This is a genomic window from Haloarcula quadrata (assembly GCF_003634715.1).
In the GTDB taxonomy this organism is placed as follows: Archaea; Halobacteriota; Halobacteria; order Halobacteriales; family Haloarculaceae; genus Haloarcula; species Haloarcula marismortui.
Genome location: NZ_RBWW01000001.1, coordinates 1,111,268 through 1,565,148, shown reverse-complemented (window position 1 = coordinate 1,565,148; position 453,881 = coordinate 1,111,268). Strand labels below are relative to the sequence as shown.

The 453,881-nt window shown below is 62.1% G+C and carries 451 protein-coding genes, 3 tRNA genes and 9 pseudogenes (2 of these 463 running past the window's edge); 256 read left to right on the top strand and 207 right to left on the bottom strand.

Translation table 11 applies throughout. The features are described from left to right. The 7 genes and pseudogenes from BDK61_RS08025 to BDK61_RS08000 form a co-directional block, all read right to left on the bottom strand. A protein-coding gene (locus tag BDK61_RS08025) for an alpha/beta fold hydrolase (RefSeq protein ID WP_121302952.1) crosses the window boundary here: on the bottom strand, window positions 1-559 show its 5' portion. 296 nt of this gene lie to the left of the window's left edge; the window shows 559 of its 855 coding nt (coding positions 1-559); its start codon is at window positions 557-559; its stop codon lies off the left edge, out of view. Further along, window positions 556-705, bottom strand: coding sequence for a hypothetical protein (locus BDK61_RS23345; RefSeq protein WP_167467367.1), 150 nt, complete (start codon window positions 703-705; stop codon window positions 556-558). The genes BDK61_RS08025 and BDK61_RS23345 overlap by 4 nt, the downstream gene beginning before the upstream one ends. Next, complete coding sequence (locus tag BDK61_RS08020; RefSeq protein WP_121303916.1) at window positions 702-1,868, bottom strand: branched-chain amino acid ABC transporter permease; 1,167 nt, start codon at window positions 1,866-1,868, stop codon at window positions 702-704. Before BDK61_RS08020 ends, BDK61_RS23345 begins: the two co-directional genes overlap by 4 nt. A gap of 136 nt (window positions 1,869-2,004) precedes the next feature. Next, window positions 2,005-2,994, bottom strand: coding sequence for a branched-chain amino acid ABC transporter permease (locus tag BDK61_RS08015; RefSeq protein WP_121302951.1), 990 nt, complete (start codon window positions 2,992-2,994; stop codon window positions 2,005-2,007). Next, window positions 2,991-3,689 (bottom strand): ABC transporter ATP-binding protein, encoded by a 699-nt coding sequence (locus tag BDK61_RS08010; RefSeq protein WP_121302950.1) that lies wholly within the window; start codon window positions 3,687-3,689, stop codon window positions 2,991-2,993. Before BDK61_RS08010 ends, BDK61_RS08015 begins: the two co-directional genes overlap by 4 nt. Continuing rightward, window positions 3,686-4,498, bottom strand: a complete 813-nt coding sequence (locus tag BDK61_RS08005; RefSeq protein WP_121302949.1) for an ABC transporter ATP-binding protein — start codon at window positions 4,496-4,498, stop codon at window positions 3,686-3,688. The genes BDK61_RS08010 and BDK61_RS08005 overlap by 4 nt, the downstream gene beginning before the upstream one ends. A 2-nt stretch (window positions 4,499-4,500) precedes the next feature. Then, window positions 4,501-5,172, bottom strand: a pseudogene (locus BDK61_RS08000) (ABC transporter substrate-binding protein); the annotation flags it as partial. A gap of 37 nt (window positions 5,173-5,209) precedes the next feature. On the opposite strand from BDK61_RS08000, the gene BDK61_RS07995 reads away from it, so the two are divergent. Then, a complete protein-coding gene (locus BDK61_RS07995) occupies window positions 5,210-6,355 on the top strand; it encodes an ISH3 family transposase (protein ID WP_121302948.1) in 1,146 nt (381 codons plus the stop codon). A gap of 185 nt (window positions 6,356-6,540) precedes the next feature. On the opposite strand, the pseudogene BDK61_RS07985 reads toward BDK61_RS07995, so the two are convergent. From BDK61_RS07985 to BDK61_RS07975, 3 genes and pseudogenes are all read right to left on the bottom strand, one after another. Next, window positions 6,541-7,293, bottom strand: a pseudogene (locus BDK61_RS07985) (ABC transporter substrate-binding protein); the annotation flags it as partial. A gap of 380 nt (window positions 7,294-7,673) precedes the next feature. Continuing rightward, entirely contained in the window at window positions 7,674-8,006 is a 333-nt protein-coding gene (locus tag BDK61_RS07980; protein ID WP_011223092.1) for a hypothetical protein, read from the bottom strand. A gap of 416 nt (window positions 8,007-8,422) precedes the next feature. Next, window positions 8,423-9,127, bottom strand: a complete 705-nt coding sequence (locus BDK61_RS07975) for a helix-turn-helix domain-containing protein (protein WP_011223091.1) — start codon at window positions 9,125-9,127, stop codon at window positions 8,423-8,425. Window positions 9,128-9,280: 153 nt separating this feature from the next. On the opposite strand from BDK61_RS07975, the gene ppc reads away from it, so the two are divergent. The 5 genes from ppc (at window position 9,281) to BDK61_RS07950 (ending at window position 14,536) form a co-directional block, all read left to right on the top strand. Further along, window positions 9,281-11,977, top strand: a complete 2,697-nt coding sequence (gene ppc / locus BDK61_RS07970; RefSeq protein ID WP_121302947.1) for a phosphoenolpyruvate carboxylase — start codon at window positions 9,281-9,283, stop codon at window positions 11,975-11,977. A 97-nt stretch (window positions 11,978-12,074) separates the two neighbouring features. Further along, complete coding sequence (locus tag BDK61_RS07965; RefSeq protein WP_004962069.1) at window positions 12,075-12,527, top strand: universal stress protein; 453 nt, start codon at window positions 12,075-12,077, stop codon at window positions 12,525-12,527. A gap of 149 nt (window positions 12,528-12,676) precedes the next feature. After that, window positions 12,677-13,375 (top strand): sensory rhodopsin III, encoded by a 699-nt coding sequence (xop2, locus tag BDK61_RS07960; RefSeq protein ID WP_121302946.1) that lies wholly within the window; start codon window positions 12,677-12,679, stop codon window positions 13,373-13,375. A 167-nt stretch (window positions 13,376-13,542) separates the two neighbouring features. After that, window positions 13,543-14,001 carry a HAMP domain-containing protein gene (locus BDK61_RS07955; protein WP_244209731.1) on the top strand — a complete coding sequence of 153 codons (459 nt, stop codon included), beginning with the start codon at window positions 13,543-13,545 and terminating at the stop codon, window positions 13,999-14,001. 70 nt (window positions 14,002-14,071) lie between these two features. Next, on the top strand, window positions 14,072-14,536 hold the full coding sequence (locus tag BDK61_RS07950) for a hypothetical protein (protein ID WP_011223087.1): 465 nt from the start codon (window positions 14,072-14,074) through the stop codon (window positions 14,534-14,536). A 43-nt stretch (window positions 14,537-14,579) separates the two neighbouring features. On the opposite strand, the gene BDK61_RS07945 is transcribed toward BDK61_RS07950, so the two are convergent. The 3 genes from BDK61_RS07945 to glpA are packed head-to-tail and all read right to left on the bottom strand — an operon-like array spanning window position 14,580 to window position 18,947. Next, window positions 14,580-15,956 carry an anaerobic glycerol-3-phosphate dehydrogenase subunit C gene (locus BDK61_RS07945; protein ID WP_121302945.1) on the bottom strand — a complete coding sequence of 459 codons (1,377 nt, stop codon included), beginning with the start codon at window positions 15,954-15,956 and terminating at the stop codon, window positions 14,580-14,582. Then, window positions 15,953-17,227 carry a glycerol-3-phosphate dehydrogenase subunit GlpB gene (glpB, locus tag BDK61_RS07940; protein ID WP_121302944.1) on the bottom strand — a complete coding sequence of 425 codons (1,275 nt, stop codon included), beginning with the start codon at window positions 17,225-17,227 and terminating at the stop codon, window positions 15,953-15,955. Before glpB ends, BDK61_RS07945 begins: the two co-directional genes overlap by 4 nt. Beyond that, window positions 17,217-18,947, bottom strand: a complete 1,731-nt coding sequence (gene glpA, locus BDK61_RS07935; RefSeq protein ID WP_004962086.1) for an anaerobic glycerol-3-phosphate dehydrogenase subunit GlpA — start codon at window positions 18,945-18,947, stop codon at window positions 17,217-17,219. The genes glpB and glpA overlap by 11 nt, the downstream gene beginning before the upstream one ends. Window positions 18,948-19,297: 350 nt before the next feature. Between glpA and BDK61_RS07930 the strand changes: the two genes are divergently transcribed. From BDK61_RS07930 to BDK61_RS07915, 4 genes are all read left to right on the top strand, one after another. Then, window positions 19,298-21,850: a methyl-accepting chemotaxis protein gene (locus BDK61_RS07930; RefSeq protein ID WP_121302943.1), complete on the top strand. Its 2,553-nt coding sequence runs from the start codon at window positions 19,298-19,300 to the stop codon at window positions 21,848-21,850. A gap of 128 nt (window positions 21,851-21,978) precedes the next feature. Beyond that, complete coding sequence (glpK, locus tag BDK61_RS07925) at window positions 21,979-23,511, top strand: glycerol kinase GlpK (protein ID WP_121302942.1); 1,533 nt, start codon at window positions 21,979-21,981, stop codon at window positions 23,509-23,511. A gap of 3 nt (window positions 23,512-23,514) precedes the next feature. Further along, window positions 23,515-24,603 carry a hypothetical protein gene (locus BDK61_RS07920; protein ID WP_004962095.1) on the top strand — a complete coding sequence of 363 codons (1,089 nt, stop codon included), beginning with the start codon at window positions 23,515-23,517 and terminating at the stop codon, window positions 24,601-24,603. A gap of 62 nt (window positions 24,604-24,665) precedes the next feature. Beyond that, window positions 24,666-25,841, top strand: coding sequence for a Cdc6/Cdc18 family protein (locus BDK61_RS07915; protein WP_004962098.1), 1,176 nt, complete (start codon window positions 24,666-24,668; stop codon window positions 25,839-25,841). Between the two features lie 30 nt (window positions 25,842-25,871). Here the strand turns inward: BDK61_RS07915 and BDK61_RS07910 are convergent, their stop codons facing one another. From BDK61_RS07910 to kdgK1, 3 genes are all read right to left on the bottom strand, one after another. Further along, a complete protein-coding gene (locus BDK61_RS07910) occupies window positions 25,872-26,843 on the bottom strand; it encodes an ROK family protein (RefSeq protein WP_121302941.1) in 972 nt (323 codons plus the stop codon). Window positions 26,844-26,895: 52 nt separating this feature from the next. Further along, window positions 26,896-28,686, bottom strand: coding sequence for a pyruvate kinase (gene pyk, locus BDK61_RS07905; protein WP_121303915.1), 1,791 nt, complete (start codon window positions 28,684-28,686; stop codon window positions 26,896-26,898). A 100-nt stretch (window positions 28,687-28,786) separates the two neighbouring features. Continuing rightward, entirely contained in the window at window positions 28,787-29,746 is a 960-nt protein-coding gene (gene kdgK1, locus BDK61_RS07900; protein WP_121302940.1) for a bifunctional 2-dehydro-3-deoxygluconokinase/2-dehydro-3-deoxygalactonokinase, read from the bottom strand. Window positions 29,747-30,097: 351 nt separating this feature from the next. Here kdgK1 and BDK61_RS07895 point away from each other — a divergent pair, with 351 nt between their 5' ends. Genes BDK61_RS07895 through BDK61_RS07885 form a run of 3 tightly spaced genes read left to right on the top strand, consistent with a single transcriptional unit; the run spans window position 30,098 to window position 33,701 of the window. Continuing rightward, entirely contained in the window at window positions 30,098-31,291 is a 1,194-nt protein-coding gene (locus tag BDK61_RS07895) for an ABC transporter substrate-binding protein (protein ID WP_121302939.1), read from the top strand. A gap of 2 nt (window positions 31,292-31,293) precedes the next feature. Further along, entirely contained in the window at window positions 31,294-33,216 is a 1,923-nt protein-coding gene (locus BDK61_RS07890) for a HAMP domain-containing protein (protein ID WP_121302938.1), read from the top strand. A gap of 56 nt (window positions 33,217-33,272) precedes the next feature. Next, on the top strand, window positions 33,273-33,701 hold the full coding sequence (locus BDK61_RS07885) for a hypothetical protein (protein ID WP_121302937.1): 429 nt from the start codon (window positions 33,273-33,275) through the stop codon (window positions 33,699-33,701). Between the two features lie 369 nt (window positions 33,702-34,070). Here BDK61_RS07885 and BDK61_RS24155 read toward each other — a convergent pair whose 3' ends face one another. After that, window positions 34,071-34,193 carry a hypothetical protein gene (locus BDK61_RS24155; protein WP_004962120.1) on the bottom strand — a complete coding sequence of 41 codons (123 nt, stop codon included), beginning with the start codon at window positions 34,191-34,193 and terminating at the stop codon, window positions 34,071-34,073. Window positions 34,194-35,934: 1,741 nt separating this feature from the next. Here BDK61_RS24155 and BDK61_RS07875 point away from each other — a divergent pair. Continuing rightward, complete coding sequence (locus BDK61_RS07875) at window positions 35,935-36,348, top strand: DUF5805 domain-containing protein (RefSeq protein WP_004962123.1); 414 nt, start codon at window positions 35,935-35,937, stop codon at window positions 36,346-36,348. Then, window positions 36,345-37,382: a tyrosine-type recombinase/integrase gene (locus BDK61_RS07870; protein WP_121302935.1), complete on the top strand. Its 1,038-nt coding sequence runs from the start codon at window positions 36,345-36,347 to the stop codon at window positions 37,380-37,382. The genes BDK61_RS07875 and BDK61_RS07870 overlap by 4 nt, the downstream gene beginning before the upstream one ends. A gap of 286 nt (window positions 37,383-37,668) precedes the next feature. Here the strand turns inward: BDK61_RS07870 and BDK61_RS07865 are convergent, their stop codons facing one another. From BDK61_RS07865 to BDK61_RS07805, 12 genes and pseudogenes are all read right to left on the bottom strand, one after another. Further along, the gene (locus tag BDK61_RS07865; protein ID WP_244209698.1) at window positions 37,669-39,441 is read right to left on the bottom strand and encodes a transposase; all 1,773 of its coding nucleotides are present in this window, start codon (window positions 39,439-39,441) and stop codon (window positions 37,669-37,671) included. Window positions 39,442-39,785: 344 nt separating this feature from the next. Further along, a complete protein-coding gene (locus BDK61_RS07860) occupies window positions 39,786-40,502 on the bottom strand; it encodes a helix-turn-helix domain-containing protein (protein WP_121302934.1) in 717 nt (238 codons plus the stop codon). A gap of 42 nt (window positions 40,503-40,544) precedes the next feature. After that, the gene (locus BDK61_RS07855; RefSeq protein WP_004962132.1) at window positions 40,545-41,522 is read right to left on the bottom strand and encodes an amino acid ABC transporter permease; all 978 of its coding nucleotides are present in this window, start codon (window positions 41,520-41,522) and stop codon (window positions 40,545-40,547) included. Next, window positions 41,519-42,271 carry an amino acid ABC transporter ATP-binding protein gene (locus tag BDK61_RS07850; RefSeq protein WP_004962134.1) on the bottom strand — a complete coding sequence of 251 codons (753 nt, stop codon included), beginning with the start codon at window positions 42,269-42,271 and terminating at the stop codon, window positions 41,519-41,521. The genes BDK61_RS07855 and BDK61_RS07850 overlap by 4 nt, the downstream gene beginning before the upstream one ends. Continuing rightward, complete coding sequence (locus BDK61_RS07845) at window positions 42,268-42,948, bottom strand: amino acid ABC transporter permease (RefSeq protein WP_004962136.1); 681 nt, start codon at window positions 42,946-42,948, stop codon at window positions 42,268-42,270. Before BDK61_RS07845 ends, BDK61_RS07850 begins: the two co-directional genes overlap by 4 nt. A gap of 4 nt (window positions 42,949-42,952) precedes the next feature. Continuing rightward, window positions 42,953-43,741 (bottom strand): transporter substrate-binding domain-containing protein, encoded by a 789-nt coding sequence (locus tag BDK61_RS07840; RefSeq protein ID WP_121302933.1) that lies wholly within the window; start codon window positions 43,739-43,741, stop codon window positions 42,953-42,955. 59 nt (window positions 43,742-43,800) lie between these two features. Continuing rightward, complete coding sequence (locus BDK61_RS07835) at window positions 43,801-45,123, bottom strand: aspartate aminotransferase family protein (RefSeq protein WP_121302932.1); 1,323 nt, start codon at window positions 45,121-45,123, stop codon at window positions 43,801-43,803. A 93-nt stretch (window positions 45,124-45,216) separates the two neighbouring features. Continuing rightward, the gene (gene rocF / locus BDK61_RS07830; RefSeq protein ID WP_004962144.1) at window positions 45,217-46,164 is read right to left on the bottom strand and encodes an arginase; all 948 of its coding nucleotides are present in this window, start codon (window positions 46,162-46,164) and stop codon (window positions 45,217-45,219) included. A 6-nt stretch (window positions 46,165-46,170) separates the two neighbouring features. Beyond that, a complete protein-coding gene (gdhB, locus tag BDK61_RS07825) occupies window positions 46,171-47,454 on the bottom strand; it encodes a glutamate dehydrogenase GdhB (protein WP_121302931.1) in 1,284 nt (427 codons plus the stop codon). Window positions 47,455-48,171: 717 nt separating this feature from the next. Further along, a pseudogene (locus BDK61_RS07820) lies at window positions 48,172-48,771 on the bottom strand (IclR family transcriptional regulator); the annotation flags it as partial. Between the two features lie 183 nt (window positions 48,772-48,954). Beyond that, window positions 48,955-50,100, bottom strand: coding sequence for an ISH3 family transposase (locus BDK61_RS07810; protein ID WP_121302321.1), 1,146 nt, complete (start codon window positions 50,098-50,100; stop codon window positions 48,955-48,957). A gap of 24 nt (window positions 50,101-50,124) precedes the next feature. Next, window positions 50,125-50,358: a helix-turn-helix domain-containing protein gene (locus BDK61_RS07805; RefSeq protein WP_244209728.1), complete on the bottom strand. Its 234-nt coding sequence runs from the start codon at window positions 50,356-50,358 to the stop codon at window positions 50,125-50,127. 538 nt (window positions 50,359-50,896) lie between these two features. Between BDK61_RS07805 and BDK61_RS07800 the strand changes: the two genes are divergently transcribed. The 7 genes from BDK61_RS07800 (at window position 50,897) to BDK61_RS07770 (ending at window position 58,501) form a co-directional block, all read left to right on the top strand. Then, window positions 50,897-51,622 carry a DUF7260 family protein gene (locus BDK61_RS07800; protein WP_007189901.1) on the top strand — a complete coding sequence of 242 codons (726 nt, stop codon included), beginning with the start codon at window positions 50,897-50,899 and terminating at the stop codon, window positions 51,620-51,622. A 246-nt stretch (window positions 51,623-51,868) separates the two neighbouring features. Continuing rightward, a complete protein-coding gene (locus BDK61_RS07795) occupies window positions 51,869-52,381 on the top strand; it encodes a plastocyanin/azurin family copper-binding protein (RefSeq protein WP_007189902.1) in 513 nt (170 codons plus the stop codon). 1 nt (window position 52,382) lies between these two features. After that, window positions 52,383-54,362, top strand: coding sequence for a TAT-dependent nitrous-oxide reductase (gene nosZ, locus BDK61_RS07790; protein WP_121302930.1), 1,980 nt, complete (start codon window positions 52,383-52,385; stop codon window positions 54,360-54,362). A 30-nt stretch (window positions 54,363-54,392) separates the two neighbouring features. Further along, complete coding sequence (locus BDK61_RS07785; protein ID WP_121302929.1) at window positions 54,393-55,184, top strand: hypothetical protein; 792 nt, start codon at window positions 54,393-54,395, stop codon at window positions 55,182-55,184. Continuing rightward, window positions 55,181-56,566, top strand: coding sequence for a right-handed parallel beta-helix repeat-containing protein (locus BDK61_RS07780; RefSeq protein ID WP_121302928.1), 1,386 nt, complete (start codon window positions 55,181-55,183; stop codon window positions 56,564-56,566). The genes BDK61_RS07785 and BDK61_RS07780 overlap by 4 nt, the downstream gene beginning before the upstream one ends. Continuing rightward, window positions 56,553-57,560: an ABC transporter ATP-binding protein gene (locus tag BDK61_RS07775; RefSeq protein ID WP_121302927.1), complete on the top strand. Its 1,008-nt coding sequence runs from the start codon at window positions 56,553-56,555 to the stop codon at window positions 57,558-57,560. Before BDK61_RS07780 ends, BDK61_RS07775 begins: the two co-directional genes overlap by 14 nt. After that, entirely contained in the window at window positions 57,557-58,501 is a 945-nt protein-coding gene (locus BDK61_RS07770) for an ABC transporter permease (protein ID WP_121302926.1), read from the top strand. Before BDK61_RS07775 ends, BDK61_RS07770 begins: the two co-directional genes overlap by 4 nt. A gap of 2 nt (window positions 58,502-58,503) precedes the next feature. Here BDK61_RS07770 and BDK61_RS07765 read toward each other — a convergent pair whose 3' ends face one another. From BDK61_RS07765 to BDK61_RS07755, 3 genes are all read right to left on the bottom strand, one after another. Then, window positions 58,504-59,400: a hypothetical protein gene (locus tag BDK61_RS07765; protein WP_007189908.1), complete on the bottom strand. Its 897-nt coding sequence runs from the start codon at window positions 59,398-59,400 to the stop codon at window positions 58,504-58,506. 39 nt (window positions 59,401-59,439) lie between these two features. Continuing rightward, window positions 59,440-60,537: a coiled-coil domain-containing protein gene (locus BDK61_RS07760; RefSeq protein WP_004962171.1), complete on the bottom strand. Its 1,098-nt coding sequence runs from the start codon at window positions 60,535-60,537 to the stop codon at window positions 59,440-59,442. 173 nt (window positions 60,538-60,710) lie between these two features. Beyond that, a complete protein-coding gene (locus tag BDK61_RS07755; RefSeq protein WP_004962174.1) occupies window positions 60,711-61,544 on the bottom strand; it encodes an MBL fold metallo-hydrolase in 834 nt (277 codons plus the stop codon). A 198-nt stretch (window positions 61,545-61,742) separates the two neighbouring features. Here BDK61_RS07755 and BDK61_RS07750 point away from each other — a divergent pair, with 198 nt between their 5' ends. Then, entirely contained in the window at window positions 61,743-62,192 is a 450-nt protein-coding gene (locus BDK61_RS07750; protein ID WP_121302925.1) for a universal stress protein, read from the top strand. Window positions 62,193-62,304: 112 nt separating this feature from the next. Here the strand turns inward: BDK61_RS07750 and BDK61_RS07745 are convergent, their stop codons facing one another. After that, entirely contained in the window at window positions 62,305-62,703 is a 399-nt protein-coding gene (locus BDK61_RS07745; RefSeq protein ID WP_121302924.1) for a YlbF family regulator, read from the bottom strand. Window positions 62,704-62,978: 275 nt separating this feature from the next. Here BDK61_RS07745 and BDK61_RS07740 point away from each other — a divergent pair, with 275 nt between their 5' ends. The 7 genes from BDK61_RS07740 (at window position 62,979) to BDK61_RS07710 (ending at window position 71,198) form a co-directional block, all read left to right on the top strand. Next, a complete protein-coding gene (locus tag BDK61_RS07740) occupies window positions 62,979-64,253 on the top strand; it encodes a methyl-accepting chemotaxis protein (protein WP_121302923.1) in 1,275 nt (424 codons plus the stop codon). Window positions 64,254-64,307: 54 nt separating this feature from the next. Next, window positions 64,308-65,354 carry a diphthamide biosynthesis enzyme Dph2 gene (gene dph2, locus BDK61_RS07735; RefSeq protein WP_007189913.1) on the top strand — a complete coding sequence of 349 codons (1,047 nt, stop codon included), beginning with the start codon at window positions 64,308-64,310 and terminating at the stop codon, window positions 65,352-65,354. Window positions 65,355-65,418: 64 nt separating this feature from the next. After that, window positions 65,419-67,350, top strand: a complete 1,932-nt coding sequence (locus tag BDK61_RS07730; protein ID WP_121302922.1) for a PAS domain-containing sensor histidine kinase — start codon at window positions 65,419-65,421, stop codon at window positions 67,348-67,350. Further along, window positions 67,343-67,789: a response regulator gene (locus tag BDK61_RS07725; RefSeq protein ID WP_004962190.1), complete on the top strand. Its 447-nt coding sequence runs from the start codon at window positions 67,343-67,345 to the stop codon at window positions 67,787-67,789. The genes BDK61_RS07730 and BDK61_RS07725 overlap by 8 nt, the downstream gene beginning before the upstream one ends. 2 nt (window positions 67,790-67,791) lie before the next feature. Continuing rightward, window positions 67,792-68,865, top strand: coding sequence for a hybrid sensor histidine kinase/response regulator (locus BDK61_RS07720; RefSeq protein ID WP_121302921.1), 1,074 nt, complete (start codon window positions 67,792-67,794; stop codon window positions 68,863-68,865). A 96-nt stretch (window positions 68,866-68,961) separates the two neighbouring features. Continuing rightward, window positions 68,962-70,521, top strand: coding sequence for a sensor histidine kinase (locus BDK61_RS07715; RefSeq protein WP_121302920.1), 1,560 nt, complete (start codon window positions 68,962-68,964; stop codon window positions 70,519-70,521). A 50-nt stretch (window positions 70,522-70,571) separates the two neighbouring features. Beyond that, window positions 70,572-71,198, top strand: a complete 627-nt coding sequence (locus tag BDK61_RS07710; protein ID WP_011223010.1) for an METTL5 family protein — start codon at window positions 70,572-70,574, stop codon at window positions 71,196-71,198. Here BDK61_RS07710 and BDK61_RS07705 read toward each other — a convergent pair. Beyond that, entirely contained in the window at window positions 71,195-72,853 is a 1,659-nt protein-coding gene (locus BDK61_RS07705) for a rhomboid family intramembrane serine protease (RefSeq protein WP_121302919.1), read from the bottom strand. The two genes, BDK61_RS07710 and BDK61_RS07705, sit on opposite strands and share 4 nt — an antisense overlap. Window positions 72,854-72,968: 115 nt before the next feature. Beyond that, a complete protein-coding gene (locus BDK61_RS07700; protein WP_004962204.1) occupies window positions 72,969-73,388 on the bottom strand; it encodes a DoxX family protein in 420 nt (139 codons plus the stop codon). A gap of 136 nt (window positions 73,389-73,524) precedes the next feature. Between BDK61_RS07700 and BDK61_RS07695 the strand changes: the two genes are divergently transcribed. Both BDK61_RS07695 and BDK61_RS07690 read left to right on the top strand, forming a co-directional pair. Continuing rightward, window positions 73,525-73,875, top strand: coding sequence for a winged helix-turn-helix transcriptional regulator (locus BDK61_RS07695; RefSeq protein ID WP_004962207.1), 351 nt, complete (start codon window positions 73,525-73,527; stop codon window positions 73,873-73,875). A gap of 46 nt (window positions 73,876-73,921) precedes the next feature. Next, complete coding sequence (locus BDK61_RS07690; RefSeq protein ID WP_004962210.1) at window positions 73,922-74,248, top strand: DUF5789 family protein; 327 nt, start codon at window positions 73,922-73,924, stop codon at window positions 74,246-74,248. Window positions 74,249-74,296: 48 nt separating this feature from the next. Here BDK61_RS07690 and aglJ read toward each other — a convergent pair whose 3' ends face one another. Continuing rightward, on the bottom strand, window positions 74,297-75,343 hold the full coding sequence (aglJ, locus tag BDK61_RS07685; protein ID WP_121302918.1) for an S-layer glycoprotein N-glycosyltransferase AglJ: 1,047 nt from the start codon (window positions 75,341-75,343) through the stop codon (window positions 74,297-74,299). 249 nt (window positions 75,344-75,592) lie between these two features. Between aglJ and BDK61_RS07680 the strand changes: the two genes are divergently transcribed. Continuing rightward, window positions 75,593-76,435, top strand: a complete 843-nt coding sequence (locus BDK61_RS07680) for a TrmB family transcriptional regulator (protein ID WP_121302917.1) — start codon at window positions 75,593-75,595, stop codon at window positions 76,433-76,435. A gap of 2 nt (window positions 76,436-76,437) precedes the next feature. Here BDK61_RS07680 and BDK61_RS07675 read toward each other — a convergent pair whose 3' ends face one another. The 6 genes from BDK61_RS07675 to BDK61_RS07650 all read right to left on the bottom strand — a co-directional run bounded on the left by BDK61_RS07675 (window position 76,438) and on the right by BDK61_RS07650 (window position 82,261). Further along, window positions 76,438-77,535 (bottom strand): glycosyltransferase family 4 protein, encoded by a 1,098-nt coding sequence (locus BDK61_RS07675; RefSeq protein ID WP_232508550.1) that lies wholly within the window; start codon window positions 77,533-77,535, stop codon window positions 76,438-76,440. 42 nt (window positions 77,536-77,577) lie between these two features. Beyond that, on the bottom strand, window positions 77,578-78,120 hold the full coding sequence (locus BDK61_RS07670) for an alkaline phosphatase family protein (protein WP_244209726.1): 543 nt from the start codon (window positions 78,118-78,120) through the stop codon (window positions 77,578-77,580). 56 nt (window positions 78,121-78,176) lie between these two features. Beyond that, window positions 78,177-79,451 (bottom strand): IS4 family transposase, encoded by a 1,275-nt coding sequence (locus tag BDK61_RS07665; RefSeq protein ID WP_121302916.1) that lies wholly within the window; start codon window positions 79,449-79,451, stop codon window positions 78,177-78,179. A gap of 82 nt (window positions 79,452-79,533) precedes the next feature. Next, window positions 79,534-80,325 (bottom strand): sulfatase-like hydrolase/transferase, encoded by a 792-nt coding sequence (locus BDK61_RS07660; RefSeq protein WP_244209725.1) that lies wholly within the window; start codon window positions 80,323-80,325, stop codon window positions 79,534-79,536. A 45-nt stretch (window positions 80,326-80,370) separates the two neighbouring features. Continuing rightward, window positions 80,371-81,339: an alkaline phosphatase family protein gene (locus tag BDK61_RS07655; protein WP_011223017.1), complete on the bottom strand. Its 969-nt coding sequence runs from the start codon at window positions 81,337-81,339 to the stop codon at window positions 80,371-80,373. 49 nt (window positions 81,340-81,388) lie between these two features. Next, window positions 81,389-82,261, bottom strand: a complete 873-nt coding sequence (locus BDK61_RS07650; RefSeq protein ID WP_121302915.1) for a hypothetical protein — start codon at window positions 82,259-82,261, stop codon at window positions 81,389-81,391. Between the two features lie 96 nt (window positions 82,262-82,357). Between BDK61_RS07650 and BDK61_RS07645 the strand changes: the two genes are divergently transcribed. The 4 genes and pseudogenes from BDK61_RS07645 (at window position 82,358) to BDK61_RS07635 (ending at window position 86,571) form a co-directional block, all read left to right on the top strand. Further along, complete coding sequence (locus BDK61_RS07645) at window positions 82,358-83,743, top strand: sulfatase (RefSeq protein ID WP_121302914.1); 1,386 nt, start codon at window positions 82,358-82,360, stop codon at window positions 83,741-83,743. Next, window positions 83,740-85,182 (top strand): lipopolysaccharide biosynthesis protein, encoded by a 1,443-nt coding sequence (locus BDK61_RS07640; RefSeq protein ID WP_121302913.1) that lies wholly within the window; start codon window positions 83,740-83,742, stop codon window positions 85,180-85,182. Before BDK61_RS07645 ends, BDK61_RS07640 begins: the two co-directional genes overlap by 4 nt. A 35-nt stretch (window positions 85,183-85,217) precedes the next feature. Beyond that, window positions 85,218-85,295 (top strand): annotated as a pseudogene (locus BDK61_RS24150) (hypothetical protein); the annotation flags it as partial. A gap of 109 nt (window positions 85,296-85,404) precedes the next feature. Continuing rightward, window positions 85,405-86,571: a sulfatase family protein gene (locus tag BDK61_RS07635; protein WP_279629710.1), complete on the top strand. Its 1,167-nt coding sequence runs from the start codon at window positions 85,405-85,407 to the stop codon at window positions 86,569-86,571. On the opposite strand, the gene BDK61_RS07630 is transcribed toward BDK61_RS07635, so the two are convergent. Both BDK61_RS07630 and aglG read right to left on the bottom strand, forming a co-directional pair. After that, window positions 86,559-87,752 (bottom strand): glycosyltransferase family 4 protein, encoded by a 1,194-nt coding sequence (locus tag BDK61_RS07630; protein ID WP_121302912.1) that lies wholly within the window; start codon window positions 87,750-87,752, stop codon window positions 86,559-86,561. The genes BDK61_RS07635 and BDK61_RS07630 overlap by 13 nt on opposite strands. A gap of 3 nt (window positions 87,753-87,755) precedes the next feature. Then, a complete protein-coding gene (aglG, locus tag BDK61_RS07625; RefSeq protein ID WP_121303914.1) occupies window positions 87,756-88,691 on the bottom strand; it encodes a glucosyl-dolichyl phosphate glucuronosyltransferase in 936 nt (311 codons plus the stop codon). Between the two features lie 96 nt (window positions 88,692-88,787). On the opposite strand from aglG, the gene BDK61_RS07620 reads away from it, so the two are divergent. After that, window positions 88,788-91,601: an oligosaccharyl transferase, archaeosortase A system-associated gene (locus tag BDK61_RS07620; RefSeq protein WP_121302911.1), complete on the top strand. Its 2,814-nt coding sequence runs from the start codon at window positions 88,788-88,790 to the stop codon at window positions 91,599-91,601. A 131-nt stretch (window positions 91,602-91,732) separates the two neighbouring features. Here the strand turns inward: BDK61_RS07620 and BDK61_RS07615 are convergent, their stop codons facing one another. The 4 genes from BDK61_RS07615 to BDK61_RS07600 form a co-directional block, all read right to left on the bottom strand. Next, window positions 91,733-91,912: an HEWD family protein gene (locus tag BDK61_RS07615; RefSeq protein WP_007189933.1), complete on the bottom strand. Its 180-nt coding sequence runs from the start codon at window positions 91,910-91,912 to the stop codon at window positions 91,733-91,735. Window positions 91,913-92,040: 128 nt separating this feature from the next. Continuing rightward, window positions 92,041-92,496 (bottom strand): hypothetical protein, encoded by a 456-nt coding sequence (locus tag BDK61_RS07610; RefSeq protein ID WP_004962246.1) that lies wholly within the window; start codon window positions 92,494-92,496, stop codon window positions 92,041-92,043. Between the two features lie 111 nt (window positions 92,497-92,607). Next, entirely contained in the window at window positions 92,608-93,051 is a 444-nt protein-coding gene (locus tag BDK61_RS07605) for an acyl-CoA thioesterase (RefSeq protein WP_011223024.1), read from the bottom strand. Window positions 93,052-93,108: 57 nt separating this feature from the next. Then, window positions 93,109-93,384 (bottom strand): PadR family transcriptional regulator, encoded by a 276-nt coding sequence (locus tag BDK61_RS07600; protein ID WP_004515723.1) that lies wholly within the window; start codon window positions 93,382-93,384, stop codon window positions 93,109-93,111. Window positions 93,385-93,631: 247 nt separating this feature from the next. Here BDK61_RS07600 and BDK61_RS07595 point away from each other — a divergent pair, with 247 nt between their 5' ends. From BDK61_RS07595 to purM, 3 genes are read left to right on the top strand one after another with little or no spacing between them, the layout of a single operon-like run. Continuing rightward, window positions 93,632-95,161, top strand: coding sequence for a TraB/GumN family protein (locus BDK61_RS07595; RefSeq protein ID WP_004962251.1), 1,530 nt, complete (start codon window positions 93,632-93,634; stop codon window positions 95,159-95,161). Next, window positions 95,161-95,835, top strand: a complete 675-nt coding sequence (locus BDK61_RS07590) for a site-2 protease family protein (protein WP_121302910.1) — start codon at window positions 95,161-95,163, stop codon at window positions 95,833-95,835. The genes BDK61_RS07595 and BDK61_RS07590 overlap by 1 nt, the downstream gene beginning before the upstream one ends. 60 nt (window positions 95,836-95,895) lie before the next feature. Further along, window positions 95,896-96,906, top strand: a complete 1,011-nt coding sequence (purM, locus tag BDK61_RS07585) for a phosphoribosylformylglycinamidine cyclo-ligase (RefSeq protein ID WP_121302909.1) — start codon at window positions 95,896-95,898, stop codon at window positions 96,904-96,906. A 27-nt stretch (window positions 96,907-96,933) separates the two neighbouring features. On the opposite strand, the gene BDK61_RS07580 is transcribed toward purM, so the two are convergent. From BDK61_RS07580 to BDK61_RS07570, 3 genes are all read right to left on the bottom strand, one after another. Beyond that, window positions 96,934-97,113: a hypothetical protein gene (locus tag BDK61_RS07580; protein ID WP_011223028.1), complete on the bottom strand. Its 180-nt coding sequence runs from the start codon at window positions 97,111-97,113 to the stop codon at window positions 96,934-96,936. 86 nt (window positions 97,114-97,199) lie between these two features. Continuing rightward, window positions 97,200-97,742, bottom strand: a complete 543-nt coding sequence (locus tag BDK61_RS07575) for a CBS domain-containing protein (protein ID WP_004962262.1) — start codon at window positions 97,740-97,742, stop codon at window positions 97,200-97,202. A gap of 70 nt (window positions 97,743-97,812) precedes the next feature. After that, window positions 97,813-98,184: a DUF555 domain-containing protein gene (locus tag BDK61_RS07570; protein WP_004515717.1), complete on the bottom strand. Its 372-nt coding sequence runs from the start codon at window positions 98,182-98,184 to the stop codon at window positions 97,813-97,815. 273 nt (window positions 98,185-98,457) lie between these two features. On the opposite strand from BDK61_RS07570, the gene BDK61_RS23340 reads away from it, so the two are divergent. From BDK61_RS23340 to BDK61_RS07545, 6 genes are all read left to right on the top strand, one after another. Beyond that, on the top strand, window positions 98,458-98,628 hold the full coding sequence (locus BDK61_RS23340; RefSeq protein WP_004962266.1) for a hypothetical protein: 171 nt from the start codon (window positions 98,458-98,460) through the stop codon (window positions 98,626-98,628). 95 nt (window positions 98,629-98,723) lie between these two features. After that, on the top strand, window positions 98,724-99,446 hold the full coding sequence (gene psmB / locus BDK61_RS07565; RefSeq protein WP_004962269.1) for an archaeal proteasome endopeptidase complex subunit beta: 723 nt from the start codon (window positions 98,724-98,726) through the stop codon (window positions 99,444-99,446). Between the two features lie 202 nt (window positions 99,447-99,648). Next, window positions 99,649-100,449: an FkbM family methyltransferase gene (locus tag BDK61_RS07560; RefSeq protein WP_121302908.1), complete on the top strand. Its 801-nt coding sequence runs from the start codon at window positions 99,649-99,651 to the stop codon at window positions 100,447-100,449. A 44-nt stretch (window positions 100,450-100,493) separates the two neighbouring features. Continuing rightward, window positions 100,494-101,861: a phosphopentomutase/phosphoglucosamine mutase gene (locus BDK61_RS07555; protein ID WP_011223030.1), complete on the top strand. Its 1,368-nt coding sequence runs from the start codon at window positions 100,494-100,496 to the stop codon at window positions 101,859-101,861. Between the two features lie 64 nt (window positions 101,862-101,925). Further along, complete coding sequence (cdd, locus tag BDK61_RS07550) at window positions 101,926-102,312, top strand: cytidine deaminase (protein ID WP_121302907.1); 387 nt, start codon at window positions 101,926-101,928, stop codon at window positions 102,310-102,312. Then, complete coding sequence (locus tag BDK61_RS07545; RefSeq protein ID WP_121302906.1) at window positions 102,309-103,133, top strand: nucleoside phosphorylase; 825 nt, start codon at window positions 102,309-102,311, stop codon at window positions 103,131-103,133. Before cdd ends, BDK61_RS07545 begins: the two co-directional genes overlap by 4 nt. Before the next feature lie 264 nt (window positions 103,134-103,397). On the opposite strand, the gene BDK61_RS07540 is transcribed toward BDK61_RS07545, so the two are convergent. Further along, the gene (locus BDK61_RS07540; RefSeq protein WP_121302905.1) at window positions 103,398-104,567 is read right to left on the bottom strand and encodes an NAD(P)/FAD-dependent oxidoreductase; all 1,170 of its coding nucleotides are present in this window, start codon (window positions 104,565-104,567) and stop codon (window positions 103,398-103,400) included. A gap of 144 nt (window positions 104,568-104,711) precedes the next feature. After that, window positions 104,712-105,245, bottom strand: a complete 534-nt coding sequence (locus BDK61_RS07535; RefSeq protein WP_004515710.1) for an Rrf2 family transcriptional regulator — start codon at window positions 105,243-105,245, stop codon at window positions 104,712-104,714. A 110-nt stretch (window positions 105,246-105,355) separates the two neighbouring features. Here BDK61_RS07535 and BDK61_RS07530 point away from each other — a divergent pair, with 110 nt between their 5' ends. Together BDK61_RS07530 and rocF (BDK61_RS07525) are read left to right on the top strand one after the other, a co-directional pair. Further along, window positions 105,356-106,273 (top strand): NAD-dependent epimerase/dehydratase family protein, encoded by a 918-nt coding sequence (locus BDK61_RS07530; protein ID WP_004962311.1) that lies wholly within the window; start codon window positions 105,356-105,358, stop codon window positions 106,271-106,273. Between the two features lie 63 nt (window positions 106,274-106,336). Beyond that, window positions 106,337-107,251, top strand: coding sequence for an arginase (rocF, locus tag BDK61_RS07525; RefSeq protein ID WP_004962314.1), 915 nt, complete (start codon window positions 106,337-106,339; stop codon window positions 107,249-107,251). Window positions 107,252-107,470: 219 nt separating this feature from the next. On the opposite strand, the gene gyrA is transcribed toward rocF (BDK61_RS07525), so the two are convergent. Continuing rightward, window positions 107,471-109,915, bottom strand: a complete 2,445-nt coding sequence (gene gyrA / locus BDK61_RS07520; RefSeq protein WP_121302904.1) for a DNA gyrase subunit A — start codon at window positions 109,913-109,915, stop codon at window positions 107,471-107,473. Beyond that, window positions 109,912-111,840 (bottom strand): DNA topoisomerase (ATP-hydrolyzing) subunit B, encoded by a 1,929-nt coding sequence (gene gyrB, locus BDK61_RS07515; RefSeq protein WP_004962319.1) that lies wholly within the window; start codon window positions 111,838-111,840, stop codon window positions 109,912-109,914. The genes gyrA and gyrB overlap by 4 nt, the downstream gene beginning before the upstream one ends. A gap of 138 nt (window positions 111,841-111,978) precedes the next feature. Here gyrB and BDK61_RS07510 point away from each other — a divergent pair, with 138 nt between their 5' ends. Both BDK61_RS07510 and BDK61_RS07505 read left to right on the top strand, forming a co-directional pair. Next, window positions 111,979-114,366, top strand: coding sequence for a DNA topoisomerase VI subunit B (locus tag BDK61_RS07510; RefSeq protein ID WP_121302903.1), 2,388 nt, complete (start codon window positions 111,979-111,981; stop codon window positions 114,364-114,366). A gap of 1 nt (window position 114,367) precedes the next feature. Next, complete coding sequence (locus tag BDK61_RS07505) at window positions 114,368-115,474, top strand: DNA topoisomerase IV subunit A (protein WP_004962323.1); 1,107 nt, start codon at window positions 114,368-114,370, stop codon at window positions 115,472-115,474. 26 nt (window positions 115,475-115,500) lie between these two features. Here BDK61_RS07505 and BDK61_RS07500 read toward each other — a convergent pair whose 3' ends face one another. The 7 genes from BDK61_RS07500 to BDK61_RS07470 form a co-directional block, all read right to left on the bottom strand. After that, on the bottom strand, window positions 115,501-116,784 hold the full coding sequence (locus BDK61_RS07500; protein WP_244209723.1) for an outer membrane protein assembly factor BamB family protein: 1,284 nt from the start codon (window positions 116,782-116,784) through the stop codon (window positions 115,501-115,503). 145 nt (window positions 116,785-116,929) lie between these two features. Further along, window positions 116,930-117,409 (bottom strand): hypothetical protein, encoded by a 480-nt coding sequence (locus BDK61_RS07495; RefSeq protein WP_007187990.1) that lies wholly within the window; start codon window positions 117,407-117,409, stop codon window positions 116,930-116,932. A 90-nt stretch (window positions 117,410-117,499) separates the two neighbouring features. Beyond that, window positions 117,500-118,246, bottom strand: coding sequence for an MBL fold metallo-hydrolase (locus BDK61_RS07490; RefSeq protein WP_011223036.1), 747 nt, complete (start codon window positions 118,244-118,246; stop codon window positions 117,500-117,502). Between the two features lie 63 nt (window positions 118,247-118,309). Beyond that, window positions 118,310-119,974, bottom strand: a complete 1,665-nt coding sequence (gene ligA, locus BDK61_RS07485) for an ATP-dependent DNA ligase LigA (RefSeq protein WP_121302902.1) — start codon at window positions 119,972-119,974, stop codon at window positions 118,310-118,312. Between the two features lie 38 nt (window positions 119,975-120,012). Beyond that, window positions 120,013-122,460: a type II secretion system F family protein gene (locus BDK61_RS07480; RefSeq protein WP_121302901.1), complete on the bottom strand. Its 2,448-nt coding sequence runs from the start codon at window positions 122,458-122,460 to the stop codon at window positions 120,013-120,015. A 1-nt stretch (window position 122,461) separates the two neighbouring features. After that, window positions 122,462-124,084, bottom strand: coding sequence for a type II/IV secretion system ATPase subunit (locus BDK61_RS07475; protein WP_121302900.1), 1,623 nt, complete (start codon window positions 124,082-124,084; stop codon window positions 122,462-122,464). A gap of 133 nt (window positions 124,085-124,217) precedes the next feature. Next, a complete protein-coding gene (locus BDK61_RS07470; RefSeq protein WP_121302899.1) occupies window positions 124,218-124,718 on the bottom strand; it encodes a TIGR04206 family protein in 501 nt (166 codons plus the stop codon). 102 nt (window positions 124,719-124,820) lie between these two features. Between BDK61_RS07470 and BDK61_RS07465 the strand changes: the two genes are divergently transcribed. After that, window positions 124,821-125,246 carry a DUF5793 family protein gene (locus tag BDK61_RS07465; protein ID WP_121302898.1) on the top strand — a complete coding sequence of 142 codons (426 nt, stop codon included), beginning with the start codon at window positions 124,821-124,823 and terminating at the stop codon, window positions 125,244-125,246. Between the two features lie 4 nt (window positions 125,247-125,250). On the opposite strand, the gene BDK61_RS07460 is transcribed toward BDK61_RS07465, so the two are convergent. After that, on the bottom strand, window positions 125,251-126,033 hold the full coding sequence (locus BDK61_RS07460; RefSeq protein ID WP_121302897.1) for an NAD-dependent protein deacylase: 783 nt from the start codon (window positions 126,031-126,033) through the stop codon (window positions 125,251-125,253). A gap of 304 nt (window positions 126,034-126,337) precedes the next feature. On the opposite strand from BDK61_RS07460, the gene sucC reads away from it, so the two are divergent. From sucC to BDK61_RS07435, 5 genes are all read left to right on the top strand, one after another. Then, entirely contained in the window at window positions 126,338-127,486 is a 1,149-nt protein-coding gene (gene sucC, locus BDK61_RS07455) for an ADP-forming succinate--CoA ligase subunit beta (protein WP_004962343.1), read from the top strand. Beyond that, window positions 127,483-128,355: a succinate--CoA ligase subunit alpha gene (gene sucD / locus BDK61_RS07450; protein WP_004962346.1), complete on the top strand. Its 873-nt coding sequence runs from the start codon at window positions 127,483-127,485 to the stop codon at window positions 128,353-128,355. The genes sucC and sucD overlap by 4 nt, the downstream gene beginning before the upstream one ends. A gap of 43 nt (window positions 128,356-128,398) precedes the next feature. After that, on the top strand, window positions 128,399-129,391 hold the full coding sequence (locus BDK61_RS07445) for an ATP-binding protein (RefSeq protein WP_121302896.1): 993 nt from the start codon (window positions 128,399-128,401) through the stop codon (window positions 129,389-129,391). Between the two features lie 247 nt (window positions 129,392-129,638). Further along, window positions 129,639-129,875, top strand: a complete 237-nt coding sequence (locus BDK61_RS07440; protein ID WP_004593153.1) for a hypothetical protein — start codon at window positions 129,639-129,641, stop codon at window positions 129,873-129,875. 264 nt (window positions 129,876-130,139) lie between these two features. Beyond that, window positions 130,140-131,210: a sensor histidine kinase gene (locus tag BDK61_RS07435; RefSeq protein WP_121303912.1), complete on the top strand. Its 1,071-nt coding sequence runs from the start codon at window positions 130,140-130,142 to the stop codon at window positions 131,208-131,210. A 19-nt stretch (window positions 131,211-131,229) separates the two neighbouring features. Here BDK61_RS07435 and BDK61_RS07430 read toward each other — a convergent pair whose 3' ends face one another. Continuing rightward, on the bottom strand, window positions 131,230-131,661 hold the full coding sequence (locus BDK61_RS07430; RefSeq protein ID WP_121302895.1) for an SRPBCC family protein: 432 nt from the start codon (window positions 131,659-131,661) through the stop codon (window positions 131,230-131,232). Window positions 131,662-131,721: 60 nt separating this feature from the next. Between BDK61_RS07430 and BDK61_RS07425 the strand changes: the two genes are divergently transcribed. The 5 genes from BDK61_RS07425 to BDK61_RS07405 all read left to right on the top strand — a co-directional run bounded on the left by BDK61_RS07425 (window position 131,722) and on the right by BDK61_RS07405 (window position 137,168). Continuing rightward, on the top strand, window positions 131,722-132,624 hold the full coding sequence (locus BDK61_RS07425; RefSeq protein WP_004962357.1) for an ABC transporter ATP-binding protein: 903 nt from the start codon (window positions 131,722-131,724) through the stop codon (window positions 132,622-132,624). Then, window positions 132,625-134,640: an ABC transporter permease family protein gene (locus BDK61_RS07420; protein ID WP_121302894.1), complete on the top strand. Its 2,016-nt coding sequence runs from the start codon at window positions 132,625-132,627 to the stop codon at window positions 134,638-134,640. After that, window positions 134,633-135,721: an ABC transporter permease gene (locus BDK61_RS07415; protein WP_121302893.1), complete on the top strand. Its 1,089-nt coding sequence runs from the start codon at window positions 134,633-134,635 to the stop codon at window positions 135,719-135,721. Before BDK61_RS07420 ends, BDK61_RS07415 begins: the two co-directional genes overlap by 8 nt. A gap of 43 nt (window positions 135,722-135,764) precedes the next feature. Beyond that, window positions 135,765-136,742, top strand: a complete 978-nt coding sequence (locus BDK61_RS07410; protein WP_121302892.1) for an aldo/keto reductase — start codon at window positions 135,765-135,767, stop codon at window positions 136,740-136,742. A 132-nt stretch (window positions 136,743-136,874) separates the two neighbouring features. After that, window positions 136,875-137,168 carry a hypothetical protein gene (locus BDK61_RS07405; protein ID WP_011223047.1) on the top strand — a complete coding sequence of 98 codons (294 nt, stop codon included), beginning with the start codon at window positions 136,875-136,877 and terminating at the stop codon, window positions 137,166-137,168. A 7-nt stretch (window positions 137,169-137,175) separates the two neighbouring features. Here the strand turns inward: BDK61_RS07405 and BDK61_RS07400 are convergent, their stop codons facing one another. Beyond that, the gene (locus tag BDK61_RS07400) at window positions 137,176-137,676 is read right to left on the bottom strand and encodes a macro domain-containing protein (RefSeq protein WP_121302891.1); all 501 of its coding nucleotides are present in this window, start codon (window positions 137,674-137,676) and stop codon (window positions 137,176-137,178) included. Window positions 137,677-137,794: 118 nt separating this feature from the next. Between BDK61_RS07400 and BDK61_RS07395 the strand changes: the two genes are divergently transcribed. The 12 genes from BDK61_RS07395 to BDK61_RS07350 all read left to right on the top strand — a co-directional run bounded on the left by BDK61_RS07395 (window position 137,795) and on the right by BDK61_RS07350 (window position 145,395). Continuing rightward, complete coding sequence (locus tag BDK61_RS07395; protein WP_121302890.1) at window positions 137,795-138,499, top strand: YqjF family protein; 705 nt, start codon at window positions 137,795-137,797, stop codon at window positions 138,497-138,499. A 21-nt stretch (window positions 138,500-138,520) separates the two neighbouring features. Further along, window positions 138,521-139,195, top strand: a complete 675-nt coding sequence (locus BDK61_RS07390) for a DUF2071 domain-containing protein (protein WP_004962383.1) — start codon at window positions 138,521-138,523, stop codon at window positions 139,193-139,195. Window positions 139,196-139,275: 80 nt separating this feature from the next. After that, window positions 139,276-140,661 carry a response regulator gene (locus BDK61_RS07385; protein WP_121302889.1) on the top strand — a complete coding sequence of 462 codons (1,386 nt, stop codon included), beginning with the start codon at window positions 139,276-139,278 and terminating at the stop codon, window positions 140,659-140,661. 36 nt (window positions 140,662-140,697) lie between these two features. Continuing rightward, entirely contained in the window at window positions 140,698-141,492 is a 795-nt protein-coding gene (locus BDK61_RS07380; RefSeq protein ID WP_121302888.1) for an HAD-IIA family hydrolase, read from the top strand. Window positions 141,493-141,558: 66 nt separating this feature from the next. Continuing rightward, window positions 141,559-142,149, top strand: coding sequence for a DJ-1/PfpI family protein (locus tag BDK61_RS07375; protein ID WP_004962389.1), 591 nt, complete (start codon window positions 141,559-141,561; stop codon window positions 142,147-142,149). A gap of 227 nt (window positions 142,150-142,376) precedes the next feature. After that, complete coding sequence (locus BDK61_RS07370) at window positions 142,377-142,601, top strand: zinc ribbon domain-containing protein (protein WP_004962392.1); 225 nt, start codon at window positions 142,377-142,379, stop codon at window positions 142,599-142,601. 11 nt (window positions 142,602-142,612) lie between these two features. Next, the gene (locus tag BDK61_RS23335; RefSeq protein ID WP_004962397.1) at window positions 142,613-142,774 is read left to right on the top strand and encodes a hypothetical protein; all 162 of its coding nucleotides are present in this window, start codon (window positions 142,613-142,615) and stop codon (window positions 142,772-142,774) included. 158 nt (window positions 142,775-142,932) lie between these two features. Beyond that, window positions 142,933-143,181 carry an MTH865 family protein gene (locus BDK61_RS07365; protein ID WP_004962398.1) on the top strand — a complete coding sequence of 83 codons (249 nt, stop codon included), beginning with the start codon at window positions 142,933-142,935 and terminating at the stop codon, window positions 143,179-143,181. 128 nt (window positions 143,182-143,309) lie between these two features. After that, the gene (locus tag BDK61_RS23330; protein ID WP_004962400.1) at window positions 143,310-143,459 is read left to right on the top strand and encodes a hypothetical protein; all 150 of its coding nucleotides are present in this window, start codon (window positions 143,310-143,312) and stop codon (window positions 143,457-143,459) included. A gap of 80 nt (window positions 143,460-143,539) precedes the next feature. Continuing rightward, a complete protein-coding gene (locus BDK61_RS07360) occupies window positions 143,540-144,232 on the top strand; it encodes a metal-dependent transcriptional regulator (protein ID WP_004962401.1) in 693 nt (230 codons plus the stop codon). Continuing rightward, window positions 144,229-144,936, top strand: coding sequence for a TMEM165/GDT1 family protein (locus BDK61_RS07355; RefSeq protein ID WP_004962402.1), 708 nt, complete (start codon window positions 144,229-144,231; stop codon window positions 144,934-144,936). Before BDK61_RS07360 ends, BDK61_RS07355 begins: the two co-directional genes overlap by 4 nt. 60 nt (window positions 144,937-144,996) lie before the next feature. Further along, window positions 144,997-145,395, top strand: coding sequence for a hypothetical protein (locus BDK61_RS07350; protein ID WP_004962403.1), 399 nt, complete (start codon window positions 144,997-144,999; stop codon window positions 145,393-145,395). Window positions 145,396-145,470: 75 nt separating this feature from the next. On the opposite strand, the gene BDK61_RS07345 is transcribed toward BDK61_RS07350, so the two are convergent. The 3 genes from BDK61_RS07345 to BDK61_RS07335 are packed head-to-tail and all read right to left on the bottom strand — an operon-like array spanning window position 145,471 to window position 148,333. Beyond that, complete coding sequence (locus BDK61_RS07345) at window positions 145,471-146,445, bottom strand: metal ABC transporter permease (protein WP_007188009.1); 975 nt, start codon at window positions 146,443-146,445, stop codon at window positions 145,471-145,473. Further along, on the bottom strand, window positions 146,442-147,245 hold the full coding sequence (locus BDK61_RS07340; RefSeq protein WP_007188010.1) for a metal ABC transporter ATP-binding protein: 804 nt from the start codon (window positions 147,243-147,245) through the stop codon (window positions 146,442-146,444). The genes BDK61_RS07345 and BDK61_RS07340 overlap by 4 nt, the downstream gene beginning before the upstream one ends. Before the next feature lie 2 nt (window positions 147,246-147,247). Next, window positions 147,248-148,333, bottom strand: coding sequence for a metal ABC transporter substrate-binding protein (locus BDK61_RS07335; RefSeq protein ID WP_121302887.1), 1,086 nt, complete (start codon window positions 148,331-148,333; stop codon window positions 147,248-147,250). A 154-nt stretch (window positions 148,334-148,487) separates the two neighbouring features. Between BDK61_RS07335 and BDK61_RS07330 the strand changes: the two genes are divergently transcribed. The 3 genes from BDK61_RS07330 (at window position 148,488) to BDK61_RS07320 (ending at window position 153,642) form a co-directional block, all read left to right on the top strand. Continuing rightward, window positions 148,488-149,078, top strand: a complete 591-nt coding sequence (locus BDK61_RS07330; protein ID WP_121302886.1) for a winged helix-turn-helix transcriptional regulator — start codon at window positions 148,488-148,490, stop codon at window positions 149,076-149,078. 129 nt (window positions 149,079-149,207) lie between these two features. Then, window positions 149,208-151,841, top strand: coding sequence for a heavy metal translocating P-type ATPase (locus tag BDK61_RS07325; RefSeq protein WP_121302885.1), 2,634 nt, complete (start codon window positions 149,208-149,210; stop codon window positions 151,839-151,841). A 46-nt stretch (window positions 151,842-151,887) separates the two neighbouring features. Then, a complete protein-coding gene (locus tag BDK61_RS07320; RefSeq protein WP_121302884.1) occupies window positions 151,888-153,642 on the top strand; it encodes an ABC1 kinase family protein in 1,755 nt (584 codons plus the stop codon). 27 nt (window positions 153,643-153,669) lie between these two features. On the opposite strand, the gene BDK61_RS07315 is transcribed toward BDK61_RS07320, so the two are convergent. Next, the gene (locus BDK61_RS07315; protein WP_121302883.1) at window positions 153,670-155,196 is read right to left on the bottom strand and encodes a cryptochrome/photolyase family protein; all 1,527 of its coding nucleotides are present in this window, start codon (window positions 155,194-155,196) and stop codon (window positions 153,670-153,672) included. Window positions 155,197-155,366: 170 nt separating this feature from the next. Between BDK61_RS07315 and BDK61_RS07310 the strand changes: the two genes are divergently transcribed. Continuing rightward, window positions 155,367-155,939, top strand: a complete 573-nt coding sequence (locus tag BDK61_RS07310; protein WP_004962431.1) for a halocyanin domain-containing protein — start codon at window positions 155,367-155,369, stop codon at window positions 155,937-155,939. A 21-nt stretch (window positions 155,940-155,960) separates the two neighbouring features. On the opposite strand, the gene BDK61_RS07305 is transcribed toward BDK61_RS07310, so the two are convergent. Both BDK61_RS07305 and BDK61_RS07300 read right to left on the bottom strand, forming a co-directional pair. Then, on the bottom strand, window positions 155,961-156,263 hold the full coding sequence (locus BDK61_RS07305; protein WP_004962433.1) for a DUF7521 family protein: 303 nt from the start codon (window positions 156,261-156,263) through the stop codon (window positions 155,961-155,963). Next, window positions 156,260-156,622: a winged helix-turn-helix domain-containing protein gene (locus tag BDK61_RS07300; protein ID WP_004962434.1), complete on the bottom strand. Its 363-nt coding sequence runs from the start codon at window positions 156,620-156,622 to the stop codon at window positions 156,260-156,262. Before BDK61_RS07300 ends, BDK61_RS07305 begins: the two co-directional genes overlap by 4 nt. Window positions 156,623-156,940: 318 nt before the next feature. Here BDK61_RS07300 and BDK61_RS07295 point away from each other — a divergent pair, with 318 nt between their 5' ends. After that, entirely contained in the window at window positions 156,941-157,759 is an 819-nt protein-coding gene (locus BDK61_RS07295; RefSeq protein ID WP_004962436.1) for a halocyanin domain-containing protein, read from the top strand. Between the two features lie 24 nt (window positions 157,760-157,783). Here BDK61_RS07295 and BDK61_RS07290 read toward each other — a convergent pair whose 3' ends face one another. Further along, the gene (locus BDK61_RS07290; protein WP_121302881.1) at window positions 157,784-158,557 is read right to left on the bottom strand and encodes a fumarylacetoacetate hydrolase family protein; all 774 of its coding nucleotides are present in this window, start codon (window positions 158,555-158,557) and stop codon (window positions 157,784-157,786) included. A 163-nt stretch (window positions 158,558-158,720) separates the two neighbouring features. Between BDK61_RS07290 and BDK61_RS07285 the strand changes: the two genes are divergently transcribed. From BDK61_RS07285 to BDK61_RS07270, 4 genes are read left to right on the top strand one after another with little or no spacing between them, the layout of a single operon-like run. Next, a complete protein-coding gene (locus tag BDK61_RS07285; protein WP_004962438.1) occupies window positions 158,721-159,455 on the top strand; it encodes a prephenate dehydrogenase/arogenate dehydrogenase family protein in 735 nt (244 codons plus the stop codon). Continuing rightward, complete coding sequence (locus BDK61_RS07280) at window positions 159,452-160,912, top strand: small ribosomal subunit Rsm22 family protein (protein ID WP_121302880.1); 1,461 nt, start codon at window positions 159,452-159,454, stop codon at window positions 160,910-160,912. Before BDK61_RS07285 ends, BDK61_RS07280 begins: the two co-directional genes overlap by 4 nt. Window positions 160,913-160,948: 36 nt before the next feature. Next, window positions 160,949-161,755, top strand: coding sequence for a 5'/3'-nucleotidase SurE (gene surE / locus BDK61_RS07275; protein WP_121302879.1), 807 nt, complete (start codon window positions 160,949-160,951; stop codon window positions 161,753-161,755). A gap of 7 nt (window positions 161,756-161,762) precedes the next feature. After that, entirely contained in the window at window positions 161,763-162,686 is a 924-nt protein-coding gene (locus BDK61_RS07270; RefSeq protein WP_121302878.1) for a DMT family transporter, read from the top strand. A 2-nt stretch (window positions 162,687-162,688) separates the two neighbouring features. On the opposite strand, the gene BDK61_RS07265 is transcribed toward BDK61_RS07270, so the two are convergent. Further along, a complete protein-coding gene (locus BDK61_RS07265; RefSeq protein WP_121302877.1) occupies window positions 162,689-163,948 on the bottom strand; it encodes an alanyl-tRNA editing protein in 1,260 nt (419 codons plus the stop codon). A gap of 467 nt (window positions 163,949-164,415) precedes the next feature. Here BDK61_RS07265 and BDK61_RS23325 point away from each other — a divergent pair, with 467 nt between their 5' ends. Next, entirely contained in the window at window positions 164,416-164,583 is a 168-nt protein-coding gene (locus BDK61_RS23325) for a PALP domain-containing protein (RefSeq protein ID WP_167467365.1), read from the top strand. Window positions 164,584-164,916: 333 nt separating this feature from the next. Here BDK61_RS23325 and BDK61_RS07260 read toward each other — a convergent pair whose 3' ends face one another. The 4 genes from BDK61_RS07260 to BDK61_RS07245 all read right to left on the bottom strand — a co-directional run bounded on the left by BDK61_RS07260 (window position 164,917) and on the right by BDK61_RS07245 (window position 167,010). After that, window positions 164,917-165,315, bottom strand: coding sequence for a hypothetical protein (locus BDK61_RS07260; protein ID WP_121302876.1), 399 nt, complete (start codon window positions 165,313-165,315; stop codon window positions 164,917-164,919). Between the two features lie 62 nt (window positions 165,316-165,377). After that, complete coding sequence (locus tag BDK61_RS07255) at window positions 165,378-166,190, bottom strand: HD domain-containing protein (RefSeq protein ID WP_007188022.1); 813 nt, start codon at window positions 166,188-166,190, stop codon at window positions 165,378-165,380. Between the two features lie 47 nt (window positions 166,191-166,237). Further along, window positions 166,238-166,705, bottom strand: a complete 468-nt coding sequence (locus BDK61_RS07250; RefSeq protein ID WP_004962455.1) for a peroxiredoxin — start codon at window positions 166,703-166,705, stop codon at window positions 166,238-166,240. Between the two features lie 59 nt (window positions 166,706-166,764). Next, window positions 166,765-167,010 carry a hypothetical protein gene (locus BDK61_RS07245; protein WP_004962457.1) on the bottom strand — a complete coding sequence of 82 codons (246 nt, stop codon included), beginning with the start codon at window positions 167,008-167,010 and terminating at the stop codon, window positions 166,765-166,767. A 543-nt stretch (window positions 167,011-167,553) separates the two neighbouring features. On the opposite strand from BDK61_RS07245, the gene BDK61_RS07240 reads away from it, so the two are divergent. From BDK61_RS07240 to BDK61_RS23320, 10 genes are all read left to right on the top strand, one after another. Next, complete coding sequence (locus BDK61_RS07240) at window positions 167,554-167,793, top strand: twin-arginine translocase TatA/TatE family subunit (RefSeq protein WP_004962460.1); 240 nt, start codon at window positions 167,554-167,556, stop codon at window positions 167,791-167,793. Window positions 167,794-167,870: 77 nt separating this feature from the next. Beyond that, window positions 167,871-167,944 (top strand) — tRNA-Arg (locus BDK61_RS07235). Window positions 167,945-168,352: 408 nt separating this feature from the next. Further along, a complete protein-coding gene (locus tag BDK61_RS07230; RefSeq protein WP_121302875.1) occupies window positions 168,353-168,757 on the top strand; it encodes a hypothetical protein in 405 nt (134 codons plus the stop codon). Between the two features lie 24 nt (window positions 168,758-168,781). Beyond that, window positions 168,782-170,614: a twin-arginine translocation signal domain-containing protein gene (locus tag BDK61_RS07225; protein ID WP_121302874.1), complete on the top strand. Its 1,833-nt coding sequence runs from the start codon at window positions 168,782-168,784 to the stop codon at window positions 170,612-170,614. 51 nt (window positions 170,615-170,665) lie between these two features. After that, a complete protein-coding gene (locus BDK61_RS07220) occupies window positions 170,666-170,869 on the top strand; it encodes a hypothetical protein (protein WP_121302873.1) in 204 nt (67 codons plus the stop codon). Beyond that, a complete protein-coding gene (locus BDK61_RS07215) occupies window positions 170,866-171,462 on the top strand; it encodes a hypothetical protein (protein WP_121302872.1) in 597 nt (198 codons plus the stop codon). The genes BDK61_RS07220 and BDK61_RS07215 overlap by 4 nt, the downstream gene beginning before the upstream one ends. Before the next feature lie 2 nt (window positions 171,463-171,464). After that, a complete protein-coding gene (locus tag BDK61_RS07210; protein ID WP_121302871.1) occupies window positions 171,465-172,283 on the top strand; it encodes a hypothetical protein in 819 nt (272 codons plus the stop codon). After that, the gene (locus BDK61_RS07205; protein WP_121302870.1) at window positions 172,280-173,458 is read left to right on the top strand and encodes an ATP-binding protein; all 1,179 of its coding nucleotides are present in this window, start codon (window positions 172,280-172,282) and stop codon (window positions 173,456-173,458) included. The genes BDK61_RS07210 and BDK61_RS07205 overlap by 4 nt, the downstream gene beginning before the upstream one ends. Window positions 173,459-173,615: 157 nt before the next feature. After that, window positions 173,616-173,837, top strand: coding sequence for a Sec-independent protein translocase subunit TatA/TatB (locus BDK61_RS07200; protein ID WP_121302869.1), 222 nt, complete (start codon window positions 173,616-173,618; stop codon window positions 173,835-173,837). Between the two features lie 256 nt (window positions 173,838-174,093). Next, the gene (locus BDK61_RS23320) at window positions 174,094-174,261 is read left to right on the top strand and encodes a hypothetical protein (RefSeq protein WP_167467364.1); all 168 of its coding nucleotides are present in this window, start codon (window positions 174,094-174,096) and stop codon (window positions 174,259-174,261) included. 224 nt (window positions 174,262-174,485) lie between these two features. Here BDK61_RS23320 and BDK61_RS07195 read toward each other — a convergent pair whose 3' ends face one another. Continuing rightward, window positions 174,486-175,607, bottom strand: a complete 1,122-nt coding sequence (locus BDK61_RS07195) for a hypothetical protein (RefSeq protein ID WP_121302868.1) — start codon at window positions 175,605-175,607, stop codon at window positions 174,486-174,488. 177 nt (window positions 175,608-175,784) lie between these two features. On the opposite strand from BDK61_RS07195, the gene BDK61_RS07190 reads away from it, so the two are divergent. Genes BDK61_RS07190 through BDK61_RS23310 form a run of 9 tightly spaced genes read left to right on the top strand, consistent with a single transcriptional unit; the run spans window position 175,785 to window position 178,468 of the window. Next, window positions 175,785-175,994 carry a MarR family transcriptional regulator gene (locus tag BDK61_RS07190; protein WP_121302867.1) on the top strand — a complete coding sequence of 70 codons (210 nt, stop codon included), beginning with the start codon at window positions 175,785-175,787 and terminating at the stop codon, window positions 175,992-175,994. After that, window positions 175,991-176,320 (top strand): hypothetical protein, encoded by a 330-nt coding sequence (locus BDK61_RS07185; RefSeq protein ID WP_121302866.1) that lies wholly within the window; start codon window positions 175,991-175,993, stop codon window positions 176,318-176,320. Before BDK61_RS07190 ends, BDK61_RS07185 begins: the two co-directional genes overlap by 4 nt. Further along, a complete protein-coding gene (locus BDK61_RS07180; RefSeq protein WP_121302865.1) occupies window positions 176,317-176,502 on the top strand; it encodes a hypothetical protein in 186 nt (61 codons plus the stop codon). Before BDK61_RS07185 ends, BDK61_RS07180 begins: the two co-directional genes overlap by 4 nt. Continuing rightward, a complete protein-coding gene (locus BDK61_RS23315) occupies window positions 176,499-176,669 on the top strand; it encodes a hypothetical protein (protein WP_167467363.1) in 171 nt (56 codons plus the stop codon). Before BDK61_RS07180 ends, BDK61_RS23315 begins: the two co-directional genes overlap by 4 nt. Further along, window positions 176,666-176,947, top strand: coding sequence for a hypothetical protein (locus BDK61_RS07175; protein WP_121302864.1), 282 nt, complete (start codon window positions 176,666-176,668; stop codon window positions 176,945-176,947). The genes BDK61_RS23315 and BDK61_RS07175 overlap by 4 nt, the downstream gene beginning before the upstream one ends. Continuing rightward, window positions 176,934-177,530: a hypothetical protein gene (locus BDK61_RS07170; protein ID WP_121302863.1), complete on the top strand. Its 597-nt coding sequence runs from the start codon at window positions 176,934-176,936 to the stop codon at window positions 177,528-177,530. The genes BDK61_RS07175 and BDK61_RS07170 overlap by 14 nt, the downstream gene beginning before the upstream one ends. Further along, entirely contained in the window at window positions 177,527-178,045 is a 519-nt protein-coding gene (locus BDK61_RS07165; RefSeq protein WP_121302862.1) for a S26 family signal peptidase, read from the top strand. The genes BDK61_RS07170 and BDK61_RS07165 overlap by 4 nt, the downstream gene beginning before the upstream one ends. Window positions 178,046-178,100: 55 nt before the next feature. Continuing rightward, window positions 178,101-178,307 (top strand): hypothetical protein, encoded by a 207-nt coding sequence (locus tag BDK61_RS07160; RefSeq protein ID WP_121302861.1) that lies wholly within the window; start codon window positions 178,101-178,103, stop codon window positions 178,305-178,307. Next, a complete protein-coding gene (locus tag BDK61_RS23310) occupies window positions 178,307-178,468 on the top strand; it encodes a hypothetical protein (protein WP_167467362.1) in 162 nt (53 codons plus the stop codon). The genes BDK61_RS07160 and BDK61_RS23310 overlap by 1 nt, the downstream gene beginning before the upstream one ends. Before the next feature lie 42 nt (window positions 178,469-178,510). Here BDK61_RS23310 and BDK61_RS07155 read toward each other — a convergent pair whose 3' ends face one another. Beyond that, window positions 178,511-178,828, bottom strand: coding sequence for a hypothetical protein (locus tag BDK61_RS07155; RefSeq protein ID WP_121302860.1), 318 nt, complete (start codon window positions 178,826-178,828; stop codon window positions 178,511-178,513). Window positions 178,829-179,045: 217 nt separating this feature from the next. Here BDK61_RS07155 and BDK61_RS07150 point away from each other — a divergent pair, with 217 nt between their 5' ends. After that, a complete protein-coding gene (locus tag BDK61_RS07150; protein ID WP_121302859.1) occupies window positions 179,046-179,648 on the top strand; it encodes a site-specific integrase in 603 nt (200 codons plus the stop codon). A gap of 204 nt (window positions 179,649-179,852) precedes the next feature. Here BDK61_RS07150 and BDK61_RS07145 read toward each other — a convergent pair whose 3' ends face one another. Beyond that, a complete protein-coding gene (locus BDK61_RS07145) occupies window positions 179,853-180,305 on the bottom strand; it encodes a hypothetical protein (protein WP_121302858.1) in 453 nt (150 codons plus the stop codon). Window positions 180,306-180,548: 243 nt separating this feature from the next. Between BDK61_RS07145 and BDK61_RS23000 the strand changes: the two genes are divergently transcribed. Together BDK61_RS23000 and BDK61_RS07135 are read left to right on the top strand one after the other, a co-directional pair. Beyond that, window positions 180,549-180,670 (top strand) — tRNA-OTHER (locus tag BDK61_RS23000). Window positions 180,671-180,674: 4 nt separating this feature from the next. Further along, window positions 180,675-180,905 (top strand): zinc-ribbon domain-containing protein, encoded by a 231-nt coding sequence (locus BDK61_RS07135; RefSeq protein ID WP_121302857.1) that lies wholly within the window; start codon window positions 180,675-180,677, stop codon window positions 180,903-180,905. A 3-nt stretch (window positions 180,906-180,908) separates the two neighbouring features. Here BDK61_RS07135 and BDK61_RS07130 read toward each other — a convergent pair whose 3' ends face one another. Continuing rightward, the gene (locus BDK61_RS07130) at window positions 180,909-181,223 is read right to left on the bottom strand and encodes a hypothetical protein (protein WP_167467361.1); all 315 of its coding nucleotides are present in this window, start codon (window positions 181,221-181,223) and stop codon (window positions 180,909-180,911) included. 151 nt (window positions 181,224-181,374) lie between these two features. On the opposite strand from BDK61_RS07130, the gene BDK61_RS07125 reads away from it, so the two are divergent. The 10 genes from BDK61_RS07125 (at window position 181,375) to BDK61_RS07085 (ending at window position 186,696) form a co-directional block, all read left to right on the top strand. Beyond that, the gene (locus tag BDK61_RS07125) at window positions 181,375-181,569 is read left to right on the top strand and encodes a hypothetical protein (protein WP_121302855.1); all 195 of its coding nucleotides are present in this window, start codon (window positions 181,375-181,377) and stop codon (window positions 181,567-181,569) included. Continuing rightward, window positions 181,562-181,966, top strand: a complete 405-nt coding sequence (locus tag BDK61_RS07120; protein WP_121302854.1) for a hypothetical protein — start codon at window positions 181,562-181,564, stop codon at window positions 181,964-181,966. The genes BDK61_RS07125 and BDK61_RS07120 overlap by 8 nt, the downstream gene beginning before the upstream one ends. Window positions 181,967-182,058: 92 nt before the next feature. Next, complete coding sequence (locus BDK61_RS07115; RefSeq protein WP_148709127.1) at window positions 182,059-182,256, top strand: hypothetical protein; 198 nt, start codon at window positions 182,059-182,061, stop codon at window positions 182,254-182,256. A gap of 316 nt (window positions 182,257-182,572) precedes the next feature. Continuing rightward, window positions 182,573-183,031, top strand: coding sequence for a prefoldin domain-containing protein (locus tag BDK61_RS07110; protein WP_148709126.1), 459 nt, complete (start codon window positions 182,573-182,575; stop codon window positions 183,029-183,031). Window positions 183,032-183,117: 86 nt separating this feature from the next. Then, entirely contained in the window at window positions 183,118-183,270 is a 153-nt protein-coding gene (locus tag BDK61_RS23305) for a hypothetical protein (protein ID WP_167467360.1), read from the top strand. Window position 183,271: 1 nt separating this feature from the next. Beyond that, entirely contained in the window at window positions 183,272-183,640 is a 369-nt protein-coding gene (locus BDK61_RS07105) for a hypothetical protein (RefSeq protein ID WP_121302851.1), read from the top strand. Window positions 183,641-184,398: 758 nt separating this feature from the next. Then, window positions 184,399-185,421 carry a hypothetical protein gene (locus tag BDK61_RS07100; RefSeq protein ID WP_121302850.1) on the top strand — a complete coding sequence of 341 codons (1,023 nt, stop codon included), beginning with the start codon at window positions 184,399-184,401 and terminating at the stop codon, window positions 185,419-185,421. Window positions 185,422-185,617: 196 nt separating this feature from the next. After that, entirely contained in the window at window positions 185,618-186,031 is a 414-nt protein-coding gene (locus BDK61_RS07095) for a hypothetical protein (RefSeq protein ID WP_121302849.1), read from the top strand. Beyond that, complete coding sequence (locus tag BDK61_RS07090) at window positions 186,031-186,282, top strand: hypothetical protein (RefSeq protein ID WP_121302848.1); 252 nt, start codon at window positions 186,031-186,033, stop codon at window positions 186,280-186,282. Before BDK61_RS07095 ends, BDK61_RS07090 begins: the two co-directional genes overlap by 1 nt. A 45-nt stretch (window positions 186,283-186,327) precedes the next feature. Next, entirely contained in the window at window positions 186,328-186,696 is a 369-nt protein-coding gene (locus BDK61_RS07085; protein WP_121302847.1) for a hypothetical protein, read from the top strand. A gap of 1 nt (window position 186,697) precedes the next feature. Here BDK61_RS07085 and BDK61_RS07080 read toward each other — a convergent pair whose 3' ends face one another. Next, a complete protein-coding gene (locus BDK61_RS07080) occupies window positions 186,698-187,963 on the bottom strand; it encodes a DNA methyltransferase (RefSeq protein ID WP_121302846.1) in 1,266 nt (421 codons plus the stop codon). 149 nt (window positions 187,964-188,112) lie between these two features. Between BDK61_RS07080 and BDK61_RS07075 the strand changes: the two genes are divergently transcribed. Continuing rightward, window positions 188,113-188,847 carry a PDDEXK family nuclease gene (locus BDK61_RS07075; RefSeq protein ID WP_121302845.1) on the top strand — a complete coding sequence of 245 codons (735 nt, stop codon included), beginning with the start codon at window positions 188,113-188,115 and terminating at the stop codon, window positions 188,845-188,847. Window positions 188,848-188,883: 36 nt separating this feature from the next. Here the strand turns inward: BDK61_RS07075 and BDK61_RS07070 are convergent, their stop codons facing one another. After that, window positions 188,884-189,897, bottom strand: coding sequence for a tyrosine-type recombinase/integrase (locus BDK61_RS07070; RefSeq protein WP_121302844.1), 1,014 nt, complete (start codon window positions 189,895-189,897; stop codon window positions 188,884-188,886). Window positions 189,898-190,641: 744 nt separating this feature from the next. Here BDK61_RS07070 and BDK61_RS07065 point away from each other — a divergent pair. Next, window positions 190,642-192,273: a GMC family oxidoreductase gene (locus tag BDK61_RS07065; RefSeq protein ID WP_121302843.1), complete on the top strand. Its 1,632-nt coding sequence runs from the start codon at window positions 190,642-190,644 to the stop codon at window positions 192,271-192,273. Here the strand turns inward: BDK61_RS07065 and BDK61_RS07060 are convergent. The 3 genes from BDK61_RS07060 to BDK61_RS07050 form a co-directional block, all read right to left on the bottom strand. Beyond that, entirely contained in the window at window positions 192,270-192,848 is a 579-nt protein-coding gene (locus tag BDK61_RS07060; protein ID WP_121302842.1) for a metal-dependent hydrolase, read from the bottom strand. The two genes, BDK61_RS07065 and BDK61_RS07060, sit on opposite strands and share 4 nt — an antisense overlap. A gap of 83 nt (window positions 192,849-192,931) precedes the next feature. Beyond that, window positions 192,932-193,384, bottom strand: coding sequence for a hypothetical protein (locus BDK61_RS07055; RefSeq protein WP_004962482.1), 453 nt, complete (start codon window positions 193,382-193,384; stop codon window positions 192,932-192,934). Between the two features lie 48 nt (window positions 193,385-193,432). Next, the gene (locus BDK61_RS07050) at window positions 193,433-194,131 is read right to left on the bottom strand and encodes a chemotaxis protein CheC (RefSeq protein ID WP_011223071.1); all 699 of its coding nucleotides are present in this window, start codon (window positions 194,129-194,131) and stop codon (window positions 193,433-193,435) included. A gap of 256 nt (window positions 194,132-194,387) precedes the next feature. Here BDK61_RS07050 and hisC point away from each other — a divergent pair, with 256 nt between their 5' ends. The 5 genes and pseudogenes from hisC to BDK61_RS07025 all read left to right on the top strand — a co-directional run bounded on the left by hisC (window position 194,388) and on the right by BDK61_RS07025 (window position 198,577). After that, entirely contained in the window at window positions 194,388-195,470 is a 1,083-nt protein-coding gene (gene hisC / locus BDK61_RS07045; protein WP_121302841.1) for a histidinol-phosphate transaminase, read from the top strand. Next, on the top strand, window positions 195,467-195,973 hold the full coding sequence (locus BDK61_RS07040; protein WP_121302840.1) for an adenylate kinase family protein: 507 nt from the start codon (window positions 195,467-195,469) through the stop codon (window positions 195,971-195,973). Before hisC ends, BDK61_RS07040 begins: the two co-directional genes overlap by 4 nt. After that, on the top strand, window positions 195,970-196,578 hold the full coding sequence (locus BDK61_RS07035; protein WP_004962502.1) for a CDP-alcohol phosphatidyltransferase family protein: 609 nt from the start codon (window positions 195,970-195,972) through the stop codon (window positions 196,576-196,578). The genes BDK61_RS07040 and BDK61_RS07035 overlap by 4 nt, the downstream gene beginning before the upstream one ends. A 163-nt stretch (window positions 196,579-196,741) precedes the next feature. Next, window positions 196,742-197,982, top strand: a pseudogene (locus BDK61_RS07030) (RNA-guided endonuclease InsQ/TnpB family protein). Between the two features lie 67 nt (window positions 197,983-198,049). Further along, window positions 198,050-198,577 carry a multiprotein bridging factor aMBF1 gene (locus tag BDK61_RS07025; RefSeq protein WP_121302839.1) on the top strand — a complete coding sequence of 176 codons (528 nt, stop codon included), beginning with the start codon at window positions 198,050-198,052 and terminating at the stop codon, window positions 198,575-198,577. 1 nt (window position 198,578) lies between these two features. Here BDK61_RS07025 and BDK61_RS07020 read toward each other — a convergent pair whose 3' ends face one another. Beyond that, window positions 198,579-199,184: a response regulator gene (locus BDK61_RS07020; RefSeq protein WP_121302838.1), complete on the bottom strand. Its 606-nt coding sequence runs from the start codon at window positions 199,182-199,184 to the stop codon at window positions 198,579-198,581. 96 nt (window positions 199,185-199,280) lie between these two features. Between BDK61_RS07020 and tpiA the strand changes: the two genes are divergently transcribed. After that, entirely contained in the window at window positions 199,281-199,928 is a 648-nt protein-coding gene (gene tpiA / locus BDK61_RS07015; protein ID WP_005535122.1) for a triose-phosphate isomerase, read from the top strand. A gap of 27 nt (window positions 199,929-199,955) precedes the next feature. On the opposite strand, the gene BDK61_RS07010 is transcribed toward tpiA, so the two are convergent. Both BDK61_RS07010 and bluB read right to left on the bottom strand, forming a co-directional pair. Next, window positions 199,956-201,893 (bottom strand): helicase HerA domain-containing protein, encoded by a 1,938-nt coding sequence (locus BDK61_RS07010; protein ID WP_121302837.1) that lies wholly within the window; start codon window positions 201,891-201,893, stop codon window positions 199,956-199,958. A 169-nt stretch (window positions 201,894-202,062) separates the two neighbouring features. Further along, a complete protein-coding gene (gene bluB / locus BDK61_RS07005) occupies window positions 202,063-202,734 on the bottom strand; it encodes a 5,6-dimethylbenzimidazole synthase (protein WP_121302836.1) in 672 nt (223 codons plus the stop codon). Between the two features lie 169 nt (window positions 202,735-202,903). On the opposite strand from bluB, the gene BDK61_RS07000 reads away from it, so the two are divergent. Further along, on the top strand, window positions 202,904-203,251 hold the full coding sequence (locus tag BDK61_RS07000) for a hypothetical protein (RefSeq protein ID WP_007188033.1): 348 nt from the start codon (window positions 202,904-202,906) through the stop codon (window positions 203,249-203,251). Window positions 203,252-203,257: 6 nt separating this feature from the next. Here the strand turns inward: BDK61_RS07000 and dinB are convergent, their stop codons facing one another. Next, complete coding sequence (dinB, locus tag BDK61_RS06995) at window positions 203,258-204,619, bottom strand: DNA polymerase IV (protein WP_121302835.1); 1,362 nt, start codon at window positions 204,617-204,619, stop codon at window positions 203,258-203,260. A gap of 385 nt (window positions 204,620-205,004) precedes the next feature. On the opposite strand from dinB, the gene BDK61_RS06990 reads away from it, so the two are divergent. Beyond that, window positions 205,005-205,319, top strand: a complete 315-nt coding sequence (locus BDK61_RS06990; protein ID WP_049938778.1) for a hypothetical protein — start codon at window positions 205,005-205,007, stop codon at window positions 205,317-205,319. Window positions 205,320-205,621: 302 nt separating this feature from the next. Here the strand turns inward: BDK61_RS06990 and BDK61_RS06985 are convergent. The 4 genes from BDK61_RS06985 to BDK61_RS06970 form a co-directional block, all read right to left on the bottom strand. Beyond that, window positions 205,622-205,692: transfer RNA gene (locus tag BDK61_RS06985), tRNA-Gly, on the bottom strand. Between the two features lie 146 nt (window positions 205,693-205,838). Then, complete coding sequence (locus tag BDK61_RS06980) at window positions 205,839-206,528, bottom strand: class I SAM-dependent methyltransferase (protein WP_007188038.1); 690 nt, start codon at window positions 206,526-206,528, stop codon at window positions 205,839-205,841. 12 nt (window positions 206,529-206,540) lie between these two features. Continuing rightward, window positions 206,541-207,581, bottom strand: a complete 1,041-nt coding sequence (locus tag BDK61_RS06975; RefSeq protein ID WP_004962537.1) for a tyrosine--tRNA ligase — start codon at window positions 207,579-207,581, stop codon at window positions 206,541-206,543. A 70-nt stretch (window positions 207,582-207,651) separates the two neighbouring features. Further along, complete coding sequence (locus BDK61_RS06970; RefSeq protein WP_121302834.1) at window positions 207,652-208,287, bottom strand: IS6-like element ISH14 family transposase; 636 nt, start codon at window positions 208,285-208,287, stop codon at window positions 207,652-207,654. Between the two features lie 102 nt (window positions 208,288-208,389). Here BDK61_RS06970 and BDK61_RS06965 point away from each other — a divergent pair, with 102 nt between their 5' ends. The 4 genes from BDK61_RS06965 (at window position 208,390) to BDK61_RS06950 (ending at window position 212,683) form a co-directional block, all read left to right on the top strand. Beyond that, window positions 208,390-210,615, top strand: a complete 2,226-nt coding sequence (locus BDK61_RS06965) for an AAA domain-containing protein (protein ID WP_121302833.1) — start codon at window positions 208,390-208,392, stop codon at window positions 210,613-210,615. A 54-nt stretch (window positions 210,616-210,669) separates the two neighbouring features. Then, on the top strand, window positions 210,670-211,104 hold the full coding sequence (locus BDK61_RS06960) for a hypothetical protein (RefSeq protein WP_004962543.1): 435 nt from the start codon (window positions 210,670-210,672) through the stop codon (window positions 211,102-211,104). Between the two features lie 68 nt (window positions 211,105-211,172). Continuing rightward, window positions 211,173-212,210 (top strand): aspartate-semialdehyde dehydrogenase, encoded by a 1,038-nt coding sequence (gene asd, locus BDK61_RS06955; RefSeq protein ID WP_011222982.1) that lies wholly within the window; start codon window positions 211,173-211,175, stop codon window positions 212,208-212,210. A gap of 92 nt (window positions 212,211-212,302) precedes the next feature. Next, on the top strand, window positions 212,303-212,683 hold the full coding sequence (locus BDK61_RS06950; RefSeq protein WP_121302832.1) for a hypothetical protein: 381 nt from the start codon (window positions 212,303-212,305) through the stop codon (window positions 212,681-212,683). Here BDK61_RS06950 and BDK61_RS06945 read toward each other — a convergent pair whose 3' ends face one another. Further along, window positions 212,684-213,637 (bottom strand): D-2-hydroxyacid dehydrogenase, encoded by a 954-nt coding sequence (locus tag BDK61_RS06945; RefSeq protein WP_121302831.1) that lies wholly within the window; start codon window positions 213,635-213,637, stop codon window positions 212,684-212,686. A 216-nt stretch (window positions 213,638-213,853) separates the two neighbouring features. Here BDK61_RS06945 and BDK61_RS06940 point away from each other — a divergent pair, with 216 nt between their 5' ends. The 4 genes from BDK61_RS06940 (at window position 213,854) to BDK61_RS06925 (ending at window position 217,956) form a co-directional block, all read left to right on the top strand. Further along, window positions 213,854-214,375, top strand: a complete 522-nt coding sequence (locus BDK61_RS06940) for a response regulator transcription factor (protein ID WP_121302830.1) — start codon at window positions 213,854-213,856, stop codon at window positions 214,373-214,375. Between the two features lie 96 nt (window positions 214,376-214,471). Further along, the gene (locus BDK61_RS06935; RefSeq protein WP_121302829.1) at window positions 214,472-215,830 is read left to right on the top strand and encodes an NAD(P)/FAD-dependent oxidoreductase; all 1,359 of its coding nucleotides are present in this window, start codon (window positions 214,472-214,474) and stop codon (window positions 215,828-215,830) included. Window positions 215,831-216,125: 295 nt separating this feature from the next. Then, window positions 216,126-216,827, top strand: a complete 702-nt coding sequence (locus BDK61_RS06930; protein WP_121302828.1) for a hypothetical protein — start codon at window positions 216,126-216,128, stop codon at window positions 216,825-216,827. Beyond that, window positions 216,820-217,956 (top strand): tyrosine-type recombinase/integrase, encoded by a 1,137-nt coding sequence (locus BDK61_RS06925; RefSeq protein WP_121302826.1) that lies wholly within the window; start codon window positions 216,820-216,822, stop codon window positions 217,954-217,956. Before BDK61_RS06930 ends, BDK61_RS06925 begins: the two co-directional genes overlap by 8 nt. 364 nt (window positions 217,957-218,320) lie before the next feature. Here the strand turns inward: BDK61_RS06925 and BDK61_RS06920 are convergent, their stop codons facing one another. Both BDK61_RS06920 and BDK61_RS06915 read right to left on the bottom strand, forming a co-directional pair. Further along, on the bottom strand, window positions 218,321-218,842 hold the full coding sequence (locus BDK61_RS06920) for a hypothetical protein (RefSeq protein WP_121302824.1): 522 nt from the start codon (window positions 218,840-218,842) through the stop codon (window positions 218,321-218,323). A 319-nt stretch (window positions 218,843-219,161) separates the two neighbouring features. Continuing rightward, entirely contained in the window at window positions 219,162-220,277 is a 1,116-nt protein-coding gene (locus BDK61_RS06915; protein WP_121302822.1) for a PDDEXK family nuclease, read from the bottom strand. Between the two features lie 108 nt (window positions 220,278-220,385). Here BDK61_RS06915 and BDK61_RS06910 point away from each other — a divergent pair, with 108 nt between their 5' ends. From BDK61_RS06910 to BDK61_RS06870, 9 genes are all read left to right on the top strand, one after another. Further along, window positions 220,386-220,583: a PadR family transcriptional regulator gene (locus BDK61_RS06910; RefSeq protein ID WP_121302820.1), complete on the top strand. Its 198-nt coding sequence runs from the start codon at window positions 220,386-220,388 to the stop codon at window positions 220,581-220,583. Window positions 220,584-220,681: 98 nt separating this feature from the next. Further along, complete coding sequence (locus BDK61_RS06905; RefSeq protein WP_121302325.1) at window positions 220,682-221,956, top strand: IS4-like element ISHma1 family transposase; 1,275 nt, start codon at window positions 220,682-220,684, stop codon at window positions 221,954-221,956. 632 nt (window positions 221,957-222,588) lie between these two features. After that, complete coding sequence (locus BDK61_RS22995; protein ID WP_148709124.1) at window positions 222,589-222,963, top strand: hypothetical protein; 375 nt, start codon at window positions 222,589-222,591, stop codon at window positions 222,961-222,963. Between the two features lie 1,359 nt (window positions 222,964-224,322). Next, window positions 224,323-224,817 (top strand): hypothetical protein, encoded by a 495-nt coding sequence (locus tag BDK61_RS06895; protein ID WP_121302816.1) that lies wholly within the window; start codon window positions 224,323-224,325, stop codon window positions 224,815-224,817. Further along, complete coding sequence (locus BDK61_RS06890; protein WP_121302814.1) at window positions 224,817-225,203, top strand: SWIM zinc finger family protein; 387 nt, start codon at window positions 224,817-224,819, stop codon at window positions 225,201-225,203. Before BDK61_RS06895 ends, BDK61_RS06890 begins: the two co-directional genes overlap by 1 nt. Beyond that, on the top strand, window positions 225,200-225,613 hold the full coding sequence (locus tag BDK61_RS23810) for a DUF6166 domain-containing protein (protein ID WP_244209721.1): 414 nt from the start codon (window positions 225,200-225,202) through the stop codon (window positions 225,611-225,613). Before BDK61_RS06890 ends, BDK61_RS23810 begins: the two co-directional genes overlap by 4 nt. Further along, window positions 225,583-226,728, top strand: coding sequence for an ISH3 family transposase (locus tag BDK61_RS06885; RefSeq protein ID WP_121302812.1), 1,146 nt, complete (start codon window positions 225,583-225,585; stop codon window positions 226,726-226,728). Before BDK61_RS23810 ends, BDK61_RS06885 begins: the two co-directional genes overlap by 31 nt. Window positions 226,729-227,406: 678 nt before the next feature. After that, window positions 227,407-228,372 carry an IS1595 family transposase gene (locus tag BDK61_RS06875; RefSeq protein ID WP_121302811.1) on the top strand — a complete coding sequence of 322 codons (966 nt, stop codon included), beginning with the start codon at window positions 227,407-227,409 and terminating at the stop codon, window positions 228,370-228,372. A 197-nt stretch (window positions 228,373-228,569) separates the two neighbouring features. Beyond that, window positions 228,570-230,228, top strand: coding sequence for an HsdM family class I SAM-dependent methyltransferase (locus BDK61_RS06870; RefSeq protein ID WP_121302809.1), 1,659 nt, complete (start codon window positions 228,570-228,572; stop codon window positions 230,226-230,228). Window positions 230,229-230,247: 19 nt separating this feature from the next. Here the strand turns inward: BDK61_RS06870 and BDK61_RS06865 are convergent, their stop codons facing one another. From BDK61_RS06865 to BDK61_RS06855, 3 genes are all read right to left on the bottom strand, one after another. After that, a complete protein-coding gene (locus tag BDK61_RS06865; RefSeq protein ID WP_121302807.1) occupies window positions 230,248-231,207 on the bottom strand; it encodes a BsuBI/PstI family type II restriction endonuclease in 960 nt (319 codons plus the stop codon). A gap of 330 nt (window positions 231,208-231,537) precedes the next feature. After that, entirely contained in the window at window positions 231,538-232,812 is a 1,275-nt protein-coding gene (locus tag BDK61_RS06860) for an IS4-like element ISHma1 family transposase (protein WP_121302325.1), read from the bottom strand. Between the two features lie 82 nt (window positions 232,813-232,894). Further along, on the bottom strand, window positions 232,895-233,719 hold the full coding sequence (locus tag BDK61_RS06855) for a BsuBI/PstI family type II restriction endonuclease (RefSeq protein WP_121302805.1): 825 nt from the start codon (window positions 233,717-233,719) through the stop codon (window positions 232,895-232,897). A gap of 673 nt (window positions 233,720-234,392) precedes the next feature. Here BDK61_RS06855 and BDK61_RS06850 point away from each other — a divergent pair. Both BDK61_RS06850 and BDK61_RS06845 read left to right on the top strand, forming a co-directional pair. After that, window positions 234,393-235,478: a TAXI family TRAP transporter solute-binding subunit gene (locus tag BDK61_RS06850; RefSeq protein ID WP_004962560.1), complete on the top strand. Its 1,086-nt coding sequence runs from the start codon at window positions 234,393-234,395 to the stop codon at window positions 235,476-235,478. A 96-nt stretch (window positions 235,479-235,574) separates the two neighbouring features. Beyond that, window positions 235,575-237,584 carry a TRAP transporter permease gene (locus BDK61_RS06845; protein ID WP_244209720.1) on the top strand — a complete coding sequence of 670 codons (2,010 nt, stop codon included), beginning with the start codon at window positions 235,575-235,577 and terminating at the stop codon, window positions 237,582-237,584. A gap of 67 nt (window positions 237,585-237,651) precedes the next feature. Here the strand turns inward: BDK61_RS06845 and BDK61_RS06840 are convergent, their stop codons facing one another. The 3 genes from BDK61_RS06840 to BDK61_RS06830 all read right to left on the bottom strand — a co-directional run bounded on the left by BDK61_RS06840 (window position 237,652) and on the right by BDK61_RS06830 (window position 241,044). Next, window positions 237,652-239,301: a PAS domain S-box protein gene (locus tag BDK61_RS06840; protein WP_049938751.1), complete on the bottom strand. Its 1,650-nt coding sequence runs from the start codon at window positions 239,299-239,301 to the stop codon at window positions 237,652-237,654. A gap of 261 nt (window positions 239,302-239,562) precedes the next feature. Beyond that, window positions 239,563-240,423, bottom strand: a complete 861-nt coding sequence (locus tag BDK61_RS06835; RefSeq protein ID WP_011222975.1) for a CPBP family intramembrane glutamic endopeptidase — start codon at window positions 240,421-240,423, stop codon at window positions 239,563-239,565. A 72-nt stretch (window positions 240,424-240,495) separates the two neighbouring features. Further along, window positions 240,496-241,044: a DUF1684 domain-containing protein gene (locus tag BDK61_RS06830; protein WP_121302801.1), complete on the bottom strand. Its 549-nt coding sequence runs from the start codon at window positions 241,042-241,044 to the stop codon at window positions 240,496-240,498. A 127-nt stretch (window positions 241,045-241,171) separates the two neighbouring features. Between BDK61_RS06830 and BDK61_RS06825 the strand changes: the two genes are divergently transcribed. After that, complete coding sequence (locus BDK61_RS06825; protein WP_121302799.1) at window positions 241,172-241,831, top strand: DnaJ domain-containing protein; 660 nt, start codon at window positions 241,172-241,174, stop codon at window positions 241,829-241,831. 72 nt (window positions 241,832-241,903) lie between these two features. Here BDK61_RS06825 and BDK61_RS06820 read toward each other — a convergent pair whose 3' ends face one another. Further along, complete coding sequence (locus BDK61_RS06820; protein WP_121302797.1) at window positions 241,904-242,758, bottom strand: UbiA family prenyltransferase; 855 nt, start codon at window positions 242,756-242,758, stop codon at window positions 241,904-241,906. 52 nt (window positions 242,759-242,810) lie between these two features. Continuing rightward, the gene (locus BDK61_RS06815; protein WP_004962582.1) at window positions 242,811-243,182 is read right to left on the bottom strand and encodes a hypothetical protein; all 372 of its coding nucleotides are present in this window, start codon (window positions 243,180-243,182) and stop codon (window positions 242,811-242,813) included. Window positions 243,183-243,286: 104 nt separating this feature from the next. On the opposite strand from BDK61_RS06815, the gene BDK61_RS06810 reads away from it, so the two are divergent. Further along, a complete protein-coding gene (locus tag BDK61_RS06810; RefSeq protein WP_004962584.1) occupies window positions 243,287-243,682 on the top strand; it encodes an OsmC family protein in 396 nt (131 codons plus the stop codon). A gap of 53 nt (window positions 243,683-243,735) precedes the next feature. Here BDK61_RS06810 and BDK61_RS06805 read toward each other — a convergent pair whose 3' ends face one another. Then, a complete protein-coding gene (locus tag BDK61_RS06805) occupies window positions 243,736-245,019 on the bottom strand; it encodes an FIST signal transduction protein (protein WP_121302795.1) in 1,284 nt (427 codons plus the stop codon). 176 nt (window positions 245,020-245,195) lie between these two features. Here BDK61_RS06805 and BDK61_RS06800 point away from each other — a divergent pair, with 176 nt between their 5' ends. Continuing rightward, window positions 245,196-245,639: a DUF5799 family protein gene (locus BDK61_RS06800; protein WP_121302793.1), complete on the top strand. Its 444-nt coding sequence runs from the start codon at window positions 245,196-245,198 to the stop codon at window positions 245,637-245,639. A gap of 2 nt (window positions 245,640-245,641) precedes the next feature. Here BDK61_RS06800 and BDK61_RS23295 read toward each other — a convergent pair whose 3' ends face one another. Continuing rightward, window positions 245,642-245,785, bottom strand: a complete 144-nt coding sequence (locus tag BDK61_RS23295; RefSeq protein WP_004962590.1) for a DUF7557 family protein — start codon at window positions 245,783-245,785, stop codon at window positions 245,642-245,644. 119 nt (window positions 245,786-245,904) lie between these two features. Here BDK61_RS23295 and BDK61_RS06795 point away from each other — a divergent pair, with 119 nt between their 5' ends. After that, on the top strand, window positions 245,905-246,687 hold the full coding sequence (locus BDK61_RS06795; RefSeq protein WP_004962592.1) for a class I fructose-bisphosphate aldolase: 783 nt from the start codon (window positions 245,905-245,907) through the stop codon (window positions 246,685-246,687). A 3-nt stretch (window positions 246,688-246,690) separates the two neighbouring features. Continuing rightward, a complete protein-coding gene (locus BDK61_RS06790) occupies window positions 246,691-247,818 on the top strand; it encodes a hypothetical protein (RefSeq protein ID WP_014039980.1) in 1,128 nt (375 codons plus the stop codon). A 54-nt stretch (window positions 247,819-247,872) separates the two neighbouring features. Here the strand turns inward: BDK61_RS06790 and pfkB are convergent, their stop codons facing one another. The 12 genes from pfkB to BDK61_RS06730 form a co-directional block, all read right to left on the bottom strand. Then, window positions 247,873-248,781: a 1-phosphofructokinase gene (gene pfkB, locus BDK61_RS06785; protein ID WP_121302791.1), complete on the bottom strand. Its 909-nt coding sequence runs from the start codon at window positions 248,779-248,781 to the stop codon at window positions 247,873-247,875. Then, window positions 248,778-249,539: an HTH-type transcriptional regulator GlpR gene (glpR, locus tag BDK61_RS06780; RefSeq protein ID WP_004962600.1), complete on the bottom strand. Its 762-nt coding sequence runs from the start codon at window positions 249,537-249,539 to the stop codon at window positions 248,778-248,780. The genes pfkB and glpR overlap by 4 nt, the downstream gene beginning before the upstream one ends. An 88-nt stretch (window positions 249,540-249,627) precedes the next feature. Next, window positions 249,628-250,611, bottom strand: a complete 984-nt coding sequence (locus BDK61_RS06775; protein WP_004962602.1) for an isocitrate/isopropylmalate dehydrogenase family protein — start codon at window positions 250,609-250,611, stop codon at window positions 249,628-249,630. A gap of 390 nt (window positions 250,612-251,001) precedes the next feature. Then, window positions 251,002-251,763 carry a response regulator gene (locus BDK61_RS06770; protein ID WP_121302790.1) on the bottom strand — a complete coding sequence of 254 codons (762 nt, stop codon included), beginning with the start codon at window positions 251,761-251,763 and terminating at the stop codon, window positions 251,002-251,004. Between the two features lie 95 nt (window positions 251,764-251,858). Further along, on the bottom strand, window positions 251,859-252,599 hold the full coding sequence (locus BDK61_RS06765) for an HFX_2341 family transcriptional regulator domain-containing protein (protein WP_121302789.1): 741 nt from the start codon (window positions 252,597-252,599) through the stop codon (window positions 251,859-251,861). A 174-nt stretch (window positions 252,600-252,773) separates the two neighbouring features. Next, a complete protein-coding gene (leuD, locus tag BDK61_RS06760; RefSeq protein ID WP_004962615.1) occupies window positions 252,774-253,418 on the bottom strand; it encodes a 3-isopropylmalate dehydratase small subunit in 645 nt (214 codons plus the stop codon). Beyond that, window positions 253,415-254,836 carry a 3-isopropylmalate dehydratase large subunit gene (leuC, locus tag BDK61_RS06755; RefSeq protein WP_121302787.1) on the bottom strand — a complete coding sequence of 474 codons (1,422 nt, stop codon included), beginning with the start codon at window positions 254,834-254,836 and terminating at the stop codon, window positions 253,415-253,417. The genes leuD and leuC overlap by 4 nt, the downstream gene beginning before the upstream one ends. Continuing rightward, window positions 254,833-255,102, bottom strand: coding sequence for a hypothetical protein (locus tag BDK61_RS06750; protein WP_004962621.1), 270 nt, complete (start codon window positions 255,100-255,102; stop codon window positions 254,833-254,835). The genes leuC and BDK61_RS06750 overlap by 4 nt, the downstream gene beginning before the upstream one ends. After that, window positions 255,095-256,126 carry a ketol-acid reductoisomerase gene (gene ilvC / locus BDK61_RS06745; protein WP_121302785.1) on the bottom strand — a complete coding sequence of 344 codons (1,032 nt, stop codon included), beginning with the start codon at window positions 256,124-256,126 and terminating at the stop codon, window positions 255,095-255,097. Before ilvC ends, BDK61_RS06750 begins: the two co-directional genes overlap by 8 nt. Beyond that, a complete protein-coding gene (gene ilvN / locus BDK61_RS06740; RefSeq protein WP_004515606.1) occupies window positions 256,119-256,706 on the bottom strand; it encodes an acetolactate synthase small subunit in 588 nt (195 codons plus the stop codon). The genes ilvC and ilvN overlap by 8 nt, the downstream gene beginning before the upstream one ends. A 14-nt stretch (window positions 256,707-256,720) precedes the next feature. Then, the gene (ilvB, locus tag BDK61_RS06735) at window positions 256,721-258,478 is read right to left on the bottom strand and encodes a biosynthetic-type acetolactate synthase large subunit (RefSeq protein WP_121302783.1); all 1,758 of its coding nucleotides are present in this window, start codon (window positions 258,476-258,478) and stop codon (window positions 256,721-256,723) included. 345 nt (window positions 258,479-258,823) lie between these two features. After that, complete coding sequence (locus tag BDK61_RS06730) at window positions 258,824-260,068, bottom strand: LeuA family protein (protein ID WP_121302781.1); 1,245 nt, start codon at window positions 260,066-260,068, stop codon at window positions 258,824-258,826. 126 nt (window positions 260,069-260,194) lie between these two features. Here BDK61_RS06730 and BDK61_RS06725 point away from each other — a divergent pair, with 126 nt between their 5' ends. Further along, window positions 260,195-260,497 (top strand): DUF5779 family protein, encoded by a 303-nt coding sequence (locus BDK61_RS06725; protein WP_121302779.1) that lies wholly within the window; start codon window positions 260,195-260,197, stop codon window positions 260,495-260,497. Between the two features lie 121 nt (window positions 260,498-260,618). On the opposite strand, the gene BDK61_RS06720 is transcribed toward BDK61_RS06725, so the two are convergent. After that, entirely contained in the window at window positions 260,619-260,897 is a 279-nt protein-coding gene (locus BDK61_RS06720) for a hypothetical protein (protein WP_004962635.1), read from the bottom strand. A gap of 148 nt (window positions 260,898-261,045) precedes the next feature. Then, complete coding sequence (locus BDK61_RS06715) at window positions 261,046-261,711, bottom strand: VOC family protein (protein ID WP_121302777.1); 666 nt, start codon at window positions 261,709-261,711, stop codon at window positions 261,046-261,048. A 148-nt stretch (window positions 261,712-261,859) separates the two neighbouring features. Here BDK61_RS06715 and BDK61_RS06710 point away from each other — a divergent pair, with 148 nt between their 5' ends. Together BDK61_RS06710 and BDK61_RS06705 are read left to right on the top strand one after the other, a co-directional pair. Further along, window positions 261,860-262,534, top strand: a complete 675-nt coding sequence (locus BDK61_RS06710) for a hypothetical protein (protein ID WP_121303911.1) — start codon at window positions 261,860-261,862, stop codon at window positions 262,532-262,534. A 47-nt stretch (window positions 262,535-262,581) separates the two neighbouring features. Beyond that, complete coding sequence (locus BDK61_RS06705) at window positions 262,582-262,992, top strand: hypothetical protein (RefSeq protein WP_049944582.1); 411 nt, start codon at window positions 262,582-262,584, stop codon at window positions 262,990-262,992. An 8-nt stretch (window positions 262,993-263,000) separates the two neighbouring features. Here BDK61_RS06705 and BDK61_RS06700 read toward each other — a convergent pair whose 3' ends face one another. The 3 genes from BDK61_RS06700 to BDK61_RS06695 form a co-directional block, all read right to left on the bottom strand. Beyond that, complete coding sequence (locus BDK61_RS06700) at window positions 263,001-263,210, bottom strand: ribbon-helix-helix domain-containing protein (protein WP_004593281.1); 210 nt, start codon at window positions 263,208-263,210, stop codon at window positions 263,001-263,003. Window positions 263,211-263,254: 44 nt separating this feature from the next. Then, window positions 263,255-263,425 (bottom strand): hypothetical protein, encoded by a 171-nt coding sequence (locus BDK61_RS23290; protein ID WP_007188407.1) that lies wholly within the window; start codon window positions 263,423-263,425, stop codon window positions 263,255-263,257. A 243-nt stretch (window positions 263,426-263,668) separates the two neighbouring features. After that, a complete protein-coding gene (locus tag BDK61_RS06695) occupies window positions 263,669-264,844 on the bottom strand; it encodes a M24 family metallopeptidase (protein WP_121302775.1) in 1,176 nt (391 codons plus the stop codon). Between the two features lie 134 nt (window positions 264,845-264,978). Between BDK61_RS06695 and crtD the strand changes: the two genes are divergently transcribed. The 7 genes from crtD to BDK61_RS06660 all read left to right on the top strand — a co-directional run bounded on the left by crtD (window position 264,979) and on the right by BDK61_RS06660 (window position 271,136). After that, window positions 264,979-266,466 (top strand): carotenoid 3,4-desaturase, encoded by a 1,488-nt coding sequence (gene crtD, locus BDK61_RS06690; RefSeq protein ID WP_004962653.1) that lies wholly within the window; start codon window positions 264,979-264,981, stop codon window positions 266,464-266,466. A 3-nt stretch (window positions 266,467-266,469) separates the two neighbouring features. After that, window positions 266,470-267,354 carry a prenyltransferase gene (locus tag BDK61_RS06685; RefSeq protein WP_121302773.1) on the top strand — a complete coding sequence of 295 codons (885 nt, stop codon included), beginning with the start codon at window positions 266,470-266,472 and terminating at the stop codon, window positions 267,352-267,354. Further along, a complete protein-coding gene (gene cruF / locus BDK61_RS06680) occupies window positions 267,347-268,228 on the top strand; it encodes a bisanhydrobacterioruberin hydratase (protein WP_004962658.1) in 882 nt (293 codons plus the stop codon). Before BDK61_RS06685 ends, cruF begins: the two co-directional genes overlap by 8 nt. An 81-nt stretch (window positions 268,229-268,309) precedes the next feature. After that, window positions 268,310-269,146, top strand: coding sequence for an RAD55 family ATPase (locus BDK61_RS06675; protein ID WP_004962661.1), 837 nt, complete (start codon window positions 268,310-268,312; stop codon window positions 269,144-269,146). Window positions 269,147-269,279: 133 nt separating this feature from the next. Beyond that, window positions 269,280-270,152: a magnesium transporter CorA family protein gene (locus BDK61_RS06670; RefSeq protein ID WP_121302771.1), complete on the top strand. Its 873-nt coding sequence runs from the start codon at window positions 269,280-269,282 to the stop codon at window positions 270,150-270,152. Continuing rightward, window positions 270,145-270,780, top strand: a complete 636-nt coding sequence (locus tag BDK61_RS06665; RefSeq protein WP_121302769.1) for a hypothetical protein — start codon at window positions 270,145-270,147, stop codon at window positions 270,778-270,780. Before BDK61_RS06670 ends, BDK61_RS06665 begins: the two co-directional genes overlap by 8 nt. 32 nt (window positions 270,781-270,812) lie before the next feature. Then, complete coding sequence (locus tag BDK61_RS06660) at window positions 270,813-271,136, top strand: transcription factor S (RefSeq protein WP_004593290.1); 324 nt, start codon at window positions 270,813-270,815, stop codon at window positions 271,134-271,136. Here the strand turns inward: BDK61_RS06660 and BDK61_RS06655 are convergent. Next, window positions 271,133-271,918 (bottom strand): winged helix-turn-helix domain-containing protein, encoded by a 786-nt coding sequence (locus BDK61_RS06655; protein ID WP_121302767.1) that lies wholly within the window; start codon window positions 271,916-271,918, stop codon window positions 271,133-271,135. The two genes, BDK61_RS06660 and BDK61_RS06655, sit on opposite strands and share 4 nt — an antisense overlap. A gap of 304 nt (window positions 271,919-272,222) precedes the next feature. On the opposite strand from BDK61_RS06655, the gene BDK61_RS06650 reads away from it, so the two are divergent. Further along, the gene (locus BDK61_RS06650; protein WP_121302765.1) at window positions 272,223-273,050 is read left to right on the top strand and encodes a hypothetical protein; all 828 of its coding nucleotides are present in this window, start codon (window positions 272,223-272,225) and stop codon (window positions 273,048-273,050) included. 78 nt (window positions 273,051-273,128) lie between these two features. Here BDK61_RS06650 and BDK61_RS06645 read toward each other — a convergent pair whose 3' ends face one another. Next, entirely contained in the window at window positions 273,129-273,401 is a 273-nt protein-coding gene (locus tag BDK61_RS06645) for a DUF7553 family protein (RefSeq protein ID WP_121302763.1), read from the bottom strand. A 179-nt stretch (window positions 273,402-273,580) separates the two neighbouring features. Between BDK61_RS06645 and BDK61_RS06640 the strand changes: the two genes are divergently transcribed. The 3 genes from BDK61_RS06640 (at window position 273,581) to BDK61_RS06630 (ending at window position 276,351) form a co-directional block, all read left to right on the top strand. Further along, window positions 273,581-274,891, top strand: a complete 1,311-nt coding sequence (locus BDK61_RS06640) for a phosphoribosylglycinamide synthetase C domain-containing protein (protein WP_121302761.1) — start codon at window positions 273,581-273,583, stop codon at window positions 274,889-274,891. 91 nt (window positions 274,892-274,982) lie between these two features. Next, entirely contained in the window at window positions 274,983-275,234 is a 252-nt protein-coding gene (locus BDK61_RS06635) for a DUF7127 family protein (protein ID WP_004962681.1), read from the top strand. 106 nt (window positions 275,235-275,340) lie between these two features. Further along, window positions 275,341-276,351, top strand: a complete 1,011-nt coding sequence (locus BDK61_RS06630) for a DUF368 domain-containing protein (RefSeq protein WP_121302759.1) — start codon at window positions 275,341-275,343, stop codon at window positions 276,349-276,351. A gap of 5 nt (window positions 276,352-276,356) precedes the next feature. Here the strand turns inward: BDK61_RS06630 and BDK61_RS06625 are convergent, their stop codons facing one another. Together BDK61_RS06625 and BDK61_RS06620 are read right to left on the bottom strand one after the other, a co-directional pair. Continuing rightward, on the bottom strand, window positions 276,357-277,460 hold the full coding sequence (locus tag BDK61_RS06625; RefSeq protein ID WP_121303910.1) for an NADH:flavin oxidoreductase/NADH oxidase: 1,104 nt from the start codon (window positions 277,458-277,460) through the stop codon (window positions 276,357-276,359). 98 nt (window positions 277,461-277,558) lie between these two features. Further along, complete coding sequence (locus BDK61_RS06620) at window positions 277,559-278,524, bottom strand: beta-ribofuranosylaminobenzene 5'-phosphate synthase family protein (RefSeq protein ID WP_121302757.1); 966 nt, start codon at window positions 278,522-278,524, stop codon at window positions 277,559-277,561. Window positions 278,525-278,645: 121 nt separating this feature from the next. Between BDK61_RS06620 and ilvD the strand changes: the two genes are divergently transcribed. After that, window positions 278,646-280,373: a dihydroxy-acid dehydratase gene (ilvD, locus tag BDK61_RS06615; RefSeq protein ID WP_121302755.1), complete on the top strand. Its 1,728-nt coding sequence runs from the start codon at window positions 278,646-278,648 to the stop codon at window positions 280,371-280,373. Between the two features lie 62 nt (window positions 280,374-280,435). On the opposite strand, the gene BDK61_RS06610 is transcribed toward ilvD, so the two are convergent. Further along, window positions 280,436-280,678 (bottom strand): hypothetical protein, encoded by a 243-nt coding sequence (locus tag BDK61_RS06610; RefSeq protein ID WP_004962695.1) that lies wholly within the window; start codon window positions 280,676-280,678, stop codon window positions 280,436-280,438. 326 nt (window positions 280,679-281,004) lie between these two features. On the opposite strand from BDK61_RS06610, the gene BDK61_RS06605 reads away from it, so the two are divergent. Continuing rightward, complete coding sequence (locus BDK61_RS06605; protein ID WP_121303909.1) at window positions 281,005-282,357, top strand: ATP-binding response regulator; 1,353 nt, start codon at window positions 281,005-281,007, stop codon at window positions 282,355-282,357. Here the strand turns inward: BDK61_RS06605 and BDK61_RS06600 are convergent. Beyond that, window positions 282,354-283,073 (bottom strand): metal-dependent hydrolase, encoded by a 720-nt coding sequence (locus tag BDK61_RS06600; protein ID WP_121302753.1) that lies wholly within the window; start codon window positions 283,071-283,073, stop codon window positions 282,354-282,356. The two genes, BDK61_RS06605 and BDK61_RS06600, sit on opposite strands and share 4 nt — an antisense overlap. A 266-nt stretch (window positions 283,074-283,339) precedes the next feature. Between BDK61_RS06600 and BDK61_RS06595 the strand changes: the two genes are divergently transcribed. After that, window positions 283,340-284,539: an ABC transporter substrate-binding protein gene (locus BDK61_RS06595; protein ID WP_121302751.1), complete on the top strand. Its 1,200-nt coding sequence runs from the start codon at window positions 283,340-283,342 to the stop codon at window positions 284,537-284,539. Here BDK61_RS06595 and BDK61_RS06590 read toward each other — a convergent pair. The 3 genes from BDK61_RS06590 to BDK61_RS06575 form a co-directional block, all read right to left on the bottom strand. Then, window positions 284,536-287,115, bottom strand: a complete 2,580-nt coding sequence (locus BDK61_RS06590) for a heavy metal translocating P-type ATPase (protein WP_121302749.1) — start codon at window positions 287,113-287,115, stop codon at window positions 284,536-284,538. The two genes, BDK61_RS06595 and BDK61_RS06590, sit on opposite strands and share 4 nt — an antisense overlap. 140 nt (window positions 287,116-287,255) lie before the next feature. Beyond that, window positions 287,256-287,519: a hypothetical protein gene (locus BDK61_RS06585; RefSeq protein WP_004962707.1), complete on the bottom strand. Its 264-nt coding sequence runs from the start codon at window positions 287,517-287,519 to the stop codon at window positions 287,256-287,258. Between the two features lie 361 nt (window positions 287,520-287,880). Then, window positions 287,881-289,026: an ISH3 family transposase gene (locus BDK61_RS06575; RefSeq protein ID WP_121302321.1), complete on the bottom strand. Its 1,146-nt coding sequence runs from the start codon at window positions 289,024-289,026 to the stop codon at window positions 287,881-287,883. 45 nt (window positions 289,027-289,071) lie between these two features. On the opposite strand from BDK61_RS06575, the gene BDK61_RS06570 reads away from it, so the two are divergent. Continuing rightward, entirely contained in the window at window positions 289,072-290,130 is a 1,059-nt protein-coding gene (locus BDK61_RS06570; RefSeq protein ID WP_121302748.1) for a S1C family serine protease, read from the top strand. Window positions 290,131-290,167: 37 nt separating this feature from the next. Here the strand turns inward: BDK61_RS06570 and BDK61_RS06565 are convergent, their stop codons facing one another. From BDK61_RS06565 to BDK61_RS06550, 4 genes are all read right to left on the bottom strand, one after another. Next, window positions 290,168-290,599 (bottom strand): hypothetical protein, encoded by a 432-nt coding sequence (locus BDK61_RS06565; RefSeq protein WP_121302746.1) that lies wholly within the window; start codon window positions 290,597-290,599, stop codon window positions 290,168-290,170. 103 nt (window positions 290,600-290,702) lie between these two features. Further along, window positions 290,703-291,641 carry a hypothetical protein gene (locus BDK61_RS06560; protein WP_121302744.1) on the bottom strand — a complete coding sequence of 313 codons (939 nt, stop codon included), beginning with the start codon at window positions 291,639-291,641 and terminating at the stop codon, window positions 290,703-290,705. After that, window positions 291,638-292,816: a DNA primase small subunit PriS gene (gene priS / locus BDK61_RS06555; RefSeq protein WP_004962717.1), complete on the bottom strand. Its 1,179-nt coding sequence runs from the start codon at window positions 292,814-292,816 to the stop codon at window positions 291,638-291,640. Before priS ends, BDK61_RS06560 begins: the two co-directional genes overlap by 4 nt. A 39-nt stretch (window positions 292,817-292,855) precedes the next feature. Beyond that, a complete protein-coding gene (locus tag BDK61_RS06550) occupies window positions 292,856-293,335 on the bottom strand; it encodes a GNAT family N-acetyltransferase (RefSeq protein ID WP_004962720.1) in 480 nt (159 codons plus the stop codon). A gap of 120 nt (window positions 293,336-293,455) precedes the next feature. Between BDK61_RS06550 and BDK61_RS06545 the strand changes: the two genes are divergently transcribed. After that, entirely contained in the window at window positions 293,456-294,550 is a 1,095-nt protein-coding gene (locus BDK61_RS06545) for a DoxX family protein (protein ID WP_121302742.1), read from the top strand. A gap of 27 nt (window positions 294,551-294,577) precedes the next feature. On the opposite strand, the gene BDK61_RS06540 is transcribed toward BDK61_RS06545, so the two are convergent. Continuing rightward, the gene (locus BDK61_RS06540; protein ID WP_121302740.1) at window positions 294,578-295,009 is read right to left on the bottom strand and encodes a type IV pilin; all 432 of its coding nucleotides are present in this window, start codon (window positions 295,007-295,009) and stop codon (window positions 294,578-294,580) included. A 90-nt stretch (window positions 295,010-295,099) separates the two neighbouring features. Between BDK61_RS06540 and BDK61_RS06535 the strand changes: the two genes are divergently transcribed. Together BDK61_RS06535 and BDK61_RS06530 are read left to right on the top strand one after the other, a co-directional pair. Then, window positions 295,100-295,951, top strand: coding sequence for a translation initiation factor eIF-2B (locus BDK61_RS06535; RefSeq protein WP_007188378.1), 852 nt, complete (start codon window positions 295,100-295,102; stop codon window positions 295,949-295,951). A gap of 101 nt (window positions 295,952-296,052) precedes the next feature. Then, the gene (locus BDK61_RS06530; RefSeq protein WP_121302738.1) at window positions 296,053-296,274 is read left to right on the top strand and encodes a hypothetical protein; all 222 of its coding nucleotides are present in this window, start codon (window positions 296,053-296,055) and stop codon (window positions 296,272-296,274) included. Between the two features lie 9 nt (window positions 296,275-296,283). Here the strand turns inward: BDK61_RS06530 and BDK61_RS06525 are convergent, their stop codons facing one another. Next, complete coding sequence (locus tag BDK61_RS06525; RefSeq protein WP_011222939.1) at window positions 296,284-296,478, bottom strand: hypothetical protein; 195 nt, start codon at window positions 296,476-296,478, stop codon at window positions 296,284-296,286. Between the two features lie 125 nt (window positions 296,479-296,603). Continuing rightward, window positions 296,604-297,338 (bottom strand): proteasome assembly chaperone family protein, encoded by a 735-nt coding sequence (locus BDK61_RS06520; RefSeq protein WP_121302736.1) that lies wholly within the window; start codon window positions 297,336-297,338, stop codon window positions 296,604-296,606. Window positions 297,339-297,415: 77 nt separating this feature from the next. On the opposite strand from BDK61_RS06520, the gene BDK61_RS06515 reads away from it, so the two are divergent. Then, on the top strand, window positions 297,416-298,477 hold the full coding sequence (locus BDK61_RS06515) for a mechanosensitive ion channel family protein (protein WP_011222938.1): 1,062 nt from the start codon (window positions 297,416-297,418) through the stop codon (window positions 298,475-298,477). On the opposite strand, the gene BDK61_RS06510 is transcribed toward BDK61_RS06515, so the two are convergent. Both BDK61_RS06510 and BDK61_RS06505 read right to left on the bottom strand, forming a co-directional pair. Further along, entirely contained in the window at window positions 298,447-298,893 is a 447-nt protein-coding gene (locus tag BDK61_RS06510) for a universal stress protein (protein WP_049938738.1), read from the bottom strand. The two genes, BDK61_RS06515 and BDK61_RS06510, sit on opposite strands and share 31 nt — an antisense overlap. 32 nt (window positions 298,894-298,925) lie before the next feature. Next, complete coding sequence (locus BDK61_RS06505) at window positions 298,926-300,290, bottom strand: bifunctional metallophosphatase/5'-nucleotidase (RefSeq protein WP_121302735.1); 1,365 nt, start codon at window positions 300,288-300,290, stop codon at window positions 298,926-298,928. A gap of 66 nt (window positions 300,291-300,356) precedes the next feature. On the opposite strand from BDK61_RS06505, the gene BDK61_RS06500 reads away from it, so the two are divergent. The 7 genes from BDK61_RS06500 to BDK61_RS06470 all read left to right on the top strand — a co-directional run bounded on the left by BDK61_RS06500 (window position 300,357) and on the right by BDK61_RS06470 (window position 304,264). Beyond that, window positions 300,357-300,596 carry a DUF5816 domain-containing protein gene (locus BDK61_RS06500; RefSeq protein ID WP_004962750.1) on the top strand — a complete coding sequence of 80 codons (240 nt, stop codon included), beginning with the start codon at window positions 300,357-300,359 and terminating at the stop codon, window positions 300,594-300,596. A 210-nt stretch (window positions 300,597-300,806) separates the two neighbouring features. Next, a complete protein-coding gene (locus BDK61_RS06495) occupies window positions 300,807-301,139 on the top strand; it encodes a DUF7116 family protein (protein ID WP_121302733.1) in 333 nt (110 codons plus the stop codon). 24 nt (window positions 301,140-301,163) lie between these two features. Then, window positions 301,164-301,697, top strand: coding sequence for a mechanosensitive ion channel domain-containing protein (locus BDK61_RS06490; RefSeq protein WP_004962758.1), 534 nt, complete (start codon window positions 301,164-301,166; stop codon window positions 301,695-301,697). Between the two features lie 67 nt (window positions 301,698-301,764). Beyond that, the gene (locus BDK61_RS06485) at window positions 301,765-302,679 is read left to right on the top strand and encodes a metal-dependent hydrolase (RefSeq protein WP_121302731.1); all 915 of its coding nucleotides are present in this window, start codon (window positions 301,765-301,767) and stop codon (window positions 302,677-302,679) included. Between the two features lie 60 nt (window positions 302,680-302,739). Then, window positions 302,740-303,360, top strand: coding sequence for a hypothetical protein (locus BDK61_RS06480; protein WP_121302729.1), 621 nt, complete (start codon window positions 302,740-302,742; stop codon window positions 303,358-303,360). Beyond that, the gene (locus BDK61_RS06475) at window positions 303,357-304,016 is read left to right on the top strand and encodes a hypothetical protein (RefSeq protein WP_121302727.1); all 660 of its coding nucleotides are present in this window, start codon (window positions 303,357-303,359) and stop codon (window positions 304,014-304,016) included. The genes BDK61_RS06480 and BDK61_RS06475 overlap by 4 nt, the downstream gene beginning before the upstream one ends. Window positions 304,017-304,063: 47 nt before the next feature. Then, window positions 304,064-304,264: a dodecin gene (locus BDK61_RS06470; protein ID WP_004962769.1), complete on the top strand. Its 201-nt coding sequence runs from the start codon at window positions 304,064-304,066 to the stop codon at window positions 304,262-304,264. On the opposite strand, the gene BDK61_RS06465 is transcribed toward BDK61_RS06470, so the two are convergent. The 3 genes from BDK61_RS06465 to hisD all read right to left on the bottom strand — a co-directional run bounded on the left by BDK61_RS06465 (window position 304,265) and on the right by hisD (window position 308,480). After that, on the bottom strand, window positions 304,265-304,639 hold the full coding sequence (locus BDK61_RS06465) for a HesB/IscA family protein (protein ID WP_004962771.1): 375 nt from the start codon (window positions 304,637-304,639) through the stop codon (window positions 304,265-304,267). Between the two features lie 62 nt (window positions 304,640-304,701). Then, window positions 304,702-306,927: an alkaline phosphatase D family protein gene (locus BDK61_RS06460; RefSeq protein ID WP_244209716.1), complete on the bottom strand. Its 2,226-nt coding sequence runs from the start codon at window positions 306,925-306,927 to the stop codon at window positions 304,702-304,704. A gap of 284 nt (window positions 306,928-307,211) precedes the next feature. Further along, window positions 307,212-308,480 (bottom strand): histidinol dehydrogenase, encoded by a 1,269-nt coding sequence (hisD, locus tag BDK61_RS06455; RefSeq protein WP_121302725.1) that lies wholly within the window; start codon window positions 308,478-308,480, stop codon window positions 307,212-307,214. A gap of 77 nt (window positions 308,481-308,557) precedes the next feature. On the opposite strand from hisD, the gene BDK61_RS06450 reads away from it, so the two are divergent. Next, on the top strand, window positions 308,558-309,484 hold the full coding sequence (locus BDK61_RS06450) for a hypothetical protein (protein ID WP_121302723.1): 927 nt from the start codon (window positions 308,558-308,560) through the stop codon (window positions 309,482-309,484). A 36-nt stretch (window positions 309,485-309,520) separates the two neighbouring features. On the opposite strand, the gene BDK61_RS06445 is transcribed toward BDK61_RS06450, so the two are convergent. Next, window positions 309,521-310,702 carry a redox-regulated ATPase YchF gene (locus BDK61_RS06445; RefSeq protein ID WP_011222925.1) on the bottom strand — a complete coding sequence of 394 codons (1,182 nt, stop codon included), beginning with the start codon at window positions 310,700-310,702 and terminating at the stop codon, window positions 309,521-309,523. A gap of 47 nt (window positions 310,703-310,749) precedes the next feature. Next, window positions 310,750-311,859 carry a Gfo/Idh/MocA family protein gene (locus BDK61_RS06440; RefSeq protein ID WP_121303907.1) on the bottom strand — a complete coding sequence of 370 codons (1,110 nt, stop codon included), beginning with the start codon at window positions 311,857-311,859 and terminating at the stop codon, window positions 310,750-310,752. Window positions 311,860-311,961: 102 nt separating this feature from the next. On the opposite strand from BDK61_RS06440, the gene BDK61_RS06435 reads away from it, so the two are divergent. Beyond that, window positions 311,962-312,342 (top strand): CBS domain-containing protein, encoded by a 381-nt coding sequence (locus tag BDK61_RS06435; protein WP_004962786.1) that lies wholly within the window; start codon window positions 311,962-311,964, stop codon window positions 312,340-312,342. A gap of 31 nt (window positions 312,343-312,373) precedes the next feature. Here the strand turns inward: BDK61_RS06435 and BDK61_RS06430 are convergent, their stop codons facing one another. Together BDK61_RS06430 and BDK61_RS06425 are read right to left on the bottom strand one after the other, a co-directional pair. Then, a complete protein-coding gene (locus BDK61_RS06430) occupies window positions 312,374-313,087 on the bottom strand; it encodes a TIGR00266 family protein (RefSeq protein WP_004962788.1) in 714 nt (237 codons plus the stop codon). Window positions 313,088-313,179: 92 nt separating this feature from the next. Beyond that, the gene (locus BDK61_RS06425; protein ID WP_121302721.1) at window positions 313,180-314,148 is read right to left on the bottom strand and encodes a sugar phosphate isomerase/epimerase family protein; all 969 of its coding nucleotides are present in this window, start codon (window positions 314,146-314,148) and stop codon (window positions 313,180-313,182) included. A 143-nt stretch (window positions 314,149-314,291) separates the two neighbouring features. On the opposite strand from BDK61_RS06425, the gene BDK61_RS06420 reads away from it, so the two are divergent. The 12 genes from BDK61_RS06420 to BDK61_RS06365 all read left to right on the top strand — a co-directional run bounded on the left by BDK61_RS06420 (window position 314,292) and on the right by BDK61_RS06365 (window position 322,690). After that, entirely contained in the window at window positions 314,292-315,164 is an 873-nt protein-coding gene (locus tag BDK61_RS06420; RefSeq protein ID WP_121302719.1) for a 3-hydroxyacyl-CoA dehydrogenase family protein, read from the top strand. Then, the gene (locus tag BDK61_RS06415; RefSeq protein WP_121302717.1) at window positions 315,161-315,760 is read left to right on the top strand and encodes a DUF2391 family protein; all 600 of its coding nucleotides are present in this window, start codon (window positions 315,161-315,163) and stop codon (window positions 315,758-315,760) included. Before BDK61_RS06420 ends, BDK61_RS06415 begins: the two co-directional genes overlap by 4 nt. Window positions 315,761-315,832: 72 nt before the next feature. Then, complete coding sequence (locus BDK61_RS06410) at window positions 315,833-316,012, top strand: HVO_2753 family zinc finger protein (RefSeq protein ID WP_004516620.1); 180 nt, start codon at window positions 315,833-315,835, stop codon at window positions 316,010-316,012. Window positions 316,013-316,014: 2 nt separating this feature from the next. Beyond that, window positions 316,015-316,281, top strand: a complete 267-nt coding sequence (locus BDK61_RS06405) for an elongation factor 1-beta (protein WP_004962801.1) — start codon at window positions 316,015-316,017, stop codon at window positions 316,279-316,281. Between the two features lie 113 nt (window positions 316,282-316,394). Then, window positions 316,395-316,685, top strand: a complete 291-nt coding sequence (locus BDK61_RS06400) for a 50S ribosomal protein L21e (protein ID WP_004962804.1) — start codon at window positions 316,395-316,397, stop codon at window positions 316,683-316,685. Beyond that, the gene (locus BDK61_RS06395; RefSeq protein ID WP_004962807.1) at window positions 316,682-317,038 is read left to right on the top strand and encodes an RNA polymerase Rpb4 family protein; all 357 of its coding nucleotides are present in this window, start codon (window positions 316,682-316,684) and stop codon (window positions 317,036-317,038) included. Before BDK61_RS06400 ends, BDK61_RS06395 begins: the two co-directional genes overlap by 4 nt. 175 nt (window positions 317,039-317,213) lie before the next feature. Further along, window positions 317,214-317,786, top strand: coding sequence for a DUF655 domain-containing protein (locus BDK61_RS06390; protein ID WP_004962808.1), 573 nt, complete (start codon window positions 317,214-317,216; stop codon window positions 317,784-317,786). 80 nt (window positions 317,787-317,866) lie between these two features. Further along, a complete protein-coding gene (locus BDK61_RS06385; protein WP_121302715.1) occupies window positions 317,867-318,724 on the top strand; it encodes a 16S ribosomal RNA methyltransferase A in 858 nt (285 codons plus the stop codon). Between the two features lies 1 nt (window position 318,725). Then, on the top strand, window positions 318,726-319,349 hold the full coding sequence (locus tag BDK61_RS06380; RefSeq protein WP_121302713.1) for a HemK2/MTQ2 family protein methyltransferase: 624 nt from the start codon (window positions 318,726-318,728) through the stop codon (window positions 319,347-319,349). A gap of 62 nt (window positions 319,350-319,411) precedes the next feature. After that, entirely contained in the window at window positions 319,412-320,410 is a 999-nt protein-coding gene (locus BDK61_RS06375) for a 5-methyltetrahydropteroyltriglutamate--homocysteine methyltransferase (protein WP_121302711.1), read from the top strand. 2 nt (window positions 320,411-320,412) lie between these two features. Further along, the gene (locus BDK61_RS06370) at window positions 320,413-321,486 is read left to right on the top strand and encodes a methionine synthase (protein ID WP_121302709.1); all 1,074 of its coding nucleotides are present in this window, start codon (window positions 320,413-320,415) and stop codon (window positions 321,484-321,486) included. A 691-nt stretch (window positions 321,487-322,177) separates the two neighbouring features. Beyond that, window positions 322,178-322,690: an HTH domain-containing protein gene (locus BDK61_RS06365; protein ID WP_011222918.1), complete on the top strand. Its 513-nt coding sequence runs from the start codon at window positions 322,178-322,180 to the stop codon at window positions 322,688-322,690. On the opposite strand, the gene BDK61_RS06360 is transcribed toward BDK61_RS06365, so the two are convergent. The 3 genes from BDK61_RS06360 to BDK61_RS06350 are packed head-to-tail and all read right to left on the bottom strand — an operon-like array spanning window position 322,687 to window position 325,983. Further along, complete coding sequence (locus BDK61_RS06360; RefSeq protein ID WP_004962826.1) at window positions 322,687-323,820, bottom strand: ABC transporter permease; 1,134 nt, start codon at window positions 323,818-323,820, stop codon at window positions 322,687-322,689. The two genes, BDK61_RS06365 and BDK61_RS06360, sit on opposite strands and share 4 nt — an antisense overlap. Beyond that, on the bottom strand, window positions 323,810-324,493 hold the full coding sequence (locus tag BDK61_RS06355; protein ID WP_004962828.1) for an ABC transporter ATP-binding protein: 684 nt from the start codon (window positions 324,491-324,493) through the stop codon (window positions 323,810-323,812). Before BDK61_RS06355 ends, BDK61_RS06360 begins: the two co-directional genes overlap by 11 nt. Then, entirely contained in the window at window positions 324,490-325,983 is a 1,494-nt protein-coding gene (locus BDK61_RS06350) for a COG1361 family protein (RefSeq protein ID WP_121302707.1), read from the bottom strand. The genes BDK61_RS06355 and BDK61_RS06350 overlap by 4 nt, the downstream gene beginning before the upstream one ends. Before the next feature lie 168 nt (window positions 325,984-326,151). Between BDK61_RS06350 and BDK61_RS06345 the strand changes: the two genes are divergently transcribed. Next, window positions 326,152-327,030: a carbohydrate kinase family protein gene (locus tag BDK61_RS06345; RefSeq protein WP_121303906.1), complete on the top strand. Its 879-nt coding sequence runs from the start codon at window positions 326,152-326,154 to the stop codon at window positions 327,028-327,030. Here the strand turns inward: BDK61_RS06345 and BDK61_RS06340 are convergent. Further along, a complete protein-coding gene (locus BDK61_RS06340; RefSeq protein WP_004962837.1) occupies window positions 327,027-328,043 on the bottom strand; it encodes a phosphotransferase family protein in 1,017 nt (338 codons plus the stop codon). The genes BDK61_RS06345 and BDK61_RS06340 overlap by 4 nt on opposite strands. A 96-nt stretch (window positions 328,044-328,139) precedes the next feature. Continuing rightward, window positions 328,140-329,312 (bottom strand): sensor histidine kinase, encoded by a 1,173-nt coding sequence (locus tag BDK61_RS06335; protein WP_244209714.1) that lies wholly within the window; start codon window positions 329,310-329,312, stop codon window positions 328,140-328,142. Between the two features lie 135 nt (window positions 329,313-329,447). On the opposite strand from BDK61_RS06335, the gene BDK61_RS06330 reads away from it, so the two are divergent. After that, a complete protein-coding gene (locus BDK61_RS06330; protein ID WP_011222913.1) occupies window positions 329,448-330,605 on the top strand; it encodes a dihydropteroate synthase in 1,158 nt (385 codons plus the stop codon). Between the two features lie 135 nt (window positions 330,606-330,740). Here BDK61_RS06330 and BDK61_RS06325 read toward each other — a convergent pair whose 3' ends face one another. Both BDK61_RS06325 and BDK61_RS06320 read right to left on the bottom strand, forming a co-directional pair. Next, window positions 330,741-331,394, bottom strand: coding sequence for a potassium channel family protein (locus BDK61_RS06325; protein WP_004962845.1), 654 nt, complete (start codon window positions 331,392-331,394; stop codon window positions 330,741-330,743). Between the two features lie 3 nt (window positions 331,395-331,397). Next, window positions 331,398-332,852 (bottom strand): APC family permease, encoded by a 1,455-nt coding sequence (locus BDK61_RS06320; RefSeq protein WP_007188349.1) that lies wholly within the window; start codon window positions 332,850-332,852, stop codon window positions 331,398-331,400. Window positions 332,853-333,063: 211 nt separating this feature from the next. Here BDK61_RS06320 and BDK61_RS06315 point away from each other — a divergent pair, with 211 nt between their 5' ends. From BDK61_RS06315 to BDK61_RS06305, 3 genes are all read left to right on the top strand, one after another. Beyond that, complete coding sequence (locus BDK61_RS06315; RefSeq protein ID WP_121302703.1) at window positions 333,064-333,717, top strand: potassium channel family protein; 654 nt, start codon at window positions 333,064-333,066, stop codon at window positions 333,715-333,717. Between the two features lie 101 nt (window positions 333,718-333,818). Further along, on the top strand, window positions 333,819-334,250 hold the full coding sequence (locus tag BDK61_RS06310; protein WP_121302701.1) for a universal stress protein: 432 nt from the start codon (window positions 333,819-333,821) through the stop codon (window positions 334,248-334,250). After that, window positions 334,247-336,484, top strand: coding sequence for an amino acid permease (locus BDK61_RS06305; RefSeq protein ID WP_121302699.1), 2,238 nt, complete (start codon window positions 334,247-334,249; stop codon window positions 336,482-336,484). Before BDK61_RS06310 ends, BDK61_RS06305 begins: the two co-directional genes overlap by 4 nt. Before the next feature lie 95 nt (window positions 336,485-336,579). Here the strand turns inward: BDK61_RS06305 and BDK61_RS06300 are convergent, their stop codons facing one another. Both BDK61_RS06300 and BDK61_RS06295 read right to left on the bottom strand, forming a co-directional pair. Then, the gene (locus BDK61_RS06300) at window positions 336,580-337,260 is read right to left on the bottom strand and encodes a haloacid dehalogenase type II (RefSeq protein WP_121302697.1); all 681 of its coding nucleotides are present in this window, start codon (window positions 337,258-337,260) and stop codon (window positions 336,580-336,582) included. Between the two features lie 108 nt (window positions 337,261-337,368). Next, entirely contained in the window at window positions 337,369-337,701 is a 333-nt protein-coding gene (locus BDK61_RS06295) for a DMT family transporter (protein ID WP_049919248.1), read from the bottom strand. A 251-nt stretch (window positions 337,702-337,952) separates the two neighbouring features. Here BDK61_RS06295 and BDK61_RS06290 point away from each other — a divergent pair, with 251 nt between their 5' ends. Next, on the top strand, window positions 337,953-338,951 hold the full coding sequence (locus BDK61_RS06290; RefSeq protein WP_121302696.1) for a TIGR04024 family LLM class F420-dependent oxidoreductase: 999 nt from the start codon (window positions 337,953-337,955) through the stop codon (window positions 338,949-338,951). Window positions 338,952-338,966: 15 nt separating this feature from the next. Here the strand turns inward: BDK61_RS06290 and BDK61_RS06285 are convergent, their stop codons facing one another. Further along, the gene (locus BDK61_RS06285) at window positions 338,967-339,659 is read right to left on the bottom strand and encodes a 6-hydroxymethylpterin diphosphokinase MptE-like protein (RefSeq protein WP_121302694.1); all 693 of its coding nucleotides are present in this window, start codon (window positions 339,657-339,659) and stop codon (window positions 338,967-338,969) included. 329 nt (window positions 339,660-339,988) lie between these two features. Here BDK61_RS06285 and BDK61_RS06280 point away from each other — a divergent pair, with 329 nt between their 5' ends. Beyond that, window positions 339,989-341,449 (top strand): alpha,alpha-trehalose-phosphate synthase (UDP-forming), encoded by a 1,461-nt coding sequence (locus BDK61_RS06280; protein WP_121302692.1) that lies wholly within the window; start codon window positions 339,989-339,991, stop codon window positions 341,447-341,449. Window positions 341,450-341,471: 22 nt separating this feature from the next. On the opposite strand, the gene BDK61_RS06275 is transcribed toward BDK61_RS06280, so the two are convergent. Then, window positions 341,472-342,308, bottom strand: a complete 837-nt coding sequence (locus tag BDK61_RS06275) for a DUF7537 family lipoprotein (RefSeq protein WP_121302690.1) — start codon at window positions 342,306-342,308, stop codon at window positions 341,472-341,474. A gap of 174 nt (window positions 342,309-342,482) precedes the next feature. Between BDK61_RS06275 and BDK61_RS06270 the strand changes: the two genes are divergently transcribed. Further along, window positions 342,483-343,601 (top strand): polymer-forming cytoskeletal protein, encoded by a 1,119-nt coding sequence (locus BDK61_RS06270; RefSeq protein ID WP_004962881.1) that lies wholly within the window; start codon window positions 342,483-342,485, stop codon window positions 343,599-343,601. A gap of 43 nt (window positions 343,602-343,644) precedes the next feature. On the opposite strand, the gene BDK61_RS06265 is transcribed toward BDK61_RS06270, so the two are convergent. Further along, a complete protein-coding gene (locus BDK61_RS06265; RefSeq protein WP_121302688.1) occupies window positions 343,645-344,724 on the bottom strand; it encodes a dipeptide epimerase in 1,080 nt (359 codons plus the stop codon). After that, entirely contained in the window at window positions 344,721-345,764 is a 1,044-nt protein-coding gene (locus BDK61_RS06260; protein WP_121302686.1) for a DUF1611 domain-containing protein, read from the bottom strand. The genes BDK61_RS06265 and BDK61_RS06260 overlap by 4 nt, the downstream gene beginning before the upstream one ends. A gap of 120 nt (window positions 345,765-345,884) precedes the next feature. On the opposite strand from BDK61_RS06260, the gene BDK61_RS06255 reads away from it, so the two are divergent. Beyond that, window positions 345,885-346,631, top strand: a complete 747-nt coding sequence (locus BDK61_RS06255) for a helix-turn-helix domain-containing protein (RefSeq protein WP_004962889.1) — start codon at window positions 345,885-345,887, stop codon at window positions 346,629-346,631. A 105-nt stretch (window positions 346,632-346,736) separates the two neighbouring features. Here the strand turns inward: BDK61_RS06255 and BDK61_RS06250 are convergent, their stop codons facing one another. Continuing rightward, complete coding sequence (locus tag BDK61_RS06250; RefSeq protein WP_004962892.1) at window positions 346,737-347,489, bottom strand: IclR family transcriptional regulator; 753 nt, start codon at window positions 347,487-347,489, stop codon at window positions 346,737-346,739. A 330-nt stretch (window positions 347,490-347,819) separates the two neighbouring features. On the opposite strand from BDK61_RS06250, the gene BDK61_RS06245 reads away from it, so the two are divergent. From BDK61_RS06245 to BDK61_RS23280, 9 genes are all read left to right on the top strand, one after another. Further along, window positions 347,820-349,373, top strand: a complete 1,554-nt coding sequence (locus tag BDK61_RS06245) for a Na+/H+ antiporter NhaC family protein (protein ID WP_004962895.1) — start codon at window positions 347,820-347,822, stop codon at window positions 349,371-349,373. Further along, window positions 349,370-349,642, top strand: a complete 273-nt coding sequence (locus BDK61_RS06240; RefSeq protein WP_004962897.1) for a DUF7513 family protein — start codon at window positions 349,370-349,372, stop codon at window positions 349,640-349,642. The genes BDK61_RS06245 and BDK61_RS06240 overlap by 4 nt, the downstream gene beginning before the upstream one ends. A gap of 78 nt (window positions 349,643-349,720) precedes the next feature. Further along, on the top strand, window positions 349,721-350,734 hold the full coding sequence (locus tag BDK61_RS06235) for an ornithine cyclodeaminase family protein (protein ID WP_121302684.1): 1,014 nt from the start codon (window positions 349,721-349,723) through the stop codon (window positions 350,732-350,734). A gap of 118 nt (window positions 350,735-350,852) precedes the next feature. Continuing rightward, the gene (locus BDK61_RS06230) at window positions 350,853-351,812 is read left to right on the top strand and encodes a nucleoside hydrolase (RefSeq protein ID WP_121302682.1); all 960 of its coding nucleotides are present in this window, start codon (window positions 350,853-350,855) and stop codon (window positions 351,810-351,812) included. Between the two features lie 130 nt (window positions 351,813-351,942). Continuing rightward, a complete protein-coding gene (locus BDK61_RS06225) occupies window positions 351,943-353,025 on the top strand; it encodes a M24 family metallopeptidase (protein ID WP_121302680.1) in 1,083 nt (360 codons plus the stop codon). A gap of 98 nt (window positions 353,026-353,123) precedes the next feature. Next, the gene (locus tag BDK61_RS06220) at window positions 353,124-354,821 is read left to right on the top strand and encodes a glycoside hydrolase family 13 protein (protein WP_121302678.1); all 1,698 of its coding nucleotides are present in this window, start codon (window positions 353,124-353,126) and stop codon (window positions 354,819-354,821) included. Window positions 354,822-354,901: 80 nt separating this feature from the next. After that, window positions 354,902-355,672, top strand: a complete 771-nt coding sequence (locus tag BDK61_RS06215) for a creatininase family protein (protein WP_004962915.1) — start codon at window positions 354,902-354,904, stop codon at window positions 355,670-355,672. Between the two features lie 75 nt (window positions 355,673-355,747). Further along, window positions 355,748-355,912, top strand: a complete 165-nt coding sequence (locus BDK61_RS23285; protein ID WP_167467343.1) for a hypothetical protein — start codon at window positions 355,748-355,750, stop codon at window positions 355,910-355,912. Between the two features lie 89 nt (window positions 355,913-356,001). Further along, entirely contained in the window at window positions 356,002-356,166 is a 165-nt protein-coding gene (locus BDK61_RS23280; protein WP_004962921.1) for a hypothetical protein, read from the top strand. A 92-nt stretch (window positions 356,167-356,258) separates the two neighbouring features. On the opposite strand, the gene BDK61_RS06210 is transcribed toward BDK61_RS23280, so the two are convergent. Both BDK61_RS06210 and BDK61_RS06205 read right to left on the bottom strand, forming a co-directional pair. Beyond that, window positions 356,259-356,441, bottom strand: a complete 183-nt coding sequence (locus BDK61_RS06210) for a hypothetical protein (protein ID WP_007188330.1) — start codon at window positions 356,439-356,441, stop codon at window positions 356,259-356,261. Window positions 356,442-356,617: 176 nt separating this feature from the next. Continuing rightward, complete coding sequence (locus BDK61_RS06205; RefSeq protein ID WP_121302676.1) at window positions 356,618-356,905, bottom strand: DUF5789 family protein; 288 nt, start codon at window positions 356,903-356,905, stop codon at window positions 356,618-356,620. A gap of 133 nt (window positions 356,906-357,038) precedes the next feature. Between BDK61_RS06205 and BDK61_RS06200 the strand changes: the two genes are divergently transcribed. From BDK61_RS06200 to BDK61_RS06190, 3 genes are all read left to right on the top strand, one after another. Beyond that, entirely contained in the window at window positions 357,039-358,133 is a 1,095-nt protein-coding gene (locus BDK61_RS06200) for a DUF7139 domain-containing protein (protein WP_121302674.1), read from the top strand. Between the two features lie 116 nt (window positions 358,134-358,249). Next, window positions 358,250-358,576, top strand: a complete 327-nt coding sequence (locus BDK61_RS06195) for a transcription factor S (RefSeq protein WP_011222897.1) — start codon at window positions 358,250-358,252, stop codon at window positions 358,574-358,576. A gap of 9 nt (window positions 358,577-358,585) precedes the next feature. Then, a complete protein-coding gene (locus BDK61_RS06190) occupies window positions 358,586-359,197 on the top strand; it encodes a hypothetical protein (protein WP_121302672.1) in 612 nt (203 codons plus the stop codon). Here BDK61_RS06190 and BDK61_RS06185 read toward each other — a convergent pair. The 4 genes from BDK61_RS06185 to BDK61_RS06170 all read right to left on the bottom strand — a co-directional run bounded on the left by BDK61_RS06185 (window position 359,178) and on the right by BDK61_RS06170 (window position 360,959). After that, the gene (locus BDK61_RS06185) at window positions 359,178-359,558 is read right to left on the bottom strand and encodes a hypothetical protein (protein ID WP_121302670.1); all 381 of its coding nucleotides are present in this window, start codon (window positions 359,556-359,558) and stop codon (window positions 359,178-359,180) included. The genes BDK61_RS06190 and BDK61_RS06185 overlap by 20 nt on opposite strands. A 2-nt stretch (window positions 359,559-359,560) precedes the next feature. Further along, the gene (locus tag BDK61_RS06180) at window positions 359,561-359,770 is read right to left on the bottom strand and encodes a hypothetical protein (protein WP_004962941.1); all 210 of its coding nucleotides are present in this window, start codon (window positions 359,768-359,770) and stop codon (window positions 359,561-359,563) included. Window positions 359,771-359,845: 75 nt separating this feature from the next. Further along, window positions 359,846-360,568 carry a methyltransferase domain-containing protein gene (locus BDK61_RS06175; RefSeq protein ID WP_004962944.1) on the bottom strand — a complete coding sequence of 241 codons (723 nt, stop codon included), beginning with the start codon at window positions 360,566-360,568 and terminating at the stop codon, window positions 359,846-359,848. Window position 360,569: 1 nt separating this feature from the next. Then, a complete protein-coding gene (locus BDK61_RS06170) occupies window positions 360,570-360,959 on the bottom strand; it encodes a nascent polypeptide-associated complex protein (protein ID WP_007188327.1) in 390 nt (129 codons plus the stop codon). A gap of 146 nt (window positions 360,960-361,105) precedes the next feature. Between BDK61_RS06170 and BDK61_RS06165 the strand changes: the two genes are divergently transcribed. Beyond that, window positions 361,106-362,056, top strand: a complete 951-nt coding sequence (locus BDK61_RS06165; RefSeq protein ID WP_121302668.1) for an AEC family transporter — start codon at window positions 361,106-361,108, stop codon at window positions 362,054-362,056. Here BDK61_RS06165 and BDK61_RS06160 read toward each other — a convergent pair whose 3' ends face one another. Next, window positions 362,057-362,542: a hypothetical protein gene (locus BDK61_RS06160; protein ID WP_121302666.1), complete on the bottom strand. Its 486-nt coding sequence runs from the start codon at window positions 362,540-362,542 to the stop codon at window positions 362,057-362,059. A gap of 119 nt (window positions 362,543-362,661) precedes the next feature. Beyond that, window positions 362,662-363,129, bottom strand: a complete 468-nt coding sequence (locus BDK61_RS06155; protein WP_121302664.1) for a PUA domain-containing protein — start codon at window positions 363,127-363,129, stop codon at window positions 362,662-362,664. A gap of 589 nt (window positions 363,130-363,718) precedes the next feature. On the opposite strand from BDK61_RS06155, the gene BDK61_RS06150 reads away from it, so the two are divergent. After that, the gene (locus tag BDK61_RS06150) at window positions 363,719-363,901 is read left to right on the top strand and encodes a hypothetical protein (RefSeq protein ID WP_049919236.1); all 183 of its coding nucleotides are present in this window, start codon (window positions 363,719-363,721) and stop codon (window positions 363,899-363,901) included. Window positions 363,902-364,048: 147 nt separating this feature from the next. Here BDK61_RS06150 and BDK61_RS06145 read toward each other — a convergent pair whose 3' ends face one another. Then, on the bottom strand, window positions 364,049-364,546 hold the full coding sequence (locus BDK61_RS06145; protein ID WP_004516675.1) for a LabA-like NYN domain-containing protein: 498 nt from the start codon (window positions 364,544-364,546) through the stop codon (window positions 364,049-364,051). Window positions 364,547-364,740: 194 nt separating this feature from the next. Here BDK61_RS06145 and BDK61_RS06140 point away from each other — a divergent pair, with 194 nt between their 5' ends. The 3 genes from BDK61_RS06140 (at window position 364,741) to dapB (ending at window position 367,083) form a co-directional block, all read left to right on the top strand. Then, complete coding sequence (locus tag BDK61_RS06140) at window positions 364,741-365,028, top strand: hypothetical protein (protein WP_121302662.1); 288 nt, start codon at window positions 364,741-364,743, stop codon at window positions 365,026-365,028. A gap of 388 nt (window positions 365,029-365,416) precedes the next feature. After that, complete coding sequence (dapA, locus tag BDK61_RS06135; protein ID WP_121302660.1) at window positions 365,417-366,337, top strand: 4-hydroxy-tetrahydrodipicolinate synthase; 921 nt, start codon at window positions 365,417-365,419, stop codon at window positions 366,335-366,337. Continuing rightward, window positions 366,334-367,083 carry a 4-hydroxy-tetrahydrodipicolinate reductase gene (gene dapB / locus BDK61_RS06130; RefSeq protein WP_121302659.1) on the top strand — a complete coding sequence of 250 codons (750 nt, stop codon included), beginning with the start codon at window positions 366,334-366,336 and terminating at the stop codon, window positions 367,081-367,083. Before dapA ends, dapB begins: the two co-directional genes overlap by 4 nt. Before the next feature lie 380 nt (window positions 367,084-367,463). Here dapB and BDK61_RS06125 read toward each other — a convergent pair whose 3' ends face one another. Continuing rightward, a complete protein-coding gene (locus BDK61_RS06125; RefSeq protein WP_121302658.1) occupies window positions 367,464-370,712 on the bottom strand; it encodes a glycoside hydrolase family 97 catalytic domain-containing protein in 3,249 nt (1,082 codons plus the stop codon). Window positions 370,713-370,896: 184 nt separating this feature from the next. Here BDK61_RS06125 and BDK61_RS06120 point away from each other — a divergent pair, with 184 nt between their 5' ends. Together BDK61_RS06120 and BDK61_RS06115 are read left to right on the top strand one after the other, a co-directional pair. Beyond that, window positions 370,897-371,727 (top strand): 2,3,4,5-tetrahydropyridine-2,6-dicarboxylate N-succinyltransferase, encoded by an 831-nt coding sequence (locus BDK61_RS06120; protein ID WP_121302657.1) that lies wholly within the window; start codon window positions 370,897-370,899, stop codon window positions 371,725-371,727. 294 nt (window positions 371,728-372,021) lie between these two features. Beyond that, on the top strand, window positions 372,022-372,549 hold the full coding sequence (locus BDK61_RS06115) for a hypothetical protein (protein ID WP_164734739.1): 528 nt from the start codon (window positions 372,022-372,024) through the stop codon (window positions 372,547-372,549). 28 nt (window positions 372,550-372,577) lie between these two features. Here BDK61_RS06115 and BDK61_RS06110 read toward each other — a convergent pair whose 3' ends face one another. Beyond that, on the bottom strand, window positions 372,578-373,699 hold the full coding sequence (locus tag BDK61_RS06110; RefSeq protein WP_121302655.1) for a bactofilin family protein: 1,122 nt from the start codon (window positions 373,697-373,699) through the stop codon (window positions 372,578-372,580). Window positions 373,700-374,183: 484 nt separating this feature from the next. On the opposite strand from BDK61_RS06110, the gene BDK61_RS06105 reads away from it, so the two are divergent. The 5 genes from BDK61_RS06105 (at window position 374,184) to BDK61_RS06085 (ending at window position 379,251) form a co-directional block, all read left to right on the top strand. Then, window positions 374,184-375,710, top strand: coding sequence for an aldehyde dehydrogenase family protein (locus tag BDK61_RS06105; protein ID WP_004962982.1), 1,527 nt, complete (start codon window positions 374,184-374,186; stop codon window positions 375,708-375,710). Window position 375,711: 1 nt separating this feature from the next. After that, window positions 375,712-376,083 carry a hypothetical protein gene (locus BDK61_RS06100; RefSeq protein ID WP_049938713.1) on the top strand — a complete coding sequence of 124 codons (372 nt, stop codon included), beginning with the start codon at window positions 375,712-375,714 and terminating at the stop codon, window positions 376,081-376,083. 121 nt (window positions 376,084-376,204) lie between these two features. Further along, window positions 376,205-376,684: a Tfx family DNA-binding protein gene (locus BDK61_RS06095; RefSeq protein ID WP_241244078.1), complete on the top strand. Its 480-nt coding sequence runs from the start codon at window positions 376,205-376,207 to the stop codon at window positions 376,682-376,684. A gap of 204 nt (window positions 376,685-376,888) precedes the next feature. After that, window positions 376,889-378,124, top strand: coding sequence for a diaminopimelate decarboxylase (lysA, locus tag BDK61_RS06090; RefSeq protein WP_121302651.1), 1,236 nt, complete (start codon window positions 376,889-376,891; stop codon window positions 378,122-378,124). Further along, window positions 378,124-379,251 carry a M20 family metallopeptidase gene (locus tag BDK61_RS06085; protein WP_121302649.1) on the top strand — a complete coding sequence of 376 codons (1,128 nt, stop codon included), beginning with the start codon at window positions 378,124-378,126 and terminating at the stop codon, window positions 379,249-379,251. The genes lysA and BDK61_RS06085 overlap by 1 nt, the downstream gene beginning before the upstream one ends. Window positions 379,252-379,276: 25 nt before the next feature. Here the strand turns inward: BDK61_RS06085 and BDK61_RS06080 are convergent, their stop codons facing one another. The 5 genes from BDK61_RS06080 to BDK61_RS06060 all read right to left on the bottom strand — a co-directional run bounded on the left by BDK61_RS06080 (window position 379,277) and on the right by BDK61_RS06060 (window position 384,797). Next, entirely contained in the window at window positions 379,277-379,921 is a 645-nt protein-coding gene (locus tag BDK61_RS06080) for a phosphoribosyltransferase (RefSeq protein ID WP_121302647.1), read from the bottom strand. A 92-nt stretch (window positions 379,922-380,013) separates the two neighbouring features. Further along, complete coding sequence (locus tag BDK61_RS06075; RefSeq protein ID WP_004963003.1) at window positions 380,014-381,321, bottom strand: MFS transporter; 1,308 nt, start codon at window positions 381,319-381,321, stop codon at window positions 380,014-380,016. A 93-nt stretch (window positions 381,322-381,414) separates the two neighbouring features. Next, entirely contained in the window at window positions 381,415-382,797 is a 1,383-nt protein-coding gene (gene purB / locus BDK61_RS06070; protein WP_121302645.1) for an adenylosuccinate lyase, read from the bottom strand. A gap of 130 nt (window positions 382,798-382,927) precedes the next feature. Continuing rightward, entirely contained in the window at window positions 382,928-383,995 is a 1,068-nt protein-coding gene (locus BDK61_RS06065; protein WP_004963011.1) for a zinc-dependent alcohol dehydrogenase family protein, read from the bottom strand. A 247-nt stretch (window positions 383,996-384,242) separates the two neighbouring features. After that, window positions 384,243-384,797: a hypothetical protein gene (locus BDK61_RS06060; protein ID WP_121302643.1), complete on the bottom strand. Its 555-nt coding sequence runs from the start codon at window positions 384,795-384,797 to the stop codon at window positions 384,243-384,245. Window positions 384,798-384,942: 145 nt separating this feature from the next. On the opposite strand from BDK61_RS06060, the gene purH reads away from it, so the two are divergent. The 7 genes from purH (at window position 384,943) to BDK61_RS06025 (ending at window position 393,895) form a co-directional block, all read left to right on the top strand. Beyond that, complete coding sequence (gene purH, locus BDK61_RS06055) at window positions 384,943-386,523, top strand: bifunctional phosphoribosylaminoimidazolecarboxamide formyltransferase/IMP cyclohydrolase (protein WP_121302641.1); 1,581 nt, start codon at window positions 384,943-384,945, stop codon at window positions 386,521-386,523. A gap of 153 nt (window positions 386,524-386,676) precedes the next feature. Further along, window positions 386,677-387,663 carry a formate/nitrite transporter family protein gene (locus BDK61_RS06050; RefSeq protein WP_004963016.1) on the top strand — a complete coding sequence of 329 codons (987 nt, stop codon included), beginning with the start codon at window positions 386,677-386,679 and terminating at the stop codon, window positions 387,661-387,663. Window positions 387,664-387,699: 36 nt separating this feature from the next. Then, window positions 387,700-388,236, top strand: coding sequence for a hypothetical protein (locus BDK61_RS06045; RefSeq protein ID WP_004963019.1), 537 nt, complete (start codon window positions 387,700-387,702; stop codon window positions 388,234-388,236). A 42-nt stretch (window positions 388,237-388,278) separates the two neighbouring features. Then, the gene (locus tag BDK61_RS06040; protein ID WP_121302639.1) at window positions 388,279-388,995 is read left to right on the top strand and encodes a hypothetical protein; all 717 of its coding nucleotides are present in this window, start codon (window positions 388,279-388,281) and stop codon (window positions 388,993-388,995) included. 114 nt (window positions 388,996-389,109) lie between these two features. Then, the gene (gene folP / locus BDK61_RS06035; protein ID WP_121303904.1) at window positions 389,110-391,554 is read left to right on the top strand and encodes a dihydropteroate synthase; all 2,445 of its coding nucleotides are present in this window, start codon (window positions 389,110-389,112) and stop codon (window positions 391,552-391,554) included. Window positions 391,555-391,691: 137 nt separating this feature from the next. Beyond that, window positions 391,692-393,185, top strand: coding sequence for a globin-coupled sensor protein (locus BDK61_RS06030; protein ID WP_121302637.1), 1,494 nt, complete (start codon window positions 391,692-391,694; stop codon window positions 393,183-393,185). Between the two features lie 101 nt (window positions 393,186-393,286). Next, entirely contained in the window at window positions 393,287-393,895 is a 609-nt protein-coding gene (locus BDK61_RS06025; protein ID WP_121302635.1) for a class I SAM-dependent methyltransferase, read from the top strand. Window positions 393,896-393,907: 12 nt separating this feature from the next. Here BDK61_RS06025 and BDK61_RS06020 read toward each other — a convergent pair whose 3' ends face one another. Then, the gene (locus BDK61_RS06020) at window positions 393,908-395,773 is read right to left on the bottom strand and encodes a DEAD/DEAH box helicase (RefSeq protein ID WP_004963031.1); all 1,866 of its coding nucleotides are present in this window, start codon (window positions 395,771-395,773) and stop codon (window positions 393,908-393,910) included. Between the two features lie 102 nt (window positions 395,774-395,875). Here BDK61_RS06020 and BDK61_RS06015 point away from each other — a divergent pair, with 102 nt between their 5' ends. Next, window positions 395,876-397,615, top strand: coding sequence for a Na+/H+ antiporter NhaC family protein (locus BDK61_RS06015; RefSeq protein WP_004963035.1), 1,740 nt, complete (start codon window positions 395,876-395,878; stop codon window positions 397,613-397,615). Between the two features lie 48 nt (window positions 397,616-397,663). Here the strand turns inward: BDK61_RS06015 and BDK61_RS06010 are convergent, their stop codons facing one another. Then, window positions 397,664-398,722: a glycosyltransferase gene (locus tag BDK61_RS06010; protein WP_121302633.1), complete on the bottom strand. Its 1,059-nt coding sequence runs from the start codon at window positions 398,720-398,722 to the stop codon at window positions 397,664-397,666. Between the two features lie 128 nt (window positions 398,723-398,850). Between BDK61_RS06010 and BDK61_RS06005 the strand changes: the two genes are divergently transcribed. From BDK61_RS06005 to BDK61_RS05995, 3 genes are all read left to right on the top strand, one after another. Continuing rightward, complete coding sequence (locus BDK61_RS06005) at window positions 398,851-400,635, top strand: DUF2339 domain-containing protein (protein ID WP_121302631.1); 1,785 nt, start codon at window positions 398,851-398,853, stop codon at window positions 400,633-400,635. Between the two features lie 74 nt (window positions 400,636-400,709). Continuing rightward, window positions 400,710-402,521, top strand: coding sequence for a S9 family peptidase (locus BDK61_RS06000; RefSeq protein ID WP_121302630.1), 1,812 nt, complete (start codon window positions 400,710-400,712; stop codon window positions 402,519-402,521). A 120-nt stretch (window positions 402,522-402,641) separates the two neighbouring features. Beyond that, window positions 402,642-403,157: an NUDIX hydrolase gene (locus tag BDK61_RS05995; RefSeq protein WP_007188304.1), complete on the top strand. Its 516-nt coding sequence runs from the start codon at window positions 402,642-402,644 to the stop codon at window positions 403,155-403,157. On the opposite strand, the gene BDK61_RS05990 is transcribed toward BDK61_RS05995, so the two are convergent. Further along, the gene (locus tag BDK61_RS05990; RefSeq protein ID WP_121302629.1) at window positions 403,154-404,212 is read right to left on the bottom strand and encodes an NAD(P)-dependent glycerol-1-phosphate dehydrogenase; all 1,059 of its coding nucleotides are present in this window, start codon (window positions 404,210-404,212) and stop codon (window positions 403,154-403,156) included. The genes BDK61_RS05995 and BDK61_RS05990 overlap by 4 nt on opposite strands. 151 nt (window positions 404,213-404,363) lie before the next feature. Here BDK61_RS05990 and BDK61_RS24320 point away from each other — a divergent pair. Further along, window positions 404,364-406,928 (top strand): annotated as a pseudogene (locus tag BDK61_RS24320) (beta-glucosidase). Window positions 406,929-407,111: 183 nt separating this feature from the next. Then, window positions 407,112-408,182 (top strand): TrmB family transcriptional regulator, encoded by a 1,071-nt coding sequence (locus tag BDK61_RS05980; protein WP_121302627.1) that lies wholly within the window; start codon window positions 407,112-407,114, stop codon window positions 408,180-408,182. Between the two features lie 3 nt (window positions 408,183-408,185). On the opposite strand, the gene BDK61_RS05975 is transcribed toward BDK61_RS05980, so the two are convergent. The 4 genes from BDK61_RS05975 to BDK61_RS05960 form a co-directional block, all read right to left on the bottom strand. Then, window positions 408,186-409,169, bottom strand: a complete 984-nt coding sequence (locus tag BDK61_RS05975; RefSeq protein WP_208644662.1) for an NAD-dependent epimerase/dehydratase family protein — start codon at window positions 409,167-409,169, stop codon at window positions 408,186-408,188. 164 nt (window positions 409,170-409,333) lie between these two features. Beyond that, on the bottom strand, window positions 409,334-410,305 hold the full coding sequence (locus BDK61_RS05970) for a prohibitin family protein (RefSeq protein WP_121302623.1): 972 nt from the start codon (window positions 410,303-410,305) through the stop codon (window positions 409,334-409,336). 180 nt (window positions 410,306-410,485) lie between these two features. Further along, window positions 410,486-415,033 carry a glutamate synthase large subunit gene (gltB, locus tag BDK61_RS05965; protein WP_121302621.1) on the bottom strand — a complete coding sequence of 1,516 codons (4,548 nt, stop codon included), beginning with the start codon at window positions 415,031-415,033 and terminating at the stop codon, window positions 410,486-410,488. Window positions 415,034-415,187: 154 nt separating this feature from the next. After that, entirely contained in the window at window positions 415,188-415,601 is a 414-nt protein-coding gene (locus tag BDK61_RS05960; RefSeq protein ID WP_049938701.1) for a CBS domain-containing protein, read from the bottom strand. Between the two features lie 472 nt (window positions 415,602-416,073). Between BDK61_RS05960 and BDK61_RS05955 the strand changes: the two genes are divergently transcribed. Beyond that, complete coding sequence (locus BDK61_RS05955; RefSeq protein WP_121302619.1) at window positions 416,074-417,030, top strand: patatin-like phospholipase family protein; 957 nt, start codon at window positions 416,074-416,076, stop codon at window positions 417,028-417,030. Between the two features lie 26 nt (window positions 417,031-417,056). Here BDK61_RS05955 and proS read toward each other — a convergent pair whose 3' ends face one another. The 3 genes from proS to BDK61_RS05940 form a co-directional block, all read right to left on the bottom strand. Further along, the gene (proS, locus tag BDK61_RS05950; protein WP_007188296.1) at window positions 417,057-418,511 is read right to left on the bottom strand and encodes a proline--tRNA ligase; all 1,455 of its coding nucleotides are present in this window, start codon (window positions 418,509-418,511) and stop codon (window positions 417,057-417,059) included. Between the two features lie 122 nt (window positions 418,512-418,633). Continuing rightward, window positions 418,634-419,419 carry an SAM hydroxide adenosyltransferase gene (locus tag BDK61_RS05945; protein WP_121302617.1) on the bottom strand — a complete coding sequence of 262 codons (786 nt, stop codon included), beginning with the start codon at window positions 419,417-419,419 and terminating at the stop codon, window positions 418,634-418,636. A gap of 94 nt (window positions 419,420-419,513) precedes the next feature. After that, entirely contained in the window at window positions 419,514-420,236 is a 723-nt protein-coding gene (locus tag BDK61_RS05940) for a hypothetical protein (protein WP_121302615.1), read from the bottom strand. Window positions 420,237-420,317: 81 nt separating this feature from the next. On the opposite strand from BDK61_RS05940, the gene BDK61_RS05935 reads away from it, so the two are divergent. From BDK61_RS05935 to BDK61_RS05920, 4 genes and pseudogenes are all read left to right on the top strand, one after another. After that, window positions 420,318-420,653 carry a DUF7471 family protein gene (locus BDK61_RS05935; protein WP_007188293.1) on the top strand — a complete coding sequence of 112 codons (336 nt, stop codon included), beginning with the start codon at window positions 420,318-420,320 and terminating at the stop codon, window positions 420,651-420,653. Next, on the top strand, window positions 420,650-421,153 hold the full coding sequence (locus BDK61_RS05930) for a winged helix-turn-helix transcriptional regulator (protein WP_121302614.1): 504 nt from the start codon (window positions 420,650-420,652) through the stop codon (window positions 421,151-421,153). Before BDK61_RS05935 ends, BDK61_RS05930 begins: the two co-directional genes overlap by 4 nt. Window positions 421,154-421,230: 77 nt before the next feature. Continuing rightward, the gene (locus BDK61_RS05925; RefSeq protein ID WP_121302612.1) at window positions 421,231-422,499 is read left to right on the top strand and encodes a DUF7405 family protein; all 1,269 of its coding nucleotides are present in this window, start codon (window positions 421,231-421,233) and stop codon (window positions 422,497-422,499) included. A gap of 79 nt (window positions 422,500-422,578) precedes the next feature. Then, a pseudogene (locus BDK61_RS05920) lies at window positions 422,579-423,636 on the top strand (DUF7350 domain-containing protein). Window positions 423,637-424,277: 641 nt separating this feature from the next. Here the strand turns inward: BDK61_RS05920 and BDK61_RS05915 are convergent. After that, a complete protein-coding gene (locus tag BDK61_RS05915) occupies window positions 424,278-425,129 on the bottom strand; it encodes an IS5-like element ISHma10 family transposase (protein ID WP_121301968.1) in 852 nt (283 codons plus the stop codon). Window positions 425,130-425,313: 184 nt separating this feature from the next. Here BDK61_RS05915 and BDK61_RS05910 point away from each other — a divergent pair, with 184 nt between their 5' ends. The 3 genes from BDK61_RS05910 (at window position 425,314) to BDK61_RS05900 (ending at window position 429,100) form a co-directional block, all read left to right on the top strand. Beyond that, the gene (locus tag BDK61_RS05910) at window positions 425,314-425,958 is read left to right on the top strand and encodes a helix-turn-helix domain-containing protein (RefSeq protein WP_121302610.1); all 645 of its coding nucleotides are present in this window, start codon (window positions 425,314-425,316) and stop codon (window positions 425,956-425,958) included. A gap of 119 nt (window positions 425,959-426,077) precedes the next feature. Next, entirely contained in the window at window positions 426,078-427,667 is a 1,590-nt protein-coding gene (locus tag BDK61_RS05905; protein WP_121302608.1) for an oleate hydratase, read from the top strand. Window positions 427,668-427,720: 53 nt separating this feature from the next. Then, a complete protein-coding gene (locus BDK61_RS05900; RefSeq protein ID WP_121303903.1) occupies window positions 427,721-429,100 on the top strand; it encodes a hemolysin family protein in 1,380 nt (459 codons plus the stop codon). Window positions 429,101-429,108: 8 nt separating this feature from the next. Here the strand turns inward: BDK61_RS05900 and BDK61_RS05895 are convergent, their stop codons facing one another. Together BDK61_RS05895 and BDK61_RS05890 are read right to left on the bottom strand one after the other, a co-directional pair. Next, on the bottom strand, window positions 429,109-430,299 hold the full coding sequence (locus tag BDK61_RS05895) for a GNAT family N-acetyltransferase (protein ID WP_121302606.1): 1,191 nt from the start codon (window positions 430,297-430,299) through the stop codon (window positions 429,109-429,111). A 78-nt stretch (window positions 430,300-430,377) separates the two neighbouring features. Then, entirely contained in the window at window positions 430,378-431,442 is a 1,065-nt protein-coding gene (locus BDK61_RS05890) for a Brp/Blh family beta-carotene 15,15'-dioxygenase (protein ID WP_007188765.1), read from the bottom strand. Window positions 431,443-431,591: 149 nt separating this feature from the next. On the opposite strand from BDK61_RS05890, the gene BDK61_RS05885 reads away from it, so the two are divergent. Both BDK61_RS05885 and hpt read left to right on the top strand, forming a co-directional pair. Beyond that, a complete protein-coding gene (locus BDK61_RS05885) occupies window positions 431,592-433,115 on the top strand; it encodes a phytoene desaturase family protein (RefSeq protein WP_121302605.1) in 1,524 nt (507 codons plus the stop codon). 118 nt (window positions 433,116-433,233) lie between these two features. After that, a complete protein-coding gene (gene hpt / locus BDK61_RS05880; RefSeq protein WP_004958065.1) occupies window positions 433,234-433,782 on the top strand; it encodes a hypoxanthine/guanine phosphoribosyltransferase in 549 nt (182 codons plus the stop codon). Between the two features lie 19 nt (window positions 433,783-433,801). Here the strand turns inward: hpt and BDK61_RS05875 are convergent, their stop codons facing one another. After that, the gene (locus BDK61_RS05875; protein ID WP_121302604.1) at window positions 433,802-434,104 is read right to left on the bottom strand and encodes a hypothetical protein; all 303 of its coding nucleotides are present in this window, start codon (window positions 434,102-434,104) and stop codon (window positions 433,802-433,804) included. Between the two features lie 117 nt (window positions 434,105-434,221). On the opposite strand from BDK61_RS05875, the gene BDK61_RS05870 reads away from it, so the two are divergent. After that, window positions 434,222-434,650, top strand: coding sequence for a disulfide bond formation protein B (locus BDK61_RS05870; RefSeq protein ID WP_121302602.1), 429 nt, complete (start codon window positions 434,222-434,224; stop codon window positions 434,648-434,650). Between the two features lie 107 nt (window positions 434,651-434,757). Then, window positions 434,758-435,789, top strand: a complete 1,032-nt coding sequence (locus tag BDK61_RS05865) for an aldo/keto reductase (protein WP_121302600.1) — start codon at window positions 434,758-434,760, stop codon at window positions 435,787-435,789. Window positions 435,790-435,900: 111 nt separating this feature from the next. Here BDK61_RS05865 and BDK61_RS05860 read toward each other — a convergent pair. The 7 genes and pseudogenes from BDK61_RS05860 to BDK61_RS05830 form a co-directional block, all read right to left on the bottom strand. Further along, window positions 435,901-436,701, bottom strand: a pseudogene (locus BDK61_RS05860) (MFS transporter); the annotation flags it as partial. A 33-nt stretch (window positions 436,702-436,734) separates the two neighbouring features. Beyond that, window positions 436,735-437,586 (bottom strand): IS5-like element ISHma10 family transposase, encoded by an 852-nt coding sequence (locus tag BDK61_RS05855; RefSeq protein ID WP_121301968.1) that lies wholly within the window; start codon window positions 437,584-437,586, stop codon window positions 436,735-436,737. Between the two features lie 52 nt (window positions 437,587-437,638). Further along, window positions 437,639-438,157: pseudogene (locus BDK61_RS05850) on the bottom strand (MFS transporter); the annotation flags it as partial. A 122-nt stretch (window positions 438,158-438,279) separates the two neighbouring features. Then, window positions 438,280-439,116 carry an endonuclease III domain-containing protein gene (locus BDK61_RS05845; protein ID WP_121302598.1) on the bottom strand — a complete coding sequence of 279 codons (837 nt, stop codon included), beginning with the start codon at window positions 439,114-439,116 and terminating at the stop codon, window positions 438,280-438,282. Between the two features lie 439 nt (window positions 439,117-439,555). Beyond that, the gene (locus tag BDK61_RS05840; RefSeq protein WP_121302596.1) at window positions 439,556-442,027 is read right to left on the bottom strand and encodes a DUF5059 domain-containing protein; all 2,472 of its coding nucleotides are present in this window, start codon (window positions 442,025-442,027) and stop codon (window positions 439,556-439,558) included. Window positions 442,028-442,103: 76 nt separating this feature from the next. Then, the gene (locus BDK61_RS05835) at window positions 442,104-442,883 is read right to left on the bottom strand and encodes an SAM hydrolase/SAM-dependent halogenase family protein (RefSeq protein ID WP_121302594.1); all 780 of its coding nucleotides are present in this window, start codon (window positions 442,881-442,883) and stop codon (window positions 442,104-442,106) included. Further along, a complete protein-coding gene (locus BDK61_RS05830) occupies window positions 442,883-443,449 on the bottom strand; it encodes a nicotinamide-nucleotide adenylyltransferase (RefSeq protein WP_004958079.1) in 567 nt (188 codons plus the stop codon). The genes BDK61_RS05835 and BDK61_RS05830 overlap by 1 nt, the downstream gene beginning before the upstream one ends. Before the next feature lie 170 nt (window positions 443,450-443,619). Here BDK61_RS05830 and lonB point away from each other — a divergent pair, with 170 nt between their 5' ends. After that, window positions 443,620-445,749 carry an ATP-dependent protease LonB gene (gene lonB / locus BDK61_RS05825; protein ID WP_004958081.1) on the top strand — a complete coding sequence of 710 codons (2,130 nt, stop codon included), beginning with the start codon at window positions 443,620-443,622 and terminating at the stop codon, window positions 445,747-445,749. Continuing rightward, on the top strand, window positions 445,750-446,571 hold the full coding sequence (locus BDK61_RS05820; protein ID WP_007188757.1) for a CPBP family intramembrane glutamic endopeptidase: 822 nt from the start codon (window positions 445,750-445,752) through the stop codon (window positions 446,569-446,571). On the opposite strand, the gene BDK61_RS05815 is transcribed toward BDK61_RS05820, so the two are convergent. From BDK61_RS05815 to BDK61_RS05805, 3 genes are all read right to left on the bottom strand, one after another. Continuing rightward, on the bottom strand, window positions 446,568-447,071 hold the full coding sequence (locus BDK61_RS05815) for an MGMT family protein (RefSeq protein WP_121302592.1): 504 nt from the start codon (window positions 447,069-447,071) through the stop codon (window positions 446,568-446,570). The genes BDK61_RS05820 and BDK61_RS05815 overlap by 4 nt on opposite strands. Window positions 447,072-447,087: 16 nt before the next feature. Then, window positions 447,088-448,089 (bottom strand): glycerophosphodiester phosphodiesterase, encoded by a 1,002-nt coding sequence (locus BDK61_RS05810; protein ID WP_004958087.1) that lies wholly within the window; start codon window positions 448,087-448,089, stop codon window positions 447,088-447,090. A gap of 111 nt (window positions 448,090-448,200) precedes the next feature. After that, window positions 448,201-449,214, bottom strand: coding sequence for a deoxyhypusine synthase (locus BDK61_RS05805; RefSeq protein ID WP_121302590.1), 1,014 nt, complete (start codon window positions 449,212-449,214; stop codon window positions 448,201-448,203). Window positions 449,215-449,347: 133 nt separating this feature from the next. On the opposite strand from BDK61_RS05805, the gene BDK61_RS05800 reads away from it, so the two are divergent. After that, entirely contained in the window at window positions 449,348-450,040 is a 693-nt protein-coding gene (locus BDK61_RS05800; RefSeq protein ID WP_004958091.1) for an AzlC family ABC transporter permease, read from the top strand. Then, a complete protein-coding gene (locus BDK61_RS05795; protein ID WP_121302588.1) occupies window positions 450,030-450,359 on the top strand; it encodes an AzlD domain-containing protein in 330 nt (109 codons plus the stop codon). Before BDK61_RS05800 ends, BDK61_RS05795 begins: the two co-directional genes overlap by 11 nt. Here the strand turns inward: BDK61_RS05795 and BDK61_RS05790 are convergent, their stop codons facing one another. The 3 genes from BDK61_RS05790 to BDK61_RS05780 are packed head-to-tail and all read right to left on the bottom strand — an operon-like array spanning window position 450,360 to window position 452,526. Then, on the bottom strand, window positions 450,360-450,923 hold the full coding sequence (locus BDK61_RS05790) for a transcription elongation protein SprT (protein WP_121302586.1): 564 nt from the start codon (window positions 450,921-450,923) through the stop codon (window positions 450,360-450,362). It abuts the gene before it with no gap. 4 nt (window positions 450,924-450,927) lie between these two features. Beyond that, on the bottom strand, window positions 450,928-451,692 hold the full coding sequence (locus BDK61_RS05785) for a Nif3-like dinuclear metal center hexameric protein (RefSeq protein ID WP_121302584.1): 765 nt from the start codon (window positions 451,690-451,692) through the stop codon (window positions 450,928-450,930). A gap of 51 nt (window positions 451,693-451,743) precedes the next feature. After that, on the bottom strand, window positions 451,744-452,526 hold the full coding sequence (locus BDK61_RS05780; protein ID WP_121302582.1) for a hypothetical protein: 783 nt from the start codon (window positions 452,524-452,526) through the stop codon (window positions 451,744-451,746). Window positions 452,527-452,707: 181 nt separating this feature from the next. Here BDK61_RS05780 and BDK61_RS05775 point away from each other — a divergent pair, with 181 nt between their 5' ends. Beyond that, window positions 452,708-453,574: a CheF family chemotaxis protein gene (locus BDK61_RS05775; RefSeq protein WP_121302580.1), complete on the top strand. Its 867-nt coding sequence runs from the start codon at window positions 452,708-452,710 to the stop codon at window positions 453,572-453,574. 84 nt (window positions 453,575-453,658) lie between these two features. Here BDK61_RS05775 and BDK61_RS05770 read toward each other — a convergent pair whose 3' ends face one another. Next, window positions 453,659-453,881, bottom strand: partial view of an alpha/beta fold hydrolase gene (locus BDK61_RS05770; RefSeq protein WP_121302578.1) — the 3' portion only. Its footprint extends 746 nt past the window's final position; only the last 223 of its 969 coding nucleotides appear in the window; its start codon lies beyond the right edge, outside the window — the gene reads right to left on this strand; it ends in the stop codon at window positions 453,659-453,661.

Below are 453,881 nucleotides of genomic sequence, written 5' to 3'. Positions count from 1 at the left end.
TGAGGTCCTTGTGGGCTTCCATGAACGAATCTGAGAGCGCCGGCTGCATCTTGTACCGTCGGAGTTCGCGTTCGTCGAGGTCATCAGGGACGGCGAACATCCGCTGCTGTGTCTCCTCAGGGACGGGGACCGCTTCGGGACCACCTGGGGAGGTACACATGAGCGTCAGCGACCTGGCCCGGTCGTACTCCAGGGCGTATTGCTGGGCGATCATCCCGCCCATGCTGGCCCCGACGACGTGGGCCTGCTCGATGCCGGCGTCGTCGAGTACGGCCTCCAGGTCGCTCGCCATCTGGCTCATGGTGTACGGACCTCCGGATTCGTCCGAATCGCCGGTTCCGCGGTTGTCCCACACGATAGTCTGGTACTCCTCAACGAGCGCTTCCTGTTGCCACAGCCACATCCAGCGGCCGTAGCCGATGCCCTCAACGAAGACGACGGTTTCGGCGTCAGGCGGCCCCTCGCGCTCGTAAGCGAGCGAGACGCCGTCGTTGGTTGCGTAGTGCATACTGACTGGTTCTGGTTGGATATCCTTCAAGTAGTTCGGTTCCGCGTTCATTGCTCTGGCTCTGCGTTCGGGTGGTCGCGCGGCGTATCGTTTCGCCGTCGATACGTCTCTGTCGGGCAGCCGGGCAGTGACCGGCCGCTCCATGCCCAGGTCGTCGTTCTGTCAGGCGGTTCGATTGTCGTTTTTACGGGTTTCATTGGTCGGACTCACCCCAGACCTTCGCCGGCAGCGCCTCTGCGAACGTCCCACCAACACGTGCCCGGAGCGTCCCAAGCAGCCCGTCGGGGACGTAGAGCACGAACAGCACAAACACGATTCCGACGTAGAGGCTCGCGTGGCCGTTCAACAGCAGGTCAATAAGGCCGCCGATGGTCGTCTCGCCGACCAGCGTCGCGTCAAGGGTTTCCTGCCCTAACAGCGCACGGAGATAGGGCAACAGGCCGCCACCCTGCCCGGCCTTCGAGAGGAACTCTCGGACGGTCTCGTCGAATAGATGCCCGTACAGCGAGCCGGCAAGCGTGCCGAAACCACCGATGATACTCGCAAGCAGGGCGTCGCCAGTCACCAGGAAGTAAAAAGAGTTCTCCGGGCTTGCCGAGCGCTTGAAGCCGGCGAATAGGCCACCGGCAACGGCAGCGAAGAAGCCACTGATGGCGAAGGCCCCGAGCTTGTACAGATACGTGTTGTAGCCGATGGCGACGGCGCGTTCCTCGTTTTCCCGGATGGCGAGCATCACTCGGCCAAAGGGGGAGTGGATGATGCGCTGCATAGCGAAGTAGCAGGCCAGAACGACGAGGCCGATCATGTAGTAGGACACTTCTGTGCCGGACAGCGTCGACCCCAGCAGGGCGACCTCGTCGCCGGTAAGGACGCCGATTGACAGCGAGAGCTGGTCGATGCCGGGAACCCCGATCTGAAAGCCCTCGGCGTGGCTTGGCCCGACCGCCGGACCGTCGCGGGGGTTGGTCGCCACGTAGTCCCAGCCGCGGACGAACACGTAGAACACCTGCGCGAAGCCGAGCGTAATCATCGCGAAGTAGACGCCAGAGAGGCGGAACGAGACGAGGCCGACGAGCATCGCCAGCACGACGGCGATGAGACCGCCGACCAGCAGCGACACCATGAACGGCGTCCCGGGGCCAAGCAGCGGCAGCTTCCCGTTGGCGATGAGGATGACGGTGTACGCGCCAGTACCGTAGAACACCGCGTGGCCAAACGAGAGGTAGCCGGTGTAGCCGCTGATGAAGTCAAACGAGATAGCAAAGAGGCCGAAGTACAGCACGCCGACCATCGTCTCCACCGTCGGCAGGAGCATCTGCGTCTCCGCGCTGACCGCCGAGTTCAACAGCGTGTGATACACCGGCGGGTACAGCGCCAGCAGGGCAATGACGAGGATGTGGGCGGTGTGGTCTCGCAGGTATTCGCGGGGCCATCCCGTTTCCACAGTCGTGGCCGGTGGCTCGGACGCCGCCTCGGCGTCAGCCTCGGGTTCGGCGCTAATGGCCCCCCACCTCCTCGACGCCGAATAGCCCTTGCGGGCGGACGATGAGTGTCACCACGAGGACCAGAAACAGCACGAGTTCCGGCAGGCCCGTGAACTCGATGACGTTCTGGAACCACCAGGTCGTTACCGCGTCGGCCATGCCGACGACCAGTGCGGCGACGACGGTGCCACGGAACGTTCCGAGGCCGCCGACGATGACGACGATGAACGCCGGCAGCAGCGTCTCGGCCGCGAGCGGGACGCTCGCACCCCACGTCGGGTCCCACATCAGCAGCGTTCCGGCCGCGCCGGCCAGCCCGATACCCAGCGCGAATACGACGGTAAACACCTGCCGAACGTCGATGCCGAGCGCCGACGCCATCTCCGTGTCCTCACTCCCGGCCCGGATGTACAGGCCATAGCGGGTCTTTGTGAGGAACGCCCAGATGCCGACCACCGTCATAGTTCCAAGGAGTATCTGGAACAGCGACATCCAGCCGACGCTGACGGGACCGAGGGCGACCGGTTCGCGGAGGAACTGCGGCTTGGTCGCCAGCGCGGCCTGCCAGTCCGACAGCGGCTGGAGGCCGTAGACACCCAGCACAATGCGAACGACCTCCTCGATGACGAGCGTCAGGCCGAACGTCAGCAGGATCTGGTATATTGGCGGCCGGTCGTACAGCGGCCGGATGATGATTGTCTCGATAGCCCCGCCCAGCATCGTCAACAGTGCGAAGACGACGACGATGGCGACGAAGAACAGGCCGAGGCGGGTCAGCGGCGCTGTTCCGCCAGTGACTGTGACCACCATCAGGAGGCCGCCGAGGTACGCCCCGACCATCGTCAGCGACCCGTGGGCGAAGTTCAGCACGCCCATGAGGCCGAAGATGAGTGTGAGGCCGCTGGCGATCATCACGTACAGCGCCGACTTGGCGAGTCCGTTGACGATGACACCGCCGAGTTCACCGAGGGTCAAAAACTCCGCGAGCGCTTCGACAATCATGCCGATAGATACCTCCTGAACCGCTCGTCGTCAGCCGTCACCGCCGCTGTCTCGCCGTCGTCGACGACGCGGCCCTTGTCGAGGATGTAGAACCGGTCGGCGAGGTCGAGCGCCAGCGGAAGGTTCTGCTCGACCAGCAACATCGTCACCTCCTCGCTCGCCTTCGACAGCGCCTCGGCCACGTCGGCGACAATCTGGGGAGCTAGCCCCTCGCTCGGTTCGTCGACCAGCAGCAGGTCGTTGTCGCCGACCAGCCCGCGAGCGATGGCGAGCATCTGCTGTTGGCCGCCCGACAGCGTGCCGGCGTCCTGCCCCCGCCGCTCTTCGAGAATCGGGAACGAATCGAACGCCAGTTGCAGACTGTCGCTCACATCGTCGGGGTCCGGTATCGCCGCCCGGAGGTTCTCCTCGACACTGAGTTGGCTGAACATCCGACGGTCCTCAGGAATCCAACCCAGCCCCCGAGTCGCAACCTCGTGTGTTTCCAGCCCGACCAGCGACTCATCGCGGAACGTGATCGACCCCTCGCGGGGCGGCGTCAGCTGTAGAATCGTTCGGAGCGTCGTGGTCTTGCCAACGCCGTTTCGGCCGGCCAGCGCGACCACCTCTCCCTCCTCGACGGAGAGGTCAACGCCTTCGAGGATGTGGCTGTCGCCGTAGTACGTGTGGACGCCGCCGAGTTCGAGCAGGCTCACGCCGTCCCCTCCTCCGAGTCCGTTTCGGACCCCGCCGCAGTCGTATCGTCGTCAAGACTGCCCGGTTCGTAGCCGCCGAGATACGCCGACTGGACGTCGGGGTTAGCCTGTACCTCTGCTGGCGGTCCGTCGGCGATGACCGCACCCTGATGGAGCACGACGACGCGGTCGGAGACGCCCATCACGATGTCCATGTTGTGCTCGACCAGCAGGACTGGGTAGTCCTCCGCCACTGCTTCGATGAGGTCCCGGATTTCGTCGACGCTCTCCGAGGAGACGCCGGCGTTTGGCTCGTCCAGCAGGAGCACTGCGGGGTCGCCGGCCAGCGCGATGGCGACTTCGAGTTTGCGCTTTGCGCCGTGGCTCAGCGTGCTCGCGAGGTCCTCGGCCCGGTGGGCAAGCCCGACCCGGTCGAGAATCTCGTGGGCGCGCTCCGTGAACTCGTCGTAGTGGTCGACGTTGCGCCAGAACGTCGTGGCGTCGTCGCTGTGGGCCTGTTCCGCGACCCGGACGTTTTCTAGTACCGTGCTGTTGGGGAAGACGTTCGTCACCTGATAGGAGCGGTGGATGCCCTTGCTGGCCGTCTCGTGCGGCGACGCGTCGGTGATGTCCTGCCAAGTTCCGTCACGCCGGAGTTCGACCGTCCCCTCGGTGGGCGAGAGGGTCCCGGTCAGCAGATTGAAGAACGTCGTCTTGCCGGCCCCGTTCGGGCCGATAAGTGAGCACAGTTCCGCTTCGAGTTCAAAGTCGACGCTGTTGACGGCGGTGAGTCCGCCGAACTCCTTTGTCAGTCCCTGTGTTCTGAGCATCCCTACAGTGAACAGTCCATCTGGTCGCTATCCTGTGGGATAGTCGTCTCGTCGGCACTGATTCGGGCCAGCGGTTCGCCGGGCATGATGGCGGCGCCCCAGTTGTCGGCCCACTCGTCGGTTGTCGGAATCGGGTTCGCGACGGTCATGGCCGAGCGCGCCTGGTTGTTGTACTCTTGGAAAGTGTAGCCGCCTTCCCCTTTCGGCGTGTCGGTGACTGTCATCCCCTTCAGGGCGTCGGCGATGTCCGTACCCTCGGTCGACCCGCTCTCCTGAACCGCCTGATGGATCGCTGACGCGCCGGTGAAGGTCCCCGCTGAGAACAGGTCCGGGACGACGCCGTAGGCGCTGGTGTAGCTGTCGACGAACGCGTCGTTGATCGGGTTGTCGTACTGGTTCCAGTGGTAGCGAGTCGTGAACGGCCCGAGCTGTGAGTCCCTGATCTTCTCCGCTGTCAGGGGCTCGCCGAGCACGCTCTGCATCGTCCCACCGACGACGCTGTTGGTGATTCTGGTGGCGAACCCGCCGAACACCCGATAGGAGTACTCACCGGAGAGGAAGGCGTTGAACATCGCCGGAAGCGTCGCAACGGTGAACCCGCCGACGACGCCTTCGGCCCCGGCTTCCTCGGCGTTGTCAAGCAGCCCATCCCACTCGGCGTAGCCCCAGTCGATCACATCGGGTTAGAGGAAGCGTCTACTTGGGAAGAGTGTGGAAGCCACCCAAGCAGACAGCGAGATAGAAGAAGAGCACCTGCTTAATTTTGTCGTCAATAGTCTTGACGAGGAACTTTCATTAGATCTCGGCGAGAATGTCAAGGTCACGGCAGAGACGCTCTATGAGGTCCTCGCCGGCGCCAGCGCCGGCGGGACCTCGATCAATCACGTCTGCGAAACGACTGACGACTCACCACACGCTAATACCGTCCGTGGACATCTCAGCGATCAGTTTGAACTGGATTCGGTTGAATCGGTTGGAGACACGCTGCTTCAACGAGATACGCTTGAGACACTTCCAGATCGACCGGTGGAGGTCTGCGCAGACCTCCACCTCGATCCCTACTACGGTGATGAGGACGAAACCGAGGCTCTGTACTCCTCACAGGCCAAGCGTGGAACAACGACGTTTCACGCCTATGCAACGCTCTACGTGCGCGTACGCAACAAGCGATACACGCTGGCGGTTCGCCAGCTCGTTGCTGGCGAAACCACCAGCGATGTCCTCGGTGAGTTTCTTGAACTCCTTGACGGCCTTGACCTCGGCGTCAAGGCCGTCTACCTTGATCGAGGTTTCTACAACAGCACCTGTCTCAAGCTGCTGTACGCGCACAATTACGCCTATGTGATGCCGATCGTCAAGTGGGGTGAGACGATTCAAAACAAACTCAGCAAAGGCTGGAGCCGCGAGATCGAACACGATCTCGCTGGCGAGGTGGAGTTCCCTGTGTTCATCGACTGCGTGTACCAGCAGGGACGGTACGACGAACACGGGGTGGCGCGTCACGGCTACGCCGCTGACGCGCCCTTTATCGACACGCCACGAGATGCACGAGATCACTACAGCAAGCGCTTCGGCATCGAATCAAGCTACCGATTAGCCAAGCAGAGCCTCGCTTTCACTAGTTCTCAGGATGCTGGACTACGGTTGGTAATGTTTGTAGTGAGCCTACTGCTTCAGAACAGCTGGCGATATCTCCACTGGAGGTACGTGGCGGCGCCCCGCCGTGGGGGGCGCCGCCTCTTGCAGTGGTCGTTCACGGAGTTTTGCGAAATGACGCTTCGCGCAGCTTGGACAGCACTTGGTGTCCGCAGGTCTGTTCCAGCGAATCAACCACTTGACGGCCGGTTCTTCCGGTAGCTGTCCATCGGGCCGGACGGCGGTCGTCAGTGGTGACACTGTCGCGTCGGCGGCAGTCCGCCGCCGACAGCGACGGTCCATCCCGAAAATCATGCTCACCAGCGGTTCGAAGATGCTCCACAGCTAGTTCGGTTTAGTTCACCGTAATCAAACGGGGTTACGCGGCTGTCGATGTGATCGACTGAGCCCTGTTCGACGAAGCGTTCGCCGACGATATCGACGCCTTCGGCCTCCAGCACGTCCCGGTAGTTGTTGACGACCGCGCGACCGAAACTGTAGTCCGCGCCGAACAGATAGACGCTCGATACGTCCGTCTCTCTGGCGACGTACTTCCCGCCCGAGCGGGCGTCCATCGCGGTGTTCTCGCTCGCTCGGTAGACGAGGTCGCTACAGGTCTCGGAGTTGGACGTGATGTCGGCCGACGCCGCCGGACCGAGCATGATGGGGACCTGCGCCTGATTGACGACCGTCGTGACGACCCGGCTGGCGACCGCCGAGGACGCACAGCCGGCGAGCATGTCTACGTCTTCGTTCTCGACGAGGTTCGTCGCTGCCGTCTGTGCCGTGTCCGCCGAGAACTCCGTGTCCCGAATTAGCAGGCGATACTCCGTGTCACCGGCGGTGATCGTAACCTCGCCGCTGCCGGGGTCTGTCGGCGGATCGGTATCACCCTTGTACGCCAGCCCGGAGAGGAACCCCCACAGCGACTGGTCGCCGTAGTACTTCAGGTCACCAGCGCGGGGCTGAAGGACCCCGATACTAACGGTCTGTGCCGAACCACTGCCGCCCGATTCGCCGTTCGTGCTACTGTCCGTCGTCCCGCCGTCCGAATCGTCCTGTTCAGTCATGGATGAGTCGTCACTGACACAGCCGCTGAGCCCGACAACGCCAGCACCGAGCGCGCCGAGAACGCGCCTCCGTGTAGCCGTATTCTGCATAACAGATTATTGTAGACTCGCCGACCATATAGTGTTCTGAGTTAACATGTTAACGCAGTTCTCGTCCGGACCGGGATTGGTACAAAATGGCGGTAGACGGCCTATCTCGCCCCTCGCTTGCGTACTGTCCTCTCACACCGATTTGACTATCTGCTACGTAGCTGCTTCAGCGACTGTTGCCCGGTATATCTCAGCGGTCACCCACGTTAGTAACGGGGGAATAATAGAGAGTCCCAGTCCAAGGGCCACCACGAACTGTGTGTCAGACGAAATGGAGTAGATACCTGCGACAAAGGTCCATCAGAGAACTGTTTATCAACCCGACCAGAGTTCGGACGAAAATACGCCGCTATTCGCTGTCCCAGTCGCATTGCGGGTAGTTAGAGAATTTCGTGGTCAGTGTATCGATGCAGGATACCGAGGATGACCACCCACGGCAAGGTCATTCCGACGGTGATTGAAATCAGAAACCCAATCTGACGGTTCACACCGAGGAAGTCAAACAGTTCCATTCCTCCCGCAAACCCCGCAAAAATGAACACGCCGAGGAATACGGCAACTGGTATCAGGATAACTCCAACAAGCAACCGCCTTGCGAGCCGACGGTACGGTGCGAGTATGATTCGCAAGAGCAACCCGAATACCGTTTTGAAAAGCATCTCAAGAGCCGGTATGGCTCTTCTAGATGATGATTCGTCTTCTTCAGCAGTCATGATTATGTTGTCTTTGCTTTTGTATAAAAATATCTTCGGTCGAAATATTTGTTTGACCGGTCCCCTCCTTTGCACTCGTATTGCGTCCGGCCGTGGGAATATGATTTAAGCAGGTCTCAATCTCGGAATCATGCATGGAAGTAACCCTTACTCTATCCGTCTGGGTGGAACCAGCGGTCACCACCCAGCAGCACAGATATGCGGACAGTTCAGGATTCGTTTGACCGGCATTTGCTGATTCATATCTCAGCCCACACAATCGGTGTTGTCTTGTATTGATGTCGCTCTCACGAGTGTCAGTTATGCAGTAAAACAACGCTAAGGCCTACAGTGGGAGCTAGGTACGGCCGTTGTGACAATTGCACCTAGCTGTCATTCTGGACAGAGTAGCGAACAGGCCGGCGGGAACACCGAACTCAGTCCTCGATGTCATCAAGCGCTTCGACGACGCGTTCGATCATCTTGCGCTCGCCGCGCCGGAGGTTCTTCGAGACGGCGGGTTTGGACACGCCGAAGTCCTCGGCCAGCGACCCCAGTGTCGCGTCCCGGGGCGACTCGAAGTAGCCCTCGGAGACGGCGGTCTCCAGCGTCTCGCGTTCGGTGTCCGAGAGGTCCCGACAGCCGTCCACGAGTGTCATCGCCGCGCCGGCGTTCTGCACGAGGTCCTGCAGTTGTGGGAGCGTCGCCGACGTCCGCTCAACCACGTCGTACTCGTTGTCACGGTCAAGTTCCGAGAGCGTCGTGTCGGCGTCTCGGCCACGGTCGAAGCCGACGTGCCAGGTCTCGCTGCCTGCCTCAATGTGGAAGGGCCCGGTGATGTAGCCGCCGTTGTCTCTGATGGTCTGCATCGCCGCCGTTTCCTCGATAGTCGTCCGGATGTGAGCGGCGTTGTTCTCGCGGCGCAACAGCACACAGTCGTTCATGTTCTCGTGGGTCTGCAAGCTGTCCAGCCCCGTATCGAGTACCCCCGCGTCCTCAGCCTCAACAACCATCCGCGTCTCCAACTCCCGCGCACGCTGATCGAAGTCCCAGTGTACCGCTGCAAAAGCGACATCGTGGTCTGCCGTCGTGTCGATGAAGGGGCAGTCGTACTGCTCCATGTCCAGAGCGATATCTATCATTGGCAGTCCACTGTATCACGAACAATTCGTGTGATACGGTAAAGAACCCCACGATTAATAGTAGCTATTTCTCGCAACCGGGTTCTTCATGAACGTCTATCCCTGATACACCGTTTCAATAGTGTTTTAGGGCTCGGTTCTGGATGAAGTGGTATGACTTTGCACGCCAGAGAGATAAACCAGGACGTACGGGAGTTGGGTGCGCTCCTGGGCGAAGTGCTGGAAGCACAAACCTCGACCGAGGCGTTTGACACGGTAGAAACTATCCGGAACTCGTGTATCGACTACCGGCGCGGTGACGCCGAGACACGGGACGAGGTCCACCGGGCGCTGAACCGACTGAATCCGGAAACGCAGGACATTGTCGCACGCGCGTTTACGACGTACTTCGAGCTTATCAATCTCGCTGAGGAACGCGAACGGGTCCGCGAAATCCGAGAGGGGAGCGAGGAGGGTGTACTGGCCGACAGCGTCGAGGAAGCCGTCCGGGACCTGGCCGAACGCGGCGCAGACCCGGAGGAGTTCGAGCAGGTGCTCGAAGACGTTCTCATCCAGCCGACGTTCACGGCTCACCCCACCGAAGCCCGCCGGAAGACGGTGAAAGCGAAGCTCCGGTCGGTCGCCCGTGACATCGAACGACTCGACGAGCGGCGACTCACCGAACGCGAACAGAAGCGTATCGAGCGGAACCTCGACGCCGAAGTGACGAGTCTCTGGCAGACGCCACAGGTCCGGGACCGCCGCCCGGAGGTCACCGACGAAGCGCTGAACGTCCAGTGGTATCTTGAAAACGTTCTGTTTGACGTCATCGACGAGGTGTACGACGAGCTCGAACACACCCTCGAAGACGTGTACGACGAGGACATCGATATCGACACCCTCTACGAGTTCCGCTCGTGGGCCGGCTCCGACCGCGACGGCAACCCGTTTGTCACGACCGACGTGACCGAGGAGACGCTGGAGCGCCAGCGCGAGACTGTACTGCCGCTGTACCGCACCAAGCTCAAGGAACTCTCCGGCGTGCTGAGTCAGGATGCCTCGAACATCGCGACCGACGCGCTGTTCAACGAGCGACTGGACCGTCACAAGTCCAAGCTCCCTGGCGTCGCCAAGGAAGCCGAAGAGCGGTATCCCGACGAGCCCTACCGCCAGAAGCTCCGGCTGATGCGCGAATCCATCATCCGGGTCAGCGACGTCCGCCAAGGCGGCTACGAGAGCGAGGAAGAACTGCTGACCGACCTCCGCGTCATCGCCGACAGCCTCCGGGAAAACGACGCCGAGGTCATCGCCGAGGCCCACGTCGACCCACTGATCCGAAAGGTCGAGACGTTCGGCTTCACCCTCGCCAGCCTCGACCTGCGCGACCACCGGAAGATGCATACCGACGCCATCGCCGAAGCTGTCGACCGGCAAGGCATCGACTACGCGTCGATGGACGAGGACGAACGCGTCGAGTTCCTGACCGAGGCTATCCTCCAGGATAACACCGTTATCGACATGGAAGACACCGAGGGTCTCTCGGAGGACGCTACCCGCGTCCTCGACCGCTTCCGTGCGACCGCCGACTGGCAAAACGAGTTCGGCATCGACGCCATCGACACCTACGCTATCTCGTGGTGTGAAGAGCCCAGCCACGCGCTGGAAGTGCTGTTCCTCGCTGACCAGGTCGACATCGTCGACCTGCCCGGCTACTGCGGGTTCGACGTGGTCCCGCTGCTGGAATCGGAGTATGCACTCTCCGGAGCCCGCCGCATCATGGGCACGCTGTTCGAGAACGAGGCCTACTCCCAGGCGCTGGAAGCCCGGGACAACATTCAGGAGATCATGCTTGGCTACTCCGACTCGAACAAGGAGAACGGCTTCCTCGCCGCCAACTGGTCGCTGTACAACAACCAGAAACGACTGGCGGACATCACCGACGACTACGACGTGGAGATGCGCCTGTTCCACGGCCGCGGCGGCTCCATCTCCCGCGGCGGCGGCCCGATGAACGACGCCATGCTGGCCCTGCCAAACGAGACGGTGACCGGCCAGATCAAGTTCACCGAGCAGGGCGAGGCCATCGCCGAGAAGTACGCCAACCACGACATCGCCGAGCGGAACCTCGAACAGATGCTCAACGCCCAGATACGGGCGCGGCAAAACGCAATCGAGGAGCCCGTCGAAGAGATTCCCGACGAGTGGGCGGAGGCGATGGAGACAGCGGCCGACGCCGCCCGCGACGAGTATCAGGACCTGCTTGAGACCGACGGCTTCGTCGAGTTCTTCGAGCAGGCGACGCCGATCACCGTCATCGAGAACCTCAATATGGGCTCGCGGCCGGCTTCCCGAAGTGAGGACCGCAGTGTCGAGGACCTCCGTGCCATTCCGTGGGTGTTCTCCTGGACGCAGGCCCGCTGTATCATCCCTGGCTGGTACTCGATCTCGACCGGGCTGGACGCCTATCTGGAGAATGGCGGCGACATGGAAACCTTACAGGAGATGTACGAGAACTGGCCGTTCTTCCGGACGAAACTCGACAACGCGTCGCTGGCGCTCGCCCGAACTGACCTCGGAATCGCCGAGGAGTACGCCGACCTCGCTGACCCCGAACTCCGCGAGCGCATCTACCCGCGTATCGTCGAGGAGTACGAGAACACCGTCGCGAAGGTGCTCGAAATCACCGGGCAGGACGGCCTGCTCTCGCGGGACTGGCTCAAGGAGAACTTGGAGCGCCGGAACCCGTACGTCGACCCACTGAACCTGTTGCAGGTCCGTCTGCTCAAGCAGTCTCACCGGACTGAAACCGAGCGCCGGACTCTGCGGCTGACCGTTCAGGGTATCGCGGCCGGAATGAAAAACACCGGGTGAGCCACTGAACGACGCCGGCCAAGGCGTCGTTGTAACGACTTACTACAAAGGTAGTACCCATCGAAGGATTTACGCGTCTGCCCACGGAGTAGCCGGTATGGCACTCGAAACAGTTCTTCTCGCAGTTGGACCAAACGACGCCGACCGAATCGACGAACTCGCTGACGCCGTGCTTGATATCGCGAGCCCGGCCGATGCGACGGTTATCGTCGCACACGTATTCACCGACGACCAGTACGACGGCGTCGTCGACAGGCTCGAATTCGAATCGACCGGCGAAGCCGACCCCGACGAGGTCGCCGACCGCCACACAACAGTCCGGGAGCTCGTCTCACGGTTTGACGACGCCGGTCTGTCCACACAGGTCCGCGGTGCCGTTGGCAACCACGGCGAGCAGATCGTTAGCCTCGCCGAAGTGATGAACTCGGATCTCGCCGTCGTCGGCGGCCGAAAGCGCTCGCCGACCGGGAAGGCCGTCTTCGGCTCCACAGCACAGGAAGTCATGCTGAACGCGCCGTGTCCGGTCACGTTCGTCCGCGGCGACGAGTAGCGAGGAAGTGTACAACTCCGTTTCAGGGTCGCTTTGCAGGCGTCTATACCGCGATATCGTTCGCCAGCCGCGCATCTCGTATCCCGAATACTACCATAGTACGTACCAGATACACAAATGTTGAAGTCTGAGCAGTCCTGCGAAACGATATGGCACAAGAGATCGTTTGGTACGGGGCTGGGGCTGGAGCGTTTTTCGTGTCAGCTGTTGTCTTCGTGTGGTTCGCTGCAACAAGGGGTAATATCAGGTCCTCGTTCTACTACCTGCCGCCGATACACACCTCAGTCGCGGGAGCGGCATACGTGGCGATGGCACTCATAGCGGGCGGCCAGCTCGGGAACACGGTTAGCATCACGACGCTCAGGTTCGCCGATTGGATCGTCTCGACGCCGATCATCACGTACTATCTCGCACGGCTGGCTGGCGTCGACACACAGACGCGGCGGCTCGCAGTGGCCGCAAACGTGGTGATGATCGGCGTGGGATACGGCTTCGTCAGTATGTCGGGGTCGCTCCGGTGGATTGCCTTCGCCGTGTCCACGGTCGCATTCATCGGGCTACTCTACTTGTATATCAAAACGTTTGCCCGGAAAATTAACGCTGCAACAGCGAGCGTCCGCAGCCTGTTCCAGAGCCTCCGAGACTTGACTGTCGTGACGTGGTCACTCTACCCGGTTGTCTACTTCCTGGGTCCTCTCGGGACGGGGATCATTCAGGCCCCTGACCTGAACTTCCTCGTTGCAGTTCTTGACACCATTGCCAAAGTCGGATTTATGTCGATTCTGCTTGTCAGATACAATTCGGTTGAGACGTTCGTCGACAGCTGGTCCGTAGCTCCCGCCAAGTGACTGACACTGGTACCTCCATGTATATACCAGATACACCGGATTTATCCGAGAAAAATCCCTAAAGAGGCTATATGTCGGCAGTAACCAAGCGGAGCGGCTCGTACGGTCGGACCTTGGGGGTAGGAGCGGTGTTGGTTCTTGTGTTGGCTACGCTGGCGGTGGTGAATGTGTACACCAATCCAGCGCCCGAAATGAGCGGTTCACAGCAGTCGATGCTTCTCTCGGGACTCGTGAGTATACTGTTGATCGTCGCAGTTGCGTTGCTGTTCGTGGCGACGATCATCGGCCGGGAGCGGACCGCAGCCGTAGAGACACTCGCTGCGCAGGCGCGCCAGATTGAGCAGGGAGAGCTTGATGTCGACCTTGCGACGAACCGGACGGACGACGTGGGGGACATATACCGAGCGCTCGCCGTGTTACGCGATTCAGAGCAGCTAGACCGGCAGCATGGGGTCTCTGCGGAAGTCGTCGCACAGTACTGTGAAACGGCTGTCGAAATTTCGAACGGTAACGACGACAGCCGGCTTGAGGAAAACGTAGACGACCCACAACTGGCGGAGTTAGCGATGCGATTCAACGAGATTCTGGACCAACGTAAACGGGACGCAGAGATCGATTCCCGATAAAGCATCTTATCGTTGAACTGTTACCAGCAGATTTGCCGGCGGCAATTGGCCGCGAGAGTCACGAAAGTCAATGACAGACAAGCCTGACGAAGACGCGTTCGAACCGAACCGTGTGAGAATCTCTGGGGAGACCGAAGCGGACATGGTGGCGCTGTCACTCAGTCTCGACTCCGATACGATTACCATCGACACGCGGACCGGCACAGTGTCGAGCGAACAACTGACGCTCCCGTATGACCGCCTAGAGTCAGTCCACATCGTCCGCGAGGGAACATACACTGTGGTCTTCGAGACGGACCGGTGTGAGTACGCGGTCACAAACCTCGCTGCCGACCGGGCAGCCGTACGGGAGCTCGTCGATTACGCCCGGCAACAGGGTGGACTCAGAACCGAGCGAGAGTCGAGCGACTCGACAGCGGAGTCACAGGCTACAGATGCACCAACAGAGCGGGACGACGGAGAGACAGAACAGGAAGCGGCACCGAAGACGGAACTCGACGAGTGGACCTGGGGAGAGACGTCCGGGACCGACTGACCGTCTCAATCACGGCGGCAGTCCGTGAACTGTCGGCCGGACGTTACTCCACCAGCGCAGCTTCCAGCAGTTCGAGCGGATGTCGGATCTCGTAGCCGCTGCCGTGTTCCATCTGCATCGCGCAGGTCGGGCACTCGGTCATGCCGGTTTCGCCTTCGGCGTGTTCCATGTGCTCGAACATCTCCTCGCCGATCTCCATCGACTTCTCGTATTTCTCCTCTTTCCAGCCGTAGGTCCCCGAGATGCCGGAACAGGAGTCACCCACGTCCTCGACCTCAGCGCCGTCGAGGTCGCGGAACAGTTCGACGGCCTGGCGGTCGAGTCCCTGGTTGCGTGAGTGACACGGCGCGTGGTAGGCGAACTCCTCGGCGAGGTCGCCGTCCACGTCGGCCGCCTGCACTTCGCCCTTGAGGTCCTCGTGGATGCGAAGGTACTCGACAGCCTCGAAGGTGTTCTCGGCGACCTTGTCGATGCCGTCGATGTCGAACAGTTCGGGGTACTCCTGTCGGAGCGCCATCGAACACGAGGTACAGGAGGCAATGGCGTGGTATCCCTCGTCGACGAGTTCGGACATCGACGAGACGTTCGTCTCGGCGTGGCGGCGGGCGTCGTCGAGCATCCCGTTGGCGAACATCGGCGTCCCGGAACACTTCTGTTCGGGTGCCACAACCTCGTAGCCGAACTCCTCGTACACGCGGACCATCGCCTTGCCGACCTCCGGCGTGTTGTAGTTGGAGTAACAGCCGTGGAAGTACGCCACTTTTTTGTCGGCGTCCTCGGGGAGCCCGCGACGTTTGCGGGCTGCCTTCGCGTTCTCTCGCGACTTGACCTGACCGCCACGGTCGGCCCACCACTCGCGGAAGGTCTGTTTTGCGAATTCTGGGAAGTCACGCTCGCTGGTGACACCGAGCGTCTTCTCCATGACCCAGCGGGCCGGCCCGAAGTTCATGGCGAAGTTCGCCAGCCGCGGAACCTTGCTCGCGAAGAACGCGGAGGTGCGGTAGTTCGCGAGGATGCGGTTCCGGATGTACTCGACGGAGAGCTTGTCCATCTGCTCGCTGACGTACTCCCCGCGAGCGGTGTTGTGCATCTGGCTGAGCGGGACGCCCGATGGGCAGGCGTTGTCACAGCGCATGCAGTTCGAGCAGTCCATCACCGAGTCGTCGATCTCGTGATCGTCGTCGGACTGCTTGAGCCGCCACTGCTCGGGGCCCTGGAACTTCGGGCCGGGGAAGTCGTCGTCGACCTCCGCGACGGGGCAGTTCGTGTCGCAGGTCGAGCATTTGAAACAGGAGTCCGCGCCGGGCCGGAGGTCGAAGTCGTCGCTGTCGGGGAAGACATCAACTGGTTCGAACTCCTCGCCTGTGTTCGGTGCTACCGGGTCAAACTCTGTCTCTGGTGGGGTTTCAGCGTCACTCATCGTGCTTCCTGTGCGGCGCGCTGGCCCGCCGCGTAGCCTGTTGCGATCGAGACCCCGCTACCGGATTTCTCGGCGGCGAAATCATAGCCGCCCAGTACGGAGCCGGCAGCGCGCAGGTTCTCGAACTCGCTGTGCTCGCTCGCATCGAGGGGTCGAAGGTCGTCGTCGGTCGCCACGCCGTAGCGGGCGAACTCGTGGTCGCCGAACAGTTCACCCTCGAACCAGTCATAGCGGTCCGAGGCGTGGGGGATGTGGCAGTCGAACACCGGTTCGTACACGCCCTCGCGGTCGGACTCGACGCCCTTGCCGACGAAGCCACCGGTCGCGAGAACGTACTGGTCGGCGCTGTTGGGTATCTTCGCGCCGTTCTTCTCGATGAATACCTTCTCGATACGGTCCTCGCCGTCGAAATCGACGACTGGATTGCCGGTCTCGATGCTGGCCCCGGCCTCGTCCAGTGCCGAGAACAGCGCGTCCTCCAGTCGGAGGCCGGGTAGCGACGGCGGCCCCATCGGGACCTCGAACACGTCGACGCCGAGGTGGTCGCCCAGTGCATCACGGATCGCACCGGGGTTGTCGTCGCCGAGAATCGCCGGGAAGCCGACCCGCTCTTCGTCCTCCAGCAACGGGTTCACGCGCTGGGCGAGCGCCTCGCGGGCCGGGACCATTCGCCCGCGAACTGCCACCTCGCTGTTGGTGTCGAGCAGTTTTGCGTACCGCGTGACCTTCGCGTCCGCGCGCAGGTCGCCCGGGAACCGGATGGTCTCGCCGCGGACATCGAATGGCACGCCCGTTGCGTCGAGATGGGCAGCGACGTGGGGCGCGTCGAAGTCGACCATTTCTTCGATGCCGACCAGCAGCGTGTCGCGGGTGTCGCTGGCGAGACCGGCGCTGGCTCCGGCCGGGTAGCGGGCAGTCGGTTTGATACTTCCGCCGTGGGTCGGCAGGAGTGCGTTCGTGTCCGTGTGCTCACCTTCGTAGGTCGGGACCGCATCGTCGAACAGCGATAGTGCGTCCCGGACCGTCTGGACGCCGACCTTTCGGTAGGGATGTGCCTCCGGCAGTGACGGGATCGCCTCGTACGGGTCGGTTAGCGGGCCATCGCCGTCCGGTGTGTAGCCGAGCACGTCTACCAGACCCGACGCCTGTCGGAGCGTGCTCTGTTTATACGAAACCAGTCGCACGTCGGCTCCCTCACGGGCGGCCGCCAGTGCGCTGGTCAGCCCGCCGAGGCCGCCGCCGATGACGAGTACCTCCGACTCAATAGCCATTTGTCCCTCCGTCGGCGGCCACGTCTGCGCTATCCACGCTGCCGCCTGTTTGTCCGCGGCCCGAATCGAACGCCGAGAAGTCGACCGGCTCGCCGTCCGCCGGGTCCTGGTCGCGGTTCTGCGTGGTAGCGTGCAGTGCGTAGTTCAGGGCTGCCTGAGAGAGCTGTTCGCCCCAGAGGGCGTGTCGCTGCCCCTTCCAGCGCTCCTGTAGCAGTTCGTCCCAGGCTTCGCGGACGACCGGCTCGTCGTACTCCGAGTGGAGTTCACTCGCCATCCGGTGCGAGCAGAAGCCGCCCTGACAGTTGCCCATCGACGCACGGGTCCGGATGCGGACAGCGTTGAGGTCCGAGCCCGAGCCCCCGATAGCGTCTTGAATTTCGGCGCGGGTAACGCCTTCACACGCACAGACTGTCGGGTTCGGCCCGTCGGTCTTGAGCACGTCATCGGCCCGGGAGCCGAGCCGCTCGACGCTCCGACGACCGATCGGCGACCGGAGCCCGAACTCGTCCATGTAATCCCGCAGCACAGAGAAGTCCTCGCTGCCCGGGAGCGGCTCGTCGGCGGTCCGACAGTCAGCGTCGATGCCGAACTTCCCGCAGACGTGGTCAGCGATCTGCTCACCCATCATTCGGTAGGTGGTGAACTTCCCGCCGACGATGCTGGTCATGCCGGGCAGGTCGTCGCGCTCGTCGTGGTCGAGCAGGAAGAAGTCCCGCGTGATGTCGGTCGGGTCGTCGCTACCGACATCCGGCGGTTCATACAGCGGACGGACGCCCCAGAACGAGCGGATGGTCCGGGCCTCATCGAGCATCGGAATCAGCTCCGAGAGAGTGTCGATCATCATGTCGACTTCCCACTGCTCTTCGGGGTAGTCCTCAGGGTCCTCGACCTCTTCGTCGGTCGTGCCAAGAATCGCGGTCGTCTCGTGGGGCACGACGATGTCGGCGTCGCCCTTGGGCCGACAGCGGTTGATGACGGTGTCGACCTGACGGATGTTCATGATGGTCATGACGCCCTTGGATGGGCGGACCTCAATGTCCAATCCGGCCATGTCGCCGATGCGACCGGCCCAAGCTCCTGTCGCGTTCACGACGTAGTCGGCCCGGATCTGCTCGGTCCCGCCTTCAGTGCCATGAACTCGCTTCCCGGGGCCAGAGTCGTGTTCGACCTCGATACCGACGACCTCGCCGCTCTCGACGAGGAGGTCAGTCACTTTGGTGTGTGTCTCGATGCGTGCGCCGTGCTCCTGTGCGCTCGCGGCGTTCGCGACTACCAGCCGGAACGGGTCGATAGCGCCGTCAGGGACGCTGATTGCCTTGTCGATGTCCTTGGCAAGATGTGGCTCCATCGCGCGGGCTTCCTCGCCGGAGACGACTTCGGCGGGAATGCCGCATTCCTCACAGCCGTTGAGCTTCTTCTGGAAGTACTCCTCGGAGTCCTCAGGTCGCTTGACGAACAGGCCACCGGTCATTTCGACACAGTGGCTTGCGATATCTCGCAGAACTCGATTTTCCTCGATACACTCGGTCGCACTGGCCTGGTCCGAAACGGCGTACCGCCCGCCACTATGGAGCAGCCCATGCATTCGACCGGTGGTCCCGTGGGTCAGATTCCCCTGTTCTACGAGGGTTACGTCGAGCCCGCGCATCGCGAGGTCCCGCGCGATGCCCGCCCCAGTCGAGCCGCCACCGATGACGGCGATGTGTGGTGTCGGTCCCATCTATCTTTCCGTGATTTTGGAGCGCACACACTTCACTTTACCGTTGCTGGTGCTTGGGTAGTAAATTTTCTATGTAATCATGAGGAATACCGACGAACTGTACTGTCAATTGTAAACGCCTGACATGGAATGTTTCGACTGACAGTTGTCCGAGTTATCGTACACAACTACTCGAATGTGGAAAATAAAATCGAATATTAAAATTCTAGAGCTATAATGGCGGACTCTGACAGTATTTTACCTTCTCAAACTTTAATTATCACCGCTACCCACCCAACAGTAACTATTATATATTTTGATAGTTGATTATCCCCGAGACCGTGTTGGCCGTTTGGCCAACGGGAGTGACAATGAGTAAATGGAACCCACTTGATTCAGAAGACGGCCCGCCTGACGGGGAACGCACCGACGGTGGCGTCACAGAGGGGCGGGATGGAAGCGAGTCAGAGCGTGGACGGCCGTCAACAGAAGCCCTCCAAGAAGAACAAGCGGCCGGGGAAACGGAACCCGACCCCGAACGGGCGGAACTGAAAGCACAGTGTGAGCAACTGGCGGCGGAACTCGAACAGGAGCGGGCAGACCGCCGGGCGCTCGAAACCGCTGTCGACCACCTCGCCACTGTTGCCAGAGAAAACGCCGACGGCGACCTCACCGTGAAACTGGGAGAGCCGCCGATTGAGGCGGCTGCACCGCTGTATGAGGCATACGATGAACTGCTCCGGGAGTGGACAGACACCGTCGACCGGATGGCATCGTTCAGCGAGCAGGTGACCGCCGCAACGGAACAGGTCGACACCCGCCTCGGGTCAGTCAAATCAGCTAGCCGGGACGTGAGCGGTGCTGTCGGAGAGATTTCTACCGGTTCGGACGAGCAGCGAGACGAGATACAGTCGATCTCCGACGAGATGCGGAACCTCTCGGCGACGATTGAGGAGATAGCGAGCGCCGCAAACGAGGTCGCGGACACGTCAGGCAAAGCCAGCGTTCGAGGCGAATCCGCACTGGAGTCGGCATCCTCGGCAATGACGACGCTTGACCAGTTGACCGACAACGCCGAAGCGACCGTCGACAAGGTCGAACAGTTGAACGACCTGCTGTCGGACATCGAGGAGATTGTTGATTTCATCACGGACGTCGCGGACCAGACCAACATGCTGGCGCTGAACGCCAACATCGAAGCGGCCCGAGCAGGGGAATCCGGCGACGGATTCGCTGTTGTAGCCGAGGAGGTCAAATCGCTCGCAACCGAGACAAAGGAAGCGACCGACGAGATCGCGACCTCCATCCAAGAAGTTCACGAACAGGCTGACGCAACGGTTTCGGAGATGCACGACACTCGAGACAGTGTCGAAGATACCCGCTCGTCAGTCGCCAGCGCACTCGACGAACTGGATGCCGTCGTTTCGATGGTCGAAGAGGTCGATTCGAGCGTACAGGAAATCGATGATGCGACGGATACGCAGGCCGATTCCACACAGGAAGTCGTGTCGATGGTTGACGATGTCGAGGGGATAAGCGCCCGGACGGCCGAAGAAGCGGCCGTCGCCGCTGACGCCGCAGCGGACCAGACGACGGAACTCGCGGAGGTCTCGACGCGTGTCTCGACGCTCACCGAGCGAGCCGAGTCACTGGATGCATCACTCGATTCCTTTGAACTGGCGACCGGTGCGGCGGCGGCCAACACGAACGGGACCGTCGTCGAGTTCTGGCACGCAATGGGCGGTGAGAAAGCGTTACTGCTGGAAGAACTCGTTCGCGAGTTCGAATCACAGACTGACGGCATCAGCCTCGCACTGCGGTCGAAAGGGAGCTACCGCGGGACGCTCGATGCGACGCTGAACGCCGCTGAAAACGGTAATCCACCGGCAATCGCACAGATATTTGAGATCGGCACCACGCGTGCGCGCGACAGTGGATACTTTAGACCTGTCGAGGAACTCCTCCCGACAGCCCACATCGACTCACTGCTCGACCCGGTGACGAACTACTACCGGTTCGACGGGACGCTCCACTCGCTCCCGTTCAACGCGTCGAACCCGGTGATGGCGTACAACCGCGATGCGTTCAAACAGGCTGGACTTGACCCTGATTCGCCGCCAGAAACTCTCGCTGACGTTCGGAGCGCGGCTGAGACGCTCGTCGACAGGGGTGGCGTGGATGCTGGGATCACGTTTGCGAACTACTCATGGTTCGTCGAGCAGTGGTTTGCCGAGGCCGACCAACTCCTCGTAGACAAGAACAACGGGCGGTCCGGGGCACCGACGGAGAGCTATCTCGATGGCGAGTTCGCCCACAACTTATTCGACTGGTGGCAGGGCCTCGAAGCGGACGGCCTGTACCACGACCCCGGTATTGAGGCCAGAGGCGCGGCTCGCACCCATTTCGCTGAGGAGAACGCCGCGATGCTGATCGGCTCGACATCGTCGCTGAACAGTATCGAAAGCAGCGCCGACTTCGATGTCGGGACCGGCCGATTCCCCGTCCTTGACGACCGGACCGGCGTACTCGTCGGCGGCGCATCGCTCTGGGTCGGTGACGAAGTTTCCGAGGGGGTTCACGAGGCTGTGGGTGAATTCCTCACCTGGCTCACTGAACCCGCTCAACAGCGTCGGTGGCATCAGGAAACCGGCTACTTCCCAGTGCACGCGGATGCGATTCCACAGCTCCGGTCGGCGGACTGGTTCGAACAGAACCCACACTACAGGACGGCGTTCGACCAGCTCACGGAGACACGTGACACCACGGCGACGCGGGGCGCGCAGATAGGCCCGTTCGACACAGTGCGAACGATCATCGAAGACGCCGTCGACAGTATGGACGGACCCGATTCGGTCCCGTCCGCGCTCAAGCGACTCGACACACAGGTCACAAAACAGCTTGAACGGTACGATTCCGGCCGGTAGCACCGTCATATTCTTTCTTTACTCTCCAAACATCACCATTAGTAATCTTTATAATGGTTCACTATGTTGTTTACTGGCAAGGTGGTAGCTTTCATAAATAAGCTACCTCCACCACGGAGAACACAACAATGGCAGACACATACGTTGGCGCGATCGATCAGGGAACGACCGGTACCCGCTTCATGGTGTTCGACCACAGCGGTCAGGTCGTTGCGAATGCCTACGAGAAGCACGAACAGATTTACCCGGAGCCCGGCTGGGTTGAGCACGACCCCATCGAAATCTGGGAAAACACGCAGGAAGTCGTGACGAAGGGGCTGGCGGATGCAGGTGTCGGTGCCGAACAGCTCGAAGCGCTTGGCATCACGAACCAGCGTGAGACGACGATCGTCTGGGACAAGGAGACCGGCAAACCGGTCCACAACGCGCTGGTCTGGCAGGACCGCCGAACCACCGACCGCGTCGAGGAAATTCAGGAAGAGGACAAAGTCGAATGGATCCGGGGGAAGACCGGGCTAGAATGTGACGCCTACTTCTCGGCGACCAAGACCGAATGGATCCTCGACAACGCGGAACCACTCAAGATGCAGAGCTCGCGCGGCGCTGACCTCCGTGAGCGAGCCGAAGACGGTGAACTCCTGATGGGGACCATCGACGCGTGGCTCATCTACAAGCTCACCGGCAACCACATCACGGATGTCTCGAACGCATCGCGGACGATGCTGTACAACATCCACGACATGGAGTGGGACGATGAACTCCTCGAAGAGTTCGGCGTTCCGGAGTCCATGGTTCCGGAAGTCCGCCCGTCCTCCGACGAGAGTCTGTACGGGCACACCGACGCGGACGGCTTCCTCGAAGAGGAAGTCCCCGTTGCAGGCGCGCTGGGTGACCAGCAGGCCGCGCTGTTCGGCCAGACCTGCTTCGACAAGGGTGATGCGAAGAACACCTACGGCACCGGCGCGTTCTACCTGATGAACACTGGCTCCGAAGCAGTCGCCTCGGATAACGGCCTGCTGACGACCGTCGGCTTCCAGATGTCCGGTGAGCCTGTCCAGTACGCGCTGGAAGGCTCCATCTTCATCGCCGGCGCGGCCATCGAATGGCTCGAGGACGTCGACCTCATCAACAACGCCGCCCAGACAGCAGAACTGGCCCGCTCGGTTGAATCAACCGACGGTGTCTACATGGTGCCGGCCTTCACGGGTCTCGGCGCTCCGCACTGGGACGGCCGCGCCCGCGGGACGATTGTCGGAATGACCCGCGGAACGCGAAAAGAGCACATCGTGCGTGCGACCCTGGAATCCATCGCGTACCAGACCCGCGACCTCGCGGAAGCGATGGAGGAAGACTCCGGTGTCGAGATGACGACGCTGCGAGTCGACGGTGGTGCAGTCAAGAACAACTTCCTCTGTCAGCTCCAGTCCGACATCATCCAGACGGACATCGCTCGACCGCAGGTCGACGAGACCACTGCCCTCGGGTCGGCATACGCAGCCGGCCTCGCCGTCGGGTACTGGGACACCGTCGACGAACTTCGGGACAACTGGCAGGTCGACGAGGAGTTCTCGCCGGAGATGGACGCTGGAAAGGCAGACAAGATGTACGCCCGCTGGGACGACGCCGTCGACCGTTCCCGTGACTGGGCACAGGAGGAATAACAGATGGCAATCGCATTCGGACTCACGGCGGTTGATATGCTCGTCCTTGCCATCGCGGCGTTCGCGGGTGGCGCGTTCGGGGCCTCTATCGGTGCACTCCCGGCGTTCTGTTTCACCGGCTTCATGGTGCTTATCGGAGAGGCCGGCAACGTCGTCTCCGAGTCATTCGTCGGCGGTTCGCCTGATGTCATTGCAGGTGCCGCCGGTGGCTACGGCGCTGGCATCGTCGGTCCACTGGCCTTCGGTCCCGTGTTCGGGCCGCACGTCGCCTTCGCCGGTGGTGTGGCAGCAGCAGCGTACGCTGCGAAGTACGACGGTATGTACGAGCCGGACGACGGTGACTACCACCCAGCGAAGGACATCGCCTACGCCCTCGGTACTCGACCGGATGTCCTTGCTGTCGGTGGGGTCTTCGGTATCCTGGGTATGGCAATCCGGCAGACGTCCGGTGGACTCGGGATTCCGATTGACCCGCCTGCAGCAGGTGTCATCCTGACGGCTGTTATCGCCCGTCTGGTCTTCGGGTACCCGGTTATCGGACGTGTCCGCGGCAGCAGCCTGCTGGATATGTCGCCATTCGAGAGCGGCAAGATGCGGTCGAGTAGCAGTGAAGAAGTCGCAACGGATGGTGGAATGGCCGCCGAACGACCGGCTGTCGAACCGTGGCTCCCACACCAGTACAAGTGGACGCACGTCGCAATGCTCGGGCTCATTACCGGCATCCTTGGTGCGTACATCTTCGCGAAAACGGGGAGTCTCTTCCTCCCGTTCGGTATCTCAGCAGCGAGCCTGCTGTTCCTGAACCTCGGCGTGGAGAAATTCCCGGTTACGCACCACATGACGCTCCCGGCGACGTTCGTCGCCAGTATGGCGATGACGGACGGAGCGAGTGTCCTAGTCGCACTTGTGCTCGGTGCAGCCTTCGGTATCCTGGGTGCGCTGCTCGGTGAGGTCTACCAGCGTATCTTCTACGCCCACTCAGATACGCACTTCGACCCGCCAGCCGCGTCGATCATCACGACGACCCTCATCCTGGGCATTCTGGCACTGGCTGGAGTGTTCACGACCTCCGCAGCGATCCCCCTGCCGTAAGAACTCATACGGCTTTTTATTTACAGGTCCAATCGAATATACACACGATCTAATTTCCAAGCATGGACATTGAAGCGAGAATCAAGCGTCGACAACGCCGGAACGGTGAGCCACGGCTCATTCAGGATTACGAGTCTATCTCACCGGTCGTCCACATAGAGGAGCCGGCCGACCGCGGGCCGGTCCTCGAACGGCTCCTCGACCACCTCGATCCAGTGTTCGATGGGCAGCTTCCGCCGAACGCGTACGTGTACGGCCCCTGCGGTTCAGGGAAGTCCGCGGTTATCACGGCGCTGTTCGCCAATTTAGAACAGCTCCCGACGGAGCAACAGGCGATTATCCACACAACGACCCGTGCACAGCCACCGACCTCTCCGTCGTTCGTCTACGTGAACGCCCGAGAGACCGCAAGCGAGTTCGCGTTCTACCACGCGGTTCTGGACGCACTTGTTGACGACTCGGTGCCGGAGCATGGGATCGGGACGGAGACGCTCAAGTCACGGCTCCACGACCTGGTCCGAGGGCAACGCACAGGCATCGTCATTGCTGTCGACCACATCGGCGAACCGGAGAGCATCCAGGCCCCGGCCCTCGTTGACCTGTTTGCTGGCTTACCGAGCAACGTTAGCTGGCTCGCTATCGGTCGCGATGACCCGTCGACAACTGAACTGACGCGGTACACCGCCGAGTCGATCAGTATCGACCGCTACCAGCGCCAGATGCTCGTCGACGTGTTGATGACCAGAACCTCGAACGGGCTGGCCCAGCAGGGACTTGATCACGGTCAGGCAAGACATATCGCTGACTGGGCCGACGGCAACGCCCACGATGCCCTTGCCGCTTTGTTTATCGCTGCAGAACTGGCCGAGGAACGGGGCCAGGACCGGATCACACAGGCCAACGTCGACGCGGCCATCGCGGAGGTGCCCGACCCCTGTGTTTCGTTAGGCGTTGTTCTCTCCCTGCCGACGAACCGACAGACCGTTCTCAGGGAACTCATCGACCTAGAGGAGAGCGAACGCTCCTCGGTAACGGCGACGACGGAGGCGATTGCCTCGGCACAGTCAGTCGATCTCTCTGCCGGGACCGTCAAACGGTTCCTCTACGAAATGGCTGAATCCGGCGTCGTTGACCGCGTCGAAGCGACGGTCACTAATGGTCAGGGACGCCCACCGAGCCGCGTCGAACCGCGGTTCCCGCCGACTGCGTTCCGACGGCTGTACGACTTGCAGCAGTAGCCCAACGGTTCGCGGTCAGGTCGACGCTTTTTAAACGCGCTGTGACGGGTCGCCTGTGCCGCCAGTCAGTGCGGACGCCAGTGCACCACGAACCACGACATCGTCGCCAAACTGCGTTAACTGGATATCCGGAATGTTCGACATCACCATGTCATCGAGCCGCTCCCGGATCGGATTTAGCACCTGCTCGGGGTTGTTGAGTGCAACGGCCCCACCGACGTAGACAACGAGAGGTGCATACGCGTGAACGATGTTCGCGACGCCGATAGCGTTCCAGTGACAGATCTGGTTGAGAACGTGAGACGCGAACTCATCTTCACCAGCATACTCGAAGATATCTGCCGCCGAAAACTCCTCAGTCTCGATTGGGAGCGCCGTCTCGACGGGGTCCTCTCGGTGCAGTTGTGTGGCATACCGGGGAATGTTCTCGCCCGAGCAATATGCCTCCCAGTGGCCGTCGTGCCCACAGCCACAGGTCATGAAACCGTGCGGATCGATGGTCAGATGCCCGACTTCGCCGGCGTTGCCGTCCCAGCCTGACAGGATGTTCCCGTCAACGGCGACCCCAGCGCCGACTCCGGATGAGATAGTGAGATACACCATGTCATCGGGGCTCCGGTCCGAGTAGAACCGTTCGCCGATGACGCCGGCGTTGGCGTCGTTGTGTAGCGACACTCGCTCGCTGCCGATGAGGTTTTCGACCGGCCCAGTCAGCGGAATCCGGTCGATGGTGTCTGGAAGGTTCGCTGGGTTTTCAACGACACCTTCGGCCAGATCCATCGGGCCGAAGGATCCGATACCGGCGGCAACCACGTCTGTGGGGGCGATGTCGGCGGCGTCACAGGCCTGCCGGATCGCGTCGAGGACCGCCTCCGTGACCGCAATGCCCGCCGGTCCACGTGGTGTTTCAGTTTTGTGTGACGAGACTATCGAGCCCGTCTCGTCACCGATAACAGCGCGAATATGTGTCGCTCCGAGGTCGACCCCTGCGTAAGCGCCCATGCTGGTCGAAGGGTTGCCCCACCGATACTTAACTACACAGATTCTACTGCGGTCAGTAGTCTCGCTCCCTGCCTGAGATGTCCTCTCGTCCAACGGACTCCTCGTAGACGACGCCGCGCTCGGAGTCTAGTGTAACAGTCGACCCGTCGGAGACAGCATCAGGCAGGTCCGCGTTCGATATCATCGGAATCGACAGCTCGCGGGCGACGATAGCTGCGTAGCTCGTGACGCCCTCATGGCCGTCGATGATGCCACCGATGCGGCTGGTGTCGCCAACGAACTCGCCGTCGAACCCTTCTGGAACCGCCAGTATCGCCCCCTCGGGGACGTTCGAGAGGTCGCCTGGCGACTCCCGGGGCGGGGCCGTCGAAATCCGATGGACGGGGCCAGTCACTAGGCCATCAACAATGGACCGACCGCTCGCGACCGTTTCGGCCGCAACGTGGACTTTCAGCATATTCGCCGTATTCATTCCCTCCAGTTCGGTCATCATCCCAGAGAGGACGACGACCGTGTCACCGCTGTCTGCGGCTTCGGTGTCGAGGGCCGCCTGAACTGCCGTCTGGATGACGGCATCAGCGCCCTCGGTAGTGTACTCGGTCGTTACGGGTGTGATACCCCACGAGAGCGCGAGCTTCCGGCGGACGCGCTCGCTCGGTGTCGACGCGACGATGGGAATCGATGGCCGGTATTTCGCCGATTTCAGGGCAGTGTAGCCGGACTCGGACGCGGCGACAATCGCCGACGCCCCGATGTCGCGGGCGAGGAACCGACCCGAGCGTGCGAGCGCGTCTGTTCGGGTATCCCCGGCGTTTGGCACGCGCTGTTCGCGGGATTCGGCGTACTCTTCGCTGCCCTCGACATCGCGGATAATCCGGTCCATCGTCTCGACGACACGGGTCGGGTGGTCACCGATCGCCGTCTCACCAGAGAGCATCACTGCATCGGTACCGTCCAGAACTGCGTTTGCCACGTCTGAGGCCTCCGCGCGGGTCGGCCGCCGAGAGTGGACCATCGAGTCAAGCATCTCGGTAGCCGTGATAACCGGGACGCCGGCCTCGTGACACCGGCGGATGGTGCGCTTTTGAATGATAGGGACATCCTCAAGGGGGCACTCCACGCCGAGGTCACCGCGGGCAACCATCACGCCATAGGCCTCGTCGATGATCGAGTCGAGGTTTTCGACGGCACCGGCCCGTTCGATCTTGGCGATGATCGGAATGTCGACACCGCGCTCTTCGAGTGCCTGGCTGATCTCGTAGATATCCTCGCCGTCACGGACAAACGAGGCGGCCACGAAATCAGGCTCCTTCTCGGCGGCCACGTCGAGTTCTTGTTCGTCGTTTTCCGTAATCGTCGGCAGGTCGAGTTCGACGCCGGGAACGTTGACGCCTTTGCGGGCGGCCAGTTCGCCGCCGTTCTCGACGGCCGCAAACACTGTCTCGTCCTCGACACGTTCGACGGTCGTCTCGATTCGGCCGTCATCGAGTAACACCCGGTCGCCCGGCTCGACTGCCGTAATCGACTGCGAAAGCCCGACCTCTTCTGGCGTCGCGTCGTCACCGACGACGTACCGGATGGTAGACCCCTCCGTGAGCTGAATCGGTTCGTCGATCTCCGCGGTCCGGACTTCCGGCCCAGGCATATCGAGCATGGCCGCGACCGGTTCCTCGACTGCCTCGTCCACCTGCCGGATGCGATCGATCATTTCACGGCGGTGTTCCGGCGAGCCGTGGCTCGCGTTCAGTCTGGCAACGGACATACCGGCTTTTGCGAGTGACGCGATGTCGTCGACCGAGTCCGACGCAGGACCGAGAGTACAGACGATCTTTGCGCTACGCATTGTGACCTCCGCATCCAGGGAGCCACAGTTTACAGCGTTCATAGTTAATCATACCCTGCCGTTCCCCGCGAAGGGATAAGAAGCTTGCTGGACGCCGTAGCTACCGCGAAATCGCTTCTGTATCGCCGCTGAGAATAGAACGGATTTCGTCTGGTGATACGACAGCAATATCGCCTGGTATCGTCCGTTTGAGTGCGGCCGTCGCGGCACCCCAAGCAAGCCCGTCTGCAACGGTGCCACCGGAGAGGTACTGCGAGAGGAAACCACCGACAAAGGAGTCGCCGGTCCCAACCGGGTGCGCATCGGTCGACTCGAACGTCGGTTGCTCCGTTACAGTCCCATCAGCAAGCGCGAGCGCCCCATCGCTACCACGGGTGATCACTGTCGCTTCGAACCCGTACTCGGCGGCGAGGTCCCGAGCGATCGTTTCGGCGTCGCCGGTCCGGTCCAACACGACGTTCGCATCGCGTTCGGCAACAACGAGCAGGTCGACAGACGGGAATAGCTCTGTCAGAACTGAACGGGCTTCCGCCGGCGTCCAGAGCTTCGAGCGGTAGTTCAGGTCGAAGCTCGTCGTCGTGCCCGCGCCTTGTGCGAGCGAAAGGAGGTCAGCAGTGGTCGATTCGAGCGTCTCCGAGAGCGCCGGTGTGATCCCCGAGGTATGGAACCCCGCTGCGTCTGCGATGGCCTCCGTGGGAAGCTCAGCTGGTGTGGCGGTTGTGACACTGGCGTTTTGGCGATCGTAAATAACGTCGTTGCCCCGTGGTGGGCTGCCCTGTTCTAGATAGTATGTTCCCTGTCGGGCGCTGTCGGAGTCGTCCCAGGCAACATCGACCGACACGCCGTGGTGCTTAAGTTCACCCGTGACTCGGCGACCGACCGGTGACTCGGGGAGTTTTGACGCCCACATCGCGTCGACTCCGAGCCGTTGCGCAGCAACTGCGACGTTCGACTCCGCGCCAGCCGCCCTGACGGCGTACTGGTCTGCGGTCTCCAGTCGCTCGTCGCCAGGTGGCGATAACCGCAACATCGTCTCACCGAACGTAACTAACTCCGTCATATCCACCGTTGCTCACTGGCTTAGTATAAATCCCGGAGAACCAGTCGTCTGACGGCGGCGGTAATCACCTCTTACTATATTATAGACAGTTACTTCGTAGTTTTAATTGGTGAGTACCGCCAGCATTAGTTTTCTCCAAAAGTTTATGTGCTGTAGTAATTTACACACGCCAGTATGGATTCAGGGAGAAATGGTGGTGGGCCGTCCGTCTTTAGGCGAGACCTACTCCGTTCGATTGGTGCCGCCGGGTTGGCCGGACTTGCGGGCTGTGGTGGCAGCGAGGGTGTGACAGATGGGGACGGGACGCCGACCCCAACTCCAGTTGGAAACTTTCCGGTATCCGGGGATTCGGTGACGTTCGGTTTCAACGTTGCTTCCTCCGGAGCGTACTCAACGGCCGGTAAGCAGGAGATACGCGGTTTCAAACTCGCGGTCAAGCACATTAACAACGGTGGTGGGTGGGTAACAAGCGAGAAGTACAATTCGCCTCTGGACGGTGACGGACTTCTGGGCAAAGATGTCGAATTCGTTGTCGAGGACACGGGTGGAAGTTCAGATACTGCCCGAAGCAACGCACAGCGGCTTGTTGATGGTGAGGAGGTGATTATGCTTGCTGGTGGGACGTCAAGCAGTGCTGGCCTGGCAAATCAGGAGGTTGCTGCGCAGAACCAAGTTATCTACATGGCGACGATGGCTAACACGAACTCGCTGACGGGTGCTGACTGCAACCGATACTCCTTCCGCGAGATGTTCAACAACCACATGGCGGCCGAGGCGCTGGCCCCAGCCCTCAGTGACGAGTTCGGAAAAGATGCCAATTACGTCAAGATCTTTCAGGACAACGACTGGGGTCAGACGCTCCGGGACGATATGGATGCAGCCCTCGGGAATGTCGGCTGGGCACCTGTCTGGGATACGACTGCACAGGTCGGGACAAGCGATTATTCCCAGTACGCCGCAGACATCAAGTCGGTTGATTTCGACGTGATCGTCCTCGGGCTCGGCGGCCTCGACGCAGTAAACGCACTCAGAGCATTCCGAGACGAGTTCCCGGAATCGAATATCGTCCTTCCGATGGCTTCAAGAGAGATTGCCGAGACCGCAGGCGGTGCGATAGAGGGCGTTATCGGAACAGTCGCCTGGAGTCCGGCGATCAACTCGCCGCTGTCTAACACCTTCCGAGAAACGTTCCGTGAGGAGTATGGCAGTTCGACGGGGTCCTCGAAATCGGCAGCCCCATCGGGGGCAGCGCACATCGCGTACACGCAAACGTTGCAATACGCCAGCGCAGTCGAGCGGGCGGGAACGTTCAACCCGATCGATGTCATCGGAGCGCTCGAAGGACACGAGTACGACGCCGGTCTCGGACCGCAGACGCTCCGGGCCTGTGACCATCAGGCGATGCGTCAAGTACCGGTTGTAAGGGGGAAGTCAGAGATACAGCAATCCTACGGCACCTACTACGACCTGATTGGGGAGCCAGCGGATGTACAATATGCGTGCGACAGCGGGCCAGCGGCTAACTGCTCGCTTGGAGGGAGCTAAGTATGAGTTCAGGAGAGACACAGATACCAGACAGTTCAGAGAACGATTCGAACGCCTCCGGTGGGATTCTGGCGACAGTCGTCCCGGATGTCATCCGGCGAAACTTCGCACTCAAATTCGGTATCGTCCTCTTTATTATGGCGCTGTCGGTTGGTCTCGTTGGCCTTGCCGCGACAGAGCAGGTCAAAAACTACACGGAACAACAGGTTCTGAGTGACTACGAAAACGCCGCTGCACAGGAAGCTGACATCCTGTCACAGTGGGTAGACCGAAACCGGCTATCAACCCAGTTCGTCTCGTCCAACGACATCTGGGCCAGTAGTGATACCGATGATATCGATATCGAACTCAACAATCGGAAAGCCGCTTTGTCCGCAGATGCTGCCGACATCCATCTGGTTGAACGCAATGCCGCCCAATCGCAAGTTGTCGCCAGCACATCTAACTCACAGGTGCTGACCAACTCACCGCTCGAATCGACGAGCAGGGCCTGGCTTACCGGTACGAACTTCGAAACGGCAAGCGATGTCGTCGTTTCCGACGTGTACCAGACGAACTCGGGCCCGGTCGTCGGCTTTGTCAGCCCTGTCGATGCCTCGCAGAATCGGTATATCCTCATCGAATACTCGCTTGACGAGATCGCGAACTCGCTTCAGGGGAACAACAGGGCTGAAGGCGGGTTTACCCAAGTCGTCAACGGGTCGGCGGTCGTCATGATCGACGAACCCAGAGACGGGAGCCGCGGCCTCGGAGGGAATATGCTGCAGTCATACAGCGAGAACAGCCGCGCTAACGAACCGATCAGCGAAGCGAACGGCCTCCGATCCTCGGAACAGCAGTCTGGTGTCACCGCTGATATGCCGGCGGCCGACGTGCTCAGTGAACGCTACACCGTTGGCTATGCACCAATACAGGGGACAGACTGGGTCGTCCTCGTGCACGCGCCCAACTCCGCGGTCTTTGGCTTCGTCCAGAACGTCCAGCAGTACGGGCTCATCGGGACGGCGCTGATGGTGTTGCTCATTGCGGGCGTCGGTGCGATACTCGGATACAACACGGCAACATCGATCGACCGCCTGACCCGAAAGACGGACCAGATGCGACAGGGGAACCTCGACATCGATATCGCTACCAGTCGTATCGACAACATCGGTCGCCTGTACAGCGGGTTCGCTGATATGCGCGACGCGCTCAAAGAACAGATCAACGAGGCCGAGCGTGCACAGAAGGAAGCGGAGGTTTCCCGCGCCGAAGCCCTCGAAGTCAACAAGTACCTCCAGAAGAAGGCCGAGGAGTTCTCCGACGCGATGGAGGAGACGGCCGCTGGAAACCTCACTGAACGGATGGCGACAGACGGCGAGAACGAGTCGATGGACCGTATCGCCAGCGAATTCAACGGCATGGTCGACGAACTCGAAAAGACCATCGGCCAGCTCAACAGCTTCGCCGACGAAGTCGCGGAATCTGGAGACGTCGTTCTGTCGAGTGCGGAGTCCGTCCGTGACGCGTCCGAACAGGTCGCCGAATCGACACAGAAGATCTCCGACGACGCCTACGACCAGAAGGACCGCCTCGCAACCATCTCCGAGGACCTCGACACCCTTGTAGACACGCTCGAAGAGTTGGAAGCGGATAATCCGGACATCGATCTGGGCGACTCGCTTGAGCGGTTCCGGACGGTGGCGACGACGCTACAGTCAGCCGCCGAAACGAGTGACCAGATGATGGCCGAAACCCAGACCGTCGCCGGCGCAGCCGAAGAGCAGGCTGCAGAGCTCAACGAAGTGTCCTCGCGAGCCGAGCAGCTCAAACGATATGCGAAGCCACTCGGGGACATCCTGAACCGCTTCGAAACCGAAGCCGAGCACGAGTTCGTCTTCTCGGGCGGTCCGTCACAGAGCCTCGGCGAAGAGGAAGAGGAGTAACCCGCTTCACTGCTCTCACCGAAACCGACTTTCGCGCTGGCGTCGTACCAGATTCAATGAGCGACGACGCAGGCGATATCTCACGAGCAGAACTCGCCGAGTACTGTCGAACCCAAGCTGCGATTCTTGCGGGTCATCTGGACCAGCGCAGTGCGGAGCTTTCCGATTTACTTGCGGAGATCGAACAGGACACTGCTGATGCGCGCGCCTCATTGACTGGGGGTCCCGAACGACCGGACGCCAGTGCGGAGGCGACTGTCGCAGACATTGAGGCCAAGCAGGAGCAAGCGCAAGCGAAACAGGCAGAACTAGACGAGTACCGAACGCTCACTGAGGGGTATGCCGATCTTGCAGAACAACTCGCCGGGGGCTCCGGCGACCTTGAGACCGTTCTGGAATTCGAAATCGACACCAATGCGCCGACGTATTTCGACACCGAAACGACGATTCTGGGAGCGGCGACCGGAGAAGATGGGGACGGCTGATTTCACAGTGAACAGGCGGTTATACAGCGTCGGCTTCTGCTGACAGCCATCGTTTTTCACGGTGAGCCAACGCTGAATTCAAGTAGCTCGTGGGGAGAGACTGTCCTCGCCACGAGGGAGCCCGGCTCACCTCTTCCGGAGTCAGTCGACGTGCCAGCGTGAGATAGCCCGCCGTTCCCCAAGGGATTGCTCTCCAATCTGAATAGGTAGTGGCTAACTCAAATTCAATATAGCCACATACGGTTTATGTGTTCCGGGTAGATCACCGAGAGTGTAGTATAGAGATTACTATCAGTAATTACAGAATGGATCACTCGCGGAAATATCAGTCAGTCAGCCCCACAGTCAGAAACCCCAGCAGGCCCGAACTTATGAATTAAACGTACGCTCGACGAGGTATTTGACCAGATAGAACCCGCCAATAAGGGTGACAGCCATGACTACCAGTACAATCGCAATCATGAACAAAAGGACGAGTGCGTCGTTAGCCACCGGACTCACCTTCCTGAGAGAACGCGTGTCGTCGGGAACGCATATCGCTAGCTTCAGTCTCGACACGCTAATGTAGGAGGGTTTCGGTTCAGCAATCTTAGTGCTCGTGAGTGATACTGGAGTCCATCTATCGGAGGTGTTTGGTGTTACGTGCGTGGAGCTGCCACGCCGAGACAGGGTCGCTTGAAGCCAATACAAGGCTATTCTCGGTGCACTACACTCTCCGGATGATACACAAAGACGGCGAAGCGCTACGCGGGTTCTTCGGTGCGAACAGGTCTCGTGACGGGCCGAATACGTCAGTCACGGGATACCGAGCCCGCCGGACTTCCATGGCAATGATCGTGATTGGCGTGTACGCAAAGGTAGCATTCGCGGCACTCATACATCGTCGAATGAGGCGAGCAGTCCGAGTCTGAGGTGCTGAATGGGGGCCAATTGAAAGGCTGATACAACCAAATCAGGCGTCTCCAGCTCGAAACCGCTGGTGACCCATATTATCCTGACGACAAGAAGCAGGCTGGACCTACGACACGACGGGGCTGAGTGCACCTGTCGAGCGTTGCAACCCGCGACTGTTCTGGCGAGGCACGGGACACGCTACTGGCCGACGAAACGGCGCTTCGGACATTGGTGCGCATACTCTCGTCGCCCGTATACCACGACCAACGAGCAATACCCTGTACGAAGGTTGTGAGTTGGTCCAGCGGTTCCGTAAAACGACAGAAAAGCGCCCAGTGACAGTCCAAGTTGCCCGAGAAACGGAATCGCTCGGAACCACGGAAGGCGGAGTTTTCTGGACGGCCACAGAGAGGCCAATGCAGTAGCGAGCGTTTCCGGCAACGGTCCCGGAAGCGGACCCGACGCCGCCACGCTCTAGAAGCGCTATGTCGCGCCCTCCTGGAACGACTGGACGAGGGCAGCGTGGACTCAGTGTCTCTCGGTGAGAAGGATGCCAGAAGTGCCTGCAGTGGGCGATGCAGGCCTGTCGACGGGAGATCAAGACCACGCTCACTGTCCGGTATGTATCGAAGGCCGAGCCGACCGTACGTTGTCAGAAACGGTTCTGGAGTGGCACGCAAAACAGGCAGTCAAGCTGACGACGCGGCTCGTGGGATTGAGCGGGACGACCACGCCTATTTGGAGTCTACCCTTCATTGTCTCAAAGACTAGCGCATAGACCGGAGTACCGTCCTGTGTGACAAGCATCTCGCGTCCGGGAACACTAGACTGGCTGAGACTCAAGAGGAAAACTGCCGCCGTTCTCCGCTGAGAGGATGCCAGCTACAGTGACACATACCACATCCGAGGGACTGTGGATGCTACGTAGTGTGGGAAGGTCAAGGAGCCAACCGAACCGTGCAGAGAAATCAGTGAGGCCGAGCAGGTAGACAGACTGCCAGCTCCATAGGTTCGACTTTGGCGAGTAGTGGATCCTGTATAGTCTCGGACTCTCCCCGTGGTCGTTCACTGCACCAAACCGAATACTAATACCTGTTAACAGGCGGCAGTCTGCTTTCGTCCACCTAAATCCGGTTGAGCAGGCGGACCAACCAGAGAGAGTACGGTGATCTGCACCTGTTTTAATATTTGTGAGTGTGTGCTTACTATCCGTCAAAATGTAGAATTTTTTGCAGTAACGCAGCAAATGCCGGCGAAATGGGGTACTATACACCCAAATAAAGGCTTTTATCTCTGAGTATGGGACTACATTGAAGTTCCCAGCGTCCGAGGGTGAAATGTGTCCAGTGACAGTGAGCGAACGACGGTTCGGACGTACATTCCGGCCTACCAGAAAGAACAGTGGCAGGCCCACGCCGAAGAACTGGATATGAGTCAAAGCGAGTTCGTCCGGACGATGGTACAGGCGGGTCGAAGCGGATTCGAGTCAACAGCCTCCGAGACAACTGAATCAGACGCCGCTGGGAGCAATAGTGAGGAACCCCATTCTCCGGACGCTACCCCTGGGGGTGACGGGCTGAAAGACCGGGTCCAGGAGATCCTTGCTGACGGGGACTACTACGAGTGGGACGACCTGCTCGCAGAGCTGACCGACGATATCGAGGAGCGACTCGAAGACGTACTGCAGGAACTGCAGTCAGACAACAAAGTGCAGTACAGCGGGCGACACGGGGGGTATGTTCGAGACGAATGAGCACGGATACAGCCACGCCGGACGCCGAGTCGGACCCGGTCGGGTATTTCCTCGATGATATCACGTACCACGGAAAGAGCGACCGGACTCGTGCATCCTACGAGCGCGTCCTTCGGGACTTCGAATCCTATCTGGCGGACGGCCACCAGCCCCTCCCTGTCCGAGAGGCCTCGCACCGGGACTGCATGGCATACGTCCACAGCCTCCGTGGTGATGTCGAGGAAAGCACTGTCGCGACGTATGCCTCCTATCTGCACCGGTTTTTCGCGTACATGACTCAGGTAGGCGCCTTCGAATCGAACCCGATGACGCTGGTCATGGAGGAGATGGATGAGTCCATCAACACCGACCCGACCCGCCGGGAGATAGACCTCCAGTCGATGCGTGCGTTCGTAGACAGCGTCTCGCACCCGCAAGAGCGAGCTATCATAGTGACACTGTTGAAGACGGGAATGCGGGCCGGCGAACTGTGTAACCTCGATATCCGTGACCTCAACCTCGAAACCCCTGGGCCCAGACCGGAGATCCCGGTCCGAGCGGGCCTCGACGGGCGTCCGGACTCATTGTTCGTCGCCTCGGACCCGACCCGTGGCGAGGCCAGCAACGGGGAAGAACGGACCGCGTCCAACAAGCGGAAGCGGGAAACGACGATTCCAGTCGACGCCGAGCTGGCATCCGTGCTACGACGCTGGCTCGCGATTCGGCCGGACACACAGTCCCCGGCAGCGCCGCTGTTTGTGTCTACAAGCGACAGCTGGGGAGAGCGGGTCACGCCGAACATGGTACACCACATCGTCGAATCCCACGCCCGCGAGTTCGGTTGGTACACGGACGGTGGGGGAGCCGAAGAGAATGTGACGCCGCACTACTTCCGGCACTTCTTCACGACGCATCTTCGGGACCGGACCGGCGACCGCGGCGTCGTCAAATACCTCAGAGGCGACGTGGCCCAAGACGTCATCGACACGTACACCCACGAGTGGGGGACCCGAGTCAGGGATGTGTACGAGGCTGAAATCTACTCGCTATTGTAATTTTTTAATCAATTGTTTAACACCGTAATCGCATTCGGGATGGTCGCTGCTGAACTAATAAACTTCATACCGCTATATCGAATTGGGTGCATGTGGCGCTGCGAATGCCGCCGAATCCGTGCACGAGAACCACCTCTCTCGGTGGAAGTCGGGCCAGTGTACCAGCTGACCAAGAAGTTACGACCGCTACTCAGCGGTGGTGAGTAGCGGTCGGACAGGAGAGACCGGGCAAATCAGTCGACTTTGACAGTGATGCCTCTCACGAAGGGCTACCACGGACCGGGATTTACAGCAATGCGCTCACCTCCCGGCGAAGGAATGCACGAAACCGCGGGGCCGTCACCCGCGGTTTCGTGCGAAACTCCACGACATCGATCAATGTCTGGACCAGAAAGTCCACCAGCAACCACAGATCGTACAGCAGGACCGCGAAGCCGAAGTGAAACAGTCGAACCGAGAAGTCCGTCGACGTCGTCCACGGCGCGAATTCCTTGATTTTACTGTAAGCCGTTTCGATCCCACCTCGGCGTCTGTACCGAGTGATCTGTTTCTTAGTCCAGCGCCGATCGAGACGAATCTCGTCGTTGAGGACGAGATTCGTCGCAAACGTCTGGACTTCGTCGTGATCCTCGTCGGGAGGAAGGCCGACGAGCGTCGTCTCAGCCCGTGTATTACTGACGTCGTGTTTGACTGGACCGTGAACAGCATGGTCGTCTTTGACCGTCACTTGCTTGTTCCCATCTACGTCCTCGTCCATGCGCGCGATGAACCGCTTGACGCGGTCATCGCGCGGGGCCGGGATCACGTACCGGATGTCTCGCCATTCGAGAGAAGTGAAGACGTCGGTGGCGTAGAATTCTGCATCGCCGTAGAGTCGGCGAACATTGATCCGGCACTCCTCGGTGACGTGATCGACGAGTCGGCGAACGACGTCGCCGACTCGATAGGATTTGTCCTCTCCAGAGTAGGCGTCGGGATCGTGGTAGTCGGCGTTCCCAACCGGAAGCATCGCGGCCGCGAAGTGAACGTTGTCCCCGACAACGTTCGCGGTCGCGAACTTATGACACCAGTCGTAGGATTTGTCGTCAGGGGCTCCTTGCACCCGGATCAGTTCCTCGCGATCCCCGTAGAAAGCGACGTAGGTCACGTCGATCGACAGCATAACTGGTGTCTCGAATTCCATCCGGGGCTTGGCCCGCGTCAAGACGCGGGCCGCGCCCTGGTTGACCATCTCGGTGATGTCCGTCGGAGAGAGGTCCTTGATCGCTTCCAGCAGCGTTTCACCGCTCGGGCCGTCCTCGTAGAATGGATCGTCCAAGTCGGGATCGGGATTGACGTAATCGCCATAGGTCTCGGCACCGCCGTTGGCGGCGGTGCCTGTGACCCCGAGACAGGCTTCGAGGGTGAGGAGTTCTTCGTCATCGTAGATGGGATCCTCGGGTCGATCGAACTCGAAGGCCGGCAACACGACCGTCTGAAGTTCGTCGAGGAGATCCCTGGTTTTCCGCCGAAGGAGGCGGTTGACAGTGCGCTTCGAGGAGCCTGTCGGCTCCCCGGAAGCGCGCTCTTCGTAGGGAGTGCCGATCGGACTGCCGCGTTCGGCAGCCAACTGCTGGATCTGGCGAGCAGTCGTCTCGATCGTCGACGTGAGTTCGGCGAATCGTCCAGTATCTGCTCTGGAGATCGTGCTTCTCGACGGGGGATCGCCGGACTCGAAACCGAGTTCGGTCGCGAGGTCGGGATCAGCGTCGAGCGTCCGATGGAGCCAGCCATCGGACGTGTCTTCGAGTTCCTGTAAGAGCAGAGCGGCGAACATCGCCTCGAACGGCTTCGAATCGTGCCAGTCAGGAACTGGATCGCGGCGTTCGTAGCGACTGAAATCGAGTTGCGTGACCAGGTCGGCCGCGACGGTCGTCTCGTCGACGACCGCCGCAGCCTGTTCTGTCAGCGGCAATGTCTCGATGGAGATCGGATCGATAGCTTGTAGACGCTCGTCAATCGATCGCCGGTCGCGACTGTCACCAGCAGCCGCAACCGGATCTGACCGGTTCTTTGTCACATCGGGGGACATCTCGTCCCCCTTCAGTCAGTCGATCGATGTCGAGATCCCGTGCACGGATTCTGTCATTCGTAGCTTCAGGGGTGCATTCTGCTTCGCATTTATGCAGTCTCAATGACTATTTTGCTAATCGCATACGGGACAGGCGGGTTCCATGCGCCGGTTGCCCCGTGGAACGCTCCTGCGGTGAAATCGGTCGAACAGTCCGTTGACAGGCACTTTCCAAACAGCAAGCCAGCATAGCACATCACGGACTGAGACGGGGGCAGAACCAGAGACTATCGGCACTAAGCGCACACACTCACATATCAGACGCTATCTGGAGGAAGGGCCATCTGGAGAAACTACTCAGGGTCCAGAAGTTTCGACTCGGCGGTTCGGAGATGCTCGAGAAGCGTCGTCTTCGAGATATCCATCTCGGCGGCGAGTTCGCGGACCGAAATCCCGCGCGGCCACTGGTAGTAGCCTGCTTCGCGGGCCGCTTCGAAGGCTCGTCGCTGAGCCGGCGTTAGCGAGTCGGTTCGCAGCCCACCTACTGACCGCTCAGTATCGCTGTCCGGCGTGACGATGGATTCGACCGACACGTCAGCGTTGGCATCAGCCTCAACAGCATCGAGTGCGGGCTGAATCTCGGGCCGTTCGCCGGTGAAACTCACCTGCCACCGTTCGCGGCCGTCTTCGATGCGAACGGGGGCGCTGTGGACGAACCCGTGTTCAAGTAGCGTCGGACAGACCAACTCACCCGGGTCGTACTCAAGCAGGAACTGCCTGACGACGGTGCCCGGCGCATCGCGCTTGTGGCCGACACGTGCCTGAAGTTCCTGTATCTCTCCAGCGTGGGACGACGCGCGGACTGCGTCGAGACAGTCCTCGACAGCCGACTTCGTGGCACCGTACGCCGTAAACACGCCGTTGACCGATGCTGTCGGCGACTGTGCAGTCTGTTGCACCGTGTGTGCCAGGATACCGCCATCGGTGCGGTCGGTTGCTTCGATAGCCCAGCAGTTCGGGTGCCACAGGTCGAGCGTCAGTCGTGCGCCGGCGCTTTCAGTGTGACTCATGGGATGTGCTGAAATGATTGGTTGGGGGCCCTAAGAGAGTGGTCATTGTCTAGTGTGTCCGACACCGGCGGTTGCAGTGTGCGATTCGACGCGGTCCATCAGTGCTGATGCCGACACAACGAGGGCCAGGTACAGTATCGCCACCAGCACAAACAGTTCTGTATACTGGTACGTCTCGTTAGCGAGGGTGCTTGTCCTGCCGTACAGTTCCTGAACAGTAATGAAACTCGCCAGCGAGGAGTACTTGATGAGATACACGAGTTCGTTCGTCCAGCTGGGAAGCGCGAGTCGCAGACCCTGTGGAACGACAACGTACCGTATCCCTTCGAGCTTCGAGAGCCCAATTGCGCGTGCGGCAGTCAACTGGCCGCCGTCGACCGAGTCCAGTGACGCGCGCAGATATTCGGACTGGTAGGCGGCGCTGTTCAGCGTGAAGCTGATAACGGCGACCCAGAACGCCTGTGCTGGAATGAATCCGACACCGACCCCCGGGACGCCTCTGAGAACCTGCGTGAGTGAGGTCGCGAAGTAAAGCACGAACAACTGGGCGAGCAGCGGCGTTCCGCGGATGAGTTCAGTGTAGGATAGGGCGAGCCACCGTGCCCACCGCCCTCCGTACACGCGAACGACGCTGAGCGGGAGCGCCAGCGCGAATCCGAGACAGACACTGAAGACCGTCAGTAGGACCGTCGTCCAGATGCCATGTGCCAGCGCCGGCAGGTACGCCGTCGCGTCGGCGGCGAACTGGAGCGTCTCAGCGAACCATGCCAGCGGCGCTCCGGCGGCACCGAGCGGCGCGGCGAGCGATGCGACGGTATCCGCTGCTGTCAGGAACGGGGCCGCCGGGAGAAACGGTGTGCCACGGTCGAGTCCAAATACTCCTGCGAGAACGAAATCGGTAGTCCACCGGGCCAGAACCCAGATCCAGAACAGCGTCAGGCCGATTGTGAGTGGACGGACGGTGAAAACCGTCCCGACGCGGTCCCGGAGCGGTGATGTTGTGGATTCAGCTGTGCTCATGCCGTTTCCTCGTGCGCGTGCAATCTGCTCAGGAACTGCTCGGTTCGGTCCGCTGTGGGGTTCTGGAACAGTTGCTCCGGTGGGCCGTGTTCGACGACCTCGCCGTCATCGAGGAACACGATGTCAGACGCGGCCGACCGGGCGAAATCCATCTCGTGACTGACCACGAGCATCGTGATGCCCTCCGCTGCGAGGTCGCGCATCACCTCAACGACCTCGCCAACGAGTTCGGGGTCGAGCGCGCTGGTTGGCTCGTCGAACAGCAGCAGTTCCGGGTCCATCGCGAGTGCGCGAGCGATGCCGACGCGCTGTTTCTGTCCGCCAGAGAGTTCGGCGGGGTATGAGTCCGCCTGTTCCAGCAATCCGACCTGTTCGAGATGCGTCCGTCCGGCGGCCTCGGCGTCAGCAGCGTCCATCCCGAGTACTTTCTTTGGGCCGAGCGTGACGTTTTCGAGCGCAGTCAGGTGCGCAAAGAGGTTGAAATCCTGAAACACCATCCCGACCTGTTTTCGCAGTTCGTTGACGTCGGTGTCTGCCCCAGTCACGTCTTCCCCGTCGAGCGCAATCCGGCCACTGTTGATCTCGGTTAGCCGATTCACACATCGGAGCAACGTGGATTTTCCCGAACCACTGGGCCCGATGAGGACCGTCACGTCGCCCTGATCCATCTCGAGGCCAACGCCTTCCAGTACTTCTTCGCTCCCGTAGGACTTGTGCAGGTCGTCGATTGAGAGTAGTGGCTGTGTCATGTCGTTCCCTCCGGTACCGCGTAGTAGTCGCTGAGTCTGTCGAGCGACCGGTTCGTCGCGAACGTCAGCACGAAGTAGACGAGGCTGACGGCGAGGAATATCTCGAGTGCCGCAGTCGACTGCCCGCCTTCGTAGAGGTTCTGGCCCGTCGTTAGGAGTTCGCCAATACCGATGACGATAGCGATGCTCGTGTCCTTGAGGACGATAGTAAACTCGTTCTGGAAGCCCGGAACGCTCCGGCGCAGCGCCTGCGGGACGACGACGTGCCGAATCGCTTCGAACCGGGACATTGCGACGGCGCGTGCCGCTTCCAGTTGCCCATCGTCGACGCTCTGGAGCGCACCGCGGAAGATCTGGGACTGGTAGGCGGCGCTCCGGAGTCCGAGTGCGATGGTCGCCGTGACGAACGCGCTACTGGAAACGGACAGGCCGAAGTACAGGATCATGATGATGACAAGCAGCGGCGTGCCACGAAGGACAACCCCGACCTGTTCGACCAGCCGACGGGCTCTGTCCGAGCCGTACACCTCTATCGCACCGGCCGGGAACCCGATGGCGAATCCAAGGAGAATACTGGCTACGGTAAGCGCGACGGTGACAGCTGTCCCGCCGAGCAACAGCCCCATGTTATCGACAACGAACAGCCAGTCGGCAGTCTGGAGTAGGATTGCTGCCATGGCCTCACTTCTGTCCGAACCACTTCTCGGTCAGGTCTCGGTACGTCCCGTCGTCCTCGACTGTGGTTAGCCCGCTGTTGAGCGCGCCCGCAAGCTCGTCGTTACCGGACTGAATCCCGAAGCCGAACTGCTCACCAGTCTCGTGGACGAACGCAGACTTGATCGGGCGGTCTGCCACGAACGAGTTCGCGACGGGGACATCGATGATGATGACGTCGACGTTTTCGTTTAGCAAATCCTCGACGGCGAGTCCGTAGTTACCGTACGCGTTGTACTGGGACTGCTGAATCGTCCCCGCTTCGATGAGCTGATCCTTGATGACGGATTCACCGGTCGTCCCTTTCTGTGCCCCGACCGCTGCCTCAGAGAGGTCTTCCAGCGACGACGGTGAGAACGACCCGTTCTCCCGGACGATGATGGCCTGATTCGAACTGTAGTACGGGTCGGAGAAGTCGATGGCTTTGTCGCGTTCGTCGTTTATCGTCATGCCCGCCGCGACCACGTCGACGTTCCCGTTGTTCAGCGCTGGAATGAGTGATTTGAATTCAAGTTCTTCCCAGCCGCTCAGTTCGTACTCCGTCGCCGCGACAACGGCTTCCAGCAACTCGACGTCGAAGCCGACGAGTTCGCCGTCCTGTTTCATCTCAAACGGCGGAAAGCCCGGCGCTGTGCCCGCGGTGAGCGTCTGTGAGTCCCCGCTGTCCGACTGACAGCCAGCGACCGACAGGGTCGCGACAGTACCACCGATTGCCTGCAGATACCTCCGTCTGTCTACGCGTGCCTCTCGTGGCATAGTGCCACAGTCGAATCAGTCATATTTTAACATTTCGGTTACCGCAGAAATAGCGAGGGTCAGGCGGACGCGACAGCGCCTGCAACCTCGGTAAACACCGAATCGAGGATGTCGAGACAGAGTTCCAGTTCGCGCTCGGTAACGTCGAGTGGCGGGAGGAGTCGGAGAGATTTCTGGCCACAACCGAGCGTGAGGAGGCCGTGCTGGAGCGCGGTTTCCATCACGGCGTCGCGTCGATCAGCCGTATCGAACTCCAGCGCGGTCATCAGGCCGAGGCCGCGCACGTCTTCGACCAGCGAACGGCCCGCCGAGACTTCGCGGAGCCGATCCATGAAGTACGTCCCCTTCTCGGCGGCGTTATCTAGCAGGTCGTGGTCCTCGATAGCAGCAAGAGTCAGCGCGCCGCGCATCGAGCCGAGGATGTCGCCGGCCCCCCACGTCGAGGAGAGCCGCGACGTTTCGGACGGGAAGATGTCCGACCGGGAGACGGTTGCGCCGACCCGGAGCGCTTTCGCGCTCGTGATGACATCCGGTTCGATGTCGTAGTGGTCGACGGCCCACATCTCGCCAGTGCGGCCGACTCCTGACTGGATTTCGTCGGCGATGATCGGGATATCGTGTTCCCGGCAGAGGTCGTCGACGGCCGAGAGGAACTCGGGATTCGGAACGCGATAGCCGCCTTCGCCCTGTATCGGCTCGAGGATGAGGAACGCGACTTCCTCGGGCGGGATGTGGCCGGTGTCTGCGTCGAGTTTCGAACGGAGGCGCTCGACGCCAGCCTCGGAGTACTCCACGTCGTGAATCCCGCTGATTTCGGGGAATTTCCGGCGATAGACGGATTTCGAACGGTTCAGCGAAAGCGCCCCCAGTGTCCGACCGTGGAACGCGCCGTCGAAGGTAATGCCGTACTTCGGCGTCTCGCAGTTATCGTAACAGATCTTCATCGCGTTCTCGACGGCCTCGGCACCGGAGTTCGAGAGGAAGACGGTGTCGAAGTCGTACTGGCTGGTAATATCGGTCAGTTTGTCCATCAGGTGGGCGGGTCCCGGTAGCGACGTTTCGTCGGGTGAGCCGCCGGTGCTGATGTAGAAGTCCTGGCCGGCGATCTTCAGCGGGTCGACCATGTCGAACTCGTCGGCACGGTCGAGCACCTTCGGGTTGTTGTATCCGAGCGGCGACGCGGCGACGTGGCACGTGAAATCCAGTAGGACGTTGCCGTCCGCGTCTGTACAGAACGGACCGATTGCGTCCTCAGTGATGTCCCAGACGAAGTCGTACACATACGTGCTCGGCGCGGCGGTTTCGTGATGGTACTCGACCCACTCGCTGCTCTGTGGGCCAGGCATACTATCGACACATGGCTCTGCAGTATCGCGGTCCATGCTAGCATAATCGAAATCATCAGTAATAAATCACTGTGTTCCGGGCCCGCGTACCGGCCGCATAACTGGGTCCTTGCTGCGGTTCGAAACGGGCTACAGGATCCGCTTGCCGAATGCGCTGGCGGCGAGTTCGGCCGCTCGCTCGCCCGTCGTGTTGCGCTGGTCGAGGATGGGGTTGACTTCGACGACATCGAGCGAGCGCAGCACTGATTCGGCGGCGTCGCGGTCGGCGACCCGTTCCATCGCCGTATGTGCCTCCCGGTATGTGACTCCGCCGGGAACCGGTGTCCCGACTCCCGGTGCGTCATCCGGGTCAAGCCAATCGAGGTCGAGGCTCACGTGGATGTCATCGACCCCGTCAGTCGCGATATCAAGTGCCTCATCGGTGACTGAGCCGATACCCTGCTTGTCGATGTCCGCCATCGTAAAGACGGAGATGTCGCTCTCGCGGAGGACCGCTCGTTCGTCGGCATCCAGACTCCGTGCGCCGACGATGACAGTGTTCTCCTCGGCGACATTCGGGGCGGTGGCCCACGGCATCTCTGCGAAATCGCCGTAGCCGTGAGCGGCCGCAAGCGGCATCCCGTGGACGTTGCCGCTGGGCGAGGTCGTCGGGGTGTTGTAATCCCCGTGCGCGTCGAACCAGATGACGCCGAGTTCGGACGCCTGAGCCGCACCGCGCATCGTGCCCATTGCGATAGAGTGGTCACCGCCTAACACCAGCGGCACGCTCCCGTCGGCTATTTCGGTCGCCACCCGGTCGGCAAGCGTGTCGGTCATCTCCGCGATAGCATCGAGGTACTTCGCACTGGCGTCGGCGGACGCCGGTTGGGACTGTAGCGTCGGCGGTGAAAGGTCCCCCGCGTCAGTGTAGTCGACGCCGGCCGTATCGAGCGCGGCGCTGAGGCCGCCGTAGCGAATCGCTGACGGACCCATGTCGACGCCGCGTCGGTCGGCACCGAGGGCGAACGGGACACCGAGCACCGCGACAGGTGACGTGGGACGACTGCGGTCTCGCGACTGGGTTGACTGAAGCGACATCCGTTGTTACGGCCATAGCCCACGGGCGTTCATAGCGTCACCGATTCGCGAGAGCGCGACAATATAGGCAGCCGTTCGCCACGTGACATCGCGATTCTCGACTTCGGCCTGCAGGGCCTCCCAGGCATCGAGCATCTCGGCTTCGAGTTCGTCGTTGACTTCTTCCCGGGACCAGCTCCGTCGGTTGATGTGCTGGAGCCATTCGAAGTAGCTCACGGTGACGCCACCGGCGTTGGCGAGGATATCCGGGATGACTGGGATATTGCGTTCCTCAAACACTGTATCGGCCGCTGTCGTTGTCGGGCCGTTCGCTCCTTCGACAATAATGCTCGCCTGCACGTCCGCAGCGTTCTCCTCGGTCAGGACGTTCCCGACTGCTGCGGGAATGAGGACATCGACATCGAGTTCCAGTAGCTCGGCGTTGGATAGCTGACGTGGTGCGTCAACAGCCCCCAGCTGGCCGTGCTCGTCACCATCGGCGGAAATGGATTCGATATCGAGGCCGGATTCGTCGTAGATACCGCCGTCGACATCGCTGACAGCGACAACGGAGGCGCCCCAGGAATCGAGGAGGCGTGCGGCGTTCGCGCCCACAGCGCCGAAGCCCTGTACAGCCACAGTGGCTCCCTCGACGCTCCCATCGTAGTAGTCGAGTGCTTCGCGGGCAACGATAGCGACGCTTCGGCCGGGTGCCTCCTCACGGCCGTGCGTCCCGCCGACTGCCGTCGGCTTGCCGGTCACAATGCCGGGAACCGTCTCGCCTTCCTGCATCGAATACGCGTCCATGAACCAGGCGACGGTCTGCTCGTCGGTCCCCATATCGGGTGCAGGGATGTCTTTCGTCGGCCCGACGACTTCGCGTAGTTCCTCGGCGAACCGGCGGGTCAACTGCTCGGTCTCCTGTGCGTCGAGCGTCGACGGGTCGACGACGATGCCGCCCTTCGCGCCGCCGAAGGGCAGGTCCATCACCGCGCACTTCCACGTCATCAACATCGCCAGCGCCGTACACTCCTCGGCGGAGACGCTTGGGTGGTATCGCATACCGCCTTTGTATGGCCCTCGGACCTCGAAGTGCTGGACGCGATATCCGTTGAACACTTCAACACTCCCGTCTGTCCGGTGGATCGGAACGGATACCTCGACAGTTTTCGATGGGTGACGGAGCTGTTCAAGCATCCCCTCAGAAAGGTCGAGGTGTTCGGCCGCTCGCTCCAGTTGGCGGCGGGCAGTCGCGATTGGCGATTCGTCCTCGTCTGTCGCTTGCTCTGGTGGCTCCTTCTGTGTGCTCATGATTGGTTGGTAGGTTTGGCGGTGCGTACGCCCACTCGGGACCAATGGGGCGAGTACGCTGGGTTGTTCAGCACGCTGTGTCCGTATGTACTGTCAACATCCGACGGCTGGAGTGAGACAGTGTATCGGCATCAATACTGGTATTGTTAATAAACATTTGGGACTGTCTTCGAGGCAGATAATTTGATACTAGCAAAAGTCAACAAAAATTCCTCAAGCAGTTCTCAGGGAACAATAAGCACCTCTAATGCCCTATCTGTAAAATACTGCCGTTAGATGGACTTGATATGCTCAATTTGAGAGGGATTACAGTATTTGCACAAAGGTGCGCCTGCTGGCACAGAGGATACTGTATGCGCGCTATATCGCGTCTAACTACCGGATAGGGTGCCGGCAACTGGTTTGAGAAAGTCAAAAACAGGCTTGGCGTCGTAGCAGCGGAGTACTGTATCGAGGTATGTCGGCGACAACGGTCCAATCTCGGAGTCTCCGGCCGTAGACCGCATACAGCCACAGCTACTCGACCCGCTGTGCTATCCTGGCAGGGCCACTAACGATGGTGCGACTGTTATTGTGGATGCCTTGCTGGAAGAATCGCCCCGACCCACCGTCACAGTAGCGTAGCCGAGATTTGAGCTATCCAAATGTTGGAGGGCGGATACTGTCGTTGGTTAGTGGTCATCGCTGACACACAGCGACGAGCGTCTGACGCCGCTGTTACGTGCTCCGGTCAAACGAGGTCATTTCGAGATTGACTTCGATGAGGTTCGCTGCCTCCATCACCATCTCAGGAATTTCGCTGTCGAAGCGGGCCCCTTTCAGACGGCTGGTCGGTGCAGTCACACTGACCGCGCCAACAACGGTCCCATCGTTGTCCAAAATCGGCGCACCGACTGCCCGGAGGCCACGGATCTCTTCCTCGTCGTTTGTCGCGTATCCTCGCTCCTGAATTGTTTCTAGCTCGTCACAGAGCGTCTCTCGGTCCGTAATCGTGTGCTGTGTCTGTTGTGAAAGGCCTTCCCGGTCGATTATTTTCTCAACGCGCTCGTCCGGGAGACACGAGAGGATTGCCTTCCCCGAAGCGCTGTCGTGGAGGTGTTGTGGGGCCTCCCGCAACTGGAGGTGGTAGTCCATCCCGACGGCGTGTTCGCCCCGCCGCTCGTAGATGGCGACTTCGCGGCCGTCGTTTTCGACGACCAGATGGACGTACTCACCGGACCTGTCGGCCAGTTTGTCGACTTCCTTCTGGCCGGCAGTGTAGAGCTCTGTCTCGTTGCGGACGTGTTCGCCCATCGTGACGAACCGAAAGCCAAGCTCAGTCGATCACATCGACAGCCGCGTAACCCCGTTTGATGACGGTGAACCAAACCGAACTAGCTGTGGAGCATCTTCGAACCGCTAGTGAGCATGATTTTCGGGATGGACCGTCGCTGTCGGCGGCGGACTGCCGCCGACGCGACAGTGTCACCACTGACGACCGCTGTCCGGACAGATGGACAGCTACCGGAAGAACCGGTCGTCAAGTGGCTGGTTCGCTGGAACAGTCCTGCGGACACCAAGTGCTGTCCAAGCTGCGCGGAGCGTCATTTCGCAAAACTCCGTGAACGACCACTGCAAGAGGCGGCGGCCCCCACGGCGGGGCGCCGCCACGTACCTCCAGTGGAGATATCGCCAACTGTTCTGAAGCAGTAGGCTCACTACAAACATTACCAACCGCAGTCCAGCATCCTGAGAACTAGTGAAAGCGAGGCTCTGCTTGGCTAATCGGTAGCTTGATTCGATGCCGAAGCGCTTGCTGTAGTGCTCTCGTGCATCTCGTGGCGTGTCGATAAAGGGCGCGTCAGCGGCGTAGCCGTGACGCGCCACCCCGTGTTCGTCGTACCGTCCCTGCTGGTACACGCAGTCGATGAACACAGGGAACTCCACCTCGCCAGCGAGATCGTGTTCGATCTCGCGGCTCCAGCCTTCGCTGAGTTTGTTTTGAATCGTCTCACCCCACTTGACGATCGGCATCACATAGGCGTAATTGTGCGCGTACAGCAGCTTGAGACAGGTGCTGTTGTAGAAACCCCGATCAAGGTAGACGGCCTTGACGCCGAGGTCAAGGCCGTCAAGGAGTTCCAGGAACTCGGCGAGGACATCGCTGGTGGTTTCGCCAGCGACGAGCTGGCGAACCGCCAGCGTGTACCGCTTGTTGCGTACGCGCACGTAGAGCGTCGCATAGGCGTGAAACGTCGTTGTTCCACGCTTGGCCTGTGAGGAGTACAGAGCCTCAGTTTCGTCCTCATCACCGTAGTAGGGATCGAGGTGGAGGTCTGCGCAGACCTCCACCGGTCGATCTGGCAGTGTCGCAAGCGCATCTCGTTGTAACAGTGTGTCTCCAACCGCCTCAACCGAATCAAGCTCAAACTGATCGGTAAGATGTCCACGCACGGTATTGGCGTGCGGTGAGTCGTCAGTCGTTTCGCAGACGTGGTTGATTGAGGTCCCGCCGGCGCTGGCGCCGGCGAGGACCTCGCACAATGTCTCTGTCGTGACCTCTACGTTCTCGTCGAGGTCTACCGTGAGCTCCTCTTCGAGACTGTTGACGACAAAATTAAGCAGGTGCTCTTCCTCTATCTCGCTGTCTGCTTGGGTTGACTGCACATCCTCTCCAAGCAGACGCTTACTCTAACCCGATGTGATCGACTGAAGCTGGTACGTGTCGTTGTCCTTCGTGAGAAAGCCACAGTCGGTCAGCGTCGCAAGATACGTGTGCAGCGTTCCTTGGGAGAGTTCGATTCGCTCGCTCAGTTCCTGCAATGTCGCGCTGTTTGCCTCCTGTACGGCTTCGATGATTTCGCAGGCGTTCTCCACGGACTGTATCCGCCGGCCCGTGTTTTGTGTGTCGGCGTCGTCGGTCATTACCGAGTAGAGTTGCCGTCATTATTTAAAACCCAGATGTAAGCGATGAGCGGCCGGACCAACCAGCGGCCGCTGGCAACCGACACCTGTCAATACCCGACACAATAAGACTGTACGAGTACCGGTATATAGAAATACTGGCGCTCGAAACGTATCCAAATTCGTGTTTTTAATATTACCCATGCAGATAGACAGCCTTCAGCTATCGATACCGCAATTATATCTCAATAATCCGATTTTATAGATGTAGTTGGACACAAAAATAATCACAGATGTGCCTATTTTTGATTTAGTAGCGAGTTTTGACCCTCGTATATTTTAGATGGTACGTATTTATATCCAAATCTGATCGGTAGGTCTTGGTCCCGGAACCGGATGCTATTCCATTCCAACTGGAATTGCCGATGTACCGAGACCGCAAGACACACAGCGAACGCAACGCTCCTGTCCCGAGTGCCTTTATAAATAACCGTCCAGAACACGGTGGTGTTGACGGGTAACTAAAACACTTATTGTTGTTACTGAACGAGAGACTAGTATGTCAACGACGCCTGCGCAGGACGGCACGCAGTGGTTCCTGCACACATGGCGAGACCACATTCTCGAGCCGATAGAGACGGCTCTCACTGTGCTCGACGTGGAGCATACCGAGCTTGCAGCCGAGCAAGACGGGCTCGAGGACTTTCTACAGCGTCTGCGTGCCGTCGACCCCGCCCAACAGCCCTCCGCCCCCGTTGGTGCGCGAAGTCGACAGTCCGAATCCGGCCCCGTCAAAGCGCTACGGGACGCCTACGCCGACACGGTGCTGGCTGTCGACCATTACGAGTCAGTGTACGACGAATCGCTGGTCGAGAACGTCGCTATCGAGTTCGGGCCAGACTACGCAGCGCTGTTTCACCCTGAGACGAACGTCGGGTTCTCACCGCCGCTCAAACGCTCGCTAGTGGCCGCGGCTGAGCAAGCAATCGACGAACGGATCTCGCTGGACCGCGCTGTCAAAATCGAACAGGAATCGATGCAGGAGTACCACAGCAGTTTACAGGAGATCATCGAGACACTCGACAGCACAGTCGTGCCTGAGTGGTATCGCGAGACGTTCCGAAACGACGTTACAGCGCTGCTTCAGGAGCGCCAAGACCAACTCCACGCAAGCGTTCACCGGTTCGAGACACACGAGTTCTGCACGTATATGTACGAAGAGCAGTTCTGGACGTATCCGGTGTTGACCAGTCTCGCGCGGCTACAGGAATCTGTGGACAGTTGAACGAAGGCGGTCCCCAGAGCAGACAGTCGTAGGCGTCACCGAAGCGCGGTGAACTGGCCGCCGGCATCCACCACCCAACTCGGGGAGCCCAGAGACGATTACACAGTCGTTGTATTCTGTGGCAATCGTCACGAAGAGTCACCATTCACTATTTACCGGCGAACATATTCGCCCGGCTTCCTGCCAAATGAGAGTGCGGTTCCCTATATATACAGGCTGGTCTTCGAGTTGCAGCCGTGAGCTATCATGGAAACGCGTAGAACATTCGTACGCGGTCTGGGTCTCGCGGCTGGAGTCGCGCTGGCTGGCTGTTCGTCGGGCGGCGGGTCCGACAGTGGCGATGACGGCGATTCGGGGAGCGGCGGTGACGCGTCAGACGGCGGCGAGACCGAGTCCAGTGACGGCGGGAGCGGGTCCGAGTGGGCCGAGACGAGCACCGTCGAAATGACGGACGAACTGGCATACGAGCCGAAGAAAATCCAAGTCGAGTCAGGGACGACGGTCACGTTCGAGAACGTCGGTAGCATCGGCCACACGGTGACGGCCTACGAAGACAAGATCCCCGACGGCGCGGATTACTTCGCATCCGGCGGGTTCGACTCCCTGCAGGCCGCGAAAGACGGCTACAGCAACGGGCAGGAAGGCAATATCCCGAAAGGTGAGAGCTACGAGGTCACGCTGGAGACGACCGGGACGTACGAGTACTACTGCATCCCCCACGAGATGAACGGGATGGTCGGCACAATCAAGGTGGTCTGATATGAGTAAGCACGAAACCCCACGCGACCCGAACGAAGTCCTCGAAGAGTACGAAGAAACGCTCGATTCGGTGCTGGCGGAGGTCGAGTCCACCGATGAGGCGACAACGGATGATGACATCTCTCTGGGACTACCCGGCCATTCGCTCGGTCGCCGGGACTTCATGAAAGCCGGTGTCGCCGCCGGTGCGATGGGGTCGGTGGCCGGCTGTTCAGCGTTGAGCGGCGGCGACAGCAGCGCTGGCAGCCAGTCAACGCCCTCGAGCAGCGGTGCGAGTCACACGGTCGAGCCGGGCGAACACGACGAGTATTACGGCTTCTGGTCCGGCGGCCACTCTGGCGAACTGCGGGTCATCGGCATCCCGTCGATGCGTGAACTCACCCGTATTCCGGTGTTCAACACCGACTGTGCGTCGGGCTATGGCTTCACCGACGGCACGCAGGAGATGCTGGAGGAAGGCGGTGGCTACAGCTGGGGTGACAACCACCACCCGAACCTCTCGGAGACGGACGGCGACTACGATGGCGAGTATCTGTACGTCAACGACAAGGCCAATGGCCGCATCGCCCGCGTGAACCTCACGTACTTCGAGACGGACGCAATCACTGACGTCCCGAACATGCAGGCCATCCACGGGTGCTGTGTCCTTTCGCCAGACACGAAGTACGTGCTGGGCAACGGCGAGTTCCGCGCGCCGCTGCCAAACGATGGGACCGACGCGAAGAACCCGGACAACTACACGTCGCTGTTTGTCGCCGTCGACCCCGAGTCGATGGAGACCCAGTGGCAGGTCAAGGTCGACGGCAACCTCGACATCGTCGACACCGGCAAAGAGGGTCGGTGGGCCATCTCCTCGGCGTACAACAGCGAGGAGGCCACCGACATTCAGGGCATGACGAAGGACGACCGGGACAACGTCAAGGCCTTCGACATCCCGGCTATTGAGCAGGCTGTCGAGAACGGCAACTACGAGGAGGTCAACGGCATCCCCGTCGTCGACGGCACGCAGGGAAGCTCGCTGAATCAGGGCGACCGCCCTCTCGTGAAGTACATTCCGACGCCGAAAAGCCCCCACTGCGTCGAGGTCGGGCCGAACGGCGACTACGCCTTCATCGCGGGGAAGCTCTCCCCGACGGTGACGATGCTCGACCTGAACGCGCTGGCCGACTCCTCCGACCCCGATGAGGTCGTCGCCGGGCGACCGCGTGTTGGGCTCGGCCCGCTTCACACCACCTTCGATGGGAACGGGCACGCCTACACGTCGCTGTTCATCGACTCTCAGACAGTCAAATGGGACATTCAGGCCGCCGTCGAGGCCGAAGAAGGGTCCGAGGACCCCATCATCGAGAAGCAGGACGTCCACTACAACCCGGGCCACATTCAGGCCCTTGAGGCGATAACGACCGACCCGGACGGAGAGTGGCTCGTCAGCCTCAACAAGCTCTCGAAAGATCGGTTCCTCCCGGTCGGCCCGATAATGCCCGATAACGACCAGCTCATCCACATCGGGCAAGGTGAAAAAGAGATGGAACTGGTCGCGGACCATCCGGCCTACCCCGAGCCACACGACTGCGTGTTCGCCCACAAGGACAAGATAGACGCCAAGAAGGTCTACGACAAGGACGACTACGAGGAGACCTACATTACCGAGGAGGACTCGGGCGTCGAGCGCACGGGCGAGAACAGCGTCCACGTCAAGATGACGACCAAGCGCTCGGAGTTCGGCCTGCCGGACTTCACGGTTCAGGAGGGCGACGAGGTGAAGCTATCTACGACCAACATCGAGGGCGTGCAGGATATCATCCACGGCGTCGCCATCCCCGAGCACGACATCAATTACGCCGTGGCGCCACAGGACACCCGGGAGGTCACGTTCACCGCTGACGACCCCGGCGTGTACTGGATCTACTGCACGTACTTCTGTAGCGCCCTGCACTTGGAGATGCGCAGCCGGATGATCGTCGAACCGGCGGAGGGGTAGCGCCACAACCCATTTCGGAGGTGTTCAGCCATGCAACGACCCACCATCGACGACTTCCGTGAGATCCGGCGGGGCCTCCCCGCGGTAGCGGCGCTGCTGTTCGTCGCGGCGCTCGCGTTCCCGATGTGGCGCATCAGCGTTGATGCGGTGCAATACCCCAGCACGACGCTCCGCGTCTCCCTGTACGCCTACCCCCACCTGACCGGGGACTTCATCGAGATGGCGCGGCTGAACCACTACGTCGGGTTCTACTTCCCCGACCCGGTGTTAGTCGAGCCGAACTTCCCCGTTGAGGAGAACGCCATCGACGTACCCGAGTGGTCGCTCGGACCCGTCGCGTTCATCGGCGTATCACTGCTGTCAGTGTTCGTCGCCGTCGCACCGACCGTCGACAAGCTCAAGCGCGGCCTGAAATACCAGTTCGGCGGCACCGTGCTGGTGTTCACCGTGATGCTGGCCGATATCCAGTACCGGCTCTGGGAGGCCGGCCACACGCTCGACCCGGGTGCGCCGGTGATGGGTGTCGCCGGCTTCACACCGCCGCTGTGGGGGCAGTACCAGGTTGCCAACATCACGAGCGTCTCCCGGTTCGGCCTCGGCGCGTACATGGCCGCCACGGCCGTCGGACTGCTTGCGGTTTCGTACTACTACCGCGACCAGGCGGCGACGTTCAACGAGCTGCCGGCCCGAATTCGCAACGGGCTCACCGGGCTTCCCGACGCCGTTCGGGACCGTGACGGCGACACCGACGACGAGGAGGACGCCCCGCATCACCCGACGACCACCGCGGCCGAACCTGACAAACCAGAAACCCACTCATGAGCCCACTGTCCCACGATTTCGAGCGAGTGTTCGCCGTTGGTACCGCAGTCCTGCTCGTGCTGTCGGTCGTGGCTGTCGGGATGGCCAGCGCCGGCCCGACCGGCAGCGACGACCTCGCCTTCGACCCCGACGTGCCCGACACCGACTCGTTCACCACCCCGTCGGCTGACGGCACCGCGACGGTCGACGGCCAAACGTACGACAGCGCGCAGGCGGCGGTCGACGCCGCAGACTCCGGCGACACCGTCACGCTCGACGGTCGTTTTAACGAGACGCTCGTCGTCAGGACGCCGAACGTCACGCTCTCCGGGAGCGGTTCCGGGTCGACGCTGTTGCACGGTGATGGCGAGGGCGATGTGCTCGCCGTCGAAGCACAGGGTGTGACCGTGTCGGATATCTGGGTCCGCAACAGCGGCTACAGCACCGCGACGAATGACGCCGCGCTATTCGTCAACGCAAGCGAGATCACTGTCCGCGACAGCCGCGTGACCGACATGACCTTCGGCATCTGGCTTGACGGTGTCGATGACGCCGAGATACAGAACAACACCATCGTCGGCCGCGAGGAGATAACGCAGTTGACCAGACGCGGCAACGGCATCCAGATCTGGAAGACCGAGGACAGCGTCATCCGGAACAACGACATCACCACCGTCCGGGACGGGCTCTACTTCAACTGGGCGAAAGACGTCAACGCCAGCGCGAACACGATGTGGGACCTCCGCTACGGCGTCCACTACATGTACTCGGACGACTCGCATCTGCGGGATAACACCGCCTTCGACAACGACGTCGGGTACGCGCTGATGGTGTCGAAACACCTCGTCATCGAGGACAACGTTGCGGTGAACAACAGCGGACAGTCCGGCCACGGTATCCTCGTCAAGAGTATCGACGACACGGACATCCGCGGCAACCACCTCGTCGGCAACGAGAACGGGCTGTTCGTCTACAACTCCGTTAGCAACCGCATCGTCGGCAACCTCGTCGTCGGCAACGACGTCGGCGTCCACATCGCCGCCGGCAGCACCGACGGCACCGTGACCGAGAACAGTTTCATCCGCAACAACAGGCCGGTGTTCGCGGTGATGAGCGACCAGGTCCACTGGAACGAGAGCGTCGGGAACTACTGGTCCCGGGCGAACCCGACGGACGTTGACGACGACGGCGTCGGCGACACCCGCTACCAGCCGGCCGGGACCGTCCAGCAGGTGACTGCGGAAAAGCCCGCCGCGCGGGTGTTCGCCAGCAGCCCGGCCTTCGACGCCGTTCGGCTGGCTGAGTCGTCCGTTCCAGTCGTTCAGTCGCCCGGCGTGGTCGATGCCCGCCCGCTCACCGAACCACCCCACGAGAACTGGAGGAGCTACTATGAACGTGATTGAAGTCGACGGTGTATCGAAAGCGTACGGCGATGTGCAGGCGCTTGACGGACTGAGTCTGTCTGTCGAACAGGGAGCCACCCTCGGCGTGTTCGGCACGAACGGGGCCGGCAAAACGACGCTGTTCAAACTGCTGGTCGGGCTGAACCGACCGGACGAGGGGAGCGTCTCAGTCGCCGGTGCGGACCCGACCGACGGGACCGCCGTCCGCGAGCGAGTGCGCTACCTGCCGGAACACGCCGGCTTCCCGCCGAGCCTGACTGGCCGCGAAATACTCAGCTTCCACGCCCGGATGCGCTCGGTACCCCGGGAGGACCGAGACCACCACGTCGAGCGCATCCTGCACACTGTCGGACTCGCGGACGCCGCGGACCGCCGGGTCGGCGGCTACTCAAACGGAATGAACCGCCGGCTCGGCCTCGGGACGGCGCTCGTCGGCGAGCCGGCCGTGTTGATACTCGACGAACCGACCGCGGGGCTCGACCCCGACGGCATCCGGGCGTTCCACGAGGTCGTGGAAGCCCTTGCAGCCGAGACGGACGTGACTATCGTCTTCTCCTCGCACGCGCTCGGGGAGATTCAGCGGCTCTGCTCGGCGGCGGTCATCATCGCCGACGGACAGGTGGCAACCGCGGGGCCAGTCGAGGAGCTTCGCCGCGCTGCCGCCGACGAGGTGACGGTGTCGCTGTCGCTTGCGTCCGAGGCGGCTGCAAGCGACGTAGCGACCGACCTCGGGACCTCCGAGGCAGTGTCCACCGTCAGCCGCTCCGGTGCGGACGTGACGGCACGGACCACGCCGGCTGACGCCTACGACCTCCTGACCGCCGTTGGTGAGGGGGCCAACATCGACCGCTTCGAGGTCCGCGAACCAGGCCTCGAAGCCGCGTTCCACGAGGCCGTCGGGGCGGATAACGGCGATGGCTCCGGCTCCGACAGCACAGCGTCGGCAGCGGCTGCGGAGGCGGCGACCGAGGACTCGGGAGATGAGCCGGCATGAGCGAGGACGAGTCATCGACGGACCCGGCCCCCGACGGCGGCGTCGTTTCGGTCGACGCTCCAGCCACCCGGTTACACGACGGTGGAACCGAGGGGCATACGGCCACGGATACGACCGACGAATCGGCGTTCGCCCGGCTTGCCGACAGCAGTCTGCTGACCATCGCTCGTCGGGAGTACCGGCTGGCCGTCCGGAGCCGGTGGGCGCTCGGCGTGGCGCTGCTGTTCGGCCTCTTCACCACCGCAGTCGTCCAGTTCGGCGCGAGCTCGGTCGGCCCGGGTCGGTTTGACGCGGTGGTTGCGACTATCGCCGAACTCGGCGTTTACCTCGTGCCGCTGACCGCACTGGCGGTCGGCTACGACGCCATTGTCGGTGCCGATGAGCGCGGCTCGCTCGAACTCATGCTCGCGCTCCCGGTCACGAAAGGCCGTGTCGTTGTCGGCACTGCCATCGGCCGGGCGGCGGTGCTGTCCGGCGCGATGTTGCTCGGCTTCGTTCCCGGCGCACTGTTGACCGTCCGCTACATCGGCCTCGCCAGCGTCGGCCAGTACGCGGCGGTCGCCCTCGCAGCGGTGTTGACCGCCTGTGCGATGCTCGGCGTGGCAGTACTCGTTTCGACGGTCGCACGGACGAAAACGCACGCGCTCGGTGCCGCACTGGCCATCTGGTTGTGGGTCGCGCTGTTGCACGACTTGGTGGCGCTAGGGGCCGTCGCGGGGTTCGACCTCGGGTCCGGCGCTATCGCCGCGGCGATACTGCTCAACCCCGTGGACTGCTTCCGCGTGCTCGCACTCGCACAGGTCAACGTGGTCGCTGGCGGCTTCGGGAGCGTGCTGGCACAGGCCGGGCTGACCACGCCAATGGTCGCCGCGGGACTCGTCGCGTGGGTCGTCGTGCCCGTCGGCGTCGCCGCGAAACTCATTCAGCGGCGGCGTCTCTGAACCTAAATCGACTGCAGCGCTGTTTCTTCCGGTTCCTCGAACAGACTGGCGACCCGTTCCGTCGTCTCGGTACGCTCGTGAGCGTTTTCCAGAAGGACGGTTTCGCTAGGGAACAGCTGCTCGCCGAGTTCGAGCCCGTGGTCCCGCGCAGTCGACCCCGTAACGGTGAGGTAGACGCCGAGGCCGGTCGCCGCGATATCTGCCTCTTCCTCGCCGCCCTCCGTGGGATACGTAAAGGAGACGCCATCGAGCGCACTCGTCCCGAGGACGGCTTCAACGAGCCGCTCGTACCGCGGTGAGATACAGAGTTCACCCTCGTAGTTGGTGACGAAATCCCGGTCGAGAGGCCCGTCCTGTGTGTCCATGACCTCCGGCGTCGCTAGCAGTGTGTGATACACTGTATCGCCCAGCCCGGTCACGACCCGTACGTCGGTGTCCAGCGGATCGATGCGGTCGTTGATCTCGTGGATGGCGGTCAGCGGTTCGTCCCGAAGCTGAACGACTTCCTCGAGCACGAGGTCGGCGCTGTCGAACCCGAGCGCAAACTCGTGTGTCCGGAGCGCCCGGAACGGTTCCTCGCGGCCGACCAGCTGGACGTCACCGTGTTCGGTCGGCACAGTGACGCTGTCGAAGACGATCCGTCGGGGCATCCCGTCGCGGTCGTCACGGAGCAGCGTATACTCTGGCTTGTATGGCGCATCAAGCGAGGAGTAATCGCTGATGCGATGGTACACGTCGGCGACCGCGTCCTGATTGCCTTTGGTGACGGCCTTCTCGTAGCGAAGCGTCGAGATGATATCGTCGGCCAGGTCGGTCGTCCCCGTGCGTCCGGCGAGTCGCTCCAGCACTGCTTCGAGGGGCCGGCCCTTGCGCGGGACGGCCACTCTCGTCGTCGTCATTATGCAGGCACAGACGGGGGACCGGTAAAACGAGTTCGGTTAGTCGCCGCCGCCGATGACCGACGACAACTGTTCGCGCCACTCTTTGAGCTCTTCGATCTCCGATTCGGTTTCGTTTATCCGGTCAGCGAGTTTCCCATCGTCAATCTCCTCGCGGACGGCTTCGATGTCGTCTTCGAGATCGTCAAGCTGCCCTTCGACGCTCTCGACTTCTCCGGAAAGCTCGTCGACCTTGTCGGAGGCGGACGTGGCTGTATTCGTCGCCGACTGGACCTCGTCCTGAAACCCTTCCAAGGCCTCTTCGAAGGAATCGAGGCGCTCGCCGAACTCCTGAATCATGTCCTCGCCAGTGCCGTTCTCCTCGAGGAACTCTTCGAGGGCATCGGTGTACGCACGGAGGTCTGCAACATCGCTCTGGATGCGCTGAATCCGAGCATCATTGACGCCGCCAGTGTCGCTGTCGTCCTCAGAAACGGCGTCAAGCGCGCGCTTGAGGAGCTTCACGTCTTCGGGTGAGACGTTCTGATCGCGGATTTCCTGTGCCATCGTCGCAACGACAGCGCCGGATTGTACCTCGGAGTCCGCCGGTGCGGCGTTGCTCTCTTCGGGGGCTTCGACACTTGAGTCCGGGTTGTTCGGGTCCGAGAGGTCGAGCGTCTCGATATCCTCGTCGTCATCGTCTTCGAGGCCGGGAACGCTGTCGGCGTCACCAGCGATGACGTCTCGGACAGCCTCGTCGCCGCCTCCGACGAGGTCCTCCTGGTCTTCATCCAGTGGCGGGTCCACACTCTCGATTTCGGGTTCCGTCAAGAATTTCTCGACGTCGTCGGTGCCCGTCGCACGAATGCCGTAGACAGTCGTGTAGTCGGCTTCGGCTTCAAGTTCCTTCTCGAAGGCGATCCGGTTTTCGTTGATGTCCCAGTACTCGCTGCCGTACTCGGGGTGGAAGCCCAGATCCTCGACTGCCACGTCGTCTGGAACAGTGTCGACTAGCCTGACTGTCACCGGAACGGACCGCCGCGAAGTGAGATTAAACGCTATCGCGGGCACGGGAAACTCGTCCGCCTCGAACCGCTTGGTCACTGTCACACCATCGGCAGCGACAGTGACTTCGTCGTAGGCTTGCGAATTGCTCATGGTCTGTATGGTCTCAGCAATAGTATTAAAGGTACGTACCTGACCAACATTTACGCCTTTTTTTCTATATGACGGTCATTAATATAATGTGTTAGACGTAACCTCAGTAACACGAACAGGGCGTGAGACAGGAAGAATTGATAATCCGTCTGCTCAGCACTGGCAGACCGCTTTCAGTCGAGGTCGTACCGATCGCCGATTTCAATGATTGAAAACGTCGAGGGATGCTCGAAGCTGTTGGCGTGGTTGTGCAGGACGGTCGGCTCCGTTGTCATTCCCTTCCACATGTCCCAGTGGGTCGGGATGAGGGTGTCCAGCTGGAGTTCGTTCGCGGCTTCGATAATCATGTTCTCGTCGTTGTACCACTGCGTTCGCGTCGGTTCGCCGGTCTCCTTGTCGTCGATCATCCCGACCGTCCCGAACGCGAGAACGCCGACGTCAATGTCGTAGCGCTCGCCGACAGACTCGAACTCGCCGGGGCGGGCGTCGCCGCCGTGGAAGAACGTACCGGCGTCGTGTTCGAACACGTACGACACCGGGTGCTCGGCGTCGGGATCGTTGGCCGGTTCGACGTGAACTGTCAGGTCGCCGATTTCGAGCGTGTCCCCCTCCGTGACTTCGTGAAGCTGGTCGTCGGTGACGCTATAGTTCTCCAACCACGCCTCCTCTCGGATAACGTCGTGACCACTGTCAGTCGTATAGTAGTCCGCGCCCGTCCCGGCGAGAATCGGCGCTTGTGACGGCCCGTGAACGTGGTCGGTATGCTCGTGGGTACCCAGAACCGCATCGCATTCGGTGATGTCTTCGGGATTGAACGGCACTGGGACCATCCGGACGGTTCGCGGCGGGTCGCCCGTGCCGAGATACGGGTCGATGAAGACGGTCGTCCCGCCACTGGATTTCACGATGAAGCCGTTACAGCCCAGATACCAGATCGCCAGTCCGTCGGGTGTCGCCGACTCCACCGCACGCGGGAGCCAGTCGTCCCAATCAGATTCGACTGTCATGTCGGGAGATGCCACGCCCGGTCGCTAAGATGTTTCGAAGACGCCGGGCCGTCGGTCGCTGGCTGCTGTACGGATACTTCGGCCAGCAATTCGAACCGACCTCCGCAGTCGCCGATGGCTTTCGGTCGTCGTGGGGCCTCTCGCTGTCTGAGAACGGAGCCCTCGGTTTATTTACCAACTGAGAGAAATACAACCTGTATGTACGATCACATTCTCCTCGCCTCGGATGGAACAGAAGCTTCAACCAACGCCGAGTCCCACGCGATTTCCCTCGCAGCGGAACACGGTGCGGCCCTCCACGTGCTGTATGTCGTTGACGAGGACGTGTACACGGCCTACAGCGGTGACGAATACGTCGACGAATCGGAGGGGCCCGAGCATGGTCTCGAAGAGACGGGTCAGGAGACGCTGACCCGGATACAGGCCGACGCGGAGGCGTCGGGCGTCGACGCAACGACGACCCTGAAACACGGACGACCGGCCGAATCCATCATCGAAACCGCCGACGAGGCGGACGTCGATCTGCTCGTGCTCGGGACGAAGCGGCGGCCGGCGGAGTACCGGAGTCTCCTCGGCAGCATCACCGACAAAGTGCTCAGGCTGAGCGAGCGACCAGCGGTCGTGGTGAAAACCGAAGTCGAGGAGTAACCCTCAGTCGGTCAAGTGTTTCGCTGACTGGCAATAGCTGTCGGCGGCATCGGCGCTCCTGACCGGCAGCTTCAGGGTCGGCGAAAAGTACGACCGCGAGAAATACCGGGGTTCAGTCCTCGCAGCAACCGCCGGCTTTCTGGCCGAAGTCGACAGCCAGTTCCTCGGACACGATCTCGTTGAGTTCCTGCAGGCGCAGTTCGAGTTCGTTCTGGGCCTCAAGATAGTCGCTCATCACCGAGATGTCGTGAAGTTCCTCCTGCTTTTGCTGGACCTTCCGGAGGTCCTCCTGAGAGGCGTTCCCGGTCTGGCGGGCGAGCATGAACTCCTCGCGGATCTGCTCGAACTCCTTGATGGCCGCCTGCGCCTCGTCATGGTTTTCGACGGCGTCTTTCGTCTCCTTGAATCGCTGGTACACTGGGAGCTCGGCGATTGCTTCGCCGAACTCTGTAGCGAGTGCCTCGACGCGGTCACCGTCGATGTCAGCGGCGGTATCGGTCTCGATACTCATCGCTGTATCGTATGGACTCGGGCGGTATAGGCCTGCCGAAACCGGGTTGTTATACGCAGGACAGTGCCTCAGTGCTAGCACAATAGGCTGCGTCTGTTACGTTGGGCAGGACCCGGAACTGTGGTTCCAGTTGCACATAGCCAGCCTTGCTCGGTCTCGATATGGCGAACCGGAGTTATCAGTGGTTGTAATCAGCCAGAAATGATATATCCTGCCCGTGGGTCCTTACAATAATGGCTAAACAAGCTACAACGAGCAGACTGTTGCCGGAATCTATGGACAACAGTGGAGAGTTCTGGCTTCACGCATTCGAATCGCTTGTGGCAGATTTACCGGAGCCGGCGTTCGTGGTCGACGCGGACGGCGACATCACGCACTGGAACCAGGCGGTTGAAAACATCCTTGGGCTCCCGGCGAGCGAGGCTGTCGGGATGAACGCATACGACGTGTTCGGCACAGAGGGACAGGACGAGACGCTCGCCCAGGAAGTCATCAGGACTGGGGAGCCAGTCCGGGAAGACGAGTTCCGTTCGGCCGAGCGGCCTGACGGAACGATGGCGCACGCGCGAGCGGTGGCTATTCCGCTCATGGGTCCCGGCGGGGACGCTATCGGTGCCTTAGAGCTACTGATCGATTTCAGCGATATCGTCGAACAGCGTGAGGCGCTCCAGAGCCTCCAGTCACAGATGGCGACGGACGTCGAGTCAGCGGTCGGCGAAATCGGCGACTCCGCCGCGGCCGTTACCGAGCAGTCCGACGATATCAAGCAGATGGCCGGCGAGCAGTCTGAAAACCTCGATGAGGTCCAGTCCGAGGTCTCCGGGTTCAGTGCGACTGTCGAGGAAATCGCCTCCAGTGCCGAGGAAGTGAGCAGCCAGAGCGGTGAGGCCAGGGAACTCGCCGAGGAATCCGTCGAGACAGCCGAGGAAACCATCGAACGCGTCGAAGACGCGACTGAATCCGCCGAACAGGTCGCGTCGGACTCGACGGAACTCCGGGGCCATATCGAGGAGATCGACGAATTCGTCGAGGTGATCAACGACATCGCGGACCAGACGAATATGCTGGCGCTGAACGCCAACATCGAAGCCGCGCGAAGCAACAGCGACAGCGACGGGTTCGCGGTCGTCGCCGACGAGATCAAGGAACTGGCCGACGAGTCCAAACAGCACGCTGACGAAGTCGAGCGCATCGTCGGGGAGGTCCGCAAGATGGCCGACAGCACCGCCGAAAACGTCGAGGAGACGACGGACGCGATTCAGCAGGCACTCACCGACATAGAGACGGTGCTAGACAACCAGCAGGCCATCGTCGACGCGACCTCGGAGACGGAACAGGGCATCGGCGAAGTCGCGGCGGCGACGGACGACCAGGCCGCAAGCGCCGAAGAAATCGCTAGCATGATCGACGAAATCGCCCAACGTGCCGCCGAGGTGTCCGAGTCCATCGACGAGCTGGCTGACGCAAACGAGACCCAGCACCGACTGGCACAGGACCTAGAAGAAAACGTCGAGCGGGTCGAGCGCCGACTCGCCGAGATTATGGAGTGACTGGCGCTCATCGAAGCACGGGGGTTATGACTCTCGAACGGATACAGGGGTGCAATGAGTCAAGAGCGGACTGACGGCGACCTCCGGAACACTGGACTGTCGCTCAAGCACGACCGCGAGTGGGATTACGAACTCGACCGAATCGTCGAGGCCGTCGAGGAACGCGACGCAGAGAAAGTGGGACTGCAGTTCCCCGAGGGGCTGAAGCGCCGTGGCCCGGCTGTGGCCGATGATCTCCGCGAGGAACTGCCTGACGACGTGACGGTGTTGCTCTCGGGCCAGCCCTGCTACGGTGCCTGTGACCTCGATACGTACATGATGCGCCGGACGGACGTGTTCGTCCACTTCGGCCACTCGCCGATGAAAGAATCGGACAAGATCATCTACGTCCCGCTGTTCTCCAACGTCGACGTCTTCCCCATCATGGAGCAGGCCCGCGAGGAACAGCTCGCCGACCCCGAAGACGACCCTGATGTGGGGCTCGTGACAACGGCCCAGCACATGAACAAGTTCGACGAAATGCGCGAGTGGCTGGAAGAGCGTGGCTACACGGTCCACACGCGGCGCGGCGACGAGCGACTGACCCACGAAGGACAGGTGCTCGGCTGTAACTACGCCAGTGCCGACGTTGACGCCGACCAGATGCTGTATGTCGGTGGCGGGAAGTTCCACCCGCTTGGGCTGGCGATGGAGCACCCGGAGAAACACGTCGTCATCGCCGACCCCGTCAACAACGTCGTCACCGTCGCCGACACGGAGAAGTTCATGAAACAGCGCTACGGCGCGGTCCACCGCGCGATGGACGCCGAGTCATGGGGCGTCATCTTCTGCACCAAGATCGGCCAGGGTCGCTGGGATCAGGCCGAGGAAATCGTCGAAAACAACGAAAACGCCTACCTCATCACCATGGACGAGGTGACACCGGACCGGCTGACGAACTTCGGGATGGACGCCTACGTTAACACCGGCTGTCCCCGAATCACCACCGACGACGGCCCACAGTTCAAGAAGCCGATGCTCACGCCCGGCGAGTACGAAATCGCTATCGGCGAGAAACCACTGGACTCCCTGGAGTTCGACACCTTCCACGGCACCTGGTAGCCCCCGTTCTCACGGCTGAGAACCAGAGGCATACCGTCTTGTAGCCTGCCACCCCATCCTGTGTATGGCTTCTACGGAGGACACTGCTCTCTTCCGCGACGTTTTCCAAGCGAATCCGGACCCAATTATGGTCCACGACGCTGACACCGGGATAGTCGTCAGGGCTAACGAGGCAGCGGGCGCGTTGCTCGGGCGTCCCCCGGCGGATATCGTCGGGATGCACGTCGGCGAGTTTAGCCCGCCGGGGTTCTCGACAGCAGACGCAAACGCCCTGATTACGGAGGCAGCCACATCGGGGTCGGCACAGGTCGAGTGGACGACACGGGGCCCGGACGGCGAGAGCCGGCGGGTCGAAGTGTCGCTCGAACGCGCCGTCATCGGCGACACAACCCGCGTTGTGGCGTTCATTCACGACGTGACCGAGATCCGCCAACAGGAGCGCAAACACACTGAACGGAGCAAGCAACTCCAGACGCTGATGGAGAACCTCCCGGTCGTCGTGTTCACGCTTGACCCCGATGGCGTCTTTACGTACTCGGCCGGAAAGGGGCTGGACGGACTCGGGATAGAACCCGGCGAACTCGAAGGGATACCGGTGTATGAGGTCTATAAACAGTATCCGGAAATCATCGAGGCTGTTGAACAAGCTCTCGATGGCGAAGAGGTTCGCGTGACACAGGAGGTCAATGACCTCGTCTTCGAGACGTGGTATCGGCCGGTGTTCGACAATGACGGCGATCTAACGCAGGTGGTCAGCGTCGCCCGCGACATCACTGACCTCAAACGGCGCGAAGCACGCATCGAAACACTCAGCGAGGCGACGAACGAACTGCTGTACACCCGCACGGAGCGCGCGGTCGCGGACACGGTGACACAGATCGCACAGCACATCATCGACCAGCCACTGGCGGCGATGTGGTCCTACAACAGCGACGACGATACCCTCTATCCGATTGGTGCAACAAGCGAGGCGGCAGACTTCGCGGCGGTGGAGACGGCGTCTGACCTCTCACCGATGGGTCCCGAAAGCGACGAAAACCGCCTGTTTCACGATGGCAGTCCGACCGTCGTCGAGGACTATCAGGCGCTGTCGAACCCATCAGCGCCCCAGGCACCGCTACGGACGGTGTTGTTTCTCCCGCTTGAGGACTATGGAATGTTGTGTATCGGTTCGCCAACTGTCGAATCCTTCGACAGCCACGAGCGGTTCCTGCTCGAAATTCTCGCGAGCACCGGGGCCGCCGCACTGAACCGGGTCGAACGCGAGACGCGGCTCAAGTCCAAACAGGCGGAACTGGAGCGCTCAAACGAGGCGCTCCAGCAGTTTGCTTACATCGCGTCGCATGACCTGCAGGAACCCCTCCGGATGGTGTCGAGCTATGTCGACCTGCTGGACAGCGAATACGGTGACGACCTCGACGACGAGGCCGCCGAGTACATGGCCTTCGCTGTCGACGGGGCCCGCCGAATGCAGGAGATGGTCAATGCTTTGCTCCGGTACTCGCGGGTCGAGACAAACTCGGGTGACTTCGAGGAGACAGACCCGGAGGCGGTTCTCGACCGCACGCTGGACGCCCTGCGGATGCGAATAGAGGAGGTGGACGCGACCATCACAGCGGAGTCACTGCCACCCGTCGAAGCCGACCCCAATCAGGTCGGTCAGGTGTTTCAGAATCTGCTGGACAACGCCATTGAGTACGCCGTGGAAGCCGGCATCGAACCACGTATCGAGGTCAGCGCGGACAGAGATGACGACGATGTTGTGTTCACCGTCTCGGACAACGGGCCGGGGATTTCGGCGGCGGACCACGAGGAGGTGTTCGACATTTTCCATCGCGCTGGAGCACACGACACGGACGGAACCGGCATCGGACTGGCCGTCTGCCAGCGAATCGTCCTGCGCCACGACGGGCGTATCTGGGTCGAACCGTCGGACAACGGCGCGATGTTCAAGTTTACGTTGCCCGCGGTGACGGAGGTGAGCGGCGATGACTGAGTCCAGCGAGGGGCGACCGGTAGAGATTCTACTGGCGGAGGACAATCCCGGCGATGTCAAACTGACCGAGAAAGCGCTGGAGAAGGGGAAGGTGCTGAACAATCTGCACGTGGTCAACGACGGCGTCGAGGCGCTATCGTTCCTCCGGCAAGAAGGTGAGTACGACGACGCACCGCGGCCCGACCTGTTGTTGCTCGACCTCAATATGCCACGTAAAGGGGGACAGGAGGTCCTCGAAGAAATGAAGGATGACGAGTCGCTCCGCCGGATTCCAGTCGTCGTGCTGACCAGTTCCGAGGCGGAGGAGGACATCATCGAATCGTATGACCTCCACGCAAACGCCTACCTGACGAAGCCGGTCGACTTCGACGGCTTCGTCGACATCGTGAGTAGCGTCGAGGAATTCTTCCTTACAGTGGTCAAGCGGCCGCCGAAATAGCCATGACGGAGACGATACAGCTCGACGTGCTCCTCGTCGAGGACAACCCGGGTGACGCCCGCCTCGTCGAGCACCAGCTAAATTCGCCGGCTGTAGCGCATTTCGTCGATGACGTGACGATTTCCCACGTCGAGTCACTGGCACCGGTCGACGAACGGTCCGGGGCAGCCTACGACGTGGTACTGCTTGACCTCGGACTCCCCGAGTCAACAGGGCTCGCGACACTCGACCGGGCAACCGAGATAATAGAGGGGGTGCCGATCATCGTCCTCACCGGAATGCAGGACCGGGAGATGGCGGTCGAAGCGATCAACCGGGGCGCACAGGACTACCTGCCGAAAGCGGATCTGGACGGCGACCGGCTTGTGAGAGCGCTCCGGTACGCAGTCGTCAGGAGCCGTCAGCAGCGTGCCATTCAGCGCCAGACCGACCAGATGGACTTCTTCAACAGCATCCTGCAACACGACATCCTCAATGGGATGAACGTCATCCGGGCGCGGGGCGAATTCCTCGAAGAGACGCTCGACAGCGAGGAACGCGAGTACGCGTCGACAATCGTCCAGTGGAGCGACGACCTCATCGAACTCACCGAGAAGGTCCGGTCAGTGCTTGAGACCGTCACCGATGGCGACGGGCGGGACCAGGAGCACCGTGAACTACAGGCCGTCCTCGCGGACGCAGCGGACCGCGCCCGGTCGGTCAGCGACGACTGTACCGTTACGATCGATCAACAGGCGGTCACTGTCGTTGCCGACGAGTTACTCGATGACGTGTTCGGGAACCTCTTTCTCAACGCGGTCGAACACGGCGGCGACGACGTGACTATCGACGTGACGACGACGGTTGCAGACGGTACCGTGACTGTCTGTCTTGCGGACGACGGAGACGGGATTCCGAGCAGTGACGCTCGCCGCATCTTCGAGCGTGGGGAGAAGGGGTCTGAGTCCGGTGGGACTGGCTTTGGCCTCTACTTCGTGGACACAATGGTCCGGAGCTACGGCGGCGACATCTGGGTCGAGGACAGCGACCTCGGCGGCGCAGCCTTCTACGTTGAACTCCCGCACGCAACTCTGTAGGGGTGGCCGATTGTCACATTACCATCGGTCGGCCGCATTTCAGCTTCTGAGAAACGGGTCCGAATCTTCAATTCCGGGGAGGTCGAGTCACCTGCTATGGATGATCCGCTGGACGGGAACGAGGGGAGCGATTCGGACGAGCGGGATCGCTATCTCGCGGCTATGCAGGACCTCACTGCGGCGATGGCGGCCAGCGGAACCACCTTTCAGGAGCGTGTCGAGCCGGTCTTGGCCGTCGGTCGAGAGCATCTGGGGTTCCCGAACGGTCACATTGCAGTTGTCTCCGGCGACGAACACAAAGTCGTCGCCAGTAGTGGTCTGCCATCGACGATTTCACCGGGCGTCGAACGCCCACTCTCCGAGACATACTGCAAGCACACGCTCAACGATTCCGGGATTCACATCATCAATAAGGCGAGTGAATCGATGGCGGCCGACCCTGCATACGAGCAGGCCGGACTGGAGGCGTACGTCGGCACGACGCTTCGGGCGGACGGGTCGGAATACGGGACGCTGTGTTTCGTCAACGACGATGAGGCAATTTCGGAGTTCTCGGACTGGCAACAGACACTGTTCGAACATCTGACCCAGTGGGTCGAAGCGGAGATTGAACGCGAAATCGCGGTCGATTCACACAAAGAGAGCCAGCGGCTGTTAGAAGCGACGTTCAACTCACCGGAGACGTTCATCGGTATTCTCGACGCTGATGGGACTCTCATCAGAGTAAACGAAACGGCGCTCGGGTTCATCGACGCTGATGCTGCGGACGTTTGCGGGGAGCCGTTCTGTGAAACGCCCTGGTGGAACCACGACGAGGCGGTCGCGGACCGGTGTCGGGAGGCCATCGAGCGGACGAGAGCGGGTGAGACCGTCAGGTTCGAGGCCGAACACGTCGGCGCAGATGGCCAACGTATCTCAACCTCTGTCGTGGCCCGGCCGGTAACGGCCGACGGCAGTGTTCGAAAGATAATCGTCGAGGGGACGGATATCACAGACCTCAAGCGTCGTGAAGAGCAGATGGAGTTTTTCAACAGCATTCTCAGACACGGCATCCTCAACGGGATGACTGTCATCGAAGCGCGCGCAGAGACGCTTGCAGATACGCTCGACGGCGCACAGTCGAACTATGCAGAGACGATTCTGGACTGGAGTCAGGACATCGTCGACCTCACACAGAAGGTCCGGAGCGTCCTGAACACGATGTCGGACGACGGGCTGACAGAGGCAGAGACAATCGCCCTAGGACCGGTCGTCGAAGGGGCAACGAAAAAAGCGGCCTCGATGGACGAGGACTGCACGCTCAGGACAGACATCCATGACGATATCGAGGTCGTGGCTGACGACCTTCTCGACGATGTCGTCGGAAACATCTTGACAAACGCTGTCGAGCACGGCGGCCCAGGTACCACAATCGAGGTGACGACAGAACGTGTCGGGCCGATGGTTCACCTTCATATCGCTGATGACGGGCCCGGGATACCACCCGCAGAGCGTGATGCAATCTTCGAGAAGGGAGAGCGTGGAACCGAATCGACAGGGACCGGGTTCGGACTCTATTTCGTCTCAGTGATGGTCGATAGCTACGGCGGCAACATTTGGGTTGAAGAAAGCGACCTCGGCGGCAGCGACTTCGTCGTTGCGCTCCCGGTAAGATAACTACTGGGCATTTCCAAACGTTTTTGAATGAATCGGGCGTATCTCGGGTAATGCCGACAAAGAGTGCGCTCGCCCAGCAACTCGCCGTTGTCGCCGGGTTTGACAACCCACGGGCCAGTCTCGAACAGTACCGGACACCGCCGGACCTGGCAGCGCATCTGGTCCATACTGCAGACCTTCAGGGCGACATTCAGGGCCAGACTGTCGTCGATCTGGGCTGTGGCACCGGGATGCTGTCGTTGGGTGCAGCGTTGCGGTCACCGGCGCGGGTTGTCGGGCTGGATATCGACCCTGCGCCGTTGTCGACAGCACGCGAAAACGAACGGAAGGTCGGGTCGACGACGCCAGTGTCGTGGGTTCGAGCAGATGCCACCATGGCCCCGCTGGCACCTCCTGTCGAGGAAACCACTGTCGTCATGAATCCGCCCTTTGGCGCACAGTCGGACAATGAACACGCTGACCGACGGTTTCTCGAAACTGCCGCGTCCATCGCGGGCGTTTCGTACTCGATTCACAACGACGGAAGCCAATCGTTTGTCGAATCCTTCACTGACGACAACGGCGGCGAGGTGACCCACGCTTTCGAGACGGAGTTCGACCTGCCGCGACAGTTCGATTTCCACGAATCGGAGCGACAGGTGATTACCGCGGAAGTGTATCGCATCGACTGGACCTAGCTCTGCGCCGCTTGCTGGCGACGCTCCGCGATCTTGACGCGAGTGCCATCTGTCTCTGCGTACAGCCGTGAGCGGTTCCGCTCGAAGGTCAGCCCGCCGATCCGCGTCTGCGTCATATTCGCCGGAAGCGGTGCCTGCCCGACCGTTTCGTTCCCCTGTGTGACGACCACGTCGAATCCGTTCTGCCGGGCCGCGACTGTCACGTTCCGGCCGTCGAGTATCACGTCCGCCGTCAACGGCTCCGAGGTGTATGCCGTCCGGGGCTGGCCGCCCTCGCGCCTGAGCTGGACCCGATAGACGCTGGAATTGCCGAGTACCGACCAGTCCACCCGGTTTGCGTACACCGATTCGCGCCAGGTCGGCCCGCCGACTGTGACCCGCTCCTGACCGTCGACGGCGAGCTGGCCCGGCTGGATAGCGGCGATCCAGACCTCCCGCTCTGCGCTGGCAACGATGACACCGCTTTCGTTGACGCTCGCCCCGCCCCGCTGTGTTGGGACCCAGATACCGTCGAAGTACGCGTTAGGCACGTTCTCATCGTAGGTCACTACGTAGTCTCTGACCTCGATGCCGTCTTCGGGGAGCTGGTCCGCCTGCAGGTCGACGACGTTCGTCGGGACGGCAGCGAGACTCAGTGCGCCGAGGACGACGAGCAGAACCATCACTGCGAGTGACGCCGGATGGCGGTCGAACGACGGGCGCAAACGCCGGCCAGAACCGATGGTCGCCGCGGCGACGACGAGCGCGAGGACGAACACCAGCGCCGTCCCGGCCCAGCGGAACAGCCGAAACCGGCCGCCACCGAGCGGGATGTACACCGCCCAGAGCCCCTGTGCGACCGCGAACACGAGCGTCGCAAAGAACACCCGCAGCGTGTCGGGGCGTTCGTCCCGACGCCACAGGAGTGCGAGTGCCACGACGACGCCTGCCAGAATGCCGATGGCGTGCCCCTGAATGGCGATGTTGGACCACCACGGCGTCACAAAGCGGGTCTGACCCGAGGCCGTCGACACCGGGTAGCGGAGCGCCGAATACAGGAGGTCGAGCACGCGGTTTCCGAGAAACGCGCCGAGAAACAGCGTCGGCCGTGTCACGAGCGCGAACCCGGCAATGGCAAACACCACGCCGGAAAAGCCCACAATCGGCCCGATAGCGAACACCGCGGAGAACACGCCCACAACGAACATGGCGGCGGGAACGGCCAGAATTCGGGCAAACGGGTTCGTCCGAAGCGACGTGAAAGTCTGCACCCCGCGCTTGCGAGGGTAGTGTCCCCAGACGTACTCCGCGACCGTCCCGTACACCAGTGTGCCCATGAGGTTTCCCGTGATGTGGCCCTGACTGCCGTGGGTGAACGCGCCGGTGAGCATCCCGAACGGGTAGAAGTACGACCACGTCCGGAACGGGGTCACAAGCGGGTTCCGTGGATGCCACCACGCGCCCTGCAGGAACAGGTACACCGCCGCGACACCCGCAATCGTCAGCAACGTTCCCCACGGGGCCCCGAGGAGTAGTCGTCCCCGCAAGCCGTCGCCAAGCCGCATATCCGAGACGCGACGGATGGTAAGGAGGACGGCAAGTACCACGACGAGGACGACCGCTTCCTGCCACGGGAGCCATGCGGGAATGGCCGGCGTCGGCAGCGACTGCATCATTCACGCACAGTTCAGGTACGGGACGGCTTATGAATGGCGGCAGATGTCACTCTCCAACAGTGACGAACGGGGAGCGGACCGGACTCAGGCAGCCGTCCCAGACGGGTACGTCGCCTCAGAACAGGGACATGCCGACGCTGTAGGGCCACGAGGTGCCGGCCACCGCAAGCAGCGACAGCGCGCCGCCGGCAAGGGCGACGTTCTTGAGGAACTGCGTCATCTCGTCCTGTACCTGGTCGTCCGGGACCGCCCAGAAGTCGTGCATGGTGACGGCGGAGACGACGAGGAACGTCGCCAGCGCCCCGGCTGCGATGACGGGGTACGCACCGAGGATGACGAGGATACCGCTGACGAGGAGCAGTCCGCCGCTCCCGTAGACCGACGCCACCGGTGCCGGGAGCCCCTTTGCCTCCGCGTAGGGGGCCATCTGTCCGGCGTTCTGGAAGTGGTTCAGACCCATGAACGCAAGCACCCCGCCGAACAGGAGTCGGCCCAGCAGGAACAGTTCGCCCGCACCGGCGGACTCGAACGCCATCAGTCGCTCACCTCCGGCGCAGGGGTGGTTTCGCTACGAGACTGCCGAACCGCGATTGGTAGTTTCATTACGTTACTTGGTTCGTATGCGAACCTATTTGTACGTTCCCGGACAAAGAAGATACCAGGTAGCACCGATGTCATCTGAAGTATTCACTGCCGCGGACGAGGAGGAAGAAAGCGGGCCGTGTGCCGTCATCGAATCGCTAGAACAGATCGGGTCGCGCTGGCGACTTGTCGTACTCCACGAACTCCAGAACGGCGAACAGCGGTTCAACGAACTCAAACGCGCCACCGACGCTAGCTCTCGCACCCTCTCGCGGGTCCTCGACGACCTCCAAGAGATGGGCTTCGTTGACCGGCGGCTCGAAGAGGACGCTCCCGTCGCAACGTACTACCAGCTCACGCCCAAGGGCGAATCACTCTGTCCGGTGTTCGCCGAAATCGAGGGCTGGGCCGAGGAGTGGCTGGCTGGTTGCGAGAATTAGGCCGACAACGCAGACTTTTCTATCCCCCGGCCCCATCACGTTACCAATGGGAGTACGGCCACCAGCCGATAACAGTGACGAGCCAGACGTCATCGAGTTCGGTATCGCGGCACTCGACGCCCGCCTGTCGGACGTGGACATCGAGTATCCCGCGACTGCGAGGGAGGTCCGGGACGCCGCCGGACACGTCGCGGTCCCGTTCGACGCGTCGGGTCACTCGATGACGCTCTCCGAGGCGCTCGACGAGACGACCGCTACGGAGTTCGACAACGAGCAGGAGCTACTCAACGACCTCCATCCGATATTCGAACGAAAACGGGAAGCCACCAGAAACAGTATTCTCTCCCAGCTACGCGCGCTGGTCCCGTTCTAAAGGAAACAGCGAGAGTTCCACGGGTCACCTGACCCGTGGTCGTTTACATTACTCGTCGGACTGATGCGGAGATACCGCCGGCTCTGTCTCTGTGTCGCTATCTTCGATGCCCTCCGCGCCGCTGACCTGCTGGTCGTCAAACACGTCCGCCGGCTGACTGTGGCTCTCGTGTGTGAGCTGGACGGCGATGTCCTCCAGCCGGCGCGTCTGCTCGCGGTTCACCGCCACGAGCATATCCGACAGGACGCCGAACATGAGGAGTTGGATTCCCAGCAGAATAGCAAAGGAGCCCACAACCGCAATCACCTCGTGAGAGATGCTGTTGACAACCCAGTCGTAGGCCACGTACGCGCCGAGCAGAAACCCGACCACAGTGCTCCCGAGACCAACGCTCCCGAAGTAAAACAGCGGATTGTTTGTCTTTGCCATCTGGTACAGCGTCAGGATGATCGTCGCGCCGTCCCGGAACGGGCGAAGGTTCGTGTCGGACTCGTCGGGGCGGGGCTGATAGGTGATCGGCACCACCGCCGTCGAGATGTTGTGTTTGACACACTCGACGGCCATCTCCGTCTCGATACCGAAGCCCGAGGCCGTCAGCGAACTCCGCTGGAAGGACTGACGCGTGAACGCGCGATAGCCCGAGAGAATATCGGTGAGGTCTCGTCCGTGGATCGTTTCGAAGGCACTGTTGATGATACGGTTGCCAACCTGATTCAGTTTCGTCATCGCTCCGGGTCGCATATCCGCAAACCGGTTTCCGATGACGTGGTCGGCCTGGCCCGACAACAGCGGTTCGAGTAGTCTGTCCGCCTCGTCGGGTCGGTAGGTCTCGTCGCCGTCGGCCATCAGGACGTACGGCTGCTCGATGTGGCGCGTCACCGCCTCCCTGACAGCCTGTCCCTTCCCCGAGCCGGACTGTTCGACGACTTGTGCGCCGGCCGATTCGGCGCGGTCCTGTGTCCCGTCAGTCGAGCCGCCGTCAATGACGAGGATGTTGTCGAAGCCCTGCTCACGAAACCCGGACACGACCGACTCGATGGTCTCTGCCTCGTTGAATGTCGGCAACAGTATACAGACGTCGTCTCGGTCGGCCATTGACTCAACGTCATCCACGCGAAGGCAAATAAATGCGGGTCTGACCTCAGTCGTTGCGCTGCTCGCTCATGTGCTCCCAGACCTCCGCACAGCCACAGCCGTCTTCGATGTCTGCCAGGTGCTCGTCTTCCTCTGTCTGGGATGTCGCAGTCATGTTACTCACTCTGCGAGTAACTACTTGCCGCCACCCACTAATAGATTTGGGCGCCGGGCGACGCGTTTTACATCCCGTGCCACACATGGGCGTGTATGAGCGACCCTGCGGACGTGTTCGACCTAGTTGGGCTGACCGAATACGAGGCGACGGCGCTGGAACAGTTGCTCTCGCTGGGCCGAACGACAGCCCCGAATCTCGCGGAAGCCAGCGGCATCCCCAAGGCCCGCGTCTACGGCGTGCTGGAGTCGCTGTCCGACCGCGGCTTCATCAAGGTGATACCCGGCCGCCCCAAGGAGTACCAGCCGAAATCTCCCAGCGACATCCTCGACCGGGCCGTCGAAAACCGCAGGCAGTCATACGAATCGTTCGCCGCGGACATGGACTCCTACCGCGACGCCTTCCTCGCCGAGTACGAGCCGCGGTTTGAACGCGCTAACGAGGACATCTCACCGACGGCCGAACTGTTCCATGTCGTTGACGTCGGCGAACCGAGCGAACGAGAGACCAGACGGCTGTACGACGACGCCGATGAAACGCTTCGGGTTATTACCAATAGCTTCGCCTACCTCGACAACGTCGAGCGCGCACTGGCGGAGACACTCGACCGCGGGGTCGAAGTTAACGTTCTCTTCTTGCACCCCGATGCACTCCCACCGAAGAAAGCTGCTGTTCAGGCTGACATCGTTGACCGCCTGACGGCGGAATATCCCGCCATCGACCTGCGGTTCAGCACAGAGAAGCTCCCCTGGCGCGGCACGCTCGTCGACCCAAGTATGGATTACGACAGCGGCGAGGCGATTCTGCTTGTCGAGGAGCCGGACGTTCCCAACCATATGCGCCAGGCCGCAATTACGGACAACGGGTCGTTCGTCGCTGGGATGAAACGCTACTTCGATCTAGTCTGGGAGTATGAGAGTGTCCAGCGGTCGAACTGAAATTACCCAACAATATCGTCGTACAGTGCGCTGTACTGCTGTGCGACGGTCCTGATCGTGTATTTTTTTTCAACTAAGTTCCGTCCTGTCTGTGCCAGCGCCTCCCGACGTGATTCGTCCGACAACAGCACCTCCAGACAGCCGGTGAGGCCGTCGACGTTGTCGACCTCATGATACAGCGTGGCGCCGTCGTACAGTTCTCTGAACGTCTCAATATTCGATAGCACCGTCGCGGTCTCCGCGGCCAGTGCCTCAGCGACAGCTGAGCAAAACCCCTCCCAGCGGGACGGCATTGCGAAGGCATCAACGGCCTTCGCCATAGCGTAGACGGCCCGGCGCTCGACCAGACCCGCAAAATAAACCCGCGATGTAATGCCAAGTGCCTCGGCAAGCGATTCAAGCCGTGGTCGTTCGGGTCCGTCGCCACAGATAACGAGTTCGACCGGTCGGTCGGTTCGCCTGTTCAGTTGGGCGACGGCCCGAATCAACGTGTCCTGTGCCTTTTGTTCATAAAGCATGGCCGCGTTGCCGACGAGGAAAGCGTTGTCTGAGGGGGTGATGTCATCTGGTAGCGCAGGTGCAGTCTCGTCGATTCGGTCCATATGGACTCCGTTTGGGATTCGTCGAACTCTTCGTTTGGGTAGTATCGCTCGCTCCCAGAGAGTGAATGACTGATAGACGCTGTCGGAGATACAGACTACACGACTGGCAAGCGGGTTGGTGACGCCATTGGCTATCCGACCCTTTCTGGTGAACCCGTCGCGGGTGTTCCCCTCGCGAGAGACGACCGGTACGTCGACGCGTCGCGCAATGACCTTCGCGAATGCCCCAGAGTGGTTGTGGTGGGCTTGGATAAGGTCGTACTCCGAAAGGATGTCGGTAGCACGGCGGTACGTCGCCGGATCGATACCGAGCGCTGAATCCGGCGCGTCAAGGGACCGAACGTCCAGTAGCTCCTCGCCAGCAAACGGTCCTGAATCGAACCAGGTCAGGATGTCGACGGTATGATCGGTGTGCCGTGTTACCGCCGTCGCAATCTCCGCCGGGATGCTCCCTTCCCCGACCGCATTCACGACGAAACAGATGTCCAACGAAACCACGATGGTCCATCTTCGCTGAGACCGGACAAAACGGTTGTGACCTCAGGCGTAGCCCAGATCTTCGAGGCGCTCCATCACTGGGTCCGAGACATCGATGTCGTCGGCATCCTCCAGATATTCGAGATCATCGACTAGTTCGTCCATCCGGTTACGGGGAGCTTCAAGCAAGGCTGTCCCGGATTCGACGAAACTCCCGTCGAAGTCCTCATACCCGTAATAGTTCTCGGCCGCAGCGATGCCATACAGCTCCCGGTCATACGTCGAGAACTCGTCGGCTTTCCCGGCGGCCTCTAGCTTTTGTTCACGCCACATGTTTAGACCAAGATACTCAGTCAGCTGCGGTTCGTGATCTACCGGTGACCGGAGGTCTCGGCCACGACCCTCGTACCTGTCGTCCTCAACGCCAACCATCCCCAGTATCGTTCGGTGAACATCAATCAGGCTGACAATCTCTTCACGTGTCTCCACATCGTCCATCCCCCATATTGACAGTGGAACATGGGTCAGCTCCTGATATAGGCCCAGCCCGTGGCCCCATATCCCGTTTTCACCGAGGTTCTCTCCGTGGTCGGCCAGTGTGATCACATAGTCAAACTCATCACGGAGTTCCGAAAATATAGCCTCGTACCATTCGTCTTTAGCTAAGACTCACACCTCGGTTGTGTAGCGGTAGCGAGTGTCTCCTGTAAGATCGGCCGTTGCTGATGAATCTTCTGAGCGTCTTCGATTAGCCGCTCCAACAACGGCGGTGGCGAGTAACCGAGGTACTCGCCGAGTTTGTGGAGGATGAGCTGGGCGTGCGACCGGAAGGTCGCCGCCCAGCGTTCCGGCGGAAACACGATCTCATCGTCGGCCTGCTCGGTGACCAGATCCAACAACTCCCGGCTCACCAGCAGTGACAGCAACGCAGCGTATAGTAGAATTTTCACGACATCAGGGTTGTTCGTGTCGAATTCGTCCAGTTCATACTGCGTCTTCAACTCACGGAACAGAGTTTCTACTTCCCATCGACACCGGTACAGCGTCGCTAGATCTGACGGCAGGAACTCCTCTCTCGGCAGATTCGTTATGTAGAGATGGTAGTCGTCGGCGTCCTCGTTGCGGACGCCGACGACGCGGAACCGCTTCGTATCCAGTGACCGCGTTCCCTCGTACTGCCCTCGCTTGAATTCCGCTTCGACCTCTACGTCGATGTACTTCCGCGAGAGGTCATCGACCACATCGTGGATCTGCTTGCCCTCCAAGGGAATGGCGCGGCCGCGCCATTCCCATAATTCCGCCGTTATCACCGGATTCGCGTTCTGCTTCAGCCGACTCACGAAGTAGCCATCGTTCTCGTCGATCAACGCGAAACGGCGGTACTTGAAGTACGCTCGATCGAACAGAACTAGCCGTCCTTGTAGCCACGAACCTGTGTTGAACAGCGTGCTGTCGTGCGTTTTCTCGTCCGTTACGTCGATCCGTTCAATTGTCTGGTCGGTGGCGTTGTGGAGCAGGTGGAGCTTCGCTCCAGCCTGCTCCTCGTGACGGGCTTGGAACTCATCAGAGAGGAATTCGTGCAACCTCAACACTGTTCCATCAGCGATCATCACGTCCCTGAATCGGTCGATATCAGCGTCAAAAGCGTCTGGAACAGCGACCTCGTCGAGGCCGCGCTCGACGAGGTCGCGGAGATACTCTGCCAGCGTCGGTGTCAACCGGTGATAGAAGCCGCCAGAAGAGATCGGTTCGTCAGCTGTGGCGTTGTAGCAGCGCCTGAACCCAGCGAGTGTTCGGCTCTCGCCTGCGGCGAAGCCGAACACGAGCGCCCACACGAGGACAGGAATCTGAAGCTTGCCTTCTCGCTCGACCACGCCGAGTTCCTCGGCGTGCTCTTCGAGGAACTCAGAGGGAAAAAGCGTAGTGAGCCGACGCATGATTCTCGTTGAGGAGCGAGGGTTGTGCACAGACTTCTCCTCCTCATTCCTCTCGAAAAATAGCCTCGATAAGCCGTCGCTGTCACGCGGTTCTCATCTTAGCTAAAGACGGATGAGCCTCGTACTTCTCGGAGAGATACCGTACCGAGTCGTCGTAGGCCTGTCTGATGGTTTCAGCGTATGTTTCGTCGATTGGTTCCTCTTGGACAGACTCGGCAAAGCCAGGCATCTCATCGAAATCCACTGTTTGGTACTCCTCGGGTGGCCTGTACGGTCCATGAGCTTCCATTAGATTCATAAAAAGGAAGGCATCGTCTGCGAAGTCTGTCCCTCGAACATATGAAAGCCCCTCCTGTGCTCCGGAGTCGGACACCGTATGGGTCCGGTATTTGATTTCTAGCCCGTGTTTAAGACTGGGGATTGTGTCACAGTCGCCCGAAAGACACGACCACAGCGCCTTCAAATAGCGCTTTGGGCCCTCATCGCGGTGTTCCCGAATGAACGCGTTCCACTCGAAGATGTTGTCGGTCGCATTGGCGTGTTTGGAGTTCCAAGAGCCGCTGTAGCTGTCGAATCCCCAGTCCCAGCCAAACTGCCGTGAAATCTGGACGTTCGCACTGAAGGCGTGGGTTTCCAGTCCCTCGCCCTGAAGTCGGCGGGCAAGCGGGGGACTGGGCGCGGTGAACTGGTGGGAATTGGCGTTTGTTCCCGTTTCACTCGGGTAAAGGCCAGTGAACAACGAGGCGTGTGATGGGACGGTGTAATGACTCGGTGCATGGGCGTTCTCGAAGTTGGTTCCCGGAAGCCACTGGAAGTGTTTGTCGAAGGCGTCTTTCCGGAGCGTATCCAGCACAATCAGGGCGACGCTGGTCATATCTAATCGGAATCACGTCGTCGGTATAAATCTCACTACGATAGGTTACATGTACCCGAGGTCTTCGAGTTGTGATGTCACTGTGTCGTTCCCCTTTATGCTGAGAGAATCGCTACTTGGGCCGCTGTGATCTCGGTGACGAAGTTCCGCCTCAATTGCTCCTCGAACATCGAGAACGCTATCTATCCCCTCAACGAGACGCGGTGACGTGCCTGCCACCATCGCCTCGTGGGTGTGGACACCGTTCTGAAGCCCATGATCGCTCACGAGGAGGAGCTCATCGTCCTCGCGTAAGTCGCTGGCCACCTCGCCGACAAAATCATCGAGTTCACTGTAGGCCTGCATCTGGAGGTTAGGCTGGTCGTAGGTAACGTGTCCGATAAGATCAAGTCCGCTCGTGTAAGCGAATATGAGGCTCTCTCGACCACCTCGGAGTGCTCTTCGTGCTCGGGCGATCCGAACCATCGACATCTCCAGACATTGTTCATAAAACGCTGCCGGGTCGGATGATGTATGGCCACCCTGAGCGCTTCCGTCACGTTCGAACAGGTCTCCGAGGCTCCGCCGAAGGCTGTGTTCTCGGTCCTCATTTTCGGGATCGACGACGTAATTCGGGATGCCAATGGTCGCCGCTTCACGCCCGTCGAATACCGTCGAGATCCCTTCTTTTTCGTAGTAGGTCGATGGAACACGAAACGCGTCTTCACCGGTATTGTTGAGCAGCCACGCACCAATGCTGGTTTGAATCCCGTCAGGCAGCAGGTAGCTCGCGGCCGCACTCCCGTACCGTAGCAAGGGATTCTCCCATGCGACACCGTCTTCCAGTTTGAGTCCGTGTTCTTTGGGAGCAAGCCCAGTGATAATCGTTGGCCACAGTTCGTGGGTACTCGGCTCCCCCTCAACACTGTTTATTGTCTCTATGGACTGATAGGTATCGAGCGTGAGGTTTGGATGGTTCGCAGGGTCTACCAACTCCGGGTCCAGCGCGTCGATACCAAGAACGACCAGCACCATGATTGTCTCAACTCGGCTACGTGCCCATTTAACACTTTATTTACTCTGGCTATTCAGCATACCCTAAGGCCTCCAAGCGGTCTTTGACCGTCCCGTTGTCTACCGACTCAGGCTGAGAGGGTCCAAACTCGACCCATGGGACAGCCGTCAATGGTCTGATTCCCACCTTGCAAGGGTGTTCGTACATTGTGGCCTCTGTGAGTCGTCCAAACACTTCACCGTGGTCGGCAGTGACAACGACACTGTGACCGTCTGCGACCCACGACTCGATGGCTGGAAGCAACGTCCGCCAGATGCTCCGAACTGATGCGCGGTAGGCATTGTAGGCTCTTTCAACATCGATCTTTCCGCGGGCCATCGCAACTTGCATTCCGGCTATCTCCTCGTCACCATCCGTCCACGGACCGAGGTCGGGGTATGCGAGTTCCCAATTATCTTCGATCCGGGCGACGTAGGGCCAGTGAGGTTGCTGGAGGTGCGCGATGACAGGTGGTCCGTCCCCGCTGACGTGTTCGGTAACTCTATCGAGAAGTGGTTCAGGCAGCACGGTCTGGCGGCGCTCATCCCAGTGGCTCTGCCAGAAGTGTTCGAGTGAGTCAGCCTCAAATTCGAACTTTTTGTACTGCGGATTGGCAGTCAAAACTGTCTTGTCAGCAAACAGGTTCCGATCTCTAGCAGCTGCGAGCCAGTCTGGGGTACAGCTGGCTGGTGTGGTGACTTCTTGGACAGGCCAATCGACGGCGTCCCGACAGGTGTCAAGCCGACAGGCGTCAAGAATGATCAAGATGTCCCAGTCGTCCTCAGCGATTCGCTGGTGCTGATCAGCGCCGACCGTCGAGGTGGCATGCTGGAGCAACCATTTCCTGAGCCGGTATGAAAGCTGCTCGCTCGCGCTGGTTTCTGCCGTCGGGCTCTCTGGCATATATTCGGCTCTCTCACAATGCGTGATAAATCGTCCTTCTCCGGCTGGAACCGGAATATAAATTACCGGAGGAGAAATCAACAAATAGTACACTACATGTCGACGCCGAATATCGTCTGGATAACTCTCGACAGCCTCCGATCAGATCACACGACAATCGGGGGATACGAGCGCGACACGACCCCGGAGATAGCCGACATAGCTGATTCTGGCCACGGGTTCGATACGTGCATCGCCCACGGTAAATCCACACTACCCTCCACTGGCGCAATCTTAAGTGGCTACGCTCCGACCCACACGAATATCGGCATCGAAGGGAACGCAGTTCCAGACGGTATTACTACAGTCGCGGAGCGCTTCCGCGACGCTGGCTACCGGACGGCCTGCCTGTCCCGCAACTCGTATGTTAGCTCTGCGACCAATCTTGACCGCGGCTTCGATCGGTTTCAGTGGCTCGCATCATCAACGATTCACCGGGCCGGTGCAAAGACCCTCGCCTCGTACCTCTGGAACATCCGGAGCCACTCAGCCGGGCTGACGACAGACACGGCGAAACACGCGTCGCCACTGCTGATGAACGGCGTCGCGAAGCGATGGCTGGGCGACTTCGAATCCGAGTCTGAGCCGTTCTTTTTCTATCTTCATTACAACGAACCCCACCGGCCCTACTACCCGCCGGGGAAATACCTCGATACATTCACCGACGATCTAGAGATGTCCGGGCGCGAGGCCGCCAAACGTGCGCTCGAGATCCACTACAGCCTCGATGAAATCGTCGCAAACGGCTGCGACCTGACCGATGAAGAGTGGGCCGCGCTGCGTGCGATGTATGACGCGGAGATCGCATACACAGACGAGATGGTTGGGCGGCTCGTCTCTCATTTGCGCTCGCTCGATCTCGGCGACACTGTCGTCGTGGTGACTGGGGACCACGGCGAACTGTTCGGCGAATGGGGATTGCTCTCGCACAGCTACGTCCTGAACGATGCCGTTACCCGCGTCCCGCTCGTCATTAACGGACTTGACGAGTCGCTAACCGTTGACGATAGCGACATCATCCAGCACAGCGACGTGATGCGGACGCTGCTCGAAGTCGCCGGCGTGGACGGGTCGGATACCATCGGAGTCGACCTCCGTGAGGAGGGCCGTGAATTCGCCGTCTCTCAGCGGGGCCCGAACACGTACGAGGAACTGCTCACACACAACCCTGACTTCGACTACTCGGCGTTCCACACCGGAACGCTGAACGCGCTCCGGACAGAGGAGTGGCGCTATCAGGAGAGTGGAGAGGGTGCGGAACTGTTCGATCTAGCCGATCAAGAGACAGACGTTCGCGAGGCGTACCCTGAGGTTGCCGAGTCGCTACAGTCCGACCTGACCGATTGGGTTGAGGCGAACGGCCAGCCGGTGTCTGAGGGCCAGCAGGAAGAGTTCTCCGGCACGGTCCAGCGCCAGCTCCGAGACCTGGGCTACATGGAATGAGGCTCGGTAAGACCGCCCTCTCACATTTCGTCTCGCAGGTGGTCGTTTCGCTGGCTGGCTTCGCTGCAACATGGCTCATCGCTGTCGTTCTGGGTGCAGACGGTCTTGGGCGGTATTCTGTTATCGTCTCGCTGGGCTTCTTTTGGCTGGTGATTCCGGGTAACGCTGTTGCGAACGCGATGAAAAAGCGGATTAGCGAGGGTGACAGCCCTGCCGGTTTCATCGGCGGCGGTATCCTGCTCAACGCGGTTACGACTGCCGTACTCGGCGTCCTCATCTTGGCGGCCGGCGAACTCCTTGGTGGGATTGTCTCCCGTAACCGCGAGCTCATGCGGGTCCTCATCGATTACGACGTGGAGATCGTGGTGATGTTGGCCGCGGCAGTAGCATACCGGACGACACAGGGAAGCTTGCAGGGACAAAAACGAGTTGCCACGACGGGTTGGCTCAAGGCCGGCGAGCGCGTGATGCGAACCGCTCTACAGGTCGGGGCGCTTCTGGCGGCGCTGGGCGTTGCCGGTATCGCGCTGGGCCACGCCTTGTCCTTAGCTGTCGCCGCCGCGGTCGCTTTCCTGCTGAGCAAGCGGCGGCCGGCCCTGCCCACCGTCGACCAACTCCGGAGCCTCGTCGACTACGCCAAGTACGCGTGGATGGGAGCGCTCCGAGGCCGGGTCTTCGGCTGGCTCGACACCATCTTTCTCTCGTTTTTTGTCAGTGCATCTCTCATCGGTATCTACGAGGCGGCATGGGGCATCGCATCGATGCTCGCGATCGCGAGTTCTTCCATCAGCCAGACTCTTTTTCCCGAGGTCAGCGACCTGAGTACGGCGGACGGCTACGACCGTATTGTTCACTACCTCGACGAGGCACTGGCGTTCAGCAGTATCCTCGTCATTCCGGGACTCGTCGGCGCGGCCGTCATCGGCGACCGGGTCCTTCGGTTCTACCGCCCGGAGTTTGACCAAGGTGCGACAGTATTACTCATCCTCATTGCGGCCTATCTTGCCGACGCGTTCGCATCCCAGTTTACAAACGTCATCAACGGGGTCGACAGGCCCGACGCAGCATTCCGTGTCAACATGGTTTTTATTGTCTCTAACGCGATCTTGAATGCAGTTCTCATCTGGCAACTCAGCTGGACAGGTGCGGCCATCGCCACCGCGCTGTCGTCACTACTTCGGGCGCTGATCGGGTACTGGGTGCTCGGGAACATCGTCGGATCCATCCGCATTCCGTACCGGACACTCGGCACCCAGGTCGCCGCTGCCACGGTGATGGCCGCTGCAGTCTCCCCTGTCGCCATGCTGATGCCTCCGGGTCGGTTGGGGACGCTGCTGCTCGCTGGCTTCGGCGGGGTCGTCTACGCTGTCGTCCTTGTAATCATTTCGGCGCGGGTCCGTGCGAAGGCCCGATTGGTTATGCCGGAAACGACACTATAGCAATCCTTAATTGTGCCACTGGCGGACGCAGTAGCATGAACAACGTCCTCCTCGTTACTATCGATTCGCTACGAGCGGACCACGTGGGGTACCACGGATACGAGCGAAATACTACGCCACAGATTGACGCTTACGCGGAAGAAAGCAGCACGTTTCTGAACGCCTTCTCATGTCGGTGGCACCCGCTTTTCATTTCCCGGCATCCTCTCGGGCGTGACGCCGATGATGTACGGCGGTCACGAACGGATTTCCGAGGAACAGACACTCATCTCGGAGGTATTCAACGACGCCGGCTACCGCACCGGCGGGTTTCACTCGAATCTCTACGTCTCTGGGAAGTTCGGCTACGACCGGGGGTGGGACGAGTTCTACGACTCGGCGCCCGATGAGTCGGCGACCTCGAAGCTCCGCAAGTGGGCCAAGACGAACCTCGATGGCACACTGCTCTCCCTCCTGCGGCGGGGCTACGACTTCCTTGAGTCTTCACAGGGTATCAATGCCGGGTCCTATCACGTCCCGGCCGACGAAATCACAGACCGAGCGATCCAGTTCATCGAGGAGAGCGACGATGAGACGCCGACGTTCGTCTGGGCACACTACATGGACGTCCACCATCCGTTCCTCCCACCCGAGGAATACCAGCGGAAGTTCCGGGATGAGCCAGTGTCCGACGACGAATCGATCCAACTTCGTCGCAAGTATATCGAGGAGCCCGAGGCAGTGACTCCGGAAGAGCACCAGACGTTCATCGACCTCTACGATGCGGAGATACGGTTCAACGACGCGGAGGTCGGTCGTCTCATGGACGCCGTCAAGTCAACGTGGGGAGACGACTACGTGATGGCGCTGACCGCGGACCACGGCGACCACTTCCTCGAACACGGTTACTTCGGCGGCGCCCGCCTCCTTGATGTGAAAAACCACGTCCCGCTCTTGATTAACGGCTGGGACGATACGGGAAGCTACGACGAGCTAGTCGGACTGACCGACCTGCCCTGCACGCTCGTCGACACCGCTGGGCTCGATATTCCGAACAACTGGTTTGGACAGAGCCTCCGGCGACTCGCCTTCGACGGAGAGTGGGACCGCAACGAGATTCTGGGCGGCTACCGCGATAGCGACGGTTACGAACACCTCCGCATACGAGAGCCCGAGTGGAAGCTCATTGCCCACGAGGACGACGAGGATGACGAGCTATACGACCTGACAGCGGATCCTGAAGAGCAGGTGAACGTCATCGAGGATCATCCATCTCGGGAACGGCGGCTGCGCAAACAGCTCGATGACCACCGGCAACTCGTTCGAGCAACGGAGGCTGACGATGTCGAGCGCCCGGATATGGATGAGGATGTCAAGGAACGGCTCCGACGGCTGGGTTACGACGAGTAGCCGGCGACGGAACGAAGAATACCGCGGTATCGCTCACAGGCCGCGTCGAAACTGTACTCGCGTTCGATCAGGGTGCGTCCGTTCTCGCTGATTGCTGCCAGATCGTTCCTGTCGAGAATCCGCTCGATACCCGCCGCCAGTGCCGTGGATTCGCGCGAATCGATGGTGAAACCGGTCTCCTCGTCCCTGACCACGTCCGGGACACCTGAGACCGGACTGGCATATACTGGCGTTCCGCAAGCCAGCGCCTCCAGAATAGTCGTCGGGAGCCCTTCGGTCGGCTGGGAGGGCAGTATCAGGAGTTCGAGGTCATTCAGGGCGTGTGGGACCTTATCGTGGTCTACCCAGCCGGTCAGTTCCACGTGACCGGCCTCGATATCTGCGGCGAGGTCTTCTTCCAGCCACTCTCGGAGGTCGCCGTCCCCAACGAACCGGAAGGTGATGTCGTCGGGGAGTTGTGTGGCAACTGCAGCCAGTTCCCGGACACCTTTTTCTTCGTCGAGCCGTCCGAGGAACCCGACGACGCGGTCGCGGTCAGCGTAGGGTCGCTGGACGCAGAATTCGTTCGTCCGGACGTAGCGCGCCCCTGTCGGATACACGCTCGGAGATTCCGGATGCAGGTCCAGTTGGCGAGCCATCTCGGGCGTGTAGGTGATGACGCCGTGTGCCACGGCGAAGCCGGCTCGTTCGAGTGCACGGACGGCCCCAGCAAGGACAGCCGCCACCTGGTCAGGCAATTGCTGTTCCCAGTTCAACCGGAGCGTCAGCGGCACGTCGCCGCGGGGTTCGACGAGGACGGTCTTCCCCAGCAACCGAGTCACGACAATGGGTAGTAAGTACGACGTTGCGCCGAAAAACAGGACCACGTCCTCGTCCCGGCCAGCGATGACGCGACACATCCGGAGCTGGTTCAGCAGAAACCGGAACGCGGCGATGACAACGGAGTCACCCGCACCTTTCTGCGTGAGTTCGACGAGTTCGTGCCGGTCGCGGATCTCGGAATCAGCTGGCAGATCAGCTGTCACGAGCGCAACCGATGTGATCGCAGAGAGGATATCCAGCAGGCTCCGCGTGGCGTTCTCGCCGGCCGCGGCAAGCGGATGCGTGACGACACAGACGTTCGGCAGGTCCGCTTCCTGTGTTTCCGTTTCACGCTCTTGATGACGTGTTGGTTCCGTCATCTGTTACCCCCAGACAGTCATGCCGTACAAGTAGCCAAAGCCAACGAAGGCGGTGAGGGCAAACAGGAACACGAACTGTAACAGGCCGGCCACAGAGGGAGCGCGGATGAGGCCCCAGATCCTTTCGGGGGCAAACCGGAACAGGAGGTCGCTGAGGAAATCGGACTCCTCGCCGGTCGATTCCGGGACAAACACCTCCATGCCGCGCTTCGAGTACCCCTGCCAGAACGCCCGGTCTAACAGCCAGCCGGGATCAGTCCGGTAGTCGAATATCTTGTGCGCGACAAGGGCCTCCGGGGTGTAGTACACCCCTTCGTCGTATTCAGTTCGTAGGCGCGCACAGAGTTCCGTCTCGCCGCCCTGCAGGTTCTTTTCACCCTGTCGACCGCCGATGTCATCGTCGAAGCCGCCCAGTTCGAGAAACACGTCTCGGTCGAAGGAGATGTTCGAGCCGAAGGTGTTGCGAACGACGCCGGGTTCGTCGGGGTCGCCGTTCGGTCCGAACCCGCTGTGGGTGACACCGATGAGCCAGTAGAACTCCGCGGGGAGAAAGCTGGGTTTGCCGGCGACCCACGCCGGCGTCATTCGGCCGCCGACCGCGAGCGCGTCCTGCTGTTCGTAGGCATCGACTAGCGCCGCGACCCACTCCTCGTCAGCGATCGCGTCGTCGTCGATGAACGCGACAACGTCTCCGGTAGCGACCTCGGCCCCGTTGTTCCGGCTCTCTAGCAGTCCGACGTTTGCATCGTTACAGTGCGTCAGGACATCGTCTCGGTTGCCGAAGTCAGATTGGTACTGCTTGTACACGTCCCGGTTCCCATCTGAGACCAGTACGAGTTCCACGTCGTCGTAGGTCTGGGCTAAGACGCTCTCGGCCGCCGCTCGACAGTCGTCATATTGCTCCATCGTGTGCGTACAAAGCACGACCGAGACTCGCATGGTCGGTGGTGTGCCACCGGTGCTGTTAGGCGTTTCCATCCTGCGCTCGCATAGAGGTCAAAAGGCTTATGCGCGCCTTGGCAGTTTTTCCGTGCAATGAGTCAATCACGGGGCTATCTTGACGACAACCCCGAACTCGAGTCCGCCCTGGAGTGGGCCGAGCGTTGGTACCACGTTCCGGTCCTCCTGGTACTGCTCGGGTTCATGCTGTGGAATCGCGTACGGAGTTGGGAGAACTTCATTGTTGACGGCGAGGTACTCTTCAGCGGAAACGACGCCTGGTATCACTACCGGTCGACCCAGTACGTCGTTAACAACTGGCCCGCGACGATGCCGTTTGATCCCTGGACGTATTTCCCATACGGAACCAGTACGGGGCAGTTCGGAACGCTGCTCGATCAGATCGTCGCGACAGTTGCCCTGATTATCGGTCTGGGTTCGCCCAGTGAGCAGACTGTTGCGATGACACTCCTGTTTGCTCCAGCCGTGCTCGGGACGCTCGTTGCGGTTCCGACGTACCTTGTCGGACGGCGACTCGGCGGCCGCCTCGGCGGCGTAACTGCGGTTACTGTGATGGCATTCTCGACGGGGGGGCTCCTACAGCGGAGCCGCGTCGGGTTCTCTGACCACCACGTCGCTGAAGCGCTCTTCCAGATTCTCGGTGTCCTCGGTGTCATGGTGGCTGTCAGCGTCGCCGCGCGGGACAAGCCGATCTATGAGCAGTTTATCGAACGAGATATAGACGCACTCCGGGATACCATCAGTTGGTCCATGCTGGCCGGTGTGGCAATTGCGATGTATCTCTGGGTCTGGCCGCCGGGTGTGCTCCTTCTCGGGATACTCGGTGTCTTCTTCCTGCTCCGACTGTGTCTTGAATACGTTCACGACAGTAGCCCGGAACACACGGCCATCGCGGGCGCAATCACGATGGTGACTGCCGCTGTGGTGAGTGCATCGAGGATCAATGTTCTGGAAATTACAGCAACCGCTCAGTCGCTGCTACAGCCGGGGCTGGCGTTGGCCGTTGGCTTCGGTTGTGTGTTCATGGCGTGGCTAGCTCGATTCATGGAGCAGCGAGAGTACGGCCAGTACGTGTATCCGGCGACCGTGTTCGGAATCCTCGCGTTCGGGGCCGTTCTGATGGCAGTATTGACCCCTGACCTGTGGAGCTTCTTCACAAACAACGTGATACGGATAATCGGGCTCACAACCAGCGAAACGGCCAACACCGTCGGCGAAGCCTCGCCACTGCGGAACGCTGGCGTCTTGTTTGACCGGCACGGGTTCGCTGTCATCGTGGCGGGAATCGGCGGCCTCCTCCTGCTCGGAAAACAGTTCCTCTCCGACGACGCGCCTGCGGAAGAGATGCTCGTCGTAGTCTGGGCGGTATTCATTCTGCTGGCCACGTTCACCCAGCGACGGTTCGCCTACTATCTCGTCGCACCGATTGCAGTGTTATCGGGAATGGTTGTCGGCCGATTCATCCGCTGGTTCGATTTCAGTGCCGACGATGGTATCGAGTACTATCAGGTCATGACAATTCTCACGGTACTTCTCGTCATCGTCGTCCCGCTGTTTGCGTTCGGCACGACGCCGGTTGAAGCCGGTTCGACCGGTCCCGGGCCGAGTATTCAGGGCTGGGACGAGAGCCTGCAGTGGATGGAAGGCAACACACCTGCAGAGGGAGCCTACGGCTCCGGCGGTGACGCGACACTCGAGCACTACGGCACCTATGAGCGACAAGAAGACTTCGACTACCAAGAGGGACAGTATGGTGTTCTGTCGTGGTGGGACTACGGGCACTGGATTACCACCAGAGCAGAGCGCGTGCCGAACGCGAACCCGTTCCAGCAGGGAACTGAGACAGTCGCCCCGTTCCTCGTCGCACAGAATGAAACGCAGGCGAACAACATCCTTGACAGTACAGATGAGGATGACGCGAAGACGCGGTACATCGCCGTCGACTGGAAGATGGCTGAAACCAACGGCAACCTCAATGGCAAGTTCTTCGCGCCAGCGACCTTCGCTGATGGCGTGGAGCCGGGTGACTACTACAGCCGAATGTACATCCAGTCGCAGGACGGTGCCAGACAGATAACGTTCCAGCAACAGGCCTACTACGAGACGATGACCGCTCGGCTGTACCGGTTCCACGGCAGCGCCGCAGAGCCACAACCAATTGTCGTTGACTGGGAGAACAAGCAGACAGGCCAGGGGGCCCAGTACCGCGGTGCGCCGACCAACGAGCAGGAACCAGAGGGCCAGCGACAGGGACAGATCGTCCGCCAGTTCGAGAGCATGGAACAGGCCCGTCAGTACGTCGAAGAAGACGCGACCGCACAGATCGGTGGGTTCGGCGACAACCCATCTGAACGGGTTTCAGCAATGGAGCACTACCGCCTAGTCGGTTCCAGTGAGACTGAGGCGTTCCCGAACAACCCGCGGTATCAGTCCTCCGCCTGGGCAAAGATATTCGAGCGCGTCCCCGGGGCAACGATTGAAGGGACCGGACCGGCGAACGCGACAGTCCGGGCCGCCGTCCAGATGCGCAACCCGGCCACGAACAAGACGTTCGTCTACCGCCAGCGGACCCAGACAGATCAGAACGGGAACTTCGAGATGACCGTTCCCTACTCGACTACTGGGTACGACGACTGGGGTACTGACGAAGGCTACACGAACGTGAGCGTCCGTGCCGAGACTCAGTACCAGTTCACCGCAATCGGAGCCAACAACGGCAACCGAACCGGCTTTACCGGCGCGACCGAGGTCACTGAAGGACAGGTCATCGGCGAGGACGACGACGCCGCAACCGTCGAACTGGAACCGGTAACGATTCAGCAGGGCAATGGCACCAGCGGTGAATCTCGCACGCCAATGACTGAAGACGCAGCTGAAGCGGGCGCATAGCGGAGTCCCAGTGGTCGGTCGCTGGCCGACCGCCTGTTTGATCTACCTGAGATTTTTGCAGGGTTCCGTCAGCGGAGTACGTTCTAACGGTGACAGCCCTGTCAGTCAAGAAGGCGATAGCAGCGGAACGGTCACTCGGCCAGCGGATTGAACGTGCCGTTGATGTCCCACTCGTGGAGACAGTGTGGGTCGCCGGATTGTTTGGTTCCACTGTCGGTGACGATACGCCAACTGTGTTGGTCCGGGTCCCACTCATCGACCCGCCCACACCGCTCACACTCGCGTTTGCGTGGGGTGACGATTTCAGCCATATCTGGTGCAAGCGCGTGGGTCATTATCAGGCTGCCGGTCCCTGACCGGTCCGACCGGAACGATTCACAGCCGACAACGTGAGAGTGCTGTACCGACGCTGACGCCGGTAGTGCAACCGCTGGCGTGCTCAAAAGTCCGGGAGGTCGTCCGCGTCAACCTCTTCGGCTTCCCAGTCGAGGTACTCATCGGCCAGCACCTCGCAGACGACCTGTCCAAACTCGGTCAGTCCGGCGTTGATACCTGAAACAGTGCCCCAGGAGTCGATGTCCGGATGAATCTCCCGCTCGCGCCAGTCCTCGGGTAAGCCCGGAGCGTGGTAGCCGACGCGGCCCGCAAAGGAGTCCCAGAAGAAATCGAACTCTTCGATGAGCCCCAGATCCGTGACAATCTTCCACTGGTCGGCATCGAGCGACGCGTCCGTGGCCCATTCCTCGAAGGCGTCCGCCCACGCGCCGTCGTCCAGGGCCTCGGCGAGCTCCTCGCGCCGGTATTCGTCGCCCTGTACCTCCGCGTCATCGTACTCGTCGGCAGCGACGCCGGTGGACAGCTCCGGCCGCTCCGGCGTCTCAACATCGAGTGTCATAATCGTGGTACGTGGCGGAGCCGAATAAAGCTCATACTGTTGGCTGTGCCTCCGTGACAATATGCGCCACTCCGCGGTGACAAATATTTCACGGGACTACAGCCAGCAGTATCAGCGGTTCGCTTCCCCGTCAAGGGCGCGCTGTCGCAGTCGTTCACCGCGCTCAGTCTCGGTCGTCACGTCGGGAACGGGAACGGGGTTCCTGTCCTCGTCGACTGCGACGTACACCGAGTACGACTCTGCCGTCGACTCAGTCTCACCAGTTCTGAGGTTCTCTCGGGCAACTTGGAGCCGGACTTTGACACTCGTTTCGCCAGTGTCGTAGACAAACGCCTCAATGAGGGCCGTATCACCGACAGGTATCGGCCGCTTGAAATTCACCTGGTCCATCCGCGCGGTAACGCAGGTTTCGCCGGCAAAGCGCATCGCCGACATCGCCCCGAGTTCGTCCATCCACTTCAGTACGTTTCCACCGTGGGTCGAGCCCAGGTGGTTCGAATGGTTGGGCTGGACCATCCAGCGGTTCTCGATATAGGTTTCCAGTACCGTTGGCATGGCGCGAGGTTGGCCAGCACCGGGGTTGAGTCTGTCGAACGGAGTTCGAAAAGGTGACTATGCCGAAACGTACTGCGCTTCCCACTCCTTTCGGGCGTCGAGTTCGCGCTGGCCACGCTTGGTCAGCGTGTAAAAGTTCGTTCGGCGGTCGCGTTCGCCCTTCTCGATGAGTGCCTTCTCAACGAGCGTGTCAAGGTTCGGATACAGTCGGCCGTGGTTGACCTCGCTCTCGTAGTAGTTTTCGAGCTCTTCCTTGATTGCTAACCCGTGGGGCTCGTCAAGGCCTGCAATGACGTACAGCAGGTCCCGCTGGAATCCAGTCAGGTCATACATCGTATATCCGATACAGTTTGACCCCGTACATATCAGTCTTTTGAATCAGTAAATCTATTGTGTATTTACAAATCCCGCCCCCGTCCAGTAGTTACCACGGCATCTGTGGCTGTATTAACACAAGAGTGGGTAATAGCTTCGGCACGTATCGAGAACATACAACGCCGCGGACATGATTTTGGTCGCCGTTTCTCAGCGGTCACCCGGACCCGACAAGGGTAAAGGAAACGAATGTGTAACGCGGGTGATGACCGAACACGCGGAGTCGGCGGCAGACGAGTTCCCGGAACCGTCAGGGGCGGGACGCGTCGATGTCGTCGGAACCGCTCACGTTTCCGAGCACAGCGTCACGGAAGTGGAATCAGCGATTGAAGAATCCGAACCCGATATCGTCGCCGTCGAACTCGACGAGGGCCGGTATCGCCAGATCAAGGGCGAAACACCTGATGACCTCGATGCGAGCGACCTTCTGCGCGGGAACACCGTCTTTCAGTTCCTCGCGTACTGGATGCTGTCGTACATCCAGACCCGGCTGGGCGACCGGTTCGACATCGAGCCGGGTGCGGATATGAAAGCGGGCATCGACACCGCCGAACGGCTCGGCCTCGGCGTTGCACTCGTCGACCGGGACATCCAGACGACCGTACAGCGGTTCTGGGCGCGGCTGACGGCCGTTGAGAAGCTCAAACTTGTCGGCAGTCTCGCAGCCGAGATGGGGCCGCCGTTGACCGTCGGACTGACCATCGGTGCTGTCTTCGGCGGGCTGTTTGCAGTGGTCGCCGGAGCCTTCGGTGGTCCGTTTATTGTCCCGAGTGGAGCTCTTTCAGTTTTGCCGGGGGGTCTCGGCGGAACGGTTGAGGGCCTGCTCGATACGCTGTTGCTCATCTGTGTAGCCGCGGCCGGTATCGGAATCCCCATCGCCGCACTGCTGGTCCGGTTCCGCGGCGAGGCCGATGTCGAGGAGTTCGACATGGAGAAACTGACCGACACCGACGTGGTCAGTGCGATGATGGAGGAGTTCCGTCAGTTCTCCCCCGGCGGCGCGGAGGCACTCATTGACGAACGCGACGCGTTCATTGCTCACCGACTTATCGCCCTCCGTGAAGCCGGCTATCACGTCCTTGCCGTCGTCGGCGCGGGCCACCGCGAGGGGATTCAGGGCTATCTCGACAACCCGGAGACGCTCCCACCGATGGAGTCGCTCACCGGAACCGAGGGCGGGCGTCGCGTTTCGCTGTACAAACTCGTCGGCTACGGCTTTGGCGTCGTCTTTCTCGTCTTCTTTGGCCTGCTCATCCTCGGTGGCGCGAGTCAGGCCGTCCTACTGCAGCTGTTCGTCGCCTTAGTCGCCGTTAACGCCGTGCTAGCCGGCGGGCTAGCGAAGGTGGCCGGTGCACACTGGTCGAGTGCGGCCGCCGCCGGCGCGTTCGGCTGGCTGACGAGCCTGTTTCCGTTGCTCGCGGCCGGCTGGTTCGCGGGCTACGTCGAACTACGGTATATCTCCGTCAATATCAGCGATATCGCGACGCTCAATGAGATACTCAACGACCAGGAATCACCGGTGATGGACCTCGTCAGCCGGATGCGTGCGGTGCCGTTGTTCCGCCTGATCCTCGTCGTCGCGCTGACGAACGTCGGCAGCGCAATCGCCTCCTACGTCGTGTTCCCGGTGCTGATTCCGTACATCTCCTCGGACATCGGCGGGATGCAAGGTGTCTCGCGCTTGCTCTGGCAGGGTGTCCGCGAAGGGACCCAGATACTCGTAGGGGTGCTCTGATGGCGGGTCAACGACGGCGACCCACCACGGACCGAACTATCGGTGGCCTCAGCTTCAGCCAGCGCGAACTCCGGGACCTTCTCGTCGCCTGGCTCGCGCTCGGACTGGCGTTTACCTTCTTCCTCGAACGGGAGTTCCGGCGCATCGTCTTCGGCCAGTTCGGCGGCCTCTCGGGTGCCGAAATCGCCAGCACGTTCGCGGTCAGCCTGCTGACGGTCGGCGTCGGCTTCCTGTTACACGAACTGGCTCACAAGGTTGTCGCCGTCCGCTTCGGTCAGATTGCCGCATTCAAGGCCGATTACCGGATGCTCGGATTTGCAGTTCTGGGCGGCCTCGTCGGCTTCCTGTTTGCCGCGCCGGGGGCGGTCGTCCACCGTGGCCGACTCACAGCGAAGCAACACGGCCTCATTGCCGTCGCCGGACCGGTGACAAACCTCGCGCTAGCTGTTGTGTTCCTCGTCCCGTTCATCGCGGCACTCCTGTCGGGCACCGGTGGCTTCCTCTGGGAAGTTGCACAGATGGGGCTGCAGATCAATCTCCTGCTCGCCGGCTTCAATATGCTGCCCTTTGGCCCGCTCGACGGTCGAACGGTTCGAGAGTGGAGCACGCCGGTGTTTCTTGCCGTTGCGGTGCCGTCGATTCTGCTCGGGGTCGGCGCGCTGTTCGTCCTCTGAGCAGTCGGAGCGCTCCGGCGGAACGACGCTCTTTTGCCCCCGCCACGCACGCTCTCGGGTATGACCGACAGTGAGTCCGAGGCCGACGACGCCGACAGCGAGGAGGGACTGACCTACGCAGAAACCGGTGTGGACATCGACGCCAGCGAGGCGGCCACGAAGGCGCTCATCGGCGCGGCCGGCGAGTTCGAGGGCGACTACGCGGGACTGGTAGACATCGGCGACCAGTACCTCGCGCTCGCGACGGACGGCGTCGGAACGAAGCTCCTCGTCGCCGAGGCCGTCGACGACTACTCGACTATCGGCATCGACTGCATCGCGATGAACGCCAACGACCTCATCGCGACTGGTGTCGAGCCGGTCGCCTTCGTCGATTACCTCGCAGTCGAAACGCCCGACGAGAAGACGAGCGAGGACATCGGCGCAGGGCTCCGGACAGGGGCCGAGCGAGCCGACGTGGCGCTCGTGGGTGGCGAAACCGCCGTGATGCCGGATGTCATCAAGGGGCTGGACATCGCCGGGACCTGCGCCGGACTGGCACCGAAAGACGCCGTCTTCCCCGGTGAGGCCGAGGCCGGTGACGCTATCGTCGGCTGGCCGTCCTCAGGCATCCACTCCAACGGACTCACGCTCGCTCGTGAGGCGGTCACGCAGGACCACGAGTACACCGACCCGTTCCCGCCGAACCCTGACACGACCATCGCCGAGGCACTGTTGACGCCAACGCGGATCTACAGCGAGGTGCTTGCGCCGCTTCGGGCCAGCGAGACCCACGCAGCCGCGCACGTCACCGGCGGCGGCTGGACAAATCTCACGCGGATGGGGAGCTATCGGTACGAGATTACCGACCCCTTCGAGGCCCAGCCCGTCTTCGAGTTCGTCCAGGCGGAAGGCGAGGTCTCTGACGAGGAGATGCACCGGACGTTCAATATGGGGACCGGGTTCGTCGCTGCGGTCCCCGAGGCCGACGCTGCGGAGATTGTCGCTGACAGCGAGGACGCTCGCGTGATCGGGGAAGTGGCTGACGGAGATGAGGCGGTTGCGATTCGCAACCTCGAACTCACCGAGTAACCGATTTGGGGCGCTGACAGAAGCCGATCAGGCGGACAGGATGTCTTTGCCGGCGGTCTCCTCCGCAATCCGAATCTGGAGTGCCTGTCGGATGTGGTATCTGGCCGCTTCACTTTCGGCGGTTTCGAGGGCCTTTTCGAGTTCGGTATACAGTGGGTCGCTGGGATTGGCCATATGCGTACGTCTCTCGTTAGTGAGAATAGACATATACCCCTGACACTGTTTTCGGTATTAAGTCCCTCCTACGGGGAGTACGGACCCACTATCCCTATTTGCGTTTGTGAGAATTGGAGTTAGCTGACCGTACGCGCGAGGTCCGCTTCGGTTATGACACCGATAGTTTCCCCACCTTCGACAACCATCACAGCGGCATTGTGGTTCAGGTAAGCGTCGACTTCGTCGATAGGAGCGTCAGGCTCAACGGTTGCGATAGATTCGTTCATTACTTCAGCCACGGGGAGGTCGCCGACGTTTTCCTCGGGGCGCTGTCGGATGTCGGAGTTACCGATGAGTCCCTGCGGTGCCCCGTCACGGATGACGGGGACTTGCGAGTACCCTTTCTCGTCCATCAGGTCCTTCGTCTGGTGGACGGAATCGTCGGGTGCGACGCCAACAACGGGAGAGTTCATCAGGTCGCGGGCCTTGATGATACCGCCTTCGGCCTCTTCGAGGGCGGTCACGATCCGACGGAGTGTCGACAGCCGCGGGTCCACGTCGCCACCTTCGATACGAGCGATAAGGGGCTGAGAGACGTCAGCCCGTTCCGCCAGTTCGCTCTGAGTTAGCCCGAGTTCGTTGCGGCGCTCCCGCAGATCCTGTGGCGTCGGTAAGTCCATATCCGCTAATTACCAGAGGTAATATAAAAAGCCCACGGCTACTGCGGCGGGCGAATCAAGTGGAGCGCGACTATGCTTCGGCTTCGGCTTCGTCCTCGTCGGCTTCGGTCTCGAACACCTCAACGACTTTCAGCGGGACGTCCCGAAGTGCGCCGCCGATTTCGCTTTTGGCGATCCGCTGTGCGTGTTCGGGGGATTCGGCGTTGAACACATCCATCTCAAGTACCAGTCCGACGAGCGCCGTGTCGGCCGCGATGAACGCCGAGTCGAACGGTTCGCCACAGGCCGGACAGCCGGTCGCACCGACTTCGACCTCAACGTAGTCCATCTCGGCTTCGTTGAGTCGCTTCCCCGCTTCGCTCACTGCTACACCGATAGCGTCGTCGATGTCGTCTACGTCACGAACCAGCCAGGCTGCTTCCATCGCCACGAGGTAGTTCATACACGAACTCTCGTGGTCCGACTATTCGATAGTTTTGATTCGCCGCTGTTGCGCACGTCACCATTACTATCTCTATAACTTATGCGAACCAGCTATCTGACTCATACTCCCATTATGTCTAATCGGGAGATCAGTCGAGTAACAGTCCGGTCTTTCATGCATCTCAGCAAACCGCAAGACAGCGGCCCATTAGTTCATCATAATCAATACTGCGCAACTGAAATTCGGCAACAAAGCTTATATACTAGACTCACTCGGGAACGACCGAGGAAGATGGTAGCTCGACTGTACTCCGCAACGCTGTTCGCACTGTACCAACTCACCCTGCTGCTGGGCATCATGCTGCTGCCGGTGGCAATGCTCACAGAGCAGTTCGGACTCCGGCTGCCGATGGACCGGGCCGTGTCGGGACTCAACGAGGCCTACGACCAGGCGAGCGCGTAAGACGAAGCAGCCGACTGAAGACCTGCCCGCAGTGGATGCCGTCAGGTCTATCAGGAAAAGAGGTTTTATCAGCACCCGACTAGTATCCCACAGTAATGCGAGATATGACTCCGGGGCCGGACCTTTCTGGACCCCAGGCTGCCGACGAGTTCCAGAGTGACCCGTACGCGCCCGAAGTCGGCGAGCTCCCTGAACAGTCCGCACAGGATTCGGAGAAGGTCAACAAGACCGGGACGACCACCATCGGCATCAGTACGTCCGACGGCGTCGTCATCGCGACGGACATGCGTGCCTCACTTGGCGGTCGCTTCGTCTCGAATAAGAACGTTCAAAAGGTCGAGGAGATTCACCCCACGGCGGCGCTAACCCTCGTCGGAAGCGTCGGCGGCGCACAGTCATTCATCCGGACGCTTCGTGCGGAGGTCAACCTCTATGAAGCTCGGCGCGGCGAGGACATCAGTATGAAAGCCCTCTCGACGCTGGCCGGCAACTTCGCTCGCGGCGGTCCCTTCTTTGCGATCAACCCCATCCTCGGCGGCGTCGACGACGACGGCCACCACGTCTACTCCATCGACCCGGCTGGCGGGGTCATGAAAGACGACTACACTGTCACCGGCTCCGGGCTCACCGTCGCGTACGGGACCCTCGAAGACCGCTACGAGGAAGACATGACCAACGAGGAGGCAAAAGAGGTCGCTGCTGCCTCCATCAAGGCCGCCGCCGAGCGTGACACCGGCTCCGGTAACGGCATCTACCTCGCCGATGTCACTGCCGACGGCGTCGATATCAACGGCTACGACTTCGACGAACTGCTGTAGCGGCACGCGACATAATTGTTGCAGTCAAGTCTCGTCTCCGACCCTGTTTTCACTGCCGAAGTCTGCGATATTTTAGCAGTTCGACCAGAGAGTCTGAACGGCAGGCGGACGCACTGTCGTGTGACCTGAGTGGAACTATGGAAGCGCGTGAAATAACCATTAATCGACAAGTATAGGTAGGTGGTCTTAATAATATTTCCAAATGACACTTTCCGATGTAGCTGTTCACCTTGCATCTCAGGCTGGAGTCAAACCGCTTCTCGGTACCCTCTACAGCCGGTATCGCAACTTCTCCTATCGGATTGCTGGTGAGACGTACGCAGTTACGGTCGGCGATGTCAGCACAGAGTTTCTGATACCGACCTACAACGAATTTACCGACCTCTGGAAGATAGATGAACGGCCGGTACTCGCCGATCTACTGGGGGAACTTCGGCCCGACGACGTGTTCTACGATATTGGAGCTAATATCGGCCTGTATGCCTGTCTGGCATCACAGGTGACCGACAGCCCGGTGATCGCATTCGAACCACACCCTGACAACGCCGAGCGGTTGCGACAGAATATGCAGCACAACCGGGCCGATATCTCGCTATTCGAACACGCACTGGTCGATGAAAACGGTGAGGCAGAACTCTCCATTACGCTCGAAAAAATCGGTTCAGCCGGGCATTCACTGGTGACGACAGCCAACACGCACGAGACAATCACAATTAGCAAGCGACACGGCGACGAGTTCATCGCCGACAACCAACTGCCGACACCAACCGCAATTAAAATCGATGTCGAAGGAACGGAGGGCGCTGTTCTCAATGGTCTCTCGACGACGCTTGACCAGCCCTCGTGCCGACTCGTCTACTGTGAAGTCCACGGAGACCGACTCGAAGCCAATGGCCACTCCGTCGCTGGCATCCGGAGTCAACTGGAGGGCCATGGTTTTGCTGTGGCCGAACGGGTCATCCGTGACGGCAAGGGCGACACATTCCTCATCGGGAAGAAGTGAGGGCCGAACGAGAGAATTATACGGTCGGCTTCCGCATCGCCGGTATGGAACTGTTCGGGACCGCGGGAATCCGCGGTGATGTCGTATCGAAGGTGACGCCGGACCTTGCACTGCGAGTTGGACAGGCGACTGGCCGAGACGGCGAGACGTTCGTGCTGGGGTACGACGGGCGCGTAACCTCGCCAGCACTCGCTGATGCGATGGCCGCGGGACTGCAAAGCGCCGGCGCGCGCGTCGTCAGAATCGGCCGCGTACCGACGCCGACGCTGGCGTACGCCTCGCAGGGCCGACACGGCGTGATGATTACCGCAAGCCACAACCCACCGACCGACAACGGCATCAAGCTGTTTGCAGACGGCACCGAATACGGCGACGACGACGAGACGCGCATCGAAGGGCGAATCGAGGGCGGTTCGACGCCGACAGCCTGGCGCGACTGGGGCGACACGGAGTCGGTCGACTACCTCGACGAGTATCGAGGGGCTGTCGCCGACTACGCCGAGTCGCTCGGTGGCGACCCGTCGAGGCTGACAGTCGCCGTTGACTGCGGGAACGGCATGGCCAGCGTGGCGACGCCGCAGGTCCTCCGGGAACTGGGTGCCGACGTGCTGGCGACGGAGGCGAACGTCGACGGGACCTTCCCCGGCCGTGAGAGCAAGCCGACGCCGGAGACGCTGGCCGATTTCCGCGAGTTCGTCGCCGAATCCGACGCCGACTTCGGGTTCGGCCACGACGGCGACGCTGACCGTATCGTCGTCGTTGATGCCGACGGCGATGTCATCCACGAGGATACGATACTCGCGATGCTCGCCGAACACTACACGCGTACTGCGGACGTTTCGGACCCTGTGGTCGTAACGACGCCCAACGCCTCTGGCCGCATCGATGAACGGGTCGAAGCCGCCGGCGGCCGTGTCGAACGCATCCACCTCGGCTCGCTCCACGTCGGAATCGCCGACGTTCGCGCGGACGCGACCGACGAAACTGAGGTCGTCTTTGCCGCAGAACCCTGGAAGCATATCCACACCGCCTTCGGGGGCTGGATCGACGGCGTTGCTAGCGCAGCCGTGCTGACGCGCCTGTTCGCCGGAGAGAGTGTGGGCGACAGGCGGGCTGTCATCTCTGAGCGACCCTATGAGAAAGTAAGTGTGGAGTGCCCCGACGACGCCAAAGCCGAAACGATGGAGCGACTGGAATCCGACCTGCCGGACGCGTTCCCCGAGGCCGACGTCTCGACCGAGTACGGCGTCCGACTCTCCTTTGACGACGGGTCGTGGACGCTCGTCCGGCCGAGTGGCACCGAGCCGTACGTCCGGGTGTACGCAGAGAGCGACGACATCGACGCGCTGGTCGCGGACACCACACAGGCGGTCCGCGACGCCGTCGCGGTCGTCAGTGCCGCTGACGCCTGACGCCCGAGCACCGACTGCTACCGAGACCGATAGAATTTCTACACGGCCCTTCGACGCCCAGTGCATGGAGGACCTCCTCGACGCAGCGAGAGACGCCATTGACGAGGCGTACGCGCCGTACTCGGAGTACACGGTCGGCGCGGCGCTCGAAACGAGTGATGGAAGCGTCTACACCGGTTGTAACATCGAAAACGCCAACTACAGCAACAGCTTGCACGCCGAGGAAGTGGCCATCGGTGCGGCTGTCAGCGACGGGCACCGGTCGTTCGAACGCGTCGCTGTCACCTCTGGTAAGCGAGACGGCGTCACTCCCTGTGGGATGTGCCGCCAGACGTTTAGCGAGTTCTGTGGCGAGTCGTTCGAAATCATCACTGACGGCGACGAGCCGACGGTGTACGAGCTCGGGGAGCTTCTGCCGACGACAATCACCAGCGACCATCTCGAGAAATGACAAGCGATAGTGAAGACCCGAACGACGACGTACAGTACCATCTGGAAGTAGGCGAGGACGACGTGGCCGACAGCGTTCTGCTGCCGGGGAACCCGGAGCGTGTCGAAAAGGTCGTCGACTACTGGGACGACCACGACATCGTGGCCGAACACCGCGAGTACCGCACAGCAACGGGCACTCACGACGGCACGCCAATCTCCGTGACCTCGACCGGTATCGGCGGTCCGTCGGCCGCTATCGCGCTCGAAGAACTGGCCCGTGTCGGCGCTGACTCCTTTATTCGGGTCGGCTCCTGTGGCGCAATTCAGGAGGAAGCCAGCATCGGCGACCTCGTCATCACGACCGGCGCAGTACGACAGGAGGGGACCAGCAAGGAGTACGTCCGCGAGGACTATCCCGCCAGCGCCGACCATCGGATCGTTTCGGCACTCGTCGCCGCCGCCGAGGAACTCGGCTACGACTACCACCTCGGCGTCACCTGCTCGACGGATAGTTTCTACGCCGGGCAGTCACGCCCGGGGTTCGAGGACTTCGAGGCCAGCGGCAGCGACGAACGCATCGCGGCGCTTCAGGAAGCCGGCGTCCTCAACTTCGAAATGGAGGCCGCAACGATTCTCACGCTCGCGAACCTGTACGGCCTGCGGGCCGGCGCTGTCTGTACGGTGTACGCCAACCGCGTTACCGGCGAGTTCCGCACCGAAGGGGAGCGCAAAGCGGCCAAATGTGCCAGCCTCGCCGTTTCGTATCTGGCGGAGATGGACGCGGCTGTCGAGGAAGCTGACGCCGATGGGTGGCACGCCGGCCTGTCTATCGACCGCTAGGCTTCTCGACACCCGATAGCCGCGAGCGGTCGCTGTTGTAGTATAGAAGTAGTGCGGTAGCGGACGCTGTGCAGTCGCGGCGCGGTAACGGACGCCGTGTAGTCGCGGCGCGGTAGGAGACAGCATACCGCTCGCCAGTAGCGAGCGGTTTCACTTCTCGCGACCAGCGGGAGCGAGAAGGTCGTTTTTAGCGTAGATTTTTGCGAACCCACTCCCCGCAGCGCCGGAGGCGCGAGGAGAGGAGGTGACGTAAAAAGGTACTCGCTACATGTCAGGCCAGGCCTTGGCGGCTCGACCGACACCAGTCATGTCGTTGATCCAGCGGGCGGCAATCGCTTTCTTCAGCAGTTTCGCGGGCATCCCGCCGAACGTTTCGATAGGCATGTTCACCACGTCGTGGGCGACGGCTTTCTCGCCGACCGAAACGACCGTGCCCTTGTCCTTGTGGGTCCACGTCTTCAGCGGCTGGCCTCGCACGGCGCGAGCGAGGTTCTCACCGGCGACTTCGGCGGCCTGCCAGGCGGCCTGCGCGGTCGGCGGGGCGGGCTGGTCGCCCGGCTGGTCGATCAGCGCCGAGTCGCCGATCGCGAAGACGTGCCCGTCCTCGGTCTGGAAGTTCCCTTCGGCGTGGACGCGGTGGTTGCGCTCGTCCTTGTCCAGATCGACGTCTTGCATACAATCGCGGCCGGTGATGCCGCCCGTCCAGACCAGTACGTCGTAGTCCAGTTCGTCCTCGTCGCCGATGTACACCGTCTCCTCGTCGACTTCGCCGATGAACTCCCCGCACTTGATGTTCACGTCGGCGGCTTCCAGACGCTTGCGCAGGGCACCCTGCAGTTCCGGGTCGCTGTTGGGCAGGACCTGGTCGAGGCCTTCCACGAGATGGATGTCGATTGGCGCGTTGTGTTCGTCGCGGAACTCGGCGACCTCGCCGGCGGTCTGAATGCCGGAGAGGCCAGCGCCGCCGATGACGACCTGTGCTGGGTCGTTTGTGGAGGCTTCGCGGGCCGCTTGCTGAATCTTGTCGTGGATTTCAAGCGCGTCGTCGAGGCTCTTGAGCGTCAGAGCGTGCTCTTTGAGGCCCTCGATGCCGAAGAAGGCCGTCTGGGAGCCCAGCCCAACGAGCAAGTAGTCGTACTCGACGGTGTCGGAGTCGGCGAGGGCCACTTCTTGGGCGTCGGTGTCGATGCCGACGACCTCGTCCTGAATGAATGATGTCGACGGCTGCTTGATTTCGTGGACGGGGATGGCGATGTTCTCCTGCACGCTCGGGTCCCGGATGCAACGGTGGGACTCGTGCAAGACCAGATGATAGTCCGTCTCAGAAATCCAGGTCACATCAACGTCCGTCTGGCCATCTAACTCGTCCTCGAAACTCTTTATTGCCCCCGCGCCGGCGTACCCCGAACCGAGCACCACTACGTTCTCTGTCATATCGCAGACTCCGCAACCGACTGATACAAACCCTTTGAAATCCCTCTCAGCGGGGGAACAATTCCCCAGCGCTGCTCATCGTCAGAGCGGTACGATGCGGCCCCGGTGACCGCAAAAAACAATTCAAAAGACCAGTGAGACGTACTAGTGTTCCGGCTCGCCCGCCGGTGCCCGCATATCATCGATAGCGAGAATGAGTTTGTTGTTGGTGTCGTCCTTGCCTTCGAGGGTCCCGATAATCTGGAGCTTCGACAGCGGTGTCGGTCCGACTGTCACCGAGTCGCCCTCGTGGAATTCGGACATCGTGCCCTGAAGCTGAATCTCGGCGCGGCACTCCTCGGGGTGGTGGACGCTGGTCAGGTCGATCTCCTCGACGTTTGAGTGTTCGACAAGCTCGCCGTTGTGGCGTAGCGGGACTTCGGCGGCCTGGTCCATGTCCTGAATCTGGAGCGCGTCGTAGGCGTTGGCGGTGGGCTTGTACCCACCTTTGGGGCCAGGGACGCCCTCGACCAGCTGCAGGGCTTTGAGGCTCTGCATCTGGTTTCGAATCGTGCCGGGGTTCCGGTCGACTTTCTCGGCAATGTCCTCGCCTTTGACAGCGCTTTCACTTTCCCGATAGAGATTTACCAGTTCCTGCAGAATGTTCTTTTGACTGGGTGTCAGTTCGATAGATGACATAATCTCTTGTTCGGTACAGCCGTCCTTAAATGCGACGGTAAACCGTCTGGAACCGTCTTAGAATCGCGGAAAACGTTAGTACTTTATTCCAGCGCTGACCTGACACAGATATGGAAAATCAGCGCGTTCTGGTGACTGGCGGTGGGGGGTTTATCGGGGCAAACCTCGCAAACAAACTGGCCGAGAACAACGATGTCGTCGCCCTGGATGACGGCTATCTTGGCACGCCTGAGAACGTATCAGAAGACGTAGAGTACGTCGAACAGAGTGTCCTCGACGACGACCTGCCGACTGACGTGGACGTGGTGTTTCACCTCGCGGCACTCTCCTCCTACGCGATGCACGAGGACAATCCGACCCACGGCGCTCGCGTGAACGTCGAGGGGTTCGTCAACACGGTCGAGCAGGCCCGGGACGACGGCTGTGACACCATCGTCTACGCCTCGACGTCCTCAATCTACGGCAGTCGGACCGAGCCCTCGCCGGAAGACATGGACGTGACGGTCAACACCGGCTACGAGGCCTCGAAGATGGCCCGGGAGACGTACGCGGAGTACTTCCAGAACCACTACGACCTTACGCTGGCCGGGATGCGCTTCTTTTCGGTGTATCAGGGCTACGGCGGCGCGGAGGAACACAAAGGCGAGTACGCTAACGTCATCGCCCAGTTCGCCGACGACCTTGCCAGCGGCGACGCACCGAAGCTGTACGGCAACGGCGAGCAGACCCGCGATTTCACCCACGTCGACGACATCGTCCGCGGGCTCGTCCTGGCCGCCGAACACGAACTGAACGACGTGTACAACCTCGGTACCGGCGAGGCCTACGACTTCAACACCGTCGTGGAGATGCTGAACGACGAGCTCGGAACGGACATCGAGCCGGAGTACATCGAGAACCCGATCCCCGAGGACGTGTACGTCCACGACACCTGTGCCGACTTCTCGAAGATGCACGAGGCGACGGGCTGGGAACCGGAGACCAGCTTCGAAGAGGGAATCGAGCTGGTCTGTGCGCCGTATACGTAGGCGATAACTGACTGCCGTCGGCTCAACGCTGGGTCTTTATTCGCCGCCCGTGGAGGCGACAGTATGCAAGAACAGGTTCGTGTTCTCGGCGTGCCGATGGACCTCGGCGCTGACCGGCGCGGCGTCGACATGGGACCGTCAGCAATACGGTACGGCGGCCTCGCCGACCAGTTGTCGGATATTGGTATCGACTGCATCGACGGCGGCGACATCGCTGTGCCGCGACCGGAGGAGCGCGACCCCGATGCCGGTGGTCTGGACAGTGGGCGCGCGAAGTTCTTCAGAGAGACAAAAGAGGTCTGTGAGGACGTGACGACGGCGGTCGACGCGACCCTCCGGGAGGGACGGTTCCCGCTCGTTCTGGGTGGCGACCACTCTATCGGCATTGGAACCGTCGCCGGTGCAGCCCGCGAGGACGAAGAGCTGGGCGTCATCTGGTTCGACGCGCACGGCGATTTCAACACGCCGGCGACGACACCCAGCGGGAACATCCACGGGATGTCGCTGGCGGCTGTCCTCGGTCTCGGTGCGTTCTCCGACCATGCGTGGGCGCACACACCAGCGGTAAGCGAAGAAAACGTCGTCATCGTTGGGCTGCGAGACGTGGACGACGGGGAACGCCGGCTGATCGAAGAAAGCGATATCACGGCATACACGATGTCGGATATCGACGCCCGGAGCGCGCCGGCAGTCGTCGATGAGGCGCTGGATATCGCAACAGACGGGACGGACGGGATACACGTCTCGCTCGACCTCGACTGGCTCGACCCGACGGAGGCCCCCGGCGTCGGGACACCGGTTCGTGGCGGCGTCTCCTACCGCGAGGCCCACATCGCAATGGAGTACGTCGCCGAACAGCACGACCAGCTGCGCTCGATGGAACTGGTCGAAGTGAACCCGATTCTCGACGAGCACAACCGCACTGCCGAACTGGCCTGTGAACTCGTCGCCAGTGCCTTCGGCAAGCGCGTACTGTAACTGTTTAGACGGCAAGGAGGCAATCCAAACCGCGCGACCGGGAATCGGGCCGTATTCGTCGGTGACGGCTGGCACGACTGTCACGCTCGCCACGCGATCGTCGTCTTCGAGTCCCATAATCGTCACCCCGCTTCCACCTTTTTCCCGCTCGGGTGGCCGGGGGCCACCACTCGCGGCAAAAACGTGGGCGAAAAAGGCCGCTCGCTTCGCTCGCGGCCGCTATTCAGTTTCTGCCGGCACAACTGTCACACTCGCCACGCGGTCATCCTCTTCGAGTCCCATAATCGTCACACCCTTTGTGTTCCGACCGACCTGGGACACGTCGCCGGCGCGGATGCGCATGATCTGGCCCTGTTCGGACATGATGACCAGATGGTCCTCGTCGGTGACAGCCTTGGCCGTCGACACGCGACCGTTGCGGTCGTCGGTCTTGATGTCGATGAGGCCCTTGCCGTAGCGTGACTGGGTGCGATACTCGTCGAGTTTGGTCCGCTTCCCGAAGCCGTGTTCCGTGACGGTCAACAGCGACCGGGGGTCGTCGTCGTCAGTGGCGACCATCGCCGCGACCTTATCATCGTCCTGCAGTTTGATGCCGTTGACACCGCGTGCGGAACGGCCCATCTCGCTGACTTCGCTCTCGCTGAAGCGGATGGTCATCCCCGCCTCCGTGGCGATGACGAGGTCGCCGGTGCCGTCGGTGACATCCACGTCGATGAGTTCGTCGCTATCTTCGAGTTTGGCCGCGATGATACCCGTCGAGAGGATGTTCTCGAACTCCGAACAGCAGGTCCGCTTGACGTAGCCGTTCCGGGTCACCATCGTGATGCACTCGTCGTCGCCGAACTCGTCGGTCGAGACGACGGCGGTCAGTTCCTCGCCGTCGTCCAGGTCGATGAGGTTGATAGCGGACTTGCCCCGTGCAGTTCGGGACATTTCCGGGATCTCGTAGGTCTTGAGCCGGTAGACCTGTCCCTGATTGGTGAAACAGAGCAGGTAGTCGTGGCTGTTGGCCCGGAACACCTTCGAGACGCCGTCGTTCTCCTTGGGGTCGGCCCCGATGATTCCCTTGCCGCCGCGGTTCTGGGGATCGAAGTTCTCGACCGGCATCCGCTTGATGTAGTCGTCCTCGGTGATGACGACGACGCAGTCTTCTTCAGGGATGAGGTCCTCGTGAGTGACCTGCCCCTCGTCCTCGATGATGCTTGTCCGGCGGTCGTCGTCGTAGTCGTCCTTGACTTCCTGAAGTTCGTCGGCGATGACGCTGTCGAGCTTTTCGCGGCTGTTGAGGACGGATTCGAGGTAGTCAATAGTGTTCTGCACGTCCTCGTACTCGTCTTCGATTTCAGCTGCTTCCATCGAGGTGAGCGAACCGAGTTGCATCCGGACGATGTGGGCGGCCTGCTCCTCGGAGAAATCAAAGGACTCCTGCAGCCCGGTGCGAGCGGCGTCGCGGTCTTCCCTGTTACGGATAAGCTCAACTACGTCCTCGACGTTTTCGAGTGCCTTCAGCCGACCTTCGAGGATGTGGGCACGGTCCTCGGCTTCGGCGAGGTCGTACTCGGAGCGTCGGCGGACGACCTCGCGGCGGTGGTCGATGTAGTGCTGGAGGCTCTCTTTCAGCGAGAGGACCTTGGGCTGGCCATCGACCAGCGCGAGGTTGATCACGCCGAACGTGGATTCGAGGTGATGGTCGAGCAGTCGGTTTTCGACCACGTCGATGTTTGCCCCGCGCTTGAGTTCGACGACGATACGGACGCCGTTGCGGTCGGACTCGTCGCGGAGGTCCGAGATCCCCTCGATTTTCCCCTCGTTCACGTCGTCGGCGATACGCTCGACGACGCGGGCCTTGTTCTCTTGATAGGGGAGTTCGCTGATGACGATTCGCCCCTCTTCGGGGTCGACTTCGTATTCGGCGCGGACCCGTAAGCGGCCTCGACCGGTCGCATACGCCGAGTAGATGGCGTCGCGGCCGACGATGTTGCCGCCGGTCGGGAAGTCCGGCCCCTTGATGTGCTCCATCAGGTCCTCAACCGTACAGTCGGGGTTTCCGAGCAGGTGGACCGTCGCGTCGACCAGCTCGCCGAGGTTGTGCGGCGGGATGTTGGTCGACATACCGACAGCAATCCCGGACGACCCGTTCAACAGGAGGTTCGGGACCTTCGACGGCAGCACGTCGGGTTCCTGCAGGCGGTCGTCGTAGTTACTGGAGAAGTCGACGGTGTCTTTCTCGATATCTTCGAGCAGTTCCTCGGCAAGGGGGTCCATCCGGGCCTCTGTGTATCGCATGGCGGCCGCGGGGTCGCCGTCCATCGAGCCGAAGTTCCCCTGTCCGTCTATCAGCGGATACCGCATCGAGAAGTCCTGTGCCATCCGGACGAGCGTGTCGTAGATGGCTGAGCCGCCGTGTGGGTGGTAATCACCCATGGTGTCGCCGACAATCGAGGAGGACTTCCGGTGGGCGGTGTTCGAGGAGACGCCCATCTCGTGCATCGCATAGAGGATGCGTCGATGAACGGGTTTGAGACCGTCCCGAACGTCCGGGAGCGCCCGACCCGCGATGACCGACATCGCGTAGTCGATGTAGGACTGCTCCATCTCGTCCTCGATGCGGACGTGCTCGATCCGCTCTGCCGGGGCGTTGGCGTCGTTAGCGTCAGAACTCATATATCGACCCACTCCGCTTCAGGCGAGTGCTCCTTGATGAACTCCTTGCGCGGTTCGACGGCGTCGCCCATCAGGATATTGAACATCTTGTCGGCGGCCGCGGCGTCCTCGATGGTGATCTGTTTGAGAATCCGGTTGTCGGGGTTCATCGTCGTCTCCCAGAGCTGTTCGGGGTTCATCTCACCGAGGCCCTTGAACCGCTGGACATGGGTGGGGTTGCCGTCACACTTCTCTTCGATGATCTGGTCGCGCTCCGCGTCCGTCATCGCGTCGTAGGTGTTACCGCGGTAGCGAATCCGGTACAGCGGAGGCTGGGAGGCGTAGACGTAGCCGGCTTCCAGTAGCGGCTTCATGTGCCGGTAGAACAGCGTCAGCAGGAGCGTCCGGATGTGTGCCCCATCGACATCTGCGTCGGTCATCAGGATGATCTTCTCGTACCGCAGGTCCTCAATGTCGAATTCGTCGCCGATACCGGTCCCGAGCGCAGTGATGAGGTTCCGGATTTCGTTGTTCTCCAGAATCCGGTCCAGCCGGTGTTTCTCGACGTTCAGGATCTTCCCTTTGATGGGGAGAATCGCCTGGAAATCCGGGTTGCGGCCCTGTTTGGCGCTGCCGCCCGCGGAGTCACCCTCGGCGATGAACAGTTCGGCTTCCTCGGGGTCCCGGGTCTGGCAGTCGGCCAGCTTTCCGGGCAGTGCGGTCGAGTCGAGTGCCGACTTCCGCCGGGTGAGCTCTTCGGCCTTCTGTGCGGCCTTCCGCGCCTTTGCGGCCTCAACGGCCTTCCCGACGATGGCTTCGGCCGTGTCGGGGTTCTCCTCGAAGAAAGTCGCCAGTCCGTCGTGCATCGCCGATTCGACGATGCCACGGACCTCGCTGTTGCCGAGTTTCGTCTTGGTCTGCCCCTCAAACTGTGGGTCGGGATGTTTGACAGAAATGACGGCCGTCAGTCCTTCCCGGATGTCGTCGCCTTTGAGTGTATCGTCCAGATCTTTCAGCAGATTATTGTCGGTCGCGTAGTCGTTAATGACCCGTGTGAGTGATGTCTTGAATCCTGTGAGGTGTGTCCCGCCCTCGCGTGTGTTGATGTTATTTGCGAAGGCGTGGATCGAGCCCTGCAGGTCGTCGGTCCCCTGCATGGCAATCTCGACCTGTACCGGCCCCTCCGCGATCTCTTCTTCGTCCTCGAAGTAGATGATATCCCGGTGGAGCGGGTCCTTGGTCTCGTTCAAGTACTCAACGAACTCGCGGATGCCGCCGTCGTAAGCAAACGTCTCAGTTTCGCCATCGCGCTCATCGTCGATAGAGATGGCGACACCGGAGTTGAGGAAGGCGAGTTCACGCAGTCGGGACGATAGCGTCGAGAACTTGAACTCGCCGGTCTCGAAGATCTCGTCGTCGGGCCAGAACCGGACCGTGGTCCCCGTCTCTTCGTCGGGCTTGAGGTCGCGGACCTTCTTCAGGTCGTACTCCGGTTTGCCGTGGTCGAAGCGCTGCTTCCAGAGCGCGCCGTCGCGCCTGACTTCGACTTCGAGCCACTTCGAAAGCGCATTAACCACGCTCACCCCGACCCCGTGGAGTCCGCCGGAGACCTGGTAGGACTTGTTGTCGAATTTGCCACCCGCGTGGAGGATCGTCATCACGACCTCGACGGCCGGGCGGCCGTGCTCTTCGTGGGTATCGACGGGGATTCCCCGGCCGTCGTCGCTGACAGAGACGGAGCCGTCGTCGTGAATCGTTACGTCGATGTTGTCACAGTAGCCGGCGAGCGCCTCGTCGATCGCGTTGTCGACCACCTCGTAGACAAGATGGTGGAGGCCACGAGCGTCCGTCGACCCGATATACATCGCGGGTCGCTTCTGGACGGCTTCCAGCCCTTCAAGGGTCTGGATCGACTTTGCGCCGTACTCATCAGACTCTCCTGACATAGGAACTTACCAGTCATAATAGAGGGGGACGTATAAAGCTCCCGCACGCGCGCGGGACTGCGATTTTGAAGCGAGGGTTTACTTTCACTCCGGTGGCGATTACCTTTTAACCCCGACGCGGGTACGTACCGCACGACAATGACCTCGTATCAGTCGCAACTCGGCGAGGGCGAGGGGATCGCCGAGGAGTTGGCCGAATCCCAGCGGGCCATCTCCATCGCCGAGTTCTTCGAGAAGAACAAGCATATGCTGGGCTTCGACTCGGAGGCCCGGGCGCTCGTTACGGCCGTCAAAGAAGCCGTCGACAACGCGCTCGACGCCTGCGAGGAAGCCGGTATTCTCCCCGATATCTACGTCGAGATTCAGGAGTCCGGGGACTACTACAAGCTAGTCGTTGAGGACAACGGCCCCGGGATTACGAAGGAACAAGCGCCGAAGATCTTCGGGAAGCTCCTCTACGGGTCCCGATTCCACGCCAGAGAGCAGAACCGCGGCCAGCAGGGGATCGGTATCTCCGCGGCCGTGCTCTACTCACAGCTGACTTCCGGCAAGCCCGCAAAAATAACGTCCCGGCCGAAGGGGCAGGACGAGGCGCAGTACTTCGAACTCATCGTCGACACGGACACTAACGAACCCGAGATTAGCGTCGACGAGACAACGACGTGGGAGCGACCCCACGGGACGCGAATCGAACTGGAGATGGAGGCCAACATGCGGGCCCGGTCGACGCTGCGGGACTACATTCAGGACACCGCTGTTGTCAACCCTCACGCCCGCGTCGAGTTCGACGAACCGGGGCTGGACGAGTCCCTGAAGTTCGAGCGGGCCGAGCGCGCGGAACTCCCCGACGAGACCGAAGAGATCCGCCCGCACCCCCATGGCGTCGAGTTGGGGACGCTCCTGAAGATGCTCGAAGCGACGGATTCGTACTCCGTATCCGGCTTCATGCAGGAGGAGTTCACCCGCGTCGGCGGGAAGACCGCCGACAGCGTCATCGCGAACTTCAACGACCGGCACTACGGCCGCGGCATGGCCTGGCAGCCGCCGAAAGTCAACGAGGACGCCGATATCGAGCGCGCTGTCGAGGATGCCGTGGCGAACAAGGGCGCTGAAACCACTGCGACGTTCGCAGCCGCCGTTTCCGATGCTATCCACGACCGCGACCGGGTCGCGTACCACGAGGTCGAATCCATCGTCGATTCGGCGGCCGAAGACGCCGAAGCGGACGGCGACACGACGTTCGGCGCGACAGTTCGAGAAAACGCCGTCGACGCGGCCTGGAACGCCGTCAGCGACAACTTGTCGAGTGACCTCTACGCCCTCGTCGACGACGTGACGACGAAACGCAAGGACGACGCCGCAGTCGAGGGGCTGGCGAGCCGACTGGCCGACAAGTTCGACGACGACCGCCACCGGCTGACCCGCGACGAACTCCGGGGGTACATCGACCGCGCGGCCGACATGACCGAGGAGCAAGACGACGCCACCTTCGGCGAGACGGCCCGTGAGAACGTGCTAGAGGCGCTCTGGACGGCCGCAGAGGGCGTCCCGGAGGAGCCGCCGAAGGTCTCCGACATCGCCGACGACCGCGATACGGCGAGTCAGTTGCTGTCGGCGATGCGCGAGACGGACATCATCGCGCCGCCGACGGACTGTCTCTCCCCCATCAGCGCGGAACTCGTCGAGGAAGGACTCCGGAAAGAGTTCGATGCGGACTTCTACGCCGCGTCGACGCGAGACGCGTCGGTCCACGGCGGCGACCCGTTCATCGTCGAGGCTGGTATCGCCTACGGCGGTGAACTCGAAAGCGAGGGGACAGTCGACGTGATGCGATTCGCCAACCGGGTCCCGCTGGTGTACCAGCGCGGGGCCTGTGCGACGACTGACGTTGTGAAGTCCATCCGCTGGCGCAACTACAACCTCGACCAGCCCGGCGGCTCGGGCATCCCGAAGGGGCCGGCCGTCATCATGGTCCACGTCGCCTCGACGAACGTGCCCTTCACCAGCGAGTCAAAGGACGCCATCGCCAACGTCCCCGAGATGGAAGACGAAATCGAACTCGCCATCCGGGAGGCTGCTCGCGAACTCAAGAGCTACCTGAACAAGCGTCGCTCGATGCAACAGCGCCGCGAGAAGCAGGACAAGCTGGCGACTATCCTGCCCGAGATGGCCGAAAAGCTCACCGAAGTCACGGACAACGACGAGCTACACATTGATGACTCGCTGGCCCGCATCATGAACAACGTCCTCGTCGAGCGCGAGGTCGAGGACGACACGGTCCGGGTCCGTATCGAGAACAACGACGACACGAACGCGGACGTGGAACTGACCGACATCGTCACCGCCGAACCGCAGGTCACCAACGGCGCGACGGTCGTCGAGATGGACGGCGAGTGGTTCGTCAAGTGGTCCCCGACTGTCGGGGCCGGTGAAACCGCCGTCCTCGAATACAGCGTGACCGACGAGGCCGAGTTCACCGTCTCGGTCGACGGCATCGAAGAGGAGAAACTCACGGTGAACGCCTGATATGAGCACCGACTCAGACACCACACCCGACACCGAGGAAGCGCGCGAGCAACTCATCGACCTCGCGGCGGACTTCTACGACCAGTTCGCCGACGGCGAGGTGCCGACGATGACCATCCCGACCCGGACCAAGTCCAACATCGTCTTCGACGAGGACGAGCAGGTCTGGGTGTACGGCGACCGGAACTCCACGCGGTCGGCCAAGACGATATCCGGGGCCGAAAAGATCCTGAAGGCCGTCTACACTATCGATTTCCTCTCCCAGCAACTGGAGGAAGACCGCTCCTCGACCCTGCGTGAACTGTACTACCTCTCGGAGTCCTGGGACCTCGACGAGGCCCAGTTCAACACGCAAGACGAGTCGAACAACCTCATCGAAGATCTGGAAATCGTCTCCGATGTCAAGCGCGAGGACTTCCATATGCGTCCGGAGGAGTCTGGTGCGAAGGTGATGGGACCGCTGCTCCTCCGCGAGCAGACCAACCGCGGGGACCGCGAAATCCACTGTCAGGACGACGTGGGCCAGGGCGGTTACCAGATTCCGAACAATCCTGACACCATCGAGTTCCTCGACAACGACGCGAAGTTCGTCCTCTGCGTGGAGACTGGTGGCATGCGCGACCGACTCGTCGAGAACGGCTTCGACGACGAGTACGACGCGCTGGTGGTCCACCTCGGCGGCCAGCCCGCGCGGGCGACTCGGCGGCTCATCAAGCGCCTCCACGACGAACTCGACCTTCCGGTCACGGTATTCACTGACGGTGACCCGTGGTCGTACCGCATCTTCGGGTCGGTCTCCTACGGCTCCATCAAGAGCGCGCACCTCTCGGAGTATCTGGCGACGCCTGAAGCGCAGTTCATCGGCATCCGCCCGGAGGACATCGTCGAGTACGAACTGCCGACGGACCCCCTGTCGGACTCCGACGTCAACGCCTTAGAGAGCGAACTGGAGGACCCACGCTTCCAGACCGACTTCTGGGAGGAGCAGATCGAACTCCAGCTCGATATCAACAAGAAGGCCGAGCAGCAGGCGCTCGCTTCTCGCGGGCTTGACTTCGTGACGGAGACGTACCTGCCCGAACGGCTGGACGAGATGGGCATACTGTAGACACGGTATCGACGGAGCGTTCTCGATTATTCCAGCGCGTACACGGTATCGGCAGCGGCGACATAGGCCCCATCTTCGTCGACGGACAGATCGGTCAGATTGCTCCCGACATCGAACGCCCACCGTTTCGTTCCGGCCGTCGTATCGACCGCGAACTTGAATCGATTCCGCGGGTCGCCGTCCGTCCACGAGTCCACGTACAGGGTGTCGGAAACGACCGCTGCTGGCACCACCCCTTCAACGTCTACGTTGGGCTCCCACGTCCATCTCTGTTTGCCGTCGCTACTGTCGTAGCTGCGTATCTTGTCACCGCCTGCATAGAGGACGCCGTTCTGAACCGGGACTTGTTGGACGTAGCCCGACTGCTTCGCTCGCCACTGTTGCTCGCCGGTCGTCGGGTTGAGCGCGGCGACGTGTGTACCACCGACGTAGAGCGTCCCATCATGGAGCGTCGTCGATGCGACGGACCCTTCGTCATGTCTCCAGACGGTCTCGCCGGTGTCAGCGGCGACGCCGATTACCGTTCCATGGGTCTCGTCCACGTCGGCGGCATAACAGAGCATGTCGTCGGTGGCAACCATCGTCCGAGAGTAGTAGTCCGAAACGTCAGTGATCCACTGTTGCTCACCGCTTTCAGCGTCGTACGCATAGAACCGACCGTACGACGCCACGTATATCGCCCCGTTGCGCACCGCTCCCTCGTACTGGTCCCCGATTTCCCCGGACCATTGCACCGACCCGTCGGCAACAGCGAGCGCGTAGAGCGTTCGTCCCTGCTTCGACGGGGCGTCGGTGTTGGTCCCGACGTACACCATCTCCTCGGTCGCGCCGAGCAACTCCAGCCACCACTCTCCGGGCGAGAACGTCCACTGCTTTGCACCGCTTTCGACGTCGAGTGCCACGACGATGTGGTCCTCGTACAACCCTTCTTTCCCGCTTACGACGAAGACGGTGTTTCCGACGCATCTCGGCTGCGCGCGGATGGGGTCGCTCGCATCGTACATCCACTGTTGGCTCCCGTCAGCAGTTGCAAATGATTTGACCGTTCCCGACTCAGTCCCGACGTACAGACTGCTCCCCGTACTAATTGGCGGGGCAGTGATCGGTGAACCGAGTGATTGCTGCCAGGCGACGAACGGTTCCGTTTCCCCGCTCCGCTTGTGGGCGGCCGTCCCAGCCCCTGATTCCGGTGTCGTCTCAGTTCCAATCGGTGAAGTCTCTATGTACCCGTTCGAACCGAGACAGCCAGCGGACGCCAGTCCGAGGGTCGCCACACAGCCACGAAGGTATCGCCGACGGGAGGAGGGCATTAGGAGTCCATCTCCTATCACTCGGTAAATGTTTTCTGTCGAGTGGAAAACGGGAACAGTCGTGGTGAGGCCGGTGCGCAATTAGTGTACTACCCGGAACGACTGACCGGCAAAACGAATCCGCGTTTGCTCGGTCGAGAATCCATCAGTCGTGATCGACTGACCGGTCTTGTGGCGGTAGTTTCAGCAGAGAGCGGACATGTCGCCGGAACCAGTTCCGTATGTTCGCACCGACCGGGGTGAACACCAGCGTCGCGGCGAGACAGATAGACACGAGTTGGACAGCAATCGTAACCCACGGTGTAAAGGTCGGAACGAAGACCGTAACGACCCCGACAGCCAAGACCAGATAGATACTCAGTTCCGCGACAAAATAGCCGAAACTGGCCCTGAGTGAGGGCTGAAAGCCGGCGGTCCAGAACGACACGACGACTATCGTTCCGAACAGCAGGCCGGCTCCCATCGTCGACAGCGGCAGTTCGGCCTGAATCGCATCGGCCACGGCAGAACCAAGGGACCACAGCGACGGCCCGACGAGGAGCCAGACGAGCAGTAGGTGACCGAACGAGGGCGTTCGTTCGGCTGGGGAACGTGTTTCCCCTGTTCGGTCACTGGCGCGTTCCATGTCGGTGGTGTTCTGCTGAATCCTTCAATATTGTTTTGACTGACAGATAGACCGTCTGCTGTCTCGGGTCGCCGAAGACGGGTTCGCCAGTCAGTTCTCGTCCAGCACGACCGGAACGCCGCGTTTTGCGACATCCTCGGCGAACGCACCCGAGTCGGCTTCGAGCAACTCGAACGTGTTGTAGTGCATCGGGAGCACGAGGTCCGGGTCCATCGCCTCGGCCAGATCGGCGGCCTCGTGGCGGTTCATGGTGTAGTTCTTGGCGATAGAGGGGACGAACAGCGAGACGTCGAGTTCGGCGTGGCCGTCCAGCACGTCGGTGTCGCCGGGCCAGAACACGCGGGTGTCGTCGATGGCGACGAGGAAGCCACAGCCGATACCCTTCGGGTGAATCGGGCTGCCGTCGTCCTTCAGGTTCCGGCCGTCCTCGTGGTTGTACGCCGGCATCGTCCAGATCGGGACATCGTCGACCAGCACGTCGGCCTCCATCGACACCTTGCGGACCTCGTAGTCGAGGTCGGCGAGGCGGTCGAGGTCGCGGTCGGTCGCGTGGACGTTGATACCTTCGAACGCGACGACGGTGGCGTCCTCGCTTGCGACGCGGCGGATGCCGTCGGGGTCGTAGTGATGAATGTGGGTCACACAGACGATGTCGCCGTCTTTCGGGGCGTAGTCCTGCGTCGGCGGATGGCCGATGCCGGGCGTGTCCGGTTCCCACTCGCCAGTCAGGACGCCGTACCGGCCGGGGTCGAAGTAAACCACCGTGTCCTCGCCTTCCAGCCGCAGGGTCGCGTAGCCGAGCCACTCCGCAGTGATGCCGTCGTGTCGGACTGTCATGAACGGTTGTTCTTGGAGACGCCCATTACGCGTGTCGGTCCGTCTCGAAACGGCCCAGCGGCGCTACTGTGACTCGGCCAGTCGCTCAACGCGCGCAAGCGAGTCAGCGCTGTCAGGCGTCTTGTCCTCGCGGACCGAGAGGAACCGGGGGAACCGAAGCGCGTAGCCCGAGGCGTAGGACTGGGAAGCCTGTATCTCCTCGTAGCCGACTTCGAAGACAATGGCCGGGTCGAGCACTACGTCGCGGCCGTCCTCGCTCCGGATGTACGGTTCGAACCGCTCGGTCAGGTCGTCCAGTTCCTCGTCGGTGATGCCAGTCGCGACGTTCCCGACGGTGGCGTAGCCGTCGTCAGTTCGGACAGAAAGCTCGAACGAGCCAAGCACGTTCGCCCGGCGGCCTTCGCCCCATTCCGCGCCGGTGACGACACAGTCGAGCGTCTCCACGTCAGGTTTGCGCTTGCGCCAGTGCTTGCCCCGCTTGCCGGGCGAGTACGCCGCTGTCGGGTCTTTCAGCATGATGCCCTCCTGTCCAGCGTCGAGGGCCGCCGTTTCCAGGTCTTCAATCTCGTCGGGGTCGTCCGAGAGCCACATCTGCGAGACAACGTCGCTGTCAGCCGGGAACAGCGATTCGAGACGGTCGTGGCGCGTTTCCAGCGCGGCGTCAAGCAGGTCCTCACCGGCGGCGTGCAGACAGTCGAATGCGTGTAGCCGGACGGCCACGTCCTCGCGTGCCGCGGCCACGTCGTGTTTCCGGCGGAAGCGCCGCAAGACCTCCTGAAACGGGAGCGGGTCGCCGCCGTCGTCGACCGCGACCACCTCACCGTCGAGGATTACCGGTGCGTCCAGCGTCGACTCCACGGTCTCGACAACCTCCGGGAGCGGGTCGGTGACTTCCTCCATGTTCCGGGAGAACAGCCGCGCGTCCTCGCCGTCGAAGTGGACCTGCACGCGAGCGCCGTCGTACTTCCACTCGACCGCGGCGCGGTCCCAGTCTTCGAGCGCGCCAGCGACCGTGCCCGCCTGTGCCAGCATCGCCTGAACGGGGCGGCCGATTTCGAGGGTGACAGTCGCCAGTCCGGACTCCCCTTCGTCGCGGGCCACTTCAGCAACCATACCGTAGTCGTTCGACACCTGCACGGCCCGTTCGACGGCCTCGACCGGCACGTCGAAAGCGGCCGCAGCGGCGTCCCGGACCGTCCCCTCGCCGACGCCGATACGCATCTCTGAGAGGACGAGGCGGGCGAGGTAGCCGGCTTCCGTCGACGAACACCGCGAGAACAGGCCAAAGAGGATATCGACTTTCGTCCCTTGGCTCCCACTGCCGTCGACAGCCGCCAGGTTCCGTAGCTCGTCGTCGAGTTCCGCGACGGTCAGCGCGTCGTCCCCTCCACCACCAGCACCGAACGCGGCGAGGCCCTGCTGACCACCGAGGTCGTAGCTGGCCGCGACGGCCCCGATTTCGCCCATGTCGGCGAGGCGCTGCTCTACGTCGTCGGCGCTGACGTTCTGGCCGGCCGCCCGGGCAATCGCCTCGTAGCAGAGCCGCGGCCCGATGTCGAGCGTGCGGGATTCATAGGCCGGAAACACTCGACCCTGAACGAAGCGAGCAAGCGTCGAGAGGTCCGAACCGGATGCTCGGAACAGGTCGGTCACCGCCTCCGTAATCGCGGTATCGGCACTCTCAGATTCTATTGCTTCGGCGCGGTCGGCGAAGGCGGCAAACTCCATCAGCGCCTCCTACCCGATTGTGAACCGTAAATCCAGCGTCACTCGACCGTGTACTCGACGGTGACGTTCTCGCCAGCCGTCGACGACGAATACGGCTGGTCCGGGGTCCCTGAATTACTGTCGAAGGGGTAGTCGAGTTGCTGGTTCCCGTTGGTGTCCTGATGGGCGACGAGTACGAGCGACTGGCCAGTCGACGGCGGCCTGTCAAGCGTTATCTGTACGTCGCCGTGGGACCCTGAAGAAAGGTACTCGGAGGTCCCGAGCACTCTGCCGTCCTCCTCGAACTCCCGGACAACAATGAACCCTCCCTCCGAAAGAGACGCTGATTCGACCGTTATCTGGTCGCCGGACACGGCGGGGCTGGTGACCGTCATCGACGCGACCGGCGAGGACAGCAAGATGAACGCGACGTACGCGACGCCCAGCAGAATCGCAGCGTGTTTCGCGCCGTCCTTGAGCGTTCCTTCCCCGAGTTGGCCGCCGATGAAGCCGGTGAGGACGGCCTGAATCAGCGCGGTGTGGAAGAACACGAGCGTGTACGCGGCCTTGTCGACGCGGCCGAAGCGAGCGAACTGGTCGACGCTGACGCCCAGGCGGTTCGACTCCCCGGCCGGCGTCGGCACGCTGGAGGGCAGGCTCGGGACGAGCACTTCCTGCACGGCGACGATGATGACGAGAAACACCAGGAAGGCGACGTAGATGACGACGAGATAGGTAAGCATCTGCTGGCGTCGCCGCCGTTTCAGCCGGAGGTCGGCCCGCGACTGGGTGGCTGCGATGCGGAACACCGGACCAAGCTGGCCCGAGGCGTGCATCGCGTGGGTCAGCAGCGTCACGATGCGCGTTATCGCCGTCGTCTGGACCCGGCGGCCAAACCGGACGAGCGCGTCATCGACGTTCGCGCCCATCCTGATGTCGGCCCAGATGCGGTGCATCTCCTGCGTGAGTACACCGATGTCGCTGCCGCGGACCCGTCGGAGGCTCTCGACGACAGTCATCCCGGCCTCGTTCAGGCTTGCCAGCCGTTCGAGCAGGTCCGGCGTCGCGTCCTCAATGCGGGACAGCCGCTGCGTGTAGATGAACCGAACCAGCGCGAACGGCCCCAGAATCAGCAGGACTGACTGGATGACGAGGTCGTCGAGGAGACGGATGTTGACCGTCGATGCCTGGAACGCAGGTGGGGTACGGACGAGTAACAGCACTACCGCGACGGGCACGGTGAGATGGAGGACGTACACCGGGTTCCAGACCAGCGTCTGAATCGGGGAGCTGAGCAGTTCCCGAAGCGATTCCACGCGGTCGTGGAACCTGAGCCGGTCCCAGTTCGCCTCGTCGGCCGGGACGACGCCGCCGTCGGGCAGGCCGAGACGGCTGGTCCCCAGGCTGGGTTTCCCCAGCGTCGCCGTTTCGTACCGGTCCAGAATATCCGTCGTCCCGCCGTTCCCGATACCCAGCGACTGGAGCTTGCTATCGAGATATACCATGAACCCGACGTTAGCCAGCGGGATGACGAGATATGCCATCATCTGTAACAGCCAGAGCGTGTCCGTCGTCGTCAGGCCGAACACGAGGAGAATCGTCATCAAGAAGAGCACGGCGGCGACGAACACGGTGACGTACGCCTCGGCGACCGTTGCCAGCCGTTCCAGCAGGTCCTCCTGACGCTCGGCGGCTTCCTCCTGATGGCGCTCGTACTGCTCGCGGAGGAACGGGGCCAGCGACTGGCCGCTCTGGAGGACGCTAGAGAGGTTCTCGGTGAACGTCTTGAACCGTTCGCTGGGCGTCCGCCGGGAGACGTGTTCGAGCGCCGTTATCATGTCCCGGCCGAACAGGTCCATCTCCCTGACAGCGACGCCGACCTCTCTGGCTGTGTCACCGTAGATTTCTTGATTCCGGGCCAGTACACGCATCACGTCCGAGAAGGACATCCCACCGCGGGAGAGCGCGTACATGAAGGCAATGGTGCGGGCCATCCCCTCGTCGATGTTCCGGCTTCGCACGTCTGCCTGATTCTTGAGCCGTTCCCAGCGGTAGAGGTACGTGAGGCCGGCCGTCGCCGCGCCCGAGAGCACGCCGCCGCCGATGAGGATGTAGAGCGTCTGCGTCGGCGTCAACACGAGTTCGAACGTTCGCAGGCCGAAGGCGGTCACCATCGTCGAGGGGAGCCCCTGTGCAAGGTTCACTAGCGCCGGTAGCACAAGCAGAAAGCCGCCGATGGCGTACGCGCCGGTGATAGCGCCGGCGACAGCCCCCACACAGGCGTACACCAGCGTTCTGGCGGCGTAGCCGCGGTACGTCTCGTCGACGTATGCGGCTTCGAGCTGTCGTTCGCGTTTTGGCGACTGGCCTACGTACCGGCCGAAGAGCCGTCGGGACAGCCGCGTGACGTTGCGGTCGAAGCGCTCGTTGACGGTGCTGTAGCCGACCAGCCCGAGAATCCCAACGACGACGGCGAGCGGTGCCAGACCGAGCGGGTTCAGCGCCATGTCAGGCTATCGCGTCGTCGTCGATGTTCGCTATGACCTGTTCCTTGTCCGCGTAGTACTTGTTGACCATCGCCGTGAACTTCCGGTAGTCGGTGATGCCCTCGGACTGGAGGTAGCGGAGGAACCGCTGGCGGTTACGGAGTTCGGTCAGCAGTTCTGACTGACTCCAGCCGCGTTCCTCGCGGATTTCGTCCAGTAGCTCGCTGTTGTTCTCGGAGAAACGGTCCTCGGTGGCCCGCCAGTTGTATGTCGTCGAGTAGTCCAGTTCGCCGGTTCGCTGGTCGATGCCCTCGATTTCGGCGAGCGTTTTGGCACGGCGGACGCGCTCGTCACCCGAGCGGGCCAGCACCTGCACACAGAGGATATCGAGGCTCTGAACCATCGGCCGCGGGACGTTGATTGGCTCGTTCTCCAGCCGGTTAATGACGGTCTGGACCGAGTCCGCGTGCATCGTCGAGAACGTCGTGTGCCCGGTGTTCATCGCCTGGAACAGCGTGATAGCTTCCTCACCACGAACCTCGCCGACGATGATGTACTCGGGGCGGTGCCGGAGCGCGGACCGCAGCAGGTCGTACATCGTGATGTCCGAATCGTCCAGTCGCTCGCGGGTGACTGAGGAGAGCCAGTTGTCGTGATACAGGGATAGCTCGCGGGTGTCCTCAATTGAGAGTACCTTCGACCGGGGCGGGAGGAACATCGCCAGCGCGTTCATCGACGTGGTCTTGCCGGCCGCCGTTCCGCCGGCGAAGATGAGCGACTTGTTGGACTCGATGGCCAGCCAGAGGTACGCGAGCATCTCGACGGAGAACGTGCCATAGTCCAGCAGTTCAATCGGCGTGAACGGTTCGTCGGCGTATTTCCGGATGGTGAATGCCGAACCGCGGGGAGTCACCTCCTCGCCGAGCGCCAGTTCGATACGGGAGCCGTCCGGGAGCGTCGTCGAGACGACGGGGTCAGAGACGGAGACGTGCCGACCGGAGCGCTGGGCCAGCTGGATGACGAAGTCGTTCAGTTCGTCGGCGTCGTAGGTGATGTTCGTCTCGATGTCCGTGTAGCCGTCGTGGTAGACGAAGATGGGGAGGTTCGCCCCGTCACAGGAGATGTCCTCGATGTCCGGGTCGTGCATCAGGGGGTCGATGTGGCCGTAGCCCTGGAAGGAGCGATGTAGGTAATAAAACAGGCGGTAGAACGTCTCGGGTTCGATGACGACGCCGTACTCCTCAAGCCTGGCTTCGAGTTCTTCGGCGAGGACGCGCTCCGGGTCGGTGTCGACGTCGTCGCGGTAGATGAGCGGGATGCGGATGTCCTCGAACAGACGGTCGAGCAGTTCTCGCTCGATGTCGGTCAGCGACGGCTCGACGACCTGATACAGGTGCTCGTCGCGGTCCGGGTCGTGGTTGATAGAGGCAAAGGCGAAGGGGGCGTTCAGCCAGTAGCGTTCGACCTCGTTGTAGCCGTTCAGGCCGTCGAACTCGACCAGCGTCCCGTGGCGGCTGGGGTCGTAGTTTGCCGTCGGAACCGCTGACCCGCTCAACACCGTCGCGGTCCGCGAGAGCCACGACTGGATGTGGCCGAGAGGGTCCGAAACGAAGGCACCGGGTTCGGGAGATTCTGGGTTCGACATCGGTGGTTCAGTGGGGAGCACACAGTGCTCCGCGGAATATACCTCTGCTATCGTATCCACCTACTTAAATTCGCTCGCCAAATTATCAGGAGTATAATCGCCAGCGGTCGGACGAACGGGACCGGACTGGCTGTCACGCGCGGTCGACAGTCAGCAGCAAATAGGCGAACACGAGGGCGACGAGCGCCCCGATGGGGACGGTGATACCGGGGAACGACGTGATGAACAGCCCGCTGGCCGCGAGCGTGAGGACGCCAACAAGCCCGAGCAGCCCGCCGAACAGTCGCACTGGGTCCATAGGGAGAACCGCTTCAACGCGGTCCTCAGCGGCGTAGTAGTAGAGGCTGAGGCCGAGCGGGAACAGGAAGCCGACCAGGGCCGCGACCCCGAGTGTCCCGGCGAGCGCAAGCGGCTCCGACTCCTGGAACGCGGTGACCTGCCACGCCCAGAGAAACGGCCGCTCTCCGGGGAGCGTCGCTCCGAAGATGAACTGGAACCGGAACGGAAGAAAGCGAAGCCCGACGACAGTCACCCCCTCAATCTCGAACAGCGACACCGACCACGGGGCCAGCCCCACGAGCCACGTCGCAAGCACCGCGAACTCGCCCGCGTACTCTGATTTCACCCATGCCATACTACTGTCAGAGGGTGGGCCGGTCCGGTAAAAGCTACCGATACCGACAGTCGGTGCGCCGTTACGTTCATTTGGCCAGGCCACGTACCTGTAAACACCGGAATGAGGCGTGATTACTTCACCGTCGACATCCAGGCTTCGGCCACCGACAACGACGACCCGACGATAGCGATTGTATACGATGGGCCGACAGGAGAGCTCCGCGAGCGCCTCAGTAAAGTAGACGGCGGCACACTCGGTGGCGAGGAGATCGACGTGACCTTCCGCCGCCAGCCCGAAAGCGACGGGGTGCTTTCGCTGACGAACCGCCTCACCGGTGAGTACATCTTTGAGGCGACAGCACCGACAGCGGACATCGACGCGCTCGTTTCCGCGGCGGACGCTCAAGAAGACCCACAGTTTACAGTCCGTCTCACCGACGGCGAGGGCGAGTCACGAACCTACGAGCTACGGACGCTGCTCGTCTACGACCACGACGGGAGCCTCCTGCGCGGGCAGAGCCTGATTCCCGGCGGCGTCGAGTTGTAACCCGCTACAGCCGCTCGACAATCGCCGGGAGCACCTGCGTGACATCCGCACGGAGCACATGGGCCGCACTCGCGTCACGCGGCGTCTCCTCGTAGTTTACCACGACCAGCGTACTGTCTCCCTCAGCCGCGATTTTCGGAAGCAATGAGGCGGGCTGGACCGACAACGACGAGCCAACCGCCAGAAACACGTCACTGTCCCGTGCGAGACGCTGGGCCTCGTTCATCGCCACGTCGGGCATTGGTTCGCCGAACAGCACCACATCGGGCCGGTAGACGCCGCCGCAGTCACAGCGTGGCGGCAAGTCGCTGCTTTCGGCGGCCTGTTCGAATACCACTTCCGCGTCCCGGCGGTGACCGCAGTCATCACAGACCACGCGCCGATGGGTTCCGTGCAGTTCGACGACCCGGTCCGTCCCGGCGGTGTCGTGCAGCCCGTCGATGTTCTGCGTGAGCACGGCGTCGAGGTGGCCGTCCGCTTCAAGCGCCGCCAGCGCCTCGTGGGCGGCGTTGGGCTCGGGGTCGATGTCGCCGTAGATGGCCTCTCGAAGCGAGAGTCGGTCCGCCCAGAAGCCCGCTGGGTCGGCGTCGAGCCGACGGCGGTGGAAGTCCGCCGGGTCGTGGCGCTCCCAGATACCGTCGTCGCCGCGAAAGGAGGGGATGCCCGACGCCGTCGAGACGCCCGCGCCGGTGAGCGCGACAGCAGTTTCGGCGGTGCGAAGCGCCTCGGCAACCGCATCGAGCGTTTCGCCGTCAATATCGTCGATCCCGTGCCTGTCGTCGGCCATACGCTTGCTTCGGGGTCCAGCGCTGTGGGTCTATTGGATTGAACGGGACAGCAGGGACGACCGTGGATGCGCCTTCGTGTTTCGAGCCTCTATACTGCAACTGGATACCACCGCGTGCGTTTATAGTAACAATTGAAACGATTTACACACTAATCGCACTGCTGTCGTGCGATCAGGTGTGCATTGATTTTCAATAGCTACTATAGCTCGCTCTCGCTACCCACAGTAAACTGGGACTACCTGCTTGGTCGCAAGAAGAGAAACGGACGGATTTAAATCGCCACCGCTCGCCTTTCTGCATGACATGCGCTTGCACGAATACCAGGCGAAGCAAGTCTTCGCTGACGCGGGCATCCCGACGCCCGCCTCGCAGCTGGCCGAGACAGTAGATGAGGCCGTCGACGCGGCCGAGGAAATCGGATATCCGGTCGCCATCAAGGCACAGGTCCACGTGGGCGGCCGCGGTAAGGCCGGCGGCATCAAACTCGTCGAGTCCAAGGAGGAGGCCCGCGAGGCCGCCGAGGACATCATCGGGATGGACCTCAAGGGCTACCACGTCTCGAAGGTGCTTGTCGAGGAAGCCGTCGACTTCGTCAACGAGCTGTACGTCGGCGTGACGATGGACCGCGGCGAGGGCCGCCCGGTCGCAATGGTCTCGACGAAAGGTGGCGTCAACATCGAGGAGGTCGCCGAAGAAGACCCCGACGCCATCGCCCGCGAGCACATCGACCCGGCCTTCGGAATGCACCCGTTCCAGGCCCGGAAAGTCGTCTACGAGGCCGGTGTCGACCGCGAGGTCGCAAACGACGTGGCGAGCGTCCTCACGACGCTGTACCAGCTCTGGGACGACCGCGACGGCGCTGACACGGAAATCAATCCGCTGATGATTACCAGCGATGACGAGGTCATCGCGGCCGACGCCGTCATGAACGTCGACGGTGACGCCCTGTTCCGCCAGCCCGAAATCGCGGAGATGGGCGAGGAAGCGGCGGAAGGCGATGAACTCGAACAGAAGGCCGACGAGTACGGCTTCGATTACGTCCGACTCGACGGCAACGTCGGCATCATCGGCAACGGTGCGGGCCTCGTGATGACGACGCTGGACCTCGTTGATTACTACGACGGCGAGCCCGCCAACTTCCTCGATGTCGGTGGCGGCGCGAAGGCCGACCGTATCGCAAACGCGCTCGATATGGTGTTCTCCGACGAGAATGTTGATTCGGTCGTGTTCAACATCTTCGGCGGTATCACCCGTGGTGACGAGGTCGCCAACGGCATCAATCAGGCGCTGGAGCAGTTCGACGAGATCCCGAAGCCGGTCACCGTCCGACTCGCAGGGACCAACGCAGAGGAGGGGATGGAAATCCTGAACGAGGATCTGGTGACGGTCGAGCACACGCTGGAGGACGCCGTCCAGCGTGCGGTTGAGTACGCAAAGGAGGTGGAAGCATGAGTGTTCTAGTCGACGAAGACACGCGCGTCGTTGTACAGGGAATTACCGGCGGTGAAGGGAAGTTCCACACCGAGCAGATGCTGGAGTACGGCACGAACGTCGTCGCCGGCGCAGTGCCCGGCCGCGGCGGGCAGGAAGTCGCTGGCGTGCCGGTGTTCGACACCGTGCAGGGCGCGGCCCGTGAGGCCGATGCGAACGCTGCCGTCGTGTTCGTGCCGCCGGCCTTCGCTGGTGACGCCTGCTTCGAGGCGCTTGATGCGAAGGGTATCGACCTCGTTGTCGCCATCACCGAAGGCATTCCGACCCAGGACATGGCCCGGGTCTACCGCAAACTGCAGGAGACCGACACGCATCTCGTCGGTCCGAACTGCCCCGGTGTCATCACGCCCGGCGTCGCCAAGCTCGGCATCCTCCCGGGGAACATCTTCTCGTCCGGGAACGTCGGTCTCGTCTCCCGCTCGGGGACGCTGACCTACCAGGTCGTCGACAACCTCACCAACCGCGGCATCGGCCAGTCGACGGCCATCGGTATCGGCGGCGACCCCATCATCGGGACGGACTTCATCGGCGCGCTCGAACAGTTCGAGGCCGACCCCGACACCCACGCCGTCGTGATGTGCGGCGAAATCGGCGGTGAAGACGAGGAAGAGGCCGCCCGCTACATCGGCGAGCACATGGACACGCCGGTCGCCGGCTTCATCGCCGGTCGGACCGCACCGCCCGGAAAGCGCATGGGCCACGCCGGCGCTATCGTCTCCGGTTCCGGTACCGGGACCGCGCAGTCGAAGATTACCGCGCTAGAGGACAACGGCGTCCCTGTCGGTGACACGCCGGAGGAAGTCGCCGACCACGTCGAAGACCTGCTGTAGGGCACCGTCGGTTTCTTACCGCCTGTTTTCGTAGTAGCACGGGATGACGCCTGCTCGTGGCACCGTCTATCTCGTGGCCGGTACCGAAGCGACTGACCTGGCTAAGGCACTCTCCGAAGCACTGACGACGGACGAGACAACCGCCGAGGCAGTCCCAGACACGAGCACCGTACAGGACCGGCTGAACGACGGGGACGTCAGGGGTGTCGTTCTCGGTGACGACGGTGAATACAACGGGGTTGCGGCATTCGAGGAACTGCGGGCAGGCGGGACTGAGATTCCGATTGTGCTTGTCGGGACCAACCCCGAACCGGACCGGGTCACCGAGGCGCTCCGGGCCGGCGTCACCGAGTATGTGACCGCGGAGACGCCGGCATCCCTGCTGGCCGCAAAGCTTGACGCGTACGCGACGCGGTGGCCGACTGACTGGCGGGTCGGTGCCAGACAGTGGGACGAGATTTCAAGCGGCGTCTCTCATGACGCGAAGAACCCGCTGAACGTCGTCATGGGCCGGTTAGAGCTACTGGACATCGGTGAGCCCCACGAAGATGCCCTGTTTCGGTCCGTCGACCGAGTCGAGTCGCTGCTGACCGACCTCTCTCGCATCGGAAGCACCGCATGTCCTGTCTCGGAAACCGATTCGCTTGCACTGGCTGACGTAGCCACTGAGGTCTGGGCCGCAGCAAGCTACGAGGACGCGACGCTCGAAGTACAGACGGACGCGGCTATTGACGCCGAACACGACCGACTGCAGTTGCTGCTTCGCGAACTGTTCGACAACGCGGTCGCACACAGCGAGGGACCGGTGACCGTCACCATCGGTGCCACTGATTCGGGATTCTACGTGGCCGATGACGGCCCGGGAATTCCCGAAGCGGACCGCGACAAGGTGTTTGAACAGGGCTTTGGGACAACGCGGGAGGGTGAGGGGTACGGACTGTTCCTTGTCGACACCGCGGCGAGAGCCCACAGGTGGACCGTGTCGGTCGATGAGAGCGAATCTGGCGGCACGCGGATCGACGTGACGACGGGCTAGCGGTTTTGTCACATATAGCAGAGTGGTGAGTCGGAGACACAGTGGCCGAAGTATCTGGCCCCGAACTGGCCTTTGCCGGGATGTGTACATGGATAGTCAGCTCTGCCACGCTTTACTGTCCGAGATGTGAGATGTATGTGACACCGAAAACCGACGGACGGCAGCCGACCGGTACCTTCCGTCAACGGAAAGAAGCGGCCGTGAACGTTCCGGTATCGCTATAAGGGATGAATCTGTATTTTCGAATATGCCTCATATTTGTCGGAACTGCAAGCGGACCTTTGGCACAGAGCTCGAACTCGAACTCCACCGCGACACGTGTTCGGACGGGCAGCTCTACTGTGACGAATGTGGCGACCGGTTTACCGAACGAGCGGCCACAGAAGATGGCTGGCACTATCGATGTCCGAACGATGACTGCGACGGCACCGGCATTGACGACGACATCCACAAAGTATCGGACGCACGCGTAACCAAGCAGTAGCTGGTAGAAAGAACAGGCCGGGACGGTAGCTGTCGGACGACAACGATTGGACATATGTCGCTCGCCTGTTCAGTTGGCCAGTAGCGGTAAATGCACGTCTCACAAACAAATGCGGAAGTGACACACCCAGATCGCCGCTCAGACCGCCTGCCAGCCCTTATTCAGGGAGTCGGGTTTTTCTTCCTCCTCGGAGGTGTGGGTAACTATTTTTATTTTTCTGACGCTGGACTGCCAGCCCTTTTGACGGCAGATTTCGTGGTCAGTATGCTGGCAGTTGTGCCGTTTGCAGCAGCGATCATCGTCGGCGGGTTCTGGCTCGAGAACTCGAAGATTGACCCGAACCAGTATCGGCGTATCGGGGTCTGGTTCGCTGGCGGACTGGTCGCTTTTTTGTTGTTGAATGTGGTGATGATTTTCACCTGGCCGACGGGGTCGCTGGGTGAAGACATCGGCTGGGCACTGTTCGCGGCTGTCGTCGGCGGCGCTGGCGGCCTTGTGATGGGTATCTTCGAGGCACGTGCGATATCCCGGGCTGTCGAGGCCGAGCGGCAGCGACTCCAACGGGAGGCCATCGAGCAGCGCAACGAACGGCTCGACGAATTCGCCGCCGTTGTGGCACACGACCTCCGGAACCCGCTCAACGTCGCGTCTGGGCAGGTCGAACTCGAACGAATGGACCGCGACTCGAAGCACCTGCAGGCGGCTGCAACAGCGATGGACCGGATGGAAACGCTCATTGACCGGACGCTAACGCTGGCCCGGAGCGGGCACGTCATCAGCGATACGGAGACCGTTGCTCTCGCAGAACTGGTCGACGGCTGCTGGGAGGCCGTGCCGACGATGGATGGGACGCTAGAAAACGAGGTAACAGCCGTCATCGACGCTGACCCGGATCGGCTCCGTCACCTGTTCGAGAACCTGTTTCGGAACGCCGTGGAACATGGTTCCACAGGCAGTCAGACGGAGTCCGACGACAGTGTCGAGCACGGGTCCACGGGCAGGCAGTCACCGTCAGCGGACACTCTCGAACGTGGCAGTGTTGACCTGACGGTCCGTGTCGGCGAGATGGCTGGTGGGTTTTACGTCGCCGATAACGGCTCCGGAATCCCGCCCGCCAAGCGTGATGCAGTGCTTGACGACGGCTACACCACCACTGACGGCGAAGGCGGGCTCGGACTGGCAATCGTCCAGCGCATTGTCGAAGCCCACGGCTGGGAAATCGACATAACTGAAAGCGACGAGGGCGGGACACGCTTTGAAATCACGAACGTCACGAAAACACCTCGCTCCGACGAAGACACCGACACGCGCTCGAAGACACCGATTCAGCCCTGATGCTCGGCGCGGTCGCTGCTTACGCGTCGCGTTGTTGTGCCAGAGTGGCGATCCGCTGGCACGCTCGGGCACACACCGGGGCGTAGCCAGTTGCCAGCGGGGGAATTTCGAACCCGACGACGGAGCCACCGGCCCGTTCTTCGACGAAGTGTCCAGTCGCCGGAAGCCGTGCGACGGTCCACGTCCAGCGGTACGGCGTACATGCTGTCACTTCAAACGGGAGCCACACCGCACCAGCAACGCGAACGCGGCCGGTCGTCCCATCGTCGATATACCGGGTCGCTGTTTCGACGGCTGTGACAGACGGCCCCCAGTCTGCCCAGCAGTCGGTGTCGGTCAGGACATTCCACACGGTGTCGACCGACGTGTCGACGTCGTGCCGGACGACCAGCCGCTGTCCGTCCGGTGTTTTTTCAAGCGAAACGCTGCTCGTTCCCAGTTCGAGTGCCATTATCAGAAGCAATAGGCCGGAGCCAAGGTATAGGTTAGTTCACTCGTAATCAATCGGCAGATGATTGACGCCCGTGATATTCGGAAGGAGTACGGCGGTTTCGTCGCTGTACAGGGCAGTTCGTTTTCAGTCGACCGCGGCGAAGTGTTCGGTATCATCGGGCCAAACGGGGCCGGCAAGACAACGACACTAAAGATGCTTGCGGGCCTGCTGGAGCCGACGAGCGGCTCCGCCGAGATAGCGGGACTCGATACCGAAACCGCGGAGATGCGCCAGCAGCTGGGCTTTCTGCCCGAGGAATCGCCGCTGTACGAGGAGATGACGCCGATCTCCTACCTGAAATTCTTCGCCGACCTCTACGACGTGGACCCGGACGTGGCCGAGGAACGGATGCACGACACGCTGGACGAACTCGAACTCGAACACCGCGACCGAAAGCTCGGCGATATGTCCAAGGGGATGAAACGGAAGGTCGCCATCGCTCGCTCCCTTATCAATGACCCTGACGTGCTCATCTACGACGAGCCGGCGTCGGGGCTGGACCCGTTGACGACGAACTACGTCATCGAGTTCACTGAGCAGTTGGCAAAGGAAGGCAAGACAATCGTCTTCTCGGCGCACAACCTCTTTCACGTCGAATCTATCTGTGACCGGGTCGTCATCATGAATGAGGGCGAAATCGTCGCCCGCGGCGACCTCGAAGAACTCCAGGCCGAGTACGGCCACACGCGGTATCACGTCTACACGACAGTCGACGTGCCCGACGCAGTACAGGAGAACGGGTCGTACAAGCGGGTCGTCGAGAGCATGGACGCCGTCGAAGCGACGCGAGAACAGGCGGAGTCAAACGGCGGTGACGTGGTCGACATACGGACGGAGGAGTCCAGCCTAGAGGAGGTGTTCCTCAACGTCGCTGAGGCCGGCACTCGCGGCACGCGGTACGTCGAGGAGGACGCGGAGTAGATGCAACTGGATAAGCTCCTGCGCGTCGCGAAGTGGGAGGTGACAAAAAACGCCGGCGGTGTCGACAAGCGGACCATCGTCGTGATGGCGCTGTCCCTCGTTGCGATGGGCGCGGTCGCCGCGATAGCCGTCAGTGGCGGCACCGGTGCGGGGATGGACGACGGCATCTACCGGATCGGCGTTGACGACGACAGTCCATACTACGGCGTCGCGGCCGATGATTCGACCTTCGATATCCGTGAGCCGGACCCAGCAGCCATCGAACGACGCCAGCAGGAACTCCTGTATCGGGGGATACGGCTTCAGAACGTGCCACAGACAGCCAAAGAGCGGGCTGCGCTTACCGAACTCCGCGACAGCACGGCGCAGTACAACGACCGGACGCTCGCTCGGGACGACAACCAGACCGCCGCGTTCCCCGTTTCTGTGACGCTTGTCTACGAGCAACAGTCGGGGAGCAGCCAGCTCGACCCCCGGAGCGGCGACAGCAGTGACGGGTCTGGCTCCTCGGACGGCGGCACCAGTGTCGCCGATGAGGGAGAGACGAGTGCTTCGAGCGGGAGCGATTCGGACACCAGTGGCAGTACTGGAACGGGCGACGGCAGCAGCGATGATAGCGACGGAAGCAATGGCGATAGCTCGGCAACGGGCGATGAAAGCGATAGCAGCGGTAGCAGCCAAGAGACCGTCGACAGCAATGTGAGCACCAGCGACTCGGTCGCGAGCGGCGGCGGTGACGGCGGAACCGCCGGTGGCAGCGGCGCAAACCTCGGCGCTATCGGCGCACGGTTGACCGGCGACGTGCAGGGTGGCACTCCCTCCGATATCTCGCCGCCGTTCCCCTTCGAGTCGCTCGTGCTTGCCTTCCTCTACATCGTGCCGATGAACTTCGTTATTCAGGCCTACGGCTCGTCGATGCTCTCGGAACGGTTGAACCGCCGCGGTGAACTCCTGCTGGTGACGCCGGCCTCGCGGGGCGACATCATCGGCGGCAAGACACTCCCGTACCTCGCGGGCGCTGTCGGCGTGGCGGCGCTCATCACCGCGGCGCTACGGTTCGGGAACATCGCGCCAGCGGGGAGTTACGTCGCGGTGCTGGCGGTGGTCCCGCTCGTCGTCCTCTTCCTCTCGGCGACGTTCTGCGGGGCGATGTTCGCCCGCTCGTTCAAGGAACTCACCTTCGTGACGGTGACCATTACGGTGACGCTGACCTCCTACGCGTTCGTTCCGGCCATCTTCACCGACGTGACGCCGATTGCGCTCATCTCGCCGCTGACGCTGGTCGTGCTCGACCTGACTGGCCAGTCCGTCGGGCTCTCGTCGTTCGTCTTCTCGACGACACCGCCGCTCCTGACCGGACTGGTGTTGTTCGGTCTGGGGGCCGGTCTCTACCGAGAAGAAGATATGTTCACTCAGCGGCCGATTCCGCTGAAGGTGCTCGATGCGCTGGCTGGTGGTATCAACTCCCGCCGGAGCGCGTTAAAGATGAGTATCGTCCTGTTACCGCTGGTCATCGTCGCCGAACTGGCGGCCATCGCGTTCCTGTTCGTCCTTGACTCAGTATCGCTGAACGTCTTCGGGACGAACCAGTCGCTCGGCATCGTGCTCGTGCTCGGCGTCATCGTCGTCATCGAGGAACTGGCAAAGAGCCTGCACGTCTACGCCGGCTACGAGCACGCCCGCTACGATCGGACGCTCCGGTCGGCGCTCGGCACCGGTGCGCTCTCCGGACTCGGCTTCTTTATCGGGGAGAAAGGGCTGCTTATCGCCAGGCTGTCAGACCTTGAGAGCCTGCCTATCGGCGAAGCTGCCCTGCAGGGCGCAACGTTGCCCGCCGGCCTGCCGCTGTGGGTTGCAGGGCTCCTGTTCTTGCTCCCGCTGGCGCTGCACACGGTGACAGCAGCCATCTCATCGGTTGGCGCGAGCCGCGGGCGACGGGCCTACGTCGCTGCGCTAACTGTGGCTATCGTCGTCCACTTCGCCTACAACTTCACGGTGGTGAGCACCCTTGTCTGAGGACCGCCCCCTCTGGCGCGACCCGCGGGTCGTCATAGCCCGGCGGGATATCCGGTCGCTCTCCCGGGAGAAGACTATCGTGCTGGCGTTGCTCATTCAGCTGTTCGTCGCGGGGTTCTCCTCGTTCCTCGTCGTCGGCCTCACGTCGCTGTACGACCCCAGCTCGGTCGCAGCCGGCGAGGTGGAGATGGCCGTCACCGGCGACGCCCGCGAGGAGCTGGAGGCCGCGGCCGCTGAACAGGACGGGACCAGCGTCACCGCCTTCGAGAACGAGGCCGCCGCACAGCGGGCGTTCGACCAGCGACGGGTAGATGCGATACTTCGCGGCCAGTACGTGCCGTCAACGAGCGGGCCGGGGGAGCAGATAGCAGTCACTGCCATCGTCCCCGAAGGGAGCATCCAGTCGACGCTTATTGTCGTCGAAGTGCGCCGGGTCCTCAGCGCCCTAGAGCGTCAGGAGCGACTGGAGCGGACGCCGTATCTCGACCAGCCGCCCGTGCCGCTCCCGGACACCGTCAGCGCGAGCCAGTACTTCGGGTTCACCTACACCATTCTGATTCCGCTGCTCCTGTTCCTCCCGCCGTTCATCAGCGGCTCGGTGGCCGTCGACACCGTCACCGAGGAACTCGAACGTGGGACGATGGAACTGCTCCGTGTGGCCCCGGTGTCGCTGCTCGACATCATTGACGGAAAGGCGCTCGGGATGGTGTTGCTTGCCCCTGCACAGGCTCTCATGTGGCTTGCGCTGCTGTCGACGAACGGTATCGCCGTTTCGAACCCGGCGGCGATTCTGCTATTCATCACGGCAGTCACCGTCGTTGTCGTGACGCTCGGGGTCGTGCTGGGCATCACGCTCCAGAACCGTCGCCCGGCGCAGTTACTGTTCTCCGTGCTTACCCTCGTGCTCTTTGGCGGAGCCGTACTCCTCCCGGAACACCCGGCAACGACGGTGGCGAAGCTTGCGGTCGATAGTCCAACCCTACTGACCTACAGCCACGTCGGCGGGGCGGTCCTGCTGGCGGTTGCCGGCTACGCCGTCGCCAGAGTGTACATCGGGCGAGTCGCAGCCGAATCACTGTAACCGACGGCGAACTTTTTTCGCCAGCGCGGACGCGAGTCCGAGCATGGAGTACACGACACTCGGGTCGACTGGCATGGAGGTCAGCCGGCTCTGCCTGGGCTGTATGAGTTTCGGCACCTCAGAGTGGCGCGACTGGGTGCTCGACGAGGACGAGAGCCGCGAGGTCATCGAGCGGGCCATCGACCTCGGCATCAACTTCTTCGATACGGCCAATATGTACTCGATGGGCGAGTCTGAGCGCGTCCTCGGGACCGTTCTCGATGACTACGACCGCGACGGGCAGGTCGTGGCGACGAAGGGGTACTTCCAGATGGACGAGGACAACCCTAACTCCGGCGGGCTCTCGCGGAAGGCCATCGAGCAGGAACTGTCGAACTCGCTTTCCCGGCTCGGGATGGACACCGTCGACCTCTATCAGACCCACCGCTGGGATTACGACACACCCATCGAGCAGACGCTCCGGGCGCTGGACGACGCCGTCCGGCGGGGACAGGCGCGGCACGTCGGCGCGTCGTCGATGTGGACCCACCAGTTCGCCGATGCGCTCCGGACGAGCGAGCGCGAGGGGCTGGAGCGGTTCGAGACGATGCAGAACCACTACAATCTGCTGTACCGCGAGGAGGAACGCGAGATGCTGCCGCTGTGTGACAAAGAGAACGTCGGCGTCATCCCGTGGAGTCCGCTGGCCCGGGGCTATCTCACCCGGCCGCACGAGCAGGTCGAGGAGACGGTCCGGGGCGAGACGGACGACTACGCCCGCGAACACCCCTACTACGAGGGCAACGGCCGCGAGGTCAACGAGCGCGTACAAGAGTTGGCCGACGAGTACGACGCCTCGATGGCACAGATAGCGCTGGCATGGGTGCTCGACAAGGAGTGGGTCGACGCACCGATTATCGGGACAAGTAGCCTCGAACACCTCGAAGAAGCGGTTGCAGCGCTCGAAATCGACCTCTCAGAGAGCGACGTGGAGTGGCTGGAGGCCCCCTACGAGCCGGTTCGGGTGTCAGGCCACGAATAATACTGTCGGCTGTCCGCCCGTGGGAGTTTCGCCGCCCCAAGCGAGTGTCCTGAAACGGGTACAGACAGCGGTTTATCCCGGCGAAATTGTTAAGATACAGTAAAATCAAACCTAGCATGAGGAAAGGTAACAATGACCAACGCTCGGGGGCCGAGCAGCGAGACACTCGAGGAAACGGCGGGCGGTGACGCCTGCGTTTGCTCGATAGGCAATGCAGCCGAACACTACATGACCGGGATACTGGGGCTCGTCGCGACGCTCATCGTCGGTCTGCAGGCCTATCCGTGGCTACAGTCTGTCGCCGATACCACGTCGTATCTCGGGCCGACGTGGCTGGTGTTTAGCTTCGCCGCGATATGGCTCGTCTGCTGGATCGCACTGGAAGTCGCCTGGGAGTGGCGTGCTGGGCGCGTCCACCTGTTGTGACAGATAGTCAGTTGCGAACGCCAGCCGCGGCGCGCTGCATCCCTTCGAAGTCGTCGTCGGAGTAGGCGATGAGTCGCACGTCTGTCAAGGATTCGGGCTGATACTCCTCGATGACAGCACAGATGATGTCGATACCCTCCTCAAAATCGAACCCAGCGATGCCACAGCCGATGGCCGGGAAAACGACTGATTCACAGTTTAGCGCGTCTGCTTCAGCCAGTGCATTTCGGGTTGCGTCGCGGATGCTTTCAGCGGTTGACTGACCACCCGGTGGCATCGCGGCGGCGTGGATAACGTACTCGGCGTCGAGGTCGTAGGCGTCGGTCGTGGCGACACCGCCGAGGTCGACCGGGCCTTTCGCGACGGCCTCGTCGTTCAGGCCCGACCCGGCCGCACGCTTGAGCGCCCCCGCGACGCCGGAGCCCATCCGCAGACTCGTGTTCGCCGCGTTGACCAGTGCGTCCGCCGACTGTGCAGCGATGTCGCCCTGGATTACCTCGAACTCCATATGCGATGCTGGGAGCGGCACTGACAAAGTTTTAGTGCTGACACGACCGGCCGCTCTTATGGTGTCTGTCACCGCGCCCCACAACAGGCAGAAACCCGTCTAGTTCCTATGGACAGGTATGGACCTGCTGACGATGACGTGGCGGGACGTGGGGTTCATGCACTGGCCGGTCGAGCCTGACAGTGTCCAGACGACACTGCCGGACGGGCTCGATGTCGACACGTACGACGGGCAGGCATGGCTCAGTGTGGTCCCGTTCCAGATGGCGGACATCAGACCGCGCGGCAGTCCAATCGGGCGGTCCTTCGGCGAGCTAAACCTCCGGACCTACGTGGTCGCCGACGGGACGCCAGGGGTGTACTTCTACAACCTCGACGCCGACGACCGGCTCAGCGTGACGCTGGCCCGACAGCTGTTCCAGCTGTCCTATTATCAGGCGTCGATGCAGGTCCGGACCGACGGCGACAGCGTCGAGTTCTGGAGCCGGCGGACCAGTTCGCGGGCCCCACCGGCGGATTTCCACGCCACCTACGAGCCGACTGAGCCGCCGTCGACACCCGAACCGGGCTCGGTGGAGTCGTTCCTGGTGGAGCGGTACCGCTTCTATGCCGCGAGCGACGACGGGACGGTGTACTACGCCGACATCGACCACGAGCCGTGGCCGCTTCAGCGCGGGCAGGCAGATATTCGGACGAACGGCCTGTTCGCCGCGTCGGGGTTCGACAGGCCCGACGGCGACCCGCTCGTTCACTACTGCGCCGAGATACCGGTGACTGCGGGGCGGCTCCACCGGCTCGACGGGGTTGCCCAGTACACTGATTAGCGTGTCGCCCCCAGTGACTGTGTGGTCGCCCTCCGTCCGCTGCAGGTCACGTTAGACGACGTGTGCTTCTGTCACTGGCCGGTCTCCGAGGCAGCGGTACGAGCGGCAGTTCCTGACTGGCTCACCGTCGAGACGGCCGATGGCGACGCCTGGGTGTCGGCCGTCGTGGCGACTGTCGACCGCGTCGAGACGTTTGGTATCGAGGTCGCCGGGCCGTCTGAGTTGCTCACGGTTCGGACCTACGTCCGCGGCCCAACCGGTCAGCGCGGGGTCTGCGTGCTCGGGCTGTTCGGTGACGACAGGCGGACGGCGACAGCGGTCTCCGAACTGTTTCGTATCACAGTGGGAGATGCCGTCCCGCGGATGCTCTCAACGGCTGACCGTCGCCGGGTCCTTGATGCCGGCAACAGGCGGCTGTTCGAGTGCCGGTACACAGCCGGTGGTGACCCAGTGGCTATCCCGCCGGACTCGCTGGCCTCGTTCCTCGTCGACCGGCAGCGTTACTTCACAACGGGACGCTTTGGGACACGGCTCGTCGGCAGCGTCGGCCACGACCCGTGGCGACTCGACCGCGTTGACGCCACTGTGACCGGGTCTGTACTCTCACTAGTTGACATATCGGCCCGTAACTCGGACCCACTGGTTCATCACAGTCCTGCGCTTCGAGTGTCAATTGCCCCACCGGTACCGCCATAGCCGGGACCAGCGGGCAACCTGGCTCCCTTGAAATATAAGTACGGACAGACCGTTGGGGGGATAAGGACCTTGCCGCCCATATGACATCTGAAACTAATATACGGACGCTTGTTGTTGACGATAGCGATTTTTTCGCAGAGATGACCGCTGATACGCTCACGCAACAACACGACATTGAGTCCGTCGCTGCAAACAGCGCTGCGGAAGCGCTGGAACGGCTCGAGGGGGGCGGGTTCGACTGCGTCGTCAGTGACTACGAAATGCCCGAAATGGACGGGCTGGAGCTCCTTGAGGCGATCAGAGAGACAAACCCGTCTATCCCGTTCATTCTCCTGACCGGGCGAGGAGACGAGGAGACAGCGAGCGCGGCTATCGCGGCGGGCGTCGCCGACTACCTCCTGAAACTCGAAGTCGTCGAAGACAAACAGTACGGTCGGCTGGCAAACCGGATCGAGAACGTCGTCTCACAGGAGCGAACCCGCAAGAAGTTCGAATCGCTTGTGTCGGACTCACCAGACGGTATTGTCCACCTGACGACTAACGGAACCATCCTCTCAGTGAACCCTTCGATGGCAGGCAGGCTGGGTGGTGACCCCGACACGCTCGTCGGCCAGCAACTGAGTGCGGTGATGGACAGCGAGGCGGCCAACCAGCGTCTCGAAGCCGGGAAAAGCGCGGTCGAAAACGGGACTGCGACACGCTCCGAGGACGCTGTCGGAGGCCGACATTACCACAACCAGTACATCCCCGTCGACAGCCATCGCAAGGCCGATACCTTCCAGCTGGTCTCACGCGATATCACTGAACGTGTCGAGCGTCAGCGCGAACTGGAGCGCCAGAACGACCGACTCGAGGAGTTTGCCAGCGTCGTCAGCCACGACCTGCGGAACCCGCTGAACGTCGCTCAGGGCGCGGTCGACTTGCTCGGGGAGCCCGCCGATAGCGAGGAGGCCGAACTGGTCGCCAAGATCGACCGGTCGCTGGACCGGATGGGCTGTATCATCGAGGACGTACTCACACTGGCGCGACAAGGCCAGACCGTCAGTGATCCACAGGAGACGGAGCTATCGACGCTGGCGTCGACCGCGTGGACCTGGATCGAGGCCGAACAGGCATCCATGTCGGTCGCGTCGAGCACGAAACTCGCCGCCGACAGTGGGCGTGCGCAGGACCTGCTGGCGAACCTGTTCCGGAACGCCATCGAACACAACGACGGCGACGTCGAAATCGAGATCGGATTACTGGAGTCCAACGACGGCTTCTACATCGCAGACAACGGCGAAGGTGTCGAAGGCGACGCCGAGGACGTGTTCGAGATGGGCTATTCCTCGACGAAGGACGGAACCGGGTTCGGCCTGGCTATCGTCGAACAGGTCGCTGAGGCCCACGGCTGGGAAGTGTCGCTGACCGAGAGCGACAGCGGCGGGGCGCGTTTTGAGGTGTCGAGCGTCGAACTACACGACTGAGACGGACTTTTTACTGCCGGGTCCCCAGTAGTGGTAATGACAGTTGCGGGGGCTATCATCGACCTGGACGGAACGGTGTACCACGGAGACACGCTGTTGCCGGGCGCGGCGTCGGCAATTGATGTGTTCAGAGAGCGTGGCCTGGGAATCTGCTTTTTTTCGAACAACCCCATCCACGACGGGAGCGAGTACGTCGAGCGATTGCGTGGGCTGGGTGTCGACGCCCGTGAGGGTGAGGCCTGTTCCTCTGGCGTTGTCACCCGCGAGTACCTCAACGGGTCCCATGCGGGTGACGACGTGTTCGTCATCGGGAGTGAGCCGCTCCGCAGTATGGTCACGGGGACAGAGGCACGGCTGGTCGAGGACCCCGCTGAGACCGACGTGTTGCTGGCCTCCTGGACGGACAGCTTCCACTACCACGACATGATTGACGCGCTCCGGGCTATCGACGAGGAAACCGTTTTCCTCGGAACTGACCCGGACCGGACGTTCCCCGGCGAGGACGGCGACCCGGTCCCCGGCTCCGGGGCGATAATCAACGCCGTTGCCGGCGTCATCGAGCGGGATCCGGACCGGATACTCGGCAAGCCATCGGAGATTGCCGTTCAGGCGGCGCTGGAACGGCTGGACTGTGCCCCAACAGAGTGTGTTATTATCGGCGACCGACTGGAGACAGACATCGCGATGGGCGAGCGGAACGGCATGACGACCATTCTCGTCCGGACCGGCGTGTCCAACGAGCGGTCACTGGAACGGAGCGCCGTAACGCCCGACTACGTCATCGACTCGCTGGGAGACATCGAAGAAGTGCTGACGTCGCTCGACGTGTGACACAGTGCTGGTAATTCACCTGCGACTTTATTTTGACGGCGACCGTACCTTGCAGTGGTGTTTCCAATGGGCAAAGACATCCTCATGATCGCCGGTGACTTCGTCGAAGACTACGAAATAATGGTGCCGTTTCAGGCACTACAGATGGTTGGCCACGAGGTCGACGCGGTGTGTCCCGACAAAGCGGCCGAGGAGACAGTCAAGACAGCGATACACGATTTCCGCGGCGACCAGACCTACATGGAGTCCCGCGGCCACGACTTCGTCCTGAACGCGACGATGGCCGACGTAAATCCCAGTGACTACGACGCACTCGTCGTTCCCGGCGGGCGTGCCCCCGAATATCTCCGGACGTACGACGAGGTGCTGGATGCAGTACAGCACTTCTTCGAGGAGGACAAGCCGGTCGCAGCGCTGTGTCACGGTCCGCAGATTCTCGCCGCCGCCGACGTGCTCGACGGCTACGAGATGACGTCGTACCCGGCCTGTCGCGCCGAGTGTGAGGCCGCCGGGTGTTCGTGGGTCGACGAAGTGGTCACCGACGGCAACCTCGTCACCGGGCAGGCCTGGCCCGACCATCCCGAGTGGCTCGCACAGTTCATGACGCTCCTTGGCGACGACGTGTCCCACGGCGAGCCGATTCCCGCTGACGACTGAGGCCACAGAAGTTTGGTGGGATTCATAACAAACAAATAACGTGGGCGTTTCCCTCCGTTGAGGCGGGTGGGAACTGGCATAGTGCACCATTACGTTCGCCCGCCTCGTTTTCAGCGCTTATAGAATATGATAGATACTAGTAACTGGTTGTGACGACCGGCAGGGAGCCACGGACGTGTCGCAGTGGCACCAGATTTGTTATGCTGGGGAGAGAACAGTTGCGTGTAATGCCCTCCGACACACATTCCACTGATGACCGCGGCTGTCCGAAGTGTGGTCACACCGGCACTGACGTGGGTAGCATCTCGACCACGGGCGGCGGCCTCTCGAAGATGTTCGATATTCAGACCAACCAGTTTCAGGTCGTCACGTGTACAAACTGCGGCTACTCGGAGCTGTACCGTGACACCGGGTCTGGCGGGAGCGACCTGGCAGACATCTTCCTCGGCTAACGATGCCTGCCATGACCGGGCTGTTCCTCGTGGTCGTGTTGCTCGCGGTGGCCGCACCGCTGGCCCTGTACGCGCTGGTTCGAAGCGAGCACGACCAACGCGTCGAGACGGACCGTGAGACCGCCGAACGGCTTGCTCGGCGCGATACAGACGACGAAAGTCGCGTCCGGTGAGTACTCGGGATATCCCATCGACTGTAGGCGTGGGTTGTTCAGACATCGGGACTGTACCACGAGGGTCCAGAACGTCGCAGGCCACGAATAAACTCCAAACAATGGGAAAGTGTACCGATGTCGAACCTTTTATCATAATACTCCCACAACGTCCGACCATGGTTGACAGAGAAGACCTCCGCTCACAGTTCGTTGAGGCGTTCGAGGAAGCAGACTACCCGATATCCAGTCCGATGGACCTCGTCCCGGCACTTCCGGGCGGTCCGTCGACGAAGTTCGAGTCCGGCGATTTCTCGATGACAGCGATGGAACTGAACACGAAGCTCAACGGGGAGTTCCCGTACGAGAGTGTCGACGACTTCGTCGACGACGTCATGGCTTCGCTCGAAGACCAGGACCTCATCTGACGGGCCACACTGGCTCTCGGCCGTTTTACCGGTTTCACGCGATAACTCGCGAGAGTCCCGGACGAACGAGTCGCTAGCCGTTCCGGCGTACCCTTGAGGTTTATCAGGGCAACGTCCCTAGTCAATGTATGGTCGGCTTGCCGGGGATTGAGACGCTTGTTCAGACGTTCGGACCGTTTCTCATCCCCGCAACGCTGTTCGTTCTGGGTGCCATCGGCTATCTGTTCCTGTGGCTGCTGACCCGGAACCGACGCGAAACGTACGCTGCCGACGAGTGACAGCGGGCAGCCAAATGTGGACGGCGCACAATGTTGTTGGAACCGCCAATCTTTTGGGTTAGATTTGTCTAATTTGGTGTATGCTGAGTGCCAAGATGGAGGATTATCTGAAGGCTATCTATCGCCTTGAGCGGGACGGCGACCCGCCGATTGCTCCGTCTACTATCGCCGAGATGCTGGACGTTACGGCACCGACGGTCACCAGTATGGTCGAGAAGCTGGCTGACCGCGGGCTGGTCGAACGCGAGAAGTACAAGGGCGTGCAGACAACGCCGGAAGGCGAGACGGTGGCGCTGGAGATTATCCGCCACCACCGCCTGCTTGAGACGTTTCTCACCGAGCAGCTGGGGTACGACTGGGCCGAGGTCCACGAGGAAGCGGAGGTGCTCGAACACCACATCAGCGAGGAGTTCGAGCGACGGGTCGCGGCAGTCCTCGACGAACCGGAGTTCGACCCCCACGGGGACCCGATTCCCAGCGACTCGCTGGACCCCATCGACGACGAGTCCGCGACGGCGCTGTCAGAACACGGCGAAGGGGGGCGACTTGAAGTTGCACGGGTCCGGGACCGTGACCCCGACGAACTCACGTATCTCTCCGACGCCGGCATCACGCCGGGGACCGTGCTGACTATCGAGGAGGTCGCCCCCATCGGGATGGTGACAGTCCAGCTGGAGAGCGGGTCGTCGGTGTCGCTCCCGGACCACATCGCCGATGCGATTCAGGTCCGCGCACCGGATACGCAGGGCGAAGACGGAGTGAGCCAGGCGTGAGCGACGCGACGTGGCTGACAGTGGTCGCGATAGCGGCCGGTGCGCAGTTGGCGGTCCTCCCCGGCGAGAAGGTCCAGTTCATCATCGCCGGCCTGTCGACGCGGTTCAACCCGTTCCTCGTCGTCAGTGCCGCGGGCACCGCCTTCGCCGGCTGGACGGCACTGGAGATCTGGTTCGGCTCCGCGATCACGTCGGTACTGCCGGGAATCGTTCTCGAAAGCCTCACCGCCGGGATGTTCCTGCTGTTCGCGATACTACTGCTCCGCAGTGCCCCGGCAGCCGGCGCAGAGCAACAGGAGCCTGCGTCCGGCTTCACCACTGACGGCGGACAGCTAGACGTTCGCGTTCCCGTCGTCGACTGGCAAGTACCGAACAAGCTCGGCGGCTTCCTCCCAATCTTTGCGATGATGGCCTTCGGCGAGTTCGGCGACAAGACTCAGCTCATTACAATCACGCTCGCCGCCCAGTACAGCGCCCACGCCAGCGCTATCTGGACCGGTGAGATGCTCGCCATCATTCCGGTGAGCCTCGCCAATGCGCTGTTTTTCCACCGGTTCGCCCATCGGTTCAACCTGCGGAAAGCTCACTTCGTCGGCGCAGGGCTGTTCCTGTTTTTCGCCGCGGACTTCGCCCTGAGCGTGACGATGGGGGTCTCGCTGTGGGAAACGATGGTCTCATCCATCGCGGCGCAGGCGGGCGCCTGAGACGAACGGCTGATTTGAGCGACAGAAGACTTTTCGAGAACGGCTGAACAGTTCCGAGTAATGCCCTCCAGACGTAGCGTTCTCACAGCAGGAACACTCGTTGCACTCTCGGGCTGTGCAGCACTCAGTCCTGCGAGCGCTCGACTCGCTGGCGTACGGCTAACGAACACCTGTTCGGCGACACGTACGTTCGAATTCACGGTCACGGTCGACAGTGAGACGGTGTACGAGGAGACACATACTGTGAGGGCCGCGGAGGACGGTGCAACCGTGGAGCTGGACGATACGCTGCCGGACAGACAGGGCAAGATAACGATAGCGACGGCCATCGCCGGGACCGATATTTCAGAGGAGACAACGTTTGATGATAACAACTGTTACGATGTCATTGTCGAGTACACCGGTGACAACGTCGTCCACTGGCAGAGCGGGCGCAGCGACTGTGACGCATTCCAGTGACTCGCTCATCGGCCAGCGTTTCGTCGCCAGCCGTGGCTCCCGGTTGCAATCATCAACTTCAGTCGAGAAAGTCGTTCAGTCCTGGCTGATAGTGTCGAGTTCTCGCGTTTCATCCGGCGCGCCTGTCTGTCGGACTTTCCCGGCAAAGACCGAGAGGACGTAGATTCCCACTGCGACGAGAACGATGACGCCGCCGGCTGTCGCACCGGCGTAGTACGAGATACCGATACCGAGCAGGACGGCCAGTTCGGCCAGTACAATCGAGACCAGCAGTGATTCCGAGAAGCTCCGGGACACCTGTGTCGCGCCGGCGACCGGGACGACCAGCATGGCCGCGACGAGGATGACGCCCATGATCTGCATCGCGCCGACGACGACGAGCGCCGTCAGCATCACCATAATCCGGTTGTACCAGACGACCGGGATCCCGGCGACGGCGGCGGCAGTCTCGTCGAACGTGACGTACAGCAACTGGTTGCGGGTGAGCGCGACCGTCCCGACGATGACGCTGAACAGCCCGAGCATGATGACCGCGTTCTCGGCGGACACCGTCGAGAGGTTGCCAAAGAGGTACTGATTGATACCGACAGCCAGTCCACCCGCGTTGAGGCTGATGAGGACCGTCCCCAGCGCGAACCCCGTCGAGAGGACAATTGCCATCGACACGTCGTTGTAGGCGTCGGTCGCCTCGGAGATGAGTTCGATGAGCAGCGCTGCGATGACAGCCACGACGACGGCGGTGAGATACGGCGAAACGCTCAGTTCGAGGACGGCGTTGAGAAACAGCCCGACTGCGACGCCAGCGAAGGCTGTGTGGGCGAGTGCGTCCCCGATGAGGGCGAGCTGGCGGTGGACGAGAAAAGTCCCGATTAACGGTGCGATGACGCCGACACACAGCCCAACCAGTATCGCCCGGTACATGAACGTGTACTCTGGGTTGATGAGGTCCAGTCCGGTCAGCTGGTAGAGTAGTGCCAGAAGCCAGTACCACACTTCGAGAATCGGGAGGAACGCCTCGTAGACGCCGCCAGCAGCAAACGCAAGCGTCATCGGTTACCTCCGGTCAGCGACTGCGCACCCGTCCCGAACGCTCTGGCCAGCGCCGCACTGTCGGTGAATTCTGCCGATGGCCCGTCGAAGTATATCTCGCGGTTCAGGCAGATAACGCGCTCCGCGTGTTCGATGACGGCCTGCAGGTCGTGTTCGATGAGCAGGACGGTGATGCCCTCGGCGTGGAGCGATTCGAGCAGTCCGTAGAAGGCGTCGACCGATTCGGTATCCACGCCGACGGTCGGTTCATCCAGAACGAGCAGGTCAGCCTCACCTGCGAGCGCCCGGGCGATGAACGCCCGCTGGCGCTGCCCGCCGGAGAGCTGGGTGATTCGCCGGTCGGCGAACCCCGACATCCCGACGGTATCGATGGCCCTGTCGACGATACGCCAATCGGCCGCGGAGAGACGCCCGAACCCGACGTGTGGGAACCGGCCCATCTTGACCACTTCGCGGACCGTTATGGGCATCTCCCGGCTCGTCCCGGCACGCTGTGCGACGTAGCCGACTCTGGCCCCGTCGTCGAACGCCGTCGCGTCGACGCCAAACAACTCCGCAGTTCCGCTATCCGGTTCCAGAAGCCCGAGCAGCAACTGCATGAGCGTCGACTTGCCGGAGCCGTTCGGGCCGACCACGGCGACGTACTCCCCGGCGTCGATACTGACACTGATGTCTTCAACGACGGGCGTAGACGTGTACCCGAACGACACGTCTGTGAGTTCGACAACGGCTGGCCTGCTCTCGCTCGATTCGGTCGTCGCTTCGTCGGCATCGTCTCGATGGTGTGAGCGCATGGTCATCCTTATTCGAAGTTCCGCCACTTCTCGCTCCAGCCGTCGGGGCCCGCGTCTGCAGGTGCCGTGTTGCCCAGAACGACCTCGAACGTCGGCATATTTATTTGGTAGGCGATTTCCTCGTACCCCCAGCCGTTTTCGACCCACTCCTCACGGACGCCAGCATACGGCGTCACGGGGTAGTAGGCTTCGACCGGTGTCTCGGCGAGGAGCTGCTTTGCAGGCTTGCGCGTCTCGAAGACACCGGCCCCGATGTACCGGATGTCATTGTCCTCGATGACCGCTTTCGCTTCGGTGATGTCCGAGGGCTTCACGTCACCGCTGGCAGCGAGGTTGACCACGAGCGGGCGCATCTCGACGCCGTAACGCGAGCCGATGTACTGGAAAGCGTTGTGCGCCGCGAGCTGGACCACGTTCCTGTCGGCCCGGTCGAAAATATCGGCGTAGTCCGCGTCGATGCGGTCGAGAACGTCCGCGTTGTACGTCTCGGCGTTGTCCCGGAGCGTATCTTCGGCGTCCGGTGCGAGCGCGACCAGCCCCTCGGTAATATTGTTGACCGACTGTTTCGCGCGTTGCGGGTCAAGCCAGAAGTGGGGGTCGCTGGCTCTGTTCTGTCCGACACCCTCTTCGTCGCGGTCGAGACTCGCCGCGAGCGATTCGAGTTCGATACCCTCACGGACGTTGATGAGTTCGGTATCGACGTTGTCGTCTTCGAGGGTCTGAATCGCGCGGTCAGCCCATGGCTGGAAGTCCGGGCCGACGTGAATGAACGCGTCCGCGTCGATGATATCTCGCGTGATCCCAGCGTCCGGTTCCCAGCCGTGGCCGTGCAGTCCAGTCGGAATGAGGTTCTTGACCGTTATCGGCGTCCCGCGGGCGACCTTTCGAGCAAAGTCATAGAAACTGAAAAACGACGCAACCGCGACCGGTCCGTCCGCACCACTGGTGCTGTCGCTGCTATTCGTTGCCGCTTCCGTCCCGCCGCCGGTCAGACAGCCGGCAAAGCCGGACGCAAGGACCCCCGCCCCGGCACTGAGTGCCTGCCTGCGGGTGACCCTACACGACTTATCGTCACAGGGTTGGTTAGTTTCCATGTGTTGCTTGCTGTCGGGAAAGGGTATAATAGTTCTCCTCTAATCAGAGTATTAGACTAATCTAATAAGGCGGGTCACTTGTGGCTGAAATCTACTCGGTGTCACAGACACGAGCGGACACAACACATAAACCGGCGCTCGAAGTTGGTCCGATATGCCCGGACTCGACGACACGGACCACGAAATCCTCCGGTTGCTGCTCGAAGACGCGAGGCGACCATACAGCGACATCGCCGAACGAGTTGACCTCTCGGCCCCTGCAGTTTCGGACCGCGTCGACCGGCTCGTCGAAATGGGACTGATACAGGGGTTTACCGTCGATGTCGACCGCTCGCTGTTACAGGCCGGCGTACCGGTCCTGATCGAGATAGATGCAAAGCCGGGTCGGGCCGCCGATATCGCTGAGTCGGTCAGCGACGCCGACACCATCGAGCGGGTCTATCGAACTGCCGGCGGCCGAGTCGTGCTCGCGGCGACCGTTCCTCAGGCCGACGCGAGCGAACTCCTCGCCGAACACGTCGACCTCGGGGACGTGGACCGCTACGAGGTGCGGATGATTGCGGACAGCGAGTGGACCGCCGGGCTAGGTGCGGCGGAGTTCGCGCCCGACTGTGCGGAGTGTGGCAACACCGTCGATGAAGAAGGCGAGCAGCGCACACTCGACGGAGAGCGATACTACTTCTGCTGTGGGTCCTGTGCAGGGCGATTTGTCGACCAGTACAAGTCGCTGAAAGACGGTGCCTAAACGACGATAGTCTCTTTTGATTGCTGACTTTCCGGCGGTTGGAGTTTGGATACCAACCTAATAGTCTGCTTTGAGATTCGAATCAAAGGGACAAACCGCATGAATACGGAGGACGTACAATGAAACAAGATGAGTGACCGAACCACCCGGCTCGAACTGACGGGGATGAGCTGTGCCAACTGCGCGGGCACTATCGAGGAGTCGGTGGGCGAGCTGGACGGGGTCTCGTCCGTCGACGCGAACTACGCTACCGACGGGGGGAGCGTCGAGTACGACCCTGACGTGGTGTCACTGGCTGATATCGTCGCCGCCGTCGAAGACGCTGGCTACGGCGTGGCGACGGAGACGGTGACCGTCGGTATCACCGACATGTCGTGTGCGAACTGTGCAGACGCCAACGAGGAGGCGCTGGAAGGGACCGCGGGCGTCATCGACGCCAGCGTGAACTATGCCACCGACGAGGCCCAAGTCACCTACAACCCGGCCGACGTGTCACGTGCGGACCTCTACGACGCTATCGAATCCGCCGGCTATACACCCGTAAGGGAGGACAGTGGGAGTGCAAACGGCGACGGCGACGATGGTGAGCAGTCCGGCGCTGACCGCCGTGCCGCCGCGCGCAACGAGGAGACGCGCAGACAGCTCCGGCTCACGCTGTTCGGAGCGGTGCTGTCGGCCCCGCTCTTGCTGTTCATGGCGGACCACCTGTTCTCGCTCGGCCTCGTCGGCGAGACGGTGCTGGGAGTGCCACAGGGCTGGGTTGCCTTCGCGCTGGCGACGCCGGTCCAGATACTGCTGGGCAAGCCGTTCTACGAGAATTCCTACAAGGCGCTGGTCAACAACGGGCGGGCGAACATGGACGTGCTCATCGCACTGGGTTCCTCGACGGCGTACATCTACTCAGTTGCCGCGCTGGCGGGTCTCATCGCGAGCACGGGGCTGTACTTCGACACGGCCGCGCTGATTCTCGTGTTTATCACGCTCGGGAACTACCTCGAAGCCCGCTCGAAGAGTCAGGCCGGGGCCGCCATCCAGCAACTCCTCGAGATGGAAGCCGACACGGCAACGGTCGTCCGCGAGGACGGCAGCGAGGAAGAGATTTCTATCGACGAGGTCGGGGTCGGCGACCGGGTGAAAGTCCAGCCGGGAGAGAAGATTCCGACGGACGGCGTGGTCGTGGACGGCGACTCGGCCGTTGACGAGTCGATGGTGACCGGCGAGTCGGTCCCGGTCGAGAAAGGTGAGGGCGACGAAGTCATCGGCTCGACGGTGAACCAGAACGGCGTCCTCAAAGTCGAGGCGACGAAAATCGGCTCGGAGACGGCTATCCAGCAGATAGCAGAGCGGGTCCGGCAGGCCCAGTCGCGCCAGCCGGACATCCAGAACGTCGCCGACCGCATCTCGGCGTACTTCGTCCCGGCGGTCATCGGCAACGCCGTCCTCTGGGCGGTGCTGTGGGCGGTCGCGCCGGAGACGCTGGCTGCAGTCGTCGACGCGCTCCCGCTGTGGGGGCTGGCCGCGGGCGGCCCAGCCGGCGTTGGCGTGAGCGAGTTCGCTATCGTCGTGTTCGCGTCTGCCGTCCTGATTGCCTGTCCCTGCGCGCTGGGGCTGGCGACGCCCGCGGCGACGATGGTCGGGACGGCTATTGGCGCGCGCAACGGCGTCCTGTTCAAGGGGGGCGACGTGCTCGAACGCGTCCACGAGGTCGACACCGTCGTCTTCGACAAGACGGGGACGCTGACGAAAGGCGAGATGGAACTCACGGATGTGGAGGTTGTCGGTCCTGCGACGGACGGCGGGGCGCTCAAGCCCGAGCGCGAACGGACCGAGGCGTTCGTCCTCGAAGTCGCGGCAAGCGCCGAACACGCCAGCGAACACCCGCTGGCTGAGGCCATTGTCGACGGCGCACGCGAGCGCGGTATCGAAGTCGATGATCCCGACGAATTCGAGAACGTCCCCGGACAGGGCGTGAAGGCGACGACGCGCCACGGTCGCGTCCTCGTCGGCAACCGGAAACTGCTGTCCGAGGCCGGCGTCGACACCGCGCCGGCGGAGGAGCGGATGGACGCGCTCGAACGCGAGGGCAAGACGGCGATGCTGGTCGCGCTGGCCGAAGATGCAGACGATGACGACACCGAGGGCGACAGCGACCCGGACTATCGGCTCATTGGCATCGTCGCCGACGCGGACACGGTCAAAGAATCGGCGAAGGCCGCCGTCAGTGGGCTGCGAGAGCGCGGGCTTGGCGTCTGGCTCATTACCGGCGACAACGGGCGGACTGCCCGCGCTGTCGCTGAGGAAGTCGGAATCGACCCCGACAATGTGATGGCCGACGTGCTCCCGGAGGACAAAGCCGACGCCGTCGATGAACTCCAGAGCGACGGCGACCAGGCGATGATGGTCGGCGACGGCGTCAACGATGCGCCAGCGCTGGCGGCCGCGAGCGTCGGCTGTGCTATCGGTTCGGGGACCGACGTGGCAATCGAGGCCGGAGACGTGACACTGCTCCGGGACGACCCCGCCGACGTGATGAAGGCCATCCGGATCTCCGAGGCCACGCTCCAGAAGATCAAGCAGAACCTCTTCTGGGCACTCGGGTACAACACGGTGATGATTCCGCTGGCCTCGCTGGGACTCCTCCAGCCGGTGCTTGCCGCCGCGGCGATGGCCGCCTCGTCCGTGTCGGTGCTCGCAAACAGCCTCGCGTTCCGACGGTATACACCGGATTCGGCGTACCGGCTGCTCGGGTTCCTCCGTCGCTGACCCGTCTCCAGCAGACTCATTTGTCGCCGGGCCACACATACGAACAGTGACTGCTGAGGAGCGTGTCGCCGACGAGCCGACAGGAGAGACAGTGTCACAGCCGGGCGGCCTCGGCGTTCGGCTCCGCGCGCTCTGGCGGGCGCTCGTCATCGTCTGGCAGTTCGTCCCGCTGCTCTGGCAGTGGGGCCGGGACCGGAAGCGGTTCCTCCTGTTCGGCCGGTCCCGGTCAGTGGCCCCCGAGACGCGGACGCGGCGCGCCCGCTACCTGAAGGATACGTTCGTCGACCTCGGCCCGGCGTTCATTAAACTCGGACAGATGCTCTCGACTCGGCCTGACGCCCTGCCACGGGCGTACGTCGACGTACTCTCAGAGCTACAGGACAACGTCCCACCTGACGCGTGGGCGACCATCGAGCCAGTTATCGAACGCGAACTGGGCGACGATATCGATACGCTGTTCGAGGCATTCGACACGACAGCCATTTCGGGAGCCTCGCTGGGCCAGGTGTACGAGGCACAGATCGACGGCCAGCGGGTCGCCGTGAAAGTGCTTCGACCCAACATCAGAACGCGCGTCGAATCCGACCTGCGCGTGCTGTCGACGCTGCTGCCCGTGCTCACCTACGGCGCGGACCCGGGCCAGGCATTTACGCTGGAAAATCTCACCGAAGAGTTCGCAACGACGGTCCGCCGGGAGATGGACTACGGCCACGAGGCGCGAATGCTCCGTGAAATCGGCGACAACTTCGCAAACGACGACGACATCGCCATCCCGGACGTCGTTGGGAGCCACTCGACGGACCGCGTGCTGACGATGACGTACCTCGACGGCGTGAAAATCGACGACGTAGAGCGGCTGGACGAACTCGGCATCGACAGGCCGGCACTCGTCCGGCGGCTCGAAGAGGTGTACATCCAGATGATCGTCGAGGACGGCCTCTTCCACGCTGACCCCCATCCCGGCAATCTGGCGGTCCAGCCCGACGGGACGCTCGTCTTCTACGATTTCGGGATGACCGGCTACCTCGGTCCCCGAACACAGGACCAGCTGCTTGAGTTCTACGTTGGACTGGCGACTGATGATGTAGACCGCGTGATGGACGCCTTCGTCGAAATGGGCGCGCTTGACCCGATGGCAGACCGTGACGTGATGCGGGAAGCGTTCGACATCGTTATCGAGCAGTTCCGCGGCGAGGACATCAGTGAGTACCGCATCGAACAGCTCGTCGGCCAGTTCGAGACGCAACTGTACGAGTTCCCGATGCGGCTGCCACAGGATCTGGCGCTGGTGGTCCGGGTAACGACGGTCCTTGAAGGCGTCTGTCGCACGCTCGACCCCGAGTTCGACTTCATCGAGATCATCTCCGAGTACGTCATGGAGCAGGGCGCTGGGGACGACGTTCGAGAGCAGATCAAGACGGAAATCCAAGAGGCAGTGACTGGCTCGACCCGGTCAGCAGTGCGGGCAGCCCCGAAGGTGGAGGACGCACTCGACAGAGTCGAGCGCGAAGAACTGCTCGTCAAGACCGTGCTCGAAGACTCTGATGGGCTAAGCCGGGTGCTCGCCAAGCGACTCCTGCTCGGTATCGTCGCCAGTGCCGGCGTGCCGGTGAGTGCCTACCTCTACACCGTGAGCGGGCTTCAGCCAGCAGGCCTCGCACTGGGCGGGAGCGCGGCGGTGCTCGGAATTCTCGCGTGGTCGTTCCGCCGACGGCGCGGACCAGCGCTGTCGACGCCACAGTTCACCCGCCACGAGATGCAACAGCGGCAGGCGACCGACGCTGCGGACGGAGACGAGTAGGCAAGCGCCGACACAAGACAGCGGCGCTCAGAGTTCGCCTTTGGTCGCCATTTCACGGATTTCTGCGGCCCGTTCGCGTATCTCTCCGAGTTCCTCGTCGCTTTTGTTGTCGACGTGGCTGTACATCAGTCCCATCCGGTGGTTCGATCGGAGCGTCTCCTCGTTGCGGTCGAGGAAGTCCCAGTACAGCGCGTTGAACGGGCAGGCTCCGTCACCCGTGGTCTTCGTTTTGTAGTACGGACAGCCCGAGCAGTAGTCGCTCATCTTGTCCACGTAGTTCGCCGAGGAGGCGTAGGGTTTGGTGGCGAACACGCCCGCGCCGTACAGCCCCATCTCGACGACGTTCGGCGTGGTCACCCAGTGGAAGGCGTCGACGTAGCCGGCGTGGAACCAGCGGTTCAGTTGCGCTGGCTCGACGCCATAGATGAGGCCGAAGTTCGCGAGAATCATCAGCCGCTCGATGTGGTGTGAATACCCGCGCTCCCGGACCCCGTCGACCACGTCGGAGAGACACGCCATGTCGGTGTCGCCGTTCCAGTAGAAGTCGGGCAAGGCCTCGTTCGCGCCAAGCTGGTTCGCTTCGGCCAGACTGGGCATCTCCCGGCGGTACACGTGCCGAAGAAACTCCCGCCAGCCGAGCACCTGTCGGATGAACCCTTCAACGCTGTTCAGTGGCGCATCGCCGTCCTCGTAGGCGGTGATAGCGCGCTCGATGACCTCCGCAGGGCCGAGGAGTCCCAGATTGAGCGACGTGGAAAGCAGGCTGTGGCTCATCGCCCACTCATCTTCCAGCATCGCGTCCTGGTACGAGCCAAACTCCGTGAGTCGATTCGTGACGAAATGGTCCAGTGCTTGGACGGCCTGGCGGCGAGTGACGGGCCAGCGGAACGGCTCCGGGTCGGTCCAATCACCGCCGTATGGTCGCTCGTCGTAGCTTCCATCGAACGTCGAATTGACCCACTCGATAACGTCTTCGGTCACGTCGTCCGGCTCGAACTGCGGTGGCTCCGGTGGCGTCCACCCGTCGGGTGGCGTCTCACGGTTCTGGTCGTCGTAGTTCCACTCGCCGCCAACTGGGTCACCATCCGCCATCAGGTAGCCCGTCTCCCGGCGCATGAACCGGTAGAAGTCCTCGTGGCGGTAGCGGCCGTCGCCGCGCCACTCGTCGAACTGGGACGGTGCGCAGAGGAAGCGGTCGTCGGCGACAAACTCGACGGCTCCGCCTGCCTCGGCGACCAGCGATTCGAGGCGCGCCTGTGCGGACTCAGTCTGCGGTCGGTGAGTCACGAGTGTGTCGTCGGGGTTGGCCTCAAAGTGTGCCGCCAGTCCGTCCTCAAAGGTCTCTGTCTGCTGGTATCGGACCGTTCGGCCGTCGTCCCGGAGATTGTCGCGGAAATGTCGCATCGCGCTGAACAGCAGAATCAGCTTGTGTGGGTGGTACGGCAGCTTGCGGGCGAACGACTCCGATTCTATCAGAAGCACCGGTTCGTCAGGTCGTCGAGCGACGGGTCCGGACCGCCGGATGAGGTGGTCACCGCGAAGCCAGACAGTCATCGGCAAACGGACACTCCCATTAGTTACAGTATATGCCTGTATCCGCATCAATCCCCGTCCGAACTGTGTTGGTATCCCGGGACAGCGGGGTGGTCAAAACCTCAATTATTGTTTCTTTACAAACGACAGAAGCGACTTCCTTATAAGTACACAGTCATAACTTTAAATGCATGACAAACGACCTCGACAGACGGACGTTCATTCGCACGACGGCGGCCGTATCAGGCGCTGGACTCCTCGCTGGCTGTGGCGGGTCCGGCGGCGACGGTGGCAGCGACGAGACGGAAGCCGAAGAAATGGAGACCACCGAAGCCGAGGAGATGGAATCCACTGAAACTGAGGAAATGGACACCGAGAGCAGCGGTGGGATGGAAACCGCCGAAGCGCCGAGCGAGGTCGCAGACTACGTTGGCGAGTCGTCGAATTTCGATGGCTCCATGGTCGTGATGACGGACCAAGACGAGGTTTCCGTTTCCGTCGGAGCCGAAGGCAACGGCGGCGCGTTCGCCTTCGACCCGCCGGCGATAAACGTCTCGACCGGAACGACAGTCGTCTGGGAGTGGACCGGCCAGGGGGCCGGCCACAACGTCAAGTCCGAAGGCGACGGGCCGCTTGACTCTGGTTCGGCTGTCGCAGAGGAAGGAACCACCTACGAGTACACGTTTGAGGAAACCGGCACCTACCTCTACAACTGTGTCCCGCACAAGGCGCTCGGGATGGTCGGCGCAGTCGTCGTCGAATAACGGATAGCTGTCTGGCAGATTTTATCGTGTTACCAGCGTGGAGCGACTGGTGACGTACAGCGAATACGCGATGACGGCGAAGCCGACCGCGGTGAGCGCGTTCTCGAAAATCAGTGCGGCATCGGTGGGTAAACCGAACAGCTGGTCCGCGACGCCAGCGATGAGCGACCCGACAGTAATGGTCGCGAACCCGACGGCGAGATACGTGAGCCCGGTCGCCCTCGTTGTCAACGCTGCGCGAGCAGCGAAGTAGGTGATGAGCCCGCCAAGTAACACTGTTACCGTCTTGAATCCGATGACGATGAGTGGGATATCTCCGTTCATAGTTCCTCGCTGACGCGCGACCACAGGAGTGCGAGCCGGTCGCTTGGCCGCTCCTCGGCAGGCAGCACGTCGACCTCGAACGCGCCGTCGGCGTCGATCCCGACGAACACCCCGTCACAGTCCCGAATGTACGCCGTCGCGTGATGACCGTCGGCACGCACCTCTGTTTCCTCAGCGACCAGCTCGGCCTCGCTCAACTGCTCGAGCTTCCGGTAGGTGCTTGTCTGGGGCAGGTCACAGACCGAGGCAACCTCTTTGGCTGGCAACGGCTCGTCGAGCACCCTGAGGATGTCGCGACAGTCAGGGTCGGCGAGGGCGTCGAACAGCGCCTGTGTCTCGCTCGCGTCGTTGTATGCCACGGAGGGGCCCTCTCAGGGGACGGGTGGAAGTGGTTCTGCGGACGGTTCGGTCTCGATATGACGGGGCATCGACGTGAAACCTGTGGGATATTGTTCCCACGGTGTCCTGCGGTACCCCGGCAGCCGCTCCCAGTCAGTATCGGGAATATAAACCACCCTCAGATAAAGGGCGACTGTTTGTTTCCAGAATCTGGAAAGGGCACACCGACTTTTCTATCATTGAAAAACAACGACTAGCTTGCTATGCAACGGCCCTCCACTCGCAGACAGTTTCTTACAGGCACAGGGGTAGCAGCGCTTGCCATTACCGCCGGGTGCGTGTCCTCGGGAAGTAGTTCAGAACCAGCGGCCGAAACCGGAACCGGAACTGAAACCGCGACGGAAACTGCGACCCCAACCGCGACGCCTGAATCGACGCCCGAGTCGCTTGACGACTGGCTTGATGATGCCAACGGCTACGACGGCGAGCCCCGCAGGTTCGGCCCCGAGTCTCGGCCAACGGTCTGGGTTGGGCAGGAGATGGACGGCGGACTGGCGTTCGACCCGCCTGTCATTGAAATCCCACCGATGACGACAGTTCGGTGGGACTGGACTGGGCACGGCGGCCAGCAGAACGTGGTCGCCCTCGATGATACCTTCGACAGCGGCCGAACAAACGCGCAGGCCGGAACAATGTATCACTACTTTTTCGAGGAGACCGGCGAGTATCGCTACGTCTCCGAACCCAATCGTGACGGTGGCATGAAAGGTGCGATTATTGTGAAAGAGCCACCGTCCTCGGGTAACGACACTGTTGATGAATGGCTCGCAGCGGCGAGTAACTTCGACGGCACCATTGTCGACCGCACCGACACTGACACTGCAACTGTTACCGCCGGTGTGGAAGGGAACGGTGGGAAGTTCGCGTTCGGCCCCCCGGCGCTGAAGATCTCGACCGAGACGACCGTCCGCTGGGAGTGGACCGGCGAGGGAGGGCCACACAACATCGTCTCAAAAGGCGATGGCCCGCTCAACTCGGAACTCGTCGCCGAGGAAGGAAACACCTACGAACACACCTTCGCGGAAACCGGGACCTACCTGTACTCCTGTAAACCGCATAAGGGCCTGGGGATGAGAGGCGCAGTCGTCGTGGAATAACTACCGAACTAGTGTGGCAGCCGCCTACGGAATCTTGACGCTGTGTTTGAGCGTGCCGATACCTTCGATTTCGACTTCGACTTCGTCGCCGTCTGCCATCGGTCCGACCCCTTCAGGGGTCCCCGTGGCGATGACATCGCCCGGTTCCAGCGTCATGTACGACGTTATTTCGGCGATTAGTTCGGGGACAGAGAAGATGAGGTGCTCGCGGGAGGAGGACTGTTTCGTCTCGCCGTTAAGTCGGAGTTCGATGCTGGCGTCCGCTGGAACGTGCTCCGGTGTGGCCACGAGCGGGCCGATTGGACACGCGTTGTCGAAGGCCTTCCCGCGGACCCAGTTCTGCTCCCGTCGCTGGTCGTCACGGTTGGAGATGTCGTTGACGCAGGTGTAGCCCGCGACGACGTCCATCGCCCCCGATTCGCTGACGTTCCGACACTGCTCGCCGATGACGACGCCAAGTTCGGCCTCGTAGTCGATGCGTTCCTTCCCCGAGGGCATCGTGAGGTGCTTGCCGTGGGACGCGACGGCGTTCGGGGCTTTGAGAAACAGCATCGGCCGGTCCGGAAGCTCCGAGTCCATCTCCTCGGCGTGGTCGGCGTAGTTGCGCCCGATACAGACGACTTTCGTCGGCTCGCAGGGCGGGAGGATGTCCACCTCGTCGGGGTCGTAGGACTCGTCGCCAAAGGCAATACGGCCGTACGGTCCGGCGGCGGCGGTGACGACGGGCTCGCCGTCCTCGACGGTCCAGCGACCGCCGCGAACGTTCCCCCCAGTATCACGGAATCGAACGCGCTTCATGTCACCGTTCTCTCAGGGCCGACGGATAAGCGTTTAGGAGGGGGAAACCGGACTACAGCGGGCTATTCGACGGTTGTCTACCCGGCCATCGTCACATGCGGTGTCGCGGCGAGCAGGCGTGTGACCGAACGGCTTTTGAGACGGGACGGGCTACGCTGGGCCGATGAACGTCCTCGTCGTTGGTGCCGGCGCGATGGGCCAGTGGTTCGCACGCACAGTCCGGACCCACGCCGACGCGGCCGTCGCCTTTACCGACCTCGACCAGTCGGCTGCTGAAGCTGCTGCAAACGCGGTCGGCGGGCGCGCTGTCGCCAGCGACGCGGCCGAGACTTTCGATGTTGTCTGTATCGCAGTGCCGATGCCTGTCGCCGAGACGGCTATCGACGAGTTCGCGCCGTGTGCCACGGACGCAATCGTTGACGTAACGGGGAGCATGGCAGGCCCCATCGCAGCAATGCGGGACGCGATGCCCGATGGCCAGCGACTCAGCCTGCACCCACTGTTTGCCCCCGAGAACGCGCCCGGCAACGTCGCTGTCGTCGCTGACGCGTTGGGACCCGATGCTACTGCCGTCGTCGACGCAATCGCTGCAGCCGGAAACAACTGCTTCGAGACGACGGTGTCGGAACACGACGAAGCCATGGAAACGGTACAGGCCAGCGCTCACGCCGCCGTACTCGCGTTCGCGATGGCCGCCGCGGACGTGCCCGACCAGTTTCAGACGCCGATTTCGGCCGGCCTGTTCGACCTTGTCGAGCAGGTGACCGGCGGCGACTCGCGGGTGTACGCCGATATCCAGCGGACATTCGACGGCGCGGACGCGGTCGCCGACGCCGCTAGCGAACTCGCCGACGCCGACGCAGATACTTTTGAGCGGCTCTACGAGCAACTCTCATGAACCAGGACACACGCCAGCAGATACGCGACAACGCCCAGTACCTCCGGAACGTCCGACCGCTGGACCCCGAGGAGCTACACGAATACGTCGAGGGCCAGCCCCACCCCGCCGTCGTCAAGCAGGTGCTCCGAGAGGAGGCATTCGACCTTGGCATCGTTGAGCAGGATGACGGGACCTTCGTGCCGGCACCAGAGGGCCGGCTTTCAGTAGATTTCGACGGCGTCGAGCGGTTCCCCGACAGCTACGAACAGCAGGTCATCGACCTGCTGACAGAGTGGGGCGGGCTGGAGTGGCACAGCGGCGACAGCGGTGACGAACTCAGGGAGCGAATCCGCGACATCAAAGAGCGGTATCTGCAGGGCCAGGCCGTCGAATACGACGAACTGACCGCGCTGGGCTACGCCGTCTACCACCTCCCGGACTACTACGCCGTGGCGAAGTACGTCCTCGCGGACCTCGCCGCCGACGGCCTGCTCCCGTCACAGCTTCGGGTGCTGGACGTGGGGGCCGGCGTCGGTGGCCCGGCGCTCGCCCTGCGCGACCTGCTCCCCGACGACGCCCTGCTGGACTACCACGCCGTCGAGCCGAGCGCCGCTGCGGATGTGCTGGAGAGCCTACTGGCGGACAGCGGCCAGAACGTCCGCTGGGAGATTCACCGGGCGCTCGCCGAGGAATTCGACCCGTCGTCGCCGTTTGTCGGCGACGACAGCGGTGGAGGGACCGACAACGGCGACACCGACGCCGAGGGATACGACCTCATCATCTTCGGCAACGTCCTCAGCGAACTCGACGACGCGGCGGCGACCCTCTACCGGTACGTCGAGGCGCTTGCCGACGACGGGACGTTGCTGGCGCTGGCCCCCGCCGACCGGAACACGGCCATACAGCTCCGAACTGTCGAGCGCGAGGTGGCCGACGGCGGCCCGGCGACGGTGTATGGGCCGACCGTGCGACTCTGGCCTCACCAGTCCCCCAACAGCGAGTCGTGGTCGTTCGACCGCAAGCCGGACATCGAGGTGCCAACCATGCAACAGCGCCTCGACGACCCTGCCGGCGGGACGGGCGAGTTCGTCAACACGGACGTGCAGTTCGCCTACAGCGTCCTGCGAACCGACGGCAAGCGAGTGCACGATGTAACACCGGACCGGGGCATCCACGCGCCGATGGCCGACGCCGAGAACTACGTCACCGACCGGGTGAATTTCCTCGGCGTCAAGCTCAGCCACGACCTCGCCGAGCGGGAGGGAGCAAATCCGCTGTACTTGCTCGGCGACGGGAGCCAAAAGGTCGACCATTTCGCCGTGCTCACCGAGGCGTCGATACTGAACGAGGACCTCCGGAAAGCCGACTACGGCGACCTGCTGTCCTTCGAGAACGCGCTGGTGCTGTGGAACGACGACGAGGAGGCGTACAACGTTGTCGTCGACGGCGAGACGGTCATCGACCGGGCCCGCTAGCGGTGGGCTTTTCTCGGGGACGGCCCCACGGAGCGTATGGACGAGCCGACGATTCTGCTGACGAACGACGACGGCATCGAGAGCGCCGGCCTCCGGGCAGTGTACGATGGTCTCTCGACGGTCGGCGACGTGACCGCGGTCGCCCCGGCGGAGGACCAGAGCGCGGTCGGTCGGGCTATTTCCCACGAAGTAACCGTCCACGAGCACGAACTCGGCTATGCTGTCGAGGGGACGCCCTCAGACTGCGTCGTGGCGGGGCTGGAAGCGCTCGTCACCGACACCGACCTCGTCGTCGCGGGCTGTAACCGCGGGGCGAACCTCGGCGCGTACGTTCTCGGCCGCTCGGGGACCGTCAGCGCCGCCGTCGAGGCCACCTTCTTTGACGTGCCGGCGATGGCCGTCTCGATGTACATCCCGGTCCGCGAAGACGCCGCCTTCGCGGACATCGAGGCCAACGGCGACAGTTACCGCGAGGCGGCGAAAGCGACAACCTACCTTGCCGACCACGCCGTCGACGCCGGCGTGTTCGAGCAGTGCGACTACCTGAATATCAACGCCCCCGTCGCCGAGTGGGGCGACGCACAGATGACGGTCACCCGACCGTCCCACCTCTACGAGATGGACGCCGAACAGGATGGCGACGCTGTGACGCTCCACGACCGCATCTGGGAGCACATGGCCGACGGCGACATCCCCGACCCTGAGGGGACCGACCGTCGCGCCGTCGTCGACGGAAAGGTCAGCGTCTCGCCGCTGACCGCGCCGCACACGACGGAGCATCACGAGGCCCTCGACGCGATTGCGGAGACGTACGAGCCGGACGACGGCGAGGCGGCCGACTGAGCAGACGATGCGGTTCCGCAACGCCATCCTCTTCGTCGCGCTCGCAATCGCCTGGGGCAGCGCCTTCACCGCGATCAAGGCTGGGCTGGAGTATTTCCCGCCAATCCTGTTTGCGGCGTTCCGGTACGACCTCGCCGGCCTGTTGATGCTCGGTTACGCGGTGTACGCTACCGACCAGTGGGTCCCGAAAAGTCGGACCGACTGGATTGTCGTGGGTATCGGCGGCTCACTCCTGATCGCCGCATACCACATCTTCCTGTTCGTCGGCGAGCAAGGAACCACCAGTGCCGCCGCCGCTATCGTCGTGAGCCTCTCGCCGATTCTTACCACCGGGTTCGCGCGTGCGTTTCTCCCGGACGAACGGCTCACGACGCTGGGCATCGTCGGCCTCCTTGTCGGGTTCCTCGGTGTCGGCGTTCTCAGCAACCCCGACCCGGGGAACCTTCTCAACCCCCGGACCGTGTCGCTGTTTCTTGTATTCCTCGCGACCACGTCCTTTGCTCTCGGGAGCGTGTTGACCCGTCGGTTCGACGACGACTTGGAGATAGAGACGATGGAAGCGTGGTCGATGCTGCTCGGTGCGGTGCTCATGCACGGCATCAGTTTCGGTGTCTCCGAATCGGTTGCCGACGTTCAGTGGACTACTGAGGCCGTGCTGGCCCTGCTGTATCTGGTTGTCGTCGCCAGCGCCCTCGGCTTCCTCATCTACTTCGACCTGTTAGAACGGCTGGGACCCATCGAGATCAATCTCGTCTCCTACGCCGCGCCGGTCGTCGCCGCCGCCACCGGACTGCTGTTCCTCGGGGAGACGCCGACGGTTTACACGGGTGTCGGATTCATCTGTATTCTCATCGGGTTCGGGCTGTTGAAGCGGGACGCGCTACGAAACGAGGTTGCGCGGTTCAGCGGGACGCCGAACCGCGGGGAGTAAGCTCAGTCGCCGCTGTCTGCCGTCACTGACTCGTCCCGGAGGAACGCGACGATTTCGTCCCCGTCGGCACCGAGTCCCCCGCCCTGAGCGACTGTCGGTCGCCCGCCACCGCCGCCACCGAACTCTGTAGTCACCTGATCGACCACTTCACCGGCGTCGACGCCGCCGGTCGTCCCGACGCCCAGGTACTGGCCGTCGGCGTCCACCAGCGCGGCCACGTCGACGTCGTCACCGACAGCGGACTCCGCTCGGTCGGCCAGTGCGTTTGCGTCGAGCCCTGCCACGGTGCCGACGAGCCACCGCTGCCCGTCCACTTCGATGGCGTCGTCACGCAGGTCAGCGAGACGGGAATCGACGAGGCGCTCTCGGAGGGACGACACCGTCTCCCGGAGGTCGTCGCATTCTGAGTGGAGTCCGTCCACAGCGGCCGGGAGCTCCGCAACGTTCGTATCCAGCGACTGGGCGGCAGTCATCGCCCGCTCGTGTTCGGTCGCCCGCCGGCGGATAGCACGCGGGCCGACGGCGAACTCGACGCGAGTCAATCCCTCTCCGGGATTGGACCGACCGAGTACCGTCACGGGCCCGATTTCGCGAGTGTTCCCGACGTGTGTCCCACCACAGGCTGCCACGTCCCAGCCGTCGATGGTGACGACCCGGACTGTCTCGCCCTCGATTCCCTCTTCGGTCTTCGTATTGAACGCGATATCGTCGCGACCCAGTGCCTCGTCCCGCGGAATTTCTTCCCAGGTCACGTCGTAGGATTCCCAGACGGCGCGGTTAGTCAGCCGCTCAAGTTCGGTGAGTGTCTCGTCGTCGATTTCGGTCGTTGTTTCGAAATCTACCCGCACCTTCCCGGTGATAGCCGGTCCGAAGTCGTCGTCATCGGCTTCGTCGGGGACTCTCGCGCTGATGTCGAAGCCGCCGTAGCCGAGGTCCGACAGCAGCCGCCGACCAGCGCCGTAGAGGACGTGGCTGGCGGTGTGTGCACGCATACAGTACGTCCGGAATGCCGTGTCAATCTGTCCCTCGACTGTCTCGCCCGGGTCGAAGGCCGGCGGTTCGGCCAGTTCGTGGACAATATCGCCGTTTCGATGCTGGACATCGACGACTTCGACGCCACCGAGGGTTCCCCGATCCGCCGGCTGGCCGCCGCCTTCGGCGTAGAAGTACGTCTCCGTTAGCACGACAGCAGTCGTATCGATACGGTCGACGGTCGACGTGAAGGTCGTCACAGTGGGCTCGGCTGCGGCTGTTCCCGTCATCGGGCGTGGCTACGGCGGCGTGAACAAAAATGTCTGGGCGTACCCCAGACAGTCGTCTGGGGCCACCCAGCCGACAAGAGCGCAGCCCTTGTGCGTACCGAGTCGGTAGGGGTGACTGACGCCGCCCTCACAGTTACCGGTGGCATAATCCGCTGTGTGACACCGCATCCGCTCCCGATACAGTGCTACTAATTAAGTATCGACAGTGATCTTTACAGTCCATGCTCGGGAGTGGGGGCCACTCGATACTGCTCTGGCTGGTGGCGGTCTGGCTGTTCGCAGTTGGACTGTTTCTGGCACTTTTGTACGCGTCCGGCAGGCGGGACCGGCGTGAGCAGGCTCGCGCGTAACTGAGTGACTGTGCGGGCCGGGCGGTGTGACAACGATGTCTGACGCTCGGCTGACGGGCACTCAGAATCGGCGTCGGGTCGTGCGGTTTTCACTTTCACCGTGAATTACCCGATTATATGAGTCTCGGTGTCCTGTCTGGCAATATGATGGAGCGATTACGCCGGGTCGTGGGGACTCGACAGCAGTCACATCTGGAGTGTCGACGCTGTGGAACCACCCTCGAAACGGACGGGACGGCCTGTCCGGCCTGTGGCTCCAGTGACATCGCGCGGTACGATTTCTAGTCGTTGTCTCCCAGTTAGTCCGTCGTCGCTCCCGCACCCACAGCCCCTGACTGGGCCTGTTGTTCCTGTACATCAAACTGGGCGACGAGCGAGAAGTCCCCCAGTTCGCTCGACACCGGTCTGTAAATCTGTCACTCCTGAGACGGTCACACTAGTCTAGACTTCAAGCAGCGTCTTCGTTTCAACAACTATCGCGACTGCCGCTTCGCACTCTGGGCTCCGTTAATGGCCTGCTGCGACTGGATAACTTTGACACAAAAGGGAACACGAAAATATCACGTCAAGATATCAAATACCAAGACTCGATAATAAATGTGGCAACGATTCCACTGATTACTGTTCGACATCCATCCAGATATCAGATGTTATTTTCGCGTCCGAGTTGTCCGGATGCGTCATGGTGAGCTGGTCCCCGGCCTCGACTGCGATGAGGTCGACAGTGTTGCTCTCCGTGTGATTCCGTGTCGGGTACGTAAACGGCCGTGACCGCGTTGGAAGGTCGCTGATCGACGGGCACTCCGGCGGCGCAACAACGTCGTCAGCGAACCCATCGGTGTGGATCTTCGACTGTGGCTTGTCTCGACCACGGTTATCAAGCCACGCAAAACATCGCTCCCCAAACGAAATGGTCTCAATGGCTGAGCGCACGCGGTACCTGACCCGGTCCAGCAGCGAGGGCGGCGGCGCGTCGCCGTCGTCCGTCCTCTCCCGGGCACCCCGTGGCTCATCCATGGGTGTGAGACTCATGAACATAGCTATGGAAGCACGGTACAAAACCGTTGTGTCGGTCCGGTTTAGAGTTCGATTCGCTCGACAATCTGGTTGCCGTCCTCCCGAGTGTTGAGCGCGACGATACGGACGTGTTCTTCCAGGCCAGAGTCCTTGAGTTTGGCTTTCAGAAGGTTATCGACCTGATAGACACCGGCCGCGTTGTTCATCGCGATTTCGACGAGGACGGGATAGTCGTCGCCTAGGCTCAGCGTCACCGTCTCGATAGCCTGGCTGGAAACGGTGTCGATACCGCGACCGCCACGCTTGTACGGAATGCGCGAACGGCCACGTTCCATGTCCAGCGCGTCGGCGACGCGGACGACGCCAGCTTCCAGCGTCAGTGGGTTTTCCTCGGTGTGATGGCAGAGAATTGCGTGGAGTACCTCGCCCTTTATCTGAACTGCCTGACGGATGTCGTAGAACTCATCGAGCAAGTCATCGAGAATGTCAGCGGCCAGTGGAATCGAGTAGTACGGGTGTGAATCGCGGTGGACAACGTGCCCGATATCGTGTAGCGTCGTCGCAAGTGCAATAATAACGGCCTCATCGGCCTCATCGAGTCCGTGGTCGGCTGCGCCGTTGAACTCGACGCCGGCCTGCTTGAGGAGGTCATACAGACACAGCGCTCGGTTTCGAACGATGCCGATGTGTTTCGCGCCGTGGTCGTTGTACCGCTTGCGTGCGACGGGGTTGATGTTCTGAGCTTCGAGATACGCCTGAATCTCTTCGTCAGTCGTGACGGTGTCGAGAACTGCGTTCAGCCGCCCGTCCGGGAACGCGTGATCCGCCTCGGGGTCATAAATACGGCCACCGGTATCAGGTCTATCAACACTCATACTACAACCCAGACGACCCACCGCGAAAAATCCCCCTTCCGGCGCGGTCAGGTGGCGGCGTCAATAACCTCGTCGTAGTCCGGTTCGACGCCAGGGTCGTCGCTGACCCAGGCGTACGTGACTTCTTGATTTTCGTCGATAACGAAGACGGCCCGCTTGGCTACGTTCGGGACGCCGAGCGCCTCAAAGTCCATCGAAATGTCGTAGGAATCGACAATCTCCCGGCCTGAGTCACTGACGAGGTCGAACTCAAGCCCCAGTTCGTCTCGGAACGCGTTCTGTGAGAACGGTGTGTCGATGCTGACACCGTACAGCGTCGCCCCCGCTTCAGTGAGTTCGTCGAGTCGGTCCTGAAACGAGTTCATCTCGTGACTGCAAACGCTGGTGAACGCGCCCGGGAAGAACGCGAGCACAACGGGCCCGTCGTCAAGCGCTTCAGACAGCGTTATCTCGTCAACGTCGCCGTTTGCGATCGGTGCCGTGAAATCAGGTGCAACGTCTCCAACTGAGACCATACTGCCGAGTGGACCCAGGCGAGTAAAACCCTTTCCGACCTGATCGAGTCCGGGCGAGATTAGAACTGTGCGAACTTCGCCGTGACCTCGTCGATCCACTCCGGCAGGTCGCGGTCCGCAAGTGTCCCGTCGGCATCACGGGTCGTGACAACATCGGCGATTTCGCCCTCACGCGTGATATCGAGTCGCCACACCCCCTCAGCCTCGATGTCAACCCGAACAACGTCCTCCCCGACGGGTTTGATCGGTCGAATCGTTACTTCTTCCCCGCTCCTGACTTCCATCGTGTGACTATCGGCCGGCATCTGGTATCTCTGAGCGCCCGATAGCAGTTATATCCCCGGGCGGCGGAGGCATCTCGCTAGGGCTGTTCCCGCTGTGAATTAGATTAACAAGCGGATAATGAATTGACAGGGCGATGTAGCCAGTGCCGCGGGTGCGAACCCGCAGACGGACAGCCCACGAACGTAGCACATGGCCACGCAAGCCGTGTCACTTGGGTCCCTCAGCTATCAATCTGGTCCCGTGGACATGGTGTGGTCCGTCTGTCGACGTGCCGACCCAGACCAGCGACATGGAACGGTCGGAGACCTGGTGCCTTGCGTTACCCCGTCCGATTCACACCCCGTTGTCGGGCCTCGCCGGCAGTTCCCGGCGAGGCCGTTTCCACAGACTGAGTGGGTACGCCTCGTCTGTGTCGCATATCCTGTCTCTACCCGATGTCAGCGCAGCGTCAGTCCCACTGGCAGTGAATCACTCAGGAGGCCGTCCTGAGCAAAAAGGTTATAATAGCAACCACGTAACCTTCGGATACAATGTTAGGGACATCCGGAGTACTGTTCCCGGGGATGCCCGGGACGACGGAGATGATGGTCATCCTCCTCATCGCCGTCCTGCTGTTCGGCGCGAACAAGATTCCGAAACTAGCGCGGTCAACTGGCGAAGCCATGGGTGAGTTCCAGAAGGGGCGAGAAGAAGTCGAACAGGAACTCGAAGAAATGCGCGACGGCGGCGCTGCAGAAGGGACCGATGCGTCCACCGTGGACTCGGCCGAGTCGACCGAAACGGCGACGGAAACCGAGACGTAATCTCGACCACTTCTCCGTTTTCAGCGGGCCACAGTGATAACGAAAGGACTTTTCACCGCTCAATCGACCACCCCGTAGGGCGTGTGGCCTAGTGGACCAGGGCGAGGGGTTCCTAACCCCTAGAACGCGGGTTCGAATCCCGCCACGCCCGTGCAGCCGCAAGTTGCTCGGAATCCCCCTGTACGGCGGACGAATTCGGGATTCCTACTTTTACGTGCAAGTAGCGTTGGAGCCGCGAGTCGAACCCGGAGCGGGTTGGGGTGGCGAGCCATCATGCGGTTCGAGAATCACCTCTCCCTCTTCCGTCATAAAGTTCAGCCGGCGCTCAAGATCATCGTCCCACCCTCCACGCGACCGTCCTTACCTCCCACCCTTCGGCGAGCACGATGCGCGACCCCCTACCCGGATGCGGGGGTGGTTCGGGCGCGTCCCGTGTCCCGGCGGGACGCACTTCCTCTTGTGGGGGACTTCGTTCTTGAATGCCGGCGCGCGAGGCTGCTCGGCGAACCCCTTGGCGCGTGTAACTTTTCCGACGTGACAGAATAGTGTCAGACGCAGTATGTCGGTACTCGACCTGCCAGAAAGTGTGTCGATCAACGACGCGGCGGGCTTCCCGCTCGCTGCCGTCGGCGCTGTTGTGGCGACTGGTATCGGAAGTGTCAGCCTCTTTGGAAACGATCTTGCGAGTGCGGTCAGCACGGACGTGGGCGTCAGCCTCGCCGCCGTGCTCTACCTCATCTCGTTCGCGGTCGCGTGGATCACCAACGACCGCTCCCTCGACGACTACTCGACGCGTGGAGATGACACGGATCCCGAGCGCCTTCTCGTGCTCGGTGGCCCCGCTCTGATGCTCGCGCACGAGTTCATCCCCGCCGTCGGTGACTTCGTGACCAGCAACACCTACGTGGCGACGTTCGTCGCACTCGCCCTGATCGGGGCGTACGCGCTCGTCGCGCACTACTGACGACCTTTCACCCATCTTTCAACAATGAGTGAACACGACCCTCTTGAGAACGACGAGAACGACGCCATCAGTGACGATTCTGACGCGGAACAGGAACTCTACGAGACGACCGCCCCCACGACCAGCCGCCGCGACTTCCTCCGGCTCGCCGGCGCGACCGCCGGGGCTGCCGCGACCGGAGCGGGCGCCCAGCACTTCGGCGCCGGCCCCGTGCAGGAGGCCGAGGCCATCGCGCCCGCAGTTATCGCCGGCGTGGTTGTCGGTGGCAGCGTGGCGACCGGCTGGATGCTCCGCGAGATGACCGCGGACAAGGCGGACGCTCCCCCCGAGGGGCTGACGGCTTCGGCGTTCAAGGATCAAGCCTACCAGACCGTCCGGACGAGGAAGAGTACGAACAAGTCCACCTTCGTGGACAACCGCAACATCGTCGAGAGCGGTGTCGAACACGCCGCGTACGCAGACGCCAAGATTGCGGCTATCGAGGCCATTAACAACGAGAAGCAGAAGTCCGAGGTTGAGACGGCAGCGACGAACGCCGTTGACAAGTACGCGACAACGGTTAAGAAGAACCTGTTGAAGAGTTGGAACGAGACGCTGGCCGAACTCGAGACCGCCGCCAATACGGCCAGTTCCCACCCGGACATTACCCCAGTTAATGTACTCGTTTACAACGACAAGGACTGGGGGGGTAGTGAATATCCGGATCAGCGTTCGCCAGCGGGATACACGCCGTTTACCGAGGTAGACCACACTATGCCCGATGGAACGACGTTTGCAGTGAAGAAGCTGCAAACGACCGCTGATGCGGGTTACACGCCGATGAACTTCGATTCTGGTACGTGGTCTAACGGCAATCTACAGTCACTGAGCGTTGACGCGACTGATTCCAACGGGAACACGGTTACGTATCTCAAGGACACGGATTGGACGAGTATCTGGAACACGATCGACACCGCGTTCACGAACGCCCGGAACGGCATCATCACGTGGGTCGACAACGTCTACGACCAAGTGCAGGCAGGCGAACTCGACACCTCGGAGCTCCTGACCCCGCGGGAACTCGCCGAGATGACCGCCTCCGAGAAGGACTCGTTCAATCAGGCGGTCGCGGACTTGATGGCGTTGAACATCAGCACTGACCTCGACCGCGAGGCAGAGATCCACATCCCCAAGTCGAACGTCACGCTGTACGGGACGCTGGCCTCGACCAAGGATCAGACCTTCGAGGCTGGCTCCACCATCGACCCCACGGCGGACTCGGCGAGCTACTACATCACCTACGACGTCTCCAAGTCCAGCGGGACGTGGGAGGCGTACGACTCGCAGGCCGGCGTCGACGGAGGTGTGGTGACGTTCACCGACGAGCCGCCGCAAGGCCACGAGTTCACCATCAAGACGACCGCCGGCGAGACGGCCACCGTCCTCGCCAAGGACTTCTCGAAGGTGGACGGCAAGCAGCAGTGGACGGTCGACATCAGCGAGCAGCTGGAGACCGCCATCACGGACATCGACTCCATCGAGTTCGGGGCTGCCGTCGACGAGACCAAGTTCGAGACCATCCAGCTCGACAGCCCGTTCGAGATCGTGACCTTCACCGACACTGAGACCGGTGAGACGAAGAACACGGCGACGACGGAGTCCTCGGAGGCGCAGAACGACACGAACTACATCAGCGAGAGCGAGTGGAAGAAGATGCAGGAGCGGTACGAGGAGCTCATCGAGAAGATAGAGGAGCAGAAGAACGGTGGTGGCGGGATCGTCGGCAGTCTGTTCGGCGACTCGGGCGTTCCGGCGTGGGCCCCGGGCGGACTGATCGCCGCGCTCGTCGCGTGGTACGCCCTCGACGACGACCGCTGACCCCCGTTCTTGCGTGCCGTTCTTCTTTCGTGATGGCGTGTTGACAAGTAGATGCCACTGCTGTGGATCCTCGACAAGGCCCTCGGTCTTGTCACCGACTTCATCAAGCCCCTGCTGACGATTCTCGTTGCAGTCTACGCTGCGGACTACTACGGTGTCATCGACGTGGGCGCGTTCATCAACCAGCTCATCAACCAGTTCCTCTCCAGTCTCGACCCGACCCAGCTCCTCACTGTGGCTGGGGTGGTACTATGACCCGGATGTGGGTGGGGGTCGCTGCCCTCCTCGCAGTGGCCGTGGCCGTCCTCGCGGGCGTCGCGCCGGCGGCGGTCGCGCAAGAGAACCCCACTCCGGGCAACGAGACGGCCACGTCCGACGGAGAGACGGTCGAGGACGAAGAGGCGGGAGAGGAAGACCCCGTGCTGGAACTCCAGCAGACGGACAACGCGCACATCGACACCATCGAACGATACGACGGGTATGCGATAGTCACGATCGACGCTAAGGAGCCGATTACCGTCACGTACCCGACGCAGACGCGTGACGAGATCGGCCCCAACGAGGAACGCGAGATCATCGCGGAGAAAGAGACGATCCCCGAGGGCGAGACGGAGATCCGCGTCGCACTGACCGGCGGGAGCGTGTTCTTCGGCGTTGACGGCGCCACCGTTCAGGTGTCCGGCGACAAGTCCGTCGACACCGAGGTCGTGACCACGCTCTCCCCGACACCCGCGCTCGTGACTGGAGCGGCAGCCGCCGCGCTTGCGATGGGTTACGTCGCGTACCGACAGCGAACCAAGGAACTCGAAGAACCCGTCCGGGCCCACGAGGTCTGGCGGCGAAAGTAACGATGACGGACGAACGAGACACTCAGAACGGTAATCTGGTACGGGTCAAGCAAGCAGTCACTAGCAACAGCGCGGTCGTGGCCGTGATGGTCGGTCTACTGACGATGGGCGTGATGTCCGGTCGGTTGGACGTGCCCGCGTGGGCCATTGACGTGATGCGCGGTGGAGCGGTCGCCGGCGCAATTGGGTACATCGCCGGTGGCAAGCTCGCCGACCTCCTCTCCGAACCACCGGAGACGGTCGAAGTCGTCGAGGTGGACGCGGAGCGCGACTACGCCCAGACGTGGTTCGTCCCGCCTGAGTGGTGGAACGATCGCGTTGAGGAGGACGGATCCCCGTGGTTCCGCGAGGGTTCCGGGAACTGGGGCGTCCGCGAAATGGACTACGACCCGGACGAGGAGTGCGTCATCGTCGAGGAGGGCGCGCTCGAAGCGGAACTCAACGACGACGAGCTGGCCACGTGGCGGTCGGCGGTCTACGAGTGTCGCGGTCGGCTTCGGACGTGGGCTCATCGCGGACGCGTGTTGCGGCAACGGCTCAATGCGGTCGTGGAGGCTGTCGAGAGTCGGTACTGGGACACGATGGCCAACGACGAACTCGACCGGAAGGCCGCGCATCCGGACGTGGTTCACGACGAACTCGACCGGGAACTCGGCGACATCCGCGAGCAGACCCAGCCGATGTCGGATGACGACGTGCTGGAGCAGACCGTCCGGGAGATCGTCCGCGACCACGGCGACGTGGACGCCGACGAGTTCGACCGGCTGGACGAACCGGACTTCGACCTTGACGAGCCCCAGCGCGGGCGTGATGGCGAATGACGGGGAGTAGCGACTACTCCGGGTACAGCTTCTCGGAACTCCGGGAACAGCTGGAGAACGCCGAACTGCCCGCACTGAGGGAGGCTGGACTGCTCGACGAGGACACGATCCGCCATCTTGAGTCGTTCCGGCAGCACTACGAACCCGAGAGTCGGCCGCACTACGAGACCGGCGAACCGGCGTGGTTCTACTACAACACGGAGTACTACGTTGAGGTGGTTCGCCGAGAGGTCGGTCGGAACCTTCGGCGTGCCGTCAAGAACGGCAACATCGCGGTTGTGGAACACGCGACGGGGCTCGCCGGCGGTGGTGGGAGTGCGATGGACTTCGTCGACTACGAGCATCTCGGTCAGCTCATCGAACGCCCCAGCCTCCTGCTCCTGCTGTTCGGCGACACGGGTTCGGGGAAGACGATGACCGGCGTTCGGCTCGCCGAACTGTGGAAGCTCCGCGTCGGCGGCACGATCCTGACCAACGTCCGTTCCCTCGCGGAGGCGAACAACGGTGTGGAGTACGTCGAGGCTTATCCGGATCTGCTCCACTACTGCGTGGAAAACCCGCAGGAACGGAAGCTCCTCGTCGCCGACGAGCTGTCGAGCCTGATGTCGGGGTACGCGGCCGACCGCGCGAAGGTCGAGGAGCTGATGCGGCCCCTCGTGCGGAAGATGCGCAAGAAGCCGTTCCGGCTGTCCGTCATCGGGATCGGTCACCGCCCCGGGGACATTCACCCGACGATGCGGAACGGCGAACTCGCGTATCCGGCCTTCAAGCGCGACAAGAAGACGATGGAGGTGTACGAGTCGCTGGCGAGCGACGAGACGGGAGAGGACGAGATCTGCACGGTGACGGGGATCGACCTCCCGGACTACACCGTGGACACGAACGACTCCGGGAACTGGGGCTGGGGCACGGAGGACGAGGTTCTCGACGCCGCCCACGAGCTTCGAGACGCCGGGTACGGCGATATGCTGGAGATGATCCGGCAGTTGGAAGACGACGACGGTGGAGACGGTAGCGAGGACGACGAGGAGGACGGACTTCCGCGTCGGAAGTGCCGGGGTCACAACCGCCACGGCGAGGGATGCGGCCAGCGCACGAGGCACGTCAGCGGGTACTGCGAGGCCCATCGAGACGAGTGGGATGGTGACCCCGACCCACGGCTCGACGACGACTGACGCCACGTGCGCGCCGCACGCGTGCTGGCACGGGCGCGTTTACGTCGGGGGGTTTCCCCCTCCCCCGGATCCTTGATACGATAAATGTGTTCCCGTGGTCAAACAGCCTGTTCTCGCCCGCGGCTTATCCTATTGCGTGTCTGACACTCGTGTGTAGATGATCGGAAGCATCGCACAACTCGGCATTCCCGGCGGCGTCGAGCTGCTGGTAGTGCTGCTGATCGCCGTGCTGCTGTTCGGCGCGAACAAGCTGCCCAAACTGGCCAGAAGCGCAGGTCGTTCCATCAACGAGTTCAAAGCCGGCGCACAGGAGTCGAAGCAGGCGTTGCAGGAGAGCGCGGATCTCGATGACGACGAGGACGTGGAGACGGCAGACTAACGACTATTTCCTCTTTCTCAACGACGAGCAACGACGAAGAGCGAAAGCAAGAGGGGTGTCGCCCCCACGTTGGTGGGGAACAGCAAACCCGTGACGCAGACCGCATCCGCGCGACAGCGACTGACTGACGGACGATGCGCGACCGCCCCTGACACACATCGAGGGCGGCACTCGTTTCTTGTCGACTGATTGCTATAAGTCCCTCGCGGTCACGGGTTAGCATTTATACGCGAGGACGGACGTCGGTAACAGCGAGATGGAAGACGAGAAACTCCTGATGGCGCGACTGGCGACGTTCTCCGACGGCGCAAGCAGTTGGGTCGAACGGGCACGAGAACAGGACTTCGACGAGGACGCCATCGAACACGTCGAAGAAGCAAAGGAACACGTCCGCGGGGCGCTCGAGATCCTCGACGAGAAGTAGCCTACGCCTCCCACTGGAGGCCGTCGGCCATCCCCCGGAGCGACGAGATCGGCCAGAGCTTGTCGGCGGACAGCACGTAGTTCTCCTCGTCCCACGTCTCCTCACGGCCCTCTCTGACCAGCCGGTCGCGCGTCGTCAGCGGGGCCTCGGTCTCATCAGGGCGGCGGAGGCCAGTCCGCTCGCCGACGCCCTCGAAGGGCGTTTCGACCGTTGAGAGGTGGGAGTCAGCCGTCGGGGTCGTAGTCCTCCCACGTCGGCGGCTGAGGCTTCTTCAGCTCGGCGCCACCACCGTCGGTCGCCAACCGTTCCTCGGTGTCGTCGGGAACGACGCGGGGCGCCACGTCGTCGCGGACGGTCGCGGGATCCTCGTCGGGCGTCCACGAGTCGGTCACGCGACCGAGGTACCGAACCTCGACGCGGCTGTCCACGCGGTCGTCGTGTTCCTCGATGATGCGGACGTCGGCGCCACTGTCGGGGACGCGGAGCGTGTGCGTCGTGTACTTGGGCGGGGCGTCGGGCCCCACGCGGCGAGTCGTGCGCGTGCTGTGGTCGAGGCCGTGGAGGGCGGCCACGCGGCGGGCGGTCGCCTCGGCGTCCGCGCCGGCGGCGAGGTCGCGGTGGGCGACGAGGGCGGCGGTGTGCGCCCGCCCGGCGGGCTCCTCGTGGAACACGGTCTCGGGCTCCGGCTCCACGAGCGGGTCGAACTCGTTGGCGAAGATCTCGGCGATGCGCCGGCTCGCGGCGGCGCTGATGGCCGCGCGGTTGTTCCGGCCGGCGGCGCGCCAGAGGGCCGTCGCCGCGTCCGGGTCGTCGAGGTCGTGGAGTTCGAGCGTCTCGTAGACCTCGCGCACGTCCCCGTCGCCGACGGAGCGCAGGTCGGGGCGTGGCGGGATGTTGGCCCCGTACGTCCGCTCGAGTTCGTCGCGTCCGTCCACTTCCTCGGCGATGCCGTGAACGGCGTCGGCGCTGACCTCGATGGTCTCCTCGTCCTCGGTGTCGTTCTCAACGGTCTCGTCAGCGTCGTGGCCGTAGGAAAGCCCGGTGACGATGATGCGGGAGGTCGACTTGCCGTCGGCGGTACGGCCGTCGGCGGCCCACACCCACGACACCATCGCATCGTGGTCGAGAGCGTCGATCAGGGCGAGGCCGGCGTCCGTGTACGAGTAGTCGGGGATCTCGTCACAGCGGTAGCCGGCGGCGGGAGAGTACTCTCGGAGGGTGTCGTTGGCAACCAGCTTGATGCCGTCTTCGTGGTCGCGGATCTCGATGCTGGCGTCGATGTCGTCGAGTGCGGCGGCAACGGTGGTTCGGAGGGTCTCTGCGTCAGTGTTGGAGTCGTTCTCCATTTGCACTCGATGTTTGGAGATGGGGGTTAATAAGACTTGTCGGGGAACCGGTACATCGTCAAGTCAGGGACACACCCACCAAAACCCAAAGTACCAATATACCACCCCAATACGCGTGTACACACCCGTTCGGGCGAGTGGACTAAGTACCGGAACAACGTACCAGATAACGTAGAGGTGAGCCGAAACAAGGACACCCGAGACGAAGTGATCGACGTTCTGCGCGAGGGTCGCGTGAACCCGAAGTACCTGAAGGAGCAGACGAGTATCGACTCCAAACAGAACGCCCAGTACCACCTCCGCCAACTGCGCGCGGAAGACCGCGTTCGCAAGCTCACGCGCGGTCTGTACGAACTGGTCGGCGACGACGCCGGTGATGACCGATGAGTGACGACGAGGAAGAGGTTGAATCAGCTACCGTCGGCTGGCTGGCTACCGAGAAGACCACGACGAACGGTCGTCGCGTCGCTACGGCGCTCGTTGCCGGCGCGTTGGGCACGATCAACGGCATCACCAGCATCCCCGACCGCGCCCTCGACGTGCCCGTTGATGAACATATCGTCAGTGGTGGCAAGACGATCTACACGGCGGTGTACTACCCGATCGACCCACTGACACTATACAGCATCATCGCGATGATCGCCGCGGCCCTCGTGCTGTGGCACGTGTTCGACACCGACGATGCCGCCGACGAGGCGGGTGATGACCGATGACGGAGCCAGCGGAACGTGCCCGGTTCATCGCCGTCTTAGCCGGCTTCCCGGTCGTGATCGGTCTCCTCGGTGGCCACATCCACTCGAGTGGACTCTACACGGTGTTCGCGTTCCTCGCCACCGGCGCCTACCTCTTTGCAGTGAACTACGAGATTGCCCGCCTCGGGGGTGATGCGCGATGAGCCTGCTCGGTCGTCTCGCGTACCACGCCGGCCAACTTGCCGCCTACGTGGTCACGATCGAGGTTGAGGAACAGGACGGTGAGACTCACATCGTCCACCGAGTCAAGAGCCCGCGAGAGATCGTCACCGGACTCATCGACCGCGTTCGTGCGGGTGATGCGCGATGACGCGCGAGACCCCGCTCGCCCCCAGCGAGTTCGCCGAGGCCGTCCGTGACTACGCCTCCAACGTCGAAGACGAGACCTACCTGCGGCGCTGCTATGCGGGCCAGCTCGTCGCCGTTGGGCGGAGTGCGCGGGAGCCGCTGTCGCCCGTCGAGTTCTCCAGCGCGCTGGTCGCGCACGCCGGCGTCGAACTGGACGACGTTGGCCGCGAGCGCGTCGAGTACGCCTACCTTCGCCAGCTCGAGATCGCGCGAGACCGCGCGGGTGATGGTCGTGAGTGAGCGCCTCATCCCTGACGAGTGCCCCGAGTGCGGGCGAGACTTTGACGACGAGTACGAGGTCGAGGTCTACCACGTCGAGAACCCCGCCCAGAGCGGCTACCACAACCCCGTGATACGACGGACACTAGACGCGCTCGGCCACGAAGCGGGTGATATGCACTACCCGACGTGTCCAGACTGCGAACCACCCACGAAGCCTCCCGCGCCGGATGGCGGGTCACATCACTGTCACCTCGCCAACAGCGCACTCGGAGCGTTCGTTCTGGGAGCGATGGCCAACGCCGCGCCAGCGACGATGACCAGCTCTGAAATCGGTTTTGCGGCGCTTGCTTCGGTCGCTCTCGCCGCGGTGGCGGTCGGTGAGTACCTGCAGATCGCCCGCATCCACGAGCGGGAGAAGCCGGCGTGGGAGCGCAAGTGGGACGTCGAACCCGTGCTGGCCGACGACGAGGACGCGGATCCCGTCGAGGATGCCCGGGAAGCCTTCCTCGCCGGCGAGATCGACGAGGCGGAACTCGAAGAACGACTGGACGAGGAACTCGCCGACATCGAACGCGACCGCGAACTGCTGACGGAACGATGAACGACCGAACTCTCCTTTCCATCGCCGCCGGCGTCGGCTTCGCCTCGCTCTGGGACTTCCTCGCGTGGAGCGCGCCCCTTGCGATGGCCGCGATGCAGATCCTCGGCGGAGTTCTGCCGTACGCGGTCGCGGCCCCGACCGGCTCGATGCAGCCGACCGTCGACGGTGGAGACCGCCTCTTGCACGACGCCGGTGTCGGCGACGTGTCCAAAGGAGACGTGATCGTCTACACCGACGGAGAGACGGACTACGCCCACCGCGCGATGTTCCACGTCGAAGCCGGCGAGAACTGGTACGACAGAGCCGACCCGGATGCGGTGGGGGACGCGTCCGGCTGCGAGGAGCTGGGGAACTGTCCCGCGCCCCGAGACGGCTGGGTGACGAAGGGCGACGCGAACCCCGAGTACGACCAAGCCGCCGACCGCCACGGCATCGTCGCCGACGAGGACATCGAGGGACGCGTCGTGTTCGTCGCCGATGACGAGGACTGGCCGTTCACAGCAGTAGCAGCGTGAGCAGCCCGCCCGCGCCGGCCTTTTTCTGCCAACCCCGACACCAGTAGTACTGCTTATGCCCTCTATCAAGACGGAGTGCGGCAGTTGCGGCGAACGCGTGTCGTTCGTCTCCAGCGAGGACGTCGACTTCCTCTCCTGCCCCGAGTGTGGCCGGGAACACTGCGTGACGCCGAACGGAGCCAGCCCCGTCGGCGAGATCCCCGACGAGAAGCAGGAGCGACTGGACAGGCTCCGGGAGTTCGAGGAGGAGGTGTTGGGGTGATGCCGGTCGTCTCGGCCACCTGTCCGCGACGGGAGCGAGTCGGGCGCATCACGTTCACGGCGGTGGATCCCGACGGCGAGTTGCGGACGTGTCCCGACTGCTCCTGCGAAGTCGCCGTGGATCCCGTCGCCGACGAGGTCTTGCACGTCGAGGCGGAGTAGACCCCCTCGAGTTCCGATGAAAAACGGGGAGAAACGGTGGGGTCAGTCGGCCTTGCGGACGATCGCCTGCCACTCGACGGCCCGGGGCTCCACGAGGGAGACGGCGTCGTCGGGGACGGGCGGGCGTGCCCACGAGATCGGCTCGATGGCGACGTCGGCGAGCGCCTCGCGGCGCGCCTCGTAGAACTCGCGTTCGAGGTCGCCGACGACGTCCGGCTTGTTCATCGGGTCGTGGATGACCATCGGGTCGAGTTCGCGGACGGCCTCTTCCGGCCAGTGCGCGAGGACGCGCTGGTGGGCGCGGATGAGCTTCTTGTCAGCCAGTTCTCGGCTGTCGCTGTCGTGGGTGTCGTGTCCCACGTGTACGTGTAGGGCAGGATTCCGGAAAAGCGCACTGTCTCGGGGGTCTACGGGGTATATTGGTACTTGGGGTTGGTGGGTGTGTGAACCCTTCAGACGGGGTTCGGATTCTACATACAGAAAACGAAGTTGAGTCTCGCGCGGCGAGTGCCGAATCGCTGAGGCTGCCGATTCCGGGCAGCTCATTTGTGGGAGCAGTGATTATGAACTCTCGCTGATGAACTCCGAAGTTCAGTCCGAGCAGTACTGGGTGAAGCCCGAGCAGGTTGACGAGATGAAGATGGCCGTCTACGAAGCCAGCCCCGACTACCTCCAAGCACGCGACAAGATGATCGTCCGCGCCGGCTACCAGTGGGGCCTCCGCGGGAAGGAGATCGCCGGCCTCGACGTGGAGATGTTCGACCTCGACGACAACGCGCTCCGCCTTCCCACGCGCATCCAGAAGGACTACCCGACCGGTCGAAGCCCGCCACCGGCCACGATCGACCTCACGAACGACGACGTGAGCGCAGTCCGCGACTACCTCCGGGAACGGTGGAAGGACTCCGAGGCACTGTTCCCGACGAGGAGCAGCGACCGAATCAGCACGCGCTCTATTGAGAACGTGATCGAGAAGCTCGCCGTGGAGGCAGAGATCCGGCCCTACACCACCGACGGGCGCGGAGAACCCGAGGACGTGACGCCTCACACGCTTCGTCACAGCGTGGCCTACCGGATGGTCGAGCGCGAGGGCGAGTCCCTCGACGCCGTGCAACGCCGCTTGCGGCACGCGACGATTCTCACGACGCAGCGCGAGTACAGCCACTTCGACCGAATCTGACCCCCACCCGCGTCCGGGTGTGACTTTTCCGCCGGCGTCGCCGGATCTCGAGTAGTGACGTGCGACTGGCCTGACTGCGACCGTGACCACGAGTACCGCGAGTGGCCCACCGACATCCGACGCGTGCCGCCTAACCTGTACTGCGCCGATCACGCCGCGACTTCACTCGACACCACCGAACGCGTCCCGCACGGAGACTGACCCCTACTCCGACTGCGGGCCGGGCCCGAAAATCCGCCGCTTGTCGTGCGGCATATCGTCGTCGGCCACTTCCATCACCCGCAACTCTTCGTTGACTGTATCCACCATCACCGCCTGCTGGTGACGATCCAGTCCCACGCCCAAAGTGAACACCCACCCATCATCATCCACGGGAGCGTACTCCATCACGTGGGTATGGACGCCCCAGAGATCCTCACCGAGTTCAATCTCGCTGACGCGGGTGGCGTCCTCGTCGTAGTCGGTCTCGAACGGTAGATCTTCGTACTGCTCGCCGTGACGCACGACCTCCACCGTTCCGCCGTCGTGTTCGCCGCCAACCCATTCAGGGGTACGCGTGTCGATGTTGATCTCCATCGCGCCGTCGTACAGCGTCAGCTCAATCACGTCACCAGTGTCCTTGTCTCCGAACCGCTCGATGCGGTCTATCTCGATCATCTGCGTGGTGTAATGGGCACGTCCATCATTTAGACGCAGCGTCTCGACCCCCTCCGCCGGGTGTGACTTTTACCATTCAAACCCCGATCCTCGAGTGTTGCCGGCGTGCCCGGTTCGAATCCGGGACTCGGCCAGCACGCACTGGTCGGGGTTGTTGCCCCGCGAAGTCGTCAAGATGAACACGTTCCCCGGAAGGGGCGCGGGGCTGTGGCCTACGGGCGGGTGGCCCGCGCCGGCAACAGCGAGACGGTAGCTCAGTCCGGCAGAACGGCTGGGGAACCCCCATCCTACGTCACCGCGAGGTGTGATAGGCTCTGAAGGGAGTACCAGCGAACACGACGCGGGTTCGATTCCCGCCCGTCTCACTCTGTGGAACCGAAGTACGAGTGCCAGCACTGCGGCCGCCGCTCCCGCGACGACGCCGAATACTGCCCCGACTGCGGGTACGCGGCCGTCGAGGAGTCCTCGCCGACGTGCGACCTCTGCCTGACCGAGATGGAGTTCGTTGAGGCCGCCGGGCCGTGGAGCGACGACCTCTACAAGTACCGCTGCCAGTCGTGTGCCCGCGACTGGCTCGTGCCGCTCGACGTGGCCGACTGACCCCTACTCCTCGTCATCGCCGTCGCGCGGCTCCTCGCCGAGCATCTCGATCGCGTCCTCCTCGCGGTCGCGCCACAGTCGCAGCGCCTCCTCAGCGTCCTCAATCCCATCGAGCGCGACGGCAGCGTGCCGCGCGGCCTCAATCTCGTCGTCGCCCTCGCCCGCCGCGCCGAGGATCTCCTCCATCGCGTCGCGTAGCACGTCGGCGGCTTCTGCGGCCTCACGCCGTCGATTCTGGTTCTCGTCGGTCATCATTAGGAGCTTGTCACGGATGCGGATACATCGTACGCGAAAGAGGGATGGTTCCCCCTGATCCACGGCGGAGAACTCCACCTAAGCCCACCGGGCCTTCTCGGCCCGTCTCTACCATCTTCTTCCAGATACGTAAAACCACCGTAGAGGCCGAGAAAACGCCCTTAGCAAGCCATACAGGAAAACACATACACGGTGGGAGAACCAACACGCGTGTATGACCACCACAACCGATTGGCCGGCAGGCTGGACGGCCCGGGAGCGCGTCGAGACCGTCGCACTCGACCGCGACGCGGCCGACGACCCCGCCGAGATCGCCGACGAGGCCGGCGTCGACGTCGCCACCGCTCGTGCAGTGCTCGCCGGGCTGGCCGAGGACTACTCCGACACGCGATGGGTCGACGATGAGTGACAACGACGAGATGACGGAGCGCGAGGCAGAGGTCATCGACGAGCGCATCGAAGAGGTTGAGGACGAGAGTCGCCGGCACTCGACCGAAGAGGTCGCCGAGGAACTCGGTGTCGACCTCGACGACGGCCACCGCCGTCGCTTCGCGCTCGCAGCCGGGATGGTCGCCTGCGGCTGGGAGTCCCTGCCTGACGCGGCAGAACGCCGCGACGTGGATCCCGAGGACGTGGCCCGCGCCCTGTCGCGCCACCAGTTCCCCGAAGACTACAGTGGCCGGAGATGGGCAGAACGCCACTGCGACGACGTGGAGATCGCCGCTGAACGCGCCGAGGCGCTCGACGACGCCGGGAACCTCGAGGACGTGGATGACCTGATCGATGATCTTCCAGACGACGCGTAGAGGCCGAGCCACACCGGGCCACCCTTCTCGCCGCGCGGTCGCGGAAACACCAATCGTAGAGAATAAGGAAACCCACACACAGCGTCGGGATGATGTCGGACGAGAAGATCGAAGTCGTTGCCTACGGTACCGACGATGGACTCACCAGCGGCGCCGACGCCAAGGTCTTCGCGGATCACGACGAGGCAGTCGAACTGGTCAAGGAACTCGAGAAACGCGACGACGTGACCGGATTCGCGCGGAAAACGGTCTTCCTCGACGAGATCCTCGACGACGACGCCGAGGACTGACCCTCCTTCTCGCCGGCGACGCTGGAACCCCCACCCCGGATGCGGGTGGCCGGGAACCCCACCTCTTCGCGTGGAGAACCAGAACCCCACTCTTCAGAGGAGAGGGGGAACCCAGCCGGGGAGAGAAGCACTCTCCCCTACCCTCGGCGGGCCACGCGGCCCGGGAGCGATAACGCGCTCGGCTCGGTCTATTTACTGATGGCGCGCCGGTCGTCTAAGAATCGCCCTCAGATCTGACGAAAACCTTGAAAGAAACGAATGGAGTTAATTTTTTGTCAGGTGTTTTACCCTTCTGTCACCTATCAGTCAGATGCTGATGCACGACGACATCGACCTACCAGAACGGGCCGTAGAGGTGTTGGAACTCGTCGACGAGTACGGCCGTCCCACGGCTACCACGCTCCGAGAGGCCATCTACTGGGCCAGCAAGAACCAGCACATCCACTACCGACTTGACCAGCTCGCGGGACGCGGCCTCGTCGAGACGTGGAAGGACGAAGACGCCGGCGGTCGCGGAGCCCTCGCGCCCCGACGCGCGACGACGACCGGCGAGGGCGAAGAGTTCCTTGACCTCGTTGACGAGGACGGTGGGACGCCTGACACGGTGGAGGAACGCCTCGAAGAACTGGAGAAGACGATGGCCAACATGAAGGACACGTACGGCAAGGCGAAGAAGCGGATCGCCGAGCTGGAAGCGGAAGTTGAGGAACACGACGAGGATCTCGACGGCCTCGCCGAGGGCGTGCGCGACATCCGCCGGTTTCTCGACGACTGACCCAACCACCTACTTGATACTTTTTCTTTTCACTTTCACTACACTTGGCTGACGTTGATGGGGCAAGCGCCCCACGCCAACACCGTATGCAACGAGAAGCAGACCTGCCGCCCCGCGACGAAACTGACGGTCGCGGGGAAGGAGCCGGATCGTGGCTGGAGGAACAGACGGTCGAAGCACTCCAAGACTGGGACTGGGACGCCGCGCGTGGCGGCGTGATATGGGGGTTTCGAGGTTGACGTGTTCGGCGTCCACCGCGAACACGGGTGGCGCGCCCTGTGCCAGTGCAAGGACTGGCGGGTGGACGAGATCACCCCGGCCGATCTCTGGCGGCTGATCGCGCTCTCGTACACGGTCGAGGCGCATCCCGTGCTGGTGACGACGGCCGGACTGTCGCGGCGAGCGAAACAGATCGCGCGTCGATGGGAGGTCAGACTCCTACGCCCACGCGATCTCGAGGAGCAGTCCACTATGCCCATACCCGGCGAACGCCTCGGCCTGCCGCGCGAACGTCGGTGGTCGTCGCGGCTCGCCGACGACGGAGAGATGCGCGAGCTGCTCCTCCGCGGCGGGATCCTCCCGTCCCGCGAGTCAAGACCGTCCTACTGACGCCCCCGCACGCACGCGGCTGGACGGCCTCGGTCGGCGTGCGGGCCGCTGCTGGACGACGTGGCGGCGTCGAGGTCGGCGTCCGTCGTCTTGGGCGGCTGGCGTCGAACGTCGCGTGTGGCGGCTCAGAAGACTTTACTCAAAGTATTCTTTGTGTGTGTCAGGGGAGTCGTAGGGGTGGGGGTGAGAGCGACGGAACACGCCCCGCATCAATACCCCTCTCTACCTCTTTTACTCAAAGTAAACTGTTTGTGTGTGAGGGGTAGTGAGGGGGAGGGGGTGGGAGAGGATCGACGGCGTCCCACGGGAAGTCACCCGACGGCACGCCGACAACGACGCCGAACATCTCCCCTACCCCCAACCACAACCAACCTTCCCTTACATTACAATAATAATATAAACCTTTCGGTATTAGTTAGTAGTAGTAGTGTTAGCGGTTGAGAGAGGATTGTAGGAGGGGTGGATGTCGGGTTTATGTAGGGGACGTGGTAAGACGCCCTTCCGAGACCACGACTCTTCTCGCTCCCCACCGAGACCTACCCCGACACACACGACGACTACTCGGAGTGAACCTCCCGTCTCTACCCCACCGCTTCACTCTCCCCCGACACACAAACGCTCTACTTTGAGTAGAGTGGATGGGGAAGGGTGTTGAAGCCGACAGTTTCTCTACCCGCCCCTACACCGACCTTCACACACAAACACCCTACTTAGAGTAATCTTTATCAGTAGGACGACATTACGGCCGAGTGCCGACAATGGCAGACGAAGACTACCGACTCAACGCAGACCTCGACGACGAGTACGAGAAGAAGTTCGAGATTCTGAAGGACGAGTACGGTCACGGCGAGGGCCGTGGCTCGGTCAAGCCGACGGTGTACGACATCATCGACGAGGCGTTCGACGCTCACGACCTCGACCTCGACGACGCCGACACCAGCGACGACAGCGACGAAGAGAAGGCATACGACCCGTTCGACGCCGAGTCTCGTCCCGACAGCGGCCTCGACCGCGAGCAGCTCAAGAACATCCTCGCGGACTACGAGCAGCCCGCGCTCCATCCCAAGGACGTCAGCCGCGAGATCCTGCCCAAGTACGTCAGCACGAAGAAGGACGTGGTGGCGGCGGTCGCGCGCTACCTCGTACTGGACTACCACGGAGACCCGAACCGCGTGCCGACCGAGGACGAGACCTCGAAGGCAGTCCGCATCGTCGGGCTGGACGGCGACCACCGCACGAAGAAGAAGTACGAACAGGTCAGGAACCGGTTCAAGCGCGAGGACGGTGTCGGTCGCGCGGACAACGTGGATCCCGCGCACATCCTCGGCGTCGACAGCGTGGATGCGTGGGTCGAGGAGACCAAGCGCGAGTTCCTCGCCGACGACGCGAAAGATCATCACGTTACCGTGCTTGAGAGCCGCCGAGAGGAGGCTGCCGATCTGTTCCAGTGGGTCGCGCCCCACGAGGACGTGCGGAAGTGCCTCAACGAGCTTGACATCGCCATCGAGGAAGCCAAGGAGGACGAAGAGGGTGGTGACGAGGACGAGTCTGACGACGAGGAGAACGCCGTCGAGGACGAACCAGCCACCGAGGACGGCGACGACACCACGGACGATGGCGACGAGAGTGGGGAGAAGCTGGACGAGATGGAGAAAATCGAGATGGCCGAGGAGACCGACGATGAAGACGAGGACGAGAACCAGCCCGCCGACCGCTCAGAGACCGAGAAGAAGCGCGAGGCGATCAAGCGGAAGGGCGGTGACCCGACCGCGAAGAAATGAGCTAGACCGATGACGGGGAACATCACGGACGTGGTTTGCCGCGACTGCTTGGAGGTCGTGCGCTGTGCCGAGGGCGAGTGCTACTGCTCCTGTCGGCGAGCCAGCCGGGACGCGTCCCGGCCGGCACGGTGGAAGCGGATGGCCACCTCGGCGTGATTGGCGGGCTTTTTCTGGGACGCGTCGGCATCTGACGGGTATGGTCGACGTTGTCGAGAAGGACATCGACGCGATCGCAGAGACGGTCGAGGAGTTGGAGGAAGGTGACTACGTTGAGGTTGACTGCATTCTCGGTGTGTTCGACGATGACGCGGAGGTACCACCTCCGCTGAAGAAACTCTCTGAGCAGTTCGTTCTCCGCGGCACGGTCACCGACGTGATTGAGACAGGGGAGCGACCGACGAAGTGGACGCGGCAGGTGATGCTGGAAGAGGTGTCGACGTTCCGCGACGATACGGAGCAGGTGTACGTTGAGGCGAAGGGGTTCGACGGGGAGTACGATTCGGCGGCGATGGTGATTCGGGCGGAGGATACGGTGGCGCGACCGGACGTCGTCGGTATCGCCGAGGCGGATCCGGGGTCGGAGCCGGGTAGTGCCGTGGAGGGTCAGTGATGCTGACGCGCAGCGACCTCCAGCCCGGCGACCGCTTGGTGGTGACGTGTTCTACCGACGACGGCGACACCGAGGAGTACGCCGGCGAGGTGACCGGCATCGACGGCCACCACATCCGCATCGATCCCGCGTCGTCGATCGCCACCCGCATCCGGGTGGGGGTTGACGGCAACGGCCGGCCGCGGGGCGCGGAGATCGTGACCAGTCACCGGAAGTTGACGCGAGAAGTCGAGAGGCTCGAGCTCAAGTAACTAACGACTCGAAGAATCTATGCGGAACCGGGCGGTTTGATCGGTATGGCCGGACATCCGCCGTACCTCTCGGTGACCAAGACCCTGATTCGGATCAACGCCGCCGCGGTCGAGGAGTACCTTCCCGGGGACGTGGATCCCGAGCGGCACGGGATGACGTTCGACGTGGACGCGGATGATGGACGCGTGTATATCGAGTTTGTCGAGGGAGTGGGTGGTAGCGATGTGTACTCAATCAACGTCAAAGAGAGCGGCTATCACGCGTCCGCGTCGCAAGTACGGAAGCAGATTCTCGACGAGTACGGTGTTGGCCGGTACGACTGCTGGTGGGATGACGATGCGGGGTGTCTCGTCGCCGACCTGACAACCGAGGTGATGGAGCCCCAGAACCGGTTCCGGTGGAAGCCGTCCTAGTTCAGTTGTCCCACGAGTCGAGGCTCTGCTGAACGGAGCCGGCCATACTCTCGCTCAGATCGTAGTCGTCGAAGTTGAAGTTGAACTCGTCGCGGTACCGCATCCGTTTCTCCAGCGCATCCTCGGTGAACAGGACGTTCACCTCGTCCTCGATCTCTTCGATGTACTCGCGGTCGTCGTCAAGACCGTCTTCGAAGCGGTCAATGATCGGCGAGCAGTCGTGGATCTCTGTTCCGACCCATTCGCGCCCCATCAGTTCTGCCGCGGCGTACGTCGTCCCGGCCCCACCGAACGGGTCAAGCACGCGGTCGCCCTCTTCGGTCGCCATCCCAACGATGCGGTGGAGAAGTCGCATCGAGAGCTGGTTCGCGTCTCGGTTGAGGTACTTGTTGTGGCGGACGGGTGGGATGTCGTCCCAGACGTCGGTCAGGTTGACTCCCTCGGGGTTCATCTTCGACTTGTAGCCACCGTAGTCGTTCTGTTCGCCGCCACAGTGTGGGCACGTGTCGATGGGGAGGCGGTCGGGGTCGAACGTGTTGGGCTGGTCTCCCTTGATGAAGTAGAGGAGGGAGTAGTGCGACGGGTAGAGTCGGTTGGGGATGGGGAGTCCGAACTTGATGTCGACTGCGATCCAGTGCTTGAGGTTCAGTCGGCGCGAGATGTAGTGGGCGAAGTGGACGTTCCACTTCGGGAGGTTGTAGAGGAAGAACGCACCGCCGGGCTTCAGCAGGTCGATGGCTTCGTCGATCCACTCGGTCGACCAGCGGAGGTACTCGTCCTCGGCGAGGTCGTCACCGTTCTTCTCCCCGTAGTCCTTATCGAGGTTGAACGGCGGATCCGCGAAGATGAGGTCGAACGACTCGTCCTCAAGTCCGGGGAGGACGTCCCGACAGTCCGCGTTGTAGAGCGTGCCCTGTTCGGTCGTGAACTCGGGTACTGGGAGTTCCCCACCGTCGTTTTCCTCGGTGTCGGCGAGGTCGAACGCGTCCATGAGCGCGTTGAGGGCACGGTCGGGATCCTCGACGAGTTGGTCTTGGAGCGGTTCGGGGAACTCGCCGGCGGCGAGTCGGAGGGCTTCGGGCTTGGTGTCGAGGGAGTCGGCGAGGGCTTCGAGTTGCTCGTCGGTGGGCGGGACGCCTGATTCGATGTCGCGGAGATCGCCGACGCGGAGATCGGCGTCCTTCGCCAGCTCGTTGTCCGTCAGCCCGCGCTCGCGTCGAATGCGACTGACGACGTCACCAGCAGATCGGAAGAGAAGGCCGGTCATTCGAGATCATCTCCGTTGTGGTTCATCTTCTGGTTAGTCTGATGTCGGTGTTCCGTTTTAAACGTGTGTAACCGGACTCGCTCTTTATCAGGACGTTCTGTTGGCTGGCCATCAGTGAATTCATAGCAATCGAATTCACATCAGTCGGTATGCAAATCGATCGCGAGGTCACGCTTGTCGACCAAGGCGACTTCTCTGAAACTGATGAGTGGCAAACGGCGAGAGGGCAGGCGATGGACGCGGTACGCGAAGTCGACTGGCCGCCCGGGACGGGTGAGTTCACCGTCTATCCCGAGAGCGAGGCGAACGGGGTGCAGCCCGCAACCAAGATTTTCGAGCACAACATCGACAACAAGCCGTTGTGGGAAGAAACCGGCCGTACACACTTCAAATCGCTTCTCCGTGAGATGCATCTGCTTGACGACGCCGTGGAGATGCTCGGCGATTATATGGATGATCCGGAGGCGTTCGTCAGCAGTTCGTGGTTCGACGCGATGGCGGAACTGGAGATCGACGGCGAACAACACATCGTGGTCTTCGAGTGGGAGACGGGCAACATCTCGTCATCACACCGGTCGCTCAACCGGATTATGGTGGGCTTCCTGACTGGAATCATCAGCGCCGGCATCGTCGGACTACCGACTCGCAAACTCTACAAGTACTCTACCGACCGAATCGGGAACTTTCAGGAATTGCGTCCCTACTTTATGATCTACGAGGCGTTGAACACGAGCGTCGATAACGGAGTGTTCGAAGTCGTCGCGTTCGAGCAGGAAGCGGAGTCGACGGACGTCCCGAGGATCCCGAAGGGTTCGGACGGGATGTCTGATCGGGAAGTCCGCGAGGCAACGCCGGATTCCGTCGACCTGTCTGACTTCCAGTAGACCGCCGCGCGAGGGCGTGGATCCGTGCCCGGGCGGCTACCCGTCTCCGAGTTCGCCGGGCAGTTCGCTCCGGCGCACCTCGGCTTTCTCCCCTTCGCTGAGCGTGTTGTAGTGCGCATCGAGCGTGTCGGGTTCGACGTCCGCGCGGTCGGAGACAACTTGCTTACCGGTCTCTTGGCGCAGATGCCACGAGATGGCGCCGCGACGGATGGCGTGCGTGCTCTCCGACGAGGGACACTCACACGCCCAGTTCTTCCGCCTCGTCGCATCGCACTCGTCTGGCGTCGTCTGGTGGGGACACTCGCGGTGGAGGCACGGTCGCGTCAGGGCGTAGATGTAGTTGCGGAGCGTGTTCTGGTGAGGTCTCTGCGTGCCTTCAGGGGCGACAAAGAGCGGCTTGCGCCCGTACTCGTCGGTCACGTCGTTGCGGTTCTCGTTCACGTAGTCGCGGAGAATCTCCCTCGTCGTCGGACGGATGGCGATCTCGCGCTCCGAGTCGTACTCGTTTTTCAGCGGCGTCCCTTCGGAGGGCCGATGGCGGAGTTGGATGCGGTCGTTCTCCCAGTCGATGTCGCCGAGGTCGATGGCCCGTGCCCCGCCGACCCTCAAGAGACAGTACCAGAGCGTGTGGAACAGCGCGTGTTCGACGCTCGCGTACTGGTAGCGATCCAGATGTTCGAGGATGGCCGTGGCCCGGTCGGCGGGGATCTCTGCCGACCTCTGCTGGCCGCCTTCGGGTGACGAGACCTTCTCGGGGAGCTGGGCGTCAACGGCTTCGACGTCCCGACACCACCGGAGGAACACGCGCAGACTGTCTTGTACGGCCTTGATGTAGGCGTCGGCGTGGTCATCGTCGAACCGCCAGACGCGCCAGAGGCGGATGTCCATCCCGTCGAGTTCGTGGAGGTGGGCGTAGTCGGTCTCGGTGTTGAACCACTCGATGAAGTGGGCGAGCCGATCCTCGTAACTGTCGACGGTCGATTCGGCGGCGGTCTTGCGTTTGTCGTCAAGGAACAGTTCTATCGCGGTCTCGGGTGTGAGATCGTTCATCTTGAGGTCACCTGAGCCGCGTGATGGCCGCCGGGAGTCTGGGTGGCCGTCTGCCACGTGTGTCGGCAGCGGCGCGCGGGTCTTGCACGGGAATATGTGGCCCAACTCTCCGAGCGCAACAGGTTCCTCTCCTTTTGGCAAACCTTTTGCGAACCGGAACGGCGGCGAGCCCCTGCGACGCCGCCGCACGCCCGTACAGGTAAAAGGTTTGGGGGTTCGAATCCCGCCACGCCCGTGCAGCGACCGTAGGGAGCGAACCGGCATGTCGGGATTCACATCAGGGAGGTCGTGCGCAGCGAAGCGAGCACGTCCGACCGTGGTTCGAATCCCGCCACGGCCGTTTTCCGGCGAACGACAGTGAGCCGTGAAAACGCACGGAGATTCGAAGCACGGAACGAGGGAGCGAAGCGAGCGAAGTTCAGGAGGTTCGAATCCTGCGGTTTCGCTCAGTCCCGCCACGCCCGTTCTGCGAGGAGCGGACGCGACGAGCGAACGGGCACGGAGTTCGAACCCTGCAAGTCGCAGCGCCGAGCGAAGCGATGCGACCGTCTTGCTCCGGTTCGAATCCCGTGAGAGCCGTCGAGACGGGTCTCGCGTAGCTCGCAAACGCGTCGTGTTTGCTCAGTCCCGCCACGCCCACTTTCGGAAGCAACAGCGAGCCAACAAGCGAACCGAGCCGTCGCCACCAGACACGGCACCTGAGATGCCAACGTATAAGTTTAGGCTTGCCTAACTCCTGCTGAAATGGACCGGAAGCCGTCCGAGCGGGCGGATGTCTGTGTCATCGGGGCTGGGCCGGCAGGGGCACTTATCGCGAGCCAGCTCGCCAGCGACGGACAAAGGGTGGTCGTGCTAGAGGCCGGGCCGCGGTTCGACAGGTCGAACCGAGAGCAGCAGATGGAAGAGACAATCCGACCCGGCGACCACGGGTCCGTCTGGGAGATGGGCGGCGACCGCGACGCGTTCAGTGCGAGCGGCGAGCGGTACTACCCGCTGAACATCTCACGAGTGAAAGGCGTCGGCGGGTCGACGCTGCACTGGCAGGGGATGGTGATGCGGCTGCACCCCTCGGATTTCGACGGGAGCCACGACACCGACGATCCGGCATGGCCGATCAGCTACGACGACCTGCGGCCGTACTACGCCGACGCTGAGCGGGCGCTAGGTGTCGCCGGCGACGCAGACAACCCCTTTGCACCGCCGCGAGACGGTGCATATCCGCTGCCCGGGTTCCCGCCATCATACAGCGACTCGTTGTTTGCTGAGGCCTGCGAGCAACTGGGCATCACGATGCACTCCGTTCCTAACGCCCGGAACTCCGAACCGTACGATGGCCGGGGGCCATGCGTCGGCTACGGGACCTGCCAACCGGTCTGTCCGTCCGGCGCGAAATACGACGCCAGCGTCCACATTGAGGACGCCGAAGCCGAGGGTGCCAGAGTCATCGACCGCGCGCCGGTCCAGCGCCTCGTTACCGACGCCGACGGACGCATCGAGGCGGCCGTCTACGCAACGCCGGACGGGGCCGAACACCGCCAGATGGCCCGCGAGTTCGTCATCGCGGCGGGCGGCGTCGAGACGCCGCGACTCCTTCTCCTGTCGGCGAGCGAGGACCACCCGGACGGGCTGGCGAACAGTTCTGGACTGGTCGGCCACTATTTCATGGACCATCTGTTCGCCGGGGCAGGCGGGACGCTCGACCGTGAAACGCGCCAGAACCACGTCGGCTTTCTCACGAGCGAGTGCCATCAGTTCTACGACGACCCCGGGCAGGCAGTCGAGCGTGTCGCGGACAGCGAGACGGTCGTTGCGGCGACCGACAAGGCGCTGTCGCCGCTGAAACTGGAGTTTCTGAACTACGCCGGTCCGTCGCCGGTCGAACTCGCGCTCTCTGGCGAGGAGTGGGGCGATACGCTGCTGTCGAGCCTCCGCGAGAGTTACGGCAACAGCATCGCGATGGGCGGACTGGTCGGCCAGCCGCCGCGGAAGGAAAACCGCGTAACGCTGGACACGTCAACGACGGACGACCACGGGAACCCGGTGCCGGACATCCGGTGGTCGTGGGGCGACCGGCTGGAACGGTCGCTCTCGCGGGCGAACGAGATTCAACACGCCGTGCTGTCGGAGCTGGGCGTCGACATCTCGTGGACGGTCGGGCCGGCCGACACCGGGCCGGCGTACCACCACATGGGCACGACGCGGATGGGGACCGACCCTGACAAGAGCGTGGTCGATCCGCAACTACGGACACACGACGTGGCGAACCTCTCGATTGCGTCCTCATCGGTATTCGTCACTGCCGGGTCAATGAACCCGACGCTGACCATCGCCGCGCTCGCGCTGAAGTGCGCTGACCACGTTTCTGAACGACTCTAGTCTGCAAATTCGGTGAACGCTGCTTTGCTCCGCCGGGTGACCGACCGAAGCCCGGGCGCGCCGTGAGCGAGCCATACGGCGACAGCGAGGCCGAACAGTCCGAACTGAAACAGGACGTACGGGTCGAACGAGAGCGAGGCGAACTGTTCAACGAAGGAGGTATCGTTGGCGTACGGCGGTGGAGGCTGGAGCGGCCAGACCAGAAAGCGAAGCCACTGGAGCTGTGTCAGGTCACCGCCGAGTACCCCGGCCAGCGCTGTCGGGCCCATATCAGTCAGCGTGTGTACGAATGCACCGAGCGTGAACGCTGTCGAGAGGTCCGTTCGGCGATATCGGACTGCGAGCCGGTGTAAGACTACGGCAACAAGGAGGAGCGTGAACAGCGAATGAGCGAGCGACCGGCCGGACGGCAGGACGCCGAACGTCCAGGCGAACGGCTTGTCGATCAGGTCCGGGAACTGTGACCCTACCGCCAGCGCAGTCAGCGTGGCCGCTGTCTGGCGACGGGTCGGGTCAAGGCGAGTGTAGACGACGTAAACGAGGTAGGCGACGGCGAGATGTCCCCACGGCCACATTGTGCATTGATATGCCGGATGGTGATTTGTATCTGCTGATACAGGTATGCGTGAAGAGGAATCGGCAGCCGAATGTCGGCCGTTCAGTACAGGCCGAGAATGGCACCAGCGTCGAGCAACAGGAGGATTGACACAAGAGACGCCCCCAGCAGGAACGGCCGTGCGTTCCGGGCCGGTTCGCGCACCTTCTGCTGGTCGAAACCGTCGCTGAGCTTCGACGCGCCGACCTCGACGAGGCCGGCCAGAATGAACCACAGGACGATCATCGTGATGACGAGGTGGCCGCGACCAGTTCCCGTCAACGACTCGGCGGTGTAGCGGGTCGCTGCTAGATGCCCACCCGTCAGGAACAGGAGCGTCGCACTCGCCCGGGACACCGTCCGGAGCTTCCCGGTAATCGCTGACAGCGGTCCTGGCGAAGAGTCGCCGTTCATCGCCGTCGGGAGAATAGCATAAGTCATGAACAACACGGTTCCAGCCCACAGCGCGGCGAATATCAGGTGCACCCCGAAGACAGCCGCGTTTACGACACTCATATGCGGCGGTTGGACGCGACCCTATTCAACGTCGTGGGTTCGACACAGCTACTTTGAGGAATCGAAGGCATCGAGCGCGTCCGCGTCACCTGACATATCGAGTTCTTTGACTGCGTCGGTGTCGGCAGAGATGTGCGTTTCCCGGTCGGTGTCGTAGTCCAGTTGGTCGATAAGGTGGACGAATGAGCCGGGATCGGGGATGAGGAAAATGCGGAGCGAAAACGCCACATCGCTCTCCTTGATGTCGACGAGCGAGTCGAGCACGATAGTCAGCGAGTCCCGGCGGACGTGCGAGAGGGCCTTGTCTGCAATCTCGGTCGCGTCGTCCTGTACGACCGTCGGCGTCCCCATGTTGATTGTCGCGTTCAGCGTGTTCGCGATGCCGTCGATGAAGCCCGAGGTGAGGATGTTACACATCTCTTGCAGCGCGGACTCGTGGAGCTGTGTGAACCCATCTTCGACACTGGAGCCGGTCATCAGCTCCGCGATCTCCGCGGCCGTCTCCGTCTCGAATGTCATCAGGAAGACGCCGTACGGCGGCTCTGTCAGCCGAACACGAGCGCTGTAGATGGTCCCGCCGCCCATCTCGGTGGCGATGTCCTCCGGCTGGACAAACGAGAGGCTCTTGATCTCGACGGCGGCGTCGACGCCGGCCAGTGTCGCCAGCGAATCGGCGACCTGCTCGGCCCCGTCCTGAATGAGTCTGGTGATGAGTGTGAGTTTCCGAATATCGATGAGAAGCGGCATTGCACAGTATCAGGACCTATGATGTGTTACCGTTTTCGGTGGCTGCAGGGTCGGCAACCCGACGGTGGGCCACCGTAACCCTCATTACCACTGACTGACAGAGATTTGGTGGGGAGCGTGCTATTCCGTGTCTTACCCGTCATCGACGGGTTTCTCACGGGAAGCCGCCATCGAATTTCTGTGCCATACGCGCTGGGGAGCCACGGCCACGCCCGATGTGAGCACGCTTAAGCCGCCCCGTCCGTTTTGCACAGCCATGGAACCACGGGACCTCTCCGCTCACACTGTCTATCGGGCAGGTCGCGGTATCGAAGAGGTCGCCCGGGAACTCGGTCTCGACCCGGACGACATGGTGAAGCTGGCGTCAAACGAGAATATGTTCGGACCGAGCCCGGACGCCGTCGAGGCGATTCGCGGGTCGGCCGAACGGATGCATTCCTATCCGAAGGCCTCCCACGCCGACCTCGTCGACGAACTGGCGGATATGTGGGACGTAACGCCCGAACAGGTGTGGCTGAGCAACGGCGGCGACGGCGCGCTGGACTGCCTCGCCCGAGCCATGCTCGACCCCGGGCAGGACGTGCTCGTCCCGTCGCCGGGCTTCGCGTACTACGCGATGAGCGCCCGCTATCACCACGGCGAGGTCAACGAGTACACGCTCTCGAAGGCCGACGACTTCGCCCAGACCGCCGACACCGTCCTGAAAGATTACGACGGCGAGCGAATCGTCTACCTCACCAGTCCGCACAACCCAACCGGGGCAGAGTTCACGACCGAGGCAGTCCGGACTATCGCCAAAGAAACCGACGAGCAGACGCTGGTCCTCGTCGACGAAGCCTACGGTGAGTTCACGGAAAAACCGAGCAAACGGCCGTTACTTTCCGACCGCGACGACGTTGCGCTCCTGCGAACGTTCTCGAAGGCGTACGGACTCGCAGGGATTCGACTCGGCTACGCGGTCGTTCCCGAGGACTGGGCCGATGCCTACGCCCGCATCAACACGCCGTTCTCGGCCAGCGAACTCGCCTGCCGCGCCGGACTGGCGGCGCTCGACGATGATGAGCACGTTGAGCGCTCCGTCGACACCGCCGCGTGGGCCCGGGAGTACCTCTCGGCGGAACTCGACGCACCGACCTGGGACAGCGCGGGGAACTTCATCCTCGCGGAGGTCGGCGACGCGTCGGCCATCGCGGATGCCGCCCAGGAGCGCGGCGTCATCATCCGCGACTGTTCCTCGTTCGGGCTCCCCGAATGCATCCGTATCACCTGCGGAACGCGCGAGGACACGGAACGCGCCGTCTCGGTACTGAACGAGGTTATCGAGGGGGTTAAGGCGTGAGAGTCGCCGTTACCGGCACTCCGGGGACAGGCAAGACCACGGCAACGGAACACCTCGACACAGACCTCGATGTCCTCCATCTCAATGACATCATCAAGGACGAGGGGTTTTCAACGGGCATCGACGAGGACCGCGGGAGCCTCGTCGCGGACCTCGACAGGCTGTCAGAGTGGCTTGACAGCCGCGACGACGTGCTGTTCGAATCCCACCTCGCGCATCATTTCGCCGCCGACCGGGTGATTGTGCTGCGAGCCCACCCTGAAACCATCGTCGAGCGGCTTCGTGAGCGCGGCGACGACGATTCGAAGGCCTACGAGAACGCGGAATCGGAAGCGCTCGATGTCATCCTCGGCGAGGCCGTCGAGGAGCACGGGATGGAGTCCGTCTACGAAATCGAGACGACGGACCGGGACCCCGACGAGGTGGCACAGGAGATTCAGGCCGTCGTGGCCGGTGAACGCGAGCCGAGTGCAGGGACTGTCTCCTACATCGACTGGCTATGACGCTCGATAAGTTCCGCCCGCTGGCCGACCGCGCGCTTGGCCCGTTCGTCAGCGCCGCCAAGGTTGCCGGCCTCTCACCCAACGGCGTCAGCGTCATCGCGTTTCTGCTGGCCCTTGGAGCGGGCGGAGTGTACGCCGTCGCTACGCGGGAGCCCCTGCTGTATCTCGGCGGTGCCGTTCTCGTCTTTTTGAATGGCTGGCTCGACCTCGTCGACGGCGCGCTCGCGCGGGAACTGAACGTCGCGTCCTCGGGCGGTGACCTGCTGGACCACGTGCTCGACCGCTACGCCGACATCGGCATCATCGTCGGCCTCGCTGCCGGTGTGAGCCAGTGGGAACTGGGCATCGCCGCCGTCACTGGCGTCCTGATGACCTCCTATCTCGGGACGCAGGCACAGGCGGTCGGCCTCGACCGCGTGTACGGCGGCCTGCTCGGTCGCGCTGACCGGCTTGCACTTGTCGGTGTGGTCACGGGCGTCGCGGCGTTCGTCCCGAACGCACTGGCCGGACTGACGCTGGTCGGCTGGCTGCTGGTCGTGTTCGCCGTCGTCGGCCACGTCACCGCTGCCCAGCGATTCTATCACGCGATGCGGGCGCTCGACTGAACATCAGTTCAGCAATTGACGGACCGGCATCCCGCTGAGAACGACCAGTGCACTATTTATACTGATCAGCGTGGCGAATCCCCCGACACACCATGAACGGGGATGAAGCCGAAACTCCATGTCACAAACCATTAAATAAACATGTCGACAATCAAGGATAGCGATGGAACACAGTTACCGCTACCGTGCCTATCCGACAGAAGGGGTAGCGGACGAACTGGAACATCAGGTAGATATTCATCGCCAACTATACAACCACGTCCGATGGGACTACACGAACAGCCCCGTGGATGCTAAGCCGAGTGAGTTCGACCAGAACAACAAACTCCCTGAGTGGAAGCAAAAATGGCCAGTGTTCGCGGAAACGTATTCGAAAGCCGCGCAAGCTACCGTTGCCCGCTTCCACCGCAACCTCTCGAACCTTCGTAAACAAAAGAGAACGGGCACACCGTTGGTCGTCTCAAACGGCAAGCACCTACCGATTACCGGAGCGTGACGTACAACCAGTCTGGTTTCGACCTCGATGAAAAGAGGGGCCAAGACGGGTTTGCGTACGTTCGCTTCAGCAAAGTCGGATGGGTCAAAATACGGTACTCCCGTCCAATCCCTGCTGATTCCTTAATAAAGGAAGCCACGTTCAAAAAAGAGACTACCGGTGAGTGGTTCGTTTCCTTTGGGTTGGAAATCGACGACGCTAATTTGCCCGAGAAGCCCGATGTGGACTCACTCAACCCGAGCAACAGCGTGGGTATTGACCTCGGCATCTTGAACTACATCCATACCAGCGACGGGAAGACCGTGGATTGGCTCGACCTCGAAGGCGAATACGAACGACTCCGACGTGCGCACCGCAAACTCTCGCGGAAAGAACATGGGTCGAACAACTACGAGAATCAGCGAGTCGAAGTGGCGAAGGCCAAACGCGACATCCACCGGAAAGTGCTGGACTACCAGCACAAAATAACGACGTGGCTCGTCAAGGAGTGCGATGCCGTGTTTGTGGAGGACTTGAACGTTCAGAGTATGCTTCGAGCGGATGGAAACGGTCGGAACAAGCAGGATGCGGCGTGGCGACAGTTTATCACTTTGCTTGAATACAAGGGCGATGTGTACGGTACGCACGTTGTGCAGGTCGAAGCGGCAGGGACGACAAAAGAATGTGCGGTGTGTGGTGTGGAGTCATCGAAGTCCATCTGGGTCCGGGAACACTCCTGTCCATCATGTGGGTTTGAGACAGATAGGGATGCGAATGCAGCGATGAACGTCTTGCAAAGGGGGTTTTCTGAACTAGGGCTGGGATGGCCCGAATCAACGCCTGTGGAGACTGTGACCGCTACGGACACCGCTGATCTTCAGCGAATGTCTGCAAGTCACGTCACCGAAACAGGAAGCCTGTCTACGTGAGAACAGGATTCCCCGCGCCAGCGTGCGCAGGGCAACATTCAAACCGCGCCCCGTCCAAGCCGTCGGTATGGTTCAGTGCGAGATGTGCGGGACGGAGGTTTCGTCTCCGAACCGCGTCAAAATCGAGGGAGCCGAACTCGACGTCTGTGACGAGTGTACCGACTTCGGCACGGAGGTCAAAACGGAGGAGACGTCGTCTACGTCGACGAAGTACTCGACGTCGTCCTCCTCGTCATCGTCGTCGAGTTCGTCCTCCTCGTCGAGTTCCACGGGTGGCGGGTCCAGTGGCCGCCGTCGGGATATGTTCGACGAGATGGACGAGATCGCACAGGATTACCACGACCGGATCCGCAAGGGCCGGGAGTCCCAGGGACTCAGCCAGGAGGAACTCGCAAAGCAACTCAACGAGAAGGCAAGCCTGATCCGGAAGCTCGAACAGGGTAACTCACTGCCCAGCGACGACGTCCAGAAGAAACTCGAAAGCGCGCTCGAAATCTCCCTGAGCGCCGGCGGCAGCGCCGACGAGACCGAGTGGTCCGGCGGCAGCAGCGACGGCGAGTACACGCTCGGCGACGTCGTGAAGCGGAAGGACTAGGTTACAACTGGAGGTCGTCTTTCTCTACGTCGAGTTCGTCTGCGAGTGACTCAACGTTCGACGAGATAGTTTCAATCTCGTCTTGGAGTTTCTGATATCGTTCGCTGTCCTGCAGTTCCCGGTCGGTTTTCTCGACGCGGAGGACGTTGCGCTTGAGCTTTTTTGATGTGAGTGTCCGGAGTCGGTCGTTGTACTCCCGAATACTGTACAGCCGGTCGACGACCTCCTGTAGCTCGTCACGGGTGACAGGTTTGACGAGGTAGTCGTCGACGCGCATCTCTATGATGTCGAAGTCGGGGTCGATGGCGGTAACCATCGCGACGCGGCACCGGAGCCCCTGCTCTTCAATCTGTGCGAGCACTTCGTTGCCGGAGACGACCGGCATCCGGCGGTCGAGTAACACCACGTCGATATCGGTCGACAGCAGTTCTAAGCCCTCTTCGCCGCTGTAAGCCGTCTGTACGTGGTACTGGTCGGCCAGGTAATCGGTGTACAGGTCGGCCAGGTGTTGTTCGTCCTCGACTATCAGAACGGTCGGTGTGTCGTCATCCCCTGCTGTCACGGCTTGTCTCATTTCTTGTCTCGGCTGAATCGTAATAACTGTCATCCCCGAGCGGTGGAACGAGAAAGCGAAGTCGCAGTGGTAGGGACGCCAAGCGGTGGCTTCGCAACCTATTTCCCCACAGCAACCGGTTCGTTTCGTATGTTCGTCCTTGTCAATCTGAAGGCGTACCCGTGTGACCCAGTCGAGGTAGCAACCGCTGCTGCTGACGTCAGCGACGATTCCGGCGTTCGCGTTGCCGTCGCGCCACAGGCTGCCCAGATCAGCGCTGTGGCGGAGACCGGCGTCGAAACGTGGGCTCAGCACGTCAGCGCCGTCGAGCACGGCAGCCACACCGGCAGCACCCTCGCAGAGGCCGCTGCGGACGCCGGTGCCGTCGGGACGCTGCTGAACCACTCCGAAAACCGGCTCAAGCTCGCGGACATCGATGGGGCACTCGACGCCGCCGACCGCGCGGACCTCGAAACGATCGTCTGTGCGAACAACCCCGCACAGATCGGCGCGGCCGCCGCGCTCGACCCCGACGGTGTGGCCGTCGAGCCACCGGAACTCATCGGGACTGGCACGCCCGTCAGCAAGGCAGACCCAGATATCGTGACCGGCGCAGTCGATGCTGCCGCTCGCGTTAACGGTGACGTGGACGTGCTCTGTGGGGCCGGCATCTCGACCGGCGAAGACCTCGTCTCGGCGAGCGACCTCGGCGCGAGCGGCGTCCTACTGGCAAGCGGCGTTGCGAAGGCTGACGACCCGCGCGCCGCACTCGAAGACCTCGTCGAACCGCTGCTGTAAAATCGACGGCGTCGCAGTACTACCTTTTCAGTCGCTGTCCCCGTCCAGAAACGCCGATTCGAGTCGAGAGACGACTGACTCGACCTCGTTGTCGTCGAGCCGGCGGTCGCTCTCCTCCTGAACCAGCGCCGCCAGCCGCGTGTCGTACTGTCCGCGGCCAACGTGTTCGACCAGCCCGCGGAGCCGGAGTTCTCTGTTTCGCGCATAGGCCGCCGTCCGGTCGCCGGAGCCGCCGGCCGAGAAATGTGCGTTCAGCGGCGTCCCGGGGCCCTGCTCGCGGTAGTACGCGAGCATCCGGCAGGTCTTTCGGTCCAACTCCTCGATATCGGCTTGCAGGTCGCCGTAGACAGCGGGGCCGTCAAAGTCGGCTGGCGTCTCGCTGTCAGCGGACCCCGTTGCCTCGTCCGACTGCTCAGCTTCAACGGCCTCGGCGATGGCCGCCCTCAGAGCTTCGTCATCAGCCTCAGCAGTTTCTGTCTCAGCCTGGCCGTTGACTGGCGCGGCCACCGCACCGTTGTTTGCGACGGCCCCGTTCGCCACTACGTCGGCGTTCGCAGCGTGACCGTTCGATGTCGGTTCAGCGTCCACACTGCTGGAGTCTGACGCCGATTCAGCGTCCGTGCTGCTAGCATCCGACTCCTGTCCGGCGTCCGCACTGCTTCCATTCGCGTCTGCGCCGCCACTGGCGCTGCCGCCGTTCATCGCGGCCCCGTCCTCGGCAAAGGCACTGAACGCATCGCCAAATCCGCCGCCAGACGTGGCGTCAGCGGTCTCGTCTGGTTCCGGGGGCTGCTCATGGGGACCGTCGGCGTCCGCCTCACTGACGGCGTCTGTGTCGCCGTCCGACGCTTGCTGGTCGGCGAACCGTTCGCGCTGGCGACGCATCTTCTCCTGTTCTGTCCGGCCGGGGTTGTAGTCCTCGGCCTGATCCAGCATTGCTTCGGTGAACTGCTCGGCCATCCGCGAGAGGTCCCGGGCGTCCTGCAGTTCTGCCTCCAGTTCGGCGATGCGGGAGTTCTTTTTGTCCAGTTCCTCACGGAGTTCCTTGATGCGGTTCTCCGTCTCCTGCTGGTCCTCGCTGATGGTCTCCAGTTCGGAGACGAGGTCGTCGCTGACGGACTTGAGTTCAGGGCGCTTGAAGTCGTCAAGACCCGGCGTCGCACCGGCATCGAACGTCTGCTTGCGGTGGAACTGGACCCGGCTGACCTGCTCGGCCCAGTCGTTCATCATGAACGCCTCGCCGTCGTCTAAGTCCTCGACGGCGTCAGCGTACTTGTTATCAAGAATGCGCCCGACGACTTTCGTGTCGTTGTTCCAGGTCAGGCGATGCCAGACAAGCCAGTCGCACTGTGTGATGTAGTCCTTCTTTACGTCGGCCGGGCGCTGGCTGATGCCGACGATGCCAAGCCCGTGTTTCCGGCCGCGTTTCCCGATTTTGATGAGCATCTTCCCGACCTCGCCCATCGAACCCTTCTCCGGCATCCACTCGTGGCACTCCTCGACGAGCATCAGGAAGGGCTGTTTCTGTTTTTTTGCCTTCGCGAACAGCTGCTTGGCGACTTCTGTCAGTAGCGTCTCTGCTTCCTCCTCGTCAAGGAACGACGAGATGTCGAGGATGATAGGGACGTTCTGTTCAAGCGCCAGCGAAGCGATCTTGCCGGCGTGGTCGTCCGTGACCTGAATGTCACACTCCTCATCGCCACCGACATGGAGTATCTCGTACTCCTCTTTCAGACCGTAGTACTCGCCGTCGATATCGACGATAAGCAGTCCAAACCCGTTGTCAAGCAGTTTCTCGGCGATGACACTCGCCGTGTTCGACTTTCCAGACCCGCTCTTGCCGGTGATGAACCCCCGGCCGGTCAGCAGCTCCACCACCGGGAGATTGACGGTCTCGCCCGGCTCCCCGGTCCCACCCGGCCCCGCGCTCGTCGTCGCGACAGTTATCTGTTCGGTCTCTGCCATGCGTTTCTGTCACGAATGAGACGCGCAGGCCCCATAACTCTCCGTCAGACGCCCATCAGCTGTGGAACAGGTCTGGACGCAGCAAGCAGTTCGAAGCCAGTCCGAGGTTTCGCTCGCTCGGGCTTCAAATTCTCGTGTGCTACCGACGGGGCTTCGGTTACCGACGCCGCTATGACTTCGTTTCGGGCGTCCGACTGGGGTCCCACTCGTCGTAATGGACCAGTTCAGATCTGTCGATACGACTACGCCAGCCTTCCTGTTGCAGTACTGGTTCGGACGGGAAGCCGTCCTCTGGGTATCCGACACAGAGGTAGGCCACGGGTTGAATGTGGTGTGGAATGTTCAACACATCACGGAGTTCGTGGGGATACAGAAATGAGACCCAGCCGACACCGATGCCCTCAGCACGGGCAGCGAGCCAGAGGTTTTGCACGGCAAGGCACGTCGAATAAACGTCCATTCGCTGCATCGTGTTCCGGCCGAGAACGTGTGGCGCATCACGTGTGGGGTCACAAGTAACACAGATATTCACCGGCGCATCGGTTATTCCCTCCAGTTTCAACTGGCCGAACTTTGATTTGCGCGGCTCTTTGTAGCCTTCGCGTGCGGCGGCTATCGCCCGTTCGGCAATCGCTGCGACCGCTGATTTCGTCTGCTTGTCTTCTATCACAATGAAATCCCACGGTTGCGAGAACCCGACGCTGGGCGCGTTGTGGGCAGCGTCTAGAATCCGTCCGAGTACTTCCTCGGGAACTGGGTCGCCGACAAATCGTCTGATGTCCCGTCGCGAATAAATGGACTTGTAGACTGCCTCGCGGTCTCGGGGGCCGAACTCAACCATATGTTCCATGACAGACGACAGTTGTATACCGGTTGTGCTGGCCAGCGAATGTCCCGAATACAGCGAGACCCGAATGCAGGGCAGACCGTGGTGGCTACCGGTCAGTTCAGGACGGGGTAACGGCTATTGCGGTGGGATGCCTTGACACGGTTGTTCGGCTGGGCTGTCTATGGACAGATACGAGACGTTCGTCGAGGACGGAACCGTGTACGTCGGGAGTGACGACGGTCCCCTGAAAGTGGCCCCGCTCGACGATATCGTCGCGGCCGCAGGTGGCCCGGCGTGGACGATTTCCTACACCGAGGCGGAGAAAGAGCGCTACGCCGGGATGGACACCAGCGACGAGGGGCTGGTGGTCGATGTGGTCGATATGCTGCACGCAATGACCCACAGCCAGCGGTTCGTCGACACGCTGGCCGCACATCCGACGGATGTCCCAGCTGATGACACTATTTCGCCGCGAGCCGGCCTGTTCGTCGGGAAGCTGCTGGAAAATCTGGAACACGGTGTCGCCTGAGAACGTCTAGAACTCTGCGAGCGTGGTCTGACCGGGCGGGAGCGAGATATGCGTCTCACTGGCGTCTGTTCCCTCGCCCGCCGTGTCTTCGACAGCCTCGGTATCCCCGTCGTTCGCAACGAACGTCCCGAGTCCGACCTGCCCGTCGTCATCCAACTCGTCGGCTGCCGCTGGGGTACTGCTGGTGCGGGAACTACCGGACGCCTCCTCGGAACCATTGTCACCGCCAAACCCGTCCAGATTGGCCTGTTCGCCGGCAGAGAAGTCCAGGTTCGAAACACGGACACCGACCTTCCGAACGGGATCGTCGGCGAACTCGCCGAGCAGGTCCAGCGCGATGCGTCTGACCAGTTCAGGCTCCTCGACTGGACCGGGGAGCGACCGGGCCCGCGTATTCACATCGAACGGCGGCGTCACGACCTTGATGCCGATGGTCTGATACCGCGCGCCTTTTCGCTCGGCGCGGTCAGCGACGGCATCGGCGAGGGTGCGGACCTGTCGACACTTGGCTTCTATATCGGTCGTCGCGTCAGTGAACGCGGACTCCCGTGAGAGACTCTTGGGGTCGCCTTTCGGCGTCACCGAGCGCTCGTCCTCACCGCGGGCGTAGCGGCGTATTTCACGACCGCGCTCGCCGAAGTGTTCGGCCAGCAGTTCCGGGTCAGCGGCCGCGAGGTCCCCCGCGGTTTCGATATCGAGTGCGGCGAGTTCTCTGGCGGTGACCGGGCCGACGCCGTGCACGTCCTCGACAGGGAGGTCATCGAAGAACTCTCGGACGGCCCCCGGTTCGACGACGACCAGGCCGTCCGGCTTGTCGCGGTCGCTGGCCACCTTCGCGGCGCTCATCGTCGGGGCAACGCCGACACTCGCGACCACGCCCACCGCGGACTCGATTGTGTCTTTCAGGTCCTGCGCCCACGACCTGACCGTCTTCCATGAGACCCGCTCGGTCACATCCAGATACGCCTCGTCGATACTCACCTCGCGGACGACATCCGCTTCGGTATGGAGGATTTCCCGGACATCCGCAGCAACGGACTCGTAGAAATCCATGTCAACTGGGCGATAGAAGCCGGCGTCTTCGACAGTGAGGTCCGGGTCCGCAACAGCCTCAACCTTCCGTGGAAGGCGTTCCAGTGCTTCGGAGATGGCCATCGCTGATTCGACACCGTACGCTCGGGCCTCGTAGCTCGCTGTCGCAACAGCCCCGTGGGTCGCGCCGTTCTCGTAGCCCATCCCCACGACGAGTGGCTCATTTCTGAGTGCGGGCTCCCGCCGCTGTTCACAGGCGGCGTAGAAACAGTCCATATCGACATGCGCGACTATCTGCTCGGGGCCGCTGGTCCCGGGGAGCCGCGCAGCGTCCATACCCGACGCTACGCGTACTGGCAGAAAACCCCACCGGCCCTCGCCGAGCCAATCAGGTCAAGTCGTAGTCTGGTGTATCGAATCCTCCTCGAAAAACGGGCGCAGGGAAAGTGGTGGGGTGGGGGTGGGGTGCCAGATGCTCTGTACGCCGTTGGTTGCAAAGCGATACGTGGCCGGTGGAGTGGCCATTGCTCCACCGGCGAGTTGTCGTCCGCCGATGCCAATCCCGGATGGTACGACGGTCGTTCCCGCCGGGAGCGTAGGAAGCTCCATGTTAACAAAAGACATGATAGCACTTCAATGTTGGCTGAAGTTATATCTAGCTCACACTTTGAGCGCGCTCCGCTCGAAACGCTTTCAGTCCTCTCCCCACGACTGCGACGTAATGACCGAACTGACGGACTCGCTGCCGGATAGACCGCTCTCGACGAGCGAGATTTCGGCCCTCGAAGCCCAGCACGACGACTACGGGTTTGCGCCGGTCGGGTTCTTCCCTGACCTCGATGTAGTGGCCGCGTTCGTCGTCATTATCAACGGGGATCACGGCTACAGCCTCGGCTACGACCGCGATGGCGACGGCTGGGTTGTCGTCGAGTCCTTTGAGGACGGCGAGGACTTTGCCGGCGTCACCGACCGCCTGCAAGAGTGGATGGGCGACGACTGGGAGGAGTTCGAGCAGGCTGCCGTCGAACCGGAGTGAGGGTGTCGGCAGTTGCGGAGTCGACCAGAGAACGACCGCGGCGAAGTTCAAACGCCTCGGCTGGTCGTCACTGTCTGTGGCACAGTACGGCGACCGGGATTTGAACTCGGCTGCAAATCCTCGCTATCGCTCGGCTTTCCGTAGTTCAAATCACTCTGTATAGCATTTGCTGCTCGCGGCTGTACTCGCAGCAAAATGCGGCGGCCGGGATTTGAACCCGATGGCGAGACTCGTTGCACTCGTCTCGCGTGATTCAAATCTCTCCGTACAGCATCCGCTCGTCACGTCCGTTCCTCGCAGGATGCGGCGACCGGGATTTGAACCCGGGCCATGAGCTTGGAAGGCTCAGGTCCTACCACTAGACCACCGCCGCTCATCGCTTCGCGTCTTCGTTCACGCGCGGCGTCGTTCGCAAATCCGTCGGATTTGCTCACCACCGCCGCTCACTCGTGCAGACACAGACTCGGCGGACTGTGTTTCGCCCGAGTGCGAACGTATACCCTCATAGATGGAAGGCAATTAAGTGCGTTTCCCTTCTGGCTCGACAACCCCGTAACAGTTGCCGCTTGACAGCTCCATCGAGACGAGCCGGAGGTCGCTGTCGGCGACATCGCGCTCGAATTCGGCCGGCGCGTAGATGTGATAGAACCGCGGGACCGTCTCGCCGCCGGGGAGCGTCCAGTCGACGGTCGTGTCAAAGCCCTCGTCCGCGTCGGGGTCGGCGTCGAAGCGGTCGTGGGCCGTGCTCCACGCACTGACGAGCGCCCGAGCGCCCGGCGCGAGGACGCGGGCCAGTTCGTCCAGACTGGCGCGGCGGGCGGCCTGTGACGGGAGGTGATGCAGCGTCGCGACGTACACCGCGAGGTCGACGGCCCCGGCAGCGAGCGGAAGGCGGGTCGCGTCGCCCTGCAGTAGCGCAACGCTGTCGCCGACGCGGTCGGTCGCCGCCCGCAGGAGCGCGCGGCTGGCGTCAAGGCCGACGACGCGGTCAGCGACCCCCGCGAGCAGTTCCGCGTGGCGGCCGTTGCCACAGCCGACATCGAGCGCCGTCCCGACACTGCCGGACTCGTCGACGAACGATTCGACCTCCGGCCAGGCGTACTCGCGGGTCTTCGAGAAGTGGTCGCCGATGTCCTCGTAGGTCCGGCGGACGGCAGCCCGCGAGCGCGCCGGGTCGTCACTGTCGCCGCTCGAATCGGAGGGTGACATCGGTCGACCGCGTCACTCCGCGCCGTACTTTTCGGGGTAGGCCTCGGCGAGTAGCTCGTCTTCGTCGGCCAGTCGCTCCCGAACCGGGTCGATAACGTCCGAGATCGCGCTGGCGGCCGACGGCTTCAGGTCGGCGGGGTGGAGTTCGCCGCTGACGAAGTCCGATTCGACCTCGTCGTAGCTCTCGTAGGTCAGGTCGCCGCCGTACTCCTCCGGGCGCTCGACGACGAACGAATCGCCGCGAACGTCCAGCACGGGAAAGACGAGATGCTGGAGGTACTCCAGCACGCCGTTCTCCTCGACCTCGCCGGCCGGGCAGTACGCCTGATTGATTTTCTCGTCGACCTCATCGGGGCTGTCGGTGAGGTTGACCTTCGACGCTTCGTCCGAGGCGCTCATTTTGCCACCGGACAGGCCCGATAGCAGCGGCGCGAACAGACAGATCGGCGACTCGCCGCCGTGGTCGGGCAGAATCTCGCGCGAGAGCATGTAGATGCCGCGCTGGTCGACACCGCCGTAAGCGATGTCGGCATCGAGTGCCTTCACGTCGAGCGTCTGCATCAGCGGGTAGATGAGTCCGCCGAGGTTCGGGCTCTCAGATTCGCGGACGACCTCGCTGGCCGCGCGCTGCGTACGAGAGATGGTCGTCTCGGCGGCCATCCGGTACATCTCCAGCGTGTACTCTTCGTCGAGCTGGAAGTCGGTCCCGCGGACGAAGGTCACGTCCTCGGGGTCCGCGCCGGCCGCTTCAATCATGCCCTCGATGGCCGTCTCGTAGTAGGCCGAACGGGCATCCAGCAGATCGAAAGGCGATTTGTTGTCGTCGAGGTGAGCATGCAGGTCCGCGATGAGAACCGTCACGTCGACGCCGGCCCGCAGGAAGTCAGCGAGCTTTCGCATCGTCGTGAAGTGGCCGATGTGCATCTCGCCGGTCGGCGCGTAGCCGATGTACGCCGACGGGTCGCTCTCCTCGAACAGCGTCCGCAGTTCGTCCTCGGTGACGACCTCTGTGGTGTGTCGCGTCACCAGATCGAGTCGCTCGGCGGTATCCATACGGATGTGTGACCGGTCCGGCGATTAAAACGTTCCTGTCCGGTGTGACGGGCTGTCGAGGTGGTAGTGTTTAGTTAGTAGCATTGTGCCAGCGAGCGAAACTCAGCAACCAATTTTCGGCTGTTTCCGGTTCGACATGGCTAAAGCAATTCGAAAACGACGAGGTTCGTCGCTTTAGTTCTCGAAAAATCCGTTCGACAGCGTTCCGATTTCCGTGGCGAGACATCTGAAATCGGAGTCCAGCTCGTTGCAGTGCAGTTTGAAGATGTTGAGCGCCATCGACGAGAAAGACGGCAGTTTCGACGTCGTGTTTTTGCCGAAGTTCGCGCAAGAAAATTTCTGTGAGAGTGGTCGTAGTCGTCGCAAATAGCCGGATGTGAAGCAGTTCGTTCGACTGCGGATCGGCCGCGGCGTACAGCCAGAACTGCTGATCGTTGATCCGAATCACTGTTTCGTCAATCGCAATCTGATTCGGAGATTTTCCAGAGTCGGGCTGTAGATCGGCTTTCTGCACCCAATCGTGGACGGCTTTGCGACTGCGTTGGACACCCAGATCTTCGAGTAATTCAACGGTATTCGATAGCGAGAGGCCCGCAACGTGCGATTGAATACCCAACGCCATCGCTGGCTCGGGTGTCCGCTCGCGCTCCACAAAACCCAAATCAATCCAGTCTCTACATCCGCTGAGGCGCGTGATTTCTGCCATGGACAGCTGAAATCACTCTCGCCTCACTTTTCACGCTTAACTAAACACGACCGTCGAGGTGGGCCGTACTGTTTTATGACAGCAGGGCACATTCGGGAGTAGATGTCGCTCCTGTTCGACCACGTCATCGGGTCCTTCGACCTCGACGGCGCATCGCTGTGTGTCCCCGACGACGACGCCCTCGACGACCACGGCGATGTCGTCCCTGTGCGGCCGGTCGCCGAGTTTGCGGGCCATCACGACGAACTCGCCCACCCCGAGGAGGACTGGGTCTGTATCCCGCTGCACGAACCGAACTCGGCGCAGGTCACCGACGAGTTCGTCGCCTTCACCGACCACTCCCTCCACGGCGGGATATTCGTCTTCGAGCGCGACGGCGAACGGGACTTCGTCGACGCGGATGCCTTCGGAGCCACGAGGCTGGCCGACCGGATCCGCTTCTGGCACTCCGACTACGTCCCGGAGACGTACCCACCCTCCTACGACTCGCCAGTAGACGACAGCGAACCGGCCCGAAATCCGATCCCGTCTGCAGAGTTGCTCGACGGCTTGCGTTCCCACGTTGAGCGCGAACGCGAGGCGACTCGCCGGCAAAACCGAGAGCGCGCCGAGCGGCGCTCACCTGACAGGGTGTACGAAGCCGGTGGCGACGCAGTCCCCGAACTCCATGCGCGGGGCCGAGACGACGGCACATACCGGTTCCACGTCGACCCGCCCGCGGATGTCGCCACCAGGCAGGACGGCGACTGGGCGTTTGTCGTGGAGTCGGTGTTTGGCATCCACGAGGGAAACGAGGTGCTGGTTCACGACGTGGACGGGACCCGAGAGAACGGCCCGTTCCCGGTGCCGGCGACAGTCGAGCGTATCCGCGGCCGGTCGGTCTGGGTCGCGGTGAACTGGGCCGAGGTCGACGGTGCGACGGCGCTCGAAAGCGCACTCACCGACGGTGACACCACCTACGGGCTCACAGCAGTGCTCAATCCCGTTCCGTTTGACCGCGAACGGGAGGCGATTGACTCGCTGGCCGACCACCGCTTCCGGGACGTGCTCGCCGGCGACCGGCCGATAACATTCTCAAACGGAGCAGCCGCCCGGAGCGACCAGTTCGACGCGGAACTGAATCAGGAGCAGCAACTGGCCGTCGAGCACGCGCTGCTGGCCGACGACCTGTTCTGTATTCACGGCCCGCCGGGGACCGAGAAGACGCGGACGCTGGTCGAAATCGTCCGGCGTGCTGCACAGGCCGGTGAGGACGTGCTGGTGTGTGCGGACTCGAATCAGGCCGTCGACAACCTCGTGGCGGGGTCGTCGAGGAGCGACGAGGCCGACCCGCAGTCGCTGCACGCCTACGGCCAGCACGGCGACGACGACTACACGCTCGACCGCGTGAACGCGAGCCAGTCGGCAAACGACGTTGTCCGGCGCGCCTACAGCGACGTGCCCGGGCGGGCCGACGTAGTGGCGGTGACAAACAACAGCGCCGCCACGCTCGCCCGTGGGTTTGACCTGGTCGTGCTCGACGAAGCGACACAGTCCACCTGCGCGGCGTCGTGTATCCCGCTGGTCCGGGCCGACCGCGCCGTGCTGGCCGGCGACCATCGACAGCTCCCGCCCTACAGCGCCAGCGATGAACCGCCAGAATCGAGCTACGGCCACTCGCTGTTCGAGCATCTCTACGCCGACGGCGGCGTCTACGACGGTGTCGGCCTCCAGCTCCAGACCCAGTACCGAATGCACCGCGACATCGCGTACTTCCCGAATCGGCGGTTCTACGACCGGACGCTGCGGAACGGGCGGGCCGTCGACCCGCTTCCCGACCGCCCAGCGATAGAAGGGTACAACGTCGGCGGTCGGGTCGAAACCGTCGGGCACTCCAGGACGAATCCCACCGAAGCCCGCCTCGTCGCGCATCTCGTTCAGGACCTGCTGGCAGACGTACCTGCCGAGGAAATCGGCGTCATCACACCGTACAGCGCGCAGGTGTCACGTATCCGCGAGACGCTCACAGAGCGGACCGACGCTGGAGACAGGGTGACTGTCGACACCATCGACTCGTTTCAGGGCGGTGAACGGACGGCCATCGTCCTCTCGCTCGTCCGAAGCAACGCCGAGGGGACCGTCGGGTTCCTCGGGCGGCCGGTCGACGGCCCCCGTCGATTGAACGTCGCGCTCACCCGAGCGAAGCAGTACTGCGCCGTTGTCGCCGACTGGCACACGCTCCGCTACGACGTGGACGGGAAGTGTACGGACCTCTACAGCGACTTCTATCAGTTCGTCTCGAACACCGACCGCCTGAATGACGTGGACCCCGAGTTCATTCCGGTGTAGAGAGCCACCGTCCGACTGCGATGGGTCCAAATATCTCCGACCCAACTGTCGCACATGTACACGGGGAAAACGGAGAAAGCCTGCTGTCTGTGCGGGAATCCCGACACGAAGACCCGTCTGGACCTGCCGCCGCGGGCGGTCCCGTTGCTCAAGCACGCCGACCCCATCGCCTGGCAGGACATCGTCGGCGAGGTGTCCATCTATTTCTGTGGCTCCGACTGGGAGACGGTGCGGGACCTCGTGTTAGAGACCGGGATGAGCCCGCTGTCCCGGTGTAACGCCGCCCGCGCCTCCTTCGACCTCCGGGAGGACTTCGAGGCGCTGCTGAACGATATTCGGGACGAGCCGGACCACACGGAAATCGAGGCGGAGATGCGCGCCGAGGCCGAGGAGGCGCTGGCGAATCGCGACGACCCCTACGTCGAGGAGCGGGACCTCGTCGAGGCCCGCGTCATCGAATGGGTGTTCGAAGACACTGAAAACGAGTAACCCGACGAGGGCGGCGGTATGGCTTCGTATCCAAACTGTTTTGACCACCCGTAGCCGTGTGTCAAGCGATGACTGTACGCGTAGGTGTGCTCGGTGCGACTGGCGCAGTCGGGCAGCGACTTATCCAGCTGCTTGACCCCCACCCCGAGTTCGAAATCGCAGCACTGACCGCCAGCGACGCGAGCGTTGGCGAGACATACAAGGACGCCGCCAAGTGGCGCGTCAACTCTCCGATTCCCGAGGACGTGGCTGGGTTAGAAGTCCGCGCCACCGACCCGGATTCGGTGCCCGACGACGTCGGTCTCATCTTCTCCTCGCTCCCGTCGAGCGTCGGCGCGGAAGTCGAACCGGAGTTCTGTGAAGCCGGCTACACAGTCTCGTCAAACTCCTCGAACGCCCGGATGGACGAGGACGTGCCCCTCATCATCCCCGAGGTCAACGCCGACCATGTCGACCTCCTTGAGGTCCAGCGCGACGAGCGCGGCTGGGACGGCGCGCTCCTGAAGAACCCGAACTGCTCGACGATCACGATGGTCCCGCCGCTGGCCGCCCTCGACCGCGAGTTCGACCTGACCGACGTGCGTGTCTCGACCCTGCAGGCCGTCTCCGGCGCGGGCTACTCCGGCGTTACGTCGATGGAAATCATCGATAACGCCATCCCACACATCGGCGGCGAAGAGCAGAAGATGGAGAGCGAATCGCGCAAACTGCTCGGCTCGTTCGACGGCGCAGAAGTCCAGCTCAACGAGATGGACGTGGCCGCCTCCTGTAACCGCATCCCGACGCTCGACGGCCACCTCGAGAACGTCTGGGCCGACACGGCTGAGGACATCTCTGCGGCCGACGCCGAGGCCGCGATGGAGTCCGTGACCGGCATCGACCTGCCGTCTTCGCCGGAGAAACTCATCACGGTGTTCGAGGAACCCGACCGCCCACAGCCACGCCTTGACCGCAACGTTGAGGACGGCATGGGCGTCGCAGTCGGCGGGTTCCGCGAGACGACCGACGGCGTCCAGTTCAACTGCCTCGCACACAACACGATGCGCGGTGCCGCGGGCGCGAGCGTGCTGAACGGCGAACTGCTCAACAAGCGCGGCTATCTGTAACGGTCACGGTCGCCGAGTGCCGTTCTTCCGAGTCGCACGAGAACTGCTAGATGATCCGATATTTTTTCACGGCCAGACTCGACTTCTGGCATATGGTCTCCCGCGATACGAAGCTTCAGATCGGGGTGGTGAGCGCTGTCGTCCTCGTCTGGGCGCTCCTGTTCCGGGCGGTTCCGCTCGGCCCTGTCGCCTCGGTCGTGCTCGTCGCAGCTACGTACTTCGCCGTTCTGGCTGGCACACACCTGTATCTCGCGCTGGCAGGTGATAGCGAGACGCTTCCGGTCGCGGCCCGCTGGCGGTACATTGGGCTCGCGGCGGTAGTGGCCGTAGTCGAACTGCTGCAGGGTACCGTCGGGAGCACTAGCCTCGGGAGCGGTACAGTCGCGCACCTACTCGGCGGCGTATTCGCTGTAACAGTGGTATCCTATCTGGTGTACGAAGCCCGCGCCGGATATCTCGCCAGCCGGCAGTGACTAGAGGTCGATTTGGTTCCTGAGACCGCCCCATTCGCCGGTTCGCTCGGCCTTCTGGACGTTCTCGGCGACGATATCAGCAAGCCGTTCGTAGTAGCTCGGCGTGTGGCCGGCGTTATGTGGCGTGATGAGGACGTTCTCGAAGTCCCACAGCGGATGGCCGCTGGGCAGCGGTTCGGGGTCGGTCACGTCCAGTGCCGCGCCGCCGATGTGGTTGCGCTGAAGCGCACTGACCAGCGCGTCGGTATCGACAACTGGGCCGCGGGCCACGTTGGTGAGCACGGCGTCAGGATGCATCGTCCGGAACACCTCCGCGTCAATAAGGTGGCGCGTCGCGTCGGTGAGCGGGCAGGCGAGCCCAACGTACTCCGTGTCGGTGACCGCTTCGTGGATCTCGTCGAAGCCGTACACCTCGTCCGTCGGGCCACCCTTCTCCGGCGAGTAGCGGACGCCAACGGTCTCCACACCGAACCCCTGCACGCGGTCGACGATGGCCTCGCCGATTTCTCCCAGCCCGACGATGCAGACGCGGCTACCGGCGAAGTCGTCGGTGTGAAACGACTGCCAGACGTGGTCGCGCTGGTGGCGGCGGGCGGTGAAGAAACCCCGGGCAAAGGCGAGCCATGACCCGACGACATTCTCGGCGACGTTCGGGCCGTGGACGCCGGAGGCCGTCGTGAGCGCGATGTCACGGTCTGCCAGGTCCGAGAGTGGGAGGTGATCGTATCCAGCGTATGTCCCTGCAAACAGCTTCAGCGAGTCGGCAGTGTCGACCAGCTCCGGCGAGACGTCGTTCCCAGTCAGGACTGTCGCATCTGCAATCAAGTCCCGCTCGGCTTCGGGCGTCTCTGCGACGGCGACATCCCACTCCGGCAGTCGTTCCCGGAGCGCTGTCACGTACTGGTCGACCGGCATTCCGTGAACGCCGTAGCGCGTCACGACGATGTCGGCCATTGAACCTCTCCTGTGGCGTGCAGAGCCATACCGTCTGCTCCACGCGGGGGCCTCAAAACGGTGCCGGCAGTCTGTTGATAGTCCGCCAGAGATAGTGTTGCTATTGCTATAGTTAGAGAACGGTAGAAATACCAGCCTGAATTAGTAAAATTTGTAGTAATAATACGCCGATATCTTAGCATATTTGTAGGATGGCCAGCGTACCGCGTTCAAGGAATGGGGAAATCGACGAGCGTTGCGGTGATCGATGACGACGAAGACTATAGACAGCTCTACAAGCTCTGGCTTCCGGCGGAATATGAAGTTATAGAGGCTGGTGACGGTCGTACGGGGTTGCAGTGCGTCGACGACTCAGTTGATGCAGTACTGCTGGACCGGCAGATGCCGGAACTGAGCGGCGAAACAGTCGCCGAAAAGCTCCGACAGCGGTCAGTTACCCCTGCGGTCGTGATGATAAGCAGCGTCAAGCCGGACGTGGATATTCTGGATATTCCAGTCGACTCGTATCTCAGAAAGCCCGCTGACCGGGACACTCTGTTGTCAGTACTTTCGACGGTCCGGACCCGATGTGAATACGAGGCACAACGCCGGGAACTTCTGGGACTTGCCGACCGGCGGGCAACAGTTGCCGACGCTGTACGGGCCACAGCGCTCGCAGAGAGCGACGCGTACCGGCGGGCCGTCGAACGGCTGGAACAACACGACGTATCACCCGCCGACGCAGTGTCCGAGTCGTAGGGCACAGTGCGTTCCAGTTCAGTCAGGTGAGCGCGTCAGACCCCAGTTTCGATGCAAGACAATAGGTTTTAGCGGGCGCGGGACACCGTAGCGGGTATGGAACACGTAGACGTCGCCATTGTGGGTGGTGGCCCGGCCGGGTCGTCGGCGGCCGAGGCTGCAGCCAACCACGGGGCCGACGCCGTCCTCCTCGAAAAGGGGGTCCCCAGAGCCGACCGCGAGGGGACGGGGCCGGACTCGACGGACGCCGCCGGGTTGCTCGATTACTGGTTCGACATCATGGATATCCCGCGGTCGGAGTTCCCCGAAGACGTGGTGTTGAGCGAACTCGACGGGGCGAAGTTCTACGGCCCCTCGACGGAGATGACGCTTACCGAGACCGGTATCAGTTCCAGCGCTGACGGCTTCGGCATCACCTTCCATCGAGCGCGGTTCGACGACTGGCTTCGTGAGCGGGCGACGGACGCGGGCGCAGACTACCGCGTCGGCGTCAGCGTCACCAGCGTCGAGACAGACCTCCGGAGTTCGCCGCGACACACCGTCCGGCTGGCCAACGGCGAAGACATCGCCGCCGAGTACGTGATTCTCGCCGACGGCCCACAGCGGACTATCACCGGCGGCACGCTCGACCAGTTCCTCCCGGCCGGACAGACGATGGCCGATATCATGCCGTCGAACAAGGTCAACCACATCGCCTATCAAGAGCACCGCCGGATGCCAGAGAAACTGTTCACACCGGAGTTCATCGAGTTCTGGTGGGGCATTATGCCCGGTCACACGGCGTACCCGTGGATTTTCCCGAACGACAATTCCGTCGCCCGCATCGGTCTGACGATGCCCATCGGGCTGGATATTGACGCCTACGACAGCGCCGAGTGGGACCTCCTCAACGCGAGCGACGACAGCATCCCGCAGGGCCGGCAGTACATCGAGCGACTGCTCGAACGGGAGTTTCAGGCGTACGACCTCGACGACTTCCCGCTCGTCGAAGAGCGCGGGAAATCGAAGGGGACCGAAACGTACCCCATCTCCTCGACCCGGCCGATAGAATCCCCGGTGGGTGCTGGCATCGCTGTGGCCGGTGGGGCAATGGGGACCACCTCGGCGTTCCACGAGGGCGGCGACCACGTCGCCGTTCGAACCGGAAAAATCGCCGGCCGCCTCGCCGCGAACGACCGCCTCGAACGGTACAACGACGCCTGGCACGACGCCATCGGCGACGAAATCCTCCGGAACGTCACCTTCGCGGACATGGTTCGAGACTGGCGGCCCGGCGACTGGGACCGAGCCTTTAGGACCGCCAACGACCTGATGGACGCCCGCGGAATCAAGGCCGATGCGGCGCTCCGTGGCGGCTACAACGGCATCAAGATGGTTCTGGCTTACAAATGGGGGAAGTTCTCCTCCCGCAACGGCAAGTACGTCCAGCTGCGCGAAGACGACTACGCCGTCTGAACGTCACCCTTAGGTGTGCGACCGGCTAACTACGGCTGCGTGCCTTTAATCCCCGGCTGAGACCCGTCACCGGGACAATGACGACCCGGAGAACCCGGGCACGCGACATGACCGCGGTTCACACCGCATCTGGTCGTTATTCAACGACCCGCCAGACGGTTGCACCGTCTGGGCGTTCGGTGATTACGCCGTAATCACCCGCGCTCGCGGCTGACGCCGCTCGCGCAATCGGTCGCCGTATCCGGCGACCCGCCCGGCACGAGGGTTTGCCGGCTGACGTGGCACACCGCCGAGGATGATGCCGGACGTTAGTGTTCCGGGCGACATTGACGCTATTATAGATAAATCTTTATACCGGGAATACATTATATCATATATAAGACAAGAAACGAATCCGACAGACAGGAAGATAAGACTCTATTTCGGAGACGGAAGCGGCGTAAAACCGACAAAAGAAGAAGTCGGTGGTTTCATCAAAAATCAGATGGGTTTGGTTCGGTCGGGAGAAAAGCCCGAGTGGTCGTCAGGTGTCTGTCAGCTCATTTCTATGGGTATGGATGCTTGGCAAGATGGAAAAATTGAGCGAGCCCATCTCATTTCTCCGGAACGAGTTGAGAAGTTAGAGGAAAGGAACCGGGAACTGAAGAACGAAGTCCAGAATCTTCGCTCAGAATTAGCCCGTTCTGATCAGGATGGTGGGAAGGTCGACGCCGCAAAAAGGGTCCAGACTATCGAAGCGTCGATCCTCAAAGTACTCTGTTCTGACAAGCATCTCGGTGCGAAATCACCGAACTACGTTCAGATCGAGACTATATCCCAAACGACCGGCCATGACTATGATACGGTTATGCACTACGTGCGGTCGCTTTCGAAGATTGAGTTCGGCGGCCACGTCGAGATTGATCGTATGGAAAATAACGCGAAAGCGGCGCGTGAAACAGCATTCGAAGAATACTGTGACGCGGCGCGGATTGATGGGATGACCTTGGATGAGTGACTCCAACGAGGATGCTATGGTAGAAATGATGTCGGAGATGCGTGACGAACTCAAAGAACTCCGAGAGGAGAACCAACGTCTTCGCCATGAGTCTGAAAAAGAAGCGAAACCGCCAGCCCCAGACAATGACGAGATAGTAGAAGCGTTCTTTCAAGCAAAAAACTATGCGAAGGCCAGTGAACGGCCAAACCGGTTCGCTATCAAGTACTTTCGAACACATACAGATGATACGCCGTTCTTGGAAATCACCGTGGAAGACGCGCTTGATTTTGCGAGTAACTGGAGTGGCGAGAATCAGCGCCCAAAGCGAGCTACGATTCTGAATTATCTCGGGACGGTCAAGGTACTCTATGACTGGATGAGTATGAAGGAGTGGGGGCCGGATTCGAATCCAGTTGAACTTGCCCGTGAACAGTATAAATCCGAGAATCAGAGTCGAATTCGTCGCTCTGGCCAGCACTCGGGGACTGTTATACAGCCCGAAGAATATCTGGAATTGGTTCGCGCTAATATGGGTGCCAGGCTCAAATCGGTGCTCGTACTCGCGGTCAAAACAGGACTTAGGCGGAAGGAACTCGTCTCGCTCAAGATTCAAGATGTCGATCTCGAAGAAAAACGCATCTACAATCGTTCACCAAAGGGGGTTGGTGACGAAAGGCTCCCAAAAGACAGTGCGGATCAGAAGCTCATTGACGACGAATGCGTTGCTGTACTCGAAGATTGGTTCGACAAACGTGAAGTGACGCTTGAACGCCTCGCTGAAAGAGGACATAAGGGACGCCGAGGGGACGAGGCGAAAGCTGATACCGATTGGTTGTATCCGAACGATGCTGGTGAGAAACTGACACCGATGACGATGTCTCGCTGGTGGGGGAAAGCGACGGACAAAGCCGAGTATAGAATGAGGGGAGAAGATGATGAACTTGCGAATCAGTTCGAAGATATGACTCCTCACGATGCTCGACGTTGTTTTACTTCCTGGCTGAACTGGGAGGGGTGTCCACGAGATGTCATCAAAGCACTCCGAGGGGATGCGGACGGGGATATGGTTTCACTCTATACCCAGCATGGCGAGGATCAGGTGAGACAGGAGTACGAAGATGCAATGCCTCATTTAGGTATTGTCTGACCGAAACTCTCTCATAGCAATTCACGCTATTGCGGGTGATGGCACGGGAGCGCCTCTGAGAACGTCAATGTCTCTTTGAGAATATGTAGTCTCAACCCGACTGATTAGCAACATACAGAGAAGGTATGTATCTAACGCCCCCTAAATCGGTGTGTCCGTTTCGCTGTGGGTACGTAGGTACACCCCTGTACGTACGTACAGCCCCCAATTGTTTTGGCCGGGCTATAGATACATACAATTTGGATTGAGTTCGCTATACTGGGCTTATCTACCTTTTAAATAAGTAGCACGACCCGCTAACCCAGTCGAATCCTCTGGTTTCACCAGATTATGTTTGAATATCCAGAGAAACAAGTAGACTATTCTATTGGTACCTCCGCTCGTAGAAACTTCGCCCCATCTCCGTGATTGAGGGACCGTGCCAGCCATGACTATCTATGGTAGCGTCCACGTATCCCTTTCCATACAAATACCATATTGAAGCATCCATAGAATCATTATCCACGTCAGCCTGATCCAGAAGCTCTGATTCTGAGAGCGGTTGTCCGCGCGTCTCTCTATCGTGCTCGTAGAGAGTAAGAAGTACTTTTTCTAATCGTCCATCCGATAGTAGAGTCCGCTCGTTTTTATCGTATTCATCTACGACTGAAGGTTGTATCTTTATTGGGCCGTGTCCGTCAGAATGCTTTGAAAAGTCAACAAGGCCAGAACTATCGAATCGTTCAACGAAGTATAAAATATCATCCTCGTCTACACCATCGAGAGTTTCTGTGACGACATCGACTAAACTTCGAGAACCCAGTTGTGTTGGAATTTGTGCGTTGTCGTCCACAGCATCATACATAATGCCGAGGATTGTTTTTTCGAGTTCATCGTCAGTAGTCATGGATGGAACCACTCACTCAGCTGGTTAAAAGCTACTCCTAAAGATTCGCTTCTGAATATCGGTGGATAACAATGGACTGGGATTTGACGTTGTACGGTGTCGAAGGTGAGTAACGAGCCACACTGGCCCGACCGGAGCCTCTAATCCCTCCCTCAAACGGCCAGTCCTGACCATCGGGATAGACAGCCCGACTCCACCAGCCCGTTGCTGGCTCCCCTGATGTGGGGCGGCAACCCACCAAAGAGGTCGACATACCCATCCAGACGCCCAGCCAACCACCCCGACCGTTGTTTCGGGCCGTCGTCGCCCACGCCGTCAGTTATTGCCCGTCGTCCGTGAAGACTTCATGCCCAGTCTTGACGAGGTTCACAAACTCGTTTGCCACCTCCTCCAAGAACGGATCATCGCTCAGTACGTCCGTAGAATCCACTTCCCAGTTTCTCCGGACAATTCGATCCCGTGTACGGTCCTGACTGATTTGGAAGCCTCGCTCCTCGAATAACTCCGCATTCCGCCGAAGCGTCTCCAGTGTCTCATCATCTTCGCCCCAGTAGTCCATTGCAACGATCACGTACCCCCACTCGACAGGACGGAGATACAGCGTGTACACCAGATCATCTGGGTGGTCGGGATGCTTCGACCGGAGGTGGGGCCTGTGGCTTTCTATGTCTTGAAACGCGGTTTCGGGCCTGTCTACCCTGACGACGGACTGAAGTTCCGGAAATACTCTTTCGACAAGATCTCGAACGACATCCGGGTAGATCGGGTTCAGTTTTCGGTCTGGACGCACACGCGAGAGGTGATGATCCACAACAGTATTGGTCGCAAGAACAGCGTGGTCGGTCACATCGGAATTGAACCGCTGAATCTCAATACACTGGATGTTGAGTCCCTGGTCCAAGAGATACCGCGCATTACGTTGAGTCCGGGAAGTGATTTGTTCAGCGACGATGACCATCCGCTGGTCGGGGTTGAACTCGTCTGGCTCCAGTGGTTCACCGAATACGGCTTCGAACGCTGACTGGAGGTCGTCAGTGGGCACAGCGGCGTCACTGATCGCCCACCGCCCACTCTGGATGTCTTCCCGGTAATTCTGATAGATGTCGTCCAAACGGTCGTACGTGTGCGATTCAAGCGACTGAGCGTAGTTCTGTGGCTGGCTCAGGATTGTTTCCTCGCTTGCACTCCCTGAGCCACTTTGCCCGACTTTCAGTTCGATAACGAGGAGATTCCCGTACTGGTCAAGAGCGAGAAGATCAAGGATACCTGTGTCGACCGCCGGTTGTCGGCCGAAAATAAACACCGGCTCATCCAGGATAGTCTGAGGATTCGCGTGTAGGAGCGACTCAAGCACCGACTCGTTTCGAATATCGGACCTCGCTAACTCGTCAGCGGCAAACTCCGAGTTATTCTGAGCGAGGTCAAAAGTGCGCATGCAATTTCTGTCGCTCACCACTCAGATAGTTCTAATGTATTTGATTTTCTGACCGGTTAATATTTCTTTTATATACCTTACCGGAAACCGGATAGGATTTTCTCGGAGATGAGTCTGATAGGCGATACAAAAATGGATATTCTCATAGAACTAAAGAACGGCCAAGCTCACGGCTATGCAATCGCTGAGGAGATCGGGGTTTCATCGGGCGGAATCTACACGCACCTGAACGAACTGGAGAAGGAGGGAATGATCGCTGTCACTGAGCAACGGGAGGAAGGTCGAAAACCATCCGTCTTTAGCTAAGATGAGAACCGCGTGACAGCGACGGCTTATCGAGGCTATTTTTCGAGAGGAATGAGGAGGAGAAGTCTGTGCACAACCCTCGCTCCTCAACGAGAATCATGCGTCGGCTCACTACGCTTTTTCCCTCTGAGTTCCTCGAAGAGCACGCCGAGGAACTCGGCGTGGTCGAGCGAGAAGGCAAGCTTCAGATTCCTGTCCTCGTGTGGGCGCTCGTGTTCGGCTTCGCCGCAGGCGAGAGCCGAACACTCGCTGGGTTCAGGCGCTGCTACAACGCCACAGCTGACGAACCGATCTCTTCTGGCGGCTTCTATCACCGGTTGACACCGACGCTGGCAGAGTATCTCCGCGACCTCGTCGAGCGCGGCCTCGACGAGGTCGCTGTTCCAGACGCTTTTGACGCTGATATCGACCGATTCAGGGACGTGATGATCGCTGATGGAACAGTGTTGCGGTTGCACGAATTCCTCTCTGATGAGTTCCAAGCCCGTCACGAGGAGCAGGCTGGAGCGAAGCTCCACCTGCTCCACAACGCCACCGACCAGACAATTGAACGGATCGACGTAACGGACGAGAAAACGCACGACAGCACGCTGTTCAACACAGGTTCGTGGCTACAAGGACGGCTAGTTCTGTTCGATCGAGCGTACTTCAAGTACCGCCGTTTCGCGTTGATCGACGAGAACGATGGCTACTTCGTGAGTCGGCTGAAGCAGAACGCGAATCCGGTGATAACGGCGGAATTACGGGAATGGCGCGGCCGCGCCATTCCCTTGGAGGGCAAGCAGATCCACGATGTGGTCGATGACCTCTCGCGGAAGTACATCGACGTAGAGGTCGAAGCGGAATTCAAGCGAGGGCAGTACGAGGGAACGCGGTCACTGGATACGAAGCGGTTCCGCGTCGTCGGCGTCCGCAACGAGGACGCCGACGACTACCATCTCTACATAACGAATCTGCCGAGAGAGGAGTTCCTGCCGTCAGATCTAGCGACGCTGTACCGGTGTCGATGGGAAGTAGAAACTCTGTTCCGTGAGTTGAAGACGCAGTATGAACTGGACGAATTCGACACGAACAACCCTGATGTCGTGAAAATTCTACTATACGCTGCGTTGCTGTCACTGCTGGTGAGCCGGGAGTTGTTGGATCTGGTCACCGAGCAGGCCGACGATGAGATCGTGTTTCCGCCGGAACGCTGGGCGGCGACCTTCCGGTCGCACGCCCAGCTCATCCTCCACAAACTCGGCGAGTACCTCGGTTACTCGCCACCGCCGTTGTTGGAGCGGCTAATCGAAGACGCTCAGAAGATTCATCAGCAACGGCCGATCTTACAGGAGACACTCGCTACCGCTACACAACCGAGGTGTGAGTCTTAGCTAAAGACGAATGGGTCGAAAACAAAAGTACTGCGAGCTAACTGAGAGTGGTGAACTTCTCTTAGAGGCGTTAGGGGAGGACTGAGCCGCGGATATACAGGGATGTCGGATCGTCGTTAGTGACAGAATCAGCACCTTTACAATCGTTTCAAACTAATTACTATTAGAGGCAAACTACTGTGAGTGACAACGCTACCGATCAACTGAAATTCAGTTCTGACGGGGAACTTGAACAGTCGACCGATGATGAACAACCAACAGACAACCTGAAGGACGACGGTGATCCCATGGGTAGGTTCCAAAGCAAAGCGGGATATTCGATATTTAATCTCGCGAGCTACCTACAGAAGTGCATTCGGCGTTCAGATCAAGAGGGTGCCGCGTTCGCCGCCTTCGAGCTAACTCGATCTGGATACTCGAAGATGTATTGGTCGAGAATCTTGTGCATCAGCGTTGAGGACGTCAGCTTCGAAGAAAACGTCACCTCACAAGTCAGGTCGCTGTACCGGCTTGCTATCGGACGAGTAGAAGCTGTCGACGATTGGGGAGCGAATAACGAGAGAGGGAGAGTGTGTGCGATCAGGGCGGCCCTCACGTGCGCCCAAGCTGAATCCTCCCGACTCCCCGATTATATGCACAACACCTTCGAGAGGATCGCTGATGAGCGTGTCACGGCCGCTGAGGAAGAGCGCACTCCCAAATATGACTTCCCCGCCGGCGACCTCAATCCTGGCGGTAACCATGACGCAATCTTCGATATGCACACGTCAGCCGGCTCAAGCAAGAACCGGGGCTACGAACACTTCCTCGTCCACAGCTCCCGGACAGACTCGATGGCCGATATGGAGGCGCGGTTCAAACGAATCAATATGGAGCTGGTCGCCGAAGCTGACGACACCAGCGCGGAGTTCACTGAGGAGGAGTTCGATCACGCACTCAGTACAGTCGACCTCGATGACCCGTGGGAGGAGCCAGACTTCGAACAGGAGACACTCGACTCCGAGTGAGCCGGACCCCAAATTTCGAGCCCCAAAACCCCCCGATAAAGATCGCTGGCATCCCCACGCCCAATTTTACCAAGACTCGCTGAATTCAAAATCTGGAGCTAATCAGACTACTATTTGTTACTATCCACTATGATTGATGGCATGCGGCGGTCGTTTTAGATACTATCGATCACATGAGTGACTATTGATGAAATAGTGTAATTAATGAGTCTCTTTTTGTTGATAAATGGTCAGGACTGACGTGGCGGGATTATGCTAAGCAAATCTAAGGAAATCCCCAAAATGCATCCTTTAAATGAACGCTGTGGATGAGCATGAGTATTTAATATAAGATAATAAATATTTATGTAATGGCTGTAGAAAGCTATAGAACAGAGGTTCAGATGTGTGTGTTGCCAATCGCTACAATCTATAACATCGATAGAACAGTTAAGAGATATTAACAAATCTATTATATGTATGTGGGGTATTGTATGTATTATGAGACAGACACAGCTGGTAATGGAAAACAAGCATAGACAATATCTGGGAGATAGACAGATTAGCGGCTTCTGTCGGAATAAGATTCAAAAGCTCAAATCTGAACTCAAGCAAGATACTACGATCAATTATCCAACCAATCAACGTCGTAGATACGATCATCGATTCCGTACCTCGGTCTTGCTTCGGATGGACCAGGCTCAATTTATAAAAGAAATCAATCTGACATTCTCACATTATATCCAAAATCAGATTCAAGAGCAAATTGATCAAGAGTCGTCTCTACAGGAGTTGGAGAATGATCCTGGGCCACTTGTATCACCAAATCAGCGGGAATTGATGAGCGAGTCAAGGAGTCTACATAATTCTTAGAATCCGTCCATTGGTATCCTAATTCTGAGAGTCTTCTCTCTGTCCTAACTACATTCCGTGCCACCTGGAGATGCCATCAATCATGAATTTACGAGAACAGTCCACTACGATCCCTTGGACTATATGTAACAGATAGTAAACACTTAACACCTATCCCCGCGTATATCTAAACACGGAAAACCCCAGAGCTACAGCTCCAAATAGTGGATTTGGAGAAAACCCGGTGTAGGAGCACCGGATTCTGTGGGTTGCCCGTGGAGACGAGAACCCAATGTCAAATACGACTTCCAGAGTGGAAACGCTGTCGGACAGATTCCCTAATGCAAGACATGTTGACGCTCACCTCATCATCGACAAGACGCAATGGTGTCCCGGACCGCACCCTGACCCTCGCCGCCGGCACGATGGCCAGACGGAATATCTGGAGCGATACCTCAAGTGTCTCCGTTGTGGAACCGAGGTTTTGAACGAGCGCGACCTTCCCGTTGAATGCGACGGTGATCGGCGATGAACATTCTCGACGCCCAGGTTGACTGGCGTGAAGACGTCGGGAATGATCCCCGGTTGGAAGTCCTTGTTGACGAAACTCCAGAACGATCCGAGCTTCGGTTCGAACACGAAGAAGGTCTCTGGACCGCGGTCGACAACGGGTACGTCGAGTACTTCGCCTGGAGCGGTGACGGCAATGATGGCGGCTTCTCTGGTCGGTCGTTCGAGATTACGACCATCGACGGCGAACAGATCACGCTCGAAGGGCCGTGGAGTTCTCGCGCCGGATGCGTGAACAAGCGACGGTTCGGGCCGGTCGTCGACGTGCGACTTGCGACTGACCCCAGCGTACTCGAAAAAGGCTACACGTTCCGAACGGGCACCCTGACGTTGGCGGCGGCGAAGCAAGCTATCGATCTCACTGACGACGAGGCACACCTGGAGCGTGTCGTCAAATTCGACTCAGACGAGCCCTACTGGATTCCGGTGCGAGAGAACGTGGGTGACGCCTAATGTCCTCGGAATCAGTCCAGCCAGACGTCGGGCCACGGACTCTCCGAGCCGCCACGGAACACATGACTGTCTATGAGAACGCACAGTCGTTGTTCGAGGTTACAACAGAATCGGGGTCAGCTTATACCGTAGATTTGCGAGAGCCAGCCTGTACATGCCCGGACTTCGAGTACCGTGAGTCTGTTTCCGAGTGCAAGCACATCCGCCGTGTCAGAATCGAAGTCGGTCAGGTCGACGTTGAGACGCTTGAGAAAGAACTCACCGAGACGGCGGACAATCTCGAATCGAATGCCGCCGATCTTGAAGCCCAGGCGCAAAAGCTCACGAACACCGCTGGCGAGCTTCGAGATGCTCTAAATCGGTTAGAGGAGGTTTTGGGCCGATGAGCAAGGAGGATGTTCGACCCGAAACCCTGGGGTTGAGCCGACAAAATGCCCCTCCACGGGCATCGACAGTCTACCAAGGTCGCCGGGATTCAACAGCACCGGTTGGCCAAGAGTGTACAGTCAGAGTCGACGGTGAACCTCTGGATACGCGCTACGACCTACTCAGTGCGAGTCCGTCGGGATTCGAGTGGGGATACGGAGGGAGTGGCCCCGCGCAACTCTCCATTGCCTTACTCGCTCACGCCTACGATGAGGAGTTCGCCGCTGATCACTATCAGTCGTTCAAGCGAAAAGTCGTGTCGGAACTTCCTGAGAACGGCTGGAAACTCAGTATCAGTCGATCACATCGGGTTAGAGGAAGCGTCTACTTGGGAAGAGTGTGGAAGCCACCCAAGCAGACAGCGAGATAGAAGAAGAGCACCTGCTTAATTTTGTCGTCAATAGTCTTGACGAGGAACTTTCATTAGATCTCGGCGAGAATGTCAAGGTCACGGCAGAGACGCTCTATGAGGTCCTCGCCGGCGCCAGCGCCGGCGGGACCTCGATCAATCACGTCTGCGAAACGACTGACGACTCACCACACGCTAATACCGTCCGTGGACATCTCACCGATCAGTTTGAACTGGATTCGGTTGAATCGGTTGGAGACACGCTGCTTCAACGAGATACGCTTGAGACACTTCCAGATCGACCGGTGGAGGTCTGCGCAGACCTCCACCTCGATCCCTACTACGGTGATGAGGACGAAACCGAGGCTCTGTACTCCTCACAGGCCAAGCGTGGAACAACGACGTTTCACGCCTATGCAACGCTCTACGTGCGCGTACGCAACAAGCGATACACGCTGGCGGTTCGCCAGCTCGTTGCTGGCGAAACCACCAGCGATGTCCTCGGTGAGTTTCTTGAACTCCTTGACGGCCTTGACCTCGGCGTCAAGGCCGTCTACCTTGATCGAGGTTTCTACAACAGCACCTGTCTCAAGCTGCTGTACGCGCACAATTACGCCTATGTGATGCCGATCGTCAAGTGGGGTGAGACGATTCAAAACAAACTCAGCAAAGGCTGGAGCCGCGAGATCGAACACGATCTCGCTGGCGAGGTGGAGTTCCCTGTGTTCATCGACTGCGTGTACCAGCAGGGACGGTACGACGAACACGGGGTGGCGCGTCACGGCTACGCCGCTGACGCGCCCTTTATCGACACGCCACGAGATGCACGAGATCACTACAGCAAGCGCTTCGGCATCGAATCAAGCTACCGATTAGCCAAGCAGAGCCTCGCTTTCACTAGTTCTCAGGATGCTGGACTACGGTTGGTAATGTTTGTAGTGAGCCTACTGCTTCAGAACAGCTGGCGATATCTCCACTGGAGGTACGTGGCGGCGCCCCGCCGTGGGGGGCGCCGCCTCTTGCAGTGGTCGTTCACGGAGTTTTGCGAAATGACGCTTCGCGCAGCTTGGACAGCACTTGGTGTCCGCAGGTCTGTTCCAGCGAATCAACCACTTGACGGCCGGTTCTTCCGGTAGCTGTCCATCGGGCCGGACGGCGGTCGTCAGTGGTGACACTGTCGCGTCGGCGGCAGTCCGCCGCCGACAGCGACGGTCCATCCCGAAAATCATGCTCACCAGCGGTTCGAAGATGCTCCACAGCTAGTTCGGTTTAGTTCACCGTAATCAAACGGGGTTACGCGGCTGTCGATGTGATCGACTGAGTATATCAGACCTTGATGCGTGGCGGCGGGAGGTGGTTACCGATGCTTAGACTGTTTGCCAGACTGATGGTTTGGTGGGTTCGGAAGTGGTATCCCGTTTTCCGAACTATTGGACAGGCAACAAAAAACGAGACATACGTTGAGACCGCGATTGAGATCACGGAAGAAAATATCAAACGGATTATGGACGCACTGGAGGGTGATAATTAATGAGCCGCTCAGATCCAGCGGTGGCTCTCAATGGTGTCCAGACCGGTCACATCTGTGACTCCTGTAACAAAAGAATCAGAAGTGGTGATGTTGCTGGGCTGTACGCGACTTGGAATAATCAACTTGGATGGGAGCCACGGAGGACATACTGTTGCGATTGCTGTCCAGATGGCATCCAGCCCGCCACGAGAGGAACTGATGAAGTGATTTTAACAGGGGCTCTTACCGAACTGAGTGAAACAGTACCCCGAGAATTACAGCATCCCGCCGTAGGCTAGTTGCTATGTACAATCAAACAGCCTTCGGCGGGATGCTACAGGATATTGTTGAGCTCACGTCAATAGTGTTGCGCCCAGAGCCGCTCGATGAGGAAATCGAGCGGCGCTGTAAGCAGGCATGGGAACAAGCTCCTTGCCCGGAGTGTGGTGAAACCGCCATCCAGTCCGGGGACGGCAGTCCCCGGGTCTGGTGCACCAACTGCCGCTATGTCTTCTCCTACACCCGCAACACGCCCTTCGAAGGCCGCACTCTCTCTCCTGGCGAAATCGTCATTGCGTTCGTCCTCTATGCCGACACACTTCTCAGCATCCACCAAATCACCCAGCTCTTCGAAGCGGTCTACGACACGGTTCATTCCACGATTCGAGAGGTAGAAGCCGCCTTCCAGCGCGGCTTCTACCTCGTCTGGGAGCGCATCCAACACGCTATCGACGGCCCAACTCAGATCGACGAAACCGGCCACAAGTGCTCTGGTTACAAGGGACAGACGCCGCCGCGGGATGGGCTTTCCCGCGGCGGCTCTGGGGAAGGGGGGCGATCACGGTGGGAAGGAGCACCTGGCGATACCATGACGCTGATCGGTGCCTGTCGTGATGTACTTCGTGTAATTCGCGCCGAGCCAGGTGCTCAACCGGAAGAACTCAAACCAGCACTTGATGAGGTAGAGATTCTCTCAGGGAAACTGGATGAGGTCTGGCACGACGGGTGGCGCGGGTACGCGCCACTCGTCTACAAGAACGAGCAGACCGTTGTTCACTCCGAAGAATTTGTCACTGATGACGGCGTCCACATCAACCAAGTCGAATGCCTCTGGTCGCTAGTGAATCCATGGCTACAGAAGTTCCGCGGCCTCTCCAAGCCTGGATTGGAGCAGTCCGTCCGAACCTACGGGTTCGTACGGACGTTAAACCTCGCTGGAGCACCACTACACGGCCTTCTTGACTGCTTCGTCGTCAACGTGTTTCGCTGAGTTATGTAAGAGCCTAACAGGAATATTTTTCTCGCATCGTCTGGTCTCTATCGAAACTCGTGAACGGGACAATTCATGATGGGCGTACAAACCATGGTTTTAGATACGAGAGAGAACCATGACTGAACTAACTGTGGAAAACACGCCAGTGGTTGCTCAGAGGGAACTAATCATAGACGGCCCATACAACGGTGACAATGGTTTCTGAACAGAAACGGCATGGTCAGACATACACGCCCGAATCAGTGTCTCACTTCCTAACTAATTGGGCTATTCGGGGACGAGATGACACGATATTGGAGCCGTCTGTAGGTGAAGGTAGATTTGTTTTTGACTCTTACAACAGATTGCTTAGTCTCGGGGCCGATGAAGACGAAGCCTCCGAATCTATCTACGGCCTTGATATAGACGAGGATGCGGTTGAAACGCTTCAAAAAACCGCTCAGACTGAGTTCAATAGTGAGTTCTTCAACGTCAGTGTCGGTAACTTATTCAACGCCGATCTTCCCGAGGTTGATGCACTCGTCGGTAACCCCCCATACGTAATCCGTCACCGATTCGAGAATCCTGAGGAGATTACCGAACAGTTCTCCGACTATAGCTTCAGTGACCAGGCGGATTTGTACTGTTACTTCCTCGTACGGGCTACTCAATTCCTTAAACCGGGTGGCCGGATGGCGATGATTGTCTCAAATTCTTGGATGAAACGGAAATACGGTGAAGAATTCAAGAAGTTCCTACTCAATGAATTCCATATTCACGCTCTTATTGGGTTTCAGGAGCGAGTTTTTGACGATCTCGCTAATACGGTGTGCATCGTCGCGGAGAAACGACCGAACACTATCAGAATGCCCGCGGAAAATGACGTACAGTTCATTCAGGCACAAAGTCCCGACATCTTCAACAGCTCTCGAAAAACCTTGGACGAACTTTCTAATATAGCTGTTCAGTCTTCTCGGGTTCCCCAACGTCGGCTTGGTGCCGAAGATTACTGGGACATCTGGCTAAGAGCACCACATGTCTTCACGTCTATCAAAGATAGCGACAAATTCACTACGCTCGATGAGTACGCCACGCCATCTATTGGAGTTCAGACACTTCACAAGGACTTCTATGTCCTTGATAATTCAGAAACCATTCAAATCGAGGACAACTACCTCAAACCAATTGCCTATTCGCCGCGTGATCATCAGGAACCCTCTCTCCATATTGATGACTGTAAGTACCAACTGTTCTGGTGCGCTCAGGACAAAGGCGATCTCGAAGGTACAAATGCACTTGACTACATAGAGAAGTGGGAAAACCGGACTATCGAGAAACGGTACAGTGACGAAACGTACGATGGATTACACAACAAGACCCGAATCAAGGATGCAAACCGAAATCCGTGGTACAACCTCATAGACGAAGCCAAACGTCGTCTTCCTTCCCAAATCCTCCTACCCCGACGTGTCTATGAGAATTACACCGCCGTCTGGAATCCTGATGGCGTTGTTCCTAATGAAAACTTCCTTGCGACTACTGTCCACAGTGACGAACACACGAAACCACTTTTAGCCTATCTGAATTCTCAACTTGGAGAACTGAATCTACGCCTTGCGGGGCAAGTATATGGTGGAGGAGTCTGTGACTTGAACGTCAGCTCCTCAAAAACTATCCAGACCATCAACCTCGACAAACTGACTGGAGGAGAACTGGAACAGCTTGTCGTTGCATTTGATCGATTTGTGGAAACCGGAGAACGGGAAGTATTGGATGAGGCCGTGTACTCCGTTCTTGGATATACCGATCACGAACGGAATAAAACACAAGATGTCCTTAGTCTGGCAATTGAGGAGTCTGTAAATAAAGGGTAGTTCTCAAACGTTATTAACATTAACGGCTTAGATCAAGATCGACTTTGCTATTGACGTCATCTGTTAGCTCTTGTTTCTTGTGTCCGCGTATTTTTTCTGGGTGGTTAGAAATCCAGAAATAAGTATTATTGGCAAGGTCTAACATATGATCTCGATACGTCTTTACATCTGGGAATAGGGTGATGAAGACAAAATCAAACTCAGGAGATGACCTCGTTATATTATTCAACCGTGCCTGTCGGAACGGTTCAAGCATCTCTTTCACCCGCGTCTCATGGAACGGATTCGTTGAAATAACCGATTCGAAAAAGTACAATGTATGATCATATTCATCTAATATGAGGATATCAGGATAAGCACGGAACCGGTATTCGCTATCCGCGATTTCGAGGTGTTGGTGGCCATCTTTGACCTTATCTCGTTCAGCACCGGGTCCAGTATCCGAATGGATTATAGCTGGGTCTTCAGTAATCTGGGGAACTACATTCTCTAAACATTCGGCGGCTAACTGTTCGTGGTTCCCAGGTCCTATTTTCACCTTTTTGTCATGGTACGGTAGATCAAGTTTAGTTACGGTTTTTTCTGGGGGATTCGGCTCTGGAAGTGAGTCGTCGAAAGGTGCTTCTTCTAATGCCGTCCTGAACTCTCGTGCAACATACCAGTGTGATTTTGAGCTTTGAGGCTTCGGTTCATGACGTTTCACGAGTCCGTGCTGTTCAAGTTTCTTTAGTCCGCTTTGTCTACGTGTTTGCTCCCGTTGTGCCTCAAGAGCTGTCGCTACATCGTGATTCCGAAACCCGTAGTCTGGAATCCCAGAAATGTCTTCCTTGACCTCGTAGAACTTGTCGGTAGTAATAAGACGGATAACCCGTAGGAGCATTGTTTTTTCTCGGTCTCGTTTTGGCACTCCAAATTTACTCAGAACTTGTTTTATATCATCTTCAGATACATCGTACTCAAAGTCAGGATCGCCAGCCATTACTCGTAATACTATGTGCAATAATCAATAACTTTGTGATTAATCGGGTGTCAATAAATATACTATAATAAACATATAGAAATGGCACGGATTAGACCGGATTCTTGGATGAGAATTAGAGTGTAATCGTGTGGGAGTATAGAGTTCCTGTATCTTTCGGGTCATTTTCAGCAATCGGGATATTTCCATGTGAGCGTAGGTTCGTTGGATGGTTCGACAACCAAACGTGTGAATTTGTTCCAAGGTCCATCAAGAATTGACGGTACCGAGATGAGTCAGGAAACATTGTCACGAAGACCGCGTCAAACTCTTTGGCGCATTCGTCTTTAGCTAAGACTCACACCTCGGTTGTGTAGCGGTAGCGAGTGTCTCCTGTAAGATCGGCCGTTGCTGATGAATCTTCTGAGCGTCTTCGATTAGCCGCTCCAACAACGGCGGTGGCGAGTAACCGAGGTACTCGCCGAGTTTGTGGAGGATGAGCTGGGCGTGCGACCGGAAGGTCGCCGCCCAGCGTTCCGGCGGAAACACGATCTCATCGTCGGCCTGCTCGGTGACCAGATCCAACAACTCCCGGCTCACCAGCAGTGACAGCAACGCAGCGTATAGTAGAATTTTCACGACATCAGGGTTGTTCGTGTCGAATTCGTCCAGTTCATACTGCGTCTTCAACTCACGGAACAGAGTTTCTACTTCCCATCGACACCGGTACAGCGTCGCTAGATCTGACGGCAGGAACTCCTCTCTCGGCAGATTCGTTATGTAGAGATGGTAGTCGTCGGCGTCCTCGTTGCGGACGCCGACGACGCGGAACCGCTTCGTATCCAGTGACCGCGTTCCCTCGTACTGCCCTCGCTTGAATTCCGCTTCGACCTCTACGTCGATGTACTTCCGCGAGAGGTCATCGACCACATCGTGGATCTGCTTGCCCTCCAAGGGAATGGCGCGGCCGCGCCATTCCCGTAATTCCGCCGTTATCACCGGATTCGCGTTCTGCTTCAGCCGACTCACGAAGTAGCCATCGTTCTCGTCGATCAACGCGAAACGGCGGTACTTGAAGTACGCTCGATCGAACAGAACTAGCCGTCCTTGTAGCCACGAACCTGTGTTGAACAGCGTGCTGTCGTGCGTTTTCTCGTCCGTTACGTCGATCCGTTCAATTGTCTGGTCGGTGGCGTTGTGGAGCAGGTGGAGCTTCGCTCCAGCCTGCTCCTCGTGACGGGCTTGGAACTCATCAGAGAGGAATTCGTGCAACCGCAACACTGTTCCATCAGCGATCATCACGTCCCTGAATCGGTCGATATCAGCGTCAAAAGCGTCTGGAACAGCGACCTCGTCGAGGCCGCGCTCGACGAGGTCGCGGAGATACTCTGCCAGCGTCGGTGTCAACCGGTGATAGAAGCCGCCAGAAGAGATCGGTTCGTCAGCTGTGGCGTTGTAGCAGCGCCTGAACCCAGCGAGTGTTCGGCTCTCGCCTGCGGCGAAGCCGAACACGAGCGCCCACACGAGGACAGGAATCTGAAGCTTGCCTTCTCGCTCGACCACGCCGAGTTCCTCGGCGTGCTCTTCGAGGAACTCAGAGGGAAAAAGCGTAGTGAGCCGACGCATGATTCTCGTTGAGGAGCGAGGGTTGTGCACAGACTTCTCCTCCTCATTCCTCTCGAAAAATAGCCTCGATAAGCCGTCGCTGTCACGCGGTTCTCATCTTAGCTAAAGACGGATGCTCTTTGGCGTTTGTATGATCCTCAGGACCACTAAGGTCATTAAGCAACGTCTCAATCCGGTTGTCTGTGAAGGGGCCAAGGCTTGTTACGGCTTCCAAGAGATATAGCACTTGATTGGCCTCATCATAAGCTAATGCATCGGGGTACACTGAAAGGTGGAACTCCATTCCACCGAACTTGATTGGCAACAGTTTGCCTTCGATGTCTGAGCGTTCTTCCTTGGTAAGACCTTCGTGAACTAAGACAGGTTTCTCAGCGAGATTCGGAATAAGTTCTCGAAGTCCATCAGCGATTAGTTGTGTGTGCTCCCCTGGTGCCCGGGGTAGGTCTTCGCCATAGTAGGGAAGGTCCACGATACGATCTTCGCCCTCAACTGGATCAGGTTCGCTGATCGTCTCCTCTAATTCGGCATTGTCCAGATGCTCCCTAAATTCTTGAGACACCCAATAATGCGTTTTGGGGCTGTTCGGTGCTGGTTCATCGTAACCGAGAACGCCAGCCTTGTCACGGAGCGGTTTCAGGGCATGCTTCCGAATTGACTCGCGTGAATTCTCTCCGCTATAGTTATCAAGAAAGCTGATGATATTTGTTGTCTGTATAGCATAGTTAGGAAGGTCATCGTACCGGAGTTCGATGGACTCGTAGTAATCCGATGAGGTAATTGCTTGTAGTACCGTAAGCATCGTCCCATTAACATCGCTCTCTTGAAGCCCGAAGTCTTTGAGCGTCTCCCGAAGTTGTTCTTTAGTTAGGTCATAGTCAAAATTGACTCCGTCATCATCAGTTGACATAGGTACCGGTCACACCGGCAAGTGTGTATTATTATTGGTGTAGTCTCATTTGCTCGGTCTACAGGTACAGTTTATATCATTTTATTCGACCAGATGCCATCAATCACGGTTTAGCTCTACGGTGGATCAGAACGGACAGTTCGCTTTTTCGAAAGGGCTCGCCACATTACCGACACTATGACAGACTGTATATATTAGATAACAATACCACAGTAGTCTAATTCCTATTGAAGTACTCAATATATGGTAGTTATATATAATAGAGTGGTATCCCGGGCGTACATTTTGAGTGTGCTAGTGGGTACGTCTGAAATAGTACTGCCACTGTCCACATTGGCTCTAGTGTGTCACTGAGGCAGGTATTCCCGTAGTTGCACCCTGTTAGTCGGATATTCAGGAATAATTGATGCCGGTGCTCCCGGGACTATGGCCATCGAGTAGACCCATGTCTGTCATCTTTACAGCCTCAGTAATATCGTTAGGCGACCACTATCGTTCGAGGGGTAATGATTCACTCAGGGTTGCGTCGTATTTTCTCACGGTCGATCCCAGTACGACAAAAGTATTTGCAGTAACATTTAAATATTGTTTGGTTGACATCATATTTGTAGATTAGATAATGTTCAGGAACGATAAACATAGTCTGGTTTCCAAGCGGCGTAGCTTCTTGAAAATGGTCGGCACAGCTGGCCTGGCAGGCCTCGCTGGCTGTGGTGGGGATAGCGGTAGTGGCGATGGCGGCGGTGGTGGCGACAGTGGCGGCGAGAGCGGTGGTAGTGATGGCAGTGGCGGCAGTACAAGCTGGACAATTGGGACGTCGGGACCGGAGACAGCGACTCACGCATCAGGGGTAGCGATGGCACAGCTGATCTCCGACAAGTCAAGCAACATCAGCATGAGCGCCCAGACCACCGGCGGGACCGCGGCAAACCCTCGGTTAATCGCTCAGGGAGACATCGATGTCGCCCAGAGTACTGACTGGGCAGTCGCACGCTCGAACAGTGGGGGAGACCCCTATGGGGAACCAGTCGGTAAGACGATGACCCAGGTGCTACCGTTCATGACTCTGGAGTATTACCTCGTCAGACGAACTGACGACGCACTGGCGGGCATCGAGACAGTATCTGACATTCCCCAGGACGGATCGGTATCGATGGCGTTCGGCCAGCGCGGCGGGACGAACTTCTTTGCCGGGCTTGACGGGTTCCGACTGTCCGGGATCAACAATGTCGAGGACAAGTACGACCTCCAGTCAATGAGCTGGGGAGATCAAGGGGCACAGTTCGCAGACGGCCGCCTCGATATGATGATGGTCTACGGGGTCAGTCGCGAGGTCCTGACCGGATGGGCGCAGGAAGCCAGCGCCCAGGCCGATGTTGCGGTCGTCAATTGGGAGTTCGACCAGTCAGATCTGGCCAACTCCGACCTGCCCTACACGTATATCGAGACGCCCGCCAGCCTCTGGGACGGGCAGGATATTCGAATGGACTCCATTCCGGCAGTCGGTGTCGGCTACGAGACGATCTTCCCGGCCGGGGTATCAGAGGAACTGGGCTACGAGTTTGTACGCACGGTCATGGAAGACATTGGCGCGGTCCGTGAAGCGAGTTCGGTGCTCTCGCGCGCCGGCCCGGACTTCGCGCAGGAATTCTTACTCCCCTCGCCGAACGCACCAGTCCATCCCGGCGCGGAGAAGTACTACAAGGAACAGGGTCTGTGGAAGGACGGACTAACCACACTTGAGGAATATGAGGGGTAACGCGGGCTACCCGTATCTTCTCCGGCTCCTCCATCGATGCCAGCCATGACGGGGGAAAACCCACCCGGGGGCTGGGTCGGTTCCGATCGGGTACGCATGGGCAAGTACGGGTCCCTGATAGCCTTGGGAATCGCCTCAACGGCCTATCATCTCTGGTTCACCCAGCTGTTTCCGTTCGAACAGGACCAGCACAAAATCGCCCACCTCGGCTTCATGCTTGTCGGAGCGGCTGTCCTCGCATTTGAACCCGAACCCAAGACACGTCGGGAGCGATTCGGAAACTACGCGACACTACTTGAGGCCGCTCTCTCGGCCGTCGTCGCCGGCTACCTCTTTATCGCCTTCAACCGCATCGTCTACGAGCAACTCGGGATATACACCGACCTCGACTTATTCATGGGGCTGTTGCTCATCCTGCTGTTGTTGGATGTTTGCCGGCGGGTTTACGGTCCAATGCTGTCGCTGGTCGGGGTAGTTGGCCTTGCGTATGCGCTGTATGGCCCGTACTTCCCGGGGATTTTGAACCACAACGGGGTTCAGGCCGAACGGCTCGTGCAGGGCCTGACGGTTGAGTTCGGTAGCGGCGTCTTCGGCGTCATTGTCGAGGTTTCGGGGACATTCATTATTATTTTCATGATCCTTGCGGGACTGCTGGAAGCGTACGGTGCGCTGGAGTATTTTGTCCAGGTTGGAACGCTGATCGGCAAGCAGGTCCGGTCCGGGTTAGCGCAGATGACAACGGTCGCAAGCATGGGCATGGGGTCGGTTAATGGCAGTGCGGCCGCCAATGCGGCGACGACGGGCGCGTTTACCATTCCGTTACTCAAGCGTCACGGGCTCGACAGAGATACCGCAGCGGCCTACGAGGCGGTGGCTTCCAGCGGCGGCCAGATTATGCCACCAATCATGGGTGCGGCGGCATTCATAATGGCCGAAATAACTGGGACGAGCTACCTGCGGATTATCGTTGTCGGATTTCTGCCGGCACTCCTCTTCTACGGGACGGTCGCAATCGGTGTCCACCTGACGACGATCAAGGAAGGGCTCACAAGCGAGATTGATGAGGACGAACTGACCGACGTCGAAACGGTCGACAAGGATCGGAAAAACGCACTAAATGCGATCTTCGGTCGGACGACAACCGCTGTTTCGTTCGGGCAGATATCGGTTCGTAACCTGATCGTCGAGGGACTCGCGCTGTGGGTCCCGCTGGCCGTGCTCCTGTACGCACTGGTCATCCTTCTGTACGACCCGTTGTACGCAGGCTTCCTCTCGATCATGTCCGCGTTCCCGGCTGCGTTCGTTCAGGGGATCTTTTTCCGCGATGGCTACGGGATCCGCGATTTTCTCGTGGACACTCTGGATGGCCTGGGCCGCGGGATGGAGAACGCAGCCCCGATCGCGGTGTCGCTGGGCGTGATGAACATCTTTGTCGGTGTGTTGAACCTCACCGGGTTCACGCAGGTGTTCGCTTCCAGCCTCGTTGAACTCTCGGGTGGCGTGCTCGCGCTGTTGCTCATGTTCGCGATGGTCGCCGCGCTTCTCTTTGGTCTCGGGATGCCGACCGTCGCGGCCTACATCACGGCCGTGCTGCTGATCGCACCAGCACTGACCGAGGCTGGCATCGACCTGCTCGCTGCCCATTTCTTTGTGTTCTACTTCGCAATTCTCTCGGCGCTGACGCCGCCGGTTGCCATCGCCTGCCTCGTCACGGCACGGGTCGCAGGCGGGAACTTCTGGCGGACCGCCGGAAAGTCGCTCGTGCTCGGGGCGCCGCTGTTTGTTCTCCCGTACATCTTCGTCGTCAACGATAGTCTGTTGTTCTGGTCGGCTCCGGCGACACCGATTACATTCGTCGTCGTGGGCACCGGTCTCGTCGCCACCGTGACCGCCATTGTCAACTATTTCTCAGGCCAACTCAGGCTGCCGAGCCGCGCCGGGTTACTGGTAGCTGCGGGAGCGGCGATGTTCGCTCCACTGGCGCCGATGACCGTTGCCGTGCAAACTCTCGCAACACTCACCATCGTCGCATTGCTGTACATAGAGGTGAAATACGACTCCGGATCCGAAACCGGACAGCCCGAACAGGCCGCAGTCGATGACTGACCTACCCGCTATCAATCAGGCCGTAGTCAGCGCGAGCCGTCGCCCGACAAGGAGACGTTTCAGATGTTCACATCTTTAACGGCCACTGTATCTGTCCATCGCGTCGGCTCAGTTCGTATTTGAACCAGCGGGTGAGCAGTTCGACAAAGGCCTGTTCGTCCTGTCTGAACTGGCCCGACCGGGGGTCACGAGCAACGAAACAGACCGTCCCGAACAGTTCACCGTCAACTTCGATCTTCGCACCGAGGTAACAGCCGATACCGTACCGCTGGTATGCGGGGTCGTCATCCAGACCCTGCTGCTCGGCGCTGTAGATAGAGAGCAGACCGTCGGAGTCGACGGTTCGTCGGCAATAGGTCTCGGAAAGCGACGTGATATCGCCGGGGGTAGTGAGAGACGGGTCGCCGCTAATGGCGATTATTTCATGCGTTCCCGCCTCAGGGTCGATTGCAACGAGATGGGCCTGGTCGACATCAAGATACTCGACACCGAGTTCCAACACGTCCACTAACCGCTGTTCGAACCGGCGATCCGAATCGTTCGTGATCTCGTAGAGTTTCTCCCGGTAGCGTTCGGCCATTGCCTGCTGTCGCTCCCGTTCGATCTGCCCCGTGATGTCCTTGATCACTTTCGCAAAGCCGCGGGCGTCGCTGTTTTCTTGGAGCGCCGTGACGGTCACATCGGCCCAGAACGTGCTCCCGTCCTTCCGAACCCGGAGCCCGCGGTCGATGGCCTTACCGCACTCCTCGGCTTCTTGCAGCAGTTGCTCGGGGATGCCGTCGGCTACCTGTTTCTCGGTGTGGAACGTCGAGACATGCTCGCCGAGGATATCAGATTCCTCGTACTGGGTGAGCTGTTTTGCACCCACGTTCCACGACTGGATGAGACCGTCGGGGTCAAGCAGGAATATCGCGTAATTCTCGACCGCATCGACGAGCAGCCGGAACCGTTCGCGCTCGTGTCGCAGTTGTTTGTCAAGTTCTTCGCGGTCAGTCCGGTCACGGACCACGCAGACAGCACCGTCATCTTCGATGCTCGCGACGGTGTGTTCGCCGATGAACTGTGTCCCGTCGGCGCGTTCGAGCAGTGTCTCACCCGTCCACGTCCCGGTCTCGTCGACAGCCGGGAGGATTTCACCATTGACCGTTTCGAGGCCCTCTGCCGAGTGGATTTTCTGCCAGTGGTCGCCCAGAAGCTCCTCGCGCTCGTAGCCGAACGTGGCCGCGTAGGCGTCGTTCAGATACGTGAATCGGCCCTCGTGGTCCAGCGTGCTGATGCCATCCCAAGCCGCGTTCATTGCGCGGTGCCCACGCGTGACCTGCAGTTCGTCTCTGCGGGCTTCGACGGCGTTTTGGACCCGGTTCGCTAGCACCGTGTACTGAGACGTTCCCGGTTCCTTCTGAATATAGTCCGTAACACCTGCGGAGATTGCTTCGGCTGCGATCTCTTCACTGCCTTTCCCAGTATAGAGAATGAACGGAAGCTTCGGTGCGTCCTCGCGAATCCGTTCGAGGAACGCCAGCCCATTCATGCCAGGCATATCGTAGTCGCTGATGATACAGTCATACGTGTCCTGCGGACGGTCCGCGATAACCTCGTCGGCCCGCATCGCGGTGTCGACGGTGAGTGAATCCATGGTCCGCTCGAGATATGCCGCAGTTAGATCGGCAAAGTCCGGTTCGTCATCGACATGTAAGACACGCACTGAACCAGCCATCTGTTTAAACATTGTGCGAAAACTGCAATAAGAGGGTTGTCATTTCAAAGTAATAGCATCAATGTATCGCCTGTCTCTGGGTAAAAATCGGGTGATAGATAGAATGCTAATTCTGTCTTAGAGAGTATAAAGGTCACAAAAACCGGCTTTAAGAAATACTTGTCGAACACGAATGTCACCTTCCCTTGCGTGTAAAGGTCAGTAAACTAACCACATGATTTACAAACGTCAGACAGCACGGCCCTGCTGTGACAGGGTCGGTCAGAACCCGCTGCTACTGAGGACGTTCGCGGCGGACGAGAGTTCACCACTGAACTTCACGGTGACATACAGACCAGTAAACAGCGTGGCGTTGTATGCACCGTGGATGAGTGACGGGACGATGATGTTGTCCGTGTACTCATAGGTTGTGCCGAGGATGAGTGATGGAATGAGGAGGGCACTCACCGCGACCAGCTTCCCCGTGACCGACCCACCGCTGAGGGCGGGGTAGTGAATGCCAGCGAAAATGACGCTTGCAATGGCGACGCCCGAAATCGGGCCGAAGTAGTCCCGGATGCGGCCCTGAACGACGCCGCGGAACAGCAGTTCCTCGCCCGGGCCGATGAGGAGGAAGGAGGCGGGAATCAACAGGAGGAGGACATCGGGGTTCTCCATCCCGGTCTCCGCTGCCTGATTGGTTGCCGGTTCTATCCCGAACATCGAGACGAGCGCCGTGATGACGACAGCCACCACTACGAGCCCGCCCATTGCGCTGGCGTAGCCCAGCACGACGATGCCGACCTCACGGAGGCTCGGCACAGAAATGCCGATACTGAATGCTCCGGTGTCTGGCGCATACGAGAATACCTCACGGAGCTTCGCTCTGATCACCGGCCTGAGTTTGATGTACGTGTATGCGATGACCGGGCAGCCGATTCCCTGGACCGTTATCAACCCAAGAACCAGTGTCTGTACTTCGGTTATCTGGACTCCTGCGCCGAGTGACAGGGAAAAAGCGATGGTAAGGAGCAGGACTGATCCGAACCCGAGTCCTATCACACCCAGCGAAAGCGCCGAGAAAAGCGTAAACCCGTACTGGAAGGCCTGCAGAATCGGACGGTCGCGGGTCGCCGTTGCCATACACTGTCTTGGTCGTGGCGATGTGTAAACAATTCGTTTGGTGTTGGTGTCGTGACTGCCGGCAAAGACGCCTCAGTCTGTCCGCTCCCCGGCCGTCACCGCAGTTTCGAGCCAGTTTGACTCCGGCGGGAGCGGACAGGAGAAGGTGTCGCTGTAGGCACAGAATGGCGAGTACGCGAGATTGAAATCCAGCGTAATCTCGTCGCCGTCACTCAGGTCGCGGTCGGGTTCCAGTTCCATGTATCGGCCGCCGTCGTAGCTCTGTTGCCCGGTCGTCTTGTCCCGGAACGGAACAAAGAGCGTCCGTGACTCGTCGGCGGCCTGCCGGAACGCATGGAGGTCGCGGGACTCGCCGTCGAGGTCGAACGAGAGCGTTGCGACGTGGAGATAGCGCACTGTTCGGTCGTCACTCGTCTCCAGATCGACTGATTCTGGTGTCTCGTGGACGGTAACCGTTGCTTCGACCCGATAGTCGGGGTCCGGGTCGAAGTAGCTGAGTCCGTCGAAATCATCGCGTTCCTCCGGTGGAATCGGTGATTGGCGGTGTTCGGAAAAAAAGCGGTCTTTCTCGTTCCGGTTGGCTTGCAACTGTGTCTCCCAGTCCTCGGTGTCTTCGTCCATACAGAGACGGTGGTGGCCACGCAGTTTCAGTCCGGCGACTCGGCGACAGACGAGCGATATCGTAGCGTGAGGGAGTGAATACCTTATTATACGCCTAGTCCAACTGGATAAATACACAGGGGTGTGTATGGAAGCGACGTTCTACGGTATTCTGGGGGTGGACCCAGATGCCACCGAAGAGACGATAGTCCGCGCCTACCGGGAGCAGACGAAAGCGCATCACCCGGACGTGAGTGACGACCCTGCCGCCGGAGAACGGTTCAAGCGACTCACGCAGGCGAAGAACGTGCTCACTGATGAGGCCGAGCGAGCGCGATACGACCGACTCGGTCACGACGCATACGTCAACAGGCACGTCGACAGTGGCGCGGACGGAGGCACAGCCACGGGCGGTGTCAGTGACATCGCACAGCAGTACGTCGACCAGCGGGTCGACGCAGAAACGACGGACGAGGCAGCGGCGAAAGCGACACAGCGGCCCACCCAGACTCGGGGCGGGAGCACGGGCTACGGGACTGCCACGGAGTACTACCGGCCCGGTAAGCGAGTTCGGCCCACACAGCCGTCGGGAGTCGAGACGCTGCTCGATTCACTGCGACGTATCGGTCCGTGGCTATTCGTCCATCTGGCCCTGCTGGTCTGTGCGATCATTGCCGCCGTGCTGCTCGCAGTCGGTGGCCTCACCGGGAACCTCTCACCGGTCGTTGCCGGTGTCATGGCTGTCTCGATGGTAACGATTTCGCTGGTCGTCTCCGTGACCCACGTCCTCACACACGTGTCGGGCTGACTGACGAGGGCGGTTTCGAGCGATAGCAGTTTCGAACAGCGGTGACAACCGATAGGCAGCACAGCCACAGCCTCAGGCCAGCGGCCGGAACCAGATAGCGGTAACGAGGACGGCTAACAGGAGATACGACCCGCGAATCAAAAGCATCGTCGCAGTTTCAGGGTCGCCGCGCTGGGCGATAGCCGCAACCGTCCCGAAGACGACCGCAGCCGCCGCGGCACTCGGCGGGATGCCGGGCAATGCCACGGACAGCCCCACGATTCCAAGGAGGGCCACTCCGAACAGGCCGAGCGCGAGTTGTCGGGCGCGTTGGTGACCCAGTACGACAGCGACGGTCCGTTTCTGTATCGACCGGTCGTAGTCGTAGTCTTGCTCATCGTCGATGATCTTGATGCCGGTCAGCAACAGGAGGAACACGGCCGCGAGACCGACGGCACGCGGCGTCAGCGTCGTCACCTGCGCGTAGTAGCCGCCCAGTAGCGCCAGCGCGATACCCGCCGGATAGCCCATCGTCGCGCCGACGGGGTTCATATCCAGTTGCGGCGCGTGGGTGTAGCCGATAATCCAGGTCGGAAGCGTCAGCAGTGCCGCGCCGGGACCGACCAGCAGCCAGATGGCCGCCGTACAGAGCGCGAAGCCGACACCAGCACCGACCAGCGCCATGCGACAGCCAGCACCAGTGAGGGGATGGTCGTCGTCCTCGCCACGGACGTGGAAATCGACGTAGCCGTCCTTGACGTGGGCCGTGTAGACGGCGAAGAACATCGCGCCCGCATGGAGCACAGCCACCGGTGGCCAGAACCCACCGGAGAGCAACCCACCGAACAGCGACGTCGCGAGTGGTGGCAACATGAACACCGGATGTACCTGCGAGGCCAGGGCACTCACGGTCGCAAACGGACCGGTCTCGTGTCGGGCGACTGCCATAGGGCAACAAGGCACGGCTGTGTAAAAAAGCCACAGCCGTGTTGGTTCGGCACTACCGCCAGTTCGACCGGTCCAGCACGAACCCGGAGATGTGCGAGGCTAATTCTCTGGCAGCCTGTTCGGTACCCGCGTGGAGTTCGCCGGACACCGGGCCGGCCTCGCCGCCGACGCCCTCCGTCTCCGAGATCGGGTCCGTCGTCGTCGGGTACGGTCGGCGGGACCGCACACGGTCCCGAAGCGCCTGAACGGTGGCGTCAGAGAGCTCATAGGACAGGTGCTGGAGGTCGTACCGGACGATGAATCCCCGCGTCGCCTCTCTGACGGCGAGGACCGGGTGTCCACGGTCCCGACAGCGCTCCCAGATCTCGCGCTGGTGTTCCCGCGTCGCGTACACCGGCACGTTCGACGGTGCGAGGTGTTCCATTGCCTCTTTGTACGGGCTGGAAGTGTATTATCCTTCGGCAGTGCCCCGCACAGAAATGCCATGCAGGAAACGTTTAGGGGGAGGGCCGTGTCCACAGGATTGCTATGGCAGATATCGAAGTCGAGAGCACCTGCGAGGAAGGATACACAGTAGAGAGTATTATCAACGGCGAGTGGGAGCTTATCGTCGATGCGCTGAGCGAGAACGGCCCGTCGCCGAACGAGATTCTGGCCGCCGACTACGCCTCCTGTTATATCCCGGCACTGCGCGTCGCCGCCGACAAGTACGGCCACGAGGACATCGGCAGCGTCGATGTCGAGGTCGCTGCGGGTCTCGATGAGGACGACGACCTGGAATACATTGACTTCCACGTCGAGGTCGAGGCGTCACTCGCCGACGAAGAGCAGGATATCGTGGAACTCGCCGAGGACATCTGTCACGTCCACTCGGCGCTGCAGGATGAGCTACACGCCGAAATCACCATCGAGTCCGGCGTCTGAGGGACAGGAACAAGAGTGGCGTTTATTCTTCGCTGGTCGCAGTCCCGTAGTCGTCACTCCGGGAACAGCAGGATGACTGAGGAAGTGTTGTGATAGCCAGTGTAATCCTCGTCGGCCGAGCAGACTTCACCGTAGGTTTCGAAGCCGGCGAAGGGCGCGTCGATAGCGCTGTGAATCGTGTCGACGGCGTCATCGAAATCCTCGCCGAGAATCATCGCACGGCAGGCACAGTCGTAGACGAACCCACCCGCGACGCTTCCGCCGCGGAGTTCATTGACAGCGTTGTTGGCGGCGTTCCGGACCGCATACACCTGGTCGGATTTATTGCTATGTGTCACCACCACTTCCGTTCCTTCGGAGACAGTGACAGCGAAGTCCAGCGGCCCCTCGGTGTCGGTTGTATGGCCCGGCCATCGGATGTTGTATCCCGTCGTCGAGATGAGTTTACTCTCGATGAAGGTCTTGATTCGGGAAGCGAGTCCGTCCGCGTCAGATTCTGGCTCCGACTCGATACCGAGCTCGTAGCGACCGAGCAACATGACAAGGTCTTCCGACCCCGCCTCCAGCTCGTCGACATCGATATCGTATGTCTCCATCGCGTCCTCCCGAATCGCGTCCCGCCAGGCTTCGAAGGCAGGTCTGCCGTCGAGTTCGTACACAGTGCTTCCCTCTGCACGGGTTACCGTCATCGCCTCGGAGATCGGTTCGTGGCCGTGATTGACGGTCACCGGGAGCGCGTCCTCTGCGGCGATGAGCGTGAGGACGACGGCGTCCGTCTCGACGCGGTCGTTCCGGAAGACGTGGGTCTGCTGTAACTGGAGGTCGTCACCCGCAGACCCGCCGACGACCGGCGTCTCCTCGTCGTCGAGGTACTGCTCGGTGAGTCGCGTGACCTTGTTTCCGATTCCGGCCATGCCGTCGTGGAGGTTGATGATCGTCCGATGCGGATACCCATCGACAGCAGGGTCGCCGCTCGCGGGGAGGTCATGAACGGCTTCGAACAGACAGCGTTCGGGATCAGCACTGAGTTCAGTCGAAATGCTGGAGAAGAACCGCATCGAGTCCGACGAAACGACGCCGACTGTAACAGTTCCGTTCCCCGAGCCGGTTTCAGTGAACTCCCCGGAAGACGAACAGCCCACGATTTCGGTATCTGAACCGACAACACTTCGCGCACCCCACAGTACCGCATCGTAATCATATGCCGGGGAGCAGAAAATCTGACAGAAGTCCGGTTCGCTGGCCGAGATGTCGGCCATAGCTCCCCGTATGGCGTCCATCGCTGCTGCATCTCCCGAGTCCCCCGTCGCCTGCCCTGTCCCAAACTCAGTAGTCATTGAGATATAAGTATATCGTGAGCTAACTTAACATATTGGAACCGTTTTGGAGACAATAATACGTAGCGGTCGCGGCAGTCAGCGCCGTAACAGTCGGCCCGGACACGGTACTTTTTACCGTAGAACACCGCACGGAGCGGGAAACGCTCATACCCCCGGCCCGCAAACACCAGTTTATGAGCGATCCAAACTGGACCGACCGCATCGCCGGCGAACGGATGGCGGTCGACCAGCGGTTCAACGAACAGGTCAAAGCGTCGTCGTTCTCAAGCCAGCAATGGGGGCTGGTGATGACTGCCGTTGAGTTCGAGATCGAGAACCCGGGTGACCCAGACGCCGCTCGAATCGTCGCCGATACGTCGAAGCTCTCTAGCGTCATGCCCGAGATGGAACGGGTCGCCAATCAAGGGCCGATGGGCGGTCCCGGCGGTGACAAGTCCGGAGGCTCAGGCGGCGGTCTCCTCTCAGGTGTCAAGGACGCGCTTGGAATAGGTGGGTCCGGTGGCGGGAACAAACAACAGGAGGAAGAGGCGGCACGGCTCGCACAGGCGTACGCTGAGCAACTGCAGGAGAAACTGGAGTCGAACGGGCGCTGGAAGTCCGTCTGTGAGCAGGCCTAGGGTTAGTCGCCGCTGTGAAACAGTGTTAGCTCCTCGGCCTCGTAGATGTTGATGAGTTCCGTCACGATTTCGTCGTACGACTCGTCCTCGACACGGAGGTCGTCAAGGCGCGCCACTGTTTCGGCGTCCAGTTCCACGGATGGCATACCTGAACCTTTCACTGGAACACACTTAATTCCCGCCCTCGGTCAAAAACAAACGCGAACAGTAGTAACAAATCAGAACCGAAAACGGTTAATGGTCGTTCTGGGTAGAAACATGACACATGCGACCACTGGGTGACTCACCGCTCGTACGGAACGACAAGACGCTGGTGCTAGCACACGACCACGGGCTGGAACACGGTCCCAAGCAGTTCAGCGGCGTCGAGGAGCGCCTCGACCCGCGTGAGGTGTTCGAGATGGCGACCCACGACGCCGTGACGGCGCTAGCTGTCGGGAAGGGCCTCGCCGAAACGTACTACCCGAGCTACGAAGACGACGTGAACCTGCTGGCGAAGCTCAACGGCGGTTCGGACCTCTGGATGGGCGACCCGTACTCGCCCCAGAACTGGTCGGTCGACTACGCGGCCGAACTCGGTGCTGACGCCATCGGCTACACCGTCTACCCGGGTGTCAACCGCGAGACCGATATGTTCGAAGACTTCCGCCCGGTGCAGGAGAACGCCCGCGACCACGACCTGCCGATTGCGATGTGGTCGTACCCGCGCGGACAGGCCATCAAGGAGCACCGCAGTCCGTCGACCATCGCCTACGCGGCCCGAATCGGGCTCGAACTCGGGGCTGACTTCACGAAGGTCAAGTACCCGCGCGACAAGGAAGCGATGGCCCACGCCGTCCGCTCGGCCGCAGACAACCGCGTCCTGCTCTCCGGCGGGTCGAAGACCTCGGACCGCGACTTCCTCGAACTCGTCGAGGACTGCATGGACGTCGGCGTCGCCGGCCTCGCGGTCGGCCGCAACGTCTGGCAGCGCGACGACCCCTACGACATTCTGGACAAACTCGAAGGCGTCATCTTCGAGGACGCGACAGCCGACGACGTCCTGTAGGCCATGGACGAGGAGACGCGCCGAGCCGTCGCCACAGCGGATGAGGCGTTGCCCACCAGCGACGCGCTCCCCGACGCTATCGATACCGGGCGGGTCGTCTTCGGTTTCGACGGCTACCTCGACCGCGTCCGAGAGGTCGTCGCTGACCGCATCGACCCCGAGAGCCACGAGCGCCTCGCTACACTGGAGAGTTTCGGCGACCGTATCGACCGCTCCGTTGCCGCCGACAGTTCGCTCTCCTTCGAGTGGCTCCAGCAGGGCAGCCGAACCGGCGGCCACACCAGCCACCTCGCGCGGGCCTTCGGCGGCTGGTCGTTCGACCCCGTGATGGTCGGGATGTACGGCGACCCGGTCCACGACGCATTCGAGACGGAGTTCGGCGAGTACGAACTCCATTCGCTGGGTGAACCCGGCGTCACCGACGCTGTCGAGTTCGACGATGGGAAGCTCATGCTCACGGAAATCGGCGACACGATGTCGCTTGACTGGGCCGAACTCGACGCGGCCTTCGGCCACGACCGATTGGCCGAGAAACTCGACGGCGCGAGCCTGTTAGGAACTGGCTACTGGTCAGAGACGCCAGACCTGCCGACGGTCTTCGACGGCCTCCGTACCCTGTGGGATGGTATTGACGACCCGCCCAAGACCGTGCTGGTCGACCCCGGTGACGTACGAAAACTCGACGCCGACCGGCTGCGCGCCGGTCGGGAGGCCATCGGCCGGCTGGACGAAGTGACCGACGTGGTGGTCACGTCGAACCGTGCCGAAACGGGTGTCCTCGCGGACGCCTACGCCGGCGACGCCGAGCGGTCGTTCGCCGACGACGCCGAGGCAGTGTTCGAGGCGCTGGAACCGACCTGGTTCGTCGGCCACGGTGTCGAGCAGTCGGTCGTCGTCACCGCCGCGGGCACCGACAGCGTGGCCGTGCCTTCGGTCTCGGACCCGGAGCTGACGACCAGCTCCGGCGACCACTTCAACGCCGGACTGGGGCTGGCCCGCATCGCCGACCTCTCGCCTGCGGCCGCCGTCGTCGTCGGCAACGCCGTCGCCGGCTACTTCGTCCGGACCGCGGACCAGCCGTCGCTGGCCGACGTGCGCGCGTTCGTCGACGAGTATCTGGAGAAGTTCTGAGCGGTCCGCATCGTTTCTGATTTTTCGACTGCCGCCAAAACCAGTTTCCGCCTGCTACAGCCGTCGGACCGTCACGCCATCCCGGAGTGAGCCGATATCGTTCAGGTCCGGAACGGCCGTGCCGGCCCGCTGGACGACCTGCGATGAGACGGCCACGCCGGTCCGGAGCGCCGTCTCGTCGTCCGCGCCGGCTTCCCAGGCGCTCAGGACGCCAGAGAGGAGCGCGTCGCCGGCCCCGACGGTGTCGACAACATCGATGTCGAGCGCCTCCGCGTACAGTCGGCCTGTGTCGCCGACAAGGACCGCGCCGTCCGCGCCGAGGGAGGCCAGCACCCGGTCGAAGCCCCGGTCCCGGAATGCGTCCGCCGCGTCCGCACACCCCTCGACGGTAGAGACGTCGGCCCCGGTCGCGTCACCGAGTTCGGCGCGGTTCGGCTTGCAAAGTCCATACTGCGCGTCGAGTTCTCGAAGGACATCGCCGCCGGTGTCGACGATGGTCTCCCAGTCGCCACCGGCCGCAATGCGGTCGATAGCATCGGGGGACAGCCCCGGCGGCAGGCTCCCACCGATGAGTACGCGGTCGGGGGACTGCGCTCGCACCTGTTCGAGCAGCGCGTCGACAACCGACTCGCCGACAGTCGGGCCGGCCTGATTTAGCTTGTACTCCTCCGCGGCTGCGATAGCGGTGGTGTTGAGCCGTGTTGTCCCGTCCACGTCGATGAAGGCTGTCTCGACGCCGTCGTCTTGCAGCGTCTCTCTGATGAACGACCCCGTGAACCCACCTAGCAGTCCCGTCGCAACGCAGGGCCGGTCCATCGCGGTGAGGAACTGCGCGGCGTTGATGCCTTTCCCGCCGGCGTCGAACTGCGCTTTGTTGGCCCGCATGACACGCTCGGGAGCCATCTGCTCGTCGAACTGGATCGTCTGGTCGACCGCGGGATTGTAGGTGACGGTGACAATCATGTGCTGACCTCCTCGACAGCCACGTCGGCGTCCGCGAGTGCCGCAGCGAGCGCCCCGGGCGGGCTGGCATCGGTGACAAGCAGATCGACCTCATCCAGAGCGGCAAAGCTGACGAAACTCCGGTCGCCGAACTTCGACGCATCGGCGACCAGCACGACCCGACGGGCACGCTCGACCATCAGTTCCTTGATCGCCGCCTCGTCCTCGTTCGGGGTCGACAGCCCGGCGGCGCTGTCGAGCGCGTTCGTCCCCAGAAACAGCAGGTCGAAGTTCATCCGTTCGACGGCGCGCTCGGCCGTCGGGCCGACGAGCGCGCGGGTTCGCGGTCGGAGGCTCCCACCGGTGAGTTTGGTGTCGACATCCCCCTCGGCCAGTTCAGTGGCGAGGTCCGGCATGTTCGTCGCCGCGACGTAGTCGGTATCCGGGATCGCACGCGCAACCTCCATTGTGGTCGACCCGGCATCGAAACAAACCACCTGCCCTTCCCGGACTTCCTGAGCGGCCCGCTCCGCAATCGCCTGCTTCTCGGCGTAGTGGTCAACCTCACGCTGGCCGTAGGGGCGTTCGGTCCCGACGGAGGACGCCGGCACCGCGCCGCCGTGGGACCGCTCGATCCGGCCTTGTGATTCCAAGTCCCGGAGGTCACGGCGTATCGTCGCCTTCGAGAACTCCAGTTCCGCGGCCAGCTCCGACACTGAACAGCCGTCTCGCTCTGTCACCAACTGGACGATAGTGCGCTTTCGCTCGGCCGGGAGCATTCTTTCGGCTGTGATTGTTTCGCTTCGGTTTTACCTCTTTCTATTGGGCCGTGCTTGTTTCTGCCCAGATAGAACGCGAGAAAACTGCTTACAGTTCGTCGATAACCGCGGCGGTCACGTCCTCAGTGGATGCGTCGCCGCCCAGATCCGGCGTTCGAGGCCCCGAATCGAGCACAGACTCGACAGCCGTCCGAACTACATCGCCCTGCTCGTCGTAGCCGAGGTGGTCGAGCAACATCGCTGCGGAGAGAATCATCGCTGAAGGGTTGGCGATACCCTCGCCGGCGATGTCCGGCGCGGAGCCGTGGACCGGCTCGAACAGCGCGTTCTCCTCGCCGATGTTGGCCGACGGCAGCAGGCCGAGGCCGCCGACGAGGCCCGCGGCGAGGTCCGATAGCATATCGCCGGCGAGGTTCGGACAGATGACGACGCCGTAATCCTGTGGGTTCATGACCAGGTGCATCGCAAGCGCGTCCATGAGCGCCGTATCGTAGGACGCGTCCCGGTCCTCGCCGACTGCCGAGGCCGCATCGAGGAACAGCCCGTCTGTAGTGCGCATGACGTTGGCTTTGTGGGCAATCGTCACATCGTCGTAGCTGTTCTGCTTCGCGTAGCTGAACCCGTATTCGGCGATTTTCTCAGAGGCGTCTTCGGTGATGACCCGCGTACAGGTAGTGACGCCTTCCGAAATCTCGCTCTCGATGCCCTTGTAGACACCCTCGGTGTTCTCCCGAATAAATACGATATCAGTGTCGGGCTGGACGGCATCGAGTCCCGGATACGAGCGGGCCGGGCGGACGTTTGCGAAGGAACCGACGACCTGCCGGAGCGGCAAGATGACATCGGCCGCTGTCTCGCCAGCCGCGCCGAACAGCGTCGCGTCGGCGTCGGCCGCCAGTTCGCGCGTCTCCTCTGGGAGCGCGTCGCCGGTTTCTTCCTTCACTGCGTCGCCGGCTTCACCCTCGACGAAGTCGAAGTCGACGCCGTCGATGGCCTCCAGCACTTCGACCGCGGCGGGTGTGACCTCCTGTCCGATTCCATCGCCCGGAATAACGGCTATCTCGTGTGTCATAGCGGGAGGCACGTAGCCGGCTGGTGAAAGTCGTTCGGTTCCGGCGTATCGGTTCCGAACGTCTCCTGTGAACTGGCGGCGCTCCACACGCGAGTGAACGGGGTGCGATATCGGCTCGGCAACACAGAAAACGGACACGCTCAGGGGGATGGCACGGGTGACCAGCGGACGACGTGAGCGTGTGGAGGGCCGAAGCAAATCGGGGGTGATCGCTGGCGACCCGTGCGCAACTATTCGTAGCGATGGCGACTATGTAGGTTCTATCTCAATACTACAGAAACAGTTGATACTATGTATACTATCAATACAATTGCTACTACTGGTGTAATCCACGGACTGAGACAGACAAACGGCGTCGTCCAACATTCTAAATGTGCAATCGTCCCCCGGCTATCGGTACACCATCGCCTGAGCGACCTGCTCGCCGCGGTAGTAGCCGGGTGCGGTGGCAATCGTCGCTGTCTTCACCTCGCCCTCGGCGGTCATCACGCGGTACTCTCGTTCCGGAACCGAGACGCCCTCGCGCATCAGCCGCTGGAACCGCTTTCTGGCCGCGTCCCGCTCGTCAGGATGGAGAAAGTCGCTCGCCTTCTTCCCGGCTATCTCTGTGAAGGAGTCCGCATCGAGGAACGCTATGGCCGCCTCGTTGGCGTACAGGGCCTTCCAGTCACGGTCGAAAAGGAGAATCGGGATCGGCGCAGTGTCGACGAGGTTGTGGTACCTGTCCTCCGTGCGCTGGACCGCGGTTTCGGCCCGTGCGCTCCGGACCGCGTTCCTGATTCGGTTTGCCAATACGGTGTACTGCTCCGTTCCGGCCTCCTTCTGGAGGTAGTCAGTGACGCCGGCCGAAATCGCCCGACTCGCGATTTCCTCTGATCCCTTGCCGGTGAACAGGAGAAACGGGAGATCGGGGTAGTCGTCCCTGACCAGTTCCAAGAAGTCCAGTCCGTCCTTTTGGGGCATATCGTAGTCGCTGACGACGCAATCGACCTGGGTGTCCTGAAGCATCACCAGTGCATCGTCGACGCTCGTCGCGGTCTCCACGGAAAAGGCGTCATCTTCCCGTTCGAGGAATTCTGAGACGATTTCGGCGAAGCCGGGATCGTCGTCAACGTGGAGTACCCTGATGTCATCTATCGAGAAGTGGTTCATGTGGGCGTCGCCCAACTGTGTTCAAATATAATGTGGAACTATGAAAGCATTAGGTTCTGTTTCTTGCGTGTTACAACCGTCTGTGTGACATATATTCAGAGTTTGTGTCGGAACGCTTGGAGAACGTTTTCACCGGTCTCTGTCAGTGCAACCTGTTTCGTCCGTCCGACATCGTTGACTTCGATGTAGCCGTCCTCGACCAGCGGGTCCACGATGTTCGCGTTCAACAGCGCGAACTTCGCCTTCTCGTTTGCCGGGTCGGCGTCGTCGATGAACGAAAGACCAGCGTCCTCGGCGAACTCGATGAGGTCCGACTTTTTTGCGGTGTAGGTGTCCGTATTTGTCCGCTTGAGATAGTCCAGCACCGCGACCTGGTCACGAGAAATAGCTTCGATGGGATACGACGGGAGGACCTCCGCGCGCTCCATCCCGCGGGTGAGTGGCTCCGCAGCGACCGATGGGACGTGTTCCTCGGGATGGACGTAGTATGCCGTCGCCGCCGTCGCCATACACGCGATTGCGCTTCCGATAGCCGCCACCTTCGGCCCGCTCGAGACGTTGACGCGCACGATGTCCTCGGGATGGTCCGCAGTTAGTGTCGTGACTTCGGCCAGCACGTCGTAGAGGTCGTGTAAATCCGCTCGGTGTAGTTCGACGCTAACGCCGTTGGCGTCCAGTTCCTCGACGAGTGCCTGCTGGTACGGCGTCAACCGTGACAGCTCTGTGGTCGCTGTGAGGAGGTACACGTCGTCGGCGTTGTGCTGGTGAATCGGCTCGGCGATCCGGTCACGCTCGTGCCCCAGCGGCGCGATGTGTATCTCCCGAATCTGGTCCATGCAGGAAGAACGCGCCCCGCACAGCTATTGGTCTTGCCATCTCCAAGGGAGAAATCGACAGAGGCCGACGGTAGTAGCTGCCCTCCGCGATCTGGATATCGGCGCTTCAAAATGAGCGCACTGCGCGCACGGCTCTGCCGTTCGCACAAACCGAGGTCACAAAGTGACCTCGCGTCAATCGTCCGCTTCGATATCCGACCGCGTCTGATCGAGGTACGGCAACTGCGAGGCTGTCTCCTCGATAGCGTTCTTGTTAGCCTTCATCAGCGCCGTCGTGTCCCAGTTGCCCTCGACGAGAGCCTCGCGCTGGGCGCGGTCAACGCTGACGTTGATCTCGTTGTCGCCGTAGGTGACAGTCTCCGCCCGCACGTCAACCTCAATCTCGCCGTCGGGGTTGTCATCAACCCACTGCTGGAGCGCGTTGATCGTCTCGTGGTCGGCGGTGACCGTCGGGATGCCGAGCGCCAGACAGTTTCCGGCGAAAATCTCGGCGAAGCCCTCGCCGATGATGGCGTCGATGCCCCAGCGCATCAGGGCCTGTGGCGCGTGTTCGCGGGAGGAGCCACAGCCGAAGTTGTTGTTGACCACCATCACGTTCGAGTCCTGGAACCGCTCCTCGTTGAACGGATGGTCCTTCTCGTTGTCCTCGTCGTCGAACCGCAGGTCGAAGAAGGCGAACTCGCCCAGCCCGTCGAAGGTGACGACCTTCATGAACCGCGCAGGGATTATCTGGTCCGTGTCGATGTCGTTCCCGTGGATCGGGATGCCAGACCCCTCGACGTAGTCGACTTCAGGGATGTCCTCAGTCGCGTCGCTCATGCCAGGGTCACCTCCTTCAGGTCGCGCACGTCAGATACTTCGCCGGTGATGGCCGCAGCAGCCACCATCCGCGGGTTCATCAGGACGGTCCGACCGTCCTTGCTGCCCTGCCGGCCGACGAAGTTCCGGTTCGAGGAGGAAGCACAGGCCTCGTCGCCTTCCAGCTGGTCCTCGTTCATGCCCAGACACATCGAACAGCCGGCGTTGCGCCACTCGAAGCCGGCTTCCTCGAAGATGTCTTTCAGGCCTTCTTCCTCGGCGGCGCGCTGGACGCGCTGGCTACCGGGGACGACGAACGCGCGCACGTCGTCGGCGACCTCGCGGCCCTTGACGATACGGGCTGCGCGGCGCAGGTCAGGCAGTCGAGCGTTGGTACAGGAACCCAGGAAGGCCACGTCGATGTCGTACCCCTCCATGGTCTCGCCGGGCTCGACGCGCATGTGCTTCTGGGCGCGGCGGGCGGTGTCGACCTTGTCGTCGGCCAGCGACTCGGGTTCTGGAATCGGGTCGTCGATGCCGATGCCCTGGCCGGGTGTGGTTCCCCACGTGACGACAGGGTCCAGTTCGCCCGCGTCAATTTCGACCACGTCGTCGTACTCGGCGTCCTCGTCGGAGCGGATGGACTCCCAGTAGGGCTTGAGTTCCTCGAATTTCTCGGGGTGTTCCTGGAAGTAGTCCGTCTCTTCGAGCCACTCGTAGGTGGTCTCGTCGGGGTTGACATAGCCCGCGCGAGCGCCGCCCTCGATGGACATATTACAGATGGACATCCGACCTTCCATGTCGAGGTTCTCGATTGTCTCGCCGGCGTACTCGTACACGTAGCCGACGCCGCCCTCGGTCCCGAGCCGGCGGATAATTTCGAGGATGATGTCCTTTGCCTCGACGCCCTCGTCGAGTTCGCCGGTGACCTCAATTTTGCGGACCTTCTGTTTCTCCATCGCGATGGTCTGGGTGGCCAGTACGTCGCGGATCTGGCTCGTCCCGATACCGAACGCGAGCGCGCCGAACGCGCCGTGGGTCGAGGTGTGGCTGTCACCACAGACGATGGTCTTGCCGGGCTGGGTGATGCCCTGCTCCGGGCCGATGACATGGACGATACCCTGGTCGCCCGTCGTTGGGTCAGAGAACTGGATACCGGCGTCGCGGACGTTCTCCTCAAGTTCGGCCATCATCGTCTCGGCCGCGTCGTCGCTGTAGGGCCGGTCCTGATTGGCGGTCGGGACGATGTGGTCGACCGTCGCGTGGGTCAGGTCCGGGCGTGCGACCTCAAGACCACGCTCTTTGAGCATGCCGAAAGCCTGCGGGCTGGTGACCTCGTGAATGAGGTGCAGCCCGACGAACAGCTGGTCTTGGCCGTTCGGCAGGGTCGTGACTTTGTGCTGGTCCCATACCTTGTCGTACAGCGTTCCCTGACTCATACTGTCTCGTCCCGTCCTTCAGTTCCGCGTTCGTACGCGCGGGTGACACCCTCGTCGGGTGCTTCGTGGTCGATGTCCTCCATCGTCTCGTCAGTCTCCTCCTCCTCCGCGTCGCGTTCGCCGCCGTCAGCGGCCACGACCGGGCCGCGGCGGAACACCGCGCCGAAGGTTCCGTTGGTTTCAGGGTGGGTGTGCTGGATGCTTCCCATCGTTGTGCGCGATTCGCTCTGTTCGCCGTCCGTTGGATCCGTGCGTTCGTTAGTCATCTGCTGGGGCTTCTGTCTTCTCTGCGTCGGCGTCCTCACCCCACGCGAACAGTTCGCGCAGGTTCTCGCCGACGGCTTCGATCTGGTGGTTCTGTTCGGCGTCGCGATACTGCTTGTAGGCGGGTCGGTTGGCCTGATTCTCGTTGATCCACTCGCGAGCGAACTCGCCGTTCTGGACCTCTTCGAGAATTTTCTCCATGCCCTCACGGTCGATGACCTCCTCACCGCGGGTCAGGCCGCCGTACTCGGCCGTGTCGGAGACGGAGTTCCACATGCCCATGTGGCCGCCCTCGTACATCAGATCGACAATGAGCTTGAGTTCGTTCAGGCACTCGAAGTAGGCCATCTCCGGCGCGTAGCCGGCGTCGACCAGCGTCTCGAAGCCGGCCTTGACCATCTCGGTGACGCCGCCACAGAGGACGGCCTGCTCGCCGAAGAGGTCCGTCTCGACCTCTTCCTGGAAGGAGGTCTCGATGACGCCAGCGCGGGTACAGCCGATGCCCTTCGCGTAGGCCAGCGACTCCTGCTTGGCGTTGCCGGTCGCGTCCTGATACACCGCGATGAGACCGGGCGTCCCCTCGCCGCGTTCGTAGGTCCGGCGGACGAGGTGGCCGGGCGATTTGGGCGCGACCATCGTCACGTCGACGTCTTCCGGCGGTTCAATCTGGCCGTAGTGGATATTGAAGCCGTGTGCGAACTGGAGCGTGTCGCCAGCGTCCAGTTCGTCCTCGATGGCCTCGTAGACGGCCGGCTGAATCGTGTCCGGGACGAGCATCACGACGCGGTCCGCCTCGCCGGCGGCCACGTCGGGCGTCTCGACACGGAGGCCCGCGTCCTCGGCGTCAGCCCACGACGAAGAGTCCTGTCGGAGGCCGACGATTACGTCGACGCCGGACTCGTGAAGGTTCAGCGCGTGGGCGTGGCCCTGCGACCCGTAACCCAGCACGGCTACGGTCTCATCGTTGATTGTCGATACGTCAGCGTCCTCGTCGTAATAGACTGTTGTGGTAAGTTCGTCAGACATCTTTCTCTAATGTTTTCGGGCCGCGTTCCAGTGCGGCGGCCCCGGTTCGCACAATTTCCTGCACATCGAACTGCTTGAACGCCTCGATGGCGGCGTCGATCTTCTGCTTGCTACCCGTAATCTCGACGGTGACCGAGTCGGTCGACGCGTCGACTGCCTGCCCGTTATACATATCGGCGACCGCATTGACATCGTCGGGCTTCTCGCCGCTGACTTTCACCAGCGCGAGCTCCCGGCGGACGGCCTCGCCTTCGAGTTCCCTGACCGAAATGACTGGCACGAGCTTCCGCAGTTGCTTTTTCGCCTGGTCGATCCCCGGTTCCGGCTCCTCAATGAGGATCGTCATCCGGGCTGTGTCGTCGTCGACTGTCGGCCCGACGGTCAGGCTTTCGATGTTGAACTGCCGTCGGCTGAACAGCGCTGACACTTCCGACAGCACGCCCGGCCGGTGTTTGACCAGCGCGGACAGCACCGCCTGTCGCGGTTCGTGTGTCACTTCGGCCTCGGGGTCGACGCGGATTCCCTGCGTGTTGCGTCGGCCCTTCGGGCGCATCCGTTCGTCCGGCGCGGGGCCTGGCATTCCTCCAGTCATTGTTAGATCATGTCCAGATGGTCTTCGTTGAGCGCGAACTGGCCGTTGTCACCGCCGCTTGGGACCATCGGGAAGACGTTCTCCCCGGGGTCGATGTGGGCGTCGATGACGCTCGGCCCGTCGTAGTCGCGTGCTTCCTGTATCGTCTCCTCGACATTGTCGTAGGATTCGAGCGTGAACCCGCGTGCGCCGAAGGCCTCGGCGAGCTTGTCGAACTGCGGGATCCACGGGTACTCGGAGGCCATCCGGCGGCCCTCGTAGAAGCCGTCCTGCCACTGGCGGACCATCCCGACCGCCTCGTTGTTCAGGACGACGTAGGTGATATCGAGTTGCTCACGCACCGCGACCGACAGGCCCTGCACGGTCATCAGGAACGAGCCGTCGCCGTCGAAGCAGACGACCTCCTGATCCGGCGCGGCGAGTTTGGCACCGATGGCGGCTGGCACGCCGTACCCCATCGTCCCGAGACCGTGGGACGACACCCACGTCCGGGGCTCGGTGTACTCCCAGAACTGGGAGGCCCACATCTGGTGCTGGCCGACGCCGGTACAGACGATGGTGTCGTCCGGCGTCATCTCCGAGAACTGCTCGACGACGTACTGCGGCTTCAGCGGCTCGTCGTCGGGCGTGTCGTAGTCCATCGGGTACTCATCTTTCCAGGTCTGGCACTGGTCGCGCCACTTGTCGGCGTCCGGCGCACGCGGCATCGCGTCGAACAGCTGCCGGAGCACGTTCCGGGCGTCTCCGATGAGTGGGTAGTCAGCGTAGACGTTCTTGCTGATTTCGGCCGGGTCGATGTCGACGTGGATGACCTCCGCGTCGGGGGCGAAGGAGTCGACGCCGCCGGTCAGGCGGTCGTCGAAGCGCGTCCCGATGGCCAGCATGCAGTCGGTGTTGCTAATCGCCATGTTGGCGTAGCCGGTGCCGTGCATCCCGGCCCACTCAAGCGAGAGTTCGTGGTCCTCGGGGAAGGAGCCGATGCCGGGCATCGTCGTGATGACCGGAATCTCGTACTCCTTTGCGAACTCACGGAGCGCACTCGATGCGTCTGCCTTGATGACGCCGCCACCCGAGAGGATGACCGGGCGGTCGGCTTCGGCTAGAGCTTCTGCGGCCTCCTGGACGTTTTCGTCGTCGGCCTCCTCCGGCACCTCGTAGGTCTCCGGCGTCTCGGGGGAGCCGGGTTCAACCTCGGTTTCGCCCTGAGTCACGTCCTTCGGCAGGTCGACCAGCGTCGGTCCCTGCCGGCCGGCGTCAGCGAGCGCGAACGCTTCGCTGACATCGTCGCCGACAGTGTCTGAGTCGGCAGCGAAGTAGCTCTCCTTCGTGATCGGCTGGGTGATGCCCACCGTGTCCGTCTCCTGGAACGCATCGTTGCCGACGAATTCCGTCGGGACCTGGCCGGTCAGCGCGATGACCGGGTCCGAGTCCATGTTGGCGTCGGCGATGCCGGTCACGAGGTTCGTCGCCCCGGGGCCGGACGTGGCGAAACAGACGCCGGGGTCGCCGGTGACGACGCCGTACGCGTCCGCCGCGTGTGAGGCCCCCTGTTCGTGGGCCATCGTAACGTGGTTGATATCGGAGTCGTACAGCGCGTCGTAGACGGGCATGATTGCACCGCCCTGAACGCCGAAGACGTAATCGGTCTCGGCGTTTTCGAGCGCGCGAATAACCGACTGCGCGCCCGTTGTGACCGGCTCCTGTTCGGTTTCTGGTTCTGTTTCTTCCTCTTCCTTGGGGACGGATGCGCGCTCGCTCATCGTGTCATCCCTCCGTCTGTTCGTGTTCGGGGTCGATACCGCGGTGATGTGTGTGCTGCGTGCATGACTGATGACTCTGTGGTGGTATGACGAATCGATTCGGCCGGGGGTGAAAAGGTAAAGAGAGGGGCTATAGTGCCCCTACAATACGCACGCCGGGAATAGCGGTCGCGGTGCTGGTGGGGGTTCGAACCTGACGTCCAGCAGCCGCGGTCATCACATCCGAATGCAGTTCGTCCCGAATAATAAACGTTCTGTGATAGCTGTTGGCGGGCAACCGCTCGAAACCGGGTACTCACCGGTGGCTGCTCACTCGTAGTGACAGCCGGAAGCGAGGTCATTGGCCTACGCCCGGACCTCCTCGCTCTCCTCGGTCACGCCGATCTCCTCGGCGAACCGTTCAAGCACCGACATGGTGACCTGCTCTTCCGCGCCGTACTCCTTGACGCGGCGAGTCACTTCGCGGACCTCCGCCTCGCTCGGGTCGTATCCGGCGTCGACGAGCCGTTCCCGAACCGAGTGGGCTCCGGTGTGCTTGCCGAGCACGAGCTCGCGTGTGGCCCCGACCATCTCGGGAGTCATGACACCCGGCTCGAACGTGTCGGAGTTCTCGATGACACCGGCAGCGTGGATACCGCTCTCGTGGGAGAAGGCGTTACGCCCGACGACAGGCTTGTTCGCCGGCACCCCGATGTCGGATTTCTCCTCGACGATCCGCGACAGCTCTGTGATGCGGGTGGTGTCGATTCCGGTGTCGACATCGTAGAGCGACTCCAGCGCCATCACGACCTCTTCGTAGGCCGCGTTGCCGGCGCGTTCGCCGATCCCGTTGACCGACACCTGCGCCTGACTGGCTCCGGCCTCAAAGCCGGAGATGGCGTTGGCCGACGCCAGTCCGAAGTCGTCGTGCGTGTGCACGTCGATGTAGGCGTCGGTGCAGTCGTCGACGATCTCGATGAGGTCGTAGAACCGCCGCGGCGTGGCGACCCCACACGTGTCCGGAATGTTGATCCAGTCCGCCCCCGCCGCGGACGTGGCCTCGATGACTTCGACGAGGAAGTCCTCGTCAGTCCGAGTCGCGTCCATCGGCGAGAACATGCATTCGACGCCCGCATCTTTGATCATCTCGACACAGTCGACGGCAGTGTCGAGTGCCTCCTGACGGGTCGCGTGCATGGAATCCTGCAACTGTACGTCCGACGTCGAGACGAAGGTGTGGACCATGTCCACACCGGAATCCAGAGCCGCCTCGATGTCTTTCTCGACCACACGCGCCAGTCCGCAGGTCGTCACTTGCGTGGACTCAGCGATGTCGCGTACTGCCTCGAACTCCGCGTCGGAATTGACGGGGAACCCGGCCTCGATGACGTGGGTGCCCATCTCGTCGAGCAGCGCGGCTATCTCGCGTTTGTCCTCGTAGTTGAACGACGTACGTGGTGACTGCTCACCATCGCGCAGCGTGGTGTCGAAAATCCGTGCGTCTGTTATCTCAGACGTGGAATCCAGTGTGCCCTGGAAGAACTCGATCCGCCGGAGATTCCGACGTGCCCTCGTTGTTGGACATAAGCACTCGTAACTGGATGCTTCCACTATTTATACCTGTCCATAAGGCGGTGATGCGTACACACGTCACACAGGTACGACCGCGGCTAGTGCGACTGCCGCGCGTCAGACAGGTGGGGAGGATTTTTGCTCTATCCGCCCATGTGTGTGGCTATGAGTGATTTCGAGGGGCTGGACCTACAGGCCGTGGAGGACCAGATGGATGAGGACCGTGATGGGGCCGGTAGCAATCGCGTCGTGCTCGGCGTCCTTGACGGATCGGAATCGCCCGACCAGTGGATCGACACCATCGAGAACGGGTCGGTACTGGTCCTCAACGTCGAGGGCGACCTGAACGAGCTTGCAGCCGGGTTCGCCCGACCGGTCCGCAAGGCCGGCGGCGAACTGATGCACTTCCGCGGGTTCCTGATTGTGACGCCGCCGGGGGTCAGCATCGACTCTGAGCGGCTGGATTGAGCGACACAACAGGCTGCATCCACCGAGCGGTGCTGTCGTGGGCGATACATTTCTCTGTGATGTCTATCGAAACCACGGGCGTAGCGATTTCGGCCGACGACAGAACAGCTAGCACGACCGCTCACGGCGAGAGCAGTCGCTGCAACAGGCCGTGCCACACGCGAATACCGTGGTTCCACGCTTGCCAGTAAGTGTCAAAGAAACGAGGGGACCCACTGTCAGTGTGGCGCGGTCGGGTCGTGATCTGGGTGTGGCAATCCGGGCAGCGGTAGTGCGTACTACCACACCGTTCGACCACAGCCCAGTCACCGTCGTACCTGCTCTGGTGCCCACAGTCCGGACAGAACAGCGTCGCCTTCGCGGGGACATCGTGTTCAGTCCGGGAGTCAGTCAGGGACATCCTCGACTCGAACGTGGCTCTCGATACGAAAAGAACCTACCTATGAGGGGCCTATACGGCTACTAGTACAGGGGGAGGTCATTATATTCGCATCCAGCGAGTGCATCCCCGAATATCACTGGGCGGCCACACCGACACCAGCGGCCGCCTACGCTGATACCAGCGTCAGGTAGTGGCCGTCCCGGTCCCTGATTCGGACGCCCTCGTCGACCGATGTGACCGCAAGCGCGTCGTCAGCGACTTCCCTTGCCGTCGATTTCGGGTCTTCGGCAACGACGCCGAAGTCCACGTGGACGCCGCCGCGGGCGTCGGCGATGCCGAGCCGTGGTGACCACAACTCTATGTCGAGGTCGCCGGTCGACAGCCTGACCCGGCCTTCGTCGCGGCCGTCGTCGACCAGTTCGAACCCTAGCGTGGTGTAGAACTCCACTGCCGAAGACAACTCCTCGACTTCGAGGACGAGTTCGAACAGGCCGGTGACGCCAGCGCCGTCGACCGCCCGCTCACCGAGTTCCACACAGTTACCCTGCGGGTCATAGAAGTACAGTGACCGCGCGTCCCCGAAGGTGTGTTCGACCAAGTCGAAACGCTCGTCCAGCCGGTCGTACCAGTCATCGTACTCCCGCTCGGGAATCGTGAGCGCGTAGTGGGTGTGGAGCCCGCCGCGCGGCACCGCCCCCGGAGCGCGGAGCCTAAGTTCGGTGTCGCCAGCTGCGAGTACGGCCTCGTCTGGGCTCTCTGAAACGACATCAAGTTCCAGAAAGGCCTCGTAGAACGCCGTCGCACGGTCTGGGTACTTCACCTCTAGCGTGATTCAGGCGGGCGATGAGAGCATATCGGCGCTTCGACCGCCACCGACAAAGCCGCTGTGGACGCCGTTTCACAGGCGAAACAACGACAGCACGCGTGTTTCCCGTTCGCGACCATTTATTCGCGTCAGGCTCGTACAGAGGCGTATGCCAATGAAAGGTCAGAGCGAGGCGACGGAGTGGCTGGAGACGAACCGCTGGGAACGCGGCGTGAGCTACATTCCGTACCCCGACGAGATGATGGTCCGGGCGAGTCACGTTCTCAAAACGGATGCCGGCGTGTTCGTCGCCGACCCGATAGACGTCGACGGTATCGACGACCTGTTCGCGGAGTTCGGCGAGGTGGCTGGCGTCGTCATTCTGTTAGACCGGCACAAACGCGACAGCGCCGCCGTTGCGAATCGACACGACGTGCCGGTGTATATCCCCGACTGGATGTCAGGTGTCGAAGAAGATATCGACGCACCGGTCGAACGCATGCACCAACAACTGCCGGGCACGGACTACGGCGTCCACAAGATCATCAAGAACTCGTTCTGGCAAGAGGCCGCGCTGTATGGCGACGAAGACGACACGCTCGTCGTCCCAGAAGCGGTCGGGGCGGCGGACTACTTCCTCGCCGGCGACGAACGACTCGGTGTCCACCCGATGTTGCGCCTGTTCCCGCCGAAGAAGCTCACGCGGCTTGACCCCGAACGAGTGCTGGTCGGGCACGGAGAAGGTGTGATGGAAGACGCCGCCGAGGCCATCGACTACGCGCTTCGCGGGTCCCGCGGCCGAACGCCGGGGCTGTACGCGAAGAACCTCAAGTCGCTCGTGCTCGGCTAAATCGGGTCAAACGACGCCGTTTTACCCGGACCGTGCGAAAGTATGGCGTGGTCTACGTCACACGCGGACTCGTCGAGACGCTGTTACGGCTCGCCAGCGAGGCCGAACCTGACGACGTGACGATTTCGCTGGCCGTCACGCCTGCTGGAGAGCTTCCTGACACAGACTTGCCGGACGAGACGCCGGTGTTCACTGACTTTTATCTCCCCTCAGCCGGGGCCTCAGTGAAGGCAGTGTTCGGCGTCGACCTGGGGACGCCAGCCGGCCAGACGCAGGGCCGGTTCGTCTCCCATCCCGAGGGGTACATGGGTGTTAGCAAGACCGACGACCTGCATGAAGTGATTTTCGTCGGCATCCCGCCGTGGGATATCGACGCCTTCGGAGCCTTTGACAGAGCCGGGCAAGCGCAGGATGTCACGATTCTCGACATCGAGCCGCCCGAGAAGTATCCGCAGTAGCGACCTAGCTACTCCAAGTAGCCCAGGTCTCGCAGCTGGTCGGTGATATCCTGAAACTGCGCTTCGGTCAGTTCCCCTTCCCGCTGGTGTTCAACGACGATACTCCGGAGCAGGAACCGGACGAGGTCGGACGTACTGGAGAAACTCGTCCCTTCGATGGTCTCTTCGACGCGCTCCGCGAGGTCCTTCGGAATCGATACTGTGGTGTAATCAGCCATATCGACACGGAGGTTTGCCTGCGGGATATGCGTTGTGTCCCAGTTTAGCGCGGGTCCGTGGCCTCAGTGTCGAACTGGCCCATCGTGGCGTGATTGGTCGGCGAGAACATCTTCGGCGCGCGGCGGGACCGAGACTGGTCGTCCGCGTTGTCAAAGGGCAGTGTGGTTGTCGGGTACGAGTCCTCGTTTCGGGGGGTCGTGATTCGTGTTGTCATCCTGGGGGTCGTGTCGGCCGGCGTCTGTGGTTTGTAGGCAGTGCAGTGTGGGTGTCGCGTGCAGGGCGTACATCTGATACAAGCATTGGGTACCACCACCTTTTGACCCATCCATAATAAATGTTCATGATGGTGGCGCAGAAATACTGTTGTGTGGTAACAAGACGTTTGAAAAGGAGTATCATAGAGTAACGGCGGCCAGAATGAAACTGCAACTATAGCTTTCGGGCCGATTCAACTACCTCAGACCACAAACTGGATCTCGTACTCGGTCAAGTTTTCGTAGCCGTCGGCAGTGACGACGGCGATGTCCTCGATTCGGACCCCGCCGACAGCAGGGTCGTAGAGGCCGGGCTCGATAGTGACGATGTGCCCCGGTTCGAGTTCGCCGCCGTTCGGCGCCAGCCGTGGAAGCTCGTGGACGTCCAGCCCGACGCCGTGGCCTGTGCTGTGGATGAATCCCGTCTCCGTTCGGTCGTCGTCACGCAGCGTCGGTTCGCCGGCGTCCTCGTACACGTCACAGACCGCGTCGTGTACGTCCGCGCCGGTCGCACCGGGTTCCAGCGCGTCGAACGCGGCCTCCATCGCGCGTTCGGTCAGGTCGTACCACTCGCGCACCGTCTCGCTGGGCTCGCCTTTCACGAATGTCCGCGTCATGTCGGCGTGGTACTTCGTCGCCTTGTCCTTCGGGAAGATGTCGATGATAACCGGCTCGTGGGCGACGAGCGGCCCGCTCCCAGAGTCGTGAGGGTCCGCAGCGTCCGCCCCGCAGGCGACGATAGTCTCGTCTAGCGAGCAGCCGTGCCGGAGCAGCGTCACCTCGATCTCCTCTTTCACCCGCTCGCTCGTCAGCGTCTCACCGTCAACTTCGAGCGTCTCGTCCTCGGCAATGTCCGACGCTTCGAGCAGCGATTCAGCAGCCTCCATTGCCGCCTCGTTGGCCCGCTGTGCCGTCCGGACGTAGTCGACTTCTGTCTCGGTCTTGGTTGCTCGGATCTCCGTGACGATGCCGTCGGTGTCTGCCGACACGTCGACACCACGTTCGCGCAGGCTGTCTGCGGTCCGGAGCGGGAACCGCGGCGGGACGGCCACGCTATCTACGTCATAGGCCGCGAGGAAATCTGCGAGAACGTGTGAAACGGCCTCGTCAGGGCCGTACTCGTCGACTTTGCTCTGGTGGTCGAAATCGACGTAGCGTTCGACGGTCTCGGCCCGCGACTCGCGCTTGGCTCGGCCGAACTCCAGACTCCGCGGGAAAAGCAGATGTGTGTCACCGTCGTACAGCGTGATGAACGGGTCCGGCGCGTCGAAGCCGGAGAGATAATACTGGTCTGACACCTCAGAATCCGCATCGAGGAGGTAACCGTCGACGCCGGCGTCATCGAGATATGCGTCCAGTGCTGTGAGGTCAGGTTCCATACGTGTCAGTCTGTCCCCCATCCCCATATGCGTCTCCCACTGAGTCGCTCGGTGGCCCGATATATGACCACGAATACCATACCGATGTAGTTTGGCCGCTCATTTATTGACGCTCCAGCCCCTCAATACTAGTAATGAGTGACTTGTCCGGTGAAGACGTGACTGTCGTCGGTGGTGGCATCGGTGGGCTCTCCGCTGCGTGCTATCTGGCGGACGCAGATGCGAACGTTTCGCTACTGGAGAAAAACGAGCAACTCGGGGGTCGCGCCTCCCGGCTGGAGGTGGATGGGTTCCGGTTCGATATGGGTCCGTCGTGGTATCTGATGCCTGACGTGTTCGAGCGCTTCTTTGCGTACTTCGGCAAGGAGCCACGCGATTACTACGACCTCCAGCGGCTCGACCCGCACTACCGGGTCTTCTTCAAGGACGGCGACCAGATCGACGTGACCGGCGACAACGACCAGATGGCCCAGAAATTCGAGGAGTACGAACCCGGTGCGGGCGAGGCCTTCCGGGACTACCTCGCGACGAGCGAACGCCACTACGAGACGGCGATGAACAAGTTCGTCTATGAGGACCGCTCGGAGCTGCGCGACTGGGTCGACCTCGACGTGATGACTGCCGCGCCGGTCGGCCTCCAGCTCATCGGCACGATGCAGAGCCACGTCGAGGACTACTTCGAGCACCCGAAGCTCCAGCAGATCATGCAGTACACGCTGGTCTTCCTCGGTGGCTCTCCGCGGACGACGCCAGCGCTGTACAACATGATGAGCCACGTCGATTTCAACCTCGGCGTGTACTACCCCGACGGCGGCGTCGGCGCGGTCGTCGACGGCCTTGTCGAACTCGGCGAGGAACTCGGCGTCACCTACGAGACCGACGCCGAAGTCGATGAGATTTCCCGGCGGAAGGATGGGTTCCTCGTGGAGACAGTCCACGGCGACACGACCCACCCCGACGAAGTGGTCGTCAACGCCGACTACGGCCACGCCGAACGGGAACTCCTGCCCGACCACGAGCGCCAGTACGACGACGACTACTGGGACGACAAGACGTACGCGCCGTCCGCCTTCCTCATGTACATGGGCGTCGAGGGCGACGTGGAGCCCCTGAAGCACCACACGCTCGTCCTGCCGACGGACTGGGACCCCCACTTCGACGACATCTTCGACGAGCCCGCGTGGCCCGATGACCCGGCGTACTACCTCTGTGTGCCCTCGAAAACCGACGACACCGTCGCCCCAGACGGGCACTCGAACCTGTTCGTTCTGGTCCCAATCGCGCCGGGCCTGCACGACGGCGACGAGATCCGCGAGGAGTACCGCGAGAAGGTGCTTGCCGACATCGCTGACAACACCGGCGTCGACCTGCGCGACCGCATCGTCTACGAGAAGCAGTTCGCCGTCTCCGACTTCGGCGAGCGGTACAACGCCACGGAGGGCACAGCTCTCGGGCTGGCACACACACTCCGCCAGACCGCCCTGCTGCGACCCAACAACCGCTCGTCGGCCGTCGACGGCCTCTACTTCACGGGGTCGTTCACGACGCCCGGCATCGGCGTGCCGATGTGTCTCATCAGCGGCGAACACACCGCGGAGGCGCTCATCGAGGATATCGCCTGAGTAATGCCCGAACTCCCGACCGACCGCATTACCGCCGTCATTCCGCCGGAGGAGACGCTTGTGGGCTACCTGTTGCGGCTCTCCCGGCCGCGGTTCTGGCTGTACCTCGGCGGCCCGGTCATCGTCGGCGTCAGCTACGCGGCCGACGGTCCGGGAGAGTTGTTCTCACCGCTGGCTATCGCGCTGTTTCTGTACTTCACCATCCCTGGGAACGTGTTCCTCTACGGCGTCAACGACATTTTCGACGCCGACATCGACGAGCACAATCCCAAGAAAGACGAGGGCCGGGAGGTCAGCTACCGCGGGGACACCGCTATCACAGCCATCGTCGTCGCCAGCGGCGCGCTCGCGTTACTGTTCGTTCTCGGACTGCCGACGCTCGGGGTCGTGGCCCTGCTCGCCTGGATTGGGCTGTCGATCGAGTACTCGGCCCCGCCGCTGCGGTTCAAGACGACGCCGTTCCTTGATTCCATCTCGAACGGCCTGTACATCCTGCCCGGTGTCATCGGCTACGCCGCTATCGAAGGGGTGGCCCCGCCAGCGACAGCGGTCGCCGGCGCGTGGCTCTGGGCGATGGGGATGCACACCTTCTCGGCGATTCCCGATATCGAACCCGACCGCGAGGCCGGCATCCAGACGACGGCGACGTTTCTGGGCGAGTCAAACACCTACTACTACTGCGTGATGTGCTGGCTCACGGCCGCGTTCGTGTTCACGTACACGCACTGGGTGTTCGGACTGATACTGCTCGTCTATCCCGGCCTCGTCTTCGGGATTCTCGGCATCGGCGTCGACATTGACGAGGCGTACTGGTGGTATCCCGCGATCAACACCGTCGTCGGCATGGTGTTCACGCTCATTGCGCTGTGGGTGATGCTGTATGGGTAGTGGCGAAGACCGAACGCTGGCGGGCTGGACGCTCCCGGAGACAAAGACCGACGCGACCGCGCAGTTCGACCAGTTCGTCACCGAGAACCGATTTACCATCGCCGTCGTCTTTCCGCTCGTCGGCGCGGTGACCTTACTCGCGAGTGCCGAGGGGCTTCTGCCGGACCCGCTCGCGTTCAATCCCTACTTCGTTCTGTTCGGGACGTTCGTGATGCGACTCCCGCTAGTCGCCGGCGTCTTTCCGCTCGTGGACCGCCGGGCCGGCCTTGCGCTGGTCGCGCTGACACTCTACTCGTACGGCATCGAACTCGTCGGCGTCCGGACCGGCTGGCCCTACGGCGAGTTCATCTACGGCGTCGACCTCGGCCCAATGTTGCTCGGTGAGGTACCGTTCGGGCTCCCGGTCTTCTTCTTCCCGCTAGTCCTGAACGCCTACCTGCTCGTCCTGCTGTTGCTCGGCAACAGGGCGGCGTCAACCGCGGTCCGGCTGCTGGCGACGCTGGCGACGGTCATGCTCGTTGACCTCGTGCTTGATCCGGGTGCTGTGGCCATCGGCTTCTGGATCTACGAGATGCCGCAGTTCTACGGCGTCCCGTGGCAGAACTACGCCGGCTGGCTCCTGTCGGGATCAGTCGCCGTCCTCCTGTTCGACTTCGGGTTCGACCGCGCGGGGCTCCGCCGGCGACTCCGGGACTGCCCGTTCATGCTTGATGACCTGGTGAGCTTCGTCCTGCTGTGGGGCGGTATCAACCTGTTTTACGCGAACTGGGTGCCTGTCGGTCTGGCCGCGCTGCTGGGGGCCGGCCTCCTCTGGACGGACCGCTTCGACTTCGACCTCTCAGAAACCCGGCTCGGCCGTGCCGTCTGGCGGTGACCTCGTGGCTTGCTGTTGCCCGACTGTCACGACCGCCGAGACAGGCCAAGCGTTTAAGCAACCGCGTAGGTAGGTGGACGTATGGATCGAATCCCGTTTGGAATCCGCCAGCTTGATTCCATCATCAACGGTGGAGCGCCCGCGGGGAGCGTCGTCCTGCTCTCCGGCGAGGCCGGCGCTGGCTCCCGGGAGTTCATGCATACGAGCGCACTCATCAACGGGCTCGAACAGGTAGACACGGAGCTGCACGACCTCTACTACGGCGACCGTTCGCCGGACGCTGTCGCCCCGGACGAGGTCCACTACATTTCGTTTACGACAAACGAATCGCAACTGGTCAGCGAGATGCGGCTGGCGATGGACGACGATGTGGTCGATAAGGGGAGCCGGGCGGTCGAGTTCCACGACCTCTCAGAGCGATATTTCCACATCAGTCCGGTGCCACGGGACTGGTATGCCAGCGAAACCGCATCGATCACCGACCTCCGGGCGCGGCACGAGCGGGAGGACCTGCTCGGGACGCTCGGCATGGTGTTGAACGAGGTTGCGGCGAACAATCTCGTCGTCATCGACTCGCTGTCGGACCTCGTCAGCGCCATGGGTGAGGAAATCGAGTGGTCGGACATCAGCTCACTCGTCCAGGGGCTTCAGAAGGCGGCCCATCAGTGGGGCTGTCTGCTCCTCTTGCACATCAATCCTGAGACGCTGTCGACGGTGCGACACGGGCAACTCGTCGACGCCTCCCACGGCACGATGGAGTTCGCGTGGGAATCCGGCGGCTCCACTCGCGCCCGGACCCTCGTCGTCCAGCAGTTCCGTGGCGTCCTCTCACAGATCGAGGACGAGGACATCGTGCAGTTCGAGACTGAACTGGGCGATGCCGGCTTCGACATCAGCGACGTGCGCAAGATTCGATAGCGATAGTCGGCGGGACAACTGGCTGTAGCTGTCGGCAGAGAACAACGAGAACGCTGCTGCGTGGTCGCTTCCACTCTCGGTATCTGAAATCGGCGGTAAACCCTTATCAGTGTTGTTCGTCAAGGGTGTCGTAATGTCCTCCGAGTCGACTGATGACGGGGGAGTGTACGTCGAGCTATCTGCAGATCTAGACGAGTGGCTGACCGAGCAAGCCGAGGCACTCGGCGTGCCTCGCGACGCCGTCATGGAGCAACTGCTGGCCGCATACATGACAACAGCCGATTCGGACGGCGAAATGGGCGACCACCTCCAGCCGTCGTCGGACGAACTGGATGCCGTCGTCGCCGCAACCGTAGACGAGAAGCTGAACGGCTCAGTCGAAGCGGCGACCGAGAGCGCTGTGAGTGCCCAGATCCCCGATATCGTCGACACAGTGGAGCACCAGCTCGCCGAGCGGTTCGACGCCCTCGAAGCGGACTTTCAGACGAAAATCGAAGATGTTCGCGAGCGCGTCGTGCAGGTCAAGCGAGAGGCCGACGCGAAAGCACCGGCCGACCACAGCCACGAGGAGTTCGACCGCATCGATGCACTCTCACAGGAGATTGATACGATGGAGGCGGAACTCACCGCGCTTCGAGGCGATCTGACCGATTCGGTCGAAACGCAGGACGAGCGAGTCGCCGACATCGACGCCCGTCTCGACGATGTCGAAGACAAACTCACTCGCGTCGCCTGGGTCGTCAGCGACCTCCGCGACGACCATGGCGGCCGGGACCAGAACCAGAAAGCGGTCGACCGGCTGAAACGCGCCGCGGCACAGGAGAACATCTCGACGGCACGGTGTTCGAACTGTGACGAGCAGGTCGATATCGGGCTCCTGACCGAACCCCAGTGTCCGCACTGTAACACGACAGTGTCGGACGTGCGACCCGAGGGCGGCATTATCCGCTCGAAGGCGCGGCTGGTGGCCGCAGCACAGCTTGAACCGGGCGAGACCAATGAGTGACGACGAACGAGACCCCTTCGAAGAACTCGATTCCGGCGACGAGCGCGAGGGCGACCCGTTCGAGCGCCTCGATGCGGGGCCTGACGGCGCGAACGACTCGACAGACGCACGCCAGCCACCCGACGATAGCTGGACCGACATCGAATCGAGCGACGAACCGACCGACGATATGTCCGAGACGGGTCCCAGTGCAACTGATGATGACGACCTGCTCTCAGCCGTCGACACGGAAGAGTTTCGTTCAGATTCGGCAACTGACTCTGACAGGCCACTTTCTGGATCATCACCCGATTCAGATGACCCCTTCTCGGGAATGGACGAGCGCGGCGAAGACCCCTTCGGGAGCGGCGAAAGCGCGTTCGAGCGGGTCGATGTCGACCACATCGACGCGGATAAGGTGTGGGCAGAAATCGCCGCCGACGACGATAACGAAACCACACCAGAGAGCCGGTACGCGGAGGTGTCGAAACACCGCTACTGTGAGCAGTGTGAACACTTCTCCGCGCCGCCGAACGCACACTGCACGAACGACGGGACCGAAATCATGGAGTTCCTCGACATGGAGACGGTCCGACTGCTGGACTGTCCGGTGGTCGCAGAGCAACACGAGATCGAAGACGAGCAGTAACGGCTTTTTGCCTCGGTGTCGGACGGGCGTGTATGCAGTTCTGCGACGACTGTGGCTCGATGATGCACGCCGATGGTGACGAGATGGTCTGCCAGTCCTGTGGCGCGCGGGTCGCGAAAGACGAGGACCGCGCGGCGGCGTTCGTCAGCACGGACGAACAGAGCGACGACGAACTGATAGAGACCGAGGAGGGGTCGAACTTCGAGGGGAAGCCCACGGCCGACGACGTCACCTGTGAGGAATGCGGGCACGGCAAAGCGTGGTACACGATCAAACAGACCGGGTCAGCCGACGAACCGCCGACGCGATTCTTCAAGTGTCAAGAATGTGGCCACCGGTGGCGTGAGTACAACTAGAGCAGCGAATCTAGAATCCGGAGCTCTTCGTCCTCGGATATTTTCTCGGAGTCCATACACGCGTGGACAACCTTGTGGACGAGTTCGGGGTCCTGAAACGGGTCGGATTGCGGCGATCCGCCGCCATCCGCGATGGTTTCGACCTGCCCTTCGAGCTCGGCCAGTTGTTCGGAGAGGTCCTCAACAGTCGACTGGAACGTTGTCAGTGTGGTGTTCACCTCGCCGGCTGCTGTTTCGGCCGCCGCGATAGAGGACTCGGTGCTGTCGGACGCGGTATCTGGTTCTGACACCCGACCGTCGGCGTCATCTGGGGTGTCTGTTGACTCCGATGATTCGCTGTCGGATGCTGGGGTTTCGGTCTTACCGGAGGGGGTCGCCGACCCGGTCTCCTGCTCGCAGAACACAGCGTTTGCGAACGCCTCGCGGTTCGTCCAGTCGAACCCGTCGATGCCGTTGACGCGATTGCTCACGGTCGAAGCGGTGACGCCGAGCGTTTCTGCGAGATCTCGCTGGGACGCGGTGGGGTGTTGCTGAATTGCCCGGAGCGTCTCGCGCTCTGTCGACGAGAGGTCCTCGGGGGCCGGGTGCGACTGTGACCCCGCCGACGGTTCAGCCGGTGACTCGTCGGACGAGTCCGTCTCGTCGGTTTCAGCCGGGTCGCCGTGTTCTTCGAGGACCCGCTCGACCAGTTCCGTTGTCGCGCTCGGTACTTCGGCCGCAAGCTCTGCGATGGACGCCTCAGGGTTCTCGGCCGCTACGTCGAGTATTTGCTTGTGACGCATCGATTTGGGGGCCGTTTGGCCCTTCGTTGATTTGCTCATTGATATCACCTCGTAGGGAAGGTGCCGCCACCCAATTCCCCCAACCTGATATACATTTGACCGAAACCAACGGAATTGTCAAAAGCTTTTGGTTAGACACAAACATTAATTAACATGTTATTTAATCAGACCGTGCCTGAATTTCGGTAACACAGACTATGCAGAGCGAGGAGGCAGGTGGGTTCCGGTCGAACGGGGAACGGTCGGTCAAAACAGAATCTGAGCCTTCTGAAGGCATTTATTCAGGGCAGGGCAACCCAGAGTCATGTACCGCCGTCGTGTTCTGGCACTCTGTGGACTGGCTATCATCGGTGCTGGATGTCAGGGTGAGACTGCTGACACCGAAACAGTGACGCCGGTCCGGTCGCCGGTCGTCAGCGAAACTGACACCGGGCCGCCGCCCGCGGTGACGGTTACCGACGCCGCGGTGATGCCCGGCGTCGTGGTCCCGGGTACCGACTCTATCACTGTCCAGCCAGCCGACGGCCAGTTCCTCGTGCTGACAACAAGTATCCGGGGCTCGGGAGTAGACCGCACCGCGTTTTCACTCAGGTTCGACGGGTCGACGTACAGCCCCGAGACGTTCAGGAACGGCCTGTATCGCGATGGCGAGTGGGGCCGACAGTTCACCGAGACCGGTGGGCCGCTGGTCTTCAACCTCCCCGAAACCGGCTCAGCCAGCGATACCCAATTGTCCTGGCCCGGCGGGAAGTGGACGCCACCGGAGGCAGTTCGAGACCGACTCCGAATCCCGCTCTCCTCGTTCGATATCACGCTTGGCGGGCCAGAGCAGGTCACCGAGCCCGCCAAGCCAACGCTTTCGATAACGGTCACAAACACGGGCGACACCGCTGGTCGGTACGTCATTGCACTCAACCGAACCGGTCCACGCGTCGCCTACGCGCCAGTCGGCCGGTTTGACGGAAAACTGAAGCCGGAAGAGACAGCGGTCATCACGCACGACGGTAAAACACCGTACGTCGACGATACGGAACCCCGCGAAGTCATCTACCGACTACGAGCCCCGAAAGACTACAACGACGCGACACACCGAATCAAGCCGGTCGACGAGGAAACCGCAACCGAATCGTAGTGCTCTATCGCGTTCGAAAACCGACTTTGCTTCGCAGAAAGTTACCAGACAGCCATGCGCTGGCGCAGAAGCGCCGCCTCAGACCCCTTCGAGGTCGGACCGGTACTCGTTGATCTTGTCGTCGGCGTCTTCGATGGCTTCGGTCACGTCGTCCGCGTCACCGCTACTGAGGTCGTTGAGCGCCGACTGGATGCGGGCGAGTCGACCGTGGTCCGGGCCGCGTTCGTCAGCCGCAAGACTGTCAAGCTGGTCGGCGAGTTCGGCGAGGCGTTCGCTCGCCTCATCGCTGCCAGTGTCTTCGGCCGCCGATTCGAGCAGTTCACTCGCGGACGCGAGTTCGTCGCGTGTCATACGTGGCAATTTACAGATGGGGACTAAAACGATTCGGCTTACGCGAGCGGGTTTATTTAAATAAGCAATGGGTGTCCAACGGGCCGGCATGACACTCCTGCGTGCAACAATCGCGATAAGGATGACCCGCGGTCGGCACGACGGACAACGTTTACCCCGCACCCGCTCGCAGACGTGCTATGGCAAATTTCCTCTTCTGTTCGCTGGACGCAGCGCTCATCGGCGACATTGCGTGGCAGGTCACCGAGGAGGGACACGACGTTCGCTATTACATCGAGGCCAACAGCGATCAGGAGATCGCCGACGGGTTCGTCCCGAAAACTGACGACTGGCGAGAGGACCTCGACTGGGCTGATGTCGTCATCTTCGACGACATCTGGGTGGGCAGCGATATCGGTACCGGCGAAATCGCACGGGAACTCCGAGCCGAAGGTCACGCCGTCGTCGGCGGGACGCCCAATACGGACGCGCTCGAAGAAGACCGCGGCTACGCGATGGAGATACTCGAAGACCACGGTGTCAACACTATCGAGCACCACGTCTTCGAGGACTTCGACGCCGGCATCCAACACGTACAGGAGAACCCCGCCCCGTACGTCATCAAACCGCTTGGGGAAGTCCAGAACGTCAAGCGACTCCTCTACGTCGGGAACGAGGACGACGGCAGTGATATCGTCGACGTGCTTCGTGCCTACAAGAAGGCGTGGGGCCATCGTATGAAAGGATTCCAGCTACAGCGGAAAGTTGCGGGCGTCGAAATCGCCGTCTGCGGGTTCTTCAACGGCGACTCGTTCGTCGAGCCAGTCAACTTCAACTTCGAGCACAAGAAGCTGTTCCCGGGCAACATCGGTCCCTCGACCGGCGAGATGGGGACCTCGATGTTCTGGGCGGGCCGGAACGAACTGTTCGCGGAGACGCTCGGCAAGGTGGAAGGCTGGCTCGCCGACGAGGGGTACGTCGGCAGCATCGACATCAACTGTATCGTCAACGACAGCGGGATCTATCCGCTGGAGTTCACGCCGCGCTTTGGTTATCCGACCATAGCGCTCCAAGAAGAGTCGTTTGAATCAGAAACGGGCCAGTTCTTCCTCGATCTGGCACACGGGCGCGACCCGGACTTGGAGGTCCATCGTGGATATCAGGTCGCGGTTCGGGTCGTCCTCCCGCCGTTCCCGTTCGACGACGAGGAGACCTACGATGAGAACTCCCGCAACGCCGCGGTCGTCTTCGAATCCGACAGCCGTGAGGGTATCCACATCGAGGACGCAAAGCGGGTTGATGAGCAGTGGCGGGTCGCCGGCGAGAGCGGGATGCCGCTGGTCGTCACGGGCAAAGGCGAAACAATGCAGGCGGCCCGCGAGCAGGCCTACAAGCGCGTCGATGCTATCCGTATCCCGAACCGCTACTACCGCGACGACATCGGCGAGCGCTGGATCGACGGCGACGGGGATCGGTTGCAAGCGTGGGGCTATCTCGGCCCGGCCCTGTAAGGACAGAGTGCCTGCATTGTCTTGCACCGCGCCCTTTGGCACGCGCCGAACGGGGACCTTTATGTGTGTAACACATACTCATGGATGACGAATGGATGCACAAACTGAACGGTCGCCGCTACACGTCTCGCACACCGACCACGACGACGGCTGGACGGTCGCCGTCGACCTCGACTCACTTCAGGTTAGCGACGACCACGTGACAGTTGACATCATCGGAACGGAGGCTATCGTGGCCGTCGACGCCCCGCACCTCCAGACGGAGTTCGACATCGACCTGCCGGCCGCCGGCGCAGTCCAGACACTCAGGAACGGCGTGCTCACGCTATCGCAGCGGAGCTAGCGCTGTCGCGGACTACTTGTTCAGCCGCAGTTTCGTCGTTGTGATAGCTCCATAACACGATGGGACTCCACAAGGGATTTGAGCGTGATGCTGGAAGCGTTCAGTGATGACCACTCATCCCGACCGGGACCCAAGCGACCTGCCGACGATTCGGGGCTCGGTGCCGCCGCTCCGTGCGTGGCTTCGAACGTTTCTCATCGGCCTCTGTATGGGCAGTGCCGATGGCGTCCCCGGCGTCTCTGGCGGGACAATCGCGCTTATCGCCGGGGTCTATGAGCGACTCATTGCTGCGATTACCGCCGTCACTCCGGGCCGGATAGTGCAGTTCTTTCGCGCACTCGCTCCCGTTGACGGCGGTGTCGATGTCCGTGGCGCGTTCTCCGAACTCCTCGAAATAGATATCTGGTTCCTCCTCGCGCTGGTCGCCGGCGTCGCCACCGCTGTCGTCATCGTGACACGAATTGTCCACATCGCCAGTCAGGAGACGCCGGCACTCCTCTTCGGATTCTTTTTTGGACTCATCGCCGCCTCAGCGATAGTGCTACTGCGAAGTCTCACAGTCGACTCCCCATTCCAGGCCGGGGCCGGCGTCGTCGGCTTTCTGGTCGCATTCTACGTGTCCGGCGTCTCGAACGCCGCCACAAATGGTGGCGGCCTCGCACTGGTCTTTTTCGCCGGCATGGTCGGCGTTAGCGCGATGATTCTGCCCGGCATCTCGGGGTCGCTGTTGCTCATTATCCTCGGCCAGTACACCCGCATGTCGACGGCCCTCAGTGAGTTTGTCGACGCGCTCATCGCGCTCGTTACTGGCGGCCCAACCGAAGACGTGACCACGACCGCCGTGCCGGTCGTGACGTTCATTCTCGGCGGACTCATCGGCTTGTTCACCATCGCGCGCGTCGTCCGGCGGGCGCTTGATTACAACCGCCGGGCCACGCTGGCCTTCCTCGTCGCGCTCGTCGTCGGCGCGCTGCGCGCCCCCGTCGTGGAAGTGCAGGACAAAGTGGGTTTTTCGACGGACGTGCTCATCGCGTTCGTGGCCGCTGGTGCCGTCGGCGCGGCCTTCCTGCTCGTGCTCGACTGGTACGCCGTCGACCTCGACCTCGATAAGGTGTAGGGCAGTCAGAAGCCCCAGGCGCGACGGTACTGTGGCGGCCCCTCTATTTCGTCGGTCGCGTCGAGTTCCTTCGCAGCAGTCATCGTGAAGTACGGGTCCCGGAGGTGTTCGCGGCCGACGATAGCCATGTCGGCCCGGTCATTAGCGATGACGGCTTCGGCCTGTTCGGGCGTCGTGATGCCGCCGACAGCGCCGACAGCAATGTCCGACTCGGTTTCCGCTCGAATCTGCTCGGCGTACTGGAGTTGGTAGTTCGGACCGGCGTAATCGGGGCGGGATTCGGGGTGGATGCCGCCGCCGCTCACGTCGATGAAGTCCGCACCGATGTCGGCGAGTCGGTCCGACAGGCGCACGGAGTCCTCGACGGTCCATGCGTCGCGGTCGGGGAGCCAGTCAGTCGCCGAGATACGGACGAACACCGGCTTGTCGTCGGGCCAGACATCACGGACGGCAGCGGTAACCTCCCGTGTCAGTCGCGTACGCCCCTTGAAGTCGCCGCCGTAGTCGTCCTCGCGGTGGTTCGTCACTGGCGAGAGGAACTGATGCAGGAGGTAGCCGTGAGCGGCGTGGACCTCTGCAACCTCGAAGCCGGCATCGAGCGCGCGCTCGGCGGCGGTGCGGAACGAGTCGATGACAGCCTCGATACCGTCCTGGTCGAGCGCTGTCGTCGGCGGTGCCTCAGTGTCCTCGTACGGCCACGGGTCGTCACTCGGGCCGACGACTTCCCAGCCCCCGTCGTCGGGCTGGAGCGGGTCGTGCCCATCCCACGGTCGTTCGATGGATGCTTTCCGGCCAGCGTGGGCCAGCTGAATGCTCGGGACGCTGCCCTGTTCGCTGATGAACCCCGTAATCGATTCCAGCGCCGCCGCGTGCTCGTCGCTCCAGATACCCAGGTCCTCCGGCGAGATACGGCCGCGAGCTTCGACGGCGGTCGCCTCAGTCATGACCAGACCTGCACCGCCGACGGCACGAGAGCCGAGGTGGGTGCGGTGCCAGTCGGTGGCGAGGCCGTCGCAGGCGTCACAGGAGTACTGGCACATCGGTGAAACCATGACGCGATTCGGGACTGTCGTCTCGCGGAGTTCTAACGGTGAGAACAATGCAGTCATCGCCGAGGATTCGCTGGCGAGACGGATAACCGCACTGGCGGCTGCAAGCATCGTCGTTAGTTCCGGCGACTGGTACTGAACGGCCCGCCGCTTGGTCCCTATTCAGTCAGCGACGCACCGGTGTTCCGGGGCGCGACAACGCGAACCGTTCCGTCGACATCGGCCGCATCGAGTGCCAGCACACCCGCGTCACGGGCCTCCGATTCGTAGTCCGCTGTCGTCAGTCCCCAGACGGTTGGCCCCCAAGAGCTCTGGCCGGCCCCGGAGATGACCGGGGCGCTCGCCAGTGAATCGACGAGTGCGCCGGCTGGCGGGCGGTAGACGCCGCCCTGTTCGTCAGCGTACCACGCGCCGTTGAGTCGGCCCAGCCGCGCCGCGGCCTGCCCGAAGTCGTCGTGGTCTCTGGTAGCAATCGCAGGAAGAACCCGGCGAGTCAGTAACGTCGAAATCTCGTCGGCAATGCCGGGGTCGGCGCGCTCGACGGCCTGCCGCATGCTCTGGTCCTCTGCTGCTCCGCTCTGCCCGGGGTCGGTATCCGGGATGACGATGACAAAGCGCCAGTGTGCGGGCACGTCGTGATGCGCCAGCACTGGCGGCACATCCCAGTCGCCTTCCGCTGGGGGTTCGGCCGTGAACCGCTCCGTTGGGTGACCGCCGTCAACGATGAATCCGCCCGACTCGAACGCGGCTACGCCGACGCCGCTTCGGCCGCCCCGTCCCAGTTGCGGCGCGTAGGTCCGTGCGTCAGCGGTCCGGTCGTAGGCCCGAACGACGGCAATGAGCGTCGCCAGCGAGAGCTGTGTGCCGCTTCCGAGGCCGACGTGTCGCGGGAACCGCTCCTCGACGGAGACAGCAGCGCCGGGAACGTCAAGCACGTCGACGACGCGCTGAACGTACGGCTCGGTCGCCGGGTCGTCACACTGGACTGTGTCGGCTCGTGTCGCCTCAACGGTCAGCCGCGGCTCGTCAAGGGCAAGCCCGACACCGCCATAGAGGCGCTCGTGGGCGAGCGAGAGGTTCTGAAACCCGAAATGAAGTCGCGCAGCGGTCGTGACCGTCGGCATACCGCGGCGGAAGTTCCCGACGGAAAAGAACCTGCTGTCACCGGTGGGTTTCGCCGTGCTCTCATGTGGGACGTTAGCGTGAGTACAAGTTATTTAAGGTTGCCCATGGCCTCGGTGAAATATGAGCAATCAGGAGCGACAAGAACGTCCGGAAAAAGACCCGGACCTGCGGAGTACCGAGGTGACGGAGGGATACGAGAAAGCCCCCCACCGCGCGATGTTCCGCGCGATGGGCTACGACGACGAGGACCTCTCCTCGCCGATGATCGGCGTTGCGAACCCCGCTGCCGACATCACGCCGTGTAACGTCCATCTCGACGACGTGGCCGACGCCGCCTACGATGGTATCGACGACACCGAAGGGATGCCAATCGAGTTCGGGACTATCACCATCTCCGACGCCATCTCGATGGGGACCGAGGGGATGAAGGCGTCGCTCATCTCGCGTGAGATAATCGCCGACTCAGTCGAACTCGTCACCTTCGGCGAGCGCATGGACGGCATCGTCACCATCGGCGGCTGTGACAAGAACATGCCTGGGATGATGATGGCCGCCATCCGGACGGACCTGCCCAGCGTCTTCCTCTATGGCGGCTCCATCATGCCCGGCGAGCACGACGGGCGTGAGGTCACTATCCAGAACGTCTTCGAGGGCGTCGGCGCGGTCGCCGACGGGGAGATGAGCGAAGGCGAACTCGACGAGATGGAACGCCATGCCTGCCCCGGTGCGGGCTCCTGTGGCGGGATGTTCACCGCCAACACGATGGCATCTATCTCCGAAGCGCTCGGTTTCGCGCCGCTCGGGTCGGCCTCCCCGCCGGCCGAACACGAGTCCCGCTACGAGGAAGCCCGCCGAGCCGGCGAACTCGCCGTCGAAGTAGTGCAGGAACGCCGTAGCCCCTCAGACTTCCTCACCCGCGAGTCCTTCGAGAACGCCATCGCCCTGCAGGTTGCGGTCGGCGGGTCGACCAACGCCGTTCTCCACCTGCTCGCGCTCGCGGCGGAGGCCGGCATCGACCTCGATATCGAGACGTTCAACGAAATCAGCGCCCGGACGCCCAAAATCGCCGACCTCCAGCCCGGCGGCGAGCGGGTCATGAACGACCTCTACGAGGTCGGCGGTGTCCCGGTCGTGTTGCGGGCCCTGAACGACGCCGGCCTGCTCCACGGTGACGCGCTCACGGTCACGGGCAACACAATCGCAGAGGAACTCGAACAGATCGACCCGCCAACGGTCGAGGACCTCGATGTGGACTATCTCAACACTGTCGAGGACCCCATCCACGAGCGCGGTGCAATCCGCATCCTCTCCGGCAACCTCGCGCCCGACGGTGCGGTCATCAAAATCACCGGCGAGGACCACCTCCACCACGAGGGGCCGGTCCGCGTGTTCGAGCAGGAAGAAGGGGCCATGGAGTACGTGCAGGAAGGCCACGTCGAGTCCGGCGACGTGATCTGTATCCGCAACGAGGGGCCACAGGGCGGCCCCGGGATGCGAGAGATGCTCGGCGTGACCTCTGCCGTCGCCGGCCAGGGCCACGCAGAGGACGTGGCGCTGTTCACTGATGGGCGCTTCTCCGGTGCGACCCGTGGCTTCTCTATCGGCCACGTCGCCCCCGAGGCGTTTGTCGGCGGCCCAATCGCCGCTCTGGAGGACGGCGACACCATCACCATCGACATCGACGACCACGAACTGTCAGTCGACCTCACTGAGGACGAGATGGAACAGCGCCTCGAAGACTACGACCCAGAACCGACGTACGACAGCGGCGTACTGGCCAAGTACCACAATGATTTCGGCTCCGCGGCCAACGGTGCGGTGACGAACCCCGGCGCGAAGTGGGACTGAGAGCCTAACGACCTCAGGGTTTTTATCGGACCGAACAGCGCTGTCAGTCCGGCAGTACAGACTTATTTCCGTGTGACCGTGATGAGGCCCTCTTTGAGCGCCGCTTCGAACCGTTCGTCCAGTGTCATCTGGTCCCAGCCATCCGGCTGGTTCTCCGTGGCGATTGTAGAGAGCGACTCAACCAGCGACCTGTGGAGGAACCGACCGTTCTCGCCGCACTCGCTGCAGGTCCTGATGATCGACCGAACCTCGAAGTTTCGCTCGACGGCGTCCTGACATCGGGCGCACACGTACGTTTCGGACACACCTAGCTATACGCTGTCCGGATACTCGGTTGTTGTGAATCCTTTCAAGTGTGTGTCAGTATTGACTATCGACTGCCCCGTCAACGGCCCGTTCTATCGAATATCACGCCACTGTTCTCTGGTCGAGAGACAACCATCGTGACATGAGATTGGCCTATAGCGAGCATTTCAGTTCACGTAACGGGCCAATCCGGAAGTCGGCTGGTCGCTTCGGGTAGCGGTGTCCAGTATCGGCTGGAGGAGTCGTTCCGCTGTTGTATCCTGTTTTATTTTCATCATGACTGCTAAACCTATTTACAACCCCGGGACAAATCATGGGCGTGTTGATGTCCCCGCCGACAGTCCTCCTCATCGCTGCCGAGACTACTGCTGGAGAGCAGTTACAGGCGGCACTTGAACAGGCAGCAATCGACGCCACGGTTGAGACGACCGAGCCAGAATGCGTCGATACAACGCTGCTACGTACTGCGGTTGACTGCCTCGTCGTCCCGGTGACGTGTGAGGGGATGGCGGGCGGACACCTAGCGGAGGCGGCTACGGGACTCTATCCGGACCTCCCGGTGATCATGTACGGCAGTGCGGCGGACCGTGGAGGCCATATTCAGACGGTCGCTGCCGACGATCTGGGTTCGCCGGAACTGGCAGCCGCAGTCGGTGAGGCGCTCGAAAACAGTGAGACAATGGCCGCACGACCGGCTTCCCGGCCGGAGACGATTCTCGCCACGATGTTCGAACGGAACTCCGAACACCTGTACGTAAAAGACACTGACAGGCACTATCTGCTGCTCAACGATTCCTCGTACGCACCCCCGGAACTGCTTGGCCGGCGAGACGAAGACGGACTCCCCGCCGGGGCGACGTATCTGGATGCAGCACGCGGCGACGACTTACAGGTCATCAACGACGGGACCGACATCCTTGATGTCCATGAGTTCTCGCCGTCGATGGGGAAACACCTCCGAACGTCGAAGGTCCCCTGGTACGACGAAACCGACGAGCTGGCCGGCCTTATTGGCATTACGCAGGATGTCACCGACCAGAAGGAACGCGAACGCCTCCTCAGGCAGCAGAACGAACGCCTCCGGAAGGTGGCGTTGCTGGCCGCACACGAACTCCGAAACGAACTGCAGGTATCGACCGGCCACCTCTCCCAAATCGAGGCCGATGACGAGCACGTCGACGCAGTCGAGCGTTCTATCGACCAACTCTCCGGGATTGTTGATAAGGTCGTCTCGCTGGCCTCAAGTGATTCGCCGACGTTCGAACCCGAACAACAGTGGCTCTCGACGGTCGTCTGGGACGTATGGAGTTCGCTGTCGCTCGAAGCCGCGTCGCTTGAAGTAACATCTGACAGGCGACTGCTGGCAGACGCGGAGTCGATGCGCCTGTTTGTTGAGATTCTGCTCTCGAACGCTGTCGAACATGGCGGCCCCGACGTTGCGATACGCGTCGGGGCCACGTCGTCTGGATTCTTCGTCGCGGACGATGGGCCCGGTGTTGATGTCTCGCCACCGGAGCGGGTGTTCGAGGCGGGGTACGCATCGGAGAAACAAAACAGCGGGTTCGGACTCTACATCGCCAACCGGATCGCAAAAGAACACGGGTGGTCGCTGTCGGTCGGTGACAGCGAGAACGGCGGCGCACGGTTTACCGTGACCGACGTGGAACGACCGGATTAAAGCTCGAAGGTCTCGTCGCCGTCAAGGACGTGAACGTCGGCATCGCTTCCGGTGCCTTTGACCTCGTTCACGAAGTCTTGCGTCTCGATTTCGATGGGTGGGAACGTGTCGTAGTGCATCGGGAATGCGTGGTCGACGTCCAGCCAGTCGACAGCAACGGCAGCCTGCATCGGTCCCATCGTGAAGTGGTCGCCGACCGGCACCGCCGCGGCGTCCGGTTCAAGGAACGGGCCGATGACGTCGCGCATCTCCGTCATGAGACCGGTGTCGCCGGCGTGGTAGAACGTCGTCGACTCTGCGTCGCTGACCTGTGTCGGCTTCGTATCGGAGATGATGAACCCGCCTGGCATCCCGCCGCTCGCGCCGTAGCTGGTTTCCATGCCGTTCGTGTGGTCTGCCCGGTGCATCGTGACGAACGCGTCGCCGATTTCGACAGTGCCGCCGAGGTTCATCCCCATGCCGCCGACGGCGTTGAACTCGCCGAAGTTGTCCTTGCAGTACTCGACGACCTCCGGCGTCGCCACGAGCCCACAGCCCTCGTAGCGGTCCACGTCGCCGATGTGGTCGGCGTGGCCGTGGGTCAACAACACGTAGTCCGGGTCCAGTTCTTCGGGGTCGGTGTCTGTGTGTGGGTTATCGAAAAACGGGTCGATGAGCAATTCGGTGTCGTCGACTGTCACGTGCCACGTCGAATGGCCGTACCATGTGAGTTCCATACCGGATGGACGCTACTCGTGGCGTCTACTTAATATTACAGTGGACTGGCTCTGTGGTGTCCGAGCGAGAGACCGGTCCCAAGCTATCACCGCTGGCAGCACCCAGTCATGGTGATTATCCGAAGGGTCTTTCAGCGTGTTCCCAGTCTGTCCGTTTGACTGCACTGGCCCCACCGGTAGCCACGCTTCGATGGGAGCGTTCTATGGGAGCGTTCTATGGGACGGGAACCGAAGCCGTTTTATAATTTTTAGTCTAGCCTAAAATCATGTCGAGTAATTCAAATGACCAGTCGGAGCTGACACGACGCAAATACGTCACCTGCGGCGGGACGGTCCTCGCTGGAGGACTGTTGTCTGGGTGTACGGGAAGCAGCGGCTCAGACCCGTCTGACTCGGAGGCAGCCACGGAAACGGCCACAACAACAGCAACGGAGTCCAAACCGGCGGAGACGGCGGCCACGGACAAGCCTTACCGCGTCACCGTCGAACCAGTGGGAGAGGTGTCATTCGAGACAGTGCCACAGACGTGGGTCGCAGAAAACGCCAGCTGGGCCGATATGGGCGTCGCACTCGGCCTGACCAAACCGAGCGCGGTCGTTCTCACTGGGGAGTACCGCACGTGGCATTACGAGGACGTGCCGGGACTTTCACCGTCGAAAGAAGACATGGTTTCACTCTGGCAGGACGGTATTTCGAAGGAACTACTACTCGAAATCGACGCCGGTGTTCACTTCATCGACCCCAACTACATGGTGAATCTCATCCCGAACTGGGACCGGTCGGATGTCGAGGAGATGCACGAACGCGTCGGCCCGTTCTGTGGGAACACCAGTTTCTCGACGTACTCCTGGCATGAGGACTATCCGTACTACAGCCTGTACGAAGCGACCGAGAAGGTAGCCGCAGTGTTCCAGCGACAGGACCGGTTCCGGGCACTCTCAAGTCTCCATGAAGGGTTCCTCGACCGATTGCAGGAACGGCTCCCCCCGGAAGACCAGCGCCCGGAAATCGCGCTCCTCTCGCCGGGGTCGACCGAGCCGGAGACGTTTTATCCGTACCGGCTCGGGGACCGAACGGCATACAAGCACTGGCGCGACCTGGGGGTGAGCGATGCGCTCGCCGGGAGCGAGATCCAGAGTTTCACGTCCGACCGAGGGACGATCGACTACGAGCCGCTCCTCGAAATCGATCCGGAGGTGCTGTTGCTGTACACGGACACCCATCTCCAGGATACGGCGTTCGAGGATACGTACCGCTCGTTTCTGCAGGACCATGACACAGCGAGCCAGCTCACTGCCGTGCAGAACGGCGCTGTGTACCCGGCTGGCGGGATGTACCAGGGGCCGATTATCAACCTCTCGAAGACAGAGCGAGCCGCAAAACAGCTGTTCCCGGACGAGTTCGACGAGGAAGAGACGCTGTATGACCGCCAGCGAATCGCGGACATCCGCGCCGGCGATATCTAACCGTCGCCGCTCTCCGACCGGACCCGTGAGAGCCGCAGCGCGTTCCCGGTCACGGCCGTTGTCATGCCGGCGTCGCCGGCCAGCACAGCAGCCCAGATGGGAACGACGCTGAACGGCACGGCGAGCGCGAGCCCAGCCTTGACCGCCAGGCTGGCCCAGATGTTCTGCCGGATGACGCCGTTCGCGTCGTTCGCCAGTTCGTACAGGTACGGGAGCTTCGAGAGGTCGTCACTCATCAGGGCGATGTCAGCCGTCTCAAGCGCTGTGTCCGTGCCAGCGGCCCCCATTGCGACGCCCACGGTCGCGCTCGCCAGTGCCGGCGCGTCATTGATGCCGTCTCCGACCATCGCGACGTTTTCGTACTCGGCAACGAGGTCATCGATAGCGGCGACTTTCTCGTCGGGCAGGAGTTCGGCCTGATAGTCGTCGATTCCGACCTCCCGGGCGATAGCCCCCGCAGTGCGTTCGTTGTCACCGGTCAGCATCACCGTCCGCTCAACACCCAAGTCCCGGAGCCGTGAAACGGTGGCTTTCGCCTCAGGGCGCACCTCGTCGGCGACGGCGATGATGCCCTCTATCTCTTCGTCCGTGCCCACGATGACGACCGTCTTCCCTTCGGCCTGAAGCTCGGGGACGGCGTCTTCCAGCAGGTCCAGACAGTTGTTGCGCTCACAGAGCTGCTGGGCCGTTTTTGTGACGACGCCGCCATCGGTAGTGGCGTGAACGTGTGAGAGGTCGAAGCCGAGCTCCTCGAACAGCCCCGGCTTCCCAGCGTAGTGGGGCGTCCCGTCAAGGTCCGCCCGGACGCCCTTGCCGGTGATACTCTCGAAGTCATCGACGTCGGCGCTTTCGACGCCGGTCGTGCCCGCCTCCGCGACGATGGCCTCGCCGATGGGGTGTTCGCTCCGCTGTTCGAGCCCGCGAGCGCACTGCAGAACTCCTTGTTCGGTGTTCCCGTTCAGCGGAACCACGTCGGTGACGGTCAGTTCACCTTTCGTCAGCGTCCCCGTCTTGTCGAAGGCGACCACGTCGACATCACCCATCGCTTCGAGGTGGTTCCCGCCCTTGATGAGTACGCCGTTCTTCGCGGCGCTGGTGATACCTGAGACGACCGACACGGGCGTCGAAATAACGAATGCGCAGGGACAGGCAAGCACCAACAGCGTCAGTCCGTGCACGACCGCGGTCGACCACGCCACCCCAAATACGGCGGGAGACGAAAGCGTCACAAGAACGGCGAAGGCGACGACGACCGGCGTGTAGTACGCCGAGAAGCGCTCGACGAACTGCTCGCGCTCGGTCTTGTTCGACTGGGCGTCTTCGACCATCTGAACGATGCGCGAGAGGGTGTTGTCGCTGGCCGCCGCCGTGACCTGCACTTCCAGATACCCCTCTTCGTTGATGCTTCCAGCGTACACCTCGTCGCCCTCGGTCTTGTCAACCGGGACGCTCTCGCCGGTAATCGGGGCCTGATTCACCGCGCTGGTTCCGTCGATGACCTCACCATCCATCGGAATCTTCTCGCCGGGCCTGATGACGACGACATCGCCGACCTGTACGTCATCGACAGGCAGGACCTCCTCGGCTCCGTCACGTTTGACCGTCGCTTCGTCGGGCGAGAGGTCCATCAGTTCCGCAAGCGAGTTCCGCGCGCGGTCCATCGAGTACCGCTCTAGCAGTTCCGCGATGCTGAAGAGGAACGCCAGCGTCGCGGCCTCGAAATACAGCGCCTCGCCGAAGGCCAGACTGGCGGTGAGCGCGCCCAGAATGGCGATAGACATCAGCAGGTCGATGTCAAGATTCCGGTTTTTCAGGGAGTAGTAGCCGCCACGCAGGATTTCCTGGCCGCCGGTCGCTACCGCGATGAGAAACAGGATATCGGCGACGTGGAACGGCGAGCCGAGAACGCTTCCCACCTGCGCGTTCGCGCCGCGCAACAGGAACTCGAAGAGGAGGCCGAAGGCCACGAACACGCCGCTGGCCCACGTCTTCAGCGCTCTCGAACTGGTCCAGAGCGAGCCGTTTTCGTCCGGCTGTCTGGTCCCCGTGTCGTCCTCGCCCGTCGTCTCCGTGACCTCGTACCCGGCACTCTCGATAGCGGCCACGAGGTCCTCTTCCGTCGTCGCGTCCCGGTCGTACGTGACAACGACCGTCCCGGTGGTCGGGCGTGTTTCGGCGCTTCTGATGCCGTCGACCCCACTGAGCGCGCTTTCGACCTTCCCAGCGCAGGAAGCACAGTCCATCTCCGGAACGCTGAATCGCAGCGTCTCGCCGCCGTCGTCTGGGACGGTGTAGCCCGCCGCCTCGACGCGCGCCGCTATCGCATCCACGTCCGTCTCAGTCTCGTCGTACTCAACGGTGAGTCGACCCGTTGTTACCTGTGGGTCAACGGCCTTGATGCCAGACAGTTCACGGACGCTCGACTCCACCTTTCCCGCACAGGAGGGACAGTCCATCTCCGGGACGGACAGCTGTGCGACGTGGGGCCCATCGTGCGAGTGCGTTGCTGTAGGGGGACCGTCGGCACTCGCGCCGCCACACGCACCGCCATCCGAACAACCGTCGGACTCTGTCATTACCGGGGCTAGGCTACCCTGTCTTATTAATTCAGCTGCTAAAAACAGGTCCAACGGTGCAATAAGTTAATAAAATAATCCGATTGAGATATTAAAACGGGCAGTATCGACTCTACATCTAGCCGGGGCGGTCGCCACTCTCAGTCGAACGGCGTCGTCCGCGTCGGCTTCCCCTGTGCGTACCGGATCCAGCGCCGCATATGCCGGCCGACTGCCCAGAACAGTACCACTGTCATTGCCAGTAGCGCCGACAGGAAGACGATTCCCAGCCGTATCGGTTCCTCGGTCGGGAGGCCGATGAGCAGGACAATCGTCCCGACGAGTGCCATCTCGACACCACATCGCAGTCCGGGCAACACGAACCCCGGTGTCGGCGTGTTCGTTCCCGATGAATCCTCTGCCATGCGCCCCCGTATGCAATCGGGACGATTGTAGTTTGTGCCCGCTTGCGGGCCGAACTGAGAGTCAGCGCGCACGGCAATCAGGCACTCTGGTTGCGGTAAAGAGTTCTGACCGTGCCTTTTTCGCGGCACAGACCCACGCCCCAGTATGAAACAGTCTCTCACTCGCCGGGCGATGTTCAGTCGATCACATCGACAGCCGCGTAACCCCGTTTGATGACGGTGAACCAAACCGAACTAGCTGTGGAGCATCTTCGAACCGCTAGTGAGCATGATTTTCGGGATGGACCGTCGCTGTCGGCGGCGGACTGCCGCCGACGCGACAGTGTCACCACTGACGACCGCTGTCCGGACAGATGGACAGCTACCGGAAGAACCGGTCGTCAAGTGGCTGGTTCGCTGGAACAGTCCTGCGGACACCAAGTGCTGTCCAAGCTGCGCGGAGCGTCATTTCGCAAAACTCCGTGAACGACCACTGCAAGAGGCGGCGGCCCCCACGGCGGGGCGCCGCCACGTACCTCCAGTGGAGATATCGCCAACTGTTCTGAAGCAGTAGGCTCACTACAAACATTACCAACCGCAGTCCAGCATCCTGAGAACTAGTGAAAGCGAGGCTCTGCTTGGCTAATCGGTAGCTTGATTCGATGCCGAAGCGCTTGCTGTAGTGCTCTCGTGCATCTCGTGGCGTGTCGATAAAGGGCGCGTCAGCGGCGTAGCCGTGACGCGCCACCCCGTGTTCGTCGTACCGTCCCTGCTGGTACACGCAGTCGATGAACACAGGGAACTCCACCTCGCCAGCGAGATCGTGTTCGATCTCGCGGCTCCAGCCTTCGCTGAGTTTGTTTTGAATCGTCTCACCCCACTTGACGATCGGCATCACATAGGCGTAATTGTGCGCGTACAGCAGCTTGAGACAGGTGCTGTTGTAGAAACCCCGATCAAGGTAGACGGCCTTGACGCCGAGGTCAAGGCCGTCAAGGAGTTCCAGGAACTCGGCGAGGACATCGCTGGTGGTTTCGCCAGCGACGAGCTGGCGAACCGCCAGCGTGTACCGCTTGTTGCGTACGCGCACGTAGAGCGTCGCATAGGCGTGAAACGTCGTTGTTCCACGCTTGGCCTGTGAGGAGTACAGAGCCTCAGTTTCGTCCTCATCACCGTAGTAGGGATCGAGGTGGAGGTCTGCGCAGACCTCCACCGGTCGATCTGGCAGTGTCGCAAGCGCATCTCGTTGTAACAGTGTGTCTCCAACCGCCTCAACCGAATCAAGCTCAAACTGATCGGTAAGATGTCCACGCACGGTATTGGCGTGCGGTGAGTCGTCAGTCGTTTCGCAGACGTGGTTGATTGAGGTCCCGCCGGCGCTGGCGCCGGCGAGGACCTCGCACAATGTCTCTGTCGTGACCTCTACGTTCTCGTCGAGGTCTACCGTGAGCTCCTCTTCGAGACTGTTGACGACAAAATTAAGCAGGTGCTCTTCCTCTATCTCGCTGTCTGCTTGGGTTGACTGCACATCCTCTCCAAGCAGACGCTTACTCTAACCCGATGTGATCGACTGATGTTAGGAGCCCTCGGGACAGCCGTCGCAGCCACGGCCGGCTGTCAGAGTCCCGGGACCGGCAGCGACTCAGGCAGTGACACCGGAGAGCAGCCGGAGTCAGCCGACGCGGTTGCACAGTCCGACAGCGTCTACACCAACGTGTATCAGGAGGTGGCCGATGCCGTCGTCTCGATCAGGGTGTACGCCGAGGACTCCCGTGGTGGGCAGGGGAGCGGCTTCCTCATTGACGACGAGCATATCGTCACGAACGAACACGTCGTTGCGGGCGGGGACGAGTACTACGTCCGCTTTGCTGACACTGGCTGGCGGACTGCCTCCGTCGTCGGCGCAGACGTGTACAGCGACCTGGCGGTCCTCCGCATCGGTGCGACCCCGGACGTGACCCCCCTCTCGTTTGTCGAGACCGAACCCACAGTCGGAACCGAAGTCGTCGCTATCGGGAACCCCTTCGGACTGTCCGGCTCAGTGTCCGCGGGCATTGTCAGTGGCGTCGACCGCACGCTCCAGAGCGCCAACAACTTCTCCATCGCCGATGCGGTCCAGACCGACGCGCCGGTCAACCCCGGCAACAGCGGGGGGCCGCTCGTCACGCTTGAGGGTGACGTGGTCGGAGTCATCAACTCAGGTGGCGGCGACAACGTCGCGTTCGCCATCTCCGCCCCGCTCACCCAGCGCGTCGTGCCGTCGCTCATCCAGACCGGCGACTACGACCACCCGTACATGGGTGTTGGACTCCGGAGTGTGTCGCCGCGAGTCGCCGAGGCGAACAATCTGGACCCCGGGTCGGGAGTGTATATCACTCGTGTGGTCAGTGATGGTCCGGCGGCGGGCGTTCTGCAGGGAAGCGACGGGGAGACGACGATTTCGGGGACAGCAATTCCCACTGGCGGTGACGTGGTCAGACAGATGGACGACACCCCGACGCCGACGCGGCAGGCGCTGGGGAGCTTTCTTGCACTGGAGACCAGCCCCGGCGAGACGGTCGACGTACTGGTCGAGCGCGACGGCGCACAGGAAACAGTCGAACTCACGCTCGGGACCAGACCGGAGCCGTAACGAACGTCGGCAGCCGAATCCGCTGTCCAGACCGCGGTTACTGCGTCTGGACCTCACCCTGTTCGCTACGGCTGCCACCGGCCACGAGGTAGCCGACGGCGGCAGCAAGCGGCAGTGTCACTGGAAGCCCCGCAATAAGCAGGCTGATACCGAGACTCCTACCGAGGACCACGTAGAGCCCAACGCCGGCCGCGGTGACCGTGACGAAGTCCGCAATGGTCGCCAGCGCTGCCAGCCGAAGGCGAACAGCGCGCCCGGAAACCGTACCGGCGGCCGCCTGATCGCGGTGCCACAGCAGGACGTAACTGGCAAACAGCGCGGTCAGGCCGGCCGACACACCCACGGGAAGTCCGATGAGCAGCGAGAACTCTATCTGTGGTTCGAAGCCAGCGGTCACCACGACGGTCGTGACAGCAAATACGAGTGCACCGAGGAGCAGGGCAACAACGATGCGGACGTGCGTGTTCATACGTATCAACTGAACGACTGTATATAAATAGTCCGCCGCTGCCGCAGAACAAGGTATCCAGCGGCGTTTCACACAGCGGCCCGTTCGCCCCCATCGCATCGGCTTATTCTAACGGCTCGGCGGCGTCCTGTTCGACCAGCGGGTTGGCGTTATCGGCCGGCAGCGTCACCACGTCGTCCGTCGAAAGGTCGTACTCGCGCTGGTCGACGCCGAATATCTCGCCCACGTCGTCCGTGATGCGGACCGTGCGCCGGTCTACGTCGGCGGCCCCCGTGTCAGCACTGGCTGGTGACTGCGTTCCGCCGTCAGCCTGCGTCGGGTCCGCCGCAGGGCCGGAGGTCGACTCAGCACTCTGTTCAGCTGGTGGGGCAGGAACGTCGTCGCCGGCCGGCACGTCCGCCGGGTCAGTCTGGCCGTCAGCCGTGGGGTTGCTGCCCGTGTCCAGCTCGGGCGGCGGCGTTGGTGCGTCGGAATCCGCTGCTGGCGGGGACTGGTCCCCACCGCTGCCCATCATGTCAGCCGCGTCAACGCCGGTGTCCGGCGTCGACTGCTCGGGCTCACCGGCTGTCGCCTCGTCTGCCGTCTGTTGTGGGTCCGGGTCAGGGGCCTGTCGCTCGCCCGAGTTCGGCTCGTCGCCGACCGCGCCGGTCGGAGCCTCGCCCGCGATCACATCGAGGACGTGGCCTCGGTTGGATTCGATGGCCTCAACCATCGTCTCGAACAGGTCCCGCTCCTCGCGTGTGAGACCGTCGTCCTCGGTCGGCATGTCCGCCGCGGCCAGCGACGCCATTTTGACAATTTTGCCCACGCGCCGTTCGTAGACCGCTTCGACGGTCTGTTCAGCGGTCTTGATATCGTCGGTCAGGCGGTTGACCTCGGGCGAGTCGAACGGGTCCTCGGCGCGCTCGGCCGCGCGGTCGCGCTCCGACCGGAGCTGTTGAATGAACTGCCCGGCGTCCTCGTAGAACGTCTCGCGCAGCTGCTGGAGCTGGTCGGTCTGGCGTTCCCGCGATTGGACGGACTGTAGCTCGTCTACGTTCATTCCTTCCCCTTCTCAGCACGCCCGCGGGCCATGAGAAACACGCCCACGTGCTCTGGTACAGTCTGATTACCCGCCTCCAGTGTAAAGCTATCGCCATCCAGTTCGACGAGGCCGCCGTCGGTCACCTCAACGGTGATATCGTGGCCCCGGAACGTCTCCGGGACAGGGTCGACCAGCGGGTCGAACGCATCGAGGTCGTCGCGGTCGATTCGTTGAACCTCCAGCCCGCTGCCGCCGTGCAGCGAGCCGGGCAGGCGGATGAGCCGGTTCGTGTCCGTCGTCACCGGTTCGTCTATCGGCGCGTTGTCCGCCGCGACAACTTCGTGCAGGAGAATCTTCGCCAACTGGTAGAACGCGGGGTGGACGTCGATGTTGCCGGCTTCCAGTTGCTCGTAGTTCGACCGGGCCGCGTTCAGCGCCGCGGTCGCCTTCCCCTCGCCGATGCCGTCGTACTCCTGCAGTCGGTCGAGCGCGTCGGCCTCCTCCATCGCGAGCAGGTCATCGACGACGGCGAGCATGTGTCGGTGGGCGCGGGCGCTCCAGCCGCCTTCCGTCGAGAGTGTCCGTTTCTGGGCCGGACTGGACCGGCCGGCCGTGCCGGCGACGGACTCCTCGTCGACCAGTTCGTCGAACTCCAGCCCGATGCCGCGGACGTAGTCGACGACCTCCCGGCGCGCGTCCCGCTCCAGGTGGCGGATACGCTCGTCACGGACGTGGACGTGGTAGCCCCGGCCACCGGAGAAGACGATAGTCAGGTCATCGAAGCCGAAATCGTCTTCCAGAAAGTCGAGCAGCCTGCGCAACGCGTCCTTGCACTTTGCGAGCATCTCGGCGTAGCTGTCCTCGCCCAGCACTACGGAGGGTAGGTGGTCGGCGTCGAGGTCAAACACAAGGTCAGAGGAGCGCCAGCCCTTGTCCGACATCGTGGAGGCGCTTGGTTCGTCGTAGCGGCCCGCGGAGAAGTAGACGTGGCGGGGCTTTCGGCGGCCGAGGAAGTCCTCGATTTCGCCGAGGTCCAGCAGCGAGCGATGGCGGACCATCGTCTCACCGGGGCCTTCAGTCCATGGGATGAACCCCCATTCACGTTCGTTCGCGGCCGGCGGCGGCGTTACGGACGCCTGTCGGTAGTGATCGCCGAACCGGCCACGGAGGTACGCTCGGGTCCGCTCTTCCATCGGCTACCTCGTTGGGGAGGTCCCTTGAAAAGCGTTCGCTTAGCCGCGCAGGAACTTCGACAGCTTGTCCGTAATCGAGTCCTCGCCGAGTTTGAGGTAGTAGGCGTCGCCGCCGTCCTCGTAGTAGTTGTCGATGCGCCGCGTGATCTCGAAGCCGATGTGTTTGTAGAACCCGAGTGCCTCCCGATTCGTCGCCCGGGCGTGACAGGTCACGCTGCCGTAGTCCTCGGCGACGCGGGCCACCAGCCGCTTGCCGAAGCCGTGACCCCTGTACTCGTCACCGACTGCGAGAAAGAGAATGTAGCCGTCGCGTCGAACCGCGGCGAAGCCGATGAGGCGGTCTTTGGAGCGGTCGATGTAGAGATAGGTGGTCGACCGTCGGTAGGCGTCGCGAAAGAACCCCCGTCGCTGCCGAAGAACGCCGTCGGACTCCCGGATGTCTTCCTTGAGCCGCCACGCCGCGTCGACGTGTTCGTCGTCCCCGCGTTCGACGATCTGTGTCTCGATGTTGACGCTCACTGCCGTATAAGTAGTGGAGGCGTGGATATAATTCCACCGCCTACAGAGAGGGGTGTCTAAGCGTCCAGTTTCACGGACCGGACGAACAGGATTAGGTAGATAGCGCACGAATTCTCAGGTATGGATACGCGTATACCGAGTTTTATCGGCACTGTCGCGCTCGTGCTCACGCTCCTTTCGCGACCTGCGGCGGCACACGTCGACTACGTGACGGAAGGGCCGGGCGAGGCCCTTGATGCAGTGGCGTTTGCGATATCCGTGCTATCGAACCCGGTGAATGCGGCCGTTTTCGGCATCTCGGGACTGGCTGTGACTGGCGGCCTCGCGGCGTATCTCTGGGTCCGACCGACGATTGCAGACATCGTCATCCTTCGGGACGTGCTCGTCGGCTACGCAGACCTCGTCCCGTGGATGCTCCGACTCAGCGTGGGGCTGCCACTCGTCGGCGCCGGTTTTCAGGGGTATCTGTTCGCCCCGACGGTGACGTTTGACCCCGCAACGAGCCCGGTCGTCCGCATCCTGTTTATCGGGCTGGGGTTCACACTCCTGTTCGGACTTGCGACCCGTATTGTCACGACGATTGGGCTGGTGACCTTCGGCTGGGCGCTGAGCGTTGACCCCGGTGTCGTGCTCGCCATGGAGTACGTGCCGGCCTTTCTGGCACTGTTGATTCTTGGCGGTGGTCGTCCGAGCGCGGACCATATGCTCCAGCGGGTTGCCAGCACTGACGGGACCTACTACGGTCGCGTTGACCCGGTGCACCATCTCAAGGGGTTTCTGGACACAACAACGGCAACGTATCGTGAGTACGTCCCAGTCATCATCCGAGTCGGCATGGGTGTGACGTTCATCTATCTCGGACTGTTCCAGAAACTCGCTGAACCCGGACGGGCGCTTCTGGTCGTCGAAAAGTACAATCTCACCGCCGTCGTCCCCGTCGACCCTGGCATGTGGGTGCTCGGTGCTGGCCTGACTGAGATGCTGGTCGGCCTAGTGCTGATATTCGGCTTCATGACCCGCGGAGCCGCGGCTGTCTCCTTTGTCCTGTTCACCACGACGCTGTTCGGCCTGCCTGACGACCCGGTACTCGCACACATCACGCTGTTCGGAATGGCCTCGGCGGTGTTCACGATGGGTGCCGGGCCGCTCTCATTCGATGACTGGTTCGGTCGGCCGGCACAGAGCGACCGGGAGAGCGTCGTTTCGGCGGACTGAGCCGGGTTGAAACGCTGACCGTGCTGGTCAGTTCGTGCCGTTCCACTGGTCCAGCTGGGTCCGATTCCCGCTCGCGTTATGATAGATCGTGATTGTGTCCTGTGCCCTCACCTGTTGCTGATAGGCACTCCCGCTGCTCAATTGCACAACGTCGCCGGGTCCGACAGTTGCCTCCAAGTCTCGGCCAGCCACTTCTGCCCAGGTAACCCGATTGTCAGGACCCTGAATGTCGACGTTCCCAGCTTTGAACTCGTCGCCGCGTTCGTGTGTGACGATAAGGACTTGATTATCTGAGATGTAGTCGTAGCTGAAGTTCGCCTGCGGGCCGCCGCCGTCGTCATCGTCGATGACGAGGACGTTCAGCCCGACAATAGCTGTCACGAGTAGCGTCAGTCCGATGAGGACGGCGACGCCGATGCCCTCTGTCATCCCGACTGTCTCAGTCCTGAACTGTCCCATAGCCGTCTATCACTCCTAATGTGAGACGGCGTTAAATGCTGTTCGACGGCGAGGGGAAGACACATATCGGTTCAACTCACAGCCACCGGTATGATAGACGAGACTGTCGAGGAGATCTCGGAGATGCAGACCCACAGTTCCTCCGTGGTCGCAGTCAAAGCCGCCCAGGCGCTCCGGGACCTGACTGACAGGGAGTACCCGACGGTCGAGGATTACCTCCGTTCGCTCGACCGGAACAGCAGCGCCCTCCGGAGAGCGAACCCCTCACACGCCTCCCTCCATACGACCCAGCACCGGATCGTGAACACCGTCTCGGATGCGGAGCCCGACGACGTGGCGGCCGCCAAGGAACTGACCAACGAGGCTATCGACGACGTTATCGACTCGGTGGAGTCGTCAAAAGACCGCGCCGCTGCCCGCGCCGTGTCGGAGATCGCCGATGACGACGTGCTGTTGACGCATGACTTCTCCTCGACCGTCCTTGCGGCCATCGACGACGCCATCGAAGCCGGCCACAGCTTCGAGGTGTACGTTACGGAGTCCCGACCGCGCTTCCTCGGTCGAAAGATGACGCGCCACCTTTCCGACCGGGACGGGGTCGACGTGACGCTTATCGTCGACAGCGCCGCCGGGCACTTCATGCCAGAGGTCGACCGCGTGCTCGTCGGCATGGACTGCATCGTCGACGACACGCTGTACAACCGCATCGGCACGTATCCGATTGCGACGGCGGCGGCGGACAACGACGTTCCGGTGACGGTCGTCGGGGCCGCCGCAAAGTACGTCGACGGGGCATTCGCCTTCGAAAACGAGATTCGGCCACTGTCAGAGGTGCTCCGGGAGCCGGCAGACGGATTCGAGGTCGCAAACCCGGCCTACGACGCCACGCCGACGCACCTGCTGGATACAGTTGTCACTGACGACGGGGTCCACGAGTACTGAGACTGCTGTACGTTCGTTCCGGCATCACTGGCCAGCAGGGCGGGTCCCGGCAACGGAACGCAGGTTCGAAGGTTCTTGTTGCTGGCAGTGAAGAAGCATATATGGACGACACTGCCCTCCTCCGCCAGACGATCCGTCGGTGTACCGCCGTGCTCGTTGCAACGCTTGCCACCGTTGGCGTGAGTCTGCAGCGTTCTTCAGGAGCGGGTTTCTTGCTCATACTGGCCGTTATCTCAGTGGTGTATCTCGTTGTTGGGTTCATCAAAGTGAATCCGCCTACCGAGAACGCCAGTCGTTCCTCGTCTACAGAAGACGAGGGGTAAGTACGTAGTCTACCGCTGTTGGACGACGGTGTCACAGTCCGGACACCGGAGTAACAAACTGTTCTCGGTTGCTTCGGCTGTCCAGTCGCCAGTCACTGCGCTCTCGTGACCGCAGTCGGGACAGAACAGCGATGTCTTGGACCGCGTCTGTGGTGGTGGGTCTGAGTCGACCGCGCTGGTCGTGTAGATTTCGGTGGAGGTCATCAAAGAAAAGAACGCGCTGTAGGCTCAAAAATGTGTCGGCAGAATGTTTGATTGTTCACGCACAATGTGGAATTAGTATAGTTTAAATCCCAGTAAATGTGGACACTCGTACCAAATTTTACCCTTCACATGTACATTCGGTCATCAGCGAACTGGTCGGAATCGGCGGCGTCCATCCGTTCTGCAAGTGCCTGATAGTGGGCCTCGATGTTCGCAGCGAAGTTCTCCAGTGGACCAGTGTCAATCTGGATCGAGTGGCTCTCTTTCAACGCAGTGAGCAGTCTGATTGCGGCCGCTGCGTCGGGCGCTTGTGGGTGGGTTGGCGTCGTGAACACACCGGTTGGAAGCGACTCATCGATTCCGCGCGTGACTAGCTCGGCACTCAGTCCGTCGAGGAACCCATTTCCCATTGGTCTGATGTCGGTGTCGTTGAGATACGATTCCTGATACATCGGCGTTGCAATGTAGAACGGGACGTGGTCGTCCGGGCCGTGTGCGATGGGGACGCCGGTGAGCATCGTAATGTCTGAAACCTCCAGTTTTCTCCCCGCGGTCGCAATTGCGCCAGCGAGCGATCCGGCCTGAGCCGGCGGCACGAACCGCTCACCCACTAAGACAGCAAACGACGACGCCTCATCGACATACAGCCGTGTGTGATGTCTCGGGGTCCCGTTCTCGAAAGGGGTACTGAACGGCGGCTCCGACGTCCGCAGATGGCCGACTTCGCGCATCGAGTGCTGGTCAGCGAGATAATCGACGGCTGTGAGGCCGGCCAGGCCGTACTCAGAGACACCGACTGCCAGCGTATCTACCGGTGGTCGGTCGTCTGAGAGGACCACCGAGATGTCATCTGAAGACATATTACCTCAAACGGAGTGAGATGGCTAAGTAGTTCGGGAGGGGAATCCTTTTCTCGTGGCGGGATTGATTCCATGTCATGCGTTTTGGCCCTGTCTGGCCGTTGCAGACACCCACTCCGACGCCGACCGAAGCCGCGACGGAAGTGGCGACAGAGGTAGCCACTGACATCGGTGGATTGCTCCCCTTCGAAATCCCGATGTGGATTGCCAACATCGGGAAATCCCTGATCGTCATCGGGCTGGCAATTGTCGTTTCCCGCGTTCTCGTCCGTCTTCTGGGTCGGCGCGTCGCTCAGCAGTTCCGGCGGCCAAGTCTCACTCGAACAGCGCTTCGCGGCATCCGTGCCGGTGTGTACATTTTCGCGTTGCTGACCATTCTGGGCATTTACGGTCTGCAACTGGGTGATATTGCACTCTCCGTCACTGTGTTTTCTGCCGTGGTTGGTGTCGTGCTGGCCCCGATTCTCGGGGGCCTGATCTCTGGCGTCTTCTTGCTGGCTGACCAGCCATACGAGATCGGTGATATGATCGAACTCGCCGACACTGGCCAGCGAGGGTTCGTCGAAGATATCACACTCAGACACACCAAAGTGTTCACCCTTGACAACACGTTTCTCGTCATCCCCAACGGGGAGATTCGCCAGCGGGATGTCGTCAACTACTCGGCAGAGGACTCACGAACGCGGCTGTCGCTTGACGTAATGGTCACCTACGAGAGTGACATCGCCGTCGCGCGGAGCCTCATCGAAGCGGCGGCCCGGGAAGTGGACAACGTCATCTCCGGCGGGCCGGACATCCGCGTCGGTGCGGCCCGGTACCCCGCCTCGCCGACGGTGTATATCAACAATTTCGCCGACCACGGCGTGTTGCTGACATTACGGTACTGGGTGACCGAACCGTACAAGCTGCTTGCTGCCCGCTCGAGAGTCCAGACGAACGTCTGGCGGCGGCTCGAAGACGCAAATGTCGAAATCGCCTATCCACACTCCCACCTGTACTTCGACGACACCAGCGGGGAGATGAACGTCTCACTCACCAACGGATTGGGCGGGCTTGACGGCGTTGACCGGTCCCACACGGCCACCGGAGACGCGCCGGTCCCGCCGCGTCAGGATCCCGATGAACTCGGCGACGAGTGACGGCTGGACTGGGCATCCGGCTGGGCGGTGACGATTTCGCAGTCGAGTTCCTCGCGAAGGAACTGTTCGACATCGGGGTCGTCGACCAGCCGTCGGATCATCTGTCGCCAGCGACTCGCCTGTTTGCTCCCGATGACGACGATATCGGCGTCCTGTGCAGCGACCTCATCGAGGATCGTCTCTTCGACCAGCATCCCCGACCGGACGACGTACCGCGTCCGCGGGACGTGGCCGAACGCCTGCTCGACGGCGCGTTTGAGCTCTGTCCGGTCGACGTGGTGGCTATTCTGGTATAGATTTACGTGGAGGACGGTGAGGTCCGCATCTTCCGCGTCGGCGATCTGAATGGCCTCCGCGAGCGTGGCTCGGGAGTTCTCCGAGAGTGGGTATCTGACCGGGACGACGACCTGTGGCATCGGCGGAACGTACCGCGCCGAGGTTTAAATCGCTAGCGACGAGTGAGTCGTCCGTCGACCGCCGGGGCGATGTCCGTCTCGCGGACGTAGTCGGCCAGCGCCTCGTACTGTACGTCAGCGACGCTGACCCGGTGTGATTCAGTGAGGACGGGGAACTCCAGCTCAGTGTAGTAGAGGTAGTTACTCGTCGCGAGCGTGTACGTCTCGGTGTCGCGGACCGGTCGCCCGTCGACCTGCAGTCGCTCGATGATTTGTGTATCATCGTTCCAGACCAGTTCGACGCCGCTGAAATGGGCGTGCCACCAGTCCGGCTCGCCGAACGCGACCTGTTGCCCGCTCCCCTGTCGACACAGCGTCCGGAGCTCCGCCCCCGTCAGTTCGGCGACTGTCAGGGGTTCCTCGAAGGGGACGACAGAAACCATATCGGCGACCGTCAGCGCCCCATCGAGCGGAACCGTGTCGTTTCGGAGACCGCCGCTGTTCTGGAGGGCCACATCTGCGCCCGTCGCCCATCGGTACGCGTCCGCAACGAGGTTGCCGAGCCGACACTCGCCGCCGTAGGTCGTCGCCTGACTACGGTCGATGGGGTCGGCGGCGTGACCGATAACCTCGTGCAGTCCCGCTGCGGAGAGCCTGTCTTCGATTGCCGCCGCGACGCGGTCATCGAGAGGGCCATCAGCTATCTCGCGGAACTGTGCAGTCGGTTCTGGTCCGGCAAGGTCGACCTCAACGACGGTCCGGCCGTTGGCTCCTGGTCTGGTGAGCAGCGTCCCGTCGAGACGGTCGATGCGGCGCTCGTGGACGTGCCCGCCGAGGATTACGTCCACGTCGCAGGCGCGGGCCAGTTTCTCGTCAATCCGGCCCAGATGTGAGAGCACGACAACAGCCTCCGCCCCGGCGTCCCGAAGCGCTGTGGCCGCCTCGCTGACAGCCTCGAACGGATCTGTGAACGTCAGCGTCGTCGCCTGTGGATTGGCCGAGGCCGTGTCCGGGCTGGTGACACCGACGAAGCCGACTTGCACTCCGTCGACGGTCCGATTCGCCCACGGTCGGGTCAATCGTCTGGCAAACCGCTCGCCGTCCTGTTCGACATTCGCAGTCAGCCACGTCTGTGGCGACCGTGCGATAATCTCCCGCGTCATCGCGAGTCCGTGGTCGAAATCGTGGTTCCCCAGCGTCTCGAACGCGGGCGTCAGCGCGGTGAAGAGGTCCAGCGACTGCTCGCCGTCAGTGACCAGCGACAGCACTCCCGGACCGGTGTTGTCTCCGGTGCCGACCACCAGCGCATCCGGGCCGTCAGCGGCGGCGACTGTCCCCGCAAACCGCCCGATTCGCTCGGGTGTATCGTACGCTTTCTCCACGTCGGAGTAGTGGATGATCCGGGGACTCACACCCATAGTGCACGGGAACCAGCCATTAATGGTTTCCGCAGCGATTTAGCCGCTGGCGCGTCATGAGTCCGTATGGACGCACTCGACGGTCCCGATGGAGAGACGCTGTACGTCGACCGGAGCGACGGCGACACCGGTACGAAAGGCGCGTTTTACGTCGTCTACCGCGACGCCGACCGCGAGCGCCGCTGGGGCTACTTCTGTAGCAACTGCGAGACGTTCAACAACGCGATGGACTCGATGGGACGCATCCGCTGTAACGACTGTTCGAACCTCCGCAAGGCCGAAGAGTGGGACGCCGCTCACGAGTAGTAGTCGGCCTGCGCGGCCGAACTGCCTACGCCGGCCACTGAGCTAGGTCTACCCCAGCCCCTGTGCCGAGTCGAATCACCCACCAAGCGTCCCTGTCTCATTGGTAGCGCTGCCGATTTCGTTTGTTTCCCTGGCCGTTTCCCCGGGAGAACTGTCAACAGCATGGCCAGTGGGAACGTTTATCAGATAGCCAGTGGTACTGGATCTCAGATGGGGGCCGTTACCACATCACTCGACGAGCAGGCCCGGTCGATATTCGACGACCTCGGATACACCGTGTCGCGCACTGGCACCGAACTGCGAGCGGAACGCGACTGGCGCGTCGTCACTGTCACAGTGCTCGACTCGCAGGACCCGATACCCGAGGGCGGCGACTTGCGTTGTTTCGTCACACGCACCGACGATGCGACGCACCTCAGCCGCCGCCTCAATCGGCAGGACGTATCCTATGACTGGGCTGTCATCGGGATTACTGAGGACGGCGACTACGAGGTGGTCCGTCACCCCGGCGATACAGCCATGTCGGCTGACGCCAACACTTAGGGGCCTCTCCCTTCACCATCCGGCGTGCAAGTCGGTGTCATCAATCAAGCGCTCGAACAGCTAGTTACGAACGTTGTTGACGCACTTCCGCGCCTCATAACCGCGTTCGTCTTTCTTGCGATCGCTGCGGTAGGCATCAAAGCGATCATGTTCGTTGTCCGGGCCGTTCTGAAACGGTCGCTGCCCGGCGAATCCCCCGTGTACCGACAGTTTCTGTCGGTGATCGTACTCGTGTTCCTGTGGTTCGGCGTAGCGCTGTCGTTCCTTTCTATCGTCGGCCTGACCGCCATCGCCGCGTCTCTCGGAACTGCGACCGGATTCCTCGCGCTTGGCGTCTCATACGCGCTCTCGGAGATGATCAAGGACGCTGTTGCCGGCGTCTACCTCCTCCGTGACCCCGATTTCAACCCCGGCGACACCGTCAAAGCCGGCGACACCACCGGGGAGGTGGCCGCCATCGAACTCCGGAAGACGCGGTTCCGCGTCGACGGTGACACCGTTGTCAGGGCCAACGCGGCCATCGAAGAACGCTGGACGAAAGTCGAGTCCGAGTCCTGAGCGAGGGTGAGGGCCGCGCTACCCGTTCACACGTGGTGTTTAAGCCTATCGACATCATATTCGACGTATGTTCGTCGGCCACGCGCTACTTGCGTTCGCCCTCGGAGCCCTCGCCGCGTGGTGGCTTGGGCTCTCCCGTGAGCGAGCGGTCCAGTTGGGCGTCATCGCCGGCCTGTTCGCCGCAGTTCCCGACGTTGATATCGTCTACGCCCCCTTCGGGCTGCTCGTTGGGGCCGCCGAGAACCTGACGGCCGACGGCTTCTGGGAAACAGCGAACGTCGTCCACCGTGGGCCGACACACTCGCTCCTGTTAGGGGCGGCACTCGCCGCCGCCGCCGGCCTCTGGGCCAGTAACTCGCGGGCTACCCGAATCGGGTCGCTGTCCATCGGCGCCGTACTGACCGTTCTCACGGGCACAGTCAGCGGTCCCATCGCAGGACTCGTGATGCTCGTGTTCGTTCTGGCCGTACTGGGTGTCGCCACAGTCGCACAGTCCCGCGATGTCAGCCCCCGGACGGTGACCGGGCTGGCGCTACTGGGACTCCTTACTCACCCGTTCGGCGACCTCTTCACCGGCGGCCCGCCCCCGTTCTTCTACCCCTTCGACGTGACACTCGTCGCCGAGCGGGTGATGCTCCACCCCGACCCGACCACGCACCTTCTGGCGGCGTTCGCTATCGAACTTGCGACGGTGTGGCTCGCCGTGTGGACGTACGTCCACCTCCGCGGCTACACGCTGACCGGGCTCGTCCGTCCGCGGGCAGCGCTGGGACTGGGGTATGCAGCAGCCGTCCTGTTCATGCCCGCACCGACGCTCGAACAGTCGGCGCACTTCGTGTTCAGCGTCCTCGCACTGGGCGTCGTCGGCGCGCCGACTCGGCCCTTCAGTGACGGTGTCGACTGGCTGGAGACCGTCGTGACGGGGCTGGCGGCAGTGTCCATCGCTGCGCTCGCGTACGCCATGGCGTACGGGGCCATCTGAAACAATCCCTCCGCCAATATCGGTCGATAGGGTTTTTCCAGTCGGGATGCACCAGCCAATATGAGCCGAGACGTAGCGCGGTTGCTCCGGGACGAGCGCGTCAACGCCCTCGCGGCGTGGTGCATCGTCGCTATGCTCGCGGCCGTGTCAGTGACAAGTGCCGTTCAGGCCGACCTGTTGTGGGCCGGATTCGCGGCGGTCGTTGCGGCGTTGGCGCTCTTTCCGCCAGTTCTATTGCGCAACCGGGACGCCATGCTGCCCTGGGAAATCCTCTTGCTGGCGGCGTCACCTGTTGTCGGCCGGCTGTTTGCGACGCTCTCGATGACCGGTAATCTCGCGACGTATCTCTCGGTTGCCGCCATCGCGCTCATTCTCGCCGTCGAACTCCAGCTCTTTACCCCTGTCCGGATGACGCCCCGGTTCGCCGTCGTCTTTGTGGCCATCACCACGATGGCTACCGCCGGCGTCTGGGCCGTCGTCCGCTGGGTAGCCGACCAGTTTCTCGGGACCACCTTCATCCTCGATCCGACGGTGTCCGAACACGTCATCGAGGAAGCGGTAATGTGGGAGTTCGTCGCATCGACCATCGCCGGCATCGGTGCCGGGGTGGTTTTCGCGTACTACGTCCGCCGGCAGGCTGGGACCAGCCGCGTCCCCGAGGAGGTCCAGCCTGACCTATGAGGGTCCGTGACCGCTTCAGCATCAGCACGGCGACACAGCAACGGCTCTCGCGAAGTCTGTCACTGGCTCTCATCGGCCTATTCGCAGTTGGTATCGAGCGGGGCAACGTCGGCATCATCGTCAATTCGGGCGTCGCCATCCTCGTCACGCAACTCCCGGCGCTGCTGGAGCGGGACTACGGCATTGCACTCGACCCCGCGCTGACGCTGTGGATTACCTCGGCGGCGTTCTTCCACGCGCTCGGGACTGTTGGCCTCCCGGGGTCCGAGGAGAATTTCTACGTCACTATCTGGTGGTGGGACCACTTCACCCACGCCCTCTCGTCATCAGTTGTCGCCGCAGTCGGGTACACGACCGTTCGTGCGCTCGACGAGCACACTGACGAGATCTCGATTCCCTCGCGGTTCATGTTCGTGTTCCTCCTCCTGTTCGTGATGGCCTTCGGCGTGTTCTGGGAGGTCATCGAGTTCTCGATTACGCTTGCTGCCTCGGCGACCGGGAACGACACGATTCTGACACAGTTCGGGCTCACCGACACGATGCTCGACCTCGTGTTCGACGCTATCGGTGCCATCATCGTGGCGATCTGGGGGACAGCACACCTCACTGACGTGGTCGGTCACGTCGAGACACTGCTGAACCGGCAGTCGCAGTGACCTGTCCGTACTTTTATCACATATCTGTGTGAACGAATAGCACGCAGATGGTTTTCAAAAAGATCACACTCATCGGGACCAGTTCGGAAAGCTTCGACAAAGCCGCCGACGATGCTATCGAGCGCGCGGAGGCCACACTGGACAATCTCAAATGGGTGGAAGTGGAGGAACTCGGCGTCGAGATCGCTAGCGTCGAGGGCCGCGAGTACCAGGCCGAGGTCGTCGTGGCGTTCGAGCTCGAAGCGTAGCTACGTCCGGAAGGACTCGCCACAGCCGCATTCGCTAACCACATTCGGGTTCTTGACGTGGAACCCGGCTCCCTGCAGGCCACCCTCGTAGTCGAGGACTGACCCCTCGATGTAGTCGATGCTGGCGTCGTCGACAAACACGCGGAGCCCGTTGCGCTCGAACACCTCGTCGTCTTCCTCGGGTGCGTGTTCGAACCGCATCCCATAGGAGAGTCCGGCACAGCCGCCCTGCTGGACGTACAAACGGAGCCCAGATTCTTCGACATCCATGCCTTCGCTTTCGAGGAGGTCAAGTGCCTCTCCTGCTGCCTGCTCGGTGACGGCTACGTCCTCGCCCCCGAGGTTCGGGTCGCCGTCGTCCGCTGTGCTGCTCATACACTTACGTGGACGCCCGAACGTGTTAACAGTGACGCCGGCACAGGGGGAACGCCCCCCATTCAGTTGACCTCGCTGTACAGCGTAACGATATCGTCGTATTCGAGCTTGCCGTTCTCGTTGAAGTCGTAGGCCGTCTTGTTGAGCGCGACGCTGTCATCGTCGAAATTGTCGAACAACAGCTGGATGTCATCGTAGTCTACTCGCCCGTTACCGTTGACATCCTCAAACCGCCCGTCGCCGTCGGGGTCGGTTGGCTCGGTACTCCCGGTGACCGGCGGCGGGCCGACGATGACAACACCCAGTTCCGTGTTCGCTACGAGCGCAGTACCACTGTCGTCATCAAGCCTCTCGACCGACACTTCGATGTCAGCCGTTCCGGCGCTCTGTCCGCGGATGTCGAGCGTGGCAAGTCGCGTGTCAGTGCCACCGACAACTGACTGGGCGTTCTTTTCCACATCGGCAAACCGGATATCGGCGGACGCTCCATCACTGGCAACGTCCGTCTCGGAGATACTGAATGGGTCAGCGACTGTCACACCTGTTATCGTTGCGATTTCGGGGTCAGAAATAGTGACAGTCATCGCTGCGCCTGAGAGTCTTGTCTCCAGCCAGCGGCCGGTCAGTTCTGCCGTCCCGTTCTTGCCGTTGCCGACGGCGATAGAGTCGGCGAGGATCAACGGGTTGTCATCGGGGATGCCGGGCTGGCCTGCGGTGAGTTCGACTGTTGCATCCGTTCGCATCGGCGCACCGGGTTCGTCGACGTACTCTAAGACCTGAAACTCCGTCGTCCAGTTGTCAGGCGTGACCGTACAGCGGACGTAGCCGCGCTGATTGTTGTAGTACTCTACGTTGTCGTTCTCTGTGACGACGTAGCGACCGAAGTCGTCCATGTCGGTGCCGTTCCCGCCCGACGAGATTGATGTCCCGACGAACTCCGCGCCAACTGGTTCACTGGAGCCGTCTTTGGCACTGATAAGCGTATTCGCCCAGTGAGAGTGGAAATCACCGGTGATGACCACCGGGTTGTTGGCGTCCTCCTCAAACGCAGTTTTGACCAGATTCTGCTCGGGGACGTAGCCGTCCCACTGCTCTGTCCGGAACCCTTCTTCTGGCCCCTGCTTGAAGTCCATCGTCGCGAAGGGAAGCTGGTTCGCCAGCACGTTCCACGTCGTCTCAGTGGCCGAAAGATTCTCAAGCAACCACTCCTCCTGTGCGTCCCCGAGGATGGTTCGGTCCTCCTCGAAGCGCTCCGCACAGTCGACCTTATTGAACACGTCATCGCAGGCCTGGTCGGACCGATAGAGCCGCGTATCGAGGACATTGAAATCGAGCAGGTCACCGAACTCGTAGTATCTGTAGAGCTTCTGGCTGGCGTCGTCGGGCTTTTGCTCCATCCGGAACGGCAGATGCTCGTAGTACGCTTTCAATGCCGCCGCGCGGCGCTGTATAAACGCCTCAGTAGATTGCTTGTCGGGGTCCTGCGGAACGTTCCCTGCCCAGTTATTGTCGACCTCATGGTCGTCGCGAGTAACGAGCCACGGGGCGCTGGCGTGAGCGGCTCGCAGATTCGGGTCTGATTTGTAGAGGCCATAACGGAGTCGGTAGGTGTCAAGATCCGTCGTCTCCTTCCTGTATTCCTGTGGGAGCGACTTTTCGCGCGGTGATTCTGAAACATCGATGCCGTACTCGTAGATGTAGTCTCCCAGATGGACGATGAGGTCAAGCTCGTCTTCAGCCATCTGCCCAAATGCTGTGTAGTGGCCATCGACCCAGCGGTTACATGAAGCAAAGCCGAACTGAAACGCGTCGACGGACGCGCCGGCGGCGGGCGCGGTCTTGGTCCGGCCAATCGGACTCGTCTCACCGCGGCACGCAAACTGGTAGTAGTACTCGGTAGCGGGTTCAAGCCCGTCTGCGTCGACGTGGATAGTGTGCGCGTGGTCCGGTTCGGCAGTGGCGGTCCCGGTGTTAACGATATCGCTCATCCCTTCGTCAGTGGCGACCGTCCACTCGACGCTGAATGTCTCACTGGGCATCGCACCGTCCGCTTCGAGGGGGTTCGGGGCGAGCCGCGTCCAGATGATGACAGAGTCAGGGAGCGGGTCACCGGATGCGATCCCTAACGTGTACGGGTCCGATTCGAAGTTGCCGTCGTCGTCCACCATCGCACTGGCGCTTGTAGACAGTCCGAGCACAGCCGCCAGCGAAACGCCGCCAGTTCGCTGCATGAACGTTCGCCGGTTCTGTGCTGTTGTGTCTATTTCAGGGAGGTCCGTAGGCCTCATGCCTAGCTGCCGCCCCAGACGCCGATTAAAATTTTATAATATTGATATGTTATAGTTGTATCTCTTCGTTCCGGGTATGTTGTTTCTGGGTTGCGAATTACGCATACACCGGGCGCAATAGGTATCGATACCTGTAAAATCAAGCATCTTATGCTGCAGGCTATTCGGTGACCCGGCAGCAACGCAGACGCGGCGTGGTCCTACCCACGCATCTGACGAAAGCACGGAGTACCGACGGACTCACACCGATATATCGACGGCCACTGTGCTGTCCGGTGTGGCAGCTACTCGAACCGTTTGCGGACGCTCTCAGCGTGGGCGTCCAGCCCTTCGGCTTCGGCGAGAGTCGTAATCGTGTCCGCGATGTCGCCCAGCGAATCCTCGGAGAGGCGCTGGACTGTCGTCGACCGGACGAACGTGTCTACGGAGAGACCGCCGGTGACCCGCGCGTTGCCGCCGGTCGGCAAGACGTGGTTCGTCCCGGTCGCGTAGTCGCCGGCTGCAACGGGGCTGTACGGGCCGAGGAACACGGACCCGGCGGAGGGAATCCGTTCGAGGAGCGATTCGTCGTCAGCGGCCTGAATCGAGAGGTGTTCGGCGGCGTACTCCTCGGCGAAGAGGACGGCTTCGCTCATCGAACGAGCGAGGAGGACGCCAGATGTGTCGTTGTCCAGTGCGGCGCGGATGACTGCCTCGCGCTCCCGGCCGTCAGCCTGCTCGTCAACGGCATCGACGACCTGCTCGGCGAGGTCCGCGTCGTCGGTGACGGCGACGACAGAGGCGTTCTCGTCGTGTTCGGCCTGTGCGATGAGGTCTGCCGCGACCAGTTCCGGGTCCGCGTCGCCGTCGGCGACGACCATAACTTCGGAGGGGCCGGCCAAGAAGTCGATTGCCACGTCGCCACGGACCTCGGCCTTCGCCGCTGTGACCCAGCGGTTGCCGGGGCCGACGACGATGTCCGTCGCGCTCACGGTCTCGGTCCCGTAGGCCAGCGCCGCAATGGCCTGTGCGCCACCGACTTGGTAGACGGCGTCAGCACCGGCGACGTGGATGGCGGCCAGCGTTACGGGGTTGACCTCCTCGGCTGGCGGGGTGGCGACGGCGACGTGCTCGACGCCAGCGACCTTCGCCGGGATGACGCCCATCAGCACGCTGGAGGGGTAGGCCGCCGTGCCACCGGGGGCGTACACCCCAGCGCTGTCGAGCGGGCGGAATCGGCGGCCCAGTTCACGCCCCTCGAAGTCGTCGCGCCAGTCCTCGGGGACCTGTCGCTCGTGGAACGCGCGGATGTTCGCCGCGGCGTCTTCGATGGCCTCGCGCACGTCGTCGTCGATTTCCTCGTAGGCCCGCTCGGCGGCGTCCGTGATGTCGATGTTACCCACGGAGACATCGTCGAACTCCTCGGCGAAGCGCCGCAGCGCCACGTCGCCCTCCTCGTGGACCTGCGAGACAATATCGCGGACATCGTCTCTGACGGCGTCGACACCGGCGTCGCGTTCGAAGAAAGCGGCCCGTTCGTCGGGACCAAGGTCAGCTATCGTCCGTACGTTCATACGCCTGATTCGGGACGGGGCAAAAAACGGGTTTCCCTTCTCGTCACCGTTTTCCGGCACTCGGACATACACCGCCTATGGCCTCACTCGACGACCACCGTCGCCAGACGACCGACCTCCCCCCAGCGACGACCGAGTATTTCGCGCCCGAACTGGCGACTATTGATAGCTATCTGGAGACAGTCCCACCGACCATCGACACGGCGGCCGGCGACGCCGCAGTCGGCCCGATACACACGCTCCCGTGGTTCTACGTGGCCGACCTGACTGGCTGGCGCGGCAGTACGCTTGCCCGACTGCTAGCCGCAGAGCAGGGCGCGGCCTGCTACGAACTCTCCGCCGGCGCTGCGGACGCGCTTCCGGCCCTGTGGTCCCTCATTGACGAGAGCGGTGACAGCCCCGTTGTACTCCATCTGGACCTACAGGGCGACGGCGGACGGATTCAGCGAACGCTCCGGGAGGCGCTCCGACGCGGCTACACGCATACTCCCGACGGCTGGGACGAGCCGGTGCGCGGCGAACCAGCGAACTTCCACGTCGTCTTCACCGACACGAACCCCTCGAAGCGCCTGTCTGTACCACTGCCCGCTGCAACCACGTCCACCACTGGTGCTGTCCTCTCGTATGCGCCGCGCCGGAGTATGCTCCCGGAACGGCCCGACGGGACGACCGTCCTCTCGGACCCGCCAGCGCTCCACGACCGTGAGGCCGAACTGGAGCAGTTCCTGCTGGCTGCGCTGGCTGGCTACGGTGACGACGACGCCAGACAGCAGTACGTCGACAACGCCGTCGAAATTCTGTCGATAACCCATTCGCTCATCGGGAAGCGTGACCTGCTGTTCGATGTGTCGCCGCGACTGGCGCTAAAATACGGGTCGCTCTTGGACAGGCTTTCAGTCGGTGCGACGACAGAGCGACTCGGTCAGGACGTGCTCGGGCAAGTGCCACAGAGTCCCGGGAGCGAGGATATTCGGGCAACGCTTCGGGACCTGCTGCCGAAATAGGTGGCCGAGATGGCGGTTGTAGCGCCGTCCGCGCGCTCAGTTCGCGTCGCTGACGATTTTGATGACCGCTCCCTCCTCAAGTTCCGTCTCATCGCTGATGCGCCGGTTCTCACGGGCGTCGACGGCGTGGATGTAGCCGTCGCCGATGTCTGAGTGGACAGCGTACGCAAGGTCTTTCGGGGTTGCTCCTTGTCGCAGCAGGAATGCATCGGGGAGGACGTTCTCCTGCCCATCGGTCCAGTGCGTTTCGTTCTGGACAGGGTAGGCCGTCAGATGGTCGAGCAGGTCGTAGACGGCGGTGTCGAGAGCGCCCTGAACGCCGGTGCCGCCCCAGTCGTCCATCACGCCACGGATGCGGTTCAGCCCCTCTCGTTGCTGGTCGCTCACGTCGCCGACGATATCGAAGTCCGGGTCGCCCGGGTCGTAGTCGATGACGCCAGCCTGTGCGGCGTTGCGCAACGCGAGTTCGCCGTCGGCGGTCGCGGGCACGACCACGTCGGCGGCTTCCTGCAGGGCTTCGATGTTTCCCTCCGGAGCGATATCGGCCTTGTTCGCGACGACGACGAGCGGCTTCGTCCGCTGGCGTATCTCTGTCGCCAGTGCTTCGCGGTGCTCGTCGGTCCAGGCGATGGGGTCCTCGGGGTACTCTAGGTCACGGAGCGTCCGTGCCACGTCGAGTTCGGAGGCCCCGACGCCGGCCAGCATATCCACGAGCGATTCGTCGAGCTTGAAGTCCGGTGACCGGGACTGCCGTTCGATTGACTCCCAGTTGCGCTCGACGATGCTGGCGAGCCACAGGTCCATCTCCTCCTCGACGAAGTGGACATCCTCGACAGGGTCGTGCTCGCCGACTTCGACGGGTTCGCCCTCGGCATCAGTCCCACCAGAGGCGTCGACGACATTGAGGATCACATCGGCGGTCGACAGCTCGTCGAGGAACTGGTTCCCGAGGCCGCGCCCCTCGTGTGCCCCGGGAACGAGGCCGGCCACGTCGATGAGCTCCACCGGGACATAGCGCTTGCCGTCCCGGCAGTTATCGTCACCACAGCGTTCCTCCCGGTCGAGGCAGGGGCAGTCCGTTCGGACGTGGCTGACCCCGCGGTTGGCGTCGATGGTCGTGAACGGGTAGTTCCCCACGTCCACGTCGGCCATCGTCGCCGCCTTGTAGAAAGTAGACTTGCCGGCGTTCGGCTTCCCGGCCAGCGCGATAGAGAGCATGGCAGGACCTACCAGTGGCCGCCGAAAGGGGGTTTCGGTTCGTGGCCCTACAGGCTGACCCACTCGCCGCGGTCGTCACTTTGTTCGATGGCGTCGAGGACTCGCTGTGCGGCGAGGCCGTCGGCGAAGGACGGCTCCTGTTGCCTGCCATCGGCCACGGCTGAGAGGAACTCGTAATTCTCGTGGACGAACGTGTGCTCCCAGCCGATGACGTGGCCGGGGGGCCACCAGTGGTCGACGTAGGGGTCGTCTTCGTCGGTGATAAGCACCTGCTGGAAGCCGCGGTCACCCTCGGTGAGCACCTGCAGTTCGTTCAGCCGTTCGAGGTCGAACTTGATTGCCCCCTTCGACCCCTCGATTTCGATGGTGTGAGCGTTTTTGTGGCCGTTGGCGACCCGTGACGCTTCGAGCGTTCCCATCGCCCCGCTGTCAAACGCGATCTGGGCGCTGTAGGCATCGTCGACGGTCACCGGACGCGTCTCGTCGCTGCCCTCCACAGGGCGCTCCTCGGTGAACGTCCGGAGATGGCCGCTCACGTCTGTTATTTCGCCGGCGGCGTCGCCGAGCAGGAACCGGGCCAGGTCGACCGTGTGCGACCCGAGGTCGCCGAGCGCCCCGCTGCCGGCCATCTCCTCGTCGTTGCGCCAGGACCACGGGGCCTCGGGGTCGACCAGCCAGTCCTGGAGGTACTGCCCGCGGAAGTGGTGAATCTCCCCGAGGACGCCGTCGTCGATGAGCCCCTTCGCGTACTGGATGGCCGGGACGAACCGATAGTTGAACGCCGCGCCTGCGAGCACGTCGGCGTCAGCAGCGGCCTCGGCCATTTCCTCAGCCGTATCGAGCGTGGGCGCGAGCGGTTTCTCGCAGAATGTTGGCGTGCCAGCCTCCAGCGCCGCGATGGACGGCTCGGCGTGGACGTGGTTCGGGCCGAGATTGTAGAACACGTCGACCTCGTCGACGATATCCCGCCAGTCTGTTGCAGTCCGGTCGAAGCCGAACTGGTCGGCCGCGTCGGCCAGCGCGTCCTCGTCGCGGCCGACGAGCACGTCCTTGTTGACGGCGGGCGCTTCGGGGAAGAACATGGGCAGGCGGTCCAGCGCGTTTGCGTGGGCCTCGCCCATGAAGCGGTAGCCGAGCATACCGATATCGAGGGTCATAGCCGGCTGTTCACTCGGGGTCGAAATAACGCTCATGGTGACGGCAGGGCAGCGGGCCGCCCCGAGGGAAAAGCCAAAACCGGATGCCCGTGTTGATACTCCATGGCCACTGAAACGACCGTCCGTATCGAGGATATCATGTCGACGCCGTTAGAGACGATTTCCGCCGACGAAACCGTCAAAGCGGCCGCGACGCAGATGCAAGCGCAGAACATCAACGGCATCTTCGTGCCGGGGGCAGAGGCGGGCATCATCACCACCACCGACATCGTTGATGCCGTCGCAAGCGGGAAGGACCTCTCGTCGGCGACCGTCGGCGACGTGATGACGTCGCCGGTCGAGCGGGTGACGACCTCGCTCGAACTGGGCGAGGCCGCCGCGATGATGACGACCTACGACATCAAGCACCTCCCAGTCATCGACGAGCATCAGGACTACGTCGGCATGGTGTCGTCGACGGACATCACGCAAGCGCTCTCCTGAAGGGAGCTGTTCTCCGGCGGGCTTTCGACAGTCAGATGAAGTCGTCTATACCGGTTGAATTGCCGTCGTTGTCACCTGTTCCGGGCAGCGCGTCCGCGATGGCCGAGGTGAACGAGGCGAGGCCGCGGGTCTGGTACCAGACTGTTCCGGGGCCGGTGAAGTCCATCACGAGGCCCTCGCCGCTGAGCAGCGTCGACTTCAGCCCGCCGACGCGGTGGGCGTCAAAGTTGACTGACTCCTCCCAGGCGACGACGTGGTCGTTGTCGATTGTGTAGGACTCGCCGGCGTCGAGTTCGACGGTCTCCAGTCCGCCGAAGGCCTCGATGAGGACGTTCCCGGTCCCTTTCAGCGCCAGCGGCGTGATGCTCGCGCCGGCCAGCAGCGATTTGATACCGCCGAACTCGGAGTCGATGTCGATGCCGGGGTCGGACGCGAGGAACGCCCCGTCGACGGCGTACAGCGTCTCGCCCGTGAGTTCGTGGTGGTGGACGTCACCGGGCGTCGGCGGCGCGAGCGTCACGGTTCCGGGACCGCCCCTGGCGGTGAACTCGTTTGCGAGCAGCGACTCGCCGCCAAGCATCGACTTCGCGGAGCTGAGGAGGCCATCCCGGCTGGTCGTCGTTTCGATTTCGATAGTCGGCGAGTGGCTGACCATCGCGCCGGGTTCGGCGAGTATCGATTCGCCGCTGTCGAGGGCAGCGCGGACGTGCGTGTACGAGGGCTTGTGTGTGAGTTCGATGTCCATAAGTGTCACTGGATACGGGAATCCAGTCGTAGTATCTCACAGACAGTATATAAGAGTAAGTGTCAAAAAAGCCGCTTCGTTGGTTCTATTGCTTACTCAGCCCAGTAGGCGTCGCCGGGCTGGGTCTCGAAGACAGCGCGGTCGAGCACGTCGACTGCCTTTTCGAGCCCCTCGCGGGCGCTGGTCAGCGAGTCCTCGTGTTCAATAGAAAGTGCACCGTCGTAGCCGACCATCCGCAGCGTCGACACGACGTCTTTCCAGTGAGATTCGTCGTGGCCATAGCCGATAGAGCGGAACAGCCACGACCGGTCCGCCTCGTCCGTGTACGGCGCGGTGTCCAGCACGCCCTTCTCGCGGGCGTTTGACTCGTACACTTTCGTATCCTTGGCGTGGACGTGGTGGATGGCGTCGTGCTCACCGAGCAGGCGGATGGCTTCGGTCACGTCGATACCCTGCCAGTACAGATGCGACGGGTCGAAGTTTGCGCCGATGCGGTCGTTCGTCCGGCGGCGCAACTCCAGCAGCCCGCGGGGTTCGTACACCAGCATGTTGGGATGCATCTCGATGGCGACATCTACGTCGTGTGCGCCCGCATGGGCCGCGAGGTCCGACCAGTATTCGTCGGCGACGCGCCACTGGTACTCGTGGGCGTCGGCGTGCTCGGTCGGCCACGGGGCGGTAATCCAGTTCGGGACCTCGTCGTTCGGGCCGCCGGCGGGCAGCCCCGAAAACCCCGTGACGGTGTTCACGTCGAGCTGGTCGGCCAGCCGAATCGCTTCCCGGAGTTCCCGGTCGGCCTCTGCGGCGCGCTCGTCGTCCGGGTGAAGCGGATTGTTGTGTGTCGCCAGCGCGCTCACCCGGAGGTCGTGTTCGTCTAAAAGCGCCTCGAGTTCGGCCTGTTTCTCCTCGTTGTCGAGATACGCCTGCCGGTCGAGGTGGTCGTCGCCGGGGAAGCCGCCACACCCCAGTTCGACCGCGTCGACGCCTAAGTCGCTGAGATACGCCAGCGCGTCATCGAGTGACTGTCCGCCCAGCGGGACCGTCAGTACACCAATGTCCATGCGCGGCGATACAGCCGGTGTCGAAAAAAGCGTACTGCCGTCGCTCCGGCCTCGCTATCCAGCCCACAAGCAGTACAGACCAGAGGCGGACCGCGACAGACCGCGGCGTAAAGGATTAACGCCGGGAGTGCGGTGGTACTGTCATGATTGTGGCCGTACTCGGAACCGGACAGCGGGGGCGGGATGTCGCACAGCGATGTGTCCGTGCGGGCCACGAAGTGCGTCTTCGGGGAACGGATGCGTCGGACGTGATGGACCGGGTCGACGAGATCCGGCGCGCATTCAACAGGGACCTCTCGGCCGGTATCGACGGAACCACCGGACTCGAAAGCGCCGTCAGCGGCAGCGATGTCGTCATCGACGCAACCAATGGCGGGACGGAGAGCCATCGAGAGGTGGTCGCCGAAACTGAGACCATGGTCGAGGACGAGACGATCATCGCCGTCAGCGACACGTCACTGTCGGTGACTGCCGTCGCTACTGGCCTGCGGAGCCCGGACCGTGCCGTTGGCCTCAACCTCGTCGACCCGCCAGACGGCGCTATCGTCGAGGTCGTCATCGCCGAGCAGACGACGGCGGCGACCCGCGACCGCGTCACTGACTTCGTCAAAAGTCTGGACGCGTCGCCAGTCGTCGTGCGAGACACACCAGGGTTCGCCGCGCTCCGCCTCGAACTCGCTGCCATCGCCGAAGCGATCCGGATGGTCGAGGATGCTGTCGCCGGGATTCGTGACATCGACCGGACGTTCGAGCGCGGGGAGTCGGACCGCGACGGGCCACTCGTCCGCGCCGACCGCCACGGGCTGGAAACGGTGCTCACAGCGCTCGAAGACCTCTCCAAACGGCTTGATGAACGGTTTGCGCCCCCGGCGCTGCTCCGACAGAAGGTCGCAGACGGGCAACGCGGCGCAGTCACCGGCGAGGGATTCTACGTCTGGGAAGACGGCACACCGACGACCGGTGCCGAGCCGGACCCAGACGTGCCAACGCGAGATAGCGAGCCCGATCTCAGATGAGCACGCAGGAGGACCCCCCGGCCGAACCGGATAGAGAGGACGACGAGTTCGCGACGCTGTTCAACGAACTTCAGGAGCTAGAACAGCTCGTCGACTCCGAAGACGAGCGACGGCAGGTCCGGGATGCAATGCGTGCGGCCGCCGATTCACAGGACCACGAGCCTGCGACCTTTGGTCGGGTCGTCTGGGGCTTCGGGCGGTCCGACCTCGCGGAAGCACTGCTTGGCTCGCTGTTGTTCGGGATTCCGATGGCTGTCGAAGGCGGAACAGTGGATGCTGGGCTTCACATCGCCCAGCACCCGCTGTATCTCGCCGCGACAGTCATCATCGCAATCGGGCTAGTCATCTCAATTCTGTACGTCGCTGATTTTCAGGACGTGCGTGTTGCGAACCGAATACTGGGCGTCATCCCCCGCCGACTCGTCGGCGTCACCGGGACGGCACTCGTCGTGTCCGTCGCGCTGCTTACTGGTTGGGGGCTGGTCAAGTGGTCGACCGACCCCGCAGTCGTCTACGAATCGGCCTGTATTTGTGCCGTGGCGTTCGTCCCGATGGCGATCGGCGCTGCGCTCGGGGACATCCTGCCCGGGAACTAGGGCCATGGCAGTCACTCGCGGTGGCGGTCGCGTTTGGCAATCGTTAAAAGCCGCGGTCGGATACGGAGTGGTATGAGCGAGAGCCAACAGAAACAGGCGCGCAAGTGCGTCTCGTGTGGCATCAACATCGCCGGCACGAACGCCGCCGCGTTCAAGTGCCCGGACTGTGGCCAGCAGATCTACCGCTGTGCCACCTGCCGGAAGCAGAGCAACCTCTACAAATGCCCGGATTGCGGCTTCATGGGGCCATAACAATGGGGAAAGTAGCAGCCAAGATCAAGGTCATGCCGGAGAGCCCCGAAGTCGACCTCGACGACCTGCAGGAGCGTCTCGAGGGCGTGCTTCCCGAAGGAACGAAGATCAACGGATTCGAGCGCGAGGACGTCGCCTTCGGCCTCGTCGCGCTGACGCCAACGGTCATCGTCCCTGACGATACTGGTGGCACGGAAGCCGTCGAAGAGGCCTTTGCGAACGTCGATGACGTCGAGTCGGTCTCCATCGAGAGCACCGGTCGCCTGTAATCGACTCGTCGCTGTCGTTTTCTACTCGGCTCCGTAGCAACTGCAAACGCGTGGCTGGCGACAGTCACGGAACGCACGTTTTATTAGGGCGACCGGATTAGCGGAGAGCAAGAATGCCTAGTTCAAACGGACCTCTCGAAGGAACACGAGGCAAGCTCAAGAACAAGCCCCGCGACCGCGGCACCTCGCCGCCCCAGCGCGCCGTCGAAGAGTTCGACGACGGCGAGAAAGTCCACCTCAAGATTGACCCGTCCGTGCCGAACGGGCGCTTCCACCCGCGGTTTGACGGCCAGACCGGAACCGTCGAGGGGAAGCAGGGTGACGCGTACAAGGTCGATATCGTCGACGGTGGCAAAGAGAAGACCATCATCGTCACCGCTGCGCACCTGCGCCGGCAAGAATGACGATATTCAAAGAAAAAGTCAGTGAGGAGTTCCTGACGGTCGCGGAGACCAAGGAGATACTCGAAGACCTCGAGATGGAGCGGGCCGCGGACGAGGACCGCGAGATGCGCTACGAGCTCAAGCGGGCTATCGAGCACGTCAACCGGTTTGCCCTCCTCGACCCCGAGGAGTCGCTGCAGCTGGTCGAAGAGCTCGAAGAGCTCGAGAAGGTCGACACGCCGACGGCCTACAAGATCGCGAACCTCCGGCCGCTGGACCGCGACGAGCTCCGGGCCGTGTTCGCTCAGGAGCGGTACACGCTCGACGGCGACGAACTCGACGAGATAATCAACATCGTCAAGCAGTACGCGTAACGACGCCGTCAGTTCGGCTGCCGCCGCTCTTTCTCTGATTTCGACAACGACCAGTCACGCGAACAGTGGTCGCTTTCCGCTGCCGTCGAACCGAACACGAAGAGAGCGACGGCGTCCCGTGAAGCGGTTGGGGGCATCCACCGGCATTAAGTGTGCTGTGCTCGTACTGCCTGACATGACTGAATCGGAGAGCGGCGGCGACACTATGATGGCGGCTGTCCTCGATGTCCTCCCGCACGGGCGGCCTGGAGACGACCGGCCACAGCACCAGAAGGAGCCGCTCGCGTACGCGCTCGACATCGATGAGTTCTACATTTACGAGCTGCAGCTTGCGGACAAGGATGCCGATATCGCGTTCGGTGACCGCATTGATCTGACAGAGTTCGGTCGCGTGACGGAAGTCGAGTTCGAGGATATTCCGAGCGGTGCCCGCTCGGAGCTCGACTACGCCGTCGAGGAGGTTGTCGAGGCGAACGAACAGCGCTTCGTCGACTTCTACAACGACGCCCAGCCGATCACGCTTCGACTCCACCAGTTGAACCTCCTGCCGGGCATCGGGAAGAAACTCCGGAACACGATTCTCGACGAGCGAAAGCGAAAGCCCTTCGAGAGCTTCGAAGACCTCGAAGAGCGCGTCAGCGGCCTCCACAGCCCCAAGGAGACGCTTGTCGAGCGGATACTCGAAGAGCTACAGGATGACGACCTGAAGTACCGACTGTTCGTCCGGCGCGAGGAACAGTCCTCGTAACACTGTCGGCTGCAAGCAGCTAGGGTAGGGCCACCAGCACAAGGCGACCCTTTTCTACCGCGACCCGCTACGGCTCGCTAATGACTACGACTGAGACAGGGACTCGGGACCCCGACGCGCTTGTCCGGCGGGCCGGCAAACGGGCCGACACCCGGCAGGACCAGCACTTCCTCGTCGACGACCGGGTACTGGACCGAATTCCGGGATACACGACTGATGCGGACATAGACCTCTCGCACGTTCTGGAGATCGGCGCAGGCCCGGGTGCGCTGACCGACCGCCTGCTCGCAACGGCAGAGCGGGTGACTGCAGTCGAGCGCGACCCGGACTTCGCGGCCCATCTCCGCGAGGAGTTCGCCGAGGTAGTCGCGGCGGACCGGCTCACTATCGTCAAGGGTGACGCGCTTGAAGTTGACGTACCCGATTTCACCGCCAGCATCTCGAATTTACCCTACGGCGCATCCTCGGAGATCGCGTTTCGGTTGCTGCCGGAACAGCGCCCGCTTCTGTTGATGTTCCAGCAGGAGTTCGCCGAGCGGATGGCCGCCGACCCGGCGACAGACGACTATGGGCGGCTGTCGGTTACGGCAGGCCACTACGCCGACGTGGAGGTCGTCGAGACGGTGCCGCCGGAAGCGTTCGACCCCCAGCCTCGTGTGACGAGTGCGCTCGTCCGGACGATGCCGCGGACCCCGGATTACACCGTCCCCAGCGACGACTTCTTCATGGACTTCCTGAAGGCGGTGTTCACCCAGCGCCGGAAGACGATGCGCAACGCCGTCCGCAACACGGCCCACATCTCCGGGCTGGGCGACCCTGACGCGGTGGTCGAGGCCGCCGACGAGGACCTCATGAGCGCCCGCGCCGGGAAGCTCACGCCGGCCGACTTCGCCACGCTGGCGACACTCGCGTACGAGGTCGGGCAGCCGGAGGCCTGAGATGGGTGAAGAGGCGAACGACAGCGGCGACGGGGGCGACGGTTCCGGCAGCCGCCCCTCGCTGGCCGACCAGCGGGGCGTCGAGTCGGTGTACCAGCCAGCGGAGGATTCGGACCTGCTGGCCCGGACGGCCCGCGAGCGAGTCGAGGCGGGTGATACCGTCCTCGATGTGGGGACGGGCTCCGGCTATGTCGCCGCGACGCTTGCCGACGCCGGGGCACGGGCGGTGGGCGTCGACGTGAGCCCGTTGGCCTGTCGAGAGGCGGCCGAGAACGGCGTCCCGGTCGTTCGCGGCGACCTCGTCGAGCCGTTCCGGGCGGACGCCTTCGACCTTGTCGCGTTCAATCCGCCGTATTTACCAACCCCGCCGGAGCAGGAGTGGGACGACTGGATGGAGCACGCACTGTCGGGTGGCGACGACGGACGGCGACTCGTCGACCCGTTTCTCGAAACTGTCGAGCGCGTGCTGGCTCCGGGCGGCGAAGCACTCATGCTCGTCAGCAGTCTCACGGACCCGGCTGCAGTGCGAGCGTACGCGAGCGAACACGGGCTGGCGAGCGAGCAGCTTGCGAGTGAGAAACACCCATACGAGGTCCTCGTCGTCCTGCGGTTCTATCGCGATTGATTACTGCTGGGCATTTTATCGAATAGGAAATATTAAAGCCCGTCATTTCCTACTCCACGGCAATGACACAGGTAATCGCCACGACCCCTGGGCTCTTTCCGCTTCCGGACTGGGCCAAGGACGAACTGGCAGATCTGAAAGGCCATCAGAAGACCGACCTCATCTCGGGCGACGAGTCCGGCGAGGTCGTCGCGGTCTACGACAAGGCCCGCGAGGACGTCATCACCATCCAGCAGGACGCCGGGCTCGACCGCGTGGTCGAGGGCCAACTCCGATGGGACGACATGCTCGCGCACCCGCTCGCGGTCCACGACAGCGTGGAGACGAAAGGCATCGTCCGCTACTACGACAACAACAATTTCTACCGAGAGCCGGTCGTACAGGGTGACCTGAGTGCTGACGGCGGCGACGTTGCCGCAGACCTCGGCGCGGCCGCCGAGCACGTCGACAACGGCCTTCAGGCCGTACTCCCCGGGCCGTACTCGCTTGCGGACCTCGCGACGGACGAGCACTACGGTGACGACGCCGCGTTCCTCGATGCTATCGCCAACTTCCTCGTCGAGGAAGTGAACGCGTTCCCGGATGTCGAGACGCTGTTCCTGCTTGAGCCGTCGCTGGTCGAGAACGCACCCGCCGACGGCGAGGACGAGCGCGCCGCCGAAGCAATCGACGCCGTCGCCTCAGCCGCCGACGCCGAGGTCGTCGCTCACACTTACTGGGGCGCAATCGAGGAGAAGGCCTACGCGCACCTGATGGACGCCGACGTGGACGCCATCGGCTTCGACCTCGTTGCGAACCACGACCAGACCGTCTACAACGTGCAGGAGTACGGCACCAAGGACGACGTGGCGCTTGGCGTCGTCGACGGCCAGAACACGCTCGTCGAGTCGCCCGAAACGATCCGGGACCGAATCGACTGGTTCGAGCAGCAGACCAACACTGCTTACGACACCGTCTACGCGACGGCGAACACGGAAACGTTCTATCTCCCGGTGAACAAGTTCGAAGATAAGCTCGAAGCGCTCGCAAACGCCGCGGATCTGGAGGCGGCGGAGGCATAACGATGACAGGACCACGAGACCAGTTCAAACCGGCGGACCACCCGAACGACCACTTCCTGCTGACGACCGTCGTCGGCTCCTACCCCAAGCCCAAGTGGCACGACCGTGCCCGCGAACTGTTCGAGGATGAGGACGCTGACTTCGGCGAGGACGAGTGGGAGGAATCGAAAGACGACGCCTCGCGGCTCATCACCCACGAGCACGAGCGTGCGGGCCTCGACGTCATCTGTGACGGCGAGATGCGCCGCAACGAGATGGTGGAGTACTTCGCCCACCGCATCGACGGCTACAAGTTCAACGGCCGCGTGAAGGTGTGGGGCCACAACTACTTCGACAAGCCGAGCGTCGCCGACGAGGTCGAGTACGGCGAGCAGTGGCTCGTCGAGGAGTTCGAGTTTACTGACGAGGTCGCCGAACGGCCCGTCAAGGTTCCGATTACAGGGCCGTACACGCTCGCCAACTGGTCGTTCAACGAAGTGTACGACAGCGAGGAGCAGTTGGCCTACGAACTGGCCGACCTCGTCAACGAGGAGATCGAGGCGCTGGTCGAGGCTGGCGCTCGATACATCCAGATCGACGAGCCGGCACTGGCCACGACGCCGGACGACCACGCCATCGTCGGCGAGTGTCTGGAGCGCATTGTCGACGAGATCCCTGACGACGTGCGTCTCGGCCTGCACGTCTGTTACGGCGACTACTCGCGCATCTACCCCGAAATTCTGGATTACCCGGTCCACGAGTACGATCTGGAACTCGCAAACGGCGACTACGACCAGCTCGACGTGTTCAAAGAGCACGAGTTCACGAAGGACTTCGCCATGGGGGTGCTGGACGCCCACACCGCAGAGGTCGAGTCCGTTGCGGAAATTAAGGAGAACATCAAGAAGGGGCTGGAAGTCGTGCCCCCGGAGCGACTCACCGTTTCGCCGGACTGTGGCGTGAAGCTCCTGCCCCGTGAGGTCGCCCGCGGGAAGATGGAGAACATGGTGCAGGCCGCCCGGGAAATCGAAGAGGAGCTGGATGCCGGCGAGATTGACGTTGTTGCGGGTGGTGCGGAAGCGCACGCAGACGATTGAATCGGTAAGCAGTCTCGACCGCGAGCTGTCAACTGTTTTGTAGCGAACGAGTAGCGAGAGTCCGAACGTGGGCGGGCTCTCGAATACCAAGCGAAGGGTGCGGGACACGCTGCGCTTCGAACCTGAATCGGTGAAGCCGTGCATGGAGCGACCAGCGAGCAGCGCGGGCTGAGCGACCGACAGGAGTCTGCTCACGGTGCACGGTTGACTGTATTTCGACGAAGGTGGGCTTTGATTTCGGCAGCTATCGAACATTCTCGCACGCGGCGGCCCCTGAACCGGCAAATGTAGCAGACACATCTGGCGACCATATCGGGTGCGGGGTCGACCAAGAACTGTGGAACTCCGACCAGCGCGATCTCGAACTGTCCGTCACGGGAATGCTTGAACACCAAGGCACCCGGAAGACAACTATTTACTTTCTTATAAATTTGTGAATTTGCCGTCTAAACTGGAAGAGACACACCGTACGTTTGTTCGACAGACATCGAAACTAACATCGACCCAAGAGGAATATAACTGTTGATATACTAATAGTATAAGGGTATTCCATAGTCAGGTGAATACCCTATATTATGGATATAGAGCGCCTCAAACCATTGATTCTCGAATATAGTTCGTGCTGTGTGTTAGCACATAAGTCTGGGAAAGAGTTTTTAGGGTCTCTGGAGAAGCTAGCGATGAGAAAGCTATGACAGGGGACACACATCTTCGGGCAGAACTGTATCTTCGTGGAGATACGTACGGCACGTTCGACGCACAACAGCAGGTGCTCAATCGGGTGAAGCGACTGGAGGCCAACGGCGTGTTCAGCGAGTCGATGGTCGCCGGTGAGTGGCAGCGGATCAGGACGATGGCGGAGGACAAGCGGTCGGAAGCCATCCAGACATACGAGGAGTTCACAGACTGGGCAGGCCAGAACGGCCACTCGCTCGAACCGGCGTTCGAGCGGCGGAACCGGAGCTACGTCGGGATGGACCGCGTCGACGACGTGGTCGTGTTCCCAGTCGTCTCGCTGGCAATTTATTACGGCGACGACCTGGAGGGCGTATTCCCGTGCTCGGACAACCAACGGACCTACACTGTCGGCGACGCGCTAGAGGCTTTCGAGCGCGGCGACGAAGACTGGCTCGCACAGTTCGACTCGCTGTCGGTTGACCGGACCGACCCGCTGCTGGAACCGGGCGTCGACGCGACGATTTAACCGCGTAGCGCGTCGACTGGTTCTTCGCTCGCTGCTTTCCAGGCCGGATACAGCCCGCTGACGATACTCGTCAGCACCCCGAAGGAGAACGCCGCACCGACGTACCAGGCGTTCGGTAGCCTGAAGACGGCCATCGCGTCACCGACGGCGTAGTGGTTTATCGCCAGCCCGGCACCGAGGCTCAGAATGACACCAGCGACGCCACCGAGGAACCCAAGCAGCGTCGCTTCCATCAGCATCACTTTGAGGACATCCCGCTTCTGATAGCCGACAGCTCTGAGGACGCCGATTTCCTCCCGGCGTTCGACAGTGGACATCAGCATGACGTTGAGAATCGAGATGCCGGCCACGAGCAGCGAAATCGATGCGATGCCGGCGAGGACGGTGTTGATGATCTGGAACTGCTCTTCGATGGTGTCGACGAGCGAGCCCAGTTCCTGCACGAAGACCCGCTCCTCACGGTCGTTGAGCGCGTCGCGGATCCCCATTGCCGTCTCGTTGGCCCGTGTCCCGGTCGACTCAATAACGTACACTTCCGAGTAGCCACGCTGGCTGAACGACGTCGCCGGCATGATGATTCGGTTGTCGGGGTTCGTCGAGGAGAACGGATCACCTTCTTCGAGCACGGCCCGGATACGGACACTGGTCCCGTTGACGGTGATCTGGCTCCCGGGATGCAGGTCGTGCTCCTCCGCGACGTTCGACCCGACAAGCGCACCGGACCGGAACGGCGATACCCGCCCCTCCTTGGCCTCGTACAACTCCGCCGGGTTCTCAACGCCGTATATTGTTTCCCTGACTGCGTCCTCGCGGTTGTACGACACCGGCTCCACGCGGGTCTTCACCGGTGAGACAGTTGCTGTTGGGCTCGCCTCCCGGCGGATCGAGCGTATATCTCGTTCGGTGAGTTCAGTGATGTTTTCGCCGGAGTTCGGATACACCGTGAGCTGGTTTCCGACGTTGCCGAGGTTCTGGGTAAACGAGTACTGGAGCGCGACGCCGAACATCCCCAGCGAAGCGATGGCAACGACGCCGATGACGATACCCAGCGACGCCAGCAACGACCGCATCTTCGTTCGCGTGAGGTTGCGCCGCGCCATCAGCGCGGCCGGGAAGAACCTACCCGCCATTTTTTCGTTCCCTCCCGATGGTGCCGTCGACCAGATGGACGGTCCGGTCGACGTATTCGTTGACCAGGTCGTCGTGGGTGACTGCGACGATTGCCACGTCGTCCTCGTCGGCGATGCGTTGGAACTCGTCGAGTATCTGCCGCCCGGTTTCGCTGTCGAGGTTACCCGTCGGTTCGTCGGCGAGAACGACCTTCGGGCTGTTGATGAGCGAGCGGGCGATGGCGACGCGTTGCTTCTGGCCGCCGGAGAGTTCGTCGGGCTTGTGGCCCAGTCGGTCACCGAGCCCAAGCCGCTCTAAGAGCGTTCTGGCCCGTTTTTTGACTTTCGGGTCACTGTCCAACAGCAGTGGTACTTCGACGTTCTCGACAGCAGTCAACGTCGGCAGGAGATAGAAGTGCTGGAACACGAACCCTATCGTTTGCTTGCGGAGCGCGGTCCGCTTGCTGTCGCCGAGGCCGGTCACGTCCTGCCCCTCAAGCAGGACGGTCCCCTCTGTCGGCGTATCTAGCAGTCCAAGGATGTTAAGCAGGGTCGTCTTGCCACTGCCGCTGGGGCCCATAATCGAGACGAACTCGCCGGCTTCGAGGGTGAAGTCGATACCCGCGAGTGCGTAGAGGGTCTGGCCGCCGGTCCGGTAGCGCTTGACCAGTCCCTGTGCGTCGATAACCGTCATACCTCGATATCGTCGTCACCGCGGCGATAGCGGCGCACGAGGACACCGACGACGACGAGTAGTGCCAGGCCGCCGGCGATGAACACCGGCAGCATACTGTTCTGGTCACCGCCCCCGCTGTCGTCGTCCTGGCCCGCTTGCTGTGCTGAAGCGCCCATCCGATCGATATCCACGTCGAACGTCTGTCGCTTCCGCGTGTCGTCGACGAGGTAGGTCACCTCCAGCGGTACCGACGTGACATTCCCCGTCGTCTGGGCGTACACGTCGAAGGAGACGAAGTCACTGGCCGGGACCGTGCCGACGAAGTAATCCCGGTTCGGGGTCGCCGGAGTGACGCTCTCAGTGTTGACGACGCTGACGAGGACGCTGTCCGCATCCGTCGACCCGACGTTGCTTGCACTCCCTGAAATCTGGAGGCGTCCCCCCTGTCGGATCACGTCCAGACCGGTGAGGTCGATCGTTCCCGGGACGGATCGGAGCGTCGTTTCGGTCGTCATCTGCTCCGTTTCAGTCCCGAGTTCGTAGTTGGCCGTGACAGTGACATCCGCACGGGGTTCGTCCATCGTGGCGTTCAGTCGCACCTGTCGGGTCGTACTCGCTGAGATGTTCTCAAGCAGGACACGCTGGAAAGACGCGTTCTCCGACGTTGCACTAATCATGACATCCGAGAGCGGAGCGTTGGCCCCGTTCGAGACCGCGACCCGCAACGCGCGGTCAGTGCCGCTGCCGACCGCAGTCGTATCGAGTTCCACACTGTTCCGTAGCGGGTCCGAATCGATGACTGTCGTCCGTGTCGTGCTACGGGTAGTGTCTCCGTCAACAGTGTAGCTAATCGTTGCGGTCAGTGAGTGTTCGCCGGCAGATTCGGGTCGGAACCGGAACGGGGCTGTAATCGAGCCGTTCTCTGCGACGCTTGACCGGACTGTCCGACTCTTTGTCATCTTGACGCCATCGCCTTCGACGACAATCTCAACGTTCGTTATCTGGGTGTCGAGCCCGTTTGCGACGGTGACCTCGCCGGTCGACTCAACGCCGGCGACAGAGTCGTCAGCCGTGATATCCATCTGCGGGTGCCGCTCCTGAACGTTCAACTGGACCGGATATTTGAGTTCGATGTTGTCTCCGGTCTTGCGGTCACGGCCGTACACGATGACGCGGAGGTCCTTGCTTCCAGCCGAATCAAACGAGGCGGTCAGGGGTACTTCCAGTGTGCTGCCCGGCGAAATTGAGCCAAGGTCCGAGACGCGTTCGTACTCTGTGATTCCTCTGCCGCCCGACTTCCGGATTGCAATATCGTTGATTTCGAGCGGGGCATCGCTGCTCTCAAGATTCCGGACAGTCGTGTCGAACGTGACGGTTTCGCCCGGCGCTGGCGATGACGGCGACACGTCAACGGTTGATATCGATGCGTTGACGCTCGCGCCGGCGACTGACAGCGGAAGCGAGCCGACGATGACCAAGCAGGCGAGTACAGCCACACCGTGACGCATCACGCAGTCACCTCTGGCTGTAGTAATCGTATGCTGGTCCGACAACTCATTGGGAGGACGCTATCGGGGACCGTTACCATGTGCGCCGGTCCGTTCCGGTCAGTGTTAAATATGCTGCATAGACCGCAGTGGGAAACTGCTATGATAGCGCCCCTCCCAGCCGTGGATATGCGCGTCATCTGTGCCGGCCACGTCAACTGGGACGTGACGCTCCACGTCGACCACCTTCCGAAGCCCGACGGCGAGGGGCGCATCACTGACCGGTCACAGTCTAGCGGGGGGAGCGCATCGAACGCGGCCGTCGCACTGGCCGGACTTGATGCGGACCCGCTAGTCCTCGGTAGCGTCGGCCGGGACGACCACGGTACCATGGCCCAACGCGAACTGGCAGCCACCGGCGTCGAGACGTTGCTGATCGAGTCGGACGAGGCGACGGCCGTGAAATACCTCATCGTGGACGAGAACGGCGATGTCGCGGTGCTTGGAAACGACGGGGCCAACGAGGCGTTCAACGCGTCGGACCTCCCGGCCGAGACCCTAGCCGAGGCCGACCACCTCCACCTGACCGGCCAAAATCCGACGACGGCTGCGACGCTCGCACGCGACGCCGCGGCCGCGGATGTTCCGGTGAGCTTCGACCCCGGCCGGCGGCTTCCATACCGCGATTACTCATCGGTGCTCTCACATGCGGAGATCCTGTTTTGCAACGACCGGGAGGCCGACCACGCCAGAGACAGCGGGCTCTTCGAGACAGTGCCGACAGTTGTGGTCAAGCACGGGGACTGCGGCGCAACGGCCCACATCGGCGACCAAACGGTCACGAACGCTGGGTATCCAATAGAGTCTGTGGACACTGCAGGCGCGGGCGACGCGTTCGCTGCCGGGTATCTGCTCGCCAGCGCGCAGGAGACTGACCCGGAGCGTGCGCTCGCAGTCGCCAACGCCTGTGGCGCACTCGCAGCGCAGTCATCCGGCGCACGGACGACACTCGACTGGGAGTCCGTGTGGGAGCTTGTCGACAGCGGCCAACCGCCCGAAACGACCTAATTCGTCTGTATCTCCTCGACGAGCCGCTCGAACTGCTGGCGGTACTGGGCTTCGGCCCGAGCGGCGGCAAGGCCTGACTTGTCGTCGAAGACGGCCTCGAAGCCGGCCATCCGCCACAGGAGCGTCGAGAGCTGGTAGAGGGGCCGTCGCTGCTCGTACCCCTCGTCGAACTCCATCGGGCGCATCTCCTGATATCCCTCGTGGAACACCGTTCGGAGCGATTCGCGCCGTTCCGGGTCCTGAAACGACGAGTCGATGAAGAGGAACTCGGTCTGTGCGAGGTTGTACTCCGGTAGCGCCGCGAGTACGTCCTGCCAGTCGAGGACAGCTGTAATCGGCGATTCCTCCGTCTGCTCGAACATCAGATTTGCCGGCCTGAAATCGTCGTGTACCAGCCGCGGAACGCCGTCTTCGGGCACCATACTCAGGGCCGGTTCGATACAGTCCCACGCCCGGTCTGTCATGTCCTCGAAGGGCGTCCCATCGAGGTGGGACAGGTGGGATCTAGTGAGACTCTCGAAGTACTCCTGCCAGTTGCCCATCCAGTCACTCACGATGATCCGGTCGTCATGAAGCGTGAGCCGACCGAACGCCTCAAACCCGATCTCGGAGTGCATATCGCCGAGTATCCGGCCGGACTGGGCCAGCACCCGCCGTCGGTCCGCAGTCGAAAGCCCGGCGAACTCCTCGGCCAGATTCTCGCCGTGGATACGCTCGGTGACGAAATACGGCGGGACATCGGCGTCGGGGTTGTCCTCGTAGACAAGGATGCGTGGAACAGGGACATCGGTCCGGCCGGCGACGAAGTCGTGGAGACAGGGTTCGACAGCAAACGGGACATCGCCCTGTGGCTTGAACTTCACGACCACCTCGTATGCCTCGCCGTTGTGGCGCAGCGTTACCATGTAGACATCGCTCTGGTGGCCCCCACCCGGGGTCTCGAACTGGAACCCCTCGTACTCCGGACCTGACTCTTTGAGCACGGCTTCGATGTCCTGTTCCGGGGTCTGCACTGACTTACCATACAGTGGGCGACCAAATAAATCTGTCAATCCCACCACGGACAGCACTGGCACCCAGTTCAGACGCTGTCAGTCGCCAGTTCCGTGCTACCAGGAGTGAAACGGTGAGACTGGTTTCGTCCCGTCGGTCACTTCGAATCGTGCGCCGCCGGCCCTGCTCTCAGACACCGAGATGTCCCAGCCGTGGGCGTCGGTGATCTGGGCAACGATAGACAGGCCGAGGCCGTTGTTACTGCCTGAGAAGGCGTCGACCGAGAGAACATCGTTCAGTTTGTCGGCTGGAATACCCGGTCCGTCGTCAGCGACGTAGAAACCTGTCACTCGGCCCTCGCCTCGCTCGTTCGCACTGTCTCTCTCGGCTGCCCCGTCGCCGACAAGCGGACCGACCCAGACGGTCACGTCATCGCCAGCGTGGTCCGCCGCGTTCCGAAAGAGGTTCTCGAACACCTGTTTGAGGCGGTTCTGGTCACCGAACACCGGGGCGGACCCTTCGATCTTCAGCGTTGCGTCGGCTGTTCTGGCCATCTCCCACGTCCGTTCGACAATGGTGTCAAGTGAAATCGTTGTTCGGTCTTCGACCGCATACCCCTTCTTTGCGAGGGTCAGCAGGTCATCGATGAGCGATTCCATGCGAGCCACGCCTTCCGCCGCATCGTCGAGATGGGACAGGTCGCCGGTCTCTCGAACGAGTTCGAGTCGCCCCTCGACAACGTGAAGCGGGTTTCTGAGATCGTGTGAAACGACGCCAATGAGCTGTTCCATCCGGTCGCGCTGGACGCGGAGGTCGTGCTCGCGCTCGGCTTTCTGCAGTGCCGCCTGAACGTGCGTTGCGTACATCCGCGCGAGTCGAACCGTTTCATCGTCGAATGTAGCTGGGGTCAGCGACCCGATGTTGATAACCCCGTACTCGGCGAGCGGCAGAATGATCTCGCTACTGACGGGGGAGTTTTCGTTGTACTGGCTTCGCTCGTCGTCGAGTTCGGAGTACGTCCGGACATCGTCCTGCTCGAACGCCTCCCACGAGAGGCTGTTGCCGGGTCGGTACGTCACCGGCCGGTCGAACACCTCGTCCGCCCGCTCCGTCGACGCAGCCAACTGCAGTTCCGAAGCGTCGCTATCATACAGCCACAGCGCTCCGAGTGGCACGTCGAACACAGACGAAACTCCGGACATTGCGATCTCACAGATCTCCCGCTCGGACTCCGCAGCCATCGGCTGCTGTGTTACAGCCTCGAACGAATCGAGATCGAATCTGATCATTAACTCCCCACCCATCCCGTACAATTCATGCATGAATATAAAAACTCGGTGATTCTGTATCAGTGATATGTCGCGTGGCGTTGCCGTTTCGCCGATGCCGCGAGACCTTTGTATCCACAGTCCTCAGAGAGCGGTATGCGAACGGTCGAAATCGACGGCCTCCCGGTGGGCGATGGTCACCCGACACGCGTCATGAGCGTGCTGAACATGAGTTCGAACTCCGGGTACAAGCCGAGCGTGTATCTGGACCCCGCGGAAGCCGCCGAGGCTATCGAGGAGAACCTCGTCCCCGCCGGCGCGGACATCATTGATGTCGGCCTCCAGTCAGCGAACCCCAAATACGAGTCCAAACCGGTCGAGATGGAGAAAGACCGGCTCGAAGAGGTCGCGCCGCTCGTCGACGAACTCGACGCCGACGTGCCGCTGTCGCTCGAAACGCGCTATGCTGAGGTGGCCGAGGAAGCGATCGGCCACGGTTTCGACGTTATCAACGACGTGTGTGGCTTCGCCGACCCGGAGATGAAAGGTGTCGTCGAAGACCACGATATGCCGGTCGTCAAGATGGCCAGTCCGCCGGACCTGGCCAGTCCCGGTGCGCTGAAAACCATCGACGACATCTTCGAGGCGCTCCAGCGGGACGGGTTCACGGATAAGACCATTATCGACCCGGCGTTCGGCGGCTGGTACGACGGCAAGGAGTTCGAGGACAACTGGGAGATGTTCCGCCGCCTCCGGGAGTTCCGCGCCTTCGACCGGCCGATGCTCACCGCGACCAACCGCGAGGACTTCCTTGGCGATCTGGCCGACCAGCCCGAGACGGAGAACCAGCTCGCCGTATCACTGGCCGCGGCGACGATGGAAGCGGAACGCGGCGCACACATCATCCGAACCCACGACACTCGTGAAACCCACGACGTGGTCAAAGTTGCCGACGCGCTCGGTGACGAGCGGACGACACGACCGGAGACCGACTCCGGTCCCACCGTGGCGGAACTGACCGACGTGACGCTGCGGGAAGTGGCGCGTCATCAGGCACTCGGCGAGACGGTCGCCGGCGGGACCGACGACGGCGCGACACTCACGTTCCTGCTCGGGGATGTGACCGACGACGCCCGGGCAAGCCTCCGGGCCGTCGCCGAAGTGACTGATGTAGTGGTGGTCGAGAAAGACGGCGGGAGTCTCTACGTCGGCGGCTCCGCGGCTGCGCTGAAGGTCGTCACCGACAGCCTCGCCGAAGACGGGCACCGGGAGCTTGCCGGCGAACTACGGACCTCGCTATCCCGGCGCGTCTAAGTGCCGCGGCTGGTCGTACTGCAGCGACAAATTTTCACGCACTCCTGCGTCGCATCCCGACTGCCCGCGGCTGTCCGTGGAAAAGAGCGTATCACACGGAGCGCGCAGCGATGAGGGAAGGCTGACTGCGGGTCACTAGCCGCGCATCAAGTTCAGTACCTCATCGACGACATCAGGTTCAACAGCGATAACGTAGCGGCTCCCCGGTGTCAGGGTCGTGTCGGCACGGGCGATCCGCTCACCGTTATCGTCGGACACAACGACGGTGCCTTCGGGAAAGCGGACGTCTGTGAGTGCTTTTCCGGCGGCCGGAGCGCCGTCAGTAACGCGGACGAGCATGATATCGAGGGTGCCAGTCACGTCGGCAAGCGTCTGGACATCGCTCCCCAGGATTTCGTTTGCTGCCACCCTCGCACCGGCTCGTTCGGGAAAGACCACCGCGTCGACAAATCGGGTGTACGCCTCACCGGCTGTGCGGTCGATGCGTGCAATCGTTCGGATGTTGGGCGTCAGCTCCGCAGCAGCTAAACAGACCGCAAGGTTCAGTCCGGTTTCACCTGTGAGCGCGGCAATTGCGTCCGCTCGCTCGATGCCTGCCTGTTCGATGATGTCCGGATTCGTCGCGTCACCCTGGATAACCGTTGCTACCCACTGATCGGCGATATCCGAAACCATCCGCTCGTCGCGTTCGATAATCGTCACATCGTGACCGCGGTCGGCGAGTATCTCGGCTGTCTGGAAACCGACGCGTCCACCGCCTGCGATGATAATATCGAGTGTTCGGGTCATGAGTTAGTCTTCAGCCTCGGGTTTTATTTCGCTGACGGCAGTCGCTTGTTCACGGTCCGATTGCTGTCTTATCCGTTTGAGGGCGAAATACACGACTGCGCCGAGCAAGATCCATGCGACGCTGAGTCCCAGTGCCAGTGGATCCGTCCGGAGCAGGAACTCTATCAGCACCCCCGTCAGAATCAGATTGAGTGCGATACCGATTATCGGCGGTGCCGGGTAGAACGGCATCTCGTACGGCCGGTTCATGTTCGGTCGTTCCCTGCGGAGTCTGATGACCGCGACGTTGACGATGATAAACGAGAGCAGGAAGAACAGGCTCGACATATTGCCGGCGCTCTGTGTCGGCAGTGCGACTGAGCCAAGCATCACGATGGCACTGGTGAGGATGGCGACGAACGGCGTCCCGTAGCGGTGGTGTATCTGGCCAATCGAGGGGAGTAACTGCCCTTCACGCCCCATCGAGAACGCGACGCGTGACGACGCGATAACGACGGCGTTGAGGGCAGTGAGCGTCGAGAACACAGCGCCAAAGACGATGAGTGCCCCACCGTTCTGGATAATCGGTAACCCGGTCGGCATGAACGATGTTGCTGCCGTGGCGATGCCGGCTTCGCCAGCGTCGGCGAGTCCCTCGGCCCCAAGCGTCCCGATGGCGACTGTCACAACGGCCAGATAGACGACGACAGTCACAGCGAGGCTAATAAAAATCGCTTTGGGGATGTTTTCCCGCGGGTTCTGTACTTCCTCCGTGACAGTGGTGATGAGGTCGTATCCCTCGAAAGCGATGAAAGTGAGTCCCATCGCCGGCAAGACGGCAGCCGCTCCACTCCCTTCCGGAAACAGCGGCTGAAATTCGGCCCCCGAAAACATCGGTGAAGTGAGCCCGAACGCGACGAACACGACCAGAATGGAGACTTTGATGATTGTGAAAATCGTCTCGACACTACCGCTGGCAGCCGTCGAGACGGCGTTGAGCGCCACGAGGCCCAGAACCGCAATAAACGCCAGCAAAAAGGCCGGTGGGAGCCCGACATCAATGACCGGAACTGCAACGGCGCCGATCTCGTCCGGTGACGGGACCACGTCGTAGACGTGCAACAGTTCGAGAAAGTTCGGCGCAAAGCCCAGCGCATACAGTGCCCCCGCAATCATGTAGGCGAACCAGAGCATCCAGCCCATGATGAACGAGGCGAAGTCGTCGAATATCTCCCGCACGAACGCGTAGCCACCGCCGCTCTTCGGAATCGAGGCGGCAAGCTCCGCGTAGGACAGTCCCGTGAATGCCGTCACGACGCCGTTCAGTGCGAAAACGAGGATCGCGGCTGGTCCAGCGATTTCGGCAGCCAACCCCGTTAACACGAAAATACCGGCCCCGATCATCGCACCCATCCCGATCATCGTCGCGTCAAGTAGCCCAAGTTCAGCTTCGGGCGACCGCGTCTGGCTCTTACTCATGCATCCTGTTTGTAATCGGCGCGCCGTCCATCATACGCTGTATGTACTCTATTCGGTCCATTTGAGTACCGGGGTTAGTTCTTCTATTGTAAGAACTGTGAGGGGATTTGATAAAAGCTTCTGCTGACTGGCCCCCAGTACGGCCGACTGTGTTCTCAGTCGGTTGGAACTGTCGGGGCATTGAAGATGGCACGTTGTCAACAGTAGGCTAATGGCCCAGACAAAGCGATTCGTCATCGCCGGCGGCGGCCGCGTCGGGAAACAGACCGCCGAAAACCTCGTCGATCAGGGTCACGACGTACTGCTGATCGAGTCCGACGAGGAGCGCGTCGAGGCGCTGTCAGATGCGTATATCGGGCCGGTCATCCACGGTGACGCCACGCGACCGTCGATTCTGCAACAGGCCGACCTGGCCGAGGCCGACGCTATCGCAGCGCTCACCGACGAACCGGGCACGAACCTCGCCATCTGCATGGAAGCCCAGCAGTACGCGCCCTCGATTCGGACCATCGCGAGAGCGGAGACGGAGGCGGATCATGAGTACGATGAAGTCGTCGACGCAACGCTGCTACCCGAGTATCTCGGTGGGGACCACGCGGCAGATATCCTGACCGGGGAAGACATCCGGACACTCGTCTATCCGACCGCAGACCTCGATATCATCAAGGTGACCGTCGCCCCGTCCGCTCCTGTGGCGGGGCGTCGTCTCGACGAAATTGCGCTTCCGTCCGGCAGCCTGCTGATCTCGACGGCGGACCGAACGGAACTCGCGGGAGCTGATACGGTTCTGAAGGCTGAGGAGCAGTATATTCTCACCGTCGAAACCGATGTCGTCGACGAAGTGTTGAAGCTTATGCGCGGGTAGTGATCTGAATTGTCGGAGTTCCGTCCGCCATCTCCTGTTATTTCTTCATATTCGAAACAGTGGATACGTACCCTTAACAGCGAGTGGATTCACCCACCACCATGAGCAGTGAGTCCACGGACAGGGATATCCTCGACCACGTAGTTCTCCCTGTCGCCAATGCAGACGATGCGTTGGCGACAGCGAAGGCGCTTGAACCGTACGAACCGAGTAGCGTGACCACGCTTCACGTCGTCGAAAAGGGCGGTGGCGTCCCTGACAAGACACCGGTCGAACAATCAGAAGACTTAGCCGAGGAATCGTACGCCGCTGTCCGGTCCGTGTTCCCTGACGCCGACGACCACACCGCTTACGGTCGAGATATCGCGGCGAAGATATTCGAGGCAGCCGACGAGGTGGACGCCAGCGCCATCGCCTATCGGTCCCGTGGCGGGAACCGGCTCATGCACTTTCTCTCCGGTGATATCTCCCTGAAACTTGTGACCGGGGCGGACCGTCCCGTCATCGCGCTGCCCCGAGAGGAGGAGACATGAGCGAGGAGGACCTTGCCAAGGACCTCGGGCCACTGGCGGCCCTGACCATCGGTGTCGGGACGATGATCGGTGCTGGCATCTTCGTCCTACCGGGAGAAGCGATCCTCAAGGCCGGGTCACTCGCGTCGGTAGCGTTCGTACTGGGCGGCATCATCGCCATGTTCACGGCACTGTCGGCCAGCGAACTCGGCACTGCGATGCCGCGTTCGGGCGGGGCCTACTACTACGTCAACCACGCGCTTGGGCCGATGTTCGGCTCGGTCGCCGGCTGGGCCAACTGGCTCGGTCTGGCCTTCGCGAGCGCCTTCTACATGGTCGGGTTCGGCCGGTACATCGCTCGCATCTTCAGCCTCTCCGGCAGTGTCGGAGTCGGCCCGGTATCGATTACCGTCGTAAAACTGGTGGCACTCGCCGGCGGCGCTTTCTTCGTTCTCATCAACTACGTCGGCGCGAAGGAGACGGGCCGGTTACAGAACATCATCGTTGTCTTGCTGATCGGTATTCTCACTGTGTTTACGCTCCTCGGGACGCTCCGAGCCGAACCGTCGAACCTCCCGGCTGCGACGGACGTGGTTACCACACTAGAGACGACGGGCCTCATCTTCGTCTCCTATCTCGGGTTCGTCCAGATTACGAGCGTCGCTGAGGAGATCAAAGACCCCGGCAAGAATCTCCCGCGGGCGGTCATCGGGAGCGTCGTCATCGTGACCGTCATCTACGCGCTCGTCCTCGTGATTATGAGCGCGGCCGTCCCGCAGGGGTTCATCGCGGACATCATCAGCTCTGATGCCGAGAATCCGATCGCCGTCGTCGAGGTCGGGGACTACATTCAGGGGGCCGCAATGGGGGGTGCACTCCTGTTCGGCGGCTTGCTCGCCACAGCGTCTAGCGCCAACGCCTCTATCCTCGCGTCCTCGCGTATCAACTTCGCTATGGGGCGTGACCGGATCGTCACGCCGGCCCTCAACGAGATACACCCCCGCTACGGGACGCCGTACAGGGCAATCGGCATTACCGGCGGCCTGATTCTCCTGTTTATCGTGATCGGGGATCTGACGCTGCTCTCGGGCGCTGCGTCGGGACTGCATCTCATCATCTATGGATTGCTCAACGTCGCACTCATCGTCATGCGGTACGTGAACCCGGAGGAGTACACGCCGGATTTCGTGGTGCCGCTGTATCCCCTGCTACCGGTTCTCGGTGTCGTCCTCTCCTTCGCACTACTGGTGTTCGTCGCCGGAGACGCACTGTTGCTCTCGTTCGGTATTGCCGCCGCGGCGATACTGTGGTACGGCTTCTACGCCCGTTCGCGTACAGAAAAACAGGGAATTCTGTCGAAACACATCATTTCACAGTCCGACGAGATGCCCGACGCGGCCGTTAGTGCTGCTGCCGGCGTCCAGCCCGACGGCGGCCAGTATCGCGTGATGGTCCCACTGGCAAATCCCGCACACGAACAGGAACTCATCACGCTCGCCAGCGCCATCGCCAAACAGCGCGGCGGAACCGTAATCGCGACCCACATCGTCACCGTCCCCGACCAGACGGCGCTTTCGGCTGCCGCCGACCGATCCGATGAGATTGACAAGAGCTCACAGCAACTGCTCGATAACGCCCGCGAGGACGCCGAGACGTTCGGCGTCGATGTCGAAACACACACGATCCTCTCGCACAAGTCCTACGAGGCTATCTTCGACGCCGCCCGCACACAGACGGCGGACCTCGTCGTGATGGGATGGGGGCCAGACGCGCACGGCTCGCCCGGGCGGGCGGAGTCTGCCATGGACGAACTCACAGAGACAGTCCCCTGTGACTTCCTCGTGCTCCGTGACCGCGGGTTCGACCCCTCTCGCATCCTGCTCCCGACAGCCGGTGGACCGGACTCCGAGCTGTCAGCCGGCATCGCGAAACTGTTGCAGTCCGAGTACGGTTCCGACGTGACGCTGCTCAACGTCGACGATGACCGCGAGGCAGGCGAGCGATTCCTCGAAGAATGGGCAGCCGAGCAGGGGCTGGAAGACGCAGATCGCCTCGTCAAGTCCGGGGATGTCGAGACTGCTATCCGGAACGCTGCCACCGATGCAACGCTCCTCCTCATCGGTGCGACCGAGGAGGGTCTGCTTCGCCGACTCGTCTCCAAATCGCTCGTGCTGGACGTTGTCGACGACGTGGAGTGTTCTGTCCTGCTGGCGGAGAAACGCCGCAACCGTGGCCTGATTGAGCGACTGTTCTGAGTAGCCGGTATTTTCCCTGAGACGCCTGCGACGTTATCTCCTGACTCTCCTGACGTAACCACCGAACCAGAACCGCGAATTGACTTTTCGACGCTTCACATCAGTTCGTCGTGAAGGTCGTGGAACGACCCGATAGTGAGGTCTGGCTGGCCGGCGAAGGCGTCCCACGGGCCGTCGTCGCGGTTGACCCAGACACCCTGCATCCCGGCGTGCATCGCCCCGTACACGTCGAAATAGCCTGCGGTGACGTGGGCGATCTCCTCGATGTTGGTCGCCGTTCGCTCCGCTGCGTGACGGTACAGCTCTGCTGCTGGCTTGAACGTCTGGATCTCGTCGGCGCTGACGGTGTCTTCGAGCAGGCCGCCGATACCGGCGAACTCAACCATGGAGTCGAGCATCTCGGGGTTGCCGTTCGAGACGACATAGAGGTCGTAGCCGGCGTCGTAGAGTTTGTTCATGCCGTCGCGAACGTCGTCGAACACGTCGAGTTCGTGATAGACTGCGAGAATCTCGTCGCGCTCTTCGGTCGTGATGTCGACACCGTGAGCATCTACCGCGTACTGGAGCGCATCGCGGTTCATCTCGTAGAACGGCTTGTAAGCGTCAATCTGGTTCGCGAGGAACGTGTACGCCAGCGAACGGGAGCGCCAGAGCCGGGATACCGGTTGGGGGTCGTCTACCCGGTCGGCGAGGGCTTTCTGGGCGGCCTCAACGTCGACGATGGTGCTGTACGAGTCGAATGTGATCGTCGTCACGCGGTCCGAGTCGAACGGCATAGGCACCCGTAGAACCGGGTGCCTCATATAGCCGGTCGCCGAGTCAGGCACACAGCCGTCAGGCACGGGCGCGCTCTCGACGCTGGGCGTGTCGTGACCGGGTCCCGCTCAGTGCGCAGACATCTCCGAGAGGACGTTGACACAGTACACACCGATGATGATGAGCAGGATGCCGACAGCACCGGGGAGGTCGATAGGCTCGTCGAACACGACAATTCCAATTGCGGCCACACCGACGATTCCCAGCGCGGCCCAGGTGCCGTAGACAACGCCGATGGGGAGGTCTTCAAGCGTCAGCGACACCAGATAGAACGCCAGGCCGTAGCCGACGACGACCCCGAGGCTGGGGACAGGGCGTGAGAAGCCTTCCGAGAGTTTCAGCGACGTTGTCCCGAGCAGTTCGGACACAATCGCGGCTCCGAGGAGGGCATAGGGATTCACGGGTTCACTCGCCGAGAATTGTGGACAGATAATATACATTTCGGCTGCCGTCAGGTCCGCAGTCTCCTCTCCCGAAACGCTGCCAACCCGGTCACCTCCCTGTCAATAAACCGCGGACAACGGGCGACACTCCCCCTCTCATGTGGCTTTATCTCCCGTGCGGCCGCACTGCGAGCCATGTCTCAGATACATATGTTCCAGTCGCTAACAGGAGTTTGCCCGGTCACCGCACAACGCGTGGAGGGCGACAGATGACAGCGCGAGACGTGTATCTCCCGGTCGCAGCCCAGCCGTCGGTCAACACGCTCGTCGGGATGAGCCAGCAGGCCGAGGACCGAGGTTACGACCGGGTCTGGCTCCCGGAAACGTGGGGGCGGGACGCGGTGACGACGCTGACCAGTATTGCCGAACATACGTCGACGGTCGGCCTCGGCTCCTCGATTCTGAACGTGTACTCGCGGTCCCCGGCGCTGCTCGGCCAGACCGCGGCGACGTTACAGGAAGTCTCGGACGGCCGCTTCCGCGCCGGCGTCGGACCCTCCGGGCCTATCGTCATCGAGGGCTGGCACGGCCGTGAGTTCGAGAGCCCGCTCAAGTACACGCGGGAGACCGTCGACATCATGAAATTAGTGCTCTCCGGGGAAACGGTCGACTACGACGGAGACATCTTTTCGCTGTCCGGGTTCCGACTGCGCTGTGACCCGCCCGAATCCGCGCCGCCCGTGGACGCTGGCGGTCTCGGGCCGAAATCAGTCGAACTCGCCGGTCGCTTCGCCGACGGCTGGCACGCACTCATGCTGACCGCGGACGGCTTGCGGGACCGGCTGGAAGACTTCGAGCACGGCGCGGACCTCGGCGACCGCGACCGCGCCGACCAGCGGGTGACGCTGTCGCTGACGTGCTGTGCGATGGACGACCGGGAGCAGGCCCGCGAACTGGCCCGTCAGCACGTGGCCTTCTACATCGGCGGGATGGGGACCTTCTACCGCGACGCGCTGGCCCGGCAGGGATACGAGGACACCGCCTACGAAATCGCTGAGCAGTGGGGGTCCGGCAACAAGGGGGCCGCCATCGATGCCATCAGCGACGAGCTACTGGACAGCATTGCCGTTGCCGGCACGCCCGAGGACTGTCGCGACCGCATCGCACAGTTCGAGGACATCGATGGCGTGGACGCAATCAACATCTCGTTCCCCCGCGCTGCAGAACGAGACACTATCGACACGACCATCGACGTGTTAGCGCCCTGAGTCTGCGAGTCGGTTTCAGTCGGTAGCGACCGGGTCAATATCGTCGCGTCGGCCGTCAAGCACGTCGAATCGCTCGCCGCGGCGCTGTTCCAGCCAGCGCAGCAGGCGTTCGGCCCAGCGGAGTTTCTGGCGCTTTTCGGTCGTCACAGACGGGTCCTCGAAGTCCCAGCCGGGGAACACCAGCGAGGCAGCACCGAAGTGGTCCGCGAAGAACGCAGCACGGTCGCCATCAGTGAAGCCGCCGTAGTTGCGGACCGGCGAGGCAGGGGCCGCCTGTGTCGTCGGCACAACGAACTCGCTGTCGTAGGCCGGAATGTGTGTTTCCAGTGCGGGGATGTTGTCACCGTGAGCGTGGGCGACGACTGGTGTCCCGGCAGCTGTCAGTTCCCGCCCGGTGTCGGCGTTCTTGTCCAGATCCGTGACCATGCAGTCAATGGCGACGCCTTCCGCCCGGAGGCGGTCGGCGGCCGTGGAGGCCGCGAGGACCACATCGGCGTCGGCTGCCCGGTCGGCCTCGGATTCGAGCGACGGGCCGGCCCCGGCGACGGCGACCGTTGCACCGTCGAGTCCAAGACTCGCCGGGTCGTACGTCCTGTCGTCACCGAGCAGTTCGACGAAGCGGTCACAGGCGCGCTCGTCGCCGTCACGAGGGTAGCCGAAGTCGTCGAGGATAGCCTCGTACACTGGTTCCCAGGTGCGAAATTCCATTTCTCGTCACGCACTACGCGGGGGGCGTGTTTCTGTCTTGTTCACCGAGCCAGTCATATCGCACCCACACACAAATACCCCACAGCGTAGCTGTCGCTGCCGAATTCGTGTCCAGATAAACCGAGTTGAGCCGAAATGGCACGTCCGTGTACCCCTACCCGGGTGCCCTTTCGGCTTTCACCCTTTTCTTTCGAGGCCTCCGGTATAAGTTTTCTCTTACCGTCAGACACAGATGGCGGGCTTCACAGGCAGCGATGACTTGTTACGCTATGTCGCTACGCCAGCGCTCCACGACAGCCTCAAGACGGGGCAGTCCTTACCAGCGGCAAATGGGCCCGGGAGTGTCAGGAAACGCGCAGAACGATGCCGTTCCGGACTCGCTCGTGGTCGTCTCGAACCGCGAACCGTATAGCCACGAGCAGGACGACGACGGCGAGATACAGGTCCAGTCCGCAGCCGGTGGCCTGACAAGCGCACTCGACCCGGTGATGCAGTCACGGGGCGGTACCTGGGTCGCCTGGGGTAGCGGCGACGCCGACATGGCCGTCGCCGACGAAGGCATCGTGGAAGTACCGCCATCTGACCCCGCGTACGACCTGAAACGCGTCCCGCTCTCCGACGCGGCGGTGCAGGGCTATTACTACGGCTACGCCAACCAAGTGCTCTGGCCGCTCTGCCACGAGGATACGGGTCGGATATGGGCAGAGCCGGCCTACTGGGAGCAGTACCGCGCCGTCAACGAGCAGTTTGCTGAGGCCGTCGATACGGTCGCCGATGCGGGCCAGCCGGTCTGGTTCCAAGACTACCACCTAGCGCTCGCGCCCAGACTGGTCCGGGAGCGACGGCCAGATGCGACGTTGTTGCAGTTCTGGCATATCCCCTGGCCCGCGCCGTCGGTGTTCCGGCACTGCCCCCACAGCGGCGCGCTGCTTGACGGATTGCTGGCCTGCGACATCATCGGTTTTCACACGGCAGGGTACGCCGAGCAGTTCCTGCACTGCGTCGACAGCGCGTTCCCTGCGGCGACCGTCGACACGGACAGCGGGACAGTTACTCGCGCCGGCGACACGACACGAGTCATTGCGAACCCGCTGGGTATCGACGTCGGGGGGGTTCGGGACCGAGCGCGGGCCACTGATGTGGCCAGTATCCGGGATACCGTGCTGGGCGGCAGCCGCTCGGACACGTCAATCCGTCTCGCGCTCGGCGTCGAACGGCTTGACTACTCGAAGGGCATCCCCGAGCGGATTGAGGCGTTGGCACACCTCTGGGACCGGCGGCCGGACCTGCGAGGCGACTTCACGTACGTGCAGAAGGCGAGCCGAACACGGGAGGGAATCGCCGCCTACCGACGGTACCGAGCGGACGTCGTCGACGCCATCGAACGCGTCAACGACCGGTTCGGAACCGACGACTGGCAACCCATCGTCTACACCGAGGCCAACCTCGACAACGAGACGCTCGCCGGGCTGTACCGGGCCGCAGAGGTCGCGGTCGTGACGCCCCACCGCGACGGGATGAACCTCGTCGCCCACGAGTACCCGGTCGCCTGTACCGATGGCGATGGGGCGCTCGTGTTGAGCGAACTAGCTGGCGCGGCGACCCATCTCGACGGCGCGCTGACGGTCAATCCACACGACATCGAGGCGATTGCGGACGCCATCGAGCGGGCGTTGGAACTGGACGCGGCAGAAACCAGTGACCGACTTTCGCGTCTCCAGCACGGCGTCGAGGCGCTTGACAGTTCACAGTGGGTCGCCAGACAGTTCAGCGCCGGGCAGTCGCTGTAGTCTTTGCCGTCGGTTACCGGCGCTACGCGTTCGCCAGCCAGTCCGGTTCCGCAACGGTGGTGTCGTCGACCTGCGAGGCAGAGAGCGACAGCGTCACCGTCACCGGCTGGCCGTCCCGCTCGGTGGTCACCCGGTACTGGAACGACCGGACGACGCCGTCCCCATCAACGAGAACCGTTGCACTGGCCGTGTCCGTCGTCCCGTTGGCCGAGACGTTCGTCGAGACAGCGTTGTCGGCCGCGAAGCCAGTGACGTTGCTCCCGGTCGCTTCGAACCGCGAGACGCTGTCACCGTCAACCGTCTCGGTTCCGGCGTAGGTCCAGTTGATGTCCGACCCGAGCGACTGGAGCAGTGAGCGGTCGATGACGCTGCTCTCGTTGACCGGCTGGACCGGCCCGTCGTACGGCGGTGATGCGGAGCGGTAATCCGTCATCTCCTCCTCACCGCGGGCGAGGACTCGCCGCTCAGCGGTAGTTCCGTCGGCGGTGTAGGTCGTCGTTGCCAGCGTGTCACCGCTGGCCTGCACCAGTTCACCGCTGGCCAGCGACCGGTCGCTCTCACGGTCGATAGCGACGGTTCGGTTGATGAACACCGACCGGTTCTTCCCGTCCCGAACTGTCGAAAGCTGGAACGACAGCGAGGTGGTAAACGACGAGTTCGACAGCGTCTCAAAGTGTCCACGTTCGATGGCCCCCGCGTCGAAGCCGGACGAACCGGGTGCGGGGCCGTTGGCATCAGCCGAGGTCGGTGTCTCAGATATGCCCGTGCCCGTTTCAGAGCCGAACAGCCCGCTACAGCCAGCGGATGCTATCAATAGCACCACAAGTGCAAGCGAGAGGTGGCGGCGTTCGAGTAACATACTGGAGTCACTGTAGCAGCGAATTAGTTCGTTATGGCCGCTCAGCTGTCACGTTCCCCTATCGTCGAGATTCGATACCCCGCCACTGACTGTGCCACCAGCGCGAAACCGCGGCGATGCCGTTCCCGTCTGACCTGCGTCAGACGCCCGTCATGCACGTCATGAGGGTTTAATATGAACGAAACCGCTATAGAAACCGTGCCTCTCGGCTCCGACCCGCTGTCCGAACTCGACATTCCTGACGGGACGACTGTCGAGGAACACGACCTAGTGACTGACGGTGACGTCATCGTCGGCGGCCAGTCGACCGTGGAGTTCGGCGTGCGCGGGCGGACAGTCATCGCCGACGAGCGAGTCCGCTTTGACGGCCACATTGAAGCCGAAGGTGACTGTCGGCTCGATATGTGGTGCGACGTGGCGGACAACGTGCTTGTCGGCGAGGACGCCTACATCGGCGAACGGGTACATATCGGCGGCGAACTCCGTGTCGCTGGCGACCTGGATATCGGCGACGACGTGGACATCGAGAACGGGTTCGAGGCGAACGGCTGGATCGTCATCCGCAACCCGATGCCGACCATCGTCTTCCTGTTCGTCTATCTCTCACAGCTCCTCCGCATCGGCGAGGAAGACGCGGCCGAAGAGGTAATCGACGAGATGTTAGACGACGGGAGTGACGAGCACGACCCGGTTCTGATTCCACGCGGTGCGAGCGTCTCGGACGACGCCTGGCGCGTCTCGACGCCGGCGACGGTCGGCGACGACTGCCGACTCCACGGCAACATCCGCGCGAAGTCCCTCGAAGTCGGCCGGGATACGGTCGTCTTCGGGAGCCTGCGCGCGAAAGACGATATCGTGGTCGGCCGGGGCACGGAGATCAAAGGGGATGTAACGACCCGCAGCGGCACCGTCCGCGTCGGCCCGGGCGCGAAGGTCTGGGGCGATATCTCCGGGACGACCGTCGAACTCCACGAGAACGCGACGGTGGACGGAACAATCCGGGCCAGCGAGGAGATGCGGATGCACACTGAGACAGTGCTAGACCGGCCGGACGAGTCCGCTGCAGCAATGGCGGAGATGGCCGAATCGCTCGAAGCTGACACTGACACTACGGAGCCAGCCATCGAACGGAGCGATTCTGACGATACCGAGCCGGCGGCCGATACAGCCGACGACAACTCTGCCACTGTGGACAGTGCGACAACCGACGACGGAGATACAGACGGAGCGACTAGCAGCGATACGTCCGAAGACAGTCCCGACGTCGAAGAGGCAGCAGAGTCCGCAGAGTAAGCGCTCGGACGCTATTTTGCGTGTGAAATCGAGCCACGCAGCTTCAGTTCTCAGTCGCCTCTGACACAGCCGCCGGCGGTGAAACGCCGTGTCCCGGCCCGTCGATATCGATATGCGGGCCGGACGACATCGATGGCGGGCACTCCTCAAACAACAGGTGGCCGTCGAGGTCGACGTAGTCGAAGGCACCGAGCCCAGCGGCAAGGTGGGCACTCGTCGCAATCCCGGTTGCGCCTTCGAGCATACAGCCGAGCATACAGTCGAGGGAGGCGGCCTCGGCGATGTTCACAATCGCCGCTGCCCCGAGGAGCCCCGATTTCCCGAGTTTGACGTTGATCACGTCGGCAGCCCCTTCGCGAACCACGGCCGTTGCGTCTGCCGGCGTGAACACGGTCTCGTCCGCGGCGACAGGGACCGAGAGTCTGTCGCGGGTCCTCGCGAGACCGCGGATATCGTCCTTCGGCGTCGGCTGTTCGACTAGGGCGAGGTCAACCCCGGCCGCCGTCACCTCGTCGACAAACTGCTCTGTGGCCTTCGGCGTCCAGCCCTGATTCGCGTCCACCGTAATCGTCGCGTCGGGTGCAGCGTCCGCGACCGCAACCGTTCGGGCAACGTCGTCGTCGATGGCCCCGCCGGTCTTGATCTTGATGTGGTCGAAGCCCGCAGCCGCGGCACGCGTGGCTCGTTCGGCTGCCGCGCCAGGCGTGACTATCGGAACGGTGATGTCGGTGGTAACTGAGGCCGGCGCGCCGCCGAACAGTTCCGAGAGCGGGATACCGCGGTCGCGACAGTAGGCGTCGAGCAGTGCCGTCTCGACAGCAAACAGCGCCGAAACCGCTCCGGGCACTGCGGTCCGCACCTCGCCGACAAGTTCGCGGTAGTCAGCGAGTGGAGCCCCCTCAAGCATCGACGTTACCGACCGAGCAGTCGCCACGGCAGCTGCCTGCGTCTCGCCAGTCACTGGCGGTAACGGGGACCCTTCCCCGTGGCCGACAATACCTGAGTCAGTCTCCACTGCGACGACCAGATTCCGTGCTTTCTCTCGGGTTCCGAGTGAGATTTCGAACGGCTCATCCAGTTCGTGCTCAAGCGGTTCGGCGGAGACGCGCTCGATACGAGTCATAGCGCCCCCAGAACGGCCGCAAGGAGTGTCTCCGGGCCGTCATCGTCGTAGATGTTCGCCGCCGGAAGCCCTGTTCTGGCGGTTTCCGCCTCCGGGTCGCCCCACGTGGAGAGGGCGGCGACTGTCGTTTCTGTGAGGTCGGTAATTGCGCGGCGTTCGGCCTCGACGCCGGCCACGGTGAGGTCGTCGAAGTGGGACCGGGCCTTCCGCGAGGGGTCGTCGGCTAGCACGACTGCATCGGGGGCCGCTCCGTGGAGCAACCCAAGCGTCACGCCACCGTATGCGGTGTGCGTGAGGGCGGCCTGTCCTTCGACGAACACGATATCGTGGTCCGTTGCGACATCGAGCACCATGTCCTCGACGACGCCCGAGACGAAGTCAGCCGGAACCCGGTCGATGACGACACCGCGGTCCGAGCCGACGAGGATGCCGGTCTGACCCGTTGCGACCCAGCCGGCGTCAAGTCCGGCCTCGGTCGCCGCACGGTACAGTTCGAAGGTCGTCGTTCGCTTCCCGACCGCACAGTCGGTCCCCATCGTCAGGACAACATCTGCGTCGGCCTCGTCCCCGCGACCATCACCAAGGGTCAGGTCAGATACGGACGGCGGTTTCCGGACATCAACGAGGTCGACACCGTGTTGCTGGGCGCGCTCGGTCCAGACTGGGCGCTCACTCAGGAAGACATGCAGGCCAGAGACAACATCACAGCCGCGCTCCATCGCGCGCTGGATGGCCTCAACCCACGCTTCTGGAAGGTCACCGCCAGCGGGCGCGACACCGATGACAAGGACGGCCGCGTCCGGAGCCTGATTCAGCGCTTCGGTGACGGTTTCGACGACCGGCACGTCGTCAGCAGCCGACCAATCGAGAGCCGCGCCGGCGTAGGAGCTTGGACACGTCGAGTCCACGACGGCTTGCACGTCGAACAGCTCTCCGTGCATAACGATACCGTTGGCCGTCTTCCCTTCCGGGTGTCCGAACTCCCCCTCTGCGAGTACAATGGCGGGCGTGTCTTCGTCGTATTTTCGCCGCAAGTCCATACTGATGCACACCGCGGGCGTGACTGATAAACCAGAGCCTTACATGTGTGGCATCGTTACCGTCGATGGAGGACGACAACCCGTAATGAGAGCGAGACCACGTCCCAGAACCCAGAAAGAATGGACACTGACAGCTCCGATATGACCGCTGCTCGGTCCAGCGGCGGCCTCCAGTTGACGCTCGAACTGGAGCATCCTGACTGCTGGATGCGGGAAGTGACGGCGGCCACTGCGGCCAGACTGCTGGTTAACGCTGCGTACTTAGTCGACGGGAAGGTCAAGGCCCACGTCGTCGCATACGCTGAGTCGGCAGCCGCGGTCAAGGCGCTCGTTGCGGCGACCCGAGCGTCGGACCACACTCATGCAGTCACGGAAATGGATACCCGCCGTAGTTTCGGCGGGATATCAGCACCGGTAAACAAAGCGACGCGGACGCTCCTCGTCGAATACGGCCCCGAAGAGAGCATCCACGACGCGCTGGTCTCACACGGGTTCATGAATCAGGAGCCGATCCGAATCCGCGACGGAACCGAGTACTGGACAGTCGCTATCGACGAATCGCGAGCGACGATACAGGAGAAACTCGACGCCGTGTGCGCACAGAAGGACGCGACGATAACCGTCACACAGATCACGTCGGCGACCACCGGTAGCAGGGAGCGGGACGGACTGGCTGTCCGGCAACTTTCCGACAGGCAGCGGGAAGTGTTCGAACTAGCCCGCAAACGCGGCTATTACGACTACCCGAGAGCGGTAAGCGGAAGTGAGCTAGCCGACGAACTCGGTATCGCGAAGACGACGTTTCACGAACATCTCCGGAAAGTCGAGGCCACGCTTCTCGGTCCCAGCGGCACTGACCGAGACTGATGGCAGTAGAGCCGCGCAGGCCGTACGTTGATTCGGCATGTCTGTGGTCACAGAATCGGCGTCACACAGCTGCTCCTCGCTTGTGACGACAGGCGCGACTGAACGCTACTGTACCCCGAGTTCCGACTCCAGTTCATCGACAACGTCCTGCAGCATCGATGCGAGTTCATCGTTCGGCGGCAGCCGATACAGCGGGCCGGAGATGTCGAGTGCGCCGAGAACGCCGCCGTGTGGGGCGGTGACCGGCACGCCGACCGACCGAAGCCCCTCGACTGCCTCCTGGTCGTTCACCGAGTACCCGCGCTCTTCCGTGCGGGCGATGTCTTCCAGAAGCGTTTCTCGGTCGGTGACCGTGTACTCGGTCTCAGCGGGCAGTCCCCACCGGTCGAGAATCTCGTTGACTCGGGTCTCCGGCAACGCGGCGAGGATCGCCTTCCCGACTGCCGAGTTGTGCAGGTAGTAGTACCGGCCCACCTGGAACCCTTTCGACGGGACGTTAGCGACGACGTTGAACAGCGTTATCGCACGCCCGTACTCTTCGATGGCAAACGTGACCTCCTCACCACAGCTATCGGCGAGTTCGTGTGTTTTGCGACGGGCGACCTCGTACCACTCGTTCCGGGTTCGAGCGCCTTCCCCGAGGTGGAACAGTTTCATGCCGAGTCGGTACTGCTCGCCTCGTTTGACCAGATACTCCTGGTCTAGAAGTGTCTTGAGGTGGACGTGAATGGTGCTCGTCGAGAGGTCCAGCCGGTCCGCAAGCTCACTCATTCGAGCCTCCCCCAGCTCGTTTACCGCATCGATGATTGCGAGGGAGGTTTCGGTCGTCTGGAGACGACGACCGCTAGAGCTATCCATACTACTGTGAACTTGATACCGGTATAAAAAAGTCCGGTCATAGTGGAACAGATTCGGTGAATATTATTCCAGAATATGATGTCTATTGAGTGTCTGATTACCATAGGTTATATTTTGCAGAAATGTGCATGAAATTAGTATCCGTCCCTTCAATTTGGGCTATATACAGGGTCGATACGTCTCCCAAAATCCAGTAGAAGTGGACTTTTATATATTTACAGCGCTCGTGACGAGATGAGACTTTACCAGAGGCGGCTCCGATGATTTGTTACCGGTGAGTTAGCTATTATCATGAACTTTTGCGTGTGTATCTGACGAGGCACAGAATGTATGTCAGACACGGATAGTGGCGATGGGACAGAGATCGAAGAGATCTCCGGCCCGGATGTCGAAGCAATCGAGTTCTACGGCGGACGGTGGATGAGTGTCATTCCCATAGGGTTGTTTATTCTGTGGGCGATTGTCCAGAGTGGCCTGTTCGGTATCGGGGATACGACTGGACTCGTCGCGGGAATGCTCGTGGCGCTCATCGTCGGGATGTTCTTCGCCAAAGGGGACTGGAAGAACTACGCGAACACCATCTTCGATGGGATGACGAAGCGAGTCGCCGCGACGGCGGTCGTCGCGTGGCTCTGGGCAGGGATGTTCTCGAACACGCTCCAGGCAGGCGGCTTCGTCGGCGGGCTCGTCTGGGCAGCGAACGCGGCCGACGTCGGGGGCGCGCTGTTCCCGGCCGCCACGTTCATCCTCGCAGCGTTGTTCACGACCGGTATCGGAACCGGCTACGGCGCAGCAGTCGCCTTCTCGGCGCTGTTCTTCCCGGCTGGTATCCTGCTCGGTGCGAACCCGGTGTTGCTGTTCGGGGCAATTCTCTCCGGGGCCGTCTTCGGGGACAACCTCGCGCCAGTCAGCGATACGACGATCGTGAGCGCGGTGACCCAAGACGCTGATATTGGCGGCGTCGTCGCCTCGCGGTTCAAATACGCCGTTGTTGCGGCGGTACTGGCGCTTGCGGCGTACGTCTTCGCCGGAAACGCGATGAGCGGGCTGAACATCTCCCAGCAAGCACAGGACCTGTTCGTTCAGAATAGCGAACCAGCCGGACTGCTGCATCTCATTTCCATGCTCGTCGTCATCGTGACGGCAGTCATGGGCCGACACATTGTCGAAGCGATCTCGTGGGGACTCATCGTTGCGGTTGTCTTCAACGTCGTCTTCGGTCTCGCACCGCTGAGTGACGTGTTGCTGTTCAAGGTTCCCGAAACGTCAGCAGCCGCGAGCTGGGCCGGCGGACTACCAATCGCGGAAGTCGTTGCGGCAGAGAACGCCGGCGTCACCGGCTCTATTTACAACGGTGCAGCCGGCTTCTTCCCGCTAATCGTGCTCGTGTTGCTCATCGTCGCCGGGTCAGAGATTATGATCCGCGGCGGTGGCTTCGAAGCGATACAGGAATGGCTGCTTGAAAACGTCGCAACGGGCGTCCGAAAGGCCGAGACGACGATGGTGGTCGGCACCGCCCTCGTCAACTCGATGATCACGATCAACACGGCGGCAGAAATCGCGATTGCGCCGTACATCGCCCGCATCGGCCAGCGGTACAATATCAACAGCTACCGCCGGGCGAACATCCTCGACGCGAACACCTCGGCACTCGGATACATCTTCCCGTGGGGCGGTGGCGTCCTCATCGGCTTCGCGACGCTACAGGGTCTCCCGGGACAGTACGAGTGGTTCACCAGTGCGATGATTGTCAACCCCGTGCAGGTGTGGCCGTACGTCTTCCACGGCTGGTTCCTGTTCGGCGTATTCCTCGTTTCCGCGCTGACCGGCTTCGGGCTCGAGTACACCACTGACCGCAAATCCAAGGATGTGACCCGTCTATGAGTATGTTCAGCAAGTTCCTCACCGGGATGTCCTTCAGGTCGACCACGCCGACGTTCGAGGCGGGCGAAGAGATAGAAGTGTACGTCACCGAACTCGACGAGGAATCCGGCGAGTTGGTCGCACAGGTCGGCGAGACTCGCCTTCACTTCGAAAACGGCGAGGCAGATATCGTTGGCTGTCGTGTGCTCGCGAAGGTCGAATCGTTCGACGACGGCGAGCACCGCGGCCGTGTCACTCACAGAAAGACGCTGTCTCAAGGGTCGTTCTAGGAGTGCCACAGAGAGCCGAGCAGCCACTGAATCAGTATCGCGCGGTCAAATAAACCGATATAATACATTCACAACACTATGAGCAATTCACTATATTCCACAGCACGACAGGACAACCAGACGACTATCGTCCCCAGCACGGACATCGAAGCGACCGTCCAGATGGCGGACCTCGTTCCGGCCATCGAGGCCGCGTTCGCCGCATACGAAAACGACACGGCGCAGATGCCGCCGAAGTCCTACATCGACCTGCCACAGCACAACGGTGACTTCCGGTCGATGCCGGCCTACCTCGAAACGGACGACTGGGAAGCGTCGGGCATCAAGTGGGTGAACGTGCACCCGGACAACCCCGACGAGTTCGACCTGCCGACCGTGATGGGGACGCTCGTGTACACGGACCCCGAGAGCGGCTTCCCGCTTGCGGTGATGGACGCGACGACACTGACCATGAAGCGAACCGGTGCGGCCGCCGCCGTGGCGACGGACCACCTCGCCGTCGAGGACGCGACCTCGCTCGGCATCATCGGCGCTGGCGTCCAGTCCTACACGCAACTGGAGGCCATTTCCCAGGTGCGACCGATAGAGTCCGTCATCGTCAGCGACCTCGACGACGACCGTGTCCAGCGGTTCATCGACACCTTCGGCGACGAGTTCGACGTCCGAGCAGGCACGATTTCGGAGGCCGCCCAGTGTGACGTCCTGTCGACGGTCACGCCGGTCGAAGACCCCATCGTCACGCTTGAGGACCTCGGGGAGCACACCCACGTCAACGCCATGGGTGCCGACGCCGAGGGGAAGCAGGAACTCCACACGGAGGTCATCCGCGAGGCGACGCTCGTCATCGACGACTTCGAGCAGACGACCCACTCCGGCGAGATAAACGTCCCCTGGAGCACGGGCGATATCGACGAATCGGATATCGACGCCGAACTCGGCGAAATCGTCGTCGGGAGCGCGCCGGGTCGTGAGGACCTGTCCGGGAACACCGTCTTCGACTCGACCGGCCTCGCGATTCAGGACATCGCTGCCGCACGCATCGTGTACGAATCGCTGGGTGACGACAGCGGCCACCGCCTCGAAATGGTGTAACTCCGGCGACCGACATCGTCGCTTCGTCGTTCACTCATCGCTATCGAGTCGGGCATATGTAGATGTGGCACGCAGTTGTGGCCCGGAACGATTTATATGTGCCATACGACGAGGAGGTATGCGACGCGTCATCATCGACACGGACACCGCGGGCGACGACACACAGGCGATTCTCCTTTCCTGTCTCAGTGACCGAGTTACCGTCGAAGCTATCACGGTCGTCGCCGGCAACGTGCCCTTCGACAGAGAGGTCGAGAACGCGAAGCACACGCTCGAACTCGCCGATTCCCTCGACGTGCCCGTCTACGAAGGGGCGAGACAGCCGCTTCTCAAGGAGTTCGAACACGCGACGTACATTCACGGCGAGGACGGCCTCGGCGGGGACCGATTTCCGGAGACAGATATCGAATCGGCGGCAGGGTTTGGCCCCGACGAGATTGTCGACCGCTGTCGGGCGGCCCCGGGTGAAATCACGCTGCTCTGCATCGGCCCGCTGACCAATCTGGCGCTGGCGTACGCCCGCGAGCCTGAACTTCCGGAGCTTGTCGATGAGGTGTGGGTGATGGGCGGGAACGTCAACTGTGAGGGGAACGTCACTCCTGCCGCGGAATTCAATCTGTGGGTCGACCCCGACGCTGCCAAACGCGTGTTCAACGCCTTCGAGGTGACGCTCGTCGACTGGGGCGTGTGTCTTCGAGACGCAGTGTTTGGCTCCTCCGAGTTCGAGGCGGTGTCGGCGTTCGACACTGAACTGGCGTCGTTCTTCGAATCGGTAACCGAGCAGGCCCGGGCGTTCAACAGCGAGGGCCCCGATGACCCCGGATGGACGGCACTCCCGGACAGCGTCACCGCCGCGCTGCTGGCGTATCCGGAACTCCGCGAGGCGGTGTCGACGTACCACGTCGCGGTGGACGACCGCGACGGGCTCACCCGCGGGTACACCAGCGTCGACGTCAACGGCGTGACCGACGGGGAGCCGAACACGCACGTCGTGGAGTCCGTCGACAGCGATGCCTTCCAGTCCGTCATGTACTCGCTGCTCCAGTCCCGGGACCCTGACAGCGGCATCGCCGAGTGAGTCAGGAGCGGCGTCGAACACGATAGGAGCAAGATGTGTGTCGTAATTGCCGCTGTGGGAGACCTGTGGCGCCAGTCCTGTTGTCGCGTGCTGTCCCTGGTTTTTACTGGGGCCGGCGGGATGTCAGGGTATGACGCTCACAGACCGACTCGACCAGTATCTCCGGACAGCGGGACTCGAAGCCGTCTGGTTCGCCCGACCGAACTCCTTCGCATGGCTCACAGGGGGAGGCGACAATGTCGTCGACCGGGAGGGTGACATCGGCGTCGCCGCCGCGGGCTACGACGGCGACGGCGTACGGGTCGTCGCCAATAACATCGAAGCGCCGCGGCTCCGTGACGAGGAACTCGACGGCGATGTGACCGTTGCGACGTTCGACTGGCACGCGGAGTCACTGGCCGAGGCTGTTGCTGATGCGAGTCCGGCCCCGGCGGCGGCTGATTTCGATGTCCCCGGCTTCGAGTCAGTCGACGCCACACAACTCCGACAGCCGCTGACCGAGACCCAGATGAAGCAGTGCCGTGACCTCGCGCGAGACACGGCTGAAGCAGTCGAGGCTGTCGCGCGGAAAGTCGAACCCTCGCATACCGAACTCGATGTGACCGCGGTGCTTCGACAGAAGCTCGAAGGCCGGGGCATCGCCACGCCCGTCGTGCTCGTTGGCAGCGCCGAGCGGGCGCAATCATACCGCCATTACACCTCGACTGACACTGAACTCGGCGACTACGCGCTCATATCGGTGACCGTCCAGCGAGACGGGCTCCACGTCAGCACCACCCGGGCAGTCGCGTTCGACCCGCCGGAGTGGCTCATGGAGCGAACCCACAAGGCCGCCCGCGTCGAGACCACTGCGCTGGCCGCGACACAGGTGGTCGGTCAGGGTGGCGGCACAGCGGGCGACGTGTTCGACGCGATTCAGGACGCCTACGCCGCGGTCGGCTGGGAGGGTGAGTGGCAGAACCATCATCAGGGCGGCGCAACGGGCTTCGCCGGCCGTGAGTGGATCGCCACGCCTGGACATGAGGGCGAGGTCGCGTTGCCACATGGGTACGCCTGGAACCCGACCATCGACGGGACAAAGAGCGAAGACACGTATCTCGTCTCCGACGACGACATCGAACTGCTGTCCGGGACCGGCGACTGGCCGACTGAGACGGTTTCGGCGGTCGGCTACGACCTCGAACTGCCGCGACACACGGTGCTAGAGTTGTAGCGGTACTGGGTCCCCCATTGCCCGGCAAGGGTAAGCAGTTTACAACGGGTGTTGTATGAACCCGTGGATTTAAGCGACGTGTCAGGCTACCCCTGTGTATGACCGCAGCGCGCGCCTGGTGGAAGGAAGCAGTCGTCTACCAGATCTATCCCCGGAGCTTCAACGACAGCGACGGCGATGGCGTCGGCGACTTGCAGGGCATCATCGAGCGCCTGGATTACGTCGCCGACCTCGGCGTCGATGTCATCTGGCTCAACCCGGTGTATGACTCTCCCCAGAAGGACAACGGCTACGACATCAGCGATTATCAGACCATCTACGACGAGTTCGGGACGATGGCCGACTGGGAAGCGCTGGTTGAAGAGGTCCACAACCGGGATATGCGGCTCGTCATGGACCTCGTCGTCAATCACACGTCGGACCAGCACGAGTGGTTTCGGAAATCCCGCCAGCGCGACCCGGAGTATGAGGACTATTACATCTGGCGCGAGGGCGGGACAGATGAAGACGGCGACCCCGTGCCGCCGAACAACTGGGAGTCCTTCTTCGGGGGCTCCGCGTGGGAGTACGACGAGGAGCGCAGCGAGTACTTCCTCCACCTGTACGACACCTCACAGCCGGACCTGAACTGGCGCAACGATTCGGTCCGGACGGACATCTTCGACACCATCGAGTGGTGGCTGGAGAAGGGCATCGACGGCTTCCGGATGGATGTCATCAACCTTCTGTCGAAAGTCGAGGGGCTGCCCGACGGCGACCCGGACAGCGAGTGGGTCGGCGCTGAGCATTTCATCGACGGCCCGGAGATGCTGTCGTACCTGACGGCGTTAGACGAGGAAGTGCTATCGAACTATGACGTGATGACCGTCGGGGAGATGCCACAGCTCACCGTCGAATCGGCTCTCGAGTACGCCGACACAGACGGCCCGCTGGACATGGCGTTTCACTTCCAGCACACGAAACTCGATTACGCTGACGGCGAGCGGTGGTCTGTCGGTGACTGGAGCCTGCCGGAACTGAAGCGTATCATCGGCCGCTGGCAGGACGGGCTGGCGGCGGACGGCTGGAACACGCTGTACTGGGAGAACCACGACCAGCCGCGGAGCGTTTCCCGCTACGGCGACCCCGAGAACTATCGCCGGGAATCCGCAAAGCTACTCGGAACGTTCATCCTCACGCTCCGTGGCACGCCATACATCTATCAGGGGCAGGAACTCGGGATGACGAACGCCGACTGGGAGACGATGGACGACCTCCGCGACGTGGACGCGATCAACCACGCGCGAGAGTTACTCGACCGAGACGGGGTCGAGGAGTACGATGACGTGAAAGATATCGTCGGCTACCGGACCCGCGACAACGCTCGAACGCCAATGCAATGGGACGACTCGAAAAACGCCGGGTTCACCGACGGCGACCCCTGGATTCAGGTCAATCCGAACTACAGAGAGATCAACGCTGCCGACCAGCAAGCCGATGTGGATTCCGTCTACAGCTACTACCAGCGGCTCATCCAGTTGCGCGCCGACAGGGACGTGCTGGTGTACGGGGACTACACCGACCTGCTCCCCGACCACGAAACTGTCTTCGCCTTCACACGGTCGTTGTCGGCGGACTCGGGAACCGAGCGAATCCTCGTCGTCTTGCATTTCGACGACGCAACGGAGACCCTCGACCTCCCGGTTGAGTACGCCGATGCGACGCTGCTCGAGGGCAACTACGACTGTGACGACACGGACCCGGGAACGGTGACGCTCGCGCCGTACGAGGCTCGCGTCTACGAGCTATTCGACTGAGCACGTCCTCCCTCGCCTACTCCCAGCGTAACGGTCGTCACGAGGCACAGATTGAAGACTCGCCCGTTCCAGCACGTGATATGTATCTCGCTGACGAGACCTGGCCGGACCTCGACGACTATTTCGAGACGGAGTCGCTCGCGCTCGTCCCGCTCGGATCGACCGAACAACACGGGCCGCACCTCCCGCTGGCGACCGACCACCTCATCGGGGAAGCCTTCGCCCGGGAAGCCGCCGACAGGACTGGCTACCTCTGCACCCCGACGATCAACGTCGGCGTGAGTCCCCATCACAGGCAGTTCAACGGGACGATGTGGGTCGACGCGCCGGTGTTTCGTGACTACGTCGAATCGTTCACTCGGAATCTGGCGTACCACGGCATCGACCGGGTCATCTACGTGAACGCCCACGGTGGGAATATCGAGCACCTCCGGGAGGTCGGCCGCCGGCTCCGGGACGATGAAGTGCTGTACGCTATCGAGTGGATGTGGGACGAGAGCATCCCGGACCTCGTGGACGACCTGTTCGAGCAGAACGGACCACACGGCGGGCCGAAAGAGACAGCCATGATTCAACACCTGCGCTCCGAACTGGTTCACGACGACCGCCTCGAAGACGCACGGGACGGCGGGATTCCGAGCGTCGAGGCGGCAGAGACAAACAAATACGGCTCACGGACCTTCTACGACGCCGCCGATAACACCGACAACGGCGTTCTGGGCGACCAGACGGACGCGACGGCCGAGAAGGGCGCGGAGATGTTCGAGGCCGCGACTGAACAGCTTGTCAGGCTCTGTGAGTGGCTGGACGCGCAGGCGTTCGACGACCTCCTGCCGGAGCCACACGTCTAAGCCTGACGCCGTGGGAGCGAGTCCACCCGCTCACTTGGCAGGTGGCTTTTTGCGACGGGCGGATGTACGATGGGTATGGCCCTCCTCCTGTTTCCCGGTATGCCCGGCGCTATCGAACTGGGCATTCTCCTCGTCATGATGGGACTGTTTCTCGTCGTTCCCCTCGCACTCATTGTCGCCGCGTACCTGTTCGGGAAGCGCCGCGGCAGAGCCGAAGTGAGCGACCGAGCCGAATCCTGACCAATCGCCAGACGGCGGCCAATCGGCGCGTTACGGCCCTCTCGCCGCGAATCGACTCGTTTATCGGTCCCACCCTATGAGGGTGATGTGTGTCCCCACCGAGTCCCCATCCGGAGTCGCTTCGTAGCCGAGCGTTCGAAATAACGGTCGATGACGGACGAGAGACCTTCAACGCGCTCAGTATCGAGCACGCCGACTGTGAGACGGAGTGGATTATCTCCGACACAGTGTGTGCGCTCGAAAATATGCGGTAACTGTACGCTGTTGTGTTGTGGCGCTACGGTAGCGAACCGTACTGCGTCGGACCGCTGACCCGCTGTGACCGCACAGACGCTCTTCTTGTGCTTCACTCCGCAGAGAGCCGTCGCCAGACTGGCATGAACACACCGTAGAACGAGCCAAAGAACAGGACAACAGCAACGATAGCTAATTCGCGCCCCTCCACGCCGAAGACATCATACAGGGTTCGGAGAACGATGATAACCCCGAGTCCCCAGATAGCGAATGCCGTTTGCTCTTTCCAAGACATCCCCCCCTACGGAACACACGCTGTCTCCACAACAGACGGTATCAAACCCTGTGGTTCAAATACGATGGCGGAATGCCGCGTAGAAAGCAGTGCCACACGGCCCATGTCGTCAGACGGACCACTGCTAGACCAGATGATGTGGCCATGTCCGGCCAGACAAAAGTCCGCTACCCAGATTACTCCGTCGGAACAGGACCGGTCCCGAGGACATCTCGGACTGCACTCTCGAACTCCTGGCGGTCGGAGAAATACGGCACGTCGACGTCCTCAAGCACCGTTGCCAGTTCCTGCGGGCCGTCGGGCGTCCGAACCGTCGTGTCACCCTCGCGGTCGACGATAGTGCTGTGTTCGATGCCCCAGGTGAGCCGGGCCGAGACGCGGGCGAGTGGCGCACCGGTAACGTCGGGTCCGTCGCCGAGTTCGACAGCCGGCTCCTCCGCGTCCTCGCTTTCGTCGTCGCTCATACCCGAACAGTGCCCGTGGGTCCGATTAGTGCTTTCGGAACGGCTCGCGTATCTGTCGGACTGCGTACGCGCGTGCCCGCGTCATGCATCTGTCTGACGGGTAGTTTTATCGGATGTAGCAGTAGTGTACTGCATGACTAGTCTCACCGACGTGTACGAAGGGGAGGTTGGACGCGTCGCCTCGCGTCGCCAGCAACTCGTCGGGACGGCTCTGTTTCTCGTTGGTGTTGCCGGACTCGTCGGGGCAATCGCACTCGCAACAACCGCCGTCGGAAACAGATACGGGCTGGACGCTTACGCAGCCAGGCGAGTCGCCGGCATCATCGCCGGGCTCGGGCTGCCGTCGGTTATTCTCGGCGTGTTCGCGGTATTGCCGGCCAGTCGTCGAATCCGGTTGACTGCGCTCGGCGGAACAGGTGTCGCGGCGGGCGGCGTCGGCCTGTTCCAGTCGCTGTACCCCTACAGCTGGACCAGCAGCGACCCGCTGCTGGCACTGCTTACCGGCGTCGTCTACTTCGCTGGTATCGTAACGACGTTCTGGTGCCTGTTCGCGTCGCTTGCGACGTTCAAGACGCGAAACGACCCCGGTGGGACGGCACGCATGGAGGTGACCGAGGAAGGAACGATTCGCCTCGTCGAAGAAGCCCGAACGCTCCCGGGGCTGGGCGGCATCGGATTTTTCGGACAGGACCCGGACGGCACAGTCGAGACGCAGACGAATCGGCCGGGGACGGGTACCGAGGGCGCTGTCAGCGACGGCGGGACCGGACAGCGCTCGAACGATACACGCAGGGCCAACAGCCGCCGTCGGCAACCGACGGGGGACACGCAGTCTGACCGCAGCACGCGGTCCAATCGACAGTCGGGCAGCGGTACAGCGACGGAGCGACAGTCGGGCCGTCAGGCGAACACTCGTTCGAGCACCGGTCAGCAAACCACCGCCTCAAGTGGAGCAGACCAGACCGGCCCCTCCGAGAACACACTCGACCCGAGAATAGCTGAGGCAGGCCCGGAAGCAACGCCGTCGGCTGACGGCGGTACGGCGACGACGGGACGCGATGCGATTACCGAGACGGCGGTCCATCAGGGCGAACCAGACACATACTGCGGGAACTGCCGGCATTTCGAGTATGTGATGCAGGACGGCGACATCGAGCCGTACTGTTCGTTCCACGGCGAAGTCATGGACGACATGGAAGCCTGCTCGGCGTGGGTTCGAAACGACTGAGACGGTTGACACGCCGATTTTATTGTTCGTTCCACACTACACGGCAACACGGAGAGAGAACGGCCCGGGCGAAACCGGGTGTTTAACACGGTCGGCAAGCAAACGGTGGTACTACAATGGAGTTTTGCGACGAATGCGGTTCGATGATGAAAACGGACGACGAGCGCTGGGTCTGTGGTAGCTGCGGCTACGAAAAGGCTCGAAACGCCGAGGCCGAACAGGAGATGGCCGTCACCACGCAGGGCCAGGAGGAGTCGGAAGTCGTCGACACCTCCGAGGTCGATGCCGAAGACATGGGGCCGACGACGGGCGCTCGCTGTCCCGAATGTGGCAACGAGCGGGCCTTCTACGAGATGAAGCAGATCCGCGCGGCCGACGAGTCCGAGACTCGGTTTTTCACCTGCACCGAGTGCGAACACAAGTGGCGAGAGGACGACCACTGAGGCCAGCCCGTGCCCACTGACCCCGCGTACCCGGACGTACCCGCTGACCAGTTACGCGATGGCGGCTGGGAGCTCGTCGACGAGAGCGTCGAAACAGTCTTTCAATTACCGACAGCCCGCGTCGAGGGGGCGACGAAGGTGTACGATGCTGCCGAGACGCGTGAGGCCGTCCGGGACGCAATCGGGCTTGACCACCAGTGGCGGTTCTTTTTCGCGACCGCACTATCGTTTACCCCGCCGCTTGCGCCGGGCATCGGGCCGGCGATGATTCTCCCGACAGTCCGCTCAGAGGCCCAGTCAGCCTTCGCCGATGAACTGGCCGACAGGGGGTTCGAGTCCATCGAGCGCGGGCGGAGAGAACGAGTCCGCGTGGACAGCGGCGACCGAGCGCGGCTCCGGACCTACAGCGCCGAACTCGATCTCGAAGCGATCGACGCGACGCTGTCGATTACCGGCTGGGTTGGCGTCTGGCACGGCGACGGGTTCCGTATCGCCGCTGGGGCGTATCCCGACCGGTCGCTGGCGACCCTTTTGAGTGTGGAAAGTCCGCCTGAACCGCTCCGGCGGACGCCGTCGGACTACCGGGCCGAACTGCTTTCCCTCATTCGCGCCGTGGCGTAATCGCCAGGAGCGCGCCGTCGAGGAACAACTGAATCGGCCCGAGACCGAGTCGGTTTGCAAGCGAACTCGGAACGGCGTCCGCGCCGAGGCGGGCAACGGGCGCTCCGCGAACGCGGATTTCAGCCGTCAGTCCAGCAGCGGCCAGCGCCGCGGCGGCGTCCCGTCCTCCGACCAGTCGATCCCGCCAGAGATCGAGCGCCGCCCCGAACGACGGGAAGTCGACGGCGACGAGGTCGTCGTATCCGCGGACGGTGAACGCGACCCCGTCCCGCTCGACGGTCAGGTCGGCGTCGACGAGGAGGTCCGGCTTTCGCTCGATCAGGTCGAACAGATCACCGACCGCCTTCGTCGTGGTGACCACTGTCAGTCGTTGTCGCGTGTCGTGATAGTCAGCGTGCCGTCGACCCGCCAGCGAGCGTGCTCGGCGTCCTCGCCGGCCTTGCTCGGGACATCGACTTCCATGTCGTCGAAGTCGTACGTTATTTCGGCATTGCGGCCAGTCAGGCGGTCGTAGAGCCCGATTGCGAGGTCTGGCCAGGTTGTCGTCTCCATCGGCGTCTCTGATTCGCTCATGCAGTATACCATACGCACTTCTACATGTTTAAAGTCGACCCCAACAACAGGGGGTGAGCAGACCGACGGAGGCCGTCAGGGCCGCCGCGCGAATGTCAGGTATCCGGTGTGACCGACGCCACCGGTCGATGGGCGGGAGCCGCGGTCGTCGAAGTCCATCTCCCGCTGGATGGTGTCAAGCGTTTCGACGCCGTCGAGGCCGACCTCGGTGGCCGTTGCGACGACTTCGCGCGTGTTCTCCACGAACGGGGAGTACACCGCCAGCGACCCGCCGCGGTCCAGCAGCGTAGGCGTTCGCTCAACCACGGTCGGTGCGTCTTCGGTGTCGAGTGTCAGCACGTCAAAGCCCGAGAGGTCGTCGAGGTCGTCCGTAATGTCACCGGTCCGGACCTCGACGGTATCAGCGACGCCGGCGATCTCCATGTTCTGGCGCGCTACCTCGGCGAACTCTGGGTCCTGCTCGTAAGTAACCACGTCAGCGCCGATACGGCCCATGTACGCGCTGAGGATGCCGGTCCCGGTCCCGGCATCGAGGACACGGTCCGCAGCGGCTACCCCGGTCTTGCCGACGACCAGCCCCACGTCGCGGGGCATCATCGGCGCGCCGGTGCGTTCGAGGTGGGTAAACAGGTCCGGGCCGCGGAGTCGACGGACGGTAAAGCCGGTCCCCAGATGCGTCTCGACGACATCGCCCGGTTCCACGTCTTCGGGCACTTCCAGAATGCCGAGGTCGGATTCGAACCGCTCGCCGGGGTCCAGCAGGTACTCGCGGTCTTCGTGGACGAAGAGGTACGCCACGTTACTCCAGTTCGTCGACCGCGTCCGCGAGGTCGCCGTCGTTGGCTTCGAGCGCCTCTCGCGCGGTGTCTTCGTCAACGCCGGCCCGCATCGCGACGAGTTCGACGTCGTCCTCGTCAACGCCGGCGTCGCTGCCGCTCTCGTCGGCGTCGTCGGCCGCGGCCGAGCCTTCGCCGGAGCCGAGTTCGCGGCTCTCAGGCTCGCCGACGACCTGATACGTTTTCTGGCCCTGGGCTTCCATGAGCTGGACCTCCGCGTCGTCGAAGACGAGTTCCTCGTCAGGTGTGCGGATAATTACTTCCTGCGCATCGATGTCCTCCATGTCGATGCCCATCTGTTCCATCATCTGCTTCATCTTGCGCGGGTTCATCCCGCCGCCTCCGCCAAACATACGTAGGACTGGCGGGGCAGGGCAGAAAAGCGTAGCGACCCGGACTCGGACCGACGTTTGTCGCGGGACAGGCCCGTCGACCGGACGAAACCGGCACACACCCACGGCTTCGTAACGATTCTAAGGCTCGCCCGTGCATCTCCGCCGTGTCACTGCTGTCGATCTTCGCCACGGCGATCCTCCCGGTCGTCGCCGTCGCTGCGGCGGGCTTCGCGCTCGGCCGACTGCAAGGCACCGACCCCGACGCGCTCAACACCATCACGGTGTACGTCCTCGCACCGGCGCTCGTCGTCCACAGCCTGACCACGTCCTCGCTGGCCGGTGACACGATTCTGAGCGTCGTCCTCGCCGTCGTGTTGTTCACCGCCGCAATGGTCCTCATCGCAGAGGGTGTCGGTCGCCTCACGGGCCACTCGGAACCCTTGCTGGGCGCGTTTGTCCTCGTGTCTATCTTTCCCAACACCGGGAACTACGGCATTCCACTGGCGGATTTCGCCTTCGGTGCGACGGGGCGGAGCACGGCCGTCCTCGTGACCGCACTGCAGGGCGTGTTGCTCTACACCGTCGGCATCTACATCGCCGCGCGGGGCAGCGGCGGCAGCCCGCTGGCGGATATGCGTCGCGTGTTCGGTGTGCCGCTCATCTACGCCGTCGTCGTGGCGCTGGCACTCCGGTGGGTCGGCGCAGTACCGCCGACGGAGTCGACAGTGATGCAGACGCTGGAACTGCTTGGCAACGCGTCGATTCCAGTGATGTTGCTCATCCTCGGGATTCAACTCTCGAACGTCGACGGGAACAGCGACTTCCAGTCCGTCGGTATCGCCAGCGCATTGAAACTCCTGCTCGCGCCAGTGTTCGCGTTCGCCGCAGTGCTCGCAGTCGGGTTCCAGAACCAGACGGTCGCGCGGGTCGTCGTGCTACTGCTGGCGACGCCGACCGGCGTGACGACCATCATCCTCGTTGGCGCGTTCAGCCATGGGACAGGGGACCAGTCGCCGAGCGAACTCGTCAGTGCAACGGTGTTCCTGACGACCATCGCAAGTGCCGTAACGGTCACGCTGCTAGTGTGGCTACTGCAGTCGGGACTGGTGCTGTGACTACTCTTCCCAGTATATTCTGATCTCGTCAGCGGTAATATCGACAAAGTGATTCGAGCCGCTGCTGACCGCGAACCGACCGATATTCCGTTCGATAGTCCGGCTGGGACCGCCAGCGACCGCGACGGTAATCGTGTATGTTCCGGTCGCACCGATGGTCGGGTCATACTCGACGGACTCGCCGGCAACCAGCGTCTCCGTCTCATCGAGCACCGTCGCTTCGTCCCGTGTGATGGTGAGTGTGACAGTCTGTTCACTGTCCGTGTCGTTGTCGATGATAAACAGGATCGGGTCGTCGGGGGCGGGCGTTACTGTCGGTGTCGGCGTGTCCTGCGGTGTTTCGGTCACGGGTGCTGTCGACTGTTCCGCTGGCGTCGCTGTGGCTGTCGGTGTCGTCGAGCCGTTCGTCGCCGTGTCGTCACCGGGCGCAACACAGCCGGCGACTGTGGAGAGCGCGAGCGCGGCGAGGAGGGTGCGGCGGCGCATATCGCTCGTCCCGACGGGAGCAGGAAATGCTTTTTGTCATACGGGATGGTGTCGAGCAGGGCCGGAGAGTCCCAACCCCGGGGTCGGCACGTACCGGGCGGTCACGACGCCACTCCGTCTCAGTCCTCTGCACCCTGCCGGACTTTCACGGCCATCCCCGTCTCGAAGTCGTCCATGCCGCTGCCGGGCAGTTCCGCGCGGCCGACGGCGAGCAGATAGCCGTCTTCGTGGACGACGAGGGCTTCGTCGCCCGGACGGAGGGCGCTGTCGGCGGACTGCACAAACTTCGCGAAGGCGTTGCGGCCCTCGCGGATGAACGGCTCGCTCTCGTCGCCAACGACCACGCGGTGTCGCGGCCCGTCGAATGCATCAAGGAGCTGGTTCCCGCCGGCGAGTCCGAGCCGAAAGCGCCCGTCGTCGCCGTACGTAGCGATCCGGCCATCCGTGGCATGGACCTGCCGCGGACGGCCGGAGCTGGTGTGTGTTACGTCGAGGGTATCGGGACCTGCGAACAGCGCCGTCCCGCCGCCACCGCCGAACTGGTAGTCGGCTGCACGCCGGAGCCCGCGGAACTCATCGTCACTCATTGCCCGTGTTCGATGCCGGGTGATAAACCGCCTTTCGGTTCCGTCCGTGCCACTATCCAGTGGAATCCGAAACGAAATGTGTGCCAGACCGTGGCTGCCCGAACCACGGCCGACAGAAATTGTGTGGCGATGTTGAGTGCCACTCCCCCCGGTCCGTTCCGAATCAGCGGTCCGGCCCTCTGGGTGACAGACTCGAACCGGAATGCCAGTGGTTCGCTCCGTCACTCGCCCCGGCCCGAGTGTGCGGGGCGTGTGCCTCTGTATCCAATCCGTGTCGGAGGTCCGACGACGATGCCTGGAACTGCAGTGGGTCTCTATCTCGCGCCTGGTCCGTGACGAGCAGCCGCGAGGGTGTACCGACACGCCTCAACACGTGGCAACATGCTGTCGCTATGACCCAACTGGTCGGGGGCACTACGAGGGGATGTATGTACTGCTTCAGTTGTGCAGGTGGGCCCGAAATACCGTGCTGCCGAGCTGGAGCGGTGGCGTTTCGCAGGAGAAATATGGGTATTGCTGTCCTGTCCCATACTTTCCTCCATCGGTTTTGGGGAAATTTATACCGGATGACTTCTTAGGGATTGGTGATATGGCTACAGACACGCGAAAAGTAATGCTGGGCGCTCTGCTGCTGGCGATCAGCAGCGTGCTCATCCTTGGTACAGGGGCAATCGACATCGGCATCCCGGCCGCTGCCGGAGCGCTGGCTGCGCTGGGGCTGGCCGCCGGAGCGCTCCTCGTTGGAACGTCAGAAGACGGTCGCCCGGTCTAACCGCCGAGAGAACCTTTTCCTTCGACAGCAACCCAAACACCGTAGCTGTAGGCCCGTCGAACCGCAGAAAACCGCGGGAGAATGTCGGTTACGTGGGTGAACAGCAGTGGACAGAGCGGCGGAGCGACCGCCCAGACACTGATTCGGCTACAGCAGGAACCGGTCGGAGTCGTCGCTCATGTCGATAAATCCATCAACGGCCGCTTTGAGGTCTTCGGAGGACGACTCCTCGAATCCCATCGCTTCGACGCGACAGCCCTCGTGGCGGAGATATCGACACACGCGAGCGAAATCCCCGTCGCCGGTACAGAGCACTACTGTATCGACGTGATTCGCCAGCGAGACGGCGTCGAGGCTCATCCCGACATCCCAGTCGGCTTTCTTCGACCCGTCCTGAAACGTCTTGATGTCCTTGATGCGTGTCTCGAAGCCAATGTCGACGAGCGCTTCGAAAAACGACTCTTCTTCGGGCGAGTCCGCTCGGATGACGTAGGCGATAGCACGGGTCAGTTCGCGGCCGTCAACGGCCTCTTCCAGTAGTGCCTCGTAGTCGATGTTCCGCGAGTAAAGACTCCGGGCAGTGTGATAGAGGTTTTGCGCGTCGGCCAGTACGGCCACGCGCTGTCCCGGCTGGGAAACTGTCATATCAGGTATTGGCTATCGGCCCGAATATGCTTTCGGGATACAAACGTGAAACAGCGGGGTAATTATGCCCCAACTAACCAGTTGTTGTCGGTTCAGCAGTTCTATCCGTGCAGAGAATATATCAATACAGCAACCGGACATCCGGGCAGTGCAGCCGGACGATTTATTAAATCAGCCGTCTGTCAGTATGTGTAATGACAATTCAGCGAATGTTATTTCGTGAGCCAGACGGACGGCAGAAGGGGCTCCGTTTCTCACTCTTCTCGTTCATCTGCATCCTTGGGTGGGTGTATTTCGGTATTGTACTCGACGGCCCTCACAACATGCTCTTTTTGGGTATCGCGTTTGCGTTCTCTGGGTTCGCGGAATTCCTGCCCCCGAATCGACGACGTTCAGCGGGAGTCCTGCGAATGCTCGGCCTCGGGACGCTCGTTGTCTTCGTTATTCTCCTCATCTCGGTTCCAGAATCAATCTGGGGCTGAGCGCGAGGAAATGGGTTTGACCAATATGCACGTCTACTGACCGGTTGTTTCAGGCAGTACTCAGCTTTACAGGTGCAGTCGCGCCGTCCCCGATTCGATAGCGCTTCGAACACACTGTGAACGGCGACCGCAAGAACACAAAAGCTAAGTCGGTCACACGCAGTTACTCGACCATGCGACGACGCCGTCAGTCCGGAACCGCTTCATGGCTCCCCGGTGAGGGCGTCGTCCGCGCAAAGCGCAAGCCGACGTTTTAGCGACTCGTGGCGGACGTGGCGACTCCGTCTCGGGTCAGGTCGTTTGACACACAACAGCCGGCGGTATCGGCCGGCTACCGCACCGTTTCCGACTGGACAACCGAACCCACAGCGACACCAGACACACAGCAATGACAGCGATTGACTTCCACGGCGTGTTCCCAGCGATGTGCACGCCATTCCATCAAGACGGCAGTATTGACTTCGAAACACTCAGAGACGACGCCCAGCGGCTCGAATCCGCCGGCGTGGACGGACTCGTGCCTGTCGGCTCGACCGGCGAATCGGCGACGCTCTCCCACGACGAACACATCGAGGTTGTCGAGGCGGTCATCGACGCCGTCGACGACGTGCCAGTCATCGCCGGCTCAGGGTCGAACAACACCAAGGAAGCACTGGAGCTATCGCGGCGCTCCGCCGAGGCCGGCGCTGATGCCCTGTTGCTCATCTCGCCGTACTACAACAAGCCCGAACAGCAGGGGTTTATCGACCACTACACGACCCTAGCCGACGCTGTCGACCTGCCACAGATCGTCTACAACGTCCCCTCGCGGACGGGCCAGAACATCGAGCCGGACACGGCGGCCGAACTCGCGTCGCACCCGAACATCCGCGCATACAAGGCCGCGAGCGGCGACATGAACCAGATTTCCGAGATCATCGAGCGCACACGAGACGAGGACTTCGCGGTGCTGTCCGGTGACGACGGGATGACGCTACCGATGCTGTCAGTCGGTGGAACTGGTTGTATCTCTGTCTCGGCCAACATCGAACCGGAGCGCACCTGCGCCATGGTCGGGGCGGCGCTGTCTGGCGACTTCGAGCGAGCGCAAGCGATTCATCACGAACTCGGGCCGCTGTTCCGCGCGATGTTCGTCGAGACCAACCCCATTCCGGTCAAGGAGGCGATGCGAATCCGGGACTACGGCCCAGCACACCTCCGCTCGCCACTGACCCGCCTGTCCGACGAACACCTCGACCACCTGCGTGACGTGCTCGCCACGCTCGAAACCGAAGACCTCGAAGACGAGTACGCGGAGGCCGAGCGATGACGCGAGTGGCGGTCAACGGCGTCACCGGCCAGATGGGCGGGGCCGTCATCGAGGCCGCCACCGACAGCGAGGTCGTGGTCGGCTTCGCGACCAGCGACACGGATACGGTTGACGACGTCCCGGTCGTCCACCCGGCCGAGGCCGCCGCTGCGCTCCGGGAGTACGACGTGGACGTTGTGGTCGATTTCGCCGTCCCTAATGGTGCGCTGACCGTCGCCGAGGCCTGCGTCGAGGCGGGCGTCCCGATGGTTGTCGGAACCACCGGCTTCGACGAGGACGGGCTGGCCCGCCTGCAAGACGCCAGCGAGGAGATTCCGCTGCTGAAAGCCACGAATTTCTCACAGGGGATTCAGGTCCTCCAGCGTCTCATCAGCGAGGCCGTCGGCACGCTCGACGACTACGACCTCGAACTCATGGAGACTCACCACAACCGCAAAGTCGACGCCCCGTCGGGAACGGCCAGCAGCATCCTCGACGTAATTCAGGAAGAGCGCGACGTGGAACCAGTGTACGGCCGCGAAGGGCACGCCCCGCGTGAAGACGACGAAATCGGCGTGTTCGCTCGCCGGGCCGGCGACGTTCGCGGGGAGCATGAACTCGTACTGGCCGGCAATGACGAAGTCCTCTCGCTCTCCCACCGAGCCGAGGACCGCGGCGTGTTCGCCGCCGGCGCACTCGATGCGGCGGCGTGGCTCGTCGGCCGCGACAGCGGATGGTACGAGTTCGGCGACGTGGTCGACGCGTAGAACCGCGAGAAATACATACCTGATTATACGTCCTTGTATACTTCGGCCAATATTAGAATCAGCCTTATACGTCTCTCTACGCAACGAATTTGTATGGCAACAAAGCAATCTGTCCAACTCCCCGCGTCCGATTGCCCCCACTGTGCGGCCTCCTTCGAAGCCGCGGCACCCCAAATCAGCATGTGCCCCGAGTGTGGTTACATTCCGGGGCACGGGTCAGACTGAGGCAACACGCCGCTGACAGACCTGAGAGGCAGGATACTGGCTGAAGCGGACGAATTCACCCGCGACCCGGTTTCGCCGCACGTCTTCCGGGCTATCGCACCGAAACGAAACTGCAAGCAGCGAAGATTATTGCCGGTAGGGCGACGCTGCGTGGCCTACAGTTGCTCGAAGGTCCACTTCTGGTTGTCGCCGCCGACGTAGCTGTACTGTTGGACGTTTGCGCCGTCGCTGGTCGAGGCGGCTTCAACATCCAGCGCTTTGCCGCTGTGGCGGGCCAACAGTCGGTAGCTTCCGTCGGCGTTCTCCTCGATAGCCCACTGCTGGTTCTCACCGCCGGCATAGGCGTACTGCTGGACGTTCGCGCCGTCGCTGGTCGAGGCGGCATCGACATCCAGCGCCTTGCCGCTGTGGACCGCTTCCAGTTTGTAGTAGCCGTTTCCGAGGTCGGTGACGACCCACTGCTGATTGTCGCCACCGCTGTACTCGTACTGATGGACGTTCGCGCCGTCACTGGTCGAAGCGAACTCGACATCTAGCGCCTTGCCGCTGTTGCGGTTCCGGAGGACATACGCCTCACCGGAGACGATGTCGTTTCCGTCGCTGCCGTCGGACGGGAGGATGCGCATAGCGGTCCCGCCGCCCGCGCCCATGGAGATGCTGACGCTGTCGCCAGCCGAGACGTTGTAGTCGCTGATAACGACTGCGGTCGGGTTGTTGTCCACGTCGGCCTCGGCGGCGTCGGCGTACTCGGTGACCGTCCAGCCGTCGGACTGACTCGACAGGAAATCGAGTGAGACAGTCAGGTCGCGGGCGGTGCCGTCGGTCATCGCCCCGAGGTACCACTCGTCGCCGCTCCGTTTCGCCGTCACGATGTAATCGCCAATCTGGCCGTCGACGGCGACCGTTTCGTCCCAGCTCACGGGGACGTTCTCGATGTAGTCGAACTCCGGCTCGGTGTCGTAGTTTTCGGCCGCTGCGACGCTGTCGCTGAAGTTGCTGTAGGCGGCCGGGAACGGTGCGCCAGCGCCCTGGTCGGTGACCCCAACGGTGTTGAGGTTGAAACCGCCGACATCGTTCGACCCGAGCTTGATGCCGATACGGTTCGTGCCCGCGTCGAGGTCAACAGACACTGTGTGGATATCCCAGGTGTCCCAGTAGCTCGTGAACGACGGCGCGAGCGTCTGTTCTGTGCCGTTAACGACGAGCGTTGCCTCGGGACTGCCGTTGTCCTGAACCGCTGTCGAGTTGTCTTCCTGATCGGCCGCGTAGCGCAGATGGAGGTCGTAGGTCCCGGCGCTGGGGATGTTTTTTACCGTGAACCGGACCGTCGCGCCGTCGGGCTCCCGGTTCGGGTCGACCGGGACGTAGTGCGCGCCGAAGGCGTTGCGCCATCTGTCGGCCGTAATCATGCCGTTGAGGGTGCCCGAGGGTGCCTGGACGAACTCCCCGACCTCGAAGGACTCGTCGACGTAAGCTTCCATCCGGTCGGCAGCCATCTGGATACCGCCCAGATAGTTCGGGTACATCGCGAGCTGTTTGGCGCGCGTGGTCTGAATCTGGTCGCCCTCGCTGTCGTTGAACGTGATGTCGAAGATGCCGGGCTGGTAGCTCGTCGGCCCGGCGAGCATCCGCGTGAACGGCAGGAGAACGTGGTGGTCGCGGCCGACGTTCGACCCCAGCGAGCCGAACCCGTCGTACTCTTGGGCCTTGACGACCTCGCGAGCGGCGACGTTGGGGTACGTCCTGATTTCCCCGGTCGGTTTGATACCCTCGTGAATCTCCAGCATCTGCCGGTTCGAAGCGGCTTCCTGGATAACGAGTCGGTGGTGGTTGACAGAGCGCTGGCAGTGCTGGTTGTGGCTCACCGTCGTTGAGTCGCTCGAATCACCGTACAGCCCGGGGTCGTTGACGTACCCGTTCTTGATTGAGCGAATCCCCTCGTTCTCGTAGCCACTGAAGATGCCGTCGTTCTGGATTTCGTCCTCGTAGTTGACGAGGTTCCCCGACGTCTCGTCGTGCATCGTCATCTCGACGGGGTTCGAGAGGCTGGCCCCGTAGCTGGTGACCTCGGGCACGTCGAAGTCCGGGTAGGACTCGGTCACGCCCATCTCTAGGTCGGTCCCGTCTTTGTTGGCCCCGTAGCTGCTCCACCCCTTATTCCAGCCCTCCGCGAGCACGCTGTCTATGCCGTGTTCACTGGAGAAGGCCATGTAGCGTTTCATCCGCTCGGTCCGGGCCCCGTGGATGTACTCTGCGGGGTTGTTGCCGTTGTTCTCGATTTCGCTGTCGCTCTTGTACTCCCAGTTGGCGCTTCCGGCAATCATCGTCCACCAGATGCCTGTGTACTTGCGGCCGTTCTCCAGCCAACTTGTGTCGACAGTGCCGTCGGAGTTCGTCGGGAACACGCTCCCGTCCAGTGGGTCAGCGAGCAGCGGAACCAGCTGTGATTCGACGAGGTCGCTCGGCGAGGTCCCGAGTTGGACGGTTCGCCACGGCGTGACGTGTGGGGCCGACGCCGACACCTTGTTGCCGTCCGGCAGCGGGGCCAGGTCGACGGCCATCTCTTTGCTCCCGCTGTCGGACTGTGCGGCAAGCGCCATCGTCGCGTAGTCCTCGAGGTTCGACTCGTGCACGCTGAGATACGTGCCGTCGCCGGCCTGCATCGTCACCGGCGTGTGTGCGCCGGCCCGCTTGACGTTGTTGTTGGGACTGGTGCCGTCGTCCGTCTCGATGACCTTGTCACCGGCCGGGATGGCACTCAGCGAACTCTCGGTGTACTCCTGTTCGAAGCGCGGATTCACGTACTCGTTCTCAATCCACCAGGCCGTGTAGTCGCCGCTGAAGTTGAACTCCGTCGTCTCGGAGCTAATGGTGAAATCGCCGAAGTCGCTGTCGAATGCGACCCGGAAGCCAAGCCCGTCGTTGAACACCCGCACCTCGATGTTCGCCGAGCGGCCGGGACTCGCCGTTTCCTCCAACCCCAGCCGGAGGAAATTGTAGTCCTCTGATACCGTTTCGAAGTCACCCCATTCGGGCTCCCACGTCTCCGTCTTGGTGCCGCTCTCGCTGCCCGTGACGGTGATGTCCGGTCCGGACCCGCTGACGGCCGTGCCAAACGCCGCCTGGTTCGCGAACTCGAACCCGATGGGAGACGGGTCGATGTACGTCGTCCCGCCGAACGCCACGTCGTACTGTGGGACGCCCGTGGACACGTCGACGGTCACCTCGATTGCGCCATCCGGAGACGCCACGCTCTGAACGTCGGAGTTGTCGCCGGAGGTCACCTGCGCAGCGATTCCTTCGGGAACCTCCATGGAGTAGGCTGCTGCCGCTACCAGCCCTGAGATGCCACTGAGGAAGTCTCGTCGATTCACCGAACGGTCGTGCCAATCGCCGTCAGTCATCCGGGTTGTAAATTTACAATAATCATAATAAACTTTTTTCTGGGTTAGTTGACACCCCCCGTCGGCGAGTTTAGCGTGCCGAAAATTGCCGGCTGCCAGCACGGCCCAGAGACAGAGATGTGCCGGGCGAGGACTGCGGTCGAAAACCACGATAAGTAATAGCGTCCATGAGAGATAGTTGGTCATGAGTTTGCAAGCAGATGTCGAAGCCCTCTGGGAGCGGAAACAGGACGGCCTCTCAGCGACCGACGCGACTGACGACCATCTCGACGTACTTGCGGAGTTCCTCACGGCGCTGGAAGCCGGTGAGGTCCGCGCCGCGGAGAAGTCCGGCGGCGAGTGGGAGGCAAACGCCTGGGTCAAACAGGGGATTCTGCTGAACTTCGGCCTCCGCGAGACCGTCGTTCGCGAGTACGGCAGCGTTGACTACCACGACGTGCTCCCGCTCCGGGAAACCGCGGACCTCGGCGAGCGCGGGACTCGCAACACGCCGGACGGGACGACCATCCGCCGGGGCGCGTACCTCGGCGAGGACTGTATCATGATGTCGCCCTCCTTCGTCAACATCGGGGCGTACGTCGGCGACGGCACGCTCGTCGACTCCTGTGATACCGTCGGCTCCTGCGCACAGATCGGCGAGAACGTCAAACTCGGCGCAAATACGCTTATCGGCGGCGTGCTCGAACCGGTCGAAAACGCGCCGGTTATCGTCGAGGACGAGGTGTCGCTGGGCGCTGGCTGCCGTGTCACCAGCGGGTTCGTCGTCGGCGAGGGGTCTATTGTCGGCGAGAACACGCTCCTGACACCCCGGATTCCGGTGTACGACCTCGTCGAGGATGAAGTACTGTACGGCGAACTGCCCCCGGAGCGGCGCGCGTTCCAGCGCTTCGTCGACTCCTCGGTCGGTGAGAACGACCTGATCCCCGGCGGGGCGTACAAGCCTGCTGTCGTGGCGACCGATGTGGAGGAGGAGACGCTGGAAGCGACAGAGAGAGAAGACGCGCTTCGGGAGTAGCGAGGCGCGAGCGCCTCGAACAACGAGCGGGGAACGGAGTGACCCGCGAGTAGCGAGGTTCTGAGCGAAGCGAAGAACCTCGGCGGAACGGCGACCGGAGGGAGCCGTGGAGCAGCGAGGGGTACGCGAACCGCGGCTCTCGACAGAGCAACCGTCGTGAGCCGTGAAGTATCGTCTCCGGGTGACGGTGGGTATCGTCACCGGATATGTTGCTATGGCCGCGCGAACAAGCACTCGTTACCGCGGCGTGAACAATCGTCTATATATTTGTTACCATACTACAAACCATGTCGCATGAGCCAGAGACATACCGTCTCTCGCCTCTCTGCGGTGACGAAGTACAGATGGGTCGCTGGCGGTGTGAGCGGGCTGGTCGCTGGCGTCGGCATGGGCGTCGTGTTCCACGCCGGAGCGAACCTCATGCCGTTTATCGGGGCGCTGTACGGCTGGCCGACCGTGGTCGGCGGATGGGTCGTCCACCTGTTGAACAGCGCCCTCGCCGGCCTGCTGTTCGCGTTCGTCGTTTCCCGGCCGGTGTTTCACAGCCAGATCGAGTCCGTCGGGGAGAGCGTCGCGGCCGGCGTGGTCTTCGCAGCCGCGATTGGTCTGCTCTCGACAGGGTTCTTGCTCCCAGTCTCGATGAGTGCGCTGGGGGTCCAGTCGTTCCCGGAGCCGCTGGTCCCGCTGCCAGGTATGCTCGGGAGCGTCCTCGTCGTGGCGTCGGTCGGCGTCGCCCACCTCGCCTACGGGCTGCTCCTCGGCTGGACCTACGCCGCGGCCAGGGGTCGCAGGGCTCCCGACAGCGTGGCGAGCGAGGCGTGACCGTCGTCGCAACTCCGTCAGCCGGCGTTCACGCCGCGGCGGTGTCGCCGGCGTTCTCATCAAGCGTCGTTTGCCGGCCTCCAGATGGCTCCGCGCCGCGGTTTCGGTATGACTCTTGGAGCGTGAGCGCCAGGGCACCGAGGCCGAGCAGGAACGCGACCAGTTCGAGCAGGCCGCCAAGGACTGGAATCGCGCCGAGGAGAGCGAAGCCGACGAGGCCGACGACGAGCGCGAGCCAGCGGTTTTCCCGGTCAGCGAGCGAGAGCGCCCACGACCCGATGGCGAACTGGCCGTAGACGACCGCGACCCACGCCGTGACCCCGAAGGCGACGGCACCGACGAGCGAGAGCGGGATGCCGACGATGGTGAACAGGAGGACAACGAGGACGACGGGAACGGCGACGAGTGCCAGCAGGCCGACGCCGCCGGACTTGGCCGGGCGCTCCGCGACGTGGCCGGCGACGCGCGCCGAGAACGACGGGAAGATAGCCAGTAGGATCGCGCCCAGCAGGAGGTTCACGAACAGACCGTAGACGACGCCGACCCACGACGGCAGCGCGAACTCACCGAACTCCGGACCGGCGCTGGCGCCGATGCTTTCGTCCCGGACCACACTTCCACCGACCGCGGCCTCGGGGGCGCGGGTGAACGTTGCGGCGTCGTAGCGGACATCGCCGCCGACCGACGCCGTCGGCCCGAGGACAAACTCCTCCGCGCCGGCTTGGACGGTCCCGTCGACTGTCCCGCGAAGCGCGAGGTAGCTCGCGCCCACATCGAGGTTTCCGTCGATCTGTGCCGTCTCACCGATCTCGACTGTGCCGCCGGCGACGCTCACGTCGCCGCCGACGGTGCCGTCGATACGGACGGTCCCCGCTGCAGCTTCGATGTTGCCGCCCACCTCGCCGGTCTCGGTGACGTGGACAGTACCCGCTGCGGTTGCGATGTCGCCGGTCACCGTCCCGCGGACGATGACCGTTCCGGCGACCCCCTCGACGCTGTCGTACGTCTCGTCAGGTCCGATGACTATCGTTCCACTTGCTCCCTGATACGACTGCGCGGCGACGGTACCAGTCACAGCTGAGAGCAAAACGAGCGAGACGACCGCGAGCGTCGCGACCCGGATGCCACCGCTTGAAAGTCTGGAAGACATACGGCCCGATTATATTGGAAAGATAATAAATGTAGGTTGATACTATCGGGCAACGAGAATACTACCCAAGGAGTGTGAATCGGGCTGTACCCGTCCGATCCAAGCGGTCGGTTCGAAACGCGGCGGTGTCGTCGCCAGTGGAGGAGATGACGCTGGAAACGACGAGGACAGGAGCCACACTCAAAGTGTGGCGGAAGCGCGCGAAGCACCGGAACTCAGAACGTGGGCATCGGCTGCTGGGGCTGGACCCGAGCGAGTATTTCTGTATTGACTATCCGACATTTGGGGATAGGTCGACAGTGGTTCCCGACGACGTTCTTCGGCGGTATCCCGGGCGACAGGTCGATTGTAATTTAGGACTGTGTTTGGCAGAGTGAAACCAATACTAGTTTCACTACTTCTAAAAACCGACATTTTGTAATTGCTACTGGCTACACCACCATGCAGATTTAAGTGTTAACGGCATGGAATATTGGTCGTAGATATGTCTAGTGACAGCAAGCAACAAAGCGCCACAGAGCGGAAGTCAGCGATAAAGAAGCGGCACGAACAGGCGGCAAACGAGGTGCTGCCGGATCGGCGGGAGTTGTACATCGGTGGCGAATGGGTCCAGAGCAGCGGCGGGGAGACATTCGAAACAATAGACCCGACAACCGGTGAAACGCTTGCAGAAGTGCAAGCCGGCACAGCCGAGGATATTGATAGCGCGGTTGCGGCCGCGTGGAACGCATACGATGAGACGTATAGCGAGCTATCCACAGGCGAACGTCAGGCGATGCTGGACGGTATCGCAGACGCCATTGCGGAGCGAAGCGAGGAGTTCGCAAAGCTCGAAAGTTTAGATAACGGGAAACCGATTACCGAGGCTCGGATCGATATTGACCTCGTTATCGACCACTTCCGGTATTTCGCAGGTCTCGCCCGGTCGGGCGAGGGACGGACTATTGAAACCGACGACAGCCGCCACGTCCAGACACTCCGGGAGCCGTACGGGGTTGTCGGACAGATAATCCCGTGGAACTTCCCGCTCCTGATGGCGGCCTGGAAGCTCGCGCCGGCGTTGTCGGCCGGGAACACGGTCGTACTGAAGCCCGCTGAGGAGACGCCGCTGAGTATTCTCAAACTGATGGAAATCACGGAGGACGTGATTCCTGACGGCGTCGTTAACGTCGTCACCGGGTTCGGCCCAGAAGCAGGAGAGCCACTCTCGAAACACCCTGACATCCGGAAACTAGCATTCACTGGATCGACAGAAATCGGGAGTAAAGTAATGCAAAGCGCCGCCGAAAGCATCACCGACGTGACGCTGGAGCTGGGCGGAAAAAGTCCGCTCGTTGTGTTCCCTGATGCAGACCTGGAACAGGCCGTCCAGACGACGATTACGTCGATCTTCTTTAATACTGGTGAGTGCTGCTGTGCCGGGTCACGGTTGTTCGTGCACGAAGATATCAAAGACGAATTCCTGGATGAGCTTGCGGCTGCAGCTGAGGACCTGACTGTTGACGACCCACTGCTGGAGTCGACAGACCTCGGCCCGAAAGTGACCGCGGAGCAGGTCGAGCGCACGCTGGGCTACATCGAGGAGGCAGAACGAGAGGGGGCAGCCTTCGTCACTGGGGGAAGTCAGCCGGACGACGAGGCCCTTTCGGATGGGTGCTTCGTCGCGCCGACGCTCATTGACGAGATTGACCACGACAGCAAAGCGGTCCAGGAGGAAATATTCGGCCCGGTTCAGGAAGTATTCAGCTGGAGCGAGTACGATGAGATGATCGAACTGGCTAACGATGTCGACTACGGCCTCGCAGCAGGAGTCCTCACAGAAGACCTCTCGAAGGCACACCAGTGTGCAAAAGACATCGAGGCGGGGAACATCTGGGTCAACACCTACAACGACTTCCCGGCAGGCCAGCCGTTCGGCGGATACAAACAGTCGGGAATCGGTCGAGAGATCGGGCAGGAGACAATCGACCACTACACGCAGACGAAGACGGTGAATATCTCACTCGATTGATGTGACCGTCCCGTTCCCGCAAGTCCCACCCGGACAGATCGAGGCCACCAACGTGTCCATCGCCCCCGACGGGACGAAATACATCGTCCCGTCAGGGATGCACGAGCGGCTGTACCGGGCGGTGGTGCCCGACGCTGCTGAGGGAACACTGGACCCCAAAACCGAACTGGCGCTGGCGGGGTGGGTGTCACTGCACACGGATGGGCTGACCAGACGGGTGTACATCGACGCTCCGGATGACTTCGCCGAAGCTGCCGTCGTAAAGCGGTTCGCCCGGTCACACGACGCCGAATCGATTGTCATGGCACGCCACCCAAGCGGCGACGTGACCCGCTGGCAGTCGCCAGGCGCTGTGTCCGTTACCGAACAGTGAACTCGGCAGTCAGCAGTCTGTGCTGTCGCTCAGGGTCAGTCCACCTTACTTAGTACGGCCTTGGATGGCCGCTCGCGGCTGGCAACAACGTTGTTTTCAGTCCAGCTACCGACCTGTGGCTATGGATGAGCGAATCGACCCGGACGAACTGCTCGCTGCTGTCGGCTTTGATGCGGACGAGAGCGTGCTAACGCGTCGTCAGGCGGAGGTGCTTGCGCTCCGCGAACATGATATTCGTCAGAGTGATATCGGGGAGTTGCTCGGCACGTCACGTGCGAATATTTCAAGTATCGAGCGCAATGCGAGAGAAAACGTCGAAAAAGCACGCCAGACGGTCGCCTTCGCAAACACCCTGACCGCACCCGTTTGTGTTGACATCGAGGCCGGGACCGATATCTACGATATTCCACCGACGGTGTATGCCGCCTGTGATGAGGCCGGTGTGGAGGTCAATTACGGCTCCTCGAATCTGTTGCAACTCATCGATGACGCCGTCGATGGGGCGATTCAGCAGGACACGGTGCAGGTGCCACTCCGCATCGATGTGACAAACGACGGTGTCGTACACGTTCGAGAGCAGTCGGCAGAACGCACAGAGTGACCGGGGATAGCGTCCGGCAACAGTACTGTTTGCGTGAATCGAAGTACATGGCGCACGTACCGACGCATCGTTGAGTCCCGACAGACGATTGTTGCGTGCAGCGCCGGCCCCAGCTAGGCGTCAGCCAATAGCGAGATGGCCAGTTGGGGCGCTCCGTGTATCGAAACGGAACCCTTGTTAGCCGCCGACACCGTGGTTTCCCCAATGAGCCACGACTCGCCGCCGGTCCGCCGCCTCGCGGACTGGGACCACGAGCGTCTGGAGGCGGTAGCTGCCGAGCACGGCACGCCGCTGTACGTCGTTGACCTCGACCGCGTCGCCGAGAACTACGAGCGGTTCGCCGCGGCGTTTCCCGACGCCCACGTCATGTACGCCGCGAAGGCCCACACCGGACAGGCCGTCCTGTCGAAACTGCTTGAGACAGGCGCTGACATCGAGTGTGCCGCCTGGGGGGAACTCCAGCGGGCTATCGACGCCGGCGCAGACCCGAACACGCTCCAGTACACGGCCGTCAATCCGCCGGACCGCGACCTCGACCGTGCCGTCGAACTGGCGGCAGAGCACCCCGGGCTGACGATTACGGGGGGTGCGCGGGACACCTTCGACCGCCTCGAAGAGCGGGGCTACGACGGCCGGGTCGCCATCCGCATCAATCCCGGTATCGGGACGGGCCACCACGAGAAGGTCGCCACCGGCAAGGACGCCAAGTTCGGCATTCCCTACGACGAGGTGCCCGAAGTCGCGGCCGACGTGCGCGAGCGCTTCGACCTCGTCGGCCTGCACGCCCACGCCGGCAGCGGCGTCCTTCACGACGACCTCGACGACCACTGTCGGGCCATCGGAAAGGTCGCCGACATGGGCCGAGAAGTCATCGCCGACGGCGCGGAACTGGACTTCGTCGACTTCGGCGGCGGCTTCGGCGTGCCGTACCGAGAAGACGTCGAGCCACTGGACATGGAGATTGTCGGCGAGAAGGTCCGCGAGGCGGTCGGGGACCTCGACGCGCAGGTCAAACTCGAACCCGGCCGGTACGTTGTCGCCGACGCCGAGTGCATCCTCACGGAGGTCAACACGGTCAAGGAGACGCCGGCGGCAACCGTCGTCGGCGTCGACGCCTCGCTGGCAACACTCATCCGACCGGCAATGTTCGGCTCCTACCACCCGATCCGGAACGTCACCGCGCCGGAGCGAGAGGCCGAACCGGTGTCGGTCGGCGGCCCCTGCTGTACGAGCGCCGACGTGTTCTGCACTGACCGACCGCTCGCTCGACCCGAGCGAACTGACCTGCTGGCAATCGGCAACGCCGGTGCGTACGGCTACGAACTGGCGAACCAGTTCCACTCCCAGCCACGGCCGGCAGAAGTTGCCTTCGAGGGCGGCGAGACGCGAGTCGTGCGGGAACGCGAGACGCTGGCGGACGTGACCCGCATGGAACGGTAATGGCGTTCGACATCCCATCGTTCCACCGGCGGGCCGTCGAAACGCGGTCAGACGAGCACGTCGACGACATGCGCTCGCTGCTGGTCGACACGCTGGAAGACGCCGGCGAGTACCCGGAGATAGACGACCTCGGGAACGTCGTCGTCTCGCGGGGCGACGAGGACGGAACGCATATCCTCCTCAACACGCATATCGACACCGTGCCGCCGCATCTGCCCTACGAGCGGCGGACAGAGCCGCCGGGGCCAGACGAGACTATCGACGGCACTGGCGGTGACGGGGACGGCGATATCGTCTGTGGCCGCGGAGCCTGCGACGCGAAAGGGCCGCTCGCGGCGCTCCTCGATGCGTTCCTCACCGTGACGCCCGACGACGGCCGGGTCACACTGGCGATTTCTACCGACGAGGAGACGACACAGACCGGCGGCGCACACCTCGCTGACACCATCGACGCCGACGGCTACATCGTCGGCGAGCCGACTGGCCTCGATGTGTGTACGGCCGCCCGCGGCCAGTTCGAGGGGACGGTCACCATCCACGGCGAGAGTGCCCACGCCGCCGACCCCGGCAGCGGCCACAACGCGATTCGGGCCGCCGCGCCGATACTGCAGGCGATGGAGAGTTACGAGGAAAAGAAAGGGCCGGGCGAACACGAAACGCTTGGTTACCCCATTCTCACCCCGTCGATGGTGGAGGGCGGCGAGGCGACCAATCAGGTCCCAGCCGAATGCACTATCACGTTCGACCGGCGGAGCGTCCCGCCGGAGACCAGCGAGTCATTCTGTGCGGACCTGCAGGCCCACCTCGAACAGTGGCTCCCGGAATCGATGGGCCTCACCGTGGACCTCATCCGCCCGGATACGCCGTTTCCCGAGGCGTTTGCAACCGACACCGACGCCGAACTGGTCCGCACACTGCAGGAAGCTAGCGGCGGCGCGGTCCGGCAGTTCGGGGCCGCGACAGAAGCCTCGTATTTTGCAAACAACGGGCCGACTGTGGTGTTCGGCCCCGGCGACCTGAGCGACGAAACAGGTGCTGTCGCGCACTCGAAACGCGAGTACGTCCGGCTCTCGGAAGTTCGAACCGCCGCACGAGCTGTGCGGGAGACAGTCGAACGGCTGGTCTAAGCCACGGCCTCGCCGACGGACTGGCCTACGCCGACCGCCGCTGAACGAGGTCAGAGAGCGCCGTGGTTGCGTCTTCGTCTGTCACGCTGTCAAACTCCTCGTAGTAGTCCGAAGTCGCCTGAAACGCCGCCGGTTTTAGCGGGACGACGACGTCGTCGGCCCACCGCCGCACCTCATCGAGCACGTCCGGCGGTGCGACGGGGGCAGCGGCGATAACCTCGTTCGCACCTGCCTTTCGCAGACGCTGAATTGCGACACGCATCGCCGCCCCCGTCGGAATCCCATCATCGACCAGCAGAACCCGTTTGCCGGCCACGTCAAGCGGCCCCCACGTCTCGCCGTAGTTGACCGCTCGTGACTCAACAGTGTCGCTCGCGTGCGTCTTCGCCTCCTGCACGTACTCCCAGTTCACGTCAAGGAACCGCATCATCGGGCTGTTAATCCACGAGAAGCCGCCCGGCGCGACGGCCCCAATAGTCAACTCAGGGTGGTTTGGCGCGCGTATACGTTGTATGACGATGACATCCATTGGAATTCCGGTCGCGTCAGCGACCACGTTGCCGACCGGGACGCCGTTCGGTGCGAGCGTGACAACGACATCGCCGACGACATCCCGCTGGCGCAGCGCGGCTACAAGCTGTTGCGCCGCATCCGAGCGGTCTGTGAACATACCACATTATATGGAATCGTACATCCTAATCGTTCCGGTTAGCGGTCTTCGTGGCTGACGGCCGGCTGAGCAGTCGGTCGCAGTCCTCGGTCTCAGTCCTGCGGTGCCGGCTGGTCCGACTCCTGCCCGAGGTCTAGCGTCTCCTCGACCTGCGTGTACGTCAGGACAAGTCCAACGAACGCGAGCGCGGCACCCGCGGTGAAGGGCGTACTGAACGATCCAAAGTTGTACAGCAGGCCTGACGCCAGCGGCCCAATAGCGACGCCGAGGCCGAACGCCATCGTCAGGACAGACAGCGTCGTTCCGGACCCGCGGGCACCGGCCAGATCACCGGCAAGAGCGAGCGACGGGGCAAACACCAGCGCAACGGCGATGCCCTGAACGAACCGTGCCAGGAGCATGAGCCACGGACCTGTTACAATTCCCTGTGCGAACACCGACGGGACGAGGATGACGAACCCGGCGACGATGAACGGCCGGCGTCCGAACCGGTCGCTCGCCCGCCCGATTGGCACCTGAAAGACGACGTTCGCGATGACGACGGCGGCGAACTGGACGCTGAAAAACAGGGTCGACTCATTCAGCCGCATTCGAACCGGGCCTTCGAGCGTGGCAAACAGCGCGATGGTGGACGCCATCATGAACGTGCCAACACCGAGGACGAACACCGAATCCAGCCCCTCGCCGTCCCGGTCCAGAATCGCTATCGAGAGGTCTTTTCCGGCCTCTGCCTCGAACGGCGGGTCCTGAATCAGCGCCCACACGAGGGCAAGGCTCACAACAGCGCCCAACACGGCGATAGCGAAGGCGGCGGTGAAGCCGGATATCGCGGTCCCGGCGATCCGGTAGGTCACCACGTCGTTCGCGGCGAGTCCGCCGGTGATGACGACGCCAGCGATTATCGGCCCGAAGCCGAAGCCGATGAGCCGGAAGGTGTTGAACACGCCGAAGTTCCCGCCCCGCTCGGCGTCACTCGCGGCGTAGTCGTTGACCAGCGCGACCGTCGCTGGAATCGTAAAGGCTGCGCCAAGGCCCTGAAACGCCCGCGCAGCGAGGACTGCCCAGTACGAAGAGAGGAACGGGTACGCCGCGCTCCCGATAGCGAACAGTACCAGTCCGGTAAGGACGAAAACCCGGCGCTTGCCGGTCCGGTCTGAGAGTCGCCCGGTAAACGGCTGGCCAAAACTGTTCAGCAGACCGAACAGGGAGAGCACCAGTCCGATCAGCGTCTCCGTCTGAAGCGTGAACCCGAGTATCTGCTGGCCGGCAATACCGGCGAGCGACACCTGTCCGCTGGCGATGTACAGGGGGAGAACGATGATGAGAAACGAGTTCCCCAGCGCGTCCGCCATCCGGGCGAACGCGAGCGTCAGAACCCGCGTGTCAGTGCCGAAGACCATCTATTGCCAACGAAGGCGGCCACACTCGTGATAGTTGCGTTTACCGCGGGGGGACGTGTCGACCCGAAAACGGTGTCGACCAGACAGCGCTCCTCAACTGTTGTCGGCCTGCTGCTCCGCGATGCCCGTGTAATCGGTCGGCGTCAGCGCTTCCAGTTCGGCCCGCACCTCGTCGCTCACGTCGAGGTCGGCGAACATATCATGGAAGTCTTCAATAGTAACCTCGCGGCCTCGCGTCGCCTTCTTCACCTGTTCGTAGGCGTCAGCGTACCCTTCACGGCGAAGAATCGTCTGGACGGCTTCGCCGATGATCTCTGGCGTCCCAGCCAGGTCGTCGGCCATTACCTGCTCGTTGGGGACGACCTTCGCCAGCCCGTTCTGGCACTTGCTGTAGCCGATGAGACAGTGGGCGAAGGCGGCCCCGATGTTGCGCTTGACCGTCGAGTCAGAGAGGTCCCGCTGGAGCCTGGAGTTTGTGACGTAGTCGCCGAGGAAGCGAAGGTCTGAGTTCGCTTTCGAGAGGTTCCCCTCGCTGTTCTCGAAGTCGATGGGGTTGACCTTGTGAGGCATCGTCGAGGACCCAGTCTCGCCCTCGACGGCCTCCTGCCCGAGATAGCGGTCCGAGACGTACAGCCACACGTCGAGGTCGAGGTCAAGCAAGATGTTGTTCGCGCCCCGGAGCGCGTCGAACAGGACCGCGAGGTCGTCACAGGGGTTGACCTGTGTCGTCAGCGGTTCGTGTTCCAGTCCGAGGCCGCCGACGAAGGACTCTGCGAACGTCGGCCAGTCCACGTCAGGGTAGGCGGCGACGTGGGCCGCGTAGGTTCCCGACGCACCGGCGAGCTTTCCGGAGAGGCCCTCAGCAGCACGCTCCACACGGCCGATGGCCTGCCCCAGCCGCGAGGCGTAGACCGCCATCTCCTTGCCGAACGTCGTCGGCGTCGCAGGCTGGCCGTGTGTGCGGGCCAGCATCGGCACGTCAGCGTAGGTGTGGGCCATCTCCACCAGCGTATCCCGAATCTCGCGGAGTTCGGGAATCAGCACCTCCTGAGCGGCGGGCTTGACCAGCAGCCGCTGGGCGAGGTTGTTCACGTCCTCGCTGGTCAGCCCGAAGTGAATCCAGTTGGCGGCATCGAGGTCGTCGGGCATACCCAGTCGGATGAAGTACTCGATGGCTTTCACGTCGTGATTGGTCGCCGAATACTCCCCGTACCCCTCAGTTTCGAGTTGCTTGACGACGCTCGCGTCCTCGTCGTCGAACTCCTCGTACAGCGCCCGGAGTGTCGCGCGCTGACCATCGTCGATTGACAATGGTGTGGCGTCGAGGTCGGCAAGTGCGATGAGATACTCGACTTCGACTTCGACGCGGGCGCGCATCAGCGCCCGCTCGCTGGCGTACGGGACGAGCGGTTCGGTGTAGCGGGCGTATCGGCCGTCGAGCGGCGAAACAGCGGCCAGTGGCCCTCTCTCGGTCATACCCGAGTGTGCGCGGGAGGCGCGAAAAAGCGTGTCGTTCTCCCGCAACCGCGACGCGGTGCAGTTGCGACGCGTGGCGTGACGGTGGAACGGGGCAGAAACGGGGGTTCGGTAAAAAAGAGGCGCGTCGTTAATTGCTGAACTCGTTGCAGACCGGGATACCGACCGTGTTGTAGTCACTCATCGCGGCCAGTTCGTCGGGCACTTGATGGATGTCGACCGTGTCCTCGACCAGCGCCGTCGGGTCGAGTTTGCTCGATTCCACCATGTCCAGCATTTCGCTGTACCGCGATGGCTGGAGCCCGAGTGACCCCTTGAAATCGATTTCTTTGGCGACGAACTCGTCGGTCGGGAGCGACACCATCCCCGCCTCCTCGCTGGTGGTTAGTCCGATCTGGACGTGCGTCCCGCCTTTGCGGAGCGAGTTTACGGCGTTCTGGCAGGTCGTTGCGATACCGAGGGCGTCTGCGGATACGTCGGCCCCGCCGTCAGTGATGTCCCTGACCGCCTTTGCGGGGTCGTCGACCTCCTGTGCGTTGACGGTGGCGACAGCGCCAAGCTCTTCCGCGCGGTCCAGTTTTTCGTCCATCAGGTCGACGCCGATGACGTTGCCGCCAAGAGCGTTCGCGATATGGACCGCCGAGAGCCCGATGCCACCACAGCCGTGGATGACGACGTCGTCACCAGCACTGACCGGTGCCCGGTGGGCCATCGCATGGAAGGAAGTCATGAACCGACAGCCCATGCCGGCGGCTGACTCCGCATCGATGTCGTCCGGGAGCGGAACGGCATTGAGGTCGGCGTTGGGAATGTGGACCTCCTCGGCGAACGCGCCGGGTGCCTGATTCATGAACCCGAGACCGATGTGGTTCTCGCAGATGTTTTCCCGCCCGTTTCGACAGAGGTCGCAGTTCCCGCAGGCGAAGTTGAACGGAATGGCGACCTCCTGTCCCTCCTCGATGTTTTCGACGTCTTCGCCGACAGAGACAATCCGGCCTGTCGGCTCGTGACCGAGGACGTGTGGCGGGTCAGGCCGGTACCCGAACCAGTCCCAGTCCCCCTGCCAGCAGTGCCAGTCGGACCGACAGATACCACAGCCGATGACCTCGGCGACGGCACCGTCCGGCTCCGGTTCGGGGCGTTCGACTTCTTGTACTGTTAGCGGCTCCTGAAACTCTTCTAGTAGTACTGCTTGCATTACACTATTAACATAGGATATATTACTAATGAATATTATGGTTTTTGAGGTACAATATCTTCGCGATCGAGGAGGTCCGCACCCCTGATATTGTGGTTACTCGGCTGCGTCAATCTAAGTCCAGAATAATTTCAGATAACTGCCGCTGCTGCCGAAGCCGATGACACATATCAAGTAGCCATATTTTCGTCCACATCGAAATACCTTCGACAGAGAGTGAAGAGATGGTCCCGCTAGCGGCCAATCCTCAACTCAGCCAGCCGTAGTCGCCGTCGGCATCGCCAAAGCGGCCATCCGGTGGGTCAAAGCGATAGAGGTCCTGTCCAAGTGCGACCCACGCGAGGCCGTATACGGTTGCCGCCGCTGGCTGGACTTCGAACCCGAGGAACGCGATAGTCCCGAGGCCAAGCAACACGCCCAGCCAGGGTGGCTGGATGCGAGTCCTGACGAGGCCGGCCGCGACCAGTATCGACCCGCTGACCAGCACGAGTACGCCGATTCCGATGACCGCCTCGCCACCACCGGAGAGGAGGCGGACCAGTTGTCCGACGGCGAAAACGAGGCCGCCGAGGCCGCCGGCCCACGCACCGATGGTCCCTGGCCGCTTCATCCGTGCGCCGTAGAAATCCTCAATGGCATAGTGACCGGCTACGACACCGAGTGCGGAGAGGGCGGTTCCGGCGAGGATGGAGGTACTCATTTCGGTCTGACCGGTCGCGGACAGCACCACGGCCCAGCCAACCCAGACGACACCACCGACGGCGGCGACCGCACCCGCGCGCTGACACCGTAGCTTCGCCATACGGGCGAGTTGGCGGCGGGCTACAAATGCGCACCGAACCGGTACACGCCGAGAATACAGACATAGCTAATGTGGCGTGGTCGCACACAACAGTCCAGCCGGGGGTTTCGCAACAACTTTGCACGGTCCGGTCGGTCAGTCCCACATGAAACTCGCCGGTATGGCCAGTAACCGCGGCCGAAATCTCATGAACATCGCGGACCGCGCCCCGGGCGGGGCGGAGTTCGCCGTCGTTCTGACTAACGACGCAGATGCGCCGGTACTCGAAGCAGCCGCCGAACGCGGCATCCCGACCGAAGTCGTCGAGCGCGACGCGGACGAATCGCGCGAGTCCCACGAGGAGCGCGTTCTCGACGCCCTTTCGGAGTACGACTTCGACCTCGTCACGCTGGACGGCTATATGCGCGTCCTCAGCGAGACGTTCCTCGAAGGGACACCGACCGCGTTGAACGTCCATCCGAGTCTCCTGCCGAATTTCACCGGGGCGAACGCCCACGAGCAGGTCCTCGACGCCGGCGTGAAGGTGACGGGCTGTACCGTCCACGTCCTTGATGAAAGCGTCGACGGCGGCCCCATCGTCACGCAGGAACCGATTCCCGTCTTCGAAGATGACGACGAGGACAGTCTCAAAGAGCGCGTGCTCTATGAAGGCGAGTTCACCGCCTACCCGCGCGTCATCGAGTGGTTCGCCGAGGACCGCGTCACCATCGACTGGGATGAAGGGACGGTCTCAGTAGAGGGCGACGAGGGCGGAGACTTCCCTGCCCGCCGCATCGTCTCGGATGACCTCGCATCGAGTCTGCGCTATGGGGAGAACCCCCATCAGAACGCCGCGCTGTACACTGACACGACCGTCTCGGAGGCCAGCGTCGTCCACGCCGACCAGCTGAACGAGGGCGCGAAGGCGCTGTCGTACAACAACTACAACGACGCCGACGGCGCGCTAAATCTCATCAAGGAGTTCGAGGAGCCGGCCGCCGCGGTCATCAAACACACCAATCCCGCGGGCTGTGCGACCGCCGACTCCGTGGCCGACGCCTACGAGAAGGCGCTGTCGACGGACCCGATGAGCGCCTTCGGCGGCATCGTCGCGCTGAACCGCGAGTGTGACGCCGCCACCGCCGAGCAGATCATCGACTCCTTCAAGGAAGTCGTCGTCGCGCCCGGTTACACCGACGCCGCGCTCAACGTGCTGTTCGAGAAGGACAATCTCCGCGTTCTCGATGTGAACGAGAACTTCGAGGTCACCGACAGCCTGACCGAAAAGCCCCTCGTTGGGGGCCGACTCGTTCAGGAGCGGGACACCCAGCACCTCTCAGTCGACGATCTTGAAGTCGTCACCGAGCGCGAGCCGACCGACGAGCAGATCGAGTCGATGCTGTTCGCCTGGCACACGCTCAAACACGTCAAGTCCAACGGCATTCTCTTCGCTGACGGGACGGAAACGGTCGGCATCGGCATGGGGCAAGTGTCCCGGGTCGACGCCGTCCGACTGGCCGCGATGAAGGCCGACGAGCACGCAGAAGGGAAAGACGCCGAGGGCGCTGTGATGGCCTCGGACGCCTTCTTCCCGTTCCCGGACGGTATCGAGGAGGCCGCTGACGCCGGTATAGAAGCGGTCATCCAGCCCGGCGGCTCGAAGAACGACGAGAGCGTCATCGAGGCCGCGGACGAACACGACATCGCGATGGTGTTCACCGGTCAGCGGTCGTTCAGACACGACTGAGCAGTAACGAGGGGGTGTCCGAACCTCGATAGACGAGTGCAGCGAGTCTATCGGTGGTTCCGTCACGACTGATGGCGGACTTTTTCCGGGGCGTTGCCGGGCTGACTATCGGCAACGAAAGAGGTTTGATACCGGATACTGAATCAGCGACCGATGGCAGATAATGAAGACAGGGAGGAGGCTGTCCGCGACGCTGTGGACGTCTCTCGAAGCGGTGCGCCGGCGGGTGGGAGTGTCATCCGGGACCGGTTCTCCGCCGACGAGATATTCCAGCGCATCATTGTCGCGGCAGACGAGGAGGTAACAGTTGGGACCCGCGAGCTGTTCTTCGCCGGGATCGCTGGCGGGTTCGCTATCACCGTGACGTTCATGCTGTACGCGTCGCTGTACGCGAAAACCGGTGGCGACCCAATATTGAGCGCGCTCCTGTATCCGCTCGGGTTTGTTTTCATCATTCTCGGGGATTATCAGCTCTACACCGAAAATACGCTCCCGCCGGTCGCGCTCGTCCTCGAACGGCTGGCGAGCCTCCCCTCGTTGCTTCGCATCTGGGGTGTCGTCCTGATTTCGAACGTCTTTGGCGGGATGCTCGGCGCGCTCGCGCTGGCGACGACCAACGTTCTCTCCGCCGACGCGGCGGCGGCTGCCGCCGGGTTCGCGCAGAAAGCTATCGAGACATCCCAGATAACGCTGTTCTCGAAGGCAGTGTTCGCCGGCCTCATCGTCGCCGGCGTCGTCTGGGTCGATTACTCGCTGCGGGACAGCATCTCGCGGCTCGTGTTGATATACATCTCGTTTCTGGCGATTCCGTTCGGAAACCTCTACCACGTCGTCGTCTCTGCGACGGAGATGTTCTATCTGGTGTTCATCGGCGAACTGGCGCTATCTGTCGGCCTCTGGCAGTTCGTTCTGCCGGTACTCCTCGGCAACTCCGTCGGTGGCGTCGTCCTCGTGACCGTCGTCAACTACTTCCATACGACTGAACGGCGACTCGAAACGGCGCGGGACGAAGGACCCAAGCGCCAGCTCACTCTCCGAGAGTGGGTCTGGGGCGGATGGTCCGCCTCCGGCCGCTCATACGTCCCGGCAACTGACGAAGTTCCCAGAACCGATCCGGAGTCACGAGAGAACGAGCGCTGACACAAACCATTTTAACGCCCTCCGGCTATCGTTGGTGTGAACTGGGTGAAAGATAACCGGCTACTGCTTCTGTTTGCCGCCGTCGTTCTGACGACACTGGGGACCGTCGGGATTGGGATCGTTGGTGTCGTGGCAACACTCGGGGCGCTTCTCGGTGGCGGCGCGGTTGTCCAGACGTTTGCCACGTTCCTGCTTGGCACATTGTTGCTCGTGGGCGTCGATATCGTTTTGTCGGTCGCGCTGGTCCGTGCGCTGGCCCGGCGGGCGTCGGTTCCGAAGAGCCAGCGCGTCGCTGGTGGTCTCGGCCGTCTAGAATCGATTATTCCACCGCTGGCGTCGCTTGGGCTCTCCGATGTGTTCGCGCCACCGGAGCCGACGGTTGAGGAGCGACACGAGGCGCTGACGCGTCGGTACGTCGAAGGGGAACTCTCCGAGGCCGAATACGAGCGGGAACTGCAGGCGCTTCTCGGCGAGGGCGAGAGGACGGAGACGGAACTGCTGGATGACGACATCGCGACTGACCTGTCGCGGCCCACGGCGACCGACACCGAATACGAGCCGGCCCGGGAATAGCACTGAGCGGGTTTTACATGGTCGCCCGACGACAGGTCAGGTATGGACGCACCCACGTTTCTTGAAGTCGAGGTGGAACGGGACGCCGTCGCCTCGGTGCTTGACGCTGTTCCCGGCGTCGCTGTTGTCGACGACGCCACTGCTGTCCCATCACCGGGACCAGCAGAGCCGGATGAGGCCGAGGATTCCGGCCCCAGTCTCACGGACCGCCTCGGGTCGCTGTGGCGACAGTGGGGGCTGCTCGGCACGGGGCTGTCCCTCATCGCGCTCGGCGGGGCTACGGTCGGCCTCTGGTGGTACCGTCGCCGCAACGCTGACGAAACCGATGTTGGTAGTGGCGACGAATATGCGTCGGAATGGGACACGGAAGGCCCGGATGCGACGGCATCACCGGCCGAGTCAGCCGTTGACACGCCATCGCCAACCGAAACGGAGTTCGAGCCGACAGCAGCGGTAGAAGAGGCCGAGGACACGCAAACCCCGGAGACCAAAGAGACAACGCTGGCCGCAGAGATGCCACAAACTGAGTCCGGGCATCGACAGCAGGACCACGGGAGAGAGACCGAGCCGGCTGGCGTCACCGGGTCTGAGATGGGAGCGGAGACGCTGGAGCGAGAGAAACCGGAGCACGATGAGACAGACACCGATGAACGGCCGGAAGCGAAGATCGACCCGGCACCGCTGCTTGGGGCCGCGTTCCTGATTCTGTCGAGCGCGCTCGGTCGGTGGGCCACGCGCGACCGGAACGAACAGGCGTAATTGTCGCTCGCAGGACAGCGAAGGCCGACGGCTGGCGGGCTGTTCGGGGCGTCTTCACGCCGGAGACACGTGCCAGTCCGACAGGCTAAAGCGAGCGGCTCCGATAGCCCGACCATGGAGTTCCACGAGGCCGCGAACTTCCTCTTCGAGTTGCGCCGGTTCGCCCCGCGAGCCGGTACTGATGCCACGCAGGACCTGCTATCGTCGCTCGGTGACCCACAGGAGGGGCTTCGCTGCATCCAGATTGCGGGGTCCAACGGAAAGGGGTCTACCGCGCGGATGGTCGAACGAACGCTACGGGAAGCCGGCCTCGATGTCGGACTGTACACGTCCCCACATCTCGACGACGTGCGTGAGCGAATCCGTATCAACGGCCGGAAGCTCTCCGAAGCCGCCCTCGTCGAGTTCGTCGAGTCGGTCAGAGCGGACATGACCGAACAGGCCGCGGCCAACGACTCGCCCACCTTCTTCGAGACGATGACCGCGCTGGCACTGTGGGAGTTCGACCGTCAGGACATCGACATCGCAGTGCTGGAAGTCGGTATCGGCGGCCGATACGACGCCACGAGCGTGGTCGACCCGGTCGCCAGCGCTGTCACGTCCGTGACGCTCGAACACACCCACATCCTCGGCGACACCGTCGAAGAAATCGCCCACGACAAGGCCCACGTCGCCCCAGAGGACGCCCCACTGGTGGCTGGGACGACTGGCGACGCGCTGGCCGCCGTCCACGAGGTCGCCGACGACGTTGTGACTGTCGGCGAGGGCGACGATGCCGACGTGACGGCCACGTACGACGGTCGTGAAGGGCTGGAAGGGGCAGTCTCAGTCGACGGTTCCGGCTGGCGCGTCGATACTTACCTCCCGCTGCTGGGCGCACATCAGGCACAGAACGCCGGAATCGCAGCCACGCTGTGCCAGCAAGTCGCGGACATCTCACAGACGGACCTCGAACGCGGCCTGCGAAACGCCCACTGGCCCGGTCGGTTCGAGGTGATGAACGAGTCGCCGCTGGTCGTCCTCGATGGGGCTCATAACCCCGGAAGCATTGAGCGCACCGCGGAGACGCTATCCTCGTTCGACTACGACGACCTCCACGTCGTCATCGGTGCGATGGTCGACAAGGACCACGAGCGCATCGCCGCGGCGCTGCCGGACCCGGACCACGTTGTCGCTTGCCAACCCAACGTCGACCGGGCGGAGTCCCACCACGTCGTTGCGGCCGCGGTGGAGAACGCGACCGATGCCACGGTCGAGACGCGCAGCGACGTTGCAGGGGCGCTCGATATCGCACTCGACGCCGCGGATTCCGGCGACGCGGTCCTCGTGGTGGGGTCGCTGTACGCCGTGCGGGAGGCCCGGACTAATTGGTCACGGTCGCTAGTCCCCAAACAGGTGGATTCGCTGGCCGAGGCTCGGGAAACCATCGAGAGCGCCCATATTACCGATACCGGGGCCTGGCGGATGCGAGGCAAGGGCGTCCACCGCGTCCTGCGTACCCGTGTCCAGCCGCGACAGGCTCAGTACCTCAAGGAGGAACTGCTGTCGCTGGGTGGGGAATGTGCCGTCTCTGGGCTGGACGGACAGGGCGAGGAAACCCTCGACGTGGTCATGATGGCGACGATGGCCCAGTACAAGCGCCTCGCGGAGAAGCTGGACGGCCAGCTCGACGGGCTCGCGTCGTTCGCCGACGAACTACGAACGGCACTGTCTATCCAGCAGCCAGAGCCAGACACGTCGACGACGTATCCCTGGCACGACGGGACAGCCGTCATGGGCATCTGCAATATCACCCCGGACTCATTCCACGACGGCGGCGAGTACAACGCTGTCGAGGACGCCGTCTCTCGCGCCGAGCGGATGGTCGAGGCGGGTGCGGATATCCTCGACATCGGCGGGGAGTCGACTCGACCCGGTGCCGAACCAGTCCCGGTCGAGGAGGAAATTGACCGCGTCGTCCCGGTTATCGAGCGGCTTTCGGAGCTAGATGTCGCCATCTCCGTCGACACGCGGAAGGCCCCTGTCGCGCGAGCGGCACTCGACGCCGGCGCGGACATCCTGAACGACGTGTCCGGCCTCGAAGACCCCGAGATGCGCCTCGTCGCCGCCGAGTACGACGTGCCGGTGGTTGTGATGCACTCCATCGAGACACCAGTCGACCCGGACAGCGACATCCACTACGACGACGTGGTCGAGGACTGCATCGACCAGCTGACCGAGCGCGTTCTGCTCGCCGAAAAGGCCGGGCTCAACCGCGACCAGATTATCGTCGACCCCGGCGTCGGCTTCGGGAAATCGCCCACGGAAGATTTCAAACTGCTCGACCGCCTCCCGGAATTCGAGGCACTCGGCTGCCCGATTCTGGTTGGGCACTCCCACAAGTCGCTGTTCGGGCTGGTCGGGCAAGAAGCGGGCGACTGTCTGGAGGCGACCATCGCCGGGACGACGCTGGCGGCCGAACGGGGGGCTGACATCGTTCGCGTCCACGACGTCCCGGAGAACGTTGCTGCTGTTCGCGTCGCCGAGGCAGCCCGTGATCCACAGAAATTCGAGGACTGATTCTGACTGCTGAACAGGCGGCCGGATAATCGCCGGACGTGACTGCCGACCCCAAATTTTTGGCCCTTCTGTTTATATTTCTCAATGGTGAGAATTAGAGGCGAACATATAACCCCTATGTCTGTTGACCTTTCGCCATGGCATCTCAGCACGAGCGTACAGGCCCACGAGCGCGTATCACTGAATCTGACAGGGCAGGCGTCGACGGTGTGACGCTCACCGACCGTATCGGGCTGGACGCCGGAGAGATACGCTGGCGGAAGGAATTCACTGGATTTGACGGGTCGGACGTCGACAATCTCACCGCGATGGCAGACGAGACGAACGCCCGAGCCGAAGCTGTCGTCGACGACTTCTACGATCATCTGCAGTCATTCGACGAGACTGTCGAGATTTTTGGGCGGTCAACCAAGTCAGTCGACCAGCTCAAAAACACACAGACGCAGTACCTCCGCGACCTAGTCGCCGGGACCTACGACAAACAGTACTTCGAGAACCGGGCCCGTATCGGGAAGATTCACGATATGCTCGACCTCGGCCCGAAGATATATCTTGGGGCCTACAGCATCTATTTCGAACACTTCCTGCGGACAATCGTCGAAGACCTGCAATCAGGCGACGCTGCCCGGGACGAGGCCCTCGAAGAAATGCAGTCGCGGGCGCTCTCCGTATTCAAACTCCTGAATCTTGACCAGCAGGTCGCGATGGACACCTACATCGACTCGTACAGCCAGCGTCTGGAATCGGCAATCGATGACCAGCAAACGCTGATGCAGGAAGTCGAAAGCGGACTACAGGAGCCAATCGACGAACTGAGCGCCTCAGCCGAGGAGGTCGCACAGACGAACCAGCAAATAAACGAGACTGCCGAGAGCCAGTCCGAATCGATGGACGAAGTGGCGGGCGAAGTCGCGGATATGAGCGCGACAATCGAGGAGATTGCCTCGACCGCGGAGGAGGTGGCGAGTACCAGCACATCGGCCGAACAAAAGGCGGAGCGCGGGAACGAAGCCGCACAGCAGGCCGCGGCCATGATGAACGACGTCGACGACGCCGTCGATACGGTTTCCACAGACATCGCCGGCCTCCGAGAGCAAGCCGACGAGATCGATGACATCGTCGAAGTGATAAACGACATCGCTGACCAGACCAATATGCTCGCGCTGAACGCCTCCATCGAGGCCGCACGCGCCGGAGAGGCTGGCGATGGGTTTGCTGTCGTCGCCGACGAAATCAAGACGCTCGCCGGGGATTCACAGGAACACGCGAACCAGATCGAGGACACCGTCACGGAGATTCAGGACGAGACCGTCGACGCCGTCGAAAGCCTCGAAACCGTGACCGAGCAGGTGACTGAGGGCATCGACCAGGTCGAGACGGCAGCCGAACGGCTCGAAGAGATCGTCTCGGCGGTCAACGAGGCGTCACAGGGCATTCAGGAGGTCTCTGCGGCGACCGACGACCAGGCGGCGTCGACAGAAGAGGTCGCCAGCATGGTCGACGAACTGTCGAGCGGCATCGACGATATGTCGGCACAGCTCGACGACCTCGCGGCGACGAACGAAAGACAGACAGAGAAGATTCAGGACGTGGCCGAGACCGCACGTCGACTCGACACAGATACAGCGTAACTTCGAGCGCCAGCCAGCCACATAATCAGAGGGGTGGAACCGGGTTGTACCCGCTCACACACCACCCAAAGAGCTATTCCGGACTGTCGAGAGCACCGCGTATGAACCGACGCGACATCGTCCGTGAGGGCTATGACGATATCGCCGCAACCTACGCGGCCGAGCGTGACGGCGAGGGTCGCGAGCGCGGTCTGGTCGCGGCCCTCGCGGACCGTCTGCCCGCCGAGAGTCAGGTCCTCGATGCCGGCTGTGGCGCTGGGACGCCCGCGATGGACGTTCTCGCAGCCGACCACACTGTCACGGGGCTGGATATCTCTCGCGAGCAGCTACGAACGGCGCGCAAGCGGGTCCCCGGACCGCGGCTCTGTCAGGGAGATCTGGCAGCGCTGCCGTTCCCAGCAGACACGTTCGATGCGATCGTCTCACTGCACGCGGTCATCCACGTCCTGCGAGCGGAACACGCCGCCGTCTTCGCCGAGTTCGAGCGCGTGCTCGAACCGGGCGGTCGGCTACTGACCGCGCTGGGCAACGAACAATGGGAAGGCAACAACGAGGATTGGCTGGAGACCGGGACCGAGATGGCCTGGAGCTTCCACGGCCGCAAGCGCAATCGCGAGCTACTGGCCGAGGCCGGCTTCTCCGTCACCGACGTCGAGACCGTCGACGACGAACTCGGTGGGGTGTTCGCGTTTTTCCGGGCGCGAGCGTAGCCCTATCCCTGCTCACTCCGTCTTTGCCGGTGGCTCGACGGCCTCGGCTTCTGTCTCGGTCACGCGGATGCCCTTCGAAGCGAGGTGGCGCATCTGGCGACGGACGAAGTCCTCCTCGGTCGTCCCTCGCGTCGCGAGAATGACCATCCGGGCGTCACCAGCGGGGCGCATCGTCCGCCCGGCCCGCTGTGCGCCCTGTCTACGGGACCCACCCAGTCCGGAAGCGACGAGAGCGAGTTCGGCGTCCGGCAGGTCGATACCCTCGTCGCCGACGCGGGAGACGACCAGCGTGGTCAGTTCGCCGCGGCGGAACTCGTCAAACAGCTTCTCCCGGCGGGCGTGTGGCGTCTCGCCGCTGATAAACGGCGCATCGATGGCCTCACTAATAGCCTCACCCTGGTCGAGGTACTCGATGAACACTAGCGCCTTCGCGGCCGGGTTCTCGGCCAGCGCGTAGCGTATCTCGTCGATTTTTCCGGTGTTGCTGGCGGCGGCCTGTCGGCGGTCGTGGCCCGACGTGGAACTGTACTCGGACTGTTCGGTTTCGTCCCCCCACGGCACGAGACGGATCTCGACCTCCGGTTCGGCGACGTAGCCCTCGTCGAACAGTTTGCCCCAGTCCGTCCCGATTGGCGGACCGATGAGCGTGAATATCTCCTCCTCGTCGTCGCTCTCTCTGGTCGGCGTGGCGGTCAATCCCAACCGGTGTTTGGTCTGGAGGTCCGCGCTCCGGCGGTGAATCGGCGAGGGGACGTGGTGGACCTCGTCGAAGACGATGAGGCCCCACTTGCGCTGGTCGAACAGCTTCCGGTGGCGGTCCATTCCGGCGGTTCGATAGGTGGCGATAGTGACGGCGCGTATCTCCTTTTCACCACCGTGGTACTCGCCGATATCGTCGTCGGTCAGGGAGGTGTGTCGGACCAGTTCGTCGCGCCACTGTGTCGCAAGTTCGCGCGAGGGGACGAGAATCAGCGTCTCGCCGCCGATGGCGGCCATCGCACCCATCGCGGCGACGGTCTTGCCCGACCCGGGCGGGCCGACGAACACGCCCGAGCCCTGTTCGGTGAACCGCTCCACCCAGTCCTGCTGGTAGTCTCGCAGGCGCAGGCGCAGATCCATCTCGATGGCGTCGCCCGTTTCAAGATCACGGTCGTCCCGGACCGGATAGCCTGCCTCGTACAGCGTGCGCTTGATTTCGGCGGTCGCGTCCTCGTTGACCCACGACTCCGAGTCCGAGATGGGGGCTCGGAGGTGGTCGTCGTCAAGTTTCGGGCGTGCGACATTGCCCATCAGGTCGTCGCTTTCGGCTTCGAGTACGACGTACCCGTCTTCGTGAGTCTTCAGGCGGAACTTCCGGGCTCGTTCCCACTGGCTCGTCACCCATTCTTCGAGGTGAGGCGAGCGCTCGCCCAGCACGTCCCGCATCGTCGTCAGAAGGTCGTCTAAGGACTCGTGGGGCGCGGCCCAGATATCCTCCTCGCGGAGTTCGTACACGTAGCCGCCCGAGCGGTTGGTGTCTTGCAGGCGAGCGAACTGCGAGAGCTGTGCTCGCGTGAACTGGTCGGGATGTTCGACGACGACTTCCCGGCGGTCGGGAAACAGGACCACACGCTCGCGGTCGGTCACCTCGGCAATATCTGTCGGATACCACACGGACTCGACCTCGGACACGTCCTGACGCTCGATGTCGCCGTCGTCGGCGAGACGCTCCAGTGCCGCCCGTGCCTCGTCGGGCGTCAGATCCGTTTTGCGAGAGAACTCCGTCGCCGTCAGATGCGGACGGCCGACGGCATCGATGGCGTCGTAGACGGCGTCGAGTTCGAGTTCCGGGGTGGAGTCAGAGTCGTCGTCTCGGTCGGCTGGCTCCTCGTCTGTCACTACCGAATGGAAGGGACCGACGCTCAAACGGGTTTCGTCTGGACCGTCCCTGACGCGGGTGTGAATACATACCTTAATATAGCGCCACCTAGACCTGCCGGCATGGTTGAGGGAATCGCGGCTGGACCGTGGTCGATCGTTCCAGCGCTCGTCGCCATCGGTCTGGCCTGGTACACCCGAGACGCGCTTATCGGGCTGTTCGTCGGTATCGTCATCACAGGCGTGCTTGTGGGCGCATTACACCCACAGGCAGTGGGGGTCCCATCGGACCTGATCACCGCTGGCGGTGAGGTGGCGACCGTCCAGCCACAGGCCGAGGACGGGAGTCCCTGGACGGTCGGCGTCGGTGGCATCGTACTTGGCGGTATCTTCGGACTGAAGCTCGTTCCGGAAATAATCGCCACGGCCCCGCTGTTCGGGGAGTGGTACGTCAAGAACGTCCTGCTCGCCATCTTCGCCATCGGCGGGCTGATCGGACTGATGATTCGAGCCGGTGCGATACAGGGCGTGCTGGAGGCCCTGGTGGCGCGGGCCGAGTCCGCCGCAGACGCCGAGAAGGCCGCGTTCCTGGCCGGTATCGCAATCCACATTGACGACTACTTCAACTGCCTCGTGGTCGGCTCGATGATGCGACCGTTGACCGACAAGTTCGACGTGTCACGCGCCAAGCTGGCCTACTACGTCGACTCAGCGGGGTCGCCGGCGTCCCGGCTCGCGTTTTACTCAACGTGGGGCGCGGCGATGGTCGGCTTCATTGGGGGCGGCCTCGTGGAGGCACAGCGTCAGGGAACGCTGCCGTCCGGGATGACAAACTTCGTGAACACCGGCGGCGAGCAAGTTACCGCGGCGACCGGGGCCGTCTGGCCGCTGTTTTTCAACACGCTGTTTACTGGCTTCTATTCGTGGATCGCGCTCGGCCTCGCCGGCCTCGTCGCGTGGCAAGTCGTGCCAAACATCTACGGGATGGGAACCGAGGAGTCCCGAGCGAGAAACGAGGGGAAGGTCGTCGGCGACGACGCCGACCCGATGATTTCCGCTGAGATGGACGAATACGAGGTATCCGAAACTGCCACGCCGGACTGGCGGAACTTCGCCTGGCCGATCCTCACGATGATTGTCGTCGGCCTCGGCGCGATGTTCTGGCGGGCCAGCCCCGTCATCTACGTCAAGGGGAAGGAAGGGATGGGGGCCACGCTGCTCCAGCTCGGCAGTTGGCAGCTAATCACGCCGCCAAGCGGTCCCTGGGCGTTCAACATCGGCGGCGTCCAGCTCGGCCTCGCCTCGTTCTCAGCACTCATCGTCGGCTTCCTGCTGTATCGCTGGAAGGGCGACATCCCGTCGAACGACGACGCGACTGATGCGATGATGGTCGGCTTCAAGGGCATCCTCCTTGCGGCCGTCATCCTGATGTTCGCCAGTTCCATCCAGAACGCAGTGACGATACTGGGTGTTTCGTCGTTCGTGACGAACGTCTTTGGCGGCGTGCCGGCGTTCATTATTCCGGTGGGCGTCTTCCTCGTGACTTCCTTCGTCAGTTTCTCCGACGGGTCATCGTGGTCGACCTACGGCATCATGTTCCCCATCGCCATCCCGCTGGCGTTCTCGACGGGCGCGAACCTCCCGCTGGTCCTCGGCGCGGTGTTCAGCGGCGGCATCTTCGGTGACCACACCTCGCCAATCAGCGACACGACCGTCTTGGCCTCCTCAACGAGCGGGAGCGACCACATGGTCCACGTCAGGAGCCAGGCACCTTACGCCCTCATGGCGGCGGGTATCGCGGCCGTGCTGTTCCTCGTGTTCGGACTGGTGCTTCCAGAAGGGTTCCGCGTCATCCCGTACTGACGGGCGGCGATTTGTCCCCGTCCTCACCGCGTCTGAGCCCCGTGCCGATTAGAAAAGACCGGCATCCTCAATTTGCTTCTCGTAAAGGTCCTCGTACCTCGCCCGGACCTGCGCGTGGTCGAACTCGGCGCAGGACTCGTCGACGGTCCGGCGTTCGAAGCCGGCCGATTCGGTGATTTTGTCGGCGATTTCCTGCGGGTTCGTCACTCGGAACGCACGGTCGCGCTGCTCGATGAGTTCGTGAGCAGACGACTCGGCCTGGTACTCCACGATGCCGATACAGCCACAGGCCATCGCCCAGAGGAGATCTGTGGCGAAGCACTCCCGGAACGCTGTCTGGACAAACACGTGCGCACCCTTATAAATCGAGACGCGCTCTTCAGTGTCGCACGCGCCAGCGAAGGTCACGCGGTCGTCGATACGGAGGTCGGCCGCCTCCTGTTCGTAGTGCGCTCGTTCCGGCCCGTCCCCAATAATCGTCGCCGACCAGCCCTTCTGCCTGAGTTCCGCCAGACCCAGCAGTAGCGATTCGACGTTCGCACTGCCGTCCAGTCGGTGGGCGTACACCACGTCGATTTCCTCGCCAGCATCGACTTCACTGACGAGGTCCATGTCGATGCTCTGTGGGAGTATCGCAGTCTGGTCCGCCGTCGCCCCCCGCTCGCGGACCCGCGTGCGGACGAGTTCGGAGGGGGTGATGAGACAGTCGGATGCCTGGAGTGCAAGGCCAGCCCAGCGGTTTTCGGGCACATTCTCGTCCCCGAACCACTCCGTGAGAAGCGGCGCACGCGAAAGCGTTGCACCGGTCTTGGCCGCGAGTGCGACTGACGCTGGCGTCGGGTGAACGTGAACGACATCCGGGCGGTATCGTGCCAACATGACCGGGAGGCGGACACAGAAGGAAGGGACAGTCGGCGAGACGGTAACGGCGCGGTACGTGATGCCGTCACGCTCGCGCTGATTGTCGAACCCCGGCCACCACTGCGAACAGAACACGGTCACGTCGTGGCCGGCAGCGGCGAGTTCGGTGGCCACCCGCTTCAGCCGGGTCCGGCCCACTGTGTCCCGGTACTGACTCGTCTCCATGGCGACGACCGCGACACGCATACAGGGGTGACGACGTGGCCGCTCAAAAATCCACCCGTTCGCGGTTGACGACGATAGGTGGCGGATTGGCCGTCGGAACTGTCGTTCGACTGGATGTTTATTACAGCGACTCTGCAACGTGTCAGTGTATGAGCGATGATGACGACCTCGAAGCGGCGGTACGGGACCTCCGCGCCGAGGTCGATGCCCTCCAGACACGCATCACCGCCCTGGAATCGAAACTGGACACCGACCCGCCTCCGTCTGTCGGGGACGAAACTGCAACCACTGAAGCGGACACGGCGGCCGCCGAATCGGAGGCCCCGGACGATTCGGGGACAGCGCCAGAGACCGGCGAGACAGCCGACAGCGACGCGCCTGTCGACGAGCGGAACTGGGAGCGCGACATCGGGATGAAGTGGCTCGGCGGGGTCGGCGGGCTCGCGCTGGTGGTCGGCGTTGTCTTCTTCATTCGTCTGGCCATCGAAGCGGGCTACCTCGGCCCGCTCGGGCGTGTGTTCACCGGCACAGCGGGCGGGCTCATACTGCTCGCGGGCGGTCGGTACGCCGCCGAGCGGCAGGGCTACGACCGATGGGGTCGGCTCGTCGCGGGGACCGGCCTCGCCATCGCGTATTTCAGCGTCTACGCGGCCTACGGTTTCGAGTCGTATCGAGCCGCCATCGGAGCGCCGCTGTGGGTGGTTCTGCTGGTCCTGACAGCTCTCGTGGCCGCCACAGCGGTTGTCTCGGTGCGGGACCACGCGCCGGCCGTCGCCGGCGAGGCGTTCCTGCTGGGTTATGTCACTTCCTACGTCGGGCTCGATGCTGGTTCCTTCGTCGTCTCGCCGGCCTACGTCGTGCTTCTCACGGCCGGGCTGGTGACCATCGCCGCCGTCCGGCCGTGGAGCCGGCTCGTCCTCGGCAGCGTCCTCCCGGCCTACGTGCTCCACATCGTCTGGATGGACAGGCTAGAGCCACCCGAAGCGGTTGCCACCGCTGTTCTCGTCGCGACGTTCGCCGTCTACGCCGCTGGTGTGTACGTGCTCCGTGCGAGCGACCGAACGGACCGATGGCACCGCCGACTGGTGGAGGCGACGACAGGGCTCAACGCCGTGTTCGCCGTAATCCTGCTGGAAGGCGTCGTTCGTCGACTCATCCCGACAGCGCCAGACGGGGTGGCTGTCGGCGCAGTCGGACTCGCTCTCGGCGGCGTCTACGCCGTCACGGAGTCACGCCTCGGACAGCAAGACAGCGCGGCTGGGGTGCTGGCCGTCGTGCTACTCGCCGTTAGCGTCGTCCTCGCGGCCGACCCGTTCCTCGCGACCGCCGGTCTCCTCCTCCTGCTCTGTGGGGCGTTGGCGCTCGGGTCGCGCCGCGACGCGATGGCAGTTCGTGTCGGCGGGCACCTCGTCGCCGTCGGGACCGTCGCCAAACTGCTCGCCGTGGACGCGACCGAATTACCGGCGTTCTCGCTCGCGGACCCGCTGGCGACCGCGATGGGGCGACCAGCCGCATACCTGCTGGGAATCGCGGTCTTCTACGCGCTCGGTCGGTGGTTCGGCGGCGCATCGACGACGGTGCCAAGCACTGACCGCGAACTCTCGGTGGCTGCGCCGTACGCCTGGACGGCGACCGGGCTCGCGGTGGTGCTTCTGGGGCTGGAGCTTTCGGGGGCGGGGCTGTCGGTTGCGTGGGCCGTCCTGGGGCTCGCGTTCGTCGGGGTTGGCCTCGCGCTGGATGACCGCAGTCGTCGGCTTCAGGGCGTCGTCGTCCTCGGCCTGGTGACGACCAAGGTGTTCCTCTACGACACGCAGGGGCTCGATACGCTCGCCCGGACCCTTTCGTTCCTCGTACTGGGTGGCATCCTCCTCGTCGCCTCGTACGCGTACGCCCGCTGGCAGGGTGAGGAGCCACTCAGGCGACTCTCTGGATAACAGCCGCCGCGTTCCGCTGAATCAGACCACGGCCGCCACAAAGGGTTTTGCCGGTCCCTGCCCTCTCTCCGGTTGTGACCGCGTACGACCTTTCGCGCTATCTGAACGTCCGGAGCGCCTACGGCAGCTCGTTCGCGCCGGACGGGACGCTCGCTTTCCTGATGAACACGACCGGCGTTGCCCAGCTCTGGTCGCTTCCCGAACCCCACGGCTGGCCCGAACAGTTGACGTTCTACGACGACACTGTGAGCTTCGTCGACTTCTCGCCCGAACGCCAGGAACTCGTCTTCGGCATGGACGAGGGCGGCAACGAGCGGGCGCAGCTATACCGGCTCGACGCGGACGGGCACATCCACGAACTCACTGGGATGCCCGACGCGAAACACCGCTGGGGCGGCTGGTCGCCCGATGGTGAGCGGTTCGCGTTCGCGTCGAACCGCCGAAATGAGGCTGTCTTTGACATCTACGTACAGGACCGCGACGCGACCGGCGACGATGCGGAACTAATCTGGAAGGGCGACGGCTGGTTCTCTGTCGGCGGCTTTTCGCCCGACGGTGAGCGACTGCTAGTCAGCGAAGCCCACTCCAGTTTCGACCAGGACATCTACGTGCTTGACATCGACAGCGGGAACCGCAGCCATCTCACGCCACACGAGGGGAAGGTCCGCTACACGAGCGCGTCGTGGGGACCGGAGGGCGAGGCGGTGTATCTCGTCACCGACGCCGAAAGCGACACGCTCGAACTTGCCCGCCTTTCGCTTGAGGGCGACCTCGACATCGTCCGCTCGGACGAACAGTGGAACATCGACGGCGTCGCGCTTGACAAGGACAGTGGCCGTCTCGTGTACTCGCGCAACGTCGACGGCTACAACGAACTCACCGTCGGCGAACTGACAGGGCCGACAACCATTGAGACGTTCCCGACGCCGGACCTGCCGGGCGGGCTGGCCGGGGGCGTTTCGTGGGGACCCGATGCCGAACGGTTCGCCGTCAGCGTCACCGGGCGGCAGGTCAACACCAACGTGTTCGTCGTAGAGGCCGAAACCGGCGAGAGCGAGCAGTGGACGGCCGCCTCGACGGCTGGCATCCCGCGCGAGACGTTCATCGCGCCAGAGGTCGTTCGGTTCGATTCGTTCGACGGGCGCGAGATTCCGGCGCTGTTCTCGCTGCCAGAAAGTGCAGCTAACGGAAATGATGCGGACGGCGACACGCCTGTCATCGTCGACATCCACGGCGGCCCGGAGAGCCAGCGTCGCCCCTCGTTCTCCGGTCTGACCCAGTACTTCCTCTCGCGGGGGTACGCCGTCTTCGAGCCGAACGTCCGCGGGTCGACCGGCTACGGGAAGGCCTACACGCACCTCGACGACGTGGAAAGGCGGATGGACTCCGTGAAGGACCTGCGAGCGGGCGTCGACTGGCTCCATGACCACCCGGCTGTCGACCCCAACCGAATCGTGGCGATGGGTGGGTCTTACGGCGGCTTCATGGTGCTTGCGGCACTGACTGAGTACCCGGACCTCTGGGCGGCCGGCGTCGACGTAGTCGGCATCGCCAACTTCGTGACGTTTCTGGAGAACACCGGTGACTGGCGGCGGGAACTCCGCGAGGCCGAGTACGGGTCTCTTGATACGGACCGCGAGTTCCTCGAATCCATCTCGCCGATCAACAACGTCGACCGAATCAACGCGCCGCTGTTCGTCCTCCACGGGGCCAACGACCCGCGTGTTCCGGTCGGCGAGGCCGAGCAAATCGCCGAGCAAGCGGCCGAACAGGGAGTTCCCGTGGAGAAACTCGTTTTCGATGACGAGGGACACGGCATCAGCAAGCGGGAGAACCGCATTGAGGCGTACACCGCTGTCGTCAAATTCCTCGACGACCACGTCTGAGCGAGTCATACTAACGTTGTCGCGGGTCCACTGTACGCGTGTTGTCACCGGTGCACCGGGTAGTTTCAAACTATGAGAGCGTTCAGGCGGATTTATTACGCTGCCGAAGCACCGTTTCGTATGGAGATAGCCGAGCGCTCGCGAGCGCGGGTGCAGGAACGCCTCGCCCGACTCGAACAGGAGTTCGGCTCGACGCCGGTGGACCAGACCACCTTTTCGGTGGGCTCGGAGGCGTACCAGCGTGCTGTCGAGCGCTCACGGGAGGGGCAGGTCGACGTGCACGCGTTCGTCCACAACGAGTCGGGCGACGTGTTGCTGAGCGACGCTGACGGGTCCTGGGAGATCCCGCAAGGCCAGACACAGGGGGCCGAGCGGCCGGCGACAGCGGTCGAGCGGGTCGTCACCGAAACGGCCGGCGTCGCGTGTACGATTCGGGACGCGGTTCGAGCGACCATCTGTGGCGTGCGAAACGAGGCGGACCCGGACGCCGAGACGGTGTACCGGCTCAGTATCGTGTTCGACGCGGAGATCAAAAGCACCGCGGCCGAAAGCAGTGGCGCTGAGACGACCGGCGAGGCTGAAGCGTCGATCCGGTGGGACGACGCGGGCGATATCGCGGTGGCGGAACTGGTTTAGATAACGCCGGTGACCGTCGCCGCTTCGATGGCCGCTTCTTCACTCATTCCGTCCCCGAGCACCGTGTAGCGGTCGCGGATCTGATGAGCCGTGGTCAGCGCTTCGATCACCGTCTCGTCGTCGATGCCGAGTTCGTCTGCCGTCGTCGGCGCGCCGATGGCGGCCAGTGCGTCTCTGGCGTCTTTCCACTTGCCTTTCTGGCCGCTGTGGAGGTACTCGGTCATGATCGAGCCGACACCGACCTGATGGCCGTGGAGCGCGCCGTCCGGGACGAGTCGGTCCAGCTGGTGCGAAAACAGGTGTTCCGCCCCGCTTGCTGGACGCGAGGAATCGGCGATAGACATCGCAACGCCTGAGGAGACGAGCGCTTTGACGACAATCCAGGATGACTCCTCAAGCCCCTGTTTTATCGAGTCGGCGCTCTCAACGAGCATCTCGGCGGTCATCTGAGAGAGCGCGCCAGCGTACTCGGAGTAGTGGACGTTTTTGAGTCGGTGGGCGAGCTGCCAGTCCCGAACCGCAGTGTAGTTCGAGATGATGTCGGCACAGCCAGCAGTGGTCAGCCGCCAGGGGGCCTCGGCCAGTACCTCGGTGTCGGCGATGACCGCCAGTGGCGGCTCGGCGGCGACGCTGTGGCGCGTATCCCCCTCAGGAACTGAGCCCCGACCAGAGACGATGCCGTCGTGGCTCGCGGCCGTCGGCACCGAGACAAACCCCAGTCCGAGGTCGTCGGCCGCCATCTTCGTGATATCGATAGCTTTCCCGCCGCCGACACCAAGCAGGAAGCCCGCGTCGATCTCCGAGGCGTGGTCGATGACCTGCTGGACGGCGTCGAAACTGGCTTCCTCAATGACGATTTCGGAGGGGTCATACCCCTCGTCCTCGAACTGTTCGACGACCCGCTTGCCAGCGACATCGTGTGGCGTCGGACTGGAAACGACGAGCGGCCGGCCAGTCAAGTGGAGTTCACTCACGGCCCCGATTGTCCGGCTGAGGACACCGTGCCCGACCACGACGTTCCGGGGGAGACGGATCCAGGTGCGTTTCTCGAACATGGTTGCCTGTCTCCGGGCACGCGTGAAAACAGTTTAGGTGCGCAGCATCAGTCAGGGCGCCGAGACCGAACCGGCGGCAAATCTTTTGACAAAGATTACACACCAGTTTTCCAAAAACAATTATTAACATCCACGGTTGGGTGCGCCTGTCATGGCACATGACACGACTGATGACGGCATGCAAGCGTCTCGGCGGACGTTTCTGAAAGCGACCGGCGTGGCCACGGCAGCGGGTGCCACCGGCGCAGGTGTTGGAACCGCCGCGGCGCAACCGGACGTCGATTCGCTCGTCGGCGGCCTCACACTGGAGCAGAAAGCGGCCCAGATGACGCAGGTCGCGATTAGCTCCTTCGAGGCGGAACCCGAGGAATCGAATGTCCCCGACACCTTCGGGGTCGACACGGTCGGCGAGTATTTCAGCGAACTCGGCGTCGGGTCGATCCTCTCAGGTGGGGCCGAACCGCCGAGCTTCGACGGCGAGACCGTGGTTCAGGGAATCAATGCCCTACAGGAGTACAACCTGGAAAACGCCGACCACGACATCCCATTCCTTTAGGGCGTCGACGCGACACACGGGAACGGCCTGCTGGCAGGGGCAACGGTGTTCCCCCAACGGCTGAACATGGGTGCGACGCGCGACCTGAGCTTGATCGAGGCGGCCGAACGGCACACGAGCGACGCGACGGCGTCGATGGGCGCACACTGGACCTTCGCGCCAACGACTGATCTACAGCGGGACCCCCGCTGGGGCCGTTTCTTCAAGGGCATCAGCGAGGACCCGAAACTCGAAGCGGATGTCTCGCGGGTGCGAGCACGGGCGCTTGAGGACGACGACCGGCTGACGGCGTGTGTCAAACACTTCGCGGCCTACTCGATCCCGAACAACGGCAACGACCGCGCACCGGCCTCGACGTCCCTACGTGACCTCCGGACGAACATCCTCCCGCCGTACCGGGAGGCACTGAAATCCGAACCCGGGACGGTAATGGTCAACAGCGGGTCGATAAACGGGGTTCCGGCCCACGCCTCTGACTGGCTGTTGACGACGCTACTTCGGGACACCTACGGCTATGAGGGAATGGTCGTCTCAGACTGGGACGACCTGAACCGGATGATCACGAACCACGACTACGCACCCGACTTCGAGACGGCGACCGAGATGGCGATCAACGCCGGCGTCGACATGTACATGATCGGTAACGGCGGTGACGCGCCGGGCCCGGTTCAGTTCATCGACACCGTGGTCAGCCTCGTTGAAGACGGTGCGATTCCGATGGAGCGCATCGACGAGGCAGTCCGGCGGATCCTCGAACTAAAGGCCGACCTCGGCCTGTTCGAGCAGCCGACAGTCGACGAGTCCCGCATCGAGACCGTGCTCGGCGGCGCACAGGAGACCGCCGAGACGATGGCAAAGGAGTCGATGGTCCTCCTGAAAAATACAGATGACACGCTCCCGCTATCCGGCGACGAGAGCGTCCTGCTGACAGGCCCCGGCGTCGACAGCAACGGCAACAACACCCGCGCGCTGATGCAACACGGCGGCTGGACGCTCGGCTGGCAGGGGGCCAGCGCCGGCGGCCCGTTCCCGCGCCAGAACCTCCTCGAAGCGGAACTCCGCGCTCGCGTCGGCAGTCTCACGCACGTTTCCACCTCGTACGAGAACACCACCTGGTGGGCCGGCGAGGGCGACGGCGAGAACCAGCAGAGCGACGAGAACGGCAACTTCGACTTTACCGCCGAGCAGCGGTCACGGGTCGAGTCGGCTGGACCTGAATCCGATGTCGTCGTCGTCGTGCTCGGCGAGGGAACCCACAACGAAGGGTTCGGTGACCGGGACGAACTGGTGCTCGACGAGTCCCAGCAGGCGCTTCTCGACACCGTCGTCGAGTCCACCGACGATTCGACGCCGATCATCGGCGTCATGCTTGCCGGTTCGCCACGGGGGTCTCCAGAAACGTTTAGCCAGCTTGACGCCCTCCTGTTTGCCGGCCAGCCCGGCAGCGACGGCGGGGTCGCTATCGCCGAGACGCTGGTCGGCGAGTACAATCCCTCTGGGAAGCTCCCGTTCAGCTGGCCAGAGAACGTTGGTACCACACCCGTGCAGTACACCCGTTACGACCCAACATCGACAGGCGGGACAGATAACACCGCAATCTACGAGTACGGCCACGGGCTCTCCTACACCGACTTCGAGTACGAGAGCGTCTCGGTCACTCAGCCCACTGTCGGCAACCCGGCGAACCAGTCCGAGGTGACCGTCAGCGTCGAGGTGACAAACACCGGCCGGATGGCCGGCGAGCACATCGTCGAGGTGTTCAACACCCAGTCCTATGGCACAGTGCTCCAGCCGAGACGCCGGCTGCTCGGTTACGAGCGCGTCTCGCTGGGCCCCGGCGAGTTGACCACAGTCGACGTGACTGTCGACCTGACGGCGCTGGAGGTCGTTCCCGGTGACGTGCTCGGACTTGGCCCGAAGGTCGTCGAAGCCGGTGAGTACGAACTTACTGTCGGCCAAGACGGCCCGACGGCCACGCTCACGGTCCAGAACACGGCGAGCATCACCGATCCCGACCCCGTTCCGGGCCTCCCGGACGGGTCAGGGAGTACCCCCGGTCGGGGCAATAGTGGGAACAATGGTAACGGCAACAACACCAGCCGCGACCCCACCATGGAAGACGTCGTTGACCTGCTCGACGAGGTTCGTGGGAGACCCTGAGACAGGTCCCGCGACCTACGCCGGGGTGTTCCCGCCGGCGCACCGGACCCCGAATACCCACTACGCACAGACACATGCCGGCCCGCTCCCACACCCACCAATCATTATGTATGTTCGATTAGATTAGCTGAAACAGCGATCCAGTGACAGAGAATCAGCCAGCACGGTTTCAGCAGGACATCCATGCCTGACTCCACACGCCAACCCAGCGCGCCCGTTCGGGACCGACTCCAGCAGTATGGCCTCTCCGAGACGGAGGCGGAAACGTACCTCGCTGTGGTCGAAAAGGGACCGGCAACAGCCCGAACAGTGGCTGAAACGGCGGGGGTCTCCAAAAGCTACGTGTACGACATCTGTGATTCGCTCGCCGTGGACGGCTTCGTCAGCGTCGACGACCATCGGACGCCGACGGTCATTCGCGCGACGCCCCCGTCGGAGGCTTTCGGCGCGCTAAAACGCGAACTGGACACACTGGAGGCGGCAGTACAGACCCGATACGAGGACACCGCGGCCGAGAATAACACCTTCGAGGTGGTCAAGTCCCGACCGACCATCGTCAAACGGCTGGAGCAACACATCGAAGCGGCCGACTGCGAGGTTATCCTTCAGATCCCGGCCCGACGACTCCCCGATATCCGCGACCCGCTCCGCCGTGCCCGGGAGCGGGGCATCCTCGTGCTCCTGACACTGTCGAGTTACGACCGGGCGACGATGGAGTTGGACCTGAAGGAGATCGCCAACGCCGTCCGAATCGGCCTCGACGGCGCGCCTTCGTTGCTTGCGACGGACCAGCAGCGCGGGTTCGTCTCTCCGTCGACGATGCTCAGCTGGGACCACGACGAGACGAACGCGATCACGTTTACGCAAGAGGCTGTCGCATCAGTGTTGGTTGGTTCCTACCTGGGCAATTACTGGCCGATAGGCGAGGAGGTCCTCGTTTCGCGACCCCCGTCACTCCCGGCTCGGTACGATATGTTCCGCCCCGTCGTGTTCACGACCACGCTTGCGCTCCGGGCTGGTGAGTCCGTCGTCGCCGACCTGTACGCACGACCGACGGGCTCCGACGACGACTTCGAAGTGATATCCGGCGAGGTGGTCGGTGTCCGACAGAACCTCGTTGCGCCCCACAACAGCGATTTCGGGTTCGAGAATTCGCTGGTCGTCGATACCGGAGACAGCCGCATCACCGTCGGCGGATACGGTGCGTTCTTAGAGGACTACGAGGTCAAGCACACGACGCTCCGCCGGGCGTAGTTGTCACTCGGTTAGGCGGTCAATAAGCGCTGCTTCCGTGTCACGGTCAGGTCCGAACTCACGGCCGGTTCGGTCGTTTTCCAGATGTTCGGCGACGGTCACCGCCAATGCCGTTTCGTGGGGCGTCGACGACCAGCCCAGACCTCGGAGCTTTGCCGTCGACAGCAGATGCGGTGAGTCGCGGTAGATGGGGAAATCGTCGGGGGCAAGCCCCGCCGCCCTGAGTTCGCGCTCGCCGACGCCGATGGTCTCGACATCCGTCTCGTGCACTCTGGCAAGCAGGTCGACCCACTCCCGGAGCGTCGGCGCGTGCTCGTCGCCGACGTTGTAGGCCTCGCCAGCCGTCCCTCGCTCCGCGACGAGACGGAGCGCACTCGCCACGTCCTCGACGTAGGCCATCTGCCACAGGCTGAGGCCGTCGCTGGGAACGACGACCCGGTCGTATTCGGCCACGCGGTCGACCCAGTAGGCGAACCGCTCGGTGTAGTCGTAGGGACCGTACACGACGGTCGGCCGGACGCTCATCGCCTGTACGCCGTCCTCCGCGGCAGCGAACACTTCGCGGTCGCCTTCGGCCTTCCGTGGCCCGTAGGTCTCCGCGCTGTCAGTTGTGGCCTGCTCGGTAGTACAGCCTGCAAGCGGCGTCTCCCCCTCCCGCTTGGGCGTCCGTTCAGCCCCGTAGGCCGCGCCGCTTGAGATATACACGTACGCGCCGACATCGGCAAACACGTCGGTCGCCACTCGGACATCCTCCGGAAAGTACGCCACGCAGTCGACGACTACGTCCGGGTCGACCCGCTCCCGAGCAGTTTCGAGTGTGTCCCGCTCACGTCGGTCACCTTCGATGTGGGCAACCTCAGCGTTCGTGAACGGGTTCTGACGCCGTCCGCGGGTGAGCATTGTCACGTCGTAGCCTGCGTCGCGGAACTCGGTGACTGTGTGCCGACCGATGAACCGACCGCCGCCGATGACGAGGACACTGTCCATACGCCGTTCTCGGACGGGACCAGCAAAACAGTGTGGCTCACCGCCAGCGTCTGCCGCGGTCTGACAGTCGACACCGAGTGTTTGCTGGAGAGGCATGACGACCGACCCTCTCCAGAGAACAGCACGGCTGAAAAAACGAATGAGGTGCGCCCTCGCGTCTGTGGTCAGTTGCCGGCCGTCGCGTTCGTCACGTTCGTCGAGAACCCTGTATCGGCGCTTGACGTGTTCCCGCCCCTGCTCCGGCCAGTCTGCAGGATGATGGGTGTCCCTTCGTCGTCAGTCGCCAGGATGACCTTGTCCGAATCGTCGATGCTCTGGACGTACTGCTGTTTCAGCACGACCGGGTTGTCCCGAAGCGCCTCACCGCGAATCTCGATAACCCGGGCGTCGGCTTCGGCCTGAATCTCCTGCCGTTCCTTTTCGCGTTCGGCCTGTTGAATCTCGAATTTCTTCTCTTCGACGCGTTGCTTTGCGATTTCCTTGTCGTTGAGCGCCTGATCGTACGAGTCCGGGAGGTCAACGGTCCGAACCTGTACTTCTTCGAGGACGAGCGCTTCGCCCTCGAACGCGGATTCGAGTTTCTGCTGTGCCGCATCGCCAAGCCGCTCGCGGCCGTCGTTGGTGTATATCTCGCTCGTCTGGATACCGGCGGCCTCATCACGGAGCTGCGACCGGACGGACGGTCGAATAAGTCGCTCCTCCGCCTGGCCGACGGTCCGCCATTCGGTGACGAATCCCGACGCGTCTGTTTCTTCGATCTTGTACCGGACGGTGATGTCGATGTCGACCGTCGTCCCATTGATGGTCTGAACGGTCACCGCATCGGCTTGTGACGGTCTGTCGCCTTCGCCCTCGGTGTTGGCCATGGTGTAGGTCCGGGGTCGGATTTCCACGTCCTGAACCGAGTCCTTGACTGGCACGATGATGTGTGCGCCCGGCTGGAGTTGATCGCCGGTTACCGCGCCGAACGATTTCTGGACGCCGACGTGGCCTTCGGGGACCTGATGATAGCCACCGAACAGCGCCGTTGCGACAGCGAGGGCGACAACAACGCTGACGGCAATGCGGAGGCCACGGCCGACATCGATATCGATGTCCGACCCGGAATCGGGGTCAGGACCGGGGATGTCACTCATGCTGTGCTCCGATGCGATACGACGGGTGGTTGTACGGGGACCATGTCCAGCACTTTGGCCCGACAGCTATAGGACCAGCGATTGATTGTCACGGTGTCACATTACGACCACAGAACGCGGCTCTATTGTGGCGGAAAAACAGCGCCCTTGACGACGGACAAAACGTCGAACAGTGGCGCTTCAGTCGTCTGTCGAGGCGGCGAAGTCAGCCTCGGCGGCTTCGGCGCTCGCCGCGGCCTTGGCCGGCGGCTCGTTGCGCACGTCGTCGCGCTCGCGGTCGGCGATGACCTCAGCGTAAGCGTCGGGCATCACCTTCGTGAAGTTCTCAACTTCGGCGTCCCAGTCGTCAAGCAACTCCGCCGCTCGGTCGGAGTCGGTGTAGGCGGCGTGGTTTTCGACGAGTCGAGTAATCATCTGGCGGTCCTTGCCTTCGAGCGTATCGGCCAGAGACACCATGCCGGTGTTTGCCTTCGCTGCGAACTCGCCGTCGGGGTCGTAGACGTACGCGACGCCGCCGGACATCCCGGCCGCGAAGTTCTTGCCCGTCTCGCCCAGCACGACGATAGCGCCGCCGGTCATGTACTCACAGCCGTGATCACCGACACCCTCGACGACGCCTTTGACCCCGGAGTTTCGGACGGCGAAGCGCTCGCCGGCCATGCCGTTGACGTAGGCCTCGCCCTGCGTCGCGCCGTACAGCGCGACGTTGCCGATGACGATGTTCTCCGACGGATCGAAGGGGGCCTGATCCGGCGTGTTCACGATGAGCTTCCCACCGGAGAGCCCCTTGCCGACGTAGTCGTTGGCCGTCCCGGTCAGTTCCATCGTCACGCCCTGTGCGAGGAACGCGCCGAAGGACTGGCCGGCCGTGCCGTCGAAGTCGACCCGGATAGTGTCGTCCGCGAGGCCGTCACTTGCGTGCTCGCGGGAGATGCGGTTCGAGAGCGTCGCCCCGACCGCACGGTCGACGTTGGTGATATCGGTGTCGATAGCGACCGGGTCGCCGCTGTAGATGGCGTCCTCGGCGGCGTCGATGAGGTCCCAGTCGAGTTGTTCGTCGACCTCGTGGGTCTGCTCGCGCTGCTTGTAGCGGCCGTCGTTGTCGGCCGGCTCAGCGATGACTCCCGAGAGGTCGAGCTTCTGGGCCTTGGGCTGGCTCACGTCGTCGCGCTGCTTGAGTACGCTCGGTCGGCCGATCATCTCGTCGATAGTCTCGAAGCCGAGTTCGGCCATGATCTCGCGCAGTTCCTGAGCCACGAACGTCATGTAGTTGATGACGTGCTGTGGCTCGCCGGGGAAGCGCTCGCGGAGGTTCTCGTTCTGCGTGGCGATGCCGACCGGGCAGGTGTTTTCGTGGCACTGCCGAGCCATCACACAGCCCGAGGTGACCATCGAGGCGGTCCCGAAGGTGTACCCCTCGGCACCGAGCAGGGCGGCGACGGCCACGTCACGGCCGGTCTTCATGCCGCCGTCGGTGGTCACCTTGATGCGCGAGCGCAGGCCGGTGGCCCGGAGCATCTGATTGGCTTCTGAAACACCGAGCTCCCAGGGGAGCCCGGCGTTCTTGATTGAGGTCTTCGGCGACGCACCGGTCCCGCCGTCGTGGCCCGAGATGTGGACTACGTCGGCGTTGGCCTTGGCGACGCCAGCCGCGATGGTCCCGATACCGTCTTCGGAGACCAGCTTAACATTGATGTCAGCCTCGGGGTTTGAGGCCTTGAGGTCGTGGATGAGTTGCTTCAGGTCCTCGATGGAGTAGATATCGTGCAGCGGCGGCGGCGAAATGAGGCCGACGCCCGGCGTCGCGTACCGCACGTGGGCAATCATCTCGTTGACCTTCTTGCCGGGCAGGTGGCCACCCTCACCGGGCTTGGAGCCCTGTGCCATCTTGATCTGGAGTTCGTCAGCCGACGCGAGGTAGTCGGAGGTAACGCCAAAGCGGCCGGAAGCGACCTGCTTGGTCGTACACTCCTTCTCGGTGTCGAACCGTTCGGGCGGTTCGCCGCCTTCGCCGGTGTTGGCGTTGGCCCCGAGCCGATTCATTGCGATGGCGTTGTTCTCGTGCATCTCGGGCGATAGCGACCCGAGCGACATCGCCGCGGTCTCGAAGCGCTCGACAATGTCGTCGACCGGCTCGACATCCTCGATAGGGATGGACTCGCGGTCGGAGTCGAATTCGAGTAGGCCACGCAGCGTCTGGAGTTCCTCGTTCTGGTCGTTGACCAGTTCGGCGAACTCTTTGTACGTATCGTAGTCGCCCATCCGGACGGCTTGCTGGATCTTGCCGACCGTGTTGGGGTTCCACTGGTGGTGGATGCCGTTCGAGCGGAACTCGTACTCGCCCTGTCGCGGCATATCGGGCTCTTCCTCGCTCCAGGCGACATCATGGCGCTGGGTGAGGTCGTCCTCGATTTCCTCGATACCGATACCGTCGGTTCGGCAGGTCGTCCCCTCGAAGTACTCGGCGATGAAGTCCGAGGAGAGGCCGACGGCCTCGAAGATCTGGGCACCCTGATAGGACTCGACCGTGGAGATACCCATCTTGGCCATCGTCTTCAGCAGGCCGTCCTCAACGGCAGTGATGTAGGCATCGATGGCATCAGCCAGATCCGCGCCGTCCGGTCCGGCCACCAGGTCCTCGATGGTCTGGTAGGCCAGGTACGGGTTGACGGCCCCAGCTCCGTAGCCGATGAGCGTCGCGAAGTGATGGACCGCACGCGGGTCACCGGACTCGACGACGAGCCCGACGTGGTTGCGGAGACCGTTGCGGACGAGATGGTGGTGGATGCCACCGACGGCAAGGAGGCTCGGAATCGGCACGCGGCCTTCGCTGGCCGCACGGTCCGAGAGCACGAGAATGTCGTGTTCCCGTGCTGCGGCGTCGGCTTCGGCCCGCACGTCTTCGACGGCCTGACGAAGGTCGCCGCCCTCTTTGTAGGTGATATCGATGACCTTCGTGGACATGCCGTTGGCGTTCAGGTCCTTGATAGACTGCGTCTCCTCGTCAGTGAGGATTGGCGAGTCAAGCACGAGCTGGCGGGCGTGGCCCTGGCTCTCGTCGAGGATGTTACGCTGATGGCCCAGCCGGGACTCCAGTGAGGTAACGAGTTCCTCGCGGATGTAGTCAAGCGGCGGATTCGTCACCTGAGCGAACAGCTGCTTGAAGTAGGTGAACAGCGGGCGGTTGAACTGCGAGAGAACCGACAGTGGCGTGTCATCGCCCATAGAGCCGACGGGGTCTTTCCCCTTCTCGGCCATCGGCTCAATGAGGTGGTCGACCTCGTCGTACGTGTAGCCGTACATGGCCTGCTGGCTCCGGAGCGCGTCCGACGGGTCCCGAGGTGCGTTGTCCTCGCGGTTGGCAACCTCGTCGATGTCGACCTGTTCTTCGGCGACCCACTCACCGTACTTGTCGTCGGCGATGTCGTCGAACACTTCCTCGTCGGGGATGACGCGACCCTCTTCGGGGTCAGCGAGGAAACACTGTCCAGGCTGGAGACGCCCGCGTTCCTGAATCTCGCTGGGGTCGTGTTCCAGTGCGCCGGCTTCAGAAGACATCACGAGCGTGTTGTCCTCCAGTACATCGTAACGGCACGGACGGAGGCCGTTCCGGTCCAGCACAGCGCCGATACGGTCGCCGTCGGTGGCTGCGACGAGGGCCGGGCCGTCCCAGGGTTCGACCAGCGAGGCGTGGTAGTCATAGAAATCACGCCGGTCGCCAGTCACGTCGTTCATCTCGCCGCGCCAGGCCTCGGGGATGAGCATCCGGAGGGCGTGGGGGAGGTCACGGCCACCCTGAAGCAGGAGTTCGAGCGCGTTGTCGACGCTCGCGGTGTCTGATTGCTCGGGGTCGTCGATGATGGGCTTGATCTTCTCCAGATCGCCCTCGAACTCGTCGCTCTGGATGTCGGTTTCCCGAGCGCGCATCCAGTTGATGTTCCCCTGAATCGTGTTGAACTCGCCGTTGTGGATGACGCGACGATACGGATGGGCGAGGTGCCATGCGCCCAACGTGTTCGTCGAGAATCGGGCGTGGACCATCGCGAACGTCGACTGCATCTGCTCGTCTTCGAGGTCAGGGTAGTAGTCTTCGAGTTGTTCGGCCTTGAGCAGGCCCTTGTACACCACGACATCGGTTGCAAGCGAGACGACGTAGAATCGTTCGTGGCCCGGCGGCTTTTTTTCCTCGACGGTGTTTTCGAGCGCCCGGCGGCCGATGTATAGCTGGTTCTCGAAGGCGTCCCCGGTTTTTCCTGTCGCGGAGGTAACAAAGAACTGAACGATGTCGGGCTCGGATTCGAGCGCCGTCGCGCCAAGATCGCTGTTGTCCGTGGGAACGTCGCGCCAGTCGAGGACATCGAGGCCCTCAGCGGCGAGTTCCGTCTCGACGAGGTCTTTCAGACTCTCGGCGACCTCGTCGTCTTGCGGGAGAAAGAGCGTGCCGACGGCGTACTCGCCAGCGGGTGGCAGGTCGGCGTCGACTTCGGCAGCGAAAAACTCGTGTGGAATCTGGAGCATGATGCCTGCTCCGTCGCCCGTATCTTGCTCTGCTCCTGTCGTCCCTCGATGTTCGAGGTTGTCGAGGAGTTCGAGTCCGTCCGATACAACCCAGTGGTCGCTCTGGCCGTCGAGGTCCATGACGACCCCGACACCACAGTTCGACCGTTCGTCCGTGGGATCTGCAAGCCCGGCGTCGCCTGCAGAGAGACCTGTCTGTCGCTCAACCATGTGTTTCACGACTGGGGATGCCACTATAAGAGGGTAATCCTAATGGTATTAGTGTTGTTTAACCCCACATTAGGGAATATATATTTATAACGATTGTTCGAACTGTATCATCATTTATAAACAGTCGTCTGCAGGCCGGCGGTTCACTTGGTGTTCAGCCGAGCACGGGTGCAGATGACTGCTCGATACCAGAAACGTAGGCCGTCATGTCAGTTGTCGTTAACATTCCAACGACTCCTTCCGTCTCATCAACGACAGGAAGGTGGTGGACACTGTGGTCCAACATCACGCTTGCGGCCGCCTCAACCGGGTCGTTTGCCGTTACTGTAACCAGATCCGTCGTCATGAATTCGGACACGTCTAACCCCGCCGTATCGCCACCCTTTGCGGCGATTTCGACAAAGTCCGTGGAGGTGAGAATCCCCAGCAACGCTCCGTCAGCGTCGACGACAACAACAGAACTGATGTTCTCGTCAAGCATCCGCTTGGCGACCGCTTTCGCGTTCGCGTCGGCGGCAACAGTGGTGACAGGCGATGACATAATTCGTCCGACAAACACGTCGTCCATGACAGTCGATAACATAAGCCGAGATATAACCGTGTTGGTTCCGGATATCTATCCATTTCACCTGCTGAGAAATATATAAGGTCTTAATATTTTGCGCTCGCCACAACGTATGCACCCCTTCAACTATTGGCCTCCTGTCTCCGAGATCCCACTCCAACTGGTCGGTTGCATCAGGGCTGTCGGCCTTCCATTGCTGTCGTAAACTGTCTGTAGAACTGTATTTCCTACGACGGTATCTGTTCGCCGTTTGGCGTTTGTATGACTGTAGTCTGACGGCGATTTATATACATAGGGACAGCAGTGATTATCGGGGGCACGGAGGAAAATGTCACACGCTCCCCGACCCCATCCTTCCTTCATACTGCTAGCTGTACCTTCGTGAGAACGCATACTCCCTCAGCGGTGGCAATATGCTTCACGGCAGTATCAGCCGGCATCTATCTATACAAGCCCATCGTATATGAATTAAACCATGTCTGGTCATGCTCCCAGCGTCGCTATCGCCTGTCAGGGCGGCGGCAGCCACACCGCGTTCACCGCCGGCGCGCTGAAGCGACTGCTACCCGCTGTCAACGCTAATTACGAACTCGTGGGACTGAGCGGAACCTCCGGTGGCGCACTCTGTGCGGTCACCGCGTGGTACGGCCTGCTCAGCGCCGGCCCTGACCGCGCGGCCGACATGCTGGATGATGTCTGGTGCGACGTCGCCGCGACCGACCCTGGCGAGTTTCTAGTCAATGAGTCGCTCGTTTGGCGCTCGCGCCTCCGGCAACTCATGTTCCCCATCCCGGAGGTCTCGCCGTACGCAGTGCCGGGCAATGCCGGCCAAGATTGGTATCTGGACCTGCTCGACCGACACATCGACTTCGACGACTTCGACTCGCTCGCGGCTGCGACCCCGCCGCACGTGACCATCGGTGCGGTTGACCTCAACAGCGGCAAGTTCGAAACCTTCTCAGACGACGCCATCACCCCGGAGACGGTGCTCGCATCCGCCGCGTATCCGCTGCTGTACGAGGCCGTCGAGATGAACGACCACTGGCACTGGGACGGCCTGTTCTCGCAGAACCCGCCAGTCAAGGAGTTCCTGACCAGCGAGCGGCCAAAGCCCGACGAACTCTGGGTCATCCAGATCGAGCCACAGACCTACGACGGCGTCCCGACCTCGCTGGCGGAAATCACCGACCGCCGGCAGGAACTGTCCGGAAACATCTCGCTGAATCAGGAACTAGACTTCATCGAAACAGTGAACGACTGGGTACGGGCTGGCTATCTCCCCGACGAATACAGACACGTCGAGATCCGACACCTGCGACTCGCCAGGAAGCACACTCCGTCTTCGAAGGTGGACCGTGACCCGCGGTTCATCGAGGACCTGCTCGAACGCGGCGAGCGCGAGGCCGACGACTTCCTGAACCGGATCGCCTGATGCCCACTCGCTCCGCTCGGGCCCGTTCAGTAGCTCTTGGCGAAGTAGGCCGTCTCCTCGGCGTCCTCACCACAGATGGCGCAGTCCTCGTGGATCGGCTCCTCGTCGCGGTCAAGGGGCACCATCACGATTTCGGCCGCGATAGCGTCCTTGATCGGCTCCTCGCAGTCCTCGTCGCCACACCAACCACATTTCACGTAGCCGCCGTGCTGGCCGATAGTGCCGAGGATTTCCTCGCGGGACTCAGCCTCACGGATTTCGCCTTCCAGCGTCTCCTCAGCGCTGGCGTATAGCTTGGCGTGGACGGTGTCGAGGTGGTCGGTAACGGTGTCGGCGATGCCGTCGCGGTCGACCGTCTCGGTTTCGCCGTCGGGCCGGTGGACCAGCGTGGCCTCACCGTCCTCAACCTCGTGGGGGCCGATTTCGACACGGAGGGGAACGCCGTGGAGTTCGTGTTCGTTGTACTTGAATCCGGGATTGCGGTGTTCGCGGTCGTCAAGTTCGACCCGGACGCCGGCCTCGTCCAGTTCGGCGGCGAGGTCGGCGGCGTAGTCGATGACCTCGTCCTTGTTGTCCTCCTGCCAGATGGGGACGACGACGACCTGATCGGGGGCGAGCGCTGGTGGAAGGACGAGCCCCTGGTCGTCGGAGTGGGTCATGATGAGCGCACCCATCGCGCGCCAGGACAGTCCCCACGAGGTCGTGTGGGCCGTGTTCTCCTCCTCGTCGGCGTCGGCGTAGGTGATGTCGAACGCCTCGCCGAAGGAGGTCCCGAGGTAGTGGGAGGTGGCGGCCTGCACGGTCTTGCCGTCGGGCATCAACGTCTCGATGGTAGTCGTCGTGTGCGCGCCGGGGAATTTATCGTGAGGGGGCTTGCGGCCCTTCAGCGGCGGCATCGCCATGACCTCCTCGTAGAGGCGGGCGTACTGGTCCAGACGGGTCATCGTCTCCTCCCACGCGCCGTCCTCGTCGGCGTGGGCGGTGTGACCCTCCTGCCAGAGGAACTCCTTGGTGCGGAAGAACGGCTTCGTCTCCGTTGCTTCCCACCGGACGACTGAACACCACTGGTTCAGCCGCATCGGGAGGTCCCGGTGCGATCGAGTCCACTGTGCCATGAACGGCGCGATGATGGACTCGCTGGTGGGCCGGACGGCGAGCCGCTCTTCGAGTTCATTGTGGCCGCCGTGGGTTACCCACGCCACCTCGGGGTCGAACCCTTCGACAACGTCTTTCTCTTTCTCAAGATAGCTCTCGGGGATAAACAGTGGGAAGTAGGCGTTCTGCACGCCAGTGTCCTTGAACCAGCCGTCGAGGTTGTTCTGGATACGCTCCCAGATAGCGTAGCCACGTGGGCGCGTAACGATGAACCCGCCCATAGGGGCGTAGTCCGCGAGGCCGGCCTTCTGGACGACCTCGGCGTACCACTCGCCGGGTGAATGCTCCTTGCTCTCGGTGATGCCGAGTTCCTGCTCGCCACTCATTAGGTGTGTCGTGGCCCACGGCGCTAATAAACTCCCCGAAGGGTGGTGAGCCGCTGGCACGCCGACCGACCCAGTTCGATGCCCCACTCCGCGCCGCGAGGACCGTTGTATCGGGGCCGGTATCAGGCCTGTTCAGCCCGAATGGAGAGGGCATCTCCGGGCCCAGGAGTGCCGAAAGTTGACGCCGCGGACCCGCCACGAAGGAACAGTTCCTGATACGGGTCGTCCCCGCCTGCTGACCCCGGGACGATAGCGAGGGACCCTTCCGGAACGTTCGACACAGCGTCCCTGACGACGGCCTCACAGGACTCGCCGTTGAGTTCGACAGTGACTGTGTCGCTCTCCGGTGTGAACGCTGAGTGGCGGATCGAGGTCTTGACGTTCCCGTAGCCGTCGACGTGACAGACCACGGACTCGGGCGGGGCCGGCACGTCGTCGAGTGACCGCTCCGCCCCGAGAGATGAGTGATTCCCGTTTGCGATTTCGGCGACGCGGCGCGGGAACACGTCCCGCGAGCGGAACTGACCGGTGTCCGCCGGCAGTTCGATCTCACGGAAGGTCGCGGCGTGGTCGGAAATAAACGAGAGGTTGTAGCCGGCATCGACGGCGACGACGGGGACGCCGTTGTCCAGTTCGAGATAACAGAGCGCCCCGCCGGTGTCGGCTCGCTCCGGCGTCGACTCTGTCGTTCGTGGTGCCGTGTTCGAGTAAAGCAGCAGGTCGTCGAACGTCGGATTGTGGACGCCGAGTTGCGCGATCCAGAATCCAGTGGCGACCGTCGAGAATGGCTTGACTTCGGTCGACTGAACGGTCATCGTCGGGTCAGCGGCAGTGAGACGATGGACGACTTCTGAGAAGGCCGGGTCGGCCGGGCCGTAATCCGCGATTAGCTGAACGAACGTGCTCATGTGAAGCTCCGGTCACCACCACGTCGGTACGCCTGTATAATCTTGTGCCTTGGTACCAGATGCAGAACTATCGAGCGTCCCTGACGACGCCGACTCAGGCACCGATTGTCGTCAGGGAGGCGATGGAGTCGGCGACGCGGCGTTCCATCCCTGTCCCAGCGAATCCCGGCACGGGGTCGACACCCTGTGCGTAGAACTCCGATTCGCTTTCGACAAACTCGACGCAGAGTGCCCGCGCGCCGAAGCGGTCTAGCAACTCCCGGACGCGGGCCGCAAGCGTCACCTCGACGGTCTCCTCGCTGATGATACGGTCCAGCCCGGACACTTCCGACCGGACCTGAATCGCTCGCAGATGGGTTTCGCGGCCGTCGTTGACGGCGAAGTACTTGTACTCCACCGGCTCCTTCTGAACACAGGCCTGGTAGAAATCACCCTCGTCACTGTTTACCGGCACACCGTCCCAAGAGTAGCGAGTGCGGGGGATGTAATCGCAGTCGGGCTTCTCGAACCAGACGGTCGGCACCTGACAGCCGACCTGCTCCAGTCCGTGCAGGGCGACGAGTCGGCAGGCAAGCGCCGTCGTCGGCAGGAACCCGTTCCACGTCTCAACGCCAACGCTGTCGGCGTACCGAAGGGCGCTGAATGACTCCGGCCCGAGCGTTGTATTGACGAGTGCAGATAGGTCGTCGATATCGGCTTTGGCCACCGGGTTTCCGGGGCGGAGAAACTGGATTTCAAACCCCCGAGCGGAGAGCCGCTCTGCGACGGCACCAAACACCGGGTGTTCAGGCTCGCAGATGAAGCCGATGCAGTCCATACCGCCACGTCTCAGCGGTCCGATAAAAAAGTCGCGCAAAACCGAACGACTGAGGCACCGTGGTTGCGAAGTGACGGCTTGATGAACCTGCTCAGTATTGGAGGGCATTCCGGTGCCGAGAGCTGGGACATCGTCGCCGTCGTTGTCCTCTCTGCCGTGGCCGGTGCAGTCCTGTGCGGACTCGCCCTGGCCGCGTACCGACAGCGCGGGACGCGTGCATATCTGCTGATTGCGCTCGCACTCACCGCGCTGTTCGTCCGCCCACTCATTGCGCTGCTATCTGGGTTTTCAGTGGTTTCAGCACCGACCCACCATCTCCTCGAACACGCGCTCGATACCGTCTTTGTCGTGCTCGTCCTCGGCGCAGTGTACTACGCCCGGACAGTCGAGAAGCGCCTCGATGAGGAGGGACTATGAGCGACACCAGAGCCCGAATCCATCGGCATATCGAGTCGAATCCAGGCGTCCACTTCCGAGAATTAACACGGGCGCTGGACCTCGCAACGGGACAGGTTCAGTACCATCTGGCTCGACTCGACCGCGTTCACAGCGAGTCGGTCAACGGGCGGACGCACTACTACACGTCGTCGTTTGACTCCTGGGAGCGCCACGCCATCGCTTTCCTCCGGCGGGAGACGGCGAGGGATATTCTCGTTACGCTCATAGAGCGCGAAACCGCTCGCCCCGACGAGGTAGCCGACCACCTTGATATCGCCCGGAGTACGCTCGAACACCACCTGCGCGGTCTGGTCGAATACGACATCGTCGAAAAGCGTCGAGACAGTGGTCGGGTGACGCTGGCGCTCTGCCGGCCGGACCTGACGGTCGAACTGCTCGCGGCAGTTGAGCCCACGGTATCCAGCCGCCTGTCGGGCCGCTTCACCCGGCTACTCGACCGGCTGTTCGAGAGCGAGTAGCCCGGTTTCCGCGGGCAGTGGGTGCTTTCGAGTCCTGTACCACAACCCAATTGGACCGGCAGTCCATAGAGTGGGTGATGACTGAACGTGGGATTTCCCGACGCGAATTCGCCAAGAGCGCCGTCGCCATCGGCGGCACCGCGGCGCTGGCCGCCTGTCTCGACCGCGGGTCGGGAACAATACCCAGGGGAACCGACGACCTCTCGTCTCTCCCGGCGCGTCAGCACGCCTGGGACGCGTCGCTGGCGACCGACGACGCGGGGAACCACCGACTGTCGCGACACCACGTCCTCCTATTGCTTGACTACGCCAGCGACGGACCGCCGACCGATGCCGACCGCGAGCAGGTCGAAGCGGCGCTTCGAGACCTCGAACGAGCCTACGAGTGGAGCAACGAGGGGCTGCTGTTCACGCTCGGGTACAGCCCGACCTACTTCGACCGCTTTGAGGCCGACGTAGCCGGTGTCGACCTGCCCGAACCAATGGCGCTTGCCCCCTTCGAGGACCCAGAACTCGACACACCAGACGCACTGCTACACCTCGCGAGCGATGACGAGCGGGCCGTTATCGCCGCCGAGGAAGCGCTGAAAGGCAACCGAGACACGGTGAACGACCACGAGATGAGCGCTACCTTCGAGGGTGTCCTGCGCGAGGCGGAGCGCCGGACGGGATTCGTCGGCGCCGGTCTGCCCGCCGAGAATCAAGACGTCGACGGGGTTCCGGACTCCGAACCGGTTCCCGAGGAGGCCCCGCTGTTCATGGGATTCAAATCCGGGTTCAAGGAGAACCAGGCTTCCGAGGACCGGGTAACGGTCGATTCGGGGCCGTTCGCCGGCGGCGCGACCCAGCACCTCTCGAAAATCCGGCTGCAACTCCAGCAGTGGTACGAACAGGACTCCCGAGACCAGCGCGTCTCGAAGATGTTCTGTCCGGCCCACGCCGCCGAGGACAAGGTCGAAGGCGTCGGCGAGAACCTCGGCACTGACAACGGTGCCGGTGAGTGCCCAGAAGACGTGGTCGACAGCGGCCGGCGAGAGGGCGTTGTCGGCCACGCACAGAAGATGTCCCGCGTCAGAGAAGACGGAACACCGACGCTCCTCCGCCGGGACTTTAGTTCGACCGACGGCGGTGAAGCGGGATTGCACTTCCTCTCGCTACAGCGTTCTATCGCCGACTTCGTCGCGACAAAACAGGCGATGAACGGCACCGATGTCGCGAACGACTCCGCTGTCGGGCAGCGAGTGAACAACGGTATCCTCCAGTATATGACGGTCACGCGACGCGGGAACTACCTGCTCCCGCCACGCTCGCTGCGTTCCCTGCCCCGAGCGAACCCGGACACGTGAGCGGTAGGCGGAGCCACGCAGTCCTGCTTTCGGCCGCCGTACCAGAACGGTCTTTCAGATGAGGACCCAAAGACGGTCTATGAATCGACGACAGTTCCTCGCCAGTGCCGGCCTCGCCGGCACGACGGTCCTGGCGGGGTGTGGCTCGCTGAGTTCCCAGTCGACACGCGCTCCACCGCTGGTCGAGAACCGCCCTGACGCCACGTACCGCCCAACCCACGCAGAGGGGATGGGGATGGCCGGCATAGCGCAGGCGGGCGAGTACATGGTCGGACTGAGCTACTCCTTTCCCCACCGGTTCTGGACAGTAACCGGGACGACAGCCGAAAAGGTCGACATCCGGAGCGAGGACAGCGTCCACCTGATGGCGACTATCTGGGACCCCGAAACGGAAATGGTACTCCCAGTGTCCGCCGGCCTCTCAATCACAATCGAGCGCGACGGCGAGACAGTCGCCGACAAGTCCCCGTGGCCGATGATCTCCCAGAACATGGGGTTTCACTACGGCGACAACTACGCACTCGGCGGCGACGGCGTCTATCAGCTCTCGGTCCGCGTCAACGGGATGGGCGAGCGCCGGCTGGGTGCCCTCGAAGGCGGTTCAACGAGGCCGGCGAGGCGACGGTCGAATTCGACTTCGCCCAGAACACGCGCGACCAGCTCTCCTTTGAGGAGTTCCCGGACTCACAGGGCGAACGCGCGGCGGTCGACCTGATGAACATGGATATGGTGCCAACCTCGCAGGTCCCCGAAGTGTCGGCCCTGCCCGGAACGGTCCTCGGGACGGACAAAGGGAGTGACGGCGTCTACGCCGTTACGTGGCTGCAGGACGCGGCGTTCCTTGCCGACGGTGAGTCGTACCTCGCCGTCTCGGCTCGGACACCGTACAACCGCGTTCCCCTCCCGATGATGTCCCTCGACGGAACCGTAGAGGCCGACAGCGAGACGCTGTTTGAAGACGCGCTGACCGCCGCGGTCCACCCCGAACTCGGATATCACTACGGCGCAATCGTCGAGACAGCAGCGCAAGCGCCGTCCGTCAGTGTCGACGTCGTCGCCCCGCCACAGGTGTCTCGTCACGAGGGATACGAGACAGCGTTCCTGACGGCGCCTTCGTTCTCGTTTGCCAGCGGCTAACCGCGATTAATCCATCCATTCGACGTAGTCCGGACACTCGTCGCATTCCACGCGGGTCGCCCATCTCTCACCGCGGTCGTGGTTCAACGGCGCCACCTTGGTGACGTTGACGTTCACTGAGCCGCATTTCGGACACTGTCCTGGTATTTTGGAGTTGGACATCGTCTGGTTTCCTCTTGGCTAATACACAATTCTCAGTTGTCAGTAATGTTATTTTCCCCCTGAATTACACCCAGGCCGGCAGCGTACAACTCACAGCACAGTCAACACTGACTGTAGAACAGAACCGGCCAGTTGCGGTTCTCGGAGGCTACATGGTCAGTACAATGGTAACTACCCAATAGGGAGACGGAGAGGGATGTGAACGGCCGCTCCAGCAATACCCAGAGGCTGCAGTAGACTGCAACACCACGCTTACGGCCCCCTTTCAGTCAGTCGAACCACTCGGTGTAATCGTGACAATCGCGGCACTCGGCACGGATACTCCACTCGTCTCCGCGCTCGTGAAAGGACGGTGCAACCCTGTGTATCCGGACAGCGACTACTCCGCACTCTGGACACTGACTCGGAACCGGCTCACCAAACATGCATTGGGACTATCTGTATAGTCGGCTCAATTGAATCCGGCGAATTTCGGCGTTTCAGCGTTCAATTGCCTGCTCCACGTTGTAAACGCCGGCTATGAGCGTTATCTCCCGGAACTGGCGGAACCAGTCACGCGCTCGGACGGCGGAGCCGTGCGAGCGCTTGATTGAGGAGTTGACGGACTCGGTCTGTGATCGCTGACCATAGAGCTCGTCGTCTATTCGGGCGTTGTGTGCGTGATCGTAAGGAGCGAAAACACGGTGCTTGATCAGCGGACGAATCCCGGCGTTTCGAAGCTCCTCACGGAAGCTCATGTCATCATAGCCTTTGTCAGCGGCCAAGCTTCGAAGGTCGCCCGCGTTCCGCAGGGCGACCTTCGGGCCGATCTTGGTTTCGTCAGGCCACTTCGTGCTGCAGTGTAAGTCAAGAATTGCTCCCTCAGCTGTATCTACGAGAAACGTCGTCTGGATCGTTTTGACGGAACGATCAATCCGTCGCAAGTAGTGAGACGATGCCTGCTGACGGTCGAAGTAGGTGGCATCAATTGCGGCGTGACCATTCTGGTCCAGCAGCTCCGCCGACCGGCGGAGCAGCTGTCGCCAGACAGTCATCGATGCCCGTTTGAACGCCTTACACAGCGTCGAAGGCGCGGGAAACTCCCCGCGTTGAAGATTCAATACCGCTCGAACACGTTCCATCTCTTCGGCCCAGTCGATGATTTCCTCGTACTCCGCGCTCATGTGTTCGCGCAGATAGAGCAAGACTGCGTGCTTCCAGCCGGCAAACCCGTTGCCGGCTGGATCACTCAGTTCCATCAGCGCAGCGTCAGTAAGCTTTTGAGCGAGCGAAGCCACTTGCTTCACGAAGCGGAAGAGGGTGTTGTGCATAACATTACTCTCCCGCTTCATACCCGTGATTCTAACGACCTATCCCGGCGCCGTCTGTGGATTCAATTGAGCCGTCGTGTTCTCATCGGGCGGCCAGATACGGAAGGAGCAACGCGTGTCTGTCGAGCGGCTCCGATGCCACCGGTCGGTTTCGGTGCGTGAGAATTCCCAGTATGCCTTTATTCTGTTCGGCTGAGCAACACACATGAGCGTCATCTGTGAATTTGAGTTGCAGTCCGCAGATATGCCGCTGTGTGCGGTTGCTGCGGAACTGAACACCCGACTGATCGTCGACACCGTCGTCTCTGGCACGACCGACGAACCGGCACTCGTGTTCTCCGCGACGGGCGTCGAACCGGACGCACTTGAATCAGCATTGCTCGGCGATGAATCGGTCGTGGAGTTTGTCGCCATGGACTCGGCTATCGTCGAGTCACGGTATCGGGTCGTCCTCGATACAGACTACGTCGAAATGTACACCCAGCTCGTTGACCGGCAGACGTATCCGATGGGTGCGCTCGTGACCGAGCACGGGTGGAAGGTGAGCACGCAGTTCGCCGACCGGGCAGACCTCGAAGCGTTCCGGGACACCTGTCAGTCAAGCAGTGTCACGTTCCGCCCGCACCGGCTCTGTGAGACAGAACACGGCGGCGATGACTACGGACTCACCGCGCCACAGCGAGAGGCACTACTGGCGGCCCACCGACTGGGGTATTTCACTGTCCCCCGTGGGGCAGACCTGAAAGACCTTTCAGCGGAACTCGACACGACCACATCCGCGATTTCGGAGCGGCTCCGTCGTGGCACGGACCAGCTGATCGACCACACGATTGCCAGCTCCGAACAGTGACAGCCGGCTAGCCAGAGCGCGGCTATTTCGGCAAGAGACGTCCTCTTATAAATTGCTGTACATATGTTGGCAACGGTTAGGGCTGGGACTTGCGTAGCACTACATGACGGTGACCCAATATGACCATCCACCAGCACCCACACGTCACTGACCGCGACGCACACTTCGTCGGGGGCGGTATTGCCTCCCTGGCTGGCGCGGCGTTCCTCGTTCGGGACGGCAATATGCCCGGCGAAAACATCCATGTCTACGAAAAGCTGGACGTCGTCGGTGGCGCGATGGACGGCGCTGGCGACCCGGACGAGGCGTACCTGATCCGGGGCGGTCGGATGTTCAACTACCCGGCGTATGAATGTACGTGGGACCTCTTCGAGACGATTTCGTCGCTCGAAGACGACTCGCGCTCGGTCAAGGCCGTGATGGACGAGTTCAACGAAACGCACCCCTCGTACGCGAAAACACGGCTGATGCACGAGGGCGAACGGATCGACGCGAGCGAGTACGGACTGACGAGCCAGCATCGACAGTCGATAGCTCGGTTGCTCCTCACGCCCGAACCGCGACTCGGTGACACGCGCATCGAAGAGTGGTTCGACGAGTCGTTCCTGGAGACGAACTTCTGGTACGTCTGGGCGACCATCTTCGCGTTCCAGCCGTGGCACAGCGTCGCCGAGGTCCGGCGATACATGTACCGGTTCCTCCACGAGTTTCCGCAACTGCACACCATGGAGGGTATCGACCGGACGAAGTACAACCAGTACGACTCGATGATCCTCCCGCTCCGACGCTGGCTCGAAGACAGGGGCGTCTCCTTCGAGTACGGCCACGAGGTGACCGATATGGATATCGTCCCGTCGCGGACGGGGCGTACCGTCGAGCGGCTCTACTGTGAGACCGACAGCGGCACCGAGACGGTCCCCGTCGAGCCGTCCGACCTCGTGTTCATGACGAACGGGTCGATGACCGACGGCTCGTCCATCGGCGGGATGGACGAGGCCCCCGAACTGAACGAAACCGGGGCGTCGTGGGAGCTGTGGAAGTCCATCGCCGAGGACAACCCACAGTTCGGCAACCCGTCGGTGTTCGCGGACAACGTCACGGAGACGAAGTGGGAGTCGTTCACCGTCACCCTGCACAACACCGAGCTGTTCGACCACATCGTCGATTTCACCAACGAGGAACCGGGCAACGGGCTCGTCACCTACCTCGGGTCGAACTGGCTGTTGTCGACGGTCGTCGCCGCACAGCCCCACTTCGCGAACCAGCCGGACGACGTGAAGGTGTTCTGGGGCTACGCGCTGTTCCCGGACCGCGAGGGGAACTACGTGGAGAAACCGATGTCCGAGTGTACCGGCCGGGAGATCCTCCAAGAGCTGTGTTACCACCTGCAGTGCGAGGACCGGCTCCCGGAGCTACTCGACGACGTGACCTGTATCCCGGCGATGATGCCGTTCATCACGGCGCACTTCCAGCCCCGAGAACCCGGTGACCGGCCCGATGTCGTTCCGGACGGGTCGAACAATCTGGCGTTCCTCGGACAGTACGCCGAACAGCCACGGGATGTCGTGTTCACCGTCGAGTACTCGGTCCGGTCGGCGATGACCGCCGTCTACGAGATGCTCGACCTCGACCGGGAAGTCCCCCCGGTGACCAAACACTACCGGAAGCCGGGTGTCATCGCAGACACTGTTCGCGCCGCGTACCGCTGAGAAGCAAAGCGGTACGGGCGAGGACATTCCAGTATTTTAGTACGGTGACAGAGATAGGTGTGTATGCACACATCGACGCACTCCGCCCGGAGGTTGCGATGGTAAATCTCGCGCTCTCGGCGGCGCAGCTTCTCGTGGCGCTGATACTCGTCGGACTGAACGGCTTTTTCGTTGCCGCTGAGTTCGCGTTCGTTCGCGTTCGCGGCACATCGGTCGAACAGCTCGCTGACGAAGGCCGGGCCGGCGCAGGCTCGCTCCAGGCAGTGATGGCGGACCTAGATAACTATCTCGCGGTGACCCAGCTCGGGATTACGCTTGCCTCGCTGGGACTGGGGTGGGTCGGTGAGCCCGCCGTCGCAGCGCTGCTTGAACCCGTCCTCGCTCCGGTACTGCCCGAGACCCTCCTCCACCTCGTGGCGTTCGCAATCGGCTTCACAATCATCACGTTCCTCCACGTCGTCTTCGGCGAACTCGCGCCGAAGACGTTTGCGATTGCTCGGACTGAGCGGCTCTCGCTGTTGCTTGCGCCGCCGATGAAGCTGTTTTACTACCTGTTCTATCCCGGGATCGTCGTCTTCAACGGCTCGGCCAACGCCTTCACGCAATTACTGGGTGTCCCGCCGGCATCGGAGACGGACGAGACGCTCGGCGAGCGTGAGATACGCCGGGTGCTGGCTCGGTCCGGCGAAGAGGGGAACATCGACGCGGCGGAGGTCGACATGATAGAGCGCGTGTTCGACCTCGACGATACGGTCGTCCGGGAGGTCATGGTCCCGCGCCCCGACGTCGTGAGCGTGCCGGCCGACGCCACGCTGTCGGATATCCGGGCAGTCGTTTTCGACGAGGGACACACCCGCTATCCGGTGGTCGATGCCGACGACAGTGACCAGATCGTCGGGTTCATCGACGTCAAGGACGTGCTACGGGCCGGCGAGGAAGGCAACGAAAACACGACTGCCGGCGATATCGCCCACGAGATACCGGTCGTCCCGGAGACGACCGCTATCAACGACCTCCTGTTGCAGTTCCGGCAGGACCGCCGGCAGATGGCCGCGGTCATCGACGAATGGGGGTCGCTTGAGGGTATCGCGACCATCGAGGACGTGGTCGAGGCCGTCGTCGGCGACCTGCGCGACGAGTTCGACGTCGACGGCCGCGAACACGCAATCCGCAAGCGAAGCGACGGGAGCTACGACGCCGACGGCGGCGTCCCGCTGTCGACAGTCAGTGAGGCCCTCGGTGTCGACCTCGACAGCGACGCAGTCGAAACCGTCGGCGGGCTGGTACTGAGTCACCTCGACCGCGCGCCGGAAGTCGGCGATACCGCCGAAGCGGCCGGACACGCGTTCGAGGTGGCAAGCGTCGACGGAACCCGTATCTCGACGGTTCGGATTCGAGCGAACGACGGCGACGACTCGCCGTCGACTGAGTGAGCGACCGGTCAGAAGAACTCGTCCAGATACACCGGCTCGGACTGGAACACGGTAGCGAGCGGGTCCCGAGCCGACTCGTTGTGTATCTCCAGCCCGGCCAGGCGTTCAGCGGCGTCGACGCCGTGCGTCCCGACGGCCAGTTGTGAGAGCGTCGCAATGTTGACGGCCACATCGGCTTTCGAGTCGCTGGCTGGAAGCGGGTCGACCGTCGCAGTGCCGCCGTTCACTGACAGCCGGAACAGGCCGTCGTTGCGGTCAAGCAGCGGATCGTTCACCGAGAGCGTGCAGTCGAGGTCGCCCCCGGGCCAGTCGAGGCGTTCGAGGTAGTCCACGTCGGTGAGCCGAACCATCGGCCCGGCTTCGACCGTGCAGTCGACCGCCCCGGGGTCGTCGACGCGATGGAAGAGGTCAGTATCAGGCGGTAGCTGGAGCGTGACGCGCTCTATCTGTGCGCCGTGATGCCCGAGGAACGCAAACAGCGCGCGGCGGGCCTCCTCGTCGACAGCCGCGAAGTTCGAAACCGAGAGCGTGTTGTTAGCATCGTCCGCGACGGTGTACACGACGTACCCCTGAAGTTCACCGTCGCGTTCGTAGCCGTAGCAGTACGGGACGCCGTCGTCGTCCCAGTCGGCGAGGGTCCGCTCGCGCCACCACGCCTCCGAGCGCCGGAGCGAGAGCGCTGTCCCGGCGGCTGCAGCCGTCTCGACCCGACGGAGCCGCTCCCAGTCGTCGGCGTCGAGGCGGACCAGCTGTCCGGCGGTGGAGGGGTCCGGGAGCGCCGACGGCGGCAGGTCGAAGCGGCGATAGGTGTTCGCCGTTCCCCAGCCCAGACGGTGATAGAACGGCGTCGAGAACGGCCAGAGGGTGACGAACCCGACATCGGCTTTGCGGTACGCAGACAGTGCGTGTCGGCAGAGGTCGGCGGCGAGCCCCTGTCCGCGGTGCTCGGGTGGTGTTGCAACCGCGCCGAGGCCGCCGACCGTCGTCGCCGCGCCGCGAACAGTTGTGTCGAAAAAGTACAGTTTGCAGACGGCCCGGAGGGTGTCGCCGTCATAGAGGCCTCGCTGGTCGAACAGCGACGGCGGCCAGTCACCGTCCGGGTCCGGCGGCACCGGACCTGTTTCGGGCGCGAACGCGTACTGAAGTATCCGCTGGCAGGCTTCGCGGTCAGTCGTCGGGACGGGGCGGAATTCAGACATACTGTCCCGGGTGTCCGCCAGCTACAGAAAGCTAGTCATCTGCGGGTCGGCGTCGCGGTCCTTCCTGGGAGTGGGGCGTCACGGCACGTACCAGATACCCCGGTCCCGGTCGAGGAGTGACCCGACGACGATGTGTGGGAGCGCAACAATGCTAATAAACATACTCCAGAACGCTACCGCGCCGGGGAGCAGGTCACTCGTTCCAAGCGGGTTCGGGAACGCCCAGTAGACGGCGACGAGGACGCCGAAGGTGGCCAGCGCTCCAACGACGAGGACGACCCAGGCGCGGAGTGCAACGGTCGAGGGGTCCGCGCCGCCGAGCAGGTCCCAGCGCTCGTCGCCGACCGGCTCCGTCTCGACGGACGCCGTCCGCGCCACCTGTCGGGCGGAGTACCAGAATGGGAAGTACAGGCCAACGGCGACGAGGACCGGGACAGACGCGAAGAATACCGCAAGGAGCAACGATTCTCCGGCGTCGATAAGCCAGGAACGGCCGCCGCCGCGCACGTATCCCAGCACGATATGTGCCGTTAGGGCGAGCCCGTAGCCCGACCCGATGACGAGCCGAGTTGTGTCGAACGACCCCGCGTACGACGAGAGGGCTCCGGGTTCGACGAGGCCGACCATCAACGAACTAAACGCGTGGAACGTCTGCGGCCAGAACACGATTGGGACGAGCATCACCGCGCCGCCGCGGACGGCCGCCGCCAGTCCGCGCTGGAACCGGGTCTGCAGGTGGTCGGTACCGCTCGTGGCTTCTAGCACCTGCAGGCCACCGAGACCGCCCTTCGCCATAGCGACGGTCAGCGCTAGCGCGAGGCCGGCGACTGGCGCGGCGAGGAACAGGCCGACGAACCCGCCGATAGCCGCCAGATACACCCCGACGTAGCGCCAGCGGAATGAGGGGCGGCGGCGGCGGAGGTTCTCGAAGTGCTCGTACCCGCCGTGAGGGAGATTGAGCGCGACCATTCCGACGAGGTACACCACCATCTGGGCCCGGAGCGGAACTCTGACCTCGGCAGCGCCGAGGAGACCGAAAGCGACAGCGAGTACCAGCAGGCTCGCCCGCGAAAGCAGGAGCGACGGATGGCGGTCGGTGTCCCGATGCCGCTGCCAGACGGACCCCAGGCTGGTCGTGGGCATATCGCGAGCCTAGGGAAAAACTCACAATAAACGATGCAAGCGATTCCAGCGAACTGGGAACAGACCGCTGGTTTGAATCATGAGCTGTCTGTTGTGAAGCGCTGGGAATCCGAGGAACCCTTTTTCAGGCGTAGTCGTTAGCAACGGCTATGCGTGATGGCCTCCCAAGCGACCGGACGGTGACCGTCGTCGGTGGCGGCTTCGGCGGCCTCTCGGCTGCGTGCTATCTCGCTGACGCCGGGGCCGACGTGCAATTGCTCGAACGCTACGACCGCCTCGGCGGCCACGCGGGCGTCCTCGAACGCGACGGCTTCCGCTTTGACACCGGCCCGTCGTGGTACCTGATGCCCGACGTGTTCGAGCGCTTCTTCAAGCACTTCGACCGCGAGCCCGCGGACTACTACGAACTGGAACGGTTGGACCCCCAGTACCGGGTGTTCTGGAAGGACGGCGACCGCGTGACGATGCGGCCAAACCGCGAGAACGCGTACGAGGTCTTTGAGTCCTACGAGGACGGGGCCGGCGACGCGCTGGTCGACTACCTCGATACGGCCAAGCAGAACTACGACCTCGCAATGGACCGGGTCGTCTACGAGGGCCGCGAACGGCTCCGGGACTACGTCGACCCCGACCTGCTCCCGCTCGCACCGCGGGCGCGACTGTTCGGCTCGATGGACGACTACGTCAGCCGCTACATCGACCACCCGAAGCTCCGGCAGTTGCTCGAATACACGCTGGTGTTTCTTGGCGGCGCGCCACACAACACTCCCGCGCTGTACAGCATCATGAGCCACGTCGACCTGAACATGAACGTGTTCTACCCCGAAGGCGGCATCGCCGGCGTCGTCGACGGCCTCGGGTCGCTGGCTCGGGAACTCGGCGTCGACATTCAGACCGGGACCGAGGTCCAGCACATCGCCGGCGAGGCGGGGGCGTTCGAACTGACCACCGAGGACGGCGTCGCCGCCTCCGATGTCGTGGTCAGCAACGCCAACCCCGCCTACACCGAGCAGCATCTGCTTGACCCCGCTGCCCGCGACCACGACCCGGACCACTGGGACGACCAGACCTACGCGCCGTCGGCATTCATGTTGTATCTCGGTGTTGAGGGCGACGTGGACCCGCTGGCCCACCACTCGCTGGTCCTGCCGACGGACTGGGACGGCCATTTCGAGCAGATATTCGACCGCCCGGGGTGGCCCGACGACCCCGCATATTACCTCTCGGTGGCGTCGAAGACCGACGAGACGGTCGCCCCGGACGGCCACCACGCCGTCGTCGTCCTCGTCCCCATCGCGCCGGGGCTGGACGACGGCCCCGCGATTCGCGAGGAATACAGAGCGTTCGTGCTGGACGATCTCGCCGAGCAAACCGGCGTGGACCTCCGTGACCGCATCGTCGTTGAAGAGACGGCGTGTGTCAGCGAGTTTGCCGAGCGCTATGGCGACCCGCAGGGGACGGCGCTCGGGCTGGCGCATACACTGTTCCAGACCGGGCCGCTCCGTCCCAGCCACCGCGCCGGGCTTGAGGGGCTCTACTACACCGGGGCCTACACGACGCCCGGCATCGGGATGCCGATGTGTCTTATCAGCGGCGAGCACACCGCCCGGGACATCGTTGAGGACAGCCCGTTCGAAACGAAGGGGGACCGCTCGGTCTCGACGGCGGACTGACGCTGCCGTGCTCGATTGGCAGTTCACGCAAACCGGCTGAATCACGACGCGATAGCGTGACGCGCACACCGCAGCCCAGCCTCGAACGGTTTATTGTCCCCCTTCAGGTAACGGAGGCATGGAGAAGCTCCGCGAGTCACTGCACGAGGCCCCGATAATCGACAAGGACGGATACTCTTATCTGGTCCACCCGCTCAGCAACGGCGTGCCGATGCTGGAGCCAGAACTCCTCCGCGAGGTCGTCGTCGGCGTGACGCGGGCGGCCGACCTCGACGTGGACAAGATTGTCGCGCCGGAGGCGATGGGCATCCACATCGCAACCGCGCTCTCACTGCAGACGGATATCCCGCTTGTGGTCATCCGTAAGCGCTCCTACGGTCTCGACGACGAGGTCCCGCTGCACAAGACCACCGGTTACTCCGAATCGGAGATGTTCATCAATGACATCGAGGCGGGCGACGACCTGCTCATCGTTGACGACCTGCTCTCGACCGGCGGAACGATGGCCGCCATCTGTGAGGCGCTTGACGACATCGGGGCGGACATCTCTGATATCGTCGTCGTCTTCCGGAAACAGGGCGAGTCGGCGCTTGACGACACTGATTACGATGTGACCAGCCTGCTCGACATCTCGGTCGACCAGGACGGCGTGACTATCCACGACTGAGAGTGACTGCGGCCCCTGTTTACCCCTGCTCGACAGCGGCAGCCATGTGCTTTCGGGCTTCTTCGGGGGTCATCCCACGAACGCCACACGCACAGGAGAGCAGGTCGGGGTCGGTCAGGTCGTCGACCTCCTCGGCGCTGGCCCGGTCGAGTGCGTCCTCGTCGGCGTCGTAGTCGAACGTCACCCGATATGTGACCTGTGCCACGCCCTCTATCTGGTGGGACTCGTCGGGGTCCGGGTTCGCGATGGCCTCAGCGTGCTCTTCCTGCATCGCGGACTTCCACTGTTCGAGGTTCGCCTCGGGGTCCGAATCGTCGGGCATACGCTGGCTGTCGGCGGCAGGCCTGAAAAAGCGAGCGCTGGCGCTCCGGTCAAGCGGGAGCCGAGAAAGAGGGCGACTCTCGGAACGCTTTTTCCGCCAGCAAACGCTGGCTTCCCTGTGGGCGATTCTCGATCCGATTCCGACCGAGCCCGGTTCCTGTTGGCCGCGGCGACTACCGTCGCCACCGTTGCGACGGCCGGCAGCCTCTATCTCTCGCTGGGCCTCGGGCTGACGCCCTGTCGGCTCTGCTGGTATCAGCGAATTCTGATGTATCCATTAGTGGTCGTTCTCGGCGTCGCTGCTGTCGAGCGCCGTCTCGGCGTCGTCCGGACAGCGCTGCCGCTTGCGGTGCCGGGAGCGGCCATCGCGGCCTACCACTCCTGGCTGCAGGTGAGCCAGACGACCTGTGGCATCGGCGCGATCAGCTGTGCGCAGGTCCAGTACCGGATACTCGGCCTGACCGTGCCGAATCTCTCGCTGGTGGCGTTCCTGCTGGTGACTGGGCTGGTCGTCGCGGCTGCCAGGCCCCGTGGCGGTCTGTCCTGACCGGACACGGCGGCGCGATACCTCCGCGACCGTGGCTTACCGACCGGTACCGGACAGCCTTCGCCGCGACCAAACCCCTTTTTCGGGTAGCCCCGCGTGGCTCCGGTATGGAATACACCAGACTCGGTTCGACCGGAACGACGGTTTCACAGCTTTGTTTCGGCACTTGGCGGTTCGGCCGGGAGACCGGCGGCGTCGTCGAGACCGACCGCGATGAGGCCCACGACCTGCTCGATGCGGCGTGGGAGCGCGGCATCAACTTCATCGACACCGCCAACGTCTACGGCAACCCCAACGGGACCAGCGAGGCGTACATCGGCGAGTGGCTCGACGACTACGACCGCGAGGACTTCGTTATCGCCTCGAAGGTGTACTTCCCCTTCGACGGTCGCGGCGAGCCCGGTCCCAACGACGCCGGCCTGGGCCGCAAGCACATCCGCGCCCAGATCGAGGGGACACTGGACCGTCTCGATACGGACTATCTCGACCTCTACTACATCCACCGTTGGGACGAGCACAGCGATATCGAGGAGACGCTGTCGACGCTTGACGACCTCGTCCGTTCGGGGACGGTCCACCACCTCGGCGCGTCGACGATGGCCGCCTGGCAGCTGACCAAAGCCCTGTGGAGGAGCGATGTCGAGGACTACGAGCGCTTCGAGGTGACCCAGCCGCTGTTCCACGCCGGCTACCGCGACGACGTGAAAGACTATCTCGATGTGTGTGCCGACCAAGACATCGCGGTCTGTCCGTACTCGCCGCTGGCCGGCGGCTTCCTCACGGGCAAGTACGAGCGCACGGACGACGACGACCCGACGGCCTTCGAGGGGCCGGAAGGCTCCCGAGGCTCGCTGTCCGACCGCTTCGAGGATTTCTACCTCTCCGAGCGCGGCTGGCACGTCCTTGACGAACTCCGCGCTGTCGCGGACGAACTTGACGCCACGCCCGCACAGGTCGCGCTCCGCTGGCTCATCGAACAGCCGGACTTCACCTGCGTCCCCATCGTCGGCGCTCGCACTGTCGACCAGCTCGACGAGAACGTCGGCGCGACGGACATCTCGCTGTCCGACGACCAGTTCAACCGGATTGTGAGCGCCCGCTACGCCGAGGACGGCGAGCGCTGGGGCCACCGAGCGTAATCGGGAGGCGAACTGACAGAACCGCGCTGTCGTCGGGGCACGCCCTTGTCGCCCCGGAAGCGTTCGGTCTAATCGTGGCCGGGTCGGGTTTCCGGCCGACCGCTGATGGGTCTATGACGCTGATTTGCTGGCCCCGTCACCGGAAGCAGCCACTGTCTCAGGCGCAATCTCCCCGAACAGCCAGACTGCGCCGCCAGCGGCGAGAAACAGGCCGCCAAGCGCCGCAACTGCTGTGGTCGCCGTGGTTGCATCCGCCACCATCCCAGCAGCAAGTGCCAGCGGCGTCCGAAGAATCATATGCAGCATCGATACCGCGGAGAGCAACGTCGCCCGTCCGACCGACTCGACATGGTCGTTAATGTACCCGTTGACGATAGGCTGGACCAGCGGCTTCGCGGTTCGCATCGTCGTGAACGTCGGGAGTACGACCAGCGCGAGCCACAGCGGTCCCACGAGTGCGACAGCCGTCAGGGCTGGCACGACAACCACGGCTCTGCGGACGCCGAGACGGTCCTCAACTGCGCCGGCGTAGTAGCCGCCAGCGGATGCCACTGCTGTCAGGGCGGCGTACAGCACACCCAGTCCGAGCGCAAGTGCCGCGCCAGCCTCGCCTACTCGTGCCGCCGCGGTCGGAACACCAGCAGGAACCTGAACGCCGATAGTGGCGGCGTACGGCCCCAGCGTCTCGACCACCATCGGCTGGATGTAGGTGTGGGAAACGCCCAAAACGGCATAGAACAACCCAATGTACAGGACCAGTGCTCGGAGCGGCGGTCGAGCCAGATACGTTCGGATGACCGAGACGGTTTCCAGTGGGTCGAGACGGTCGGCGGAGCGACTGTCACTGCCCCGGTCGGCGTACTGCCGATTCTTCGGCAGTGAGAGCAGGGCAAAGAAGCCGAGACTGTTGAAACGGCTCAATTGAATCCGGCGAATTTCGGCGTTTCAGCGTTCAATTGCCTGCTCCACGTTGTAAACGCCGGCTATGAGCGTTATCTCCCGGAACTGGCGGAACCAGTCACGCGCTCGGACGGCGGAGCCGTGCGAGCGCTTGATTGAGGAGTTGACGGACTCGGTCTGTGATCGCTGACCATAGAGCTCGTCGTCTATTCGGGCGTTGTGTGCGTGATCGTAAGGAGCGAAAACACGGTGCTTTATCAGCGGACGAATCCCGGCGTTTCGAAGCTCCTCACGGAAGCTCATGTCATCATAGCCTTTGTCAGCGGCCAAGCTTCGAAGGTCGCCCGCGTTCCGCAGGGCGACCTTCGGGCCGATCTTGGTTTCGTCAGGCCACTTCGTGCTGCAGTGTAAGTCAAGAATTGCTCCCTCAGCTGTATCTACGAGAAACGTCGTCTGGATCGTTTTGACGGAACGATCAATCCGTCGCAAGTAGTGAGACGATGCCTGCTGACGGTCGAAGTAGGTGGCATCAATTGCGGCGTGACCATTCTGGTCCAGCAGCTCCGCCGACCGGCGGAGCAGCTGTCGCCAGACAGTCATCGATGCCCGTTTGAACGCCTTACACAGCGTCGAAGGCGCGGGAAACTCCCCGCGTTGAAGATTCAATACCGCTCGAACACGTTCCATCTCTTCGGCCCAGTCGATGATTTCCTCGTACTCCGCGCTCATGTGTTCGCGCAGATAGAGCAAGACTGCGTGCTTCCAGCCGGCAAACCCGTTGCCGGCTGGATCACTCAGTTCCATCAGCGCAGCGTCAGTAAGCTTTTGAGCGAGCGAAGCCACTTGCTTCACGAAGCGGAAGAGGGTGTTGTGCATAACATTACTCTCCCGCTTCATACCCGTGATTCTAACGACCTATCCCGGCGCCGTCTGTGGATTCAATTGAGCCGTTGAAACCGACCGCAGCAACGAACGGATAGGTTGGGTGCAGCACATACAGCAGGCCACCGGCAACCATCGAAACCGCTGCAGTCCACTTCTGCACTGCGTCGCCCCGGCCACGGATACGGCTGAACTGCTCGCTATCGAGTCGTTCAGTCAGCGTATCGTATAGCCACGCATCCATGCTCCCTGAGCGTAACGTCAGCGCCAGCGCCCACAGCGCATAGAGGAAGCCGTACCAGCGGAATCCCGAAGCGAGAACGAAGCCCGCGAGGGAGACAACGGTGAACAGCACGCTGAGAAGGAGGCTTGCGCGCCGCCCGAGCCTGTCACCGACGTAGCCTGTTGGAATCTCGCCGACGACAGATAGCGATGCGTAGATTGCTGAGAGGGCACCGACCTGCGTGAAGGTCAGCGTTCGCAAGAGAAACAGGGTGAAGATGGGAGTGATAAATCCGACAGCGATCGTGGCACGGTACAGATAGTACCGGCGCACTAACCCGCGGCCGGATGCCGGTCGGAACATACGGACGCTGTCACTTTTGGGGGACTAAGGTCCTTCCAGAAACACACTTCAGTTTAATTTCTGACGGGAAGAGTTCAATACCAGCACACATCGACAGTACCGACAGTATACTGTGGAATGCGTCAGGCAGTTTCGGATGGGTCGACAACATCATCAGCGGCCGGGTACACGCCGATCTGGTCACAGTGACCCGCCAGCGGGCACGCATCGGGGTCGTCCAGACAGGCCGGCTTTCTGGCCGAGCAGTACTCCCGGCCAAACTGAATCATCGCCGTATGGCCGAAGCCGCATTTCGCCGCGGGCACGTCGCGCTCCAGATACGCACGGACGGTCTCGTGGTCGGCGTCGGCCGGGGCCAGTCCCATCCGGCGGGCGATGCGGTGGACGTGCGTATCGACGGGAAACACACCGCCACGACCGCCCGCGAACAGCAGGACGCAGTCGGCGGTCTTCGGGCCGACACCGTTCATGTCGAGCAGCGTCGACCGCACCGCCTCGGGGTCGCTGTCCCGAACAAACCCATCAAAGCCAGCTTCGCCGCCGTACTCCTCGCAGATGCGCTGTGCCAGTGCGATGATGCGCTCGGATTTCTGGTTGTACAGCCCGGCCGAGGAGATGGTTTCAGCGAGTTCGGGCTGGTCGGCGTCGGCCAGCGCGCGGGCGAGGTCAGTGCTGTCAATGTTTCCCTCGCTGTTCGCGTCCTCCCCGCCGCCATACCGAGCCATCAGGTCGTCGTGGGCCGGCTGGCTCGCTTTGTCGGATGTGTTCTGGCTGAGAATCGTCCGGACGAGACACTCGTAGGCGTCCCGGCCGCCGTAGGTTTTCGTCCAGTACATCTCGCCGAGACGGTCCACGACGGTTTCTGCCCGCGTCCCCGCTGTTTCCGGGTCGAACGTTGCCGACTGGCCACCGCCAGCGGTTCCGCCGCTGATGTTCTCCGCTGGTTCCTCGTCAGTCATAGCCAGTCGCAGGGCTGGCGGACTCAAAACGCCTGCCCCGAAAAACAGCTACCAGTGCGGACTCAGCGCCTACCGGCGGCTAATCAAAAGTGGTGATTCCAGAGTGGTCCACAGTAAAGGACCTGAAATGGGGCGTCCTTGGGGCAGACGCCCACGGGACAGACACGAAAAGCTCGTGGCGTGCGGCGACGGGCTATGCCCACGGTGGTCGTCGCCGCGAAAGATGGTCGAAGCTGACAGGTCAATGTACGGTCACGTCCAGGCTCTCACCTCCTGTAGGGCGGCGTTTGCGCGGACGACAGGGACGGCAGCACCCGACTCGCTACGGCGACAGATGTCCCGTCTCGATGTGGCCTGTTCGTCCGGCATACAATTGTTTAGGCTACCCTAAAACACAAAAAGCCATCGGTTTCTAGGCGGGCCAAAAAAGAGAGCGTGATTACTCCTCGACGATAACGGTGCCAGCCATCCCCGCAGCCTCGTGCGGAACGCAGAAGTATCCGTGCTCGCCGGCCGTCTCGAACGTGTGAACGTAACTCTGGCCGGACTGAACGGCCCCCTCACCGTTCTCCCAGCCCTCGCGTGCGGCCGACTCGCTTTCGAACCCGCCGGAAGCCCAGTAGGTCGCGTCGTCCGGGAGTTCCTCCTCGTACGCGACGACGTTGTGAGCCTCGCCACCGGCGTGTTTCCAGGCGACTGTGTCGCCGACGCTGACGGTGAGTTCCTCGGGCGCGAACGCCACAGCCTGCATGTCGACGACGTGGTCGGCGTCCTCGGGAACGCCTTCGACGACGTTCGGGCCGCCGGACAGTGACGACTCGGTCGCCTCGGACTCCTCGCCGCCGTGGCCGCCGGAACCGCTCGGGGCGCTGTCGACAGCGCCAACGACGGCGAAAGAAGCGGTCCGGGCGGCGTTTGCGAACGCGGTCGCGCCGTCGGTCGACCCGCTCTCCAAGTCGGCGACATAGTCGTTCAGTGCGGCCTCATAGGCTTCGTACGCCTCCGCGTCCGCGTTTTCGAGTTTGTCGTGCACCGCGGCGTTCTCGAAGGTAGCGAACACGTCGCTGACGACACTCGCGGCCCCGGCACCGGTCTCGCCACCGCCACTCGACCCGATGATGGCCGTCACGGATTCGATGGCTGCGCCGTAGAACGTCTTCGCGGCCGCGTATACGTCACCGCCGTCGTTCGCGGCGGAGATGACGCTCCCGAGTGCTTCGTCCTCGAAGCGGTGATACAGGTCCTCGTTCGCCTCTTCGAGTGCCTCATGGTAGCCGGCGGCCCCGGACTCGAAGAACGCCAGCGCCCCCTGAGCAGTCGACGCTGCGCGGTCGGCGTTCCCGAGAGCGTTCGTCGCCGCGGCGTCGAAGGCGAGGCCGGCCATGTAGGTCGCGCCGGACCCGCTGGCGACGGCGGCACTGTGGGCCGATTCGAACTCCAGCAGCGCCGCGAGAACGCCGTCGTGGTGAGTCCCGACCGCGTCGTCATCGCCGTTCTCGTAGGCTGACTGGAGCCCCACGAGGTGTTCCTCCTCGAAGCGGTAATAGAGGTCCTCGCTGGTCTCCTCTAGCGTCTCGTGGAAGTCGAGCTGGTTCTCCTCGAACCGGGCGAACAGGTCCGAAACGAGCGTCGCTGCCTGCCCCGCCTGACCCTGGCGGTACAGCTCGCGCGCGTCGGCGAAGCGGGCTTTGAAGAAGCCCGACTGGAGAACCGGCGCGTTGCCGCCGGCCAGCGCCTCGATGCCGGCGACCAGATTGGTGTCGACCGTCTCGACGGCCGACGCGACCCCCTCGGTGTTCCCGTTCTCGATTGCTGAGGAGAGGTCCGACAAACCGGACTCGAACGCTTCGTAGGCCTCGCTGTCCGCCTCTTCGAGGGCGTCGTGAGCGGCCGCGCCTTCGAAGTGGGCAAAAACGTCCTCGACCATCGTCGCCGCGGTGGCTGTCTCGCCGGCACGGGCCAGCCACCCAGCGTCGTGGACGCGGGCCCGGTACGTGTTCAGCGTCGTCGCGTGGGCGTAGTCTGCCCCGACGCCGCTGCCCGAGACGACTGCGGCCGCGTCCCAGCCACGGGCCTGCATCGTCGCAAGGTGGCCCGCACCGGCGACCGACGCCGGCTGGACCAGCGCATACGCGCCCGAAACGGTCGCATCCAGTGCGGCGCGGGCCTGTTCGGTGACGCCGCTCGCGTCTTCACTGCCTGCGGCGGAACCGATGCCGGCCAGTGCGTTCTCAAAGGCCTCGTAGGATTCTGCGTCCGCAGCCTCTATTTTGCTGTACACCAGCGCGTCCTCGAACGCGGTCATCGTCTCTTCCGCGATCGTGGCGGCCCCCTCGAAAGCGCCCAGCGTCCCGGCCATGGCGGCATTGCTCGCCCGACTGCCCAGCAGGAGCAGGTCCAGCACTCTGGTAGCCTGCTGTCCGGCAGCGGCCTGCTGCGCTGTCTGGAGGTGGCCCGACGCTTTGTCCGCGGCCGACGCGGCTTCCGATACGTTGCCCTCGGACAGCGACGACTGGACCGTCCCGAGGGCATCCTCAAAGCCCTCGTACGCTGACTCTGACGTGGACTCAAGCTGTTCGTGGGCCCCGTACTCGCCCGACGCCCCTTCGAACCGAGCGAAAATGTTCTGTGCGACGGTCGCTCCGGCACCGGGCGCACCGGCCCGACCCAGCGCGACGGCATCGTACAGCCGCGCCCGGTAGACGTTCCACTCGGTCGCGACAGCGGTCATCGGCCCGACCGAAACACCGCTTTCGCCGCCCTCGTCTGTTCCCGCAGTCGCTTCCTGTTCTGTCGTGTCGGTGTCCGCCGACGCCGTGTTCGATTCTGTCGACCCCTGACTGGGACACCCAGCAAGCAGTCCCGTCGCAGCGATCCCCACCGTCTTCAGCAAGTCACGTCTCTGTGGCATACGCTCGATTAGGGTTGCCTAAAAGACTTAAGACCACCGATGTTTTGGCGAGCCTAAACCGCTGTGTGGCTACACGTCAACACAGTGAGATGGTAACTGTGTCGCCGGTGCTGACCCCGAACGCTTCGTCGCCACGGCCGCGGTTAACGGCGAGTTCGACGTTCCCGTGACTGCCGACGGTGACGAGTCGCTGACTCTTGTCGACGGCAGCGTAGGCTCGATGGACTGGGGCCTCAACACCGTCGACCGAGACCACCCCGCCGAACCGATCCGCGAGGACCTCGCCGGGTATGTTCGTCACGGCGTTCCCGAAGTCATCAACGACGAGCACCTCACCGGTCGCTCCGTCACCATCGACTGTGGCCGCTGGGAACCGGAGATCAGCGTAGTCCTCAGTTGGGTCGATTTCAGAAAGGGTTTCGACGGTGTCGACGCCGGTGTCGTGGACGGCCGCCGCGGCGGGCGCAAACACGTCCCGCCCGTGGAACGTCGTACTCGCCGGGTCGTCGTAGGCCCAGGTGAACACCTCGAACGTGTCCGGGGCGTCGTTCTCGGTTTCAGCCAGTTCGCGGGCGACTGGCAGGAGGACGCCGTTGTCAGGCCCCACGAGCGCGTGGTCGCCCGCACGAACGACGATGGCGTCTCTGTCGGTTCCGACGCCCGGGTCGACGACGACACAGTGGACTGCCGGCGGAAAGTACGGGAGCGTTTGCGTGAGCCAGAACGCCGCTGCCCGCACGTCCTGCCGTGGGAAATCGTGAGCGATATCCTCGATACGCGCGTCGGTCGCCTGACAGATGACGCCTTTCATCGCCGCCGGATAGGGCGAGCCGAAGTCAGAACTGAGGGTTATCATCAGTCGTCAAGGTCGTCGAGTGATTCGGGGAGCGATTCGCCCGTGGCGGCGTACCGTTCGAGCGAGTCGCTGTCTGAGACGTGCTGGAGTCGCTTGATGCCGTGGATCTCCTCAATGACTTCCACAACAGATGCCGGGACCCGGTCACGCCAGGACTCGTCGTCGATCATCCGCTGGCGGATCTCGCTGCCCTCCAGTCGGTCGCGGTCGAACATCGGCGACTGGCGGACCTCGATACCGGCCTCCTCGAACAAGCGGACGACAAGCGGATTGTTCGAGTACGCCACGTCGAAGTCCGGGCACATACTCTCGACGTGGCTCACCCAGACGGCGTTGCGGTTGATGTCCTCAAGGGGAACGACATAAGTCGTCAGGTCGTACTCTGCGACGGCCTTCGTGATCATCATGATCCGTTCACCGGCCGTAAAGGGGTCGTGTGTGGTGTGTGAATCGTCGGCGCTCCCGATACCCAGTACAAGCTCGTCGACCTCCTCCGAGATCCGCTCGACCATCGAGTGATGGCCATTGTGGTAGGGCTGGAAGCGACCGATGTAGAACCCACGCATATTCCCCAGTGGGTGTGGTGGTTTGATAAACCCGACGACGCGGTACTGCCGGAATACAACCCCACCTAATTCGGGCGCTGTACTGCGGTTTTCGGGGTGTTGCAACAACCGACACGGGGAGAAAGTATATCAGTCGACAGGCCTTCCGTGAGTATGTTAGCAACGTTTGTATGAGCGACAACACCGACACCGACGCGACTCCCGACCCTGACCGGGAGGCATCCGACGCTGGGGAGGAAGAGGCGTCGACCAACGGGGCCAAACAGGACCCCAACGAACCCGCCTCTGAGCCCTCGGCAGACGAGCCATCCGACCCGTCCGAGGACCGATGGGCCGGCGAGGGAGAAACGTCCGAAACGACACTCGGAAGCGATGTCCAAGTTGACGGCGAGTCTGAACTGGACGGAGATGAGGAGAATCTCCTTGGCGGTCTCGAAATCGAATCGACCGCCGACATCGAAGTGCCAGACCGACTCGTCGACCAGGTCATCGGGCAGGACCACGCCCGTGACGTGATCAAGAAGGCGGCCAAACAGCGCCGTCACGTGATGATGATTGGCTCCCCCGGAACGGGGAAGTCGATGCTGGCGAAGGCGATGTCTCAGCTGCTCCCACGAGAGGAACTGCAGGACGTTCTTGTCTATCACAATCCCGACGACGGCAATGAACCGAAAGTACGCACTGTCCCCGGCGGCAAAGGGGAACAGATTGTCGAGGCCCACAAGGAGGAGGCCCGCAAGCGAAACCAGATGCGGACCTTCCTCATGTGGATCATCATCGCCATCGTCATCGGCTACGCCCTGATCCTCGTCCAGCAGGTCCTGCTGGGGATTCTCGCGGCCGGTGTCATCTATCTCGCATTCCGCTACGGTTCGCGCGGCAGCGACGCGATGATTCCGAACCTGCTCGTCAACAACGCCAACCAGAAGACCGCGCCGTTCGAGGACGCCACGGGTGCCCACGCCGGTGCGCTGCTGGGCGACGTTCGTCACGACCCGTTCCAGTCCGGTGGGATGGAGACGCCGAGCCACGACCGCGTCGAGCCCGGCGCGATCCACCAGGCCAACAAGGGCGTGCTGTTCGTCGACGAGATCAACACGCTCGATATCCGCAGCCAGCAGAAGCTGATGACGGCCATTCAGGAGGGCGAGTTCTCCATTACGGGCCAGTCCGAGCGGTCTTCGGGTGCGATGGTCCAGACCGAGCCCGTCCCCTGTGACTTCATCATGATCGCCGCGGGGAACCTCGACGCGATGGAGAATATGCACCCCGCGCTGCGCTCCCGTATCAAGGGGTACGGGTACGAGGTGTACATGGACGACACCATCGAGGACGACCCCGAGATGCGACGGAAGTACGCTCGGTTCATCGCCCAGGAGGTCGAAAACGACGGGCGGCTCCCGCACTTCACCGAGGAGGCCGTTCAGGAGCTCATCCTGGAGGCCCGGCGTCGCGCCGGCCGAAAAGGCCACCTCAGCCTGAAGTTCCGTGACCTTGGCGGACTGGTCCGCGTCGCTGGCGACATCGCCCGCGCCGAGGACCGCGACCGCACCGAGCGCGCAGATGTCCTGCAGGCCAAACGGCGCTCCCGGTCCATCGAGCAACAGCTCGCGGACAACTACATCGAGCGCCGCAAGGACTACGAGCTCACCGTCAACCAGGGCGACGTGGTCGGCCGCGTCAACGGGCTCGCCGTCATGGGCGAGGACAGCGGTATCGTCCTCCCCGTGATGGCCGAGGTCAGCCCGTCACAGGGCCCCGGTCAGGTCATCGCCACGGGACAGCTCAAGGAGATGGCCGAAGAGGCTGTCCAGAACGTCTCGGCGATCATCAAGAAGTTCTCTGACGAGGACATCTCCGAGAAGGACGTTCACATCCAGTTCGTCCAGGCCGGTGAAGGTGGCGTCGACGGCGACTCCGCCTCTATCACAGTCGCTACCGCGGTTATCTCCGCGATAGAAGACGTTCCGATCAAGCAGAACCTCGCCATGACCGGCTCACTGTCGGTCCGGGGTGACGTACTCCCGGTCGGCGGTGTCACGCACAAGATCGAGGCGGCCGCCAAGTCCGGCCTCGATACGGTCATCATCCCCGAGGCGAACACGCAGGACGTGATGATCGAGGACGAGTACGAGGACATGATCGAGATCATTCCCGTCTCGCACATCTCAGAGGTCCTCGAGGTCGCACTCGCCGGCGAAGCCGAGAAGGACTCGCTGGTCGACCGCCTCAAGTCCATCACAGGCAAGGCACTCGACCACGAGGTCGGCCGGCAGGGCGGCAGTCCAAGTCCGCAATAAATGCCCGAGTGGGCCGCATTCGTCGGCCTGACGGGGTTTCTTTTAACCGCGCTTCTCGGTCTCGCACGGCTCTCGCAGGGAGCCGTACGGTCCGACGGCGGCGTCTCATCCACAGTCGACGGCGTCTCAATGGCCGACAGGGACCCGACCATCCCACGGTTCGAAACGCAACGGGCGGCGGCCCAGCGACAACAGATGCGCGACACGCTCGCCCCGAGCGATGTCTCGACAGGGGCGTTGCTTGCCAACGTCGCGTTCACACAGGGGCTGTTCGGCGTGCTGCTAGTCGCCGGCGCGTTTTATTTCGAAATCCCCGCCAGTGCGTTTGGAGTCACCAGTGACGCACTTTCGACAGGGTTGCCGGCAGTGGCAATCGGTATCGGCGCTGGAATCGGCTTCTGGGTCGGGAACGAGGGCGCCGCTGCGCTGGCAGACGGCTTCGGCGTCACCTTCGATGAGTCGCTACGGGAACTGCTCGCCCCGGACTCGCCCGGCGGCTGGGTCATCCTGCTGGGCGGTGTCTTGCCGGTCATCGCTATCGTCGAGGAACTGCTCTTCCGGGCGGCGGCTATCGGCGTCCCCGTGGCCGGCCTCAACGCGCCGGCGTGGGCGATGGCTATCGTCGCCTCTGTCGCCTTCGCGCTGGGCCACGGCGCACAGGGCCGGGTGGGTATCGTCGTCACCGGCACGCTGGGGTTGGCGCTCGCTGGCCTGTTCATCGCGACAAACAGCTTACTCGCCGTCGTCGTCGCCCACTACCTCGTCAACGCCCTCGAACTACTTGTCCACGAGGGGCTGGGCGTCGACCGGCTCTGGGCCTAGAGAGCCTCGATAGCCCGGAGCTTTTGCTCGACAGGCGGCGGCGCGGCGCTTGGTCCGTCTCGAACCCGATGGTCCGGAATCAACAGCGGCACGGGGTTTGCGGCCAGTGCCTCCCGGACCTGTGCGAGGTCGTCCTCTTCGTCATCATTCAGGTCCGGCGTCATCCGCGCGACCTGCGCGACGGATGCATCTTCGCCGTACGGAATCTCCTGGACAGCTTCCAGCACTATTCGCTGGTCCGTCGGGGCCGTGAGGCCGACCGTCACATCAGCGAAGTCGTCTTCGACCCCCTGAAGATACTCGTCGATGCGGTCAAGCAGCGCGTGGTCCTCGCCAGCGTCGGCCTCTGGCTGGGACGGAAACGACAACGAGATGATCCGGTCGCCGGCTTCTCCAAGCTGGACGTACCGGTCGAGATACGACGACTCACGGGCGTAGATTCCTGCGTCCCCGGTCGGTGCTTCCATACTATTGGTGTCGGCCGGTCGGCCCTTCAACATTCGGCATCGCCGTTCATCAGTCCTGAATCGAGAGCACAGTGGGATAGTCGGAAATGAGTCCGTCGACGCCAGCCTGGACCAGTTCCCGGGCCTGATACCACGTGCCGACGGTCCAGGTGTTCAGGGCTCGGTCCTCGTCGGCAGCGATGTCGACGAGGTCGATATCGCTCAGGTCGGAGTCGATGTACTCGCTGTCGTTGAAGAAGGGCGTTCCCTGAACCATATGCCGGGGGACGTTCATCGCGTCGCAGTCGTAGCGGCGGGTGACCTCCAGCCCCTCCTCGATGCTATCCCAGAAAAGGAAGGCGACGGGGACCGAGTCGTCGTAATCACGGACAGTCGCAAGCGCAGCTTCGTAGAACGACGAGACGAGAATATCGTTGTCGTACTCGCTGACGAGGTCGAGCGCGCGTTCGGTGTAGGGTCGCCACAGTTCTCGCTGCGTCGACAGTGTCTGGTCCGACAGCGACTCGGCGAACGCGAGGTCGTCGCTCCCGGGGTTCTTGAACTCTAGATTGACAGCGACGCTCGGTGGAATCGCGTCCATGACGGTCTCAAGCGTCGGGACCGTTTCTTCGGTCCCCAAGACAGTCGCGTTGGTCACAGTATCCGTGTCGGTCTCGAAAACGAGTCCCTCAGTGTCTGTCAGCCCGCGCTCACCGCCGTCGCGTTCGGCCAGTCCGTTGTCGTGGAAGGTGACGAGCGTGCCATCGGCGGTCGGCACGACATCGACTTCGACCATGTCGGCGCGCCGGTGGGCCGTCTGCGTTCCCGGTCCGCCGAACGAAGCGGCCTCGACGGCCAGTTCCGTGTTCTCCGGGTAGACGCCGGCAAACCCGCGGTGAGCGATGAGCGTCGTGTCGTCGGTCATCCCCTCGCCCTCCGTGTCGGTGGCGTCATCGGTGCCTGACTCACCACCATTGGATTCCTGTGCTGCTGTGCTCCCCGCAATCCCGGAACTCGCCAGCGTCGCCGCCGTCCCTTCGACAAATGTCCGTCGACCGATGTACTCTGACATGCTAGATACGGCTGCCGAGCGGTCGTGAAAGACCGTTTATATGTGGAATATATGTCTCTCAGTAGATGTGTCCCACAACGGCCGGGTCTGTAGCCGCCTCCGTCGAAGTGATTACGCTTCCGTACTGTGGCGCTCGCGGGCCGCGGCCACGACCAGTGGGAGTGTAATCGTCGCGTCGGCATACACCGAGACATTCCGGGCGTTCTTTTCAAGTTTCCCCCACGAGCGGGCCTCGTCAAGCGTCGCGCCGGAGAGACCGCCGGTGTTCGAGGGGTCCATCGTCAACTGGACGGCGTAGTCGTAGGCGTCGGGCGAGACGAGCATCGTCTGGAGGACATAGTTCTTCGGGACGCCGCCGCCGACAACCATCGCACCGACGCTGTCAGCCTCGTACGCGATGTCCGTGATCTGTGTCATATCCGCCAGCGCGTCGATCGTGAACTCGCTGGTCTGAGAGTACATCCACGCTTGCAGGCCCAGCACGGAGTCTTGGAAGGCCGGGCAGTACACCGGCACGTCGTTCTCGTAGGCCGCCGCCAGCACGCCGGCGTCCTCAGGCACGTCCTCGCGCTCGTTGACCTCGCTGTTGGCCCGGCCCAGTTCCTCCGTCATGCGCTGGATCGAGACCGCGCCCTCGTCTTCCAGCGTCGAGAACACCTCGTCCCGGAGGTGGTTCTCGAACAGGGCGAAATGCTCCTGTGGGAGATAGACGTTGTAGATCCGGTCGACGCCCTCGTCACGAAGCGTCTCGTCGTGTTCGCGCTCCGTTTGCCCTTCAGGTGTCACCTCGCCATGGTGGTGCTTGCCGCCGATGGCCTCGATGCTGTCGTGGGTGCAGTTCGCCCCCGTCGTGACGAGCACATCGATGTGGCCGTCGCGGATGAGTTCGCTGACGATAGCCCGCATCCCGGTCGGGACCATCGCACCGGCGAGTCCGAAGAAGGTCGTCACGTCGTCATCGAGCATCTCGCTGTAGATATCGACGGCCTCGTGGATGTCGCTCGCGCCGATGCCGGCCTCGCCGTAGCTGTTAGCCAGTTCGCCGACCGTCATTCCGGCCCGAGCTTCCGCGTGCCCGATGGGGTCGTGATGGAACGTCTCTCGCTCGTCGGTGTGGTCGCTCATTGCTGTGCAGTCGAGCGCGGGCGGGTTTCAACGTCGTGGTTCGCCACGACGGGCACGGACCATGTGTCGACTTGCCGTCACATACCGCAACTGAAACGGAGGGCTTAGACGCCCCTGCGTTGGATGGAGAGCTATGGATACCGCTTCGTTTCGGCGCGGCGTTCGTGATGTTGCGCCGCTTCTGCTGGGGATTATCCCGTTTGGCCTCGTTGCCGGCATCGCGACGGTTAACGCCGGGCTGGGACTGCCAGCCGCGGTCGGATTGTCGGTGGTTGTCTTCGCCGGCGCATCACAGCTCGCGGCGCTAGAGTTGCTGGGACAGAACGCACCGCTGACGGTTGTCGTTGCAACGGCAGTCGTCATCAACCTCCGGCTTCTGATGTACTCGGCATCAATCGCGCCGTACTTCCGGAATTTCACCGGCCGGTGGAAAGCGATGCTCGCCTACGTGTTGACCGATCAAGCGTACGCGCTGTCGGTCGCCAGCTACCGGTCCGACAGCGAGACCGACCGGAAGTGGTACTACCTTGGCGTCGCCGTGACGCTCTGGGCGGTGTGGCAGGTCACGACTATCGCGGGGGCGCTACTCGGGACCGGCGTCCCGGACGCCTGGGGTCTCGAATTCGCTATCCCGCTGGTCTTCCTCGCGATTCTGGTCCCGGCAATCGAGGACGCAGCGACCGCTGTCGCCGCCGCCGTCGGTGGAGCCATCGCCGTGGTCGGCGCTGGGCTCCCGCTCAACCTCGGGCTGCTCGTCGCGGCCGGCGTTGGCATCACCGCTGGTGTTCTCACCGAGTCCGCCACAGGAGGCACCGATGGCGACTAACTACGGCCCAGTTGAGATCGCCGGTGTCATCGCTGTCATCGGCGTGCTGACGTACGCCTGTCGGCTCTCCTTTATCGCGCTGTTCGGTCGGCTCGACGAGATTCCGCCGGTCGTCAAGCGGGTGTTGCGGTTCGTCCCCGCCGCCGTCCTTGCTGCGCTTGTCCTCCCGTCGTTCGTGACCCTCGACGCCAGTAGTTTCGCCCCAGACAAGTTCATCGCCGGCGCGCTCGCAGCAAGTGTCGCTTGGCGGACCGAGGACGTATTCGCGACGATGGTGACCGGAATGGGCGTCCTCTGGGCTATCAGGTTCCTGCTGTAGTCAGGCCAGTTCCAGCGAGGCCCCACAGCAGTCCGACCGGTACTGCTCGCGTTGCTCGACGAGCGGACAGTCCTGATAACGACGGGCGACGAGGTCGCCACACGCCCCGCAGGTGAGGACGTGCTTCGGGTCGGTGAAGGCCGGACAGTGAATATCAGTGTCAAGCTGGTCGGCCCGCTCCCGGAAAGCCTCGCCGTGGTCGGTCGTCCCGTCACGCTGGTACTGCTCAACGTGGATGAGTTCGTGGCGCAGCGTCGCCTCCCAGACCGCCCGCTCGAAGGTCGAAAACGCGTCCCAGGTCAGCGACACCGTACACGGAAGCGGGCGGCCGTCGCTCCCCTCGACACTGTCCCAGTCGTACCGCTGGCCGACAGTGGCGGCGTCCAGTTTCGGCTGCTTGACCGCGGAGGCCCGTCGCTTGGCTCGGTGTGACACCTCCCAGTCGACGAGGTCGAACCGAACCGAGACGCCATGCTCGCGGCGGACTCGCTTGCAGTACTGTCGTGACCAGGCGATAAGGTCCGAATCCGAGTTGATGCCCTCGAACGAAACGCCCTCGTCCATCGCCTCAGAGCCCGGTCGGACAGTCGATATAGGTCGTCTCCAGCCCCCAGTCCTCGACGACGGTCTGGAGCGACTGGACGCCGAACGTTTCGGTCGCGTAGTGGCCAGCGAGAACGACGTGCATCCCCTGCTCGCGCGCCTCGTGGAAGGCCTTCTGTTTCCCCTCTCCGGTGATGAGCACGTCAGCGTCCGCCTCGACCGCCTCTTGCAGCCAGTCGACGCCGCTACCGGTCACGATGGCGACGTCCTCGGCAGTCGACGGGCCGAAGTCCAGAACCTGAACTGGCTGTCCGCCAGTATCTAGGCCTTCAAGCGAACCTGCGAGTTCGGAGACCGTCTGTGGCTCCGAGAGCGTTCCACGCTGGCCGATGTACTCGCCGCCCATCGCCCCGAACGGGGCACGGTTGTTGAGGTCCAGCAGGTCAGCAACACCGGCAGCGTTACCAAGCGACTGGTGGCCGTCCAGCGGGAGGTGAGCGACGTACAGCGCGAGGTCGTTGTCGATTAGCGGCGCGACGCGGCGGTAGTTGGTTCCGGTCACGCGCTCCATCCCGCCCCAGACGATGCCGTGGTGCGTTACGAGCAGGTCAGCGCCCACCTCGTCGGCGCGGTCGATGGTCTCGACGGCCGCATCGACTGCGAAGGCGACGTGTTCGACCGGTTGGCTCGCCGGCCCGACCTGCAGGCCGTTCGGACTGGCGTCGATGTCGGCGTAAGCCTCGATGTCGAGTCTATCGTCAAGACGTGCCGCAATGTCTCCGGCATTCATAACGCGGGCTTCGAGATGGCCGGTGGTATGCTTTTCTCTACTGGCGTCTGGCTACCCGTCCGATTCGACTAACTGGCCGTTCGCCTGCCCGATGAGGCCCCGGTCCACCGCGGCGTCGATGATGGCGTCGAACTGCTCGCCGTCGATATCGTAGGCGTTGAACGCAACCTCGCGGATTTCCGCGCGGTCAACGGGCATCTCACGGTTCTGGAGCAAGCGCATCACCTTGTTGTACTCCAGTTTCGTCAGCGACGGGCCGTCATCGCTGCTATCGTTGTCGTCGCTGTCCGAACCACGTTCGGTGTCTCCGCTCTCAGTTTTGGCCGCCGAGCCACTCGACGCAGTCGGCTCCGCCATTTGCCTGTCCGTGGTGTCCGCCGCTGCCACGTTCGTCGAATCGGACTCCGCAGCCGCGTCCGCTGTCTCCGCTGACTGCGCCGACTGTTCCTGTCCCGCTGCACTCGCGCTATCGTCGCCCAACAGCGAGCCGTCATCGGCCGGCTCGACTACGCTATCGGTGGTTGTCGGTTCATCGGTCGTCGGCTCATCGGTCGTCCGCCCGCCGGTCGTCGGCGTCTCGGATTCGTCCAGCAGTCCCGGCGGCTCCGTGGTCCCGGCATCGCCAGCCGTTTCCGCTGTCTCGCGGGCGTCCGCCTTCGCCGCCTCGACGGCCGGTTCGACGATAGTTGCGAGCTTCTCCCGGCAGGTCGAGCAGAGAACGACAGTCCCCTGTTTCTCAGCTTCCGGGTCCAGCGATTTCGGGATAATCGGATATTCGGAGAGCGAAACATCGAGCGCGCCGCCACAGAAGTAACACGACGATAGCTGGTTCATACCCGCTACGTGGAGATGCTGGTTACTAAAATGCTTATGCCGGTATAGCTGCTACATACACCGTGGCCATCCCGTCGGGTGTACTGTTACTGTCTGCGATAAATTGGACGCGTCGAGACTCCCCAGTCAGGCCCTTTGCTGTCCGTGTGACCACAGAATACGCTCCGGGAGAGAATCAACCGTGACCCGGACAGTCGAGCTCTCGACGACTGTGTTCTGTCCGTCCGTTTCCGCGGAGCCGAGTCAGGCACAGTTCCGTCTCAACAACGCAGGTGTCGTTGTCGAAGGCGACCAGCTGGCGGAGGAAGCCGGACTAGACGAGATTTTCGACATCAGGCTGGGACAACCACCACGGGCCGCGGTGGAAACGCTCTCGGGAACGGTACTCACAATCGGGTTCGAACGCGGTGGACAGCGCGTCGCCCTATTCATAGGCGGGTCAGAGTCGACATTAGACCGAGTCAGCGGGCTATTGTTCCGACAGTTGCTTGACGGCACAGAGGTAGCTGTGTGCCACCCCGCGACAATCGGCGGGCGCGTGACAGACCGGCGTTTTGAAATCGGGGAACTCCGAGTCACCCCCGGAAAAGTCGGGTGCACCGGTATCAGACAGCCGCTCAACGTCGACCTCGAAACCATCGTGGGCGTTAGTCGCAGTAAAAAGGAACTACTGGGCCGTCGGGAACTGGCTGTCGACCTTCGGTACGTCAGACAGGGAGTCGTCGTGGGTGTCGACCTGTCGCTGAACCCCCCGCGGAAGCTCAATCTGCTCGGGCGGTACCTTCGGCGCAGCTACGGCGGTCTGCGGCAGGAGCTTCGGGAACTCGCCCCGCCGCCCCCGGTCGTCAGAACCCTGACGAGACTTTACACACACGGGGGGCGCACAGATTCCAAAAGCGTACTGTCACAGGAATCAGCTGATCCGGCGGCCCTCCTCGAGGAACTAATCGAGAACGACTTGGTAACGCTCGAAGACGGCGAAGTTCGGCTAGAAATGCTTGGCTGGGTACTCGTCGCCGAGCAAGCCGTCAGTGGGTGGGATAGCTGAGGTCCACCCAGATGTCAACAGACACAAAACAGACCAGTGCTGTCCACTCACCTGTCGTATACTCTGTAATTTTTTGTATACGAGTCAGGCGAGAAACTCACGGACCAGTGTTACGGCGTCGTCGTTGGGTTCCAGCCACGGCGTGTGGCCGTATCCCGGGAGTTCGTGAAACTCGGCGTGTGACATCTTTTCAGTAACGGGACGGCCCACGGCTGGCGGATAGAAAGCATCCTCCGTCCCCCAGACGAACTGCGTTGGGCGGTCGATTCGCACGATCTCGTTCCGGATATCGAACAATGGGTGGGCA

Coding starts and splice junctions, on each gene's coding strand:
- BDK61_RS23345 (WP_167467367.1), bottom strand. CDS start 705: ATGAAACCCGTAAAAACGACAATCGAACCGCCTGACAGAACGACGACC.
- BDK61_RS08015 (WP_121302951.1), bottom strand. CDS start 2,994: ATGATTGTCGAAGCGCTCGCGGAGTTTTTGACCCTCGGTGAACTCGGC.
- BDK61_RS08005 (WP_121302949.1), bottom strand. CDS start 4,498: ATGCTCAGAACACAGGGACTGACAAAGGAGTTCGGCGGACTCACCGCC.
- BDK61_RS07980 (WP_011223092.1), bottom strand. CDS start 8,006: ATGACTGCTGAAGAAGACGAATCATCATCTAGAAGAGCCATACCGGCT.
- BDK61_RS07975 (WP_011223091.1), bottom strand. CDS start 9,127: ATGATAGATATCGCTCTGGACATGGAGCAGTACGACTGCCCCTTCATC.
- ppc (WP_121302947.1), top strand. CDS start 9,281: ATGACTTTGCACGCCAGAGAGATAAACCAGGACGTACGGGAGTTGGGT.
- BDK61_RS07965 (WP_004962069.1), top strand. CDS start 12,075: ATGGCACTCGAAACAGTTCTTCTCGCAGTTGGACCAAACGACGCCGAC.
- xop2 (WP_121302946.1), top strand. CDS start 12,677: ATGGCACAAGAGATCGTTTGGTACGGGGCTGGGGCTGGAGCGTTTTTC.
- BDK61_RS07950 (WP_011223087.1), top strand. CDS start 14,072: ATGACAGACAAGCCTGACGAAGACGCGTTCGAACCGAACCGTGTGAGA.
- BDK61_RS07945 (WP_121302945.1), bottom strand. CDS start 15,956: ATGAGTGACGCTGAAACCCCACCAGAGACAGAGTTTGACCCGGTAGCA.
- glpB (WP_121302944.1), bottom strand. CDS start 17,227: ATGGCTATTGAGTCGGAGGTACTCGTCATCGGCGGCGGCCTCGGCGGG.
- glpA (WP_004962086.1), bottom strand. CDS start 18,947: ATGGGACCGACACCACACATCGCCGTCATCGGTGGCGGCTCGACTGGG.
- BDK61_RS07930 (WP_121302943.1), top strand. CDS start 19,298: ATGAGTAAATGGAACCCACTTGATTCAGAAGACGGCCCGCCTGACGGG.
- glpK (WP_121302942.1), top strand. CDS start 21,979: ATGGCAGACACATACGTTGGCGCGATCGATCAGGGAACGACCGGTACC.
- BDK61_RS07920 (WP_004962095.1), top strand. CDS start 23,515: ATGGCAATCGCATTCGGACTCACGGCGGTTGATATGCTCGTCCTTGCC.
- BDK61_RS07915 (WP_004962098.1), top strand. CDS start 24,666: ATGGACATTGAAGCGAGAATCAAGCGTCGACAACGCCGGAACGGTGAG.
- BDK61_RS07910 (WP_121302941.1), bottom strand. CDS start 26,843: ATGGGCGCTTACGCAGGGGTCGACCTCGGAGCGACACATATTCGCGCT.
- pyk (WP_121303915.1), bottom strand. CDS start 28,686: ATGCGTAGCGCAAAGATCGTCTGTACTCTCGGTCCTGCGTCGGACTCG.
- kdgK1 (WP_121302940.1), bottom strand. CDS start 29,746: ATGACGGAGTTAGTTACGTTCGGTGAGACGATGTTGCGGTTATCGCCA.
- BDK61_RS07890 (WP_121302938.1), top strand. CDS start 31,294: ATGAGTTCAGGAGAGACACAGATACCAGACAGTTCAGAGAACGATTCG.
- BDK61_RS07885 (WP_121302937.1), top strand. CDS start 33,273: ATGAGCGACGACGCAGGCGATATCTCACGAGCAGAACTCGCCGAGTAC.
- BDK61_RS07870 (WP_121302935.1), top strand. CDS start 36,345: ATGAGCACGGATACAGCCACGCCGGACGCCGAGTCGGACCCGGTCGGG.
- BDK61_RS07860 (WP_121302934.1), bottom strand. CDS start 40,502: ATGAGTCACACTGAAAGCGCCGGCGCACGACTGACGCTCGACCTGTGG.
- BDK61_RS07855 (WP_004962132.1), bottom strand. CDS start 41,522: ATGAGCACAGCTGAATCCACAACATCACCGCTCCGGGACCGCGTCGGG.
- BDK61_RS07850 (WP_004962134.1), bottom strand. CDS start 42,271: ATGACACAGCCACTACTCTCAATCGACGACCTGCACAAGTCCTACGGG.
- BDK61_RS07845 (WP_004962136.1), bottom strand. CDS start 42,948: ATGGCAGCAATCCTACTCCAGACTGCCGACTGGCTGTTCGTTGTCGAT.
- BDK61_RS07840 (WP_121302933.1), bottom strand. CDS start 43,741: ATGCCACGAGAGGCACGCGTAGACAGACGGAGGTATCTGCAGGCAATC.
- BDK61_RS07835 (WP_121302932.1), bottom strand. CDS start 45,123: ATGGACCGCGATACTGCAGAGCCATGTGTCGATAGTATGCCTGGCCCA.
- rocF (WP_004962144.1), bottom strand. CDS start 46,164: ATGTCGCTTCAGTCAACCCAGTCGCGAGACCGCAGTCGTCCCACGTCA.
- gdhB (WP_121302931.1), bottom strand. CDS start 47,454: ATGAGCACACAGAAGGAGCCACCAGAGCAAGCGACAGACGAGGACGAA.
- BDK61_RS07805 (WP_244209728.1), bottom strand. CDS start 50,358: ATGACCGACGACGCCGACACACAAAACACGGGCCGGCGGATACAGTCC.
- BDK61_RS07800 (WP_007189901.1), top strand. CDS start 50,897: ATGTCAACGACGCCTGCGCAGGACGGCACGCAGTGGTTCCTGCACACA.
- BDK61_RS07795 (WP_007189902.1), top strand. CDS start 51,869: ATGGAAACGCGTAGAACATTCGTACGCGGTCTGGGTCTCGCGGCTGGA.
- nosZ (WP_121302930.1), top strand. CDS start 52,383: ATGAGTAAGCACGAAACCCCACGCGACCCGAACGAAGTCCTCGAAGAG.
- BDK61_RS07785 (WP_121302929.1), top strand. CDS start 54,393: ATGCAACGACCCACCATCGACGACTTCCGTGAGATCCGGCGGGGCCTC.
- BDK61_RS07780 (WP_121302928.1), top strand. CDS start 55,181: ATGAGCCCACTGTCCCACGATTTCGAGCGAGTGTTCGCCGTTGGTACC.
- BDK61_RS07775 (WP_121302927.1), top strand. CDS start 56,553: ATGAACGTGATTGAAGTCGACGGTGTATCGAAAGCGTACGGCGATGTG.
- BDK61_RS07770 (WP_121302926.1), top strand. CDS start 57,557: ATGAGCGAGGACGAGTCATCGACGGACCCGGCCCCCGACGGCGGCGTC.
- BDK61_RS07765 (WP_007189908.1), bottom strand. CDS start 59,400: ATGACGACGACGAGAGTGGCCGTCCCGCGCAAGGGCCGGCCCCTCGAA.
- BDK61_RS07760 (WP_004962171.1), bottom strand. CDS start 60,537: ATGAGCAATTCGCAAGCCTACGACGAAGTCACTGTCGCTGCCGATGGT.
- BDK61_RS07755 (WP_004962174.1), bottom strand. CDS start 61,544: ATGACAGTCGAATCTGATTGGGACGACTGGCTCCCGCGTGCGGTGGAG.
- BDK61_RS07750 (WP_121302925.1), top strand. CDS start 61,743: ATGTACGATCACATTCTCCTCGCCTCGGATGGAACAGAAGCTTCAACC.
- BDK61_RS07745 (WP_121302924.1), bottom strand. CDS start 62,703: ATGAGTATCGAGACCGATACCGCCGCTGACATCGACGGTGACCGCGTC.
- BDK61_RS07740 (WP_121302923.1), top strand. CDS start 62,979: ATGGACAACAGTGGAGAGTTCTGGCTTCACGCATTCGAATCGCTTGTG.
- dph2 (WP_007189913.1), top strand. CDS start 64,308: ATGAGTCAAGAGCGGACTGACGGCGACCTCCGGAACACTGGACTGTCG.
- BDK61_RS07730 (WP_121302922.1), top strand. CDS start 65,419: ATGGCTTCTACGGAGGACACTGCTCTCTTCCGCGACGTTTTCCAAGCG.
- BDK61_RS07725 (WP_004962190.1), top strand. CDS start 67,343: ATGACTGAGTCCAGCGAGGGGCGACCGGTAGAGATTCTACTGGCGGAG.
- BDK61_RS07720 (WP_121302921.1), top strand. CDS start 67,792: ATGACGGAGACGATACAGCTCGACGTGCTCCTCGTCGAGGACAACCCG.
- BDK61_RS07715 (WP_121302920.1), top strand. CDS start 68,962: ATGGATGATCCGCTGGACGGGAACGAGGGGAGCGATTCGGACGAGCGG.
- BDK61_RS07710 (WP_011223010.1), top strand. CDS start 70,572: ATGCCGACAAAGAGTGCGCTCGCCCAGCAACTCGCCGTTGTCGCCGGG.
- BDK61_RS07705 (WP_121302919.1), bottom strand. CDS start 72,853: ATGATGCAGTCGCTGCCGACGCCGGCCATTCCCGCATGGCTCCCGTGG.
- BDK61_RS07700 (WP_004962204.1), bottom strand. CDS start 73,388: ATGGCGTTCGAGTCCGCCGGTGCGGGCGAACTGTTCCTGCTGGGCCGA.
- BDK61_RS07695 (WP_004962207.1), top strand. CDS start 73,525: ATGTCATCTGAAGTATTCACTGCCGCGGACGAGGAGGAAGAAAGCGGG.
- BDK61_RS07690 (WP_004962210.1), top strand. CDS start 73,922: ATGGGAGTACGGCCACCAGCCGATAACAGTGACGAGCCAGACGTCATC.
- aglJ (WP_121302918.1), bottom strand. CDS start 75,343: ATGGCCGACCGAGACGACGTCTGTATACTGTTGCCGACATTCAACGAG.
- BDK61_RS07680 (WP_121302917.1), top strand. CDS start 75,593: ATGAGCGACCCTGCGGACGTGTTCGACCTAGTTGGGCTGACCGAATAC.
- BDK61_RS07665 (WP_121302916.1), bottom strand. CDS start 79,451: ATGCGTCGGCTCACTACGCTTTTTCCCTCTGAGTTCCTCGAAGAGCAC.
- BDK61_RS07660 (WP_244209725.1), bottom strand. CDS start 80,325: ATGACCAGCGTCGCCCTGATTGTGCTGGATACGCTCCGGAAAGACGCC.
- BDK61_RS07655 (WP_011223017.1), bottom strand. CDS start 81,339: ATGGTGCTGGTCGTTCTTGGTATCGACGCGCTGGACCCGGAGTTGGTA.
- BDK61_RS07650 (WP_121302915.1), bottom strand. CDS start 82,261: ATGCCAGAGAGCCCGACGGCAGAAACCAGCGCGAGCGAGCAGCTTTCA.
- BDK61_RS07645 (WP_121302914.1), top strand. CDS start 82,358: ATGTCGACGCCGAATATCGTCTGGATAACTCTCGACAGCCTCCGATCA.
- BDK61_RS07640 (WP_121302913.1), top strand. CDS start 83,740: ATGAGGCTCGGTAAGACCGCCCTCTCACATTTCGTCTCGCAGGTGGTC.
- BDK61_RS07635 (WP_279629710.1), top strand. CDS start 85,405: ATGATGTACGGCGGTCACGAACGGATTTCCGAGGAACAGACACTCATC.
- BDK61_RS07630 (WP_121302912.1), bottom strand. CDS start 87,752: ATGACGGAACCAACACGTCATCAAGAGCGTGAAACGGAAACACAGGAA.
- aglG (WP_121303914.1), bottom strand. CDS start 88,691: ATGCGAGTCTCGGTCGTGCTTTGTACGCACACGATGGAGCAATATGAC.
- BDK61_RS07620 (WP_121302911.1), top strand. CDS start 88,788: ATGAGTCAATCACGGGGCTATCTTGACGACAACCCCGAACTCGAGTCC.
- BDK61_RS07615 (WP_007189933.1), bottom strand. CDS start 91,912: ATGGCTGAAATCGTCACCCCACGCAAACGCGAGTGTGAGCGGTGTGGG.
- BDK61_RS07610 (WP_004962246.1), bottom strand. CDS start 92,496: ATGACACTCGATGTTGAGACGCCGGAGCGGCCGGAGCTGTCCACCGGC.
- BDK61_RS07605 (WP_011223024.1), bottom strand. CDS start 93,051: ATGCCAACGGTACTGGAAACCTATATCGAGAACCGCTGGATGGTCCAG.
- BDK61_RS07600 (WP_004515723.1), bottom strand. CDS start 93,384: ATGTATGACCTGACTGGATTCCAGCGGGACCTGCTGTACGTCATTGCA.
- BDK61_RS07595 (WP_004962251.1), top strand. CDS start 93,632: ATGACCGAACACGCGGAGTCGGCGGCAGACGAGTTCCCGGAACCGTCA.
- BDK61_RS07590 (WP_121302910.1), top strand. CDS start 95,161: ATGGCGGGTCAACGACGGCGACCCACCACGGACCGAACTATCGGTGGC.
- purM (WP_121302909.1), top strand. CDS start 95,896: ATGACCGACAGTGAGTCCGAGGCCGACGACGCCGACAGCGAGGAGGGA.
- BDK61_RS07580 (WP_011223028.1), bottom strand. CDS start 97,113: ATGTCTATTCTCACTAACGAGAGACGTACGCATATGGCCAATCCCAGC.
- BDK61_RS07575 (WP_004962262.1), bottom strand. CDS start 97,742: ATGGACTTACCGACGCCACAGGATCTGCGGGAGCGCCGCAACGAACTC.
- BDK61_RS07570 (WP_004515717.1), bottom strand. CDS start 98,184: ATGAACTACCTCGTGGCGATGGAAGCAGCCTGGCTGGTTCGTGACGTA.
- BDK61_RS23340 (WP_004962266.1), top strand. CDS start 98,458: ATGGTAGCTCGACTGTACTCCGCAACGCTGTTCGCACTGTACCAACTC.
- psmB (WP_004962269.1), top strand. CDS start 98,724: ATGCGAGATATGACTCCGGGGCCGGACCTTTCTGGACCCCAGGCTGCC.
- BDK61_RS07560 (WP_121302908.1), top strand. CDS start 99,649: ATGACACTTTCCGATGTAGCTGTTCACCTTGCATCTCAGGCTGGAGTC.
- BDK61_RS07555 (WP_011223030.1), top strand. CDS start 100,494: ATGGAACTGTTCGGGACCGCGGGAATCCGCGGTGATGTCGTATCGAAG.
- cdd (WP_121302907.1), top strand. CDS start 101,926: ATGGAGGACCTCCTCGACGCAGCGAGAGACGCCATTGACGAGGCGTAC.
- BDK61_RS07545 (WP_121302906.1), top strand. CDS start 102,309: ATGACAAGCGATAGTGAAGACCCGAACGACGACGTACAGTACCATCTG.
- BDK61_RS07540 (WP_121302905.1), bottom strand. CDS start 104,567: ATGACAGAGAACGTAGTGGTGCTCGGTTCGGGGTACGCCGGCGCGGGG.
- BDK61_RS07535 (WP_004515710.1), bottom strand. CDS start 105,245: ATGTCATCTATCGAACTGACACCCAGTCAAAAGAACATTCTGCAGGAA.
- BDK61_RS07530 (WP_004962311.1), top strand. CDS start 105,356: ATGGAAAATCAGCGCGTTCTGGTGACTGGCGGTGGGGGGTTTATCGGG.
- rocF (WP_004962314.1), top strand. CDS start 106,337: ATGCAAGAACAGGTTCGTGTTCTCGGCGTGCCGATGGACCTCGGCGCT.
- gyrA (WP_121302904.1), bottom strand. CDS start 109,915: ATGAGTTCTGACGCTAACGACGCCAACGCCCCGGCAGAGCGGATCGAG.
- gyrB (WP_004962319.1), bottom strand. CDS start 111,840: ATGTCAGGAGAGTCTGATGAGTACGGCGCAAAGTCGATCCAGACCCTT.
- BDK61_RS07510 (WP_121302903.1), top strand. CDS start 111,979: ATGACCTCGTATCAGTCGCAACTCGGCGAGGGCGAGGGGATCGCCGAG.
- BDK61_RS07505 (WP_004962323.1), top strand. CDS start 114,368: ATGAGCACCGACTCAGACACCACACCCGACACCGAGGAAGCGCGCGAG.
- BDK61_RS07500 (WP_244209723.1), bottom strand. CDS start 116,784: ATGCCCTCCTCCCGTCGGCGATACCTTCGTGGCTGTGTGGCGACCCTC.
- BDK61_RS07495 (WP_007187990.1), bottom strand. CDS start 117,409: ATGGAACGCGCCAGTGACCGAACAGGGGAAACACGTTCCCCAGCCGAA.
- BDK61_RS07490 (WP_011223036.1), bottom strand. CDS start 118,246: ATGACAGTCCGACACGACGGCATCACTGCGGAGTGGCTCGGCTACGCG.
- ligA (WP_121302902.1), bottom strand. CDS start 119,974: ATGGAGTTTGCCGCCTTCGCCGACCGCGCCGAAGCAATAGAATCTGAG.
- BDK61_RS07480 (WP_121302901.1), bottom strand. CDS start 122,460: ATGGCGCTGAACCCGCTCGGTCTGGCACCGCTCGCCGTCGTCGTTGGG.
- BDK61_RS07475 (WP_121302900.1), bottom strand. CDS start 124,084: ATGTCGAACCCAGAATCTCCCGAACCCGGTGCCTTCGTTTCGGACCCT.
- BDK61_RS07470 (WP_121302899.1), bottom strand. CDS start 124,718: ATGGCATGGGTGAAATCAGAGTACGCGGGCGAGTTCGCGGTGCTTGCG.
- BDK61_RS07465 (WP_121302898.1), top strand. CDS start 124,821: ATGAGGCGTGATTACTTCACCGTCGACATCCAGGCTTCGGCCACCGAC.
- BDK61_RS07460 (WP_121302897.1), bottom strand. CDS start 126,033: ATGGCCGACGACAGGCACGGGATCGACGATATTGACGGCGAAACGCTC.
- sucC (WP_004962343.1), top strand. CDS start 126,338: ATGCGCTTGCACGAATACCAGGCGAAGCAAGTCTTCGCTGACGCGGGC.
- sucD (WP_004962346.1), top strand. CDS start 127,483: ATGAGTGTTCTAGTCGACGAAGACACGCGCGTCGTTGTACAGGGAATT.
- BDK61_RS07445 (WP_121302896.1), top strand. CDS start 128,399: ATGACGCCTGCTCGTGGCACCGTCTATCTCGTGGCCGGTACCGAAGCG.
- BDK61_RS07440 (WP_004593153.1), top strand. CDS start 129,639: ATGCCTCATATTTGTCGGAACTGCAAGCGGACCTTTGGCACAGAGCTC.
- BDK61_RS07435 (WP_121303912.1), top strand. CDS start 130,140: ATGCTGGCAGTTGTGCCGTTTGCAGCAGCGATCATCGTCGGCGGGTTC.
- BDK61_RS07430 (WP_121302895.1), bottom strand. CDS start 131,661: ATGGCACTCGAACTGGGAACGAGCAGCGTTTCGCTTGAAAAAACACCG.
- BDK61_RS07425 (WP_004962357.1), top strand. CDS start 131,722: ATGATTGACGCCCGTGATATTCGGAAGGAGTACGGCGGTTTCGTCGCT.
- BDK61_RS07420 (WP_121302894.1), top strand. CDS start 132,625: ATGCAACTGGATAAGCTCCTGCGCGTCGCGAAGTGGGAGGTGACAAAA.
- BDK61_RS07410 (WP_121302892.1), top strand. CDS start 135,765: ATGGAGTACACGACACTCGGGTCGACTGGCATGGAGGTCAGCCGGCTC.
- BDK61_RS07405 (WP_011223047.1), top strand. CDS start 136,875: ATGACCAACGCTCGGGGGCCGAGCAGCGAGACACTCGAGGAAACGGCG.
- BDK61_RS07400 (WP_121302891.1), bottom strand. CDS start 137,676: ATGGAGTTCGAGGTAATCCAGGGCGACATCGCTGCACAGTCGGCGGAC.
- BDK61_RS07395 (WP_121302890.1), top strand. CDS start 137,795: ATGGACCTGCTGACGATGACGTGGCGGGACGTGGGGTTCATGCACTGG.
- BDK61_RS07385 (WP_121302889.1), top strand. CDS start 139,276: ATGACATCTGAAACTAATATACGGACGCTTGTTGTTGACGATAGCGAT.
- BDK61_RS07380 (WP_121302888.1), top strand. CDS start 140,698: ATGACAGTTGCGGGGGCTATCATCGACCTGGACGGAACGGTGTACCAC.
- BDK61_RS07375 (WP_004962389.1), top strand. CDS start 141,559: ATGGGCAAAGACATCCTCATGATCGCCGGTGACTTCGTCGAAGACTAC.
- BDK61_RS07370 (WP_004962392.1), top strand. CDS start 142,377: ATGCCCTCCGACACACATTCCACTGATGACCGCGGCTGTCCGAAGTGT.
- BDK61_RS23335 (WP_004962397.1), top strand. CDS start 142,613: ATGACCGGGCTGTTCCTCGTGGTCGTGTTGCTCGCGGTGGCCGCACCG.
- BDK61_RS07365 (WP_004962398.1), top strand. CDS start 142,933: ATGGTTGACAGAGAAGACCTCCGCTCACAGTTCGTTGAGGCGTTCGAG.
- BDK61_RS23330 (WP_004962400.1), top strand. CDS start 143,310: ATGGTCGGCTTGCCGGGGATTGAGACGCTTGTTCAGACGTTCGGACCG.
- BDK61_RS07360 (WP_004962401.1), top strand. CDS start 143,540: ATGCTGAGTGCCAAGATGGAGGATTATCTGAAGGCTATCTATCGCCTT.
- BDK61_RS07350 (WP_004962403.1), top strand. CDS start 144,997: ATGCCCTCCAGACGTAGCGTTCTCACAGCAGGAACACTCGTTGCACTC.
- BDK61_RS07345 (WP_007188009.1), bottom strand. CDS start 146,445: ATGACGCTTGCGTTTGCTGCTGGCGGCGTCTACGAGGCGTTCCTCCCG.
- BDK61_RS07340 (WP_007188010.1), bottom strand. CDS start 147,245: ATGACCATGCGCTCACACCATCGAGACGATGCCGACGAAGCGACGACC.
- BDK61_RS07335 (WP_121302887.1), bottom strand. CDS start 148,333: ATGGAAACTAACCAACCCTGTGACGATAAGTCGTGTAGGGTCACCCGC.
- BDK61_RS07330 (WP_121302886.1), top strand. CDS start 148,488: ATGCCCGGACTCGACGACACGGACCACGAAATCCTCCGGTTGCTGCTC.
- BDK61_RS07325 (WP_121302885.1), top strand. CDS start 149,208: ATGAGTGACCGAACCACCCGGCTCGAACTGACGGGGATGAGCTGTGCC.
- BDK61_RS07315 (WP_121302883.1), bottom strand. CDS start 155,196: ATGACTGTCTGGCTTCGCGGTGACCACCTCATCCGGCGGTCCGGACCC.
- BDK61_RS07310 (WP_004962431.1), top strand. CDS start 155,367: ATGACAAACGACCTCGACAGACGGACGTTCATTCGCACGACGGCGGCC.
- BDK61_RS07305 (WP_004962433.1), bottom strand. CDS start 156,263: ATGAACGGAGATATCCCACTCATCGTCATCGGATTCAAGACGGTAACA.
- BDK61_RS07290 (WP_121302881.1), bottom strand. CDS start 158,557: ATGAAGCGCGTTCGATTCCGTGATACTGGGGGGAACGTTCGCGGCGGT.
- BDK61_RS07285 (WP_004962438.1), top strand. CDS start 158,721: ATGAACGTCCTCGTCGTTGGTGCCGGCGCGATGGGCCAGTGGTTCGCA.
- BDK61_RS07280 (WP_121302880.1), top strand. CDS start 159,452: ATGAACCAGGACACACGCCAGCAGATACGCGACAACGCCCAGTACCTC.
- surE (WP_121302879.1), top strand. CDS start 160,949: ATGGACGAGCCGACGATTCTGCTGACGAACGACGACGGCATCGAGAGC.
- BDK61_RS07270 (WP_121302878.1), top strand. CDS start 161,763: ATGCGGTTCCGCAACGCCATCCTCTTCGTCGCGCTCGCAATCGCCTGG.
- BDK61_RS07265 (WP_121302877.1), bottom strand. CDS start 163,948: ATGACGGGAACAGCCGCAGCCGAGCCCACTGTGACGACCTTCACGTCG.
- BDK61_RS23325 (WP_167467365.1), top strand. CDS start 164,416: ATGAGTCTCGGTGTCCTGTCTGGCAATATGATGGAGCGATTACGCCGG.
- BDK61_RS07260 (WP_121302876.1), bottom strand. CDS start 165,315: ATGGATGAGCCACGGGGTGCCCGGGAGAGGACGGACGACGGCGACGCG.
- BDK61_RS07255 (WP_007188022.1), bottom strand. CDS start 166,190: ATGAGTGTTGATAGACCTGATACCGGTGGCCGTATTTATGACCCCGAG.
- BDK61_RS07250 (WP_004962455.1), bottom strand. CDS start 166,705: ATGGTCTCAGTTGGAGACGTTGCACCTGATTTCACGGCACCGATCGCA.
- BDK61_RS07245 (WP_004962457.1), bottom strand. CDS start 167,010: ATGCCGGCCGATAGTCACACGATGGAAGTCAGGAGCGGGGAAGAAGTA.
- BDK61_RS07240 (WP_004962460.1), top strand. CDS start 167,554: ATGCCCGGGACGACGGAGATGATGGTCATCCTCCTCATCGCCGTCCTG.
- BDK61_RS07230 (WP_121302875.1), top strand. CDS start 168,353: ATGTCGGTACTCGACCTGCCAGAAAGTGTGTCGATCAACGACGCGGCG.
- BDK61_RS07225 (WP_121302874.1), top strand. CDS start 168,782: ATGAGTGAACACGACCCTCTTGAGAACGACGAGAACGACGCCATCAGT.
- BDK61_RS07220 (WP_121302873.1), top strand. CDS start 170,666: ATGCCACTGCTGTGGATCCTCGACAAGGCCCTCGGTCTTGTCACCGAC.
- BDK61_RS07215 (WP_121302872.1), top strand. CDS start 170,866: ATGACCCGGATGTGGGTGGGGGTCGCTGCCCTCCTCGCAGTGGCCGTG.
- BDK61_RS07210 (WP_121302871.1), top strand. CDS start 171,465: ATGACGGACGAACGAGACACTCAGAACGGTAATCTGGTACGGGTCAAG.
- BDK61_RS07205 (WP_121302870.1), top strand. CDS start 172,280: ATGACGGGGAGTAGCGACTACTCCGGGTACAGCTTCTCGGAACTCCGG.
- BDK61_RS07200 (WP_121302869.1), top strand. CDS start 173,616: ATGATCGGAAGCATCGCACAACTCGGCATTCCCGGCGGCGTCGAGCTG.
- BDK61_RS23320 (WP_167467364.1), top strand. CDS start 174,094: ATGGAAGACGAGAAACTCCTGATGGCGCGACTGGCGACGTTCTCCGAC.
- BDK61_RS07195 (WP_121302868.1), bottom strand. CDS start 175,607: ATGGAGAACGACTCCAACACTGACGCAGAGACCCTCCGAACCACCGTT.
- BDK61_RS07185 (WP_121302866.1), top strand. CDS start 175,991: ATGAGTGACGACGAGGAAGAGGTTGAATCAGCTACCGTCGGCTGGCTG.
- BDK61_RS07180 (WP_121302865.1), top strand. CDS start 176,317: ATGACGGAGCCAGCGGAACGTGCCCGGTTCATCGCCGTCTTAGCCGGC.
- BDK61_RS23315 (WP_167467363.1), top strand. CDS start 176,499: ATGAGCCTGCTCGGTCGTCTCGCGTACCACGCCGGCCAACTTGCCGCC.
- BDK61_RS07175 (WP_121302864.1), top strand. CDS start 176,666: ATGACGCGCGAGACCCCGCTCGCCCCCAGCGAGTTCGCCGAGGCCGTC.
- BDK61_RS07170 (WP_121302863.1), top strand. CDS start 176,934: ATGGTCGTGAGTGAGCGCCTCATCCCTGACGAGTGCCCCGAGTGCGGG.
- BDK61_RS07165 (WP_121302862.1), top strand. CDS start 177,527: ATGAACGACCGAACTCTCCTTTCCATCGCCGCCGGCGTCGGCTTCGCC.
- BDK61_RS07160 (WP_121302861.1), top strand. CDS start 178,101: ATGCCCTCTATCAAGACGGAGTGCGGCAGTTGCGGCGAACGCGTGTCG.
- BDK61_RS23310 (WP_167467362.1), top strand. CDS start 178,307: ATGCCGGTCGTCTCGGCCACCTGTCCGCGACGGGAGCGAGTCGGGCGC.
- BDK61_RS07150 (WP_121302859.1), top strand. CDS start 179,046: ATGAACTCCGAAGTTCAGTCCGAGCAGTACTGGGTGAAGCCCGAGCAG.
- BDK61_RS07145 (WP_121302858.1), bottom strand. CDS start 180,305: ATGATCGAGATAGACCGCATCGAGCGGTTCGGAGACAAGGACACTGGT.
- BDK61_RS07125 (WP_121302855.1), top strand. CDS start 181,375: ATGACCACCACAACCGATTGGCCGGCAGGCTGGACGGCCCGGGAGCGC.
- BDK61_RS07120 (WP_121302854.1), top strand. CDS start 181,562: ATGAGTGACAACGACGAGATGACGGAGCGCGAGGCAGAGGTCATCGAC.
- BDK61_RS07115 (WP_148709127.1), top strand. CDS start 182,059: ATGTCGGACGAGAAGATCGAAGTCGTTGCCTACGGTACCGACGATGGA.
- BDK61_RS07110 (WP_148709126.1), top strand. CDS start 182,573: ATGCACGACGACATCGACCTACCAGAACGGGCCGTAGAGGTGTTGGAA.
- BDK61_RS23305 (WP_167467360.1), top strand. CDS start 183,118: ATGCAACGAGAAGCAGACCTGCCGCCCCGCGACGAAACTGACGGTCGC.
- BDK61_RS07100 (WP_121302850.1), top strand. CDS start 184,399: ATGGCAGACGAAGACTACCGACTCAACGCAGACCTCGACGACGAGTAC.
- BDK61_RS07095 (WP_121302849.1), top strand. CDS start 185,618: ATGGTCGACGTTGTCGAGAAGGACATCGACGCGATCGCAGAGACGGTC.
- BDK61_RS07090 (WP_121302848.1), top strand. CDS start 186,031: ATGCTGACGCGCAGCGACCTCCAGCCCGGCGACCGCTTGGTGGTGACG.
- BDK61_RS07085 (WP_121302847.1), top strand. CDS start 186,328: ATGGCCGGACATCCGCCGTACCTCTCGGTGACCAAGACCCTGATTCGG.
- BDK61_RS07080 (WP_121302846.1), bottom strand. CDS start 187,963: ATGACCGGCCTTCTCTTCCGATCTGCTGGTGACGTCGTCAGTCGCATT.
- BDK61_RS07075 (WP_121302845.1), top strand. CDS start 188,113: ATGCAAATCGATCGCGAGGTCACGCTTGTCGACCAAGGCGACTTCTCT.
- BDK61_RS07070 (WP_121302844.1), bottom strand. CDS start 189,897: ATGAACGATCTCACACCCGAGACCGCGATAGAACTGTTCCTTGACGAC.
- BDK61_RS07065 (WP_121302843.1), top strand. CDS start 190,642: ATGGACCGGAAGCCGTCCGAGCGGGCGGATGTCTGTGTCATCGGGGCT.
- BDK61_RS07060 (WP_121302842.1), bottom strand. CDS start 192,848: ATGTGGCCGTGGGGACATCTCGCCGTCGCCTACCTCGTTTACGTCGTC.
- BDK61_RS07055 (WP_004962482.1), bottom strand. CDS start 193,384: ATGAGTGTCGTAAACGCGGCTGTCTTCGGGGTGCACCTGATATTCGCC.
- BDK61_RS07050 (WP_011223071.1), bottom strand. CDS start 194,131: ATGCCGCTTCTCATCGATATTCGGAAACTCACACTCATCACCAGACTC.
- hisC (WP_121302841.1), top strand. CDS start 194,388: ATGGAACCACGGGACCTCTCCGCTCACACTGTCTATCGGGCAGGTCGC.
- BDK61_RS07035 (WP_004962502.1), top strand. CDS start 195,970: ATGACGCTCGATAAGTTCCGCCCGCTGGCCGACCGCGCGCTTGGCCCG.
- BDK61_RS07025 (WP_121302839.1), top strand. CDS start 198,050: ATGGTTCAGTGCGAGATGTGCGGGACGGAGGTTTCGTCTCCGAACCGC.
- BDK61_RS07020 (WP_121302838.1), bottom strand. CDS start 199,184: ATGACAGTTATTACGATTCAGCCGAGACAAGAAATGAGACAAGCCGTG.
- tpiA (WP_005535122.1), top strand. CDS start 199,281: ATGTTCGTCCTTGTCAATCTGAAGGCGTACCCGTGTGACCCAGTCGAG.
- BDK61_RS07010 (WP_121302837.1), bottom strand. CDS start 201,893: ATGGCAGAGACCGAACAGATAACTGTCGCGACGACGAGCGCGGGGCCG.
- bluB (WP_121302836.1), bottom strand. CDS start 202,734: ATGGTTGAGTTCGGCCCCCGAGACCGCGAGGCAGTCTACAAGTCCATT.
- BDK61_RS07000 (WP_007188033.1), top strand. CDS start 202,904: ATGGACAGATACGAGACGTTCGTCGAGGACGGAACCGTGTACGTCGGG.
- dinB (WP_121302835.1), bottom strand. CDS start 204,619: ATGGACGCTGCGCGGCTCCCCGGGACCAGCGGCCCCGAGCAGATAGTC.
- BDK61_RS06990 (WP_049938778.1), top strand. CDS start 205,005: ATGACCGAACTGACGGACTCGCTGCCGGATAGACCGCTCTCGACGAGC.
- BDK61_RS06980 (WP_007188038.1), bottom strand. CDS start 206,528: ATGTCACCCTCCGATTCGAGCGGCGACAGTGACGACCCGGCGCGCTCG.
- BDK61_RS06975 (WP_004962537.1), bottom strand. CDS start 207,581: ATGGATACCGCCGAGCGACTCGATCTGGTGACGCGACACACCACAGAG.
- BDK61_RS06970 (WP_121302834.1), bottom strand. CDS start 208,287: ATGGCAGAAATCACGCGCCTCAGCGGATGTAGAGACTGGATTGATTTG.
- BDK61_RS06965 (WP_121302833.1), top strand. CDS start 208,390: ATGTCGCTCCTGTTCGACCACGTCATCGGGTCCTTCGACCTCGACGGC.
- BDK61_RS06960 (WP_004962543.1), top strand. CDS start 210,670: ATGTACACGGGGAAAACGGAGAAAGCCTGCTGTCTGTGCGGGAATCCC.
- asd (WP_011222982.1), top strand. CDS start 211,173: ATGACTGTACGCGTAGGTGTGCTCGGTGCGACTGGCGCAGTCGGGCAG.
- BDK61_RS06950 (WP_121302832.1), top strand. CDS start 212,303: ATGGTCTCCCGCGATACGAAGCTTCAGATCGGGGTGGTGAGCGCTGTC.
- BDK61_RS06945 (WP_121302831.1), bottom strand. CDS start 213,637: ATGGCCGACATCGTCGTGACGCGCTACGGCGTTCACGGAATGCCGGTC.
- BDK61_RS06940 (WP_121302830.1), top strand. CDS start 213,854: ATGGGGAAATCGACGAGCGTTGCGGTGATCGATGACGACGAAGACTAT.
- BDK61_RS06935 (WP_121302829.1), top strand. CDS start 214,472: ATGGAACACGTAGACGTCGCCATTGTGGGTGGTGGCCCGGCCGGGTCG.
- BDK61_RS06930 (WP_121302828.1), top strand. CDS start 216,126: ATGATGCCGGACGTTAGTGTTCCGGGCGACATTGACGCTATTATAGAT.
- BDK61_RS06925 (WP_121302826.1), top strand. CDS start 216,820: ATGAGTGACTCCAACGAGGATGCTATGGTAGAAATGATGTCGGAGATG.
- BDK61_RS06920 (WP_121302824.1), bottom strand. CDS start 218,842: ATGACTACTGACGATGAACTCGAAAAAACAATCCTCGGCATTATGTAT.
- BDK61_RS06915 (WP_121302822.1), bottom strand. CDS start 220,277: ATGCGCACTTTTGACCTCGCTCAGAATAACTCGGAGTTTGCCGCTGAC.
- BDK61_RS06910 (WP_121302820.1), top strand. CDS start 220,386: ATGAGTCTGATAGGCGATACAAAAATGGATATTCTCATAGAACTAAAG.
- BDK61_RS06905 (WP_121302325.1), top strand. CDS start 220,682: ATGCGTCGGCTCACTACGCTTTTTCCCTCTGAGTTCCTCGAAGAGCAC.
- BDK61_RS22995 (WP_148709124.1), top strand. CDS start 222,589: ATGCACAACACCTTCGAGAGGATCGCTGATGAGCGTGTCACGGCCGCT.
- BDK61_RS06895 (WP_121302816.1), top strand. CDS start 224,323: ATGAACATTCTCGACGCCCAGGTTGACTGGCGTGAAGACGTCGGGAAT.
- BDK61_RS06890 (WP_121302814.1), top strand. CDS start 224,817: ATGTCCTCGGAATCAGTCCAGCCAGACGTCGGGCCACGGACTCTCCGA.
- BDK61_RS23810 (WP_244209721.1), top strand. CDS start 225,200: ATGAGCAAGGAGGATGTTCGACCCGAAACCCTGGGGTTGAGCCGACAA.
- BDK61_RS06875 (WP_121302811.1), top strand. CDS start 227,407: ATGTACAATCAAACAGCCTTCGGCGGGATGCTACAGGATATTGTTGAG.
- BDK61_RS06870 (WP_121302809.1), top strand. CDS start 228,570: ATGGTTTCTGAACAGAAACGGCATGGTCAGACATACACGCCCGAATCA.
- BDK61_RS06865 (WP_121302807.1), bottom strand. CDS start 231,207: ATGGCTGGCGATCCTGACTTTGAGTACGATGTATCTGAAGATGATATA.
- BDK61_RS06860 (WP_121302325.1), bottom strand. CDS start 232,812: ATGCGTCGGCTCACTACGCTTTTTCCCTCTGAGTTCCTCGAAGAGCAC.
- BDK61_RS06855 (WP_121302805.1), bottom strand. CDS start 233,719: ATGTCAACTGATGATGACGGAGTCAATTTTGACTATGACCTAACTAAA.
- BDK61_RS06850 (WP_004962560.1), top strand. CDS start 234,393: ATGGTCGGCACAGCTGGCCTGGCAGGCCTCGCTGGCTGTGGTGGGGAT.
- BDK61_RS06845 (WP_244209720.1), top strand. CDS start 235,575: ATGGGCAAGTACGGGTCCCTGATAGCCTTGGGAATCGCCTCAACGGCC.
- BDK61_RS06840 (WP_049938751.1), bottom strand. CDS start 239,301: ATGGCTGGTTCAGTGCGTGTCTTACATGTCGATGACGAACCGGACTTT.
- BDK61_RS06835 (WP_011222975.1), bottom strand. CDS start 240,423: ATGGCAACGGCGACCCGCGACCGTCCGATTCTGCAGGCCTTCCAGTAC.
- BDK61_RS06830 (WP_121302801.1), bottom strand. CDS start 241,044: ATGGACGAAGACACCGAGGACTGGGAGACACAGTTGCAAGCCAACCGG.
- BDK61_RS06825 (WP_121302799.1), top strand. CDS start 241,172: ATGGAAGCGACGTTCTACGGTATTCTGGGGGTGGACCCAGATGCCACC.
- BDK61_RS06820 (WP_121302797.1), bottom strand. CDS start 242,758: ATGGCAGTCGCCCGACACGAGACCGGTCCGTTTGCGACCGTGAGTGCC.
- BDK61_RS06815 (WP_004962582.1), bottom strand. CDS start 243,182: ATGGAACACCTCGCACCGTCGAACGTGCCGGTGTACGCGACGCGGGAA.
- BDK61_RS06810 (WP_004962584.1), top strand. CDS start 243,287: ATGGCAGATATCGAAGTCGAGAGCACCTGCGAGGAAGGATACACAGTA.
- BDK61_RS06805 (WP_121302795.1), bottom strand. CDS start 245,019: ATGACTACTGAGTTTGGGACAGGGCAGGCGACGGGGGACTCGGGAGAT.
- BDK61_RS06800 (WP_121302793.1), top strand. CDS start 245,196: ATGAGCGATCCAAACTGGACCGACCGCATCGCCGGCGAACGGATGGCG.
- BDK61_RS23295 (WP_004962590.1), bottom strand. CDS start 245,785: ATGCCATCCGTGGAACTGGACGCCGAAACAGTGGCGCGCCTTGACGAC.
- BDK61_RS06795 (WP_004962592.1), top strand. CDS start 245,905: ATGCGACCACTGGGTGACTCACCGCTCGTACGGAACGACAAGACGCTG.
- BDK61_RS06790 (WP_014039980.1), top strand. CDS start 246,691: ATGGACGAGGAGACGCGCCGAGCCGTCGCCACAGCGGATGAGGCGTTG.
- pfkB (WP_121302791.1), bottom strand. CDS start 248,781: ATGATTGTCACCGTCACCTACAATCCCGCGGTCGACCAGACGATCCAG.
- glpR (WP_004962600.1), bottom strand. CDS start 249,539: ATGCTCCCGGCCGAGCGAAAGCGCACTATCGTCCAGTTGGTGACAGAG.
- BDK61_RS06775 (WP_004962602.1), bottom strand. CDS start 250,611: ATGACACACGAGATAGCCGTTATTCCGGGCGATGGAATCGGACAGGAG.
- BDK61_RS06770 (WP_121302790.1), bottom strand. CDS start 251,763: ATGAACCACTTCTCGATAGATGACATCAGGGTACTCCACGTTGACGAC.
- BDK61_RS06765 (WP_121302789.1), bottom strand. CDS start 252,599: ATGGACCAGATTCGGGAGATACACATCGCGCCGCTGGGGCACGAGCGT.
- leuD (WP_004962615.1), bottom strand. CDS start 253,418: ATGAGCGACGCGACTGAGGACATCCCTGAAGTCGACTACGTCGAGGGG.
- leuC (WP_121302787.1), bottom strand. CDS start 254,836: ATGAGTCAGGGAACGCTGTACGACAAGGTATGGGACCAGCACAAAGTC.
- BDK61_RS06750 (WP_004962621.1), bottom strand. CDS start 255,102: ATGACTAACGAACGCACGGATCCAACGGACGGCGAACAGAGCGAATCG.
- ilvC (WP_121302785.1), bottom strand. CDS start 256,126: ATGTCTGACGAACTTACCACAACAGTCTATTACGACGAGGACGCTGAC.
- ilvN (WP_004515606.1), bottom strand. CDS start 256,706: ATGCCAGGCCCCGCGCCGGACGAACGGATGCGCCCGAAGGGCCGACGC.
- ilvB (WP_121302783.1), bottom strand. CDS start 258,478: ATGAGCGAGCGCGCATCCGTCCCCAAGGAAGAGGAAGAAACAGAACCA.
- BDK61_RS06725 (WP_121302779.1), top strand. CDS start 260,195: ATGAGTGATTTCGAGGGGCTGGACCTACAGGCCGTGGAGGACCAGATG.
- BDK61_RS06720 (WP_004962635.1), bottom strand. CDS start 260,897: ATGTCCCTGACTGACTCCCGGACTGAACACGATGTCCCCGCGAAGGCG.
- BDK61_RS06710 (WP_121303911.1), top strand. CDS start 261,860: ATGAAAGGTCAGAGCGAGGCGACGGAGTGGCTGGAGACGAACCGCTGG.
- BDK61_RS06700 (WP_004593281.1), bottom strand. CDS start 263,210: ATGGCTGATTACACCACAGTATCGATTCCGAAGGACCTCGCGGAGCGC.
- BDK61_RS23290 (WP_007188407.1), bottom strand. CDS start 263,425: ATGACAACACGAATCACGACCCCCCGAAACGAGGACTCGTACCCGACA.
- BDK61_RS06695 (WP_121302775.1), bottom strand. CDS start 264,844: ATGGAACCTGACCTCACAGCACTGGACGCATATCTCGATGACGCCGGC.
- crtD (WP_004962653.1), top strand. CDS start 264,979: ATGAGTGACTTGTCCGGTGAAGACGTGACTGTCGTCGGTGGTGGCATC.
- BDK61_RS06685 (WP_121302773.1), top strand. CDS start 266,470: ATGCCCGAACTCCCGACCGACCGCATTACCGCCGTCATTCCGCCGGAG.
- cruF (WP_004962658.1), top strand. CDS start 267,347: ATGGGTAGTGGCGAAGACCGAACGCTGGCGGGCTGGACGCTCCCGGAG.
- BDK61_RS06675 (WP_004962661.1), top strand. CDS start 268,310: ATGGATCGAATCCCGTTTGGAATCCGCCAGCTTGATTCCATCATCAAC.
- BDK61_RS06670 (WP_121302771.1), top strand. CDS start 269,280: ATGTCCTCCGAGTCGACTGATGACGGGGGAGTGTACGTCGAGCTATCT.
- BDK61_RS06665 (WP_121302769.1), top strand. CDS start 270,145: ATGAGTGACGACGAACGAGACCCCTTCGAAGAACTCGATTCCGGCGAC.
- BDK61_RS06660 (WP_004593290.1), top strand. CDS start 270,813: ATGCAGTTCTGCGACGACTGTGGCTCGATGATGCACGCCGATGGTGAC.
- BDK61_RS06655 (WP_121302767.1), bottom strand. CDS start 271,918: ATGCGTCACAAGCAAATACTCGACGTAGCGGCCGAGAACCCTGAGGCG.
- BDK61_RS06650 (WP_121302765.1), top strand. CDS start 272,223: ATGTACCGCCGTCGTGTTCTGGCACTCTGTGGACTGGCTATCATCGGT.
- BDK61_RS06645 (WP_121302763.1), bottom strand. CDS start 273,401: ATGACACGCGACGAACTCGCGTCCGCGAGTGAACTGCTCGAATCGGCG.
- BDK61_RS06640 (WP_121302761.1), top strand. CDS start 273,581: ATGGCAAATTTCCTCTTCTGTTCGCTGGACGCAGCGCTCATCGGCGAC.
- BDK61_RS06635 (WP_004962681.1), top strand. CDS start 274,983: ATGGATGCACAAACTGAACGGTCGCCGCTACACGTCTCGCACACCGAC.
- BDK61_RS06630 (WP_121302759.1), top strand. CDS start 275,341: ATGACCACTCATCCCGACCGGGACCCAAGCGACCTGCCGACGATTCGG.
- BDK61_RS06625 (WP_121303910.1), bottom strand. CDS start 277,460: ATGACTGCATTGTTCTCACCGTTAGAACTCCGCGAGACGACAGTCCCG.
- BDK61_RS06620 (WP_121302757.1), bottom strand. CDS start 278,524: ATGCCGACGGTCACGACCGCTGCGCGACTTCATTTCGGGTTTCAGAAC.
- ilvD (WP_121302755.1), top strand. CDS start 278,646: ATGAGCAATCAGGAGCGACAAGAACGTCCGGAAAAAGACCCGGACCTG.
- BDK61_RS06605 (WP_121303909.1), top strand. CDS start 281,005: ATGTCCCCGCCGACAGTCCTCCTCATCGCTGCCGAGACTACTGCTGGA.
- BDK61_RS06600 (WP_121302753.1), bottom strand. CDS start 283,073: ATGGAACTCACATGGTACGGCCATTCGACGTGGCACGTGACAGTCGAC.
- BDK61_RS06595 (WP_121302751.1), top strand. CDS start 283,340: ATGTCGAGTAATTCAAATGACCAGTCGGAGCTGACACGACGCAAATAC.
- BDK61_RS06590 (WP_121302749.1), bottom strand. CDS start 287,115: ATGACAGAGTCCGACGGTTGTTCGGATGGCGGTGCGTGTGGCGGCGCG.
- BDK61_RS06585 (WP_004962707.1), bottom strand. CDS start 287,519: ATGGCAGAGGATTCATCGGGAACGAACACGCCGACACCGGGGTTCGTG.
- BDK61_RS06570 (WP_121302748.1), top strand. CDS start 289,072: ATGTTAGGAGCCCTCGGGACAGCCGTCGCAGCCACGGCCGGCTGTCAG.
- BDK61_RS06565 (WP_121302746.1), bottom strand. CDS start 290,599: ATGAACACGCACGTCCGCATCGTTGTTGCCCTGCTCCTCGGTGCACTC.
- BDK61_RS06560 (WP_121302744.1), bottom strand. CDS start 291,641: ATGAACGTAGACGAGCTACAGTCCGTCCAATCGCGGGAACGCCAGACC.
- priS (WP_004962717.1), bottom strand. CDS start 292,816: ATGGAAGAGCGGACCCGAGCGTACCTCCGTGGCCGGTTCGGCGATCAC.
- BDK61_RS06545 (WP_121302742.1), top strand. CDS start 293,456: ATGGATACGCGTATACCGAGTTTTATCGGCACTGTCGCGCTCGTGCTC.
- BDK61_RS06540 (WP_121302740.1), bottom strand. CDS start 295,009: ATGGGACAGTTCAGGACTGAGACAGTCGGGATGACAGAGGGCATCGGC.
- BDK61_RS06535 (WP_007188378.1), top strand. CDS start 295,100: ATGATAGACGAGACTGTCGAGGAGATCTCGGAGATGCAGACCCACAGT.
- BDK61_RS06530 (WP_121302738.1), top strand. CDS start 296,053: ATGGACGACACTGCCCTCCTCCGCCAGACGATCCGTCGGTGTACCGCC.
- BDK61_RS06525 (WP_011222939.1), bottom strand. CDS start 296,478: ATGACCTCCACCGAAATCTACACGACCAGCGCGGTCGACTCAGACCCA.
- BDK61_RS06520 (WP_121302736.1), bottom strand. CDS start 297,338: ATGTCTTCAGATGACATCTCGGTGGTCCTCTCAGACGACCGACCACCG.
- BDK61_RS06515 (WP_011222938.1), top strand. CDS start 297,416: ATGCGTTTTGGCCCTGTCTGGCCGTTGCAGACACCCACTCCGACGCCG.
- BDK61_RS06510 (WP_049938738.1), bottom strand. CDS start 298,893: ATGCCACAGGTCGTCGTCCCGGTCAGATACCCACTCTCGGAGAACTCC.
- BDK61_RS06505 (WP_121302735.1), bottom strand. CDS start 300,290: ATGGGTGTGAGTCCCCGGATCATCCACTACTCCGACGTGGAGAAAGCG.
- BDK61_RS06500 (WP_004962750.1), top strand. CDS start 300,357: ATGGACGCACTCGACGGTCCCGATGGAGAGACGCTGTACGTCGACCGG.
- BDK61_RS06495 (WP_121302733.1), top strand. CDS start 300,807: ATGGGGGCCGTTACCACATCACTCGACGAGCAGGCCCGGTCGATATTC.
- BDK61_RS06485 (WP_121302731.1), top strand. CDS start 301,765: ATGTTCGTCGGCCACGCGCTACTTGCGTTCGCCCTCGGAGCCCTCGCC.
- BDK61_RS06480 (WP_121302729.1), top strand. CDS start 302,740: ATGAGCCGAGACGTAGCGCGGTTGCTCCGGGACGAGCGCGTCAACGCC.
- BDK61_RS06475 (WP_121302727.1), top strand. CDS start 303,357: ATGAGGGTCCGTGACCGCTTCAGCATCAGCACGGCGACACAGCAACGG.
- BDK61_RS06470 (WP_004962769.1), top strand. CDS start 304,064: ATGGTTTTCAAAAAGATCACACTCATCGGGACCAGTTCGGAAAGCTTC.
- BDK61_RS06465 (WP_004962771.1), bottom strand. CDS start 304,639: ATGAGCAGCACAGCGGACGACGGCGACCCGAACCTCGGGGGCGAGGAC.
- BDK61_RS06460 (WP_244209716.1), bottom strand. CDS start 306,927: ATGAGGCCTACGGACCTCCCTGAAATAGACACAACAGCACAGAACCGG.
- hisD (WP_121302725.1), bottom strand. CDS start 308,480: ATGAACGTACGGACGATAGCTGACCTTGGTCCCGACGAACGGGCCGCT.
- BDK61_RS06450 (WP_121302723.1), top strand. CDS start 308,558: ATGGCCTCACTCGACGACCACCGTCGCCAGACGACCGACCTCCCCCCA.
- BDK61_RS06445 (WP_011222925.1), bottom strand. CDS start 310,702: ATGCTCTCTATCGCGCTGGCCGGGAAGCCGAACGCCGGCAAGTCTACT.
- BDK61_RS06440 (WP_121303907.1), bottom strand. CDS start 311,859: ATGACCCTCGATATCGGTATGCTCGGCTACCGCTTCATGGGCGAGGCC.
- BDK61_RS06435 (WP_004962786.1), top strand. CDS start 311,962: ATGGCCACTGAAACGACCGTCCGTATCGAGGATATCATGTCGACGCCG.
- BDK61_RS06430 (WP_004962788.1), bottom strand. CDS start 313,087: ATGGACATCGAACTCACACACAAGCCCTCGTACACGCACGTCCGCGCT.
- BDK61_RS06425 (WP_121302721.1), bottom strand. CDS start 314,148: ATGGACATTGGTGTACTGACGGTCCCGCTGGGCGGACAGTCACTCGAT.
- BDK61_RS06420 (WP_121302719.1), top strand. CDS start 314,292: ATGATTGTGGCCGTACTCGGAACCGGACAGCGGGGGCGGGATGTCGCA.
- BDK61_RS06415 (WP_121302717.1), top strand. CDS start 315,161: ATGAGCACGCAGGAGGACCCCCCGGCCGAACCGGATAGAGAGGACGAC.
- BDK61_RS06410 (WP_004516620.1), top strand. CDS start 315,833: ATGAGCGAGAGCCAACAGAAACAGGCGCGCAAGTGCGTCTCGTGTGGC.
- BDK61_RS06405 (WP_004962801.1), top strand. CDS start 316,015: ATGGGGAAAGTAGCAGCCAAGATCAAGGTCATGCCGGAGAGCCCCGAA.
- BDK61_RS06400 (WP_004962804.1), top strand. CDS start 316,395: ATGCCTAGTTCAAACGGACCTCTCGAAGGAACACGAGGCAAGCTCAAG.
- BDK61_RS06395 (WP_004962807.1), top strand. CDS start 316,682: ATGACGATATTCAAAGAAAAAGTCAGTGAGGAGTTCCTGACGGTCGCG.
- BDK61_RS06390 (WP_004962808.1), top strand. CDS start 317,214: ATGACTGAATCGGAGAGCGGCGGCGACACTATGATGGCGGCTGTCCTC.
- BDK61_RS06385 (WP_121302715.1), top strand. CDS start 317,867: ATGACTACGACTGAGACAGGGACTCGGGACCCCGACGCGCTTGTCCGG.
- BDK61_RS06380 (WP_121302713.1), top strand. CDS start 318,726: ATGGGTGAAGAGGCGAACGACAGCGGCGACGGGGGCGACGGTTCCGGC.
- BDK61_RS06375 (WP_121302711.1), top strand. CDS start 319,412: ATGACACAGGTAATCGCCACGACCCCTGGGCTCTTTCCGCTTCCGGAC.
- BDK61_RS06370 (WP_121302709.1), top strand. CDS start 320,413: ATGACAGGACCACGAGACCAGTTCAAACCGGCGGACCACCCGAACGAC.
- BDK61_RS06365 (WP_011222918.1), top strand. CDS start 322,178: ATGACAGGGGACACACATCTTCGGGCAGAACTGTATCTTCGTGGAGAT.
- BDK61_RS06360 (WP_004962826.1), bottom strand. CDS start 323,820: ATGGCGGGTAGGTTCTTCCCGGCCGCGCTGATGGCGCGGCGCAACCTC.
- BDK61_RS06355 (WP_004962828.1), bottom strand. CDS start 324,493: ATGACGGTTATCGACGCACAGGGACTGGTCAAGCGCTACCGGACCGGC.
- BDK61_RS06350 (WP_121302707.1), bottom strand. CDS start 325,983: ATGCGTCACGGTGTGGCTGTACTCGCCTGCTTGGTCATCGTCGGCTCG.
- BDK61_RS06345 (WP_121303906.1), top strand. CDS start 326,152: ATGCGCGTCATCTGTGCCGGCCACGTCAACTGGGACGTGACGCTCCAC.
- BDK61_RS06335 (WP_244209714.1), bottom strand. CDS start 329,312: ATGATCAGATTCGATCTCGATTCGTTCGAGGCTGTAACACAGCAGCCG.
- BDK61_RS06330 (WP_011222913.1), top strand. CDS start 329,448: ATGCGAACGGTCGAAATCGACGGCCTCCCGGTGGGCGATGGTCACCCG.
- BDK61_RS06325 (WP_004962845.1), bottom strand. CDS start 331,394: ATGACCCGAACACTCGATATTATCATCGCAGGCGGTGGACGCGTCGGT.
- BDK61_RS06320 (WP_007188349.1), bottom strand. CDS start 332,852: ATGAGTAAGAGCCAGACGCGGTCGCCCGAAGCTGAACTTGGGCTACTT.
- BDK61_RS06315 (WP_121302703.1), top strand. CDS start 333,064: ATGGCCCAGACAAAGCGATTCGTCATCGCCGGCGGCGGCCGCGTCGGG.
- BDK61_RS06310 (WP_121302701.1), top strand. CDS start 333,819: ATGAGCAGTGAGTCCACGGACAGGGATATCCTCGACCACGTAGTTCTC.
- BDK61_RS06305 (WP_121302699.1), top strand. CDS start 334,247: ATGAGCGAGGAGGACCTTGCCAAGGACCTCGGGCCACTGGCGGCCCTG.
- BDK61_RS06300 (WP_121302697.1), bottom strand. CDS start 337,260: ATGCCGTTCGACTCGGACCGCGTGACGACGATCACATTCGACTCGTAC.
- BDK61_RS06290 (WP_121302696.1), top strand. CDS start 337,953: ATGACAGCGCGAGACGTGTATCTCCCGGTCGCAGCCCAGCCGTCGGTC.
- BDK61_RS06285 (WP_121302694.1), bottom strand. CDS start 339,659: ATGGAATTTCGCACCTGGGAACCAGTGTACGAGGCTATCCTCGACGAC.
- BDK61_RS06280 (WP_121302692.1), top strand. CDS start 339,989: ATGGGCCCGGGAGTGTCAGGAAACGCGCAGAACGATGCCGTTCCGGAC.
- BDK61_RS06275 (WP_121302690.1), bottom strand. CDS start 342,308: ATGTTACTCGAACGCCGCCACCTCTCGCTTGCACTTGTGGTGCTATTG.
- BDK61_RS06270 (WP_004962881.1), top strand. CDS start 342,483: ATGAACGAAACCGCTATAGAAACCGTGCCTCTCGGCTCCGACCCGCTG.
- BDK61_RS06265 (WP_121302688.1), bottom strand. CDS start 344,724: ATGACTCGTATCGAGCGCGTCTCCGCCGAACCGCTTGAGCACGAACTG.
- BDK61_RS06260 (WP_121302686.1), bottom strand. CDS start 345,764: ATGGACTTGCGGCGAAAATACGACGAAGACACGCCCGCCATTGTACTC.
- BDK61_RS06255 (WP_004962889.1), top strand. CDS start 345,885: ATGGACACTGACAGCTCCGATATGACCGCTGCTCGGTCCAGCGGCGGC.
- BDK61_RS06250 (WP_004962892.1), bottom strand. CDS start 347,489: ATGGATAGCTCTAGCGGTCGTCGTCTCCAGACGACCGAAACCTCCCTC.
- BDK61_RS06245 (WP_004962895.1), top strand. CDS start 347,820: ATGTCAGACACGGATAGTGGCGATGGGACAGAGATCGAAGAGATCTCC.
- BDK61_RS06240 (WP_004962897.1), top strand. CDS start 349,370: ATGAGTATGTTCAGCAAGTTCCTCACCGGGATGTCCTTCAGGTCGACC.
- BDK61_RS06235 (WP_121302684.1), top strand. CDS start 349,721: ATGAGCAATTCACTATATTCCACAGCACGACAGGACAACCAGACGACT.
- BDK61_RS06230 (WP_121302682.1), top strand. CDS start 350,853: ATGCGACGCGTCATCATCGACACGGACACCGCGGGCGACGACACACAG.
- BDK61_RS06225 (WP_121302680.1), top strand. CDS start 351,943: ATGACGCTCACAGACCGACTCGACCAGTATCTCCGGACAGCGGGACTC.
- BDK61_RS06220 (WP_121302678.1), top strand. CDS start 353,124: ATGACCGCAGCGCGCGCCTGGTGGAAGGAAGCAGTCGTCTACCAGATC.
- BDK61_RS06215 (WP_004962915.1), top strand. CDS start 354,902: ATGTATCTCGCTGACGAGACCTGGCCGGACCTCGACGACTATTTCGAG.
- BDK61_RS23285 (WP_167467343.1), top strand. CDS start 355,748: ATGGCCCTCCTCCTGTTTCCCGGTATGCCCGGCGCTATCGAACTGGGC.
- BDK61_RS06210 (WP_007188330.1), bottom strand. CDS start 356,441: ATGTCTTGGAAAGAGCAAACGGCATTCGCTATCTGGGGACTCGGGGTT.
- BDK61_RS06205 (WP_121302676.1), bottom strand. CDS start 356,905: ATGAGCGACGACGAAAGCGAGGACGCGGAGGAGCCGGCTGTCGAACTC.
- BDK61_RS06200 (WP_121302674.1), top strand. CDS start 357,039: ATGACTAGTCTCACCGACGTGTACGAAGGGGAGGTTGGACGCGTCGCC.
- BDK61_RS06195 (WP_011222897.1), top strand. CDS start 358,250: ATGGAGTTTTGCGACGAATGCGGTTCGATGATGAAAACGGACGACGAG.
- BDK61_RS06180 (WP_004962941.1), bottom strand. CDS start 359,770: ATGAGCGAATCAGAGACGCCGATGGAGACGACAACCTGGCCAGACCTC.
- BDK61_RS06170 (WP_007188327.1), bottom strand. CDS start 360,959: ATGTTTGGCGGAGGCGGCGGGATGAACCCGCGCAAGATGAAGCAGATG.
- BDK61_RS06160 (WP_121302666.1), bottom strand. CDS start 362,542: ATGCGCCGCCGCACCCTCCTCGCCGCGCTCGCGCTCTCCACAGTCGCC.
- BDK61_RS06155 (WP_121302664.1), bottom strand. CDS start 363,129: ATGAGTGACGATGAGTTCCGCGGGCTCCGGCGTGCAGCCGACTACCAG.
- BDK61_RS06150 (WP_049919236.1), top strand. CDS start 363,719: ATGGCTACAGACACGCGAAAAGTAATGCTGGGCGCTCTGCTGCTGGCG.
- BDK61_RS06145 (WP_004516675.1), bottom strand. CDS start 364,546: ATGACAGTTTCCCAGCCGGGACAGCGCGTGGCCGTACTGGCCGACGCG.
- BDK61_RS06140 (WP_121302662.1), top strand. CDS start 364,741: ATGACAATTCAGCGAATGTTATTTCGTGAGCCAGACGGACGGCAGAAG.
- dapA (WP_121302660.1), top strand. CDS start 365,417: ATGACAGCGATTGACTTCCACGGCGTGTTCCCAGCGATGTGCACGCCA.
- dapB (WP_121302659.1), top strand. CDS start 366,334: ATGACGCGAGTGGCGGTCAACGGCGTCACCGGCCAGATGGGCGGGGCC.
- BDK61_RS06125 (WP_121302658.1), bottom strand. CDS start 370,712: ATGACTGACGGCGATTGGCACGACCGTTCGGTGAATCGACGAGACTTC.
- BDK61_RS06120 (WP_121302657.1), top strand. CDS start 370,897: ATGAGTTTGCAAGCAGATGTCGAAGCCCTCTGGGAGCGGAAACAGGAC.
- BDK61_RS06115 (WP_164734739.1), top strand. CDS start 372,022: ATGAGCCAGAGACATACCGTCTCTCGCCTCTCTGCGGTGACGAAGTAC.
- BDK61_RS06110 (WP_121302655.1), bottom strand. CDS start 373,699: ATGTCTTCCAGACTTTCAAGCGGTGGCATCCGGGTCGCGACGCTCGCG.
- BDK61_RS06105 (WP_004962982.1), top strand. CDS start 374,184: ATGTCTAGTGACAGCAAGCAACAAAGCGCCACAGAGCGGAAGTCAGCG.
- BDK61_RS06095 (WP_241244078.1), top strand. CDS start 376,205: ATGGATGAGCGAATCGACCCGGACGAACTGCTCGCTGCTGTCGGCTTT.
- lysA (WP_121302651.1), top strand. CDS start 376,889: ATGAGCCACGACTCGCCGCCGGTCCGCCGCCTCGCGGACTGGGACCAC.
- BDK61_RS06085 (WP_121302649.1), top strand. CDS start 378,124: ATGGCGTTCGACATCCCATCGTTCCACCGGCGGGCCGTCGAAACGCGG.
- BDK61_RS06080 (WP_121302647.1), bottom strand. CDS start 379,921: ATGTTCACAGACCGCTCGGATGCGGCGCAACAGCTTGTAGCCGCGCTG.
- BDK61_RS06075 (WP_004963003.1), bottom strand. CDS start 381,321: ATGGTCTTCGGCACTGACACGCGGGTTCTGACGCTCGCGTTCGCCCGG.
- purB (WP_121302645.1), bottom strand. CDS start 382,797: ATGACCGAGAGAGGGCCACTGGCCGCTGTTTCGCCGCTCGACGGCCGA.
- BDK61_RS06065 (WP_004963011.1), bottom strand. CDS start 383,995: ATGCAAGCAGTACTACTAGAAGAGTTTCAGGAGCCGCTAACAGTACAA.
- BDK61_RS06060 (WP_121302643.1), bottom strand. CDS start 384,797: ATGGCGAAGCTACGGTGTCAGCGCGCGGGTGCGGTCGCCGCCGTCGGT.
- purH (WP_121302641.1), top strand. CDS start 384,943: ATGAAACTCGCCGGTATGGCCAGTAACCGCGGCCGAAATCTCATGAAC.
- BDK61_RS06050 (WP_004963016.1), top strand. CDS start 386,677: ATGGCAGATAATGAAGACAGGGAGGAGGCTGTCCGCGACGCTGTGGAC.
- BDK61_RS06040 (WP_121302639.1), top strand. CDS start 388,279: ATGGACGCACCCACGTTTCTTGAAGTCGAGGTGGAACGGGACGCCGTC.
- folP (WP_121303904.1), top strand. CDS start 389,110: ATGGAGTTCCACGAGGCCGCGAACTTCCTCTTCGAGTTGCGCCGGTTC.
- BDK61_RS06030 (WP_121302637.1), top strand. CDS start 391,692: ATGGCATCTCAGCACGAGCGTACAGGCCCACGAGCGCGTATCACTGAA.
- BDK61_RS06025 (WP_121302635.1), top strand. CDS start 393,287: ATGAACCGACGCGACATCGTCCGTGAGGGCTATGACGATATCGCCGCA.
- BDK61_RS06015 (WP_004963035.1), top strand. CDS start 395,876: ATGGTTGAGGGAATCGCGGCTGGACCGTGGTCGATCGTTCCAGCGCTC.
- BDK61_RS06010 (WP_121302633.1), bottom strand. CDS start 398,722: ATGCGTGTCGCGGTCGTCGCCATGGAGACGAGTCAGTACCGGGACACA.
- BDK61_RS06005 (WP_121302631.1), top strand. CDS start 398,851: ATGAGCGATGATGACGACCTCGAAGCGGCGGTACGGGACCTCCGCGCC.
- BDK61_RS05995 (WP_007188304.1), top strand. CDS start 402,642: ATGGAGATAGCCGAGCGCTCGCGAGCGCGGGTGCAGGAACGCCTCGCC.
- BDK61_RS05990 (WP_121302629.1), bottom strand. CDS start 404,212: ATGTTCGAGAAACGCACCTGGATCCGTCTCCCCCGGAACGTCGTGGTC.
- BDK61_RS05980 (WP_121302627.1), top strand. CDS start 407,112: ATGCCTGACTCCACACGCCAACCCAGCGCGCCCGTTCGGGACCGACTC.
- BDK61_RS05975 (WP_208644662.1), bottom strand. CDS start 409,169: ATGGACAGTGTCCTCGTCATCGGCGGCGGTCGGTTCATCGGTCGGCAC.
- BDK61_RS05970 (WP_121302623.1), bottom strand. CDS start 410,305: ATGAGTGACATCCCCGGTCCTGACCCCGATTCCGGGTCGGACATCGAT.
- gltB (WP_121302621.1), bottom strand. CDS start 415,033: ATGGTTGAGCGACAGACAGGTCTCTCTGCAGGCGACGCCGGGCTTGCA.
- BDK61_RS05960 (WP_049938701.1), bottom strand. CDS start 415,601: ATGGACGACGTGTTTGTCGGACGAATTATGTCATCGCCTGTCACCACT.
- BDK61_RS05955 (WP_121302619.1), top strand. CDS start 416,074: ATGTCTGGTCATGCTCCCAGCGTCGCTATCGCCTGTCAGGGCGGCGGC.
- proS (WP_007188296.1), bottom strand. CDS start 418,511: ATGAGTGGCGAGCAGGAACTCGGCATCACCGAGAGCAAGGAGCATTCA.
- BDK61_RS05945 (WP_121302617.1), bottom strand. CDS start 419,419: ATGAGCACGTTCGTTCAGCTAATCGCGGATTACGGCCCGGCCGACCCG.
- BDK61_RS05940 (WP_121302615.1), bottom strand. CDS start 420,236: ATGGACTGCATCGGCTTCATCTGCGAGCCTGAACACCCGGTGTTTGGT.
- BDK61_RS05935 (WP_007188293.1), top strand. CDS start 420,318: ATGAACCTGCTCAGTATTGGAGGGCATTCCGGTGCCGAGAGCTGGGAC.
- BDK61_RS05930 (WP_121302614.1), top strand. CDS start 420,650: ATGAGCGACACCAGAGCCCGAATCCATCGGCATATCGAGTCGAATCCA.
- BDK61_RS05925 (WP_121302612.1), top strand. CDS start 421,231: ATGACTGAACGTGGGATTTCCCGACGCGAATTCGCCAAGAGCGCCGTC.
- BDK61_RS05915 (WP_121301968.1), bottom strand. CDS start 425,129: ATGAAGCGGGAGAGTAATGTTATGCACAACACCCTCTTCCGCTTCGTG.
- BDK61_RS05910 (WP_121302610.1), top strand. CDS start 425,314: ATGAGCGTCATCTGTGAATTTGAGTTGCAGTCCGCAGATATGCCGCTG.
- BDK61_RS05905 (WP_121302608.1), top strand. CDS start 426,078: ATGACCATCCACCAGCACCCACACGTCACTGACCGCGACGCACACTTC.
- BDK61_RS05895 (WP_121302606.1), bottom strand. CDS start 430,299: ATGTCTGAATTCCGCCCCGTCCCGACGACTGACCGCGAAGCCTGCCAG.
- BDK61_RS05890 (WP_007188765.1), bottom strand. CDS start 431,442: ATGCCCACGACCAGCCTGGGGTCCGTCTGGCAGCGGCATCGGGACACC.
- BDK61_RS05885 (WP_121302605.1), top strand. CDS start 431,592: ATGCGTGATGGCCTCCCAAGCGACCGGACGGTGACCGTCGTCGGTGGC.
- hpt (WP_004958065.1), top strand. CDS start 433,234: ATGGAGAAGCTCCGCGAGTCACTGCACGAGGCCCCGATAATCGACAAG.
- BDK61_RS05875 (WP_121302604.1), bottom strand. CDS start 434,104: ATGCCCGACGATTCGGACCCCGAGGCGAACCTCGAACAGTGGAAGTCC.
- BDK61_RS05865 (WP_121302600.1), top strand. CDS start 434,758: ATGGAATACACCAGACTCGGTTCGACCGGAACGACGGTTTCACAGCTT.
- BDK61_RS05855 (WP_121301968.1), bottom strand. CDS start 437,586: ATGAAGCGGGAGAGTAATGTTATGCACAACACCCTCTTCCGCTTCGTG.
- BDK61_RS05845 (WP_121302598.1), bottom strand. CDS start 439,116: ATGACTGACGAGGAACCAGCGGAGAACATCAGCGGCGGAACCGCTGGC.
- BDK61_RS05840 (WP_121302596.1), bottom strand. CDS start 442,027: ATGCCACAGAGACGTGACTTGCTGAAGACGGTGGGGATCGCTGCGACG.
- BDK61_RS05835 (WP_121302594.1), bottom strand. CDS start 442,883: ATGATAACCCTCAGTTCTGACTTCGGCTCGCCCTATCCGGCGGCGATG.
- BDK61_RS05830 (WP_004958079.1), bottom strand. CDS start 443,449: ATGCGTGGGTTCTACATCGGTCGCTTCCAGCCCTACCACAATGGCCAT.
- lonB (WP_004958081.1), top strand. CDS start 443,620: ATGAGCGACAACACCGACACCGACGCGACTCCCGACCCTGACCGGGAG.
- BDK61_RS05820 (WP_007188757.1), top strand. CDS start 445,750: ATGCCCGAGTGGGCCGCATTCGTCGGCCTGACGGGGTTTCTTTTAACC.
- BDK61_RS05815 (WP_121302592.1), bottom strand. CDS start 447,071: ATGTTGAAGGGCCGACCGGCCGACACCAATAGTATGGAAGCACCGACC.
- BDK61_RS05810 (WP_004958087.1), bottom strand. CDS start 448,089: ATGTCAGAGTACATCGGTCGACGGACATTTGTCGAAGGGACGGCGGCG.
- BDK61_RS05805 (WP_121302590.1), bottom strand. CDS start 449,214: ATGAGCGACCACACCGACGAGCGAGAGACGTTCCATCACGACCCCATC.
- BDK61_RS05800 (WP_004958091.1), top strand. CDS start 449,348: ATGGATACCGCTTCGTTTCGGCGCGGCGTTCGTGATGTTGCGCCGCTT.
- BDK61_RS05795 (WP_121302588.1), top strand. CDS start 450,030: ATGGCGACTAACTACGGCCCAGTTGAGATCGCCGGTGTCATCGCTGTC.
- BDK61_RS05790 (WP_121302586.1), bottom strand. CDS start 450,923: ATGGACGAGGGCGTTTCGTTCGAGGGCATCAACTCGGATTCGGACCTT.
- BDK61_RS05785 (WP_121302584.1), bottom strand. CDS start 451,692: ATGAATGCCGGAGACATTGCGGCACGTCTTGACGATAGACTCGACATC.
- BDK61_RS05780 (WP_121302582.1), bottom strand. CDS start 452,526: ATGAACCAGCTATCGTCGTGTTACTTCTGTGGCGGCGCGCTCGATGTT.